Source organism: Nocardiopsis sp. M1B1, from assembly GCF_052466615.1.
On record NZ_CP196194.1, the window covers coordinates 567336 to 1028708 of the forward strand.

411 protein-coding genes, 7 tRNA genes, 3 rRNA genes and 1 pseudogene (1 of these 422 cut by a window edge) are annotated in these 461373 nt (G+C 71.6%); 282 read left to right on the plus strand and 140 right to left on the minus strand.

Annotated elements, in window-relative coordinates:
* Positions 1-175, plus strand: partial view of an XF1762 family protein gene (locus ACSTA4_RS02555; RefSeq protein WP_082768457.1) — the 3' portion only. Its footprint begins 263 nt before the window's first position; the window shows 175 of its 438 coding nt (coding positions 264-438); its start codon lies beyond the left edge, outside the window; the stop codon is at positions 173-175.
* Positions 176-671: 496 nt separating this feature from the next.
* Positions 672-2372 carry a recombinase family protein gene (locus tag ACSTA4_RS02560; RefSeq protein WP_082768456.1) on the plus strand — a complete coding sequence of 567 codons (1701 nt, stop codon included), beginning with the start codon at positions 672-674 and terminating at the stop codon, positions 2370-2372.
* On the opposite strand, the gene ACSTA4_RS02565 is transcribed toward ACSTA4_RS02560, so the two are convergent.
* A tRNA-Leu gene (locus tag ACSTA4_RS02565) sits at positions 2354-2438 on the minus strand. The two genes, ACSTA4_RS02560 and ACSTA4_RS02565, sit on opposite strands and share 19 nt — an antisense overlap.
* Positions 2439-2582: 144 nt before the next feature.
* On the opposite strand from ACSTA4_RS02565, the gene ACSTA4_RS02570 reads away from it, so the two are divergent.
* The 9 genes from ACSTA4_RS02570 (at position 2583) to ACSTA4_RS02610 (ending at position 16961) form a co-directional block, all read left to right on the plus strand.
* The gene (locus tag ACSTA4_RS02570) at positions 2583-3905 is read left to right on the plus strand and encodes a M20/M25/M40 family metallo-hydrolase (protein WP_444962298.1); all 1323 of its coding nucleotides are present in this window, start codon (positions 2583-2585) and stop codon (positions 3903-3905) included.
* A 223-nt stretch (positions 3906-4128) separates the two neighbouring features.
* Positions 4129-5166, plus strand: coding sequence for a hypothetical protein (locus ACSTA4_RS02575; protein ID WP_444964079.1), 1038 nt, complete (start codon positions 4129-4131; stop codon positions 5164-5166).
* Between the two features lie 164 nt (positions 5167-5330).
* Complete coding sequence (locus ACSTA4_RS02580; RefSeq protein ID WP_444962299.1) at positions 5331-6092, plus strand: chaplin family protein; 762 nt, start codon at positions 5331-5333, stop codon at positions 6090-6092.
* A 328-nt stretch (positions 6093-6420) separates the two neighbouring features.
* Positions 6421-7749: a hypothetical protein gene (locus ACSTA4_RS02585; RefSeq protein ID WP_444962300.1), complete on the plus strand. Its 1329-nt coding sequence runs from the start codon at positions 6421-6423 to the stop codon at positions 7747-7749.
* A gap of 641 nt (positions 7750-8390) precedes the next feature.
* Positions 8391-11222 (plus strand): type I DNA topoisomerase, encoded by a 2832-nt coding sequence (gene topA / locus ACSTA4_RS02590; protein WP_444962301.1) that lies wholly within the window; start codon positions 8391-8393, stop codon positions 11220-11222.
* A 308-nt stretch (positions 11223-11530) separates the two neighbouring features.
* Complete coding sequence (gene tmk, locus ACSTA4_RS02595; protein ID WP_444962302.1) at positions 11531-13654, plus strand: dTMP kinase; 2124 nt, start codon at positions 11531-11533, stop codon at positions 13652-13654.
* Positions 13655-13863: 209 nt separating this feature from the next.
* Positions 13864-15036 carry a DNA polymerase III subunit delta' gene (locus tag ACSTA4_RS02600; protein ID WP_444962303.1) on the plus strand — a complete coding sequence of 391 codons (1173 nt, stop codon included), beginning with the start codon at positions 13864-13866 and terminating at the stop codon, positions 15034-15036.
* A 233-nt stretch (positions 15037-15269) separates the two neighbouring features.
* Positions 15270-16793: an alpha/beta hydrolase gene (locus tag ACSTA4_RS02605; RefSeq protein WP_444962304.1), complete on the plus strand. Its 1524-nt coding sequence runs from the start codon at positions 15270-15272 to the stop codon at positions 16791-16793.
* Positions 16794-16888: 95 nt separating this feature from the next.
* Positions 16889-16961, plus strand: a tRNA-Thr gene (locus ACSTA4_RS02610).
* 177 nt (positions 16962-17138) lie between these two features.
* On the opposite strand, the gene ACSTA4_RS02615 is transcribed toward ACSTA4_RS02610, so the two are convergent.
* Together ACSTA4_RS02615 and ACSTA4_RS02620 are read right to left on the minus strand one after the other, a co-directional pair.
* Positions 17139-17294 (minus strand): hypothetical protein, encoded by a 156-nt coding sequence (locus ACSTA4_RS02615; RefSeq protein WP_026338560.1) that lies wholly within the window; start codon positions 17292-17294, stop codon positions 17139-17141.
* Positions 17295-17366: 72 nt separating this feature from the next.
* Positions 17367-18200, minus strand: a complete 834-nt coding sequence (locus ACSTA4_RS02620; protein WP_444962305.1) for an exonuclease domain-containing protein — start codon at positions 18198-18200, stop codon at positions 17367-17369.
* A 169-nt stretch (positions 18201-18369) separates the two neighbouring features.
* On the opposite strand from ACSTA4_RS02620, the gene ACSTA4_RS02625 reads away from it, so the two are divergent.
* Entirely contained in the window at positions 18370-18588 is a 219-nt protein-coding gene (locus tag ACSTA4_RS02625) for a hypothetical protein (RefSeq protein WP_019610471.1), read from the plus strand.
* A gap of 37 nt (positions 18589-18625) precedes the next feature.
* Entirely contained in the window at positions 18626-19015 is a 390-nt protein-coding gene (locus ACSTA4_RS02630) for a hypothetical protein (RefSeq protein WP_212641723.1), read from the plus strand.
* Between the two features lie 22 nt (positions 19016-19037).
* Here ACSTA4_RS02630 and ACSTA4_RS02635 read toward each other — a convergent pair whose 3' ends face one another.
* Positions 19038-19625 (minus strand): hypothetical protein, encoded by a 588-nt coding sequence (locus tag ACSTA4_RS02635; RefSeq protein WP_444962306.1) that lies wholly within the window; start codon positions 19623-19625, stop codon positions 19038-19040.
* A gap of 549 nt (positions 19626-20174) precedes the next feature.
* On the opposite strand from ACSTA4_RS02635, the gene ACSTA4_RS02640 reads away from it, so the two are divergent.
* Positions 20175-20411: a hypothetical protein gene (locus ACSTA4_RS02640; protein WP_248773310.1), complete on the plus strand. Its 237-nt coding sequence runs from the start codon at positions 20175-20177 to the stop codon at positions 20409-20411.
* 100 nt (positions 20412-20511) lie between these two features.
* Positions 20512-21105 carry an RNA polymerase sigma factor gene (locus ACSTA4_RS02645; RefSeq protein WP_444962307.1) on the plus strand — a complete coding sequence of 198 codons (594 nt, stop codon included), beginning with the start codon at positions 20512-20514 and terminating at the stop codon, positions 21103-21105.
* A gap of 355 nt (positions 21106-21460) precedes the next feature.
* On the opposite strand, the gene ACSTA4_RS02650 is transcribed toward ACSTA4_RS02645, so the two are convergent.
* Positions 21461-21988 carry an inorganic diphosphatase gene (locus tag ACSTA4_RS02650; protein WP_013155954.1) on the minus strand — a complete coding sequence of 176 codons (528 nt, stop codon included), beginning with the start codon at positions 21986-21988 and terminating at the stop codon, positions 21461-21463.
* Between the two features lie 86 nt (positions 21989-22074).
* On the opposite strand from ACSTA4_RS02650, the gene dacB reads away from it, so the two are divergent.
* From dacB to ACSTA4_RS02745, 19 genes and pseudogenes are all read left to right on the plus strand, one after another.
* A complete protein-coding gene (gene dacB, locus ACSTA4_RS02655) occupies positions 22075-23442 on the plus strand; it encodes a D-alanyl-D-alanine carboxypeptidase/D-alanyl-D-alanine endopeptidase (RefSeq protein ID WP_444962308.1) in 1368 nt (455 codons plus the stop codon).
* Positions 23443-23622: 180 nt separating this feature from the next.
* Positions 23623-24705 carry a zinc-dependent metalloprotease gene (locus ACSTA4_RS02660; RefSeq protein ID WP_212644627.1) on the plus strand — a complete coding sequence of 361 codons (1083 nt, stop codon included), beginning with the start codon at positions 23623-23625 and terminating at the stop codon, positions 24703-24705.
* Positions 24702-25706, plus strand: a complete 1005-nt coding sequence (tilS, locus tag ACSTA4_RS02665) for a tRNA lysidine(34) synthetase TilS (RefSeq protein WP_444962309.1) — start codon at positions 24702-24704, stop codon at positions 25704-25706. Before ACSTA4_RS02660 ends, tilS begins: the two co-directional genes overlap by 4 nt.
* 138 nt (positions 25707-25844) lie before the next feature.
* Positions 25845-26399 carry a hypoxanthine phosphoribosyltransferase gene (gene hpt / locus ACSTA4_RS02670; protein WP_444962310.1) on the plus strand — a complete coding sequence of 185 codons (555 nt, stop codon included), beginning with the start codon at positions 25845-25847 and terminating at the stop codon, positions 26397-26399.
* A gap of 306 nt (positions 26400-26705) precedes the next feature.
* Complete coding sequence (gene ftsH / locus ACSTA4_RS02675; protein ID WP_444962311.1) at positions 26706-28763, plus strand: ATP-dependent zinc metalloprotease FtsH; 2058 nt, start codon at positions 26706-26708, stop codon at positions 28761-28763.
* Positions 28760-29359: a GTP cyclohydrolase I FolE gene (folE, locus tag ACSTA4_RS02680; RefSeq protein ID WP_047870502.1), complete on the plus strand. Its 600-nt coding sequence runs from the start codon at positions 28760-28762 to the stop codon at positions 29357-29359. The genes ftsH and folE overlap by 4 nt, the downstream gene beginning before the upstream one ends.
* Before the next feature lie 460 nt (positions 29360-29819).
* Complete coding sequence (folP, locus tag ACSTA4_RS02685) at positions 29820-30722, plus strand: dihydropteroate synthase (protein ID WP_248773316.1); 903 nt, start codon at positions 29820-29822, stop codon at positions 30720-30722.
* Complete coding sequence (locus ACSTA4_RS02690) at positions 30719-31168, plus strand: nuclear transport factor 2 family protein (RefSeq protein WP_416027763.1); 450 nt, start codon at positions 30719-30721, stop codon at positions 31166-31168. The genes folP and ACSTA4_RS02690 overlap by 4 nt, the downstream gene beginning before the upstream one ends.
* A pseudogene (folB, locus tag ACSTA4_RS02695) lies at positions 31168-31524 on the plus strand (dihydroneopterin aldolase); the annotation flags it as partial. The gene ACSTA4_RS02690 and the pseudogene folB, both read left to right, overlap by 1 nt.
* A gap of 75 nt (positions 31525-31599) precedes the next feature.
* A complete protein-coding gene (gene folK / locus ACSTA4_RS02700; RefSeq protein ID WP_444964080.1) occupies positions 31600-32100 on the plus strand; it encodes a 2-amino-4-hydroxy-6-hydroxymethyldihydropteridine diphosphokinase in 501 nt (166 codons plus the stop codon).
* On the plus strand, positions 32100-32582 hold the full coding sequence (locus ACSTA4_RS02705; RefSeq protein ID WP_416027765.1) for a DUF3180 domain-containing protein: 483 nt from the start codon (positions 32100-32102) through the stop codon (positions 32580-32582). The genes folK and ACSTA4_RS02705 overlap by 1 nt, the downstream gene beginning before the upstream one ends.
* Positions 32583-32753: 171 nt before the next feature.
* Positions 32754-33200, plus strand: coding sequence for a PH domain-containing protein (locus ACSTA4_RS02710; protein ID WP_248774772.1), 447 nt, complete (start codon positions 32754-32756; stop codon positions 33198-33200).
* Between the two features lie 132 nt (positions 33201-33332).
* Positions 33333-34946: a PH domain-containing protein gene (locus ACSTA4_RS02715; RefSeq protein ID WP_444962312.1), complete on the plus strand. Its 1614-nt coding sequence runs from the start codon at positions 33333-33335 to the stop codon at positions 34944-34946.
* Positions 34947-35191: 245 nt separating this feature from the next.
* Positions 35192-35431: a chaplin family protein gene (locus ACSTA4_RS02720; RefSeq protein ID WP_358416356.1), complete on the plus strand. Its 240-nt coding sequence runs from the start codon at positions 35192-35194 to the stop codon at positions 35429-35431.
* Between the two features lie 435 nt (positions 35432-35866).
* Positions 35867-36109, plus strand: a complete 243-nt coding sequence (locus tag ACSTA4_RS02725; protein WP_212641711.1) for a hypothetical protein — start codon at positions 35867-35869, stop codon at positions 36107-36109.
* Between the two features lie 186 nt (positions 36110-36295).
* The gene (locus tag ACSTA4_RS02730) at positions 36296-37180 is read left to right on the plus strand and encodes a Rossmann-like and DUF2520 domain-containing protein (protein ID WP_248773320.1); all 885 of its coding nucleotides are present in this window, start codon (positions 36296-36298) and stop codon (positions 37178-37180) included.
* A 65-nt stretch (positions 37181-37245) separates the two neighbouring features.
* The gene (panC, locus tag ACSTA4_RS02735) at positions 37246-38115 is read left to right on the plus strand and encodes a pantoate--beta-alanine ligase (RefSeq protein ID WP_444962313.1); all 870 of its coding nucleotides are present in this window, start codon (positions 37246-37248) and stop codon (positions 38113-38115) included.
* Positions 38116-38463: 348 nt separating this feature from the next.
* Positions 38464-41055: an L-aspartate oxidase gene (locus ACSTA4_RS02740; protein ID WP_444962314.1), complete on the plus strand. Its 2592-nt coding sequence runs from the start codon at positions 38464-38466 to the stop codon at positions 41053-41055.
* 64 nt (positions 41056-41119) lie between these two features.
* Positions 41120-41902: a type III pantothenate kinase gene (locus ACSTA4_RS02745; RefSeq protein WP_013155972.1), complete on the plus strand. Its 783-nt coding sequence runs from the start codon at positions 41120-41122 to the stop codon at positions 41900-41902.
* 50 nt (positions 41903-41952) lie between these two features.
* Here ACSTA4_RS02745 and vapC read toward each other — a convergent pair whose 3' ends face one another.
* The 3 genes from vapC to ACSTA4_RS02760 form a co-directional block, all read right to left on the minus strand.
* Positions 41953-42372 (minus strand): type II toxin-antitoxin system VapC family toxin, encoded by a 420-nt coding sequence (gene vapC / locus ACSTA4_RS02750; protein ID WP_444962315.1) that lies wholly within the window; start codon positions 42370-42372, stop codon positions 41953-41955.
* Complete coding sequence (locus tag ACSTA4_RS02755) at positions 42369-42590, minus strand: type II toxin-antitoxin system VapB family antitoxin (RefSeq protein ID WP_444962316.1); 222 nt, start codon at positions 42588-42590, stop codon at positions 42369-42371. The genes vapC and ACSTA4_RS02755 overlap by 4 nt, the downstream gene beginning before the upstream one ends.
* A 105-nt stretch (positions 42591-42695) precedes the next feature.
* The gene (locus ACSTA4_RS02760; RefSeq protein WP_444962317.1) at positions 42696-43652 is read right to left on the minus strand and encodes a cation diffusion facilitator family transporter; all 957 of its coding nucleotides are present in this window, start codon (positions 43650-43652) and stop codon (positions 42696-42698) included.
* Between the two features lie 96 nt (positions 43653-43748).
* Between ACSTA4_RS02760 and lysX the strand changes: the two genes are divergently transcribed.
* From lysX to ACSTA4_RS02795, 7 genes are all read left to right on the plus strand, one after another.
* Positions 43749-45353 carry a bifunctional lysylphosphatidylglycerol synthetase/lysine--tRNA ligase LysX gene (gene lysX / locus ACSTA4_RS02765; RefSeq protein ID WP_444962318.1) on the plus strand — a complete coding sequence of 535 codons (1605 nt, stop codon included), beginning with the start codon at positions 43749-43751 and terminating at the stop codon, positions 45351-45353.
* 703 nt (positions 45354-46056) lie between these two features.
* Complete coding sequence (locus ACSTA4_RS02770; protein WP_212641704.1) at positions 46057-46380, plus strand: LuxR C-terminal-related transcriptional regulator; 324 nt, start codon at positions 46057-46059, stop codon at positions 46378-46380.
* 111 nt (positions 46381-46491) lie between these two features.
* Positions 46492-47130, plus strand: a complete 639-nt coding sequence (locus ACSTA4_RS02775) for an amino-acid N-acetyltransferase (RefSeq protein WP_444962319.1) — start codon at positions 46492-46494, stop codon at positions 47128-47130.
* A gap of 449 nt (positions 47131-47579) precedes the next feature.
* Positions 47580-47861: a hypothetical protein gene (locus ACSTA4_RS02780; protein ID WP_444962320.1), complete on the plus strand. Its 282-nt coding sequence runs from the start codon at positions 47580-47582 to the stop codon at positions 47859-47861.
* A gap of 217 nt (positions 47862-48078) precedes the next feature.
* Positions 48079-48420, plus strand: a complete 342-nt coding sequence (locus ACSTA4_RS02785; protein WP_013155980.1) for a histone-like nucleoid-structuring protein Lsr2 — start codon at positions 48079-48081, stop codon at positions 48418-48420.
* Positions 48421-49254: 834 nt separating this feature from the next.
* Complete coding sequence (locus ACSTA4_RS02790) at positions 49255-51765, plus strand: ATP-dependent Clp protease ATP-binding subunit (protein ID WP_082166905.1); 2511 nt, start codon at positions 49255-49257, stop codon at positions 51763-51765.
* A gap of 490 nt (positions 51766-52255) precedes the next feature.
* Positions 52256-52849, plus strand: coding sequence for a DUF3105 domain-containing protein (locus ACSTA4_RS02795; protein ID WP_444962321.1), 594 nt, complete (start codon positions 52256-52258; stop codon positions 52847-52849).
* Positions 52850-52932: 83 nt separating this feature from the next.
* Here the strand turns inward: ACSTA4_RS02795 and ACSTA4_RS02800 are convergent, their stop codons facing one another.
* Positions 52933-53808 carry an A/G-specific adenine glycosylase gene (locus ACSTA4_RS02800; RefSeq protein WP_212641701.1) on the minus strand — a complete coding sequence of 292 codons (876 nt, stop codon included), beginning with the start codon at positions 53806-53808 and terminating at the stop codon, positions 52933-52935.
* A 129-nt stretch (positions 53809-53937) separates the two neighbouring features.
* On the opposite strand from ACSTA4_RS02800, the gene ACSTA4_RS02805 reads away from it, so the two are divergent.
* The 3 genes from ACSTA4_RS02805 (at position 53938) to ACSTA4_RS02815 (ending at position 56103) form a co-directional block, all read left to right on the plus strand.
* On the plus strand, positions 53938-54645 hold the full coding sequence (locus tag ACSTA4_RS02805) for a hypothetical protein (RefSeq protein ID WP_444964081.1): 708 nt from the start codon (positions 53938-53940) through the stop codon (positions 54643-54645).
* Positions 54646-54839: 194 nt separating this feature from the next.
* Positions 54840-55556: a histidine phosphatase family protein gene (locus ACSTA4_RS02810; RefSeq protein ID WP_444962322.1), complete on the plus strand. Its 717-nt coding sequence runs from the start codon at positions 54840-54842 to the stop codon at positions 55554-55556.
* 169 nt (positions 55557-55725) lie between these two features.
* Positions 55726-56103: an SSI family serine proteinase inhibitor gene (locus ACSTA4_RS02815; RefSeq protein WP_444962323.1), complete on the plus strand. Its 378-nt coding sequence runs from the start codon at positions 55726-55728 to the stop codon at positions 56101-56103.
* A gap of 26 nt (positions 56104-56129) precedes the next feature.
* Here the strand turns inward: ACSTA4_RS02815 and radA are convergent, their stop codons facing one another.
* Complete coding sequence (radA, locus tag ACSTA4_RS02820) at positions 56130-57512, minus strand: DNA repair protein RadA (RefSeq protein WP_444962324.1); 1383 nt, start codon at positions 57510-57512, stop codon at positions 56130-56132.
* 171 nt (positions 57513-57683) lie between these two features.
* Here radA and ACSTA4_RS02825 point away from each other — a divergent pair, with 171 nt between their 5' ends.
* From ACSTA4_RS02825 to ccsB, 12 genes are all read left to right on the plus strand, one after another.
* Complete coding sequence (locus ACSTA4_RS02825) at positions 57684-58598, plus strand: SGNH/GDSL hydrolase family protein (protein ID WP_444962325.1); 915 nt, start codon at positions 57684-57686, stop codon at positions 58596-58598.
* 229 nt (positions 58599-58827) lie between these two features.
* A complete protein-coding gene (locus ACSTA4_RS02830; RefSeq protein WP_444962326.1) occupies positions 58828-59445 on the plus strand; it encodes a C40 family peptidase in 618 nt (205 codons plus the stop codon).
* A gap of 258 nt (positions 59446-59703) precedes the next feature.
* The gene (locus tag ACSTA4_RS02835) at positions 59704-60642 is read left to right on the plus strand and encodes a sugar phosphate isomerase/epimerase family protein (RefSeq protein ID WP_248773335.1); all 939 of its coding nucleotides are present in this window, start codon (positions 59704-59706) and stop codon (positions 60640-60642) included.
* A gap of 87 nt (positions 60643-60729) precedes the next feature.
* On the plus strand, positions 60730-61524 hold the full coding sequence (proC, locus tag ACSTA4_RS02840) for a pyrroline-5-carboxylate reductase (protein ID WP_212641694.1): 795 nt from the start codon (positions 60730-60732) through the stop codon (positions 61522-61524).
* A gap of 615 nt (positions 61525-62139) precedes the next feature.
* Positions 62140-63699 carry a DUF1109 domain-containing protein gene (locus ACSTA4_RS02845; protein ID WP_444962327.1) on the plus strand — a complete coding sequence of 520 codons (1560 nt, stop codon included), beginning with the start codon at positions 62140-62142 and terminating at the stop codon, positions 63697-63699.
* A 159-nt stretch (positions 63700-63858) separates the two neighbouring features.
* Positions 63859-65019 (plus strand): acetoin utilization protein AcuC, encoded by a 1161-nt coding sequence (locus ACSTA4_RS02850; RefSeq protein ID WP_212641692.1) that lies wholly within the window; start codon positions 63859-63861, stop codon positions 65017-65019.
* A 254-nt stretch (positions 65020-65273) separates the two neighbouring features.
* A complete protein-coding gene (locus ACSTA4_RS02855; protein WP_444962328.1) occupies positions 65274-66071 on the plus strand; it encodes a phosphatase in 798 nt (265 codons plus the stop codon).
* A gap of 245 nt (positions 66072-66316) precedes the next feature.
* On the plus strand, positions 66317-66520 hold the full coding sequence (locus ACSTA4_RS02860) for a helix-turn-helix domain-containing protein (protein ID WP_013155995.1): 204 nt from the start codon (positions 66317-66319) through the stop codon (positions 66518-66520).
* A gap of 303 nt (positions 66521-66823) precedes the next feature.
* Positions 66824-67540: a TlpA family protein disulfide reductase gene (locus ACSTA4_RS02865; protein ID WP_444964082.1), complete on the plus strand. Its 717-nt coding sequence runs from the start codon at positions 66824-66826 to the stop codon at positions 67538-67540.
* Entirely contained in the window at positions 67540-68346 is an 807-nt protein-coding gene (locus tag ACSTA4_RS02870; RefSeq protein WP_212641690.1) for a cytochrome c biogenesis CcdA family protein, read from the plus strand. The genes ACSTA4_RS02865 and ACSTA4_RS02870 overlap by 1 nt, the downstream gene beginning before the upstream one ends.
* Positions 68346-70049, plus strand: coding sequence for a cytochrome c biogenesis protein ResB (gene resB / locus ACSTA4_RS02875; RefSeq protein WP_444962329.1), 1704 nt, complete (start codon positions 68346-68348; stop codon positions 70047-70049). The genes ACSTA4_RS02870 and resB overlap by 1 nt, the downstream gene beginning before the upstream one ends.
* Positions 70046-71038 (plus strand): c-type cytochrome biogenesis protein CcsB, encoded by a 993-nt coding sequence (gene ccsB / locus ACSTA4_RS02880; RefSeq protein ID WP_248773339.1) that lies wholly within the window; start codon positions 70046-70048, stop codon positions 71036-71038. Before resB ends, ccsB begins: the two co-directional genes overlap by 4 nt.
* Positions 71039-71146: 108 nt before the next feature.
* On the opposite strand, the gene ACSTA4_RS02885 is transcribed toward ccsB, so the two are convergent.
* Positions 71147-72121, minus strand: coding sequence for a LacI family DNA-binding transcriptional regulator (locus ACSTA4_RS02885; protein ID WP_274976049.1), 975 nt, complete (start codon positions 72119-72121; stop codon positions 71147-71149).
* A 187-nt stretch (positions 72122-72308) separates the two neighbouring features.
* Between ACSTA4_RS02885 and ACSTA4_RS02890 the strand changes: the two genes are divergently transcribed.
* The gene (locus tag ACSTA4_RS02890; RefSeq protein WP_444962330.1) at positions 72309-73592 is read left to right on the plus strand and encodes a pectate lyase family protein; all 1284 of its coding nucleotides are present in this window, start codon (positions 72309-72311) and stop codon (positions 73590-73592) included.
* A gap of 73 nt (positions 73593-73665) precedes the next feature.
* Here ACSTA4_RS02890 and ACSTA4_RS02895 read toward each other — a convergent pair whose 3' ends face one another.
* The 3 genes from ACSTA4_RS02895 to ACSTA4_RS02905 form a co-directional block, all read right to left on the minus strand.
* The gene (locus ACSTA4_RS02895) at positions 73666-74304 is read right to left on the minus strand and encodes a DUF4333 domain-containing protein (protein WP_444962331.1); all 639 of its coding nucleotides are present in this window, start codon (positions 74302-74304) and stop codon (positions 73666-73668) included.
* Positions 74305-74570: 266 nt separating this feature from the next.
* Positions 74571-74927: a PLD nuclease N-terminal domain-containing protein gene (locus tag ACSTA4_RS02900; RefSeq protein WP_248773343.1), complete on the minus strand. Its 357-nt coding sequence runs from the start codon at positions 74925-74927 to the stop codon at positions 74571-74573.
* Between the two features lie 164 nt (positions 74928-75091).
* Entirely contained in the window at positions 75092-75292 is a 201-nt protein-coding gene (locus ACSTA4_RS02905) for a BldC family transcriptional regulator (protein WP_017535950.1), read from the minus strand.
* Positions 75293-75714: 422 nt separating this feature from the next.
* Here ACSTA4_RS02905 and ACSTA4_RS02910 point away from each other — a divergent pair, with 422 nt between their 5' ends.
* Positions 75715-76128: a DUF4229 domain-containing protein gene (locus ACSTA4_RS02910; RefSeq protein WP_444962332.1), complete on the plus strand. Its 414-nt coding sequence runs from the start codon at positions 75715-75717 to the stop codon at positions 76126-76128.
* Between the two features lie 142 nt (positions 76129-76270).
* On the opposite strand, the gene ACSTA4_RS02915 is transcribed toward ACSTA4_RS02910, so the two are convergent.
* Together ACSTA4_RS02915 and ACSTA4_RS02920 are read right to left on the minus strand one after the other, a co-directional pair.
* A complete protein-coding gene (locus tag ACSTA4_RS02915) occupies positions 76271-77518 on the minus strand; it encodes an MFS transporter (RefSeq protein WP_444962333.1) in 1248 nt (415 codons plus the stop codon).
* Positions 77515-78183: a helix-turn-helix domain-containing protein gene (locus tag ACSTA4_RS02920; RefSeq protein ID WP_444962334.1), complete on the minus strand. Its 669-nt coding sequence runs from the start codon at positions 78181-78183 to the stop codon at positions 77515-77517. Before ACSTA4_RS02920 ends, ACSTA4_RS02915 begins: the two co-directional genes overlap by 4 nt.
* 151 nt (positions 78184-78334) lie before the next feature.
* Between ACSTA4_RS02920 and ACSTA4_RS02925 the strand changes: the two genes are divergently transcribed.
* Positions 78335-78595 (plus strand): hypothetical protein, encoded by a 261-nt coding sequence (locus ACSTA4_RS02925; protein ID WP_444962335.1) that lies wholly within the window; start codon positions 78335-78337, stop codon positions 78593-78595.
* Entirely contained in the window at positions 78592-79038 is a 447-nt protein-coding gene (locus tag ACSTA4_RS02930) for a hypothetical protein (protein ID WP_150249334.1), read from the plus strand. The genes ACSTA4_RS02925 and ACSTA4_RS02930 overlap by 4 nt, the downstream gene beginning before the upstream one ends.
* A 10-nt stretch (positions 79039-79048) precedes the next feature.
* Here ACSTA4_RS02930 and ACSTA4_RS02935 read toward each other — a convergent pair whose 3' ends face one another.
* From ACSTA4_RS02935 to ACSTA4_RS02950, 4 genes are all read right to left on the minus strand, one after another.
* A complete protein-coding gene (locus tag ACSTA4_RS02935; RefSeq protein WP_444962336.1) occupies positions 79049-80317 on the minus strand; it encodes a hypothetical protein in 1269 nt (422 codons plus the stop codon).
* A gap of 231 nt (positions 80318-80548) precedes the next feature.
* Positions 80549-81790 (minus strand): flavin-dependent oxidoreductase, encoded by a 1242-nt coding sequence (locus ACSTA4_RS02940; protein ID WP_444962337.1) that lies wholly within the window; start codon positions 81788-81790, stop codon positions 80549-80551.
* 279 nt (positions 81791-82069) lie between these two features.
* Positions 82070-82396 carry an antibiotic biosynthesis monooxygenase family protein gene (locus ACSTA4_RS02945; RefSeq protein ID WP_013156012.1) on the minus strand — a complete coding sequence of 109 codons (327 nt, stop codon included), beginning with the start codon at positions 82394-82396 and terminating at the stop codon, positions 82070-82072.
* A gap of 839 nt (positions 82397-83235) precedes the next feature.
* Positions 83236-83631 (minus strand): VOC family protein, encoded by a 396-nt coding sequence (locus tag ACSTA4_RS02950; RefSeq protein ID WP_444962338.1) that lies wholly within the window; start codon positions 83629-83631, stop codon positions 83236-83238.
* A 1003-nt stretch (positions 83632-84634) separates the two neighbouring features.
* On the opposite strand from ACSTA4_RS02950, the gene ACSTA4_RS02955 reads away from it, so the two are divergent.
* The 8 genes from ACSTA4_RS02955 to ACSTA4_RS02990 all read left to right on the plus strand — a co-directional run bounded on the left by ACSTA4_RS02955 (position 84635) and on the right by ACSTA4_RS02990 (position 93276).
* On the plus strand, positions 84635-85495 hold the full coding sequence (locus tag ACSTA4_RS02955) for a winged helix-turn-helix transcriptional regulator (protein WP_444962339.1): 861 nt from the start codon (positions 84635-84637) through the stop codon (positions 85493-85495).
* Positions 85496-85570: 75 nt separating this feature from the next.
* Entirely contained in the window at positions 85571-86059 is a 489-nt protein-coding gene (locus ACSTA4_RS02960; protein ID WP_212641673.1) for a PhzA/PhzB family protein, read from the plus strand.
* A 73-nt stretch (positions 86060-86132) separates the two neighbouring features.
* Positions 86133-87308 carry a 3-deoxy-7-phosphoheptulonate synthase gene (locus ACSTA4_RS02965; RefSeq protein ID WP_444962340.1) on the plus strand — a complete coding sequence of 392 codons (1176 nt, stop codon included), beginning with the start codon at positions 86133-86135 and terminating at the stop codon, positions 87306-87308.
* Positions 87309-87337: 29 nt separating this feature from the next.
* Entirely contained in the window at positions 87338-87961 is a 624-nt protein-coding gene (locus tag ACSTA4_RS02970; protein ID WP_444962341.1) for an isochorismatase family protein, read from the plus strand.
* Positions 87958-89877, plus strand: a complete 1920-nt coding sequence (locus ACSTA4_RS02975; RefSeq protein ID WP_444962342.1) for an anthranilate synthase family protein — start codon at positions 87958-87960, stop codon at positions 89875-89877. The genes ACSTA4_RS02970 and ACSTA4_RS02975 overlap by 4 nt, the downstream gene beginning before the upstream one ends.
* Positions 89874-90740: a PhzF family phenazine biosynthesis protein gene (locus ACSTA4_RS02980; protein WP_444962343.1), complete on the plus strand. Its 867-nt coding sequence runs from the start codon at positions 89874-89876 to the stop codon at positions 90738-90740. The genes ACSTA4_RS02975 and ACSTA4_RS02980 overlap by 4 nt, the downstream gene beginning before the upstream one ends.
* A gap of 18 nt (positions 90741-90758) precedes the next feature.
* Positions 90759-91397 (plus strand): phenazine biosynthesis FMN-dependent oxidase PhzG, encoded by a 639-nt coding sequence (gene phzG / locus ACSTA4_RS02985; protein WP_444962344.1) that lies wholly within the window; start codon positions 90759-90761, stop codon positions 91395-91397.
* Positions 91398-91650: 253 nt separating this feature from the next.
* Positions 91651-93276: a flavin-containing monooxygenase gene (locus tag ACSTA4_RS02990; RefSeq protein ID WP_444962345.1), complete on the plus strand. Its 1626-nt coding sequence runs from the start codon at positions 91651-91653 to the stop codon at positions 93274-93276.
* A 50-nt stretch (positions 93277-93326) separates the two neighbouring features.
* Here ACSTA4_RS02990 and ACSTA4_RS02995 read toward each other — a convergent pair whose 3' ends face one another.
* The 3 genes from ACSTA4_RS02995 to ACSTA4_RS03005 form a co-directional block, all read right to left on the minus strand.
* Entirely contained in the window at positions 93327-94028 is a 702-nt protein-coding gene (locus tag ACSTA4_RS02995) for an FMN-dependent NADH-azoreductase (protein WP_444962346.1), read from the minus strand.
* 289 nt (positions 94029-94317) lie between these two features.
* The gene (locus ACSTA4_RS03000; protein WP_444962347.1) at positions 94318-95205 is read right to left on the minus strand and encodes a sigma-70 family RNA polymerase sigma factor; all 888 of its coding nucleotides are present in this window, start codon (positions 95203-95205) and stop codon (positions 94318-94320) included.
* Between the two features lie 548 nt (positions 95206-95753).
* Complete coding sequence (locus ACSTA4_RS03005; protein ID WP_444962348.1) at positions 95754-97169, minus strand: DUF6177 family protein; 1416 nt, start codon at positions 97167-97169, stop codon at positions 95754-95756.
* 198 nt (positions 97170-97367) lie between these two features.
* Here ACSTA4_RS03005 and ACSTA4_RS03010 point away from each other — a divergent pair, with 198 nt between their 5' ends.
* From ACSTA4_RS03010 to ACSTA4_RS03025, 4 genes are all read left to right on the plus strand, one after another.
* Complete coding sequence (locus ACSTA4_RS03010; RefSeq protein ID WP_444962349.1) at positions 97368-97835, plus strand: hypothetical protein; 468 nt, start codon at positions 97368-97370, stop codon at positions 97833-97835.
* Positions 97832-98185 carry a DUF6507 family protein gene (locus ACSTA4_RS03015; RefSeq protein ID WP_248773362.1) on the plus strand — a complete coding sequence of 118 codons (354 nt, stop codon included), beginning with the start codon at positions 97832-97834 and terminating at the stop codon, positions 98183-98185. Before ACSTA4_RS03010 ends, ACSTA4_RS03015 begins: the two co-directional genes overlap by 4 nt.
* Before the next feature lie 132 nt (positions 98186-98317).
* Entirely contained in the window at positions 98318-100861 is a 2544-nt protein-coding gene (locus tag ACSTA4_RS03020; RefSeq protein WP_444962350.1) for a hypothetical protein, read from the plus strand.
* Between the two features lie 28 nt (positions 100862-100889).
* Positions 100890-101378 carry a hypothetical protein gene (locus ACSTA4_RS03025; RefSeq protein WP_444962351.1) on the plus strand — a complete coding sequence of 163 codons (489 nt, stop codon included), beginning with the start codon at positions 100890-100892 and terminating at the stop codon, positions 101376-101378.
* A 104-nt stretch (positions 101379-101482) separates the two neighbouring features.
* On the opposite strand, the gene ACSTA4_RS03030 is transcribed toward ACSTA4_RS03025, so the two are convergent.
* Complete coding sequence (locus ACSTA4_RS03030) at positions 101483-101866, minus strand: nuclear transport factor 2 family protein (RefSeq protein WP_444962352.1); 384 nt, start codon at positions 101864-101866, stop codon at positions 101483-101485.
* A 308-nt stretch (positions 101867-102174) separates the two neighbouring features.
* Here ACSTA4_RS03030 and ACSTA4_RS03035 point away from each other — a divergent pair, with 308 nt between their 5' ends.
* From ACSTA4_RS03035 to ACSTA4_RS03045, 3 genes are all read left to right on the plus strand, one after another.
* On the plus strand, positions 102175-102630 hold the full coding sequence (locus ACSTA4_RS03035; protein ID WP_444962353.1) for a hypothetical protein: 456 nt from the start codon (positions 102175-102177) through the stop codon (positions 102628-102630).
* A 200-nt stretch (positions 102631-102830) separates the two neighbouring features.
* A complete protein-coding gene (locus ACSTA4_RS03040) occupies positions 102831-103304 on the plus strand; it encodes a hypothetical protein (protein WP_444962354.1) in 474 nt (157 codons plus the stop codon).
* A 100-nt stretch (positions 103305-103404) separates the two neighbouring features.
* The gene (locus ACSTA4_RS03045; RefSeq protein WP_444962355.1) at positions 103405-103863 is read left to right on the plus strand and encodes a hypothetical protein; all 459 of its coding nucleotides are present in this window, start codon (positions 103405-103407) and stop codon (positions 103861-103863) included.
* Between the two features lie 223 nt (positions 103864-104086).
* Here the strand turns inward: ACSTA4_RS03045 and ACSTA4_RS03050 are convergent, their stop codons facing one another.
* The 4 genes from ACSTA4_RS03050 to ACSTA4_RS03065 form a co-directional block, all read right to left on the minus strand.
* Entirely contained in the window at positions 104087-104593 is a 507-nt protein-coding gene (locus ACSTA4_RS03050) for an ATP-binding protein (RefSeq protein WP_444962356.1), read from the minus strand.
* Positions 104590-105147 (minus strand): hypothetical protein, encoded by a 558-nt coding sequence (locus tag ACSTA4_RS03055; protein ID WP_444962357.1) that lies wholly within the window; start codon positions 105145-105147, stop codon positions 104590-104592. The genes ACSTA4_RS03050 and ACSTA4_RS03055 overlap by 4 nt, the downstream gene beginning before the upstream one ends.
* A gap of 205 nt (positions 105148-105352) precedes the next feature.
* Positions 105353-105538, minus strand: a complete 186-nt coding sequence (locus ACSTA4_RS03060) for a DUF397 domain-containing protein (protein ID WP_358416423.1) — start codon at positions 105536-105538, stop codon at positions 105353-105355.
* The gene (locus tag ACSTA4_RS03065; RefSeq protein ID WP_444962358.1) at positions 105525-106349 is read right to left on the minus strand and encodes a helix-turn-helix domain-containing protein; all 825 of its coding nucleotides are present in this window, start codon (positions 106347-106349) and stop codon (positions 105525-105527) included. Before ACSTA4_RS03065 ends, ACSTA4_RS03060 begins: the two co-directional genes overlap by 14 nt.
* 336 nt (positions 106350-106685) lie before the next feature.
* Here ACSTA4_RS03065 and ACSTA4_RS03070 point away from each other — a divergent pair, with 336 nt between their 5' ends.
* On the plus strand, positions 106686-107132 hold the full coding sequence (locus tag ACSTA4_RS03070; protein ID WP_444962359.1) for an ATP-binding protein: 447 nt from the start codon (positions 106686-106688) through the stop codon (positions 107130-107132).
* Between the two features lie 11 nt (positions 107133-107143).
* A complete protein-coding gene (locus ACSTA4_RS03075; protein WP_444962360.1) occupies positions 107144-107527 on the plus strand; it encodes a hypothetical protein in 384 nt (127 codons plus the stop codon).
* Between the two features lie 19 nt (positions 107528-107546).
* Here ACSTA4_RS03075 and ACSTA4_RS03080 read toward each other — a convergent pair whose 3' ends face one another.
* From ACSTA4_RS03080 to ACSTA4_RS03115, 8 genes are all read right to left on the minus strand, one after another.
* Complete coding sequence (locus tag ACSTA4_RS03080; protein ID WP_013156031.1) at positions 107547-108014, minus strand: hypothetical protein; 468 nt, start codon at positions 108012-108014, stop codon at positions 107547-107549.
* Positions 108015-108284: 270 nt separating this feature from the next.
* On the minus strand, positions 108285-109178 hold the full coding sequence (locus tag ACSTA4_RS03085; protein WP_013156032.1) for an immunity 49 family protein: 894 nt from the start codon (positions 109176-109178) through the stop codon (positions 108285-108287).
* A 146-nt stretch (positions 109179-109324) separates the two neighbouring features.
* Positions 109325-109582, minus strand: coding sequence for an immunity protein YezG family protein (locus tag ACSTA4_RS03090; RefSeq protein ID WP_126625033.1), 258 nt, complete (start codon positions 109580-109582; stop codon positions 109325-109327).
* A 257-nt stretch (positions 109583-109839) separates the two neighbouring features.
* Positions 109840-110721: an immunity 49 family protein gene (locus ACSTA4_RS03095; RefSeq protein ID WP_013156034.1), complete on the minus strand. Its 882-nt coding sequence runs from the start codon at positions 110719-110721 to the stop codon at positions 109840-109842.
* 145 nt (positions 110722-110866) lie between these two features.
* A complete protein-coding gene (locus ACSTA4_RS03100) occupies positions 110867-111115 on the minus strand; it encodes an immunity protein YezG family protein (protein WP_232051626.1) in 249 nt (82 codons plus the stop codon).
* 236 nt (positions 111116-111351) lie between these two features.
* A complete protein-coding gene (locus ACSTA4_RS03105; protein WP_444964083.1) occupies positions 111352-114399 on the minus strand; it encodes a hypothetical protein in 3048 nt (1015 codons plus the stop codon).
* Positions 114400-114540: 141 nt separating this feature from the next.
* Entirely contained in the window at positions 114541-114912 is a 372-nt protein-coding gene (locus ACSTA4_RS03110; RefSeq protein ID WP_444962361.1) for a DUF6507 family protein, read from the minus strand.
* 43 nt (positions 114913-114955) lie between these two features.
* Positions 114956-115243, minus strand: coding sequence for a hypothetical protein (locus tag ACSTA4_RS03115; protein WP_444962362.1), 288 nt, complete (start codon positions 115241-115243; stop codon positions 114956-114958).
* A 200-nt stretch (positions 115244-115443) separates the two neighbouring features.
* Here ACSTA4_RS03115 and ACSTA4_RS03120 point away from each other — a divergent pair, with 200 nt between their 5' ends.
* The 17 genes from ACSTA4_RS03120 to ACSTA4_RS03200 all read left to right on the plus strand — a co-directional run bounded on the left by ACSTA4_RS03120 (position 115444) and on the right by ACSTA4_RS03200 (position 135751).
* A complete protein-coding gene (locus tag ACSTA4_RS03120; RefSeq protein WP_444962363.1) occupies positions 115444-116154 on the plus strand; it encodes a demethylmenaquinone methyltransferase in 711 nt (236 codons plus the stop codon).
* Positions 116155-116679: 525 nt separating this feature from the next.
* On the plus strand, positions 116680-117984 hold the full coding sequence (locus tag ACSTA4_RS03125) for a geranylgeranyl reductase family protein (RefSeq protein WP_248773376.1): 1305 nt from the start codon (positions 116680-116682) through the stop codon (positions 117982-117984).
* A gap of 271 nt (positions 117985-118255) precedes the next feature.
* Entirely contained in the window at positions 118256-118615 is a 360-nt protein-coding gene (locus ACSTA4_RS03130; RefSeq protein WP_026114451.1) for an NADH-quinone oxidoreductase subunit A, read from the plus strand.
* A gap of 157 nt (positions 118616-118772) precedes the next feature.
* Positions 118773-119318, plus strand: a complete 546-nt coding sequence (locus ACSTA4_RS03135; RefSeq protein WP_013156042.1) for a NuoB/complex I 20 kDa subunit family protein — start codon at positions 118773-118775, stop codon at positions 119316-119318.
* 1 nt (position 119319) lies between these two features.
* Complete coding sequence (locus tag ACSTA4_RS03140; RefSeq protein ID WP_444962364.1) at positions 119320-120060, plus strand: NADH-quinone oxidoreductase subunit C; 741 nt, start codon at positions 119320-119322, stop codon at positions 120058-120060.
* Between the two features lie 43 nt (positions 120061-120103).
* Entirely contained in the window at positions 120104-121399 is a 1296-nt protein-coding gene (locus tag ACSTA4_RS03145) for an NADH-quinone oxidoreductase subunit D (protein WP_416028466.1), read from the plus strand.
* A complete protein-coding gene (gene nuoE, locus ACSTA4_RS03150) occupies positions 121396-122142 on the plus strand; it encodes an NADH-quinone oxidoreductase subunit NuoE (protein WP_444962365.1) in 747 nt (248 codons plus the stop codon). The genes ACSTA4_RS03145 and nuoE overlap by 4 nt, the downstream gene beginning before the upstream one ends.
* Positions 122139-123458 (plus strand): NADH-quinone oxidoreductase subunit NuoF, encoded by a 1320-nt coding sequence (gene nuoF, locus ACSTA4_RS03155; RefSeq protein ID WP_248773380.1) that lies wholly within the window; start codon positions 122139-122141, stop codon positions 123456-123458. The genes nuoE and nuoF overlap by 4 nt, the downstream gene beginning before the upstream one ends.
* A complete protein-coding gene (locus ACSTA4_RS03160) occupies positions 123455-125947 on the plus strand; it encodes an NADH-quinone oxidoreductase subunit G (protein ID WP_444962366.1) in 2493 nt (830 codons plus the stop codon). Before nuoF ends, ACSTA4_RS03160 begins: the two co-directional genes overlap by 4 nt.
* On the plus strand, positions 125944-127317 hold the full coding sequence (nuoH, locus tag ACSTA4_RS03165; protein ID WP_416028470.1) for an NADH-quinone oxidoreductase subunit NuoH: 1374 nt from the start codon (positions 125944-125946) through the stop codon (positions 127315-127317). Before ACSTA4_RS03160 ends, nuoH begins: the two co-directional genes overlap by 4 nt.
* The gene (nuoI, locus tag ACSTA4_RS03170) at positions 127310-127867 is read left to right on the plus strand and encodes an NADH-quinone oxidoreductase subunit NuoI (RefSeq protein ID WP_013156049.1); all 558 of its coding nucleotides are present in this window, start codon (positions 127310-127312) and stop codon (positions 127865-127867) included. The genes nuoH and nuoI overlap by 8 nt, the downstream gene beginning before the upstream one ends.
* Positions 127864-128907 carry an NADH-quinone oxidoreductase subunit J gene (locus tag ACSTA4_RS03175; RefSeq protein ID WP_444962367.1) on the plus strand — a complete coding sequence of 348 codons (1044 nt, stop codon included), beginning with the start codon at positions 127864-127866 and terminating at the stop codon, positions 128905-128907. The genes nuoI and ACSTA4_RS03175 overlap by 4 nt, the downstream gene beginning before the upstream one ends.
* A complete protein-coding gene (gene nuoK, locus ACSTA4_RS03180) occupies positions 128895-129194 on the plus strand; it encodes an NADH-quinone oxidoreductase subunit NuoK (protein WP_013156051.1) in 300 nt (99 codons plus the stop codon). The genes ACSTA4_RS03175 and nuoK overlap by 13 nt, the downstream gene beginning before the upstream one ends.
* Positions 129195-129208: 14 nt before the next feature.
* Positions 129209-131152: an NADH-quinone oxidoreductase subunit L gene (gene nuoL, locus ACSTA4_RS03185; protein ID WP_444964084.1), complete on the plus strand. Its 1944-nt coding sequence runs from the start codon at positions 129209-129211 to the stop codon at positions 131150-131152.
* 1 nt (position 131153) lies between these two features.
* The gene (locus tag ACSTA4_RS03190; RefSeq protein ID WP_444962368.1) at positions 131154-132821 is read left to right on the plus strand and encodes an NADH-quinone oxidoreductase subunit M; all 1668 of its coding nucleotides are present in this window, start codon (positions 131154-131156) and stop codon (positions 132819-132821) included.
* Between the two features lie 8 nt (positions 132822-132829).
* Entirely contained in the window at positions 132830-134479 is a 1650-nt protein-coding gene (gene nuoN / locus ACSTA4_RS03195) for an NADH-quinone oxidoreductase subunit NuoN (protein WP_444964085.1), read from the plus strand.
* A gap of 267 nt (positions 134480-134746) precedes the next feature.
* A complete protein-coding gene (locus ACSTA4_RS03200) occupies positions 134747-135751 on the plus strand; it encodes a polyprenyl synthetase family protein (RefSeq protein ID WP_444962369.1) in 1005 nt (334 codons plus the stop codon).
* A gap of 177 nt (positions 135752-135928) precedes the next feature.
* Here the strand turns inward: ACSTA4_RS03200 and ACSTA4_RS03205 are convergent, their stop codons facing one another.
* From ACSTA4_RS03205 to rarD, 4 genes are all read right to left on the minus strand, one after another.
* A complete protein-coding gene (locus tag ACSTA4_RS03205) occupies positions 135929-136849 on the minus strand; it encodes a phosphotransferase (RefSeq protein WP_444962370.1) in 921 nt (306 codons plus the stop codon).
* Between the two features lie 293 nt (positions 136850-137142).
* A complete protein-coding gene (locus ACSTA4_RS03210) occupies positions 137143-138471 on the minus strand; it encodes a hypothetical protein (protein WP_444962371.1) in 1329 nt (442 codons plus the stop codon).
* 210 nt (positions 138472-138681) lie between these two features.
* Positions 138682-139671: a flagellar associated protein gene (locus tag ACSTA4_RS03215; RefSeq protein ID WP_444962372.1), complete on the minus strand. Its 990-nt coding sequence runs from the start codon at positions 139669-139671 to the stop codon at positions 138682-138684.
* Positions 139672-139791: 120 nt separating this feature from the next.
* Entirely contained in the window at positions 139792-140853 is a 1062-nt protein-coding gene (rarD, locus tag ACSTA4_RS03220) for an EamA family transporter RarD (protein ID WP_444962373.1), read from the minus strand.
* A 254-nt stretch (positions 140854-141107) separates the two neighbouring features.
* Between rarD and msrA the strand changes: the two genes are divergently transcribed.
* Complete coding sequence (msrA, locus tag ACSTA4_RS03225) at positions 141108-141770, plus strand: peptide-methionine (S)-S-oxide reductase MsrA (RefSeq protein ID WP_416028486.1); 663 nt, start codon at positions 141108-141110, stop codon at positions 141768-141770.
* A 63-nt stretch (positions 141771-141833) separates the two neighbouring features.
* On the opposite strand, the gene ACSTA4_RS03230 is transcribed toward msrA, so the two are convergent.
* Positions 141834-142673: an NAD-dependent epimerase/dehydratase family protein gene (locus tag ACSTA4_RS03230; RefSeq protein WP_444962374.1), complete on the minus strand. Its 840-nt coding sequence runs from the start codon at positions 142671-142673 to the stop codon at positions 141834-141836.
* Positions 142670-143110, minus strand: a complete 441-nt coding sequence (locus tag ACSTA4_RS03235; protein WP_444962375.1) for a nuclear transport factor 2 family protein — start codon at positions 143108-143110, stop codon at positions 142670-142672. The genes ACSTA4_RS03230 and ACSTA4_RS03235 overlap by 4 nt, the downstream gene beginning before the upstream one ends.
* Positions 143111-143191: 81 nt before the next feature.
* Between ACSTA4_RS03235 and ACSTA4_RS03240 the strand changes: the two genes are divergently transcribed.
* On the plus strand, positions 143192-143767 hold the full coding sequence (locus ACSTA4_RS03240) for a TetR/AcrR family transcriptional regulator (RefSeq protein WP_444962376.1): 576 nt from the start codon (positions 143192-143194) through the stop codon (positions 143765-143767).
* Positions 143768-143894: 127 nt separating this feature from the next.
* On the opposite strand, the gene ACSTA4_RS03245 is transcribed toward ACSTA4_RS03240, so the two are convergent.
* The 5 genes from ACSTA4_RS03245 to ACSTA4_RS03265 all read right to left on the minus strand — a co-directional run bounded on the left by ACSTA4_RS03245 (position 143895) and on the right by ACSTA4_RS03265 (position 149371).
* On the minus strand, positions 143895-144734 hold the full coding sequence (locus ACSTA4_RS03245; RefSeq protein WP_248773408.1) for a carbohydrate ABC transporter permease: 840 nt from the start codon (positions 144732-144734) through the stop codon (positions 143895-143897).
* Positions 144727-145719 carry a carbohydrate ABC transporter permease gene (locus ACSTA4_RS03250; protein ID WP_444962377.1) on the minus strand — a complete coding sequence of 331 codons (993 nt, stop codon included), beginning with the start codon at positions 145717-145719 and terminating at the stop codon, positions 144727-144729. Before ACSTA4_RS03250 ends, ACSTA4_RS03245 begins: the two co-directional genes overlap by 8 nt.
* 60 nt (positions 145720-145779) lie before the next feature.
* Positions 145780-147096, minus strand: coding sequence for a sugar ABC transporter substrate-binding protein (locus ACSTA4_RS03255; protein ID WP_444962378.1), 1317 nt, complete (start codon positions 147094-147096; stop codon positions 145780-145782).
* 215 nt (positions 147097-147311) lie between these two features.
* Positions 147312-148364 carry a LacI family DNA-binding transcriptional regulator gene (locus ACSTA4_RS03260; protein ID WP_444962379.1) on the minus strand — a complete coding sequence of 351 codons (1053 nt, stop codon included), beginning with the start codon at positions 148362-148364 and terminating at the stop codon, positions 147312-147314.
* 182 nt (positions 148365-148546) lie between these two features.
* Positions 148547-149371, minus strand: coding sequence for a hypothetical protein (locus ACSTA4_RS03265; protein WP_444962380.1), 825 nt, complete (start codon positions 149369-149371; stop codon positions 148547-148549).
* 182 nt (positions 149372-149553) lie between these two features.
* Here ACSTA4_RS03265 and ACSTA4_RS03270 point away from each other — a divergent pair, with 182 nt between their 5' ends.
* The 3 genes from ACSTA4_RS03270 (at position 149554) to ACSTA4_RS03280 (ending at position 152998) form a co-directional block, all read left to right on the plus strand.
* Entirely contained in the window at positions 149554-150426 is an 873-nt protein-coding gene (locus tag ACSTA4_RS03270) for a phosphorothioated DNA-binding restriction endonuclease (protein WP_444962381.1), read from the plus strand.
* Positions 150427-150638: 212 nt separating this feature from the next.
* Positions 150639-152315 carry an ATP-binding protein gene (locus ACSTA4_RS03275; protein ID WP_444962382.1) on the plus strand — a complete coding sequence of 559 codons (1677 nt, stop codon included), beginning with the start codon at positions 150639-150641 and terminating at the stop codon, positions 152313-152315.
* Positions 152312-152998 carry a response regulator gene (locus ACSTA4_RS03280; RefSeq protein ID WP_274976108.1) on the plus strand — a complete coding sequence of 229 codons (687 nt, stop codon included), beginning with the start codon at positions 152312-152314 and terminating at the stop codon, positions 152996-152998. Before ACSTA4_RS03275 ends, ACSTA4_RS03280 begins: the two co-directional genes overlap by 4 nt.
* Here the strand turns inward: ACSTA4_RS03280 and ACSTA4_RS03285 are convergent.
* Positions 152980-153606 (minus strand): Uma2 family endonuclease, encoded by a 627-nt coding sequence (locus tag ACSTA4_RS03285; RefSeq protein WP_444962383.1) that lies wholly within the window; start codon positions 153604-153606, stop codon positions 152980-152982. The genes ACSTA4_RS03280 and ACSTA4_RS03285 overlap by 19 nt on opposite strands.
* Before the next feature lie 135 nt (positions 153607-153741).
* Between ACSTA4_RS03285 and ACSTA4_RS03290 the strand changes: the two genes are divergently transcribed.
* Positions 153742-154110 (plus strand): VOC family protein, encoded by a 369-nt coding sequence (locus ACSTA4_RS03290; RefSeq protein ID WP_444962384.1) that lies wholly within the window; start codon positions 153742-153744, stop codon positions 154108-154110.
* 142 nt (positions 154111-154252) lie between these two features.
* On the opposite strand, the gene ACSTA4_RS03295 is transcribed toward ACSTA4_RS03290, so the two are convergent.
* Positions 154253-155398: an FAD-dependent oxidoreductase gene (locus ACSTA4_RS03295; RefSeq protein WP_444962385.1), complete on the minus strand. Its 1146-nt coding sequence runs from the start codon at positions 155396-155398 to the stop codon at positions 154253-154255.
* 4 nt (positions 155399-155402) lie between these two features.
* Positions 155403-156308 carry an RNA polymerase sigma factor SigJ gene (sigJ, locus tag ACSTA4_RS03300; RefSeq protein ID WP_444962386.1) on the minus strand — a complete coding sequence of 302 codons (906 nt, stop codon included), beginning with the start codon at positions 156306-156308 and terminating at the stop codon, positions 155403-155405.
* A 188-nt stretch (positions 156309-156496) separates the two neighbouring features.
* Between sigJ and ACSTA4_RS03305 the strand changes: the two genes are divergently transcribed.
* Complete coding sequence (locus tag ACSTA4_RS03305) at positions 156497-157033, plus strand: GNAT family N-acetyltransferase (protein WP_444962387.1); 537 nt, start codon at positions 156497-156499, stop codon at positions 157031-157033.
* Positions 157034-157140: 107 nt separating this feature from the next.
* Here the strand turns inward: ACSTA4_RS03305 and ACSTA4_RS03310 are convergent, their stop codons facing one another.
* From ACSTA4_RS03310 to ACSTA4_RS03335, 6 genes are all read right to left on the minus strand, one after another.
* Positions 157141-157356 (minus strand): hypothetical protein, encoded by a 216-nt coding sequence (locus tag ACSTA4_RS03310; protein ID WP_444962388.1) that lies wholly within the window; start codon positions 157354-157356, stop codon positions 157141-157143.
* A gap of 95 nt (positions 157357-157451) precedes the next feature.
* Positions 157452-157664: a hypothetical protein gene (locus ACSTA4_RS03315; protein ID WP_444962389.1), complete on the minus strand. Its 213-nt coding sequence runs from the start codon at positions 157662-157664 to the stop codon at positions 157452-157454.
* A 301-nt stretch (positions 157665-157965) separates the two neighbouring features.
* Positions 157966-158484 carry a hypothetical protein gene (locus tag ACSTA4_RS03320; RefSeq protein ID WP_444962390.1) on the minus strand — a complete coding sequence of 173 codons (519 nt, stop codon included), beginning with the start codon at positions 158482-158484 and terminating at the stop codon, positions 157966-157968.
* A 154-nt stretch (positions 158485-158638) separates the two neighbouring features.
* The gene (locus tag ACSTA4_RS03325; protein WP_444962391.1) at positions 158639-159307 is read right to left on the minus strand and encodes an SDR family oxidoreductase; all 669 of its coding nucleotides are present in this window, start codon (positions 159305-159307) and stop codon (positions 158639-158641) included.
* A gap of 116 nt (positions 159308-159423) precedes the next feature.
* Positions 159424-160515 (minus strand): 2-oxoacid:ferredoxin oxidoreductase subunit beta, encoded by a 1092-nt coding sequence (locus ACSTA4_RS03330; protein WP_444962392.1) that lies wholly within the window; start codon positions 160513-160515, stop codon positions 159424-159426.
* A complete protein-coding gene (locus tag ACSTA4_RS03335; protein ID WP_444962393.1) occupies positions 160508-162358 on the minus strand; it encodes a 2-oxoacid:acceptor oxidoreductase subunit alpha in 1851 nt (616 codons plus the stop codon). Before ACSTA4_RS03335 ends, ACSTA4_RS03330 begins: the two co-directional genes overlap by 8 nt.
* Before the next feature lie 526 nt (positions 162359-162884).
* On the opposite strand from ACSTA4_RS03335, the gene ACSTA4_RS03340 reads away from it, so the two are divergent.
* On the plus strand, positions 162885-163748 hold the full coding sequence (locus tag ACSTA4_RS03340) for a M48 family metalloprotease (protein WP_444962394.1): 864 nt from the start codon (positions 162885-162887) through the stop codon (positions 163746-163748).
* A gap of 130 nt (positions 163749-163878) precedes the next feature.
* On the opposite strand, the gene ACSTA4_RS03345 is transcribed toward ACSTA4_RS03340, so the two are convergent.
* Positions 163879-164376, minus strand: coding sequence for a YajQ family cyclic di-GMP-binding protein (locus ACSTA4_RS03345; RefSeq protein WP_061079572.1), 498 nt, complete (start codon positions 164374-164376; stop codon positions 163879-163881).
* Positions 164377-164607: 231 nt separating this feature from the next.
* Here ACSTA4_RS03345 and ACSTA4_RS03350 point away from each other — a divergent pair.
* The 17 genes from ACSTA4_RS03350 to ACSTA4_RS03430 all read left to right on the plus strand — a co-directional run bounded on the left by ACSTA4_RS03350 (position 164608) and on the right by ACSTA4_RS03430 (position 181593).
* A tRNA-Tyr gene (locus ACSTA4_RS03350) sits at positions 164608-164689 on the plus strand.
* A 776-nt stretch (positions 164690-165465) separates the two neighbouring features.
* Complete coding sequence (locus tag ACSTA4_RS03355) at positions 165466-165717, plus strand: hypothetical protein (RefSeq protein ID WP_013156080.1); 252 nt, start codon at positions 165466-165468, stop codon at positions 165715-165717.
* Positions 165718-165773: 56 nt separating this feature from the next.
* Positions 165774-166025 (plus strand): hypothetical protein, encoded by a 252-nt coding sequence (locus tag ACSTA4_RS03360; RefSeq protein ID WP_212641614.1) that lies wholly within the window; start codon positions 165774-165776, stop codon positions 166023-166025.
* 10 nt (positions 166026-166035) lie between these two features.
* Positions 166036-166299 carry a hypothetical protein gene (locus tag ACSTA4_RS03365; protein WP_013156082.1) on the plus strand — a complete coding sequence of 88 codons (264 nt, stop codon included), beginning with the start codon at positions 166036-166038 and terminating at the stop codon, positions 166297-166299.
* A 10-nt stretch (positions 166300-166309) separates the two neighbouring features.
* Positions 166310-166636, plus strand: coding sequence for a hypothetical protein (locus tag ACSTA4_RS03370; protein WP_444962395.1), 327 nt, complete (start codon positions 166310-166312; stop codon positions 166634-166636).
* 137 nt (positions 166637-166773) lie between these two features.
* A complete protein-coding gene (locus tag ACSTA4_RS03375; protein WP_444962396.1) occupies positions 166774-167328 on the plus strand; it encodes a hypothetical protein in 555 nt (184 codons plus the stop codon).
* Positions 167329-167519: 191 nt separating this feature from the next.
* A complete protein-coding gene (locus tag ACSTA4_RS03380) occupies positions 167520-169679 on the plus strand; it encodes a DUF2397 family protein (RefSeq protein WP_444962397.1) in 2160 nt (719 codons plus the stop codon).
* Positions 169679-171079, plus strand: a complete 1401-nt coding sequence (locus tag ACSTA4_RS03385) for a TIGR02678 family protein (RefSeq protein WP_444962398.1) — start codon at positions 169679-169681, stop codon at positions 171077-171079. The genes ACSTA4_RS03380 and ACSTA4_RS03385 overlap by 1 nt, the downstream gene beginning before the upstream one ends.
* Positions 171024-175772 carry a TIGR02680 family protein gene (locus tag ACSTA4_RS03390; RefSeq protein ID WP_444962399.1) on the plus strand — a complete coding sequence of 1583 codons (4749 nt, stop codon included), beginning with the start codon at positions 171024-171026 and terminating at the stop codon, positions 175770-175772. The genes ACSTA4_RS03385 and ACSTA4_RS03390 overlap by 56 nt, the downstream gene beginning before the upstream one ends.
* Before the next feature lie 127 nt (positions 175773-175899).
* Positions 175900-177930: an AAA family ATPase gene (locus ACSTA4_RS03395; protein ID WP_444962400.1), complete on the plus strand. Its 2031-nt coding sequence runs from the start codon at positions 175900-175902 to the stop codon at positions 177928-177930.
* Between the two features lie 162 nt (positions 177931-178092).
* Positions 178093-178168: transfer RNA gene (locus ACSTA4_RS03400), tRNA-Thr, on the plus strand.
* 102 nt (positions 178169-178270) lie between these two features.
* A tRNA-Met gene (locus ACSTA4_RS03405) sits at positions 178271-178346 on the plus strand.
* Positions 178347-178425: 79 nt separating this feature from the next.
* Entirely contained in the window at positions 178426-178590 is a 165-nt protein-coding gene (rpmG, locus tag ACSTA4_RS03410; RefSeq protein WP_013156089.1) for a 50S ribosomal protein L33, read from the plus strand.
* A 140-nt stretch (positions 178591-178730) separates the two neighbouring features.
* Positions 178731-179180: a MaoC family dehydratase N-terminal domain-containing protein gene (locus tag ACSTA4_RS03415; protein WP_248773447.1), complete on the plus strand. Its 450-nt coding sequence runs from the start codon at positions 178731-178733 to the stop codon at positions 179178-179180.
* Complete coding sequence (locus ACSTA4_RS03420) at positions 179177-179605, plus strand: MaoC family dehydratase (RefSeq protein WP_097636072.1); 429 nt, start codon at positions 179177-179179, stop codon at positions 179603-179605. The genes ACSTA4_RS03415 and ACSTA4_RS03420 overlap by 4 nt, the downstream gene beginning before the upstream one ends.
* Before the next feature lie 2 nt (positions 179606-179607).
* Positions 179608-180672 (plus strand): UDP-N-acetylmuramate dehydrogenase, encoded by a 1065-nt coding sequence (locus ACSTA4_RS03425; RefSeq protein WP_444962401.1) that lies wholly within the window; start codon positions 179608-179610, stop codon positions 180670-180672.
* Positions 180673-180999: 327 nt separating this feature from the next.
* Positions 181000-181593 carry a TMEM165/GDT1 family protein gene (locus tag ACSTA4_RS03430; RefSeq protein ID WP_444962402.1) on the plus strand — a complete coding sequence of 198 codons (594 nt, stop codon included), beginning with the start codon at positions 181000-181002 and terminating at the stop codon, positions 181591-181593.
* A 61-nt stretch (positions 181594-181654) separates the two neighbouring features.
* On the opposite strand, the gene ACSTA4_RS03435 is transcribed toward ACSTA4_RS03430, so the two are convergent.
* Entirely contained in the window at positions 181655-182704 is a 1050-nt protein-coding gene (locus tag ACSTA4_RS03435) for an adenosine deaminase (RefSeq protein ID WP_444962403.1), read from the minus strand.
* 296 nt (positions 182705-183000) lie between these two features.
* Positions 183001-184209: a pyridoxal phosphate-dependent aminotransferase gene (locus ACSTA4_RS03440; RefSeq protein ID WP_174547194.1), complete on the minus strand. Its 1209-nt coding sequence runs from the start codon at positions 184207-184209 to the stop codon at positions 183001-183003.
* A gap of 222 nt (positions 184210-184431) precedes the next feature.
* Here ACSTA4_RS03440 and ACSTA4_RS03445 point away from each other — a divergent pair.
* From ACSTA4_RS03445 to rplA, 5 genes are all read left to right on the plus strand, one after another.
* Positions 184432-184504 (plus strand) — tRNA-Trp (locus ACSTA4_RS03445).
* Between the two features lie 99 nt (positions 184505-184603).
* Positions 184604-184858, plus strand: a complete 255-nt coding sequence (gene secE / locus ACSTA4_RS03450) for a preprotein translocase subunit SecE (RefSeq protein WP_013156096.1) — start codon at positions 184604-184606, stop codon at positions 184856-184858.
* Positions 184859-185029: 171 nt separating this feature from the next.
* Complete coding sequence (gene nusG, locus ACSTA4_RS03455) at positions 185030-185875, plus strand: transcription termination/antitermination protein NusG (protein WP_444962404.1); 846 nt, start codon at positions 185030-185032, stop codon at positions 185873-185875.
* Positions 185876-186169: 294 nt separating this feature from the next.
* Complete coding sequence (rplK, locus tag ACSTA4_RS03460) at positions 186170-186598, plus strand: 50S ribosomal protein L11 (RefSeq protein ID WP_013156098.1); 429 nt, start codon at positions 186170-186172, stop codon at positions 186596-186598.
* Positions 186599-186719: 121 nt separating this feature from the next.
* The gene (gene rplA, locus ACSTA4_RS03465; RefSeq protein ID WP_274976132.1) at positions 186720-187397 is read left to right on the plus strand and encodes a 50S ribosomal protein L1; all 678 of its coding nucleotides are present in this window, start codon (positions 186720-186722) and stop codon (positions 187395-187397) included.
* Between the two features lie 134 nt (positions 187398-187531).
* On the opposite strand, the gene ACSTA4_RS03470 is transcribed toward rplA, so the two are convergent.
* On the minus strand, positions 187532-188371 hold the full coding sequence (locus tag ACSTA4_RS03470) for a hypothetical protein (protein ID WP_444962405.1): 840 nt from the start codon (positions 188369-188371) through the stop codon (positions 187532-187534).
* 462 nt (positions 188372-188833) lie between these two features.
* On the opposite strand from ACSTA4_RS03470, the gene rplJ reads away from it, so the two are divergent.
* The 41 genes from rplJ to truA all read left to right on the plus strand — a co-directional run bounded on the left by rplJ (position 188834) and on the right by truA (position 224100).
* Positions 188834-189361, plus strand: a complete 528-nt coding sequence (rplJ, locus tag ACSTA4_RS03475) for a 50S ribosomal protein L10 (protein ID WP_013156102.1) — start codon at positions 188834-188836, stop codon at positions 189359-189361.
* 97 nt (positions 189362-189458) lie between these two features.
* Positions 189459-189848 carry a 50S ribosomal protein L7/L12 gene (gene rplL, locus ACSTA4_RS03480; RefSeq protein WP_013156103.1) on the plus strand — a complete coding sequence of 130 codons (390 nt, stop codon included), beginning with the start codon at positions 189459-189461 and terminating at the stop codon, positions 189846-189848.
* Positions 189849-190721: 873 nt separating this feature from the next.
* On the plus strand, positions 190722-194189 hold the full coding sequence (rpoB, locus tag ACSTA4_RS03485; protein ID WP_444962406.1) for a DNA-directed RNA polymerase subunit beta: 3468 nt from the start codon (positions 190722-190724) through the stop codon (positions 194187-194189).
* 34 nt (positions 194190-194223) lie between these two features.
* A complete protein-coding gene (locus ACSTA4_RS03490) occupies positions 194224-198102 on the plus strand; it encodes a DNA-directed RNA polymerase subunit beta' (RefSeq protein ID WP_248773455.1) in 3879 nt (1292 codons plus the stop codon).
* Between the two features lie 129 nt (positions 198103-198231).
* Positions 198232-201225: a hypothetical protein gene (locus ACSTA4_RS03495; protein ID WP_444962407.1), complete on the plus strand. Its 2994-nt coding sequence runs from the start codon at positions 198232-198234 to the stop codon at positions 201223-201225.
* Positions 201226-201683: 458 nt separating this feature from the next.
* Positions 201684-202055, plus strand: a complete 372-nt coding sequence (gene rpsL / locus ACSTA4_RS03500) for a 30S ribosomal protein S12 (RefSeq protein ID WP_013156106.1) — start codon at positions 201684-201686, stop codon at positions 202053-202055.
* Positions 202056-202057: 2 nt separating this feature from the next.
* Positions 202058-202528 carry a 30S ribosomal protein S7 gene (rpsG, locus tag ACSTA4_RS03505; RefSeq protein WP_013156107.1) on the plus strand — a complete coding sequence of 157 codons (471 nt, stop codon included), beginning with the start codon at positions 202058-202060 and terminating at the stop codon, positions 202526-202528.
* Positions 202529-202568: 40 nt separating this feature from the next.
* Positions 202569-204683: an elongation factor G gene (gene fusA, locus ACSTA4_RS03510; protein WP_444962408.1), complete on the plus strand. Its 2115-nt coding sequence runs from the start codon at positions 202569-202571 to the stop codon at positions 204681-204683.
* An 80-nt stretch (positions 204684-204763) separates the two neighbouring features.
* Positions 204764-205957: an elongation factor Tu gene (gene tuf / locus ACSTA4_RS03515; RefSeq protein ID WP_212641596.1), complete on the plus strand. Its 1194-nt coding sequence runs from the start codon at positions 204764-204766 to the stop codon at positions 205955-205957.
* A gap of 252 nt (positions 205958-206209) precedes the next feature.
* Positions 206210-206518 carry a 30S ribosomal protein S10 gene (gene rpsJ / locus ACSTA4_RS03520; RefSeq protein WP_013156110.1) on the plus strand — a complete coding sequence of 103 codons (309 nt, stop codon included), beginning with the start codon at positions 206210-206212 and terminating at the stop codon, positions 206516-206518.
* 12 nt (positions 206519-206530) lie between these two features.
* Complete coding sequence (gene rplC, locus ACSTA4_RS03525) at positions 206531-207181, plus strand: 50S ribosomal protein L3 (protein ID WP_019610094.1); 651 nt, start codon at positions 206531-206533, stop codon at positions 207179-207181.
* A 3-nt stretch (positions 207182-207184) separates the two neighbouring features.
* Entirely contained in the window at positions 207185-207856 is a 672-nt protein-coding gene (gene rplD, locus ACSTA4_RS03530; protein WP_047869959.1) for a 50S ribosomal protein L4, read from the plus strand.
* Positions 207853-208143 carry a 50S ribosomal protein L23 gene (gene rplW, locus ACSTA4_RS03535; RefSeq protein ID WP_013156113.1) on the plus strand — a complete coding sequence of 97 codons (291 nt, stop codon included), beginning with the start codon at positions 207853-207855 and terminating at the stop codon, positions 208141-208143. Before rplD ends, rplW begins: the two co-directional genes overlap by 4 nt.
* A gap of 58 nt (positions 208144-208201) precedes the next feature.
* Positions 208202-209041, plus strand: a complete 840-nt coding sequence (gene rplB, locus ACSTA4_RS03540; protein ID WP_013156114.1) for a 50S ribosomal protein L2 — start codon at positions 208202-208204, stop codon at positions 209039-209041.
* A 12-nt stretch (positions 209042-209053) separates the two neighbouring features.
* Entirely contained in the window at positions 209054-209332 is a 279-nt protein-coding gene (gene rpsS / locus ACSTA4_RS03545; RefSeq protein ID WP_013156115.1) for a 30S ribosomal protein S19, read from the plus strand.
* A gap of 72 nt (positions 209333-209404) precedes the next feature.
* Positions 209405-209773 carry a 50S ribosomal protein L22 gene (rplV, locus tag ACSTA4_RS03550; RefSeq protein WP_017567302.1) on the plus strand — a complete coding sequence of 123 codons (369 nt, stop codon included), beginning with the start codon at positions 209405-209407 and terminating at the stop codon, positions 209771-209773.
* Positions 209773-210576 carry a 30S ribosomal protein S3 gene (rpsC, locus tag ACSTA4_RS03555; RefSeq protein ID WP_047869961.1) on the plus strand — a complete coding sequence of 268 codons (804 nt, stop codon included), beginning with the start codon at positions 209773-209775 and terminating at the stop codon, positions 210574-210576. The genes rplV and rpsC overlap by 1 nt, the downstream gene beginning before the upstream one ends.
* A gap of 3 nt (positions 210577-210579) precedes the next feature.
* Positions 210580-210993, plus strand: coding sequence for a 50S ribosomal protein L16 (gene rplP, locus ACSTA4_RS03560; protein ID WP_013156118.1), 414 nt, complete (start codon positions 210580-210582; stop codon positions 210991-210993).
* A complete protein-coding gene (rpmC, locus tag ACSTA4_RS03565; protein ID WP_013156119.1) occupies positions 210993-211244 on the plus strand; it encodes a 50S ribosomal protein L29 in 252 nt (83 codons plus the stop codon). The genes rplP and rpmC overlap by 1 nt, the downstream gene beginning before the upstream one ends.
* Complete coding sequence (gene rpsQ, locus ACSTA4_RS03570) at positions 211241-211513, plus strand: 30S ribosomal protein S17 (RefSeq protein WP_013156120.1); 273 nt, start codon at positions 211241-211243, stop codon at positions 211511-211513. The genes rpmC and rpsQ overlap by 4 nt, the downstream gene beginning before the upstream one ends.
* A 103-nt stretch (positions 211514-211616) precedes the next feature.
* The gene (rplN, locus tag ACSTA4_RS03575; protein WP_013156121.1) at positions 211617-211985 is read left to right on the plus strand and encodes a 50S ribosomal protein L14; all 369 of its coding nucleotides are present in this window, start codon (positions 211617-211619) and stop codon (positions 211983-211985) included.
* A gap of 3 nt (positions 211986-211988) precedes the next feature.
* On the plus strand, positions 211989-212294 hold the full coding sequence (gene rplX, locus ACSTA4_RS03580) for a 50S ribosomal protein L24 (protein WP_013156122.1): 306 nt from the start codon (positions 211989-211991) through the stop codon (positions 212292-212294).
* On the plus strand, positions 212294-212869 hold the full coding sequence (rplE, locus tag ACSTA4_RS03585; protein ID WP_444962409.1) for a 50S ribosomal protein L5: 576 nt from the start codon (positions 212294-212296) through the stop codon (positions 212867-212869). Before rplX ends, rplE begins: the two co-directional genes overlap by 1 nt.
* Positions 212870-212882: 13 nt before the next feature.
* Positions 212883-213068 (plus strand): type Z 30S ribosomal protein S14, encoded by a 186-nt coding sequence (locus tag ACSTA4_RS03590; protein ID WP_013156124.1) that lies wholly within the window; start codon positions 212883-212885, stop codon positions 213066-213068.
* A 270-nt stretch (positions 213069-213338) separates the two neighbouring features.
* Positions 213339-213737, plus strand: coding sequence for a 30S ribosomal protein S8 (gene rpsH, locus ACSTA4_RS03595; protein WP_013156125.1), 399 nt, complete (start codon positions 213339-213341; stop codon positions 213735-213737).
* A gap of 17 nt (positions 213738-213754) precedes the next feature.
* Positions 213755-214291: a 50S ribosomal protein L6 gene (rplF, locus tag ACSTA4_RS03600; protein ID WP_274976138.1), complete on the plus strand. Its 537-nt coding sequence runs from the start codon at positions 213755-213757 to the stop codon at positions 214289-214291.
* A 2-nt stretch (positions 214292-214293) separates the two neighbouring features.
* Positions 214294-214674 (plus strand): 50S ribosomal protein L18, encoded by a 381-nt coding sequence (gene rplR, locus ACSTA4_RS03605; RefSeq protein WP_150249562.1) that lies wholly within the window; start codon positions 214294-214296, stop codon positions 214672-214674.
* Between the two features lie 49 nt (positions 214675-214723).
* Complete coding sequence (rpsE, locus tag ACSTA4_RS03610; RefSeq protein ID WP_013156128.1) at positions 214724-215326, plus strand: 30S ribosomal protein S5; 603 nt, start codon at positions 214724-214726, stop codon at positions 215324-215326.
* Positions 215327-215328: 2 nt separating this feature from the next.
* A complete protein-coding gene (rpmD, locus tag ACSTA4_RS03615; protein WP_013156129.1) occupies positions 215329-215514 on the plus strand; it encodes a 50S ribosomal protein L30 in 186 nt (61 codons plus the stop codon).
* Positions 215511-215975 (plus strand): 50S ribosomal protein L15, encoded by a 465-nt coding sequence (rplO, locus tag ACSTA4_RS03620; RefSeq protein WP_047869966.1) that lies wholly within the window; start codon positions 215511-215513, stop codon positions 215973-215975. Before rpmD ends, rplO begins: the two co-directional genes overlap by 4 nt.
* A gap of 279 nt (positions 215976-216254) precedes the next feature.
* Positions 216255-217568 carry a preprotein translocase subunit SecY gene (gene secY / locus ACSTA4_RS03625; RefSeq protein WP_248773460.1) on the plus strand — a complete coding sequence of 438 codons (1314 nt, stop codon included), beginning with the start codon at positions 216255-216257 and terminating at the stop codon, positions 217566-217568.
* A complete protein-coding gene (locus ACSTA4_RS03630; protein WP_248773461.1) occupies positions 217569-218228 on the plus strand; it encodes an adenylate kinase in 660 nt (219 codons plus the stop codon).
* Positions 218228-219052, plus strand: a complete 825-nt coding sequence (gene map / locus ACSTA4_RS03635) for a type I methionyl aminopeptidase (RefSeq protein ID WP_444962410.1) — start codon at positions 218228-218230, stop codon at positions 219050-219052. Before ACSTA4_RS03630 ends, map begins: the two co-directional genes overlap by 1 nt.
* 60 nt (positions 219053-219112) lie before the next feature.
* Complete coding sequence (locus ACSTA4_RS03640; RefSeq protein WP_444964086.1) at positions 219113-219577, plus strand: DUF1707 domain-containing protein; 465 nt, start codon at positions 219113-219115, stop codon at positions 219575-219577.
* A gap of 300 nt (positions 219578-219877) precedes the next feature.
* The gene (gene infA, locus ACSTA4_RS03645; protein WP_013156135.1) at positions 219878-220099 is read left to right on the plus strand and encodes a translation initiation factor IF-1; all 222 of its coding nucleotides are present in this window, start codon (positions 219878-219880) and stop codon (positions 220097-220099) included.
* A gap of 47 nt (positions 220100-220146) precedes the next feature.
* Positions 220147-220260, plus strand: a complete 114-nt coding sequence (rpmJ, locus tag ACSTA4_RS03650; RefSeq protein WP_013156136.1) for a 50S ribosomal protein L36 — start codon at positions 220147-220149, stop codon at positions 220258-220260.
* 220 nt (positions 220261-220480) lie between these two features.
* Entirely contained in the window at positions 220481-220861 is a 381-nt protein-coding gene (rpsM, locus tag ACSTA4_RS03655) for a 30S ribosomal protein S13 (RefSeq protein WP_013156137.1), read from the plus strand.
* A 71-nt stretch (positions 220862-220932) separates the two neighbouring features.
* Complete coding sequence (gene rpsK / locus ACSTA4_RS03660) at positions 220933-221337, plus strand: 30S ribosomal protein S11 (protein ID WP_013156138.1); 405 nt, start codon at positions 220933-220935, stop codon at positions 221335-221337.
* A 173-nt stretch (positions 221338-221510) separates the two neighbouring features.
* Positions 221511-222533 (plus strand): DNA-directed RNA polymerase subunit alpha, encoded by a 1023-nt coding sequence (locus tag ACSTA4_RS03665; protein WP_013156139.1) that lies wholly within the window; start codon positions 221511-221513, stop codon positions 222531-222533.
* Positions 222534-222603: 70 nt separating this feature from the next.
* Complete coding sequence (gene rplQ, locus ACSTA4_RS03670; protein WP_444962411.1) at positions 222604-223146, plus strand: 50S ribosomal protein L17; 543 nt, start codon at positions 222604-222606, stop codon at positions 223144-223146.
* 114 nt (positions 223147-223260) lie between these two features.
* Positions 223261-224100 carry a tRNA pseudouridine(38-40) synthase TruA gene (gene truA / locus ACSTA4_RS03675; protein WP_274976144.1) on the plus strand — a complete coding sequence of 280 codons (840 nt, stop codon included), beginning with the start codon at positions 223261-223263 and terminating at the stop codon, positions 224098-224100.
* A 140-nt stretch (positions 224101-224240) separates the two neighbouring features.
* Here truA and ACSTA4_RS03680 read toward each other — a convergent pair whose 3' ends face one another.
* Together ACSTA4_RS03680 and ACSTA4_RS03685 are read right to left on the minus strand one after the other, a co-directional pair.
* A complete protein-coding gene (locus ACSTA4_RS03680) occupies positions 224241-224909 on the minus strand; it encodes an NUDIX hydrolase N-terminal domain-containing protein (protein ID WP_444962412.1) in 669 nt (222 codons plus the stop codon).
* A 136-nt stretch (positions 224910-225045) separates the two neighbouring features.
* Positions 225046-226002, minus strand: a complete 957-nt coding sequence (locus ACSTA4_RS03685; protein ID WP_444964087.1) for a hypothetical protein — start codon at positions 226000-226002, stop codon at positions 225046-225048.
* Positions 226003-227527: 1525 nt separating this feature from the next.
* Between ACSTA4_RS03685 and rplM the strand changes: the two genes are divergently transcribed.
* The 4 genes from rplM to ACSTA4_RS03705 all read left to right on the plus strand — a co-directional run bounded on the left by rplM (position 227528) and on the right by ACSTA4_RS03705 (position 231168).
* A complete protein-coding gene (gene rplM, locus ACSTA4_RS03690) occupies positions 227528-227977 on the plus strand; it encodes a 50S ribosomal protein L13 (RefSeq protein WP_019610106.1) in 450 nt (149 codons plus the stop codon).
* 37 nt (positions 227978-228014) lie between these two features.
* Positions 228015-228524 carry a 30S ribosomal protein S9 gene (gene rpsI, locus ACSTA4_RS03695; RefSeq protein ID WP_017567323.1) on the plus strand — a complete coding sequence of 170 codons (510 nt, stop codon included), beginning with the start codon at positions 228015-228017 and terminating at the stop codon, positions 228522-228524.
* A 164-nt stretch (positions 228525-228688) separates the two neighbouring features.
* Positions 228689-230026, plus strand: coding sequence for a phosphoglucosamine mutase (gene glmM / locus ACSTA4_RS03700; protein ID WP_444962413.1), 1338 nt, complete (start codon positions 228689-228691; stop codon positions 230024-230026).
* A gap of 107 nt (positions 230027-230133) precedes the next feature.
* Positions 230134-231168 carry an ROK family glucokinase gene (locus tag ACSTA4_RS03705; RefSeq protein WP_444962414.1) on the plus strand — a complete coding sequence of 345 codons (1035 nt, stop codon included), beginning with the start codon at positions 230134-230136 and terminating at the stop codon, positions 231166-231168.
* Between the two features lie 62 nt (positions 231169-231230).
* On the opposite strand, the gene ACSTA4_RS03710 is transcribed toward ACSTA4_RS03705, so the two are convergent.
* Positions 231231-231815, minus strand: coding sequence for a Uma2 family endonuclease (locus ACSTA4_RS03710; RefSeq protein WP_444962415.1), 585 nt, complete (start codon positions 231813-231815; stop codon positions 231231-231233).
* A gap of 202 nt (positions 231816-232017) precedes the next feature.
* Here ACSTA4_RS03710 and ACSTA4_RS03715 point away from each other — a divergent pair, with 202 nt between their 5' ends.
* The 7 genes from ACSTA4_RS03715 to ACSTA4_RS03745 all read left to right on the plus strand — a co-directional run bounded on the left by ACSTA4_RS03715 (position 232018) and on the right by ACSTA4_RS03745 (position 244994).
* Positions 232018-232791: an SDR family NAD(P)-dependent oxidoreductase gene (locus ACSTA4_RS03715; RefSeq protein ID WP_444962416.1), complete on the plus strand. Its 774-nt coding sequence runs from the start codon at positions 232018-232020 to the stop codon at positions 232789-232791.
* Between the two features lie 10 nt (positions 232792-232801).
* Positions 232802-233566, plus strand: a complete 765-nt coding sequence (locus ACSTA4_RS03720) for a crotonase/enoyl-CoA hydratase family protein (RefSeq protein ID WP_248773469.1) — start codon at positions 232802-232804, stop codon at positions 233564-233566.
* A 288-nt stretch (positions 233567-233854) separates the two neighbouring features.
* Complete coding sequence (locus tag ACSTA4_RS03725; protein ID WP_444962417.1) at positions 233855-237358, plus strand: bifunctional glycosyltransferase/CDP-glycerol:glycerophosphate glycerophosphotransferase; 3504 nt, start codon at positions 233855-233857, stop codon at positions 237356-237358.
* A gap of 632 nt (positions 237359-237990) precedes the next feature.
* On the plus strand, positions 237991-240054 hold the full coding sequence (locus tag ACSTA4_RS03730) for an acyltransferase family protein (RefSeq protein WP_444962418.1): 2064 nt from the start codon (positions 237991-237993) through the stop codon (positions 240052-240054).
* Between the two features lie 79 nt (positions 240055-240133).
* The gene (locus tag ACSTA4_RS03735) at positions 240134-243664 is read left to right on the plus strand and encodes a bifunctional glycosyltransferase/CDP-glycerol:glycerophosphate glycerophosphotransferase (RefSeq protein WP_444962419.1); all 3531 of its coding nucleotides are present in this window, start codon (positions 240134-240136) and stop codon (positions 243662-243664) included.
* A 54-nt stretch (positions 243665-243718) separates the two neighbouring features.
* Complete coding sequence (gene galE / locus ACSTA4_RS03740; protein ID WP_444962420.1) at positions 243719-244729, plus strand: UDP-glucose 4-epimerase GalE; 1011 nt, start codon at positions 243719-243721, stop codon at positions 244727-244729.
* Between the two features lie 127 nt (positions 244730-244856).
* Positions 244857-244994 (plus strand): hypothetical protein, encoded by a 138-nt coding sequence (locus ACSTA4_RS03745; RefSeq protein WP_248773472.1) that lies wholly within the window; start codon positions 244857-244859, stop codon positions 244992-244994.
* A 28-nt stretch (positions 244995-245022) separates the two neighbouring features.
* Here ACSTA4_RS03745 and ACSTA4_RS03750 read toward each other — a convergent pair whose 3' ends face one another.
* From ACSTA4_RS03750 to ACSTA4_RS03770, 5 genes are all read right to left on the minus strand, one after another.
* On the minus strand, positions 245023-246597 hold the full coding sequence (locus tag ACSTA4_RS03750) for an NCS1 family nucleobase:cation symporter-1 (protein ID WP_444962421.1): 1575 nt from the start codon (positions 246595-246597) through the stop codon (positions 245023-245025).
* A 386-nt stretch (positions 246598-246983) separates the two neighbouring features.
* A complete protein-coding gene (locus ACSTA4_RS03755; RefSeq protein WP_444962422.1) occupies positions 246984-247994 on the minus strand; it encodes a TIGR03842 family LLM class F420-dependent oxidoreductase in 1011 nt (336 codons plus the stop codon).
* A gap of 15 nt (positions 247995-248009) precedes the next feature.
* A complete protein-coding gene (gene hydA, locus ACSTA4_RS03760) occupies positions 248010-249419 on the minus strand; it encodes a dihydropyrimidinase (RefSeq protein ID WP_444962423.1) in 1410 nt (469 codons plus the stop codon).
* Between the two features lie 11 nt (positions 249420-249430).
* Positions 249431-250273: a nitrilase-related carbon-nitrogen hydrolase gene (locus tag ACSTA4_RS03765; protein WP_444962424.1), complete on the minus strand. Its 843-nt coding sequence runs from the start codon at positions 250271-250273 to the stop codon at positions 249431-249433.
* Between the two features lie 312 nt (positions 250274-250585).
* Positions 250586-250939: a hypothetical protein gene (locus ACSTA4_RS03770; RefSeq protein ID WP_444962425.1), complete on the minus strand. Its 354-nt coding sequence runs from the start codon at positions 250937-250939 to the stop codon at positions 250586-250588.
* 104 nt (positions 250940-251043) lie between these two features.
* On the opposite strand from ACSTA4_RS03770, the gene ACSTA4_RS03775 reads away from it, so the two are divergent.
* Positions 251044-251502 (plus strand): flavodoxin family protein, encoded by a 459-nt coding sequence (locus tag ACSTA4_RS03775; protein ID WP_274976159.1) that lies wholly within the window; start codon positions 251044-251046, stop codon positions 251500-251502.
* 425 nt (positions 251503-251927) lie between these two features.
* Here ACSTA4_RS03775 and ACSTA4_RS03780 read toward each other — a convergent pair whose 3' ends face one another.
* The 8 genes from ACSTA4_RS03780 to ACSTA4_RS03815 form a co-directional block, all read right to left on the minus strand.
* Positions 251928-253493, minus strand: coding sequence for a polyamine aminopropyltransferase (locus ACSTA4_RS03780; protein WP_444962426.1), 1566 nt, complete (start codon positions 253491-253493; stop codon positions 251928-251930).
* 71 nt (positions 253494-253564) lie between these two features.
* Positions 253565-253993, minus strand: coding sequence for a DUF350 domain-containing protein (locus ACSTA4_RS03785; protein WP_212641571.1), 429 nt, complete (start codon positions 253991-253993; stop codon positions 253565-253567).
* A 59-nt stretch (positions 253994-254052) separates the two neighbouring features.
* The gene (locus ACSTA4_RS03790; protein WP_444962427.1) at positions 254053-254394 is read right to left on the minus strand and encodes a hypothetical protein; all 342 of its coding nucleotides are present in this window, start codon (positions 254392-254394) and stop codon (positions 254053-254055) included.
* Positions 254391-254936, minus strand: coding sequence for a DUF2617 family protein (locus ACSTA4_RS03795; RefSeq protein WP_444962428.1), 546 nt, complete (start codon positions 254934-254936; stop codon positions 254391-254393). The genes ACSTA4_RS03790 and ACSTA4_RS03795 overlap by 4 nt, the downstream gene beginning before the upstream one ends.
* A 7-nt stretch (positions 254937-254943) precedes the next feature.
* The gene (locus ACSTA4_RS03800; RefSeq protein ID WP_444962429.1) at positions 254944-255549 is read right to left on the minus strand and encodes a DUF4178 domain-containing protein; all 606 of its coding nucleotides are present in this window, start codon (positions 255547-255549) and stop codon (positions 254944-254946) included.
* A 304-nt stretch (positions 255550-255853) separates the two neighbouring features.
* On the minus strand, positions 255854-256705 hold the full coding sequence (locus tag ACSTA4_RS03805) for a sulfurtransferase (RefSeq protein ID WP_444962430.1): 852 nt from the start codon (positions 256703-256705) through the stop codon (positions 255854-255856).
* A gap of 124 nt (positions 256706-256829) precedes the next feature.
* A complete protein-coding gene (locus ACSTA4_RS03810) occupies positions 256830-257270 on the minus strand; it encodes a hypothetical protein (protein WP_444962431.1) in 441 nt (146 codons plus the stop codon).
* On the minus strand, positions 257263-257625 hold the full coding sequence (locus ACSTA4_RS03815) for a hypothetical protein (protein WP_174546564.1): 363 nt from the start codon (positions 257623-257625) through the stop codon (positions 257263-257265). Before ACSTA4_RS03815 ends, ACSTA4_RS03810 begins: the two co-directional genes overlap by 8 nt.
* Positions 257626-257905: 280 nt before the next feature.
* Here ACSTA4_RS03815 and ACSTA4_RS03820 point away from each other — a divergent pair, with 280 nt between their 5' ends.
* Both ACSTA4_RS03820 and ACSTA4_RS03825 read left to right on the plus strand, forming a co-directional pair.
* A complete protein-coding gene (locus ACSTA4_RS03820) occupies positions 257906-258706 on the plus strand; it encodes a DUF4352 domain-containing protein (RefSeq protein ID WP_248773487.1) in 801 nt (266 codons plus the stop codon).
* A gap of 343 nt (positions 258707-259049) precedes the next feature.
* Positions 259050-259508, plus strand: a complete 459-nt coding sequence (locus tag ACSTA4_RS03825; RefSeq protein ID WP_444962432.1) for an excalibur calcium-binding domain-containing protein — start codon at positions 259050-259052, stop codon at positions 259506-259508.
* 82 nt (positions 259509-259590) lie between these two features.
* Here ACSTA4_RS03825 and ACSTA4_RS03830 read toward each other — a convergent pair whose 3' ends face one another.
* On the minus strand, positions 259591-260421 hold the full coding sequence (locus ACSTA4_RS03830; RefSeq protein WP_444962433.1) for a peptidoglycan recognition protein family protein: 831 nt from the start codon (positions 260419-260421) through the stop codon (positions 259591-259593).
* A gap of 155 nt (positions 260422-260576) precedes the next feature.
* On the opposite strand from ACSTA4_RS03830, the gene ACSTA4_RS03835 reads away from it, so the two are divergent.
* A complete protein-coding gene (locus ACSTA4_RS03835; RefSeq protein ID WP_444962434.1) occupies positions 260577-262070 on the plus strand; it encodes an NAD(P)H-hydrate dehydratase in 1494 nt (497 codons plus the stop codon).
* Between the two features lie 153 nt (positions 262071-262223).
* Here the strand turns inward: ACSTA4_RS03835 and ACSTA4_RS03840 are convergent, their stop codons facing one another.
* The 4 genes from ACSTA4_RS03840 to ACSTA4_RS03855 form a co-directional block, all read right to left on the minus strand.
* Positions 262224-262676: a hypothetical protein gene (locus tag ACSTA4_RS03840; RefSeq protein WP_444964088.1), complete on the minus strand. Its 453-nt coding sequence runs from the start codon at positions 262674-262676 to the stop codon at positions 262224-262226.
* 29 nt (positions 262677-262705) lie between these two features.
* Complete coding sequence (locus ACSTA4_RS03845; RefSeq protein ID WP_444962435.1) at positions 262706-263023, minus strand: hypothetical protein; 318 nt, start codon at positions 263021-263023, stop codon at positions 262706-262708.
* Positions 263024-263122: 99 nt separating this feature from the next.
* The gene (locus tag ACSTA4_RS03850) at positions 263123-263611 is read right to left on the minus strand and encodes an NUDIX domain-containing protein (RefSeq protein WP_444962436.1); all 489 of its coding nucleotides are present in this window, start codon (positions 263609-263611) and stop codon (positions 263123-263125) included.
* Positions 263608-264270, minus strand: a complete 663-nt coding sequence (locus ACSTA4_RS03855) for a TetR/AcrR family transcriptional regulator (protein WP_444964089.1) — start codon at positions 264268-264270, stop codon at positions 263608-263610. The genes ACSTA4_RS03850 and ACSTA4_RS03855 overlap by 4 nt, the downstream gene beginning before the upstream one ends.
* A gap of 94 nt (positions 264271-264364) precedes the next feature.
* Between ACSTA4_RS03855 and ACSTA4_RS03860 the strand changes: the two genes are divergently transcribed.
* Positions 264365-265312, plus strand: a complete 948-nt coding sequence (locus ACSTA4_RS03860) for a hypothetical protein (RefSeq protein WP_444962437.1) — start codon at positions 264365-264367, stop codon at positions 265310-265312.
* The gene (locus ACSTA4_RS03865) at positions 265309-266628 is read left to right on the plus strand and encodes a methyltransferase family protein (RefSeq protein WP_444962438.1); all 1320 of its coding nucleotides are present in this window, start codon (positions 265309-265311) and stop codon (positions 266626-266628) included. Before ACSTA4_RS03860 ends, ACSTA4_RS03865 begins: the two co-directional genes overlap by 4 nt.
* Before the next feature lie 300 nt (positions 266629-266928).
* On the opposite strand, the gene ACSTA4_RS03870 is transcribed toward ACSTA4_RS03865, so the two are convergent.
* Together ACSTA4_RS03870 and ACSTA4_RS03875 are read right to left on the minus strand one after the other, a co-directional pair.
* Positions 266929-267285, minus strand: coding sequence for a winged helix-turn-helix domain-containing protein (locus tag ACSTA4_RS03870; protein WP_444962439.1), 357 nt, complete (start codon positions 267283-267285; stop codon positions 266929-266931).
* On the minus strand, positions 267285-267746 hold the full coding sequence (locus ACSTA4_RS03875; RefSeq protein WP_444962440.1) for a hypothetical protein: 462 nt from the start codon (positions 267744-267746) through the stop codon (positions 267285-267287). Before ACSTA4_RS03875 ends, ACSTA4_RS03870 begins: the two co-directional genes overlap by 1 nt.
* Before the next feature lie 346 nt (positions 267747-268092).
* Here ACSTA4_RS03875 and ACSTA4_RS03880 point away from each other — a divergent pair, with 346 nt between their 5' ends.
* Entirely contained in the window at positions 268093-270279 is a 2187-nt protein-coding gene (locus ACSTA4_RS03880) for a PrsW family intramembrane metalloprotease (protein WP_444962441.1), read from the plus strand.
* Between the two features lie 379 nt (positions 270280-270658).
* Here ACSTA4_RS03880 and ACSTA4_RS03885 read toward each other — a convergent pair whose 3' ends face one another.
* Entirely contained in the window at positions 270659-273154 is a 2496-nt protein-coding gene (locus ACSTA4_RS03885) for a molybdopterin-dependent oxidoreductase (protein WP_444962442.1), read from the minus strand.
* Between the two features lie 206 nt (positions 273155-273360).
* Between ACSTA4_RS03885 and ACSTA4_RS03890 the strand changes: the two genes are divergently transcribed.
* From ACSTA4_RS03890 to ACSTA4_RS03900, 3 genes are all read left to right on the plus strand, one after another.
* Positions 273361-274308, plus strand: coding sequence for an HpcH/HpaI aldolase/citrate lyase family protein (locus ACSTA4_RS03890; protein ID WP_444962443.1), 948 nt, complete (start codon positions 273361-273363; stop codon positions 274306-274308).
* Positions 274309-274447: 139 nt separating this feature from the next.
* Positions 274448-275146, plus strand: coding sequence for a response regulator transcription factor (locus ACSTA4_RS03895; RefSeq protein WP_248773501.1), 699 nt, complete (start codon positions 274448-274450; stop codon positions 275144-275146).
* Positions 275147-275235: 89 nt separating this feature from the next.
* The gene (locus tag ACSTA4_RS03900; RefSeq protein ID WP_444964090.1) at positions 275236-276711 is read left to right on the plus strand and encodes a HAMP domain-containing sensor histidine kinase; all 1476 of its coding nucleotides are present in this window, start codon (positions 275236-275238) and stop codon (positions 276709-276711) included.
* On the opposite strand, the gene ACSTA4_RS03905 is transcribed toward ACSTA4_RS03900, so the two are convergent.
* Together ACSTA4_RS03905 and ACSTA4_RS03910 are read right to left on the minus strand one after the other, a co-directional pair.
* The gene (locus tag ACSTA4_RS03905; RefSeq protein ID WP_444962444.1) at positions 276671-277978 is read right to left on the minus strand and encodes a glycosyltransferase; all 1308 of its coding nucleotides are present in this window, start codon (positions 277976-277978) and stop codon (positions 276671-276673) included. The two genes, ACSTA4_RS03900 and ACSTA4_RS03905, sit on opposite strands and share 41 nt — an antisense overlap.
* Before the next feature lie 367 nt (positions 277979-278345).
* Positions 278346-280289 carry a trypsin-like peptidase domain-containing protein gene (locus ACSTA4_RS03910; protein WP_444962445.1) on the minus strand — a complete coding sequence of 648 codons (1944 nt, stop codon included), beginning with the start codon at positions 280287-280289 and terminating at the stop codon, positions 278346-278348.
* A 336-nt stretch (positions 280290-280625) separates the two neighbouring features.
* On the opposite strand from ACSTA4_RS03910, the gene ACSTA4_RS03915 reads away from it, so the two are divergent.
* On the plus strand, positions 280626-281231 hold the full coding sequence (locus ACSTA4_RS03915; protein ID WP_047869745.1) for a response regulator transcription factor: 606 nt from the start codon (positions 280626-280628) through the stop codon (positions 281229-281231).
* 25 nt (positions 281232-281256) lie between these two features.
* Here ACSTA4_RS03915 and ACSTA4_RS03920 read toward each other — a convergent pair whose 3' ends face one another.
* Entirely contained in the window at positions 281257-283443 is a 2187-nt protein-coding gene (locus ACSTA4_RS03920; protein ID WP_444962446.1) for a SpoIIE family protein phosphatase, read from the minus strand.
* 412 nt (positions 283444-283855) lie between these two features.
* Here ACSTA4_RS03920 and ACSTA4_RS03925 point away from each other — a divergent pair, with 412 nt between their 5' ends.
* Together ACSTA4_RS03925 and ACSTA4_RS03930 are read left to right on the plus strand one after the other, a co-directional pair.
* Positions 283856-288289 carry a HAMP domain-containing protein gene (locus ACSTA4_RS03925; RefSeq protein WP_444962447.1) on the plus strand — a complete coding sequence of 1478 codons (4434 nt, stop codon included), beginning with the start codon at positions 283856-283858 and terminating at the stop codon, positions 288287-288289.
* Positions 288290-288295: 6 nt separating this feature from the next.
* The gene (locus tag ACSTA4_RS03930) at positions 288296-288934 is read left to right on the plus strand and encodes a response regulator (RefSeq protein WP_248773508.1); all 639 of its coding nucleotides are present in this window, start codon (positions 288296-288298) and stop codon (positions 288932-288934) included.
* A 9-nt stretch (positions 288935-288943) separates the two neighbouring features.
* Here ACSTA4_RS03930 and ACSTA4_RS03935 read toward each other — a convergent pair whose 3' ends face one another.
* A complete protein-coding gene (locus ACSTA4_RS03935; protein WP_444962448.1) occupies positions 288944-290113 on the minus strand; it encodes a GAF domain-containing protein in 1170 nt (389 codons plus the stop codon).
* Between the two features lie 112 nt (positions 290114-290225).
* Here ACSTA4_RS03935 and ACSTA4_RS03940 point away from each other — a divergent pair, with 112 nt between their 5' ends.
* Entirely contained in the window at positions 290226-290987 is a 762-nt protein-coding gene (locus tag ACSTA4_RS03940; RefSeq protein ID WP_013156192.1) for a GAF and ANTAR domain-containing protein, read from the plus strand.
* Between the two features lie 96 nt (positions 290988-291083).
* Positions 291084-291431: an STAS domain-containing protein gene (locus ACSTA4_RS03945; RefSeq protein WP_212641544.1), complete on the plus strand. Its 348-nt coding sequence runs from the start codon at positions 291084-291086 to the stop codon at positions 291429-291431.
* Here ACSTA4_RS03945 and ACSTA4_RS03950 read toward each other — a convergent pair.
* Positions 291421-292392: an anti-sigma factor RsbA family regulatory protein gene (locus ACSTA4_RS03950; RefSeq protein WP_444962449.1), complete on the minus strand. Its 972-nt coding sequence runs from the start codon at positions 292390-292392 to the stop codon at positions 291421-291423. The genes ACSTA4_RS03945 and ACSTA4_RS03950 overlap by 11 nt on opposite strands.
* Before the next feature lie 131 nt (positions 292393-292523).
* Positions 292524-293801, minus strand: coding sequence for a glycosyltransferase (locus ACSTA4_RS03955; protein ID WP_444962450.1), 1278 nt, complete (start codon positions 293799-293801; stop codon positions 292524-292526).
* 825 nt (positions 293802-294626) lie between these two features.
* Here ACSTA4_RS03955 and ACSTA4_RS03960 point away from each other — a divergent pair.
* The gene (locus ACSTA4_RS03960) at positions 294627-295388 is read left to right on the plus strand and encodes a PP2C family protein-serine/threonine phosphatase (protein ID WP_017567879.1); all 762 of its coding nucleotides are present in this window, start codon (positions 294627-294629) and stop codon (positions 295386-295388) included.
* 274 nt (positions 295389-295662) lie between these two features.
* Here ACSTA4_RS03960 and ACSTA4_RS03965 read toward each other — a convergent pair whose 3' ends face one another.
* The 3 genes from ACSTA4_RS03965 to ACSTA4_RS03975 all read right to left on the minus strand — a co-directional run bounded on the left by ACSTA4_RS03965 (position 295663) and on the right by ACSTA4_RS03975 (position 297416).
* A complete protein-coding gene (locus tag ACSTA4_RS03965; RefSeq protein WP_444962451.1) occupies positions 295663-296334 on the minus strand; it encodes a copper resistance CopC family protein in 672 nt (223 codons plus the stop codon).
* A gap of 8 nt (positions 296335-296342) precedes the next feature.
* The gene (locus ACSTA4_RS03970; protein WP_444962452.1) at positions 296343-296957 is read right to left on the minus strand and encodes a copper resistance protein; all 615 of its coding nucleotides are present in this window, start codon (positions 296955-296957) and stop codon (positions 296343-296345) included.
* A gap of 189 nt (positions 296958-297146) precedes the next feature.
* Positions 297147-297416, minus strand: a complete 270-nt coding sequence (locus ACSTA4_RS03975) for a WhiB family transcriptional regulator (protein WP_013156198.1) — start codon at positions 297414-297416, stop codon at positions 297147-297149.
* Between the two features lie 803 nt (positions 297417-298219).
* Here ACSTA4_RS03975 and ectA point away from each other — a divergent pair.
* From ectA to ACSTA4_RS04030, 11 genes are all read left to right on the plus strand, one after another.
* Positions 298220-298717, plus strand: coding sequence for a diaminobutyrate acetyltransferase (gene ectA / locus ACSTA4_RS03980; protein WP_130396392.1), 498 nt, complete (start codon positions 298220-298222; stop codon positions 298715-298717).
* A gap of 89 nt (positions 298718-298806) precedes the next feature.
* The gene (gene ectB, locus ACSTA4_RS03985) at positions 298807-300072 is read left to right on the plus strand and encodes a diaminobutyrate--2-oxoglutarate transaminase (protein ID WP_248773514.1); all 1266 of its coding nucleotides are present in this window, start codon (positions 298807-298809) and stop codon (positions 300070-300072) included.
* Between the two features lie 129 nt (positions 300073-300201).
* Entirely contained in the window at positions 300202-300597 is a 396-nt protein-coding gene (locus ACSTA4_RS03990) for an ectoine synthase (RefSeq protein WP_274976200.1), read from the plus strand.
* A gap of 486 nt (positions 300598-301083) precedes the next feature.
* Entirely contained in the window at positions 301084-301938 is an 855-nt protein-coding gene (gene ehuB, locus ACSTA4_RS03995) for an ectoine/hydroxyectoine ABC transporter substrate-binding protein EhuB (protein ID WP_444964091.1), read from the plus strand.
* A 7-nt stretch (positions 301939-301945) separates the two neighbouring features.
* Positions 301946-302674 (plus strand): ectoine/hydroxyectoine ABC transporter permease subunit EhuC, encoded by a 729-nt coding sequence (ehuC, locus tag ACSTA4_RS04000; RefSeq protein ID WP_444962453.1) that lies wholly within the window; start codon positions 301946-301948, stop codon positions 302672-302674.
* Positions 302674-303312 (plus strand): ectoine/hydroxyectoine ABC transporter permease subunit EhuD, encoded by a 639-nt coding sequence (gene ehuD / locus ACSTA4_RS04005; RefSeq protein WP_444962454.1) that lies wholly within the window; start codon positions 302674-302676, stop codon positions 303310-303312. Before ehuC ends, ehuD begins: the two co-directional genes overlap by 1 nt.
* Positions 303299-304135, plus strand: a complete 837-nt coding sequence (gene ehuA, locus ACSTA4_RS04010) for an ectoine/hydroxyectoine ABC transporter ATP-binding protein EhuA (protein WP_444962455.1) — start codon at positions 303299-303301, stop codon at positions 304133-304135. Before ehuD ends, ehuA begins: the two co-directional genes overlap by 14 nt.
* A 166-nt stretch (positions 304136-304301) precedes the next feature.
* Complete coding sequence (locus ACSTA4_RS04015; RefSeq protein WP_444962456.1) at positions 304302-305234, plus strand: lysostaphin resistance A-like protein; 933 nt, start codon at positions 304302-304304, stop codon at positions 305232-305234.
* Positions 305235-305399: 165 nt separating this feature from the next.
* The gene (locus ACSTA4_RS04020) at positions 305400-307511 is read left to right on the plus strand and encodes an RNA degradosome polyphosphate kinase (protein WP_444962457.1); all 2112 of its coding nucleotides are present in this window, start codon (positions 305400-305402) and stop codon (positions 307509-307511) included.
* Positions 307508-308509, plus strand: a complete 1002-nt coding sequence (locus ACSTA4_RS04025) for an NUDIX hydrolase (RefSeq protein ID WP_444962458.1) — start codon at positions 307508-307510, stop codon at positions 308507-308509. The genes ACSTA4_RS04020 and ACSTA4_RS04025 overlap by 4 nt, the downstream gene beginning before the upstream one ends.
* 57 nt (positions 308510-308566) lie before the next feature.
* Positions 308567-309010: an SRPBCC family protein gene (locus ACSTA4_RS04030; protein WP_248773522.1), complete on the plus strand. Its 444-nt coding sequence runs from the start codon at positions 308567-308569 to the stop codon at positions 309008-309010.
* Positions 309011-309167: 157 nt separating this feature from the next.
* Here ACSTA4_RS04030 and ACSTA4_RS04035 read toward each other — a convergent pair whose 3' ends face one another.
* Positions 309168-309683, minus strand: a complete 516-nt coding sequence (locus ACSTA4_RS04035; RefSeq protein ID WP_444962459.1) for a hypothetical protein — start codon at positions 309681-309683, stop codon at positions 309168-309170.
* Positions 309684-309952: 269 nt separating this feature from the next.
* On the opposite strand from ACSTA4_RS04035, the gene ACSTA4_RS04040 reads away from it, so the two are divergent.
* The gene (locus ACSTA4_RS04040) at positions 309953-310648 is read left to right on the plus strand and encodes a M50 family metallopeptidase (protein ID WP_416028640.1); all 696 of its coding nucleotides are present in this window, start codon (positions 309953-309955) and stop codon (positions 310646-310648) included.
* A gap of 418 nt (positions 310649-311066) precedes the next feature.
* Here the strand turns inward: ACSTA4_RS04040 and ACSTA4_RS04045 are convergent, their stop codons facing one another.
* From ACSTA4_RS04045 to ACSTA4_RS04055, 3 genes are all read right to left on the minus strand, one after another.
* Entirely contained in the window at positions 311067-311417 is a 351-nt protein-coding gene (locus ACSTA4_RS04045) for an STAS domain-containing protein (RefSeq protein WP_248774793.1), read from the minus strand.
* A 586-nt stretch (positions 311418-312003) separates the two neighbouring features.
* Positions 312004-314364 (minus strand): hypothetical protein, encoded by a 2361-nt coding sequence (locus tag ACSTA4_RS04050; RefSeq protein ID WP_444962460.1) that lies wholly within the window; start codon positions 314362-314364, stop codon positions 312004-312006.
* Positions 314365-314529: 165 nt separating this feature from the next.
* On the minus strand, positions 314530-315624 hold the full coding sequence (locus tag ACSTA4_RS04055; protein ID WP_444962461.1) for a CaiB/BaiF CoA transferase family protein: 1095 nt from the start codon (positions 315622-315624) through the stop codon (positions 314530-314532).
* 378 nt (positions 315625-316002) lie between these two features.
* On the opposite strand from ACSTA4_RS04055, the gene ACSTA4_RS04060 reads away from it, so the two are divergent.
* On the plus strand, positions 316003-316149 hold the full coding sequence (locus ACSTA4_RS04060) for a hypothetical protein (RefSeq protein ID WP_444962462.1): 147 nt from the start codon (positions 316003-316005) through the stop codon (positions 316147-316149).
* 155 nt (positions 316150-316304) lie between these two features.
* On the plus strand, positions 316305-317186 hold the full coding sequence (rsmA, locus tag ACSTA4_RS04065) for a 16S rRNA (adenine(1518)-N(6)/adenine(1519)-N(6))-dimethyltransferase RsmA (protein WP_444962463.1): 882 nt from the start codon (positions 316305-316307) through the stop codon (positions 317184-317186).
* 240 nt (positions 317187-317426) lie between these two features.
* Here rsmA and ACSTA4_RS04070 read toward each other — a convergent pair whose 3' ends face one another.
* On the minus strand, positions 317427-317651 hold the full coding sequence (locus ACSTA4_RS04070) for a hypothetical protein (RefSeq protein WP_248774794.1): 225 nt from the start codon (positions 317649-317651) through the stop codon (positions 317427-317429).
* Positions 317638-319062 carry a PspC domain-containing protein gene (locus ACSTA4_RS04075; protein WP_444962464.1) on the minus strand — a complete coding sequence of 475 codons (1425 nt, stop codon included), beginning with the start codon at positions 319060-319062 and terminating at the stop codon, positions 317638-317640. The genes ACSTA4_RS04070 and ACSTA4_RS04075 overlap by 14 nt, the downstream gene beginning before the upstream one ends.
* A 219-nt stretch (positions 319063-319281) precedes the next feature.
* On the opposite strand from ACSTA4_RS04075, the gene ACSTA4_RS04080 reads away from it, so the two are divergent.
* A complete protein-coding gene (locus ACSTA4_RS04080) occupies positions 319282-320484 on the plus strand; it encodes an ATP-binding protein (protein WP_248773527.1) in 1203 nt (400 codons plus the stop codon).
* Positions 320485-320655: 171 nt separating this feature from the next.
* A complete protein-coding gene (locus ACSTA4_RS04085; RefSeq protein ID WP_248773528.1) occupies positions 320656-321327 on the plus strand; it encodes a response regulator in 672 nt (223 codons plus the stop codon).
* A gap of 199 nt (positions 321328-321526) precedes the next feature.
* Here ACSTA4_RS04085 and ACSTA4_RS04090 read toward each other — a convergent pair whose 3' ends face one another.
* A complete protein-coding gene (locus ACSTA4_RS04090; protein ID WP_248774795.1) occupies positions 321527-322456 on the minus strand; it encodes a nucleoside hydrolase in 930 nt (309 codons plus the stop codon).
* A gap of 167 nt (positions 322457-322623) precedes the next feature.
* Here ACSTA4_RS04090 and pcrA point away from each other — a divergent pair, with 167 nt between their 5' ends.
* The 4 genes from pcrA (at position 322624) to rrf (ending at position 330684) form a co-directional block, all read left to right on the plus strand.
* Complete coding sequence (gene pcrA, locus ACSTA4_RS04095; protein ID WP_444962465.1) at positions 322624-324975, plus strand: DNA helicase PcrA; 2352 nt, start codon at positions 322624-322626, stop codon at positions 324973-324975.
* Positions 324976-325513: 538 nt separating this feature from the next.
* Positions 325514-327046: ribosomal RNA gene (locus ACSTA4_RS04100) — 16S ribosomal RNA — on the plus strand.
* Positions 327047-327368: 322 nt separating this feature from the next.
* Positions 327369-330464: ribosomal RNA gene (locus ACSTA4_RS04105) — 23S ribosomal RNA — on the plus strand.
* 104 nt (positions 330465-330568) lie between these two features.
* A 5S ribosomal RNA gene (rrf, locus tag ACSTA4_RS04110) occupies positions 330569-330684 on the plus strand.
* The 16S, 23S and 5S rRNA genes sit together here, the layout of an rRNA operon.
* 89 nt (positions 330685-330773) lie before the next feature.
* Here rrf and ACSTA4_RS04115 read toward each other — a convergent pair.
* From ACSTA4_RS04115 to ACSTA4_RS04130, 4 genes are all read right to left on the minus strand, one after another.
* Positions 330774-331841: a M23 family metallopeptidase gene (locus tag ACSTA4_RS04115; protein ID WP_444962466.1), complete on the minus strand. Its 1068-nt coding sequence runs from the start codon at positions 331839-331841 to the stop codon at positions 330774-330776.
* Positions 331842-332038: 197 nt separating this feature from the next.
* Entirely contained in the window at positions 332039-332602 is a 564-nt protein-coding gene (locus ACSTA4_RS04120) for a methylated-DNA--[protein]-cysteine S-methyltransferase (RefSeq protein WP_444964092.1), read from the minus strand.
* A gap of 50 nt (positions 332603-332652) precedes the next feature.
* Positions 332653-334254, minus strand: a complete 1602-nt coding sequence (locus tag ACSTA4_RS04125; protein ID WP_444962467.1) for an AlkA N-terminal domain-containing protein — start codon at positions 334252-334254, stop codon at positions 332653-332655.
* A gap of 157 nt (positions 334255-334411) precedes the next feature.
* Positions 334412-334735, minus strand: a complete 324-nt coding sequence (locus ACSTA4_RS04130) for a hypothetical protein (protein ID WP_444962468.1) — start codon at positions 334733-334735, stop codon at positions 334412-334414.
* A 146-nt stretch (positions 334736-334881) separates the two neighbouring features.
* Between ACSTA4_RS04130 and ACSTA4_RS04135 the strand changes: the two genes are divergently transcribed.
* From ACSTA4_RS04135 to sucD, 3 genes are all read left to right on the plus strand, one after another.
* Positions 334882-335292, plus strand: a complete 411-nt coding sequence (locus tag ACSTA4_RS04135; RefSeq protein ID WP_017568668.1) for a cobalamin B12-binding domain-containing protein — start codon at positions 334882-334884, stop codon at positions 335290-335292.
* Between the two features lie 413 nt (positions 335293-335705).
* Positions 335706-336887: an ADP-forming succinate--CoA ligase subunit beta gene (gene sucC / locus ACSTA4_RS04140; protein ID WP_444962469.1), complete on the plus strand. Its 1182-nt coding sequence runs from the start codon at positions 335706-335708 to the stop codon at positions 336885-336887.
* Between the two features lie 14 nt (positions 336888-336901).
* Entirely contained in the window at positions 336902-337780 is an 879-nt protein-coding gene (gene sucD, locus ACSTA4_RS04145) for a succinate--CoA ligase subunit alpha (protein WP_416025467.1), read from the plus strand.
* 90 nt (positions 337781-337870) lie between these two features.
* Here sucD and ACSTA4_RS04150 read toward each other — a convergent pair whose 3' ends face one another.
* Positions 337871-338341, minus strand: a complete 471-nt coding sequence (locus tag ACSTA4_RS04150; protein ID WP_444962470.1) for a DUF1707 SHOCT-like domain-containing protein — start codon at positions 338339-338341, stop codon at positions 337871-337873.
* Positions 338342-338482: 141 nt separating this feature from the next.
* Between ACSTA4_RS04150 and ACSTA4_RS04155 the strand changes: the two genes are divergently transcribed.
* Positions 338483-340282 (plus strand): cell division protein PerM, encoded by a 1800-nt coding sequence (locus tag ACSTA4_RS04155; RefSeq protein WP_444962471.1) that lies wholly within the window; start codon positions 338483-338485, stop codon positions 340280-340282.
* A 114-nt stretch (positions 340283-340396) separates the two neighbouring features.
* Positions 340397-341356, plus strand: a complete 960-nt coding sequence (locus ACSTA4_RS04160; RefSeq protein WP_444962472.1) for a hypothetical protein — start codon at positions 340397-340399, stop codon at positions 341354-341356.
* Positions 341357-341635: 279 nt separating this feature from the next.
* Here the strand turns inward: ACSTA4_RS04160 and mfd are convergent, their stop codons facing one another.
* On the minus strand, positions 341636-345241 hold the full coding sequence (gene mfd / locus ACSTA4_RS04165) for a transcription-repair coupling factor (RefSeq protein WP_444962473.1): 3606 nt from the start codon (positions 345239-345241) through the stop codon (positions 341636-341638).
* A 322-nt stretch (positions 345242-345563) separates the two neighbouring features.
* Between mfd and cysC the strand changes: the two genes are divergently transcribed.
* Positions 345564-347147 carry an adenylyl-sulfate kinase gene (gene cysC, locus ACSTA4_RS04170; protein WP_444962474.1) on the plus strand — a complete coding sequence of 528 codons (1584 nt, stop codon included), beginning with the start codon at positions 345564-345566 and terminating at the stop codon, positions 347145-347147.
* Positions 347148-347284: 137 nt separating this feature from the next.
* Positions 347285-347983, plus strand: a complete 699-nt coding sequence (locus ACSTA4_RS04175) for a MazG family protein (RefSeq protein WP_444964093.1) — start codon at positions 347285-347287, stop codon at positions 347981-347983.
* Between the two features lie 149 nt (positions 347984-348132).
* Here ACSTA4_RS04175 and ACSTA4_RS04180 read toward each other — a convergent pair whose 3' ends face one another.
* Entirely contained in the window at positions 348133-349335 is a 1203-nt protein-coding gene (locus tag ACSTA4_RS04180) for an FAD-dependent monooxygenase (protein ID WP_444962475.1), read from the minus strand.
* 119 nt (positions 349336-349454) lie between these two features.
* Between ACSTA4_RS04180 and ACSTA4_RS04185 the strand changes: the two genes are divergently transcribed.
* The 4 genes from ACSTA4_RS04185 (at position 349455) to ACSTA4_RS04200 (ending at position 353339) form a co-directional block, all read left to right on the plus strand.
* The gene (locus ACSTA4_RS04185; RefSeq protein WP_444962476.1) at positions 349455-350687 is read left to right on the plus strand and encodes an RNA-guided endonuclease InsQ/TnpB family protein; all 1233 of its coding nucleotides are present in this window, start codon (positions 349455-349457) and stop codon (positions 350685-350687) included.
* Positions 350688-350880: 193 nt separating this feature from the next.
* Positions 350881-351438 carry a TetR/AcrR family transcriptional regulator gene (locus ACSTA4_RS04190; RefSeq protein WP_444962477.1) on the plus strand — a complete coding sequence of 186 codons (558 nt, stop codon included), beginning with the start codon at positions 350881-350883 and terminating at the stop codon, positions 351436-351438.
* 104 nt (positions 351439-351542) lie between these two features.
* Complete coding sequence (gene eno / locus ACSTA4_RS04195; RefSeq protein WP_444962478.1) at positions 351543-352826, plus strand: phosphopyruvate hydratase; 1284 nt, start codon at positions 351543-351545, stop codon at positions 352824-352826.
* A gap of 141 nt (positions 352827-352967) precedes the next feature.
* A complete protein-coding gene (locus ACSTA4_RS04200; protein WP_444962479.1) occupies positions 352968-353339 on the plus strand; it encodes an FtsB family cell division protein in 372 nt (123 codons plus the stop codon).
* Between the two features lie 12 nt (positions 353340-353351).
* Here ACSTA4_RS04200 and crcB (ACSTA4_RS04205) read toward each other — a convergent pair whose 3' ends face one another.
* Entirely contained in the window at positions 353352-353729 is a 378-nt protein-coding gene (gene crcB, locus ACSTA4_RS04205; RefSeq protein WP_248773545.1) for a fluoride efflux transporter CrcB, read from the minus strand.
* On the minus strand, positions 353726-354166 hold the full coding sequence (gene crcB / locus ACSTA4_RS04210; RefSeq protein ID WP_444962480.1) for a fluoride efflux transporter CrcB: 441 nt from the start codon (positions 354164-354166) through the stop codon (positions 353726-353728). Before crcB (ACSTA4_RS04210) ends, crcB (ACSTA4_RS04205) begins: the two co-directional genes overlap by 4 nt.
* A 266-nt stretch (positions 354167-354432) precedes the next feature.
* On the opposite strand from crcB (ACSTA4_RS04210), the gene ACSTA4_RS04215 reads away from it, so the two are divergent.
* From ACSTA4_RS04215 to ACSTA4_RS04230, 4 genes are all read left to right on the plus strand, one after another.
* Positions 354433-355020 (plus strand): DUF501 domain-containing protein, encoded by a 588-nt coding sequence (locus ACSTA4_RS04215; protein ID WP_274976229.1) that lies wholly within the window; start codon positions 354433-354435, stop codon positions 355018-355020.
* Positions 355017-355997 carry a Ppx/GppA phosphatase family protein gene (locus ACSTA4_RS04220; protein ID WP_444962481.1) on the plus strand — a complete coding sequence of 327 codons (981 nt, stop codon included), beginning with the start codon at positions 355017-355019 and terminating at the stop codon, positions 355995-355997. The genes ACSTA4_RS04215 and ACSTA4_RS04220 overlap by 4 nt, the downstream gene beginning before the upstream one ends.
* A 345-nt stretch (positions 355998-356342) precedes the next feature.
* The gene (locus ACSTA4_RS04225; protein ID WP_013151134.1) at positions 356343-357719 is read left to right on the plus strand and encodes an NAD(P)/FAD-dependent oxidoreductase; all 1377 of its coding nucleotides are present in this window, start codon (positions 356343-356345) and stop codon (positions 357717-357719) included.
* 140 nt (positions 357720-357859) lie between these two features.
* Positions 357860-357933 (plus strand) — tRNA-Leu (locus tag ACSTA4_RS04230).
* Between the two features lie 95 nt (positions 357934-358028).
* On the opposite strand, the gene ACSTA4_RS04235 is transcribed toward ACSTA4_RS04230, so the two are convergent.
* Positions 358029-359864 (minus strand): PucR family transcriptional regulator, encoded by a 1836-nt coding sequence (locus tag ACSTA4_RS04235; RefSeq protein ID WP_444962482.1) that lies wholly within the window; start codon positions 359862-359864, stop codon positions 358029-358031.
* 141 nt (positions 359865-360005) lie between these two features.
* On the opposite strand from ACSTA4_RS04235, the gene pruA reads away from it, so the two are divergent.
* From pruA to ACSTA4_RS04250, 3 genes are all read left to right on the plus strand, one after another.
* Positions 360006-361631, plus strand: a complete 1626-nt coding sequence (pruA, locus tag ACSTA4_RS04240) for an L-glutamate gamma-semialdehyde dehydrogenase (RefSeq protein ID WP_130396419.1) — start codon at positions 360006-360008, stop codon at positions 361629-361631.
* Positions 361632-361767: 136 nt separating this feature from the next.
* The gene (locus tag ACSTA4_RS04245) at positions 361768-362694 is read left to right on the plus strand and encodes a proline dehydrogenase family protein (protein ID WP_248773550.1); all 927 of its coding nucleotides are present in this window, start codon (positions 361768-361770) and stop codon (positions 362692-362694) included.
* Positions 362695-362941: 247 nt separating this feature from the next.
* Positions 362942-363874: a Bax inhibitor-1/YccA family membrane protein gene (locus ACSTA4_RS04250; protein WP_444962483.1), complete on the plus strand. Its 933-nt coding sequence runs from the start codon at positions 362942-362944 to the stop codon at positions 363872-363874.
* A gap of 129 nt (positions 363875-364003) precedes the next feature.
* On the opposite strand, the gene ACSTA4_RS04255 is transcribed toward ACSTA4_RS04250, so the two are convergent.
* The 3 genes from ACSTA4_RS04255 to ACSTA4_RS04265 form a co-directional block, all read right to left on the minus strand.
* Positions 364004-364255 carry a DUF4287 domain-containing protein gene (locus ACSTA4_RS04255; protein WP_248774797.1) on the minus strand — a complete coding sequence of 84 codons (252 nt, stop codon included), beginning with the start codon at positions 364253-364255 and terminating at the stop codon, positions 364004-364006.
* Between the two features lie 345 nt (positions 364256-364600).
* Positions 364601-365821 (minus strand): acetyl-CoA C-acetyltransferase, encoded by a 1221-nt coding sequence (locus ACSTA4_RS04260; RefSeq protein WP_248773552.1) that lies wholly within the window; start codon positions 365819-365821, stop codon positions 364601-364603.
* 132 nt (positions 365822-365953) lie between these two features.
* Complete coding sequence (locus ACSTA4_RS04265; protein WP_444962484.1) at positions 365954-367006, minus strand: SGNH/GDSL hydrolase family protein; 1053 nt, start codon at positions 367004-367006, stop codon at positions 365954-365956.
* 378 nt (positions 367007-367384) lie between these two features.
* Between ACSTA4_RS04265 and ACSTA4_RS04270 the strand changes: the two genes are divergently transcribed.
* Together ACSTA4_RS04270 and ACSTA4_RS04275 are read left to right on the plus strand one after the other, a co-directional pair.
* Positions 367385-368761, plus strand: coding sequence for a cystathionine beta-synthase (locus ACSTA4_RS04270; protein ID WP_248773554.1), 1377 nt, complete (start codon positions 367385-367387; stop codon positions 368759-368761).
* 149 nt (positions 368762-368910) lie between these two features.
* Complete coding sequence (locus ACSTA4_RS04275; RefSeq protein WP_130396426.1) at positions 368911-369651, plus strand: acyltransferase; 741 nt, start codon at positions 368911-368913, stop codon at positions 369649-369651.
* Between the two features lie 116 nt (positions 369652-369767).
* Here ACSTA4_RS04275 and ACSTA4_RS04280 read toward each other — a convergent pair whose 3' ends face one another.
* A complete protein-coding gene (locus ACSTA4_RS04280) occupies positions 369768-370370 on the minus strand; it encodes a hypothetical protein (protein WP_444962485.1) in 603 nt (200 codons plus the stop codon).
* A 272-nt stretch (positions 370371-370642) separates the two neighbouring features.
* On the opposite strand from ACSTA4_RS04280, the gene ACSTA4_RS04285 reads away from it, so the two are divergent.
* Positions 370643-371788: a cystathionine gamma-synthase gene (locus ACSTA4_RS04285; RefSeq protein ID WP_444962486.1), complete on the plus strand. Its 1146-nt coding sequence runs from the start codon at positions 370643-370645 to the stop codon at positions 371786-371788.
* Positions 371789-372067: 279 nt separating this feature from the next.
* On the opposite strand, the gene ACSTA4_RS04290 is transcribed toward ACSTA4_RS04285, so the two are convergent.
* The gene (locus ACSTA4_RS04290; RefSeq protein ID WP_444962487.1) at positions 372068-372307 is read right to left on the minus strand and encodes a hypothetical protein; all 240 of its coding nucleotides are present in this window, start codon (positions 372305-372307) and stop codon (positions 372068-372070) included.
* A 309-nt stretch (positions 372308-372616) separates the two neighbouring features.
* On the opposite strand from ACSTA4_RS04290, the gene ACSTA4_RS04295 reads away from it, so the two are divergent.
* A complete protein-coding gene (locus ACSTA4_RS04295; RefSeq protein ID WP_212641496.1) occupies positions 372617-373342 on the plus strand; it encodes a GntR family transcriptional regulator in 726 nt (241 codons plus the stop codon).
* Positions 373343-373350: 8 nt separating this feature from the next.
* Positions 373351-374163, plus strand: coding sequence for a GntR family transcriptional regulator (locus ACSTA4_RS04300; RefSeq protein ID WP_444962488.1), 813 nt, complete (start codon positions 373351-373353; stop codon positions 374161-374163).
* Positions 374164-374178: 15 nt separating this feature from the next.
* On the opposite strand, the gene ACSTA4_RS04305 is transcribed toward ACSTA4_RS04300, so the two are convergent.
* Positions 374179-375366, minus strand: coding sequence for a VWA domain-containing protein (locus tag ACSTA4_RS04305; RefSeq protein ID WP_444962489.1), 1188 nt, complete (start codon positions 375364-375366; stop codon positions 374179-374181).
* 205 nt (positions 375367-375571) lie between these two features.
* Positions 375572-377005, minus strand: coding sequence for a sigma 54-interacting transcriptional regulator (locus ACSTA4_RS04310; protein WP_444962490.1), 1434 nt, complete (start codon positions 377003-377005; stop codon positions 375572-375574).
* A 242-nt stretch (positions 377006-377247) separates the two neighbouring features.
* Between ACSTA4_RS04310 and ACSTA4_RS04315 the strand changes: the two genes are divergently transcribed.
* Both ACSTA4_RS04315 and ACSTA4_RS04320 read left to right on the plus strand, forming a co-directional pair.
* Entirely contained in the window at positions 377248-378399 is a 1152-nt protein-coding gene (locus tag ACSTA4_RS04315; RefSeq protein ID WP_444962491.1) for an FIST signal transduction protein, read from the plus strand.
* 233 nt (positions 378400-378632) lie between these two features.
* Positions 378633-379955 (plus strand): hypothetical protein, encoded by a 1323-nt coding sequence (locus ACSTA4_RS04320; protein ID WP_444962492.1) that lies wholly within the window; start codon positions 378633-378635, stop codon positions 379953-379955.
* Between the two features lie 177 nt (positions 379956-380132).
* Here ACSTA4_RS04320 and ACSTA4_RS04325 read toward each other — a convergent pair whose 3' ends face one another.
* The 3 genes from ACSTA4_RS04325 to ACSTA4_RS04335 all read right to left on the minus strand — a co-directional run bounded on the left by ACSTA4_RS04325 (position 380133) and on the right by ACSTA4_RS04335 (position 382050).
* A complete protein-coding gene (locus tag ACSTA4_RS04325) occupies positions 380133-380579 on the minus strand; it encodes an RDD family protein (RefSeq protein WP_248773562.1) in 447 nt (148 codons plus the stop codon).
* A gap of 380 nt (positions 380580-380959) precedes the next feature.
* Positions 380960-381460 (minus strand): transcription elongation factor GreA, encoded by a 501-nt coding sequence (gene greA, locus ACSTA4_RS04330; protein ID WP_013151152.1) that lies wholly within the window; start codon positions 381458-381460, stop codon positions 380960-380962.
* Positions 381461-381597: 137 nt separating this feature from the next.
* Complete coding sequence (locus ACSTA4_RS04335) at positions 381598-382050, minus strand: DUF4307 domain-containing protein (protein WP_047867853.1); 453 nt, start codon at positions 382048-382050, stop codon at positions 381598-381600.
* 156 nt (positions 382051-382206) lie between these two features.
* Here ACSTA4_RS04335 and mca point away from each other — a divergent pair, with 156 nt between their 5' ends.
* The 3 genes from mca to ACSTA4_RS04350 all read left to right on the plus strand — a co-directional run bounded on the left by mca (position 382207) and on the right by ACSTA4_RS04350 (position 385644).
* Positions 382207-383085, plus strand: coding sequence for a mycothiol conjugate amidase Mca (gene mca / locus ACSTA4_RS04340; protein ID WP_212641489.1), 879 nt, complete (start codon positions 382207-382209; stop codon positions 383083-383085).
* 5 nt (positions 383086-383090) lie between these two features.
* The gene (locus ACSTA4_RS04345) at positions 383091-383351 is read left to right on the plus strand and encodes a hypothetical protein (protein ID WP_444962493.1); all 261 of its coding nucleotides are present in this window, start codon (positions 383091-383093) and stop codon (positions 383349-383351) included.
* A 259-nt stretch (positions 383352-383610) separates the two neighbouring features.
* Positions 383611-385644: a thioredoxin domain-containing protein gene (locus ACSTA4_RS04350; RefSeq protein WP_444962494.1), complete on the plus strand. Its 2034-nt coding sequence runs from the start codon at positions 383611-383613 to the stop codon at positions 385642-385644.
* A 38-nt stretch (positions 385645-385682) separates the two neighbouring features.
* Here ACSTA4_RS04350 and ACSTA4_RS04355 read toward each other — a convergent pair whose 3' ends face one another.
* A complete protein-coding gene (locus tag ACSTA4_RS04355) occupies positions 385683-387053 on the minus strand; it encodes a serine/threonine-protein kinase (RefSeq protein WP_444962495.1) in 1371 nt (456 codons plus the stop codon).
* 309 nt (positions 387054-387362) lie between these two features.
* On the opposite strand from ACSTA4_RS04355, the gene ACSTA4_RS04360 reads away from it, so the two are divergent.
* From ACSTA4_RS04360 to ACSTA4_RS04370, 3 genes are all read left to right on the plus strand, one after another.
* Positions 387363-387974, plus strand: coding sequence for an RNA polymerase sigma factor (locus ACSTA4_RS04360; RefSeq protein WP_212641485.1), 612 nt, complete (start codon positions 387363-387365; stop codon positions 387972-387974).
* Positions 387975-388067: 93 nt separating this feature from the next.
* The gene (locus tag ACSTA4_RS04365; RefSeq protein WP_444962496.1) at positions 388068-388829 is read left to right on the plus strand and encodes an isoprenyl transferase; all 762 of its coding nucleotides are present in this window, start codon (positions 388068-388070) and stop codon (positions 388827-388829) included.
* A 258-nt stretch (positions 388830-389087) separates the two neighbouring features.
* Entirely contained in the window at positions 389088-390434 is a 1347-nt protein-coding gene (locus tag ACSTA4_RS04370) for a PhoH family protein (protein WP_444962497.1), read from the plus strand.
* Between the two features lie 161 nt (positions 390435-390595).
* On the opposite strand, the gene ACSTA4_RS04375 is transcribed toward ACSTA4_RS04370, so the two are convergent.
* Positions 390596-394045 carry an SCO7613 C-terminal domain-containing membrane protein gene (locus ACSTA4_RS04375; protein WP_444962498.1) on the minus strand — a complete coding sequence of 1150 codons (3450 nt, stop codon included), beginning with the start codon at positions 394043-394045 and terminating at the stop codon, positions 390596-390598.
* A 415-nt stretch (positions 394046-394460) separates the two neighbouring features.
* On the opposite strand from ACSTA4_RS04375, the gene ACSTA4_RS04380 reads away from it, so the two are divergent.
* Positions 394461-395180, plus strand: a complete 720-nt coding sequence (locus ACSTA4_RS04380; protein WP_444962499.1) for a lytic transglycosylase domain-containing protein — start codon at positions 394461-394463, stop codon at positions 395178-395180.
* A gap of 58 nt (positions 395181-395238) precedes the next feature.
* On the plus strand, positions 395239-395877 hold the full coding sequence (locus ACSTA4_RS04385) for a transglycosylase SLT domain-containing protein (RefSeq protein WP_444962500.1): 639 nt from the start codon (positions 395239-395241) through the stop codon (positions 395875-395877).
* Between the two features lie 120 nt (positions 395878-395997).
* On the opposite strand, the gene ACSTA4_RS04390 is transcribed toward ACSTA4_RS04385, so the two are convergent.
* From ACSTA4_RS04390 to ACSTA4_RS04410, 5 genes are all read right to left on the minus strand, one after another.
* Positions 395998-398040 (minus strand): protein kinase domain-containing protein, encoded by a 2043-nt coding sequence (locus ACSTA4_RS04390; protein WP_444962501.1) that lies wholly within the window; start codon positions 398038-398040, stop codon positions 395998-396000.
* Positions 398041-398256: 216 nt separating this feature from the next.
* Complete coding sequence (locus ACSTA4_RS04395) at positions 398257-399645, minus strand: class II fumarate hydratase (protein WP_444962502.1); 1389 nt, start codon at positions 399643-399645, stop codon at positions 398257-398259.
* Positions 399646-399803: 158 nt separating this feature from the next.
* Positions 399804-400394, minus strand: a complete 591-nt coding sequence (locus ACSTA4_RS04400; protein WP_444964094.1) for a DUF1707 SHOCT-like domain-containing protein — start codon at positions 400392-400394, stop codon at positions 399804-399806.
* Positions 400395-400611: 217 nt separating this feature from the next.
* The gene (locus ACSTA4_RS04405) at positions 400612-401040 is read right to left on the minus strand and encodes an RNHCP domain-containing protein (RefSeq protein ID WP_444962503.1); all 429 of its coding nucleotides are present in this window, start codon (positions 401038-401040) and stop codon (positions 400612-400614) included.
* Positions 401037-401420: an RNHCP domain-containing protein gene (locus ACSTA4_RS04410; protein ID WP_444962504.1), complete on the minus strand. Its 384-nt coding sequence runs from the start codon at positions 401418-401420 to the stop codon at positions 401037-401039. The genes ACSTA4_RS04405 and ACSTA4_RS04410 overlap by 4 nt, the downstream gene beginning before the upstream one ends.
* A 416-nt stretch (positions 401421-401836) precedes the next feature.
* Here ACSTA4_RS04410 and ACSTA4_RS04415 point away from each other — a divergent pair, with 416 nt between their 5' ends.
* Positions 401837-402763 carry an ABC transporter ATP-binding protein gene (locus tag ACSTA4_RS04415; protein ID WP_444964095.1) on the plus strand — a complete coding sequence of 309 codons (927 nt, stop codon included), beginning with the start codon at positions 401837-401839 and terminating at the stop codon, positions 402761-402763.
* The gene (locus ACSTA4_RS04420; protein WP_248773420.1) at positions 402760-403587 is read left to right on the plus strand and encodes an ABC transporter permease; all 828 of its coding nucleotides are present in this window, start codon (positions 402760-402762) and stop codon (positions 403585-403587) included. The genes ACSTA4_RS04415 and ACSTA4_RS04420 overlap by 4 nt, the downstream gene beginning before the upstream one ends.
* A gap of 137 nt (positions 403588-403724) precedes the next feature.
* On the opposite strand, the gene ACSTA4_RS04425 is transcribed toward ACSTA4_RS04420, so the two are convergent.
* Both ACSTA4_RS04425 and glpX read right to left on the minus strand, forming a co-directional pair.
* Positions 403725-405386, minus strand: a complete 1662-nt coding sequence (locus ACSTA4_RS04425; RefSeq protein ID WP_444962505.1) for a hypothetical protein — start codon at positions 405384-405386, stop codon at positions 403725-403727.
* A 382-nt stretch (positions 405387-405768) separates the two neighbouring features.
* Positions 405769-406809, minus strand: a complete 1041-nt coding sequence (glpX, locus tag ACSTA4_RS04430) for a class II fructose-bisphosphatase (RefSeq protein WP_248773422.1) — start codon at positions 406807-406809, stop codon at positions 405769-405771.
* Between the two features lie 154 nt (positions 406810-406963).
* On the opposite strand from glpX, the gene ACSTA4_RS04435 reads away from it, so the two are divergent.
* From ACSTA4_RS04435 to trxA, 4 genes are all read left to right on the plus strand, one after another.
* Positions 406964-407563 carry a TetR/AcrR family transcriptional regulator gene (locus ACSTA4_RS04435; RefSeq protein WP_047867871.1) on the plus strand — a complete coding sequence of 200 codons (600 nt, stop codon included), beginning with the start codon at positions 406964-406966 and terminating at the stop codon, positions 407561-407563.
* A 50-nt stretch (positions 407564-407613) separates the two neighbouring features.
* Positions 407614-408168 (plus strand): DUF4245 domain-containing protein, encoded by a 555-nt coding sequence (locus tag ACSTA4_RS04440; RefSeq protein ID WP_444962506.1) that lies wholly within the window; start codon positions 407614-407616, stop codon positions 408166-408168.
* Between the two features lie 81 nt (positions 408169-408249).
* The gene (locus tag ACSTA4_RS04445) at positions 408250-408666 is read left to right on the plus strand and encodes a MerR family transcriptional regulator (RefSeq protein WP_444962507.1); all 417 of its coding nucleotides are present in this window, start codon (positions 408250-408252) and stop codon (positions 408664-408666) included.
* Positions 408666-409013 carry a thioredoxin gene (trxA, locus tag ACSTA4_RS04450; RefSeq protein WP_444962508.1) on the plus strand — a complete coding sequence of 116 codons (348 nt, stop codon included), beginning with the start codon at positions 408666-408668 and terminating at the stop codon, positions 409011-409013. The genes ACSTA4_RS04445 and trxA overlap by 1 nt, the downstream gene beginning before the upstream one ends.
* Positions 409014-409142: 129 nt before the next feature.
* Here the strand turns inward: trxA and ACSTA4_RS04455 are convergent, their stop codons facing one another.
* Positions 409143-410114 carry a 4-hydroxy-3-methylbut-2-enyl diphosphate reductase gene (locus tag ACSTA4_RS04455; RefSeq protein ID WP_174546873.1) on the minus strand — a complete coding sequence of 324 codons (972 nt, stop codon included), beginning with the start codon at positions 410112-410114 and terminating at the stop codon, positions 409143-409145.
* Positions 410115-410410: 296 nt separating this feature from the next.
* Between ACSTA4_RS04455 and ACSTA4_RS04460 the strand changes: the two genes are divergently transcribed.
* The 4 genes from ACSTA4_RS04460 (at position 410411) to ACSTA4_RS04475 (ending at position 413525) form a co-directional block, all read left to right on the plus strand.
* The gene (locus ACSTA4_RS04460; protein WP_444962509.1) at positions 410411-411256 is read left to right on the plus strand and encodes a hypothetical protein; all 846 of its coding nucleotides are present in this window, start codon (positions 410411-410413) and stop codon (positions 411254-411256) included.
* 136 nt (positions 411257-411392) lie between these two features.
* Positions 411393-411905 (plus strand): DUF3060 domain-containing protein, encoded by a 513-nt coding sequence (locus ACSTA4_RS04465; RefSeq protein WP_358416140.1) that lies wholly within the window; start codon positions 411393-411395, stop codon positions 411903-411905.
* Between the two features lie 117 nt (positions 411906-412022).
* Entirely contained in the window at positions 412023-413255 is a 1233-nt protein-coding gene (gene xseA, locus ACSTA4_RS04470; RefSeq protein WP_416025532.1) for an exodeoxyribonuclease VII large subunit, read from the plus strand.
* Positions 413256-413258: 3 nt separating this feature from the next.
* Positions 413259-413525 (plus strand): exodeoxyribonuclease VII small subunit, encoded by a 267-nt coding sequence (locus tag ACSTA4_RS04475; RefSeq protein ID WP_013151185.1) that lies wholly within the window; start codon positions 413259-413261, stop codon positions 413523-413525.
* A 36-nt stretch (positions 413526-413561) separates the two neighbouring features.
* On the opposite strand, the gene ACSTA4_RS04480 is transcribed toward ACSTA4_RS04475, so the two are convergent.
* Both ACSTA4_RS04480 and rmuC read right to left on the minus strand, forming a co-directional pair.
* Entirely contained in the window at positions 413562-414101 is a 540-nt protein-coding gene (locus tag ACSTA4_RS04480) for a DUF6542 domain-containing protein (RefSeq protein ID WP_444962510.1), read from the minus strand.
* A 35-nt stretch (positions 414102-414136) separates the two neighbouring features.
* Entirely contained in the window at positions 414137-415561 is a 1425-nt protein-coding gene (rmuC, locus tag ACSTA4_RS04485) for a DNA recombination protein RmuC (RefSeq protein WP_444962511.1), read from the minus strand.
* A gap of 304 nt (positions 415562-415865) precedes the next feature.
* On the opposite strand from rmuC, the gene ACSTA4_RS04490 reads away from it, so the two are divergent.
* Positions 415866-416564 carry an alpha/beta fold hydrolase gene (locus ACSTA4_RS04490; protein WP_444962512.1) on the plus strand — a complete coding sequence of 233 codons (699 nt, stop codon included), beginning with the start codon at positions 415866-415868 and terminating at the stop codon, positions 416562-416564.
* Here the strand turns inward: ACSTA4_RS04490 and ACSTA4_RS04495 are convergent.
* Complete coding sequence (locus ACSTA4_RS04495) at positions 416561-417541, minus strand: FkbM family methyltransferase (protein ID WP_444962513.1); 981 nt, start codon at positions 417539-417541, stop codon at positions 416561-416563. The genes ACSTA4_RS04490 and ACSTA4_RS04495 overlap by 4 nt on opposite strands.
* Before the next feature lie 472 nt (positions 417542-418013).
* Between ACSTA4_RS04495 and ychF the strand changes: the two genes are divergently transcribed.
* The 3 genes from ychF to ACSTA4_RS04510 all read left to right on the plus strand — a co-directional run bounded on the left by ychF (position 418014) and on the right by ACSTA4_RS04510 (position 419776).
* The gene (gene ychF / locus ACSTA4_RS04500) at positions 418014-419099 is read left to right on the plus strand and encodes a redox-regulated ATPase YchF (RefSeq protein ID WP_212641468.1); all 1086 of its coding nucleotides are present in this window, start codon (positions 418014-418016) and stop codon (positions 419097-419099) included.
* A 153-nt stretch (positions 419100-419252) separates the two neighbouring features.
* Entirely contained in the window at positions 419253-419522 is a 270-nt protein-coding gene (locus tag ACSTA4_RS04505; RefSeq protein ID WP_276578052.1) for a type II toxin-antitoxin system Phd/YefM family antitoxin, read from the plus strand.
* Entirely contained in the window at positions 419519-419776 is a 258-nt protein-coding gene (locus ACSTA4_RS04510; protein ID WP_444962514.1) for a Txe/YoeB family addiction module toxin, read from the plus strand. The genes ACSTA4_RS04505 and ACSTA4_RS04510 overlap by 4 nt, the downstream gene beginning before the upstream one ends.
* Before the next feature lie 42 nt (positions 419777-419818).
* On the opposite strand, the gene ACSTA4_RS04515 is transcribed toward ACSTA4_RS04510, so the two are convergent.
* Positions 419819-420394: a 1-acyl-sn-glycerol-3-phosphate acyltransferase gene (locus ACSTA4_RS04515; protein ID WP_248773428.1), complete on the minus strand. Its 576-nt coding sequence runs from the start codon at positions 420392-420394 to the stop codon at positions 419819-419821.
* Positions 420395-420835: 441 nt separating this feature from the next.
* Here ACSTA4_RS04515 and ACSTA4_RS04520 point away from each other — a divergent pair, with 441 nt between their 5' ends.
* The 3 genes from ACSTA4_RS04520 (at position 420836) to ACSTA4_RS04530 (ending at position 426841) form a co-directional block, all read left to right on the plus strand.
* Positions 420836-421786 (plus strand): conjugal transfer protein, encoded by a 951-nt coding sequence (locus ACSTA4_RS04520; protein WP_444962515.1) that lies wholly within the window; start codon positions 420836-420838, stop codon positions 421784-421786.
* A 72-nt stretch (positions 421787-421858) separates the two neighbouring features.
* On the plus strand, positions 421859-422176 hold the full coding sequence (locus tag ACSTA4_RS04525; protein WP_013151193.1) for a hypothetical protein: 318 nt from the start codon (positions 421859-421861) through the stop codon (positions 422174-422176).
* Between the two features lie 18 nt (positions 422177-422194).
* Positions 422195-426841 (plus strand): TcpE family conjugal transfer membrane protein, encoded by a 4647-nt coding sequence (locus ACSTA4_RS04530; RefSeq protein WP_444962516.1) that lies wholly within the window; start codon positions 422195-422197, stop codon positions 426839-426841.
* Between the two features lie 219 nt (positions 426842-427060).
* Here ACSTA4_RS04530 and thpD read toward each other — a convergent pair whose 3' ends face one another.
* A complete protein-coding gene (gene thpD / locus ACSTA4_RS04535; RefSeq protein ID WP_248773569.1) occupies positions 427061-427969 on the minus strand; it encodes an ectoine hydroxylase in 909 nt (302 codons plus the stop codon).
* Positions 427970-428480: 511 nt separating this feature from the next.
* Between thpD and ACSTA4_RS04540 the strand changes: the two genes are divergently transcribed.
* The 4 genes from ACSTA4_RS04540 to ACSTA4_RS04555 all read left to right on the plus strand — a co-directional run bounded on the left by ACSTA4_RS04540 (position 428481) and on the right by ACSTA4_RS04555 (position 434605).
* A complete protein-coding gene (locus tag ACSTA4_RS04540; protein WP_444962517.1) occupies positions 428481-429143 on the plus strand; it encodes an HNH endonuclease family protein in 663 nt (220 codons plus the stop codon).
* Positions 429144-429375: 232 nt separating this feature from the next.
* A complete protein-coding gene (locus ACSTA4_RS04545; protein ID WP_444962518.1) occupies positions 429376-431850 on the plus strand; it encodes an ATP-binding protein in 2475 nt (824 codons plus the stop codon).
* Positions 431851-432123: 273 nt separating this feature from the next.
* Positions 432124-433158, plus strand: a complete 1035-nt coding sequence (locus ACSTA4_RS04550; RefSeq protein ID WP_444962519.1) for a hypothetical protein — start codon at positions 432124-432126, stop codon at positions 433156-433158.
* A gap of 154 nt (positions 433159-433312) precedes the next feature.
* On the plus strand, positions 433313-434605 hold the full coding sequence (locus tag ACSTA4_RS04555) for a DUF6891 domain-containing protein (protein WP_444962520.1): 1293 nt from the start codon (positions 433313-433315) through the stop codon (positions 434603-434605).
* Positions 434606-434699: 94 nt separating this feature from the next.
* On the opposite strand, the gene ACSTA4_RS04560 is transcribed toward ACSTA4_RS04555, so the two are convergent.
* Together ACSTA4_RS04560 and ACSTA4_RS04565 are read right to left on the minus strand one after the other, a co-directional pair.
* Positions 434700-435203 (minus strand): DUF3995 domain-containing protein, encoded by a 504-nt coding sequence (locus ACSTA4_RS04560; RefSeq protein WP_444962521.1) that lies wholly within the window; start codon positions 435201-435203, stop codon positions 434700-434702.
* Positions 435204-435304: 101 nt separating this feature from the next.
* A complete protein-coding gene (locus ACSTA4_RS04565; RefSeq protein WP_444962522.1) occupies positions 435305-437311 on the minus strand; it encodes a protein kinase domain-containing protein in 2007 nt (668 codons plus the stop codon).
* Between the two features lie 829 nt (positions 437312-438140).
* Between ACSTA4_RS04565 and ACSTA4_RS04570 the strand changes: the two genes are divergently transcribed.
* From ACSTA4_RS04570 to ACSTA4_RS04585, 4 genes are read left to right on the plus strand one after another with little or no spacing between them, the layout of a single operon-like run.
* On the plus strand, positions 438141-440492 hold the full coding sequence (locus ACSTA4_RS04570) for a type IV secretion system protein (protein WP_444962523.1): 2352 nt from the start codon (positions 438141-438143) through the stop codon (positions 440490-440492).
* A gap of 19 nt (positions 440493-440511) precedes the next feature.
* Complete coding sequence (locus ACSTA4_RS04575) at positions 440512-441186, plus strand: hypothetical protein (RefSeq protein ID WP_444962524.1); 675 nt, start codon at positions 440512-440514, stop codon at positions 441184-441186.
* 4 nt (positions 441187-441190) lie between these two features.
* Positions 441191-442369 (plus strand): C40 family peptidase, encoded by a 1179-nt coding sequence (locus ACSTA4_RS04580; protein ID WP_444962525.1) that lies wholly within the window; start codon positions 441191-441193, stop codon positions 442367-442369.
* Positions 442362-443120, plus strand: a complete 759-nt coding sequence (locus ACSTA4_RS04585; protein ID WP_444962526.1) for a hypothetical protein — start codon at positions 442362-442364, stop codon at positions 443118-443120. Before ACSTA4_RS04580 ends, ACSTA4_RS04585 begins: the two co-directional genes overlap by 8 nt.
* Before the next feature lie 77 nt (positions 443121-443197).
* On the opposite strand, the gene ACSTA4_RS04590 is transcribed toward ACSTA4_RS04585, so the two are convergent.
* Positions 443198-443749, minus strand: a complete 552-nt coding sequence (locus ACSTA4_RS04590) for a thymidine kinase (RefSeq protein WP_013151206.1) — start codon at positions 443747-443749, stop codon at positions 443198-443200.
* A gap of 627 nt (positions 443750-444376) precedes the next feature.
* Here ACSTA4_RS04590 and ACSTA4_RS04595 point away from each other — a divergent pair.
* The 5 genes from ACSTA4_RS04595 (at position 444377) to ACSTA4_RS04615 (ending at position 448940) form a co-directional block, all read left to right on the plus strand.
* On the plus strand, positions 444377-445228 hold the full coding sequence (locus ACSTA4_RS04595) for an ion transporter (RefSeq protein ID WP_444962527.1): 852 nt from the start codon (positions 444377-444379) through the stop codon (positions 445226-445228).
* A 246-nt stretch (positions 445229-445474) separates the two neighbouring features.
* Positions 445475-446485: an STM4015 family protein gene (locus ACSTA4_RS04600; protein WP_444962528.1), complete on the plus strand. Its 1011-nt coding sequence runs from the start codon at positions 445475-445477 to the stop codon at positions 446483-446485.
* 163 nt (positions 446486-446648) lie between these two features.
* Complete coding sequence (locus tag ACSTA4_RS04605) at positions 446649-447659, plus strand: STM4015 family protein (protein WP_444962529.1); 1011 nt, start codon at positions 446649-446651, stop codon at positions 447657-447659.
* Positions 447660-447816: 157 nt separating this feature from the next.
* On the plus strand, positions 447817-448044 hold the full coding sequence (locus ACSTA4_RS04610; RefSeq protein WP_274976295.1) for a hypothetical protein: 228 nt from the start codon (positions 447817-447819) through the stop codon (positions 448042-448044).
* A gap of 272 nt (positions 448045-448316) precedes the next feature.
* Positions 448317-448940, plus strand: coding sequence for a DUF5956 family protein (locus ACSTA4_RS04615; RefSeq protein WP_444962530.1), 624 nt, complete (start codon positions 448317-448319; stop codon positions 448938-448940).
* A 158-nt stretch (positions 448941-449098) separates the two neighbouring features.
* Here ACSTA4_RS04615 and ACSTA4_RS04620 read toward each other — a convergent pair whose 3' ends face one another.
* Positions 449099-450034, minus strand: coding sequence for a hypothetical protein (locus ACSTA4_RS04620; protein ID WP_444964096.1), 936 nt, complete (start codon positions 450032-450034; stop codon positions 449099-449101).
* A 189-nt stretch (positions 450035-450223) separates the two neighbouring features.
* Positions 450224-451390, minus strand: a complete 1167-nt coding sequence (locus ACSTA4_RS04625) for a DUF695 domain-containing protein (RefSeq protein WP_416025591.1) — start codon at positions 451388-451390, stop codon at positions 450224-450226.
* Positions 451391-451623: 233 nt separating this feature from the next.
* On the opposite strand from ACSTA4_RS04625, the gene mnmA reads away from it, so the two are divergent.
* The 7 genes from mnmA (at position 451624) to gatA (ending at position 461140) form a co-directional block, all read left to right on the plus strand.
* Complete coding sequence (mnmA, locus tag ACSTA4_RS04630; protein ID WP_444962531.1) at positions 451624-452712, plus strand: tRNA 2-thiouridine(34) synthase MnmA; 1089 nt, start codon at positions 451624-451626, stop codon at positions 452710-452712.
* 172 nt (positions 452713-452884) lie between these two features.
* The gene (locus ACSTA4_RS04635) at positions 452885-453415 is read left to right on the plus strand and encodes a DedA family protein (protein WP_444962532.1); all 531 of its coding nucleotides are present in this window, start codon (positions 452885-452887) and stop codon (positions 453413-453415) included.
* A 59-nt stretch (positions 453416-453474) separates the two neighbouring features.
* Positions 453475-454518: a methionine synthase gene (locus ACSTA4_RS04640; RefSeq protein WP_444962533.1), complete on the plus strand. Its 1044-nt coding sequence runs from the start codon at positions 453475-453477 to the stop codon at positions 454516-454518.
* A gap of 40 nt (positions 454519-454558) precedes the next feature.
* Entirely contained in the window at positions 454559-456838 is a 2280-nt protein-coding gene (ligA, locus tag ACSTA4_RS04645; RefSeq protein WP_444962534.1) for an NAD-dependent DNA ligase LigA, read from the plus strand.
* Positions 456839-457146: 308 nt separating this feature from the next.
* Positions 457147-459195 carry a putative bifunctional diguanylate cyclase/phosphodiesterase gene (locus tag ACSTA4_RS04650; protein WP_444962535.1) on the plus strand — a complete coding sequence of 683 codons (2049 nt, stop codon included), beginning with the start codon at positions 457147-457149 and terminating at the stop codon, positions 459193-459195.
* 143 nt (positions 459196-459338) lie between these two features.
* A complete protein-coding gene (gene gatC, locus ACSTA4_RS04655) occupies positions 459339-459638 on the plus strand; it encodes an Asp-tRNA(Asn)/Glu-tRNA(Gln) amidotransferase subunit GatC (protein ID WP_013151219.1) in 300 nt (99 codons plus the stop codon).
* 2 nt (positions 459639-459640) lie between these two features.
* A complete protein-coding gene (gatA, locus tag ACSTA4_RS04660) occupies positions 459641-461140 on the plus strand; it encodes an Asp-tRNA(Asn)/Glu-tRNA(Gln) amidotransferase subunit GatA (RefSeq protein ID WP_444962536.1) in 1500 nt (499 codons plus the stop codon).
* The last annotated feature ends 233 nt before the right edge of the window (positions 461141-461373 follow it).

Consider the following 461373-nt stretch of genomic DNA (forward strand, 5'->3'; position numbering starts at 1 on the left):
GCGGGCTCTGGCCTACCGGCGCCTGGTCACCTATACCCGTGGCGACGAGAGCGGGGTCTCGCTGAGTGCAGCCGGATGGCGCCTCGTTGCCGATTTGCCAGCCCGCGAGGACTGGCATTCTCCACGCCGTTCCCGCGTTCAGGGCATCGCTCGCCGTCGCTGGGAGGTGCCATGAGACCTATGGGTCCGTATCCGGCTTCCCGGTGCCGCTTGTTGCCGCCGGGCAGGCGTACAGAGAGCGGCACGGAGGAGCGCGCGTCCTTCCCACACGATCCAGTGCCGGTCCTAGCGCGTGCCAGATGGTTGCTCCGCACAGTCCGCCGCTCTGGCGGCGAGGGTGCCGCGGCGGCAACGGCGGCATTGCCGGACGGCGGTCGGTACTGCCGTTTTTCAGGACCTTACCTCGGGGGGAGGTTTGTGTGTCTGAAGAGGTAGATAACCACTCTGACCAGCTGAAACACTGTGAAAACGGCGGCTCCGAGGCCTACCCTGATGGACACGACAGCCCTACCCGAGCAAGCGGGAACCCTCCGCGAGTGGTTCCGCCGGAGGAGCCGCCGGACTTCACCCCCGAAGCGGTCCGGGCGCTGCTGCGGATCATTCGCACAGCGTACGCACGGCGATCTGCCGAGGAGCCCGACCCCTCGTCCCCGGAGAGAAGGACCTGAGCCATGGCAGCAGCCCAACAGGTGGACTTCGCCTTCCTCGGGCGCGTGTCCACCGAAGACCAGCAGGATCCCGAATCCTCGCGCCACTGGCAGAGGATGCGCGCTGAGACGCTGATCGCCCCGCACGGGCGGATCGTGGCGGAGTACTTCGACATCGACCGTTCGCGTTCGATACCCCCGCAGCGCCGTCCGGAGGCCAGTCGCCTGTTGGACTCGCTACCGGATCCCGACCGAGGCTTCCAGGCCGTAGTGATCGGCGAACCGCAACGCGCCTTCTACGGCAGCCAGTTCACGATGACGTCACCAGTGTTCGAGCACTACGGCGTGCAGCTGTGGGTGCCCGAGATCGGTGGTCCCATCGATCCGGCCAACGAGGCCCACGAGCTGATCATGTCGATGTACGGCGGCATCTCCAAGGGCGAACGGACCCGCATCAAGACCCGGGTCCGCGCCGCCATGGCAGCCCAGACCCTGCTGGAAGGCCGCTATCTGGGCGGGCGTCCGCCGTACGGGTACATGCTCGTGGACGCGGGCCCGCATCCCAATCCGGCCAAGGCAGCTGACGGCAGGAGGCTGCACCGGCTGGCCCCGGATCCCCGGACGGCCTGGGTGGTGCGGAGGATCTTCGCCGAGTACCTGGGCGGCATGGGCATCTTCGCGATTGCCGAAGGGCTGACACGTGACGGCATCCCCTCGCCCTCGGCCCACGACCGGAAACGCAACCGGCACCGCTCCGGCATCGCCTGGTCCAAGGGTGCGGTACGGGCGATCCTGAGGAATCCCCGCTACACCGGCCACCAGGTGTGGGCCAAACAGCGTAAGGACGAAGTCCTCATCGACGTCAACGACGTCCAGCTCGGCCATCAGACCCTGCTGAGGTGGAACGAGGACGACGAGTGGGTGTGGTCCCGGGACCAGGTCCACGATCCGCTGATCACTCACGCGGACTTCACGCAGGCGAAGGCGCTGATGGGTTCGCGAGGGCGGAGCCCAGGTGGAGAGCACAAGACGCGCCGCACCCGCAACCCCTACCTGTTCCGGGGTGCTTTCGAGTGCTGCCTGTGCGACCGCAGGATGCAGGGGCAGTGGTCTCACGGGAAGGCGTACTACCGCTGCCGGTTTCCGGAGGAGTACGCGCTGGCCAACAGGGTCCATCACCCGCGCAACGTCTACCTGCGCGAGGCTGACGTGGTCCCGACACTGGACGCGTGGATCGCCGCCGAGTTCGCTCCAGGGAAGATCACGGCCACGGTGGACGCCCTCATGGGCGCGGACGAGGAGCGGGGCACCGGGGTGGCCCGCGAGATGGCGCGGCTTCGGGAGAGGCTGTCCGAGTGCGATCGCAAGCTGGCCCAGCACCGCGCCGTTCTGGAGGCCGGAGCCGATCCCGTGGAGGTCACGAAGTGGATGAAGGAGACCCAGGCCGAGAAGTCGGCCGCTGAGGCAGGACTGGCCCGTGTAGGCCGGTCACCGCAGAAGACCAACAAGGAAGACGTGATGAGGATGGTTCACGCGCTGGGTGACATCACCGCTGTACTCGGTAGCGCCGACCGGGAGGACAAGGCCGAGCTGTACCGGGGGCTGGGCCTGCGGATGCGCTACCACCCGGTGCAAAACAAAGTGCGGGCCGAGATTCGACTCGACCCGCACCGCGAGTTCAACTCTTCCCGTGGGGGAAGGGTTCGTGTCCGAGGGGGGACTTGAACCCCCACAGCCTTAACGGCCACTAGCACCTCAAGCTAGCGCGTCTACCTATTCCGCCACCCGGACCGGGTGTGCTCGGCGCTCCCGCGCCGGACACGTCAACCATAGCAAAGGTCGAACACCGCGCGAACCATGTTTTCCGCCGGTGGAAGACATGGCAGGGTCGGTGGAACAGTAGGGCGACAAGGTGCGGCTGGACGGGAGCGTCAGATGGCGGAGCCAGGCAGGGAACTGAGCGCGGCCGAGGTCGAGGTGGTCGACCTGTGCCGGGAGCTCATCGAGTTCGACACCTCCAACTACGGCGACCACTCGGGACCCGGGGAGCGCAAGGCGGCCGAGTACGTGGCGGCCAAGCTCGACGAGGTCGGGGTCGAGTCGAGGATCTACGAGAAGCACCCGGGGCGCAGCAACGTCGTGGCCCGGATCACGGGGGAGGACTCCAGTCGTCCCCCGCTGCTCATCCACGGCCACCTCGACGTCGTTCCGGCGGCCCCGGAGGACTGGACCCACCACCCCTTCGCGGGCGAGGTCGCCGACGACTGCGTGTGGGGCCGCGGCGCGGTCGACATGAAGGACATGAACGCGATGGTCCTGGCGATGCTGCGCCAGCGCCTGCGCGAGGGCCGCCGTCCCCCGCGCGACATCGTGCTGGCCTTCCTCGCCGACGAGGAGGCCGGGGGCACCTGGGGCGCCCAGTACCTGGTCGACGAGCACCCCGACCTGTTCGCCGACTGCGACTCGGCGATCAGCGAGGTCGGCGGCTTCTCGTTCACGGCCAAGGAGAACCGGCGCCTCTACCTCATCGAGACCGCCGAGAAGGGCATCGCCTGGATGAAGCTGACCGCGCGCGGCACCGCCGGGCACGGTTCGATGGTCAACACCGACAACGCCGTCACCGAACTGGCGGCGGCCGTCGCCCGGCTGGGCGAGCACCGGTTTCCCGTCCAGCTCACACCGACCGTGCGGACCTTCCTGGAGGAGATCTGCGAGGAGTTCGGCATCCCCTTCGACGAGCGGGACGTGGACGCCACGGTCGCCCGCCTGGGCCCCATCGCGCGCATGATCGGCGCCACCCTGCGCAACACCCTCAACCCCACGGTCCTGGGCGGCGGTTACAAGGCCAACGTCATCCCGGGCGAGGCCACCGCCCAGGTGGACGGCCGATTCCTGCCGGGCACCGAGGACGCGTACTTCGCCGAGATCGACCGGCTGCTGGGTCCCAAGGTCAGCCGCGAGTTCATCCACCACCTGCCCGCGGTGGAGACCTCCTTCGACGGCGGCCTGGTCAGCGCCATGTCGGAGTCGCTGCTGGCCGAGGACCCCGGAGCCAAGGCCGTCCCCTACTGCCTCTCCGGCGGGACGGACGCCAAGAGCTTCTCGCGCCTGGGGGTGCGCAACTACGGTTTCGCCCCCCTCCAGCTGCCCCCGGAGCTGGACTTCGCGGGCATGTTCCACGGGGTGGACGAGCGCGTCCCGATCGAGGGCCTCCGGTTCGGGGTCCGCGTCCTGGACCGTTTCGTCGGGTTGAGCTGACCCCGGGCGCTTTGCGCCGTCCCCTCAGCCGGACCGCGCCGAGAACTTTTTCGGCGCGGTTCGCCATTCGGCTTCCCGTCACCGAACGTGATGTTAGTGTTGCTGTGAGTTCGACGGTGCTCGGCTCCCCGCCCGCCTTCGCGGGCGCGGAACAGCACCGGCGTGTGACCGTGGCGGGACCACCGCACGGGACCGTCCAGTGGCAGCGAAACGGGGGGCATCCATGGTGCTCGCGGGCAAGGAGTGGCTGGTCTCCAGTCGCGCTGCCCGCATGGCACTGAGCCCCGCCCGGCTGCTGCTCCTGTCCGGCATCGTCGCCGTCGCATGGCTGGCCGGGGGGATCGGTGTCGCCCACGGCGAGACCGCCCCCGAGTCCGGTGGCCTGGTCGACCGCGTGCTGGAGGTCGGCGACGGGACCGGACGCGCCGGACAGGCCGCCGCCGAGGAGATCCGCGGCGCCCACCTCTCCGACGCCACGGCCCGCGCCGCTTCGGCCACGGAGTCGCTCACCGACACCGTGGTTCCCCAGACGGCCGCTCTTCCCGCCGAGACCCTGCACGGGACCGGCGTGACCGCGGCCCTGGAGCGGACCAGGACCGGATCCGCCGCCAACAGGGCGGTCGAGGACACCACCCGGGCCGTCGACGAGACCGCGCGCGGCGCGGGCGACCTCGTCGGGGGCATCGCCCGCAGGGGCCACGACATGGTGGAGTCCACCGACCGTTCGCTGCGTGACAGCAGCCTGGTGGGCACGGTCTCCGAGGGTCTGGCCGAGTCCACCCTGGCCGTGCAGGACCGGATCGGCGGCTCCGCGGGCACCGCGACGCCGCTCGGCCTGCCCGTCCTCGGCGGCGCCGACGAACTCTCCCCGACCGCTCCCGCGCCCAAGCGCTCCGCGTCCGATGAGGACGAGGGCTCCGGCGCGGAACGCGACGGGGAGCGCACCGGCGGGGTGACGGCCGTCCACGCTCCCGTGGACCCGTCCGTCTGGCACCGGGTCGCCGATGAGGGCGCCGACCGGGCGCCGGGCGGCGACGACCCCGGTGAGCGCATCCGCCTCATCGCGGGCGGCGGGTACCACCAGGCCGGAGCGGACGCCACCGGCGCCGCGTCTCCGTCCTTCCCCGCGCCCGGTGCCGCCGGGTTCCTGACGGCCCGGGCCGACCACCTGGCTCCCCGGGCCCAGCGGGTCGCCCTTCCCGGTGACCCCACCCTGGTTGTCCGCGACGCCGCGGACGACCCCTCCTTCGCTCCCGACTAGCCGCGTCCTCCACGACCGCGGCCGGTCCGTGCGCTCCTCTGCGCGCAGCCGCCTCGCCGAATCCGGCGGGCGTGCCTTCTCCCCGGCTTCCCCGGAGCACGAAGCTCTCCGTCCGCGGTCCACGAGCAGCTGGCCGATCTTTCTCGTTGACCAAAGGACACGCGATGACCTACGACACGCACGCCCGTATCGCCGCACTGGTGGCCGCGGGATTCTTCACCGCCGCCGGTGCCGGAGTGGCCTACGCCGACACCACCACCAGCGGAAACGGCTCCATCCTCGGCGGTAACCAGATCGTGGCCGACCTGGACGTCCCCATCAACGCCTGCGGTAACGCGATCGCCGTCCTCGGCGTCGCGGGCGCCCAGTGCACCGGCGGCGGTGCCGCGGTGCAGGACGACAGCTCCACCTGGACGCCCGAGAAGCCCGAGGGGCCCGAGACCCCCGACGAATCCGAGAAGCCGGAGACCCCGGAGGAGCCCGAGAACCCCGAGAAGCCGGAGACCCCCGAGAAGCCGGAGAAGCCGGGGAAGCCCGGTTACGGGGAGGAGCCCGGTGACGGCGGCCACGACGGCGGGGGCCACGACGGCGGGGGCCACGACGGTGGCGGTCACGACGGTGGGGGCCACGACGGCGGTCACGACGACGGCTACGGCGGCGGCGACCACGGTGGTGGTGGCGGTGGCCACGACGGCGGCAACGGCGGCGGTGGCGGCGACCACGGCGGCGGTGACAACGGCGGTGGCGGCGGCACGCCCGAGGAGCCCGTCTCCCCGCCCGCCGTGGACCAGGAGCCCCCGGCCCCTGAGCTCGCCAAGACCGGCACCGACGGCAGCGCCCTGAGCGGTCTGCTCGCGAGCGCCGCCGCCGCGATCGCCGCGGGCGCCGGACTGCTCCTGTTCGGCAGGCGCCGCGCCCGCGCCTGACCCCGGCCTCCCGGGCCGTTCGCGGCCCGGGGGCTGACGCGAGTCCCGTAGCACCGGCCAAGGCCATGTGCGCGGGGTTCACGTCAGCCGCCGCCCTCCGGGGCGGGGCTGATGGACGGGGTGCGCGCGTTCCGCCGCAACCAGCGGAGCGGGACCGCGGCGCACTCTCCCAGCACCGGTAGCACGCACCTCCCAGGTGTGAGGCGGACCGGAAGGAAACCCCGGCCTTGGCCGAAGGCCCGCACCCCACCCAGGGGCGTGGAACGGCCTGTGGCCCGAGCACACACCTTCTCATCGACTCATCGACATGCTTGAAAGGACCTCCCACATGCGTAAGTGGGTCAGCACATCCGCGAAGTCGGTGCTCCTGACAGCGGGCTTCGTCGCGCTGGGCAGCGGAGTGGCCTTCGCGGACAGCCAGGCCGTCACGAGCGGCAACGGCTCCCTGCTGGGCGGCAACCAGGCGGTCGTGAACGGGGACGTCCCCGTGAACGTCTCCGGCAACGCGATCAGCGCCGTGCTGGGCACGGCCGGCGCCAGCAGCACCGACACCGGCGCGGCCGTGGTCGACCACCAGCACGGCCCCGACGCGGCCACGTCGGGCAACGGCTCCGCGGTCGGCGGCAACCAGCTGGTCGTGGACGGCGAGATCCCCGTGAACGTCTCGGGCAACGCCATCGCCGCCGTGGCCGGGATCGCGGGCGCCAGCACGACCGACACGGGCGCCGCGGTGGTCGAGCACCAGCACGGCCACCGTCACCACCACGGCCCCGACGCCGCGACCTCCGGCAACGGCTCGCTGCTGGGCGGCAACCAGGCCGTGGTCGACTTGGACGTGCCGGTCAACGTCGCGGGCAACGCCATCAGCGCGGTCGGCGGCGTGGCCGGTGCCGCGGCCACCGACACCGGCGCCCTGGTGCACGACGGACACGGCCACGGGCACCGCGAGCACCACTCCGCGCCCGCCGAGTACACCGCCATGGACCTGGTGAACGAGGCCGCGAGGAACGCCACCATCCTGCCGCTGCCGGACACCTCCGGCGTGGACACGGGCGTGCTGCGCCAGTCGGCGCCCCGTGAGCACCAGTCGGCCCCGCGCGAGCACCAGTCCATCGCGACCTCCGGCAACGGCTCGCTGGTGGGCGGCAACCAGGCCGTGGTCGACCTGGACGTGCCGGTCAACGTCGCGGGCAACGCCATCGGCGCGGTCGGCGGCGTGGCGGGCGCGGCCTCCACCGACACCGGGGCCCTGGTGCTGGAGGAGGAAGAGGAGGTCGTGACCTCGGGCAACGGCTCCGCGGTCGGCGGCAACCAGCTGGTCGCGGACGGCGAGGTCCCGGTCAACGTCTCCGGCAACGCCGTCGCGGCGGTCGCGAGCCTGGCCGGTGCCAGCAGCACCGACGACGGGGCCGCGGTCGTGCACCAGAGCGCCTCCGAGGCCCCCTCCAGCGCCCTGGGCTCCCTGCCCCTGGTGGAGGAGCTGCCCGAGGTCCCGGTCTCGGAGATGCTGCCCGTCGAGTACGAGGTGAGCGAGACCACCCGTCAGGCCGTGGAGCAGCACGCTCCCGAGCACGCCGACCAGCTGCCCGAGTCCGCCCCCGTGGGTGTGGCCGACCCGGTCAACGAGCTGCTCGGCGCCGCGGGCGTGGGCCTGTAACGACAGAACAGGGGATCGCGCCCGCGACCGCGCGGGCCCGAGGGAGCACGGCGTCCCGTTCCGTGAGGAACGCGGTGGACTGCGGGGTGCCGTATCCCACAGGGCGGCGTCGGACACGGAGCGCGATCCCGGACCGGCACAACGCGTGCCGTACGCGTCGACGGGCCACGACGACCCGCCTCCGCACTCCCGTTCCGTGAGGAACGCGGTGGACTGCGGGAGCGCGGAGGAGCTGGCCGTCAGCCCGTGACGCGAGCCGAGTCCTCCCGGGAATATCCGGGAGGACTCGCCGCATTCTGGGGAAAGCAGGCACTCGGCCACCACCAAGTGTGACAGAAGTCACTCGCGGGGGCCGTTATGGGTGCTCGTCAGAGGCGGTGCTGGCCAACCGGCCCACGTTGCCGGGGCGGCTCACGTACGCTACGGACCGGTACCGGTTCGGGAAGCGCTTATTCTGCGGGTGCCGGTGGGCGTGGACCGGGTGTCCACCCAGAGCGACGGGGCCCTCACCCGCGGAGGGCGCAGTCCCTTCCGCCCACCGACGGGGGGAGCGCCTGGAGTTTCGGTTACTGTCGGTTCCCAGGGGCTTCCGACAGACCGCGGCCGGAAAGATCACGTAGGGCTAGACGTAGGGGAAGAGCGTGCCACCCACGAAGGGCAGCGCCGGCAAGAACGGCTCGAAGGACAGCGGACGACAGGGGGCGGGCACCGCCCTCGTCATCGTCGAGTCACCGGCCAAGGCGAAGACCATCGCCGGTTATCTGGGGCGCGGCTACGTCGTGGAGTCCAGCATCGGCCACATCCGCGACATGCCCAACAAGGCCGCCGAGATCCCCGCCAAGTACAAGGGGCAGGCGTGGGCCCGGCTCGGGGTGGACGTCGACGGCGACTTCGAGCCGCTCTACGTGGTCAACACCGACAAGAAGGCGCACGTCAAGAAGCTCAAGGAGCTCATGGCCGACGCCGACGAACTCCTCCTCGCCACGGATGAGGACCGCGAGGGCGAGGCGATCGCCTGGCACCTGCTGGAGGAGCTCAAGCCCCGCATCCCCGTCCGCCGCATGGTGTTCAACGAGATCACCAAGGACGCCATCCAGCGGGCGGCCCTCAACACCCGCGACCTGAACACCCGCCTGGTCAACGCACAGGAGACCCGGCGCATCCTGGACCGCCTCTACGGCTACGAGGTCTCCCCCGTGCTGTGGAAGAAGGTCATGCCCAAGCTCTCGGCGGGCCGCGTGCAGTCCGTGGCCACCCGCCTGGTGGTCGAGCGCGAGCGCGAGCGCATGGCGTTCACCTCCGCCGAGTACTGGGACCTCAAGGCCCTCTTCGACGCCACCGAGGCCGGTGTCGCCGAAGGCCCCGCCACCTTCCCCGCCGCCCTCGTCTCCGTGGACGGCGCCCGCGTCGCCGCGGGCCGCGACTTCACCCCGCAGGGCACGCTGCGCTCGGACCGCCCCGTCCGCCAGCTGGACGAGGCGGCGGCGCGCGGCCTCGCCGAGCGGCTGAGCGGCGCCGGGTTCTCGGTCTCCTCGGTGGAGCGCAAGCCCTACCGCCGCTCGCCCTACGCGCCGTTCCGCACCACCACCCTCCAGCAGGAGGCCTCCCGCAAGCTCGGTCTGTCGGCCAAGCAGACCATGCAGGTCGCCCAGCGGCTGTACGAGAACGGCTACATCACCTACATGCGTACCGACAGCACCACGCTGTCGGACAGCGCGGTCAAGGCCGCCCGCTCCCAGGTGCGCAGCCTCTACGGCGGCGACTACCTGCCCGACAAGCCGCGCGTGTACGCCAAGAAGGTCAAGAACGCCCAGGAGGCGCACGAGGCGATCCGCCCGTCCGGCGACACCTTCCGCACGCCCGCCCAGACCGGCCTGTCCGGCCCCGAGTTCCGGCTCTACGAGCTGGTCTGGAAGCGCACCGTCGCCTCCCAGATGAAGGACGCGGTCGGCGAGTCCGTCACCGTGCGCATCGAGGGCACCTCCTCCGACGGCGAGGTCGCCGAGTTCAGCGCGACCGGCAAGGTCATCACCTTCCACGGGTTCCTCAAGGCCTACGTGGAGGGCTCGGACGACCCGGCCGCCGACCTGGACGACCGCGAGCGCCGCCTGCCCGCGATGTCGGAGGGCGACCCGCTCAAGGCCCAGAACCTGGAGGCCGAGGGGCACAGCACCCGGCCGCCCGCGCGCTACACCGAGGCCACGCTGGTCAAGGAGCTGGAGGAGCGCGAGATCGGCCGCCCCTCCACCTACGCCTCGATCATCGGCACCATCCTGGACCGCGGCTACGTGTTCAAGAAGGGCACGGCCCTGGTGCCGTCCTTCCTGGCCTTCGCCGTGGTGCAGCTGCTGGAGCGCCACTTCGGCAACCTGGTGGACTACGAGTTCACCGCGCGCCTGGAGGACGTGCTCGACGACATCGCCCGGGGAGAGGCCGAGAGCCTGCCGTGGCTGCGCCGCTTCTACTTCGGCGGCGAGGACACCGAGGGCCAGCGTGAGACCGGGCTCAAGGAGCTGGTCAACGACAACCTCTCCGACATCGACCCCAAGGAGATCAGCTCCCTGCCGCTGCCCGGCACCGACATCGTGCTGAGGGTGGGGCGCTACGGCCCCTACCTGGACCGGGACGGCGTGCGGGTGAACGTGCCCGAGGACCTGGCGCCGGACGAGCTGACCGTCGACAAGGCCGAGGAGCTGTTCGCCCAGCCCAGCGGCGACCGGGAGCTGGGTACCGACCCCGAGACCGGCCGCGTCGTCGTGGCCAAGACCGGGCGGTTCGGCCCCTACGTCACCGAGGTGATCGAGGAGCCGCAGGAGGCCGAGGAGGGCAAGGCCAAGACCAGGGCCAAGGCCAAGGTCAAGCCGCGCACCAGCTCGCTGCTCAAGTCGATGAGCCTGGACACCGTCACCCTGGAGGACGCGCTGCGCCTGCTGTCGCTGCCGCGCGTGGTCGGCCAGATCGACGGCGAGGACGTCACCGCGCAGAACGGCCGGTTCGGCCCCTACATCAAGAAGGGCACCGACAGCCGCTCCCTGGAGACCGAGGAGCAGATGTTCACGGTCACCCTGGAGCAGGCCGCGGCGCTGTTCGCCCAGCCCAAGCAGCGCGGCCGCCGCGCCGCCGCCCCGCCGCTGCGCGAGCTGGGCGAGGACCCGGCCTCGGGCGCCAAGATGGTGATCAAGGACGGCCGGTTCGGCCCCTACGTCACCGACGGGGAGGTCAACGCCTCCCTGCGCAAGGGCGACGAGGTGGAGTCGATCACCGACCAGCGGGCCGCCGAGCTGCTGGCCGAGCGCCGCGCCAAGGCGCCCGCCAAGAAGCCCGCCGCGAAGAAGGCGCCCGCGAAGAAGACCGGCACGGCGGCCAAGAAGACGGGCACGGCGACGAAGAAGGCGTCCACCTCCACGACGTCCGCCGGGAAGTCCCCGGCCAGGAGGAGCGGCTCCTCCGACTCCGCCGCCCCAGAGGAATAAGCACGTGGAATAAGCGCGGAGAACGAGGCGCGGGGCGCGGCGGAGCGGCCGGGATTCGTCTCCCGGGCCCCGGCACGCGTAGGCTCACCCGGACACCCCCCGACGGGGGTGGCCGGGTGGGCGGTCTCCCGCGTGTTCACCCCGGGTGGGCGCACCCTCACCCCTGTGCGGGAGCAGTCTTCCGTACTACGCTTGGCAGGACTCACGGGGGCACGGAAACGTGCGCGGTCCCCAGAGCTATCCAACGTTTCTGAGGCGGGTCCGTGACCCGCCGTTCCCTCTCCCCCTCACCGATAATCTTGAGCGCTATGAGCAGATCTGCACCCCTGGGAGCGCCGGCCGAGGCGCGCAACGTTCTTGCGATCACACCCTTCCGAAGGCTGTGGATCTCTCTCTCCCTCTCCAGCCTGGGCGACTGGCTCAGCCTGCTGGCACTGGTGTCCCTGGCGACCGTCTTCACCGCCGACGGATCCCAGCTCGTCCAGTACCTGACCGTCAGCGGCGTCGTGGCGATCAAGCTCGTCCCGTCGATCCTGTTCAGCCCGCTGGTCGGGGCGGTCGCCGACCGCCTCGACCGCAGGTGGACGATGGTGGTCGGCGACGTCCTGCGCGGCGTGCTGTACGTCTCCATCCCCGTCGTGGGCCTCCTCTTCCCGGGCTTCGCCCTGGAGTGGCTGCTCATCGCCACCCTCCTGGCCGAGGTCGTCGCCCTGTTCTGGACCCCGGCCAAGGACGCCACGGTCCCCAACCTGGTGCCCCGCAAGCTGCTGGGGCAGGCCAACCGGCTGAGCCTGCTCACCGCCTACGGCACCGCGCCCGTCGCGGCGCTGCTGTTCGCCGCGCTCGCCTCGGTCAGCAACGTGCTCGGCGCGCTGCTGCCCTCCATGGCCAGCCCCGAGGCCGACGTCGCCCTCTACCTCAACGGCCTCACCTTCGTCGTCGCGGCGGTCGTCGTCGCCGGGCTGCCGATCCCCAAGCACAAGCCCTCCAAGGACGCGGAGAGCGACACCCGCGACAGCGGCATCCTGCGCGCGCTGGGGACCGGCCGACGCCACGCGGGCGGCACTCCCCGCGTGCGCGGCCTGGTTCCGGGCATGCTCTGCGTCATCGCCGCCGGGGGCGTGGTCATCGGTGTCGGCCGCGTGCACGTCGAGGGCCTGGACGCGGGCAACGCCGGGTTCGGCGTGGTCTTCGCCGCGGTCTTCGCGGGCACGGCCCTGGGCATGGTCGCCGGGCCGCGCGTCCTCAAGCAGTTCAGCCGCAGTCGGCTGTTCGGCCTGAGCATCGCCCTCGCCGGGCTGGCCCTGCTGTTCGCCGGGGCCGTCGCCGACATGGTGCTCACCGCCGTGCTCACCGCGCTGCTCGGCGTGGGCGCGGGTATCGCCTGCGTGATCGGCCTGGCGGTGTTTGACCGCGAGGTGGAGGACGAGCACCGGGGCTCCGCCTTCGCCTTCCTGCACGGCGCCGCCCGCGTCACCCTGGTCGGCGCCGCCGTGCTCGCCCCGCTGGTCGCCGGGCTCATCGGCAGTTACCGGATCCCGGTCGGCCCGCTGAGCTACGACCTGCGCGGCAGCGGCCTCGTCCTCATGCTCTCCGGCCTGGCCGTCCTGGTCGTGGCGCTGGTCTGCTACCGGCGGATGAACCGCCGGGACGACCCCGAGGCCGGTCCCGGCCTGCTCCCGGAGCTGTTCGCGGCGCTGCGCGGCGTCGCGATCGCGCCGGAGGAGGACGAGGAGTCCAAGCCCGCGGGCGCGTTCATCGTCGTCGAGGGCGGCGAGGGCGCGGGCAAGTCCACCCAGGTGCGCGAGCTGACGGTGTGGCTGCGCGACCAGGGCTTCGAGGTGGTCGGCACCCGCCAGCCGGGCGCGACCAAGCTCGGCATGCGCCTGCGCGGCCTGCTCTTGGACCGGGAGAACTCGCACATCACCCCGCGCGCCGAGGTGCTGCTCTACGCGGCCGACAAGGCCGACCACGTCCAGCAGGAGATCCTGCCCGCCCTGCGGCGCGGCGCGGTCGTCATCAGCGACCGCTACGTGGACTCCCTGCTGGCCTACCAGGGCTCGGGGCGCGACCTGTCCTCGGACGAGATCCGCCGGATCAGCGACTGGGCCACGCAGGACCTGGTCCCGGACCTGACGGTGCTGCTCGACGTGCGGCCCGAGGACGGCCTGTCCCGCCTGGGCGGCCCGGCCGACCGCATCGAGGGCGAGCCGGCGGAGTTCCACGACCGGGTCCGCCGGGGCTTCCTGGAGCTGGCCCGGGCCGCGCCCGAGCGCTACCTGGTGCTCGACGCCCGCGAGCCGCAGGACAGGATCACCCGCGAGATCCAGCGCCGGGTGCGCTCCCTGCTGCCCGACCCGGTCCCGAGCAGCTCCGAGGCCGTCACCGGCATGATCCCGGTGATCAGGAACGACGAGGTCGGACAGGGCTGAGGCCGAGGCGGCCGGGCCGTCCGACGTACCGAGGGCTCCCTGCCCCCGTCCGGGGGAGGGGGCCCTCGTCCGTGTCCGGGCGGGCCCCGCCCGGGTGAGGTGGAGCGTTCCCGGCGCTCCGACGGGGGAGATCGGCCTGTGGACAACGGTCCGGACGTCGGCGCCGACTCCTATCCTGAAGACCGAAGCACCAGCGGTGGGAGGGAAGCATGACGGTCTTCGACGACCTCATCGGCCAGCGGTCCACGGTGGGCCAGCTCCAGCGGGCCGTCGCCGGGGCCGCCGACCTCGTCTCCGGCGGACGGGGCACGGGGATGACCCACGCCTGGCTGTTCACCGGGCCGCCCGGTTCGGGCCGGTCGGAGGCCGCCCGGGCCTTCGCCGCCGCCCTCCAGTGCCCGGACGGCGGCTGCGGGCACTGCGGCTCCTGCCACCAGACCCTCGCCGGGACCCACCCCGACGTGCTGTACGTGCGGCCCAGCGGGCTGAGCTTCGGTGTGGCCGCCACCCGCGACCTCGTGCTGCGCGCGGGCTCCAAGCCCTCCGGCGGGCGGTTCCGGATCGTGCTGTTCGAGGACGCCGACCGCGCCACCGAGGCCGCCTCCAACGCCCTGCTCAAGGCGGTGGAGGAGCCCTCGCCGCGTACCGTGTGGCTGCTGTGCACCCCCACCCCCGACGACCTGCTCGTCACCATCCGCTCGCGCTGCCGCATGGTCACCCTGGCCACGCCCGGCACCCCGGAGCTGGTGGACGCCCTCGTCCAGCGCGACGGGATCGACGCCGAGACCGCCCGGGCCGCGGCGGTCGCCGCCTCCGGGCGGATCGACCGGGCCCGGCAGCTGGCCACCGACCCCGAGGCGCGCAGACGCCGGGAGGAGGTGCTGTCCATCCCCGCCCGGCTCGACGGGCTCGGCGCGTGCGTCACCTCCGCCGCCCGGCTCTACGAGATCGCCGAGGAGGAGTCCAAGGCCCTCACCACGGCGCTCGACGAGAAGGAGAGGGAGGAGCTGCGGGCCGCGTTCGGCGAGGGCTCCACGGGCAAGGGCGTGGCCAAGGCGATGCGCGGCTCCGCGGGCGCGATGAAGGATCTGGAGGAGCGGCAGAAGCGCCGCGCCACCCGCATCAAGCGCGACTCCTACGACCGCGCCCTGCTCGACCTGGTCGCGTTCTACCGGGACGCGCTCACCCTCCAGCTGGGCGCGAGGGTGGAGCTGTCCACGGCCGAGCGCTCCGGCGACCTGGAGCGCGTCGCCCGCTCCAGCACACCGGAGTCCACGCTGCGCAGGATCGACGCCATCATGGAGTGCCGCGAGCGCATCGCCGCGAACGTGCACCCCCAGATCGCCATGGAGGCCATGACCTCCGCCCTCCTGGCCGGATAGGCGACCGCCCCGCGGGCGCGGGAGACGGTCGCGGCCGCACCCGGGCGGCGGCCCCGCACCGGGGCGGGGAGCGGACGGGACACCGCCCCGCGGGGGGAGAAACGCGAGTTCGACCGGTGCGGGCAGCGCCGGTCGTGGAGAATGTATCGGCGCCGACGACACGTCGGTCGCGGACGGACGTGACGAGAGGGCGGGCACCGTTGGCGACGAGGGTTCGGGGACCGTGGGCGGCCGTGCTCGCCGGGTCCGTGCTGCTGGCGACGGCGTGCACGGCGCAGGGCGACCAGCAGAGGGAGGGAAGCGCCGCGCCCGGGTCCTCCGGGGACCTGGCGGCCTTCGCCGACCAGGAGCTGGCCTGGGGCGAGTGCGAGAGCGGAGCGCCCGGCACCGAGTGCGCCACCTACGAGGTTCCCCTCGACTACGAGGACCCGGACGGCGAGCGCATCGAGATCGCGGTCAAGCGCCTCCCCTCCGAGGGCGGTGACGTCCTCGGCTCCCTGCTCGTCAACCCCGGCGGGCCCGGCGGCTCCGGGTACGACCTCGTGGACCACGCTCCCTCCACGGTCAGCGACGCGGTGCGCGAGAGGTTCGACGTGGTCGGGTTCGACCCGCGCGGCGTCGGCCGCAGCTCACCGCTGACCTGCCTGGACGCCGAGGGGCTCGACGAGTTCCTCGGCGGGGTGGACAGCGTCGAGGGCGACGGCGACATGTCCGAGGTCTCCGAGGCCGAACTGGCGGAGCTGGTGGAGGACAGCCGCGGGTTCGTGGAGGCCTGCCAGGCCAACCACCCCGAGCTGATGAGGCACGTGGGCACCGCCGACGTCGCCCGCGACATGGACCTGTTGCGCGCCCTGCTCGGCGACGAGCAGCTCACCTACCTGGGGTTCTCCTACGGCACCAGCATCGGCGCCCACTACGCCGAGCAGTTCCCCGACCGCGTCCGCGCCCTGGTGCTCGACGGCGCCGTGGACCCCAGCCAGGAGCAACTCGACATCGGTGTGCAGCAGGCGACCGGTTTCGAGACCGCCCTGCGGGCCTTCGTGGAGGACTGCCTGAGCCGGTCGGACTGCCCGCTCGGCGGCCCCGGCGACAGCGTGGACGACGGCATCGGGGAGCTGACCGCCTTCCTGGCCGACACCGCCGAGAACCCCCTGGCCAACAGCATGGACGACCGCGAGGTCAACCGCGCCCGCGCCGAGCTGGGCGTGCTCGCCGCCCTGTATACCGAGGCTTACTGGCCCAACGTGCGTGAGGGCCTCACCGCCGCGATGGAGGGCGACGGCACCCTCCTGCTCCAGCTCGGCGACGACCTCTACAGCCGCAGTGACACGGACGTCTACGTTAACTCCACGGCCGCGCTCATCGCGGTGAACTGCTCCGACTCGCCCAGCCCGCGCGACGTGGAGGCCTACGCCGAGGCCGCGGCCCAGGCCGGTGAGGAGTCACCGCTCTTCGGCCCCGGCCTGGCGTGGGGCGCCCTGCCCTGCGCGTACTGGCCCGAAGAGGCGGTGGCCCCACTCACCGAGCTGGATGGTGAGGGCGCCGACCCCGTCATGGTGCTGGGCACCACCCGGGACTCGGCCACCCCCTACGCATGGTCCGAGGCGCTCGCCGAGCAGCTCGACTCGGGTTTCCTGGTGACCCGCGACGGCGACGGCCACACCGGTTACCGCAAGGGCGACCAGTGCATCGACGGGATCGTGGACGCCTACCTGGTCGACCTCACCGTGCCCGAGGACGGCATGGCCTGCGCCTGAGACCGGCGGCCGGGCGAGCCGGCCGCCGTGTCCCCGGCACTCCTCCGAGGGGCTAGAATGGTGACCGCATCGCCGCGTGGGACACGCGGCGGCGCGCCGCCTTAGCTCAGTCGGCAGAGCGATTCACTCGTAATGAATAGGTCGTCGGTTCGATTCCGACAGGCGGCTCAGCCGAAACGCCACCCCGGTCCGGGGTGGCGTTTCGCGTTTGATGGCCAAAAAGGGGGCCAGTGGCCTGTTCAGCGAACGGGCTGCCCATGGCGTCGGCCCCTCCACGATCGCCCGGGCGGGCCCGGGGCCTCCCGCGGGCCGCGCGCCGTCGTCCGGCCCGGGCCCGCGCGGCCCTCAGACGCGCTGCCGGTTCTGGAACCAGCCCCACACCGCGGTGGCCACGAACAGGACGGCGCCGATGACGGCGAGCCAGAGCAGGCCCTTGATGACCATGCCCAGGATGGCGAGGATGAGCCATACCGCCAGCAGCACCAGGATGAAGTAGACCATGTCGTCCCCCAAGATCGCGTCGCTTGGGGACCTACCCGCTTCCGCGCCCGACCGCACACGCGGACCGGCCCGTCAGGGCCAGGTGCCGTCCACCACGGTTCCGTGGCCGGGTTTGCTGCGGTCCAGCCACTCCTGGCGGTTGCGGGCGAAGGCCAGGGACCAGTCGACCTGGCGCTGGTGCAGCTCGGCCAGGCTGACGGCGGCGAGTTCGGGGTGCCTGGCGCCGATCTCCTCGGCCAGGGTCAGCGCCGCCGAGGCGTCGGCGGTCGCGGTGTGGGCGTCGGTGAGCTCAACGCCGTAGTACTCGCACATGGCGCCCAGGTTGCGCTTGCCCCTGCGGTAGGGCTCCACGCCCCGGTCGATCACCAGCGGGTCCACCACGGGCGCCGGGGGGCCGCTCAGGCGTTCGGCGAGGGTCGTCAGCCCGTGCCGCCGCATCTCCCCGGAGAGCACCCGCAGGTCGTAGGGGGCGTTGAAGACCACCAGTCCCTGACCGGAGGAGAGCTGGTCGGCCAGGGCCTGGCCGATCTCCTCCAGGCACTCCCCGGCGGGACGGCCCTCGGCCCGGGCCCGCTCCGTGCTGATGCCGTGGATGGCGACGGCGTCCGCCGGGATCTCGCGGGGGCCCGGGTCCACCAGCCAGGTGCGGGCCTTGCCCTCGCGGTCCACCAGCGCGGCCGAGACGAGGAAGGCCGTGTCGGGGTCGCGGGAGGAGGTCTCGGTGTCGAACCCCAGCAGGGGAGTGGTGTGCCAGCCGGGGTGGCCGCCCCGGACGGGAGGGGTGGGGCGCGGCTCGTGCTCCGCGCAGTAGGTGCGCCACCGGCCGTCCTCCTTGACGACGACACCCTCACCGGCGCCGACGGAGGACTGGCAGTCGGTGCATGTCCCGGGATAGCGGTTGCGCATGGGATCCTCTCGGCCGGATGGTCGTCACCGCCGTGAACAGCGGCGATTCGGGAACATCGTAGAACGGCGCGGGGACAGTCCGCCCGGGAAGCGTGCCGCGCGCACTACGGCTGGAGACGCCTGGGGCCCTTGATGTGCAAGTGCCGACTTCTGGGGAAGGAAGAGGGACATGAGTCTGGAAGAGGCATCACGTCAACTCGAAGCAGCCATCCACGACGCCCGCGTCTCCTTCGACTGCATCCTCCTGGAGGAGCTGGACCGGGCGCACACGAACGCCATCACCGCGCGTGCCGCCGTGGACGCCGCGGAGCAGGCCATCCGCGTGGAGATGGAGAGACGCGAGTCCGCCGAGGGCGGGGCGCCCGGATCCTCCGGGACCGTGGACTGACCCCTGGCCGCATCGAACAGGTTTTCGAACAGCGGGTATGATCGGAGGCATGCCCGATCAGTCGCTGACGCCGGACTGGCCCGCGAGCGTCCACCCGCCCGGGGCGGACTCCTTCGAGCAGACGGCCCTGGTGTGGCTGTTCGACCACGTGCCCGCCGACTACCGGTTGCACGGCGTCCTGCGGCGCCATCCGGTCGCCCTTTCCCGGCTGGCCCACCAGTACGTCTCCTCGGCGCTGGAGGCCGCCCGGGAGGGCTACCGGACCGCCCGGGTCGACCTGCGCGACCACATGCCGCCGCACGCCCTCGACCAGGTCATGAACGCCTACCTCGCGGAGGGACAGCGCATGGCCGCCGTCCTCAGGTCGGTCGAGGCGGTCGACGCCGCCCTGCGCGCGGCGGCGGCCGAACGGGGCGGCGATGAGTGAGGTCGCGTGCCCGTGCGCCCGTTCAGGCGGTCACCCGGACCACCACGGCCACCTCGTCGCCGGTGTTCACGAGGTGGTGGCCGCCGCCCCCGGCCGAGCCCACGACCCGGGCCCGGCCGGCGGACAGCTCCGACGCCGAGCGCATCTGCCCGTCCGCGGCGGAGGCGATCAGGTGGGCGCGCCCGCTGACCAGGTACAGCACCTCCATGCCGTGCCGTCGGGACGGGTGCGGGGCGGGTCCGGACACGAAGCTGTTGGGTTCGAGGGCCACCGCGGTCACGCGGAGCCTGCCGCCCGCCCGGCGCCGGGCCGCGCGGGGGGCGGGCTGCCAGCGCCCCCGCCGGGACGGCCGCAGCGCGGGCCCGCTCAGGGAGGCGGCGGCGCCCCGGGCGGCGGACACCAGGCGACCCAGGGTCGGCATGCGGCGCTCGCCCAGGTGGGCGTAGCCGGAGCGGCGTCCGGCGTCCACCACGTCGCCGATCCCCTCCAGGGAGACGGGAGCGCTCCTGGGGGCGGGCGCGGACGACGGGGCCGGTGCGGCGGCGGCCGGTGCGGCGACGTTGTGGGGAGCGGGGAGTACGGCAGTGCCGGAGAGAGTGCGCTGGGGCATCGTGAGAGGATCCTTCACGTGTGCGCGCCCCGGGAACGGGAGCGCGCGGATGTCGTCTGGAAGCCCCGGTGCGCCGGGGCGGCGGCAGGGGGAACGGCCCCGCGGGTTCACGCGGAGACGGAGATCACCCTGCTGGGAGGTGCCCAGCGCCCGGCGTCCACGATGGACTGGGGTGCGCGGAGGGGCACGCGGTCGGTCGGCGGCGTACGAGGACGCCTCGGCGACGACTCAGCGACGACAACACGGACACGCCGCACGGGCCAGGTGGCAGGAGGCCCCGGGGGCCGTACGAGCCATGGCGTCGGTGCGCGTGCGCGGATACATGGGTGTAAGGAGACCAGCAAAGGCCGGGAGGAGTCAAGCGACGGTGCGGTGGCCGCGCGTGTCGTCCCCCTCACCCCGGCGTTCGCGGGGCGTGTTGCGGGCGGCGCTCCGTGGTGGTGACATGTGGAACCCGAGTACGGTGTGCGGCCACCGCCGGAAAAGGCTCCATCCCCCAGCCGTAGTGACAGGAGCGGCCGTTATGGCATCCGTCCCCGGAAGGCGCAGTTGAGCACCGAGGCGCCGGGACTGTGGGCGCGCGTCCTGGTGCGCGCGCTGGTCGTCGCGGCCGCCTGGGTGATGGCGCTCGGCTTCCTCGGACCGGGGGAGGCCCTGCTCGTCGCCGTCCTGACCGCGCTCACCTTCGTGCTGCTGTGGCTGCGCGCCCGCGCCGCAGGACCGGCCGCGCCGCCGCCGGGCTCCCCCCGGGGCCCGGACCCGCGCCGACCGCCGGAGGAGGGCTGAGCCGCCCGCGCGGCCCCGGAGCCCGCCCGCGCCACGCCGCCGGACGCTCTTTCGACAAAGCGGTGAGCACCGTGCCGCGCGCGGCGTAGATTCTTGGTCTATGACGGACCGGGATCTTCTCCACGCCCTGCGCTCCGGCCGTACTCCGCCGGAGGACGCCTACGCCAGGCTTCTCGACGCGTACGGAGCGGAGCTGTACCGGCGCTGCATCCTGGTCCTGCGCGACCGCGACGCCGCGCACGTGGTGCTCAGGGACACGCTGATCGTCGCCCGCGCGCACATCGGGCGCCTTGCCGACGCCGACCGGCTGGGGGAGTGGCTGCACGCGCTCGCCGAGGTCGAGTGCGCCCGCCACCGGGCCGACGGTTCGCGGGCCGGGGCCCCGGACGAGCTGGGACTGCCGGAGAACACCGCGCTGGTCCCGACGCGCGTGCTCAACGGCATGGTCGGCCCCGAACTCGACGGCTACCGCACGCACGTGGCCGTGCGCGCCGACCGCTTCGACCGCGAGGGCTTCCCCAAACCGCCGGGCGACCCGTTCCTGACCCGCGGCCTGGCCTCCCTGCTGCCCGTCGTCCTGGCGCTGCTGTGCGCCCTGCTGCTGATCGTGCTGGCGGGCTACGTGCTCACCACGGACTCCGCGCACGAGCCCTTCCCGGGCCCCGGGGCGGTCGCCTCGCGCAGCCAGCGCTGAGGGCACCGCCCGGACACGGCGCGGCCCGGCGGGGAGTCCTCCGCCGGGCCGTCGCGGCGACGCCGTGACACGTGTGCTCGCGAGCGACTGGGCCTGCCGCTGTGGACGGGGCTTCTGCTCTGGGGGGTTGTTCGGGTGCCCACGGGGTTCTGGAGGTGCCGGAGGTGAGGCTGCGAGGAACGAGCCGTCTCACCGGAGGCGCCGAAGGTTCCCGTTCTCCGGGCGCCCGAACAAGGGAAAAACCGCGCTTCGCGTCCGTTGAGGGTGGTAGCCCGCCTCGCCGCGAAGCGCCCCCGGCGGGCGGTGGCGGGCGACGGGCGGGCCGCAGCGAAGCGGAGGCCCCGAAGAGCACGGACTAGCTTTCCTTGACCTCGGAGATGTGCGAGGCGTCGCCGTGCACGCCCGCCTCCTCGGCGCGCTTGACCGAGGCCACGATCTCCTGCTCGGCCTCGTGGCGGCCGACCCAGGTGGCGCCCTCCACGGACTTGCCCGGCTCCAGGTCCTTGTAGACCGTGAAGAAGTGCTCGATCTCCAGGCGCTCGAACTCGTTCACGTGGTGAATGTCACGCAGGTGCTCCTGGCGCGGGTCCGTCGCGGGGACGCAGAGCAGCTTGTCGTCGCCCCCCGCCTCGTCGCGCATGCGGAACATGCCGATGGCGCGGGCCCGGATCAGGCAGCCCGGGAACGTCGGGGCCTTGAGCAGGACGAGGGCGTCCAGGGGGTCGCCGTCCTCGCCGAGGGTCCCCTCGACGAACCCGTAGTCGGCGGGGTAGGTCGTGGAGGTGAACAGCATGCGGTCGAGACGGATACGACCGGTCTCGTGGTCCACCTCGTACTTGTTGCGCTCCCCCTTGGGGATCTCGATCGTAACGTCGAATTCCATGCTGATCTCGGCTCCCAATGCGACTAATGTCGCCGTATAACTACAACGTCAGGCCGCTACACCGAAGGAAGGGCAGGTGCCCCCGAGTGCGACGGGTACGAGGCGAGGCGCTCCTCGCGCTGGCCCTGCTCAACATATTCGTGCTGATCGCCGGGTTTGTCGCCCTCGACGTGATCGGGGCGCGTCCCCTTCCCGCGGCGCCCAACCCGGTCACGGACGCCGAGGGCGTGGCGGCGGCGCAACCCGCGGCCTCGACTCCGGCGGACCCGGAACGGATCGCGGACACCCTCGATGATCCCATGTCGGATTCCGGGATCGAGGAGGGCCTCTCCGGTTTCGTCGTGGACGCCGCCACCGGTGAGACGCTCTTCGAGCTGGACCCGGACGCCCCCGTGACCCCGGCCTCGACCACGAAGATCGCCACGGCCGTGGCCGTACTGGACACCGTCGGACCCGACCACGTGCTGAGCACCGAGGCCTACCTGGTCCCCGGACAGGACCGCGTGGTGCTGCGCGGGGAGGGCGACGTCACCCTGACCACGACCGCCGACTCCGCAGCTTACCCGCAGGTAGCGACCCTGGAGGAGCTGGCCGAGCGCACGGCGCGGGCCCTGGGCGCGGAGGGTGTCGACACGGTCTCCCTCGGCTACGACGACTCGCTGTTCACCGGTCCGGACACCGGCCCCGGCTGGAAGCCCAACTACGTCACCGAGGGCAGCACCGCCACGGTGCACGCGCTGATGATCGACTCCGGGAGGTTCTCCACCGAGGCCAGCGGCTACGGGTCGCGCGTGCCGGACCCGCCCCTGTTCGCGGCCGAGGCCTTCGCCGAACAGCTGGAGGAGGCGGGGATCACGGTCGAGGGCTCCCCCACCGGGGAGCGGGCCTCCGGGGAGCCCGTCGCCAGCGTCGACTCGCCCCCGATGTCGGCCCTGGTCGAGCACATGATGCTGGCCAGCGACAACAACATGGCCGAGGCGCTGGGGAGGGTCACCGCGATCGGCCTGGGCGGGGATCCCTCCTTCGACGGCGCCGCCGCGGCCACCCACCAGGTGATGGAGAGCCTGGGTGTGGAGGGCGTCCGACTGTCGGACAACAGCGGCCTGAGCACCGAGAACAGGATCACGTCCCGGGCCCTGGTGGAGCTGCTGCGGCTGGCCGCGAGCGGTGACCGCCCCGACCTCAACGCCGCGATCACCGGGCTGCCCACGGCCAACTCCACGGGCACCCTGGCCAGCGGGGGCCGCTACTCGGTCCACTCCACGGCCCACGAGGGCGCGGGGCTGGTGCGCGGCAAGACCGGCACCCTGAACGGGGTGAGCACCCTGGCCGGGACCATCCACGACCAGGAGGGCAACGTGTTCCTGTTCGCCTTCATGGCCAACCACCCCGCCGCCGTCGGCCCCCGGCTGGACCCCCTGGCCGCCGCCCTCAGCCAGTGCGGCTGCTCCTGAACGGCTCACCACGCGAGCGCGCCCCCGGCCGCGCGGCCCGGCGGCGGCGCGGAACCGCCCGGTGACACCGGAGGAACCGGGGAAATCGGCCGTCCTCAGGGTCATCCCGGGCGGTACCCGGAATTCCCACCCTGATCCCCGTGCCGTCCCGCGCCTCGTGGGTAGGCTGGCGGTGTGACTGTGATCGACTGGGACGTAGCCGTGAACACCGGTGTCCGCCTCGTGCGCCCGGGCCCGCAGGTGGACCTCTCCGACGCGCGGCAGGCCGTCGCGCAGTTGCGGGAGCTCTCCACCGTGGCGGCCGGGCACGTGCGCGAATTCACCGGGATGAACCCCCTCGAACCAGCGGGTCCCGCGGTCATCGTGGACCGCCCCGGCTGGATCCGAGCCAACGTCGACGGGTTCCGAGTGGTCATCGAACCCGTACTCGAACAGATGGGCGCCGACCGGCTCAACAACAGCCCGGCCGGGAACCTGACCAGCGCGGTCGGCTCCCGGATCACCGGGGTACAGCTCGGAGCGGTGCTCTCCTACCTGGCGGGGAAGGTCCTCGGCCAGTACGAGCTCTTCCTGCCGCCCGACCCCGACGGCACCCTGCCGACCGGCCGTCTGACTCTGGTGGCGCCCAACATCGTCAACGCCGAACGCGAGATGGACGTCGACCCCCGGGACTTCCGCCTGTGGGTGTGCCTGCACGAGGAGACCCACCGCATGCAGTTCACGGCCACGCCGTGGCTGCGCGGCCACGTCCAGGAGCTCATGCAGGAGCTGCTCCTGTCGTCGGAGATGAACGCGGGCGACCTCATCGGCAGGCTGCGCGCCGCGGGCGAGGCCGTCGCCGACGCCGTCCGGGGCGGGGGCGAGAGCAACCTCATCACCGCCATCCAGAGCCCCGAGCAGAGCGAGATCATGGACCGGGTCACCGCGGTCATGAGCCTGGCCGAGGGGCACGGCGACTTCGTCATGGACGCCGTCGGCCCCGAGGTGGTGCCCAGCGTCGCCACCATCCGCGCCCGCTTCCAGAAGCGCCGCGAGTCCGCCAACCCGATCGACCGGATCATGCGCCAGCTGCTGGGCATGGACATGAAGATGCGCCAGTACGAGGAGGGCGCCGCCTTCGTCCGCGCCGTGGTGGGCGAGGTCGGCATGACCGAGTTCAACCGGGTGTGGACCTCGCCCGAGACCCTGCCCACCCTGGCGGAGATCCGCAACCCCACCGCCTGGGTCGACCGGGTCGTGCGCCCGGCCGCCGTCAACGAGTGAGCGGTCCGCACCCCGCCGTCGCCGCCGTGCGCTCGGCGGTCCGGCGGGTGCTGCGCGACCTGCCCGCCGACGCCACGGCGCTCGTGGCGTGCAGCGGCGGCGCCGACTCCCTGGCGCTGGCGGGCGCGGTGGCCTTCGAGGCCCCCCGCGTCGGCCGGGCCGCGGGGGCGGTCACCGTCGACCACGGGCTCCAGGAGGGCTCGGACCGGCGCGCCGAGGACGTGGCCAAGGTCCTGGCCGGGCTCGGACTCGACCCCGTCCTGGTCCGGACGGTGCGGGTGACCGGACCGGGCGGGCCCGAGGCGTCGGCCCGGCGCGCCCGCTACGAGGCGCTGGACGGCGCGGTCGCCGACCGCGCCCCCGCCGTGGTGCTGCTCGGCCACACCCTCGACGACCAGGCCGAGACGGTCCTGCTCGGCCTGGCCCGCGGCTCCGGGGCCCGCTCGCTGGCGGGCATGGCGCCGCGCGCCGGCCACCGCCTGCGCCCCCTGCTGGACCTGGACCGGGCCACCGTGCGCGAGGCCTGCGCCCGGATGGGCCTGGACGCGTGGGAGGACCCGCACAACCTCGACCCCCGCTTCGCCCGGTCGCGCGTGCGACACGAGGCGCTGCCCGCCCTGGAGCGCGCGCTGGGTCCGGGTATCGCCGCCGCGCTCGCCCGCACCGCGGGCATGCTGCGCGCGGACGCCGACACCCTGGACCTGCTCTCCGACGGCCTGTTCGAGGAGGCGTCCGACCCGGGCGACGGGAGCGGGCGGGACGCGCGCCCGGTCGGGCCCGTGCTGGCGGTGGCACCGCTGGAGCGGGCCCCCGAGTCCCTGCGCACCCGGGTGCTGCGCCGCGCCGCGCTCGCCGCGGGCTGTCCGGCCGGCGCGCTGACCGCCCGGCACGTGCGCGAACTGGACCGGCTGGTCACCGAGTGGCGTGGTCAGGCCCACATCGACCTGCCCGGGGGAGTCCGGGGCCGCCGTGTCGCGGGCCGTGTCCGTTTCGAGGGCTGAGGTCCTGCTGCGCCCGGCGTGTCCGCCCTCCGCGACGCGCCGCCGCGGGGGAGGGCGGGCCGGTCCGGCTCCGCCGCCGCGTTCGACACGTTTATCCTGGTTGCCGCAAACGGGGAACCCAGCAGCGAGGACATCAGCGTGGACGCCAAAGACATGGGTCGGGACCTGGAGAAGGTCCTGGTCACCGAGGAAGAGATCAAGGCCCGCCTGGAGGAGATCGGCGCGCGCATCGACGCCGACTACGCGGGCAAGGACCTGCTCATCGTCGGTGTGCTCAAGGGCGCGGTGATGGTGATGGCCGACCTCGCCCGGGTGCTGCACACCCCGGTCTCCATGGACTGGATGGCGGTCTCCTCCTACGGGGCCGGGACCACCTCCTCCGGCGTGGTCCGCATCCTCAAGGACCTGGAGACCGACATCAAGGACCGTGACGTCCTCATCGTCGAGGACGTCATCGACTCCGGTCTGACCCTGTCGTGGCTGATCGGCAACCTGAAGTCGCGCGGGCCCCGCTCGGTGGAGGTCTGCACGATGGTCCGCAAGCCGCTGGCCTTCGACGTGGACCTGCACGTGCAGTACGTCGGCTTCGACCTGCCCAACGAGTTCATCGTCGGCTACGGCCTCGACTACGCCGAGAAGTACCGCAACCTGCCCTTCATCGGCACCCTCGCCCCGCACGTCTACGGGGACTAGGGGGCGCCCGGCCCGCCGCGGACTCCGTACGGGCTCGCACCGGACCCGTACGGAGGCTGCGGGGGGACCCGTGCGGAGGCTGTGGGGAGTGCCACGGGAACAACGCGGTGGGGTGTCGTCGTTGCTTTCATGACGGTTCCCGTCCGGTCGTCCGTGCGGGCGTGCCCGCCCTCGGGGGCGAGGTGTACCGTCGAATATCCCGGCGATGTTCCGGGGAACCACGTGTCCGATAGGTCCTGCTTCGGAAACTCCTCTGGGGTGGGGCGGCCTGGTCAGGAGGGACGGACCCGACAGGGTTCCGCTCACATGAATCTGAAGCGTTTTTTCCGCGGTCCGTGGATCTGGATCCTGGCCGTCGGCCTCATGCTCATCATCGGCTTCCGCGTGTTCGACGTCGGCGGCGGTCCCCAGCCCACCGAGACCGACATCTCGACCGTCCACCAGCTCATCGAGCGGGACGAGGTGGACAACGCCGAGATCGTCGACCGCGACCAGCGCATCGTGCTGACCACCGTGGACGACGAGATCTACGAGGCGTACTGGGTCGAGGGCCAGGGCCTCCAGCTCGCGGAGATGCTCCAGACCTCCCTGGACAGCGAGGGCTCCAACCTGGAGTCCTACGAGGTCTCGGTCGCCACCACGCCGGTGTGGACCACCGCGCTGTTCAGCCTGCTGCCGCTGGTCATCATCATCGTCATCTTCTGGTTCATCTTCAGCCAGATGCAGGGCGGCGGCTCGCGTGTGATGAACTTCGGCAAGTCCAAGGCCAAGCTCATCACCAAGGACACGCCCAAGAACACCTTCGCCGACGTCGCCGGGGCCGACGAGGCCATCGAGGAGCTCCACGAGATCAAGGAGTTCCTCCAGAACCCGGCCAAGTTCCAGGCGATGGGCGCCAAGATCCCCAAGGGCGTGCTCCTGATGGGCCCGCCCGGAACCGGTAAGACCCTGCTGGCCCGCGCCGTCGCCGGCGAGGCCGGGGTCCCGTTCTACTCCATCTCCGGCTCGGACTTCGTCGAGATGTTCGTCGGTGTGGGCGCCTCCCGCGTGCGCGACCTGTTCGAGCAGGCCAAGGCCAACGCCCCCGCGATCATCTTCATCGACGAGATCGACGCCGTCGGCCGCCACCGCGGCGCCGGCATGGGCGGCGGGCACGACGAGCGCGAGCAGACCCTCAACCAGATGCTGGTCGAGATGGACGGCTTCGACGTCAAGGGCGGCGTCATCCTCATCGCCGCCACCAACCGGCCCGACATCCTCGACCCGGCGCTGCTGCGCCCCGGCCGCTTCGACCGGCAGGTCGTCGTGGACCGCCCGGACATGGACGGCCGCCGCGACATCCTCAAGGTCCACGCCAAGGGCAAGCCCATGGCGGACGACGTCGACTTCAACGTCATCGCCCGCCAGACCGCCGGGATGACCGGCGCCGACCTGGCCAACGTCATCAACGAGGGCGCCCTGCTGTCCGCGCGCGCCGACCGGAAGGTCATCACCCACGCCGTCCTGGAGGAGGCGATCGAGCGGGTCATGGCCGGTCCCGAGCGCAAGACCCGGGTGATGTCCGACCGGGAGAAGAAGGTCATCGCCTACCACGAGGGCGGCCACGCCCTGGTGGGCCACGCGCTGCCCAACTCCGACCCGGTGCACAAGATCACCATCCTGCCGCGCGGCCGGGCCCTGGGCTACACGATGTCGGTGCCCACGGAGGACAAGTTCCTCACCTCGCGCTCGCAGATGATGGACCAGCTTGCGATGATGCTCGGCGGCCGCGCCGCGGAGGAGCTCGTCTTCCACGAGCCCACCACCGGCGCGGGCAACGACATCGACAAGGCCACCAACCTGGCCCGCAACATGGTCACCGAGTACGGCATGAGCGAGCGCCTGGGCGCCCGCAAGTTCGGCTCCGGCAACACCGAGCCCTTCCTGGGCCGGGAGATGTCGCACGCCCGCGAGTACTCCGAGGAGATCGCCTCCATCATCGACGAGGAGGTGCGCCGCCTCATCGAGTCCGCGCACGACGAGGCATACGAGGTCCTCGTCGAGTACCGGGACGTCCTGGACGACCTGGTCGTGGCGCTGCTGGAGAAGGAGACCCTGTCCAAGGCCCAGGTGCTGGAGATCTTCGCGCCGGTGGTCAAGCGCCCCTCCCGCGGCTCCTACACGGGTTACGGCAAGCGCCAGCCCTCGGAGCGGCCCCCGGTGCGCTCCAAGAAGGAGCTGGCCGTGCTCAACGGCGCCGAGGTCCCGGGCGCCGACGCGGTGCGGGGCTCCACGGACGTCCAGGACCCCCAGACGGTCCGGGGCTCCTCGGCCAACGGACAGCTCCCGGGGCCGTCCGCCGCGGATGAGGGGGACGAGTCGTGAGCGCGTCCGAGGAACTGCCGCCCAGGTCCGTGGACCGTCTGCGCATCGAGCGCGCCGTCCGCGAGATCCTGCTCGCCATCGGCGAGGACCCCGACCGCGACGGCCTGGTCAAGACGCCCGAACGGGTGGCCAGGGCCTACGAGGAGCAGTTCGCCGGGCTGGGGCAGAAGCCCGGGGACGTGCTCACCACCGTGTTCGAGGCCGACCACGAGGAGATGGTCCTGGTCAAGGACATCGAGCTCTACTCCACCTGCGAGCACCACCTGGTGCCGTTCTACGGGGTGGCGCACGTGGGCTACATCCCCGGCGCGGACGGCCGCATCACCGGCCTGAGCAAGCTCGCCCGCCTGGTGGACGTGTACGCGCGCCGCCCGCAGGTGCAGGAGCGGCTCACCGGCCAGGTGTCGGACGCGATCATGGAGTTCCTCCAGCCGCGCGGGGTGATCGTCGTGGTCGAGGCCGAGCACCTGTGCATGACCATGCGCGGGGTGCGCAAGCCCGGGGCCAAGACCGTCACCTCGGCGGTGCGGGGGATCTTCCGCAGCAGCGACCGGACCCGCTCCGAGGCGATGAGCCTGATCCTGAGCCAGCGGTAGGCAGCGTTTTTTTGGACCTCCGCTCCGCTTCGGCCCACCCGTCGCCCGCCATCGCCCGTCGGGGACGCTGCGCGTCGGGACGGGCTACCGCCCTCAACGGACGCCTGCGGCGCGGTGTCTTCCTTGTTCGGGCGCCCGGAGAACGGGAATCGGGTTGAAGCAGGCACAGCGGCGCCTGCGACGGGTTCGCTCGTGCCCACCCGTCGCCCGCCACCACCCTCAAACGACGCCTACGGCGCAGTTCCCCCACGGGAACCCGTCTCCGGCCCCTCCAGAACCCCGTGGGCGCCCGAACCGACCCCCACAAGCTGAGACCGGTTCAAAAAACAGACCCTGGGAGCCTTACCATGAACCCTCCCCGGCGACCGACGTCGCCGGGGAGGGTTTCGCGCCTCCGCGGGCGGGCACAAGCCCCGGGCGCGCGCCTCCGGTTTTCCGGCGTACGCGTAGGGTGATCCTTATGGGGCCGAAACACACACTTCCGGGCCTGCCCGACCGCGGGCGGTGCCTGGTCATGGGGGTCGTGAACGTCACCCCCGACTCCTTCTCCGACGGCGGCGCGTGGTTCGATCCCGACAGGGCGATCGAACACGGACTGCGCCTGGTCGAGGAGGGCGCGGACCTGGTCGACGTGGGCGGTGAGTCCACCCGTCCCGGCGCGCAGCGCGTCTCCGCCGCCGAGGAGCTGCGCAGGGTCGAACCGGTCGTGCGGGAGCTCTCCGCGCGGGGCGTCGCCGTCAGCGTCGACACCATGCGCGCCGAGATCGCTGAGAAGGCCGTGGAGGCCGGAGCCGTCCTGGTCAACGACGTCAGCGGAGGGCTCGCCGACCCGGCCATGGCCCGCCTCGTGGCGTCTTCCGGCGTTGCCTACGTGTTGATGCACTGGCGTGGGCATAGTCATGACATGCAGAGCCGTGCCGTGTACACGGATGTCGTCCAGGAGGTCCTCGATGAGCTCCGCGACCGTATGGAGGCCATGATCAGTGCAGGTGTCGACCCCGGCCAGATCGTTCTGGACCCCGGGTTGGGATTCTCCAAGCGCCCCGAGCAGGCGCACAACTGGGCGCTGCTGCACGAGCTGGAGCGCTTCCACGAGCTGGGGCGCCCCGTGCTGGTGGCCGGATCGCGCAAGCGCTTCCTGAGCCGCCTGCTCGGCGACGCCAAGGGCGAGGACCGCCCCTTCACCGAGTGCGACGCCGCCACCGCGGCCGTCACCACCCTGTCCGCGGACCGGGGGGCGTGGGCCGTGCGGGTGCACGACGTCCGTCCCAGCGCCGACGCCGTCCGCGTGGCGGCCGCCTGGTCCGACGGCGGCGCCCGTCTGGACGAGGGACGCGCCGAGCCGGTGGAGGGCAGCCTGTGAAGTCCCGCCAGGAGGTCATGGAGCGCGTGGCCGAGGCCAACGCGCAGTTCTACAGCGCCATCGAGAACGGCGACATCGACCTGATGCGCAGTGTCTGGGCGGAGGAGCACGAGGCGCCCGACCTGGTGTGCGTGAACCCCGGCTGGCCGCTGCTGCGCGGGCGCACCGAGATCATGCGCGCCTGGTCGCTGATCATGGCCAACGTCACCTACATCCAGTACGTGCTCACCGAGACCCACATCGGGATCGGCGGCGACATCGCCATGGTCACGTGCGAGGAGAACGTGCTGACCGCCGAGGAGGACAGTCCCGGCTTCGTCGCGGGCGGCCAGGTGGTGACCACCAACCTGTTCGTGGACACCGACCAGGGGTGGCGGCTGTGGTCGCACCACGCCTCGCCCGTGCTCATGGAGGAGGACGAGGACGAGGGAGAGGTCGAGGCCTGATGCCCGATCGCGTCGCCCTCCGCGGACTGCGGGCCCGCGGCCACCACGGCGTGTTCGACTTCGAGCGCCGGGAGGGCCAGGACTTCGTGGTCGACGCGGTGCTGTACCTGGACACCGCCCCGGCGGCGGCCTCCGACGACGTGGGCGACACCGTCCACTACGGCCTGCTCGCCGACCGGCTGGTCGCGATCGTGACCGGGGAGCCGGTCAACCTGATCGAGACGCTCGCCGAGCGGCTGGCCCGGGAGTGCCTGGCCGAACCGCTGGTTGAGCGGGCGGAGGTGACGGTGCACAAGCCGTCCGCGCCCATCGAGCACGAGTTCGCCGACGTGGCCGTCACCGTGGTCCGGGAGCGGACGCGGCGCGAGCCCGGCGACCTCGGGGACGCCCGGGGCCCGGGAGGCGCGCAGGACCCCGCCAGGCGGCGCGCCGTGCTCTCCCTGGGCTCCAACCTCGGGGACCGGATGGCGACCCTCCAGGGGGCCGTGGACACGCTGCTGGGCGGCGCGGACGCGCCCGTTCCGGTGGCGGTGTCCCCCGTCTACGAGACCGAGCCGGTGGGCGGCCCCGAACAGGGCGCCTTCCTCAACGCGGTCCTGGTCGTGGACACCGACGGCCCGCCCCGCGCCCTGCTGGAGCGCGCCCGCGCGGCCGAGCGGGCCTTCGACCGCGTCCGCGAGGTCCGGTGGGGGCCACGCACGCTGGACGTGGACGTCATCGCGTTCGGGGACGTGCGCGACGACGACCCGGAGCTGACCCTGCCGCACCCGCGCGCCCACGAACGGGGGTTCGTGCTCCGGCCCTGGCTGGACGCCGACCCCGGGGCGCGCCTGCCCGGCAGGGGACCGGTCGCCGACCTGCTGGAGTCCTGCGGCGAGCAGGGTCTGCGCCGGCGCGACGACCTGAGGCTGCGCCTGCCGGGGCGGGCCTGATGCCCCGGGACGAGGAGGGGCGGATGCGCCCCACCGGGTGGCGGGTGCCGTCCCTCCTGGCGGTGGTCGGCGCCCTCGCGGGGGTGCTGATCACCAACTCCCTGCCGGGGCTGCCGCTGCTGCCGTGGTCGGCGATCCCGACCCTGCTGCTGCTCGCGGTCGCCGAGGGCTACACGGCGGGGCGGACTCGCAGGCGCATCCGCCGGGAGCCGGGCACCGAGCCGATGCAGCCGCTCAGCGCGGCCCGCCTGGTCGCCCTGGCCAAGGCCAGCGCGCTGTTCGCGTCCCTGGCGCTGGGCTTCTTCGCGGGGATGGCGCTGTCGGTGTCGGACACGCTGGTGCTGCCCGTGCACCGCGAGGTGTTCCTCACCGCGCTGGGCACGGCCCTGTCGTCGGGGCTGCTGCTGGCCGCCGCCCTGTACCTGGAGCACGCCTGCCGGGTCCCGGAGGACGACGATCCGCAGGACGGCGCCCGGTTCTGACTCCTCGGGGTCTTTCGTCCGAATTCGCCTGCGCGCCGCGTCGGTCTGCCGGTGCTTGCCCCCGGATGGTTGACTGGCTCCGTGGAGACCAGTGACACGACACCGCCGCCCGGGCCCTCCAGGCCGCTCGACGCGGCGTTCGCACCGCCCGGGGACGCCTCCTGGAGCCGTGTGTCGCCCGCCCTGGCCTGGTACCGCCGGATCGTGGTGGGCGCGCTGTGCCTGATCGCCGGGGGCGGGGGCGCCGTGCTGCTGTTCGTGCGGGCCTCCTGGCCCTGGGCCGCCGCCTGGGCGGTGCTGGCCGCGGCGGTCCTGGCCGCGGGCTGGGTCCTGGCCGGGCTCTTCCGCCGGTCGTGGGGCTACGCGGAGGCCGACGAGGAGCTCTACCTCACCTACGGGGTGTTCGTGAGGCAGCTGGTGGTCATCCCCTACGGCCGGATGCAGGTCGTGGATGTCACCGCCGACCTCCTCGAACAGGCCCTGGGCATCGCCACCGTGCAGGTGCGCACCGCCGCCAGCACCGCGGACACCCGGGTGGTCGGGCTGCCGCTGGCCGAGGCCGTCCGGATGCGCGACCGGCTCGCGGCGCGCAGTGAGAGCTTCTCGACGGGGTTGTAAGTGCACGGACCAGCTCAGCCGCCGCAGGGGTCCCCGGGCCCGCACGTCCGACCGGGGCCCGCCGGTCCGCAGTGGTACCAGGGCCCTCCGGGGCACCCGGGGCCGCCGTTCGGTCCGCCGCGGCCGCAGGCCATGGCGCCCCCGACCGGTTGGCGGCCCCAGCCGGTCCGGCCCCCGCGACCGGAGGACGACGTCACCACGGGCGTGTTCCGCGCGCACTGGATGAGCGTCCCGCTCCAGGTCGTCGCGGTGACCCTGGTGTTCGTGGCGCTGGTCGGCCCCATCCTCAACACCTTCGGCTTCGCCTGGGTCGTGATGATGGCGGTGGCCGTCGTCTTCGGCACGCTCGCCTACGCCCTGCCCGCGTGGTGGTACGCCACCTTCGGGCTGCGCGAGGACCACCTGGTCGTCCACAGCGGCCTGGTCAGGCGCAGCTCGCGCGAGGTGCCGCTCAGCCGCCTCCAGGCGGTGGACGTGGTCCGGCCCCTGTTCCTCCAGGTGTTCGGCATGGCCGAACTGCGCGTCGAGCTGGCGGGCGGCGACGGGAGCGACATCCGGCTGCGCTGCCTGCCCCGCGTCCTGGCCGAGCGCCTGCGCGTGGCCGTCCTCGCGCACGCCGCCGGACTCCCCGGGCGCTCGCCCGAGGCGCCGGAGTGGCCGTTCTACCGGCTGCCCTTCCTGCTGCTCCTCGGCGCGCTGACCTTCCGCGTGCCGGTCCTGCTGTCCTTCATCGCGCTGCTCATGCTCGCCACCGCGGGCGCGGTCTTCGCGGAACCGGGCGTGGTGGGCGCGCTCCTCCCGCTCACCCTGGGGCTGCTGCGCTACTTCTGGGGGCCCCTGGCCCGCTACACCGACTACTACGCCTCCCTGTCCTCCGACGGCCTGCGCCTGCGCTACGGCATGTTCCAGCGGCGCATGCAGACCGTCCCGCCGGGGCGCGTGCAGGCCGTGCGTGTGGTCGAGCCCCTGCTCTGGCGGGCCCTGGGCGTGGCCCGGGTCGAGGCCAACGTCGCCGGTTACGCGGGCGCGCGCCAGGCCGACTCGTCCACCCTGCTGCCCGTGGCGCCGCGCCGCACGGCCTTCGCCCTGGTCAACGAGCTGTTCCCGGAGAGCGAGGCGGCCCACGTGCCGCTCGTGCCCAACGACAGGCCGGTGCCGAACCTGATGGGCGTGGACGAGCACCTCTTCGTCAGCACGCGCGGCCTGTTCTGCCTGGTGACGGAGATCGTCCCGGTGGAGCGCGTCCAGACGGCGCGCCTGGTGGCCGGGCCGCTGGCCCGCCTGACGGGGCGTGTCGCGGTGGACGTGGACACGCCCCCCGGGCCGGTTCGAGCCAGGGCCCACGGGCGCGAGGCCCGGGAGGCGCGCCGCTTCCTGGACGCGCTGGCCGAGCACGGGCGCCGGGCCCGGGTGCCCGCGGCGGGCACGGAGCGCTGGGCGACCCGCGCCACCCTCACCCGCCGGACCGGGGCCGCCGGGCGGCCCTCCTTCGAGGAGGCCGGACCCGGGGAGCCCGCGCCCGCCGCCGGGGGGCCGGAAAACGCCGGGGACCCGGAGGGCCCGACGCCCGTCGAGGCCCCGGCCGCGCCGCCGCCGGGCGGCCGTCCGCGCTTCCTGGCTCCGAGTGCCGAAGGTCCCGAATCCGAGGATCCGGGGTCAGGGGCCGCGGAAACCGGGAAAGACGGCACCGCCGACACCTCCGCCGAGGACGGTACGGAGGGGACCCGGGACACCCCCGAACGCTGATGTGTCGTGCGTCACATTAAGGGACTCTCGGGCTTCCTTTTGTGGTTCACATGTCGGACATGGATGCGTACGGATGGTGATAATTCCAGCTCGCGGCCGTGAAATGCTTTCGCGTTATGGCCACGCGGGGCGAGGGAGTATGGCTAAATGGTGACCGAACACGGGGAGTGTTCAGTGTCATACACATAGTCAATGGTATTGACCGGTTGGCGCCCCCCGCCAACCGGTCCGACGGGAGAAACCACATGCTGAAGAAGGCTTTCGCCGCCAGTGCCATCGTCGCCGCCGCCGCGGGCGTCCTGTTCACCGGCGCTCCGGCCATGGCCAACAGCCACGTCTCGACCTCTGGCAACGGAAGCATCCTGGGGGGCAACCAGCTCGTGGCCGACCTGGACGTGCCGATCAACGTCTGCGGCAACGCCATCGCGGTCCTCGGTGTGGCCGGCGCCAACTGCGTCGACTCCGGCGCCACCGTGAAGAACTGATAGCAGCTCAGGACGGCCCGTCCCGGCCCCGCCGGGCGACGGGCTCCCGAACGAGGCGCCATCCCGTGACGACGGGGTGGCGCCTTCGCCGTGTCCGGGACCCGCACCCGGTCCTCCCGGATCCGCCCCGCGAACCCCGTCCGCGACCCGCCCCCTTCCGCTCGGCCGCAACCGCAATTGTCGTCCGACTGGAAACCGCCCGACCGGTGACGCTGCGCGCACACGCCTCCCGCCGATGTCTGGGCCTTTGTCCCGAACACACCCGAGAGGCGTGCGCACCCAGTGTGAGCATAAGGACGCTTCTGGTTATAAGTCCAGTTCAAAGCGGGGAAACGAAGGCTTCCCGGGGGTAATTTCTTGAGCGGTTCCCCAGGGAGCCGCCACACAACCAGCCGTCCGGCGGTCCCCCCGACCGGACACAGAAGGAGACGTGTAGTGCTCAAGAAGACGCTCGCCACCAGTGCCGTGATCCTCGCCTCCGCCGGGGTCCTCCTCACCGCGGCACCGGCGGCCGCGAACGTCGGCACCTGGACCTCCAACCACGGTTCCGACTTCAGCGGCAACCTCTCCTACATCAACGGCCTGACGAACGGCAACGTGGGCTGCGGCAACTCCAACGCCGCCTTCGGCCAGTCCCTGGGCTCGTGCTTCAACACCGGGGTGATCATCCAGGACTGATCCGGCCGGTCCCGCGGAGGGGGCCCACGTGCCGGGTGGTGGGGGCGGACGCGGTGTCCGTCCCCACACGCGTGCCCGGGGGCGGGTCGGCAGGTCACCGGCCGGGGAGGACTATCGTGTGCTCAGGCGCCCCGGAACGACAGGAACCGGACGCGCCCCACGCGTTCGGACCACGAGGGGGCACACATGGAGACGACGCAGGGACGCCCCGCCCGCCTGCGGATCGGCGTCATCGGATCCGGACGGGTCGGCTCCGTCCTCGGCCAGGCCCTGGGTCGGGCCGGGCACAAGGTCGTCGCCGCCTCCGCGGTCTCCGACGCCTCCCGGGCCCGGGTCGCCGACCGCCTGCCCACCGCGCGCGTGCTCGAACCGGCCCGGGTCGCCGAGGCCAGCGACCTCGTCCTGCTCACCGTCCCCGACGACGCCCTCCCCGAACTCGTCGAAGGGCTCGCCTCCACCGGCACCGACCTGCGCGGCAAGATCCTCGTCCACGCCAGCGGAGCCCACGGCTACGGCGTCCTGGCCCCCGCCACCCTCGTCGGCGCCCTGCCCCTCGCGCTCCACCCCGCCATGACCTTCACCGGGCGCGACGAGGACATCGACCGCCTCGCCAACTGCGCGTTCGGCGTCACCGCGCCCGAGCAGCTGCGCCCCATCGCCGAGGCCCTCGTCGTCGAGATGGGCGCCGAACCCGTGTGGATCACCGAGGACAAGCGCACCCTCTACCACGCGGCCCTCGCCGGAGGCGCCAACCACCTGGTCACCCTGGTCTCCGACAGCGCCGCCCTGCTCGCCTCCGCCGGGGTCCCCGAACCCGGCCGCATGCTCGCCCCCATGCTCAGCGCGGCCCTGGACAACGCCCTGCGCCTGGGCATCCACGGTCTGAGCGGCCCCGTCCTGCGCGGCGACGCCGGAACCGTCGCCGGGCACATCGAGCAGCTGCGGGAGAACGCGCCCGAGAGCGTGGCCAGCTACGTCGAACTCGCCCGGCTCACCGCCGACCGCGCCATCAACGCCGGAATGCTCAAGCCCGAGGACGCCGCGCGCCTGCTCGACGTCCTCCGCCGCTGAGACGCCGCCGGGTCCGGCGCGCGCACGGCCGCCGCGACGCAGAATACCACCACGGGAAACCACCGATGACCGCACCGCACTCCGCCGCCCCCGCCCCCCTCGTCGCGCACACGCCCGACGAGCTGCGCCGCGCCCTCACGGGTACCGGACGCGTCGCCCTCGTCCCCACCATGGGCGCCCTGCACGAGGGCCACCGCAGCCTCATGCGCCTGGCCCGCGAACGCGCCGACACCGTGGTCGTCAGCGTCTTCGTCAACCCGCTCCAGTTCGGGCCCAACGAGGACTTCGACCGCTACCCGCGCACCCTGGACACCGACACCGCCGTGTGCGCGGAGGAGGGCGTCGACGTGGTCTTCGCCCCCGGCGTCGACACCATGTACCCCGCCGAGCAGACGGTCACCGTCCACGCGGGCGCGATGGGCGACCGGCTGGAGGGCGCCTCCCGCCCCGGGTTCTTCACCGGCGTGCTCACCGTGGTCAGCAAGCTCCTGCACCTGGTCGGCCCGGACCTCGCGGTCTTCGGCAGCAAGGACGCCCAGCAGCTCGCCGTGGTCCGCCGCATGGCCGCCGACCTCAACATGCCCGTGGAGATCGTCGGCGCGCCCACCCTGCGCGACCCCGACGGCCTGGCCACCTCCAGCCGCAACGTCTACCTGTCCGCGGCCGAGCGCGCCAGCGCCCTGTCCCTGTCCCGCGCCCTGGAGGCGGGCCGCGCCGCCGCCCCCGGGGGCCCCGACGCCGTCCGCGCCGCGGCCCGGGCCGTCCTGGACGACGCGGCCGGGGCCGAGCCGCCCGTCGAACTCGACTACCTCGCGTTGGTCGATCCGGCCACCTTCGCCGACGTCCCCGCCGACCACGCGGGCGGGGCCGTCCTGGCCGTCGCCGCCCGCGTGGGCGCGACCCGGCTCATCGACAACGTGTCCCTGGCCCTCTAGGCAGTGTTTTCTTTGGACCTCCGCTCCGCTTCGGCCCACCCGTCGCCCGCCATCGCCCGTCGGGGACGCTGCGCGTCGGGACGGGCTACCGCCCTCAACGGACGCCTGCGGCGCGGTGTCTTCCTTGTCCGGGCGCCCGGAGAACGGGAATGGGGTTGTAGCAGGCACAGCGGTGTCTCCGGCGGGTTCGCTCGTGCCCACCCGTCGTCCACCACCACCCTCAACCGACGCCTACGGCGCAGTTCCCCCACGGGAACCCGTCTCCGGCCCCTCCAGAACCCCGTGGACGCCCGAACCCCCCGCACACCAGCGCCGCGTACCGGCGGCACCCCGGAAGAGAGAACACGGATGAGCACACCCCTCCAGACACGGCTCGACGCCCCCGAGCCGGGGTGGACGATCGAGGCCGACGTCGCGGTCGTCGGCTCGGGCATCGCCGGTCTGAGCACCGCGCTGCGCTACGTCCAGCGCACCGAACGCGGCCGGGTCGTGCTCGTCACCAAGGACCGCCTGTCCACCGGCTCCACCGCCTACGCCCAGGGCGGGATCGCCGCCGCAATGGCGCCCGAGGACGGGCCCGTCGCCCACATGGTCGACACCCACCTGGCGGGGGCGGGCCTGTCCGACCCCCACGCCGTCAACGTCCTGGCCGCCGAGGGCCCCGACTCCCTGCGCTGGCTCATCGGGCTGGGCGCCGAGTTCGACCTCGCCGAGGACGGCGCCCTGGCCCTCACCCGTGAGGGCGGCCACCGCGCCGACCGCGTCGCGCACGCGGGCGGCGACGCCACCGGCGCCGAGATCCAGCGCGCCCTCGTGGCCGCCGTCCTGGCCGAGGAGCGCATCGAGGCCGTCGAGCACGCCGTGGCCCTGGACGCCCTGCGCGACCCCGACACGGGAGCGGTGTGCGGCGCCACCCTGCACGTCATGGGCGAGGGCGCCCGCGACGGCGTCGGCGCGGTCCTGGCCCCCGCCGTGGTGCTGGCCACCGGCGGCATGGGACAGGTCTTCGCCGCCACCACCAACCCGCCCGTGTCCACCGGGGACGGCCTCGCCCTGGCCGCCCGCGCCGGGGCGCGCCTGCGCGACCTGGAGTTCATCCAGTTCCACCCCACGGTGCTCTGGCTCGGCCCCGAGGCGCGCGGGCGCCAGCCCCTGGTCTCCGAGGCCCTGCGCGGGGAGGGCGCCTACCTGGTGGACGCCGAAGGCGTGCGCATCATGGAGGGCGTCCACGAGCTGGCCGACCTCGCCCCCCGCGACGTGGTGGCGCGCACCATCGCCCGCACGATGGCCGAGCAGGGCGTCGACCACGTCTACCTGGAGACCCGCCACTTCGGCCCGGCCACCTGGGAGCGGCGCTTCCCGACCATCCTCGCCTCCTGCCGCGAGCACGGCATCGATCCGCTCACCCAGCCGGTCCCCGTCGCCCCCGCCGCCCACTACGCCTCCGGCGGCGCCGAGGTCGACATCGACGGCCGCACCTCGGTCCCCGGCCTGTGGGCCGTGGGAGAGGTCGCCCGCACGGGGGTGCACGGCGCCAACCGGCTCGCCTCCAACTCCCTGCTGGAGGGCCTGGTCTACGCCGACCGGATCGCCGCCCGCCTGGCGGGCGCCCCCGCCCCCCGGCCCGCGCGGGTCGAGGCCGTCGGCACCGTCACCGCGCTCCCCGACCCCGCCGCCGCGGCCCGCGTGCGCACCCTGATGTCACGCCACGCCGGGGTGCTGCGCACCGGCGAGGGGCTCGCCGAGCTGACCGCCGAACTCGACGCCCTCGCCCGTCCGGCTTCCCCGGCCACCCCCGACGTGGCCGCCTGGGAGACCGCCAACCTGCTCACCTCGGCCCGGCTCGTGGCCGCCGCCGCGCTGCACAGGACCGAGAGCAGGGGCGCGCACCAGCGCGCCGACCACCCCGAGCCCGTACCCGGGCTCCGGATCCGCCCCGTCGTCGTCCGACTGGAAGGGAACACCATCGTGACCACGGATGAGGACTGGACGCCCTCCCTGCCGCCCGCGCTCACCGCGGAACTGGACTCCATCGGCCTCCCCCTCACCGGTTCGGGCGTCCACCCGGACGCGCGCGCCGAGTTCGCCCTCCCGTACACCGCCCCCTCGCAATCCCACGTGGACCTGGTCCGCCGCGCCCTGTCCGAGGACCTCACCGCGGGACCGGGCATCGACGTCACCACCGTCGCGACCATCCCCGGCGACCAGGTGCGCACCGCGCACGTGGTGGCCCGCGCCGACGGCACCGTCAGCGGCCTCCCGCTCGCCGAACTCGTCTTCTGGCTGGTCGCCGACGGGGCCCTGGAGGCGCACCGGACCGTGGCCGACGGCGACGCGGTCAAGCGCGGCGACGTCCTGATGACGGTCACCGCGCGCACCCGCGACCTGCTCACCGCGGAGCGGACCGCGCTCAACTTCCTCACCCACATGTCCGGAATCGCCACCGCCACCCGCGCCTGGGTGGACGCCGTGGCCGGGACCGGCGCCCGGATCCGGGACAGCCGCAAGACCCGGCCGGGGCTGCGCGCGCTGGAGAAGTACGCCGTGCGCTGCGGCGGCGGGGTCAACCACCGCTACGGCCTCAGCGACGCCGGACTGGTCAAGGACAACCACGTCGTCGCCGCGGGCGGCGTCGGCGAGGCGGTCCGCGCCATCCGCGCGCGCTTCCCCGACCTCCCCCTGGAGGTGGAGGTGGACCGGACCGACCAGATCGAGGACGCCATCGCCGCGGGCGCCGAGGAGATCCTGCTCGACAACTTCACCGTCGAGCGGCTCCGCGAGGCGGTCGCGCTGGTCGCGGGCCGTGCGCGGCTGGAGTCCTCCGGGGGCCTGACCCTGGACGTGGCGGGTGACGTGGCCCGCACCGGGGTGGACTACCTGGCGGTCGGGGCGCTCACCCACTCCAGCCCGGCGCTGGATATCGCACTTGACCTGTTGTGAGCGGCCCGGTTGGTGGAAGATTCCTTGAGAACACACCACTTCGACCACGGATGAGGCCCCCAGCATGCTGCTCGCGATCGACGTCGGCAACTCCGAGACGGTCTTCGGTCTCTTCGCATCCGACGACCTTCTCGAACACTGGAGGGTGGGAACCGACACCAGGCGCACGGCCGACGAGTGGGCCGTGGTCCTGCGCGGGCTCGTCGACGGCAGCAGCCTGGGCCGCCCCGAGGACATCGACGGCATCGCCCTGTGCTGCTCGGTCCCGTCGGTGCAGCACGAGATGCGGGACATGTTCCGCCGCCACTTCGGGGACGTCCCGGCCGTGATCGTCGAACCCGGCGTCAAGACCGGGGTGCCGATCCGGATGGACAACCCCAAGGAGGTGGGCAGCGACCGGATCATCAACGCGCTGGCCGCCAACCACCTCTACGGCGGTCCCGCGGTGGTGGTGGACTTCGGGACCGCGACCACCTTCGACGCGGTCAGCGCGCGCGGGGAGTACGTGGGCGGGGCCATCGCCCCGGGCATCGACATCTCCGTGGACGCCCTCTCCCGGCGCGGCGCCCAGCTGCACATGGTGGAGATCGTCAAGCCGCGCGCGGCCATCGCCAAGAACACCACCGAGGCGCTGCGCTCGGGGATCGTGTTCGGGTTCGCGGGCCAGGTGGACGGGATCGTGGACCGCATGGTCGCCGAGCTCACCGACGCGCCCGACGACGTGACCGTGGTGGCCACCGGGGGGCTCGCCTCCATCGTGGTGGCCGAGTGCGAGACGGTCGACCTGCACGAGCCGTGGCTGACCCTCATCGGCCTGCGCCTGGTCTACGAGCGCAACGTCGGCTGATCCGGGTCCGGGGCGGGGGAGCGGGAGGCGGCCTTTCCGCCCCGGCGGGCTCAGTTTTGGTCGTGCCGCTGCACGCGCAGCCGGGGGAACACCTCGGCGAGGTGGTCGAAGTCGCGGTCGCAGTGCACGAGGACCGCGTCGGTGCGCAGGGCGACGGCCGCGATGAGGCAGTCGTAGAGCTTGCGGATCGTCTTGCCCCTGGAGCGGGCCTCACGGTAGATGCCCGCCGAATGGTGGAAGTCGAGCCTGTTGTCCAGGGACAGCTGGATCAGGCCGTCGGTGAGGCGTTCCAGCTGCTGGAGCTCGGTGGAGCTCTTCGCCCCGCTCAGGATCTCGGCGGCGACGGGTTCGGTCGTGGCCAGGTGGACGCCGCGCTCGATGAGTTCCCTGACGAAGACGTGGGTCTCGGAACCGGTCTTGCGCAGGTACTCCACCCAGGCGGAGCTGTCCACCAGATAGACGGTGTTCACGAGGTGGGTGCCCCGCCCTCGAAGCCGGAGCGGCGCATCTCGTCCAGGTCGCCCTCCCAGCCGATGCCCTCCAGGCTGAGGAGGAACTCCTTGGTGAGAGGTGTGCCCACGGCCCGGCGAAGGGCGATGTCCACGGCTTCGCGCTTGGTGCTCACCTGGAAGCGTTCCATGGCGGTAGTGACCAGTTCGTCGTCGATGTCAATGTTTGTGCGACTCATGCACCCAGATTACACCTGTTACCGTGTGTAAAGAAACGGTTTCCGGGAGTTCGCGGTCGCAGGTGCGGTGCGGCGACCGGTCCCGGCCGCCGCACCACCCCCGGTTCAGCCCGAGGAGACGGTGCCGGAGGACGCCTCCGGCGAGGCCCCGCTCCGGAACAGGTCCGGCTCGATGTAGACCAGCGTGGCGATGGGCACCGCGGCCCGGATGCGCTCCTCGGCCTCGTTGATCGCCCGCGTGATCCGGCCCGCGTCGTCGTGCGCGTCCACGGCCACCTTGGCGGCCACCAGCAGCTCCTCGGGGCCCACGTGCTGGGTGCGCATGTGGATCAGGCGGTCGATGTCCTCGACCGACTCGACGGCCCGGCGGATGGCCCGCACGTTCTCGCTCGTGGCGGCCTCGCCGATCAGCAGGCTCTTGACCTCGACGGCCAGCACGACCGCGATGACCACCAGGAGGACGCCGATGGCGGCGGTGCCCAAGCCGTCCCACAGGCCGTTGCCGGTGATCAGGGTCAGGCCGACGCCGACCAGGGCGAACACCAGGCCCAGCAGCGCGCCCGCGTCCTCCAGCAGGATCACCGGCAGTTCGGGGGACTTGGAACGGCGGACGAACTGCACCCAGCTCGCCTTGCCCCGGACCGCGTTGGACTCCTTGATCGCCGTGCGCATGGCGAACGACTCCAGCACGATCGCCACCAGCAGCACGGCCACGGGGACCCACTGCCAGGACGTGATCGGCTCGGGGTGGGAGATCTTGTGCCAGGCCTCGTAGAGCGCGAACAGGCCGCCCAGGCTGAACAGCACGATCGCCACCATGAACGCGTACACGTAGCGCTCGCGGCCGTAGCCGAAGGGGTGCTCCTCCGTGGCGCCCCGGCGCGCCCGCTTGCCGCCGATGAGCAGCAGCGCCTGGTTGCTGGAGTCGGCGACCGAGTGGATGGACTCGGCCATCATCGACGACGATCCGGTCAGGAGGTAGGCCACGAACTTCGTCGCGGCGATTCCCAGGTTCGCGCACAGCGCCGTGACGACGGCTCTCGTGCTTCCCTCAACACTCACCAGTGGGATCCATCTCTCGGTAGGTACTGCTCTCGGCTGTGAAGGCGCGGGTCAGGGCAGCGCAATACTAGTGATCCGCGTCACTGCCGACCCACCGTGCCCCTACCCCGGGACGGGACCGCGACCGCCGCAGCGCGCCCTACGCCCGCGGACGCCGACCGGTCGGGCCGGACCGCGGCCGCCGGTAGGATCGTGCGCGTGAATGACGCGCACGACGACACCTACGACGACCTGCCCGAACAGATGCGGGTCCGGCGCCAGAAGCTGGACCGGCTGCGTGAGGAGGGCACCGACCCCTTCCCCGTGACCTTCCCGCGGTCCACGTCGATCGGGGCCGTGCGCGACAAACACCAGGGACTGGAGCCGGACACCCGCACCGGCGTGGAGGTCTCCGTCGCCGGGCGCGTCATGCTCTACCGCACCGGCGGCAAGCTGTGCTTCGCCACCCTGCGCGACGAGACCGGCGACATCCAGATCATGCTGTCCCTGGACCAGGTGGGCCGGGAGCGCCTGGACGCCTGGAAGGCCGACGTCGACCTCGGCGACCACGTGGGCGTGGAGGGGGAGGTCATCACCTCCCGCCGCGGCGAGCTGTCGATCCTGGTGACCGGCTGGACGCTGACCGCCAAGTGCCTGCGCCCGCTCCCGGAGAAGCACAAGGGCCTGACCGACCCCGAGGCCCGGGTCCGCCAGCGCTACGTCGACCTCATCGTCAACCCCGAGTCCCAGCAGATGGTGCGCCGCCGCTCGGCCGCCATCCGCGCGATCCGCGAGGGGCTCGCCTCCCGCGACTTCGTCGAGGTCGAGACGCCCATGCTGATGCGGGTGCACGGCGGCGCCACGGCGCGCCCCTTCACCACCCACATCAACGCCTACGACATGGACCTGTACCTGCGCATCGCCCCCGAGCTGTCCCTCAAGCGGCTGGTCGTGGGCGGTCTGGAGAAGGTCTTCGAGGTCAACCGCAACTTCCGCAACGAGGGCGCGGACTCCACGCACAACCCCGAGTTCACGATGCTGGAGTTCTACCAGGCCTACGCCGACTACAACGTCATGGCCGACCTGACCCGCGAACTCATCCAGGAGGCGGCGCGCGCCGTGTTCGGCTCGACGGTGGTCGAGCGGGACGGGCGCACCTACGACCTGGGCGGGGAGTGGCCGCAGGTCACCCTGTACGGGGCGGTGTCCGAGGCGCTGGGGGCCGAGGTCGACCCGCGCACGCCGATCGACGAGGTCCGCCGCCTGGCCGACTCCCGGGGAGTGGAGTACGACCCCTCCTGGGGACAGGGCAAGCTCGTGGAGCACGTCTTCGAGGAGCTGGTGGAGCACACGCTCGTCCAGCCCACCTTCGTGCGCGACTTCCCGGTGGAGACCAGCCCGCTCACCCGGCAGCACCGCGAGGACCCGCTGCTCACCGAGAAGTGGGACCTCATCGGGTTCGGCATGGAGATGGGCACGGGCTACTCGGAGCTGGTCGACCCGGTCGAGCAGCGCGAGCGCCTCACCCGGCAGTCGCTGATGGCCGCCGAGGGCGACCCCGAGGCGATGCAGCTGGACGAGGACTTCCTGCGGGCCCTGGAGTACGGAATGCCGCCGACCGGCGGTGTGGGGGTCGGTATCGACCGCCTGCTCATGGCCTTCACCGGAAAGAACATCCGGGAAACTGTCCTTTTCCCGCTCGTGAAGCCTTCCGGGGATTGAGCCGGAGCACCATGGGCCCGGATTTACCGGGGATATAACGGCGCCGGTCGGATGACCGAAAGGCGGAGCGGGGCCGTCGCGCACGCGGTGCGGCGGCCCCGTCCCCTGCGCCGGGACAGGGCCCGTACCACGGGTTCCGCCATCCCGGTCGGACAGGCCGCGCGAACCGGGGGCCACGGCCGCGTGGCCGGTCGGACAGTTCCGAAGTTTTGCCGACCGGGGCGCGGCGAACTCGGCCACTCTCCGCTGAACGTTGTTTACGCAGGTCAATGTAGTCGGCGTATTTTCCCTTCCATTACTTTGTCACGGAAAGGGCCGCCATAACTACACATGGTGATTTATGGGGCCTTGACGGTATCATCTCTGCGGCCTAGCGTGCTGTGAGCGGGTCGAGACCCGTGGAGTTTGCCGAAGTGGATCGAGAACGACGGTGAGCGGGGAGAGGGACCGCCGGACGCGGCCCGCGTTCCCCGCGCGCATGCGCGCCCTCGGTGGAGTCTGTCCGTCCCAGCCTCCAGCGAACCGGCCCCTGCGACGTCCGTGCGCCCGCCCCCAGTCCCTGTGCCAGAGGGATACGTGGGGGACAGCGGTGCGCCCGGAAGTCATCCGTCGCGTCGGACCAGGGGGAGACCCGTGTCCGGCGCGCTCGCGTCCGCCAGGCGACGAGTCGATGTTCCGCACTCACATGATGAGGGAGGACGGAGTGGAACAGGCCACACTCGTACGACGTACCGCTGACGACCAGGGCGCCCTTCAGACCAGGGAGCACCGGGAGAACGTGGTCCCCCTGCAGGCCCGCCCGCACGAGACGGCTGTGAGCAGCCCCTACGCGCCGGTGGAACTGAACCACGAGGAGCTCGAACTGCTCGCCGAGATCGCCACCGGTGTCACCACGGAGGTGGCGGCCCGGCACCTCGAACTCAGCGCGCGCACCCTGCGCCGCCGCATCCGCAACATCTGCGACGTGCTCGGCGTGAACACGCCCATCGAGGCGGTCGTCTGGGCCGCGCGGCGCCAGCTCATCTGAGCCGCCCGCGGCACCCACCACGGCACCCACCGGCGCACCGGTGGGTGCCGACGCGTTTTCGGACCGCGCGCGTCCGCCGGGCGCGGGGCCCGGGCGTAGTCTGGTCCGGCTATGCCCGTTCGCCATGTTCACGTGCGCCGCGCCAGGACGCGCGACGTCGCCGCCGTCCGGCGCCTCGTCGACACCTACACCGTCGACCGGCGCGTGCTCTCCAAGAGCACCGTCAACCTCTACGAGGACGTCCAGGAGTTCTGGGTGGCCGAGGCCGAGGTGGTCCCCGACGGCTCCGGTCCGGCCTCCCCGCACGCCTCGCCCCCTCACGGCGCCCCCGCCCCCGGGGCGGAGCGCACCGACCCCCCCGAGGCCGGGACCGAGTACCGCGTGGTGGGCTGCGGCGCGCTGCACGTGCTCTGGGAGGACCTGGCGGAGGTGCGCACCGTCGCGGTGGACCCCTCCCTGCGCGGGTTCGGCGTCGGACACCGGATCGTGTCCGCGCTGCTGGACACCGCGCGGGAGTTGGGTGTGCGCCGTGTGTTCTGCCTGACATTCGAGACCGGTTTCTTCGCCAAACACGGCTTTGCCCGGATCCAGGGCACACCCGTCTCCCCCCGTGTGTACGAGGAACTCCTGCGTTCCTATGACGAGGGCGTCGCCGAATTTCTCGACTTGGAGCGGGTTAAGCCCAACACCCTCGGGAACACCCGCATGCTTGTGCACCTCGACGCGCCAACGCGAACCACCCGGACCTAAAGGTTTTCGCGCTCACTCGGGACCAAGTTCCCCATACGGGCCGCAGCCGGGCCAACACCGCGTCCGCCCCGCGTCCGCGCAGCTTATGCACAACCGGATGGCGGGGTCGGGGAAGGGGGCGGGTAATGTGTACCCCAGGGGTGGAGTCCCGCCCACACGTTGAAGGAAGTTCCGCGAAGCGGTGGCGAAGGGTCGGGATTTGACACCGGTGGACACGGTGTTCCCCCGCGGACACACCGGGGCGCCGAACGCACGGCCGGACATTGGCCCCCTTCGGGTTTGCCGGAGGTGTCTCGGGTACGTCCAGTGTCAAACCGGGGGCAAACGATGTCTATGATGTCCGGTATGCGTTTGCCCGGGTGCCCGGCGAGCCATCCCCCAGGAGCAGCCCGACACGGAGTCGGGTATTTGCTGCAATAAGTAACAACCAGGAAGGGTGGACGGCTTCGATGGGGAACTTTTTGTCGTCGGTGCTTCCCCCCGGACTGATCGACGTATTGTCGGCGCTCATCCCACCGGTGGTTGTCGGTGCCGTCTTCTGCACCTTCGTCATCCAGCTCCTGCGCAAGGAGATGGCGCCCCGCCGCATGGACGGGAGCCTGGTCAGCGAGGACAGGACCGCCGAGGGTACGGGTGAGGGCAGGGACGGCTCCGAGGCCGCCGAGCCGGGAGCCGCGAACGAGACGCCGATTGTCCGGGGTGGGGAACGCACCGAATCCGACGGTCGTTGATACGGTACTCGACCGATCACGCGCTCCCCGGGGAGCGGCGAACCGGCCACGCGCGTGCGCGGGCCATCTCGGCGATCCCGCGCGCCCGCCGGTGACCCCCGAAACCCGACACGGTGTCCGGGTGATTTCAGGCACGCCGGGAATTGTCTTCCGCGTTCTCGCGAGATAGCTTTACATTCAGGTGTGGAGACACCGCTCTTCTGAAAGGTTTGATTCCATGGCACAGAAGGTCCAGGTTTTCCTGGTCGACGACCTCGACGGCGGCGAGGCCGAGGAGACGGTGACGTTCGGTCTGGACGGCTCCGTGTACGAAATCGACCTCAGCGCGGGTAATGCGGCCAAGCTCCGCGAGGCCCTTACTCCGTTCGTCGACGCGGCCCGCAAGGCTCCGGCCAAGGCGTCCCGCAGCGCGGGCCGCCGCACCGGCAGCCGGAATGCTCCCAGCCGTGAGCGCAGCGCCGAGATTCGCGCCTGGGCGAAGGCCGCGGGCAAGCCCGTCAATGAGCGCGGCCGTATCCCCGCGGCGATCGTCGCCGAATATGAGGCCATCAAGGGCTAGGTTTGCCGCCGACCCCCGGTTCGCCGAAATGTTGTCAGGTCTTGATCGAATTACGGTCGGTACCTGCCGGGGGAAGACACCCGAACCCGACCATCCCGGGCCGCGGCGCGGCCCAGTGACACGGGATGCCAGGGGATACGCCGGGCCCGACGGGTCCTTCGGGCGGTACGGGGCGCCGGACAGGGCTCCGCGCCGATGACAGCGCTCCTGCGGCCCCGCGGCTCCAGACCTCCGCCGCCATACCCACGCGCTGGGCCGGACGGCGAGGCGGGGCGGGGCAGTCCGCCGGAGCGCCCCGACGCCGCCTCCGCGCGCGACCGCCCACGAACGGTCGGGGCCGCACGCGACCTCCCGGCCGCCGGGGAAGGGCACTCGCTTCCGGTCCCGCGGCCCCGGTCGCGGGACCCGAGTCCCACACCATCCCCCGCCCCGGTCGACGGCGCGTATTTCCCGCTTTCCCCGCCCGAACGGTCCGGTCGGAAGAACAACACGCGGCTTGTTCGCTCAGAGCCGATAACGCTTACACGTGCGCGGTCCGGGCACTCCTGTGACACAGGGAGAGCCCGGGCCGTTCGCCTTCGGCGTACAGGGAAATCTGGCGCCGCAATTGGTAGTTGGATGTTGGGTGAACGCCCTATCGTCGGGGAAAGTCTCTGGCACGGACGGCTGCGGCCGACCGTACGGAGGCCTACGTCTGGTCGGCAGCCGGTCGACCGTACGGACGGGTGCGACAGCGCTCCCCGGGGCGGTTCATCCCTGTGGGGCCGATATGCGGAAGAGTTGGGTCGGAGTGAACCGTCCCTGCCTGACCGCTCTGTAGAGGAGCGACGAGACATGTTCGAGAGGTTTACCGACCGCGCGCGGCGAGTGGTGGTTCTGGCCCAGGAAGAGGCCAGGATGCTCAACCACAACTACATCGGTACGGAGCACATCCTGCTCGGTCTCATCCACGAGGGTGAGGGCGTCGCCGCCAAGGCTCTGGAGAGCCTTGGTATCAGCCTCGAAGCGGTTCGGCAGCAGGTTGAGGAGATCATCGGCCAGGGGCAGCAGGCCCCGTCGGGGCACATCCCGTTCACCCCGAGGGCCAAGAAGGTCCTGGAGCTGTCGCTGCGCGAGGCGCTTCAGCTGGGCCACAACTACATCGGTACCGAGCACATACTGCTGGGCCTGATCCGCGAGGGCGAGGGCGTCGCCGCCCAGGTCCTGGTCAAGCTGGGCGCGGACCTCAACCGCGTGCGCCAGCAGGTCATCCAGCTGCTGCACGGCTACCAGGGCAAGGAGCCGCAGGCCACCGGTGCCTCGTCGGAGTCCACCCCCTCCACCTCGCTGGTGCTGGACCAGTTCGGCCGCAACCTGACCCAGGCCGCCCGGGAGAGCAAGCTCGACCCGGTCATCGGCAGGGACAAGGAGATCGAGCGGGTCATGCAGGTCCTGTCCCGCAGGACCAAGAACAACCCGGTCCTGATCGGTGAGCCCGGTGTCGGCAAGACGGCCGTGGTCGAGGGCCTGGCCCAGAAGATCGTCAAGGGCGAGATCCCGGAGACGCTCAAGGACAAGCAGCTGTACACGCTGGACCTGGGCGCGCTGGTCGCGGGCAGCCGCTACCGCGGTGACTTCGAGGAGCGCCTCAAGAAGGTGCTCAAGGAGATCCGCACCCGCGGCGACATCATCCTGTTCATCGACGAGCTGCACACGCTGGTCGGCGCGGGCGCGGCGGAGGGTGCCATAGACGCCGCCTCCATCCTCAAGCCCATGCTGGCCCGGGGTGAGCTGCAGACCATCGGCGCGACCACGCTGGACGAGTACCGCAAGTACCTGGAGAAGGACGCCGCGCTGGAGCGCCGCTTCCAGCCCATCCAGGTGGACGAGCCGACCATCACGCACGCCATCGAGATCCTCAAGGGCCTGCGCGACCGCTACGAGGCCCACCACCGGGTCTCCATCACCGACAGCGCGCTGGTGGCCGCCGCGCAGCTGGCCGACCGCTACATCAGCGACCGGTTCCTGCCGGACAAGGCGATCGACCTCATCGACGAGGCGGGCTCGCGGATGCGCATCCGCCGGATGACCGCTCCGCCGGACCTGCGCGAGTTCGACGAGAAGATCGCCGGGGTGCGCCGCGACAAGGAGTCCGCGATCGACGCGCAGGACTTCGAGAAGGCGGCGTCGCTGCGCGACGACGAGAAGCAGCTCCTGGGCAAGAAGGCGCAGCGGGAGAAGGAGTGGAAGGCCGGCGACATGGACGTCGTGGCCGAGGTGGACGAGGAGCTCATCGCCGAGGTCCTGGCCGCCTCCACCGGCATCCCGGTCTTCAAGCTCACCGAGGAGGAGTCCTCCCGGCTGCTGCGCATGGAGGACGAGCTGCACCGGCGCGTCATCGGCCAGGAGGACGCCATCAAGGCGCTCTCCCAAGCGATCCGCCGTACCCGCGCCGGGCTCAAGGACCCCAAGCGCCCGGGTGGTTCGTTCATCTTCGCCGGTCCGTCCGGTGTGGGTAAGACCGAGCTGTCCAAGACGCTGGCCGAGTTCCTGTTCGGGGACGAGGACGCGCTGATCCAGCTGGACATGTCCGAGTTCATGGAGAAGCACACCGTCTCGCGGCTGTTCGGCTCCCCGCCCGGGTACGTGGGCTACGAGGAGGGCGGCCAGCTCACCGAGAAGGTGCGCCGCAAGCCGTTCTCCGTGGTGCTCTTCGACGAGATCGAGAAGGCCCACAACGACATCTTCAACTCGCTGCTCCAGGTGCTGGAGGAGGGACGTCTCACCGACGCCCAGGGTCGCAACGTCGACTTCAAGAACACGGTCATCATCATGACGACCAACCTGGGCACCCGGGACATCTCCAAGGGCCAGGCCATGGGCTTCGCCAAGGAGGACGACGCCCAGACCAACTACGAGCGGATGAAGGCCAAGGTCAGCGAGGAGCTCAAGACCAACTTCCGGCCCGAGTTCCTCAACCGTGTGGACGACATCATCGTCTTCCACCAGCTGACGGAGAAGGAGATCTTCCAGATCGTGGATCTGATGATCACGAGCCTGGACAGCCGTCTCAAGGAGCGGGACATGGGGATCGAGCTGCGGCCCAAGGCCAAGCAGATCCTGTCCGAGCGCGGGTTCGACCCCGTGCTGGGCGCCCGTCCGCTGCGCCGGACGATCCAGCGGGAGATCGAGGACCAGCTGTCCGAGAAGATCCTGTTCGGCGACCTCAAGGCGGGTCAGATCGTGGTGATCGACGCCGAGGGCGAGGGCACGGACGCCAAGTTCACCTTCAAGGGCGTGCCCAAGCCGGCCGCGGTGCCGGACACGCCCGAGGTCGAGGAGTCGGCCGCGGGCAAGCGGGAGTAGCACCGCCCGGCCGCCCGTGACATCGGGGGCACCCCTTCGGGGGTGCCCCCTTCGTCGTGCGTGGGGCGGCGCGCGCGGGGCCGACGCCGCGCGTCGGCCGCGGGGTGTGCGTCCGCCCGCCATGTTCTAAGGTGCGAACGTGACTCATCCAGATCCCCGACAGCACGATCCGTGGCAGGCGCGGCAGCCGCAGCCCGGACCCGCTCCGCACGGTCCCCGGCCGGGTGAGGCGCCCCCGGGACACCACGGCGCGGTTCCGCCCGGCGGCCAGCCCCCGGTCAGCGGTCCGCCTCCTCCGGGGCAGGTCCCCCCGGGCGCGGCGCCGCCGCCCACGGGGCCGCAGGGTCCCCACGGCGGTCCGCCCGGACCCCAGGGCCCCCACGGACCCCAGGGACCCTACGGTCCCCAGGGGCCCTACGGTCCGCCCGGCCCGTACCCGCCCCGGCCCCAGCCGCGCGGGAAGGGCGGGACCGGCCTGATCATCGGGGCCGTGGCCCTGGTCGTCGTCCTCATGCTGGGCGGCGGGATCGCCGGGGTGTGGCTGTTCTCCGGCGGTGGCGGTGACGGCGGCGCCTCCGCCGAGGGCATCGGCGAGGTGCGGTACTACGAGGGCCTGTCCAGCGAACACGTGGACGAGGGCGAGACCGTCGACTACGGGATGTTCCCGCCCGCGGGCGGGCCGCACTACCCGATCTGGCAGAACTGCGGCGTCTACGACCAGCCCCTGCGCTCGGAGTACGTCGTGCACGCCCAGGAGCACGGCGCCGTGTGGATCGCCTACGACCCCGGGCTCTCCCAGGCGCAGGTCCAGACCCTGGCCGGGTACTACTCACCCGGCGACTACCTGGTGGTCAGCCCCGTGGAGGGCCTGCCCGCCCCGGTGGTGGCGTCGGCCTGGGGCTCCCAGATCCTGCTGGAGGACCCCGCGGACCCGCGCCTGGCGGAGTACCTCGTGGAGTTCGTCCAGGGTGAGAACACCCCCGAGCCGGGCGCGCCGTGCAGCGACGGCCACTCCGGCACCGAGTCCGACCCCGCGGGGGAGTCCGGGACCGCCGCGGCGCGGTACTCCGGCCCGCGGACCTGAGTACCGCGGCCTCCCGCCGCGCCGTCCGACCGCGCCCCGCGCGGTCGCCGTGCGGTGCCCGGCCTCCCCTGGCCGGGGCGCGCTCAGCCCGGCAGGGCGTACCGGCCGTCGTCCAGGGGGTCCACCAGGCCGTCGGACACCAGCGCGTCCAGGGCCCGTTCACGCTGGACGTGGTCGTCCCAGACCACGTCCAGCGCGCCCTTGGGCACCGGGTGGGCGGAGTCGCGCAGCACCGCCAGCAGACGTCCTCGCACCTGCCGGTCGGTGCCCGCGTAGGTCTGGCCGCGCCGGGGCGGACCGTCGTAGGCGGGCTTGCCCGCGAGCCGCCAGGCGCACTGGTGGGCGATCGGGCAGTCCGCGCACGCGGGCGTGCGCGCGGTGCACACCAGCGCCCCCAGCTCCATGACGGCCACGCCCCAGCGGGCGGCCACCGAGGGCGCTGACGGCAGCAGGGACTCGGCGAGGGCGGTCTCCGCCTTCGTCTGGGTTTTCGGCGGGTACTGGACCCCGGTTTCGGCTCTTGCCAGGACGCGTCGAACGTTCGTGTCCAGAATGGCGTGCCGCTGACCGAAGGCGAAGCTCGCCACCGCCGCCGCGGTGTAGGAGCCCACGCCCGGCAGGGACAGCAGGGTGGCGTGGTCCTCCGGGACCCGCCCGCCGTGTTCCCCGGTGATCGCCACCGCGCACGCGTGCAGGCGCAGCGCCCTGCGCGGGTAGCCGAGCCGGTTCCACATGCGCACAGCCTCCCCGGAGGGCTCCCGTGCCAGGTCGGCCGGGGTGGGCCAGCGCTCCATCCAGGCGCTCCAGGCGGGCAGGACGCGCACCACGGGCGTCTGCTGGAGCATGATCTCGCTGACCAGGATCGACCACGGTGAGGCGTCGGGCCGTCGCCAGGGGAGATCGCGGGCGTGGCTCTCGTACCACGCCAGAACCGGGGTGCTGTAAGGGTTATCGCTCATCTTTAACTGGGAATCGGCGGGTTGAGTAGGTGAGGTACACGCAAAACCGCAATACTACGGCGCATGGCGTCAAGTACCGGACAACCAGGAGCCGTCAGCCGCGAGACCTACTGGAAGCGGCGAGCCTTCGTGCTGGCCGGGGCCCTGTTGTTGCTCGCGCTCATCGCGTACGCCTGCCGTCCCTCCGGGGAGGAGAGCGGCGAGCCGACCCGCTCGGACGCGGGCATCGAGGCCTCCCCCAGTGTCTCACCCACGGAGCCCTCCGCGGACGCGAGCGGGGAACCCGAGGCCGATCCTTCCGAGGGGGCTCGGGAGAGCGCCGACCCCTCCGAGGGCGCTGAGGACTCCGAGGGCTCCGGCGGCTCCGCGGCCGGCGACGGCGACTCCGCCGGGGGCGGGGAGGGCGGCGAGGTGCCCGCTCCGGAGCGCCCCGAGGACGCCTGCCGCCCGCAGGACGTCGTGGTGACCTTCGAGTACGCGCAGGAGGACCAGGAGGTCTACGGAGCCGGCGCCGACCCGGGCTTCAAGATCACCGTGGTCAACACCGCCGAGCAGACCTGCACCGTGGACATGGGCGGCGAGGCCATGGAGATCCGCATCCACTCGGGCGACGACCGGATCTTCTCCACCGCCGACTGCGCGGAGGGCCGGAGCGCGGAGAAGCGCCAGATCAGCAGGGGCGTCCCGCACGAGTACACGTTCACCTGGGAGCGGATGCGCTCCTTCGAGGACTGCCGCGGCACCGACGCCTCGGCCCAGCCCGGCTGGTACCGGGCCAACCTGCACGGGGACTACGCCGGGGACCAGCCCGAGCTCCCCTTCCAGCTCAAGGCCTGAGCGGACGCACGACACGGGGCCGGGGGTGTGCGCCGCCCCCGGCCCCGCGGCGTGGGCGCCGCCCGGTGGAGGTGCCGCGGCGCGGAGGGCCCCCTTTACGCTGCCGGGGTTCGGCGGTAGCCTTCTGCGGTTGGGAGCGCTCCCAAGCGGGCGCTCCCCACGGGAGTGCCCGCTCTCGTCCCCGAAGGAGCCCCATGCGCTACCGCGGTCCCGCCGAACTGACGGTCGTCCGCCACGGACAGAGCGCGTTCAACGCCGCCCTGGCCGCCGCCGCGCGCGACGGCGGACGCCTGGACACGGCGGGCCTTCCCGCGCGCAACGCCGACGTGGACCTCACCGCGCTGGGCGAGCGCCAGGCCCGCGCCGTGGGCACGGGCTGGCTGGCGGACCTGCCCGGTGAGCGGCGGCCCGGCGTCGTGTTCTCCTCCACCTACCTGCGCGCCCGCCGCACCGCCGCGCTGGCGCTGGAGGCGGCCGGGATGGACCTGTCCGTGCACCCGGACGAGCGGCTGCGCGACATCGACGGCGGCCCCTTCACGTTCATGACCCCGGCCATGGTCGACGAGTACGATCCCGGCGAGGCGCCCCGGCGCCTGGCCGACCGGACGCACCACCGCCCCGAGCGCGGCGAGTCCCTGGCCGACGTCCTGCTGCGGCTGCGCTCGTTCCTGCGCGACCTGTGCGCGGAGTACCCGGGTGAGCGGGTGCTGCTGTTCGCGCACGAGCCCGTCGTGGTCCTGCTCCGGGCTGTCCTGGAGGGCCTGGAGGAGGCCGAGGTGTGGCGGGTGGGCGGGCGGGAGCCCGCGGCGGCGGCCTCGGTCAGCCGCTGGACGGCCGACGCCGGGGGAGACCTGCGGCCCGACGGCTACGGGCTCGTGGGGCACCTGGCGGGGTTGTCCTCGCGGGAGTGACGGGAAATCCGTCATAACACCGCATTCTCTGCTTATCGCCCGGAATTCGGGTCGGGCCGCAACCCCGTTGCAGGGAAATTCCGGCGACCTCGCGGGAAAGCGACAGCTTCGCGTAATGGTTCGATTACCATCCGTGCTGTCTGGAATCCGCACGTCCCTGGAGGCTGTCGTGAATCGCATCGTCCCGGCCCTGGTCGCCGCTCCCGCCCTCGCGCTGGCGCTCGCCGCGCCCGCGCACGCCGCCGAGGCCGCGCAGACCGGTGAGAACGGCTACATCCTGCGCGTCCACGGCCTCACCACCGGTGAGACGCGGGAGGTCACGCTGGTGTGCGCGCCCGTCGCCGCGGGCACGCACCCCAGAGCGGCCGAGGCCTGCGAGGCCATCGCCGAGGCCGGTTCGCTGGCGGCGGTCGAGGGCCGGGAGCGGCCCTGCACGTTCGTCTACGACCCGGTGGTCGCCGTGGCCTACGGCACCGAGGACTACCGCGAGGAGTTCTCCAACGAGTGCGTGCTCCTGAGCGAGAAGGGCGCGGTCTTCGACTTCTGACGCGCCGGTCCGCGGGGGGTCCGCGCTCAGTCGCCGTCTCGGGGGGCGCGGGTCCGCCGTGACCGCCGCGCCACCCGGCTCAGGGCCTCGCTCAGCTCCTCCACCTCGTGGACGCGGATGCCCGGAACCGGGTCGCCGAAGTGCTTGGGCACGACCGCCTCGGTGAAGCCGAGGCGCTGAGCCTCCGCCACCCGGCGCCGCACGCCGCTCACGGTGCGCACGTCGCCCGCCAGGCCCACCTCGCCGATCGCGATGAAGCCGACGGGCAGCGCGACGTCGTTGTTGGAGCTGGCCGCCGCCATGGCCAGCGCCAGGTCCACGGCGGGCTCGGTCAGCTTCACGCCGCCCACCGTGGACGCGTACACGTCCATGTTGGCCAGCTTCATGCCCGTGCGCTTCTCCAGCACCGCCAGGATCATGTTCACCCGTGAGGTGTCCAGGCCCGAGGTGGCCCGGCGCGGCGCGGGCAGCGGGGTCGGCGCGACCAGGGCCTGGACCTCGGTGATGAGCGGACGCCGCCCCTCCAGGGTGACGGTGACGCACGTGCCCGGTACCGGGTCGGTACGCTCGGTGAGGAACAGCCCGCTCGGGTCGGGCAGGCCGACGATGCCGGACTCGGTCAGCTCGAAGCAGCCGATCTCGTCGGTGGGCCCGTAGCGGTTCTTGACCGCGCGCAGCAGCCGCAGCTGGGAGTGGCGCTCGCCCTCGAAGTGCAGCACCACGTCCACCAGGTGCTCCAGCATCCGCGGACCGGCGATGGACCCGTCCTTGGTGACGTGTCCGACGAGCACGGTGGCGATCCCGCGCTCCTTGGCGATCTGGATCAGCGCGCCGGTCACCTGGCGGATCTGGGTGACGCCGCCCGGGACGCCGGTGGCGTCGGGGGAGACCATGGTCTGCACCGAGTCCACGATGAGCAGCCGGGGGCCGACCGCGTCCACGTGGCTGGCCAGGGCGGCGATGGAGGTCTCGGCGGCCAGGTAGAGCTTGTCGGAGAGCGCGCCGAGCCGCTCGGCGCGCAGCCGCACCTGCCCGGCCGACTCCTCCCCGGTCACGTACAGCACGGGGCCCTCGGCCGCGCGCATCGCGGCGACCTCCAGCAGGAGGGTGGACTTGCCCACGCCGGGCTCACCGGCGAGCAGCACCACGCCGCCCGGGACCGCGCCGCCGCCCAGGACCCGGTCGAGTTCGTCGACGCCGGTGGGGACGGCCTCGGCGCTCTCCACGCTGATCTCGGTGATGGGCCGGGCCCGGGAGGTGACGGGCGCGGGCGCGACGGCGGAGGGCGCGGGGGCGCCCGCCTCCTCGACCGTGCCCCAGGCCTGGCACTCGCCGCAGCGGCCCACCCACTTGAGGGTGCTCCATCCGCACTCCGCGCACCGGAACGTGGTCTTCGCTGCCTTCGCCATGGTGGCCACGCTAGCGGCTTCCTGGGACAACCCCGCCGCGAGGAGTAAAGGGACCTTTCGGAGACACATGAAAGTTACCTACGAGTTAGGCGCCTTATCCCGTAGGTCGTGTTAAAGAATTCCTAGGGTCCGACAGCTCCAACGCCCCCGCTCCATGGAGAGGAAACCCGCGTGCCCCGTACATCCGCCACCGCCGCGCCCCGATCCCCGCGCCGTGCCCTGGTTCCCGTGGCCGTCGCCGCGCTGAGCGCGTCCCTGGTCGCCGCGCCCGCCGCCGCCGAGACCGCGCAGGCGCCCGCCTTCGACAGCTACGTCTCCCTCGGCGACTCCTTCGTCGCCGGTCCGCTCATCCGGGAGGAGAGGGTCAGCAGCAGCATGCCGCTGCTGGGCTGCCTGCGCACGTCCAACAACTACCCCACGATGCTCGCCGAGCGGATGGGCATCACCGACTTCACGGACGCCAGCTGCTCGGGCGCGGTCGTCAACGACCTCTACGAGCCGCAGTTCGACGACACGCCGCCCCAGCTCGACGCCCTGACCCCGGAGACCGACCTGGTCACGGTCGGGATCTCGGGCAACGACTTCGGCTTCTCCGAGGTGCTCCTGGAGTGCGCCAAGCAGAGCCTGAGCAACCCGCTGGGCGACCCGTGCGCCGAGCACTACGGCGACGAGCTCGACCAGCGCGTCGAGGACCTGCGCCCGGTGGTCGCGGGCGTCTACGCCGACATCGCCGAGCGCAGCCCCGACGCCACGGTCCTGGCCGTGGGCTACCTCCAGATCCTGCCCGAGAGCTGGGGCTGCTGGCCGAGCACGCCCATCGCGGTGGGCGACGTGCCCTTCCTGGACGAGGCGCAGACCTCGCTGAACGCGATGATCGCGGAGGAGGCCGAGGCCCAGGGTGCGGTCTTCGTGGACGTCTTCGAGCGCGGCCACGACGTCTGCCAGTCCTCCGACACCCGCTGGGTGGAGGGCCTGATCCCCGAGAACGGGGCCCCGGTGCACCCGAACTACAAGGGCATGGTGGCCACCGCCGACTTCGTGGGAGCCGAGCTGGGGGTGCCGGTGCCCGTGGACGACGCCGCTTAGCCCGGGGTGACCGGCCGCTGAGGAGGGGAGTCCGTTCGATGGTGACCTGACCGCTTTCGTCCCCCGAAGGTCAAGGACTCTTTACCGTCTTTGGCGGCCGCTCGTGCTACGGAGAGTGACATATTGCGTGGTCTGTGTGACGAATGGTGAGGGCGTCGCGACAGGGAGATCCGCGTCACAGTGACGTGGGCGCCGCGACGCTCCGAGCGAGAGCGGGAGAGCCACCGTCATGCGAATACCGCGACACCACGAGCAAAGGCAGGCCTGTCGTCCCACGGACCCGGGGCGGCAGGCCTCGTCCGTTCCTCCGCGCAGGAGCGGCGGGCGCGCGCTCGCCGTCGCGGCGCTCACCGCCGCCGCCCTGACCGCCGGCACGGCGCCCGCGCTCGCCCAGCCGGTCCAGTCCCCGCAGTCGGTGCGACCGGCGCAGCAGGCCGCACCCACCGCGCAGGACTCCGCCGGACCCCGGCGCGTCCACATGTCGCTGTCCACGTCGACGGTGGAGGACGCCATCAGCGCCGCCGAGTCCAAGAAGGGCACCCCCTACCGCTGGGGAGGCACCGGCCCCAACGGCTTCGACTGCTCGGGACTCGTCCAGTGGGCCTACAAGCAGGCCGGGGTGGAACTGCCCCGCATCGCCCACGACCAGGTCGGCGCCGGGACCCGGGTCTCCTACTCCAACGCCCGCAGGGGCGACATCCTGTACTGGGCCGACAGCGGCGGCTACGCCTACCACGTCGCCATCTACCTCGGTGACGGGCGCATGATCGACGCGCCGAACTCCGGGGACCACGTCCGCGAGCGGGACGTCCACAAGTACGATCTCGCAGGCGCCGTACGGCTGTGAGACGGGCGGGCCTCGCGCAGCTCGCTGACGGCCGCCCCACACGCCCCGGGGAGTGACCCCGGCCGCGCCCGACCGCCCCGACGACGTGGCGGTCGGCAACCACGAACCAGGGCTCCGCGGGTGCACCCGCGGGCCCTCCCACCACCGCCTCGCGACCGGCGCCCGCACCCTCCGCGGGGGAGGGCGTGGGGAGAACGGCACGCCGCGTTCACGCGGCCGGTACGCACAAGAGGCGTGTTAGCGCATACTCTGGTGGGCGTGAGCCCTATCCAGGTCCCAGACGCGCCCGTCGTCCTGTCGTCGGCGTCGGTCTACCCGGAGAAGACCCCGGCCGCCTTCGAGATCGCCGCGAAGCTGGGGTACGACGGCGTGGAGGTGCTCGTCTCCTCCGATCCGGCAAGCCAGGACATCGACCTCCTGCGGCGCCTCTCGGACTACCACCAGATCCCCGTCACCGCGGTCCACTCGCCCTGCCTGGTCCTGACCCAGCGGGTGTGGGGCAGGGAGCCCTGGGGCAAACTCGTCCGCTCCAAGGAGATGGCCGAGGCCCTGGGCGCCAAGACGATCGTGGTGCACCCCGCCTTCCGATGGCAGCGCGACTACGCCCGCGAGTTCGAGGCCGGTATCTCCCGCATGCAGGACGAGACCGACGTCGTCTTCGCCGTGGAGAACATGTACCCGGTGCGCGTGCGCGACCGCGAGGTCGTCCCCTACGCGCCGAGCTGGAACCCGCTCGACCGGGACTACCCCGACGTCACGCTCGACCTGTCGCACACCGCCATGTCCGGCTCCGACGCCATGGACATGGCCAAGCGCCTGGGCGACCGCCTCTCCCACATCCACGTGGCCGACGGCATCGGCGGCCAGAACCTCGACGAGCACCTCATCCCCGGACGCGGACGCCAGCCGGTGGGCGAGCTGCTGGAGTACCTCGCCGGGAACGGCTTCGGGGGCCAGCTGGTCCTGGAGGTCAGCACCCGCAAGGCCCCCGACCGCCAGGCGCGCATGCGCGAGCTGGCCGAGGCCCTGGCCTTCACCCGGCTGCACTTCGCCCGGACCGGGGGCCCCGGCGACCGGCCGCGCGACCGCCGCGAGCGCATCGCGCTGCTGCGCCGCGCCCCCTCGGCGCCGCCCCGGCGCTTCGCGGTCGACGAGGGCGGCACCGTGGACGACAAGGGCACCGTCGACCCCGAGTGAGGGCCGGGTGTCCACACAGTGGGATCCGGTGTCCACGCGGGGTCACCGGTGCCGTTAGCGTGGGGGTATCCGCAGGAAGGACCCTTCATGATCGCCATCATCGGTGCCGGGAAGATGGGCGAGGCTCTGCTCGCCGGAATGCTGGCCACGGGCCACGCGCCGGAGGACGTCCTCGTCACCGAGCCGCGCGAGGAGCACGCCGGGGAGCTGCGCGCCCGCTACGGGATCGAGGTGGTCCCGGCCGCGGACGCGGCCAAGCGCGCCGACACCCTCCTGCTCGCGCTCAAGCCCCAGGACATGGTGGCGCTGCTGGACGACCTGGCGCCGCGCCTGTCCTCCTCCTGCCTCGTGATCTCCGTGGCGGCCGGGATCACCACCGCCGTGCTGGAGGAGCACCTGCCCTCCGGGACCCCCGTCGTCCGCGCGATGCCCAACACGCCCGCCCTGATGGGGCAGGGGATGACCGCGATCGCGGGCGGAGCCCACACCGGTGAGGACCACCTGGACCGCGCCGAGGCGCTGCTGGGCACGGTCGGCGAGGTCATCCGCGTGGGCGAGCAGCACATGGACACCGTCACCGCCATCTCCGGCAGCGGCCCCGCCTACTTCTACTTCATCGCCGAGACGATGATCGAGGCCGGTGTGGCGATGGGGATGCCGCGCGCCACCGCGCAGAAGCTGGTCGGACAGACCATCACGGGCGCCGCCGCCATGCTCAACGGTTCGGGCGAGCACCCGGTCGTGCTGCGCGAGGCCGTCACCTCGCCGGGCGGCACCACCGCCGCCGCGCTGCGCGAGCTGGAGCGGCACGGCGTGCGCACGGCCTTCACCGACGCCATCGAGGCGGCCCGGGACCGCAGCGGCGCGCTCTCCGGAAGCTGACGCGCCGCTCGGTGCCGGTGGTGTGACGCACGGGGGAGATGGCCGGAAGCGGCCCGCCTCGCGGGGTCCGATGTCGGGGGACCTGGGTAGTGTCTTCGGTGAAGGGTGTACACGGCCCCCTCGGTCCCGTACGCGCGGGATCTCCCCCATCTCCTGATTCCAGGGTCCTCCATGACTTCTTCCCCTCCCCCGCCCGACCCTTCCCAGCCGCCCGGCGGAGGCTTCCCGCCCCCGGGGCCCGTGCCTTCCGGCCCGACCGGCGCCAACCCCGCGGGGAGCGATCCCACAGGAGGCGGCCCCACCGGGGGTCACCTCGCCCAGGGCGGCCCGACCGGGGCCGACCCGGCCGGAGGGGCCTTCCACGGCGGTGCGCCGACCGGCGGTGCGGCCACCGGGGGCACACCCGCGGGCGGGATGTACTCGGGCGGTGTGCCCGGCCCGCCCCCGGGCGGTATGCCTCCCGGCGGCATGCCCCCCATGGGGCCTCCTCCCGGCGGCATGCCTCCCGGCATGACGCCGCCCCCGGGTGGGACGCCCCGGGGCGGACCGCCTCCCATGGGACCGCCGCCGATGGGACCTCCCCCCGGCGGCATGCCTCCCGGAGGCCCGCCGCAGATGGGACCCCCTCCCGGCGGAATGCCTCCCGGCGGAATGCCGCCGGGGCAGTTCGGCCCGCCGCCGCCCCCGAAGCCGCCCCGGCTCGGCCTGTTCTCCTCCCCGTCCGCGCTGCGCACCTCCCTGCTCAACGCGTCGGGCATGGGAGCCGGGTACGTCTACCTGCGCCAGTGGCCGTTCTTCGCCGCCGCGCTCGTCATCACCCTCGGCCTGCTGGTCACCGCCGCCGTCCTCGGCGCCGCCGACAACCTCCTGCTGTGGGTGCCGGTCCTCCTGGTCTGGTTCGCCGCCGCGGCCGTGCACGGCCTGTTCGCGGGGCGCTCCCGCGACGAGCGCCTGATCGGCAGGGGGGAACAGCCCTCCAAGCGGGCGCTGCCCCTCCTCACCGCCGCCGGATTGGCGCTCGCGCTGCTGGTGACCCTCACCGGCGTGTGGCAGGCGGGGGAGTGGCGGCTGCGCGTCGCCGACGCCGCCCACGCCCGCGGCGAGTGCGGCCCCTCCGAGGCCGTCGCCGCCTACGGGAGCGTGGAGGACCTCTTCCAGCTCTCCTTCTCCCCCTCGCTCATGTCGCGCGCCCGCGCGGGCGCCGAGGCCTGCGCACTCCTGGAGCGCGCCCAGTCCGACGTGGCCGCCGAGGAGTACGGGCAGGCCCTGGACTCCTACGCCGCCTACTTCGAGCACCCCTCCGCCCGCTGGGAGGACACCGACGGCGAGGTCGCCGACATCCACCTCTCCTACGCCGCCAACCTGGTGGCCTCGGCCGGGGGGAGCTTCGGCGGCGAGGTCGACGAGCTGTACCGCCGGAACATGCTGCGGGCGCACGAGATCTACACCGTGATCCTCACGGACTACGAGGGCACCGAGGCCGCGGGTCAGGTCCCCACCGCGCTCGCCGATCTCTACGAGACGGGTACCAGCGAGTACGCCGCCGAGTACTGGTGCGCGGGCTTCAGCCAGATCGACATGTTCTCCGGCCTGGCCTGGGACGCCGCCCCCGAGATCGCCGAGCGCATCGCCACCGAGCGCCCCGACGCCGCGTTCAACTGCGGCTGGGAGAGCGTGGACGGCGGCTCGCTCGACACCGCCGACGAGATGGTCGCCCTCCTGGAGGCGGAGTACCCCGACCACGAGACCGACGAGGTCGAGCGGATGGTCACCCACATCGGCGCCGGGCGCATCGAGGAGAGGATGGACGCCATGACCTCGCTCGGCGAGGTCGACTTCGCCCCCCAGCCCACCGGCGGCTCCGGCAGCGACAAGAGCGTCCTGGAGATCACCAACAACACCCCGTACGAGATGCAGTTCCTCTACGTCGGCCCGGACGCCGTCCACGAGGAGATCATCACCCCCGCGTGCGAGGACTGCGAGGTCTACAGCTCGCCGCCCGCGGGCAACTCCTGCTTCGACGACGGCGACGTCATGCGCGTCGAACTCGAACCGGGCGAGTACCGGGTGCTGCTCACCTCGAAGGACTCGCTCTTCGGGGCGGCGCCCCTGCACGGTACCGTCGACCTCTCCGGCGGCGACCTGTACGAGTCCTGCTACTTCGTCACCGAGTAGCGGGCCCCGCGGTCCGGCACGGGGGCGACCCCCGTGCCGGACCGGCAGCCAACCCCGGGGTTCGTCCACGCGTGCGGTTGTGCGTACTGTGTGCTTCGGAGCACGCACACCTGAAACGGGGGTCACCACATGGGAGGGCGCACGTCCTGCTCGCTTCGGGTGGCATGGGACGACGGACTCACGGCCTACGACTTCGGTCCGCAGCACCCGATGGCGCCGATACGCGTCGAGCTGACCATGGCGCTCAGCCGCGAACTCGGCGTGCTGGACGCGCCGGGGGTCGGGCTCCTGGACGTCGAACCCGCCTCGGACGAACTCCTGTCCCTCGTGCACGACCCCGCCTACATCGAGGCGGTCAAGCGCGCGGGCCGCACGCTGGAGCCCGACGACGTCCACATGCTGGGCACCTCCGACAACCCCGTCTTCAAGGACATGCACGACGCCGCCGCGCTCATCTCCGGCGCGTCCGTGGCCGCCGCGCGGGCGGTGTGGAGCGGGGAGACCGCGCACGCGGCCAACATCGCGGGCGGCCTGCACCACGCCATGCGCGGCAACGCCTGGGGCTTCTGCGTCTACAACGACCCCGCCCTGGCCATCGCCTGGCTGCTGGAACAGGGGGCCAAGCGCGTCGCCTACGTGGACGTGGACGTCCACCACGGCGACGGCGTCCAGAACGCCTTCTACAACGACCCGCGCGTGCTCACCATCAGCCTCCACGAGTCCCCGGCGACCCTGTTCCCCGGCACCGGCCAGGCCTCCGAGACCGGCGGCCCGGACGCAGAGGGGTACGCGGTCAACGTCGCCCTGCCCGCGGGCACCGGCGACAACGGCTGGCACCGCGCCTTCGACGCCGTCGTCCCGCCGCTGCTGCACGAGTTCCAGCCCGAGATCCTGGTGACCCAGCAGGGCTGCGACACCCACGCCCTGGACCCGCTCGCCAACCTCACCCTGAGCGTGGACGGCCAGCGCCGCGCCTACGCCGAGCTGCACGAACTGGCCCGTAAGACGGCGGGCGGCCGATGGCTGCTGTTCGGCGGCGGCGGGTACGGGCTGGTCCACGTCGTCCCCCGCGCCTGGACCCACCTGCTGGGCGAGGCCGCGGGCCGCCCCGTCGATCCCGACACCGAGACCCCGCAGGGCTGGCGCGACTTCGTGCGCCAGCGCACGGGTGAGCTGGCGCCGCTGTACATGACCGACGGGCGCGAGGTCGTCTTCGACCACTTCGTGGACGGCTACGACCCGGGCGACCCGGTGGACCGGGCCATCCACGCGACCCGGACCGCGGTCTTCCCCAGCCACGGGATCGACCCGAGCCTGTAGGGGGCAGCCCTTCCGCGTGGTCGCGGCCGGGCCGCCGATTCGGTGCCGACAGGGGCTTACGGGACTCCGGAAGGCTCACGGGACGGCTCCCATAACACCCCGGTGTCGACCGGCGTGAATTCCGGAGGAGCCGCGCGTGTCGCGTCCGAAGCGGGTAGGACAGAGGTTGAATACCGGGCGAACAGGAGCAGGCGCCGTGGTGGCCGCCCAGCGTGGCGCACGCTCGCTGCGCAGACGAGGAAGGGGAGCGCCAGGTGACGCCGCCGACACGCGCTGAACTGATCACCTATCTGGTGCGCACGGGAATCGCCGGGCACGTCGACACCCCGCGCCAGAACAACCTGCGGCACTACCGGCGGCTCGTCCAGAAGGACCCTTACCACCAGTTCGGCCTCACCTTCTCCCACGACTGGACCTACTCCGAGGTCCTGGCGCTGATGAGCAAGCGCTGCGGCGTGGTGGCCGACGAGGAGTACGTGTGGGGGATCGACACCATCGACCCCGACCTGACCATCGACGCCCTGGAGGCCTTCGCCGACCGGCTGGCCCTGGCCGCCGAGCGCCGGGAACGGGTCCTGTTCGCCACCGGCCACCCGCGCAACCTCCGCGAGACCTACCGCGCCTGGAAGGACGCCCTCGCCGAGCGCGGGTGCCAGGTCATCACCGCTGGCGGCGGCTACTCCTACGAAGTGACCACGGAGCGTCCCCCTAACCGGCGGATCGTGGTGTGGGAGGACGACATCGCCATCGTCACGGATGGTCGTCTCGCCCGTCACAGCCACCACCCCTTCGCCATGCGTGCCATCCTCGGGGACCTCGCGGACCGCGGTGAGGCATGGCCGCAGTTGGTCATCGCCGACCACGGGTTCGCGGGTGCGGCCGGTGAGGCGGGAGTGCCCGCGATGGGCTTCGCCGACTGCAACGACCCCGCCCTCTTCCTCGCCGAGGCCGAGGGGAAACTACTGGTCACGGTGCCTTTGGACGACGGTTACCTGACCGAGGACTACGCCCCGCTGCGCGAATACGTTCTCGCCCGGGCCGGTCTCCTGTGAGTGGGGGAGACCATTTATACCCACCGTTAAACCTCATCCGACCCGCCATCAACACATAGCGCCGAAGACAGTCCCAACGGCCTTTCGCTGAGGCGAACTCGGCTCTACTCTGAAAACGGACGTGTCAGTAGTGACAGCGTGACACGCTGGCGTGGTTTGGGGTCGGCACACCGGGGTCGCCGCCGCACACCACGCCGGTCCCAAGGGTAGACAATGCTCACGTCCGGGAATGAGGGCGTCGAAAGATGAACGGGAGCAAGCCGCCTCTCGAAGAGGTCAGGTTCCTGACCGTGGCGGAGGTAGCCACGATCATGCGTGTGTCCAAGATGACCGTTTACCGAATGGTGCACTCGGGAGTCCTCCCCGCGATTCGCGTGGGGCGTTCCTACCGGGTCCCCGAGCGGGCCGTGCACGACTACCTCCGCGAGGCTTTCGTCGAGGCTGGTTGATCCAGGGCCCGGCCGACCGGGGCCGCCCCCCGGCCCCCGGTCAGCCGACACACCCGGGGGGCGGTGACTGACGGACACCGCCCCCACCGGGGTCTTCCCGTCCCCGCCCCGGCGCGCCGCCCGGCGCGCGGCAGGGCCGTCCCCACCCCCACCGGCCGCGGTTCCCCCTTGTGCCGGGGCGGCCGAACGGGCTCCAGGGCATCTACTACACTTTGTCGTTGTTGTAGTCCGCCCTGTTCACACCCCGTTCGCGAGGTCCCCTCGATGCCCAGCACCAGCACCGGTACGCGCCGAAGCCGTACCGTGCCGCGCCTGGCGGCGGCCGGACTGGCCGCCGTACTCGCCCTGACCGGCTGCGCCGGGGGCAACGAGATCCAGGCCAGCGACGAGGAAAACCGCTTCATCTCCGGAGACGGCAGCGCCACCACCTTCGAGACCTCCGAGCGCACGGAGGCGCCCGAGGTCACCGGCACCACCCTCGACGGCGAGGAGGTCTCCCTCGGCGACTACGAGGGCGGCATCGTCGTCCTCAACGTCTGGGCGAGCTGGTGCGGCCCCTGCCGCGCCGAGCAGCCGGTCCTGGACGAGGTGCACACCGAGTACGCGGACCTGGGCGTGGACTTCCTCGGCGTGAACATCAAGGACGACGAGACGGCCGCGCGCTCCTACCAGGAGAGCATGGACGTCCCCTACCCGAGCCTGTACGACCAGCCCGGCGCGGTGCCCCAGGCCTTCCGCGACACCGTGCCCCCGCGCTCCATCCCCAGCACGCTCGTCATCGACCCCGAGGGCCGCATCGCCGCCCGCGTCATCGGCCCGACCACCTACGGCCAGCTCACCGAGCTGCTCAACCCGCTGGTGGTCGAGTTCGACTTCGGCGACCCGGAGGAGCGCCCCCGGGTCGCGGAGCAGGAGGCCGGGGAGACGGCGTCCCCGGAGGAGGCCGACCCCTCGGCCGGGCCCTCGGACGCGCCGTCCGAGGCGGACCAGGGCTCCGACGGATCGGGGGGCGAGGGCTGATGGACCCCATCGGCACCACCGTCCTCACCGGCTCCCTGCTGGCCGCGATCCCGCTGGCCCTGGCCGCCGGCCTGGTCTCCTTCCTCTCGCCCTGCGTGCTCCCGCTCGTGCCCGGCTACCTGTCCTACGTGACCGGGATGAGCGGCACCCAGGTGCGCGAGCGCACCGCCTCGCCCGCGGGGGGCGGCACCGCCACCGTCGCCGACGTCGACGCCGAACTGGCCTCCCGCCGCTGGACCATGGTCACGGGCAGCGTCCTGTTCATCGCCGGGTTCACCCTGGTGTTCGTCGCCGTCGGCGGCTTCATCGGCTGGCTCGGCGAGATCCTCATGGACTACACCGACCCCATCACACGGGTGCTCGGCGTCCTGACCGTCGTCCTGGGCCTGGCCTTCATGGGCGTCGTCCCGGGCTTCGGGCGCGAGTTCCGCTTCCACCGCCTGCCGCGCGCCGGACTGGCGGGCGCCCCGCTGCTCGGCGTCCTGTTCGGCCTGGGCTGGACCCCCTGCATCGGGCCGACCCTGGCCGCCGTGCAGACCCTCGCCTTCGTCGAGGGCGGCGCCGGACGCGGCATGCTGCTGTCCCTGGCCTACTGCGTCGGCCTCGGGCTGCCGTTCGTCCTGGCCTCCCTCCTCTACCGGCGCGCGCTGGGCACCTTCGACTGGCTCAAGCGCCGCACCCGCACGGTCACCGTGATCGGCGGGGCCATGCTCGTCCTGGTCGGCCTGGCGATGGTGACCGGCCTGTGGACACAGCTGACCATCGCCATGCAGGGCTGGGCCGCCGACTTCCAGACGGTGATCTGATGAGCACGACCGCGAACGACCGAGGGACCGGCACCGCCGCCCAGGACGGGGAGAGCGCACGACCGCGCCCCAAGGGCCTGGGCGCGGCCGGCTGGCTGCGCTGGATCTGGCGCACCCTGACCTCGATGCGCACCGCCCTGATCCTGCTGTTCCTGCTGGCGGTCGGGGCCATCCCGGGCTCGATCCTGCCGCAGAACGTGGTGAGCGTCGACGAGGTCAACGCCTACTTCCAGGAGAACCCCGAACTGGCGCCCTGGCTGGACCGGTTCTACCTCTTCGACGTGTTCTCCTCGCCCTGGTACGCGGCGATCTACCTGCTGCTGTTCGTCTCCCTGGCGGGCTGCGTGCTTCCGCGCGCGCTGACGCACGCCCGCGCGGTGCGGGCCCGCCCGGTGCGCACGCCCAAGAACCTGGGCCGGATGCCCTACGCCGCGGCGTTCACCACCGACGCCGACCCCGAGACGGTGCTGGAGCAGTCCCGCAAGGTCCTGCGGCGCTACCGGATCGAGCGCTACGGCGACTCCCTGTCCACCGAGACCGGCTACCTGCGCGAGGCCGGGAACGTCCTGTTCCACTTCGCCCTGCTCGGCCTGCTGCTGGCCCTGGCCGCCGGGTCCTTCTTCGGCTACCGCGGGAACATGCTCCTGGTGGAGGGCGACGGGTTCGCCAACACCCTGACCTCCTACGACGCCATCTACCCCGGGCACTGGACCGACACCGACTCCCTGGAACCCTTCTCCATCCACCTGGACGACTTCGAGGCCTCCTTCATCGAGGACGGCGGTCTGCGCGGACAGGCCGAGTCCTACGTCGCCGACCTCACCTACAGGGAGGCGCCCGACGCGCCGCAGGAGCGGCACCGGCTGGAGGTCAACCACCCGCTGAGCGTGTCCGGCGTGCAGGTCTACCTGCTCGGCCACGGGTACGCACCGGAGTTCGAGGTGCGCAACGCCGAGGGCGACGTGGTCTTCGACCAGGCGGTCCCCTTCCTGCACCGGGACACGGCCTCCTACACCTCCGACGGCGTGGTCAAGGTGCCCGACACCGGGGGCGAACAGCTCGGTTTCGTCGGGGTGTTCCTGCCCAGCGCGGTGGAGACGCCGGAGGGGGAGATGGTCTCCAACTTCCCGGGCGCCCAGAACCCGCGGATCACGCTGGAGGGCTACCAGGGCGACCTGGGGCTGGTCGACCCGCAGTCGGTCTACCAGCTGCGCACCGGCGGCATGGAGGAGCTGGGCAGCTCCCCCGTGATGGAGATCGGGGACACCTGGGAGCTGCCCGAGGGCGCCGGGTCGATCACCTTCTCCGGCTACAAGGAGTACGTCAGCCTCCAGATGAACCGCGACGGCGCCCGGCTGCCCGCGCTGGCCGCGGCCTCCCTGGCCGTCGCCGGGCTGATCATCACCTTGTTCGTCCGCCCGCGCCGCGTGTGGGTGCGCGCGACCCGGGGCGGGGACGGCCGCACCCGCGTGGAGCTGGCCGCCCTGGGCAAGACCGAGGCGGCCGGCAACAACGTGGAGTTCCACGAACTCACCACGGAACTCGCCGGACGGCTCCGGAGCCTGTCCGACGGGGACTCCGGCTCCGGACCGGACGGCCGTCCGGCTCCCGGTCCGGACTCCGACCCGGACCCCGCTCCGGGCTCCGACCCCCATCCGCCATCCGACCCGCCAGAGTCGACGACACAAGGGAGTGACCGGTGACGTACACACTCGCCGCACAGGTGGACGAGGTGATGACGTCAGTCAGTGACTCGTTGATCATCGCGATGATCGTCACGTACGCGGCTGCGCTGTTCCTCTTCGCCATCGAGGCCGCCTACGGACGCCGCACCAAGCTCAAGGCCGGTCGGCTCATGCCGGTCAACGCCGGTGCCGAGTCCGGCGCCGACGACGGCATCGAGGTCAACGTCCGCAGCACCGAGGTGGAGGCCAGGGCCTCCCAGAGCGTCCTGGGCAAGATCGCCCTGGGCGTGACGACGTTCGGCTTCGTGATGGGCGTCGCCCAGATCATCGCCCGCGGCCTGGCCGCCGGGCGCTGGCCCTGGGGCAACATGTTCGAGTTCGTCGTGGCCCTGTGCCTGGTCGCGGTGGGCGGCCTCCTCTTCGCCTCCTACCGGTACCAGGCGCGCTTCCTGGGCGCGTTCGTGCTGGTCCCGGTGCTCGTCCTGCTGGGCATCGGCGTCCGCTGGCTGTACGTGGACCCGGGCCCGCTCATCCCCGCCCTGCACTCGTACTGGGTGCCCATCCACGTGACCGCGACGATCATCGCGGGCGGCGCCTTCATGGTCTCCGGCGCGGCCGGCGTCACCTACCTCGTGGCGCACCGGGCCGAGGCCAAGCGCGCGCTGGGCGAGCAGGTGGCCGGTATCGCGGGCCGCCTGCCCAGCCCCGAGCTGCTGGACCGGATCTCCCACCGGTTCATCCTCTTCGCCTTCCCGCTGTGGACCTTCGGCATCATCGCCGGTTCCATCTGGGCCGACGAGGCCTGGGGCCGCTTCTGGGGCTGGGACCCCAAGGAGGTCTGGTCGTTCATCTCCTGGGTGATCTACGCGGCCTACCTGCACGCCCGGGCCACCGGCGGCTGGCGCGGGCCCAAGGCCACGTGGATCAACGTGGTGGGCTTCGCGACCATCCTGTTCAACTTCTTCGCGGTGAACTACATGTTCAGCGGTCTGCACTCCTACGCCTGATCCCGGTCCGCGAACGGGGCTCCGCCACGGCGGGGCCCCGTTTCTTTGGGGCTCCGCTCCGCTTCGCCCCGGGGTCCTGTGTGCTTGGGGGCTCCGCGTTCCCCGTGTTCAGGCGGGCGGGGCGGCGGTGGACCCGCGCACGACCAGGCGGGTGTCCAGGGTGACGGTGCCGGGGGAGTCCTCGCTGCTGATGCGGTGCAGCAGCAGGTCGATGGCGGCGCGCCCGGCCGCGGCGGTGGGCATGTCCACACTGGTCAGGTCGCAGTGCCGGGCGGTGTGGGTATTGTCGACGCCGACGACGCTGAGGTCGCCGGGCACGGACGCGCCCAGGTCCCGCAGCTTCTGGACCAGGCCGAGGGCGACCAGGTCGTTGTAGGCCAGGACGGCGGTGGCGCCGAGGTCCAGCACCTGCCGGGCGGCGGCCGCGCCGCCCTCCTCGGTGGGCTGGTTGGGGCCCACACCGTGTAGGACGAGGCCGCGGCGCAGGGCGGCCTCCTCCGCCGCGCGCTCCAGGCGCTGGTTGGTCCACGACGCGCGCGGACCGGTGAGCAGGGCGATCTCGCGGTGGCCGAGGGTGGCGAGGTGGTCCACGGCCTGCTCGGCGCCCGAGGCCACGTCCATGAGGACGGCGGGCAGCCCGGCGGGCTGGCGGTTGACCACGACGAAGGGCACGTCGGCGCTGAGTTCGGCGATCAGGCGGTTGCTCAGGCGCGGCGCGACCAGGAGCGCGCCGTCCACCTGAGTGGCCATGGAGCGGATCAGCTCCTCCTCCACGCGGGCCTGCTCGTCGGTGTCGGCGACGAACACGTGGTGGTCGCTGCGGCGGGCGTGGGCCTGCGCGGCCTTGATCAGGGGCGGGAAGAAGGGGTTGGCGATGTCGGCGACGATCAGCCCCAGGTTGCCGGTGCGGCGGGTGGACAGGGCGCGCGCGGCGCGGTTGGGCCGGTAGCCCAGGGCGCTGGCGGCGGCGAGCACCCGTGTCCGGGTGTCGGCGTTGACCAGGTGCGCGGCGGAGAAGGTCCGGGAGACGGTGGAGACGTGCACCCCGCTCGCCAGGGCGACGTCCTTGATGGTCACGGCCACCCGTGGCCTCCTTCGATGGGGAACGGTTCCGAGGTTACTGGCAACCGGTTGTGGTTGACCAGTGCGTGCTTTCAGGCCCGGTGCCTGGTTTTCCGGGGTTTTCCCGGGTGGGAGGGGTTGACGCCGGTCCGACTCCTGGGAGATGTTCATGCAACCGTTTGCAGTTTCCCCCCTGAGGAGCAGAACCATGCGCAGGCTCGTACTCCCTCTGAGCGCGGTGTTGGTGATGACCGCCGTCGCGCCCGTCCAGGCGGCACCCGACCTGGGCAGGCAGGTCCTGCCCGAGGGCGACGGCTGGGCCTCGGCCGGAGGCGGGACGACGGGGGGCGCGGACGCCTCCCCGGAGAACGTCTTCCGCGTCTCCACGGCGCAGGAGTTCCGCGAGGCGGTGAGCGGCGACGAGCCCAAGATCGTCTACGTCGAGGGCCTCGTCAACGCGAACACGGCGCCGGACGGCACGCCCCTGTCGTGCGGGGACTACGCCGTGGACGGCTACACGCTGGAGGACTACCTGGCCGCCTACGACCCCGAGGTGTGGGGCTGGCAGGACCCCAGCGGCCCGCTGGAGGAGGCCCGCGAGGCCTCGTCCGCCGCCCAGGCGGAGCGCGTCCGGGTGGAGGTCGGCTCCAACACGACCATTGTGGGCGCCGGGGACGGCGCCGAGATCACCGGGATGAGCATCCGGGTGATCGGCGCGCGCAACGTCATCCTGCGCAACCTCACCCTGTCCGACACGCACGACTGCTTCCCGGGCTGGGACCCCGGCGACGGCGGCGAGGGCAACTGGAACTCCGAGTACGACCACCTGGAGGTCTCCGGCTCCACGAACGTGTGGATCGACCACAACACGTTCGACGACGGCGACAACCCGGGCTCGGAGCTGCCGGAGTACTTCGGGCGCCGGTACGAGGTGCACGACGGCCTGCTCGACATCGTGCGCGCCAGCGACCTGGTGACGGTGTCCTACAACCACTTCGACAGCCGGGACAAGGCCATCCTCGTGGGCAACAGCGACGGCCGCACCACCGACCGCGGGTACCTGCGCACCACCTGGCACCACAACCACTTCGACAGCCTGGGCCAGCGCGCGCCCCGCGTGCGCTACGGGCAGGTGCACGTCTACAACAACCACTACACAGTGGCCACGGACCTGTACCAGTACAGCCTGGGCGTGGGCTTCGAGTCGCACCTGTACGCGGAGAACAACCTGTTCGACCTGCACGACGGCATCGCGGCCGGGGAGATCGTCGGCAACTGGGGCGGCACCGACATCGTGGAGCACGGGAACGCGGTGATGGAGGACGGCCGCGGGCGCGTCACGGAGGTGGACCTGGTGCGGGAGCACAACGACGCCTACCCCGACCAGGCGCTGGGCACCGATCTGACCTGGGTGCCGCAGTTCTCCACGCGGGTGGAGCCGGTGCACGCGGTCCGCGGCGTGCCGCGCGAGGCGGGCGCCGGGGTCCTCTGATTTCGGCGCTCCCGGCGTGGTCGCGTACCCCGGGAGCCGGGCCCGCCCGGCCCCGTCCGGGCGGGCCCTGCGGTTACAGGGGCTGGTCGTCGACCTCGATGTCCCACTGGACGTCGTCGCCGTCGACCGAGGTGGTCGTGATGGTCACGCCGTAGTTCATCCCCCCGTCCACGAGGTTGCAGCGGATCTCGGCGCCCACCTCCGCGGGGAGGCCCTGGGGGCAGGAGAAGTCCTCGGGGGCCCGGCCGACCACCGCCTCCAACTGCGTTGCCGACTGCTGGGCGACCTGCTCGGCGGGGACGACACCGTCGCTCGCGGCGGTGGTGCCGCCCCCGCCGGTGTCCTCGCCCGCGTCGTCCCCGGCGGCGTGCTCGGCGACCTGGGCGTCGTCGACCTCGACGTCCCACTGGACGTCGTCGCCGTCGACCGAGGTGGTCGTGACGGTCACTCCGAGGGTCTGGCCGTCGGCGGTGAGCTCACAGCGGATCTCGGCGCCCACCTCCGCGGGGAGGTCCTCGGGGCAGGTGAAGCCGTCGGGGGTCTGACCCACCTCCTCGGCCAGCATCTCGCTCGACCGCTCGGCGACCTGTTCGGCGCTGACCGCGTCGGGGCCGCCGATGCTGAACTCGAACGAACAGCCGGTGGACAGGAGCAGGGAAACCGCTCCCAACGCCGCTCCGGTGATGACTCGACGGTGTCCGGCCTGCCGCATCGCGATCTCCTCAGTGTTCGGCGGTGTGCACGGGTGTGGACGCCGAACGCGAAGAGCGGGTTCCGGAGCCGATGGCTCCGATGCGTGGATGTGACATCGTGTCCGGTCCGTCCGCGCGGTGCTGCGCCGGGGAACCGACCGGGCGACCCGGACGTGCTCGCCCCGGGGCGGGGGAACGGCAAGGGTGGAACACAGTGGTGGGGGCCGCGTCCTGTCGGGCGGCCCCCACCGTCGTCGTGTACCGGTCCGGGTCGGTCGTGTCCGGGTCAGTCCTCCGGATCGATCCGCCGGTTGAGTCGTCGCAGGAACTCGGGGTCGTCGTCCGGTCCGAGCGGGTGCGGGCTGCCCGAGGGCTTGGTGAAGTCGGACGGGTCGAGGTCGTCGGCCGAGGCCGTGGCCTGTGTCGGGGAGGGCGCGCTCCCGCGGGGTGCGGCCGCCTGGCGCGGGCGGCCGAGGAGGAGCCACAGGATGGCGCCGACGGGCACGAACAGCACGATGACGAACACCCACAGCACCTTCGGCAGAGTGCGCACCTCAGAGGAAGGGGTGGTGAGCGCGTCGAAGAACGCGTACACCCACAGAACGATCGATACGAGCGTGATCAGGCCACCAAGCCACACCATGGTTCCAGCCTAACTCTTGCAGTCGACTCCTCACGGTCGGGACACCGGGCCGGAGGGCAGGGGGGAGTCCGCGGGCGGCTGACCGGCCGACGGGGCGGCCGGAGGGCCCGGCGGCTCCTGGAGCTCTGGCTCCCGCCGGATGGGCTGTCTCGGGGCACTCGGCCTCAGGGCGTGCTCTCGCTCGGCTCCCCGAGCAGGAGGGCGCGCACCTCCGACTCGCGGAAGCGGCGGTGCCCTCCCGGAGTCCGGATGCTGCTGATCCGCCCGGAGGCGGCCCAGCGCGTGACGGTCTTGGGATCAACCCGGAAGAGTGAGGCCACTTCCCCGGGGGTCAACAGGCGTTCGCTTGCTCGTTCCACCTTCACATTCCCCCAATCGTGCCCGCCTCGGACTGTGGGGGCGGCGGGCGTTTGATCCCCTAGTGTGCACGAGTTGGACCGTTTCCTCCCTAGTTTTCGGAGAAATTGCGGTGTTGGGGGGAGGAGTACCGGATATGTGACCGGAACGTGATGTTCGGGCCCTGCTGTCGGGATTGGAAACATCCCATGACTATGCGAATCGTGTTCGCCTATGTCCCGTTCCCCTGTGCCGCAGGCGACACACCGACCCGATGCCCGTCGCAGCGGGCACGCCCTTAACCTGGAGATAAGGACCTGTGGAAGGCCGTCGGCCCGACCCGTGCCGGGTGTGGGAACGTCCGGACACGGGTGTTGACCGGGCGTTCCGCGCCGCCGATGGGCGTAGCGACCAATCTAGTCCAGGTAATCGTCTGTTGTGAGGCTTTTGGATGCGTAGCTTGCTGACCTATACCGCCGCCCGCCTGGGGCTGTTCGCGGCGGCCTTCGGAGTGGTCTACCTTTTCGGCGCCCGTGCGTGGATCGCCCTCATCCTGGCCTGGCTGGTCAGTGGACTCGCCTCCTATGTCCTGCTGTCCGGGATGCGCGACAGGATCTCCGCGAGCGCGGTGGAGCGGATGGAGCGCCGCAGGGCGGACAGCGTGTCCGCGCGCCTGTCGGCAGCCTCCGCCCGCGAGGACGAGTTCCAGGAGGCGCCGGTCCAGGAGACGCCGGGCCAGGAGGCGCCGGAGCAGCAGGCGGACCACGGGGAGGCCCCGGGCGGGACGGACGCCGGAGCCGAGGCGGACAAGGCCGGGGAGGGCGCGAGGAACGAGGACGCGCCGACCGCGGCCAGGGAGTCCTGACCGGGCGCCTCGCTCCCGCGCACTTCAGCCGGGCGCGGCCGGTGCCGCCCCGGCGCGCCACGGCCGGGGGCCGGATCCCGCGCTCCCGCCCACCTCAGCCCGTGCCCGCGTGCGTGTGCCTCAGCCGGGGTCGGCCGGTGCCTCAGCCCGTGCCCGCACCGTCCGCTGACCGGCCCGCCTCCGTCCCGCGCCTGTCCAGGCCCTCGGCCGCGCGGCCCACGAGCGGCGGCAGGACCGCGGCCAGGTAGAGGGCCGCGCACGCCAGCAGCACCGGCGCCGCTCCGAGCAGTCCGGCAGCCGCGCCCGCCACGGGCGCGCCCAGCGGCGCCGCCATCCGGGTCAGCGCGCCGATCGTCGCCGTCCCCCGCCCCACGGCGCGGCGGGGCAGGCGCTCGAACAGCACCGCGCCCAGGATCGGGTTGAGCACCCCGCCCGCGAGCCCGCACAGGCCCCACACCGCCAGGACCGCCCACAGCGGCACGTCCAGCGCCAGCACGACCAGCCGGGGCGGCCCTGCCAGCACCAGCCCCGCGAAGAACACCGCCCGCCGGGGCAGCAGGTGCCCGACAGCCGTGGCCGCGAGCGAGCCCACCACCGAGGCCGCGCCCATCACGCCGCCCAGGAGGCCGACCACCGCGGGGCCCATGCCGTTGCCGCCCACCCACACCGGCAGCAGGACCGAGGCCACGGACATGTCGATCATGTTGGTCACCGCGAGCACGACCACCAGGACGCGCAGGGTGGCGTCGCCCCAGACCGCCCGCCAGCCGGTACGCAGCCTGGCCAGGTAGCCCGCGTCCGCCTCCGGGTCCTCGCCCGGGCCGGGGCGCTCCCCGGGCTGGGTGGCGGCCAGCACCACCGCCGCCGCGGCGAGCAGCGCGGCGTTCGCGTACAGGGCCGGGAGCGTGCCGATGAGGGACACCAGCCCGCCCGCGGCCACCGGGCCGACGGTCATGGACAGCCGCTCCACGGTTCCGGTGAGCCCGGTGACCCGTTCGAGGCGCGTCCCCGTGCGTTCGGCGACGGCAGGGGCCATGGAGACCTTGGCGGCCTCGGCGGGGCCGGTGGCCAGGCCGATCACGGTCACCAGCGCCAGGAGCACGGGGAAGGACAGCAGCCCCGCCGTGTGCAGCAGCGGGACGCAGACCACCGCCGCCGCGGCGACGAGGTCGGCGCGCACGCTCACCGCGCGCTGGCCCATCCGGTCCAGCAACGGGCCGCCCAGCAGCCGGGCCAGGGTGTAGGAGCCGATCTCGAAGAAGGCCACCGCCCCCATGGACGCCGGGCTGCCGGTGGTCTCCAGGACGAACCAGGGGATGGCGATCATCGCCAGCCGCGTGGCGGTGTAGCACAGGGCCTCGGCGGCGACCAGTCCGCCGACGCTCCTCACGCCCCCGTCTCCGTCGCCCCGTCGTCCCCCTCGCCGTCCTCCGTGCCCGGTCCCCGGTCCTCGGGATCGGGGAAGGCGGCGAACTGGACGTGCACCGGTCGGCTGCCGGGGGCGCCGGTCTCGCGCGCGTAGCGGTCGAAGAGCGCACGGACCTCCTCCCGGAAGGCGGTGAGCTCCTCCAGCGTCAGCTCCGTGCGCCGCCCGGACATGACCTGGGCCTCGCGCCAGCCCTCGGGCTGGGCCGCCCACAGGTTGACGGCCGAGGCCAGTTCCTCGCTCCAACTGGCGGCCAGGGCCATGCGCACGGCGGTGCTCAGCTCGGGCTCTTCGGTGTCCAGGTGCTCGGGGAAGCGGAATCCCCTGTGCCGGGAGCGCCACCAGCGCTCCCGCGAGGTGCCCAGGGAGGGGTCCTCCTCGATGAACCCGTGCGCCTCCAGCTGCCGCAGGTGGTAGCTGGCCGAGGCGGAGGAGACGTCCAGCCACTCCGAGACGGTCTTGCCGGTGGCGGGTCCCCGCTGCTGGAGGAGGTTGAGGACGCGGATGCGCAGGGGGTGGGCCAGTCCGCGCAGGGAACGGGCGTCGAGGGTCGCCGCGTGGGCGAAGGGGTCAGAGGCGCGGTCCGGGCCCGGGGGGATCTCGCTGTCGCGGGGGGCGGAGTGGTTCATGCGGTCACTGTAGACGCCCAAGGGTTCTTGGCCAAGGAGTGTTGGCCAAGAACCCTTGGGAGTGATTCCGGCGATCCGGAACCTCTGGCCCCACGGGTCATATATCTAGTTTCCTAGGCGCTTGAGTAGCAACCGGCCTAGCTTTAGACTCATGGTCAACAAGCGGATGAAGGCGCGGGTCCTGCTCGCCCTGGTGCGCCGAATGGCGCGCAAGAACGGCCTGCGTGTCGAAGAACTGCACTGGCGAGGAAAGGGGTCCCACCAGCACTACGTCGTCGTCAGCGCTGAGGGGGAGGAAGTGGGTTACTTCGGCCTAACGGACCACCCCAAAGAGCTGAGCTGGACTGTGTTGAAAGGTGTCGAGGACAGCCTGAAGCACCTGTTCGGAGAGAAGTGGATGGAAAAGTCATGACTGATTACACCGTGACCGTCATCCGAGACGACGACCTCTGGGCCGTCACCATCGACGGTCTGCCGAAGAACGTCGCGGGAGTAGCCGACTACCTGCACTTTTCCGAGATCAAGGACGAGGTGCCGGAGTTCATCGCCGACCTGACGAGGTCGGCGCCGGAGGACTTCACGATCACCTGGCGTTACGAGTTCGGCGGCGAGGACGTGACCGAGGACGTCATCCAGTACCTCGTGGCGGAGGAGGAGTTCCGGCGGTCCCAAGCCGAGCGCGACCGGGCCCGCGCCCGGGTCCTGGAGACCATGCGGAGGGAGGGCGTCACCCAGCGGGCCATGGCCGACGTCGTGGACCTCTCCCACCAGCGCGTCCACCAACTGCTCAAGGGAGTGGACACGCCGGTGCCCGGCGGGCGTCGGGGGCGCCGCAGGGACGCCCCCGTTTCCTGAGGCCCCCGGTTCAGGAGAGCGGGAACATCCCCAGCCGGGCGTGGTACTCGTCGGCGAGGCGATCGGTGTCGCTGCCCACGTACAACCCGTCGGAGGTGGCCAGCATCGCCTCCACGCCGTGGCCGCGCGCCCGGCCGGGGTTCCACGGCAGGGCCTTGCCGGACTCGGGGTCCACGGCCGCGATGCCCTCGCGCGCCACCGAGCCGGGCCCCGGGTTGAGCGCGCCCTCGGGGTTGTCCATCCAGCGCTGGTGACCGCCCACGTACACCGCCGCCGACGTGATCTCCACCGAGTACAGCGAGTCGCCGCCGGTCTTGTTGCTCCAGGTGGGCTCCGAGCCCGGGGTGTCGGTGTTCTCGAAGCGCGCGACGGACTTGCACAGGCCCGGCCTGACGTAGGGGCCGCCCGCCGTCACCACCGCGAAGTAGGAGCCGTCCGGGGAGAAGGCCATCCGCCGCATGTAGGTGTGCAGCTCCTCGTAGTCGCAGGCCGCCTCGTACGCGGACGTGGACCACGGGGTGACCGAGCCGCTCGCGGTGTCCAACATGGCGATCTGGTGCCGCTCGTGGCCGTCGATCCTGGTGAAGGAGCCGTTGACGAGCAGCCGCCGCCCGTCCGGGCTCAGCGCCAGCTCCTGGACCTTCAGCACGCCCTGGCGCGCGTCGGACACGTCGGGCGTGAAGCCGGTGTCCACCTCGCCGGACCCGGAGTCGAGGCGGACCAGCGTGGGCTGGTCCACACCGTTCACCCCCGAGAAGCTGCCGCCCACGTACAGGTGCTCGCCGTCGCCGGCGATGCGCTGGACGCGGCCCCCGTCGACGGAGGCGTCGAACTCCGGCACCCGGTCGCCGTCATCCGCCGACAGCCGGGCCAGCCCGTCGGCGGGCTGGCCGTCCACCGAGCCGAAGTCCCCGCCCGCGATCACCGTCCCGTCCGGTCCGGGGGCCAGCGTGGTGACGGTGCCGTCCACCTCCGGTTCGAACCCGTGGAGGATCCGCCCGGTGCCGTGCTCGAACGCGAACAGGTGGGGCAGGTCGTGGGCGCGGCCCCCCTCGGTCTGGCTGACCTGTGTGAAGTTTCCGGCGACGAGGATGGCGTCGCCGACGCGCAGGATGTCCTTGACCGCGCCGTCCAGGACGTGCGGCGTCCACTGCACGGGCTGTTCGCTGACCACGCGCGCGTGGTCGGCCTCTGCGGCGGGCGAGGCGGTCGCGACCCCGGCGGGGAGTAGGAGCAGCGTGCCCATCGTCAGGGCGAGCAGCGGTCGGCTGGGTTTCACGGAAGGACTCTCCCTCGGTCGTGCGGGTCCATGCGTGCGGGCCGACCGGAGGAGCCGGTCGGTGGGTGTCCGCACCCTCTCAGAGGGTCGCATAAAAACTACGGAGAGTGACACACGACGAGCGCGGTTCCGGACCGGCGGGGCCGGTGGGACAGGCGGGGCCGCCGGACGGCGAGGGGCCCGGCCGTGGTGCTCGCACGGCCGGGCCCTACGGCCCTACGGAGCCCGGGCTCAGCGGGCGCGGGCGCCCGAGGTGTCCAGGCCTCCGTTGTCCGTCGGCCGCTCGACCGCGACACGGTAGTCGTCGGTGACCGTCTCCAGCAGGGTGCTCTTCTCCCGGTCCGTCCGCCCCGCCATCGAGCGCTCCGAACGGTCCATCCTGCGGTTGGCCCGGACGATCTCGTTGGTCGCGGGGAGCCGCACGTCCTCGTACCGCCGCAGCGCCGCCTCCACGTCGCCACCGGCCCCCAACTCGGCGGCGAGGGCCGCGGCGTCGAGGACGGCCTGGGACGCGCCGTTGGCCCCGATCGGGTACATCAGGTGGGCCGCGTCCCCGAGCAGGGTCGTGCGGCCCTCGCCCCAGTGCTCCAGCGGGTCCCGGTCCACCATGGGGTACTGGAGGATCCGCTCGCTGCGGGCGAGCACGCCGGGCACGTCGAGCCAGCCGAAGTCCCAGTGCGCGTAGTGCGGGACGAGTTCCTCGACGCGCCCGTGGTCGTCCCAGTCCGCCTCGACGGAGAGGCCGGGGGAGGGCACCAGGCACACCCAGTTGAGCAGGGCGCGGCCGCGCGCCGCGTGGCGGGCCGAGATCGGATAGGCGACGAGTCTGGCCGAGTGCTCGTCGTTGGCGACGATCATGGTGCGCCCGTCCAGGAAGCCGTCCAGCTCGGTCAGGCCCCGCCACATGTGGACGCCTCCGCCGGACAGGGCGGTGCGGTCGGGGTGGAGCTGCGCGCGGACGCGCGAGTGCAGCCCGTCCGCGCCGACCAGCGCCGCCCCCGTGACCTCCGCGGCTCCGCCGGACTGGTCTCGGGCCAGGGCGCGCACGCCCGTCGCGGTCTGCTCGAAGGACTCCAGGCGAAGGCCGGTGCGGACCGCGCCGGGGCCCAGGCGCTCGCGGACGGCCTCCAGCAGGAGCAGTTGGAGTTCGCCGCGGTGGATCGAGTACTGCGGGTGCTCGTTGCCCGCCGCCACGCCGCGGGGTTCGTTCCAGAGGGTGGTGCCCCTGTGGTCGAGGTAGAGGTGCTCCCTGGTGGGGATGCCCGTCGCGGCGAGCGCGTCGCCGAGGCCGAGGGCGGTCAGCTCGGCGATCGCCGCGGGCTGGACGTTGATGCCGACCCCGAGCGGCCGGATCTCCTCGGCGGTTTCCAGAACGGTGGCGCTGATTCCGTGGGAGTGCAGGGCGAGGGCTGTGGCCAGCCCTCCGATCCCAGCGCCGACGATCACGATGTCGGCGCCATCGGCTGAGGTCATGGCGGCCCTCCGTGCTTCCTGCGACCCGGTGGTCGCGTTGTCTGCGGGCACGCGCGCGCCCGTCGGGTGGTGCGGTCGATGGGCCCGGGGTCCCGGTGCACCAGAGGTGCTATCACGGCGGTGGCCGATCACCCAAGGAGTCAGCCGGGCGCCCGCACACGAGACGGGCGGAGGCCCGGGCGGACGGTGCGCCGACTTCCCGGTCGCGCACGTGTCCGGCTCCGGACCCCCGCCCGCTCGTGCAAGGGAGGATGAGGAGGAAGGACCTGTGATCCTTTGTCAGGCGTGGTGGGTCGAGACCACCGAGTACACGCCGGGCGCGGGGGTGGCCAGTGCCGCGGCCTTCTTGCCGTAGGCCTGGGCCTCGGGGTCGGCCATGGTGGCCTGGATGTCCGCCGGGCTGTTCCACTGGGCCAGGTTGATGACCTTGGTCCCGTCCAGGCTGGCCAGGATGTTCACCGACACGAACCCGGGACGGTTCTTCATGACCTTCTCGGTGCCCTCGTTGAGGACGTCGACGAGCTGCTGCTGCTTCTCCTTCTCCACCTCGAAGACGTTGACGAGGACGGCGAGGCCGTCGTTTGCGCGAATAACGGTTTCACTCATGAAACGGAGGCTAGCAGAACGGGTATGCGGAAACAAAGGTGGTTCCAGGGATTTTTGGGAGAATTTGAAAGCGCTTTTTTATACGCCAAATAAACAGGCGTCCCCGGTCGGAACGGCAGCGCTCTTCAATGTGTGCTGCCCGGGTGTGCGCCTGTTATTCTTGCGCGGTTCAACTTCCGGTTGTCGGCGTGGGGGCGACTGGCCCGTTCGCTTTGGCCGTCACCCGGAGGGAAGCACGTCCGAGCTTCTGTCGGACATTCACCCCGGGCGGGGCGCGGCCCCGTGTTTCGGTGAACCGGTTCCGTGGCTCCGATCCTTGGTCTGGTGCGGCGTCCGAATCTTTCCGACTGGCGTCCTCTCCGCTTCCGGTCCCCCTCCCGCGTGGTCTTCGGCGGCGCCCCTCCCCGGGGCCCCTACTTCTCTCGGACGGTGCTTCCGCCGGTGAACTTCCTGGTGGTAGCGGTTGCGACATCACCGGAGGGCGGGCGCGGCGCTCACCGGCCTCCGCGGGCCGACCCCCGTCCGCCCGGCCGGGAGCGGCGCCGCCCCCGGCCCCCGCCGTCGTTCCGGCAGGTGGGTTAAAAGGATTCGACGCGCCGACCAGGTCCTTTCGGTGGAATGGCGGGCAACGGCCGCGGGGAATCAACCGGATGCGCTTCGAGTTTCCTTCGAACGCCCCCCGGTGAGTCCCGGCCGTGCAACTGGGGATAATGCCCGGTTGTCCTTGTGCCCGCCGATTTACGCTTCGTTCCCCTCCTTTCTGGTGGGGTGCGGGGACAGGGGTTTGGTTTACCTGGACGGATGGTTCGCGAACCCCTGTCGGCGGGTGCTCCCCAAGGTCACCTTCCGCCTTCGATGAGGCCGTAGACGTTGCCGTCCCAACCGGATACCTGGGCCCACCGGTTCCCCTTTCTCCACGCGGTGTCCTGCGGCTCCGTCAGAATTTCGATTCCCCGACCGCGCAGGTTCTCGCACACGGCGTCGAGGTCGTCGCAGTTGAACCACCCCTGGGCCATGCGGCCGACCCGCGACCTCATCTCCTCCAGGAGCCCGTGGTCGACCTGGGCGAGCGCCACGCTGGTCTGCGACCCGGGAAGGTGCACCTCCACCCAGCGCTGTCCGCCCTGGTGGACGGTGTCGACCTCCAGCCGGAAACCGAGCGCCTCCGTCAGGAAGTCCAGGGTCCTCTGCTGGTCGCTGGTGTAGAGCACGGAGAGCCGGGGGTGGGTGAGCATGGGCTTCCTCTCGGGGCCGACGGGGCGGCTGCGTCCGCAGCCGGAGGAACCGTAGTGCAGGCGGACGGAGGACTCACGCGACGGCCGCACACCGCCGCGCGCCCCTCCACCGGCCCCGTGCCTCCCCGCTCCCGCCGGGGAGGCCGACCGGCGGTCCGGGGCGCGCCCGCGCCCCGCTCCGCGCGGATTCCGCCCCTCCGACCGCGCCCCCGCGACGGTCATGAACCCACTCCTCTCCCCACCCGGTCCGCTGACGCCCTTCACCTCCATGACGGACGGCGGGGGGAGAAGGTGACCGGGGGCGGGGGAGAGGGTGACCGGTCGCCCGCAGGCGACCGGCCGCGCGGGGCGCCGCCGTTCCGCGGCCCCGCCCGAAGGGAACGGGGTCCGCGGAAGTACGCCATTTCCGTGGAGTCGCGCCGTGTCACGAACGGTCACGCGGAGCGTTCATGCGGAGAAAAAGCAACAAGCCGAACGTGTTTCTCGGTTTGTCCGCGCGGCCCGTGCCCGTGCACGCGTTCCTGCCCGTGCTTGACGCCGTCGCCCCAGTTCACAAGGGCTCGGACACATTCCCTCCCGCCGTCGCCGGAAGATGGGAAGGTATCCGGTTTCCCCGTCCCAGCCGCGCTCAGGCCGCTTTCACCTGGGGCTTTCCGGGCCGCCCGCCCCGGCCCCGTGTTTTCGCCGCTGTCCGCTTGCGGACAGCTTCGCTCTGGCGCTGCTGCGGGTCTCAATCTAGTCTGAAACCGGTTGCGATCCCCTCTGGAGAGTCCACCCTGCTCGCATGCCCTTCACGAAGGGAAATTTCACTGTGCCTGCCCAAACCATGCCATCCGCCCCTGGACTGGGGGAGGGTCAGAGAAATGACGGGGACCTGCTCCCCGATGTGGCTGACATACTCAGGGATCTGCCCCAGGGAATTGTTCCGATCGCGGACCTCGCCCCTTCCATTTCCCCGCGCGAGAAGATGGAGGACCCGGCCCACGCCCGTGTGATCGCGGAAATGGGAAGCGGCGTCGAACCCATCCTCGTCCACCGCCGCACCATGCGCGTGATCGACGGAGTGCACCGTATCCGTGCCGCGCGGATGAGGGGGAGGACCGAGATCAGGGCCCGCTTCTTCGACGGCAGTGACGAGGACGCCTTCGTCCTCGCGGTGCAGCTCAACGTGGGGCACGGGCTTCCGCTGACCCTGAGCGAACGCAGGACCTCCGCCCAGCGCATCGTCCTGTCCCATCCGCACTGGTCCGACCGGGCCATCGCGAGGAGGGCCGGGCTGAACGCCAAGACGGTGGCCAGGCTCCGCCGGGAGGCGGGCGAGGGGGGCTCCGCCGCGGAGAGCAGGGTGGGCATGGACGGAAGGGCCAGGCCGCTCAGCAGCGTCGAGGGCCGGCGCAGCGCCGCGGCCATCCTCGCCGAGAACCCCGAGATCTCGCTGCGTGAGGTGTCCAGGAAGAGCGGCCTGTCGGTGGGCACGGTCCGGGACGTCCGCAAGCGCGTCGACCAGGGACAGGACCCCATCCCGGAGCGTTTCCGCCGCAGCGGCGGTGAGCACGCCCCCGTGTCGGTCGCGGTCCGCGAGCCGGACCGCAGGCCCCGGGTCACCGAGTCCACGGCGGTGGGCGAGACCGCAGCGGCCGTCCGCAAGCTCGCCCGGGACCCCTCCCTGCGTGCCACCGAAGCCGGTCGGACCCTGCTGCGCATGCTGACGATCACCGAGGTCGGACGCTCGCAGTGGGACGAGATCATCAGGACGATCCCCGAGCACTGGCTGCCCCTCGTCCGCGCCGTCGTCCTCCAGCGCTCCCAGGAGCTGCGGGAGCTCGCCTACCTGGTACCCGGCGAGGACGCGGACTCGGACTGAGGCCCGCCCGGAGTCCCCCGGAATTTCCCGTAGGAAAGTATTCAACACAGAAAATGAAAGGCCAGGTCGTTTGCCATGCCCGAAAACTTTGAGTTTCCTGCCGACGGTGACGAGGCCGCGATCCGGAAGCACAACCGTGACGTGGTGGAAACATACATGAACACGAGGGGACAGGACCGGCTGAAGCGTCACCTCCTCTTCACCGAAGAAGGTGTGGGAGGGCTCTGGACCAATGACACCGGAGAGCCTATCGTCATCCGTGGCCGGAATCGCCTCGCCGAACACGCGGTCTGGTCGCTGAAATGCTTCCCCGACTGGGTATGGACCAATATCCAGATCTTCGAGACGCAGGACCCCGACTTCTTCTGGGTGGAATGCGACGGAGAGGGAGCCATCCGTTTCGAGGGTTACCCCGAGGGTCACTACACGAACCACTTCCTGCACTCCTTCCGTTTCGAGGAGGGGAAGATCGCGCAGCAGAGGGAGTTCATGAACCCCTTCGACCAGCTGCGGGCCCTGGGTATCCCCGTTCCCACGATCAGGCGTGAGGGAATCCCGACCTGACCCCGAGGGCCGGTTCGGATTCCGCTCGGGCTGTCGATTCCGGCACGCACACAGAACCGATCAATGGAGACGCGTGGACAACGTGATGCCCGACATCAAGACCAGAACCGCCCTGCAACAGCCCGAATGGAGCGACACCTCCCAGGTCCGGAGGGTGGCCGACGTGCTGTCCTCCCGGCCCGCCCTCGTCAGGACGGAGGACGTGCTGGCCCTGCGCTCGCTCCTGGCCGACGTGGCCCTCGGCCGGTCCCTGGTCGTCCAGGCCGGGGACTGCGCCGAGGACCCGGAGGAGTCCAGCGCGAGGCACGTCAGCAGCAAGGCCGCGATGCTCGACATGCTGGCCGGAGCCCTCAGGATGATCACCCACAAGCCCGTCCTGCGGGCGGGCCGCATCGGCGGCCAGTTCGCCAAACCCCGCTCCAGCCCCACGGAGGAGGTCGGCGAACTGGTGCTGCCGGTGTTCCGCGGCCACCTGGTCAACGGTCCCGAGCCGACGCCCGAGAGCAGGAAGGCCGACCCGCTGCGCCTGCTCACCGGTTACATGGCCGCGGGCGACGTGATGGAGCACCTCGGCTGGCGCGGATCGTTCACCCGGCCCGCCGGGGACCCGCCGGTGTGGACGAGCCACGAGGCACTGGTCCTGGACTACGAGGTGCCGATGCTCCGGCAGACCGCCAAGGCGGACAGGCCGGTGCTCGGTTCCACCCACTGGCCCTGGATCGGTGAGCGCACCCGCCAGATCGAGGGAGCGCACGTCGCCCTGCTGGCCGAGGTCGCCAACCCGGTGGCCTGCAAGGTCGGACCGGCCATGGCCGAGGACGAGCTGCTCGCCCTCTGCGAGCGGCTGGACCCCCGGCGCGAGCCGGGCCGCCTGACGCTGATCGCCCGGATGGGGGCCGACCGGGTCGCCGACCGGCTGCCGCCGCTCGTCGAGGCCGTGGCCGAGGCGGGCCACCCCGTGATCTGGCTGTGCGACCCCATGCACGGCAACACGGTCCGGACCCCGGAGGGCCACAAGACCCGGGTCGTGGAGGACCTCAGGAGAGAGGTCCGCGGCTTCGTCGGCGCGGTCGAGTCCGCGGGGGGAGTCCCCGGCGGCCTGCACCTGGAGACCACCCCCGACGACGTGACCGAGTGCGTGACCGACACGAGCGGGTTCCCGCGGGTCGGCGAGCGCTACACGACCTTCTGCGACCCCCGCCTCACCCTCTGGCAGGCGGTCTCGGTGATCTCCGCCTGGAGCGACTGACCCGTAGGAACCGATCGGAAAGGACGAACATGCCCGGTATCCCCGCCATCGAGCCCTACGCGCTCCCGGCCACTGGCGACCTCCCCGAGAACACCGCCCGGTGGGTGCCCGACCCCTCCCGCGCTGTCCTCCTCGTCCACGACATGCAGCGCTTCTTCCTCAAACCCTTCCCCGAACAGGTGCGCGACGAGCTGGTCGGCAACATCGCCCTCCTGCGCGAGCGCGGCGCCCGGCTCGGCGTCCCCGTCGGTTACACGGCCCAGCCGGGCAGCATGAGCGACGAGCAGCGCGGCCTCCTCAAGGACTTCTGGGGTCCGGGCATGCGCAGGTCCCCCGAGGACAGGCTCGTGGTGGACGAACTGGCCCCCTCGCCCGACGACTGGGTGTTCACCAAGCTCAGGTACAGCGCGTTCCACAAGTCGGACCTGCTGGAGCGGATGCGGGCCGCCGGGCGCGACCAGCTCGTGGTCTGCGGCGTGTACGCGCACGTCGGGGTCCTGATGACGGCGGTCGAGGCCTACACCAACGACATCCAGACCTTCCTGGTCGCCGACGCCGTCGCGGACTTCAACGCCGACTACCACCGCATGGCCGTCCGGTACGCCGCCGAGCGCTGCGCGGTCGTGCTGCCGGCCAAGGAGGTGTTCGCGTGAACGCGCCGGACACGGCGCCACGGGCCGGGGCGGAGGGGGACGCACTCCTGCGCACCGTCCTGGGAACGGAGCGGCCGCCCCCCTTCGCCCTGCTCGTGCGCTCCGGCGGCGACGGGCCCGGCCGAGTGGACGTGCTGACCGGAGAGGTGTCCGCCGTCCCGGGGACCGCCGACATCCCCCTGCCCGACCTGACCGGGAGGGGCGCGGGCGCGGAGCGCCACGACGTGCTGGCCCTCATCCCCTACCGGCAGATCACCGAGCGCGGCTTCGGCTGCAACGACGACGAGGCGCCCCTGCTCGTCATGACGGTCACCGGCCAGGAGACGCTGCCGGTCTCCCGGGCCATGGACCTCATCCCCGACCTGCCCGTCGCCCTGTCCGGCGGCCGGTTCGACGTCGGCGACGAGGACTACGCCGAGACCGTCCGCAGGGTGGTCAAGGAGGTGATCGGGGAGGGCGAGGGCGCGAACTTCGTGATCAGGCGCTCCTTCGTCGCCGACATCGGGGAGTACACCCCGCACAAGGCCCTGGCCGTCTTCCGCCGACTGCTCCGGGTAGAGGTGGGCGCCTACTGGACCTTCGTCGTCCACACCGGCGAGCGGACCTTCGTCGGCGCCACCCCCGAGCGCCACGTCACCCTCCGGCGGGGGCTCGCCACCATGAACCCCATCAGCGGCACCTACCGCTATCCCCCCTCGGGCCCCTCGCTGCCCGAGGTCATGGACTTCCTCGCCAACCAGAAGGAGTCGGACGAGCTCTACATGGTCCTGGACGAGGAGCTCAAGATGATGACGCGCATCTGCGAGCCGGGCGTGCACGTGTCGGGGCCCCACCTCAAGCAGATGGCGCGGCTCGCGCACACCGAGTACTTCATCGAGGGAGAGACCCGCCGCGACGTCCGCGACATCCTCCGGGAGACGATGTTCGCCCCCACCGTCACCGGCAGTCCGCTGGAGAACGCCTGCCGCGTCATCCAGAACTACGAGGAGGGCGGGCGCGGCTACTACAGCGGCGTCCTGGCCCTCGTCGGAAGCGACGCGTCCGGCGAACGCACCCTGGACTCGTCGATCCTCATCCGCACCGCCGACATCGACGACCGCGGAAGGATGGCCATCGGCGTCGGCTCCACCCTCGTTCGCCACTCCGACCCCGTGTCGGAGGTGGCCGAGACCCACGCCAAGGCCGCCGGGCTCCTCGCGGCGGTGGAGAGCGGCGGGGCCGGGGGCCTGGACACCCACCCCGACATCCGCGACGCGCTGGTCAGGCGCAACGCGAACATCGCCGACTTCTGGCTGCTGGGCGAGGACCACCGGGGCGGCGCGGAGTTCCCCGGGCTGGCCGGGTGCCGGACGCTGATCGTCGACGCGGAGGACACCTTCACGTCGATGCTCGACCACCAGTGCCGCGACATGGGCATGTCCGTCACGGTCGTGCGCCACGACGACGCCCCCTCCTTCGACGGCTACGACTTCGTCGTGCTCGGCCCCGGCCCGGGCGACCCGCGCGACCCCGCCCACCCCAAGATGGCCAACATGCGGGCGGCGGCGCGGGCCCTGCTCGCCGAACGCAGGCCCTTCCTGGCGGTCTGCCTGAGCCACCAGGTCCTCAGCGCCGGACTCGGGTTCGAGATCCGGCGGCGCCCCTCGCCCAACCAGGGCGTGCAGAAGGAGGTCGACCTCTTCGGCGACCGCCAGCGCGTGGGCTTCTACAACACCTTCGCGGCCTGGTCGGAGGCGGACGCGGTCGAGGTGGACGGCGTCGGCGCGGTGGAGGTCTGCCGCGACCCCGCCTCGGGGGAGGTGCACGCCCTGCGGGGGCCGCGCTTCTCCTCCCTCCAGTTCCACGCCGAGTCCGTTCTCACCCAGAACGGCCCCCACATCCTCGGTTCGTTCATAGGAAGGACGTTGAACGCATGAGCGGCAGTCCGGCGCTCCTGGAAAGGGCGCACTCCTACGTCGTCGTCGACGCGTTCACCGATAAGCCCCTGGCGGGCAACCCCGTCGCGGTCTTCTTCGGGGCCGAGGACCTCTCGGCCCCGCGCATGCAGAGCATCGCCCGGGAGATGAACCTGTCGGAGGTGACGTTCGTGCTGCCCCCCAAGCAGGGCGGCGACGCGCACATCCGCATCTTCACCCCGGTCAACGAGCTGCCCTTCGCGGGGCACCCCCTCCTCGGCACCGCGGTCGCCCTCGGCGACTCCGCCGAGGAGGACCGGCTCCGGCTGGAGACGGCCATGGGGATCGTGGACTTCGACCTCGAACGCGCCGACGGCAGGGTGGTCGCCGCCGCGATGGAGCAGCCGATCCCGACCTGGGAGCCGTTCGACCGGGTCGACGAGCTGCTCGCCGCCCTCGGGGTGCCCGAACCGGAGACCCCCGTCGAGATCTACACCAACGGTCCCCGGCACGTCTTCGTCGGTCTGCGGAGCATCCCGGCGCTGTCCGAGGTCAACCCCGACCACCGGGCCCTGGCCGCCTTCCCCGACATGGCGACCAACTGCTTCGCCGGTTACGGGACGCACTGGCGCAGCCGCATGTTCTCCCCCGCCTACGGGGTGGTCGAGGACGCGGCGACCGGGTCCGCCGCGGGACCGCTCGCCATCCACGTCGCCCGCCACGGCCACGCCCAGTACGGCCAGTGGATCGACATCCACCAGGGCGTGGAGATCGGGCGGCACTCACTGATGCGGGCCCGTGCCAGGGGCAACGGCGACCGCGTCACCGAGGTCCGGGTCAAGGGCAGCGGCGTCACCGTCGCCAGCGGGACCATCTACGTCTAGACAGTCGCGGGAGCACGCGTGAGCAGCAGGTTCGAGACCCTGACCGGTGAGATGCAAGGGGGCTTCCCCGAGTACGAGACGCCTCCGGCCGCCCCCATGGGGCTGGTCGGGCAGTGGGTCGACGCGGCCAGGCAGAGGAAGGTGAGGGAACCGCTGTCCCTGGCGCTGGCCACGGCGGACGCCAAGGGCCGTGCCTCCAACCGGATGGTCGCCGTCATCGACGTGTCGGACCGGGGCCTGGTCTTCACCACCCACAGCTCCAGTCAGAAGGGGCGGGAGATCGCGGCCACCGGCTGGGCCTCCGGGCTGCTGTACTGGCGCGAGACCGCCCAGCAGGTGATCGTCTCCGGGCCGGTGGAGCCGCTGCCCGAGGCGGAGTCGGACCGGCTCTGGGCCGCCCGGCCGCCGCAGCTGTACCCGATGACGACGGCGTCCCGGCAGAGCGAGCCCCTCGACGACGTGCCGGGCCTCCTCGAACGGGCCCGGAGGCTGGCGGAGGAGGGCGGCCACTCCCTGCCCAGACCCGAGCGGTTCGTCGGCTACCGCCTCGAACCGGACACGGTCGAGTTCTGGGCCGCCGACCGCGAACGGCTGCACCGCAGGCTGCGCTACGACCGCGCCCCGGACGGCTGGGAGGTCGTGCGGCTCCAGCCCTGAGCCGTCCCCCGCCGTCCCCCGCCGTCCCACGCCGTCCCGCCACGTCCCCCGACGTCCCTCCGAACGGCGCGGGCCCCTCGCCCCGGACCGGCGTCCCCACCGACAACGCGGGCCCCTGCCCCAGCCCGGCGTCCCCGGGTCCCTGCCCCAGCCCGGCGTCCCCGGGCCCCGGCCCTACCCCGCCGGGGGCCCGGACCCCATCCCCGCTCGAACACCATCCCTCTCCCCCCACACGATCGTGAGGAACTGTCCCGTGACCAACCTGAAGAACACCGATCTCGACGCGATCGTCATCGGTGCCGGGTTCGCCGGCATCTACGCGCTGCACAAGCTCCGCAACGAACTGGGTCTGTCCGTCCGGGTCTTCGACAAGGCGGGCGGGGTCGGGGGCACCTGGTACTGGAACCGCTACCCCGGCGCCATGTCCGACAGCGAGGGCTTCATCTACCAGTACTCCTTCGACCGCGACCTGCTGCGGGAGTGGACCTGGAAGAAGCGCTACCTGTCCCAGGCCGAGATCCTGGGCTACCTGGAGGCGGTCGTGGAGCGGCACGACCTCGCCCGGGACATCCAGCTCAACACCGGCGTCGAGACGCTGGTCTACGACGAGGCCGACGCCCTGTGGACCGCGACCACCAGCGGGGGCGAGACCCTCACCGCCCGCTACGTGGTGACCGCCCTCGGGCCGCTGTCCACCTCCCACTTCCCCGAGTTCAAGGGCCGCGACAGCTTCCGGGGCCGCCTGGTCCACACCGGCTCCTGGCCCGACGACCTCGACATCGAGGGCAAGAGGGTCGGCGTCATCGGCACCGGCTCCACCGGAACCCAGTTCATCTGCGCGGCCTCCAAACTCGCCGGGCAGCTCACCGTGTTCCAGCGGACCCCCCAGTACAACGTGCCCTCGGGCAACACCGAGGTGGACGAGGCCTACTTCACCGACCTGCGCGGCCGCTACGACCAGGTCTGGGAGCAGGCCAAGAAGTCGCGCGTGGCGTGCGGCTTCGAGGAGAGCGAGACCGCCGCGGTGAGCGTCTCCGAGGAGGAGCGCCAGCGGGTCTTCCAGGAGAACTGGGACCGGGGCAACGGCTTCCGCTTCATGTTCGGCACCTTCTCCGACATCATCTTCGACCCCAAGGCCAACGAGGCGGCGGCCGACTTCATCCGGTCCAAGATCCGGGAGATCGTCAAGGACCCGGAGACCGCCCGCAAGCTCCAGCCGACCGACTACTACGCCAAGCGCCCGGTCTGCAACGAGGACTACTACGAGTCCTACAACCGGGACAACGTCAGCCTGGTGAGCCTCAAGGAGACCCCGATCCGGGAGTTCACCCCCACGGGGATCGTGACCGAGGACGGGGTGGAGCACGAGCTGGACGTCGTCGTCTTCGCGACCGGCTTCGAGGCCGTCGAGGGCAGCTACCGGCAGATGGACATCCGCGGCCGGGGCGGCGTGACCATCGAGGACCACTGGGGGGACGCGCCCTCCAGCTACCTCGGGGTCAACGTCTCGGGCTTCCCCAACATGTTCATGGTCTACGGCCCCAACAGCGTCTTCAGCAACCTGCCCACGGCCATCGAGACCCAGGTCGAGTGGATCACCGACCTGGTCCGGATGATGGAGGAGCGCGACCTGACCTCCATCGAGCCGACCCCGGAGGCGGAGGAGGGCTGGACCGAGCTGTGCGCGCAGATCGCCGACCGCTCCCTGTTCCCCAAGGTCGACTCCTGGATCTTCGGGGCGAACATCCCGGGCAGGAAGAATCGGGTCCTGTTCTACTTCGCGGGGCTCGGCAACTACCGCCAGAAGCTCGGTGAGGTGGCCGCGGCCGACTACGAGGGCTTCATGCTCAAGGGCAACCCCTCGGCGGTGACCGCCTGACGGCGGCGGCGCCCGGTCGGCGCGGTCGGCCGACCGGGCGCCGCTCCGTGTCAGCGCACCGCGGGCTCGCGCGGCGCCAGCAGCGCGGGCAGGCGGGTCACCCGCTCCTCCGCCTCCGCCAGGGAACGCGCGGCCATGTCCTGGAACTCCGCCAGTTCGGGGACGTCCGAGGCCCTGGTCATCTCGGCGTGGACGACGTGCACGTTCTCACCGGCGATGCCCAGGCCCTCCAGGTACATGCGCATGTAGGGCGTCTGGAAGTCGAACGCCTCCTTGGGCGAACCCGGCCCGTAGCCCCCTCCGCGCGCGGCGACCACCACGGCCCGGGCGTCGCGCAGCAGCGACTCCCCGGTGCGGGAGTCCTTGAAGGCGCCGGGGAAGGTGATCCTGTCGATCCACGCCTTGAGCGAGGCCGGGACCGTGTAGTTGTACATCGGGAGGCCGATCAGCAGGGTGTCCGCGTCCAGGACCTCCTCGATCAGGGGCAGGGTCCCCGCCCACTCCCGCTGCTCGGACGGCGACTCGGCCATGGCCGTCACCGTCGTCAGCGGCAGGGTCCCCCGCCTCTCCACCCGCTGGGCGAAGGAGCAGTAGGTGGCGGTGACCAGCGGCACCGGTTCGGCGGCCAGGTCCCGGTAGCGGTATCCCCCGTCCCCGTGCAGCCGTCGCCACTCCCTGGCGAACAGGCCGGTCAGGTACCTGCTCACCGAGTGGTCCGAGTGGCTGGAGTCCAGGTGCAGCAAAGACGTCATCGTTCTCCCCCGTTCGGCGCGTGGCCGTCGTGTTCCGCGCGGTTCCGGGCGCGGACGTGCGTGCGGATGCGGTGGGGCACGCGACTCGTCCCCCGTGGATGTCGTCGCTGAGTGCTCCTACCCCTATGACGGAGAGCGACGGGGAAAGGTGACCGGAGGGAGAGGGGACGGGGATCGTCGGACGGTTCGGGAGAGACGCCGCGAGCAGCGCCGACACCGCCGCGGCCGCCCGCCCGCCGGTCCCGGGACCGGTCGGCGGACGTCGCGGCCGGTGTGCGCTGGGTCACCGCTACGCCGGGTCGGCCACGGAGATCTCCAGCTCCCGCAGGCGTTCCGGGGCGCCGATGATCTCGATCCCGCTGACGCGGTCGCCGCGGACGGTGATCTCCAGTACGAACAGGAGCCGGCCGCCGGGGGCGACGACCGCCCCGGGCATGCCGTTGACGAGCGCGGGACGGGCGAAGCGGGTCCTGCGGACGTTGTTGGCGGTCTCCCCGGCGACCTGGCGCGCACCGCGCAGCACCGCGGGCTCGCGCAGCCGGAGGGCCTGCGGGTCCGCCCGCCGCACGACGTCGGGGGCCAGGACCTTCAGCAGGCCGTCCAGGTCGCCCGCGCGCGAGGCGTCGAGGAAGGCGTCCACGACCTCGCGCTGCCGTGTGAGGTCCGGTTCGGGGACGCTCGTGGTGCCCTGCACCCTCTGCCGCGCCCGGCTCGCCATCTTCTTGGCCGCGGTCGGGGTGCGCTCGACGATCTCGGCGATCTCGACGAAGGGGACGGCGAACAGGTCGTGCAGGACGAAGGCGACGCGCTCGGCGGGGCTGAGCCTGTCCAGCACGACGAGCAGGGCCAGGCCCACGGAGTCGGCCAGCACCGCCTCGCCCTCGGGGTCCGCGATCCGGTCCTGGGCGAGCAGCGGCTCGATGTCGCTGACGTCCATGAACTCCTCGCGGCGGCTCTTGCGCGAGCGCAGCATGTCGAGGCAGACGCGTCCGACGATCGTGGTCAGCCACCCCGTCATGTTGGAGACCTCGCCGAAGTCCCCCCGGCACGCCCGGATCCACGTCTCCTGGAGGGCGTCGTCCGCCTCGGCGGCCGACCCGAGCATGCGGAAGGCGACTCCGCGCAGATGTCTACGGGAGCGTTCGAAGTGATCCGCCAGCTCGATCTGGCCGTCCATCGTTCACCTTTCCTTCGCCCGTGGCCGCTGCGCGTGCGCGTTTCGAAAGCGCGATAAAAGAGGAATGCGGCTGTAGGCATTGAATTACCGGTATGGGTGGAATTAGTGCTTCGTGGCGGGGCGGGGGTGGTCGTCCTGGCTTCCCTCCTGGCGCCGCCAGGCCGGCCCCGCCCCGGCTCCGGGCGGTGTGAGCAGCGGATACGCGGTCGGTTCCGGCGGGACTGTCGTACTCGGGGGATCGTGATCCGGGTGCGTGGGGCGGTGGGGATTCCGGCCGCTTCGGGCTGATCCTCTTCATCCTAATCGGGTGGAGAGGGGTGCCACATGAGGGATCGCCGCTGGAGTATTCGCGCACTACAGCGTGTTTATGCCGCTGCGGTACGCGCCGGATTCCCGCCTCCGGCGACACGGCTCTCAGCGGTCACGGGGCCGGGGCGGGCCGTGTCGCCGGAGGCCGGGGGCCACGGGCCGCGGTGTCCGGGGGCCGAGCCCCGCGGGTCGGGCCGGGGGCCGGGGGCGGGAACCGGGCCGGGGGCGGTAGCCGTAGGTCAGGGGCCGCTTCGGGAGCCCTGGCCGGGCGCCCCGTCGGACGCCGCCGCCAGGTGCCGCAGCTGCGCGGCCACGGCACGGCTCCGGAGGCTGCGCGGCGCGTCCTCGGGCACGGGGTACCAGACCGCGGGGGCCTCCTCCCCGCCCAGCAGGGTGCCGGGGAGCGGTCCGCGCAGGGCGTGTTCCACGCCCGCACGGCGAACCCCGTCCGGCCCGAGGGCCGTGCCGACCGGGACTGCGAGCCCGTGCCAGCGGGGTTCGTACGTGACGTCGCGGCGTCCGCGCGCCCCGCGCACGTGGAGCACGTCCAGCAGGTCCTCCGCGGCGAGGGCAGCCACGAGGTCGGGGAGCCTGTCGAGGGGCGGCACCGAACCCTCCCCGTAACCGACGGCCATGGAGATCCGCTCGATGCCCCGGCCCCCGCCCCAGCCCACGCGGACGCCGCCGGTGAACGGGTGACCCGCCCCGTGCGGTCCGGAGAACTGGAGGATCGATCCCTTCGGCGCACGGTGGCGCGCCAGCCGCACCAGCCGCTCGCGGTCCCAGGGGGCGAGCGCGGGTTCGTGCTCGCCCCACCCGGCGGGCAGCGTTCCGGCCAGGTGCTCGGCGACCACCTCCACGGCCCGGCCCAGGGGAGGGGCGAAGGACGCGCGGTGGCGCACCGACAGGTCCACGACCAGGTGCTCGTCCGTCGGGGAGTCGTCCAGGAACCCCTCAGCCGGTTCGGGCGCGCCCTCCTCCGGCGGAACGGGAACGTAGGCGTGCACGGGGTCCCAGCGCAGCGGGACGCCGCTGACGCCGTCGAAATGTGCTCCGTCCTCGCCGCGCACGACCCAGCGGGCCAGCGGCTGGGTGATCAGGGTGCGCAGGGCGTAGGTGAGCCGGGAGGTCCTCGGGGTGAGCAGCTGGAACGCCGTGCCCCGCGCGCCGTGGACGGACACCGCGTCGAGGATCCAGGAGGAGAGGGGGACGACCTCGCGGTCCTGGGCGACGACCACCGCCTTCTCGACAGCGGCCTCGACGGCGGGGTGCCCGCTCTCCTCCCACAGGGAGAAGTCGGCGCGGCCCGAGGTCCATACGCTGCCGCCCAGCCGCAGGGCGAGGGCGTCGGCGAGCCGGTGGGCGGCCTCGCGCCCCGCCTCGTCGGGGCGGGCGCGGATCTCGGTCCACCAGCAGGTCTCGGGGAGGTTCACCGCGGCCTCCTCTCCGAGCAGCCGGGCGACCTCACCGCGCGACTCGACCAGCTGGGCGGGTTCGAGCGCGGCCAGGACGCGGCGGTCGGCGCCGCACAGCTGGAGGACGTTGCCGCTGTCCAGCGCCCGCACCAGCAGTTCGGTGCCGGTCTCGCGCAGGGCCCGGGAGATCGCGCTCATGCCGGGTTCCGCGGCGAGCAGGGCCACCACGTCGTAGCTCAACCGTTCTCCTTGGCGGTTCGGGGGATCGGGGGAGGAGCGGGGCCGGGAGGGACCGTTGCGCACCGTGTCAAGGAACGCGGTACCGAGACGGACATCCTGTGCGAAAAGCGCATCACTGTCTGTCGTTGGATACCGGCATAATACGCACAAAGGGGCAGCGTGGAGACGGGCGCCCGGGCGTGTGGGGGAGGGGGGCACGTGAAGTTCCAGCTGGTGGAGCCCGCGGAACCGCCGGAGGCTCCGGAGTCGGCGTCAGGCGCCGCGGCCGGTTCCACCTTCGTGCCCTCCGTACCCGGCTTCCCCGTCCTCGGAGCGCACGAAGAGTTGGCCGCGCGCATGCGTGACCGCAGTGAGGAGCTGGGCACCCGCCTGACCAGGATCATCGAGGCCGTCCGCCCCGCGATCCACCGGATGGAGGCGGGCATCGTCCGTGCGGAACGCGAACTGGCCGATTCCGGTCACGGTTGCGCCATCGAGCCGCCAGCCGGTTTCCGGGCCGACCGCTTCTCCGGTGGTGCGGGCCGCACGGCGACCGCGGAGTCGGCGGCCGTGACGGGTGCGGCCCCGGGGATCGCCACCGCCACTGCTCCGGAGGACGCTACGGCAGGCGGTCCGGCTCCGGAGGCGGCGGCCCCCGCCCCCGCGACGAACGAGGAGGACCGATGAGCGGCTGGGACATCGACGCGCCCTCGGTGGGCGTCGTGCTCAACGACGTGCTGGGCCAGGTGGGCGACGGCAGCGGCGACGCGCTGGACGGTTCGCTGACCACCACCGGCGACGAGATCCTCGGCGCCGCCACCGCCGCGTGCAGCGGGCCGGTGGAATCAGAGCTGTACTACTTCCTGGAGCACGTCGGCGGCATGGCCGAGGAGATGGTCGCTCGTGCGGGTTCGGCGATGGAGGGGTGTGCGCTCGCCGTGGACGCCTACCTCCTGGGCGACGAGGAGATGGCCGCCGAGGCGCAGGGCAACGCCGGTTCGATCGACACCTACGACCCCCTCAACCCTCCCGTGTGACCCGAGGGCCGCCCCCGGCCCCCGCCGTGCACGGGCGTCCCCGGCCCCACCGGTTTCCCCGGTCGCCACCCCGCCCCCCGAAGCCCCCGTTCCCCCACCACTCCCGGAGCTGACGTGCCTCCCGTCGACGTGATGAGTCCCGTCCCCGATCCCCGCAACCAGCAGCCACTGGACCTGGACTTCGAGATCCTCATCGTCCCCGACGCCATCCCGATCCCCGGAACCTCCGTGGAGATCCTCCAGGCTGCCGTCTCGGCCATGCGCACGGCCGCGGGTGAGGTCGCGGAGGGAGGCGAGGGCATCGAGTCCACCTGGCAGGGGTTGCAGCCCCACTACACCGCGCCCGAGTCCGAGACCCTGTTCGCCGCGATGGGCCCGGTGGCCGCCAAGGGTGGGACCATCCTGGACGACGTCACCACGGTCGCCAGCGCGCTGGACACCTTCGCCGACGCGGCACAGACCGCAAAGACCACCCTCAACACGCTCAAGGACGAGGCCACGACCTTCGCCGAGGAGATGAGGGGCGATGAGAACTGGAGCAGCAACCCTCTCGACTACGCGGAGAACCGCAGGCTGAAACTCCAGGTCAACGGGGTCTGGGCTACGTTCCAGGAGGCGGAGCGGACCTGCGCCAACGCCATCTCGGCCGTCTCGGGTTCGGGCAACTCCTACGTCGCGGCCAGCGGAGAAGCACCGGGCGCGGGTGAGATCGTCTACGGCCTGGACCCGGACGACGTGCCGGACGTGGCCTACGACCTCACCAGCCTCGCCGACTGGCAGCGGGCGATGGAGGACACCTGGCACCAGCTGGAGTACTCGGAGAAGCCCTGGCCCGCGGACTGGGCGACCGACGCCTTCATGGCCCAGTGGGACAACTTCGGTCCCGGCATGCTCTGGGACGTGGGCGTGGGGGCGGTCGCCTGGACCGGCCTGTGGCGCGAGGGCAGCGGGTGGGCCAACAGCGTCGGTGAGGCCACGGACAACTTCTTCACGAACAAGCGGGAGACGATCGAAGGGCTCGGCTCGCTCACCGGGCTCTACGGCGAGGACGGGTGGATGAACCCGTTCGACTCGGGCGAGCGCTCCGGCGAGACGTGGCGGGCCAACGCGGGTGCGGCCTGGACCGAGGTGGTGCACGACATCGTGCCGTGGCGGGAGTGGGAGGACCGGCCCGCGTACACGGTCTACACCGGGGCCGGGAACGCGGCACTGGCCGTGGTGTCCCTCCCGGCCAGGGGCGGGACGATCCTGGCCAACCTCAGCCGGGGCGGCTCGGGTCTGCCCGACCTCGACCCGGTGGACCGGCCCGAGGTGGTGTGGGAGCCGGGCGCGGCTGCGCGGCCGGGGTTCAGCCTGTCGCAGACGTTCAGCGACATCAGCGGGAACTTCTCCGACACCACGGAGGGCTTCGGGGCGGGGTTCGGGGACCTGTCGGCGATGATCGACCGCTTCTCGGCGGGCGGTCCGGTGGGCGGTGGCGTTCCGGGGGGAGGCGGTGGTTCGGACCTGCCGGTCTTCGTTCCGGAGCCGGGTGCACCGGGGGCCGAGCGTCCCGTCACCGTGCCGGTCGCCGGGGACCCCTCCGGCGACCCGGACCGGCCGCGCCGTGGGGACGAGGACCGGCCCTCACGGGTTCCGCACCGTCTCGACGCGCCGAGCGCCGAGCGCTGGCCGGAGATGGAGGAGTTCCTGGACTCCGAGCACCGGCGTGGGGACGACGAGCATTCCGTCGCGGACCGCGACCCGGAAACCTCCGAGGCCGACTCCTCCCGGCCGCTGGACGTCACGGCGGACGAGGGCTCAGGTGCCGTCCCGAACGACAGGCTGTTCTCTTCCCTCGGTCTGGACGCGGAGGAGATCGAGCGGGAGTACGAGAGGGACGTCGAACGGACGACGCAGCAGGTCGTCGACACGGTGGAGGAGTTCCGCGCGCTGCCCGCAGAGCGGCAACTTGAGTGGTTGCGCGTGAACCAGCTGGTCGGCGCCAACGTGGGAGGCCCGCAGAACTCCGACTTCGGCGGCTTCGGAAACGAGGACTTCGGGATCACCGCCTCCCACGACCCGAATTCGGGTAATGGCGGCGGCCCGCCCCGAACGCCCCAGGACGGCATCTCCAACACCGGTTTCACACCCGACGGCGGCAGCGACACCAGCCGGGGGGACACCACCGGAGGCCGTCCCGTTCCCGAGGTCAGCAGCAGTGATGGACTCGGTGGCGAGCGAGTTGAACATGGTGATGGCGAGGATAGTCCCAGTAACGATCTTGATAACGGCGGTGCTGGTACCGACGACTCCGAGCCAGTTGACCCCCGTGAACCCAGTAGGCCTGCGCTGCCCGAGAGGGTCATCAATGACTTGAGGGATTTTGATTCAAGAATAATGAAGTATGGCGATTCTGTGTTTATGCTCGACCGGTCCGGGCTCAAGCATATATTGGAGCGCCACCATCCTACATACTGGAACGGGTCCAAGAAGGCCGACCAGAGTTACTTTTTGCGAAGTATGAGCATCGACGATGTCGTGGACGCTATTGGGCAGGTGATGGATCAAGAAAAGGAGGAGCTGATCGAAAAGGGTTCGCTGGGGATGTACCAGATTTCCGGGGAGGTGGATGGGGAAAAGTTTCAGCTTGGGCTTAAAAACGGAAGGGTTGGGCAATTTTATCCTGTATACTAGGGAGTTCGGTCCATGGGAGGCGGGATGCATGTCTATCCGTATTGAATCGTTCCTGAGGAAAGCAGACGGGAATTTTGTTCCTGTTCGGTCATGGAAGGGTCCAGTTGGCGATACTGATTACCTGGAAGGGGCGCTGGAGCTAAATGTAAACGGAACCCCGTTGATCACCACAGCCATGTGGGACTACATCGATCAGCTGTGGGCCTACATCCTCAACTCTCTCGAAGAGCTTACTTCGAGCAAGTCGGCGCACACGTATTTTCCCGACCAGCCAATAAAATTGGAGATGAAGAGGATTGCTCCGGATCTGCTTCACGTATCCGTTAGTTCCCGGTCCGGGAAGTTTGATAACTCAACCCGGGTGCAGGAGGGGGATTTTGCTCGGGATTTGATCGATGCGGGAGAGGGTTTCTTCTCGCGGATGCGGGAGCTGGACCCTGCGGGTGGAAGTCAGTATGAGGTTGAAATCGAGAAGATCTTGGCGCTTCGCTCCGCTTACTCAAATCGGGGTTGCTAGTGTGCTGCTTATAGGCTCGTGAATCTGGGTTCTGCCAGCTCGGGACGGTCGACAAGTGCGCGCGAAAGAGCGCAGCGGGGTCGGGGCGGCCGGGCGACGGGGTGTCAGTCCCGGGCAGGGGTCGTGTGGGAGTGCACGCAGAGCCAGCCGTGCGGCGTGCGGTGGTAGACGTCGGTGGTCCACTCGTCGGCGTGGAACTCCCGGCCGCCGAAGTGCGCCGTGTTGGTCACCCGCGCCGTGACCACCGCCAGGTCGCCGTGGACGCGCACCCGCTCGGTGCCCTCGACCGGCCGCATCGCGCTGTGCGTCAGCGCGCCGGAGGCCACCAGCGACAGGAAGTCCTCCCGGGTTCCCACGCCGTCGCGGTCCACGAGCACCCAGTCCTCGGACACGAACCGGCCGATGGCCTCGGCGTCGTTCGCCACGACCGCCCGGCGCCACGCGGCCGCGAGGTCCAGCAGCTCCCGGACCTGGTTGCTCTCTGACACGCCGCCCCCCGAACCGCCGTCCCCGCTCCGACAACGGGATGGTCGCACGCGCGGCGGCGCGTCCGGGGTTCAGCCTGCCGCAGACGTTCAGTGACATCAGCGGGGACTTCTCCAACACCACGGAAACCTCCGAGGCGGACTCCTCCCGACCCCTGGACGTCACGGCTGATGAGGGCTCCTGTGCTGCCCCGAACGACTCTTTCCGACACCCCTATTGAGATCAAGGTCGAACACAAAGACCAAAATGGAGAAACAAGAAGAAGGACTTGCAGAAACATACCTCCTCATGGAATTCTTGGGAGAGCCGAGTGAATAAAGAAGCAGAGATCAATGCTACAAACAGGATTGGTCATATACTACTTCAAGCGGCACCGCATGGCTGGCAGGAAATTGAGTGCACTGTGGCCATGGTCAACAATATGGGTCAGATTTGGTCCCATGCCGTCATGCCCGATGGCGTGAAGCATGATTTTTATATCCCAGCCGAACTGTCTGTGCAGTTTCGTTCTCTTAGATCGGCGATGTACATTCCCGAGAAGGGGACATGGTTCTCGGCTAAGTATACCCTTGCACCCCCGTCGTCTTTCCGTGTCGGATACAACTTCGACCATGAGAAGGAGTTCAGTCAGCCCAGGCTCGACGCGGTTGACTACTACGAGGACCTTCAGGAGTTCCCTCGGAGCGCGGAGAACATACCACCCTGGCTTCAGGAGAAGATCAACGAGGCAGAAGTCCTCATCAACACACCCCGAAGCGAACCCTGAGTGCCAAAGAGGGGATGCTGTCCTGTCGACCCTCGAACATTCTACGAAGACGTTCGTTATTTTCCGCGCCTTGTCAACGAGATCCCTGAATGGTTGATGCAAAAGCTGAAGGAAGCCAAGCTGGTGAAGAGGGGGAAATAAGAGAAAGATGCTTTTTCTTGCCGAACGTGACGGAAAAAAATTTACTCGGAAGGGGATAAGTGGCGGAGTCTAGAAGAACTGCCTTGGGGCCTCTTGAGCAGGAGCAGCTCCTTCAGCAGATTGGAGGAGAGATTCTTACGGTCCTGGGGGATGGCTGGCATGAAGTCAAGTACACTGTCAACCTAATTGGGGGCTATTTGGAAGAAGATTTGGAAGTGGTGTACGGCGGTCGGGGGGTGGAGAAAGAGCGGGCTCCTCTGGCCACGATGCAATCGGTTAGAAAACTGCGTTCTGGTATGTATCGAGAGGGCAGGGGGACTTGGTATGGGATGCGTTACACAATCTCTCCGCCGGGGGATTACAGGGCAGAGTACATCTATGATGATGTGGACTTCGATTTTTCACCCCCTGCGGAAGCTTTCGTTCAAGACCTCGAATCTTTTCCGAGGACGAGTGGTTTCATTCCAGGCTGGCTTCAGATTGAGATTGAACGCGCGGAGGATGGGCAAGAACATCCGGAGACTAATAATTAGTTGCGCGTGAAGTTAATTGGAGCTCCTGGGGTTATTTTCGTCAGTACCAGGTCCGTCAGCAGCAGATCCCCTCTGATGACGGGGAGTAAGCTTGTCGCCTGTGCCCGTGCTGTACAACCCGTTGCTGGTCGGGAACGTTGACCCGGACCGGTTGAAGGAGGCCCTCGCCGGAGCGCTCGGTGTTTCCTTGGAGGGCGTTGACCTGGGGCATGAGGACGACCACGGGGCGCGCGACTGGGATGCGAAGGTGTTCACTGACTACTCGTCGCGGAACGGGGACGTCTCATATGGCTTGAGTGTCTTCGTGGCTGATGGCGTGCCGTCACCGCCGAGCGAGGAGCGGCTGTCCCTGGAACTGGCCCGTGCGCTCGCGATCGCTGTTCTTTTCCCGCCTGTGGAGAACATCCCCAGCCTGTGGAAGGTAGCCACGCCTCGCGGCGAGGTAGCGTACGCACGTCTCCACGAGCCCGAGCGCGATGGTGACGTGCTCAGGGTGACCGATGTCGAGATCCCGGTTCCTGAGCTTCCGGGAGCTACTGTTTCTCGGTTTCCGATGTGATCAGGAGGCTCCGGCTTCCGGTGCCGGTGGTGCAACCCGGCGAGCCGGGGCGGCCAGGCGGCGGAGTCAGGTCTTGGCGGGGTCGTGTGGGAGTGCACGCGGAGCCAGCCGTGCGGCGTGCGGTGGTGGACGTCGGTGGTCCACTCGTCGGTGTAGAACTTCCGGCCGCCCCAGTGCGGCGCGTCCGGGGGCGGAGTGCGCGGCGGCCCGCCCCCAGACGGGCTCAGTGGGTGAACACGAAGGGGCGCAGGCCGGGCGGCACGGCGGCGGGGTCCACGGGGAAGGCGGCCCACACGTGGGTGCCCAGGTCGGCCCAGGGCGCGAGGCGGTAGTGGCCCCAGGCGGCGGACAGGTTCTCGACCAGGAGCAGGCCGCGCTGGCCCTCGGCCCAGTCCCACTCGTCGGCCGTGCGCTGGTGCGGGACGGCCGGAACGCCGCCCCCGCCGCCGCAGTCGGACAGGCCCACGCGCAGGGTGGCTGGATCAGGCATCGACAGCGCGCGCAGGACCTCGCCGCCGGAGCGGCCCGAATCGGTGTACTTGCAGCAGTTGGCGAACAGCTCGCTGGTGACCAGCGTGAGCGTGTCCACCAGGTCGGGATCGAACCCGGCCAGGTCGCGGGCCAGGTCGGCGCGGACCTCGGAGAGCCGGGACAGCGCACCGGGGTAGACGCGGTGCTCCCAGTGGACGTGGGCGCGGCGGACAGCGGAGTCGAGGCCGGAGGCGGTCATGCCGGAACCCCCTGTCGCTGCTCGTCCCAGACCCGGATGAGGGAGGCCAGTTCGCCCCACTCGGCGTAGCGGGCGGGTTTGGCGGGTGTGGTGGGATCGGCGGGCCCGGCGGGGCGCACGACGCCGAAGCAGGGTGCGGGTTCGCCGAGCAGGTCGCCGCCGGGGTCGTCCCGCCACTGCTGGACAAGCGCGGCGGCGCGTTCCTGGACGAGGGCGAACGCGCGCCGGACCTCGTCCGTCTCCGGAGCGGGTTCGGCGCTGCGGGGCGCGGGAACGCGGGGCGCGGCGGAGGCGGTCAGGCGCTCGTGGGCGGCGAAGTAGGGGCGGACCAGGGCCACGTCCTCGGCCGGGATGACCTCGCGGGCGGGAGCCAGTTTCGGGATGGCGGGCTCGGAAGCGGAGACGGGCGGGGCCTCGGGAACGTAGCGGCGGACGCGGGCGGAGCGGCGTCGGCGGCGACCGGCCACCGTGGAGTGGCGTCCGCAGGGGACGGAGAGGAAGGCGATCAGCGGGCCGAGGGCACGGCTGAGAAGGGCAGCGCTAAACTGGCGCATGCTAGCAGTTCCTTTGGTTAAAGGTCTTGAAGTTGCTGGCCACGGCCCCGGACGGTTACATCCGTCGCGGGGTCATTTGAGTTGTGTGTTCGAGAGAGAGGATAAGGGGTGGTGGGAGCGGAATGCCAAAATACTGGGGAGTAATGTGGGGGGAGTGAGGAAACGGCCGACCAGAATTCTGGACGGCCGTTGTTATGTCCCGTTTTTAGGAGTTTGTGAGGGAGGTGCAGCTCAGGAACGCGGTCCAAGCCTCGGGGGTGTAGTCGAGGTGGCCGTGTTCGCGGTTCTGGGTGTCGCGGACGAGGACCGTCTGCCCCTCGGCTACCTCGACGCAGCTTCCCGAAGCGCCGCTGTAGCTGCTCTTGTGCCAGTGGGGTTCACGCTTCGTCATCGAGTTCTTCCTTGACCTTCCTGATCAGATCCCGGCTCGCACGGGGCGACAGGGCCTCCGACTGGAGAACGCCGAAGAGCGTCGCGCAGTGCTGCACCTGCATCATGTCATCCATGACTGCTTCGCCCTTCATGTGCTCCGCGGAGGCGATCGTGGGCTTGTCGGGGAAGGTGTAGAGCCGGAAGGGCCCGGAACCGCCCGGGTGGCACTCGGTCTCGGCGGGGATCACCTGGACACGGACCCTCTCCTCGTCGATCAGGGTCAGGACCCGCGTGATCTGCGCGCCCAGGACCTTCCGGCCGCCCCTGACGTGTCGGCGGAGCACCGCCTCCTCCAGCACGATTGACACCAGCGGCGGGTTCTCGCCCTCCAGCACCTCCTGGCGCTCCATTCGCAGGGTCACCATCTGCCCGATCTCCTTCGCGGAGAACCACGGGGCACTGTCGGTGAGGAGGTTCCTGGTGTACGACTCGCACTGCACGAGCCCCGGGAAGATCACCGGCTGGTACTCGCGCAGCTCGACCGCCTCGCGCTCCAGCTGGCCGACCTCGGTGTACCAGGGCGGTAGTGCGTCGGGCGTGTTCGCGGTGTTCCAGGCCTGCTTTATCGCACCGGAGGAGCCGAACAGTTCGTCCAACCTCTCGGCCTGTTCGACGGGCAGCTTGCGCTTGCCGCACTCCCAGGACGACATGGTGGACTGCGTCACCTTCAACGCCCGGGCGACCTGGGTTTGCTGCATCCCCACCGAGTCACGAACGCTCCTGAGTTTCTTTCCCAGGCGCACGCGCTTGGGGTCCAACTTGCGGCCCATTACGTCTCCCATGTCCGGGCTATCACCGTCATCACCCATGCAAGACCCAGGCGCGACCCGATAGGGCGGAGAACGACGAAGTGTGACCGTTCGGTGATATCCCTGGCGCGCCCGAACGGCCGTTGTTCATGGTGGTGCCGCGCGCCGCGGTGGTCGCGGCGGCGCGGAAAGGGAATTCAGGTGGGTGTGGTGATCCGTATCATTCCTGGTAAAAACGGTACTAATCGTCATTCCGACCCGTTGCCGCGGCGGGTCACCGACTCCGAAGCACGGGCGCCGATCGTGCTGGGTCGGATATCGCAGCATCACCCGAACCACGCGCTGAAACTGCCGGGGGTGCCCGACCAGGCGCGAGTGCTGCGCAGGCGTCTGGGCGCGGTGCTGCCGGACGCGCTCACGGACACGGCCCTGGCCCTGGCCAGCGAACTGTTCAACAACGCCCTCGCCCACTCGCGCAGCGGGGAGGCGGGCGGCGAGGTCACCGTGATCGTGAACCGGTTCCCCGGCCGGGTCCAGATCAAGGTCATCGACCAGGGCCCGCGCGACGCGCACGCCCCCTCGCCGCACCTGCGCCCGGTCGTGCCGGTCCGTGGGGGAGGGGCGGGCGGGTCGCGCGGTGCGGGTGGGACAGGCGGCGGTGCGGGGGAGGTCAGCGGCGGCGTGGGCGGGTGGGGCCTGCGCATGGTGGCCGCGGAATCCAGCCGGTGGGGAACCCTCCACGACGGGGGCCGCACCACGGTGTGGTTCGAGCTGGACCGGCCGCGCACGCGCCCGCTGAAGTGAGGGCGGCGGAGGTGGGCTGGAACCACGCCGACGACCTGGACCGGTACGAGACCGCGCGGGTGCTCGACCGGCGGTGCGGGCGGCTGTGGACGGTCATGTGGAGTCCGTCGATGCGGGTCTACACGGCCTTCTATCTGGGGCCGCAGGCCGTGCCGTGGCAGGCCGCGCCGTCCCCAGCCGGGCTGGTGGAGCGGTTGCGGGAAGTGGAGCGCGAGGTGGCGGGGGCCGTCGGCGGTTACTGGAGCTGCCCGGTCGCGGGGTGCGCGTGGTCCTCGATCCGCCCGATGCGCCACCCGTGCCCGCTGCCCGCCGACGGCAGCCGCACCGTCGGGGTCCCCCGGCCGCGCCCGCCGAGCGCGTTGGTACGCGGACACGGACACGGGACCGCGCACTGATGACCGGTCCCCGCGCCGGTTACTCCATCGCGCGGCCCTCGGCTTCTTCCCGGAGTTTCTCGCGGAGCCAGTCGGTCATGTACTCCTCGTCTCGCGGGAAGTAGACCAGGTCGTTGGTGAAGCCGAAGGCGGTGGGGAAGGTGATACCGGGGTCCTCGTCGTAGTTGTAGGTGACGTTGAACCTGCCGGGCGGGGTGATGACGTACTCGAAGGAGAACCAGGTGCCCTTGCCCTCCTGGTACATCCCCGCCCTGAGTTTGTCTCGTATGAGACTGATGTCAGCGGGAGGGAATTTTCGGCGACTGGTACCGTCCCCGAACTCGACGATGAGTTCGCTGCTTGCGTGCTCGATGACGGTCTGGACCCGGTAGGTCAGGCTCTTCCATCCTTCCGGTGCCTCGCTGAGGATACGGCTACCGATCTGGACGAGGATCTCCTGCTGCTCCTCCGGGCTGAGCCCGCCCTTCCTGGTATAGGGACCGAGCATCGGGTCTCGCTTTCGCGGTGGTCATGGCGTCTGTGCGTGAGGGTAACGGCGGGGTCGGACACCGGGTGCGCCATCACGCTCTCGCCACGCCGGGCGCCGGTGGCGAGGCCAGTACGTGATGGGACTGATACTGCCACTGGGCACTGCTTATGTGGAGTCCTCGCCAGTGCTGCACACCTTCTACGCGTGCCGTTCCGGTACGTTCTCCTCGGAGCGGGGGAGTGGTGCAGTTCCTGCCCTGACGGGGATCCCGGGTTCCGCCGTAGGTTCTTAGACGGGGAACTCGCCGTACCAGGATCGCTGTACGAGGTGCTTGGGCAGGTAACCGGACTCGACCTCCAGGCGGAAGTCCGGGTCGACCTGATCGGTGTCGTAGGCCAGGCAGGCCAGGGCGAGCAGGGGCAGGGACACGACCCCTTCAATGTCTCTGGTGCGTTCGGCGTCGGAGGTCTGGTAGGTGCGGAATAGCTCCAGGCCTTGGGCGAGGGCGTCGTTGAACTTCTCGGTGTCGCGCTCGACCAGGCGCAGGAAGGTGTTCATCGGGGGGAAGACGATCATCTCCATCAGCTCGGGTGAGCCGATGTCCACTCGGTCGGGGGCGGATAGTTCCATCGCGGCCAGGAGTTCCTCACCCAGGCCGGGGCGGTTGAGGACGAAGGCCTGGAGCGCGGAGATCCAGTGGTAGGTGAAGGGGTTGTACTGGGTTCCTTCGCTCTCCCCGGCCTCGCGCAGGCGGTCGACAGGGATCTCGCACAGTTGACGGTAGCGCTGCTGGTCGCGGCAGACGACGGCGAGGAAGAAAGCCGTGAGCCAGTTGCTGGCGTTGGTGCAGTAACGCGGCCCGGTGGCTTGGGGGTGTCGAACCTGGTGGTTGACCATGAGTTCGAGTTCGGTGCCCGGTGGGTTGGTGGTCATCGCGAACATGGCGTGGTGCATCTGCATCGCTGTGGTCCAGGCCTCCCAGGTGTCCACCTGAGCCGCATCAGGGTCCGAATGGACGCTGTACATCGCGTTCAGGTAGAGCGTGGTCAGGGAGAAGTAGATGGTGCTGGCGTCCTCGGTGTCCAACCGAGCCGACCAAGCTTCGCGATTGAGCTTGTTCAGCTCCCAAATCTCTTCCTCGGGCTCGCGGTTCAGGTCGTGCCGGGGCACATAAGTGTTCATGAAGCCTTCTCGGACAAGTCGAAAATCTGGTGACAGAGGCTCGCCGAACTGCTTACTCCGCCCGTAGCCGTTCATCGCCACGGGTATGAAACGGGGTTTCTTCGGCCGCGTCCCGCAGGACACGGCCGAAGCAAGAAACAGAATCTTTATTCCATTGCCCGGCCCTCGGCCTCTTCCTGGAGTTTCTCGCGGAGCCAGTCGGTCATGTAGTCCTCGTCGCGCGGGAAGTACTTGAGGTCGTTGGTGTAGCCGAAGGCGGTGGGGAAGGTGATGCCGGGGTCCTCGTCGTAGTTGTAGGTGACGTTGAACCTGCCGCGTGGAGTGATGACGTACTCGAAGGAGAACCAGGTGCCCTTGCCCTCCTGGTACATCCCCGCTCTGAGGTCGTCGATCATCATGCCCATGCCGGATGGAGGAGATTTCCGACAGGTCGTCCCGTCCCCGAACTCGACGATGATCAAGCCGGTCGAATGGTCGATAACCGCCTTTTCCGTGTAGACGATTCGTGTCCATCCTTCGGGGGCTTCATCGAGGATGCGTCCACCGATCTGCGTGAGGATCTTCTGCTGCTCTTCCGGTCCCAGATGTCCGTGCTGGAAATGGCTCATCGCTCGGTTGTCCTCCGTAGCCGGGGCGGTTCCTCGGATTCCGCCGTAGGTTCTTAGACGGGGAACTCGCCGTACCAGGATCGCTGTACGAGGTGTTTGGGCAGGTACTCCGACTCCACGTCGAGGGAGAAGTCGCCGCGTTGGGACTTGTCGTAAGCCAGGCAGGCCCACGCCAGCAGCCCGAGCGGAACGATGCCCTGGGCCCCGGGCGGGGCGTCCTCGCGGGTGTGGTAGCTCTTGAAGCCCTCCAGAGCGAAGACGAGCGTTTCGTTGAACTTGGTGGAGTCTCCCATCAGCAGACGGCGGAAGACCTCCATCTTCGGGAAGATCAGCAGATCAAGGGCTTCGCCGCCGAAGGCGCCACTGCGGGGAGAGGACAGTTCCATGGCCGACCGCAGTTCACGGACCAGGTCATCGGTGCCGTTGACGTAGGCCTGGAGGGCGGCGATCCAGTGGTAGCTGTACTCGTTGTACCGCACCTTTGCGCCCTCGGCCGCGCGGCGCAGGTGTTCCACGGGGACGCGGCACAGGGCGTCGGCGCGGGCGTTGTCGCGGCAGACGACCGCCAGGTAGAACGCCTTCTCCCACGTGGCAGGGTCGGCGCAGTGGAGCATCCCGGGCGCAGTGAGCGCACGGACCTCATGGTCGATCAGGTACGCGACCTGTGTCCCCTCCTCCGCCTCGGAGACGGCGAAGACAGCGCCGTGGAGCTGCATCGCCTTGGTCCACGCTTCCCAAGTCTCCACCGTCGCAGCTGTGGGCTCCAGCAGGAGAGAGAGCTCAGCGACTCGGTAGGCCGGTGTGAGAGACAGGTCAATGTTGGAGCAGTCCTGCTCCAAGTTCCGGATCTGCTGCGTGTTTCCCTCGATCTTGAGGTTGAGGAACTGCTGGTTGACACCGTGTTCGATGCAGTGTCGGGAGATATAGGTGGTCATGAGGCCTTCTCAGACAAGTCGAAGGTCCGGCGACAGTGCCTCCCCGAGCTCCTCCTTCCGCCCGTAGCAGTTCATCGCCACGGGTATAAAACGAGGTTCTTCGGCCGCGTCCCGCAGGACACGGCCGAAGCAAGAAACAGAATGTTTATTCCATTGCCCGACCCTCGGCCTCTTCCTGGAGTTTCTCGCGAAGCCAGTCGGTCATGTACTCCTCGTCGCGCGGGAAGTACTTGAGGTCGTTGGTGTAGCCGAAGGCGGTGGGGAAGGTGATGCCGGGGTCCTCGTCGTAGTTGTAGGTGACGTTGAACCTGCCGGGCGGGGTGATGACGTACTCGAAGGAGAACCAGGTGCCCTTGCCCTCCTGGTACATCCCCGCCCTGAGGTCGTCGATCATCAGACCCATGCCGCTCGGAACGGACTCCCTCTGACTGGTTCCGTCCTCGAATTCAACGACGAGGGTGCTCGTAGACTGTTCGATAACGGATTTCCTGGTGTAGACGATCTTTGCCCATCCGTCGGGGGCTTGGTCAAGGATCCGTGCCCCGATTTGCGTCAGGATATCCTGTTGCTCATCTGGGGTTAGATGGCCTCTTTGGAAGTGATGGTTGACCATGAGACTTAATTCCTTCCCTAGTCCACGAGGGGTGGTACGTTGTTGTACTCTCGGTTTTCCATTCTAACCCCGTTGAGGACCCATTCGACCTCAATCCTGCTCGGCGGTGGCAAGTGACGGTTTCCGGACTTGTCGTACACCGGTGGCAGGCTGGGGTCGTAGATGTTAGTGATCTTAACGTCGATCTTGGGGTTATTCGGATTCAGTGCGAGGGCGGCGTCCCAGCTCCCGTCATTGAATTTGGGGTTGGTGAATCCATGCCAGGAGCCCTTGTCGCGCATGATTCCACGCCAGGAGCGCTCGATGTTCCGGTAACTTCCCTCGATGCCGCCCCGTACTTCTTCGGGGATGTCATCCAGAGCGGTCTCGGTCCTGTTCTGGTTCACGTCGAACCGCATCGGGACCATGTTCAGGCGCTCGCCGATACCGAAGAACTCCGCGTATCCGACCAGGTGGCCGCCGTCCCACTGGATGTCCTGGTACTGGGGGACCTCACCCGCTTCCGGCGGACGGCCGTTCACCGTTTCGAAGTCATCGCGGATCTTCTTGTTCAGCTGTTCGTAGTAGTTCGAACCCTGGCTGTTGACCTTGGACTGTTCGCTTTCGTTGCGGACGTTCGGTTCCTTGTGCAGCGTTCCCTCGACGGAGACCGTCCGGCCATACTCGTCGGTCCTGTAGGTGTAGCCGTCCACGTTGAAGGTCATGTCCGACCGGGGGTTGAGGTACTCCGGATGTTCGGAGTTCCAACCCTTGGACTCGGTCCGGATCTCCCTGATGTTCCCGTCTGCGTCGGTGATGTAATCCGTGTGGAGGTCGCTGCCCGGTTCGTAGAGCCTGTACCTGCTGTTCGGCTCCAGAACGCGGTTGCTGACGTTGCCGTTGTCGTCCCTGATCTCGCCGAAGCGCAGGCCGTCCCTGGGGAGGAGTTCCCGGACCCTGGGGTCGGTGCTCTCCGGTCGCAGGTCGGGCTGGTTCCTGATCGGGGTGTTCTCCGGGCCGTCGTTCTGGCCGCCCCGGCCGCCGAGGATGTCGCCTCCGGCGCTGCCCGGCCGCGTGTCGCCGGGGCCCCGACCGTTGCCGCCCGTGCTGTGCGTGTTGCCACCGCCGTCGCCGGACCCGTCCAGGACGTCCGTGCCGCGATGCGAGTTCCCACCGGTGTCCAGCGTGTCACTGCCGTTGCCGCCGGTGCTGTTGCTGACCGTGGGCGTGCGGTCCCGCATCTGCGAGCCGTCGTCGCCGGTGTCCGCGTCGCGGTGGTCGTCCGGGAAGCGCTGGGGAGCGTCGCCGCCGGTGCCGGTGAGGTCCACCCGGTCGTACGACGGCGGGTTGGGGACGTCCTGGCTGCCCTCGAACGTGTCGTTGTTCCCGCCGCCGACGAGGGCGGGAACCCTCCCCGACTCCGGGCCGTCCGGGGACTGGTTGGCCTCCCACGCCGGGTAGTCCGAGGCGTGCGCGTTCATGTCGTTGAACACCGCCTCCAGGGACGGGTCCAGGCCCAGCTCCTCCAGGTCGGACTGCCCGGAACGGTTCGGCCGCGAGGAGCCGTTGTCGCCGCCCTCCTCGCCGAGGACCCTGCGCCCGAGGTCGCCCAGCTCGGCGGAGTCCGGGCGGGAGGTCAACAGCTCCAGGAGTTCCCGGCTGTCGTCGAGCTCACGCGTGGTCGGGTTCACGGCGGGCCGGGTGTCGGCCGGGCCGCCCTCCTCGTCGCCGTGCTGGTTGACGACGCGCTGGCTGTTGGAGCCCTCGGAGCCGTTCCCGTCGCCGCCGGAGCCGTTGCCGCCCGGGTTGTCCCCGCCGCCGAAGAAGCCCCCGCCGGTGAACCTGCTCAGCAGGTTCTGCATCTCCGACAGCCGTGAGGTGCTGAAGGCGCCCTCCCGGAACTGGCCCAGGTCGATCCTGAGATCCGCCAGGGAGACGTTGCCGAACCGGGGCAGGCTCAGGTTGATCCGGCTCATGTCCGGCACGTCCACGTCCGGGACGCTCGGCCCGTCCCCGCCCATCCGGTTGAGCATGGCCGATCCGCGCCAGGCCATCAGCGGCACGCCCACGACCGCGCCCACGCCGGTCGCGGTCAGGACGGCGCCGCCCACGGTCGCGCCGATGTTGAGCAGGGCGGTCCCGATGACGTAGCCGGGCCGCTCGCCCCACTCCTCCCAGGGCACCACCGCGTGCGCGGCGTCCTTCCAGGCGTTGCCGACGGTGTCCCAGCCCGACCAGCCCCAGCTGTCGTTCTCGGAGTCGTACATGCCCGCCAGCGAGGCCAGGGACTGGAGGTTGCCCTCGTGGTACTCCCACATGGCGTCGCCCCAGGACATCTCGAACCAGCCCTCGGAGCTGTACATCCCGGTGATGCCGCCGACGTCCTCCGCGATCCCCACGAAGAAGTCGCCCACCGCCGCACCCGCGTCCACCCACCAGCCGTGGTCGGTCTCCATGGGACCGCCCCATGCCATGGCGACGTCGCCGAGGTACCCGTCGTAGCCGTGCTCGAACTCGCCCGGCGCGGACTCCCCGTCGCCGTCGCCCGCGACGAAGTTGGTGCGGTCGGGGATGTCGGCGTTGATCGCGTTGGCGCAGGCCCGCTCGGCCTCCTCGTACTCCCGCCGCAGCGCGTCCGCGCGGTCGAGCAGCGCCTGGTGTTCCTCGACCTTGTCGCTCTCCCCGCCGAAGAACCCGGATATCCCGTCGGCCTTGCGCCAGTCGTCGTCGCCCTCGATGGAGTTGAGGAAGGTGTAGGAGTCGCTCTTGAGGGTGGTCCACTTGCCCTTGATGTCCCGGACGGCCTCGGCGAAGGTCTCCAGCGCGCTCGCGGCCTTGTCGAAGGAGGTCTCCACCTTGGCGCCGTCGGTCGCGACCGGGTCCACCACCGCGTACAGGGTCTCGGCCTCGGGCGCGGAGTAGCAGGAGGACAGTCCCGCCCAGGCGCTCTTGATGTCGCCGCCGATCCCGGCGACGTTGGCCCCCTCGCGGCGCAGGTCCCCCGCCTGTCGCTCCAGCGTGGCGGGACTGGCGGTGGGAACGGGGAAGGCCGCGGGGTTGATCAGGCCGCCCGTGGGCGTGCACATCTCGGTCACGGGGATGCCTCCGTCTGGGAGCTGAGGGAAGAACGCGTCGGGGGTCCTCGGGGCCGGGGGACCGGGGGAGGGGGGACGGGGAATCGGGGGAGGGGGTCGGGCGCGGCATCGCCCCGGCCGGGGCGGGGACCGCTACACGGGCCTGTAGGGGCCGTACTGCTGGGGCGGCTCGGGCTCGGGGACCACGCCCGCGTTCTCCTGCGCCTCGGCGGCCATGTCCAGGTTGCCGTTGAAGTAGTGCGTGGTGGCCTCGCTGGCCCCGGTCACGGCGCTCACGGTCAGCCCGGCCATGTCGCCCATGAGACCGAAGTTGTGCTCGGCGAACTCGCCCAGCGCGACGCTGACGGGCGTGCTGTCCGCCTCCTCGCTGACGGCCGTGATCAGGTTCTCGGCGGAGGTCATGGCGCCGACGAGGCCGTCGCCGCCGCCCTCCTCGCCGATGTATCCGGCGACGCTGGTCAGCACGGCGCCCACCTCGGCGGGCTGGATGTTCCATCCGGTCATGCGGACACTCTCCTCTCAGGGGCTCTCGGAGCTCGCGGGGGCTTCAGGAGTCGCCGGGGCGCGAGAAGGCACCCGCGCGGAAGTTGGCGGGCGGTGCCGCGTCCGCGGGCACGGACCCCTCCCGGCGCTGGACGGTCTGGATCTGCTCGTTGAGCATGCCCAGGGAGGCGTGCAGGGCGGCGAGGTCGTCCCGGAGCCGGGAGCGCATCCGCGCGGACGCCATGACGAGTCTGGGGTGGACGCCGCGGGCGGCGTCCCCACCGGCGTCCTCACCGGTGTTCTCGTCGAGGACGGCCTGCTCGTCGCTCGGCTCCACCAGGTCGAACTTCATGTACTCCCCCTCTCGGCCGGGCCGTGTCCGTTCCTTGTGACGTCCTCGGGCCCTCGGTGGTTCGGGAAACCTCGCGCACACCTTATTCTCGCGCGCGGACAGCCGGTCTGCCCAGGGGTTGTCCGCTTCGCGGCGGGGAGTCCGCTTCGTACGGGCCCGCGGGGTCGGGGCGCTCAGGCCGCCCCCTTAGTCTTGTGCCCATGACCCGCGCCAAACTCGACAAGAAGCCCCAGGACGTCGCGGCGATGTTCGACGGCATCGCCGACAGGTACGACCTCGTCAACGACGTCATCTCGCTGGGCCAGGACCGCATCTGGCGCAAGGCCGCGGTCAACGCGGTCGACGCCTACAGCGGCGAACTCGTCCTGGACCTGGCGGCGGGCACGGGCACCTCCTCGGAGTCCTTCGTCAGGAAGGGCGCCCGAGTGGTGGCCTGCGACTTCTCCCTCGGCATGCTCCGCGCAGGCGTGCGGCGGCGCGGGGGAGCCTCTCGGGGCGGCGTGACCTTCGTGGCGGGCGACGCCCTGCACCTGCCCTTCGCCGACGAGACCTTCGACGCGGTCACGATCTCCTTCGGCCTGCGCAACGTCAACGACGTGGACCAGGCGCTGCGCGAGCTGCGGCGGGTCACCAAGGTCGGCGGGCGGATGGTCATCTGCGAGTTCAGCCACATCCCGGTGGAGTTCGTGGACCGGCTCTACTCCACCTACCTCATGGGCGCCCTGCCCAAGATCGCGGGCGTGGTGTCCGGCAGCGGCGACTCCTACGACTACCTGTCCGAGTCGATCATGGCCTGGCCCAAGCAGCCCGAGCTGGCCCGCCGCCTCCAGGACGCGGGCTGGTCGCGGGTGGCCTGGCGCAACCTGTCGACGGGGATCGTCGCCCTGCACCGAGGCTTCCGCGACAAGTAGGACCTCCGGAACGGGGGCGCCGCGGCGGGCGTCCCCCGACCCCGCCGCCGACCCCCGCCGATCCGCCGCCCGGCCCGGCCACCGGCCCCGCCGCGGGCCGACACCGCGGGCCCCGCGCGGCCCCAGCACACCGGGCATAAAAATCTCGTAATCCCGAGGAGCACCCCGCTCCTCGGGATTTTCGTGTTGCCCGTGTGGCGCCTGAGACGGTGGTCACCATTCTGAACTGGGGCTCTCGCGGAGCGTGACGACGTTCGAGGCGTGTGAAGCCTTCTGGGGCCTATATCCCCTTTGATAGCAGGCCGTCTGAATACCCCCCTGGGACTCGCCTCCGACTCCGGGAGGGTCTAGACTGCCGAAAAGGGCTTGTGAAGTGCTTCACAAGTCTAGGAGGTATAGGACACATGCCTCTATGTCGGACATAACGGACTCCCCACAGCATCCATACAACTCCCCCCGTGAGCGGGTCCATCCCGCAGGCAGGCCCGCCACGGTGCATCCGCGCGAGCAGTCGAGGACCCACCCGTGAGCGAGACAGCCACCTCCTCTCCCCGAGGCCGGGAGCGGACCGAGTACGACGCCGACGTGATCGTGGTCGGCGCAGGTCCCTCCGGCTCCACCACCGCCTACTACCTTGCCCAGGCAGGACTGGACGTCCTGCTCCTGGAGAAGACCTCCTTCCCGAGGGAGAAGGTCTGCGGAGACGGACTCACCCCCCGCGCGGTGAAGCAGCTCACCGCCATGGGGGTCACCTTCGACGACCCGGGGTGGATCAAGAACCACGGCCTGCGCATCATCGGCGCGGGCGTCCGCCTGGAACTGCCCTGGCCCGACCTGGCCGCCTACCCGGGTTTCGGCCTCGTGCGCACGCGTTACGACTTCGACCAGATCGTGGTCAACCGCGCGGTGGCCGCCGGGGCCAAGCTCCTGGAGCGCACCACCGTCACCGGCCCCCTCATGGACGAGCGCAGCAACCGCATCGTCGGCGTCCGGGCCAAGAACGCCGACCGCGAGCCCGTCACCTTCCGGGCGCCGCTGGTCGTGGCCGCCGACGGCAACTCCTCCCGGCTGTCCGTGGCCATGGGCATCCGCAAGCGCGACGACCGCCCCATGGGCGTGGCCGTGCGCACCTACTTCGAGAGCCCCCGCCACGAGGACGACTACCTGGAGTCCTGGCTGGAGCTGTGGGACCGCAGCGGCGACAAGGACGTCCTCCTGCCCGGCTACGGCTGGGTCTTCGGCGTCGGCGACGGCACCAGCAACGTCGGCCTGGGCATCCTCAACTCCACCTCCTCCTTCCAGGACATGGACTACCGCAAGCTCCTGCGCCGCTGGACCGAGTCCATGCCCGAGGAGTGGGGCTTCACCGAGGACAACCAGAAGGGCGCCATCCGCGGCGCCGCGCTGCCCATGGGCTTCAACCGGGTGCCGCACTACTCCCGCGGCCTCATGCTCGTCGGCGACGCGGGCGGCATGGTCAACCCCTTCAACGGCGAGGGCATCGCCTACGCCATGGAGGCCGGGAACATCGCCGCCGACGTGATCGTGCAGGCGCACGGAAGACCCACCCAGCAGACCCGCGAGCGGGCCCTGCTGCGCTACCCGGACGTGCTCGCCGACACCTACGGCGGCTACTACACGCTCGGCCGCTACTTCGTGAAGGTCATCGGCCAGCCCGAGTTCATGAAGTACGCGACCAGGTACGGCCTGCGCCAGCGCACCCTCATGAAGTTCGTGCTGAAGATGCTGGCCAACCTCACCGAGCCCACGCAGGGAGACGCCATGGACAGGGTCATCAACGGCCTGTCCCGCATCGCCCCCGCGGCCTGACGGGCGGGTCCGGGCGTCCGCGCCCGGACCCGCCCGGACGGGGCGCCGCCCCGGGAGGACCGGAGCCGCGCCGGCGCCGCCAGCCGGGCGCCGGGGCCGCCGGAGCACGGGGCGCCGCCCCAGCCGCGACACACAACCCACCGGGCGGTCGAGCCCGGCTCCACAACAGGACACACGGGACGACCGGAGATGAGCCCGCACAAGTGAAAGCAATCACAAGCGCTCCCGGCACGCCGCGCGGGCGTGCCCAGCAGCCAGGAGGAGGGTGAGCGTGGAGCTGTACACACCGATCTTCGTGCTCGGCGGGATCGGCGCCGCGTTCGTCGTGGTGTCGATGGTCGCCGGTGCGGTCCTGGGGCCCAAGCGCTACAACCGCGCCAAGATGCAGGCCTACGAGTGCGGCATCGAGCCCACGCCGCAGCCCGCGGGCGGCGGCCGATTCACCGTCAAGTACTACATGACGGCCATGATGTTCATCGTCTTCGACATCGAGATCATCTTCCTCATCCCCTGGGCCGTGCACTTCGACGCCCTGGGCTGGTTCGGACTGGTCGCGATCGTCCTCTTCCTGGTGAACGTCTCCATCGCCTACGCCTACGAGTGGCGCCGGGGAGGCCTCGAATGGGACTGAACAGCGTTTCCCGGGCGCCCCAGTGGCGGGAACCCTCGGCACCTCCCGTGCCCGGCCCGTTCCTCGCCGGCGGCACGTCCGACCGCCTCCAGAACCCCGCCGGCGCCCGGACTTCTTCAGAGCACACCCAGCAGCCCAGCCCGGAGGAGGACGTCTGATGGGACTAGAGGAGAAACTGCCCAGCGGCATCATGCTCACGACCGTCGAGCAGGTCGTGGGCCTGGCCCGCAAGAGCTCCATGTGGCCCGCCACGTTCGGCCTGGCCTGCTGCGCCATCGAGATGATGTCCGTCGGCGGCCCGCACTACGACCTGGCGCGGTTCGGCATGGAGAAGTTCGGCGCCACCCCGCGCCAGGCCGACCTGATGATCGTCGCCGGTCGGGTGAGCCAGAAGATGGCCCCCGTCCTGCGCCAGATCTACGACCAGATGCCCGAGCCCAAGTGGGTCATCGCGATGGGCGTGTGCGCCTCCAGCGGCGGCATGTTCAACAACTACGCGATCGTCCAGGGCGTGGACCACGTCGTCCCCGTGGACATGTACCTGCCCGGCTGCCCGCCGCGGCCGGAGATGCTCCTGGACGCCGTGCTCAAGCTGCACGACAAGGTGCAGAACACCAAGCTCGGCGCCCACCGGGAGCAGGAGATCACCGAGAACGAGGAGCGGATGCTCCGCCGTTCGCTGCCGCTGGTGAGCAAGGACTGACATGAGCACCGAGAACGAACGCGAACGCGACGAGGAAGCGGCCAACCTCCCCGACAAGCTGGGCCGCGAGCGGTTGGCCGCTCCGGTCCGGCGCACCGGGATGTTCGGCGCCACGACCACCGGCGACACCTCCGGCTTCGGCCGCCTACAGGTGCGAGGGAGCGCTCCCGCGCGCAGCCAGCGCCCCTTCACCGACCCCGAGGACCCGCGCACCGCCGACTTCGACCGGGTGGCCGACGATCTGGAGGCCGCCCTGGGAGAGGACGCCGGAGCGGTCGAGCGGGTCGAGGCGGCCCGCGGCGAACTGACCTTCCACGTCCGCCGCGAGGCGCTGCCGAGGCTGGCCCGCCTGCTGCGCGACGAACCCGCCCTGCGCTACGAGCTGTGCACGGGCGTGACGGGCGTGCACTTCCCCGACGACGCCGGCCGGGAGCTGCACGCGGTCTACCACTTCCGGTCGATCACCCACAACAGCGAGATCCGCGTCGCCACCACCTGCCCCGACGCCGACCCGCACGTGCCCTCGATCGTGTCGGTCTACCCGACCAACGACTGGCACGAGCGCGAGGCCTGGGACTTCTTCGGGATCGTCTTCGACGGCCACCCGGCGCTGACCCGCATCCAGATGCCCGACGACTGGCACGGCCACCCCCAGCGCAAGGACTACCCGCTGGGCGGCATCCCGGTCGAGTACCGGGGAGCCACCGTGCCCCCGCCGGACGAGCGGAGGTCCTACAAGTGAGCCCCGCCAACCCCACGCACTCCGTCACAGAGGGAGGCCCGGCATGACCGTCACCGAGGACTACATCGACGCCTCCGGCGGGGACTGGGACGACGTCATCGAGAAGGCGCAGGCCACCAGCGCCGAACGCCTCGTCGTCAACATGGGGCCCCAGCACCCCTCCACGCACGGCGTCCTCCGGCTCATCCTCACTCTCGACGGCGAGACCTGCACCGAGGCGCGCGTCGGTATCGGCTACCTGCACACCGGTATCGAGAAGAACATGGAGTACCGGACGTGGACGCAGGGCACCACGTTCGTGACCCGCATGGACTACCTGACGCCGCTGTTCAACGAGGCGGCGTACTGCCTGGCGGTCGAGAAGCTGCTCGGCATCCAGGACCGCGTCCCCGAGCGGGCCAGCGTCATCCGCGTGATGATGATGGAGCTCAACCGGATGGCCTCGCACTTCGTGGCGATGGCGACCTTCGGCATGGAGCTGGGCGCGACCACGGTCATGACCAACGGCTTCCGTGAGCGCGAGATGATCCTGGACATCTTCGAGCTGGTCACCGGCCTGAGGATGAACCACGCCTACATCCGCCCCGGCGGCGTGGCCCAGGACCTGCCGCCCGGCGCGGCCGGCAAGGTCCGCGAGCTGCTCAAGGAGATGCCCAAGCGCATCGCCATCATGCGCAAGCTCCTGGACGAGAACCCCGTCTACCTCGCCCGCACCCAGGACGTGGCCCACCTCAACCTGCCCGGCTGCATGGCGCTCGGCGTCACCGGCCCGCTGCTGCGGGCCTCCGGCCTGGCCTGGGACCTGCGCAAGGCCAAGCCCTACTGCGGCTACGAGGACTACGAGTTCGACGTCCCCGTCTCCGACGGCGGCGACGTCTACGCCCGCTACCGGGTGCGCATGGCCGAGATGGAGGAGAGCCTGAAGATCATCGAGCAGTGCCTGGACAAGCTCCAGCCCGGCCCGGTGATGATCCAGGACGCCAAGATCGGCTGGCCCGCCAAGCTGGCGCTGGGGCCCGACGGCCTGGGCAACTCGCCCGACCACATCGCGCACATCATGAGCGGCTCCATGGAGGCGCTCATCCACCACTTCAAGCTGGTCACCGAGGGCTTCCGGGTCCCCGCGGGCCAGGCCTACGCGGCCGTTGAGAGCGCCAAGGGCGAACTCGGATGCTACGCGGTCAGCGACGGGAGCACCCGCCCCCACCGCGTGCACTTCCGCGACCCCTCGTTCACCCACCTGCAGGCCGTCGCGGCCATGTGCGAGGGGGGAACGGTGGCGGACGTCATCGCGGCCGTGGCCAGTATCGACCCCGTGATGGGAGGCGTGGACCGGTGAGCGAGCACGAGACCACCGAGACCGCGGCGACGGCCGAGCCCCGCGAGGCCTTCGCCGCCGAGGTCACCGCTCGGCTGGAGCCCGAGGCCAAGGAGATCATCGGCCGCTACCCGCGGCCGCGTTCGGCGCTGCTGCCGCTGCTGCACCTGGTGCAGGCCGAGGAGGGGCACGTCAGCAAGGCCGGGATGCGCTTCTGCGCCGACCAGCTCGGCATCACCCTCGCCGAGGTCAACGCGGTCGCCACGTTCTACACCATGTACCGCCGCCGCCCCGGCGGCGACTACCAGGTGGGCGTGTGCACCAACACCCTGTGCGCGGTGATGGGCGGCGACGAGATCTTCCAGACCCTCAAGGACCACCTGGGGGTCGGCAACAACGAGACCACCGAGGACGGCAAGGTCACGCTGGAGCACGTCGAGTGCAACGCGGCCTGCGACTTCGCGCCGGTCGTGATGGTCAACTGGGAGTTCTTCGACAACCAGACCCCCGACACGGCCAAGCGGCTCGTGGACGACCTGCGCCTGGGCCGGGACGTCGCGCCCACGCGCGGCCCCGCCAGCCTGTGCACCTGGAAGCAGGCCTCCCGGGTGCTGGCCGGGTTCGAGGACGGCCGCGCGGGCGAGGGCGTCCAGGCCGCCGCCCCCTCCCTGGCCGGGCTGAAGCTGGCCAGGGAGCGCGGCTGGACCGCTCCGGACCCCGACAACCTTCCGCCCCGCGAACAGGGTGAGGAGGACGCCAAGTGACCACCCTGACCCCGATCCTGTCGCGCGACTGGGACCGCCCCGACTCCTTCACCCTGGAGGGCTACCGGGCCACCGGCGGCTACGGCGCACTGCGCAAGGCGCTGGCCATGGAGCCCGACGCCATCGTGGACCTGGTCAAGAAGTCCGGCCTGCGCGGCCGCGGCGGCGCCGGGTTCCCCACCGGGATGAAGTGGGGCTTCCTGCCCGCGGACAACCCCAACCCGCGCTACCTCGTCGTCAACGCCGACGAGTCAGAGCCGGGCACCTGCAAGGACATCCCACTCATGCTCGCCAACCCGCACGTGCTGGTGGAGGGGGTGGCGATCGCCGCGTACGCGATCAAGTCCAGCCAGGCCTTCATCTACGTGCGCGGCGAGGTCCTGCACGTCATCCGGCGCCTGCGCCGGGCCGTCGCCGAGGCCTACGAGGCCGGACTGCTCGGCAGGGACGTCCTGGGCACCGGCTTCGACCTCGACGTCGTCGTCCACGCCGGGGCGGGCGCCTACATCTGCGGCGAGGAGACCGCGCTGCTGGACTCCCTGGAGGGCTACCGGGGCCAGCCCCGGCTCAAGCCGCCCTTCCCCGCGGTCGCCGGGCTCTACGCCTCGCCGACCGTGGTCAACAACGTCGAGTCCATCGCCAGCGTGCCGAGCATCGTGGCCAACGGCGCCGACTGGTTCACGTCCATGGGCACCGAGAAGTCCGCCGGGTTCGGCTTCTTCTCCCTGTCCGGGCACGTGGCCAACCCGGGCCAGTACGAGGCCCCGCTGGGCGTGACCCTGCGCGAGCTGCTCGACATGTCGGGCGGGATGCGGCCCGGGCGCCGGCTCAAGTTCTGGACGCCCGGCGGCTCCTCCACGCCGATCTTCACCGAGGAGCACCTGGACACCCCGCTCGACTTCGAGTCGGTGGGCGCCGCCGGGTCCATGCTCGGCACCCGCGCCCTCCAGATCTTCGACGAGACGACCTGCGTGGTGAAGGCCGTCGGCCGCTGGATCGCCTTCTACGCGCACGAGTCCTGCGGCAAGTGCACGCCCTGCCGCGAGGGCAACTTCTGGATGGTCCAGGTCCTGGACCGGCTGGAGAACGGGCAGGGCACCGAGGCCGACCTCGACAAGCTCCTGGATATCTGCGACAACCTGCTCGGCCGCTCCTTCTGCGCCCTCGGGGACGGCGCGACCAGCCCGGTGACCTCCTCGATCAAGCACTTCCGCCAGGAGTACATCGACCACGTGGAACAGGGCGGCTGCCCCTTCGACCACTCCCGGGCCACCCTCTGGGGCGACCGGCCGACCACGACGGGAGGACAGCAGTGACCGTCACCTCCAACTCCTCCGGCGGAGCCGCGCCCGCACCGCCGCCCGAGGACCTCGTCACCGTCACCATCGACGGGTTCCAGGTCCAGGTGCCCAAGGGGACCCTGCTGATCCGGGCCGCCGAACTCCTCGGCATCCAGATCCCGAGGTTCTGCGACCACCCGCTGCTGGACCCGGTCGGGGCCTGCCGCCAGTGCCTGGTCGAGATCCCCGACATGGGCAACGGGCGCGGCATGCCCAAGCCGCAGGCCTCCTGCACCATCACCGTCATGGAGGGGATGGTGGTCAACACCCACCTGACCTCCCCGGTGGCGGAGAAGGCCCAGCGCGGGATCATGGAGTTCCTGCTCATCAACCACCCGCTGGACTGCCCGGTCTGCGACAAGGGCGGCGAGTGCCCCCTCCAGAACCAGGCCATGTCCACCGGGCAGGGCGAGACCCGATTCGTCGACGTCAAGCGGACCTTCCCCAAGCCGATCGCGCTGTCCACCGAGGTGCTGCTGGACCGGGAGCGCTGCGTGCAGTGCGCCCGCTGCACCCGCTTCGCCGCGCAGATCGCGGGCGACCCGCTCATCGAGCTGATGGAGCGCGGCGCCGACGAGCAGGTCGGCATCGCCGAGGGCGAGCCCTTCCAGTCCTACTTCTCCGGCAACACCGTGCAGATCTGCCCGGTCGGCGCGCTCACCGGCTCCGCCTACCGGTTCCGGTCGCGCCCCTTCGACCTGGTGTCCACGCCCAGCGTGTGCGAGCATTGCGCCGACGGGTGCGCCCAGCGCACCGACCACCGGCGCGGCAAGGTCATGCGCCGCCTGGCCGGGGATGACCCGCAGGTCAACGAGGAGTGGAACTGCGACAAGGGCCGGTGGGCGTTCAGCTACACCACCCAGTCCGACCGCCTGTCGCGCCCGCTGGTGCGCGACGGGGAGTCCCGGGCCCTGGAGTTCGCCTCCTGGTCCGAGGCCATCGGCGTCGCCGCCCAGGGCCTGGCCGCCGCGCGCGGCCGGGTCGGCGTGCTCACCGGGGGCCGCCTCACCTACGAGGACGCCTACGCCTACGCCAAGTTCGCCCGCGTGGCCCTGCGCACCAACGACGTGGACGCCCGCGCCCGCGCGCACTCGCCCGAGGAGGCCGACTTCCTGGCCGCCCACGTGGCCGGGTCCCCGGTCGGGGTGGACTTCACCGCCCTGGAGAAGGCGCCCGCGGTCCTGCTGGCCGGATTCGAGCCCGAGGACGAGTCGCCCCTGGTCTTCCTGCGGCTGCGCAAGGGCGTGCGCAAGCGCGGCCTCAAGGTCTACTCGGTCGGCTCCCACGCCAGCCTGGGCCTGACCAAGACCCACGGGACCCTGGTCCGGGCCGTCCCCGGCGACGAGGCCCGCGTCCTCAACGCCCTGGACGCCGACGACCCCGAGGTCGTCGCCGCCCTGAACCAGGAGGGCGCGGTCATCATGGCGGGCGAGCGCCTGGCCGCCGTGCCCGGCGCCCTGACCGCCGCCGCGGCCCTGGCCGAGCGGACCGGCGCCCGCCTGGTGTGGGTGCCGCGCCGCGCCGGGGAGCGCGGGGCCGTGGACGCCGGGGCGCTGCCGGGCCTGCTGCCCGGAGGCCGACCGGTCGCCGACCCCTCCGCCCGCGCCGAGGTCGCCCAGGTCTGGAACGTGGGCTCCCTGCCCGAGACCCCCGGCCGCGACACCGCCGCCATCCTCGCGGCGGCCGCCGCCGGTGAGCTGGACGCCCTGGTCGTCGCCGGGGTGGAGCTGGACGACCTGCCCGACCCCGACGCCGCCCGCGCGGCCCTGGCCCGGGTGCCGTTCGTCGTCAGCCTCGAACTGCGCGCCAGCGACGTCACCGACCGCGCCGACGTGGTGCTGCCGGTGGCCGCCGTCGCGGAGAAGTCCGGCACCTTCGTCAACTGGGAGGGCCGCCACCGGCCCTTCGGGGACGCGCTCAGGGTGCCCGGCGCGCTGTCGGACCTACGGGTGCTCTCCGCGATCGCCGACCAGATGGACGTGCACCTGGGCCTGCCCGACGCCGCGTCCGCCTACGGCGAGCTGATGGAGCTGGGCCTGTGGACCGGCGAGCGCGCGGACGGACCCCGCGTGCGGCCCGTCGAGGTCGTGCGGCCCGAACCCGGCCAGGCCCTGCTGTCCACCTGGCGGCAGCTCCTCGGCACCGGCCGCATGGAGGACGGCGAGCCCTACCTCGCCGGGACCGCCCGGCAGGCGCGCGCCCACGTCTCCCCGGCCACGGCCCAGGAGATCGGCGTCCCCGACGGCGGAACCCTGCACGTCACCGGCGCCCGCGGAACGGTGACCGTGCCGGTCATCGTCACCGACATCGCCGACCGCGTCGTCTGGCTCCCGGCCAACGCCGACGGTTGCGACGTGCCCCGCGACCTGGGCGGAGGCGCCGGGCAGACCGTCCTGCTGTCCGCGTCCACCACCACCGGAGCCGGTAGCAACGGGTCCGCCAGCACCCACGGGAGGCAGCAGTGACCCCCGCCGCTCTCGGCCAGGGCGTGACCGCCCACCTGGCCTCCGAGGAGACGCTGAGCGCCTTCGGCGGCGACCCCTGGTGGATCACCACCATCAAGGCGCTGGCGATCTTCGTCTTCCTCATGCTCTGCGTGCTGATGATGATCATGGCCGACCGCAAGGTCATGGGCCGGATGCAGCAGCGCCACGGACCCAACCGGATGGGCCCCTTCGGCCTGCTCCAGTCGCTCTTCGACGGCATCAAGCTCTCCCTGAAGGAGGACCTGATCCCGCGCGGGGTGGACCGGTTCGTCTACATCGCCGCGCCGATGATCGCGGCCGTGCCCGCCTTCATCGCCTTCTCGGTCATCCCGATCGGGCCGGAGGTGAACCTGTTCGGGGTCATCACCCCGCTCCAGCTCACCGACCTGCCCGTCGCGGCCCTGGTGGTCCTGGCCACCGCCGCGCTGGGGGTCTACGGGTTCGTGCTCGGCGGCTGGGCCTCCCAGTCGCCCTACGCCCTGCTCGGCGGCCTGCGCGCCTCCGCGCAGGTGATCAGCTACGAGATCGCGATGGGCCTGTCCTTCGTCGCGGTCTTCATCATGTCCGGGACCCTGACCACCTCGGGGATCGTCGAGTCCCAGCGCGGACTGTGGTTCGCCGTGCTGCTCCTGCCCTCCTTCCTCATCTACCTGGTGACGATGGTCGGCGAGACCAACCGGCTGCCCTTCGACCTCGCCGAGGGCGAGGGCGAGATCGTCGGCGGCTTCATGACCGAGTACGGGTCCATGAAGTTCACGATGTTCTTCCTCGCGGAGTACGTGAACATGTGCACGGTCGCCGCCGTGTCCGTCACGCTCTTCCTCGGCGGCTGGCTCGCCCCGCCCGGGATCGCGGCGATCCTGCCGGGCGCCAACGAGGGCTGGTGGCCCGCCCTGTGGTGGCTGCTCAAGTTCGTCTGCGTGATGTTCCTGTTCATCTGGGCGCGCGGCAGCCTGCCCCGGGTGCGCTACGACCAGCTCATGAAGCTGGGCTGGAAGGTGCTCATCCCGATCCAGCTGGTCTGGATCACCGCCGTCGCCGTCGTGCGGATGCTCGTCCTGGACGGCGCCTCCCCGCTGGTCGTCGGCGTGGTGATCGCCGGCTTCACCGCCGCGACCGTGGCCGCCTTCGCCGCCTGGCTGCGCCACGTGCGCCGCGAGCGCGCCGAGGAGGCCCGCCAGCGCGCGGAGAACGCCCGACGGGCGCACCGGGAGCCCGCCTTCGGCGGCTTCCCGGTTCCGCCGAGCGCCGCACCGCACTACGGCAGCAGCGTGCTCGCCGAACCGCCGCGGACGGCCCCGGCCGCCGCCGACCGCAACAAGAAGGGTGAGGAGGTTACCGGTGCTTGAGTGGCTCAACCCCGTCAAGGGTTTCGGTGTCACCTTCCACACGATGTTCAAGAAGGTGCCGACCGTCGAGTACCCGGAGGTCAAGCGCCCCACGGCGCCGCGCTTCCACGGACGGCACCAGCTGAACAGGTGGGCCGACGGCCTGGAGAAGTGCATCGGGTGCGAACTGTGCGCCTGGGCCTGTCCGGCCGACGCCATCTACGTGGAGGCCGGTGACAACACCGACGACGACAGGTACTCGCCCGGCGAGCGCTACGGCCGGGTCTACCAGATCAACTACCTGCGGTGCATCCTGTGCGGGCTGTGCGTGGAGGCCTGCCCCACGCGCGCCCTGACGATGACCAACGAGTACGAGCTGGCCGACGACAGCAGGCAGAGCCTGATCTGGACCAAGGAGCAGCTGCTGGCCCCGCTGCGCGAGGGCATGGAGCAGCCGCCCCACCCCATGCGCCTGGGCGAGACGGAGCAGGACTACTACGCCACCGGGCGCGGCCAGCACGGCTCGCAGGACGGGCACGAGGCGCCCGAGACTCCGGAGGCGGTCCGTTGAACCCGCTCACCAATCCTCCTGTGCCGCTCGGCCAGCCGCTGTACCTGGCCGCGCCGATCGGCGGCGGCGAGGCGACCGCGTTCTGGATACTGGGCGCCGTGGTCCTCCTCGGCGCCCTGGGCGTGGTCTTCTCCCGCAAGGCCGTGCACTCGGCGATGTCCATGGCGCTGACCATGGTCGGCCTGGCGATCTTCTACGGCATCAACGCGGCGCCCTTCCTCATGGTCGTGCAGATCGTCGTCTACACCGGCGCCGTCCTCATGCTGTTCCTGTTCGTGCTGATGCTCATCGGCGTCAGCTCGGCCGACTCCCTGGTGGAGACGCTCAGCGGACAGCGCCTCATGACGGCCGTCGTCGCCCTGTGCTTCGTCGGCGCCCTGGCCACGGGCATCACCCGCATCGCCGTGGGCGACCCGGTCGGCCTCACCGAGGGCGCCGCGGCGGCAGGGGGCACCATCCCGTGGATCGCGGGCGAGCTGCTCCTGCGCTACGTGATCGCCTTCGAGGCCACCGGCGCGCTGCTCATCACCGCCGTCCTGGGTGCGATGGTCCTGGCGCACACCGCCCGCACCAAGAAGCGCCGCACCCAGCGGGAGATCGCCGAGGACCGCATCCGCGGCGACCACCCGACCCCGCTGCCGGGACCGGGCACCTACGCCCGGCACAACGCGATCGACATGCCCGCGCTGCTGCCGGACGGCACGGTCTCCCAGCTCTCGCTCAACCCCGTCCTGGCCGCCCGCGCCCCCGAGTACCAGTCCCGGGTGCCCGAGACCGTGCGCGCCGGCCAGGCCCCGCTGCCCGGCGGGGCCTCGGACTCGGCCGACTCCAAGACGGCCGAGCCGGTCGCCGACGACCGGGCCCGGCCCGCCGCGCAGGCGCCCGGGAACCGGGTGGGGAACGGAACGCGGGTCGCGGCCGAGGACGACGCCGACGAGGGCGGCGGCGGGGCGGCGGGCCCCGACGGCTCCGACGACGCGGACGGGCCGCGCAACGGCAACGGCAACGGGCAGGAGGTCGAGTCCTCGTGGACCCGATGAACTACATCGTCCTCGCGGCGCTGCTGTTCACCATCGGCGCCGTCGGCGTCCTGGTCCGGCGCAACGCGATCATCGTCTTCATGTGCGTGGAGCTGATGCTCAACGCCTGCAACCTGGCGTTCGTCGCGTTCGCCCGGATGCACGGGGACATCGAGGGGCAGGTCATCGCCTTCTTCGTGATGGTCGTCGCCGCCGCCGAGGTGGTCGTGGGCCTCGCGATCATCATGCAGATCTTCCGAACCCGCAGGTCGGCGTCGCTGGATGACGCCAACCTGCTCAAGCACTAGAAGGCGACGTGGCTGTGACATCTCACGCGTACCTCGCCGCCGAACCCGTGGTGGCGACCGCGGCCGACAGCGCGGTGCTGTCGGGCGCATGGCTGCTCATCGCCCTGCCCCTCGCGGGCGCGGCGATCCTGCTGCTCGGCGGCAGGCGCACCGACAAGTGGGGGCACTGGCTGGCCACGGCCCTGCCGGTCGCCTCCTTCGCCTGGGCGCTGCTCGTCCTGTTCGACCTGCTCGGCCGGGCGGCCGACGCCCGCAGCGTCTCCGTCCCCGTCTACGAGTGGTTCTCCGTCGGAGAGTTCTCCGCCGGGGTGGACCTGCTCGTCGACCCCCTCTCGATCAGCTTCGTCCTGCTGATCACCTTCGTGGGGTCGCTCATCCACATCTACTCCATCGGCTACATGGCCGAGGACCCGGGCAGGCGGCGCTTCTTCGCCTACCTCAACCTGTTCGTGGCCGCCATGCTCGTGCTGGTGCTCGCGGACAACTTCGTGCTGCTCTTCCTCGGTTGGGAGGGCGTGGGCCTGGCGTCCTACCTGCTCATCGGGTTCTGGCAGTACAAGCCCTCCGCCGCGGTGGCCGCCAAGAAGGCGTTCATCATCAACCGCGTCGGCGACATGGGCCTGCTCATCGCGATCATGATCATGTTCGCGGTGCTGGGCGCGGTCAGCTTCAGCGACGTGTTCGCCGCCGTTCCCGGCGCGAGCGACGGCGTGCTGCTCGCGGTCGGGCTGCTGCTGCTCCTGGGCGCCTGCGGCAAGTCCGCGCAGCTACCGCTCCAGGCGTGGCTGCTCGACGCCATGGAGGGCCCGACCCCGGTGTCCGCGCTCATCCACGCGGCCACCATGGTCACCGCGGGCGTGTACCTCATCGTGCGCGCCGGACCCATCTTCGAGGGCGCCCCGGTCGCCCAGACCGTGGTCACCGTCGTGGGCGCCGCCACCATGCTGGCGGGCGGGATCATCGCCTCGGCCAAGGACGACATCAAGAAGTCCCTGGCCGGGTCCACGATGAGCCAGATCGGCATGATGGTCCTGGCCGCCGGGCTCGGCCCGGTCGGCTACGTGGCCGCCATCGCCCACCTGGTCACGCACGGCTTCTTCAAGGCCGGGCTGTTCCTGGGCGCCGGATCGGTCATGCACGCCATGAACGACGGCGTGGACATGCGCCGCTACGGCGGCCTGGCCCGGGTCATGCCGGTCACCTTCGTCACCTTCGGCCTCGGCTACCTGGCCATCATCGGCTTCCCGCTGCTGTCGGGCTGGTGGACCAAGGAGAGCATCATCTCCGCGGCCTTCGGCGTGGGCGGCACCCAGGGCATGGTGCTCGGGACCGCCGTCATCGTCGGCGCGGGGCTCACCGCCTTCTACATGTCGCGGATGGTCTTCATGACCTTCCTCGGCAAGAAGCGGTGGGACGAGGGCGTGCACCCGCACGAGTCGCCGGTCAGCATGACCGCCCCCATGGTGGTGCTCGCCGTCGGGTCGGTCGCGCTGGGCGCCTTCCTCACGCTCGGCGACCGGTTCGCGGGCTTCCTGACCCCGGCCACCGGGGCCCACCCGCACCACTTCGACGTCGTGCACGCGTTCACCGCGCCCTACGGACTGGCCGCCCTGGGCGTCATGGTCCTGGGCGTGGCCGCCGCCTGGGCGGTCTACCTGCGCAAGCCCGTGGAGCGCACCGCGCCCCGGGGCAACCCCGTCACCGTCGCCGCCAGCCGCGAGCTGTACGGCAACGAGATCAACGAGGGCCTGCTCATGCGGCCCGGCCAGCAGCTCACCCGGGCCCTGCTCGTCATCGAGGACAAGGTCATCGACGGGGCGGTCAACGGGCTCGGCGCCGGGGTGCGCGACTCCTCCAGCGGGCTCGGCCGGGTCCAGACCGGGTTCGCCCGCACGTACGCGCTCACCATGCTCTTCGGCGCCGTCATCGTCGCCGCGACGCTGGCTGTGAGGTTCTGACATGATCCCCTGGCTCACCATCGCGATCGCGCTCCCCGCGGTCGGCGCGGTCCTGGTCTGGGCGCTGCCGCGCACCGCCAAGGCCGCCACGGAGCGGACGGTCGCGGCCTCGGCCGCCTCGTCCGCCACCGCCTCCTCCGGAGGCGCCACCGCCACGGCGACGGCCGTGCGGCCCGCCGCCGCGGCCAAGGGCGGGGCCCCGGCCGAGACCGCCAAGCGGATCACGCTGGGCTTCTCGCTCGCCACCCTGCTCGTGCTCGGGGCCATGGCCCTGCAGTTCGACACCTCCCGGGCGGGAGCCCTCCAGTTCGAGGAGGTCTACCCCTGGATCCCGCGCTTCGGCGTCAGCTACGCCGTGGGCGTGGACGGCATCGCCCTGGCGCTGGTCCTGATGTCGGCCGTGCTGGTGCCGCTGGTGGTCCTGGCCGCCTGGCGCGAGCACGACGACCGCGAGGACGGGGGGCGCGGGTACTTCGCGCTCATCCTGGTCCTGGAAGCGATGATGATCGGCGTCTTCGCCGCCACCGACGTCTTCCTGTTCTACGTGTTCTTCGAGGCCATGCTCATCCCGGTCTACTTCATGATCGGGCGCTACGGGCGCGGCGACGACCGGTCCAGGGCCGCGGTCAAGTTCCTGCTCTACAGCCTCGCCGGCGGCCTGGTCATGCTGGTCGCGGTGATCGGCGTGTACGTCGTCGGCGGCACCTTCCTGTGGAGCGACCTGGTCGGCGAGGGCAGCGCCCTGGCCGCCGTGGACCCGGCCACGGCCCGCTGGCTGTTCCTCGGCTTCTTCATCGCCTTCGCGATCAAGGCGCCGATGTGGCCCGTGCACACCTGGCTGCCCTCGGCGGCGGGCGCCTCGCGCCCGGGCACCGCCGTGCTGCTGGTGGGCGTGCTGGACAAGGTCGGCACCTACGGGATGCTGCGCTACTGCCTGGAGCTGTTCCCGGCGGCCGTGTCCTGGTTCGTGTGGCCGGTGGTGGCGCTGAGCCTGGTGAGCATCATCTACGGCGCGATCCTGGCCATCGGGCAGAACGACATGATGCGCCTGGTGGCCTACACGTCGGTCTCCCACTTCGGCTTCATCACCCTGGGCATCTTCGCCCTGACCGCGCAGGGGCAGGCCGGGGCCGCCCTGTACATGGTCAACCACGGGTTCGCGACCGGGGCGCTGTTCCTGGTCGTGGGCTTCCTGATCGCCCGCCGCGGCTCCGCGCTCATCAGCGACTACGGCGGCGTGCAGAGGATCGCGCCCAAGCTGGCCGGGGTGTTCCTGGTGACCGGCCTGGCCGGTCTGGCGCTGCCCGGTCTGGCGCCGTTCGTCAGCGAGTTCCTGGTGTTCGTCGGCGTGTACGCGTTCAGCCCGGCACCCGCGATCGTCGCGGCGGTCGGCGTGGTCCTGGCCGCGCTCTACATCCTGTGGATGTACCAGCGCACCATGAACGGACCCACCCGGGAGGACCTGACCGGCCTGCGCGACCTGTCGGCGCGGGAGACGTGGGCGGTGGCCCCGCTGCTCGCGCTCATCCTCCTGCTCGGCCTGTACCCGCAGCCGGTGCTGGACGTGATCAACCCCGCGGTGGAGCGCACCGTGGAGGTCGGCGCGGGCCCTGACAGCGGGACCGGGGGCGCCGCGGGCGCCCAGGAAGAGGAAGGAGACGCGGAGTGATCCCCCACATGGACCTTCCCGTCATCACCGAGGCGGCACCGCAGATGGACTGGTGGCTGCTCGCGCCGCTGCTCACGGTGTTCGCCGCCGGTGTGCTGGGCGTGCTGTTCGAGGCGTTCGTCCCCCAGGGGCGGCGCCGCGCCATCCAGATCGGGCTCGCGGCGCTCGCGCTGCTGGCCGCGTTCGTCCTGCTGGTGCTCCAGGTGGGCTCGCTGCCCGAGGACGCGCCGGGGGTGACGGTCGGCGCCGGGGCGCTGGCGGTGGACCGGACGGTGATCTTCTTCCAGGGCACCATCACGGTGCTCGCGCTGGTGAGCCTGCTGCTGATCTCCGAGCGCCGGGACGGGCGCGACGCGTTCGCCGCGCAGGCGGCCACGGTGCCCGGCAGCGAGGAGGAGCGCGCGCACATCCTGGCGGGCTCCCAGCACACCGAGGTGTATCCGCTGGTGATGTTCGCGGTGCTGGGGATGCTGATGTTCCCGGCCTCGAACGACTTCCTGACGATGTTCATCGCGCTGGAGGTCATGAGCCTGCCGCTGTACCTGCTGTGCGGGCTGGCCCGGCGCCGCCGACTGTTCTCGCAGGAGGCCGCGGTCAAGTACTTCCTGCTGGGCGCGTTCTCGTCGGCGTTCTTCCTGTTCGGCGCCGCCATGGTCTACGGCTACGCGGGCTCGGTGAACTTCGGCGAGATCCGCGTGGCCGTCGAGGCGGGCGGCGCGGACCTCTTCCAGAGCGGAGACGGCGAGCCCCTGCTGCTCATGGGCATCGGCCTGGTGGCGGTCGGCCTGCTGTTCAAGGTCGGCGCGGTGCCCTTCCACAACTGGAAGCCGGACGTGTACCAGGGCGCGCCGACCCCGATCACGGCGCTGATGGCCTCCTGCACGCTGGTCGCCGCGTTCGGCGCCCTGCTGCGGGTGTTCTTCGTGCCCTTCGGGGGCTCGGCCCAGAGCTGGGAGCCGATGCTGTGGGCGGTGGCCGTCCTGACGATGGTCGTGGCCGCGGTCATCGCGGTGACCCAGCGCGACGTCAAGCGGCTGCTGGCCTACTCCTCGGTGGTGCACGCCGGGTTCATCCTGACCGCGGTCGTGGCGGGCAGCACGGACGGGCTCGCGGGCGCCATGTTCTACCTGGCGGCCTACGGGTTCACCACGCTGGGCGCGTTCGCCGTGGTGACGCTGGTGCGGACCAAGGACGGCGGCCAGGAGCTGGGCGACCTGGACCGGTGGGCGGGGCTGGGCCGCCGCTCGCCCGCGCTGGCCGGGGCGCTGGCGCTGTTCCTGCTGGCGTTCGCCGGGATCCCGCTCACGAGCGGCTTCATCGGCAAGTTCGCGGTGTTCGAGGCCGCGGTGGCGGCCGGGGCCGTCCCGCTGGTCGTGGTGGGTGTGCTGAGCAGCGCGGTGACCGCGTTCTTCTACGTGCGGATCATCGTGGTGATGTTCTTCCGGGACCCGGAGGGCGAGGGCCCCACGGTGGTGCGCGCCGGAGCGGCCACGGGCGGGGTCATCGCGATCGGGGTGGCGGCGACGCTGCTGCTCGGCGTGTACCCGGGAGCGGTGCTCGACAACCTGCTGCCCCCGTCCGACGCCGACCAGGCCCCGACCTCGGTGATGGTCGAGCAGGCGTCGACGCAGGCCGGAAGCGCCGGAGGCACGGAGTGACCGGCGGCCGTGAACGCACGGTGACCGGCGGGTACGGGCTCCGGGTTCCGGTCGGACGCGAGCGCTGACCACGGGTGACCGGCAGAGTGACCAATTACCTGGTCTGACCTGGGATTCGTCACCTGCCGGTTCCGTACCCGGGTGTGGCTTTGGCTGTTCATTCCGGGTCGGATACCGTGGCAAGTCGGATCATGTTCATGTGCTGAGCACGCGGTGCCCCCCTCACCCGGGGTCACCTCCGTGCCGTTCGACAGGTGGAGCTGTACGGTGAGCGGTGCTGTCCCGAGCGGGTTTCTCGCTCTGCCGAGAGTCGACGATGCCCTTGCCCGGGAGGTCCAGGACAACCTGGAGAAGGTCGAGGACCTGCTGCGGGAGTCGGTCGCGTCGAGCGACCCCCTGCTGACCGAGGCGGCGTCCCACCTGCTGGCCGCCGGGGGCAAGCGCTTCCGCGCGACCCTGGTCCTGCTGGCCGCCCACTTCGGCGATCCGACCGTGCCCGACCTCATCCCGGCCGCGGCCGTGGTGGAGCTCACCCACGTGGCCACGCTCTACCACGACGACGTCATGGACGAGGCCGAGCTGCGGCGCGGCGAGCCCAGCGCCAACCAGCGCTGGGGCAACAGCGTCGCCATCCTGACCGGCGACTACGTGTTCGCCCGCGCCTCGGAGATGCTCGCCGATCTGGGCACCGAGGCGGTCCGGCTCCAGGCGACCACGTTCGGGCGCCTGGTGCAGGGGCAGATCCTGGAGACCTCCGGTCCGCAGGAGGGCACCGACCCGCTGGACCACTACCTGCGGGTGATCAGCGACAAGACGGCGTCCCTGATCGCGTCGTCGGCGGAGTTCGGCGGCATGTTCGGCAAGGTCGACCCCGAGACGATCGGGACGGTCACGCGGGCGTGCGACGCGCTGGGGATGGCCTTCCAGCTCGCCGACGACCTGCTGGACGTGGCGAGCGAGAGCACGGACTCGGGCAAGACCCCGGGGACCGACCTGCGCGAGGGCGTGCTGACCCTGCCGATGTTCTACGCGCTGCGCTCCCGGGACGCGGCGGACGAGCGGCTCAAGTCGCTGCTGGGCCGCCCGCTGGACGACGAGGAGGCCGAGGAGGCGCTGGCGCTGCTGCGGGTGCACCCGGCGATGGCCGAGGCCGAGGCCACGCTGCGCGGCTGGGCCGACAAGGCGCGCGCGGAGCTGGCGACCCTGCCCGAGAGCCCGGCCAGGGGCGCCTTCGAGGCGCTGTGCGACTACGTGGTCGAGCGCTCGGGCTGACCTTCGGCGGGTGTCCGCGAGGACGCCCGCGGCGGCCGAGGGGCCCGAGGACCGACGACGGCGCCGCCCGGTGGGGCGGCGCCGTTTCGCTGTCCTCGGGGACGGTCACCGACCACCCGGCGCGTCCGGCGCGTCCGGCGCACCCGGTGGAACGCGCGGTCCGAGCGCGCCGACGGCCTACCCGTGGAACCGGGCCGGACGCTCGGCCAGGACACGGTCGAGCGCCGCCCGCCCCGCCGGGCCCCACGCCGGCTTGCCGCCGGGCAGGCCGCGGTCCCCGTTCTGGCCCATCAGCATCAGGAAGAGGCTCTTCAGCGCGGCCAGCCCGCGGGCGCGCCGGACCGTCGCCTCGTCGGCCTCCGCGTACGCGGCGAAGAAGCGTGCCGCCGCGCCCGTCGGCAGCAGCACCCAGGCGGCCGCCAGGTCCGCCGCCGGGTCGCCGGCGAACAGGTCGCCGAAGTCGACGACGCCCGCCAGCGTCCCGTCCGCGACCACGACGTTCGCGGGATGCAGGTCGCCGTGCACCCACACCGGCGGGCCCTCCCACCCGGGGGCCGCGACGGCGTCGTCCCACACGGCCCGGACGTCGGCGGCGTCGGCGCCGATCGCGTCGGCGTCGAGGGCACCGAGGAACCGGTCGAAGCCTTCCGTGCAGTCCCGGGGGGTCAGCGCGCCCCAGCCCGTGTCGACCGGTGCGTCGGCGGGCGCCGGCACGTGCAGCGCCCGCAGGAACGCCGCCAGGGTGTCGGCCGCGTGCCCGCCGCGGGTGATCGACCCGCGGTCCAGCGGCAGGCCCGGCACCCACGTCATGACCGTCCACATCTTGGGGAACCGCTCGCAGGGGGTACCGCCGCGTACCGGCACGGGGACGGGCAACGGCAGGCGCGGTGCGAGCAGCGGCAGCCAGCGGCGCTCCTTGAGCTGGTCGTCGGGGTCGGTGTCCATGCGCTGGATCCGCACGGCCAGTTCGTCCCCCAGGCGCCACATCTGGTTGCCCCAGCCGCCGTCCACCTCGCGCAGGGGCAGCCCGGCCAGGTCCGGGTGCTGGTCGCGCAGCAGGTCGCGGACGAGACCCGCGGTGATCTCGATCTCGGTCATGCGGAGCACCCTACGGGGTTCGACCACGACGACGCCGTCAGGCCTCGGGCGCTGGCGGCGCCGCGACCCCTGCGCGAACCCGAAGGCGGGTGACCTCGGCCTTCGTGCCGGTGACGTGACGACGGCGCCGCCCGGTGGGGCGGCGCCGTCGCCGTGTCTCTCAGTCCCGCCGTGCGGGGAGGCCGTGCCGGTGTCGCGGTGGGATTCCGTTCAGGTGCCCGGCGGACCGCCCCGGGACCGGCGGACGCGGCGGGGGAGAGCCGCGGCGCCCGCCGGCTGTGCGGGGTCGCGCCCTAGCTGATGACGGGCAGGGCCTCGGAACCGGGCAGGTCCATGAAGGTCGGGTGCTGCGTCATGCCCGCGGGGGTCTCCTGCGGGACGGTGCCGCCCTCGACGGACAGCAGGTCGCTGGTGTCCACGTCGTTCAGCAGGTCGGTGCCGCGGCTCAGCTCCGCCACCAGGTCCTCGGCGGTCTGGGTGTCCACGCCCTCGGTGATCGTCGGCACCCCGGCGTCGGCGAGCTGCGGCACGACGGAGTCCACCGCGTCGTCGACCACGGGCACGCCGGTGCCGGACAGGCGGGGCACCTCGGACCCGGCCAGGGGGCCCTCCACGTTCAGGGGCCGGAGCTCGGCGGCCCTGAGGTCGCCGCTCTCAGCGCCGCTCGCGAGGGCGTCGGTCAGGTCTCCCAGACCGGGCGACGCGGGCGCCGACTGGTGGACGGTGGTGAGGGGCTGGTCGAGGTTGCGCTGGCCGATCATGCCGAGCACCCTCTCCTCACCGAGGCTGACGTCGCTGCCCTCGGTCAGGGGGGTGGCCCCCATGAGGTCCTGCACGCTGCCCGGCGTCTCCAGACCGAAGACGTAGGCGATGTCCCACATGTTCGGAACGGGGGGCGCGGCCGCGCTCTGGCGCACGGTGGGGGACCCGCCCAGACCCAGGGCCTCCTCCAGGACGGGCGCCTCGGCACCGTCCAGCGACAGGCTGTTGCCGCCGGTCACCGAGGACAGGTCGGAGGTGTCGGGAAGCTGGGCGGCGTCGCGGAGCCGGGAGGTGTCGGGCAGCTGGGCGACCTGGCCGACCCGGGGCAGGTCCACCTGCTCGCGCAGCCCGTAGACCGACTCCAGGGTGTGCGGCAGCACCGTGACCGCGGTCTCCTCCACCGCCTCGCCCGCACGGTGGCCGCCGTGCTCCAGGGCGCGCCCGGCGTCGTGGCCGATGGTGTCGTGGGGGTCGCCGTCCAGGCCGGTGGCGTCCTGGACCCCGGAGACGGTGTCGGCCAGCTCGGAGGTCGGGTTGGGCACCTCGCCCAGCGGGGTCCGGATGTCCTGGCCCTCGGGCAGCGGGGCGGCCAGGTCGGGAGCGGGCTTCTCGGGGTTGTGCGCGGTCTCCTGGAGCTCGCTCAGGGCGCTGCCGGCGATCGGCCCGACGCCCTCGGGGGCCACGCTGTTCATGGCGGGGGCGACGCCCTCCACCAGGGCGCGCTCGACGAGGGGCGCGATTTCGTGGACGGGAGAGGAGAGGGACTCGGCGCCGGAGACCCCGGCGCCGAGGGCGACGAAGCCCGCCGTTCCGGCGGCGAGGAGGACGGCCCTGGCTGATATGCGCTTGACCTGCGTCATGGGTTTCCCTTCGGAGGTTGTGCTCTGGATCAGTGGATACGGGGACCGAACGCGTGGGGCGCGTCCGGCCGGAGCCGGGGCGGACCACCGGCTGGCGTGAATTCCGTGAACGGGGCACGGGACTCAGGTCAGCTCCCAGAGAGCGCGCAGAGGGCCTGGCTGGGACGGGTCCGTGCGCGGGGTGTGCGTCCGCGCGGAAGGGGACGCGTCCTAGTCGGGGGAGACCGTGGGGTCGTCGCTGGGGCCGCCGGGCACCGTGAGCAGGGCCCGGGCGGCGAGCAGGACGGCGTCGGCGGAGGGCGCGGTGACGGGCGCCGCGGTGAGGTATCCCGCGACGGCGGGAACGGGGACGCCGCCCCCGGCGGGCGCGGTCGGACCGGCGGTGAGCTGGTGGGCTGAGGAACCGGGGGCCGGGGCCGCGGTGTCCGGGCGCTCGCCCGCGTCCGCGCCGACGGAGGCCCCGGCGGTGCCGACCGGGATGACGGAGCCGTGCCCGTAGACGGTGCCGTGCCCGGTCCCGGGAACGGTGTCCTCGCCCTTCGCCCGCTCGCGCGACCCGGCCGCGGAGTCGTCGCCTTCCCGCTCCGGGGCGGGGGCGTGGGCCGAGGGGGCCACGGGGGCCAGCAGCCCCGCGTCGGCGTGTCCGTCGCGGTCGAGTCCGCCGACCAGGCTCCGTGCTCCCTCGCCCATCCCGGCGACCGGCCACGCGGCCTCGGGCAGGACGGCGGCGGTCTCGGCGGCGGTGCGCTCGGCCCCGTGTTCGAGGCGCTGGTGCACCGTGCCCAGGGTGGAGGCGACCGGCTCGGCCACCTGGCCCACGCCCTCGGGGACGACCTCGCCGAGGCGTCCGGAGCCCTCCAGCCCGAGGGAGGAGGCGTCCAGGGCCGCCCGGCCGGAGGAGACGCGGTCCCGGAGGCCGTGGTGCGGTGCGGTGCGCTCCGAGGAGGCGTGTTCGGGGTTCCCGGAGGTGCCGGAGAAGCCGTCCGACAGCCGACCGCCGGTGAGCGGACCCCCGTCGAGCAGGGACCGGGAGCCGCCGGTGTCAGCGCCGGAGTCGGCGGCGGCTGGAGCCGCGCCGAGCAGCCACAGGCCGACCAGCAGAGCCCCGACCACCAGCGGCAGCAGGAACAGGGAGGGCGCCTCGGGGCACACGGCCGCGACGGCGCGCGTGGCGCGTGCCGTTCGGCTGGTGCGAGGCATGGAAGGGCCCTCCGGGACGTGCGGCCTGGTCCGGGCCGGAGGCTGCCCCCGACCCGCGACCTGACGTTAGCACAGAGTCACAGAGGGTAGTTTGGGTTTTCCGAAACAGGGAAGACCGGATCACTCCGCGGACTCGGGCCGGGCGGGATCCCCCGGGAGCGGCTTCCCGGGCTGTCCGAGTTCGCGTCGCCGCTGTTCGTCGGGGGTTCCGGCCTCTTCCTCGACCTCTTCCCCGGACTGTTCCCCGACCTCCGTCCCGACCCCTGCCCCGGCCTGCTCCCCGGCCCGGGCGGAGGCGCGTGACCGGGAACGGGCGTCGCGGACCTGGTCGACGACGAACGCGCACAGAGCCAGCCACACCAGCGCGAAGCCCAGCCACCGGGCGGGCGGCATCTCCTCGCCCTGCACCAGCCAGCCGACGAAGAACATGATGACCGGGGCGATGTACTGGAGGATGCCGATGACGCTCAGGGGGACCTGGCGCGCGGCCACGCCGAACAGCAGCAGCGGCAGAGCGGTCACGAAACCGCTGCCGACCAGCAGGGCGGTGTGGCCCGGGGACACCGAGAACACGGTTCCCGCGCCGGTGGCCTCCAGGTGGACCACGAAGCCCAGCGCGGGCAGGAACATCACCATGGTCTCGACGGTCAGGCTCCGCACGCCGTCCAGGTCCACGTACTTCTTCACCGCGCCGTAGGCGGCGAAGGTGGCGGCCATGAGCAGCGCCAGCCACGGGGTCACGCCGTAGGCGACGGTCATCACGGCCACGGCCAGGACGCCCAGGCCGACCGCCACCCACTGGAGGGCCCGCAGCCGCTCGGAGAACAGCAGCACCCCCAGGCACACCGACATCAGCGGATTGATGAAGTACGCGAGCGAGGCCTGGAGGGTCTGCTCGGTGGAGACCGCGTAGATGAACCCCCACCAGTTGACGGAGATCAGCACCGCCGCGGCGGCCACCGGCAGCAGGCGGCGGGGGCTGCGCAGCACCGAGGGGAACCAGGACCAGCCCCGGCGGGTGACGAGGAGGACGACGCACATCGCGAGCAGGGCCCACACCATGCGGTGGGCGAGGATCTCGCTGGGTTCGGAGGAGGAGAGGAGCGGCCAGTACAGGGCCGCCACGCCCCAGAGGAGGAAGGCGGTCGCCCCGAGGACGACGCCACGCTTGGATTCCGGCACGTCAGCAATCGTAGGACGAATTGTCCGGAGTGTCCTCATCGCGCGGGCGGGCGAGCGCCGCCACGGAGGAGGCGGGCGAGCGCCGCCTCCGGGCCGTGGGCCGGTCGGCGGGAGGAAACGCGGAAGGACCGGTAAGGGGGAGCGGGGGCGCGTCCCGTGTCGGCGGGCGCTCCGGCGACGGCCGCCGACCGCGTCCGTCCACAGGTTCGATCGCGTCCGTGCGCCGGACCGGACCCGTGGATACCCTGGGAAGCATGTTCGGGAGAAAGACGACCATGGTCGATCCAGCACGCGCCCTGCCCGGTCGGGACACCCCGATGGACGTGCCCTTCGGGCACACGGTGCTGGGCACCAGCCTCACCCCGCCCTACCCCGAGGGCAGCCGTATCGCCGACGTGGCGATGGGCTGCTTCTGGGGCGCCGAGCGCATGTTCTGGCGCCTGGGCGCGGAGCGGGGGATCATCACGACCGCGGTGGGCTACGCGGGCGGCTACACGCCCAACCCGACCTACGAGGAGGTCTGCTCGGGCCTGACCGGGCACACCGAGGCGGTGCGGGTGGTGTTCGACCCCGAGCGCATCTCGTACGAGGAGATCCTCAAGGTGTTCTGGGAGGGCCACGACCCGACCCAGGGCATGCGCCAGGGCAACGACGTCGGCACCCAGTACCGGTCGGCGATCCTGTACCACGACGACGCCCAGCGGATCGCGGCCGAGACCAGCCGCGACGCGTTCCAGCCGGTGCTCACCCGCGCGGGCTACGGGCCGATCACCACCGAGATCGCGCCGCTGCGGGAGTTCTACTTCGCCGAGGACTACCACCAGCAGTACCTGTCCGACGCCAAGAACCCCAACGGGTACTGCGGGATCGGCGGAACCGGCGCCAGCTGCCCGATCGGTGTGGCGCCCACGGAGTGAGCACGGCCGGTACCACCTCCCGGGCTCCCCGGGGGTGGCACCGGTAGCCGGAAACGCCGGCCGCTACCAGGTCCATCCGGCGGCGACGTCGGCGAAACTCCGGGGAGGGAGGCCGGTGATCCGCTCGACGACGGGGGTGACCCGGTCCTCCGCGCCCTGGGCGATCACCAGGTCCAGGTCCGCCAGCATCGCCGCGTACTCCCGTGGCATGGCGGCCGCCAGGTGGTCGCGCATCCGCTCCCGGCCCACCGCCAGGTGGCGCACCGGTCGACCCGAGGCCCGCGCGATCGTCGCGGCGATGTCGTCATAGCTCAGCGCCTCGGGGCCGGTGAGGACGAGGTCGGTGTTGGGCGGCTCCGCGTCGGTCAACGCCCGGGCGGCCACCGCGGCGATGTCGTCGGCGTCGATGAAGCCGACCCGTCCCCGGCTCGTGGCCGTCATGACCAACCCCTCCTCACGGATGCTCACGGCGTGGGGGTTGTCGCCGGTGAAGTTCTGCATGAACCACGAGGGGCGCAGGACCGCCCACTCGTCGAACAGCTTCGGCAGGAGGGTGTGCACCGCACCCGCGCCGGGTCCGCCCTCCGGGATCGCCGAGGAGCTCAGCAGTACGGCCCGGCGCACCCCGGCGGCGACCGCCTGTTCGAGGAAGGGCACCATCACGGCGGCGGGATCGGTGGTGTCGACGGGCGGGACGAGGTACATCCGGTCCACGCCCCGCAGCGCCTCCCCGAAGGTTGCGGGGTCGTACCAGTCGAAGCGCACCGACGGGCCGCCGCCCCGGGCCGGGGCGCGGCGGCTGGCCGCCCGCACCCGCGGGCCGAGCGCGTCGAGCCGGGAGGCGACCCGGCTCCCGGTCGTGCCGGTGGCGCCGGTGACCAGGACGGTGGCGGCGGAACTCATGCGTTCTCCCTCTTCGGTGCCGTGGTCTTGGCCTCGCGCATGGAGTCGGGCACCACGAGCGGGTTCCAGTAGTCGCGGTAGTGGGTGATGCGTCCCCGGACCGCCGTCATCACCACCACGTAGGAGATGTCGGTGTCCTGTCCGGTCGCCACGAGCCGGGCCCGGGCGCGCATCTCGGCGACCACGGTCTCGGGAGCGGCGGTCTGGTGGATCTCCAGGTACGGGAGGTCCTTCAGGTGGACGTGGTCGGTGTAGTCGCTCATGTACTCGGCGAGCCGTCCCCTTCCCTCCAGCCGCCGGGGCCAGCCGACGGGGGCGAAGGGGAACTCGACGAGGACGTCCTCGTCGCACAGGGCGACCCAGTCATCGATCCTCCCGTCGAGGAGCAGTTCCAGGCCGTGTCGGAACAGGTCCGCCGTTGCCAGGTCATCGTGCATGGGGTCTCCGCCCTCTAAAATGTGGACTGCTGGTCCGTTTGAATATATGGACTGGCAGTCCGTTTAGCAAGTGGGGTGGAGATGGGTGCACGTGGGGAGCGCGCGGACGCGCTGCGCAACAGGGAGGCGGTACTCGCCGCCGCGGACGGGCTCTTCGCTCGCAGTACGAGTCCCGGAACCGTGTCGATGGACGAGGTCGCGGCCGCCGCCGGAGTGGGGAAGGGCACCCTCTTCCGCAGGTTCGGCGACCGAGGCGGGCTGATCCGGGCCCTCATGGAGGTGCGGATCGGCCCGTTGCGCGGGGCCGTCCTGGAGGGCCCCGCCCCGCTGGGCCCCGCGACGCCCCCGCGCGAACGGGTCCCGGCGCTCCTGCTCGCTCTGCTGCGCTTCAAGCTCGACAACCGCTATCTGGCCCTGGCGCTGGAGAGCGACGGCGGGAACAGCCCCTACCAGGCCGATCACTACACCTGGTGGCATCGGACGCTGGCGGACGCCCTGGCCGCGGTTCCCACCGTCCCGGACGCGGACTTCGCCGCGCACGCGCTGCTGGCCGCGGTCCGCGCCGACCTGGTGGAGCACCTGGCCGGGCGGGAGGAGATGTCGGGAGAGGTGCTGGAGGAGCGGCTGACGGCCTTCACCGCCAAGATCCTCGCCTGAGGCCTCTCGCACGTTCGGGCCCCATCGCCCCGCGGTGCCATGCGAGACGGTCGCTTCGGCGGCCGGTTCGCCCCGGCCGTCCCGGCCCCGCCGACAGCGGGTGCGCGGGACGGCCGGGGACCCGTCCCTACTTCACCGCGCCCGCCGACAGTCCGGACACGAGGTAGCGCTGGACCAGCATGAAGGCCACGACCACCGGCAGGGAGACGGTCACCGACGCGGCCAGCAGCTCGTTCCACAGGGTGTCGGTCTGGCTGGTGTAGAGCTCCAGCCCGATGGAGAGGGTGCGGGTCTCGGTGTCGGTGAGCACCGAGGCGAACAGCACCTCTCCCCAGGCGGTGATGAACGCGAACACCCCCACGGCGAGGATGCCCGGGCGGGCCACGGGGAGGATGACCCGCACCAGGGCGCCGATCCTGCTGGTGCCGTCGATCATCGCCGCCTCCTCCAGGCCCTCGGGGATGGCGCTGAAGTACCCGGCCAGCATCCAGATCGAGAACGGCAGGGCGAAGGTCAGGTAGGTGATGATCAGCCCGGTGTAGGAGCCGGTGAACTCGATGCCGGTGAGGTCCTCCAGCCGCACGAAGATCAGGAAGAGCGGCAGCAGGAACAGGATGCCGGGAAACATCTGCGTCGAGAGCACCGTCATGCTGAACAGCCGCCTGCCGCGAAAGCGCAGCCGTGACAGCGGATAGGCGGCCAGCACCGCCACCACCAGCGCCAGGGCCGTCGCCGTGGTCGTGACGATCAGGCTGTTGGTGAGGTAGCGGGCCAACGGGATCGTCGTCCACATGTCCACGTACGGCTGGAGGGTGACGCGGTCCGGCAGCCAGGTGAACATCCCCCGGACGTTCTCCAGCGGCTTCACCGAGGTCACCACCAGCACGTACAGGGGCAGCACCGTGAACACGGTGAGGAAGGTCAGGACGATCCGCCGGAACCAGCGGAATCCCCGTGTCTCACGCATTGTCCCTCCCCTTGGGCAGCACCAGTCGGACGTAGACCGCCGACGCGATGACCAGCGCGACGAGCAGCAGAACGCTCATCGCGGCGCCCAGGCCGAAGTTCCAGTTGACGAAGGAGTGCTCGTAGATCAGCGGTGAGATCAGCCGCGCGCTCTCGGGTGAGGTGTCGCCGAAGAGCAGGAAGGGGATGTTGAACTCGTTGAACGTCCACAGGGTCATGACGAGCAGGACGACCGCGTTCGCCGGGCGCACCATGGGCAGCGTGATGCCGGTGAACCTCCTCCAGGTCGAGGCGCCGTCGATGGCCGCGGCCTCGTACATGTCCTCGGGGATGCTCTGCAGCGCCGCCAGGAGCATCAGGAACGCGAACGGCCACAGCCGCCACACCGACACGATCACCAGCACCCAGAAGGCGTTCTCGCCGATGAGCCAGAACGGGCGCTCGTCCAGCAGCCCCAGATCCTCCACGAGCAGCCGGTTGACCATGCCGTCGCGCTGGTTGAACATGAACGCCCAGATGATCGCGGCGACGTAGACCGGCAGGGCGTAGGGCACGAGGAACAGCGTGCGCAGCACGCCGCGCCCCCGGAACCTCGTGTTCAACGCGACCGCGGCGGCCATCCCCAGCACCCACGACACCCCCACCACCAGCACGGTGTAGACGGTGGTGCGGAACAGGCTCTCGAAGAGGGCGCTGCCCAGGGCGTTCCCGGGGTCGAGACCGCGGACGAAGTTCTCCAGGCCGACCAGCGGCGCCGTCGTCCAGCGCCGGATGGTCAGCTGCGTCAGCGAGGTGAACGCGATGTAGATCCCCAGGGCCATGGGGACGATATGGACCAGCAGCTCCAGCACCGCCGCGGGCAGCACCATGCCGTAGGGCAGGAACCACCCCGGGCGGCGCGGACGCCGCCCGCCCGGTTCCTCCACGGGGCCGGTCCGGGGCGGGGCCTCGACGGTGCCGGGCCCCTGTTCTTCCGTAGTCGACATCTAGCGCCTCCATCAGACGGCCGCCCCGCCGCGGGGGCGGGGCGACCGGGGACACACTCCCTAGTTCGCGGCGTCCATCTGGGTCTCGGCCGCCTCCATGGCCTGGCGGACGTCGGCCTCGGTGACCTCGCCTCCGGTCGCCACCTGGGCGAAGAGCCCGCCGATCGCCTCGCCGAGCACCGTCTCCATCTGGCCCTCCTCGGGGATCAGCGGCATCGGCGCGGAGTGCTCGGTCAGGATCGTGCGGAAGGTCTCCATGGACTCGCTCCGCAGCTCCTCGCTGTCGTAGGCCTCGGTGGCCACCGGCAGCGTCTGGAACTCCTGGGACAGGTACACCTGCTCCTCCGGGCTGGTCAGGTGCTCGACCAGTCGCAGAGCGCCCTCCTTGTCGTCGGTGTCGTTGAAGACGCTGATGTTGATCCCGGCCGCGTGGCTCTGGATGGGCTCGCCCGGCAGCGGGTCGAGCATCGGCACCTGGGCGACCTCGTAGTCCTCGAAACCGCGGGCGGCCATGCTGGTGCGGGCGCTGCCCTGCACGATGATCATGGCCGCGCGCCCGTCGACGAAGTCGCTGATGCCCTGGGTGCCGTCGCTGAACTCGGCGCTGCTGGGGTCGACGACCTCTTCCACGGCCATCAGGTCCACCCACTGCTTGACCGCGGCGACCTGCTCGTCGGAGGAGAAGGAGGGCCCGTCCTCGCCCCACAGCCGTCCGCCCTGCTGCTGGCCGAGGATGAAGGCCATGTGGGAGTTCTGCCGCTCGTTGCCGCCCTCCAGCACGAACCCGTACTGGTCGATGTCGCCGTCGTCGTCGGTGTCCCGGGTCAGCTCGTCCGCGGTGTCGACGAACTCGTCCCAGGTCGCGGGCGGTTCCTCGATGCCCGCCTCCTCGAACATGGTGGGGTTGTAGAACAGCGCGTAGGACAGCCCGTAGAGCGGCACCGACGTCGGCGTCTGGCCCTCGGCGCCGCCGGTGGCGAAGCTGGTGCCGACGAAGCGCTCCTCGCCGCCCACCGCCTCCAGGTCCGCGCCCTCGTAGGGCACGAAGGCGCCGGTCTCCTGGAGGCTGGCCGCCCAGGTGTTGCCGATGTTGAGCACGTCGGGGCCGTCGCCACTGCTCACCGCGGTGAGGATGCGGTTGTACAGCTCGCTCCAGGGGATGACCTCCAGCTCGACCTCCACCCCGGTCTCCTCGGTGAAGCGGTCCAGCACGGGCTGGAGGACCTCCCGGTCCTCCTCCACGCTCGCTCCCTGGTTGCTGGCCCAGTAGGTCAGCGTCTGGGCCCCGGAATCCTCGCCGGAACCGCAGCCGGTCAGCGCGGCGGCCAGCACCAGCGCCGTCGAGGCGGACAGGAGTGCTGTGGGGGGTGTCTTCACGGCCGTCTCCGTTTCTCTGTGGCCATGTGAGCCCGTCGTCAGCGTCGGCGGTGACGGAGCGGGCGGGTCGGACGCGCCCGTCGGTCCGTGGGCAGGAGCGTCGAGAACCGTGGGCCACGCCTGTCGCTCCGCGTGACCCGATGATCAGGTAAACCGGTTTACCTCGGCAGTGTAGGCGAGATCACAGAAAGGCAGGAGGGGCAGTTGTGGAACCGTTACAAGCCGTGCGCCGGCTGTCCGGACGACTTCCTCGGGCGGAGCTCGCCGACCAGCACGGTCGACAGCGGCGGCTCCTGCCCCTTGAGCATGTCCAGCAGGATGCGGGCCCCGACACTGCCCAGCGCGCGGTGCCTGTTGCGCACGGTCGTCAGCGGCGGCGTGACGAACGAGGCCAGGGGGATGTCGTCGAACCCGGCCACCGCTATGTCGTCGGGGACGGTCAGGCCCGCCTCCCCCAGCACTGAGTAGCCGCCTATGGCCATGAGGTCGCTGCCGTAGAAGACGGCGGTGGGGCGCTCGGCGGCGGGCCTGGCGAGGATGCGCTCCGTGGCCCGGGCCCCGCCCTCGATGGTGTAGCCGCCGTGCTCCTCCACGGGCCCCGGCTCCAGCCCGAACTCGCGCACGGCCTCCTCCCAGTGGCGCCGGCGCTGGTGCGCGTGCAGCATGTGGGGGTCGCCCTGGACGTGGGCGATGCGCTCGTGCCCCGCCTCGACGAAGCAGCGCACCAGACCGCGGATCGCCTCCCCGGAGTCGTTGGTGACGGTGGGGAAGTCGGAGGAGCCCTCGGGCGCGCCCACCACCACGGCGGGCGCTCCCAGACGGCGCAGCATCGCGGGACGGCCGTCGTCCGTCCGCAGGTCGGTGACCAGGAAGCCGTCGACGAAGTGGTCGTTGAACAGCCGCTCGTAGGTGGCGGCCTCGGTCCGCTCGTCGGGCACGAAGCGGATGACGGTGGCGTGCTCCTCGCCGGAGAGCACCGACTCGATACCGGACAGGAACGAGGGGAAGAACGCGTCGAAGTCGAGTATCTCGGGGGAGCGGCGCACGATCAGGCCGATGGTGCCCAGCGACTTGCCGTTGAGCGCGCGCGCTGCGTAACTCGGGCTCCACCCCAGTTCGACCGCCGCCTGGCGGATGCGTTCCCGGGTGCTGGCGCTGGTGCCGGTACCGGTGTTCAACGCCCGTGACACAGCGCCCTTGCTCACACCCGCCCGGCGGGCGACGTCGCTGATCGTGGGACGCTTGCGACCCGTGTTCCCGGTTGCCATGGTGAAGATGGTAGTCCGCCGGGCCTCGGGGCCCGCGCCGAAAGCGCCTGCCACCGCGGCCTCGGAGCGTTCCGGTGCCGGGGGCCGACGGGGCCGCCGCGCTGGACGGACTCACCGCCGGGCCGGTTCACCTGTCGGAGGTGGGAGACGGGCGTTGTCCGGGTGATGCGGGCCCTCGCCCGTCAGGACTCGGAGTAGACCTCACCCGCGTTCCGGGCCAGGCTCGACCTCAGCACGGGCACGAGCGCGGTCTGCTCCGCACTGCCCGTGCTCAGCGACAGCGCCGCCACGACGTACCAGCCGCCGTCCTGTTTCCATCTCGTCTCCCCGTTGTCCTGGGTCGTGAGCCACGTTCTCGCGTCGGCGTCACGCTTGAACCTGACCTCGACCGACAGTGAAGAGCCCTTCCGCGCGGCGATGGCGCGGACGCGCTCCAGGTCTTCCCAGAGGAGGGAGAAGGAGCCGTTCTTGAACCGCACCCACCGTCTGTCCACCACGGTGAGGCCATACGGGTCCACGATGAGCAGGTCCCTGCCGGCGCTCTCCCCGGCGAGGCAGCCCAGGACGGTGAACATCACCACCGAGCCGACCACGTACTGCTGAACCTCCAGCATTTCTGCCTGCAGCCGCTCCAGCGAATAGTCGCCGTAGACCAAGGAGATGAAGCAGACCAGCAGAAAGAACCCCACGGTCCCGAGGAACCCCAGGAGGGCCCCGAGGATTCGCTGGGCGATGCGACCCCGGGCCGTGGTCAGCTCGAAGACCTCCGGGGCCGCCGCCGCACCGTCCCGGTGCGTGTCCTCCCGCCCCCGGCCACGACCCGTGACGCGCGCGGTCGGAGCCGAACGTTGCTCCTGGGTGAGGGCCAGGACCAGGGAGGGCACGGCGGCGACGAACGAGCCCGCGCCGGCGATCCAGGAGAGCGTCTCCAGGTCCGACAGGTACAGCACCAACGCCACCACGGCGCACGCCGCCGCGGCCGATCCGCCCACCCATCCCCATCGCATGGGCGCATTCTGCCCGAGTCGTCCCCGCGGGGACAGGCCGTTGCCGCATCCGGCCGCTCCGCTCATCGGAGGCCGGACGACCCGGGCCGGCGAAGCGAGCCCGGTCCGCCAGGCACACGACCTCCCCGGGAGGAACACCTCCCGGAAGCCGCCGAAGGCCTCCCGTACTAGGGTGTGGCGGTATGGACTGGACCCAGCGGCTCGGATCCGTCAAACGGTGGTCCCGTGCCGGGGTCCGCGCCCCCCACAAGCCCCTCCTGCTGCTGTACGCGCTCGCGCACCACCAGCGGCACGGCAACGCGCCCATCGTCTACAGCGAGGCCGAGGCCCGGCTCGCGCGGCTCCTGCGGGAGTTCGGCCCGACGAGATCCACCCACCCCGGCTACCCCTTCCACCACCTGGAGACCGACGGGTTCTGGCGGGTCACCACGGTGGACGGCGAGGGGTCTCCGGGCTCGGGAGTGACCCTGCTCCGGGAGAAGGAGGCGCGGGGCAGGCTGGCCCCCGACCTGGACGCGGCCCTGCGTGACGACCCCGGCCTGGCCGCCCGCATCGCCCGCCGTCTGCTCGACGAGAACTTCGCCCCCTCGCTGCACGAGGGCATCATCGCCCTCACCGGACTCCGCGTGGGCCAGGGGCCGGTCCCCGCGCCGGGGGAGGGCGGCGTCCGCGACCCCCGGTTCCGGGAGACCGTGCTGACCGCCTACGAGCACCGGTGCGCGTTCTGCGGCTACGAAGGGCGGCTGGACGGCGTGTCGGTCGGGCTGGAGGCCGCCCACATCCGCTGGTGGTCGTACGACGGCCCCAACGACCTGGACAACGGCCTGTGCCTGTGCCCGACGCACCACCTGCTGTTCGACCGCGGCGTCCTCGGGCTCACCGGCGAACTCACCGTCGCGGTGTCCCCGTACTTCGAGGCACGCTCTCCCGCGGCCGAGACGGTCGTGCTCTCCCTCGCCGGACGCGACCTCGTCCGCCCGGTTCCGGACGGCCCCGCCGTCGAACCCGCCCATGTCGCCTGGCACTTCGAGCAGGTCTTCCGCGCCGCCGCCTGAGGGCCGCGCCCCGTCCCCACCGGTGCGTCCCGCCCCCCGCGGAACCCCTCTCCGAGCGCCGCCGAACGGGCTGGAAAGTGTCCCGGGTCACGCGCGTGTCAGGATCGTGTTAACACCCGCGTCACGTTCGGTCGTATTGTTCGTGCAACGCCCACCTGCGCGTTCGCCCGGCCGGGGCTTCCGCGTCCCCCGCCACGGCGCCTGGAGAACACATGATCACGTACCCCGCGCGCTTTCGACTATCGCTCACCGGCTCCCTGTTCATCGGCTACGTGCTCCTGCTGGCACTGGCCCTGGCCGCCGTGGGCGCGCTGTGGGCCGTCCACATGGACCGGACCACCGACCGCCACTACGCCGAGCGGGTCCTGATCCTGGCCCGGTCGGTAGCCGTGATGCCCGAGGTCGTCGCGGGCCTCCAGGCCGCCGACCCTGCGGCCGAACTCGCCCCCCTGGCCGACCGGATCGACTCCGCCACCAGCACCGAGTTCGTGGTCATCGCCTCTCCGGAGGGAATCCGCTACTCGCACCCCGACGACGAACTCATCGGCCGCACCGTGTCCACCCCGCCCGGACCCGCCGCGGAGGGACGTGAGTGGACCGGCGTGCAGGAGGGGACGCGGGGACGCACCGTGCGCGCCAAGGTCCCGGTGTTCTCCGGCGGCGGCTCGGTCAACGGCGGCGACGCGCGCGGCGAGGTGGTCGGCTACGTCTCCCTGGGCATCCTCGCCTCCAGCGCCGCCACCGAGGCCAGGGCCGCGGTCCCCGCCATACTGGGCACGGTGGCCGTGGTGCTGGTCCTGGGCGTGGCCGGTGCGTGGGCCCTCTCCCGCCAGGTCCGCACCAAGACCCACGGGCTCGAACCCGCCGACATCACCTCCCTGCTGGAGAGCCGGGAGGCCCTGCTGTACGCGGTCCGCGAGGGCGTGCTCGCAGTGGACGGCTCGGGCCGCCTCGTCCTGGCCAACCCGCCCGTCCGGGAGATGCTCGGCCTGCCCGAGGACGCCGAGGGCCGGGGCCTGGACGAACTCGGCCTGTCCGAACGCGTCCGCGACATCGTCTCCGGCGACGACCCCGGCGACGACCGCCTCCTCCTGGCGGGACACCGCATCCTGGTCGCCAACCGGATGCCGGTCCACGTGCGCGGCCAGGACGCGGGTGCGGTCGTCACCTTCCGCGACCGCACCGAGCTGGACCGGCTCACCGGCGAGCTCGACGGCGCGCGCACGGTCACCCGCGGCCTGCGCGCCCAGACCCACGAGTTCGCCAACAGGGTGCACACCATCGCCGGAATGCTCGAACTCGGCGCCCACGAGGAGGCACGCGCCTACCTCGCCGACCTGTCCGCGACGCACAGCCGCACCAGCGCGGACATCTCCCGGCACGTCGGCGACTCCGCGCTGGCCGCGCTGACCATCGCCAAGTCCGCGCAGGCCTCTGAGCTGGGCGTGGAACTGCGGCTGTCCCCCCTCACCAGCGTCCCCGCGCTGGACCGGGAGGTGCGCTCCGACGCGCTGCTCGTCCTCGGCAACCTGGTCGACAACGCGCTCGACGCGGTGGCCTCGACCCCGCACGGCTGGGTGGAGCTGATGGTGCGGCTGCACCGGGCCGAGGGCACCGACCTGCCCCACGACCTGCTGGAGATCCGGGTGACCGACTCCGGGCACGGGGTGGCCGACGACGTGGCGGAGGAGATCTTCCGGCTCGGGTTCACCACCAAGGCGTCCCGGGACGGCGGCACGCGCGGGCTGGGCCTGGCGCTGGTCAAGCAGGTCTGCGAGGGAAGAGGGGGAAGCGTGGAGATGGAGGCGCCCGACGCCGACGAGGGAGCGGTGTTCACCGCCTGCCTGCCCCTGGCGGGGGCCGAGGCGCCGAGGGGGGCGGCCCGATGATCCGCGTGCTGGTCGTGGACGACGACGTGCGGGTGGCGCGCAACCACCAGGAGCTGGTGGAGTCGCTGCCGGGGTTCACCGTGGCGGGGGTCGCCCACACGGCGGCCGCCGCCCTCACCCAGATCCGGGGGCACCAGCCCGACCTGGTGCTGCTCGACCTGCACCTGCCCGACGCCTCGGGAATCTCGGTGATGCGGGCCCTGCGCGCCGCCGCCACCAGCGCCGCGCCCCAGCGGACGGACTTCCTGATGATCACCGCCGTGCGCGACATCGGGCAGGTGCGCTCGGCCATGCACGGCGGGGCGGTCCACTACCTGCTCAAGCCGTTCCCGCTCAGCGTGCTGCGCGACCAGCTGGAGCGCTACGCCGTGGCGCGCCGGAGGATGGACGCCGACGGGGAGGCCACCCAGCAGGAGGTGGACCGGCTGTTCGGGCTGCTGCGCCCGGCCGGGGGCCGGTCGCTGCCCAAGGGGCTGACCGCGACCACGGTGGACCTGGTGGCGGGGGTGCTGCGGGAGGCGGAGGGGGACGTGTCGGCCTCGGAGGTGGCCGAGCGCGCCGGGGTGTCGCGGGTGACCGCGCGGCGCTACCTGGAGCACCTGTGCGCGGTCGGCCGGGCCGAGCTGCGCATGCGCTACGGCTCGACGGGCCGCCCCGAACACCTCTACCGCTGGACGCCCTGAGCCTCCTCGGGTCCGCCGCCGATGTGCCTCTTCCACGGGCCGCTTGCGACGAGCCAGTGCGGCACGAGCTTCACGGGGAAGGGGAGGTCGGTCTCGAAGACGTCAGTGCCGTCGACCTTGCGGACCGGTCGGTATCCGTCGTTCTCCAGGCGGAACTCGATGATGCTCGGCGCCCACCGGCAGGGAGTGACGATCCAGTACGAGGGGATGCCGAAGGCGGCGTACTCACGCAACTCGGCATGGTGGTCGCGCAGCACGCTCTCCGCCGTGGTGACCTCGACCGCGAGCAGCGGAGGGTCCGTCGGGTAGTCCTCCAGTTCCCTGTTCTCGGAACGCACCGACACGTCGGGCGCCCGGAAGCACGTACGCCGCGCGTCCATGACGAACGACACCCGGGGGAGGGTCTCGTAGCCCTCGGGCTCGTTCATGGTCAGGTGGAAGGCCAACCGTGTCGCGGCGAAGGAGTGCATGGCGGTACCGGCGTAGAAGACCTCCAGCCTGCCGTCGGCCAGTTCGTACCGCCGACCGTCGTCCGGCAGGGGTTCCAGGTCCTCCACGGTCAGGGGACGGTCGGGCAGTGCCGGGAGGTCGTGCCACGGGTCGTGCATGGCAGCCAGTATTCTGACGCACGCTCGGTTACCGGCGGGTTTCACAGAGAAAGCCTCGCAAGGGTGTCCGAAAACCGGCCCCGCACCTGGTCTCTTACTCTCTGAAGTGTCAGTGTCCCGTGTCACACTCGGCCCATGTTGGACCACCTCGGAATCCAGGTCAGCGACCCCGCGGCCAGCGCCGCCTTCTACGACGCCGTCCTCGCCCCGCTGGGCGCCCGCCGCATCCTCGACTACGGAGAGAACGTCGGCTACGGCACGTCCGAACCCGACTTCTGGATCGGGCCCGCGCCCGCGCCCGGTGGGGCGCGCGAGTCGCACTTCGCCTTCACCGCGCCCGACCGGGCGGCGGTGGACGCCTTCTTCGCCGCGGCCGTCGAGGCGGGCGCGGAGGTGCTCCACGAGCCGAAGGTCTGGCCGGAGTACCACGAGCACTACTACGGCGCGTTCGTCCGCGACCCGGACGGCAACAACGTCGAGGCCGTCGCGCACGCGCCCGCCTGACCGGTCCGGCCCGGAACACGCCAAGGCGCGGGCGGACGCGGAGCCGGTCGTGCCGCCTGACAGAACACGCCGTCGGGGCTCGGGCGACGGGAACGGCGGAGGCCTCCACGGGCCTCCGCCGTCCCAGCCGTCCCGAGGCTTCCTAGCGGGTGCCGACGGAGCGCCCGCCCGTGGCCGCCTCCGCCGCAGCGACCGCGCTGTTGAGCGACACCTCGCCCAGGAGGCCGGGCGCCGCCACCGCGTCACCCGCCAGGTAGACGCCGTCGCCCCGGTCCACGGCCGGGCGGTCCCGCCACGTGTACCCCGGCAGGTCCAGCGCGCCCGTGCGCCCGCGCGCCACCTGGTCGCGCCGCCACGTCACCCGCTCCCGCCACCCCGACAGGGACAGGTCCAGGAACCGCTCCAGCCGTTCGGTGGCCCGCGCCCGGGACTCGCCCGGCCGCACCGGCAGCTGCGCCTGGACCAGCTCCTCGCCCCCGGGGGCGAGCGTGCGGTCCACCAGCGAGTAGCGCTCCAGGAAGCCGCACTCGTCGGCGTCGAAGACGATGAAGGGGTCCCGGCCGCGCCGCAGCCCCAGGTCCACCATGAGGGCGTGCCCGCTCTCCCACTCCAGCGAGTCGTCGCCGAGCAGCGCGCGGGCCGAGGCCAGCGACGTCGCGACGATCACCGGGGTGCCCGGGAGCGCGTCCACCCGCTCGCCGGTCCCCACGCGCACCCCCATCTCCCGGGCCCGTCCGGCCAACCGCTCCACCAGCGAGGACCAGCCGCCGACCAGGTACTTCGGTGAGGGCCAGCCGGGATTGGTGACCCGCAGGAACCGCTCCCAGACGAACGCGGCCGACAACCGCGACGGGTCGGAGTCGAACAGCGCCACGCCCATCATGTTCGCTGCCACGCGCGCGGGCTCCGCGCCGAGCGCCTCCCGCGCCCACGAACCGAAGTCCCGGTCGTGCGGCGCGCGCAGCCGCCGCCGCGCGGCGGCCCGGAGCAGGGAGACCGGCGGCGCTCCCACACGCCCCCGGTCGCGCACGCGCACCCGGGGCACGGCGCGCGCGGGGAAGGGCAGGTACGGCGGGAGCAGGTCGCGCTCGGCCAGCCACGCGAACAGCGGGCCGTCGCCGTAGAGCACGTGCGGCCCCTCGTTGGCGGTGTACGGCGGTTCGGTGGAGCGCGCCCGCCCGCCCAGGGTCCGGTGCGCCTCCAACAGGGTGACGTTCGCGCCCCTCTCGGCGCTGGCGACGGCCGCGGTCAGTCCGGCGAGCCCACCGCCCACAACGGTGATATCCATGCCGCTAGGACGGTTCGGGCGACCGCAGACGTGACATCTTGTCGGGGTTGGCCACGAGGTACACGTGCCGCACACGGCCGTCGGCGATGTCCAGGGACAGCAGTGCGACCACCCTGCCCCCGACGGAGACGACCGCCGCCGGACCGCCGTTGACCTCGGTGACCGCCGAACTCAGCTCCTTCGCGCCGTCCAGGCCCACGGAGACGAGGAAGCGCTCCGCGTTGCGCGGCCGCGCCAGCACGGACAGGAACCGGCCGACCTTCGCCGCGCCCTCCATGATCCGTTGGGGCGCCCTGGTCCGGCCGCCGCTGTCGCTGACCAGCGTGACGTCGTCGGCCAGCAGGCCGGTCAGCCCCTCCAGATCTCCCTCCAGGCAGGCTCCCAGGAAGCGCTCGGTGATCCGCCGCCGCACGGCCCGGTCGGCCTCGAACCGGGGGCGCCTGTCGCGTACGTGGTCGCGCGCCCGTCGGGCGAGCTGGCGGGTGGCGGCCTCCTCCCGGCTGATCACCGCGCCGATCTCGGCATAGGGCATCTGGAAGGCCTCGCGCAGCACGAAGACGGCACGCTCCAGCGGGCTGAGCGTCTCCAGGACCACCAGCAGCGCGAACTCCACCGAGTCCGCGAGTTCGGCGTGCTCGGCGCCGCCGGGGATGTCGCTGACCGGCTCGGGCAGCCAGTCGCCCACGTAGGACTCCCGCCGGGACCGGGCGCTGCGCAGCCGGTCGATGGCCAGCCGGGAGGTGACGGTGACCAGGTAGGCGCGCGGGTCCTCCACCGCGGCCGGGTCGACGGAGGACCAGCGCAGCCAGGCCTCCTGGACGGCGTCCTCCGCGTCGGAGGCGCTGCCGAGGATGCGGTAGGCGACACCGGTCAGCAGGGAGCGGTGCTCTTCGAAGACGTCGGTGGTCATGAAAGGCAGACGTACCAGCTCCGGCCGTACGTGACATCCCCCGGGCGCGGAACGGGCCCTCCCTCCGGGCGGGCGGGGCGGCGGGGCCGGCGCGGGGAGGTCCGCGGGCGCACCCTCCCCGAGGGCGCGGAGGAGCGGTGGTTGTAGCGTGGCGCGGTCAGAACGCGGAAGAGGAGGAGGCAGCCGCCGTGTACCGACTGCGCGAGTGGGAGCCGGGGGACGCCGACCGGGTGCTGGAGGCCTTCGCCGAGCCGGAACTGGCCTGGCAGTCGCCCGAGGTCCCCCGCACCCCGGAACTGGCCGCCGCGTGGATCGACCGGCAGCGGGTCCGGGCGGAGGAGGGCGCGGCCTTCGGTTTCGCGGTCGTCGGGGACGGCGGCCCGGTGCTGGGACACGTCCAGGTCACCGTGACCAGCAGAGCCCACGACACCGGCTGGGTGTCCTACTGGACCCTGGCCGAGGCGCGGGGCCGGGGCGTGGCCACGGCCGGGACGCTGCTGGTGAGCGAGTACGCCTTCGCCGAGGCGGGCCTGTTCCGGCTGGAGCTGGGGCACCGGCTGAACAACCCGGGGTCGTGCCTGGTGGCGCGCCGGTCCGGGTTCCGTCCCGAGGGGATCGAACGGGGCAAGCTGCGCTACGGCGCGGAGCGCTTCGACACGGGCGCGCACGCCCGGCTGGCCACCGACCCGGTGGAGGGCGTCGATCCGCGGCCCTGCGCGCCCTGACCACCGCGTCCACCTACCGGACACAAGAACGCGGGGCGCGGCGCGTGCCGTGCCCCGCGTCCACCCCCACAGAAGGTCGTACGCAAGAGGTTCGTCGGGTCGACAGGCTAGTCCTCGACGGAGATGCCGTTCGTGTTGGTGCCGGAGATGACGTTGCAGTCGCCGCCCAGCTCGGCGCCGGTGAAGGCCAGCACCTTGGCGCAGATCGGCACGGTGACGTTCTGGATGTTGGCGTTGTTGTCGGCGGCGGCGGTGCCGGACATGGCGCCCAGGGCGAGGCCGGTGGCGAGGATGAGGCCGGAGACGGAGGCGAAGCGCTTCATGGTGTTGGTCCTTTTCGGTTCGTGGTGTGATCGTTGGTGCTGACGGGACCCGCAGGCCCCGCGGTGGCGGAGCCGGGCGCGAGGGCGGGCCGGTCCTAGTCCTCGACGGAGATGCCGTTCGTGGAGTCCCAGTTGACGACGTTGCAGTCGCTGCCGCTGACGCCGGAGGCCGCGAGGACGTCCAGGCAGATCGGGATGGTCACGTTCTGGACGTCGGCGTTGTTGTCCGCGGCGGCGGTCCCGGTGAAGGCACCGAACGCGAGGCCGGTGGCGAGGACGAATCCGGAAACCTTGGCAATACGGGACATGCTTCTTACCTTTCGGAAGTTCAAAACAGGGTGGCTGCATCCGCCGGAATTAACTTAGCGTAGTCACGGCTGTGCTCGGAGTACTTTCAGGGAAGAATCCAGAGTTTCCCTGGAGTTTCTTCGACTTCGGGGTAGACATGCCGGACATATCGCCGCTTCGCCAGGTGAAGGTTTTACCCAACCGAAAGCAGGGTCAGCGGCGATGTCCGTCGAATGCATCGGAACCCGTATTTGTCCGACATCAGGCGCAAGAAAAGGGCCCGCACGGCTGACCGTGCGGGCCCTTTTCCCGGCTGCGGAACTACCAGCCCTGCTGCTGCCCGTAACCCGGGTACTGCTGCCCGTACCCGGGCTGCTGGCCGTACCCCGGCTGCTGCCCGTAACCGGGGTACTGCTGCTGGTCGTAGCCCGGGTACTGCTGCTGCTGGCCGTAGCCGGGCTGCTGGCCGTACCCCGCGTACGGGTCCTGCGGCTGCGCGCCCGTCGGCGGGTGCGGGTAGGCGTGCTGCTGGCCCGAGGGCTCCTGCTGGTGCTGCTGCTCGGCCTTGACGGCGTCGTCCTTCTTGCCGTCGGGGTCCGGACGGAAGATGAACAGGCGGGCGGGCTTGTCACCCTCGTCGCCCGGGGTGATCAGGTCCAGCCGCCACCCGGCCTCCTCGATCCCCTCCAGGATGCGCGTCAGCCCGGGGCGCAGCTTGCTGGAGGCCTCGTCGTAGGCGTTCACCTCCAGCTGGATGATGAACATCCGGCGCTTCTGCTGCGCGGCGACCTTGGCGTGCTCGACGACCGTGCTGTCCCTCACGACCTGCGTGACGCTCATGAATAACCGTACCCATCTGCTCTGCGTGGAGCTTGCCGTACTCGTCGGGCTGACACCCGGTCATCCGCGTCCACCGTGGCGGGACTCCGCCGGGCTCCGCAACCATCATGCCCCCTGGAGGGGCATCTGGCCACAGAGAGCCGGAGGCACCCCCTCAGGAGGAGGCGGCAGCGGCGCGCACGGCCTCGGCGACGGGTGTCTCCCCGTTCACCAGGTTGAGAACCCTGCCGACCGTTCCCGGTTCGTCCAGAAGGGCGACGATCACCGAGGCCACGTCGTCACGGGTCACCGTGTCGCGCCCGACATCCCCGCCCAGCTCCACCCGGCCGGTGCCCGGGTCGTCGGTCAGCCCGCCCGGGCGCAGGATCGTCCAGTCCAGCTCCAGGTCGCGCTCGCGCAGGTCGGCGTCGGCGGCCCGCTTGGCCTCCACGTACGCCGCCCACGTCTCGTCGGTGCCCTCCGGCACGGGTTCGTCCACGCCGATGGCCGACACCTGGACCAGGCGGCGCGCGCCCGCCAGGGAGGCCGCGTCGGCGGTCAGCACGGCGGCCTTGTGGTCGACGGTCGCCTTGCGGGCGGCGCCGCTGCCCGGGCCCGCGCCCGCGGCGAACACGACGGCGTCCGCGTTCATGAGCTTCTCCGTCAACTCGGTGACGGTGGCCTTCTCCAGGTCGATCACGACCGGTTCGGCACCGGCGTCGAGAACGTCCTGGGCGTGGTCGGGGTTGCGGATGAGGGCGACGGGCTCATCACCTCGGTCGGCCAGCTGCCTGGCCAGCCGCAGCGCGATCTTCCCGTGTCCTCCGGCGATGACGATACGCATGGGGGAGAGCGTACGCCTCCGCGGCGCGGTCGGCGGGGCGGCGCCCCTGTCCGCCGTGTCACACCCGGCCGCCGGGTGTGCCCGGGCCCCGCACCCGGCGGGGCCCGGGCAGGGCCCTACTCCACCCTCCAGGTGTCCCCGCTGGCCAGCAGGGCGGCCAGCTCGCCGTCGCCGCGCTCGGCCCGCGCGTCGGCCACCTGCTCGTTCACCAGCTCGTCGTAGGCCGGGCGACGCACGTCCCGCAGCACCCCGATCGGCACGTGCTCGAACGCGGGCTGGTCCAGGCGCGACAGCGCGAACGCGTACCCCGGGTCCTCCCGGTGCGCGTCGTGCCGCAGCAGCCGGTCCTCTCCCACCGAGTCCACGTCCACGACCTCCAGGCCGCCGAACTCCCCGGCCACTACGCCCCGGTCCGGGCCCAGCCGCAGCGGCTCGCCGTGCTCCAGGCGCAGCAGCCGCACGTCCCGCGCCGCCGGGTCCTTCAGCGGTTCGAACGCGTCGTCGTTGAAGATCGGGCAGTTCTGGTAGATCTCCACGAACGACGCGCCGGGGTGGTCGGCCGCCGCCCGCAGCACCGACGTGAGGTGCTTGCGGTCGGAGTCGATCGTGCGGGCCACGAACGTGGCCTCCGCGCCCAGCGCCAGCGACAGCGGGTTGAACGGGTGGTCCAGCGACCCCACCGGCGAGGACTTGGTGATCTTGCCCGGCTCGGAGGTGGGGGAGTACTGGCCCTTGGTCAGCCCGTAGATCCGGTTGTTGAACAGCAGGATGTTGATGTTGACGTTGCGGCGCAGCGCGTGGACGAGGTGGTTGCCGCCGATGGACAGCCCGTCGCCGTCACCGGTCACCACCCACACCGACAGGTCCGGGCGGCTGGTGGCCAGCCCGGTCGCGATCGCCGGGGCACGCCCGTGGATCGAGTGCATGCCGTACGTGCTCAGGTAGTACGGGAACCGCGAGGAGCAGCCGATGCCCGACACCATCACCACGTTCTCGCGCGGCACGCCCAGTTCGGGCAGGAAGGACTGGAAGGCGGCCAGGATCGCGTAGTCGCCGCAGCCCGGGCACCAGCGCACCTCCTGGTCGGACTTGAAGTCCTTCATCTTGTACTCGGTGTCGGTCCTGGGCACCAGGCGCAGCCCGCCCAGGGCCTCCGGGGCCCCGTGGACGTGGCCGTTCGCGCCGGTACCCGTCACGTTCTCAGTCACGGTCGATGACCTCCTGAAGCACGCCCGCGAGCTCCTCGGCCTTGAAGGGCAGGCCGCGGACCTTGTTGTAGCCGATGACGTCGACCAGGTACCTGCCGCGCAGCAGCAGGGACAGCTGGCCCAGGTTGATCTCGGGGACCACCACCCGCTCGTACCGGTGGAGCACCGTGCCGAGGTTGGCCGGGAACGGGTTGAGGTGGCGCAGGTGCGCCTGGGCCACCCGGCCGCCCGCGCGGCGCACGCGGCGCACCGCCGCGGTGATCGACCCGTACGTGCCGCCCCAGCCCAGGACCAGCACGTCCGCCTCCCCGCCGGGGTCGTCCACCGCCAGCTCGGGGACGTCGCGGGCGATCGCGTCGATCTTGGCCTGGCGCGTGCGCACCATCAGGTCGTGGTTGGCGGGCGTGTACGAGATGTCGCCGCTCTGCGCGTGCTTCTCGATACCGCCGATCCGGTGCTCCAGCCCCGCCGTGCCCGGCACCGCCCACGGGCGGGCCAGCGTCTCCTCGTCGCGCAGGTAGGGCAGGAAGGTCTCGCCCGGCCCGTTGGGCCCGGTCGCGAACGCCGGGTCGATCCGCGGCAGCTCCGAGACCTCCGGCAGCCGCCACGGCTCCGAACCGTTGGCCAGGTACCCGTCGGAGAGCACCACCACCGGCGTGCGGTAGCGCACCGCGATCCGCACGGCCTCCAGCGCGGCGTCGAAGCAGTCCGCGGGGGAGGCGGGCGCCACCACGGGCACCGGCGACTCGCCGTTGCGCCCGTACAGCGCCATGAGCAGGTCGGTCTGCTCGGTCTTGGTGGGCATGCCGGTGCTCGGACCGGCCCGCTGCACGTCCACGATGACCAGCGGCAGCTCGGTCATCACCGCCAGCCCCACCGTCTCCTGCTTGAGCACCATGCCCGGACCCGAGGTGGTGGTCACGCCCAGGGAGCCGCCGAAGGCCGCGCCCAGGGCGGCGCCCACGCCGGAGATCTCGTCCTCGGCCTGGAACGTGCGCACCCCGAACCGCTTGTGCCGCGACAGCTCGTGCAGGATGTCCGACGCCGGGGTGATCGGGTACGAGCCCAGGAACAGGGGCAGCCCCGACCGCTCGGACCCGGCGATCAGCCCGTAGGCGGTGGCCAGGTTGCCGGTGATGTTGCGGTAGGTGCCCGCCGGGAGCCGGGCGGGCTTGATCTCGTAGGAGACCGCGAAGTCCTCGGTGGTCTCGCCGAAGTTCCACCCCGCCTGGAACGCGGTCAGGTTCGCGGCCAGGATGTCGGGCTTGGCGGCGAACTTCGACTTCAGGAACGAGGTCGTCCCCTCCGTCGGCCGGTTGTACATCCACGACAGCAGGCCCAGGGCGAACATGTTCTTGGCCCGCTGCGCGTCCTTCTTGGAGATGTCGGAGCCGGAGAGCGCCTCCACCGTCATGGAGGTCAGCGGCACCGCGCTCACCTTGAACCCGTCCAGCGTCCCGTCCGTCAGCGGGTCGGCCGTGTACCCGACCTTGGCCAGGCTGCGCTTGGTGAACTCGTCGGTGTTGACGATCACGGTGGCGCCCCGGGGCAGGTCGCCCAGATTGGCCTTGAGGGCCGCGGGGTTCATCGCCACCAGCACGTCCGGTGCGTCCCCCGGGGTCATGATGTCGTGGTCGGCGAAGTGCAGCTGGAAGCTGGACACCCCGGGCAGGGTTCCGGCGGGAGCGCGGATCTCCGCGGGGAAGTTCGGCAGCGTGGACAGGTCGTTGCCGAACGACGCCGTCTCCTGCGTGAAGCGGTCACCGGTCAGCTGCATGCCGTCGCCGGAGTCCCCGGCGAAGCGGATGATGACGCGGTCGAGCTGTTCGATCTGTTTGGCCACTGAGATCGACGACCTCCTTGGTGAGCCGCCGGTCGTGACGGGCGGCGGCGCTCGGGTGTCGCCCCCGACCGGACCGCACCGTCGCGGGCCGGGTGCCTGGTTCGGGGACGTGGGGACAGCGTTCGCGGCCCTCGCGATCGCCGGATGCGCCAACCCGGTCTCGCGCGGTGCGGCCGCGCCGCGACGGCCGGGTCGTGAAGGGGCCAGCCTTCAACGACACGGCCGCCCGCGCGCCGGACCGAGGGGGTGGAGTCCCGACGGCCTGGTACGCGCAGTGATGAGGGCCACGTTCGCACTATAAGTCGTCGGGGGTGCCGAGACCGCGGGCGGGTGGCCATTCTCACACGGAGGGGGTTCGGAGGGGTGCGGCGGTGGACGAAGGTGCGGGTGGTGCGGGGGAGACAGCAGGTGAGAGGGAGATCAGTGATGCCTCGGACGTTGGTCCCGTAACGGGAACGCGAAGCGGCGACCCGCACGTTTGCCACCATGTACGCATTCATCGTCGGCTGAGCGAGGAGGTGGTGGCGTGCACGCCAGCGTGGCCCGCGCGGCCGGTCTGTTCGTCGGCGCCGCGGTGCTCGTCGTCCTGGTCGGCTGGCTGTGCGGAGCGGAGAAGGGCGCCCAGTTCTCGGTGGCCCTGGTGCTGTGCGCCGGGGTCCTGGTCTACCTCTTCGGGGAGTCCCTGGCGCTGCGCGCGATGCGCGCGCGGCCGGTGAGCGAGATCGAGCGCCCCGAGCTGTACCGGATCGTCCGCGAGCTGGCCACGGCCGCCCGGCAGCCGATGCCCCGGCTCTACCTGTCGCCGGTGCGCTCGCCCAACGCCTTCGCCACCGGCAGCAGCCCGCGCCGCGCCTCCCTGTGCTGCACCACGGGGCTGCTGCGCACGCTGGACGAGCGCGAGCTGCGCGGCGTGATCGCCCACGAGCTGGCGCACATCCGGGCCAACGACACGCTGATCAGCTCGGTGGCCGCCACCCTGACCGCGGTGATCACGGCGACGACCGCCATCGCCCTCCTGGTCCCGCTGGGGGACTCCGAGGAGAGCGACATGCCCACCCTGCTGGGCGGCCTGATGACGGTGCTGCTGGCGCCGCTCGCGGCCATGGTCGTCTACTGCGGGGTGGGGCGCCGGCGCGAGTTCCGGGCCGACGAGCAGGCCGCGCGGCTGACCGGCGACCCGCTGGCGCTGGCCGACGCCCTGCGCAAGCTGGAGGTGGGCGCGCTCCGGCACCCGCTGCCCCGGGAGCGCAGCCTGCTGGCCTCGGCGCACCTGATGACCACCAACCCGTTCCCGAACGGTGTGGGCCGCCTGTTCGCCGCGCACCCGCCGACGGCGGAGCGCGTCCGGCGCCTGCGGGAGCTGCGCCGCAGCTGGGACCTGGGCCACTGAGGCGGTGCCGACGGATCCGCGGGACGGCCCGACCACGCCGGTGCGGTGGGACGGCGACGGCCGCCCTCCCCCTCGGGGACGGGCGGCCGTCGTGTCCTCGCCGTCGGCTACGCCTGCCGGTTCGCCACCGCTAGCGGTAGTTGACGAACTGGATCGCCAGGTCGAAGTCCTTCTCCTTGATGAGGTTCTGGACGTTCTGGAGGTCGTCCTTCTTCTTGGAGCTGACGCGCAGCTCGTCGCCCTGGATCTGGGCCTTGACGCCCTTGGGGCCCTCGTCGCGGATCAGCTTGGAGATCTTCTTGGCGTCCTCGGAGGTGATGCCCTCCTTGAGGCCGACGGGAAGGCGGTACTCCTTGCCCGAGAGCCGCGGCTCGTCGGCGGGGTCCAGGATCTTCAGGGAGAGCTTGCGCTTGACCAGCTTCTCCTTGAAGACGTCCAGGGCGGCGTTGACCCGCTCCTCGGAGTTGCCCCTGACCTCGATCCCGTCCTCGCCCTGCCAGGCGATGGTGGTCCCGGTGCCCTTGAAGTCGAACCGCTGGGCCAGCTCCTTGGCGGTCTGGTTCAGCGCGTTGTCGACCTCCTGACGGTCGAGTTTGGACACGACGTCGAAACTGGATTCGGCGGCCACGTTCGCTCACACCCCGCTAGGTCTTCATGGGTCGCGGGCGCCCATGGACGCCCGCGTGGGTTCTCGTCGCCGCGCGGGTACCCCGCGCGGACGGTCCTCAGAGCTTAGCCGCGCGTCGATCGGACGCCCGACGTGCCCGGTCGGGGCGCGCCCGAACAACCGATTTCAGGTTCGGGCGGATCATCCGCTATTCTCGGTGATGCGCCGCGACGAACACGTCGCCGCAGCCCAGGCAGGTTGCCCGAGCGGCCAATGGGAGCGGACTGTAAATCCGTCGGCTTTGCCTTCCAAGGTTCGAATCCTTGACCTGCCACACGGGGAGAAGGCCCCGGTGACCAGCGGAAACGCTGGACGCCGGGGCCTTCTCGCGTTCGCGGTCCCTCACGGCTGTTCACGGGTCTCCCCGGGACAGTCACGGAACGCTCTCAGGCCGCGATTCCGGGTGTGTCGCCGCTCACCCGGGTGCCCGCGCGGCCGTCGTCCCCGGGGCCGTCCGAGGCCGTCCGGGTTCCTCTCGCGGTGCCACTGGCGCGCCTCCGTCCCGATGCGGGCGCGTCGCCCCACAGTGGGGGAGACGCGGGTCACCTTCTCCTCGCTCCTCCGGCGGTCGGAGGGTGTTCCGGACCCCGTGCGGCGCTGTTTTCCGGATTCGGCCGGTCGCGGATCCGTCGCGTTCAGGACACGGGCGGATAACGAGAATGGCCGCTCTCCCGTCGGGGGCGTCGCGAGTGCGTCTTGTGCCCGGGTGGCCGCTGACCTGCGGTTTCGCTGTCGGCCTCGGAGGGCTGGCGCTCGGAACCCGTCCCGTCTGCGGGGATGGCGGGTGGTGTGTCCGCTTCGCCGGTCCGGAGCCGTCTTGGCACGGCGTCGGCCCTTTGGGTGTGTCGAGCGGAAAGAAAGTCAATGTGGCCATTCGCGGCCAGTGCGAAAAGAATGGTCGCGACAAACTGGACAAAATGCTTCGCGAGTTTCGGCGTTGACAAAAACCGGGGGCCGGATGATGATTGCCCCAGTCCACCGCGACACAGGTGCAACAAGCGCCTGAGTCTTTTTCTGTCAATACCTCGTAACCGATTCTCGGGGGAAGTCATGTTCAAGAAGATGGCCGTTGCTGGCCTGGTCGCCGGTGCCGCGATGGGCGCGCTCCTCATGGGAGCCCCGGCTCACGCCAGTGGTTCGCACGGTGGTGACCAGCAGTTCAACCAGAACCTCCAGCTGGTCCCGATCCAGTCCTGCAACCTGCAGGCCAGCGTCGGCCTGGTCGCCGTGACCGTGCCGGTCCTGTCGCCGCAGACCACGGGCGACTGCACCAACGGCCCCGTCGGCACCAACATCAGCTAGTTCCGGCAATCCGTCCGCAAGAAACGCTATCTCAAACTTTCTCGAAGGGTAATTCAATGCTGCGTAAGCTCGGAGTTGCCGGCCTCGTCGCTGGTGCCGCTTTCGGTGTCGTCCTCGCCGGTTCCCCGGCCTCCGCCAGCGGTTCGCACGGCGGCGACCAGCAGTACAACCAGAACCTGCAGGCCATTCCGGTCCAGCTGTGCAACACGGACGCCACCGTCGGCCTGGTCGCGGTCACCATCCCGATCCTGTCGCCCGACACCACCGGCGACTGCACCAACGGCCCGATCAGCACCAACATCGACTAGGAGACCCGGCATGCTGCGCAAGTTCACCACCGCCACCGCCATCGCCGGTGTCGCTCTGGGCGCCATCCTGGCCGCCACGCCCGCCTCCGCGGGTGAGTCGCACGGTTCGCACGGCGGCGACCAGCAGTACAACCAGAACCTGCAGCTCGTCCCGGTCCAGCTGTGCAACACGGACCTGACCGTGGGCCTCCTCGTCGGGGTCACCGCGCCGATCCTGTCGCCCGACACCACCGGCGACTGCACCAACGGCCCGGTCAGCACCAACATCGACTAGGAGACCCGGCATGCTGCGCAAGTTCACGGCGGCCACCGCCATCGCCGGTGTCGCCTTGGGCGCAATGCTCGCCGCCTCGCCCGTGTTCGCCAGCTCGCACGGCGGCGGCCAGCAGTTCAACCAGAACCTCCAGCTGGTTCCGGTCCAGATCTGCAACGCCCAGCTGTCCGTCGGCCTGGCCGGTGTGACCGTGCCCATCCTGTCGCCACAGACGACGGGTGACTGCATCAACGGTCCCGCCACCACCAACGTCCAGCACGACAGCTCCGAGAGCCGCGACAGCGGCGACCCGGAGGGTCACAAGGACGAGGGTGAAGACGGGGGCAACGGGTACTAGCCACCTTCGGGTGGCGGGATCCCCGATCCCGCAGTGACGGAAAACGCGAGTGGTTCGTCGAGGCCCTCCGGCAGCCTGCCGGAGGGCCTTGTCGCAGGCAGGACATCCAAGGGAACCGACGTGGGGGGAGATGCCAGATGAAGCGCACGGTCCTGACGGGAGCGGTACTGCTGTTGGCCGCCACCGGCTGCGGAGAGCAGTTGAGCGTGCCCGACCCGCCCGCGGCCACGAGTGCTCCGGAGACGGAGCAGAGCCCGCAGGGGGAGACCGCCGGTCCGCAGGAGCAGGCCAGTCCGCGGGAGACGCAGCCCACTCCGCAGGAGGACAGCAACCAGAGCAGCGGGACCTTCGTCCTCAACCGGTACGGGAACGAGAACGGGTTCGACGACCAGACCCCCACCGAGTACGTGGCCACGGAGTTCACCACCTTCACCGACATGGAGTGGGGCACGTGGGCGGACGAGGTCGCGCGCGGCGAGGGAGGGGTCAAGGGGACCTGGTGCATGCAGGAGGGGTGCCAGGACGACCCCTACGAGGTCGAGGTCGAGCTGGGCGACCCGGTGGACGTCGACGGCACCATGTACTTCTCCACGTACACGATCACCGACTACGGCGAGGAGATGTCGGAGGAGATGATCGGGACGCTGCAGGAGGTCGACAGCGGAACCCTGACGCTGCCCGCATCCGAGTGATCCGGACCGGGCGCAGGGGGCGGACCGCCGCGTCCGGTGGAGGTGAGCTTCGCCTCCCTCCGCAGAATCATGCCAAAGTTCCTCAAAAGTACATAACTCCTGCTCAAAACGGGTGACGCGGCCCTCTTCCCAGGACCGGAGGGGGCCGAAACGGGCGTGGCGCGCCCGCGAGGTCTCTAGTCTGCTGAGTTGTGGGACTCAACCAGTGGACGGACAACCACGCGGACGACGGACGCGGCGCCGACGGGCGGCCGACGCCACGGCACGGCCGCGCCTCTCTGCTGCGCCTGGCCGCCTGGTTCGAGGAGGCCGACCCGGACCGCGCCGACGCCCTCGCCGCCGCCTCGTACGCCCTCCACCCGGCGCTCCACCTGGAGGGGAGGGTGGACGAGGGTGTCGCCGCCACCACCAGCTGGTGGCAGGCCGACGCCGACCGCAGCACCGTCACCGAGCACCCGGGCGCCCGGCCGCCCGAGCCGGTGAGCGACCACCGCGCCCAACAGGCGCGCCTGCGCGACGCCGCCGAGTCCTCCGCCCACTGGCGCCGCGCCGGCGCCGCGCAGATCCGCTCCCTGCTCACCGAGCCCACGGGCCGCCGCGCCCGCCTGGACCTGTCCGGCGCCGGGATGGAGGTCCTGATGGAGCTCCTCACCGCGGCCCTGGGTTCCGGCGACGCCAGCAGGCGCCCCACCTCCGCCGGGGACCTGGAGTTCGCGCTGCGCCTGCACGTCGTCGCCGCGCCGGGCGCCGACGTCACCATCCGGGGCGAGGGCGGGGAGCTGACCCTGGAGGGCCTGCGGCTGCTGGTGACCCCCTACGAGCAGCACGGCCCCGGTGACCTCGACCCGCTCCCCGAGGAGCCGGAGGAGGACGGGGCGGGCCCCCTCGCGGCCGGTGCCCCCGAGGGGGAGGACGCCTCCGCCGGTTCCCTGGCCCACGCGGATTCGCCCGCCCCCGGGACCGACGAGGACCTCGCCGAGGCGTCCGAGAAGCCGTCCCGGGCCCCGCTGGCCCACGCTGACTCCGACGCCTCCGCAAGTCCGGGCGCCCCTGCTGCCCCTTCCGCCTCTCAGGCCCCGGGCGTCTCGGACCACTCGGAGCCCCCGGACGGCGCCGCTGACACCGAGGCATCGACGGTTCCCTCGGCCCCGACGGGCACGAAGGACCCCGAGTCCCCGGACGGCCCACCAGCCCCCGCCGACTCCGCCGCCACCGCGAGCCCGGACGCCCTCGCTGGCACCGAGACCCCGGCAGGCCCGTCCGTGCCCGGCGGCCCTGAGGCCCCCTTCGACCCTCGGGTTCCCGTCACGCCCGGGAGCGCGGAGTCCTCAGACGATCCGCTGGGCCCCGCCGCTTCCCCGTACCCTGACGCCTCGGACCGATCGACCAGCCCGGACGCCTCTAGTGGCACCGAGGCCCCGGCGGTTTCCTCCGTTCCGGCAGGTCCCAAGGGCCCCGAGGCCCCGTCCGTTTCCGACGGCCCTGAGGCCCCCTTCGACCCCCGGGTTCCCGCCACGTCCGGGAGCGCGGAGGCCCCGGACGGCCCACCAGCCCCCGCCGCCACCGCGAGCCCGGACGCCTCTAGTGGCACCGAGGCCCCGGCGGTTTCCTCCGTTCCGGCAGGTCCCAAGGGCCCCGAGGCCCCGTCCGTTTCCGACGGCCCTGAGGCCCCCTTCGACCCCCGGGTTCCCGCCACGTCCGGGAGCGCGGAGGCCCCGGACGGCCCACCAGCCCCCGCCGCCACCGCGAGCCCGGACGCCTCTAGTGGCACCGAGGCCCCGGCGGTTTCCTCCGTTCCGGCAGGTCCCAAGGGCCCCGAGGCCCCGTCCGTTTCCGACGGCCCTGAGGCCCCCTTCGACCCCCGGGTTCCCGTCATGCCCGGGAACGCGGGATCCTCAGACGATCCGCTGGGCCCCGCCGCCTCCGGATACCCTGCCGCCCCGGACCGCTCGGCGGGCCCGGGCACCCCGTCCGCGCCCCGCAACCCCTTCGCCCCGCCCGCCTCCGAGGACCCGAAGGCCCCACCGTCCCCGGCCGCACCCCGTACCCCCCGGACACCGGCCGCGTCGACGGAACCCCTTTCCCCCCAATCCCCGGCGGTCCCGCCGTACTCCGCGCACCCCGGCGCCCCGTCCGTCCCGGAGATCCCCGGGACGCCCACCGCCCCGTCCTACGCGGACATCCTGGGGATTCCGGCCCCCTCCGCGACTCCGCGACCCTCCCCGGACCCCGACGCGGCGCCCCGCCCCGAGGACACCGAACCCACCGGTAACCTCCCTGGACCGGACCCGCGTCCCCCCGGTCCGGACGACCTGTCCGCGAACCCGCCCGAGAAGCGATCGTGGGAGTGATGGAGACGGACACCTACAGCGAGGACGCCGCGCTCATCGGCGAACGCCAGGCCGCGGCCCGCGCCCTCCTGGCCCACCCCCTGCTCACCGAGCGCGCCCACCCCGCCGAGTTCGCCCTCGTGCGCTCCCACACCGAGTGGCTCGTCCAACGGTTCCAACGCGTGCTCGGCTACCGCCTGACCGTCGCCGAGGACCACGCCCGGCTGGTCAAACGCGGCCTCGTCACCGAGGTCGCACGCCCCCTCGCACGCGGGACCGGCGCCCCCTTCACCCCGCGCACGCACACCTACCTGGCGCTGTCCCTGGCCGTCTTGGTCGAGGGACACGGCCCCACCACCGTCCGCGGCCTGGCCGCGCGGGTCCGCTCCGCCGCGCACGAGGCCGGGGTCGACGCAGACCCCGCGCGCGGCCTCGCCGAGCGCCGCGCCTTCTGCGCCGCCCTGCTCCACCTGGTCTCGCTCGGCGCCCTCACCGAGGACTTCGGCACCATCGCCGACCACCGTGAGGACCCCTCCGCCGACGCGGAGCTGATCCCGCACACGCAGGTCCTGCGCTCGGTCGCCGTCCACCTGCCCCGCGCCTCCGACGACCCCGACTCCTTCCTCGCCGCCGCCCGCGACACCGACCCCGAGGGCGACCACCAGGGCGAGACCGCCCTGCGCAGGCTCCTCGCCGAGACCGCCGTCGTCTACCGCGAGGAGCTCCCCGACCGCCAGCGCGACCGCCTCGCCGCACACCAGTGGCGGGCCGCCGCGGCGCTCGGCAACCTCCTGGGCTGCGACACCGAGGTCCGCGCCGAGGGCGTCGCCCTCGTGATGCCCGACGAGGCGGGCGCCCGCCCGGTCTTCCCCTCCGACGACCCCGTCGGACAGGTCGCCCTGGCCCTGGTCCGCCACCTCTCCGGCCGCCTGCACCCCGGCCGCCCCGCCACCTCCGCCCCGGTTCCGGAGGAGGAGATGAACACCGCGCTGGAGGCCCTCTGCGGCGCGGACGCGCCCGCGCGGGCCGAGTGGGCCCGCACCGCGGGACCCGAGATCCCCGACCCCGGACGGCTCCGCGAGCGGGTCCTGGTCCTGCTGGCCGACCTCGGACTGCTGCGGGGCGCCCCCGGACGGTGGCGGCTCACCGCCGCGGCCGCCCGCTACGGGGCCGAAACGGACATCCGCGTCCCCCCGATCCAGGACAATGACGAAGACAGCCGGACACACCCCGATCCGGTGCGCGCCCCCGGCGACGACGAGGGTGGACCCGACGCCCCCGACGCTCCCGCCGACCCCCGCGGCGACCTGAGCCGGGTGGCGTCCGTGCTGCAAGCGGTGGCGAACGAGAAGGTGAGCGCGACCAGTGGTGACTCAGGAGACCAGCCAGGCCCCGGAAGCGGCGGCGACGGGTCCGGCTGATTCCGCCGGTACCGGCGCCTCCGACGGCGTCCCCCGCTACCGGCTCGAACGCGCGGGCATCCGCAACGTCTGGCAGTACGACGACCACGTCATGGACTTCGCGGAGGGGCGGCTGCTGCTGCGCGGCCGCAACGGCGCGGGCAAGTCCAAGGCGCTGGAGATGCTGCTCCCCTTCCTGCTCGACGGCGACGTGCGCCGCCTGGACACCACGGGCACCAACCGCACCAGCCTGCGCTGGCTCATGGCCGAGGACACGCGGCCCGGCCGCCTCCAGGGAGCCGAGGAGGACGGCCCCGACCTGCTCGGCGGCCCCGGTGCGGAGGACGAACCCGCCGACGGCCCGCACGGCGCCGACGCCCCCGGCGACCCCGCCGAGGAGGAGTCCGGTCCCGCCACCCGGCTCGGCTACCTGTGGGTGGAGTTCACCACCGAGCGCGGCGACCGCGGACTCGACGCCGCGGCCCGCTCCGGAACCGGCCGGGGAGCCTCAGCGCTGCTCGCCGGTACCGGCGCCAGCAGCGCCTCCGCCCTCCTCGCCGCCAGCGCGGCGGCCAGCGCCGCCGAGTCCGACGCGGCGGCGCGCGAACCCGAGCCCCGCGACCCCGACGCCCCGCCCAGCCACCTGACCCTGGGCGCCGCCGTCATGGCGGTCGGCGACTCCGACCCGCGGTGCGTGTTCTTCGTCACCGACCGCCGGGTCGGCCACGACCTCGAACTCGTCACCGACGGCCGCCCCAAGCCCGTCGACCGCCTCCGCTCGGAGATCGGCGCCGACAACTGCTTCACCAGCCCCGTCCCCTACCGGGCCCGCGTGATGCACGACCTGTTCGGCATCGACGACTCCGTCCGCTACCGCAACCTCATCCACCTGCTCTACCGGCTGCGCCGCCCCACCATCGGCGACCGCCTGGAGGCCGGGGAGCTCGTCGGCGTCCTGTCCGAGGCGCTGCCGCCCATGGACGAGACCATCCTGGACGAGGTCGCCCGCAACATCGCCGACCTGGAGCGGGCCCGCTCCGACAAGGACGCCCTCACCGAGGCAGGGGCGGGCGTCACCGCCTTCCTGGAGGACTACCGGGGCTACCTCGTCCACACCCTGCGCGCCCGGGCCGCCGAGGTGCGCGAGCAGATCGACGCCGCCGCGGACCGCACCGAGGAGACCGAGCGGCTGCGCGCCGAACTCGACGACCTCATCACGGCGGAGAGCCAGATCTCCGAGGAACGCGACCAGGCCCGCCGCACCCGCGACACCGCCCGGTCCGACGACACGACCCTCGCCGCCGCCCAGGGCGGCTCCGCCACCGCCACGGACGGCGAGCGCCGCGCCTACGACGCCGCCGTGGGCGCCTACATCCGCGCGGCCGAGGCCGCCTGGGTGGCCGCCGAGCACGCAGAACGGGTCGAACGCCACACCGTCGAGCGCATCGGCGAGGACACCGCCACGATCGAGCGCGCGCTCGACGTCCTGCGCCAGACCCACGCCGAAGCCGCGCGCGCCGCCTCCGCGGCGGGCATGGACCCCGGAGTCCTCGGCACCGTCCCCGACCCGGTCGCCACCGTCCACGCCCCCCGCGAGAGCACCACCCGGGTCGACCTGCGCGGACTGGAACAGGCCGTCGAACGCGAACCCGTCGAGGGCGTTGACCTGGACGGCCTGCGCGAACGCCTGGGCCGCCTCCACGACCGCCTCACCGGAGCCGCCGACCGCGCCGCCGACCGCGCCGACCTGGCCGCCCGCCTGACCGGGCTCACCGCCGCCGAGGCCGCCGCCGACCGCCGCCTCGTCGCGCTGACCAGCGAGGCCGAGTCCGCCGACGCCGTGCTCGAACGCGCCCACCAGCGCGAGCAGGACGCCGTCGGCCTCGTACGGCGCCAGAGCGCCGCCTACGCCGAGGGCGTGCGGGAGTGGTCCGCCCGGCTGCGCGACTCCAGCCACGCGCACGCCCTGGGCGGGGCCATCCACGAACTGGAGGGCAGCGTCGAACTGCCCATCGACGACGCGCTGCGCGTCCTGGACCCCGCGGTCCCCGGCAGGGTGGCCCGCCTGGCGCACGCCGCCGTGGACCCCCTCCTGGAGGAACTGCGCGCACGCCGCGACGTGGCCGTCGGGGAGGAGGGCCAGCTCTCCGGCGAACTCGCGGAACTGGCGGACCGGCGCACCAAGAACGCCGAGCACGCTCCCGAGCGCCCCGGATGGGCCACCTACCCGCGCCCCGAGGGGGACGGCCTCCCCCTCTACCTGGCCGTCGACTTCGCGGACGGGCTCAGCACACGCGAGCAGGCCGGCCTGGAGGCCGCCCTGGAGGCCAGCGGACTGCTGGCGGGCTGGGTCCGCGCCGACGGCGCCCTGCACGACCCGACCACGCGCGACCTCATGGTCTCCCCGGTGCCGGTCCCCGCGCTGTCGCGCCCCGTCCGCGGCCGGACGCTGCTCGACGTGCTCGTCCCGGCCGCCGGTCCCACCACCGGCCGCGGCGTCGCCCCCGACACCCTGCGCGCCCTGCTCTCCTCCATCGCCCTGGACTCCGAGGCGGAGCGGGTCCGCGACCCCGAGGACGCCGAGGCCGAACCGCGCCACCGCAAGGACAGCCCCGGAGCCGTCGCCCTCTCCAGCGCCATGTCCCTCTCCGGCGGCTGGCGCCTGGGCGTGGCCTCCGGCGCCCACTACAAGAGCGAACCCGAGTACATCGGCGAGGCCGCCCGCAAACGGGCCCGCGACCGCACCACCGCCAACACCGACCGGCGCATGGCGATCGCCGAGGCCCTGCTCGCCGAGGCGGGCGAGCGCCGCTGGGCCGTCGAGCACTCCTACGCCGAACTCCTGGAGGTCTCCCGCGACCTGCCCGACGCCGCCCCCCTGATCCGCGCCTGGGCCGTCCTGGAGACCGCCCGGGACGACGTGGCCGCCGCGCGCCGCGCCCACGACGTGGCCCGCGACGCGGCCGAGGACTGCCGGGCCGAACTGCTCGACGTCCGCGAGAGCCTGCGCCGCGCCTCCGCGGTGGAGGGCACCCAGGAGGGCGGACCCGCCGCGGGGGAGGGGGACCTGCCCACCGCGCGCGCCGACCTGGACAGCGCCCTGCGCGCCCTGGACCACCTGCGCGTCCTCATCGCCTCCGCGCTGCGCGACCTGGACGTCCTGGCCTGGGAGCTCGCCGACCACGAGCACCACGTCGCCGCCTGGCGGGCCGTCCGGGCCGACCGGGTACTGGCCGAGGACGCCCGCGCCGCGGCGATCGACGACATGATCACCGTCCGCCGCCAGATCGAACTCGGCGACCGGGCGCGGGGCGTGGCCGACGAACAGCTCGACGCCGCCCGCGAGCAGGTCGGGGCCAGAGCCGAGGAGGCCGCCCAGCGGCTGCCCGAACTCGAACGCGACGCCCAGCGCGCCCGGGACGAACGGGTCAGCGCCGAGGCGCGCCTGGCCGCGGCCACGCGCGAGCGCGCCGAGCAGGTCAGCCGCGCGCTCGCGGCCGGGGACGGCCTGGTCGCCTCGGTCACCGGGACCGACGCGTCCGGGACCGAGGCCCCCGACGCCGTGCTGCTGCGCGCCGCGGGCCTGGGAGCGTGCGCCGAGGACGACGCGCCCCTGGCCGCCTACCTGGCCGCCCGCGCCGAGACCGCGCCCCCCGGGCCCGACGCCCGCCTCGCCCTGCTGGAGGCCTTCGTCATCGCGATGGAGGAGGGCCTGGCCGCCCCGGAGGGCGGCGAGGCGGCGGACGCGCCCCGGGTCGACGACAGCACGGTCCTGGCCAGCCGCGAGGACCTGGACCGGGTGCTCGCCTCGGCGGGCTGGACGCAGGTCCGCACCGAGATGAGCGAACCCCGGGGCGTCAAGCGCCTCACGGTCCACGACGAGGACGGCGCGCACGACGTCACCGCCTACGCCGAACGGATCGCCGCCGCGGTCGCCGGGGCCGAGGAGAGCGTCGCGATCGCGGAGGAGGAGGCCTTCGAACGGCACCTGCTCGGGGAGCTGGCCGGCCACCTGGCACGCCAGGTCGAGGAGGCCAGGGGCCTCATCGCCACCATGAACGACGTCCTCAAGGACGTCACCACCTCGGCCGGTCTGGGCGTGCGCCTGGACTGGCGGCTGGCCCCCGACGCCGGAGCGGACATCGAGGCGGTCGTGCCGCTCCTGGCCACCCCGGCCCGGGAGCGGACCCGCGTGCAGACGACCCGGCTGCGCGACGCGCTCCGGCGCTGCATCGAGGCCATCCGCCGCCTGGACCCCACCGCCACGGGGGGCGCGCAGCTGCGCGCGGCCCTGGACTACCGGTCCTGGTTCACCTTCACCGTGTACGTGACCGACGGCGCGGGCGACGAGCGGCGCCTGGGGCACCGCACGGCGCTCAGCCAGGGCGAGCAGCGCGTGGTGGCCTACCTGGTGCTGTTCGCGGCCGCCGCCGCGCACTTCGACGCCCTGGCGGCCCGCGCGCCGTGGGCGCCGAGGCTGATCCTGCTCGACGACGCCTTCGCCAAGGTCGACGAGCCCACGCACGGGCGCCTGCTGGGCCTGCTGGTCGAACTGGACCTGGACTTCGTCCTGACCTCGGAACGGGTGTGGGGCTGCTTCGCCAGCGTCCCCAGCCTCAACATCTACGAGTGCCTGCGGGACCCGAACGTGCCCGGGATCGCCACCCTGCACTTCACGTGGGACGGGAGCAGGAGGCGCCTGGTGGGGGTGTAGGGGGGACCGAGGCGGGGGAGGAGGCCAGTCGGCCCCTCCCGCGACGGAGACCGGCGTTCGGCGAGTGCTTCCTCCCGTCCTGTCCTAGTCTGCTTGTGCGGAGACGACACGTGAACGGGGTGACGAAGTGACTCGGGTACCCGAGACGTTCGAGGGTGGGACGGCGCTCCTGGACGCTCTGGCGCGCTCCGGGCTGCCCCGGGAGGTCAGCTCCTGGGTCGGCGCGGCCCTGTGGGGCGAGGACGCCCTGGAGGCCCGCCTGAGGGGCGAGCGCGTCCCCGAGCCGGAACCCGTCGCCGAGCCGCCCGCGGGCAGGGTCCGGCGGACCTACCTCACCGGGATCAGGGTCCAGGGCTTCCGGGGCATCGGCCGCCCCGCCGAACTCGCCTTCGACGCGGGTCCCGGGCTCACCGTGATCGTCGGGCGCAACGGCTCGGGCAAGTCCAGCTTCGCCGAGGCCGCCGAGGCCGCCCTCACCGGACGCAACCCCCGGTGGGACGCCATGCCCACGGGCTGGCGCGACGGCTGGCGCAACCTCCACTACGACGAGCGCACCGAGGCGACCGTGGACGTGCGCGTCGCCGGGGACGAGGGCTCCACCCGCATCAGCCGCAGGTGGACGGGCGAGAGCGTCCGCTCCGCGCGCGGCGAGGTCGTCCGCCCCGACGGCGAGGTCTCCCCCCTCCGGACCATGGACTGGGGCGACAACCTCGTGCGCTACCGCCCCTTCCTGTCCTACGACGAACTCGGCCGCACGGTCACCGGGCGCTCGGCCGAGCTGTACGACACGCTCACCGGCCTGCTCGGGCTCAGCGGCCTGACGGAGGCCGAGCGCCGCCTGGCCAAGGTGTGCGACGGGCTCGCCAAGCGACGCGACCGCCCCTCGCGGGAGCTGCGGTACCTGCTCGACGCGCTCCGGGCCTCCGACGACCCCAGGGCCGCCCAGGCCGTCCAGCTCCTCACCGCCTCCTACTTCGACATGGACGCCCTGCGCAGGCTCGCCTCCGACACCGGGCCCAGCGACCCCGAGCTGCACACGGTCCTGCGCCGCCTGAGGCGGCTGGCCGTGCCCGAGCGGGCGCTGATGTCCGACGTGGTCAACGAGCTGCGGGGCGCGTCCATGGAGCTGGCCATGGCCGCGGGCAGCAAGGGCGACCGCGCGCACGGGGTGGTCAGGCTCCTGGAACAGGCGCTCGAACACCACCAGCGCCACCCCTCCGAGACCGAGTGCCCCACGTGCTCCTCGCCGCTGGGCGCCGACTGGACGCGCCGGGCCAACGCCCAGCTGCGCGCCCTCAAGCCCCAGGCGGCCGTGGTCTCGGCCGCCTACGAGCGCGCCGACGCGGCCAGGGACCAGGCCCGCTTCCTGATGTCCCCGGCGCCGGGCTGGCTGCCGCCGGAGAGCGAGCTGGGTCAGGTGTGGTCGCTGTGGGAGTCCGGCGCGGACATCGAGGACCTGGCCGAGCTGGCCGAGCACGTCGAAACGGTCGGCCGCAGGCTGCGGGCGGCCGCGGTGAGCGCCCGCCGGGACGCGAGCGAGCGGCTGGAGGACCCGACCGGCGGCTGGTCGGAGCTGGCCGAGCAGCTCTCGGGGTGGCTGGACGACGCCCAGGACGCCCTCACCGCGCGCGAGGTCCTCAACGGGGCCGAGGCCGCGCTGAACTGGCTGTCGGAGCAGGCGAGGATCCTGCGCGAGGAGCGGCTGGGGCCGGTCGCCGCGCAGGCCGAACAGGTCTGGTACCGGCTGCGCCAGGAGCGCCACATCGACCTCCAGGGCATGCGGCTGATCGGCCGGGGCGCCCGGCGCCGGGTCGAGGTGGACGTGTCGGTCGACGGCGTCGGGGACCAGACCAGCGCGCCCGGACTCCTGAGCCAGGGCGAGTTCCAGGCGCTGGCGCTGTCCATCTGCCTGCCGCGCACCCTGGTGGAGGGCAACCCCTTCGGCTTCCTGGTCCTGGACGACCCGGTCCAGGCGATGGACACCGAGACCGTGGAGGGCCTGTCCGCGGTGCTGGCGGAGGTGGGCAGGCACCGGCAGCTGATCGTGTTCACCCACGACACCCGCCTGTCCGACGCCCTGCGCAGGCTGGGTCTGCCCGCCGACATCCGCAGGATCAACCGGGACGCGATGTCCAACGTGTGGGTCGAGGCGGTCTGAGTCACAGTCGGGGCGTCGGAACCGCTGTGAGCAGGGATTTCGGCGCCCGGGCGCGGCCCGGGGGCGTTCGATTTGGCAGACCACCCCCGAATCCCTGTATAGTCATGACCAGCGCAAGGGGGCAACACCCCCGGGGCGGACGAGAGAAAGCCCCACCAGCGCGCCCCTTTAGCTCAGTCGGCAGAGCGTCTCCATGGTAAGGAGAAGGTCTACGGTTCGATTCCGTAAAGGGGCTCCACCACTTGACGGGGTACGGTCCACTCAGGTGGGTGGCCGGAGGGAGCATCCGCCGGCCTGCACCGGGTCACAGCCCTGGTAGGGTTGTGGTCCCGTTGATCGGGGCGGGGTAGCTCAGTCGGTAGAGCAAGCGGCTCATAATCGCTGTGTCGTCGGTTCAAGTCCGGCCCCCGCTACCAACCCGCTGACCCCTGAGCCCACATCTCAGGGGTCGTCGCGGGCGCTTACTACTGTTTCCAGCGAGAAAGGCACTCCGAAGTGGCTGCCACCGACGTGAGGCCGAAGATCACCCTGGCCTGCCAGGAGTGCAATCACCGGAACTACATCACCCGCAAGAACCGTCGGAACACCCCCGACCGTCTCGCGATCAAGAAGTTCTGCCCGAACTGCCGCAAGCACAACGAGCACCGCGAGACCCGTTAAGTCCCGCGCGAGCGTCCCTGTCGAGCGCGATCGTCTCCGCCGCGACGTCGCAGAGGCAGTTCTCGAAGGCTTCCAGCCCGGTGAGCGATCCGCTCACCGGGCTGTTCGCGTGTCCGGGCCCCTTCACGACAGGAGAGAGCGTGGCGATCAACCCTGACTACCTCGGCCGGGAGTACCCCGCGCCGGAGGCCTACGAGGTCACCCGGGGCAAGATCCGTGAGTTCGCCGAGGCGGTCAACGACCCCAACCCGGTCTACACCGACCAGGCCTCGGCCCGGGCGGCCGGACACCCCGACGTGGTCGCCCCGCCCACCTTCCCGGTCATCCTGGGGATGGCGGGCTCGGCCCAGGCCATCGCCGACCCCGACCTCGGCCTGGACTTCTCCCGGGTCGTGCACGGCGACCAGAGCTTCCGCTACAGCCGTCCGCTGTACGCCGGGGACGTCCTGAGCAGCGTCACCCGCATCACGGCCATCCGGGCCCTGGGCGGCAACGAGCTGCTCACCCTGGAGACCGCGGCACACGACGCCGACGGCGAGCACGTGGTCACCGCCACGATGATGCTGGTCGCGCGAGGAGGAGAGGCATGAGCAGGCTGCGCCACGCCGACGTCGAGGTCGGCACCGAGCTCCCCGAGCGCACCTTCCCGGTCCGCCGCCTGGACCTGGTCCGCTACGCGGGCGCCTCGGGTGACTTCAACCCGATCCACTGGAACGAGCGCTTCGCCAAGTCGGTGGGACTGCCCGACGTCATCGCGCACGGCATGTTCACCATGGCCGAGGCCGCGCGGGTGCTCACCGACTGGGCGGGCGACCCCGGCTGCGTCGTCGACTACTCGGTGCGCTTCTCCGCGCCCGTGGTGGTCCCCGACGACGACGAGGGCGCCGAGATCACCGTCGGCGGCAAGGTCAAGACCAAGAACGACGACGGCACCGTCACGGTGCTGCTGACCGCGCGGTCGGGCGGCGCCAAGGTCCTGGTGCAGTCCAAGGCCACCGTGCGTCTGGCGAGGTAGACGTGACCGCACTCTCCGAGTACACCACCCTGCGCCTGGGCGGCCCGGCGCGGACCTTCCTGGTCGCGGGCACCACCGACGAACTGGTCGCCGCCGTGACCCGCGCCGACGCCGCCGGCGAGCCCGTCCTCGTCCTTGGCGGGGGCAGCAACCTCGTGGTCTCCGACGACGGCTTCCCCGGGACCGCGGTCCTCGTGGACTCCAAGGGAGTCTCCTTCGAGGAGGCGGGCACCGACGAGGAGGGCGAACCGGTCGTGCTGCTGCGCGCCGAGGCGGGCGTGGAGTGGGACCCGCTGGTGGAGCGCGTCGTGGCCGAGGGCCTCAGCGGGCTGGAGTTCCTGTCGGGCATCCCCGGCCGGGTCGGCTCCACGCCCATCCAGAACGTGGGCGCCTACGGCCAGGACGTCAGCCAGACCATCCGCGAGGTGCTCGTCCACGACCGGCGCACCGGTGAGCGGCGCCGGATGACCAACGCCGAGTGCGGCTTCAGCTACCGCGACAGCGTCTTCAAGGGCGACGACCGCCACGTGGTGTGCGAGGTGGTCTTCGCGCTGCGCCGCTCCAAGCTCAGCCGTCCGATCGCCTACGCCGAGGTGGCCCGCACCCTGGGGACCGAGGCGGGCGCCCGGGTGCCGCTGGAGCGGGCGCGTGAGACCGTCCTCGGGCTGCGCAGGGGCAAGGGCATGGTCCTGGACCCCGCCGACCCCGACACCCGCAGCGCCGGGTCGTTCTTCACCAACCCGGTGGTCACCGCCGAGGGGTTCGCGGCCGTGCGCGAACGGGCGGCCGCCCGTCTGGGCGCCGACGCGCAGGTGCCCGGACACCCCGACGCGAGGGGGAACGTCAAGCTCTCCGCGGCCTGGCTGATCGACCGTGCCGGGTTCACCAAGGGGTACGGCGACGGTCCCGCGCGCATCTCCGGCAAGCACAGCCTCGCCCTGACCAACCCCGGCGGCGCCACCACGAAGGACCTGCTGGAGCTGGCCCGCGAGGTGCGGGCGGGCGTGGAGGAGGCCTTCGGGGTCCGCCTGGTCAACGAGCCGGTGATGGTCGGCGTCTCCCTCTGAGCCGGTGCCCCGCGCCTCGGTCCCAGCCGCGCCCAATTTCGGAGTTGGGCGCGGCCAACTTGTTTTTCAGGGCGGGCTGATAAAACAATTCAGTAAAGCCATGAATTGCATTCCCCTTCTGTTCTGCCATAAAGTCGGAGGCGTCGAAGGGGAGTAGTCCCCAATGCGTGCGATCGACACACTGGCCGCCCCGCGGCCCGGTCGTACGAGCCCGGCCAGGCCAGACAAGCCGAGCCAGGAGCGGACGAGACCTTTGACCCGGAAAAGACCGGGTTGAAGCGGTGTCCGCCTCCTTCTGCCCAGACAACGTCGGACGGAAGGGGAAACATGACGGGGTTCGCCGCCGGACTGGCATTCAGCGCCTTCGCCATCTTCATCGCCGAAATGGGCGACAAGACCCAACTCGTGGCCATGTCACTGGCCACCCGCTACCGGGCCCTCACGGTCATCCTCGGCATCACCGCGGCCACCGCCGTCGTGCACGCGGGCAGCGTCCTGTTGGCCGAGGTCCTGGGCGCCGCGCTGCCCACCGACTGGCTCACCCTCGCCGCCGGTGTCGCGTTCCTGTTCTTCGGCGCGTGGACCCTGCGCGGCGACGAGATGAGCGACAAGGACGAGGCCCGCGCCGCCTCCCGGCGCATCCGCTCCGCGTTCGCGACCGTCTTCGTCGTCTTCCTCGTCGCCGAACTCGGCGACAAGACCATGCTCGCCACGATCACCGTCGGCACCCAGCACCACTGGCTGCCCGTGTGGATCGGCTCCACCGTGGGCATGGTCGCGGCCGACGCCATCGCCATCGCGCTGGGCGCCGTGCTCGGCAAGAAGCTGCCCGAGCGCGCCATCCAGATCGGCGCGGCCACCCTGTTCTTCGTCGCGGGCGCCGCCATGCTGGGCCAGGGCGCCTGGATGCTCCTCGCCTGAGCCCTGAGCCCTGAGCCCTGAGCCCTGAGCCCTGAGCCCTGAGCCCTGAGCCGGTGGCGGCTCAGTCCCCGGCGGGCTCCGGGTCTGCGGCCAGCCACGCGTCCACCCCGGTCAGCAGCTCCTTGCGCAGCGACTCCGGCGCGCCCGAGCCGCGGACCGACATCCGCGCCAGCTCGGCCAGCTCCGGGTCGGAGAACCCGAGCACCTCGCGGGCGATCCGGTACTGCTCCACCAGGCGCGGCCCGAACAGCAGCGGGTCGTCGGTGCCCAACGCGACCGGCACCCCGGCGTCGAAGAGCGTGCGCAGCGGCAGCTGCCCCAGGTCGTCGTACACCCCCAGGCCCACGTTGGAGGTCGGGCAGACCTCCAGCGTCACCCCGCGTCCGGCGATCCGCTCCACCAGCCGCGGGTCCTCCACGGCCCGCACGCCGTGCCCGATCCGGTCGGCGTTCAACACGTCCAGGCACTCGCGCACGCTGCGGGGCCCCTGGAGCTCGCCGCCGTGCGGCGCGGAGAGCAGCCCGGCCCGCCGCGCGATCCGGAACGCCCCCTCGAACTCCAGGGCGCGGCCGCGCCGCTCGTCGTTGTTCAGGCCGAACGACACCACGCCCCTGCCCGCGTACTGGCGGGCCAGACGGGCCAGCACCTTGGCGTCCAGCGGGTGCCTGGTGCGGTTGGCCGCCACCATCAGGCCGACGTGCACGCCGGTCTCGCGCTCGGCGGCGCGGGCCGCGTCCAGGAACAGCTCCAGGGTGGCGGTGAGCCCGTCGAAGAGCGACGCGTAACCGCTCGGGTCCACCTGGATCTCCAGCCAGCCTGACCCGGCCGCGCGCTCGTCCTCGGCCGCCTCGCGCAGCAGCCGGTACACGTCCTCGGGTCTGCGCAGCACCGACCGGGCGATGTCGTACAGGCGCTGGAAGCGGAACCAGCCGCGCTCGTCCGTGGCGCGGAGCCTTGGCGGCCACTCCTCGACCAGGGCCTGGGGGAGGTGGATGCCGTGCTCGGCGGCCAGCTCCACCAGGGTGGGATGGCGCATCGACCCGGTGAAGTGCAGGTGCAGGTGTGCTTTGGGCAGCCGGTCCAACCGGCGGGCGCTGGTCGGTGTCTCCATGACGTAAGCCTGCCGTATGCGGGGCGCCTCCGGTGCCAGGACGCCCCATTCGGTAGCGCGGGGACCGGCCCCGTACACGCCGACGCGCCCCGGGGAACCGGTCCCCGGGACGCGTGAACGGAGCCGGTGACTGCGTGCCCGGCTTCAAGGGGTTCTGTCCGGGCGCCCGCGGGGTTCTGGAGGTGGCGGAGGCGGGTTCGCGAGGAACGAGCGAACCCGCCGGAGGCACCGAAGGTTCCCGCTCTCCGGGCGCCCGGACACGGGGCGAAGCGGAGCGGAGCCCCAGAGGGGCTCTGCTACTTGGCCTCGGCCAGCAGCTTCTGGATGCGGCTCACGCCCTCGGCGAGGTCCTCGTCGCTGAGCGCGTAGGACAGGCGCAGGTAGCCGGGGGTGCCGAAGGCCTCACCGGGCACCACGGCGACCTCGGCCTGCTCCAGGATGAGCTCGGCCAGCTCGGTGGAGGTCTGCGGCGTCCGGCCGCGGATCTCCTTGCCCAGCACGCCCTTGACCGAGGGGTAGGCGTAGAACGCGCCCTGCGGCTCGGGGCAGACCACGCCGTCGATCTCGTTGAGCATGCGCACGATCGTCTTGCGGCGGCGGTCGAAGGCCTCGCGCATCGTCGCCACGGCGTCCAGGTCGCCGGAGACCGCGGCCAGGGCGGCGGCCTGCGAGACGTTGGCGACGTTGGAGGTGGCGTGCGACTGGAGGTTGCCCGCGGCCTTGACCACGTCCTTGGGGCCGATGATCCACCCCACGCGCCAGCCGGTCATGGCGTAGGTCTTGGCCACGCCGTTGACGATGACGGTGCGGTCGGCGATCTCGGGCACCTCGACGGGCAGCGAGGAGAACTCGGCGTCCCCGTAGACCAGGTGCTCGTAGATCTCGTCGGACAGCACCCACAGGCCGTGCTCGTTCGCCCAGCGGCCGATCTCGCGGACCTGCTCGCGCGGGTACACGGCGCCGGTCGGGTTGGACGGGGAGACGAACACCAGGACCTTGGTGCGCTCGCTGCGCGCCGCCTCCAGCTGCTCCACGCTCGCCAGGTAGCCGGTGCTCTCGTCGGTGACGACGAAGACCGGGACGCCGCCCGCGAGCTTGATCGACTCGGGGTAGGTGGTCCAGTACGGGGCGATGACGATGACCTCGTCGCCCGGGTCCAGCATGGCGGCGAAGGCCTCGTAGATGGCCTGCTTGCCGCCGTTGGTCACCAGGACCTGGGCGGGGTCGACCTCGTAGCCGGAGTCGCGCAGGGTCTTCTCGGCGATGGCCTTCTTGAGCTCGGGCAGGCCGCCGGCGGGCGTGTAGCGGTGGAACCGGGGCTCACGGGCGGCCTCGACGGCGGCCTCGACGATGTAGTCGGGGGTCGGGAAGTCGGGCTCTCCCGCGCCGAAGCCGATGACGGCACGGCCCTCCGCCTTCATGGCCTTGGCCTTGGCGTCCACGGCCAGGGTGGCGGACTCGGAGATCGCGCTGATACGTGCAGAGAGACGGGGTCGATCAGTCATGTGACCCATGTTGTCATGCGCCCCTGGTCCGGGCGCGGGCGGGAAGGAGGGCGCAACCGGACGAAGGGGCCGTTCACGCCCCTCGGCGGGACGAACGGTTTGGTCACGGGGCCCCGAGCGCATACACTCTTTCGGGTCGGCCGTTCGTAGCCCAGGTGTTACCTGGCGCACGGTGTGCGTAGCGCACCGGAACCGGCTATGGTGGGATCGCAGTTTCCGCTAAGGGCAGTGGCTCAATTGGCAGAGCACCGGTCTCCAAAACCGGCGGTTGGGGGTTCGAGTCCCTCCTGCCCTGCACCTTCGCGCGTGCGGTGCGGCGCCCCTGCGGGCGTCGCGCCGCACGGGCACCGAAACTACGGGGACAAGTAGCAGCCCGCGACCCTAAGGACCCCAGGTGACTCAGACTGACGCCGACGCCAAGCCCGACAAGGAGCCCAAGCGTCGTACCGGTCCGGTGACGTTCACCAAGCAGGTCGCCGGAGAGCTGCGCAAGGTCCGCTGGCCCACGCGCCGCGAGCTGGTGACCTACACCATCGTGGTCCTCGTCTTCGTGCTGGTCGTCCTGGGATACGTCTCCCTCGTGGACTGGGGCTTCGGCGAGGCGGTCACCTGGCTGTACGGCACGTTCGGCACCCCGCAGGGCGTCTGACCACCCCTTCCGCGCCGCGTCCTCCGGCAGCAGCCGGGACGCGGCCTCCTCGTCCGCGCGTTGGTCCCGGTCCGCCCGGAGAGACCGTAAGCTGGCAGAACCGGGTTCGACGTACAGCGCTGCCTCGTGTGCGTCGCCCCGAGAGCGAATCCGACGAGAGAAAGAGCAGCCGTGTCCGAGTCCCCACTGACCTCTGACGACTTCCCCGAAGAGGAGCCGGTTCAGTCGTCGGCGGAAGAGACCGGCCTGGCGGGCGAGCTGCCGGAGGACGCGACCGACGCGGTCGACACCGACAGCCCGGAGCTGACCGGTGACGCCGACGCGTCCGAGGCCGCCGACGACCACGAGGGCGTCGTGGAGGAGGACGAGGAGCAGGACGAGGCCGCCGAGGAGGAGGCCCCCCGCCTGGACCCCGTCGAGGAGTTCAAGAACGAGCTCGTCCTGCTGCCCGGCGACTGGTACGTCGTGCACACCTACGCCGGTTACGAGAAGCGGGTCAAGGCCAACGTCGAGAGCCGCACCCAGTCCCTCAACATGGAGGAGTACATCTTCCAGGTCGAGGTGCCCGAGCACGAGGTCACCGAGGTCAAGAGCGGCAAGCGCCAGCAGGTCACCGAGAAGGTCCTGCCCGGCTACGTGCTCGTCCGCATGGACCTGACCGACGAGTCCTGGTCGGCCATCCGCAACACCCCGGGCGTCACCGGCTTCGTGGGCCTGTCCAACAAGCCCGCGCCGCTGAGCCTGACCGAGGTGGCCAAGCTCCTCGCCCCCGAGCCGGAGGTGGAGCCGGAGCAGGCGCAGCAGGCCCGGACCACGGGCGGCGGCGTCGGAGAGGCCCGCATGGACGTGGCCTACGAGGTCGGCGAGTCCGTCACCGTCATGGAGGGTCCGTTCGCGACCCTGCCCGCGACGGTCAGCGAGATCAACCCCGACACCCAGAAGCTCAAGGTGCTGGTGTCGATCTTCGGCCGCGAGACCCCGGTCGAGCTGTCCTTCAACCAGGTCGCCAAGATCTAGCCCGTACGCTCCCGCCGTTCGTGCTGGGGCCCTGTGGTCGCGAAGCGCCTGTCAGGGCACTCAGAAGAGCGGCATAGACTTGGTGGGTCCGCCCCGTGGCGGACCCACTCGCGTGTTCCGCCCCGGCGGGACCCGCGCCCGGTCCGCCCGGTCCCGGCGGACCGGCGCCCCGCGCCCGTCGAGCGCGGGGTCCCCCGCCTCCTTCGGCAGCGGTTCCCCGGCCCCGAGGCCGCGCGGCGCCGTCAGGGAGGCAACGGGACCAGAACACAACGCAGATCAGGCAAAGGACCCGATATGCCTCCGAAGAAGAAACTGGCCGCACTCGTCAAGGTGCAGCTCCCCGCCGGTCAGGCCACCCCGGCGCCGCCCGTCGGTACCGCGCTCGGTCCGCACGGCGTCAACATCATGGACTTCTGCAAGCAGTACAACGCTGCCACGGAGTCCCAGCGCGGCAACGTCATCCCCGTCGAGATCTCCATCTACGAGGACCGTTCCTTCAGCTTCGTCACCAAGACGCCTCCGGCGCCGAAGCTGATCCTGAAGGCCGCCGGCCTGGACAAGGCCGCCACCGACCCGGGTCGCAGCACCGCCGGTTCCATCACCGCCGAGCAGGTCCGCGAGATCGCGCAGACCAAGCTGCCCGACCTCAACACCGAGGACATCGAGGCCGCCGCCAAGATCGTCGCCGGTACCGCCCGCTCGATGGGCATCGAGGTCAAGTAGTCCCCCGCACGGTGGCGCCGGTCCGCGGAGACCGGAGCGACCGGGGACGCTCGACGTTCAAGAACCACCGTGGCAGGGCCAGGCGCTGGCCCGGTGACCACACGTTCCACAGGAGAACAGAGTGAAGCGCAGCAAGAACCACCGCAAAGCCAGCCAGCAGGTGGACCGTGACAAGCTTTACGGCCCCGCCGAGGCCGTGAAGCTCGCCAAGGAGACCTCCACCGTCAAGTTCGACGCGACCGTCGAGGTCGCCCTGCGCCTGGGCGTCGACCCGCGCAAGGCCGACCAGATGGTCCGCGGCACCGTGAACCTGCCGAACGGCACCGGCAAGACCGCTCGGGTCCTGGTCTTCGCGACCGGTGAGCGTGCCGAGCAGGCTCTCGCGGCTGGCGCCGACATCATCGGCGACGACGAGATGATCGAGAAGGTCTCGAAGGGCTTCACCGACTTCGACGCCGTCGTGGCCACCCCGGACCTCATGGGCAAGGTCGGCCGCCTCGGCCGCGTGCTCGGTCCGCGCGGCCTGATGCCGAACCCGAAGACCGGCACCGTCACGCCCGACGTCGCCAAGGCCGTCACCGACATCAAGGGCGGCAAGATCGAGTTCCGCGTGGACCGCCACGGGAACCTGCACTTCATCATCGGCAAGGCCTCCTTCGACGACCAGAAGCTCCTGGAGAACTACCAGGCCGCGATCGACGAGGTGAACCGCCTCAAGCCGTCCGCCGCCAAGGGCCGCTACATCAAGAAGGCCGTGGTCTCCACGTCCATGGGCCCGAGCATCCCGCTCGAGGCCTAGCCTTCGCGGCTGTCCAGCGCAGACGAGAGCGGCCCCCGCAGTCCGAGAGGACGGCGGGGGCCGCTCCGCTTCCGCCGGGGTCCGTCCGGCCGGGGGCCCGCGGACCGTTCGCGCTCGGTCCGGGGCGGCCTCTCTCAGATCTCGGTGATCTCGTCCTCACCCGGGATCTCGAAGGAGGTCTCGCCCACGGCGGAGAACTCCATCGACACCTCGGAACCAGCGCCGGAGAACTCCACACGCATCGGGAAACCGGCCTCGTCGATCCAGAGCACCGCGTCCATGCCCTCGGGTGCCGGGCGGCCGAGCAGACCGTCCAGTACCGCGGCCTGGTCTTCCCGCAGGGCCGCGATCTGTTCAGAGGACATCGCGCCCTCGATCATGGTGGTGCCGACCCCGTCGACCTGCTCCTCGCCCACCGCCTCGGCCTGTTCCATACCGCTGAAGGCGCTGACCAGGTCGGCGAGGCCGACCAGGTCGAAGTCCAGGGCCGCCTCCGTTCGGGTGGTCCTCGCGCTGTACACCCAAGGAGTCTCGGTGCCGTACAGACCGTGCGGGTCGCTCAGCAGGAGTTCCCCGCCGTTGTGGGAGATGTACTCACTGGTGCTGAGGTCCTCGGCGGTGACGCCCTCGGGGAGTGCTCCCGCCGCGGAGAACATGGTGGCCATCAGCTCGCCCGCATAGGGCATCACCGAGACGCAGCGGAAGGCTTCGGGGTCGTCCATGACCTCGTAGGTCTGGGACATGGACAGGTCCCCCTGTTCCATTCCGAGGGCCTCGGACTCCACCGAAAGGGTGTAGTTGGTCACGGTCTCGACGGCGTCGCCGAGTCCGCCCAACAGGGCCGGGACGTCGGCGGGTGCGGGGCTCTCCTGCGCCGGCTCGGAGGCGGCCTCCTCGGCGGGCTCGTCGCCGCAGGCGGTGAGGGACAGAGTGAGCGCGCCGGCGGCGAGCAGGGCCGGCATACGGGTCTTCACGGGGGTGTCGCCTTCTTCTTTTGTGCGGGGGATGGGCGCGTCTGGGAGCGGGGCGCCCGGTAGCGTCATGCTGCCATGGCGGAGGGACGTTCCGGTCCCTACCGCCCCCTCCGTATGGTCACTGATTCGTCCTTCGTCACGTCACGGCGGTTCCGTGCCCGCGGGGGAGTGAGAGCGATCACGGTTTCGGCCCCCCGGTGCGGAACGGGGGCTCCCGTGCGTGCGGTACGATGGGTTCTTGCCGAAGACCGCTGGTCGTCACCCGAACGGGTGACCTAAGGGCCCATCCGCGATGGGCGCCCGCGCAGGTGTCACAAGAGCTTCCCGTTCCACGCCGTGCTCCGCGCGGCCGCCGGAACGCGGTCATGCCCCGTGCGCCTCGCGCCCGGGGCTTTTTCTCGTGCTGACGCCGATCGCCCGGGCCCTTGGAGTCAACCAGCGTTCAATGTTGGAAGGAGTCCCATGGCGAGGCCGGACAAGGCAGCCGCGGTCGCCGAACTCACGGGCGAGTTCCGTGAGTCGAACGGCGCCGTGCTGACCGAATACCGGGGGCTCACTGTCGCGCAGATCACTGAACTGCGTCGCAGCCTCGGCCAGAGCGCGCGTTTTCGCATCGTCAAGAACACGCTGACCAAGATCGCGGTCACGGAGGCCGGTGTCGACGAGCAGGTCAAGGACCTGCTTGAGGGCCCGTCCGCCATCGCCTTCGTCCACGGTGACGTGGTCGAGGCCGCCAAGGGTCTGCGTGACTTCGCGAAGGCGAACTCGCCCCTGGTGATCAAGGGCGGTGTCATCGACGGCAAGTCGATGAGCGCCGACGACATCACCAAGCTGGCCGATCTGGAGTCCCGCGAGGTCATCCTCGCGAAGCTGGCGGGTGCGCTCAAGGCCAAGCAGGGCCAGGCCGCCGCCGTCTTCCAGGCGCTGCCCTCCAAGACTGTGCGTCTCGCGCAGGCCCTGGCGGACAAGCGCTCCCAGGAAGCCGCCTGACCTTTTTGAACCCCGCCGGGCGCCGAGGGCGCTCGGACACTGACTCGCACGCGGGCCCGACAGGACCGCGTGTCCGCAGAGAAAGAGAGATCGCACCATGGCGAAGCTCAGCAACGAGGACCTGCTTGCCGCGTTCGAGGAGATGACCCTTCTCGAGCTGGCCGACTTCGTGAAGCTCTTCGAGGACAAGTTCGACGTCACCGCCGCCGCTCCGGCCGCCGTGGCCGTCGCCGCTCCCGGCCAGGGTGGCGGCGCCGCCGCCGAGGCCGAGGAGAAGGACGAGTTCGACGTCATCCTCGAGGGCGCTGGCGACAAGAAGATCCAGGTCATCAAGGAGGTCCGCGGCCTCACGAGCCTGGGCCTCAAGGAGGCCAAGGACCTGGTCGACAACGCTCCCAAGCCGCTGCTGGAGGGCGTCAACAAGGAGACGGCCGAGAAGGCCAAGGCCGCTCTCGAGGGCGCTGGCGCCTCCGTCACCCTCAAGTAGTCCCACGCGGGCCGCTGAGCGCCCGCTGGCCTGCTTCCGGCGGCCGTCCCTCCTTCCGGGGAGGGGCGGCCGCCTTCGTGCGTCCTGGAACCCCTCACCGCCTCCGGGCGGTCCTCCCGGGCCCCTCCCCTCCGGCCCGCGCTCCTTCGCGCCCCGGCCCGCGACCGCCGCGCCCCCGCCCCCGCGGCCCTCGCTCCTCCCGGGCCGGTGTCCGCCGTGCCCCGCGTCCCGCCGGGCCCTCCGCCCCCGCCGCCCGGTCCCGGGCGGCGCGCTGACCTGCGGCGGGCCCGGAGTCCTTTGCCCGCGCCCCGCCGTGTCCGTCACCGCTCCTCCCGTCCCCTGTGCGAAGCTGAGGGGGATCCGGCAGGTTCCGGAACCGGGGGTGCGTGTGCGAACTGTCCCCCGGACGCGCTAATCTCCCGTCCCGGGAAACCCGCTGAGGCCCGGAGGACGTGTTTACCCGCCTGAGGCGGGGGAATCCTTCGGATGTCGTTGGCTCCCGACCCCCGGGCCAGGGCAGGCGCACCAGTCCACCGACGAGGTCGTCGGACCGTTCCGGGCAGCCGGAATCCGGGCCCCTCCGCCGGGAGCGGGCTTGACGGATCGCCCTCCAGGGGTGATCCTGCCGGTGTCGTGAGTGGCGCTGTGGACCGTGAGTGGACAGCGGTGTGGTGTTCGGCTACACTGCTCTTTTGCGCTGCCCTTTGGTGATCCCTGTGCCGGTGAAGGCTACCGCCACTCCATTTTTCCGGACATTCCGGTGGCCCGCTCCCGCTCGATGTGACCGTCTCAACCGCGTTGCGGCGGTCCTTCTCGTGACGGATCGTCTGGCGTGCGCGCTTCAACCGCCACAAGCCTTCGGAAGGACCCCTGTTGGCAGCCTCGCGCAACGCCTCCGCTAACGCCCTTGGTCCGCACCGCGTTTCCTTCGCCCGTATCCAGGAACCACTGGAGGTCCCGAACCTCCTCGCCCTTCAGACCGAGTCGTTCGACTGGCTGCTGGGCAACGACAGGTGGAAGACCCGGGTTGAGACGGCCCGAAACGCTGGCCGCAAGGACGTTCCGGAGCAGTCCGGTCTCGAAGAGATCTTCGAGGAGATCAGCCCGATCGAGGACTTCTCGGGCACGATGTCCCTGTCGTTCCGCGACCACCGGTTCGAGCCGCCCAAGTACTCAGAGGATGAGTGCAAGGACAGGGACATGACCTACTCCGCCCCGATGTTCGTCACGGCGGAGTTCATCAACAACGACACCGGTGAGATCAAGAGCCAGACGGTGTTCATGGGCGACTTCCCGCTCATGACCGAGACCGGCACCTTCATCATCAACGGCACCGAGCGCGTCGTCGTGTCCCAGCTGGTGCGCTCCCCGGGCGTGTACTTCGACAAGTCCGTCGACAAGACCTCGGACAAGGACCTCTACGGCTGCAAGGTCATCCCGTCCCGCGGCGCCTGGCTGGAGTTCGAGGTCGACAAGCGCGACTTCGTCGGCGTCCGCATCGACCGCAAGCGCAAGCAGGGCGTCACCGTCCTGCTCAAGGCGCTGGGCTGGACCACCGACCAGATCCTGGAGCGCTTCGGCCAGTACGAGTCCATCCGCAACACGCTGGAGAAGGACCCCACCGCGGGCACCGACGACGCGCTGCTGGACATCTACCGCAAGCTGCGCCCCGGCGAGCCGCCCACGAAGGAGTCGGCCCAGGCGCTGCTGGAGAACCTGTACTTCAACCCCAAGCGCTACGACCTGGCCAAGGTCGGCCGTTACAAGATCAACAAGAAGCTCGGTCTGGACACCGACTACCGACAGGGCACCCTCACTGAAGAGGACATCGTCGCCACGATCGACTACCTCGTCCGCCTGCACGCGGGTGAGGTCGAGAAGGAGACCGTCAACGGTCCCCGTCCGATCGAGACCGACGACATCGACCACTTCGGCAACCGCCGCCTGCGCACCGTCGGCGAGCTCATCCAGAACCAGGTCCGCCTGGGCCTGGCCCGCATGGAGCGCGTCGTCCGCGAGCGGATGACCACCCAGGACGTCGAGGCGATCACGCCGCAGACCCTGATCAACATCCGTCCGGTCGTGGCCTCCATCAAGGAGTTCTTCGGCACCTCGCAGCTGTCGCAGTTCATGGGCCAGACCAACCCGCTGGAGGGCCTGACGCACAAGCGCCGCCTCTCCGCGCTGGGCCCGGGCGGCCTGTCCCGCGAGCGCGCGGGCTTCGAGGTCCGCGACGTGCACCCCTCGCACTACGGCCGCATGTGCCCGATCGAGACGCCCGAGGGACCGAACATCGGTCTGATCGGCTCGCTCGCCGCCTACGGCCGGGTCAACTCCTTCGGCTTCGTGGAGACCCCGTACCGCCGCATCATCGACGGCAAGGTCTCCGACCAGGTCGACTACCTGACCGCTGACGAGGAGGACCTCCACGTCATCGCGCAGGCCAACACGCCGATGAACCCCGACGGCTCCTTCGCCGAGGCCGGTGTGCTCGTGCGCCGCAAGGGCGGTGAGTTCGAGCAGGTCAGCACGGACGAGGTCGACTACATGGACGTGTCGCCGCGCCAGATGGTGTCGGTCGCCACCGCCATGATCCCGTTCCTGGAGCACGACGACGCCAACCGCGCCCTCATGGGCTCGAACATGCAGCGCCAGGCAGTGCCGCTGCTGATGGCCGAGTCTCCGTTCGTCGGCACCGGCATGGAGTACCGCGCCGCAACCGACGCCGGCGAGGTCGTCCTGGCGCAGAAGGCCGGTGTCGTCGAGGACGTCACCGCCGACTACGTCACCGTCATGGCCGACGACGGCACGCGCAAGACGTACCGCATGGGCAAGTTCCAGCGCTCCAACCAGGGCACCTGCTTCAACCAGCGGCCGATCGTGGCCGAGGGCCAGCGGGTCGAGGAGCGCCAGGTCCTCGCGGACGGCCCCTCCACCGACCAGGGTGAGATGTCGCTGGGCAAGAACCTGCTCGTGGCGTACATGTCCTGGGAGGGCCACAACTACGAGGACGCGATCATCCTCTCCCAGCGCCTGGTGCAGGACGACGTCCTCTCCTCGATCCACATCGAGGAGCACGAGGTCGACGCCCGCGACACCAAGCTGGGCCCGGAGGAGATCACCCGCGAGATCCCCAACGTCAGCGAGGAGGTCCTGGCCGACCTCGACGACCGGGGCATCATCCGCATCGGCGCCGAGGTCGTGGACGGCGACATCCTCGTCGGCAAGGTCACGCCCAAGGGCGAGACCGAGCTGACCCCGGAGGAGCGCCTGCTGCGCGCGATCTTCGGCGAGAAGGCGCGCGAGGTCCGCGACACCTCGCTGAAGGTGCCGCACGGCGAGACCGGCAAGGTCATCGGCGTCCGCGTGTTCAGCCGCGAGGAGGGCGACGAGCTCGCCCCCGGCGTCAACGAGATGGTCCGCGTCTACGTGGCCCAGAAGCGCAAGATCACCGACGGTGACAAGCTCGCGGGCCGCCACGGCAACAAGGGCGTCATCTCCAAGATCCTGCCCCAGGAGGACATGCCCTTCCTGGAGGACGGGACGCCGGTCGACATCATCCTCAACCCGCTGGGCGTGCCCGGCCGCATGAACGTCGGCCAGGTCCTGGAGGTCCACCTGGGCTGGCTGGCCAAGAACGGCTGGCTGGTCGAGGGGGTCGAGGAGGAGTGGCAGAAGTCGCTGGAGGCCATCGGCGCCACCGACGTGCCGCCGGACTCCCGCGTGGCCACGCCGGTCTTCGACGGCCTGCACGGCGACGAGCTCAGCGGCCTGATCAGGTCGGTGCGCCCCAACGCGGACGGCAACCGCCTGATCAACGAGGACGGCAAGGCGCGCCTGTTCGACGGCCGCACCGGCGAGCCCTTCGCCGAGCCGATCTCCGTCGGCTACAAGTACATCCTCAAGCTCCACCACCTCGTGGACGACAAGATCCACGCGCGCTCCACCGGCCCGTACTCCATGATCACCCAGCAGCCGCTGGGCGGTAAGGCGCAGTTCGGCGGCCAGCGCTTCGGTGAGATGGAGGTGTGGGCGCTGGAGGCCTACGGCGCCGCCTACGCCCTCCAGGAGCTGCTCACCATCAAGTCCGACGACGTGGTGGGCCGGGTCAAGGTCTACGAGGCCATCGTCAAGGGCGAGAACATCCCCGAGCCGGGCATCCCTGAGTCCTTCAAGGTGCTCATCAAGGAGATGCAGTCGCTCTGTCTGAACGTGGAGGTGCTGTCCAGTGACGGTATGTCCATCGAGATGCGGGACAGCGACGAGGACGTCTTCCGCGCGGCGGAAGAACTGGGAATCGACCTGGGTCGGCGGGAGCCGAGCAGTGTCGAAGAGGTCTAACTTCCGCATTCTTCGAGAGCAGGGGACGAATTAAGTGCTCGACGTCAACTTCTTCGACGAGCTGCGCATCGGCCTGGCCACGGCCGACGACATCCGCCAGTGGTCGCACGGCGAGGTCAAGAAGCCCGAGACCATCAACTACCGCACCCTCAAGCCCGAGAAGGACGGACTCTTCTGCGAGAAGATCTTCGGTCCGACCCGCGACTGGGAGTGCTACTGCGGCAAGTACAAGCGCGTCCGCTTCAAGGGCATCATCTGTGAGCGCTGCGGCGTCGAGGTGACCCGCGCCAAGGTGCGCCGTGAGCGGATGGGCCACATCGAGCTGGCCGCTCCCGTCACGCACATCTGGTACTTCAAGGGCGTGCCCTCCCGCCTGGGCTACCTGCTGGACCTGGCGCCGAAGGATCTCGAGAAGATCATCTACTTCGCCGCCTACATGGTCACGTGGGTGGACACCGAGGCCCGTGAGCGCGACCTCCAGTCCCTGGAGGCGCGGATCTCGGTCGAGAAGCAGCACCTGGAGCAGCGCCGCGACTCCACCGTCGAGGACCGCCACCGCAAGCTGGAGGCCGACCTCGCCGAGCTGGAGGAGCAGGGGGCCAAGGGCGACGCCCGCCGCAAGGTGCGCGAGGGCGCCGAGCGCGAGATGCGCCAGCTGCGCGACCGCGCCCAGCGCGAGATCGACCGCCTCGACGAGGTCTGGAACCGGTTCAAGAACCTCAAGGTCCAGGACCTCGAGGGCGACGAGATGCTCTACCGCGAGATGCGGGACCGCTTCGGCAAGTACTTCCGCGGCGGCATGGGCGCTCAGGCCATCCAGGACCGGCTGGCCAACTTCGAGCTGGACGTGGAGGCCGAGAGGCTCCGGGAGATCATCCGCACCGGCAAGGGCCAGAAGAAGGCCCGCGCCCTGAAGCGGCTCAAGGTCGTCTCGGCGTTCCTCAACACCACCAACAGCCCCATGGGCATGGTGCTGGACTGCATCCCGGTCATCCCGCCGGACCTGCGTCCGATGGTGCAGCTGGACGGTGGCCGCTTCGCGACCTCCGACCTCAACGACCTGTACCGCCGTGTCATCAACCGCAACAACCGCCTCAAGCGGCTGCTCGACCTCGGCGCGCCCGAGATCATCGTCAACAACGAGAAGCGGATGCTCCAGGAGGCCGTCGACGCGCTGTTCGACAACGGCCGCCGGGGCCGCCCGGTCACCGGGCCGGGCAACCGTCCGCTCAAGTCGCTGTCCGACATGCTCAAGGGCAAGCAGGGCCGCTTCCGCCAGAACCTGCTGGGCAAGCGAGTCGACTACTCCGGCCGTTCGGTCATCGTCGTCGGCCCGCAGCTCAAGCTGCACCAGTGCGGCCTGCCCAAGCAGATGGCGCTGGAGCTGTTCAAGCCCTTCGTGATGAAGCGCCTGGTGGACCTGAACCACGCGCAGAACATCAAGAGCGCCAAGCGCATGGTCGAGCGGTCCCGCCCGGTCGTGTGGGACGTCCTCGAAGAGGTCATCACCGAGCACCCGGTTCTGCTCAACCGCGCCCCGACGCTGCACCGCCTGGGCATCCAGGCCTTCGAGCCGCAGCTGGTCGAGGGCAAGGCCATCCAGATCCACCCGCTCGTGTGCACGGCGTTCAACGCCGACTTCGACGGCGACCAGATGGCCGTGCACCTGCCGCTGTCCGCCGAGGCCCAGGCCGAGGCGCGGCTGCTGATGCTGGCCACCAACAACATCCTCAAGCCGTCCGACGGCAAGCCCGTGACCATGCCCACCCAGGACATGATCATCGGCCTGTTCTACCTGACGACGGAGAAGGCCGGAGCCAAGGGCGAGGGGCGTTCGTTCCTCTCCCCGGCCGAGGGCATCATGGCCTACGACCTGGGGGACCTCGACCTCCAGGCCAGGATCAAGCTCCGGATCGCCGACGGCGCCCCCGGTCCCAAGGACTGGACGCCGCCGGAGGGCTGGACGCCGGGGGAGCCGTACACCCTGGAGACGACCCTGGGGCGGTACCTGTTCAACGAGACCACCCCGGTCGACTACCCGTACGTCAACTTCCAGGTGGGTAAGAAGCAGGTCTCGACGCTGGTCAACGACCTCGCCGAGAACTACCCCAAGGTCCAGGTCGCCACGACGCTGGACGCCCTCAAGGACGCCGGTTACCACTGGGCCACCCGGTCCGGTCTGACCATCGGCATCGAGGACGTCGTCGCGCCGCCGCGCAAGACCGAGATCCTGGAGGGGTACGAGCGCAAGGCGGACAAGATCCAGCGCGAGTACGATCGCGGTCTCATCACCGACGACGAGCGCCGTCAGGAGCTCACCGAGGTGTGGACGCAGGCCACCACCGAGGTCGCCCAGGACATGGAGAGCAACTTCCCCGCCGACAACCCGGTGTGGATGATGGTCCAGTCCGGCGCCCGAGGCAACCCGATGCAGGTGCGCCAGATCGCGGGTATCCGCGGCCTGGTCTCCAACACCAAGGGTGAGACGATCCCGCGTCCGATCAAGTCCTCCTACCGCGAGGGCCTGTCCGTGCTGGAGTACTTCATCTCCACGCACGGCCAGCGCAAGGGTCTGGCCGACACCGCCCTGCGTACCGCCGACTCGGGTTACCTGACCCGTCGTCTGGTGGACGTCGCGCAGGACGTCATCGTCCGCGAGATCGACTGCGGCACGGAGCGCTCGCTCTGGCACGAGATCGGCGAGAAGAACGCCGCCGGCGTCGTCGTGCGCAAGCACAACGTCGAGAACACCGGTTTCGGCCGGACCATCGCCGAGGACGCGGTGGACGCGGAGGGCAACGTCGTCCTTCCCGCCCTGAGCGACACCTCCGAGCAGAACATCGACAAGCTCATCGAGGCCGGGATCACCCGCGTCCGCGTGCGCTCGTCGCTGGTCTGCGAGGCCAAGATCGGCGTCTGCACCACCTGCTACGGCCGCTCCATGGCGACCGGCAAGCCGGTGGACGTCGGTGAGGCGATCGGCATCATCGCGGCCCAGTCCATCGGTGAGCCCGGCACCCAGCTGACCATGCGTACCTTCCACATGGGCGGTTCGGCCGGTCAGGACATCACCCACGGTCTGCCCCGTGTCCAGGAGCTCTTCGAGGCCCGCATCCCCAAGGGTGTGGCCCCGATCTCCGAGATGGAGGGCCGGATCCGGATCGACGACACCGAGAAGAGCCGCAAGATCGTCGTCATCCCCGACGACGGCACGGACGAGATCGCCTACCCGGTCCCGATGCGCGCCCAGCTGCTCGTCACCGACGGCGACCACGTCAAGGTCGGCCAGCAGCTGATCCAGGGTGCGATCAACCCGCACGAGGTCCTGCGCATCCAGGGCCCGCGTGCGGTGCAGCAGCACCTGGTGTCCGAGGTCCAGGAGGTGTACAAGTCGCAGGGTGTGTCCATCCACGACAAGCACATCGAGATCATCGTCCGCCAGATGCTCAAGCGCGTGAACATCCTGGAGTCGGGCGACACCGAGCTGCTGCCCGGTGAGATGGTCGAGCGGCCGAAGTTCGAGCGGATCAACCGCCGCGTCGTGTCCGAGGGCGGCCAGCCCGCGGCCGGGCGCCCGGTGCTGCTGGGTATCACCAAGGCCTCGCTGGCCACGGAGTCCTGGCTGTCCGCGGCCTCCTTCCAGGAGACCACCCGGGTGCTCACCGAGAACGCGATCCACGGCAAGAGCGACCCGCTCCTCGGCCTCAAGGAGAACGTCATCATCGGTAAGCTCATCCCGGCCGGTACCGGCATTCCGCAGTACCGCAACATCCGGGTGGAGCCGACCGAGGAGGCCAAGGCCTCGATGTACTCGGTCTCCGGGTACGAGGAGCCGAGCGAGTACACCTTCGGACAGGGTTCGGGCGAGGCCGTTCCGCTGGAGGAGTACGACTTCGGACCGTACAACCGGTAGAAGCGGTTTGCTTGACTGACGGCGGCGGTATGCCACCCCTCGCGGGGGGTGGTACCGCCGCCGTTCCGCGCACAGGGTCCGCTGACGCGGACGGAAGACGGCGCTACTGCGCTGGCGGGAGAGGCACAGGTGACTGACAACGGGGGCGAACGGCGGGACTCCGACGCGGAGGACTCGTGGTTCAAGCCGAGCGAGAACCGCTATCGCACACAGTCGGACTACCAGGACCCGCTCGAATCGGAGGGGACCGCTGACACGGTCTTCCCGGACAGCGGGGGGTACGCGGGGCTGAGCTCGTCCCGCCCGGCGATGGTGGAGCCCTATCCGGAGGCGCTGGGCGGACCGCCGCCCCCCGTCTCCCACGGCATCTCCTACCCGGGCGCCGGGTCCGCGGCCTACCAGCCGCTGACCAGGGTCCCGGGAGAGGCCGAGGAGCCCTCCCTGCCGAGCGTCGCGGCCAGCGCCCAGGTGCCGCTCCCGTCGGAGCGGGACACCGACCGGTCCGAGGCATGGTCCGACGGCCCCCGGACCCAGGAGTTCCCCGCGCTGGACGACCGGGACGCCCCGGGCGCCGGGCAGCCCTGGGACGAATCCTCCTCCGCATCCGGCTCCGCCGCCGAACAGCCGTGGGCTTCCGGCGCACCGGTGGACGAGGACCGGGGCGCGCCCTCCTGGGACGCCCCGTCCCCCGGCGCGTCCGGTCAGCCGTGGGAGGACGCTCCTTCCTCCGGTGTGTCCGGTCAGCCGTGGGACGACGCCCCGGACCGTGGCCGGGACACCGCCGACGACGGCCTGGGCCCCGCGTCGTGGGAGGCTCCCTCCTCCGCCGCGTCCGGCCAGCCGTGGGAGGACGCTCCTTCCTCCGGTGTGTCCGGTGGCCAGCCGTGGGAGGACGCTCCGGTCGCCGACCGGCGCGATCCGCTCGACGACGGCCTCGGCACGGCCTCGTGGGACGCCTCGGCACCCGCCGCCCGGCCGTGGGAGGGCGACACGCGCTCTTCCTCCTCCCTGGAAGCCGACGCCCCCGCCCGCGGGGACGACCACGGTGCGTCGGCCCCGTGGTCGGACTCCCCCGGAACCGGTGGTTCCGTTGAGAGCGGTCCGGCCGACGGGTCCCGGCCCTGGGACACCCCGTCCCCGTCCGCCCCCGGTCAGCCGTGGGACGACGCCCCGGTCCGCGGCCGGGACACCGCCGACGACGGCCTGGGCCCCGCGTCGTGGGAGGCTCCCTCCTCCGCCGCGTCCGGCCAGCCGTGGGAGGACGCTCCTTCCTCCGGTGTGTCCGGTGGCCAGCCGTGGGAGGACGCTCCGGTCGCCGACCGGCGCGATCCGCTCGACGACGGCCTCGGCACGGCCTCGTGGGACGCCTCGGCACCCGCCGCCCGGCCGTGGGAGGACGAGACCCGTTCTCCCTCCTCCCCGGACGCCGACGCCCCCGGCAGTGGCGTCCCGGCGGAGGGCACCCGGCCCTGGGACAGCGGCTCCGCCGGCGACCGCGGCGCCTGGAACGCCGACCGGGGCTCCCAGCCCTGGGACGACGCCCCCGCGGGCGGTACGCGCGACCCACTCGACGACGGTCTGGGCCCCGCCTCCTGGGAATCCCCGGCTTCCGGCACGTCCGGCCAGCCGTGGGACGACAACGCTCCGGGTCGCGGCCGTGACGCGGCCGACGACGGCCTGGGCCCCGCGTCGTGGGAGACGCGGCCCTCCTCCGCCACCGACCAGCCCTGGGGCCCCGACCCCCTGGGCGACCGGGGTTCGTGGACCGCTGACCGGGGCGGCCAGCCCTGGGAGGACGACACCCGCGCCTCCTCCGGCTGGGACGACGACGCTCCCGACCGCGAGCGCGGCCCGGCCTCCTGGACCGACGTGCCCGGACCCGACGGCGGTTCCTGGGACGACGGAGCCCCGGCGGACCGGCCCGGGGACGACCGGGCCCCCCGGCACGGGACCGGTGAGCGCGCCGCCGAGACCTGGGACGACCGCCCCTACGGCGATGACCCCCTCGGGGGAGACCGCGCACGCGGCCGCTCCTGGGACGACGACGAACTCGGCGGCGACTTCCGGGGCGCCGACAGCGCTCCCGCGGGCGCCGACGCCCCGGACGCCTGGGCGCCCTCCGGCCGCACCGACGACCGACCCGGCGCGGGCTCCGGCGGCTCGTGGGGCGACGGGTACGGCGACGAGCTCTCGCCCTCCGGGCTGGGCAGCGGCAGCGGCAACACGTGGGCGTTCGACCGCAACGACCCCCGTCTGCCGGACGTGGTCCGCGAGGCGGAGCAGCGCCGCAGGGAGTCCTCCTCCGGACGGGCCGAGACCGTCGACTGGGGAGGGCCCGACACCGGTGAGCTCTCCGCGGCGGTCCCCGGAGCGGACGACCCCCTGGGCGCGATCGCCGACATGCAGTCGCGAGCCCGCTCCAGGGACCAGGACCCGCCGGAGGACCCCGGCGGGGCCACCCAGATGTTCGACGCCCGCGCCCTGGCCGAAGAGGGGGGCTGGGCGGACGACGACGAGTACCGGCGCGACGACCGCCGCGGGGACGACGGGGCGGACTACGACCGCTACGACGACGACCCCGACGGGCCGGAGTACGGCCAGGACGGGCCGGAGTACGGCCGCGACGGGGACGCGGACCGGCCGGAGCCGGAGTACGACTACGACGACGACCCCGAGCCCCGCGGTGACGAGCCCCGCGACCGCGACGACTCCGAGTACGAGGACGGGTTCACCCCGGCCGACTACGGCATGCCCGCCGCCCCGGCGGGACGCAGCAGGCGCCGCAAGGACCCGATCGCCGACGAGTTCCCCGGTTTCGGCGACCGCCCCCTGGGCGGCGAGGCCGGTGACGCCTACCCCGGCTACGACAGCATCGACTTCCTCGCCGACACCGAGCGGGGAGCGACGCTCACCCTGTGGCTGGGCGTGGCCTCGCTGCTGCCCGGCGTGGGACTGGTCACGGCCGTCCTGGCCCTGCTGGTCACCGGGCCCAAGGCCAAGAGGGCGATCCGCGAGTCCCGCGGGCAGCTCGACGGCCTCGGCCTGATCACGACCGGAACGGTCTTCGCCGTCGTGGGCATCCTGGTGACGGTGATCTCCGTCGCCCTCTGGCTGCTCCTGTAGCGCGACGGCCGCCTCTCGGGGACAATCGTCCCGGGGAGGCGGCCGTCAGCCTTCGGCCGCGCTCTCGCAGAAGCGGGGCCGAGCAGCCGCGGGACCGCGTAGAATGGTGGTGACCCACGGCTGTGCGAGGATCCGTCCCGACGGTTCCCGCCATGTCGCACACCGTTTTGACCGTCCTGACGGCAAGCGGTAGCCTGTGTGATTGTGCCCGTGAGTCGACGGGTCGCACATGCGAGTGCGGCGCCCGGTTCCGCAGACGAGGACCTACGGTGCGCGGCGCATGTGAACCCCCTCCCATGATTCGGCCTCTCGGCCGGGTGTGAACTCGTTTTCGCCATGCGCGGGAACGAACGCGACACGCCCGACATCGGGGGTCGGGGAGGTTCGGGAAATCCAGCAGGTCAATAGCGATATCGGCTACGAGAACCGGCGTAGGTCACGAGGAAGACGGAGACGCGGTGCCCACCATCCAGCAGCTGGTCCGCAAGGGCCGACAGGACAAGGTCGCAAAGAACAAGACCCCGGCGCTGAAGGGGAGTCCGCAGCGTCGTGGTGTGTGCACTCGTGTCTACACCACCACGCCCAAGAAGCCGAACTCCGCTCTGCGCAAGGTCGCCCGAGTCAAGCTGAGCAGCCAGATCGAGGTCACGGCCTACATCCCCGGCATCGGCCACAACCTCCAGGAGCACAGCATCGTGCTCGTGCGCGGTGGTCGTGTGAAGGACCTGCCGGGTGTCCGTTACCGCATCGTGCGCGGCTCGCTCGACACGCAGGGTGTCCGTAACCGCAAGCAGGCGCGTAGCCGTTACGGCGCCAAGAAGGAGAAGTAAGCATGCCGCGCAAGGGCCCGGCGCCGAAGCGCCAGCTCATCACCGACCCGGTCTACGGCTCGCCGCTCGTCACCGCACTGATCAACAAGGTGCTGCTCGACGGCAAGCGCTCCATCGCCCAGAGCGTCGTCTACGACGCCCTGGAGGGTGCTCGCGAGAAGACCGGCCAGGACCCGCTCGTCGTCCTGAAGCGGGGACTGGACAACGTCAAGCCCGCGCTCGAGGTCCGCAGCCGCCGCGTCGGCGGCGCGACCTACCAGGTGCCGGTCGAGGTTCGCGCCTCCCGGTCCACCACGCTGGCCCTGCGCTGGCTGGTCTCCTACGCGCGCCAGCGCCGTGAGAAGACCATGACCGAGCGTCTGATGAACGAGCTGGTCGACGCCAGCAACGGTCTCGGCGCGGCCGTCAAGAAGCGTGAGGACACGCACAAGATGGCCGAGTCGAACAAGGCCTTCGCGCACTACCGCTGGTAATTCCGGCGGGTTCGAAACAGACCGAGGGACGACGAGCCTCATGGCTGCCAAAACTGTTCTTGACCTGGCCAAGGTCCGCAACATCGGGATCATGGCTCACATCGACGCTGGTAAGACCACGACGACTGAGCGGATCCTCTACTACACCGGTGTGACCCACAAGGTGGGCGAAGTCCACGATGGCGCTGCCACGATGGACTGGATGAAGGAGGAGCAGGAGCGGGGTATCACCATTACCTCGGCTGCTACCACCACCCACTGGGACGACCACACCATCAACATCATCGACACGCCCGGCCACGTCGACTTCACGGTCGAGGTCGAGCGGTCGCTGCGTGTGCTCGACGGTGCCGTCGCGGTCTTCGACGCCAAGGAGGGCGTTGAGCCCCAGTCGGAGCAGGTCTGGCGCCAGGCGGACCGCTACGGCGTCCCGCGTATCTGCTTCGTCAACAAGATGGACAAGATCGGCGCCGAGTTCCAGCGCTGTGTCGACATGTTCCGTGAGCGCCTCGGCGCCAACGCCATGCCGATCCAGCTCAACATCGGCGCCGAGAGCGACTTCAAGGGCGTCATCGACCTCGTCCGGATGAAGGCCTACGTCTGGAACGAGGAGGCCGCGCTCGGCGAGATGTACGACACCGTCGACATCCCGGAGAGCCACGCCGACGCCGCCCGCGAGGCCCGCGACCAGTTCATCGAGACGCTGGCCGAGGCCGACGACGAGATCATGGAGATGTACCTGGAGGGCCAGGAGCCCACCGTGGAGCAGCTCGTCCCCGCGATCCGCCGCGCGACCATCGCCGGTACGGCCGTCCCGGTCGTGTGCGGCACCGCGTTCAAGAACAAGGGCGTGCAGCCCCTGCTCGACGCGGTCACCGCCTACCTCCCCTCGCCGCTGGACGTCGAGGGCGTCGAGGGTCACGACCCCAAGGACGAGACCGAGGAGACCAAGCTCGTCCGCAAGCCGAGCAACGACGAGCCGCTGTCGGCTCTGGTCTTCAAGATCATGAGCGACCCGCACCTGGGCAAGCTGACCTACGTGCGCGTCTACTCCGGCGTTCTCCAGGCGGGCACCCAGGTGCTCAACAGCCTCAAGGGCCGCAAGGAGCGCATCGGCAAGATCTACCGCATGCACTCCAACAAGCGCGAGGAGATCTCCGAGGTCGGCGCCGGCGACATCGTCGCCGTCATGGGCCTCAAGGACACCACGACCGGTGAGACCCTGTGCGACCAGGCGAACCCGATCGTTCTGGAGTCCATGACCTTCCCGGCTCCGGTCATCGAGGTGGCCATCGAGCCCAAGACCAAGAGCGACCAGGAGAAGCTGGGCATCGCGATCCAGCGCCTCGCGGACGAGGACCCCTCGTTCCAGGTCGCCACGGACGACCAGACCGGTCAGACCGTGATCTCGGGCATGGGCGAGCTGCACCTCGAGGTGCTCGTCAACCGCATGCGCGACGAGTTCAAGGTCGAGGCGAACATCGGCAAGCCGCAGGTGGCCTACCGCGAGACCATTCGCAAGAAGGTCGAGGGGCACACCTACACCCACAAGAAGCAGACCGGTGGGTCGGGCCAGTTCGCCAAGGTCAAGATCGACATCGAGCCCCTGGAGACCGAGAGCGGCGACGCCTCGGGCTACGAGTTCGTCAACGCCGTCACCGGTGGCCGCATCCCGAGGGAGTACATCCCCTCGGTCGACGCCGGCTGCCAGGAGGCCGCCGAGCTGGGCGTGCTCGCGCACTACCCGCTCGTCGGCGTCAAGGTGACGCTCCAGGACGGCCAGTACCACGAGGTCGACTCCTCCGAGATGGCCTTCAAGACCGCCGGTTCGATCGCCTTCAAGGAGGCGGTCAAGCTGGCCAAGCCGACTCTCCTGGAGCCGGTCATGGCTGTCGAGGTCACCACCCCCGAGGAGTACATGGGTGACGTGATCGGCGACCTGAACTCCCGCCGTGGACAGATCCAGTCCATGGACGAGCGTTCCGGCGTCCGTATCGTCAAGGCCCAGGTGCCCCTCTCCGAAATGTTCGGCTACGTGGGTGACCTGCGCAGCCGCACGCAGGGTCGAGCCAACTACTCGATGGTGTTCGACTCCTACGCGGAGGTTCCGTCCGCTGTCGCCCAAGAAATTGTGGCGAAGGTCCGCGGCGAATAGTCGCGAACACGTAACCAGCCCGCTCCCCGTCCACGCGGGGAGCGAGCACCAGACAGCTCTGTACGTCTAGGAGACATCCAGTGGCGAAAGCAAAGTTCGAGCGGACTAAGCCGCACGTCAACATCGGCACCATCGGTCACATCGACCACGGCAAGACCACGCTGACCGCGGCCATCACCAAGGTGCTGCACGACGCGTACCCGGAGCTGAACCCGTTCACTCCGTTCGAGGACATCGACAACGCTCCTGAGGAGCGCGAGCGCGGTATCACCATCTCCGTCGCCCACGTCGAGTACCAGACCGAGGCGCGTCACTACGCCCACGTCGACTGCCCCGGTCACGCGGACTACGTGAAGAACATGATCACCGGTGCGGCGCAGATGGACGGCGCCATCCTGGTCGTGGCCGCCACCGACGGCCCGATGCCGCAGACCAAGGAGCACGTGCTCCTGGCCCGCCAGGTCGGCGTGCCCTACATCGTGGTGGCCCTGAACAAGGCCGACATGGTGGACGACGAGGAGATCTTCGAGCTCGTCGAGCTCGAGGTGCGCGAGCTCCTCAGCGAGTACGAGTTCCCCGGCGACGACGTCCCCGTCACCAAGGTCTCCGCGCTCAAGGCGCTGGAGGGCGACGAGGAGTGGGGCAAGTCCGTCCTGGAGCTCATGGGCACCGTGGACCAGTTCATCCCCGAGCCCGAGCGTGACACCGACAAGCCCTTCCTCATGCCGATCGAGGACGTCTTCTCGATCACCGGTCGCGGCACCGTCGTCACCGGCCGCATCGAGCGCGGCATCGTCAACGTCAACGAGACCGTCGACATCGTCGGTATCAAGGACGAGAAGCAGACCACCACGGTCACCGGTGTCGAGATGTTCCGCAAGCTGCTCGACCAGGGCCAGGCCGGCGACAACGTCGGTCTGCTCCTGCGCGGCATCAAGCGCGAGGACGTCGAGCGCGGCCAGGTCGTCATCAAGCCCGGCACGACCACCCCGCACACCGAGTTCGAGGCCCAGGTCGTCATCCTGTCCAAGGACGAGGGTGGCCGCCACACGCCGTTCTTCAACAACTACCGCCCGCAGTTCTACTTCCGCACCACGGACGTCACCGGCGTCGTGACGCTGCCGGAGGGCACCGAGATGGTCATGCCCGGTGACAACACCGAGATGACCGTCCAGCTCATCCAGCCCGTCGCGATGGAGGACGGCCTGAAGTTCGCCATCCGCGAGGGTGGCCGGACCGTGGGCGCGGGTCGCGTCACGAAGATCCTCAAGTAGTACCCGTGCGGGGGCGGCCCCTTCGGAGCCGTCCCCGCCGTGGTGGGCGGGCCGTGGGTCCACGGCCCGCCCACCAGCACACAAGACGTCATCGGGCTCTGTGACGGTGACGCACCGCAGGGGCAAGCCCTGTTGCGGTTTCTCAAGGGAATAGGGGCTCACGGCTACAACGGCGGATCCGCCGGGCCTGGGCGTCTGTGACCGGGAACAGCTCACCGTTACGGACACTGAAGCGAAGGACGAACAGGCCACATGGCGGGACAGAAGATCCGCATTCGGCTAAAGGCCTATGACCACGAGGTCATCGACAGCTCGGCTCGCAAGATCGTCGAGACTGTGACGCGAACTGGCGCACAGGTCGCGGGCCCGGTGCCGCTGCCGACGGAGAAGAACGTTTACTGCGTCATCCGATCGCCGCACAAGTACAAGGACTCGCGCGAGCACTTCGAGATGCGCACGCACAAGCGGCTGATCGACATCATCGACCCCACGCCGAAGACGGTCGACTCGCTCATGCGACTCGACCTCCCGGCGGGCGTTGACATCGAGATCAAGCTTTAAGGACGCACAGACATGGCCACCAAGCAGATCAAGGGAGTTCTGGGCGAAAAGCTCGGCATGACCCAGGTCTTCGACGACGCGGGCAAGATGGTGCCCGTGACGGTTCTGAAGGCCGGTCCGTGCGTCGTGAGCCGCATCCGGACTCCGGACACCGATGGCTACTCCGCCATCCAGCTCGGCTACGGGCAGATCAACCCGCGCAAGGTCAACAAGCCGCTCGGCGACTACCTGCGCAGCCACGACCTGACCCCGCGCCGCCACTACGTCGAGGTCCGCACGACCGACGCCACCGAGTACACGCTCGGCCAGGAGGTCACCGCGGACAGCTTCGAGACCGGCCAGAAGGTCGACGTCACGGGCAAGAGCAAGGGCAAGGGCTTCGCGGGTGTGATGAAGCGCCACGGTTTCCGCGGCCTCTCCGCCTCGCACGGTACCCAGCGCAAGCACCGCTCGCCCGGCTCCATCGGCGGCTGCGCCACGCCCGGCCGCGTGTTCAAGGGCATGCGGATGGCCGGTCGCATGGGCAACGTGCGCAAGACCGTCCAGAACCTGACCGTTCACTCCGTCGACGCGGAGAAGGGGCTCATCCTGGTCAAGGGTGCCGTCCCCGGTCCCAACGGCGGTCTGGTGCTCGTCCGCACCGCTGTGAAGGGGGACAAGTAAGCCATGGCCCAGATCGAGGTCAAGAACCTTGAGGGCGGCGCCAAGGGCAGCGTCGAGCTGCCGGACAGCGTCTTCGCCCAGCAGGTCAGCATCCCGCTGATCCACCAGGTCGTGAACGCCCAGCTCGCCGCTGGCCGTCAGGGCACGCACGCCACCAAGACCCGCGGCGACGTCCGCGGCGGTGGCAAGAAGCCCTACCGCCAGAAGGGCACGGGCCGGGCCCGCCAGGGTTCCATCCGCGCCCCGCAGTACACCGGCGGTGGCACGGTCCACGGACCCCAGCCGCGCGACTACAGCCAGCGCACCCCCAAGAAGATGAAGGCCGCCGCCCTGCGCGGAGCCCTCTCGGACCGGGCGCGCCACGGCCGCATCCACGTCGTCAGCCAGTTCGTGGCCGAGGACCTGGAGAGCAAGTTCACCAAGACCGCTCTGAAGGCGCTGCGCCAGGTCACCGAGTCCGACAAGGTCCTGGTGGTGCTGGCCCGCGACGACGAGCACAACCGGCGCGCCCTGCGCAACGTCGAAGAGGTGCACATCCTCGACGCGGACCAGGTGAACACCTACGACGTCCTCTACTCGGACGACGTGGTCTTCACCGAGGCGGGCTACGCCGAGTTCCTGGCCCACGCGGCCGGTGCCTCCAAGGCCGCGCAGTCCGAGGAGGACGACCAGTGAGGATCGCCGACCACCGGGACATCATCGTCGAGCCGGTGATCTCCGAGAAGAGCTACGGGCTCATGGACGAGAACAAGTACACGTTCATCGTCCGCCCGGACGCCAACAAGACCCAGATCAAGATCGCGATCGAGAAGATCTTCGAGGTGAAGGTCACGAGCGTGAACACGATCAACCGCAAGGGCAAGCGCAAGCGCACCCGCTTCGGTTACGGGAAGCGTCCCGACACCAAGCGCGCGATCGTCAGTGTCGCCGAGGGCGACCGGATCGACATCTTCGGTGTCTGACCTCTCCCGGGTCTGACCGCTACACACCAAGCAACACGTAAAGGAATGCGCGAAGAAGATGGGCATTCGTAAGTACAAGCCGACGACACCGGGTCGTCGCGGCTCCAGCGTGAGCGACTTCGTCGAGATCACGCGCTCGGAGCCCGAGAAGTCCCTGGTGCGTCCGCTCCACTCCAAGGGCGGTCGCAACGGCCACGGCCGCATCACCGCCCGCCACCAGGGCGGTGGCCACAAGCGCGCCTACCGCGTGATCGACTTCCGTCGTCACGACAAGGACGGCGTGCCGGCCAAGGTCGCCCACATCGAGTACGACCCGAACCGCACCGCGCGCATCGCGCTGCTCCACTACGTGGACGGCGAGAAGCGCTACATCCTGGCTCCGGCCGGCCTCAAGCAGGGCGACCGGGTCGAGAACGGTCCGCAGTCCGACATCAAGCCCGGCAACTGCCTCCCGCTGCGCAACATCCCCACGGGTACGTTCGTGCACGCGGTCGAGCTGAAGCCGGGTGGCGGCGCCAAGCTGGGCCGCTCCGCGGGCTCGCAGATCCAGCTCCTGGCCAAGGAGGGCAAGTACGCCACGCTGCGTATGCCCTCCGGTGAGATGCGCATGGTGGAGATCACCTGCCGCGCCACCGTCGGCCAGGTGGGCAACGCCGAGCAGTCCAACATCAACTGGGGCAAGGCCGGCCGCTCCCGCTGGAAGGGCAAGCGCCCGACCGTCCGCGGTGTCGTGATGAACCCGGTCGACCACCCCCACGGTGGTGGTGAGGGCAAGACCTCCGGTGGCCGCCACCCGGTCAGCCCCTGGGGTAAGAAGGAAGGCCGGACCCGGGCCAAGAACAAGGCCAGCGACAAGCTCATCGTGCGGCGTCGGCGTAGCGGTAAGAAGAAGCGGTAAGGAGCACGTCTGATGCCACGTAGCCTTAAGAAGGGTCCCTTCGTCGACGACCACCTCATCAAGAAGGTGGAGTCGCAGAACGAGAAGGGGACCAAGAACGTCATCAAGACGTGGTCCCGGCGGTCCATGATCGTTCCGGAGATGATCGGTCACACGATCGCCGTCCACGACGGCCGCAAGCACGTCCCCGTGTTCGTGTCCGAGTCGATGGTCGGCCACAAGCTCGGTGAGTTCGCTCCCACGCGTACTTTCCGCAGCCACGTCAAGGAAGACCGCCGTAGCCGCCGTTAGCGGTTGCAGCAGCAGAAAGAACCATTTCTCCACGGTGAGTGGAGATGAATTTCCGTGAGCGAGGGAAAAGCGATGGGAACGAGGGCACAGGCACGGTTCGTCCGTGTTACGCCCCGAAAGGCCCGCCGGGTGGTGGACCTTATTCGCGGGTTGCCCGCTGACGAGGCACAGGCGGTGCTCCGGTTCGCGCCCCAGTCGGCGAGCGAGCCCGTTGGCAAGGTGCTGGCTAGCGCCATCGCCAACGCCGAGCACAACGACAAGCTGGACCGCGGGACGCTGGTGGTCGAAGGCGCGTGGGTGGACGAGGGTCCGACCCTGAAGCGCATTCGTCCGCGAGGCTTCGGCCGCGCCTTCCGGGTGACCAAGCGCACGAGCCACATCACCGTGGTCGTCGCTGAGCGCTCGGGCGCCTCGTCCAAGACGAAGGAAAGGACCCGATAGTGGGGCAGAAGGTAAACCCGCACGGGTTCCGCCTCGGAGTCACCACCGACTTCAAGAGCCGTTGGTACGCCGACAAGTCCTACAAGGACTACGTCAAGGAAGACGTCGCGATCCGTCGGATGCTGACCCGCGGCATGGAGCGCGCGGGCATCTCCAAGGTGGAGATCGAGCGCACCCGTGACCGCGTCCGCGTCGACGTCTACACCGCCCGGCCGGGCATCGTCATCGGCCGCCGCGGCGTCGAGGCCGACCGCATCCGGACCGACCTGGAGAAGCTGACCGGCAAGCAGGTCCAGCTGAACGTCTTCGAGGTCAAGAACCCCGAGATCGACGCGCAGCTCGTCGCCCAGGGCGTCGCCGAGCAGCTGAGCAGCCGTGTGGCCTTCCGCCGCGCGATGCGCAAGGCCATGCAGACCGCGATGAAGAGCGGTGCCAAGGGCATCCGCATCCAGTGCGGTGGCCGTCTGGGCGGGGCCGAGATGTCGCGCTCGGAGTTCTACCGCGAGGGCCGTGTGCCCCTGCACACCCTGCGCGCCGACATCGACTACGGCTTCTTCGAGGCCCGTACGACCTTCGGCCGCATCGGTGTGAAGGTCTGGATCTACAAGGGTGACGCGCCCGCCACCCGCGCCGAGCGCGAGGCGGCCCAGGCCGCGCAGCGCTCCGCCGGCGGCGGTGGCGGTGGCGGCGGTCAGCGCCGCGAGCGCCCCCAGCGTCGTCGTCGCGGCGGTGCCGGTGGCGGCCAGCCGCAGAACGCCGAGGCCAAGGCCCCGGCCGAGTCCGCGAAGTCCGAGGGGAGCTGACCAGTGCTTATTCCTCGTAAGGTCAAGTACCGCAAGCAGCACCACCCGGATCTGCGCGGCAAGGCCAAGGGCGGCACGACGGTCACTTTCGGTGAGTTCGGCATCCAGGCCCTGGAGTCGGCCTACGTGACGAACCGTCAGATCGAGTCCGCTCGTATCGCCATGACGCGTCACATCAAGCGTGGCGGCAAGGTGTGGATCAACATCTTCCCGGACCGCCCGCTGACCAAGAAGCCCGCCGAGGTCCGCATGGGTTCCGGTAAGGGTTCCCCGGAGTGGTGGGTCGCGCCGGTCAAGCCCGGTCGCGTGATGTTCGAGCTGTCGGGCGTGCCCGAGGCCATCGCCAAGGAGGCGATGCGCCGTGCGATGCACAAGCTCCCGATGAAGTGCAAGTTCGTTACGCGGGAGGGGGAGTGATGGCCAAGTCCGTGACTGCCCATGAGCTCCGTGACCAGTCCGTCGAGGACCTGGTCGCCAAGCTCAAGGAAGCCAAGGAAGAGCTGTTCAACCTCCGCTTCCAGGCCGCCACCGGCCAGCTCGACAACCACAGCCGACTGCGTACCGTCAAGCGCGAGATCGCCCGGATCTACACGATCCTGCGTGAGCACGAGCTGGGTATCGCCCCGCTGTCTGGTGAGTCGGCGCAGGAGAAGGAAGCAGCCGAATGAGTGAGAACCAGACCGCGACCCGCAACTACCGCAAGGTGCGCGAGGGCTACGTCGTCAGCGACAAGATGGACAAGACCGTCGTCGTCGAGGTCGAGGACCGCATCACGCACGCCAGGTACGGCAAGGTCATCCGTCGCACGTCCAAGTACAAGGCGCACGACGAGGCGAACTCCTGTGGCGTGGGCGACCTGGTCCGACTGATGGAGACCAGGCCGCTCTCCGCGACCAAGCGCTGGCGCGTCGTGGAGATCCTGGAGAAGGCTAAGTAACCCCAGCCTGTCGGCGGCCGGCACCCGTGCCGGCCGCCGATCCCGGGGGTGAGACCACCTAGCCGTGCGGCAGTGGACCGCACGCATCACATCAGGAGCAGACGTGATTCAGCAGGAGTCGCGACTCAAGGTCGCCGACAACACGGGTGCCAAGGAGATCCTTACCATCCGTGTTCTCGGTGGCTCGGGTCGGCGCTACGCCGGGATCGGCGACACCATCGTCGCCACGGTGAAGGACGCCCTGCCTGGCGCTGGAGTCAAGAAGGGCGACGTCGTCAAGGCCGTTGTCGTGCGCACCGTCAAGGAGCGCCGCCGGCCCGACGGCTCCTACATCCGCTTCGATGAGAACGCTGCCGTGCTCATCAAGGACGGTGGGGACCCGCGAGGCACCCGCATCTTCGGCCCGGTCGGCCGCGAGCTGCGTGACAAGAAGTACATGCGCATCATTTCGCTGGCGCCGGAGGTGCTCTAAGCGATGAAGATCAAATCTGGCGACGAGGTCATCGTTCTCGCCGGCAAGAACCGGGGTGCCACCGGCAAGGTCGTCAAGGCCCTGCCGAAGGAAGACCGTGTCGTTGTCGAGGGCGTCAACCTGGTCAAGAAGCACAGGAAGGCCAACCCGGCGGGCGGCCAGCAGGGCGAGGTCGTCACCAAGGAGGCCCCGATCCACGTGAGCAATGTCGCGCTCGTGGAGGACGGCAAGGCCACCCGGGTCGGCTACCGCTTCGAGGAAGACGGAACCAAGGTTCGCGTCTCCCGCCGCACCGGTAAGGACATCTGATGACGGTTACCAACGACATCACCGCCCCTCCGATGCCGCGGCTCAAGGAGAAGTACCGGAGCGAGATCGTCGCTGCCCTCAAGGAGGAGCACGACATCGCCAACATCATGCAGGTCCCCGGTCTGACGAAGATCGTGGTCAACATGGGTGTCGGCGAGGCGGCTCGTGACGCGAAGCTGATCCAGGGCGCGGTCGCCGACCTGTCGGCGATCACCGGCCAGAAGCCGCGGATCAACCGGGCCAAGAACTCCATCGCGCAGTTCAAGCTGCGCGAGGGTCAGCCGATCGGCGCCAGCGTCACGCTGCGCGGCGACCGGATGTGGGAGTTCCTCGACCGGCTGCTCTCCCTGGCCCTGCCCCGTATCCGGGACTTCCGCGGCCTGTCCCCGAAGCAGTTCGACGGGAACGGCAACTACACCTTCGGGCTGACCGAGCAGGTCATGTTCCACGAGGTGGACCCGGACAAGGTCGACCGGCAGCGTGGGATGGACATCACGGTCGTCACCACCGCCACGACCGACGAACAGGGCCGCAGCCTGCTCAAGCGGCTCGGTTTCCCGTTCAAGGAAGCCTGAGGGGTAAGCACACATGGCCAAGAAGTCCCTGATCGCGAAGTCGCAGCGGAAGCCGAAGTTCGGCGTTCGCGCGTATACTCGATGCTCGCGGTGCGGCCGCCCGCGCGCCGTCTTCCGGAAGTTCGGCCTGTGCCGTATCTGCTTCCGTGAGATGGCCCACCGGGGCGAGCTGCCCGGTATCACCAAGTCGAGCTGGTAGTTTCCGGCGGGGCCGACCGTTCGCCCACCTCTGGGTGCGCGGAGTCGGCCCCCCGAAGCGCCACCCTCGGCGCGAACAGCGTCCGTGACCGCACGATGCGGCACGGTCCGGCAACATCCAACCACCAGGGCACGGCAGTCCCGAAGGGGACCGCGGTGCCCACGACCACGCCGTAGGTCCGTTTGTGCACCTTCGCGGGAGTACCCGCGCAAGGGCAGGCTCTGGGAAAGCCCGCACTCGGAAACCGCGGTGAGGAAGGGCCAGTCGGCCATGACGATGACCGACCCGATCGCAGACATGCTCACGCGTCTGCGCAACGCGAATTCGGCTTACCACGACACCGTGGCGATGCCGTATTCCAAGATCAAGGCGCACATCGCCGAGATCCTCCAGCAGGAGGGCTTCATTCAGGGCTGGCGGACCGAGGAGGCCCCCGTGGGCCAGAACCTCGTCCTGGACCTGAAGTACGGCCCCACCCGGGAGCGTTCCATCGCGGGCATCCGCCGGGTCTCCAAGCCCGGTCTGCGGGTGTACGCCAAGAAGGAGAACCTGCCGCGGGTGCTGGGTGGCCTCGGCGTGGCGATCATTTCGACGTCCGGCGGCCTGATGACCGAAAAGCAGGCCAAGAAGCGTGGCGTGGGCGGCGAAGTCCTCGCCTACGTCTGGTAACAGGGAGAGATTGAAGCATGTCGCGAATCGGTCGACTGCCGCTCTCGGTCCCCAAGGGCGTCGAAGTCACGATTAACGGGCAGGACGTCACCGTCAAGGGTCCGAAGGGCGAGCTGAAGCACACCGTCGCCGAGCCGATCACCGTGTCCCTGGAGGACGGGGTCTTCACGGTGGCGCGTCCGGACGACAAGCCGGAGAACCGCTCGCTGCACGGTCTGACCCGTGCGCTCATCGCCAACCTCGTCGAGGGCGTGGCCAAGGGCTACACCAAGACGCTGGAGATCCACGGCGTGGGTTACCGCGTCCAGGCCCGCGGCTCCAACCTGGAGTTCTCGCTGGGCTACAGCCACCCCGTCGTGGTCGAGCCCCCCGCGGGCATCAGCTTCCGCGTGGAGAAGCCGACCATCCTCCACGTCGAGGGCATCGACAAGCAGCTGGTGGGCCAGGTCGCCGCGAACATCCGCGGTCTGCGCAAGCCTGACCCGTACAAGGCCAAGGGCGTGCGGTACCAGGGTGAGCACATCCGCCGCAAGGCCGGAAAGGCTGGTAAGTAGGCATGGGTAGCACCGTGAGCCGCAAGCGGACCACCAAGCGCGCCACCTCCCGTGCGCGCCGCCAGTTCCGCGTCCGCAAGAAGGTCGTGGGTACCGCCGAGCGTCCGCGCCTGGCCGTGTTCCGCTCCTCCAAGCACATCGTCGCGCAGGTCATCGACGACACCAGGGGTCACACCCTGGCCGCCGCCTCCAGCGTCGAGGCCGACCTGCGTGCCGACGAGGGCACCAAGTCCGACAAGTCCGTCAAGGTCGGTCAGCTCATCGCCGAGCGCGCCAAGGCCGCCGGTGTCTCCTCGGTCGTCTTCGACCGCGGCGGCAACCAGTACGCCGGTCGTATCGCCAAGCTCGCCGACGCGGCGCGCGAGGGCGGGCTGGAGTTCTAGCGATGACCTCTGCAACGGCCAAGATCAACCACGAGAAGAGGAACCACTGATGGCTGCAGCACCGCGGCGCGGCGCCGGTGGCGAGCGGCGTGATCGCCGTGACGATCGCCGCGGCGGCGCCGCAGACAAGGGTGTCTCCTACATCGAGAAGGTCGTGACCATCAACAGGGTCGCGAAGGTCGTCAAGGGCGGCCGTCGCTTCTCCTTCACCGCCCTGGTCGTCGTCGGCGACGGCAACGGCATGGTCGGTGTCGGTTACGGCAAGGCCAAGGAGGTCCCGGCCGCGATCGCCAAGGGTGTCGAGGAGGCGAAGAAGAACTTCTTCCGCGTCCCCCGCATCCAGGGCACGATCGTGCACCGGGTCCAGGGCGAGGACGCGGCCGGCGTCGTCCTGCTCCGTCCGGCCGCCCCGGGTACCGGCGTCATCGCCGGTGGTCCCGTGCGCGCCGTGCTGGAGTGCGCCGGCATCCACGACGTGCTGAGCAAGTCGCTCGGCTCGTCCAACCCGCTCAACATCGTGCACGCCACCGTGGCGGCTCTGAAGGGCATCAACCAGCCCGAGGAGATCGCCGCACGCCGTGGCCTGCCGATCGAGGACGTCGCCCCGGCTGCCATGCTGCGTGCTCGCGCTGAGGCGAAGGCAGGAGCCTGACCATGGCCAAGCTCAAGATCACGCAGACCCGCTCCAAGATCGGCGGCAAGGTGAAGCAGCACGCTGCTCTCCAGTCGCTGGGTCTGGGCCGGATCGGCAAGTCCACCGTCCGTGAGGACCGCCCTGAGGTTCGCGGGCAGATCACGATCGTCGCGCACCTCGTCTCTGTCGAGGAGGTTGCCGAATGAGCGACTACAACCCCGACGAGCTGCTCAAGCTGCACCACCTGCGTCCCGCCCCGGGCTCCAACAAGGCCAAGATCCGCAAGGGTCGCGGCGAGGCGTCCAAGGGCAAGACCGCCGGTCGCGGCACCAAGGGCACGAAGGCTCGTAACACCGTCCGCCCCGGTTTCGAGGGCGGCCAGATGCCCCTCATCCGCCGGGTGCCCAAGCTCAAGGGCTTCAGCAACGCCCGGTTCAAGACGACCTACCAGGTCGTCAACCTGGACCGGCTGAGCGAGCTCTACCCCGAGGGTGGCGAGGTCACCGTCGAGAGCCTGGTCGCCAAGGGCGCGGTTCGCAAGAACCAGCTCGTCAAGGTGCTGGGCACGGGTGAGATCTCCGTCGCCGTGCAGGTGAGCGCGCACGCGTTCTCCTCCTCGGCGAAGGAGAAGATCTCCGCCGCCGGTGGCTCCACCACCGAGCTGTAGGGGTCTTCCCCGCGATGAAGCGACTGGGGGCGTCCGCCCGGCAGGTCTAGGACCGGCTGGCGGACGCCCCCGCGCGTTGTGAGCGGTGATCGTTATGACTCACGAACTCAACTGCCGAGTGATCACTGTTACAGTGCCATCTGTTTGAGTTCACCGCTTGACGTACTGTGAATACTTCCGAGCAACGGGCGACCGCCCGGAGCTGACGTTCTACGACGATTCAGGATCGGCCGCGATGTCTGGAACCCGTTCCGCCGCCGAAGCTGCGCAGGAGGAGACGTGCTAGGTGCGTTCGTTCGTGCATTCCGCACGCCCGACCTGCGCAACAAGCTGCTGTTCACACTGTTCATCCTGACGATCTTCCGTCTGGGCTCGGTGATCCCGGCGCCGGGTATCAACTCCGCGGCGATCAGGGACCAGATGGAGGCGATCACCTCCTCGGACCAGTCCGGTGTGTACGCGCTCGTCAACCTGTTCAGCGGCGGTGCCCTGCTGCAACTGGCGGTGTTCGCGCTCGGGGTCATGCCGTACATCACCGCGAGCATCATCATCAACCTGCTCACGGTGGTGATCCCCCGTCTGGAGGCCCTCAAGAAGGAGGGCCAGTCCGGGCAGAGCAAGATCACTCAGTACACCCGCTACCTGACGCTCATGCTCGGTGTCCTCCAGGCCACCAGCATCGTCGCCATGGCCCGGACGGGCGCCCTGTTCCAGGGGGCCATCCCGGTCAGCTCCTACATGCCCAACCAGGACATCCTGACCCTGGTGACCATCGTGTTCACGATGACCGCCGGTACCGCCATCATCATGTGGTTCGGCGAGCTCATCACCGAGCGCGGCGTGGGCAACGGCATGTCGCTGCTGATCTTCACCCAGGTCATCGCGATGTTCCCCTCCTCCATGATCGCGCTGTTCCAGGAGCGCTCGATCTGGGTCTTCTCCCTCATCTGCGTCGCCGGCCTGGTGCTCATCACCGCGGTGGTCTTCATGGAGCAGGCCCAGCGCCGCATCCCGGTGCAGTACGCCAAGCGCATGGTCGGCCGCCGCATGTACGGCGGCAGCTCGACCTACATCCCGCTGAAGGTGAACCAGGCGGGCATCATCCCCGTGATCTTCGCCTCCTCGCTGCTGTACCTGCCGCAGCTGCTCGTGGGCCTCATGGGCCAGGACTCCACGCATCCCGTGGTGACCTTCGTGCAGGACTACTTCCTCACCGGCACCCACCCCGTGTACATGGCGACGTTCTTCGTCATGATCATCGGCTTCGCGTTCTTCTACGTGGCGATTACCTTCAACCCCGCTGAGGTCGCCGACAACATGAAGAAGTACGGTGGGTTCATCCCGGGTATCCGACCAGGGCGTCCGACCGCCGAGTACCTCGACTACGTGCTGACGAGGCTGACGACCCCCGGATCCCTGTACCTGGGTGTGATCGCTCTCCTGCCGATGGTCGCCCTCGGCGCCACCGGCGCCAGCGCGAACTTCCCCTTCGGAGGGACGAGCATCCTGATCATGGTCGGCGTCGGGCTGGACACGGTGAAGCAGATCGAGAGTCACCTCCAGCAGAGGAACTACGAAGGTTTTCTGCGATAAATGCGAGCAGTATTGGTGGGGCCGCCTGGGGCCGGCAAGGGCACCCAGGCCCAGATCCTCGCGTCCGAGCTGTCGATCCCCAAGGTGTCCACGGGCGACATCTTCCGGGCCAACGTCAGCGGCAAGACGGACCTCGGCAAGAAGGCCAAGGAGTACATGGACCGCGGTGACCTCGTCCCCGACGAGGTCACGAACGCCATGGTCAAGGACCGACTGGCGCAGGAGGACGCCGCCGAGGGGTTCCTGCTCGACGGCTTCCCGCGCAACGTCCCGCAGGCCGAGACGCTCAAGGGCATCCTCGCCGACCTCCACACCACCCTGGACGTCGTCCTGGAGCTGAGGGTCGACGAGGAGGAGGTCGTCAAACGCCTCTCGGGCCGCCGCTCGTGCCCAGAGTGCGGCCAGGTGTACCACGTGGAGTACGACGCCCCGAAGATCGCGGGCAGGTGCGACAACGAGGGCGCCGAGCTGTACCAGCGCGAGGACGACCGCGAGGAGACCATCCGGCACCGCCTGGAGGTCTACCGCGAGCAGACCGCTCCGCTGGTGCAGTTCTACGAGGCCGAGGGCCTGCTGGCCACCATCGCGGCCACGGGGACCGTGGACGAGGTGACGGCCCGCGCCAAGGCCGCCATCGACAAGGTCGGGGCCGGCTCCTGATGTTCCGCAAGACCGATCCGGACGTGCAGATCAAGACTCCGGAGCAGATCGCCATGATGAGGGCGGCGGGCCAGATCGTGGCCCGCGCCCTGGACACACTCCGGGCCGCGGTGCGGCCCGGAGTGTCGACCCTGGAGCTGGACTCCCTCGCGGAGAAGGTCATCCGCGACGCGGGCGCCGTCCCCTCCTTCAAGGGCTACCACGGCTTCACGGGCTCCATCTGCGCCTCGGTGAACGAGGAGGTCGTCCACGGCATCCCCAGCGCGCAGCGGGTGCTGGCCGAGGGCGACATCATCTCCATCGACTGCGGAGCCGTCCTGGAGGGCTGGCACGGCGACTCGGCGATCACCGTCGCGGTCGGCGAGGGCCGCCCCGAGGACCTGCGCATGATGGAGGTCTGCGAGGAGTCCATGTGGCAGGGGATCGCCGAACTGCGTCCGGGCAGGCGCTTGGGTGACATCGGTTACGCGATCGGCGGCCACATCTCCCGCAACGGCGGCTACGGCAACGTCCGCGAGTACGGCGGCCACGGCATCGGCACCGAGATGCACATGGACCCGCACGTGCTCAACTACGGCAAGCGCGGCAAGGGCATGAGGCTGGTCGAGGGCATGTGCCTGGCGATCGAGCCGATGACCACCCTGGGCCGCCACGACGTGGTGCAGCTCGACGACGGCTGGACCGTGGTGACCCGCGACGGCGGGCGCGCCGCGCACTTCGAGCACACGGTCGCGGTGACCGCGGACGGGCCCGTGGTGCTGACCGCGCGCGAGTCCGATCGGGATAAAATCGCCGACATGGGGTTCGTCCAGCCGACCTGGTAGGGGTCTCCTCCCGTGCGGAGCGCGGGGGCCGCTTCCGGGTGGAGATGCGAGGTGCGCGCAGTGTCCGACCCGGTGCCGTCGATACGTACGTCCGACGCGGAACGCGACCGCGTGGCCCAGCTCCTCCAGGAGCACTTCGCCCAGGGGCGGCTGGACCACGAGGAGTTCACCGACCGCCTCGGCCGCGTCTACAAGGCCAGGACCACGGGTGAGCTGGCCACGGTCACCAACGACCTCCCCGAGCGCGACCTCGCCGACATCCGCGGGGCCGCCTCCCGGGACGAGGAGTTCGCGGCGGCCCCTGCGATCAGCATGCGCGACCCGGTGCTGATGGTGCCGTGGGCCCTCTACGCGGGGGTCAACATCCTGTGCTTCGTCATCTGGCTGATCCTGTTCCTCACCACCGACTACGACTACCCGTGGTTCCTGTGGGTCATGGGGCCGTGGGGCATCGTGATGGGCATGGTGACCGTGGGGGTCCTGGCCGGGCAGAAGCACCACTCCGAAGGCGACGGGACGCCCTAGGTCCGGGGTCCGTGCCCGCCCGCGTTCCGGTGCGGTAGTGTGCTCCGTTCGGCGGGCAGGAGCACTTGCCGGAAGGGGATAGACTGTCCATGCCCATACGCGGGCTGTTGGGTCAGTCTGCCTTCTTCGCGCCACGTCCTCCAACCGACGTTCGCCTTTTGCAGTTGGCCTGAACTTCCAGTGTCCCTCGGCGTCGGTGACGGCCATCCGCCGTTGCCGGGGCCGTAGCGTCATGCGGGGCCACTGGGGTCGCGTCGGGTTGTCCTGATCAACCAAACGATGAGCGAGGCGTGGAAGGACATGGCCAAGAAAGACGGCGCCATCGAGATCGAGGGTTCCGTTGTCGAGTCCCTACCCAACGCTATGTTCAAGGTAGAGCTCGACAACGGGCACCAGGTCCTTGCCCACATCAGCGGCAAGATGCGGATGAACTACATCCGTATTCTCCCCGACGACCGCGTCGTCGTGGAGCTGAGCCCGTACGACCTCACGCGCGGGCGCATCGTTTACCGCTACAAGTAGCCCCTCACGGGCCTCGCGGCCCGGGAGAGTATGAGTTCGGAGTCACCATGAAGGTCAAGCCGAGCGTGAAGAAGATCTGCGCGAAGTGCCGCGTGATCCGCCGTAACGGCCGGATCATGGTCATTTGCTCGGACCCGCGGCACAAGCAGCGTCAGGGTTAGTCACCCCCGCTCCGCTCGCCGCGGCTTCACACACCGCGATCGGCCCGGCCGGTGCGCCAGCACCGCACCGGGCGCACGACACAACGAAAACCTGTTCCGACTCCCGCCGCCAGTGCGGCGCGGGAGCCACCCCCGGTCGGAGGCCGGGGCCTCGTCGATTGGGCGACGAGAGGGTGGAACGGGCCAGACCTCCGCATAGGGCATTAGGAGTCTCGCCCACATGGCACGTATCGAAGGCGTTGACCTTCCCCGCGACAAGCGGGTGGAGATCGCTCTCACGTACATCTTCGGGATCGGGCGCACCCGCGCCCTGGAGACCCTGAAGAGCACCGGCGTCGACGGCAACACGCGCGTCTACGAGCTGACCGAGGAAGACCTCGTCAAGCTGCGCGAGTGGATCGGCTCCAACTACCAGGTCGAGGGTGACCTGCGCCGTGAGGTGCAGGGCGACATCCGCCGCAAGATGGAGATCGGTAGCTACCAGGGCATCCGCCACCGCCGTGGGCTCCCGGTCCGCGGTCAGCGCACGCAGACCAACGCGCGCACCCGCAAGGGCAAGAAGAAGACCGTGGCCGGTAAGAAGAAGGCCGGTAAGAAGTAGTCCGCTCGGACTGGACTGTAAACACGCGTCCGGGAACGACAACGGACCGATGATCTCTGGGAGTTTCGCTCATGCCGCCTAAGGGCCGTCAGGGTGCCGCGCGCAAGGTGCGCCGCAAGGAAAAGAAGAACATTGTCCACGGGCACGCTCACATCAAGAGCACGTTCAACAACACGATCGTGAGCATCACCGACCCGACCGGTGCCGTGATCTCGTGGGCCAGCTCCGGCCAGGTGGGCTTCAAGGGTTCGCGTAAGTCGACCCCCTACGCCGCGCAGATGGCCGCCGAGGCCGCTGCCCGCCGCGCCCAGGAGCACGGCGTCCGCAAGGTGGACGTCTTCGTGAAGGGCCCGGGCTCGGGCCGGGAGACCGCCATCCGCTCGCTCCAGGCGACCGGGCTGGAGGTCGGCTCCATCCAGGACGTGACGCCGGTTCCGCACAACGGCTGCCGTCCGCCCAAGCGCCGCCGGGTCTGATCCCGCACCGGCGCCCGCGCACCTACCCGCGCGGGCGCCGCGCCTGGTTCCGCGCGCTCCCCTGCGAGGGGTCCGCGCGGACGGGGTAGGAATCCGAGTAGCGGACACCGAGGTGGTGTCCGCCGGGTGGCCGTCAAATAGCGGGCGGCCATGTGGAAGGGAAGACACGGACCATGTTGATCGCACAGCGTCCCACGCTCACCGAGGAAGCCTCCTCGGACCTGCGCTCGAAGTTCGTCATCGAGCCGCTGGAGCCGGGCTTCGGCTACACCATCGGCAACTCGCTTCGGCGCACCCTGCTGTCCTCCATCCCCGGCGCGGCTGTCACGAGCATCCGCATCGAGGGCGTCGAGCACGAGTTCACCACCGTGCCCGGTGTCAAGGAGGACGTCACCGAGATGATCCTCAACCTCAAGGGCCTGGTCGTCAGCTCCGAGCACGACGAGCCGGTGCTGATGTACCTGCGCAAGCAGGGCCCCGGTGTGGTGACCGCCGCGGACATCGCTCCGCCGGCCGGTGTCGAGGTGCACAACCCCGACCTGCACATCGCCACGCTCAACGGCAAGGGCAAGCTGGAGATGGAGCTGACGGTCGAGCGCGGCCGCGGTTACGTCTCGGCGACGCAGAACAAGCAGGCGGGACAGGAGATCGGCCGCATCCCGATCGACTCCATCTACTCCCCGGTCCTGCGTGTGACCTACAAGGTCGAGGCCACCCGTGTCGAGCAGCGCACCGACTTCGACCGCCTGATCGTCGACATCGAGACCAAGCCGGCCATCCGTCCCCGGGACGCGGTCGCCAGCGCGGGCAAGACCCTGGTCGAGCTGTTCGGTCTGGCGCGTGAGCTCAACGTCGACGCCGAGGGCATCGACATGGGCCCGTCGCCCACGGACGCCGCCCTGGCGGCGGACCTGGCGCTGCCGATCGAGGACCTCAACCTCACGGTCCGGTCCTACAACTGCCTCAAGCGTGAGGGCATCCACAGCGTCGGTGAGCTGGTTGCCCGCTCCGAGCAGGACCTGTTGGACATCCGCAACTTCGGTGCCAAGTCCATCGACGAGGTCAAGCAGAAGCTCGTCGACATGGGCCTGTCGCTGAAGGACTCCCCGCCCGGATTCGACCCCAGCTCGGCGGCCGACTCCTACAGCTCCGAGGACGACGAGGGCGAGTCCTTCGTCGAGACGGAGCAGTACTAACCGACCTTCGTCGCCCACATGGTCCCCGGCCGAGTGCGGCCGCGGACCGCATCACTAGGAGAACGACACCATGCCCACGCCTACCAAGGGCGCCCGTCTGGGTTCCGGGCCCGCTCACGAGCGGCACATCCTGGCGAACCTCGCCACCTCGCTGTTCCAGCACGGCCGCATCCGCACCACCGAGGCCAAGGCCAAGCGCCTTCGCCCGTACGCGGAGAAGCTGATCACCCTCGGCAAGCGCGGTGACCTGCACGCCCGCCGCCAGGTCCTGACCAAGATCACGGACAAGGCCGTCGTGCACGAGCTCTTCACCGAGATCGGCCCGCGCTACGAGAACCGTCCCGGTGGCTACACCCGGATCACCAAGATCGGTCCGCGCAAGGGCGACAACGCCCCGATGGCCGTGATCGAGCTGGTCGAGGCCCTGAGCGCCCAGGCCGCCGCCCCGGCCGCCCAGCCCGCCGCGCAGGAGCCCGAGGCCGAGGAGCCCAAGGCCGACGCGACCGCCGTGGCGGACGAGGCCGGCGACCAGCCGGCGGAGGACACCACCTCCGACCAGACCGCCAAGGCCGACGAGACGGCCCAGGCGGAGGGCCCGGCTGACGACAAGTAGCGTGCGGGGCGCGGGGGCGCCAACGCGTCCCGCGCACGCACCGCTCGGCGAGTGCCCGATCCCCGCGGGGGTCGGGCACTCGTCTTTTTCGTGGACGCGGAGGAGTGGCGGGTAATGGACGAGACGACGGTCCGGGTGCGGTTGGACGTGGCCTACGACGGCACGGACTTCTCCGGGTGGGCCGCGCAGCCGGGCCGGCGCACGGTGCAGGGCGAGCTGGAGGCGGCGCTGGCGCGGGTGCTGCGCCTGCCGGAGGTGTCGCTGACGTGCGCGGGGCGCACGGACGCCGGTGTGCACGCGCGGGGGCAGGTGGCGCAGGCCGACATCCCCGCGCGGACGTGGGAGAGCGAGGGTGAGCGCGTGCTCCGGCGCCTGGCCGGGGTGCTGCCCAAGGACGTGCGTGTGCGCGCGGCGCGGCTGGCGCCGCCCGGGTTCGACGCCCGGTTCTCGCCGCTGTTCCGGCGGTACCTGTACCGGGTGAGCGACGCGCCCTACGGGGTGGACCCGCTGCTGCGGCGGGACGTGCTGTGGCACCGTGGCCCGCTGGACGTGGACCGGATGAACGCGGCGGCGGAGCGCCTGGTGGGCGAGCACGACTTCGCGGCGTTCTGCAAGAAGCGCGAGGGCGCGACGACCATCCGGGAGCTGCTGCGCCTGGAGTGGGCCCGGGTGGACGAGCACCTGCTGCACGGGACGATCCAGGCGGACGCGTTCTGCCACAACATGGTGCGCGCGCTCGTGGGCGCGCTCCTGGCGGTGGGCGACGGGCGCAGGGACGTGGACTGGCCGGGGAAGGTGCTCGGCGCCGGTACGCGGGACTCGTCGGTACACGTGGTGGGGCCGCAGGGGCTCAGCCTGGAGGAGGTGCGCTACCCGGCCGACGAGGAGCTGGCCGTGCGCGCCTCGGCGACCCGCCGCGTGCGGGAGCTGCCGTGCCGGGGCCACTCGGCCTGAGGAGGTCGCGGTCCCGGGGCAGCACGAGGCGGCGGGGGTGGGAACCCCCCCTTTACCAGGCTAGAGCCGCGCCGGGCCCAGCGGAGGCGCGGAATCCGGCCTGTGGACGAGGGAGGGGCGCCGGACGCCCCTCGCGCCCCTCAGTCGACGTGTGCCGGTCCCGGGTCGGCCCAGTGCCGGTGCAGCAGCGCGATCTGCTCGGGCAGCACCCGCGACACCGACAGCTCGGGCAGGTCGTCCACGTCGAACCAGGCCCTGGCGCTGGTCTCGAGGCTGCTGAAGGCGGGGCTGCCGGTCTCGGTACCGCCGGAGGCGGGGGCGTGGTCGGCCAGCGGCGCGCACACGAAGAGGAGCTTGTAGATGTGGCGGTCGTAGACCGGCAGGTGGGGCCACAGGTGGCGGTCGAGGACCCCGGCGAGGTGGACCGCCCGCACGGCCAGCCCCGCCTCCTCGCGGACCTCGCGTTCGATCGCCTGCCTGGGGCTCTCCAGGACGTCGCACCACCCGCCGGGCAGGGTCCAGCGGTGGCCGTCGGAGATCTCGCGGACGAGCAGGACCCGGCCGGAGGGGTCGAAGACGCCGCCGCGCACGTCGAGCTTGGGGGTGGTGTAACCGGCGGCCGAGGCCACTTCGCGCTCGTACCCGGGGAGCTCCCCGGCGGCCACCATCTGCATCAGGTCGCGGGCCAGGGCGCCGACGCGGTGGAACCGCCCGATGTCGAACTCGTTGGTGCTGTACGCCAGCCCCGACTCCGACTGCGCCGTCAGCTCCATCGCGATGCGCCGGATCCGTTCGGCGGGTTCCGTCATCGTCACACCCTCCTCCGGGGCTCGCGGACCGGCCCGCCGGGACTCCTGCCCGCCGCGGACGCCGACGGAACCCGCCCGCGGACACGAAGAAGGGGCACCCGGTCGCCGGGTGCCCCCCAATGGTGCTGACGACCGCTCAGCCGCGGTTCTCACTGAGGCCGGTGTGGGCCTCCTGGAGGAAGCCCTCGCTGATGGCGCGCAGCTCGGTGGCGGAATCGCTCTCGCCGCCCTCCTCGGTGCCGTCGCTGTTGGCCGCCAGGGAGAAGAGCAGGTAACGGCCCCACTGGCCGCTGCTGCCGTGGCCGCCGGAGTGGCCCAGGCGCTCGGCGGGGCTGCCCTCCTCGCCGGGCAGACCGGCGAACCACTGCGCGGCCACCAGGTCCTGGGCCTCCATCGCGGTGGTCGCCTCCTCGCCGGTGGGCATGGCGGCCACGCCCACGGTCACCGCGTGGCCCTCGTCCTCGCTGAGGTAGGAGGCGCGCACCATCTGGCGGCACTCGTTGTCGGCGAGCACCTGGCCGTAGTCGCCGTGGGCCCCGGCGGCGCAGTCCTCGGTGTCCTCGACGGCCACGCGGGTGAACGTGCCCTGGCCCTCGACCTCCATGCTCTCGGGGAAGAGGGCCTCCGCGTCGAGCGCGCCCGGGTCGTCGGCCTCGTCGGCGACGGTCGCGGCGTTCGCGCCCCCCGAGCCCATGCTGGTGGCGAGGAAGAACGTCCCGCCGCCCGCGAGGACGAGCAGCGCGGCGAAACCGGCGATCATCATGATCCGGCGCTTGCGGGCGCGCGCGTCCGCGCCGCCGTCACCGTACCGGTCGTCGTCGTAGCCGTCGTAGTCGTCGTAGTCGTTGATCCCCTGGGCGTCGAACTGCGCGGTGTCCACACCGGCGTCGTCGGGGACCTCGTCCCGGAACAGGGGACGGCCGCCGGGCGAGGCGGGGACGGAGCCGGGGACGGGGCTGATGTGCTGCGTGGCGCCCATCGCGTCCGGGGGGAACACGGGCTCCTCCCGGCCGGGTGCCGGGAGCGCGGCGGGGGGCTGCGGAGGGCCCTGGAAGGCCTGCTGGGCGGTCGGGGGCGCCGAACCGGGGTGCATGCCAGGGGGAGGGCCGACGGGCGCTCCGGGGTGGCCGGGGGCGCCGGGACGGCCCTGTGGCACGCCCTGCGCGCCGGGGGGGAACCCCGGGACGGGGCCCTGGGGTCCGGGACGCTGGCCGGGGGCGTGCGGCGGCACGGGGGCGCCGGGCGGGAGGGCTCCGGGCGGAAGGGGCTGCCCGGGTCGGCCCGGGGCGGCGTTCTGTCCGGGGGGCACGTGCGGGCCCGACTGCTGGCCCATGCCCGGGTGGCCGCCGGTAGGGGCCTGGTGCGAGGGGTATCCGCCGGTGGGCGCCTGCATCGGCGCCTGGCCGCCGGTGGGGGCCCCGTGCGGCGGGAACTGGCCGCCGGTGCCCTGAGGCGGCTGTCCGGGGTGCACGGGCGCCTGCTGGCCGCCGGTGCCCTGCGGGGGCTGCCCCGGACGATGGGGGGCCTGGCCGCCGGTGTGCGCGCCCGCCTGGCCGCCGGGGTAGCCGGGCACGCCCTGGGGCAGCCCGTCCCGGCCGTACTGCGGGTTCTGGGGGACCTGCGGGCCGCTCGGGGGCTGGGGCGGGGCCTGTGGGCCGCTCGGGCCGCCGTGGAGGTCCTGACGGGCGCCGCCGGGGTAGCCGTGCTGCTGGCCGCCCTGGCCGTACGGCGGGATCTGGGGGCCGCTCGGGGGCTGGGGCGGGGCCTGTGGGCCGCTCGGGCCGCCGTGGAGGTCCTGACGGGCGCCGCCGGGGTAGCCGTGCTGCTGGCCGCCCTGGCCGTACGGCGGGATCTGGGGGCCGCTCGGCTGCGTGGGGGAGTGGTGGTGCTGGTACGGGGGATGCTGGTCGGGCGGGGGCGCGCCATGTGTCTGCTGTGGCCCCGATGTGGGATGCTGGCCCTCGGCATGGGAGGGCGCTGACCCGAGCAGGTCCTGGCCGTCACCGGCCTCCGGCCCGACGGGTCTGCCGTCGGGACCGTACTGTGGCTGGTTCGGATGGGTACTGATGGGAGTCTCCGAGGGCTCTGGGGGTGGGACTGGGCCGCGGTCCACCGGCACGTGGCCTGGGCCGCGCGGTGCCGTCCGTTCCGGGTTCCCGTGGTTTCGGCGACCGTGACGGGCGTCTCCAAGGCCGTGTCGGTGCCCGTCATCACGGGAGCAGACCGGCCTTTCGGTGCAAGCGTAGCCAACGCGGGTGCGGGAACAGGACGAAGCACTCCCGGCAACGGGCATAATAAAAGACGGAGAGGTCACGGATGTGACCCCGTGCCGGTGTTTTTCCCCGCCGAGCGCGGTCCGGCCGGTCCGCCCCGCCGCTGGCTTTGACCTGCGCGGCGGTGGCCAGGTAGGATATTCCGTCGTTGTGCGTTGAGTTGCCGTGGGCCCCGATCGCCGGGCGCCGATCCACGCACCATCGTCTGCGCACTCACCATTCGGAGAGTCCTGTGACATGGCACGGGATATCCGGCCAGACGCCCCCGCAACCGCGGGTGTGTATACGAGTCCCCCATCCCCGCACGGGATGGGGCAGCCGACTGAAGAGCGAAGGCAAACGATCGTGCGCACATACAGCCCCAAACCAAACGATGTCCAGCGTCAGTGGCACGTTGTCGACGCTACCGATCTCGTGCTCGGGCGTATGGCGAGCCAGGTTGCCACGCTGCTTCGGGGCAAGCACAAGCCGTACTACGCGCCCCACATCGACACCGGCGACTTCGTGATCGTCGTGAACGCCGACAAGGTCGCCCTGACCGGCAAGAAGCTGGAGCAGAAGCGCGCCTACCGCCACTCCGGCTACCCGGGCGGCCTGCGCTCCGTCTCCTACGCCGACCTGCTGGAGAAGAACCCCGAGCGGGCCATCGAGAAGGCCGTCAAGGGCATGCTCCCCAAGGGCTCCCTGGGCCGCCAGATGGCCAAGAAGCTCAAGGTGTACGCCGGTCCGGAGCACCCGCACCAGGCCCAGCAGCCGGTTGCGTTCGAAATCACCAAGATCGAGCAGCCCGCCTAGGCGTTCGCAGACTTTTACAGAGAGCACGAGGAGAACCGTGGTCGAGCCCACCGGCATCGAAGACGTCGAGCAGGAGTACGTGGAGAACCCGGAGGAGTTCCCCTCCGAGTACACCAGCGAGTCCGACGAGAACGCCGCCGCCTACGTCCCCACCGCGTCCGGCCCCAGCGCCGGCACCGGTCGACGCAAGCAGGCCGTCGCCCGTGTCCGCATCGCCCCCGGCGCGGGCGAGTGGAAGGTCAACGGCAAGTCGCTTGAGGCGTACTTCCCGGACAAGGTCCACCAGCAGACCATCAAGGAGCCGTTCGTCTCCCTCGGGTTCGACGGCGCCTACGACGTCTTCGCCCGTCTCGACGGCGGCGGCACCAGCGGCCAGGCCGGCGCCCTGCGCCACGGCATCGCCCGTGCGCTGGCGTCCCTGGACCCGGAGAACAACCGCCCGACCCTCAAGAAGGCCGGTTTCCTGACCCGCGACGCCCGCGAGGTGGAGCGCAAGAAGGCCGGTCTCAAGAAGGCGCGCAAGGCTCCCCAGTTCTCCAAGCGCTAGTGCTCATGCGCCGGCACCCGCTCGGCTGAGCTTCGGCCCGTACGCCGTTCCCACCACCGGGACGGCGTACGGGCCTTCGGTTTTTCCGGTGGCTTGTCTGGGCCACCCTCGCTACTCCACCGGCGCCGCGACCCGGCGCCGTCTTCGAAAGGGGCTGTCCGCCTGTGGCTCGGCTGTTCGGAACAGATGGTGTACGCGGTGTCGCCGGTCGGGACCTGACCGCCGCCCTCGCGCTGGAGCTGTCCGTCGCGGCGGCGCGGGTGTTGACCCGCGGCGGCGACGAGGCGCGGCCCAAGGCCGTGGTGGGCCGCGACCCGCGCGCCTCCGGCGAGTTCCTCGAGGCCGCCGTCGTCGCGGGCCTGGCCAGCACCGGCGTGGACGTGGTGCGCGTGGGCGTGCTGCCCACCCCTGCCGTGGCCTACCTGACCGGCGCGCTCGGCGCCGACTTCGGCGTGATGCTCTCCGCCAGCCACAACCCGGCCCCCGACAACGGCATCAAGTTCTTCGCGCGGGGCGGCCAGAAGCTGGAGGACGCCCTGGAGGAGGAGATCGAGGGCATGCTCGGCGTGCCCTCCACCCCCGCCGTGGGCGACCTCGTCGGCCGGGTCACCGACGCCGACGACGGCGCCGAGCGCTACGTCGAGCACGTGCTGGCCTCGGTGCCCCACAGCCTCAAGGGCCTCAAGGTCGTCGTGGACTGCGCCAACGGCGCCTCCGCCCTGGTCGCGCCCGAGGCCCTGCGCCGCGCGGGCGCGGAGGTCGTGGCGATCGGCGACCAGCCGGACGGCCACAACATCAACGACGGGTGCGGCTCCACCCACCTGGAGGTGCTCCAGGAGGCGGTCCGCCTGCACGGCGCGGACGCCGGTATCGCCAACGACGGTGACGCCGACCGCTGCCTGGCCGTGGACGCCGAGGGCCGCGTGGTGGACGGCGACCAGATCCTGGCGATCCTGGCCACCGAGGCCAAGGAGGAGGGCAGGCTCGCCCAGGACACGCTCGTGGTCACGGTCATGTCCAACCTGGGTCTGAAGCTGGCGATGGAGCGCGAGGGCATCACCGTGGTGGAGACCGCGGTGGGCGACCGCTACGTGCTGGAGGAGATGAAGCGCGGCGGGTTCGGCTTGGGCGGCGAGCAGTCCGGGCACGTGATCCTGCTGGAGCACGCCACCACCGGCGACGGCGTCCTGACCGGCCTGCACCTGCTGGCCGCGATGGCCCACCGCGAGCAGGGCCTGGCGGAGCTGGCCAAGGTGATGACCCGCCTGCCGCAGGTGCTCGTCAACGTGCCCGACGTGGACAAGGCCCGCGCCAAGGACTCCGCGGAGCTCGCGGCGGCCGTGCGCGAGGCCGAGGAGGAGCTGGGCGAGACCGGCCGGGTGCTGATCCGGCCCAGCGGGACCGAGCCCAAGGTCAGGGTCATGGTCGAGGCGCCGGAGCAGGAGCAGGCCACCGCGGTGGCCGAGCGGCTGGCCGCCGTGGTGCGCTCCGCGCTCGGTTGAGGGCGGGGTTCCTTCCACGCGCACCCGGGCACGCGGACGGCCGGGTGCGCGTTCTCATGTGTGGCTGACCCGCGGAGCGCGGGTCCGAGGCGGTGGAGTTGGTCACGGTGGCGGACACGCGGTACGGGCACGCCCTGACGATCGGGGTGGACATCGGAGGGACGAAGGTGGCCGCCGGTGTGGTGACGCCCGGCGGGCGCATCCTGGCCCGGCTGCGCACGGAGACCCCCGAGCGCAGCAAGAGCCCCGCGGTCGTGGAGGACACGATCGTCTCGGTGGTGCGGGAGCTGCGCCGGGAGTTCCGGGTGCGCGCCGTGGGCGTGGGCGCCGCCGGTTTCGTCGACGAGCGGCGGGCCAACGTGCTGTTCGCCCCTCACCTGTCCTGGCGCCGGGAGCCGCTGCGCGACGCCCTGGCCCTGCGGCTGGGGCTGCCCGTGGTGGTGGAGAACGACGCGAACGCCTCCGCCTGGGCCGAGGTGCGCGCCGGGGCGGGCCGGGGTGTGGACAACGTCGTGGTGGTGAACCTGGGTACGGGCATCGGCGGCGCGGTCGTGCTCGACGGGAGCCTGCACCGGGGCCGGTACGGACTGGCCGGGGAGTTCGGGCACATGACGGTGGTGCCGGGCGGCCACCGCTGCGAGTGCGGTAACCGGGGCTGCTGGGAGCAGTACGCGAGCGGCAACGCGCTGACGCGGGAGGCGCGGGAGCTGGTGGCCTCGCAGTCGCCGGTGGCGGAGGCCCTGCACCAGGCGGTGGGCGGCGACGCCGCCCAGATCACCGGGCCGCTGGTCAGCGAGCTGGCGCGCAAGGGCGACCGCGCGTGCGTGGAGCTGATGCGCGAGGCCGGGCAGTGGCTGGGCTCGGGCCTGGCCAACCTGGCCGCGGCGTTCGACCCGGAGCTGTTCATCGTGGGCGGCGGCGTGTCCGAGGCGGGGGATCTGCTGCTGGAGCCCGCCAGGGAGGCGTTCGGGCGCAACCTCACGGGGCGCGGCTACCGTCCCGAGGCCCGGGTGGCGGCGGCAGAGCTGGGCAACGAGGCGGGCCTCATCGGCGCCGCGGACCTGGCCCGGGAGGCGCTGCCCCGGTGGCACCAGCGGCGCCGACAGCGCCGCCTGGGGCGTTTCGGCAGGAGTCAGGGCTGACCGGTCCGGTCGGGAGCGGCGGCGCGGGGCCGGAGCGTACCGCGCGCCGCGTTGCGTGGGACCTAGCGGGACAGCGCCCTCACGTCGATGTCGATCGGGAACGGCAGGTCCAGCTTGAGGCGTTCCCGAGCGACGGTGACAGGGATGTAGCGGGGTTCCTTCGTGCCGTCCAACTCGTAGACGTAGACGGCCGGGCCACCGTCCTCCCTCTCGATCCGCCAGAAGTGGGGGATGCCCGCCTGCGCGTACTTGAGGGGTTTGGTGGAGCGGTCACGGTCCTGGGACTCCTCGGACACGATCTCGACCGCGAGCAGGACTTCGTCCGGGGTGTAGTAGCTCCGGATGTCCCCTACCTCTGGGTCGTCGGTGTCGCGGTAGACGAGGATGTCGGGCTCCGGGCGCTGGCGCTTACCCAGCTTGATCGTCATCTCCTCGTCCACGGCGAGCTCCGGGGGCAGCACGCCCTCCAGCACGGTGGACAGACGTCGCTTGACCCGTGAATGAAAGCGGATCTGGGGGGAGAACACGATGAGCGCTCCGTCGATGAGTTCCATCCGGGGCGCTCCCGGGGGAAGGTCGTCCATGGCGTCGGCGGTCCAGCCGCCGGGCGGGGGCATGAACCAGTCGGGGAGCGGCTCAGCGGTCATCGAAACCTCCCGGGTCGATTCCTGAGCCCATGCTAATGCGGTCGTCATCGCCATGACAGGACGGTAGTGCTCCGTGACGACGGTGTGCGGGGGTTCCGCGAAGAACCCCGTTTTTCGGGCGAAAGTCCTGTTCGGAGGGGCTACCCATAATTAACCGAACCTGGTTCTAGTGCGGAGGTCGCATCCTCTGTAGAGTGCCGCCATGGATCTCAACGCAATCTCCGCCCTCGTCTCGGGCGGCGCGAGTGGCCTGGGCGAGGCCACCGCCAGGGAGCTCGCCTCCGCGGGCGCGACCGTCGTCGTCGCCGACCTCAACGCCGAGCGCGGGGAGGCGGTCGCCAAGGAGATCGGCGGTGTCTTCGTGCGCACCGACGTCTCCCAGGAGGACCAGGTCAAGGCCGCGGTCCAGGCCGCCGTCGACACCGGTAAACCCTTCCGGGCGGCCGTGTCCTGCGCGGGCATCGGCTGGGCCACCCGCACCGTGGACCGCAGCGGCAACCCCCACGACCTGGACAGCTACCAGAAGGTCATCCAGGTCAACCTCATCGGCACCTTCAACGTGCTGCGCCTGTCCGCGGCCGAGATCGCCAGAACGGAGCCGGTCAACGAGGACGGCGAGCGCGGCTCCATCGTCAACACCGCCTCCCTGGCGGGCATCGAGGGCCAGATCGGCCAGATCGCCTACTCCTCCTCCAAGGGCGGCGTCATCGGCATGACCCTCCCGGCCGCCCGCGACCTCGCGGCCGTCGGCATCACGGTCAACACCATCGCCCCCGGCATCCTGGAGACGCCCATCTACGGCGAGGGCGAGGCCGCCGAGGAGTTCAAGCAGCGCCTGGCCGCGCCGGTGCCCTTCCCCAAGCGCCTGGGCACCGCCGAGGAGTTCGGCCGGCTCGCCCGGGCCCTGCTGGAGATCAGCTACGTCAACGGCGAGGTCGTCCGCATCGACGGCGCGCTGCGCATGCCGCCGAAGTAGGGAGGGCACCGTGTCCGACGAGGTTCTCTACACCGCCGAGGACGGCGTCGCCGTCATCACCATCAACCGGCCCCAGGCCAGGAACGCGGTCAACGCCGCGGTCGCCGCACGCGTCGCCGAGGCGCTCGACGACCTCGACGCGCGCAAGGACCTGAGTGTCGGCATCATCACCGGCGCGGGCGGCACCTTCTGCGCCGGGATGGACCTCAAGGCCTTCATGCGCGGCGAGGTCCCGCTGGTGGAGGGCCGCGGGTTCGGCGGCTTCGCCGAGCGCCCGCCGCGCAAGCCGCTGATCGCCGCCGTGGAGGGGTACGCCCTCGCGGGCGGGTTCGAGGCCGTGCTCGCCTGCGACCTGGTCGTGGCCGCCGAGGACGCCAGGTTCGGCATCCCCGAGGTCAAACGCGGCCTGGTCGCCGGTGCGGGCGGCCTGCTGCGCCTCCAGCACCGCATCCCGCGCAACATCGCGATGGAGTTCGCCCTGACCGGCGACTTCGTCGAGGCCCCGCGCCTGGCCGAGCTCGGGCTGGTCAACCGCGTCACCGCCAGCGGCGGGGCCCTGGAGGGCGCACGCGAGCTGGCGGCCCGCATCACGGCCAACGGCCCGCTGGCGGTGCGGGTGTCCAAGGAGGTCATCACCTCCTCCGACGACTGGTCCACCGAGCGCATGTGGGAGAAGCAGAACGAGCTGACGGGCCCGGTGTTCGTCAGCCACGACGCCATGGAGGGCGCGGCGGCCTTCGCCGAGAAGCGCGCCCCCGTGTGGAGGGGCGAGTAGGCCCCGGACGCCGCGCGGCGGTCGTCCCCCCGCCCGGGGGCGGCCGCCGTCCGCTGTTTCCGCCAGGGGAGCGGCGGTCGGTTCCACGGTGCTCAGGAAATTGAGGCCATGGGTTAGCCTAGGTTTTACTTTGCCCACCTTGTCATGACTTGTCAGTTGTTGCGCCTCTGCACACTGACGAACACGGCAGCCTGATCCCCCATCACTCACTCGGCGGCAACGGGTCCGCGTCACCGCAGCCCGTGCCGTGAGACGGGCGTGTCGGATACGTGGAACCTTGGAGTTGTCGTGGTCGCACTCAGTGTGGTCGTTCCCGTCTACAACGTCGAGAGGTATCTCGACGAATGCCTGCGTTCGCTGCGCGTGCAGACGTGGACCGACCTCGAGGTCGTTATGGTGGATGACGGGTCCAAGGACGGCAGCGCGGACATCGCGGCACGCTTCGCCGAGGAGGACCCGAGGTTCAAGCTCGTCCGGCAGGAGAACGGCGGTCTGGGCGCTGCGCGCAACACCGGTGCACGCCACGCGACCGGTGAGTTCCTGACCTTCGTCGACAGCGACGACGTCATCCCCTCCTACGCCTTCGGCTACCACATCAGCAGCCTGCGCCGAACGGGGTCGGACTTCTCCAGCGGGAACGTTCACCTGCTCAACGAGTTGAGGGTCTGGCAGTCTCCCATGCACAGGGAGATCTTTCGGACCACGCGGCCCGGGACGCACATCACCCGGGACGACAGGCTGCTCGTGGACAGGCTCGCCACCAACAAGGTGTGGCGGAAGTCCTTCTGGGACAGGCAGGGAATGTCCTTCCCCGTCGGCGTCCTCTACGAGGACGAGGCCGTGGTGATCCCGCTCCACTTCCTGGCGGGGGCCGTGGACGTCCTGTCCGAGCCCGTCTACCTGTGGCGGCAGAGGCCCAGCGACGACCGCTCCATCACTCAGGACCGGTTCCGCCCCCGCGCCCTGGAGGATCGCTTCCAGGCGGTGACCTCGGTCAGCGACTTCATCGTGAGGACCCAGGGGCCGGAGGACAAGCGGAAGTGGGACCAGGTCGCACTCGGCCAGGACCTGCGTGCCTTCGTCCAGGTACTCGACCAGGCCGACGACGACTTCCTGGATCGGTTCCTGGATCTGGCCACGACCTACCTCAAGACGGTCGATCCACGCGCCCACCGCAGGATGCCGGCGATCGAACGCCTCAAGTGGCATCTGATCGGCGAGCGCCGGGGAGCACAGGTCCAGCAGGTCGTCGCCTTCAGTAAGAGTGTCCAGGCGCGGCAGGCGAAGGTCGTGCGGCATGGGCTCCGGTTCTACGGTGACTACCCCTTCAAGGATGATCCCGAGATGGGGATCCCCCGCAGGGTCTACCGGCTCGACACCGAACTGGAACTGCGCCAGAAGGTCGAGGAGACCTTCTGGCGTGACGGCAGGCTCGTGCTCCGGGGGAGGGTCTGCCTCAAGTTCCTCCGGCCCAACAAGCGCATCCAGCAGCACCTGAGCGCCTGGGCTGTCAACGGGCGTACCGGGAGGAGGGTGCGGCTCCCGGTCTCCGTGCACCAGGCGAACGAGTTCCGCTTCGCCTCCGACGTGGTCACCTCCCGCAAGGACTGGGGCGGCTACGAGATCACCGTGGACCCGCGGTCGCTGCGGATCGACGACACGTGGCAGGACTCCGAGTGGTACGTCGAGCTCGGAGTGCTCAACCGGGGCTTCCGCAGGACCGCACGGCTCGCGGGGCCCGGTGAGAGCAGGGTGCGACGTGTCGGCCCCGCGGAGGTGGCCCCCGGCGTATGGGTCCGCCCCAACTGGCCCGACGCTTACGAACTGCGCCTCTCCGTGGACTGCGGACCGGTGCTCCTCACCGGCCACGAACTCCAGGGGAACGAGCTCGTGCTGGTCGGCGAGCTTCCCGAGAGCGCGGTCGCGCAGCCCTTGGGGCTGCGGTTCAGGAGAGACCCCGGGGACACGGAGATCACGGTTCCCGTCGCCGCGGAGGGCCGCACGTTCCGTGCGCGGGTCCGTCTCGGCGAACTCGTCGCGGGTTACACGGAACGGGTGGGCGTGACGGGGAGCCGCGAGCACGAGGACTGGCGTGTGGAGCTGGAGACACCGGCCGGGACCAAGGACGTCGCCAGCGCACAACGCGTGGAACCGGCGCGTCACGACTTCGAGGGACTGGCCGTCCTGGTGAGCACGGACTTCTCCCAGCGCCTCAACCTTCGTGTGGAGCGGCAGTCCGCCGTCATCACCTCGGTTGCCTGGAAGGGCGGGGACCTGCTTCTGTCCGGTGAGTACCACGGGGAAGACCCTGCGGGCCTCTCCTTCCTGTTGTCCGCCAAGGAGCGGATGGACGAGCGGACCTTCCCGATGAGGTTCGAGGGATCGGCCTTCCACATCCGCTTCGCTCCCACGGCCATGCCGTTCTTCGGCCAGACCCTCCCCCTCGCCTCCGGCGCCTACAGGTTCCTCCTGAGGCGCGATGACGGGAGCGAGCACCGGGACGCTCTGGTGGGGATGGACGCCGCCCTGCTGCCGTCGCTCCCCTCGACCTTCGACGAGGACGGGCCGGCAGCCAGTCTGGAAGCGGACAGCGAGGGACGGCCCTGGCTGAGGGTCAACGGTGCCATCCGCGCGGAGGAGCAGGGTTCCTACGCGCAGCAGCTCCTGAGGGAGAGGACCTACCCCGCCTTCCGGAGGAAGTCCGTGGCCCCGGGTGTGCTCTTCGACTCCTACTCGGGCAAGCAGTACTCCGACAGCCCCCGGGGCATATGCGAGGAACTGGGACGTCGGGGCGTCGAGGCGCCGATGTCCTGGCTCGTCAAGGACCGCCAGGTCAGGCTGCCTGAGGGGTTGGGCGAGATCCACGTGTCGAGCCGGGAGTACTACGAGGCGCTCGCCCGCTCGGAGTACATCGTCTCCAACGCCCACCTGCCGAAATGGTTCGACAAGAGACCGGGGCAGAAGGTGGTGCAGACCTGGCACGGTTCCATGCTCAAACGCATCGGCTTCGACATCGAGGACGTCCTGTTCGGTAACCGCGACTACCACGAACGTCTGCTCCGGGAGACCGGCCAGTGGGACTACCTGGTCTCCCCCAGCCCGTGGGCCACGCCGATCCTGCGCAGCGCGTTCCGTTACGAGGGGGAGGTCCTGGAGACCGGTTACCCGCGCAACGATCTCTTCCACGCACCCGAGCGGGAGACCGTCGCGCGGGAGGTGCGTCGCCGGCTGGACCTTCCCGAAGGCAAGCGTGTCGTGCTCTACGCACCGACCTGGCGCGACGACAAGTTCTACTCCGCGGGCAAGTACAAGCTGGACCTGCAGCTCGATCTGGCCCGTATGCACGCCGCGCTGGGCGACGACCACGTGCTGCTGGTGCGCTGCCATCCCAACATCGTCGACCGTGTGCCAGTGGTGGGTGAGGACTTCGTCTACGACGTGTCGACGTATCCGGAGGTCCAGGAGCTGTTCCTGGTGACGGACGTCCTGGTGACGGACTACTCGTCGTTGATGTTCGACTTCGCCAACACCGGCCGTCCGATGCTGTTCTTCACCTATGACCTGGAGGAGTACCGGGACCACCTGCGCGGTTTCTACTTCGACTTCGAGGAGACCGCTCCCGGGCCTCTGCTGCGCACCTCGGACGAGGTGATCGAAGCGATCCGCGGGGCCGACGGGGTGAGGGAGCGGTACAAGGAGCGCTACGAGGCCTTCATCGAGCAGTTCTGTCCGCTGGACGACGGAAAGGCCGCCACACGAGTCGTCAACCGGGTCTTCCCCCACCTCCTGTGAACGATCCCGTGCCGACAGGCGCGGGCGGACGGAGCCTCCTGGCAGGTCAGGTGACGTGCCTCACTGCCCTCTGTCACGCGTCGAGCTCGGGTCAATAACGGAAACCCCCTTCCCTTCCTGGGGCTTTTCGCGTCCTGGCCCGACCCGAGTGTGATCCCCCTTGCATCCGGGGGAGGGGCGCGGGGCCGCTTCCCCACCGGCGGACGGGACCGTGCGCAGGCGCCCTTCGGCCTCGGGGAGCGCCTGCGGCGACCTGAGGTGTCACGGGAATCCCCGGCGTGGGGCCGGGCCGATCCCACGTCACCTCGGCATGGGCCGAGGCCGGGGCGCGTGCCTGGTCTCCCGGGAGCGCTCGTGTGCTGAGTGGACGGCGACCGTCGCGCGGAGCCCCTTCCCGGAGCGGCACCGTCACGGTCCTGTCCAGTGCGGGTGAGGACGAGGGCCGGTACGTGCGTTGGCCGGTGTTCATCCTGCGGCAAAGTGGGATGAAATATCACGTAGCCTAGCTGTGGCCAGGACGACGCCTTCGATGGCTCGGCCAGGACCCCTCGCCCCGCTCCGAGAAGCCTCGCGCTGCGGTCTGGCCCTGATTCCCCTCCGATTTTCCTTGACCCGAGGTGGTGGACTTCTCTATGTCTGCACCTTCTGTGAGCGCTGTCGGCGCAAGCCGGGGGACGCCCGTCCCCGGCTCCGCCCTGTCGACGGCGAAGCGGGAGTACCGGCCTGAGATCGAAGGACTGCGCGCCGTCGCGGTGTCTCTGGTGGCTATCTACCACATTTGGTTCGGGACGGTCTCCGGCGGCGTCGACGTTTTCCTGCTGCTCACCGGCTTCCTCATCACCGGATCGCTGGTGCGCGCGATGGAACGCGGAAAGGGAGTGGCCTTCCGCGCCTTCTGGGTACGGCTCGTCAAGCGGCTCTTCCCCGCCGCGGCCGTCGTCATGGCCGGTGTGCTGGTCGCGACCCTCCTGTGGCTGCCGCGTTCCCGTTGGTCGGACATCATCTCCGACGTCTTCGCGTCCGCGCTGTACTACCAGAACTGGCACCTGGCCTTCGGCGCGGTCGACTACCTGGCGGAGCACGACGGGGCCAGCCCGCTCCAGCACTTCTGGTCCTTGGCCATCCAGGGGCAGTTCTACCTGGTGTGGCCCGTCCTGCTGGCGATCGCCGGTCTGATCGCCTCGCGGATCGGGTGGACCGTGCGCAAGGCCGCCATCACCGCCGTGGCGACGGTCTTCGTCCTCTCCTTCTCCTACTCGCTGTCCATCACCCACACCAACCCCTCCTGGGCCTACTTCGACGCCGGTGCCCGTGTGTGGGAGCTGGCTCTGGGCGGACTCCTCGCGCTGACGGTCTCCCGGATCCGCCTGCCGCGCGCGCTGCGTGTGGTCTTCGGCTGGGTCGGCCTGATCGCACTGGTCCTGTGCGGCCTGCTGGTTCCGCCATCCCTCTCCTACCCCGGGTTCATCGCCCTGTGGCCCACCGGCGCGGCCATCCTGGTCATCCTGGCGGGGACCACGGGAAGCCCGGTGGCGGCTGACCGCTTCCTGACCTGGCAGCCCCTGGTCTACTTCGGCGGCTTCTCCTACGCGCTCTTCCTGTGGCACTGGCCGGTGCTCCTCTTCTACCTGGAGGTCACGGAGAGGAACGCGCCCAGCCTGGTCGGCGGCTTCTACGTCCTGGCCACCTCCCTCGTGCTGGCCTTCCTGACCAAGAAGCTGGTCGAGGGCGGCGCTGACCGCCTGGCGGCCCTGCGTCCCAGCCGCAGGACCTCCCTCGCGGTGGGCGCGCTCTTCCTCGTTCCGGTCCTGATCGCCGCGGGGGCCTGGGAGATGCGCATCCAGCACGACCGCGAGGTCCGCGAGGCCCTCGCCTCCGACCCCGGCAACTACCCGGGCGCACGGGTCCTCATGGACGACGGATCCGCCGTGCGACTTCCCGAGGTACCGGTCTCGCCGGACCCCGCCGACGCACGCGCCCTTTCGCTCCAGCGGATCTACGAGTGCCACGCGGGCATCCAGGAGACCGAGACGGTCAGCTGTGACTTCGGCCCCGAGGACGCGGAGCGGACCATCGCCCTGGTGGGCAGTTCGCACGCCATCCACTGGATGGAGGGGCTGCGCGAGGTGACCGAGGCCCGGGGGTGGCGCCTGGTCACGCTCACCAAGGACGTCTGCCAGTTCAGTGCCGCCGTTGAGATGCGCGAGGGCGCGGTCTACTCCGAGTGTGAGGAGTGGAAGGTCGACCAGATGGAGCGGCTCCGCGAACTGCGCCCGGACGCCGTGTTCACCACCAGTACCCGCTCGCAGGCGGCCCCGGACGAGGAGTACGTGCCGGACGGCTACCTGGAGCGCTGGCAGGAGATGGACGAGCTGGGCATCGACGTGATCGCCGTCCGCGACACCCCACGACTGGACTTCATCGCCCCGGACTGTGTGAGTGAGCACGAGGACCAGGGGTGCACGACGGACGTCGGCTACGGGCTCGCCGAGGAGTCACCCGTCGACGGCCTTGACGGCGTGCCCGACAACGTGCGCTTCGTCGACCTGACGGAGCAGCTGTGCCCGCAGGGAACCTGCGCGGCCGTTATCGGCAACCAGTTGGCCTACTACGACAACAGCCATTTCACCTACTCGTTCTCAGAGTCCCTGTCCTGGCTTCTGGAACCGGCGATCCTGGAGGCCACCGGATGGTAGCCGCGCACGCTCGGGGAGCGGACGTCCCGCTGTGCCGCTTTCCCCTTCGCCGTTCCTGCCGTACTCATGGAGTGGATGGATGAGTCCCAAACTCAGTGTCGTCGTCCCTTTCTACAACGTGGAGGAGTACTTCGACGCGTGCCTCGCGTCGGTGGCGCGACAGACGTTGGGGGACCTCGAGGTCGTGATGGTCGACGACGGATCACCGGACGAGAGCCTGGCCATCGCCGAGAGGTGGGCGGCCAGGGACGAGCGCTTCCGTGTGATTCGGCAGGAGAACCAGGGCTTGGGCCCCGCCCGTAACACTGGTGCGCGCCACGCCCGGGGCGAGTACCTGGCCTTCCTGGACAGCGACGACGTCCTGCCGGTCAACGCCTACGAACTGCTCGTCTCCTCCCTGGAGAAGACCGGGTCGGACTTCGCCAGCGGTAACGTCGTCCGCTTCAACAGCAAGGGGACCTACCCCTCGGACATGCACCAGGACCTGTTCCGGAAGACACGGCTCAAGACACACGTGTCCAAGGAGGATGCCCTGCTGCGGGACCGGATCGCCTGCAACAAGGTGTTCCGGACCTCCTTCTGGCGGACGGAGGGCTTCGAGTTCCCTCCGGGCCGATACGAGGACGCGCCGGTGATCGTTCCGGCGCACGCCCAGGCGCGCAGTGTGGACATCCTGCGCCACACCGTCTACCACTACCGGGCCAGGGAGGGCGGCAACGCCTCCATCACCCAGCAGCGGACAGACCCGGCCAACATGCGTGCCCGTGTCCTCTCGGTCTCCAGCGTCAGCCAGTCCCTCGGTAGCGCCGGCCACCACGAGCTCCGCCGTGCCTACGACAGCCGCGTGCTGGTGGACGACTTCTGGATCTTCATGCGGATCCTGCCCCTCGTCACCGAGGAGTTCCGCCAGGAGTTCGCCGAGTTGGTCACCGCCTACGTGGACAAGATCGATCCTCGGATCCTGGAAGAGCTTCCCGCTTCGAGCAGGCTCCAGTACTGGCTGCTGCGCAACGGCCGGACGGAAGAGCTCCTGGCCGTGATCGGTCACGGCCGTGGGGTGCAGGAGGCGGTGCGACACGGCGGCCACTGGTACGGGAGCTATCCCTATTTCCAGGATCCTGAGGTCGGCGTTCCCGACGACGTCTACCGGCTGGACCAGGAACTCACCCTCCGCACCATGGTCACCGAGCTGTACTGGCGTGCGAACCGCCTCCACCTGAGCGGTTACGCCGCAATCAACCACATCGGCGCTCCCTCACGGGAAGCGAACCGGATCACCCTCCGCCTCAAGCACACACGCCTCGGACTGACCAAGACCCTGCCGGTCCGTCAGTTCGCGGATCCGACCGCCAACAACCGCATCGGCCAGTCCAAGAGCGTTGAGTGGTCGGCTTTCGAGACCACGATCGACCTGAACCGACTCCGGGTCGCCGGGATGCTGGTCCGCGGCACGTGGGAGATCCAGGTGCAGGTCCAAGGCCAGGGTGTCACCCGTGAGGGAGTGCTCAGCGGGACCAAGAAGGACAGGGTCCTCAGGCCCGCCGGAGCCTACTTCGTCGGAGACAGCACCCGGGTCCTGCCGACCTTCGAGGCGGGCGGCCGCTTCATGGTCCGGGTGGAGAAGAAGTACGCCCTGCACCGCAGGGACTGGATCGAGGACGGCCACTGGCACCTCGAGTGCGAACTTCCCCGCGGCGGCACGATCGACGAGCCGACCCTGGAGGTCATCCGCCGCGTGGGCTCGTTGCGCCGCTCCTACCCGATGACGATTCACAAGGACGCGGACGGGCGCAAGTACCTCGGCGCCTCCGTTCCGGTGGAGGCCCTGGTCTCCTTCCCTGACGCGGCCGAGGGCGCGTCGGAGAGTGACTCCGAGGCTGTGTGGTCCGAGGAACTGGACTGGGAACTGCGTGTGGTTCCCAAGGCCAAGCGCTCGGAACAGTTCAACCTGGTCGTCTCCACCGACTTCGAGGAGCACCGCACCCGGGTGGGGCGTAGCGAACTGGTGGTCACCAAGAGCAAGCACGGCGCCCTGCTCCTGGTGGACCGCCTACCCCGCATGGTGATCCAGCGGTACAGGTGGACGGACAGTGGCACCCTGCACATGATCGGGGACTACAACGGGGATCCCGAGGAGAGGCCGACCAGCCTCCATCTGCGTAAACGTCTGTCCCACGTCGTGCACTCCTTCCCCGTCACCTGGGTCGACAACACCTTCACCCTCGAGATCGATCCGGGGAGGGCAAGCGCCTGGAACGAGGAGAGGGGGCTGCCCGGGGGGAAGTGGGACCTGGTCGTCCACCGCCAGGACGGCACCGAGACCCCCGTCATGCTCAACCGTCAACTGGGTGGGGCGGACCACGACGCGCACCGTCATCACAGGCAGCGCTTCACGATTCTGCCGCGCCGCCTCTACGAGATGTCGCTCAGAGTCCAGGCGGACTACACCGGCGAGGACGGCAGCGGCTTCGGTCGGCTCCGTCTGCGGGAGGAGCTCTACCCGCGACTGCGTGAAGAACCCCTGCGCGACATGGTGCTGTTCGAGAGCTACTTCGGTAAGCAGTTCTCGTGCAATCCGCGGGCCGTCTACGAGGAGCTGCGGGCCCGGAACACGGACATGGAGCTGGTCTGGGCGACCGATGACGGCAGCCTCCGCATCCCCGACGGCGGCCGCACCGTCCTGATCGGCAGCACAGAGCACCTGGAGGCGCTGGCCCGGGCCCGGTTCATCGTCAGCAACTGCGGCATCCAGTACTGGTACGTCAAGCGCGAAGGACAGACCTACTTCCAGACCTGGCACGGAAGCCCTCTGAAGAAGGTGGGGCTGGACGTCTCCACCGCATCCTTCGACCGTGCGGAGGAGCGGCTGCGCAGACTGGCCGAGGACGCGCAGAAGTGGGACGTCCTGTTCTCGCAGAGCGCATTCACCACGCCGGTCATGCGACGGGCCATGGCCTACGAAGGAGAGGTCGCCGAGATCGGCTACCCGCGCAATGACGCTCTGCACGCTCCCGACGCCGAAGAGCGCGGACGGCGGGTCCGTGAGGCCCTGGGCATCGCCCCGGGCAAGCGGGTCGTCCTGTACGCGCCCACCTGGCGGGACGACGGCAACACGGCGAGCGGCACCTACCAGTTCGACCTGCAGCTGGATGTCGAGCGTATGCGCGAGAAGCTCGGCGAGGACCACGTCGTCCTGCTGCGTCTGCACCACCTGATCAACCGGCACCACGTGACCCAGGACGACGACTTCGTCAAGGACGTCTCCAACTACCCGGACGTCAACGACCTCTGCCTGGCCTCCGACGTTCTGATCAGCGACTACTCCTCACTGTTGTTCGACTACGCGGGAACCGGGCGTCCCGTGCTCGTCTACGGCTACGACTACGAGCAGTACCGCGACCACACCCGAGGCCTCTCCTTCGACCTGGAGGAGTACGGCCCCGGGCCGGTCCTGCGGGACACCGACGAGATCGTCGGGACACTGGTCGACCTGGAGGGCTACCAGGAGAGGACCAAGCAGCAGTACGAGGCGTTCCGAGAGCTCTTCTGCCCGTACGAGGACGGGAAGGCGGCGGCCAGGGCCGTCGATCTGCTCCTCGGCAAGCGCTGAGCGGAGCTGCGGGTACGGGTGGACGTGGTTCCCACAACGGAAGGGATGGGTAGAGTGCGGATTCTGCTGACCGGAGGAGCCGGGTACATCGGCTCCCACACCGCGGTCGAGCTGGTCGCGCGCGGGCACCAGGTGGTCGTCCTGGACAACCTGGTCAACAGCAGCGAGGAGGCGGTGCGCCGGGTCGAGAGGATCACCGGCGCGCGGATCCCGTTCGTGCTCGGCGACTGCACCGAGCACGGCGTCGTCGAGCGCGTCCTGGTGGAGCACGGCATCGAGGCCGTGGTGCACTTCGCCGGGCTCAAGGCGGTGGGGGAGTCCGTCAGCCAGCCGCTGCGGTACTACCGCAACAACCTGGACGCCCTGTTCACGCTCGCCGAGGCGATGGACCGCGTCGGGGTGCGCGACCTGGTGTTCAGCTCCTCGGCCACCGTCTACGGCGACCCCGAGACGGTGCCGATCGCCGAGGGCAGCGCGCTGCGGGTGACCAACCCCTACGGCGCGACCAAGCTGTTCGGCGAGAGGATCCTGGAGGACCTCGCGGTGAGCTCGCCCGACTGGCGGATCACCGTGCTGCGGTACTTCAACCCGGTCGGGGCCCATCCCAGCGGCCTCATCGGGGAGGACCCCAACGACATCCCCAACAACCTCTTCCCCTACATCTCCAAGGTCGCCGCGGGCAGGCTGCCCGAGCTGACGGTCTTCGGCGACGACTACGACACCGAGGACGGCACGGGGGTCCGGGACTACCTGCACGTGGTGGACCTGGCCCGGGGGCACGTCGCGGCGCTCGACCACCTGGCCTCGCAGAAGGGGCTCAGGGCCTTCAACCTGGGGACGGGGACGGGTACCTCCGTCATGGAGGCGATCCGCGCCTTCGAGGCGGCCTGCGGCCACACCATCCCCTTCCGGGTGGGGCCGCGCCGCGACGGCGACATCGCCACCTGCTTCGCCGACCCGGGACTGGCCAACCGCGAACTGGGCTGGAAGGCCGAGCACACGGTGGCCGAGGCCTGCGCCGACGCCTGGCGCTGGCAGTCGGCCAACCCCGACGGCTACAGGTGACGCCGCGGAGCGCGGAGTGAGGCCGTCCTCCGCGCTCCCCGGCCTCCGGTGCTCCCCGCCGCCGGGACAACCTTCTCCGAGCGCCGAGCGTCGATGAGACGGTGCCAAAAGAAGGGCAAAGCCGGGCATGGAACATGACTGGGACGAAGAGCTCGAAGAGTACGAAGAAGGCGAAGAGCACTTCTACGACGACGAGGGCGCCTTCGGCGTCGGCCTCCCGCCGACGGCCGGGTCCGCCCACGAGGAGTGGACCCGGCGGGACTGACCCCGAAGGGCCCGCCGCGAGGCCCCGGTCAGCCGGCGGAGGCCCCCTCCGACCTCCTCGCGGCCCGCTCCCCGGCGTCGCGGTGGGGCAGGAGCACGCCCAGACCCCAGTGCAGCAGCAGGCCGCTGGCCAGCCCCACGAGCCACCCGTAGTCCGCCAGCGGGGCCAGGAACGGGATCAGGCCCTCGGCCGGGAAGGGGCCCGAGCCCTCGGGGGAGTGCGAACCGCCCACGGCCAGCACCGAGCCGACGCCGAAGGCCACCAGGGCGCGCCAGTTCCACCCGTGCCGGTACCAGTACTCCGAGCCGCGCTCGTACAGCGCGGGCAGGTTCATCCGCGTGCGGCGCAGCAGCCAGTAGTCGGCGAGCAGGATGCCCGCCACGGTGCCCAGGAGACCGCCCACCGTGCCCAGCCAGGTGAAGATGTAGACGCTCTCGTTCTCCAGCAGCCGCCACGGCATGATCAGCACGCTGAGCACGCAGGTGGTGATCGCCCCGGCGCGGAAGCTGATCAACTGCGGTCTGAGGTTGGACAGGTCGTAGGCCGGACCGACCAGATTGGCCGCGATGTTGGTGGAGACCGTGGCCAGCAGCACGACGAAGACTGCGAAGAGCAGGCCGATCCCGCTGTCCATCCGCGCCACGACGTCGATCGGGTTCCACAGGGGTTCGCCGTAGACGGCCGCGGTGCCCGCCGTGACCATGACGGCCAGCAGGGAGAACAGCGTCATCGTGGTGGGCAGCCCCAGCGACTGGCCCACCACCTGGGCGCGCTGGGAGGACGAGAAGCGCGTGAAGTCGCTGATGTTGAGGGTCAGGGTCGCCCAGTAGCCGATCACGCCCATCAGCGACGGGAAGAACAGCGCCCAGAAGGAGGGCCCCCAGTCCAGGGGCTCGCCCGAGTCCAGGGACAGCATCGGGGCCAGGCCCCCGGCCTCCACGGCCATCCAGGCCAGCAGGGCGACGCCGCCGAGGATCATCAGCGGCGCGGCCCAAACCTGGGTCCGGCGCACGCCCTCCATGCCCCACAGGATGATCGCGAGCTGGGCGGCCCAGAACAGGCCGAAGGACAGCCACAGCGTCCACGGCTGGCCGCCCAGCGCCGCCGCCCCCGTCCACCCGTCGCCGAGCAGCCGCCCGAGCAGGACGTAGACCCCCTGGCCGCCGACCCAGGTCTGGATGCCGTACCAGCCGCAGGCGACCGCGCCGCGCAGCAGCGCGGGCAGGTTGGCGCCGCGCAGGCCGAAGGAGGCGCGCGCGAACACGGGGAAGGGGATGCCGTACCTGGCGCCCGCGTGGCCGGTCAGCACCATGGGCAGCAGGACGACGAGGTTGCCCAGGACCACGGCGAGCATGGCCTGGCGCCAGTCCATGCCCGCCGCGATCAGGCCGCTGGCCAGGGTCCAGGCCGGGATGCTGACCGACATGCTCACCCACAGGGCTCCGAAGCTGCCGGTGCCCCAGGTGCGCCGGGACATCGGGACGGGCTGGAGGTCGGCGTTGACGTAGGGGCCCTCGGGCAGGGCGGTCCCCTCGGCGAGGGACACCCGGCCGTCGGGGTGGGTGACGGCGGCGGGTTCCGGCGGGGTCGGGCTGTGGGTCACGGGTCACCTGGTCTCGGTGGGCGGACGGGGAGGGCGGGGGATGCGAAGCACTGCCGGGCCCACCGGGGGGACCCCTGGAAGCGCGGCGAAAAGTCCGGATTCGTTCCGGGCCGCCGAATATCCTCGCACGTCACAAGGCGCACAGGTGTCGTGGGCGGGTCGGGAGGGTTACCACCGGACCGTTCGCCCCGAAGGGCGGCCTCCGTGAGGTGGGGAAGCGGGCCCGGACGCCGTCCCGTCCGGGCCGTCCCCGACCGGGGCGCCGGTCCCGGGCCGCGACCTTCCTGGTCCCGGCCTTCCGGCTCCCGGCCTTCTCCCGCCCTCCACCATGAGGACGGGGCCGCCACGGCGCGGTCGCCCGCGCCCCGGCGGCTCCGCGGCGCGGGTCAGGACACGGCCGGGACGACGTGGCGCCCGTAGGCGTCGATGACCCCGTCCACGTCGTCGTGCATCGCGTACACCGCGAACTGGTCCACACCCGCCTCCCGGAGCCGCTCCAGCTTCCGCACATGCTCCTCCACCGGCCCGACCAGGCAGAACCGGTCGACGATGCCGTCCGGGACGAACGCGGTGTCGGGGTTGTCCGCCCGGCCGTGGTGGCTGTAGTCGTAGCCCCGCCGTGCCCTGACGTAGTCGGTCAGCTCCCGCGGGACCGCGTCGGAGGAGTCGCCGTAGCGGGCGACCAGGTCGGCCACGTGGTTGCCCACCATCCCGCCGAACCAGCGGCACTGCTCCCGCGCGTGGGCCAGTCCCCGCTCGGAGCCGTCGGTGACGTAGGCGGGCGCCGCCGCGCACACCGTCACCGCGTCGGGGTCGCGCCCGGCGTCGGCCGCGGCCGTGCGCACCGCCCGGACCATCCACTCGGTCAGGTAGGGGTCGGCCAGCTGGAGGATGAAACCGTCCGCCTGGCGGCCCGCCAGCTCCAGGGCCCGGGGCCCGTAGGCGCCCATCCACACGGGCAGGGCGCCGTCGCGCACCCACGGCAGGCGCAGGGCCGCGCCGTCCACGTCGGCCTCCCGGCCCTCGGCCAGGTCCTTGATCGCGCGCATCGCCCGGGACAGGCGTTCCAGGGTGGCGGGACGGCGGCCCGCCACCCGCATGGCCGAGTCGCCCCGGCCGATCCCGCACACCGTGCGGTTGCCGAACATGTCGTTCAGGGTGGCGAACAGCGAGGCGGTCACCTCCCAGGCGCGCGTGCCCGGGTTGGTCACCATGGGCCCCACGACCAGGCCGCTGGTGCGCTCCAGGATCCGGCTGTAGACGACGAAGGGCTCCTGCCAGAGCACGACCGAGTCGAAGGTCCACCCGTGGGTGAAGCCGTACCCCTCCGCGCGGACCATCCGCTCGACCAGCAGGTCGGCGGGCGGGTCGGTCTGGAGGACGAGTCCGATGTCCATGTGCTGCCCTCTCGTTCAGACCAGGTACTGGCAGGTGGACCGGGGCACGTACCGTCCGTGCCCGGCCTCGCCCAGGTAGGCGCCGCGGTCCACCACGACCCGGCCGCGCGAGAGCACGGTGCGGGCCCGGCCGGTGACCCGTCTGCCCTCGTAGGCCGAGTAGTCCACGTTCATGTGGTGCGTCTCGGCCGACAGGACGTGCTCGGCGCCGGGGTCGTAGACCACGATGTCGGCGTCCGAGCCCGGGCAGATCGTGCCCTTGGCCGGGTACAGGCCGAACATGCGTGCCGGGGTGGCGCAGGCGATCTCGATCCACCGGCGCCTGCCGATGCGGCCCTCCACCACGGCCTGGTGCAGCAGGTCCATGCGGTGCTCGACCCCCGGCATGCCGTTGGGGATCCTGGAGAAGTCGCCCCGGCCCAGGTCCTTCTGCCCGGCGAAGCAGAACGGGCAGTGGTCGGTGGAGACCACGGACAGGTCGTTGGTGCGCAGCGCCCGCCACAGGTGTTCCTGGTGCTCCCGGGGCCGCAGAGGCGTGGAGCACACGTACTTGGCACCCTCGAAACCGGGCTCGGCGAGGTTGTCGGCGGACAGGAACAGGTACTGGGGGCAGGTCTCGCCGAACACGTTGAGCCCCATCCCGCGCGCCCGGGCCAGCTCCTCCACCGCCTCCCGCGCCGAGACGTGCACCACGTACAGAGGCGCGCCCGCCACCCGGGCGAGCTGGACTGCGCGGTGGGTGGCCTCCGACTCCAGCAGGGCCCTGCGCACCTCGCCGTGGTACCTCGGGTCGGTCCGGCCCTCGGCCAGGGCCTGCTCGACCAGCACGTCGATGGCGATGCCGTTCTCGGCGTGCACCATGGTCAGCGCGCCGTTGGCGGCGCCGCGCTGCATGGCCCGCAGGATCTGGCCGTCGTCGCTGTAGAACACACCCGGGTAGGCCATGAACAGCTTGAACGAGGTCACGCCCTCGTCGACGAGGGCGTCCATCTCCCCGAGCGAGGACGCGTTGACGTCGGAGAGGATGGCGTGGAAGGCGTAGTCCACCGCGCAGTCGCCCTCGGCCTTGGCCATCCACGCGTCCACGCCCGCGCGCACCGACTCCCCGGGCCGCTGGATGGCGAAGTCGACGATCGTGGTGGTGCCGCCCCAGGCGGCGGCCCGGGTGCCCGTCTCGAAGGTGTCGGAGGAGGAGGTGCCGCCGAAGGGCATCTCCATGTGGGTGTGGCCGTCCACCCCGCCGGGGACGACGTAGTGCCCGGAGGCGTCGATGACCTCGGCGCCGCTGTCGGCCCAGGAGCGGGCGGCGTCGCTGCCGCGCAGCGCGAGCGCGGCCACCCTCTCGCCCTCCACGAGGACGTCGGCCTCGGTCTCCTCGGCGGCGGTGACGACCAGGCCGCCGCGGATGACGGTGCGTCGTGCCATGGCGCGCCCCCTCAGCCCTGGACCAGCGGGCCGTAGGCGTCGGGCCTGCGGTCGCGGTAGAAGGCCCACTGCCGGCGGACCTGGTCGACCATGTCCAGGTCCAGGTCGCGCACGACCAGTTCGGCGGAGGTGTCGGAGGCGACGTCGCCGACGAACTGCCCGCGCGGGTCGGCGAAGTAGCTGGTGCCGTAGAAGTCGTTGTCGCCGTACTCCTCCACGCCCACGCGGTTGATCGCGGCGACGAAGTAGGCGTTGGCCACGGCCGCCGCGGTCTGCTCCAGCTTCCACAGGTGGGCGGACAGGCCGCGGCTGGTCGCGGACGGGTTGTACACCAGCTGGGCTCCGGCCAGCCCCAGGGCCCGCCAGCCCTCGGGGAAGTGGCGGTCGTAGCAGATGTAGACGCCGATGCGCCCGGCGGCGGTGTCGAAGACCGGCCAGCCGAGGTTGCCGGGGCGGAAGTAGTACTTCTCCCAGAAGCCGTGGACCTGCGGGATGTGGTGCTTGCGGTACTTGCCCAGGTAGCTGCCGTCGGCGTCGACGACCGCGGCGGTGTTGTAGTAGAAGCCGGGGGACTCCACCTCGAAGACCGGCAGGACCATGACGATGCCCAGCTCCCGGGCCAGCGCCCTGAACCGGGTGACGGTGGGGCCGTCGGGGACGGCCTCGGCCCAGCGGTGGTGCTCGGGGTCCTGCACCTGGCAGAAGTAGGGGGCGTTGAACACCTCCTGGAAACCGATCACCCGCGCGCCCTGTGCGGCGGCGTCGCGCGCGTGCTTCTCGTGGACGGCGAGCATGGATTCGGTGTCGCCCGTCCATTCGGTCTGGACGAGTGCGGCACGGACGTTGTGCGGCATGTGTTCCTCGTTCCTGCGTGTGCGCCGCCGGGGCGGGCGAGAACGGTTGTTACGTCCGCGTATGTCCTGCTGGCACGGTGGTGCGAGCGGGTGGTGCGCGTGCCGTCGCACCTTAGGTAACGTCGAATGGCCGGTCAATGTCCGACATCCGCGTTCTCCGTGCGCGACCGGGTGAAGGAATTGCGCGATCGTGCCCTTACGGGGTGCGATGTCCTTTCTGTGACACGTGGAATTTCAGAGGAAAGGACATGTTTTCCGGCTTTTTCCCGCTGAATTTCGGATGAGGACACACACTCCCCCGCCGCCGCGCGGTCAGGCGGCGGCGCGGTCCCCGGTGGCGGACGCGCCGCCGTGACCGAGGGGTCCGAACGCGCCCTCGCTCCGCTCGGCGCGGTCGTCGAAGACGAAGACGATGAGCAGGACCAGGCCGATCCCGATGAGGAACAGGGCGCCGCAGCCCAGGCTCAGGAACAGCCAGGGGGAGTGCTCCCTGGCGCCTCCGGGCTCCCCCGGCGCGGGAGGGACCGAACGGGCGAAGCCGGGAGCGGGGGGCGGTCCCGGGGGCGGCTGCCAGCCGGTGGGCGGCATGCCTGCGGGGGGCGGACCCGTGGGCGGCTGGTCGCGGTCCGCGGATCCGTCACCGGGACCGTGCGGGGGCTGGCTCATGGCGGGGCCTGGCTTTCTGCTGCGGGCGTCGGCTGAGCGCCGGTGCCGGGTGGCGCCGTGCGGGAGGCGGCGGTGGCGCGCCGCCGCCTCCTAGTGTGGGGGACATGGCACGACTGCTCATCGTTCACCACACGGTCTCGCCCGCGACCCGGCAGTTGCTGGAGGCGGTCCTGGAGGGCGCCCGCGACGACGACATCGAGGGGGTCGAGGTGCGTGCGGAGGCGGCGCTGTCGGCCACGGCCAGCGACCTGCTCGGCGCCGACGCCGTCGTCCTGGGGACCCCGGCCAACATCGGGTACATGTCGGGCGCCCTCAAACACTTCTTCGACACGGTCTTCTACCCCGCCCAGGGAGCGACCGAGGGGCTGCCCTACGCGCTGTACGTGCACGGGGACGACGACGCCTCCGGCGCGGTCCGGGCCGTCGAGTCGATCGCCAAGGGCATGGGGTGGCGGCGGCACCGCCCGCCGGTCACCGTGACGGGCCGACCGGAGGCACGGGACCGCGAGGCCTGCTGGGAGCTGGGCGCTGTCACCGCCCTCGCCGCCCTGGAGCGCGCCTGAGCGGGCCCGCCACGGGAACCCTGCCACGGGCCGCTAGGGCTCCGACGCGCGCGGCACACGGCTCGCGGGCCGCTCCGGCGAACCGGGCGCCACGGCGGCGGGCGGGCGGGAAGCCGGAAAAGGGCGGGAAAGTCTGGGTAAGGGGTTGGCTGGGCCGGTGTCGGGTACGGCGTGGCGGTTTCGCCGAGTTCGACCAGCGGGTCAGGATGGGCCCAGGTCGTCGGGGAACACGGGGAGGCGCACACCCCCGTCCCGTCCGGCGCCGCAGACCTTCCGTCCGCCTCTCCGCCCGCGACCGCCGTCCCCGGACGGGACCGGGCCCCCGACCAGCCCCTCCCCAGACACACCGCGTGGCCGCCCACTGGCCCAAGTCCTCAGGCCGCGCGGTGTTTGCCTCAGAGGCGGCGCCGGTCCGCGGACCGGCGTCAGTAGCCCCGCCAGGCCCCCTGGTGGTAGCCGATGATCCTCGGGTGCATGAGGGTCGACTCCTCCACGTCCTCCTCGCGGCGGTCCTTGGGGAAGACCTGCGCGGCCTCCAGCAGGGCCGGGTCGAGGAAGCTCAGCGGCGGCGCGTCCTCGGGGACGCGCAGCTCGGGCGCGGACCCGGGCGAGGTGAGGTAGAAGCCCCAGTTGCCGAAGCTCGGCACGTCCACGTTGTAGGGCGTGACCGCCAGGTCCGCCGCCTCCAGGGAGTCGCCCACGCCCCAGTAGGCCTCCGGAGCGAAGAAGGGCGAACCCGCCTGCACGACCATGCGGCCCTCCTCGGACAGGGCGTGGCGCAGGAGGGCGTAGAACTCCACCGAGTAGAGCTTGGCGGTGCCCACGGAGTCCCCGTCCGGGAGGTCGGCGATGATGACGTCGAACTCCTCGCGGTTCTCGCGCAGCCACTGGAAGGCGTCGGCGTTGACCACGTCCACGCGCGGGTCCTCGAAGGAGTCCCCGTTGAGGCCGCTGATCACCGGGTCGGTCGAGGCCAGCTCGATCACGGCCGGGTCCAGGTCCACCAGGGTGGCCGAGGCCACGTCGTCGTAGGCCAGGATCTCGCGCAGGGCCAGGCCGTCACCGCCGCCCAGCACCAGCACGTCCTCGTGCGGTCCCGCCATCGCCGGGTGCACCAGCGACTCGTGGTAGCGGTACTCGTCCAGGCTGGAGAACTGGAGGCTCCCGTTGAGGAACAGGCGCACGTCCTGGCCGTCCAGGGACCGGGTGAGCACGATCTCCTGGTACTCGGAGCGCTCGGCGTGCACGATCGGGTCGCGGTACAGCGCCTGCCGCGCGTCCACCTCGAACTGGTCGGCGTAGGCGTAGGCCAGGCCGAGCACCGCGATGATGAGCGCCAGGCCCAGGCTCAGGCCCGCGTAGGCGCGCCGGGTCAGCTCCGCGCGGAACAGCCACAGCACCACCGCCACGCCGACGACGGCGTTGAGCGCGCCCACCATCAGCGCGCCCTTGGGCAGGCCCAGCAGCGGGAGCAACAGGAACGGGAAGGCCAGGCCGCCGATCAGGCCGCCCACGTAGTCGGCGGCGAACAGGTCGGCGACCGCGTCGGAGGCGTCCTGCCTGCGGATGCGCTGGATCAGCGTCATCAGCAGCGGGATCTCCATGCCGATGAGGAGCCCGATGGCGAACGACAGCACCACCAGGGCGGGCTGGTAGGCGGAGAACCAGGCGAACGCCCCGTACAGCAGCAGCACGGACAGTCCGCCGACCAGCGAGAGCAGGCCCTCGATCACCGCGAAGGCCGCGGCGGGGTGCGCCTGGAAGCGCTTGGACAACAGGGAGCCCACGCCCATCGCGAACACCATCACCGACAGGACCACGGAGGCCTGGGTGATGCTGTCGCCCAGCAGGTAGCTGCCGATGGCGACCAGCGCGAGCTCGTACACCAGACCGCAGGCGGCGCAGACGAACACCGCCAGCAACACGAGGAACCGGGCCGCCCTGGCGGATACCGGCAGTCGGGGCCGTGTGCGGGCGGTGGTCTCAGTCAACGGAACTGCCTTCGTGTGGTGGTGCGGTGGTGCGGTTGCCCGGGGCAGGGGGCCGGTGGGGGGAAGGGGCGTCAGGTCAGGGCCGCGGCGATGACGACCGCGATCGCCACGTGCGCGGAGGCGCTCACCCAGGTGGCCGGGTGCGGCTCGTCGCTGCTGATCATCTGGGCGATCTTGGCGGGGACGAGGAGGTCGATCAGCACGAACGACAGCGCCATCACGCCCAGGCCGATCAGGCCGTAGACGGCGGTCGAGAGCAGGCCCGCGCCCAGTCCGATCTCGGACTCGCTGGAGAGGATCGCCGAGGTGACGACGATGGCCGACCCCAGCGTGTTCGCGGACACCAGCAGGACCGCGTTGCGGTTGCGGTTCTCCCAGATCAGCACGTGCAGCTTGCCGGGGGTGAGGAGGTCGGTGAGGAGGTAGCCCAGCACGAGGATGACGATGCCCACTCCGCCGTAGGCGAGGGCTCCGAGCGCGTTGAGGAGGATCTCGTTCATGGTCCTGTTCGCAGGTAGGGGATTTCGGTTGACGTGTTCGTGACGTGTGGGGAAGGAGACTACTTGCCGAAGCCGCTGCCGCCGCCGCGGTAGTTGCTGCCGCTGCCGTTGCTGCTGCTGCCGCCGCTGTAGCTGCTGTTGTTGTCCCTGTAGCTGCTGCTGCCGGTTCCCCCGCCGAAGAAGAAGAATCCTCCGCCGCCGGAGGACCCCGAGGATCCGTCGCAGTCGTCGTCGTCATAGCCCTCGACCTGGACCACGTCGTCGTCGGGGCAGTAGTTGTTGCTGTTGTTGGAGCAGGCGCTGAGCAGGATCAGGACCAGCAGGATGACGCCGATCACGACGAACACCGTGATGATGACGTTCCTGTTGCCGTTGTTCGCGGGCTCCTCGTATGCCTTCATGGTGCGGTTCTCCCGGAAGTGGGGGGAAGGGTCACGGTCGAGGTGGTCGTCACCAGCTCGCCGCTCTGGGGGTAGGCGTGCCAGGTGCGCCAGCCGAGTGGTCCGCCGGGGACCAGGTGCAGCGCGGTGACAGCCAGCGGATCGCCGGGGAAGGCGACGAGCAGGCCGCCGGGGGAGTCCTCCACCTCCCGGTGGATCCCCTCCACCCGGCGGGCCAGCTCGGTGCGGGACAGGGACTCCACGCGCGAGCCGAAGCGGTAGCCGCCCAGGTCGGGGCGGTCGGCGCTGCCGGGCAGGCCGCCGGGGAGGCCGGGCAGGCAGGCCACCGTCTCCACCAGCGGCTCCCCGGCCACCAGGGCCCCGGGCGACGGCTCCGGCGTGACGACCACCTGGTGGGAGGCGCCGAGCACACGCAGTTCGACCCGGGCCCCCGGCACCCGGACGGTGCGGGCGGCCAGGGGATCGACCAGCGGGTGGCCCAGGGCCCAGACCAGGTCGTCGGCGCTGGTGTCGACGAAGGGGGCGCTGATGCTCGCGCGCACGTTCCGGTCAGCTCCCCGGGTAGATGGTGAAGGTGCCCGGGGCGACCTTGTTCCCCGTGCTGGCCTCCCAGCGCCCGTGGTCGAAGCGCTCGAAGGACAGCAGCCGTCCGTCGTCGGACTCGTAGTCGGCGTAGTCCAGGCCCCCGGAGGCCTTGAGCCCGGTGGTGCCCTCGGAGCGGTAGGAGCCGGTGCCCTTCTCCTGGAGCCGGTAGACGGTGCCCTCCAGCTCGATGCTCTTGCCCTGGGGGATGATGTCCAGGTCGGGGCGGCCGGTCCACAGGGCCAGCTCCACGTCGGGGTCCTCCTCCACCGAGAGCCAGCGCTTGCCGCCCTCGACCTCCAGGAAGTGCTCCGACCAGGTGAATCCGCCCTCGGACAGGCGCAGGGTGCCGCGGATCCAGGTCCGCTCGGTGCCCCAGTCGATCATGTCGCCCGCCTTGATGGCGCGCGGGTCGCCCGCGGTGCTGTCGCCCGTGTCGGCGAAGGGGTCCCGCGGCGGGGCGGGGGGTTCGGGGGCCGTCTTCGGTTTCTTGGCGCGCTGTGCGTAGACCAGGACGCCGATCACGACGGCGACGCCGACCAGGATGAGCAACAGCAGGAGTTCGATGGCCAATGTTCCTCGTTTCGCGGTGGGGCATGGGGGAGCGAGGCCGTGTACGTCCCCTGCCTGCGTGTTCCCCGGGGCCGGGCAATCCTACTGACGCTCTGACGCCGCGTGCGAGGGGTCGGTTCCACATGTGACCAGATCAGGACAGGAAAGACGCCCCGTCCGGGAACCTCTCACGGACGGTGATCGTTGACAACGGTCCCGTGTCCGGGAGTGTGCCCCGGCGCGCTCCCGAACACGGGACCGGGACGCCGGCGCCCCGCGCCCGGCGGCTCGGGCCGACGCGTCCGGGTCCCGGTGCGCAGGGATTTCAGCCCCGGGGGTCGCCGGTCTCCACCGGGAGGGTGTCGTCGCCTCCCCAGCGGCTCCACGACCCCGGGTACAGGCGGGCGCCGGAGTACCCGGCGTGCTCCAGGGCGAGCAGGTCGTGGCAGGCGGTGACCCCGGACCCGCAGTAGGCGGTGACGGTGTCGGCGGAGTCGGCGCCGAGGGCGGCGAAGCGTTCACGCAGGATTCCCGGGGCGGCCAGGAGACCGTCATCGCCCAGGTTCCCCGTCCACTCGGCGCTGCGGGCGCCCGGCACGTGCCCCGGTCGGGCGTCGACGGGTGCGGGCCGCTCACCGGTGTAGCGTTCGCGGGCGCGGGCGTCCACCAGCAGGTGCGCCGGATCGCCCGCCTCGGCGCGGACGGTGTCGGTGTGCACGATCCGGTCCGCGGGCCAGGGCAGCGGGGTGCGGTGCACCGGCCGGGGGGTGACGTCGCCCTCCTCCAGTTCGCCGGTCCACGCCTGGACGCCCCCGTCGAGGAAGGCCGCCGGGGTGCCCAGCACGCGCAGCATCCACACCAGGCGGGCGGCCACGGAACCGCCCGCGTCGTCGTAGACCACCACGGAGGAGTCGTCGCCGATGCCGAGGCGGCCGAGGGCGTCGGCGAAGTCGGCCGCGGAGGGCAGCGGGTGGCGTCCGCCCTCGGGACCGGCCGGGGCGGCCAGGTCGGTGTCCAGGTCGGTGAAGACGGCGCCGGGCAGGTGTCCGGCGCGGTGGGCGTCGCGGCCGGAGCGCCCGTCGAGATACCAGCGGGAGTCGACGAGGACCACCCGGTCGCGGTGTTCGCGGAGCCAGTCGGCCGACACGGCCACCGGCAGGGTCAGGAGTTCGGACATGGGCACCACACTAGGCGTTCCGTCCCGGCAGGTGGGGAGGGGTGTGCCCGGTGTCCGCCGCCGTAGCGGCCCGCGGGAGGGCTGCCCGGACGCGGAAAAGGAAGGCGGGCCCGGGGGACGCCGTTCAGGCGCCGCGGCCCCCGTCGTCCCGGACCATGCGGTGGACGCGCAGGATCCACCACAATCCCAGCACCGGCAGCACCAGCGGTATGAACAGGTACCCGGCGCCGAAGTTCGACCACACCGTGTCGTCGGGGAAGACCCCCGGCAGGAGCAGGCTGACCGCGCCCACCGCCAGCACACCGACCAGTTCGACACTGCACGAGACCAGCGCGACCCTGCGCGAGGTCCGCCCGGCCCGGGCCAGGCCCACCGCCGCCACCAGGTAGATCACCCCGGCGAGCAGCGAGAGCCCGTAGGCCAGCGGCGCCTCGTCGAACCTCGTGGCCAGCTGGTAGCCTCCGCGCGCGGTCGCGGCGAGCGCGAACACCCCGTACACGGCGACGAGCAGCCGCCCGGGGCCGGTGCGCAGGGTTCTGTCCCGGGTCGCGGCGGACTCAGACAACGGGGCTCCAGAGCTGTTCGAGGCGGACGAACAGGACGGGCAGGATCAGGCACGCGAAGGCGATCACCGCCGGGCCCCATCTGCTCCGCTCCATGAAGCCCCACACGGCGCACGCGGGCGGCAGCAGAGCGACCGTGGCCAGGTAGGACACGAACATGGCCGTCTCGGCGGGCCGCTCGCCGCCGACCATGGTGACGACGGTGGCGGCCACCTGTCCGAGCACGAGCAGCCACAGGACAGCCATGCCGACCAGGTGCGGGACCACCATGGGCTGGTCGCGGAAGGTCGAGACGAGGCACCACCCGGCCAACGCCAGTGACACCATCTGAATCGTCATGGTCAGCCAGTCGACCACGCCGCCTCCGCTCGTCGTCCTCACACCATGCCAGCGGGCTTCTACGACACAGCGTAGTACGTCAGGGCCACCGGATCGCACCGTCCCCCGACGGCTGCCCCGCCCGGGCCCGCCCGCCAGCGGAAACGTCCCATTCCGGACAGCGCAGACACGGGGCTAGCGAGGCGGCGGCACACCCGCGTCGGATATGGTCCTCGAAGCCGCATGTGTTCCAGCCGCTACACGGCTCAGGCCCGCGGCACATTCCCTCAGGCATCGTGTACGAGACCGGAGCACCCCGTTGTCCTATCCCCAGTACCCTTCCGGCCCCCAGCAGCCTCCCCACGGTGACGGCACCGGCGGCTACCAGCCCTACGGCGGCCAGCCCGGCTACGGCCCTCCCGGCGGAGGCCAGCCCGGCTACGGAGACCCGTCCGGCGGTCAGCCGCCCTACGGGGGCCCGGGCGGACCGCCTCCCGGCCAGCCCCCCTACGGCGGCATGCCCCCCGGCGGTCCCGGAGACCCCTACGGCCCGCCGCCCGGCGGCCAGCCCCCGAAGAAGGGCATGTCCACCGGCGCCAAGGTCGGCCTCGGCATCGGCGGCGGCTGCCTCGGCCTGGTGGTCATCGTGGTCATCGTCATCGTGATCATCGCCTCGATGGCGGGCGGCGACGACAGTGCCTCGACCTCCACGCCCTCGGCGCCCACCCAGCAGGAGGGCACGCAGGAGTCCGAGGGCGGCGCGGCCGAGGAGCCCGCCAACGAGCAGGGCGTCACCCTGACCGCCACCGCGGCGGGCACGGCCGGTGACACCATCGACGACACCGTCTACACGGTGCTCGACGTCGAGCTCACCAACAACGGCGACGAGCCGCTCGACATCAACCCGCTCTACTTCACGACGGTGCTCTCCGACGGGACCGAGCGCACCGACTGGGCCGACGCGATCTTCGCCGACATCCAGCACATCGAGGTCGGCACCCTCGCGCCCGGCTCCTCGGTCTCGGGGCAGATCGCCGTGGTCGGCGAGGTCGTGGTGACCGAGGTCCGCTACGACCCCAGTTTCGGCATGGAGGACCCGATCGTCACGACGGTCCAGTAGCCCACGCACGCACCGCGAAGCCCCGGCCGCATGCCCCGCGGCCGGGGCTTCGTGCTGTGTTCCCGGCGGCGCTCGCCGGTGTCCGGCGGTGCCCGGCCGGGTCTCCCGAGGTGTCCGTCCGGGCGTGCGGCGGTCTCAGGTTGGGCGTCGGGGTACGGCAACGGAGCGGCCGGGTGCGGCGGCAGAACGGCCGGGCGTCGCGAAAGCCGCTTTCTACCGCGAAAGGGACCTTTTTCGCGGCTGGCTCGTATATCGTCGGCGCACGCGCGCGTCCCCGCCCGCACGCACCCGTCCAGCGCGGTACCCGCTCCACCGCTCCCTGCGCATCCCCCGGAGCCCCGCCATGTCCCTGCCCCCGCGTTCCCCCGCCACCGTGTCCACCGGCGGCAAGATCGGCCTCGGATGCCTGGGGTGCTTCGGCGCCCTGGTCCTGACCGTGATGATCGGCTCCTGCGCCAGTGCGCTGGCCGGAGGCGGCTCCGACCAGGCGGGTCCGCCGCCCCCGGCCGCCACGGTGACCGCGACCGTGTCCGAGACGGTGGAGCCGACCGCCACCGCGACCGAGGAGGTCGAGGTGGAGGTGACGGTCACCGCCACGGAGACCGTCACGGAGACGGTGACCGAACGCCCGGACAACGGCGGCAGCGGCGGGGGCGGGGGCGGTGACACCGGCGGCGCCGCCCCGGCCTACTACGAGAACTGCGACGCGGCGCGCGCCGCGGGTGCGGCGCCCGTACGCCGCGGCGACCCGGGTTACGGCTCCCACCTGGACCGCGACGGCGACGGCGTCGCCTGCGAATGACGGGAGCCCGGCCCGGGACCGGTTCCGGGGGTGACGTCGGAGCGGGTCGGAGCGCGGAGCGCCCCGACCCGTCGGTGCTCCCCTACGCCGGGGTGGCCTCCCCCGCGGGGGCCTCCGCCTTCGCGGTGCTCCCCGCCAGCGCGCGCTTGATGACGGCGGCCTCCACCTGGTCGACGGCGTGGGCGGTCATCTTGTCGCCGTACCCGGGCAGGGCGCGGCTGCCGACGTACTCGCGGGTCAGTCGTACGGCCTCGGCGGTGGCCTCCCCGTAGTCGCCGTCGACCCCGCCCGCGCCCAGGGCGTCGCCGAAGCCCGCCCGGGTGACCTTGAGCTGGAGGAGCTTGACCGCGTCCCCCGTACTGCCGATCGCGAGTCCGAGCATGTCGTTTACCTCCGTGATCTCCCCGGGGGGCTTTTCGAACGTGCCGTCGCGGACGAGGGCGTAGGCCTTGTCGCCCGGGCACGAGGTGGAGACGAAGTCGCGGTGCCCGAGCACCGTTCCGGCGATCGACGTGTCCGGTTCCATCAGCCACTGGCGGAGCGCGCGCACGGCGTTGATCTGCTCCGGGGTGATGGTGTCCGTGGGACCGGTGGCCAGGGTCACCGAGTAGTGGGAGGTGTTGCCCCCCGGCTGCGCGGCCTGGGTCTTGTACAGTCCCCGGCCTTCAAGGACATATCCGTGCGAACAGGACATAAAGGAATATCCGACGTCGTCCCAGCCGCGGGAGGGGCCGGTGTGGAAGGAGCGGGTGTCGCGCCAGTACTTGAGGCAGGCCGAGTGGTCCTTCGCAGCCAGCCCCTGGTCGGTGCTGTCGTAGTGGATGACCAGTCCGGATCGGGGATTGGCCCGGGTCGCGGGCGAGGAACCCCATCCCAGATCGGACCGAGAGACGTATTTGCTCGGTCGAGGCATGCCCCCCATTGTGTCAAGTCGACACTCCGAAGGGTAGAGGGTTGGTCACTTTGCGTAGAAAATTCCTTGTTGTCGGCCACCCGGTGTGGCGGAGCCCCCGTACCCGGAGCCCTCTGCGGCACGATGGTGGCCGACCCGAACCTGGGAGGTAACCCGTGCGCTCCGCACACACCGCCGACACCGTCCGCGAGGCCGAGCGCGCGCTCATGGCGCGCCTCCCCGAGGGGGCCCTCATGCGCCGGGCGGCCACCGGGCTCGCCGCCGAGTGCGCGCGGCTGCTGCCCCGCGTGTACGGGTCGCGGGTCGTCCTCATGGTCGGCGGCGGCGACAACGGGGGCGACGCGCTGTACGCGGGCGCCGCGCTGGCAGCCCGGGGCGCGGCCGTGCGCGCCCTGATCGCCGGGCGGCGCGTCCACGAGGGCGGGATCGCCGCCCTGCGGTCCGCGGGCGGGCGGGTCCGCTGGTTCACCGACGCCCTCGCCGACGAGAGCGACCTGTTCGACGCCGACCTCGTCGTGGACGGGCTCGTGGGCATCGGCGGCAGCGGCGGCCTGCGCAGGCCGCACTCCACCCTGGCCCTGCTCGCCGCCAACGCGCCCGTCCCCGTGGTCGCCGTGGACCTGCCAAGCGGGGTGGACGCCGACACCGGTGAGGTGGCCGGGCATTCCGTCCGCGCCGATGTCACGGTCACCTTCGGCACCCACAAGCCCGGCCTGTTCGTCGATCCGGGCGCCGAACGCGCGGGCAGGATCCGTCTCGTGGACATCGGGCTGACCCCGGAGCTGCCCGGGCCCGACCTGGTCAGTCCGCGGGCTGCGGATGTCGCCTCGCTCCTGCCGGTCGCCGGGGTGGAGTCGGACAAGTACCGGCGGGGCGTCCTCGCCGTCCGGGCGGGCTCCGACCGCTACCGGGGCGCCGCGGTCCTGTGCGTGGGCGGAGCGCTGCGCACCGGGGTCGGCATGGTGCGCTACGGGGGCGGCCCGGCCGTGGTGGACCAGGTGCTCGCCCGCTGGCCGGAGGCCGTCGCCAGCCTCCTCGACCCGCAGAACAGCACCGACCTGTCGCCCGGGCGGGTGTCCGCCGTCGTCGTCGGCTCCGGCCGGGGCACGCACCCGGCCAACGCCGACGAGCTCCGCGCGGTCCTGGACAGCGACGTCCCGGTGCTGGTGGACGCGGACGGGCTCACCCTGCTCACCGGGCAGTGGGGCGAACCGCTGTGCGAGCTGCTGCGGGAGCGGAAGGCGCACACGCTGCTGACGCCGCACGCCGGGGAGCTGGCCCGGATGCTGGGCGCGGACCGGAAGGACGTCGAGGCGCGCCGCCTGGAGCACGCGGCCCGCGCCCGGGACCGGTTCGGGTGCACGGTCCTGCTCAAGGGGTCGACCACGGTGATCGCGCACCCGGGAGCACCGGTGGTCGTGAACCCGACCGGAACGCCGCTGCTGGCCACCGCCGGGACCGGAGACGTGCTGTCGGGGGCGGTCGGCGCGCTCCTGGCCGCCGGACTGCCCGCGAGGGAGGCGGCGATGTGCGGCGCCTACCTGCACGGACGCGCCGCCTCGTTGGCCCGGGACGGAGCCCCGATCAGCGCGTCCGACCTGCTGGAGGCGCTGCCGCTCGCGGTGGCCGAGGTCCGCCGGGCGGCCTGAGACGGAGCCGGGCCGGGACCGGGCGGCGGGCCCGTTCGCGGTGTGGCTCGGGCTCGTGCTCGCCTGGGTGCCCACCGACGTCTGACCTGACCGCCGTCCTGCACACGGACGGCACCGACGCCGTGCCGCACGGGTCCGGTGCACGGACAGGTGCTAGACGGGGACCACGTGGACGCTCTCGGTGCCGATCGCCCGGAGGTAGGCCCCGATGTCGTCGGGGTCGCTGGTGAACACCACGGCCTCCCCGTGCCGTGCCGCGGTCCAGGCGACCATGGCGTCCACCGCGTCCGGTCGTTTCTTCGGGGGCAGGTCCGCGCTGTCCAGGAGCACGCCGATACGCCGCCAGTCGGTGGTGTCGGGCGCCGTGGAGCACATGATGCAGGTGACCTGACCGGCGCGGGACGGGCGCAGCGCGGGTGCGGAGGACCTGGCCTGGGGAACGGTGCACTCCTTGAGTACGCGCCCCAGGGCGTGCACGGTGGCCGGGTCCGACCTCCAGGCCTGTGCCAGGACCGGGCCGGGGACGATGGGGCGGTGCGGGGTCCTACCGAGCCCCTGGTGCAGGTGCCACGCCTTGGCCTTGCCCGAGGCCAGGGCGATGAGCATGCCGGTGTCGTACACCGGCACCATGACGGTCACGCGACCTGCCACCGGCCCGCGTCCGCCTCGTCCCCGTAGACCAGGCGCAGGGCGTCGGCGACCTCCCCGCGCTCCCCCTCGGAGAGTTCCGCCGGCTCGTCGACCGGGGTGTAGCTGGCGGCCCCGGCCTCGGCTTCGGCGATGACGGCGTCGATACCGGAGAAGACCTCCTCGGCGGCTTCGACCTCGGCCATCTGCCGGGTGGCGGCGTTCACCATGTACGAGGAGAGGTCCATTCCCGCCCGTTCCGCGTGACTTCTGATGCGGTCCGCGTGCTCGGGGTCGAGGCTGATGCTGATGCGTACCTTGCCCATGCACCCGATGGTATTACGCGTATTACGCCGCGTCCACCGTGGTCGGCGCCGTCGAGGGGCCGGGGTGCGGTGCTCCGGCGCCGGGTGTGCGGCCGCCCGTCAGCGTGCGCGGGCGGCGTCGAGGCCGAGCCGCACGATGTCGGCGATGAAGTAGTCGCCCGGATCGCGGTCGTCGCGCAGCCGGTGCACCAGGGAGTCGTCCACCCACAGGAACTCGGTGTGCTTGCCCGGCTCCAGGCGGGGCGCGTTCAGGTCGCCCTCCACCCGCACCAGGTAGTCCACCTCGTGCCGGGTCAGGCCGTCCCCGGGGTCCCAGTCCAGCCGGAACAGCTCCGCCAGCACCCCGGTCAGCCGCCAGCCGGTCTCCTCCTCGACCTCGCGCGCCAGCCCCTCCAGCATGGTCTCGCCCTGCTCGACGTGTCCGCCCACGATGTCCCAGCAGTGCGGGAACACCTTGCGCGTGGGGGACCGGCGCTGGGCGAAGACCCTTCCCCGGTCGTCGGCGATCACCGCGGCCGCCACGTGGGTCCGGCCGTCGGCGGTGTCGGGGAACTCGATCCCGGGGGCCACCGTGATGCCTGTGCTCATGCGTCCTCCTCGTCCGCGGGCGAGCCTACCTCCCGGCCCCGGCGGGGCAGGCGCAGCGTCAGGAGCCTGGCCCGGGGGGCCAGTCCGCGGGCCAGGTCGAACACCGCCTCGGTGCGCGAGTGGTCCTCGTCGAGCACCGAGAACAGGTTCACCCCCAGGTAGAACGTGATCGCCCCGTAGGCCACCTCGCGGGCGGGCAGCAGCTTCCCGAGGGCGGACCCGCCCAGGACCCGGTTCCACTCCTGCTCGATGAAGGCGATCCACGGCTCCGAGCGGTCCCGGATCTGCGTGCGCAGCTCCGGTTTGGTGACGGCGGCGGCCACCAGCTCGGAGAACTCGGTGATGTAGCCGCGCTCCAGGTCGGTCCGGTAGATGCGCATCGCCGCCTCCACCAGCTCCTCCAGGGTGTCGGCCCGTGCCGCGATCTCCCGGTACATCGCCATGCGCTCGGCGCTGGAGCGGTCCAGCGCCGCCAGCAGAAGCTGGTCGACGCCGCCGAAGTGGTAGAAGACCAGCGCCGAGTTGGCCTCCGCGCGCGCGGCGATGCCGCGCGCCGACGCCCCCGCGTAGCCCTCCTCGCGCAGGACCTCGCTGGCGGCCGTCAGGAGCCGCTCCCTCGTCTCCTCGCTCGTGCGCCGTCCTCCGCCGCCCTTGGCCATCATGGCCCTCCTTGCTCTCGGGGAGGTTTTCAGCATACGGTTTAATCGAGTGATTAAACCAAGCGATTTAATCGCATGCTGAAGGAGATCCCCCGTGCCCCGAAGCGACTCCCCCGCGCCCTCCAGGGCGCGCCTGCTGCTCGCGGCCCTGGTCCTGGCAGCCTTCGCCGCCCTGCTGGCGCTCCGGATCCACCACTGGGGCGGCCTGGACCAGACCGCGCTGTTCTACGTCGGCCTGCCCGCGACCATCGCCCTGCTCGTGGTGTTCACCGTGCGGGCCCGCAGCGCCATGGGCGTCACCATGGCCGTCACCACCCTCTGCCTGGCCCTGGCCGGACCCCTGCTCGGCGAGGGCATGGTCTGCCTGCTCATCGCCGCGCCGCTGATCTACGGGGTCGTCGCCGTGGTCACCTGGACGGCCGGGGCGCTCGTCGCCTGGCGGGACCGCTCCCGGCACGCCCTGTTCGCGGTGCCGCTGCTGTTCGCGCTCGCCCTGGAGGGCGTCGCCGGAACCTCCCTGCTGCCCCGGGAGGACCGCGGTGAGGGCTACGTCCTGGTCTCCACGCCCGCGGGGAACGTCGCCGCCGCCCTGGCCGCCCCGCCCGCCTACGCCGCCCCCGACGCGCTCTTCCTCCGGGCCGTGCCCTTCCCCGAGCCCGTCTCGGCCTCCGGCGAGGGACTGGAGGTCGGCGACACCCGGCTCGTCCGCTTCACCCCGCGCCGCACGCTGGAGCCTGGCGCCGAGCCCACGCCGCGCCACATGGCGCTCCGGATCACGGAGAGCGAGATCCGCGAGGACGGCGGGCGCGTGGTGTTCGAGGTGGTCGAGGACACCGCCTTCGCGAACTGGATGGACATGCGCACCGCCGAGGCCGTGTGGAACGCCGAGGGAGCCGGAACCCGCCTGGCCTGGTCCATCGACTACGAGCGCACCTACGAGCCCTCCTGGTACTTCGGGCCGATCCAGTCCTACGCGACCGACCTGGCCGCCGAGTACCTCGCCGTCACCTTCGGCACCGCCGCGCTGGGGGACTCCCGATGACCCCGGAACTGCCCGCGGCGCTGGTCCGCGGCGTCGGCCTGTTCGCCCCGCTGTTCCTGCTGGCCGGACTGTGCCTGTGGCGCGCGCCCCGCCCGCGCGAGGTCGCGGCGATGCTGGTGGCCGGGGCGTGGGCCCTGTTCACGCTGGTCCCGCTCAACCTGTACGCGCTGCGCGCCGGCTGGTGGTCCTTCCACGCCGAGGGCGCGGTGTGGCTCGGCATGCCCGTGGACCTGCTGCTGGCCTGGGCGGTGCTGTGGGGCGCGCTGCCCGCGCTGCTGCTGCGCCTGCTGCCGGTGCCGCTGCTCAGCGGCCTGCTCGTGTGGGTGGACGTCATCATCATGCCGCTCGCCGAACCCGTCGTGGTGCTGGGCCCGCTCTGGCTGCTCGGCGAGTTCGTCGGCTCCGCGCTGTGCCTGATTCCCGCGCTGATGCTGGCCTACTGGACGCGCACCGGCCAGCTGGTGCACGCCCGGATGTGGGCGCAGGCGCTCCTGGCGTTCGGGGCCATGGTGGTCCTGCCGCTGGCCGCGCTGGACGCCCTGCCCGGTCCGGGCACGGCCTTCGTGGCCGCCCAGGTCCTGGCCCCGGTGTGCCTGCCGGGGCTGGCGGCGGCCCGCGAGTTCGCGCGGGTGGGCGGCGGCACCCCGCTGCCCTTCGACCCGCCGTCGCGGCTGGTCACCAGCGGCCCCTACGCCTACCTGCGCAACCCGATGCAGGCCACCGTCGCCGGGGTGTACCTGGTCCTGGCCCCGGTGACCGGCGACCCGCGGCTGCTGCTCGGCGCGCTCGCGGCCTTCGCCTACGGCGCGGGGTTCGCCGCCTGGCACGAGGGCGGCCAGCTGCGGGCGGCGTTCGGAGGGGACTGGGAGGCCTACCGGGCGGGCGTGCGCGCCTGGCTGCCCCGGTGGCGGCCGTGGCCCGGCCGCGCACCGGGCACGCTGTACGTGGCCGCGGACTGCGCGATGTGCCGGGGCCTGGGCGGCTGGCTGGCCGCCCGCGCGCCGGTGGCGCTGGAGCCGCGACCGGCGGCGGAGCACCCCGAGGTGCTGTACCGCCTCACCTACGAGAACCCCGAGGGTCTGCGCTGGAGCGGGGTGTCGGCGCTGGCCCGGGCATTGGAGCACCTGCACCTGGGGTGGGCGCTCGCGGGCTGGGTGCTCGACCTGCCGGGGGTGCGGCACTTCGCGCAGCTGTGCGCGGACGCCTTCGGGGCCGGGCCGCGGCCCTCGCGCGAACCCCTCGGTGAAGGAGGGGGAGGGGAGGAGCCGGGCGCTCCCCGCGGCGGTGGGGCGTCGTTGCCCGGCGCGCGGGCGTGAGTCGGCGGTTCCGGAACGCGGCGCCCGGGGGAACGGGGGAGGGCCCGGGAGGCCGGACCGGTGCGCGCGGGAGACCGCGGCGGGGCTCCACCGAGGACCCGGCGCGCCTTCGGTCCGCGCCCCCGTCGGCAGGAGCCGTTCACGTTCCGCGCAGACCCGTTTCCGGCCGACACGGAGAGCGCCGCCCGCGTCGAGCGCGGGCGGCGCCCGGTGTTCCCCGTGGTCGGGGGCCCTTCTCCCCGGCGTCGGAGTCGGAGCGGGCCGCCGCGGTTCCGGCCGGTTCGGACTCCCCGCCCCGGTTCAGGTGTCGGGGTCGGTGTCGGGCTCGACCGCTGATCCCAGGCCGGTCAGCCAGGCCAGATGGCTCTGCAGGGCCGTTCGTCCGACCGGGGTCAGGCGGAACCAGGTCTTCGGTCGGCGCCCGACCGCTCCCTTGCGGACTTCGAGCAGTCCGGCGTCCTCCAGGGTGCGGCTGTGCTTGGAGACCATCGGATCGCTGACGCCGAGCAGGTCGCGCACGGTGGCGAAGTCGACCCACTTGGCGCTCTGCAACAGCGCGCACATCGCCAGGCGCGGGCCGGTCTCCAGGATCGGTTGGCGTGCGGCGGCGGCGCCTCCGGGGGAGGCGCCGCCGCCGGGGCGGTGCAGCGCGGTCACTACTTGACCCTGCCGTTCTCGATGCTGCGGCGCATGGCCGAGCGGACCAGCATCTGCCCGGCGAGCACGAGGACGGCCACGGGCACCAGCGCGGCGAGCGCGAAGCCGATCATGCCCTGGTCGACCAGGAGGTTGATGCCGATGTAGCCCACGCCCGCGACAGCCAGGGCGGCGATCCACATCAGCCGGGCGCCGGGGTAGGAGGTGATGTAGCGCGGCATGTACACGCCGCTGCGTCGGCGCTGGATGACCGAGTAGGCGGTGGCGACCAGGACCACGCCGAGGACGGCCCACTGGAAGTAGGGGCCGCTGCCGGGCAGGACGGCGGACCAGATCGGCAGTCCGGCGATGAGCACGCTCGCCGCGGCGAGGAAGACCCAGTAGGCGGCGGGCAGGTCGGTGTGGCTGGCGAGCTTGCGGCGGGCGTCGGCGACCTGGTCGAGCTCGGGATTGCTGGCCATGTCCATCTCCTCTTTCGTATCTACTTTCTATATGGAAAGTAGATACCAAGGATCGGGTCCTGTCAAACACACCGGGGCCCGAAAGAAGACCGCCGGGACGCAGCCACCGCGTCGACCAGCGACGACGCGAGGAACGCGGATGGCCGACACGCCCCGCGGTCGGCGGGACCGCCGCCGGCCTCCGCCGCCGGGGAAGGGGCCCACGGCGCCCTCCCCCGACCGGGCGGCCCACCGTTATGCTCGGTCGGGCCGATCCGTCCGGAAGGCGGCGGAAACGGGCCCGCGGTCCCCGCCCCGAGAGAGCGCCCGTCCGCCCCCGAGTGAGCCCCCAGGCACGAGGTGACCCATGGAAGAACAGGCCATGCTCGCGCGTGACCTCGTGCTGCGCGTCTGCGCCGGAGCGACCGAGTTCGACCCCCACTGGATCCGGGCCGACGGCAAGGTCACCACCCCCTTCCTGGTTCCCCGCGACCGCAACCTCATCCGCGCGGTCGTCGCCGCGGGCCGCGCCATGGGCGTGGACCGGCTCCTGGTGTGCCGGACCAGGCCCGAGTTCTCCTACGACCCCGTCACCGAGGTCCCCCTCGACACCGACACCCTCATCGACCTCATCCGCGGCTGGGGGCCCGCGCCCACCGACTTCCTGGTCTGCGTCGAGGACTTCTCCGCCGCCGTCCTGGTCACCGCGGACGAGCTCACCGTCGCGGCCGGTCCCGCCGACTTCGTCCGCGAACTCGTCGGCGCCGACATCCCCCAGGCCCGCAGCCACTTCGCCTCGCGCGCCCGACGGGAGGGCGGCCCGGTCCTCACCCGCGCCGCCCAGCTCTACCACTGCGCCGAGACCGGCGCGCGCCACGCCCGCGGCCCGCGCGGACCCGGCCCCGACCCGGCCGAACTCCTGGCCCGCAGCGCCGAACGCGCGCGGCAGCGCTCACCGCGTGCGGTCCGCTCCCTGCGGGCCCTGCGCGGGGCCTGGGGGTGGCTCATGGTGGCCGCGCTGCTCGTGGCGCCCCTGGCCGTCCCCGGTCTGGGCGCCGCGTTCCCGGCGCTGGCCGCCTCCTTCGTCCTGCTGTTCCAGCTGGCCCTGCTGGCCCGCTCGCGCACGGTCTCCTTCGCCTCGCTGCTGCGGGTGGCCGCGTTCGGCGCGCTGCTGCTGTGGCCGCTGGCGCTGGCCGAGTCCGCCGTCACCGGACTGCTGGGCGGCGACCCCTACGGCGTCCTCGGCTACACCTACGTCGCCGTGACCGTGGAGGAGGTCGGCAAGCTCCTCCCGCTGCTGCTCCTGGCCCTGGTGGCCCGCCGAAGGCTGCGCCGCCTGGCCGCGGTGGACTTCCTGCTGCTGGCCGCGGCCTCCGGAGCCGGGTTCCAGCTGGCCGAGCGCCTGCTCACGCAGGTGGCCCTCGGAGGGGCGGGCATGTCCGCCGGGACCGGCCTGTTCCTGCCCGGCGGCAGTACCGTCACCGACCCCGCGGGCACCGTGCTCGCGGTCTTCTCCGGCCACGCCGTCACCACCGGCCTGGTCGGCGCCGCGCTCGGCCTGGCGGTCGTCGGCCGCCGCTACGGGGCCTGGCTGTGGCTGCTGCCGCCGGTCGCGCTGACCCTGGCGTTCCTGGAGCACCTGAACCTGAACGCGCGGCTGGCCAACGCCCAGCTGCACCCGGCCTCCGACCTCGTGCACGGCCTCCTCGGCGGCGGGGTGCTCACCCCGTGGCTGCTGGTGCTGCTGTTGCTGTGCGCGGTGGCCATGGACTACCGGCTGATCGCGACCGCGGCCGAGTCCACGCCGCCGCTGCCCGGGCAGCCGCCGCTGGCCCGCCTGCGCCGCCGGGCGCGGGGGCGCTCGGTGGCCATGCGGGTCCGCGTGCCCGCCGACATCGCGCCGCTGTTCCGCAGGACGGCGCTGTCCTGGGTGGACCTGCCGATCACCCTGGCCACCACGGTGTCCACGATCGCCCACGAGCTGGCCGTCGCGGCCATCGCGGCGCGGCGCGGACCCTCGGTGCTCTGCGACACCTGGCGGTTCCTGCGCTGGCGGCGGGCGAACGCCATGGGCGAGGCCCGGTCGGCGGGGCGGCCCTGGCGCCATTACCCCTCACAGGAGGAACTGACCCGGCAGGCGCGCGAACTGGCGATGCGGCTGGGGCTGGCGGCCACCGGAGGGGTCACAGGGGCGATGGCGGCGATGGGCGCGGCGGCGATGGTGTTCGCCGCCGCGCCCGCGCCCGACCCGGCCGCGACCGGTGCGCCCGCCTACGCGTTCATGGCCCTGGACCGGATCCAGGGCTGGCTGGGCGACCTGAACGGTGTCGACGCGGTCTGGGCGGCCGTGGTGCTGGTCGCGGTGCTCACGCTGCTGCTGTCCGGGAACGGGGTGCCGCACGCACACCCGAGGATGCGCGAGTTCCTGCGCGCGCCGACCGCGAACACCGGGGCGATCCTCGGCATGCTCGCGCCCGGCCAGGTGGGATACGCGCTCCTGGGCTGGGCGGGGCTGCTGCTGCCCAGGCGCGTGAACCGGCTCCTCGTACGGTGACGGGCCCGGTTCCGGCCCTGGGTCCCTTCTCCCGGCTGTGTTGACCGCGAGCACCCGCCCCGCCGGTGCCTGCGAGGTCGGAGGCACCGGCGGGACGTGACGCCGGAGGGCCGTGTCAGCCTTGTGCGGGTACGCGGGCAGATCGACCGGCGGCGGCGCCGGGCTGGACCGCGGCCGCGCGCCCGCGCGGCTACGCGGACAGGGCGACCCCTGCTTCATGGGAGACGCGCGGAGTGCCAAAAAGCCGCGTCGGTGCCGCGCGGGTACTCGGGCGGGTCGGCCGCGGGGCCACGCGGCCCCGCGGAGCGGGGAACAGGGCCTCCGATGCCGTGGAGCCGGGCACGCGTCGCGAAGCGCTCGGGGGAGGTCCCCGCCGCGGTCAGACCGCGGTGACGCCCCTCGGCGGCTCGAAGGCGCGCACGGGCGGTACCTGCCCGGTGAACGGTTCGACGCGCACGCGCACCAGCTGACCCGTGCACCCCTGGCTCAACGCGGACGTCCCCACGTCCTCCGTCAGCGCGTTCGGGTTCCCGTGCGCGCACGTCACGTCCTCCGACGAGGGGTCGTACCAGGCCCCCGTGGACAGCTGCACGACCCCCGGCCGCAGCGCGTCGCTCACCACCACGCCCGCCAGGCACGAGCCCGTGGCGCTGGACACCCGCACCACGTCCCCGTCAGCCACACCGCAGGCCCGCGCCTCCTCAGGACGCATCCGCAACGGCGCCCTCCCGCGCACCTTCTGCGACATGCTGTGCGCGCCCATGTCCTGCTGGCTGTGCAACCTGCCGCTCGGCTGGTTCGCGATCAGCACCAGGGGGAACTCCCCGGACCGACCACCGGAGCCGTTCACCACGGGCGCCCCGGCTCCGGAACCCGCTGTCACCGACGCTCCGGCCCCAGGCACCGAGTCCGTCGCCACGGACTCCCCGGCACCGGCCCCAACCCCGGCCTGGGCACCGGAACCGGTCACCACCGGTTCCCCGGCTCCACGTCCTGAACCGGTCACCACCGGCCCCGCCAGCCACACCGGGTGCCCCGGGCAGTCCTCGTACCCGAACGACGCGATCGTCTCCGAGAACAGTTCGATCCGCCCGCTCGGCGTACGCAGGGCGTGGCCCTCCGGGTCGGCGCGGAACTCGCCCAGCAGCGCCTCGTCCTCCACCCGGCCGGGCATCTCCACCCGCCCGCGCTCCCAGAACTCCTCGAACTCCGGCACCTCCAGGCCCCGCCGCGCCACCAGCGACCGCCAGCGCCCGTACACCACGCGCATCCACTCGCCGCTCGTGCGCCCCTCGGTGAACTCCTCGCGCGCCCCCAGCCTCTCGGCCAGGTCGGCGTAGGTGTCGTACTCGTCGCGCGCCTGCCCGTGCGGCGCCACCGCGCGCGGCATCGCCCGCACGCTCAGGTCGCCCTGGCTCGCGGCCATGTCGTCGCGCTCCAGCACCGTCGTGGCCGGAAGCACGATGTCGGCGTGCCGCGCCGTCGCGGTCCAGTGCGTCTCGTTCACCACCACCGTCTCCGGCCGCCCGAACGCCTCGGTCAACCGCCTCAGGTCCTGGTGGTGGTGGAAGGGGTTGCCCCCGGCCCAGTACACCAGCCGGATGTCCGGGTACCGCCGCTCCTCGCCGTCGTGGTCGTAGCGCCCGCCCGGCTCCAGCAGCATGTCGGCCACCCGCGCCACCGGGATGAACGAGTCCACCGCGTTGTTGCCCTGCGGCATCCTCGGCAGCCCCAGCGGCGTCGCGCCGCCCCCGTAGTTGCCCATGGACCCGTAGCCGGACGCGAAGCCGCCGCCCGGCAGCCCCACCTGACCCAGGCAGCACGCCAGCGCCAGCCCGGCCCACAGCGGCTGCTCGCCGTACCGCGCCCGCTGCACCGACCACCCCACGTTGACCAGCGTGCGCCGCGCCGCCATCCGCCGCGCCAGCGACCGCAGCTCGTCGGCGGGGACCCCGCTGATCCGCTCGGCCCACTCCGGTGTCCGCGCGGTCCCGTCCGGGCCGCCCCGCTCGTCGCGCTCGCCCAGCACGTACGCGCGCAGCACGTCCGCGCCCACGGTGTAGCGGTCCAGGAAGGCGGTGTCGGCCAGGCCCTCCGTGAACAGCACGTGCATCAGCGCCAGCATCACCGCCGTGTCGGTCCCCGGGTTGAGGGAGACCCACTCGGCCTTGACGTCCTCGGGGGTGTCGTCCAGCAGCGGCGACACCGACACGAACTCCACCCCGGCCCCGGACGCCTCGCGCATCGCCGGACCGGCGGTCTGGGCGGCGCGCCCGCCCGAGGAGGTCCACGTGTTGGACACCCGCAGCCCGCCGAAGCTCACCAGCAGCTCGGTGTGCTCGCGGATCCGGGTCCACGACGGGGCCCGGTGCAGCAGCCGGTTCGCCGCCGGGACGCCGATGATCCGGGGGAAGAGCACCTCCACCGCGCCGTGGCTGTAGGTGGTGCGCGAGCGCGTGTACCCGCCGATCGAGTTGAGGAACCGGTGCAGCTGGCTCTGCGCGTGGTGGATCCGCCCCGCGCTGCCCCAGCCGTACGAACCGCCGTAGATCGCCGCGTTCCCGTACGCGCCGCGCACCCGGTCCAGCTCACCGGCGAGCAGGTCCAGCGCCGTGGACCACTCCACCTCGACGTAGGCGTCGTCGGGGTCCCCCCGGAGCGGGTCCGGGCCGGGGCCGTTTTCCAGCCAGCGCCGCCGCACCGCCGGACGCGCCACCCGCGAGGCGTGGTGCTGGGCGGCGGGGGTGTTGGCGATCACCGGGGACGGCGCCGGGTCGTCCGGGTCCGGGAGGGCCCCGACCACCCGGCCGTCCTCCACGACCACCCGGTAACTGCCCCAGTGGGCGCTGGTCGGATACGACGACGTGCCGGACATGCTCGTTTCCCCCCTGGATTCACCTGGGCCCCACCAGGGGCCCGAACTCACTCTATGCACCGCACGGTGCGATGATGGGCGGCGCGGTCCCGCCCGGAGGAGGCGGCCGATCCGGCCGGACGGCCGGTGCCGCGACCGCGCTCCCGCGCGGCCGACCGGCGCGGACCGCGCGCAGGCGGACGAGTGGAGCAGGGGGACGGACGGCGATGGGCGAACTCAGGTCGCGGCGGTCGGTACTCGCGGTGCCGGGGTCCAACCCCCGGTTCGTGGACAAGGCGCGGGGGCTGGACGCGGACGCCTTCTTCCTCGACCTGGAGGACGCGGTCGCGCCCCTGGAGAAGGACGCGGCCCGCCACGCCGTCGTCCGGGCGCTCAACGACGGCGGCTGGGACGGCAAGGTGCGGTCCGTCCGCGTGAACGACGTCACCACGGGGTGGGCCTACCGCGACGTCGTCACCGTCGTCGAGGGCGCCGGTGCCGAACTCGACGCCCTGGTCCTGCCCAAGGTCACCTCGGCCCGCGACGTCCAGTGGCTCGACACCCTCCTCACCCAGATCGAACGCGCCGTCGGGCTGGAGGTCGGCCGGATCGGCATCGAGGCGCAGATCGAGGACGCCCGCGGCCTGGTCGCCGTGGACGGGATCGCCGCCGCCTCGCCCCGCCTGGAGAGCCTCGTCTACGGGCCCGCCGACTTCATGGCCTCCATCAACATGAAGAGCCTGGTCGTCGGCGAGCAGCCGCCCGGCTACGACACCGGCGACGCCTACCACTACGTGCTCATGCGCATCCTCACCGCCGCCCGCGCCCACGGGCTCCAGGCCATCGACGGCCCCTACCTCCAGATCCGGGACGTGGACGCGTTCCGCCGCTCCGCCGGGCGCACGGCCGCCCTCGGCTTCGACGGCAAGTGGGTTCTGCACCCGCTCCAGGTGGAGGCCGCCAACGAGGTGTTCGCGCCCTCCCAGGAGGACTACGACCACGCCGAGCTGATCCTGGACGCCTACGCCCACGCCACCACCGTGGACCGGCGCGGCGCCGTCATGCTCGGCGAGGAGATGCTCGACGAGGCCTCCCGCAAGATGGCGCTCGTGGTCGCGGGCAAGGGGCGCGCGGCCGGGATGGACCGGACCCGCGCGTTCGACCCCGGGGCCTGAACCCGGACCCCGGCGGAGGGCGGGCTGAACCCCGTGCGGACCCGCCCGGGGCCGCACGGGCTCTGACCGGTGCGGAGTCTGACACGCGCCCCACCCCGCTCTTACCGCGCTCTCACCCTCATACGGAACCATGGGCGCCATGGAAGCCACCGCCACGGTCCTGGTCGCCGACGACGACCGCGCGATCAGGGACTCACTGGAACGCGCGCTCCAACTGGAGGGCTACAGGGTCAGGACGGTACCGGACGGGGTCCAGGCCCTCGCCGCCGTGCACGCCGACCCGGTCGACCTGCTCGTCCTCGACGTGATGATGCCGGGAGTGGACGGGCTCGGGGTGGCCCGCGTGCTGCGCGCCGAGCGCGACCGCACACCCATCCTCATGCTCACCGCGCGCGTGGAGACGCCGGACCGGGTGGCGGGGCTCGACGCGGGGGCCGACGACTACCTCGCCAAGCCCTTCGAGCTGGAGGAGCTCCTCGCCCGGCTGCGCGCCCTGCTGCGCCGGGCCGCGCCCTTCCCCGAGGAGGCCGCCGAGCAGGGCCCGCTGCGCGTCGGCGAGCTGTCCCTGGACCCGGCCTCCCGCCGGGTCTGGCGCGGCGACCGCGAGGTCGAGCTGTCCAAGACCGAGTTCGACCTGCTCGAACTCCTGGTGCGCAACGCCGGGATCGTCCTGGACCACTCCACCATCTACGACCGCATCTGGGGCTACGACTTCGGCCCCGAGTCCAAGAACCTCGCCGTCTACATCAGCTACCTGCGCCGCAAGCTGGAGGACGGCGGGCCGCCGCTGATCCAGACCGTGCGCGGGGTCGGCTACACGCTCCGGCCGCAGGGTTGAGACCCGTGCGACCCGAAGACGACACCCCGCGGGGACCCGGACACGGAACCCCGCACGGTTCTGGAGCCGCGACCGGCCTCAGGGCCCTGGTGTCCGCCGCGCGCACCGCCGTCCCGAGGTGGCGCCGGACGCTCCTCCAGCCGGGCGACTGGCGGCTGGGCACCCGCTTCGCGGTGATCTTCGCGCTGGTCGCCGCCGTCGTCATCGCCCTGGTCGGCACCCTCGCCTACACCACCGCCGCCGCGCTCATCCGCTCCGACGCCCGCACCGAGTTCGAGAGCACCGTCACCGCCCTGTCCGACCAGCTCGTCGACTACCACCAGCAGGGACAGGGGGGCTCCGCCGGTCCCGGCCCGTTCCTGCCCAGCGACAAGTTCCAGCTCCAGCTCCTCGAACCCGACGGCAGCAGGACGGTCAACATCGCCGACCCGTCCGAGATCATCCTGTTCGCACCGTCGCAGAGGGACCTGGAGGTCGCCGAGGAGGCGCGGCCCGGCATCGTCGACATGCGCGAGCAGGCCATCGGCGGCCAGGAGTACCGGCTGGCCACGGTCTCCCTCGGCGACGGCGCCGGGGCCCTCCAGCTCCTCCAGCGCCTGTCCCCGACCGAGCTGATGATCGACCGGCTGGCCACGCAGATCCTGTGGGTGGGCCTGTTCGTCGCCCTGTGCGCGGCCGCCGCGGGCTGGCTGGTGGGCCACCGCACCACCGGCCGTCTGGTGCGCCTCACCGAGGCGGCCGAGTACGTCAGCTCCACCGGACGGCTCGACCCCGTGGACCCCGGCCGGAGCGGCGAGAGCCGCGAGGAGGACGTCGGCCGCGACGAGGTCGGCCGCCTCACCAGCGCGTTCAACGCCATGCTCGCCCGGCTGGCCCGTTCCAAGGACGAGCAGCGCCGCCTCGTCCAGGACGCCGCGCACGAACTCCGCACCCCGCTGACCAGCCTGTACACCAACGTGCAGGTGCTCGACAGGGTGGACCGGCTCAGCCCGGAGGCGCGCGCCGGCCTCATCGAGGACCTGCGCGGCGAGACCCGCGAACTCACCGCGCTGGTCAACGAACTGGTCGGCCTGGCCACCGGCGACCACGAGGACGAGCAGATGAGCGCCGTCCCCCTCGCCGGGATCGCCGAGAAGGTCGCCAAGCGCACCCGCCGCCGCACCGGCCGCGACATCGTCGTGGACGCCGACGACAGCGTCGTGTGGGGCCGCCCCGGCTCCCTGGAGCGCGCTGTCTCCAACCCGGTCGAGAACTCCGCCAAGTTCGACCCCGAGGGCACCGCGCCCATCGAGATCCGCGTGCGCGCGGGGGCGGTGGAGGTCCTGGACCGGGGGCCCGGCATCGACCCGGCCGAACTCGACCACGTCTTCGAACGCTTCTACCGGGCCGCCGTCGCCCGCGGCCTGCCCGGTTCGGGGCTCGGCCTGTCCATGGTCAGGGAGATCGCGCAGGCGCACGGGGGCGGGGTGTTCGCCCGCAACAGGGAGGGCGGCGGCGCCGTCATCGGCTTCCACCTGCCGCTGTTCACACCGCCGCGGGACGAGGAGCCGAAGGCGCGGGGGTGAGCGCCGCACCGGCCCCGGCGCCGACCCCCGCACCGGCGGACGCCTCGCGGTAGATCCGCTCGAACCGCTCCAGCGAGTCCTCCAGCCGGTGCAGCTCGGCCATGCCGCGGCTGCGCGCGCCCATCCCCAGCCGTCGGCCCTCGTCGGCGACCACCGACTCCAGCCGGGCGGCCAGCGCCCCCGAACTGCCGGGCGGGTACAGGTACCCGTTGCCGCCCTCCTCCACCAGGTGCGGCAGCGCCATGGCGTCCGCCGCCACCACCGGCAGGCCGCTCGCCATCGCCTCCAGGGTGGCGATGCTCTGGAGTTCGGCGGTCCCGGCGATGGCCCACACGTCCGCGCACCGGTACACGTCGGGCAGGTCGGCGTGCGGCACGAAGCCCAGGAACACCACCCGGTCGGCCGCGCCGACCTCCGCCGCCAGCTCCTCCAGCCGCGCCCGGTGCGCGCCGTGCCCGGCCAGCACGAGCTGCACACCGTCGGTCAGGGCCACCGCGCGCACGAGTTCGTCCACGCGCTTCTCCTCGTCCAGCCGCCCCACGAACAGCACCGTCCTGCGGTCCGGCACGCCCAGCCGGGCGCGCAGCCGCCGCCGGGTGGCCGCGCCGCCGTCCAGCGGGCTGAACCGGTCCAGGTCGATCCCGCACGAGACCGGTTCGACCGGCCGGGTGAACCCCTGGTCGACCAGCAGCCGCGCCGCCGCCGGGGTGGGCGTGGTCACGTGCTCGGCCCTGGACAGCACCGCGCCCAGGTCCCACCAGGCCAGCCGGGCCGCGTGCGGGCGCAGCGGCGCGGGCACGTGCACGTAGTCGAAGAGGTTCTCCGGCATGAAGTGGTTGGTGGCCACCACGGGCACGCCGCGGGCGTGCGCGGCGGCGGCCAGCATCCGGCCGACGAGGAAGTGGTTCTGGATGTGGACGGCGTCCGGGCGCAGCCGGTCCAGGAGCCGGTCCAGGTGGCCGCGCACGCCCAGCGGGACCGCGAGCCGCACGCTGTCGTGGACCAGGGAGGACACCGAGCGCAGCCGGTGCTCGACCACCCCGCCGCGTTCCGCCGTGTACGGGGCGCCCTCGGGGGAGGGGCACACCACGTGCACGCGCGCGCCGCGCGCGGCCAGACCGCGGGCGAGGCGGGCGGTGAAGTACGCGGCGCCGTTCACGTCGGGGGGATAGGTGTCGGTACCGATCAGGACCCGGGTGCGGCGCGTCGCGCCGACGGCGGGCCGGGGCGGTGCCGCCACCGCGGGGGAGGCGAAGGACGTGGACATGACCTGATCTCCTTTGTCGGGTCGCCGCGTACGCCCGAGTGTGGGTCACCCGCGTTGACCCCCGCCGACCTCTCGGTGACCGCGGGGCGACCGCTCGGTGGCACGCGGCGCGGGAGAGGGAACCCCCGTGCTCCCTCCGCCTACCCACAAGTCCGGCCGCGCCGACAGGCGGCGGCCCGCGGTCCGCACGCCCGGGGCCCGCCGTGCCTTCGGGGCGTGACCGCCTCGTCCGCCGCCGCGCATGCGTCGGACGGTTCCGGGCCCGCGGTGCCCGCGGGCCGTGACCGCGGCTTCCGCCGCACACACGACGGGCGGCCCCGGACCCGAGGGTCCGAGGCCGCCCGTGCGGGAAACGGGGCCGCTCCCGTCAGTTCCCGCCCTCCTCGTTCTGGGCCGCCTCCACGCTCTGCTCCCCGAGCGTCACCGTGACCTCCTCCTCGGAACCGCTGCCGCCGTCGGGGACGATCCCCAGGGTGACCTCCTCGCCGGGCTGGCGGGTCCGGATCTGCGCGATCAGCTCGTCCGGCGTGGACACCTGCTCGCCGTCCACGGACACCACCACGTCACCGGCCTGGAGTCCGGCCTCGGCGGCCGCGCCGCCCTCGGTGACCTCCACGATCTCCGCGCCGCCGACGCGGGAGTTGGTGATGGTCGCCTCGATCGCCGGGTAGCTCGCGCTGCCGTCCTCGACCAGCTGCTCCGCGATGGGGCGGACCTGGTTGATCGGGATGGCGAAGCCCAGCCCGACCGAGCCGCTGTCCTGCGAGACGCCCGCGATCGCGGTGTTGATCCCGATGACCTCGCCGTTCATGTTCACCAGCGGGCCGCCCGAGTTGCCGGGGTTGATCGCCGCGTCCGTCTGGATCGCGTTGATGACCGTGGAGGTCTGCCCGGACTGCCCGGTGTTCACCGGACGGTTCAGCGCGCTGACCACACCCGTGGTCACCGTGCCCGACAGCCCCAGCGGGGAACCGATCGCGACCACCTCGGCGCCCACACCGACCTGCTCGGAGTCGCCGAGGGTGGCCGGGGTGAGGCCGTTGCGCCCCTCCGCCTGGATCACCGCGATGTCGGAGACCGGGTCCGAGCCCATGACCTCGGCGCGCGCGGAGCTGCCGTCGTTGAACAGCACCTCGATCGGACCGCCCTCGGCGGCGGCCACGACGTGCGCGTTGGTGAGGATCTGGCCGTCGGAGGAGATGACCACACCGCTGCCGCCGCCGTTGGCGGTGCGGATGGACACCACGCTCGGCAGGACCGTGTCGGCGACCTCGCCCACCTCGCCCTCGGTCTGGGTGCTCTCCTGCTCCTGGTTGAGGGAGCTGATCGGCCCGCTCAAGCCGTTGGGGAACAGGTAGGCGGTGCCCAGGGCCGTCATCGGGCCCACGATGAGGCTCGTGACCAGGGCGGTGATCGCGGCGACGGTCACGATCCTGCCGGAGCCGCGCTTCCTGCCGTTGCCCTGCGGGGGCACCGACCCGGGGAAGGCGCCGCCGAAGGGGGGCTGCCCGCCGTGGCCGCCGTGATCCCCGGGGCCGCCGGGGCCGCCGGGGCCGCCCGCCCCGAACGCGCCGCCGTCACCGTACGGCGGCTGCCCGTGCCCGACCGGCCCGTGGGGGCCGTTCTGCCCGCCGTGCGGGGGAGCGGGGTGGTGGGCGGAGAACTGCTCGTGCTGGCCGCCGGCGGCGCCGTAGCCGCCCCCGGGCGGCGGGAAGGTGTAGGAGGCGTGCTCCGGGTCGTTGGGACCGGTGGCCCACCTCGGCGGCTGCCCGGGCGGGGAGAAGGTCGGCCCCGCCCCCGCGGGGCCGGTCTCCGGCCGCCCGTACCGCTCTGCCCCCGGGTACCCGGCCTGCTGGGACGGGAAGCCCTCACCCGTCTGCCCGGCCGCCGCGTACCCGCCGCTCCGCTCGGCACCGGGGTACCCGCCGGACGGCATCTGACCGGGCTGTTCGCCGCTCTGCCACACGCCGGTGTACCCGCCGGGCTCGTGCGGCGCGGGCCGCTCCACGTGCCCGCCCGTCTCCCCGGCCCCGGGTTCCCCACCGGTTCCCTGCGCCTCGGAGTCCCCGAAGGACCGCTGGGGCCCGGCGTGCTCGGCTCCGTGGGTCCGGTCGTCCTGTCCGGCGGGGACACCCCCGTGCTCCCCGCCGGACGCGCCACGGACGTCGGTGCCGTCAGCCGTGGAGGAGCCCCCCTCGTGCGGGCCGGAGGGCCCCGCCTGGTCGGCGGGCTCGGCGGGACGGTGCTCGGGAAGCCCGTTCCCGGCCGCCGCACCGGGCTCGGTACCTGCACTCGGTTCGTTGGGGTTCAACTCATCCTCCGGCTGACGGGACGATGTTCAGTGACGTGTTCCATCATGCGACGCATGGGTTAGAACAGGGTGAGAGCGCGATATGCCGGGGTTTCGAGTCCTTCCGCCCCCGCCGTGCCCCGGCCCGGTCCGCGTCGGCGGTCCCGTGGTCCAGCGCGGTCGGGCCGGGCCGCCCGTGACTGGCCCCGACGTCCGTGAGAGCATCCCAACCCCCGACGTCGCGACCCGACACGTCGCCCGTTACCCCGGCGCGCTCCCCGTAGGCGCCGTATGCACCACAATGTCCGAAACGATATCGTGCCGAAGCCAAAGCGAGACACCGGAGAAGAGCCGACCTTGATCAAGATCGTGCTGGCCGATGACGAACACCTCGTGCGGGGGGCCATCGCCGCCCTCCTCGGCCTGGAGGACGACCTGGAGGTCGTCGCCGAGGTCGGCCGGGGCGACGAGGTGGTCGACGCCGTCCTGCGGCACGGCGCCGCGATCGCCGTCCTGGACATCGAGATGCCCGGCGCCACCGGGCTGGAGGTGGCCGCGCGGCTGCGGACGGACGCCCCCGACTGCGGCGTCGTCATCCTCACCAGCTTCGGCCGTCCCGGCTACCTGCGCCGCGCCCTGTCCTCCGGCGCGCGCGGCTTCCTGGCCAAGGACGCCCCCGTCGACCAGCTCGCGGGTGCCATCCGCCGCGTGCACGGGGGCGGGCGCTACATCGACACCGACCTGGCCGCCGCCGCGATGGTCGGCGGCGAGAGCCCGCTCACCGACCGCGAGACCGAGGTGCTGCGCGCCGCCTCCGACGGCGCCACCGTCGCCAGGATCGCCGCCTCCCTCCACCTGACCGAGGGCACCGTGCGCAACTACCTCTCCAACGCCATCGGCAAGACCGGCGCCGACAACCGCATGTCCGCCATCCGCACCGCCCAGGACATGGGCTGGCTGTAGGCACCGAAGGTCCAAGAAACGCTGCCTAGAGGAAGCGCAGCACCAGCATCGCGGTGTCGTCGCTGCGCCCTCCCGGGGCGTACTCCTCCAGCTCCCGGTCGATGCGGCTGATCACCGCCTGGGCGGTCAGCCCCGCGCAGCCGGAGAAGATCTCCATCAGCCCCTCGTCGCCGAGCATGTCCGTGTTGCTGCGCCGCTCGGTCACGCCGTCGGTCACCGCCAGCACCACCTCGCCGGGGCGGATGTCCACGTTCTCGGTCGTGAACCCCACGTCCTCGAACGCGCCCAGCAGCGGCTGCGAGGCCCCGAACGGCAGCACCTCGCCCTTCTGGTTCAGCCGCAGCGGCAGCGGGTGCCCGGCCGAGACCATCCGCAGCCGCATCCCGCCCCCGCCGTCCGTGGCCGGGGTCATCTCCCCGTACAGCATCGTCAGGAACCGGGTCGAGGTGTTCTCGTCCAGGATCGCCATGTTCAGCCGCTGCATGATGTGCGAGGGCGTGAACCCCTCCTTGGCCAGCGCCCGCAGCGTGTGCCGCGCCAGGCCGGTCACGGCCGCCGCCTCCGGGCCCGTGCCGCACACGTCGCCGATGGCGAAGCACCACCGGCCGCTCGCCGCGAACACGTCGTAGAAGTCCCCGCCCACCACGTTGCGCTCGTCGGCCGGACGGTAGAACACCGCGTGGTCCACGTTCGGGATCACCGGCTCCTTCTCCTTGGCCGGCAGCAGGCTGCGCTGGAGGGCGTCGCTCATCGCGGCCTGCTTCTCGTGCAGCCGCGCGTTCTCCATCGCCGACGCCACCCGGCTGCTCAGGTCGTCGGCGACATCCACCTCCTCGCGGGTGAAGTCGTCGGACTCGTTCTTGCCGATCGTCATCCGCCCCAGCGCGCGCCCGTGCGCCACCAGCGGGACGCAGATCGCCGGACCGCTCGCCAGCTCCCGGACGAGCTGCTCGTCCAGCCCCTCCTTGGCCAGCTCGGCCGGGGACCACAGCGGCTGCGGCTCCCTCTGCTCGTGCGGCGGCAGCCCCGTCAGCAGCGCGCGCAGGATGTCGTTGTAGTTCTCGTCGCTGTGCACCACGTGCGTCAGCTGCGAGACGCCCATCTCGTTGATCGTCTCGATGGCGCACCACCGGCCCAGCCGCGAGGTGATCAGCTGCGCCGCCAGCGCGCCCGTCATCCGCTCGTCCAGCGTGCCCGCGAGCAGGTCGCTGGCCTCGGCCAGGAAGCTCAGCGAGGCCCGCCTGCTCAGCTCCACCTCGGCCAGCCTGGCCCGCTCCACCGGCAGCGCGATCAGGTTCGCGCCCTCCTGGAGCCGTTTGGCCGCCGACGCCCCGAAGTGCCGGGCCCGCCGGGAGGCCACCCCCAGCAGGCCGACCACCCGGCCGTCCACGATGAGCGGCGCCGTGACCAGCGAACGCATCCCCGCGCGCGACAGGCGCCCCCGGCTGGCGCGGGCGATCATCAGGTCGTCGTTGATCACCGCGCCCGGCTCCGGCGCCGACGACGGGAAGATCTCCTCCGTGCGCACGCGCAGCGGCCGCCACGGGGCGCCGCCCGGGGTCAGCCCGACCGCGGCGCGCACCTCCCACATGGTCTCGTCGGACGTGGCCAGCGTGATGTAGGCCGCGTCCGCGCCCAGCGCCGTGGCCGAGTGCTCCACGGTGCGCTCCAGCAGCTGCGGCAGGGACAGCCGCGAGCCCAGGGCGGAGTCCAGCGCCGACCACGGGGCGGGGCGCCCGGGACGGGAGGGGCTCTTGCGCACCGGCGGGGACTCCAGGGAGGCGCGCTCCCCCGACTCGTCCTCGATCCGGAACCACACGGCCTTGTCGTTGCGCCCGTAGCTCACGCCCCAGCTCGACGCGATCGCCGAGGCCAGGGCCAGCCCCAGACCGCCGGTGCGCCCGTTCTCCCGGGACGGGGAGGTGTCCACGGACAGGGGCCCGGCCTGCGGGACGGCGCGTTCGGGCACGGAGTCGGTGACCATCACCTCTGTCGCCCCCTCCGACCGGCGCACGGTCACGTCCAGGGACGAGCGCGCGTGGATGACGGCGTTGGTGACCAGCTCGCTCACCAGCAGGATCACGTCGTCGGAGGGGTCGGTCACACCCCAGGAAAGGAGGGTGTCGTGAACGAACTCGCGGGCCGCCGCCGCGGTCTCCGGGGCGGGCGGGAACTCTCGTCGAGCGACCTTCGACGCGTCGTGTGCTGGCAAGCCGTCGGTGTCCTTCGTCACTGGGTGCGTGCGCGGGGGGCGGTGGTCACTGCCACGATACGCGTGCCGGGGTGACCGGTGCCGCGCGAACCGTCACTTCCGCCCACCGGTCCGCGCGCCCGGGGCCGAGGCGGACCGGCCCGCCTCCGCACGCGTCGGCCGGGGGGCAACATCACCAAGCCTCCTGTGCGGGGCGCCCCGGCCGGTTAGTGTAAGTCGACACATGCGCTTCTTTCGGGTGGTACCTCTCGCCGGTAGCGTGACGGGGTGTCACCAGGGGGCCGACGCGGCGGACACCGCGTGGCCCCCCTGTCCCGTGCGCGCTCCGCGGGCCGACCCGCCCGCGGGCGCCCGGCCCAGGGGGTCCGGGACGGGAGGCCGAGGTGGCGGAGCAGGCTGAGGAGGGGGTTCGATGCCCGAGGCGGTCAAGGAACTGGCGGCCGACGACCAGCTCGACGAGATTCTGCGTGCCCTGTACCGCATGCGCGACGGCGACTTCAGCGTCCGTCTGCGCAAGCGCGGCAGCGGCACCATGCGGGAGATCGCGTCCGTCTTCAACGAGGTGGTCGACCACAGCGAACAGCTCAGCGACGAACTCCAGCGCGTCGGCGACGTCGTGCGCAACGAGGGCAGGCTCAACGAGCGCGTCAACGTCAACCCCGCCCGGGGCGCCTGGGGCGAGAGCGCCTTGGCGCTCAACGTCCTGCTCGACGAGGTCGCCGAACCCGTGACCGACGTCGCCGGGGTCCTGGACTCGGTCGCGGAGGGCCAGCTCAGCCGCCGCGCCTCCACCGAGGGCCGCCGCGGCGAGCTCAAGGGCGACCTGCTGCGCCTGGCCACCACGGTCAACCGCATGGCCGACCAGATGAGCGGCTTCGCCGGGGAGGTCACCCGGGTGGCCCGCGAGGTGGGCACCGAGGGCAAGCTCGGCGGCGCCGCGCAGGTCGAGGGGGTCTCCGGGGCCTGGCGCGAGGTGACCGAGTCGGTCAACCAGATGTCCTCGCGCCTGACCGACCAGATGCGCGACATCTCCGAGGTGACCACCGCCGTCGCCCGCGGCGACCTCAGCCGCAAGATCACGGTGGACGTACAGGGCGAGATGCTCGACCTCAAGGACACCGTCAACACGATGGTGGACCAGCTGTCCACCTTCGCCGACGAGGTGACCCGGGTGGCCCGCGAGGTGGGCACCGAGGGCAAGCTCGGCGGACGCGCCAACGTGCGCGGCGTGCGCGGCATCTGGAAGGACCTCACCGAGAACGTCAACTCGATGGCGGACAACCTCACCAACCAGGTGCGCGACATCTCCCAGGTGACGACCTCCGTGGCCCGGGGCGACCTCACCCAGAAGGTCCAGGTCGACGTGCAGGGCGAGATGCTCGCCCTGAAGAACACCGTGAACACCATGGTCGACCAGCTCGACTCCTTCGCCGACGAGGTCACGCGAGTGGCGCGCGAGGTCGGCACGGAGGGCAAGCTGGGCGGGCGGGCCAACGTCAAGGGCGTGTCGGGCATCTGGAAGGACCTGACCGACAACGTCAACTCCATGGCCAACAGCCTCACCTACCAGGTCCGCAACATCTCCCAGGTGACGACGGCGGTCGCCACCGGTGACCTCACCAAGAAGATCACCGTGGACGCCCAGGGGGAGATGCTCGACCTCAAGGACACCATCAACAAGATGGTCGACCAGCTGGACTCCTTCGCCGGGGAGGTGACCAGGGTCGCCCGCGAGGTGGGCACCGAGGGCAAGCTGGCCGGGCAGGCCCACGTCCGCGACGTGTCCGGGGTATGGAAGGACCTGACCGACAACGTCAACTCCATGGCCAACAACCTGACCTACCAGGTGCGCCAGATCTCCATGGTCACGCGCGCGGTGGCCGCGGGCGACCTGACCAAGAAGGTCACGGTCAACGCCAAGGGCGAGATCCTGGAACTGAAGGACACCATCAACGTCATGGTGGACCAGCTCTCCGCGTTCGCCGACGAGGTGACGCGGGTGGCCCGCGAGGTCGGTACCGAGGGCAAGCTGGGCGGCCGCGCCGACGTCAAGGGCGTCTCCGGCATCTGGAACGACCTCACCGAGAACGTCAACTCGATGTCGCACAACCTCACCACGCAGGTGCGCAACATCTCCGAGGTGACCACGGCCGTCGCCGCGGGCGACCTCACCAAGAAGATCGACGTCAACGCCCAGGGGGAGATCCTGGAGGTCAAGACGACGGTCAACACCATGGTCGACCAGCTGTCGGCGTTCGCCACCGAGGTCACCCGAGTGGCCCACGAGGTGGGCAGCCAGGGCCAGCTGGGCGGCCAGGCCAAGGTCGAGGGCGTGACCGGCACCTGGAAGCAGCTCACCGACAGCGTGAACGGCCTGGCGGGCAACCTGACCACGCAGGTGCGGGCGATCGCCGAGGTCGCCAACGCCGTCGCCAAGGGCGACCTGACCCGCAACATCCAGGTCGACGCCCGCGGTGAGATGGAGCAGCTCAAGCACAACATCAACCTGATGGTGTCCAACCTGCGCGAGACCACCGCCACCCAGCGCGACGCCGACTGGCTCAAGTCCAACGTGGCCCGCATCTCCGGCCACATCCAGGGCCACCGCGACCTCAAGGAGCTGGCCCGCCTCATCATGACCGAGGTGACGCCGCTCATCGGCGCCCAGCACGGCGCCTGCTACCTGCCCGAGGACCAGGACGACCAGGAGAACTTCCTGTTCTACGCGGGCTTCGGCTTCGACCCCGACGAGGACCGGCGCCGCGTCCGCGCGGGCATCGGCCTGGTGGGCGAGGCCCTCGCCCAGCAGGTGGAGCAGCAGGTCGGCAACATCCCGCCGGGCTACGTCAAGATCGAGTCGGGGCTGGGAGAGGCCTCCCCGCGCAACCTGTACATCCTGCCGATCGTCTCCGAGGGGCGCTCGCTGGGCGCCATCGAGTTCGCCTCCTACGACGACTTCCGCGAGAGCCACAAGAACTTCCTGCGCCAGCTGGTGAGCCTGCTCGGCACCACCATCAACACCATCCTGGCCAACAACCGCACCGAGGACCTGCTCGAACAGTCCCAGCAGCTCACCAGCCAGCTCAGGGAGCGCTCCAACGAGCTCCAGCGCCAGCAGGAGGAGCTGCGCGGCAAGAACGCCGAGCTCCGCCAGAAGGCCACCCAGCTCGCCAACCAGAACCGGGCGATCGAGCTCCAGAACCAGCAGATCCAGCGCTCCCGCAACGCCCTGGAGGAGCGCGCCCACCAGCTCCAGGTCTCCTCCAAGTACAAGTCCGAGTTCCTGGCGAACATGTCGCACGAGCTGCGCACGCCGCTCAACAGCCTGCTGATCCTGGCTCGCCTGCTCGCCGACAACGCCGAGCAGAACCTGTCCGCCAAGCAGGTCGAGTTCGCCCAGACCATCCACAAGGCGGGCAGCGACCTCCTGCTGCTCATCGACGAGATCCTCGACCTGTCCAAGGTGGAGGCCGGGCGCGCCGAGGTGCAGCCCAGCGAGGTCTCCATCGCCCAGCTGGTCGACTACGTCGAGGCCACCTTCCGCCCGGTCACCGGGGACCAGGGGCTCGCCTTCGCGGTGGACGTGTCGCCGGACATCCCCGGCACGCTGTGGACCGACGAGCAGCGGCTCCAGCAGATACTGCGCAACCTGCTCTCCAACGCCGTCAAGTTCACCCCGCAGGGGGAGGTGCGGCTGCTCATCGAGCCCGCGTGGGCGCTGGAGGACGCCGACCTGGAGATGTTCGTCGAGAACGAGGAGGTCATCGCGTTCACCGTCGCCGACACCGGCATCGGGATCGCCGAGGACAAGCTCCAGGTCATCTTCGAGGCCTTCCACCAGGGCGACGGCGGCACCTCGCGGCGCTTCGGCGGGACCGGCCTCGGCCTGTCCATCAGCCGCAACTTCGCCCGGCTGCTGGGCGGCGAGATCCGCGTGCAGAGCGTGCCCAACCAGGGCTCCACCTTCACGCTGCTGCTCCCGGTGCGCCTGCCCGACGACGCGGGGGAGCGGGCCGACGAGGCCGGGTCCCCGGTACGCGCCCTGAGCGGCATGGACTCGGCGCCGATGCTCGACTCGGGCCGGGGCGCGGACACCGGCGGCTTCGAGTCCTCCCCGCTGGACGACGGCTTCTCCATGCCGGACGAGGACTTCGACGCGGCCCTGGCCGCCCTCACCGACATCAGCGACGAGCCGCTGCCCACGGTCCCGGTGCTCAAGGCGCCCGAGACCCAGGCGGCGGTCGAGGGCGAGGCGCCCGAGCAGCCGGCCGAGTCCGAGCCTCGCACCGACCCCGAGCGGCGGGCCGTCCTGAACGGCCAGCGGGTCCTCATCGTCGACGACGACGTCCGCAACGTCTTCGCGCTCACCAGCGCTCTGGAGGCGCAGGGCCTGGAGGTCCTCTACGCTGACAACGGGCACGCCGGAATCGCCAGGCTGGAGGCCAACGAGGACATCGCGCTCGTCCTGATGGACGTGATGATGCCCGAGTTGGACGGCAACCAGACCACCCAGCGGATCCGGGAGATGCCGCAGTTCGCCGGTCTGCCGATCATCTCGCTCACCGCCAAGGCGATGCAGGGTGACCGCGAGCGCAGCCTCGCGGCGGGCGCCACGGACTACGTGACCAAGCCGGTCGACCTGGACCACCTGCTGGACGTCATGCGGCGCTGGCTCACCGCGGGGCGTGAGGAGACCATCGCCGGAGCGGCGGCCGACGGCGGGGGCGGCACGGCCCCGGACGGGCCCAGCCGCTCGACGTCCGGGCCGGAGGAGGCCGGTGCCGGGCATGACAACGATCCGAACGGGGAGACTGGCACCAGCACCCCGAGCGAAGACCTGGAGTAACCCGACGTGACCCAGAAGGCCAACATCCTTCTCGTCGACGACCGCGACGAGAACCTGATCGCGCTGGAGGCCGCACTCACCTCACTCGACCAGAACCTGGTCAGGGCCAACTCCGGTGAGGAGGCGCTCAAGCACCTTCTGGGCACCGACTTCGCGGTCATCCTGCTCGACGTGGTCATGCCGGGGATGGACGGCTTCGAGACCGCCGCGCACATCAAGCAGCGCGAGAAGACCAAGGACGTGCCGATCATCTTCCTGACCGCCCAGGAGGTCGACCGGCACCAGGTCTTCCGCGGCTACGCCTCGCGCGCGGTGGACTTCCTGCTCAAGCCGTTCGACCCCTGGGTGCTGCGCTCCAAGGTCGAGGTGTTCGTGGAGCTGCACCAGCTCAAGGCGCAGATGCGCGAGCAGGCCCGCGCCCTCCAGCGCGACCTGGGTCAGGAGACGGGCGAGCCCGGCAAGGTCCTGGCCGAGCAGCTGGCGCAGCGCTCCCGCCAGGTCCAGGCCGACCTCGCCCAGCTGCGCGAGCACATCGTGACCAACTACCAGGACGTGGACCAGAGCCTCGTGGACGGCGTGCGCCGGGTGGACAGCGCGGTCTCGCGCCTGTCCACCCTGGTGGACACCCTCCACGGCCCCGCATGACCAGGCCCCTCAGGCGGAGGGCCGGGGCGGCAGCGCCAGGCCGATGTGCTCGCCGATCTCCTCGATCAGGCCCAGGTCGGCCAGGCGGAAGCTGCCCCGGTTGCTGCGGCGGATCAGGGTGAGCGCGCCGCGCACGCCCCGGCTGCCGCGCAGGGGGACCGACAGCAGCGAGCCCGCGCCCAGCATCGACAGCAGCGGTGCCCCCGACGGGGCGTGGCCCAGCACGGCCTCGTCCTCGATCAGCGGGAACAGCAGGGACTGGCCCCGCTCCAGCACCTCGCCCGGGATGTCGGAGTCGCCGGGCGCCGCCGAGGCCACCGCCTCCCTCTGCGCCGGGAGCGCGTCGGCCGGACCCGCGACCACGGCGCGGCGGGGCGCCACGGAGGAGGTCGGCAGGTCGCACACGTCCACGACCACCCAGTCGGCGTAGGAGTCGGCCAGCAGGTCGGCGGCGTCCGCGAGCGCGAGCGGTTTGCCCGCACCGCCCGGCCCGGCCGAGCGCAGCAGCAGCCGCGTCATCCGGGTCAGCACGTCCAGCCTGCGCGCGGCCAGCACCACCACCTGGTCCTCCACCTCCGTCTCCAGCGGGGCGGGGCCCTCCTCCTCGGCGCCGTTCATCGGCGGCGACATCGCCACCAGCACCAGCGGGTTGGGCTCGGTGGGCAGCTCCAGCCGCGTCAGGGTCAGGTGCACGTCCTCGGCCCAGCCGCGCTGGGCCAGCCGGGACTCCAGCGCGGCGTCGCCGTCGCCGCGCAGCACCGCGGCCAGCCAGGACTGCATGGCCGCGCGCTTACGCAGGTCGACGAAGTGGGCGAAGGGCTTGCCGGTGAGGTAGCCCGGCGCGCTGCCCAGCCGCGAGGCGCCGGAGTTGTTGATGCGCCGGATGTAGCCCTCGTGGTCCAGCAGCACTGCGGGGACGCTCAGCTCCTGGAACATCGCGCGCAGCAGCGCCCGGTCGCCGTCGTCGCCCTGGCGGCGCGGCTCGGGCTGGGCGTGGGCCCTGGCCAGTTCGGCCCCCGCGTCGCCCAGCAGGCGTTCGGCGTACTCCAGTTCGGCCAGGGCCGCCTCGGCGGTGCCCTGGGCGTCGTCGGGATACATGGTGTGCGTGTTGCGCAGGGCCGCGATGCGTTCACCCAGTGCGGTGATCTCACGCTGCAACCCGGCGAGGTTCTCCGACACGCTCAGGTCTCCCGTCGTGGATGGCGTCTTCCCGAAGAGGGCGGATGTCCGCTCCCGCGGTCTTCCAAGGTTACGGTTAGTCCGAGCCCGGAAACGGCAAGGAGGCCCGACTGTGTGGATCGAACGCCTGGCCCGGGACATCGGCGCGCTGGGGCAGGCGGACGGCACGACCCTGGAACGGGCCCTGGACCAGATGAGCAGGGCCGCGGCCCTGGGCGTCCCCGGCTGCTCGGCCGCCCTCGTCGTGGTCTGGCGCGAGGTCGAGGGGGCCGACGGCTCCGTTCGGCACGTGGTCACCGACTACGGGGCCTCCCACGCGGACCTGTCCGCGGCCTTCGAGCACCAGTACACCACCGACCAGGGGCCCACCGTCGAGGCCGTCCGCGAGATGGGGCGGGTACGGGTGGGCGACATCCTGCGCGAACCCCACCGCTGGCCCCGCTACACCAGCATGGCGGTCCAGTGCGGGGACCGCTCCTCCATCACCCTGCCCAGCCTGCTGCCCGGCGAGGGCGACGACCGGGTGATCACCTTCGGCGTGCACTCCGGCCGGGCCGACGCCTTCGACGAGGAGGTCGTCGCCCCGCTGACCGCCCTGCTCGCCGAGCACGCCGCCGTGTCGCTGTACAGTGCCGGACGCCAGGCCGACGTGGCCAGGGAGACCGCCCACATGCGCCGGGCCATGTCCGCACGTACGGTGATCGACCAGGCCAAGGGCATCATCATGCACGCCCGCGGCTGCGACGCCGACACCGCCTTCGCCGCGCTGCGCGAGGTCGCCCAGCGCAACCGCAAACGGGTGGTGGACGTGGCCCGCGACCTCGTGGCCGAGAACACCGGTCCCCAGCCCCGGATGCGCCCCGACCGAAGGTGAACGGGTGGGCAACACCGGGCGATGAGTCCCGAGCGTGATCGAAAAGCGCCATGATGAGGGCTCGGGGCCGTCCCGGAACAAGAAGGAGAAGTGACCGTGACGTCAGACATCTCGATCCGTCGCGAGGATGACGTCGTCGTCGTCACCCCCGCGGGGGAGATGGACGCGGTGACCTCTCCCGCGTTGGCCGACGTCCTCGACGGCCTCCTGGCCGCCGAGCCGCCACGGGGGGTGGTGGTCGACCTCGCCAAGGTGTCCTTCTGCGACTCGCGCTGCATCGGCGTGCTCGTCTCCGCCTACCGGCAGGCCCGCGACCTGGGCGTGGGCCTGATGGTCGCCGAGCCCCAGCCGCAGGTCAACCGCCTGTTCGTGATAGCCGGGATCGACCAGGTCATCCCGATCGCGGCCAGCACCGGCGCCGCGGCGGAGTCCCTCAGGGGCTGAGCGGGGCCCGCGTCCCGGACTCCCGGACGGTCCCGGACTCCCCGGCCCCGTCCACGAAGTGCAGCCGTACCAGGGAGCCCTCGCCGCTGCCGCTGATCTCCAGGAAGTCGCAGGTCTGCCGGGTGATCCACAGCCCGTACCCGCGCGGGCGCATGCTGTCGGCCGGGCGGTAGCCGGTGAGCGGGTCGAAGAGCCCGCCGCGCTCGTCGAACACGTCGCACACCCACCGCCCCGGGGCGCGCCAGACCTGCACGGTGCCCTTGCCCGCGCCGTGCTCCAGAACGTTGGCGGCCAGCTCGTTGACCGCCACCACCAGGCTGTCGATGCGCTCGGGCGGGAACCCCGTGGACTCGCCGAGCGCGGCCAGGTCGGCGCGCAGCCGCGGCAGGGACATCCCGATCTCCAGCCGGTGCACGGGCCCGCTGACCGGCAGCGGCTCCGGGGCGACCGGCCGGGTGCCGAAGGCGGCCGTGCCCAGGTAGGCGGGGTTGGGTCGGGGCCCGTCGGACTCCACCAGCACCGGGTGGGTGGCCACGACCGCGGACCGCGTCCGCGGGGTCAGGTCGCGGTCGTCGTGGACGCACAGCAGGCTCAGCCGCTGCGGGGCCAGCGCCGTGGACAGCACCGACTCCAGCCGGTGCCACTCGCGCAGCTCCATCCCCGAGACCGGCAGCGGCGGCTCGGCCACCACGACCACCGGCACGGGGTCGTGGACCAGCGCCAGGCGGTGCAGGGCGGCCAGGGTGCGGCCCGGGGCGTCGTAGAACCGGTTCCGCTCCAGGACGTGCACGCGCTCGCGCTCGGAGTCCGACAGCGCCCCGACGAGCGCCGCGGCGCGCTCGTCGGAGACCGCGAGCACCGTGTGGGCGTTTTCGCGTACGGCTGAGCGCAACCGCTGCCGGGCCACCTCGTGGAACCGCTGCCCGCGGCGGAAGAGCAGTCCCTGGTGTTCGAAGGTCATCGGTACGTGGTGTCCGCGCCCGGGGCCGGCCGTCCGGCCGCCGGGCGCCACTGTCTGTGTACCCGCTGCGGCCCCTCGGGGGAAACCCCCGGGGGCCGGTGAACCGGGCGCGCTGTCAGGACGGGCACGGCTCAGCGCGCGGTCCCGGACAGTAGCAGACCGTCCGTCTCGTCCTCGTCGGCGCGGTCCTGTTCCGTCTGCTGCGGGCGGGAGCGCTCGTAGGCCAGCTCCGTCTCGACGGCGATCCGCTGCCAGGTGAACCGGGAGCGGGCCCGGTCCACGGCGGCGATGCCGTACGCGGTGCTCATGGTCGGGGTGCTGAGGACCGCACGCACGGAGCGCACGATCTCGTCGGGGCGGCCGAAGCGCATCAGCACGCCGCTGGTGCGGTGCAGGACCGCCCCCGGGGTGGCGCCGGTGGCGGTGGCCACCACGGGCAGGCCGCACGCCATGGCCTCCAGCACGGCCCCGCCGTAGGGCTCGTAGGAGGCGGCGGACACGTACACGTCAGCGGAGCGCAGCAGGCGGGGCAGTTCCTTGCGCTCCACGGGCCCGGCCAGGTGGACGCGGTCGTTCACCCCGGCCTCCTTGGCCAGGAGCTCGATCCGGCGGGCGTTCTCGTCCAGGGCCACGTCCAGGTCATCGGCGGTGGAGACGAGCAGCAGCTCGGCCTCGGGGAGGCGGGTCATGGCCTCCACGAGCCGGTCGGCGCCGCCGGCCTCGGTCAGGGAGGTGACCGAGACCAGGCGGGCGCGCTCCTCGCGCCGGGAGTGCCAGTGCTCGGCGGAGGCGCTGCCCTCCACGCTGAAGTGGTCGGGGTCCACACCGAAGGGCACGACGTTGACGTGGTGGCGGGGGACGCCCAGGCGGGCCAGCTCGACCTGTTGGTCGGTGGAGTTGACCAGCACGCGGTCGGCGCGCGAGGCGAGGATGGTCTCCATGCGGGCGCGCTCGGGGTGGTGGCCGAGGCCGGAGCGCTGCTCGCTGGCGTTGAGGGAGTGGAAGGTCTGCACCAGGGGCGTGCCGCTCTGGTCGCTCTCGCTGTGCGCCTGCGCGTGCAGGGCGGCCAGGCCGCTGGTCCAGCCGATCGCGTGCAGGACGTCGGGGCGGTCCTCGTCCAGGACGGAGGCCAGGGCGCTGCCGAAGGCGCCGGTGTGCTCGGCGTGCTCCTCGGGGGACAGCGGCCGGGCCGGACCGGCGTCCAGGTAGGCGACGGAGACGCCGCGCGCCATGCGGGTGCGGCCGTCGGGCTGGTCGGGGTCGCTGCGGCGGGCGTAGACCGTCACCCGGTGGCCCCGCTTGGCGAGCTGGCGGGACAGGGCGCACACGTGCAGGCTCGCGGGGCAGGCGGGCTCGCCCCTGTGCGCGGGGAGGGGGTTGGCGTGTTCGGCGACCATGGCGATCTTCACTGGGCTGAACTCCTTGGACACGGTCTCATCCGGATGTCCGTCGTAGGTGCGCCCGAGGCGACTCCGGAGCGGGGATCGGAGTCCTCACGGGCGGGGCTGGGGCCGTGGCGCCGGTTCCCGGTCCGTGGGGCCGGGTCCGGCGGGAAGGTGGCGGGGGGAGGCGGGGCGCGGTCAGGGGAGGGCGGCACACGGTGCCGGACAGCGCGCCGGTGGAGGCCTCCCGGCAGCACGGGAAGCCGTAGGCGCATGGCGCGTACGGCTGCCGTTGAACGGAGGGGGGAGAGGAAGAAAGAAGGGAAGACGCACGGAGATCACACCAAACGACCGGTCGAGGAAGACTGGGGCCACCGTGCGTGACAGGATGATGCCGCACGGGGCTGGTCGTGTGTGTCTGCGTCTTAGACACCCAACGGGGTTCATTCTGCCAGACGGTTCGCGTCTCGACAACGTGACGCGAATCCGACACCCAGAGACGCGGGGGTTCGGTGCTGTCCGTAACCCCGGAGTCCTCCCGGTTGGTCTGCGGTTTCGCGGTACCCGTGGGTGGCCCCTGTCGGGTCGGCCGCACCGCCGCTACTGTCGGACCGGAACACCGGGACCGCCCGGCGCGCACCGCGGATCGTCCGGCACGACGCCTCCGGCGGCGGGAACCGGGGCGGGAACTGCGTATCCGGGTGTTTTCCGCCATGATGTACGCGGATTTTGACCCACTCCGGCGGTGGCTCGGTACGGTGACAGAATCCAGACGTTGAACGGGACTCGACCAAGGCCCGGCGCGGGGCGCCGGGCAACCGGCCACGGCCGATGAAACGGGAGGAAGGGCGTATGGGTGTCGCTGGTGGGGAAGTCATTGTCACGGCCCTCACGCACCGGGGCGCTATCCGCCCCGCCAACGAGGACGCCGTCGTCATGGGTGCCCTGACCGTCGCCAGTGCGAACATGACCTCGCCGGTGCGCTGCGTCCTCCCGGTCGGGGAGCCCGTCATCCTGGCGGTCGCCGACGGGATCGGCGGTCAGGCCGCGGGGGAGATCGCCTCCGAGCACGCCGTGCACCGCATGGCCGAGATGGGGCCGCGGCTCAACGGTCCCGAGGAGATCGCCCAGCTGCTGAGCAACATCGACGAGGAGATCAAGGACCACGCCACCCAGCACACCGAGTTCTCCGGCATGGGGACCACGGTCGCGGGCGTCCTGCTCAACAACGACGGCAACTTCTGGTTCAACGTCGGCGACTCCCGCACCTACCGCCTGGAGGGGCGCCGCCTGCGCCAGCTCTCGGAGGACGACTCGCCCGCGCTGCCCCCGTCCGAGGACGGCCGTCCGGTCACCACGAACTTCATCACCCAGTCCCTGGGCGGCAGTTCGGGCGGCACGATGGTCCCGCACGTGGGCCGGGACGACGCGGCCGACCCCAGCGCCTGGCTCATGTGCAGCGACGGCCTGTCCGACCTGGTCCTGCCCGAGGAGATGGAGCGGATGATCGCCGAGGCGGGCAGCGACGAGGCCGCCGTGTACGCCCTGTGGCAGGCCGCCATGGAGGCGGGCGGCAAGGACAACATCAGCATCCTGCTGGCACGCCGCGTCTGACCCCTCCCGACCGGGCCGACCGAGTCGGCCCCGGCGGTCGGCCGGCCTCCCCCGACCGTGCCGGTCCCGCCGACCCCAGACCTCCGACCCCTTCCGCCCGTCAGCCTCCCCCGACCCGCGGCCCCGGTCCCCGCGCGAGCGGACGCCGCCGACGCCTCCCGTGTCCGCCCCCCGTCGCCGGACGGGCGGACCGGGCACCGAACACGACGAGGGCCCGCACGCCCTCCCCCGCGGGGGAGGCGCGTACGGGCCCCTCGGTCCCTTCGCCGCGGTCCTACTTCTGTCCGGCGTCCCCGCCCGGGCGCTTGCGCATGCGCACGGCCACGAGCACGACCGCGGCGATGCCCGCGACCGCGACGACGGCCACGACCGCCAGCGCCACCGGCGACACGCCGCCCGACTCCTCCTCGGCCGCGGCCTCGTCCGCGTTCACCTCGTCGGCGGGCTCCTGCTCCGGCTCAGCGGCGGGCTCCTGCGCGGTCTCGCTCTCCTCGGGCTCCGGCGCCGCCGCGGCGACGGCCTCCTCGGTCACCGAGAACGTCAGGGTGTCCTGGATCGGGTGCCCGTCGGAGGAGACCACGCGGAACCCGATGGTGTACTCACCGGCCTGGTCCAGCGGGGCCAGCCCCACCGACACGTCCGTGCCGTCGAAGGTCAGGTCCCCCTCCTCGTAGGTGGTCTCCTCGTCCGGCCCCGTGACGACGACGGCGCTGCCGCTGCCGCCCTCCATCGGCGAGTTGTTGAAGCTCAGCACGACCTCCTCGGGCACGGTGTCCAGGGTGGCCCCGTCCTCGGGGTTGGACCCGGTCAGGACGTCGTGCGCCAGCGCGGGCGAGGGGGCCAGGGCCAGGGCGGCCGCGGCGAGGGGGGCCAGTACGGCGGCGGCCGCGCGCGCGAGCGTGCGCGAGGTGGCCGCGGTGTCGGGGGTGCGGGTGGTGGTGGTCATGTCTTCCCTCAGTTCTCGGTACGTTCCGGCGTGCGCGCTGGGGCGCCGTGCAAGGGCGCCCCGGGAGGGGGAGGGCCGCGCGGGCCGTGCGCCGAGAGCGCGACGGGCGGGGGAGCGGTACCGGAGGCGGCGCACGTGACCGGTACGCGGGCGCCGAACGCGATGCCGGGCACGCGCAGCGGCGGCAGCGCCCGGGCGAGCAGGGCGGTCAGGAACCACAGGGCCGCCTCGCCGTGGGCGAGCAGCGCCGACGCCAGCAGGGCCGCCCACAGATGGGCGAACAGCATGCCGGGCGCGAGGCCGAGGGCGTGGGTGATCAGGCCGTGCCCGGCGTGGTCGGCGCCGGTGTCGAGGATGCCGGGGAGGGGTTCGCCCGAACCCTGGAACACCAGGTGCAGGAGGATCTGCACGCAGGCCATGACGGCGAAGATGTCGCCGAACCCGCGCATCGTGCGGGTGAAGTACCACAGCAGGGGGAACAGGACCGCGGTCGCCGCGGCCAGGCCCCCGGGGGAGGCGGGCGCCGCGGCCCACAGGTTGTGCCCGCCCCAGGCAAGCCCCGTGCACGCAGCGGCCAGGAGGGCCGTGCGCAGGAGGCGGAGTGTGCCGTGAGCGGGTCGCACGAGAAAGAACCTAGGCCGTGCCCCGGAGGGTCGCAAGATCCCCTGGGGTCGGCGGACGCGCGGCCCGGGCGGACCGGCGCGGGGCGCCGTCGTTCGGGCCGCGGACGAGGCGGGACCGGACCGGGGGCGGTTCGAGGGGGCTGGACCGCCGGGCGGGCCGAGGCCCTCCGGCGGTCCGCGTCGCCCTCGTCAGTGACGACCGGCCGGGACGAGTTCGCGGCGCATGTAGCGGCGCTCCTCGGGGGTGGTCCCACCCCAGACTCCGTGAGCCTCTCCCGCCCGCAGGGCCCACCGCAGGCACTCTTGGCGAACAGTACAGCTGCGGCAGACGGCGATGGCCTGCTCGGTGTCGGCGCGCCCGATCCCGGTGCTGCTCACCGGAAAGAAGATCTCCGGGTCCTGCGAGCGGCAGTTGCCCTGCAGGACCCAGTCCTCGCTCTCGTGGTACAGGCGGTTCACGGGCGCCTCCGATCCGTGGCTGGTGGTCCCTGTCCCCGTGCCGTGTCACCACGGCCGGGTCAGGGGGCTTCTCCGCCCCACCGCCCACGGGTGATCGACCCGGGAACTGCGGCGCGGCGATGCGACCAATTGTAGTACGACTCAACGTAGTACTACACGGAGTCTGCTCGAAAAGACCGGAAAACTCAAGGGCGTCCCCGGGGTGCGGGCCGCCCCTCCCGCGGGCGCGCCCCCGGGCGGGGGCGGGGCCCGACCCTCCCCCTGCCCCCACGCGGCCGCGCCAAAGGCCGCGTCCCCCCGGGTGTCGGCGTTTCGGGTGTGCCGCCAGCCCCTTTCGGCGTAGCGTGTGGTGCGCCTGCGGAGCCCCCGAGAGGCGTTATGTCGCGAGCTTTCCACCGAATTCATGTGACTTAACGCACGCTTAATATTGCTTCGCGAGGATCTATGTTTGACCCTGACGGCTGTCGGCCCCCCGAGCGCCGACGGCCGCCCTCCCCGGCGGCGCCCCGAGTCCGCTCCCCGCGGCCGCGGCGCCGAACCCCCTGTTGGGCGGGGCATGGGACCGTGTCCCGTCCGCTCCCGGACGACCCCCGAAAGTCCAGGTCAGAGCTTTGGGGCGCTGCTAAATAAACGGGCCATACCCGTGAGCGCTCTGCCCAAACATTCGCGAGCGGCCTCCGCGAAATGTCATTGACGTTCGTTCGCTAAGTTCGATCGACGTGCCACATCTACGAACGAACCTCCAAGCACGCGACCGGACTGACACCGGGGCCACGGCCCCAGGCGCCGCGGGCCGTGGAGGCGTGCGCCTGTCGCACCCGTCCCCGGAGGACGGACCGCACATGTGGCGGCTGGCGCGGGAGAACGGCATGGACGCCAACTCCCCGTACGCCTACGCGCTCTGGTGCCGGGACTTCGCCACGACCAGCGTCGTCGCCCGCGACGACGAGGGCCGTGTCGCGGCCTACGTCACCGGCTACGTGCGGCCCGACGACCCCGACACGTACTTCCTCTGGCAGGTCGCCGTCGACTCCGCGTACCGCGGACAGGGACTGGCCCGCCGGATGCTCGACTTCGTCGGTGACCGGATCACCGACCGCGGCCTGCGCTACCTCGAAGCGACCGTCACCGCCGACAACACCGCCTCCCGCGCCCTGTTCGCCTCGTTCGCCAGGGACCGGGACGCCGAGGCCGTGTGGAGTCCGCTCTTCACCGGGGAACACTTCCCCCAAGAGGACACCCCCCACGACCCCGAGGACCTCGTACGCATCGGACCTCTCGGAGCCGGGCCCGGAGCATGACCGACCGTCCGCACCGGACCCGTTCGACCCACCCCGTCGCCCAAGCCATGAGCCCACGAACCTGGGATAAAGGAACCGAGGAACACACGATGGAGACCTTCCAGCGCCTGGAGTCCGAAGTCCGCGGATACTGCCGGAACTGGCCGGTCGTGTTCGACCGGGCCGTCGGTAGCCACGTCTACTCCGAGGACGGCAAGCCCTACCTCGACTTCTTCGCGGGAGCGGGGTCGCTCAACTACGGGCACAACAACCCCGAGCTGAAGACCTCGCTCATCGAGTACCTGACCGACGACAAGATCGTGCACAGCCTCGACGCCTACAGCGTGGCCAAACGCGAGTTCCTGGAGACCTTCGAGGAGATCATCCTCAAACCCCGGGGCCTTGACTACAAGGTCCAGTTCCCCGGGCCCGCGGGCAACAACGCTGTCGAGGCCGCGCTCAAGCTGGCCCGCAAGTACACCGGTCGCGAGACCATCGTCAACTTCACCAACGGCTTCCACGGCATGACCCTGGGAGCCCTGGCCGTCACCGGCAACTCGATGAAGCGCGGCGGCGCGGGCGTGCCGCTGGGCCACGTCGCCACGATGCCGTTCGACAACTACCTGGACGGCAAGACGCCGGACTTCCTGTGGCTGCGCAGCCTGCTGGACGACAGCGGCAGCGGCCTGGACAAGCCCGCCGCCGTCATCGTCGAGACGGTCCAGGGCGAGGGCGGCATCAACGCCGCCAGCGCCCAGTGGCTGCGCGAGCTCTCGGACCTGTGCCGCGAGTACGAGATCCTCATGATCGTCGACGACATCCAGATGGGCTGCGGCCGCACCGGCGACTTCTTCAGCTTCGAGGAGGCCGGGATCACCCCGGACATCGTCACGCTGTCCAAGTCCATCAGCGGCTACGGCCTGCCCATGGCCCTCACCCTGTTCAAGCGCGAGCTGGACGTGTGGGAGCCGGGCGAGCACAACGGCACCTTCCGCGGCTTCAACCCGGCCATGGTGACCGCCGTCGAGGCCCTGCGCCGCTACTGGAGCGACTCGGCCTTCTCCGACTCCGTCAAGGCCAAGGGCGACATGGTCGCCGCCCGCCTGGCCGAGATGGCCGCCGAGCACGCCGAGTTCGGCGCGCACGTGCGCGGCCGCGGCCTGGCCCGGGGCCTGGCCTTCGAGCAGACCGACATCGCCAAGAAGGTCGCCGCCGAGGCCTTCGACCGGGGTCTGCTCCTGGAGACCTCCGGCCCCGAGGACGAGGTGGCCAAACTCCTGCCGCCGCTCACGGCGAGCGAGGAGGAACTCACGGCCGGCCTTGACATCATGGCTGACGCGGCCCGCGCCGCGGTCAAGGCGGCCCAGCCCGCCTAGGGACTCCCACAGGGGGATTTCCACACCACACGGTGCGGGGCCGGGCGGCGACCCTCGGGACGTCGTCCGGCCCCTCCCCGTGTGCCGTACCACCACAGGAGCGCTCAGAGCGCGTAGAGGGGGAGCACAGTGATCGTTCGCAGCATGGACGAGGTCAACGACACCGACGCCGACATCAAGACGGAGAACTGGCGCAGCCGTCGGATCGTCCTGGCCAAGGACAAGGTCGGCTTCTCCTTCCACGAGACCGTCCTGTACGCGGGCACCGAGTCGACCTTCTGGTACGCCAACCACGTCGAGCTCGTGCACTGCATCGAGGGCGAGGCCGAGCTGACCAACGAGGAGACCGGGGAGAAGCACGTCATCACCCCGGGCACCCTCTACCTGCTCAACGGCCACGAGAAGCACACCGTCCGCCCCAAGACGGACTTCCGCGTGCTGTGCGTGTTCAACCCGCCCGTCACCGGGCGCGAGGTGCACGACGAGAACGGCGTCTACCCCCTCGTCGTCGAGGAAGACGCCTGATCCCAGGACTGCCAGACCACGCGGGCGGGGCCGGTCGGCCCCGCCCGTTCGCGTTCGCGGAAGGCGACACCGGAGTGTCCTCGGGGTGGCGCGCGGGCGGCGCCCCAGGGTGACGGAGAACCGGACCCAAAGTCACGAGCACCAGGTGACCCGCCCTGAACAGGCCAAAGGGCGGATCACCCCGAGACTGCACGTGAATAACCAGTGCATAACGGACTAATCGGGTCCTGTTACTGCCGGTCCTGCCCGGGGAGGGAGACCCCCGTACTTGTGCCGCCCCGCCCTGCCCCCGGGTGGCGGCCACAGCCGCGGCCCGGTGCCGCACACCGCCCACACCAGGCATCCCGATCCGAATGCGCGGCGCTGTCGTCCAGCCAGGCGAGAGCGCCGCTCCCGCGAGTCTTTCGAGGAGCAGTCGTGAAGAAGCAGGTACCCGCAGTACGCAGAGGAGCCTGGGGCCGCCGTGACGCACTCCGCCTGGGAGGCGTGGGGCTGGCCACCCTCGGCCTGGCCGCCTGCACCCGCGTCGACGGCGGAGGCGGCGGGGAGGGGGAGGAGGGCGCCTCGACCCTGGACCGGCTGCGCGAACAGGGCTTCGTGGCCGTCGGCCTCGCCAACGAGATCCCCTTCGGCTTCGTCGACGACTCCGGCAACCCGGCCGGTCAGTCCCCCGCCGTGGCCAAGGCGGTCTTCGAGGAGCTGGGCGTCCCCGAGATCCAGGCCTCCTCGGTGAACTGGGACGGGCTCATCCCCGGCCTGAACGCGAACCGCTTCGACGTCATCGCCGCCGGTGTGTTCATCACCCCCGAGCGCTGCGGCCAGGTCGCCTTCAGCGAGCCCACCGCCACCTCCCCCGAGGCCTTCATGGTCGCGGAGGGCAACCCGCACGGCATCCAGCACTTCACGGACTTCGTCGACAACCCCGACCTCGTGCTCGCGGTCCTCAACGGTTCGGTCGAGCAGACCTACGCCGAGTACTTCGAGGTGCCCGAGGACCAGATGGAGCTCATCCCCAACCAGACCGCCGGCTACGAGCTGCTGGAGGCCGGGCGAGTGGACGCGATGTCCATGCTGAGCGTGTCCCACACCTACCTGCTCCAGGACCGGGGCGGCCCCTTCGAGGTCACCGAGGCGTTCTTCCCCGAGATCGACGGCCAGGAGGAGAAGGGCTGGGGCGGGCTGTGCCTCCGCCAGCAGGACACCCAGCTCCTGGAGGAGGTCAACCGGGTGATCGCCGAGTTCAAGGAGAGCGGACGCCTCCTGGAGCTGGGCGAGGAGTGGGGCTTCACCGAGGCCGACCTGCCCGACGACACGACCACCGCCGAACTCTGCGAGGGATGAGCCCGCAGTGGACTTCCTGATCCAGCGGCTGCCGCTCTACGCCGAGGGCGCATGGGTCACCATCCAGCTCACCCTCGGGGGCATCGTGCTGGCCTTCGTCCTCGCCATGGTCTTCGGGATCATGGGGACGATCCGCCACTGGCTCCCCCGGGCCGTCGCCACGGTCTACGTGGAGGTGTTCCGGGGGATCGCCGCCCTGGTGCTGATGTTCTGGATGGCGTTCGCCCTGCCCCAGCTGACCGGTTTCCAGCTGGCCGACAACTTCGCCGCGATCCTCGCCGTGGGCCTCAACCTGGGCGCCTACGGGGCCGAGGTCGTGCGCTCGTCCATCAACGCCGTGCCCAAGCCGCAGGTCGAGGCCACCGTCGCGCTGAACCTCTCCTGGTTCCAGCGCACGCGCCTGGTCGTGCTGCCCCAGGCCTGGGCCCAGATGCTGCCCACGTTCGGCAACCTCAACATCGAGTTGATGAAGGCCACCGCGGTGTCCTACCTCATCGGTGTGGCCGACCTGACGGCCGTGGCGCAGAACATGCGCCAGGCCACGGGTGAGACCGTGGTCGCCTTCATCGGCGCCTTCGTCCTCTACTACCTGATCGCGCAGGTGCTCATCCTCGGCATGCGACTGCTCGAACGCCGCGCCAACCGCAAGCTGGGCCGCGCAGCGCCGGGCGGCGGAGGCCTGGCGTCCCTCCTGCGGCCTCCGGCCGCCGACACGAGGGCGGGGGTGACCAAGTGATGTTCTGGGACTTCGAGTGGACCTTCGAGGTCATGCCCGACCTGCTGGGCGGGCTGTGGGTGACCGTCCAGATCACCGTGCTCGGTTACCTGATCGCGCTGGTCCTGGGCCTGGCGATCGCCATCGCCCGCCGGACGCCGTTCTTCGGCCCCGTCCTGCACGCGGTCATGGAGTTCATCCGGACGACCCCGCTGATCATCCAGCTGGTGTTCGTCTTCCTCCTGACCCCGGCCGACATCTCCGCGATGACCGTGGGCGTCGTCGTGATCGGCGTGCACTACGCGGCCTACACCGCCGAGGTCTACCGCTCGGGCATCGAGGGCGTGGCCAAGGGGCAGTGGGAGGCGGCCCGTGCGCTGAGCCTGCCCGCCAGCCGCACGTGGGGCGCCATCGTGCTGCCGCAGGCGATCCGCAAGACCATCCCGGCGCTGGGCAACTACCTCATCGCGATGTTCAAGGACACGCCGCTGCTGCTGGCGATCAGTGTGCCCGAGCTGCTCACCGAGGCCCAGCAGGTCGGCAGCGCGGACTTCCGCATCGTCGAGGCCTACACCCTGGTCGGGATCCTGTTCCTGCTCGTGAGCGTCCCGTCCGCCATCCTCATCCGACGACTGGAGCGACGCTATGCCGCCGTCTGACACCCCCGTGAACGAAGAGCCCCAGGGTGTCGGCAGCGGCCCCCGGGACGAGTCCCTGATCGTCTTCGACGACGTGGTGAAGCGTTTCGGCGACCTCACAGTGCTCGACCACCTGAACTTCTCCGTCGCCCCCGGCGAGCGGGTCACGCTCATCGGCCCCAGCGGTTCGGGCAAGACCACCATCCTGCGCCTGCTGATGACCCTGGAGAAGGTCACCGAGGGCGTCATCTGGGTGGGCGGCGAGCCCTTCAGCCACATGCGCAAGGGTCAGGGCCTGACCCGGGCGAACGAGTCCTACCTGCGCGCGCGCCGCAAGCGCGTCGGCATGGTGTTCCAGCAGTTCAACCTGTTCCCGAACATGACCGTCCGGCAGAACATCACCGAGGCGCCCGTGCACGTGCTGGGCACCCCCAAGGCCGAGGCCAACGCCAAGGCCGAGGAACTGCTGGAGCTGGTCGGGCTCGGCGACAAGATCGACGCCCACCCGACCCAGCTCTCGGGCGGTCAGCAGCAGCGCGTGGCGATCGCCCGCGCGCTGGCCATGCAGCCGGAGATCCTGCTCCTGGACGAGGTCACCTCGGCCCTGGACCCGGAGCTGGTGGCCGGTGTCCTGGACGTGCTGCGCGAGGTTGCCGAGACCACGGACATCACCATGCTGTGCGTGACGCACGAGATGCACTTCGCGCGCGACGTGTCGCACCGGGTGCTCATGTTCGACCAGGGCCAGATCGCCGAGGAGGGCACGCCGGAGCAGATCTTCGGCGACCCCAAGGAGGAGCGCACCAAGTCCTTCCTCCGCTCGGTGCTCGACAACGGTTTCTGAGAGGGCCTTCCGCACCCGCTCACCGCCGGGGCCGCTCCTCCGGGAGCGGCCCCTCGGCGTGACGGGACATGTCGAGGCGAGTGGCGACATACCGTAGTCATTAAGTAGCTTTTAGTTTCCCCTTGGGCAGAATGAGAGTTCTGAGACAGGGGGGACTCTTGTGACCATGGTGCGAAGATGGGGGCTCGTCTGGGGGGTGCTGGTCGCCCTGCTGCTCGTCGCGGTGCCGATGCTCTCCCACCCCGTACTGCGCTCCGACGTCCTCGGCGACTCCCTGATCCTCTTCCTGGTCTCCTGGTCCCCGATGCTGGTCGGCGGCATCCTGGCCTGGGCCATGGTCAGGGGCTTCGGCGCCCGCGAGCAGCTGGACCGCCGCGTCGTCCAGGCGATGGACGGCCACCCCATCGGCCGCGAACTGGGCTGGCTGGGGCTCTTCCTCACCGGCTTCGTGGCGTCCATGGCGCTGCTGTCGCTGCTCTTCGCCACCTACGAGGCGGTGTTCGGCGCCGACCTGGCCATGTCCGAGGCGCTGGTCTCGCGCCTGCTGTTCCTGTTCACCCTGCCGCTGCTGGTCATGGACCGCTCCGGCATCACCCTGGACGGCAAGGGCACCGCCATGCCCGCGGTCGCCCTGAAGGTGTCCGAGCCCTGGCGCTGGCTCGGGATGGTCCCGATCGCCGTCGCGCTGCTCCTGATCGGCTACCTGCTCATCCCGCGCCTGGGGCTGCCGGAGCCCTCCCTCCAACTGCTGGGCTACGTGCTCGCGTTCACCGTCATGGCGGTGTGCGAGGAGATCTTCTTCCGGGGGATGGTGCAGACCCGCCTGGAGATCCTCATGGGCCGCTGGGGCGGCATCGTCACCACCTCGGTGGTCTTCGCCCTCACCTACGCCCTCATCCAGCCCTACGACGCGGTGTCCCAGCTGCCGGGGACCGACCTGGTCTACAACACCGGCCTGGCCCTGCTCACCTATGCCACGGCCAGCCTCCTCTACGGCTACCTGTGGACGTGCTTCCGCAACACGTGGATCCAGGTGGTGATGCGCGTCGGCATGTTCCTGATGCTCATGCCCCCCGATCTCCAGACCGGTGTCATGTGACCGGACCCGCGCACCGGGCGAACGGTAAAACCCACGGTCGGAAGGGGAAAACGACGGCAGGAACGGGCATAGGGCTACAGAGGGTCCACACCAGTCGTGTCGCGGTCATTTTCCCCTCACGGGGTTGTCACCTCGCGGTCATGGAAAAGGGGGAGTCTGCCCACTGTGAGCACGGAAACAGCGCCAACACCCGAGGGGCCCGCCGCCGGTACGCCCGAGCTTCCCGCCGACAGGTTCATGGACAGGGAGGAGGGGTGGCTGCGCTTCAACCAGCGCGTGCTCGAACTCGCCGAGGACGAGGACATCCCCCTCCTGGAACGCGCGCGGTTCCTGGCGATCTTCTCCAGCAACCTGGACGAGTTCTTCATGGTGCGCGTGGCCGGGCTCAAACGCCGCCTGGCCACCGGCCTGTCCGTCGCCTCCTCCAGCGGACACCACCCCCGCGCGCTGCTCGGGCGCATCTCCCGGTTCACCCGCGAACTCATGCTCCGCCAGGCCGCCTGCTTCCACGACAGCGTCGCGCCCGCCCTGCGCGAGGTCGGCATCCGCGTCGTGCGCTGGAACGAGCTGGAGACCGTCGAGCGCGAGAACCTGCGCGGCTACTTCCAGCGCTCGGTCTACCCGCTGGTGACGCCCTTCGCGGTCGACTCCGCGCACCCCTTCCCCTACATCTCCGGCCGCTCGCTCAACCTCGCGGTCGCCGTCCGCGACCCCCACGACGGACGCCGCATGTTCGCCCGGGTCAAGATCCCCAGCTCCCTGCCCCGCTTCATCGAGCTGGGCGACCGCGAGGGCGGCCGGTTCGTCCCCGTCGAGGACATCGTCGCCGCCCACCTGCCCCAGCTCTTCGAGGGCATGCAGATCCTGGAGCACAACGCCTTCCGGGTCACCCGCAACGCCGACCTGGAAGTGGACGAGGACGAGACCGACGACCTCGTCACCTCCCTGGAGAACGAGCTGCTGCGCCGCCGCTTCGGCCCGCTCGTGCGCCTGGAGGTCGAACACGACATCAGCGACGAGGCCCTGGCCATACTCACCGAGGAGCTGGGCGCCGAGGAGGAGGAGATCTACCGGGTCCCCGGCCCGCTCAACCTCGCCGGGCTGTCCCAGATCGCCGACACCGACCGGCCCGAGCTGCGCTACCCGCCCATGGTCCCCGTCGAGCCGCGCGCCCTGACCTCCGGCGACCTCTTCGCCGCCGTCCGCGAGCGCGAGGTCCTCGTCCACCACCCCTACGAGTCCTTCGCCACCACCACCGAGCGCTTCCTGGCCCTGGCCGCCACCGACCCCGAGGTCGTGGCGATCAAGCAGACCCTGTACCGCACCAGCGGCGACTCGCCCATCGTGGAGTCCCTCATCGAGGCCGCCCGCGAGGGCAAGGAGGTCGTGGTCCTGGTCGAGATCAAGGCCCGCTTCGACGAGCAGAACAACATCCAGTGGGCCCGCAAGCTCGAACAGGCGGGCTGCCACGTCGTCTACGGCGTCGTCGGCCTCAAGACCCACTGCAAGCTGTCCATGGTCGTGCGCCGCGACGACGACGGGCTGCTGCGCCGCTACTGCCACGTGGGCACCGGCAACTACAACCCGAGCACCGCCCGCATGTACGAGGACCTCGGCCTGTTCAGCGCCGATCCCGAGGTGGGCGAGGACGTCAGCGACCTGTTCAACAGCCTCACCGGCTTCTCCCGCAAGAAGCACTACCAGCGCCTGCTCGTGGCGCCCGGAGCCCTGCGCGAGAGCCTGCTCGAACAGATCGCCGTCGAGATCGACAACAGCCTCAGGGGCGAGCCCGCCCACATCCGGATCAAGGTCAACTCCCTGGTCGACCTGGAGATCATCGACGCCCTGTACCGGGCCTCCCAGGCCGGGGTGAACGTCGACCTGTGGGTGCGCGGCAGCTGCGTCCTGCGCGCCGGGGTGCCCGGGCTGTCCGACAACATCCGGGTGCGCAGCATCCTGGGCCGCTTTCTGGAGCACTCCCGCATCTTCGTCTTCGCCAACGGCTGGCGGCCCCAGGTGTGGATCGGCAGCGCCGACCTGATGCCCCGCAACCTCGACCGCCGGGTCGAGGCCCTGGTGCGCGTGGCCGACACCGAGCAGTGCCGCAGGCTGGTGCGCCTCATGGACCTGGCGATGGACGACGCCACCTCGTCCTGGCGGCTCGAACCCGACGGGACGTGGACCCGGTTCACCCGCGACGGCGACGGGCGACCGCTCACCGACCTCCAGGACAGCCTGCGCGGCGACCGCCACCTGCGCGTGGTGGAGGGCGGGTGAGCACCGTACCGAACGGGGGAGACGTGGAGGGATCGGTCGAGGGCGCCCACGGGGCGGGACCCCTGCGCGAGACGGCGATCGGCGGCTACCTCGAACCCATCCGCGCGGCGGGAGCCCTGCTGTGGCGCGAGGGCGCGGGCGGCACCGAGATCGTCCTGGTCCGCAGGCCCGACCGGGGCGACTGGTCCCTGCCCAAGGGCAAGCTCAAGAGCCGCGAGCACCCCGTGACCGGCGCGGTCCGCGAGGTGGTCGAGGAGACCGGCCTGACCCCCGTGCTGGGCCGCAGGCTCCCCCCGCAGCGCTACCTCAAGGACGGCTGGCCCAAGCAGGTGGAGTGGTGGGCGGCCACCACCGCCGACCCGGCCGCGGGGATCGACTACCCGCCCAACGACGAGGTGGACCTGGTCGAGTGGGTGCCGGTGGAGGAGGCCCGCGACCGCCTCACCTACGACCACGACGTGCGGGTGGTCGACAACTTCCTGGCCGGGCCCGCGACCACCTTCCCCGTCATCCTGCTGCGGCACCTGTCGGCGGGGGACAAGGGCGCCTGGACCGATGACGACCTCCTGCGGCCCCTGGACGGGACCGGGCGCGCCGACGCCCTGGCCCTGCCCCGGGTGCTGAGCGCCTACGGGCGGCCCCGCGTGGTGACGTCGGCGGCGGCGCGGTGCACCGAGTCGCTGCTGCCCTACACGGTGGAGTACGACGTGCCCACGCGCACCGAGCGGGCGTTCACGATCCGCACGCCCTCGGACGGCTCCGCGTACGGCGTGGCGGAGGCCCGCGAGGCGTTCGCGCGCGTCCTGGCCGAGGGGAGGCCGACCGTCGTGTGCACGCACGGCGAACTCGTCCCGCAGCTCATGGCCGAGGCGCTCACGCGGCTGGACGCGCCGTTCTCCCAGCAGTTGGGGCTGCGCAAGGGCTCCTTCTGGGTGGTGCACGTCACCGCTCGGGGCGGAGGGCTGGCGGCGGTGGAGCGGCACGCCGTCCGGGCCTGAACCCGGATCCGGCGGGGTGGCCGGGACCGGGCCGCGCGGCGCTGCCATGATGCGGTCATGGCCAAACACAGGGTTGCGCGGAGCGTCGTGGTCGACGCTCCCGCCAAGCGGATCTTCGACATCATCGCGGCGCCGGAGCGGCACGCCGAGTTCGACGGCTCCGACACCGTCCTCTCCACCCTCTTCGGCCCGGAGCGGCTGGAGCGGGGCAGCGAGTTCGGCATGGACATGAGGATGTTCGGCGTCGGCTACCGGATCACCAACCGGGTGGTGGAGTACGAGGAGGACCGCCTCATCGCCTGGCGGCACTTCGGCCCGCACCGCTGGCGCTACGAGTTGGAGGAACTGGCGGAGGGGGGCACCCGCGTCACGGAGACCTTCGACTACTCCAGGGGCCTGCCGGCCTTCTACGTCCTCATGGGGATGCCCGCCAGGAACGCGCGGAGCATCGAGCAGACCCTGGTGCGCCTCAAGGCCGCGGCGGAGTCGCGGGAGGGCTGACCGGCCGTCCGGCCGGACGGCCGACACGACGGGCGCCGCCCGCGGATCGGGGACCGCGGGCGGCGCTGTGGTGAGGAGAGCGGGTCCGTCGCGTCGGCGCCGCGCGCCCCCTCCTGCGCGGGCGCGCCGTGCTCAGCCGGACACGCGGACCCGGCGGCTAGCGCCGGTCGTCGTCCTCGTCCTCGTCGTCCTCGTGGTAGCCGTCCTTGTGGTCCTTGCCCTTGCGGTCCTCGTCGCCGTGGTCGTCGCCCTTCTTGCGGTCGTGGCCCTCGCGGTCCTCGTGGTCGCCCTTGCGCCGGTCGTCGCCCTTGCGGTCCTCGTGGTCGCCGTTGCGCCGGTCGTGGCCGTCGCGGTCGCCCTTCTCGCGCTTGTCCTTCTTGCCCTTGTCCTCGTGGCCGTCGCGGCCGTCGCGGCCGTCGTGGTCGCCGTTGCGCCGGTCGTCGCCGTCGCGGCCCTCGCGGTCGCCCTTCTCGCCCTTGTCGTCGTCCTCGCCCTTGTGGTCCCTGCCCTTGTCGCCGCGGTCGTGCCCGTTGTCACCGTGGTCGTGGTGCCAGCCGTTGTCGTGGTGACCGTGGTAGCCGTTGTGCTCCTCGTCCGCGACGGCGGGGGAGGAGGCGCCGATGACGGCACCGGCGGTCAGGGCCATAAGGGCGAGTCCAGCGATACGCTTCACAATAATCCTTGCTTTGGGTAGCCAGAAAATCACTGACAGTGATGAATGTAGGCTGGCGATCCTCGTTTGGCCAGTTCATCGGCGCAAGGAAATCAACATTGCTCTCGGAGAGCGCTCGGATTCCACGACAGAACACGGAACGTCCGCACATGCCCTAAAGTTCGGCAAGGGTCCCTGTTCCACGCGTCTCCCGGCAACCGCGGCGCGCACCGGTGGGGCCCGTGCACGATCGGGTCGAACCAGAGTCGGGGGCACACGTGGGAACAACCTTGGGCGACGTCTGGCGGGAAGTGCTGTCGGTCCAGCCCGAACCGGAGCGGTGGATCATCGTCACCGCGGCGGTGCTGGCCCTGGCGGCCGTGCTGCTCGGGCCGCCCTGGCGGATCGGGCGCAACGTCGTCACCATCGCCCACGAGGGCGGACACGCCCTGGTCGCCCTGCTCAGCGGCCGCCAGCTCACCGGGATCCGCCTGCACTCGGACACCTCGGGGGTCACCGTCTCCCGGGGCAAGCCGACCGGCATAGGCATGGTCCTGACCGTCTTCGCGGGCTACGTCGCCTCGTCGGTCATCGGCCTGCTCGGCATCCTCATGCTCATGTCGGACCGCATCACCGCCCTGCTGTGGCTGAGCATCGTGGTGCTCGCCGCCATGCTCCTGATGATCCGCAACGTCTACGGCGTGGTGTCGATCGTGGTGACCGGCGCGGTGGTGTTCGGGATCAGCTGGTTCACCCCGCCGGAGGTGCAGGCGGCCTTCGCCTACCTGTTCATCTGGTTCCTGCTCTTCGCGGGCGTGCGGCCGGTGATCGAACTCCAGGCCCAGCGCAGGCGCAACCCCTCACCGCACTCCGACGCCGACCAGCTGGCCCGTCTCACCGGCGTGCCGGGAACCCTGTGGGTCGTGGTGTTCTTCCTGGTCAACGCGGCCGTGACCGGCCTCGGCGTCTGGCTGCTGCTCTTCTAGGCAGTGCTTTTTTGGGACCTCCGCTCCGCTTCGTCCCACCCGTCGCCCGCCACCACCCTCAACGGACGCTGCGCGCAGTCCTTCTTGTGTTCGGGCGCCCAAGGTGCGGGAACCTTCGGTGTCTTCGGCGGGTTGGCTCGTGCCCACCCGTCGCCCACCACCCTCAAACGACGCCTACGGCGCAGCCCTCCCGCGGGAACCCGCCTCCGTCACCTCCAGAACCCCGCGGGCGCCCGAACCAACCCCCACGGGCTGAGGCCGGTTCACAAAGGTTGTGGGACCGCCGCCTCGAAAACGACGGACCCGGACACGACGAAGGGGCGCGACCGCTGTGGTCGCGCCCCTCGCGCGTGTGCTGTGGTCGTGTCCGCTGTCGTCGTGTGTCCGGGAGGCTGCCCGGGGGCGGGCGGCACGGGCGCTAGGCGCGCGGCGCCGTGAGCGCCTCCGAGACCGTCGTGAAGACGGGGATGCGCGTGTCGAGCGAGGTCACCCGCAGGGTCTGGTGCACCCGGTGGATGGGTGAGGCGATGGCCAGGACCGCCTTCTGCTCCTTGGCCGCCTTGTGCGCGCGGATCAGGACGCGCAGACCGCTGGAGTCGATGAACCGCAGGTCGGCGCAGTCCAGGACCACACGGCCGAAGGGCTGCGTGGTCAGAGCCTCGGTCACCGCCTCCTGGAAGCGGTGCTCGGTGGCCATGTCGATCTCCCCGTCCAACGCCAGAACGCGTCCGGCGTCGTGCAGGGTGGAGGAGATGTTCAGGTCGGGCATGGCGACTCCGGCGTATTCGGGCCTCGCCCGACGGGTCGGCGCGGTGGGCCGCACGCGGCTCCACGAGCGCGTGCCGACCGGGACGTTGGTCGTGTTACCGCGGTGGCCAAGCTGATGGTTCATCAAGTTCCTTGCGTGATGCCCCCGGACCGGGGGTGAAACGCCCTTCTCGCCTGGGTCTGCCGGACGGGTCCGCGTGAAACGGAGTCATCGGGCAAACGCACGGACCCGGGCCGGAAGTTCCTGCGTGTCCGTGCCCTTGCGATGGAGGCGGCGAGGACGGACGGTGCGCCGGCGGGCGCCGAGCCGCTGCCTCGGGCCACTCCCGCCCTCGGCAACTGTGCAAACCAGCCCGCGGGGGCGGGCATTCCCCGCCGGTGCGGCGGGGGTGGCCGTCGGAGGGCGGTGCCTGGCCTCTTCCGAACGGTCGGTCGGACCGGCTCTGCGCCCGGCGGAGCGCCGGGTGTCTCCCATGAGGAGCCGTCCAGCCACGGACTTTACCACAGCGCCGTGGCCGATTCGTGACGTGAGCGACGCAAGGTCGTGCTCGCGTCCTTTGCTCCCCGTGTGCTTTATGAGGTGTGCATCACATGCACTGGGCGTTCTCGGCCGGTTCGGGGTCCGGTGTCCGGTCCTCGTCCCTCTGCTGGAGGGCCCACACGCACGCCGACAATGTGAGCGGTACCACCACCGTCAGCGCGATCGCCGGGATCGCCACCCCGGAGTCGTTGACCGCGAAGCCCACCAGAGCGGTCACCAGGGAACCGGTCAGCCCGGCCCGCAGCGTCGGCGCGTACTCGTAGGCCACCTGGAGCGCGCCGATCCGCCAGTGGGTCGGCCGGTGCAGCATCACGAACAGGAACACCAGCGCGCACGCCGCCAGCAGGGTCAGCTGCCAGTTGCCCAGCGTCCCCAGCATCGCGCTCAGCTTGCGGGCCACCACCGCCCCCGCCTCGCCGCTGACCACCTGGCCCGCGAACGCCCCGAGGTGGCTGCGGTCCCCCGGCGGGCGCAGGTAGTCCAGCCACGAGATCAGCGAGATCGCCGCCACCGTCACCAGGGCCACCACGGCCAGGCGCGCCGCCGTCACGCGCACCCCGGCGATCATCATCGTCGTCACCGCCAGACCGGGGATCAGCGCGATCACCCCGCCGAAGTCGGTGCCCAGGCCCGGCCAGCCCACGATCAGCACCGTCGCCGCACCGACGACCAGGGTCACCGCCACGGCGGAGCGGCGCCAGCCCCGCGAGACCAGTTCGTGGGAGATCCCCGCCACCGTCATCAGCATGCCGGTCGCGAACGTCGCGAACGCGATGTTGCCGACCCCGTAGAACCGGCCCGCCACGATCGGCGAGTACCCCGTGGGCGAGTTCATCTGGAGGTAGGCGCCGAAGCACAGGTCCAGGAAGAGCACCGCCGTGGTCGCGCCCGCGACCACCGTCATCGGGCCCAGGGCGGTGCGCCGCCACGGCCCCGCCATGGCCAGCGCCACCACCAGGGCGTCCGCGGCCAGGACGCACACCAGCAGCGACAACAGGGGAGAGGACGAGGCCCACCACGGGATGAGGTTGGCCAGGTAACTGGCCACCGGGAAGGCCGCCCCGGCCAGCGCCACCGCCCGCGTCAGCGTCAGCACGCGCGCGCGTTTGCCGCGCTGCCGGTTGGAGTAGCGGTGCAGCGCGTAGGCCGCCGCCGCGTAGACGAGCAGTTGGAAGGCGACCAGGCCGCTGAAGAAGCCCGGGATGGCGGCGCCCACCACCACCGCGGCGGTGTTGAACTCCACCAGCCGCCCGACGGCCTCGTCCGTCGTCGGCGGCCGGTCGGCCAGGTGCCAGGCCCGGCCGCTGGTCGGCTCGGTGGCCCGCATCCCCAGGGCGGTCAGGATGGTCGGCGTGGTGTCGGTGAGCACCACCAGCCCGGCCCGGCGGGTCGAGTCCGAGGCCAGGAAGGCACCCTCACCGGTGAACCCGGTCTCCGCGACCTCACCGGACACGGCCACCGTGAGCTGGGAGGGCCCGGTGTCCATGGAGACGCCGACCACCATCAGCGACGAGCCGGTCGGCAGCACGCGCTCCAGCGTCCGCAGCCGCTCGTCCATGTCGGCCAGCGCCTTGTCGCGCTCCCACTCGGGGACGTCCTCGGGGTCGGGCTCGGGCGGTCCCTCGGCCTCCCCGCCCGCCTCCTCGTCCTCGTCGGCGTCCTCGCCGACCGGCTCCTGGGCGGCCTCCCGGGCCTCCTCGTCGGTGATCGGCGGGTCCGGGTAGTCGGGGTAGAGGCGGGTGAGCCCGGCCAGTTCGACCGCCGCGAGGGAGACCCCCTCCAGACGGTCGGTGGTCAGTTCGCGCACGTCGTCGACGTAGTGGTCCACCCGCCCGGAGGCGTCGGCCACGCCCAGGGCGGCGCCGTGGCCCACGGCGAGCGTGGTCCCGCCCTCCTCGCGCACGGTTTGCCCGAGCAGTCCCACAGGGGCTTGGAAGGCGGTCCGCGCGTTCTGGCTGACGTAGGCGTCGAAACCCGGGACGACCGCGCCCGAGCCGGTGCGCTCGGGCTCCGGGGCGGCCTCGCACACCGTGAAGCGCTCCCGGATGGACAGGGCGCGCTGCCCGGCCGACACCGACAGCCAGCCGTCGGTCGGGCAGGTGCGCGAGGTGGCCGTGCGGATCGACACGTTGCCGATCGAACCCTCCTCGGCCATCCCCCACAGGGTCGGCGTGGTCTCGGGGTTCACGTCCTGCCACAGCAGCCCCGGCACCCCCACGAGCACCACAGGTCCCTCGCGCTGCCCGGCTGGTCCCTCGGGCCCGGACAGGGCGTCGGTCTCGGCGGGAACCGCGGTGGACGCGGTGGACGCGGCGGGCGCTGCGCACAGCACCACCGCAGCGGACAGCAGCAGGGCACCCAGGCGCTTTCCCCAGTGCGCCCCCGGTGTGACGAGCCGTCGTGGCATGGCGGACCCCCCGTCGCGCGCTCAGCCGGACTGGTCGCTCACCCTAGCCATTCTCCGCGCCGCGTAGGGGGATTCGCGGGGCCCGGCGCGTGGGGCGGCACGGGCGGCGGCGGGCGTGAGAGGGGTTCGGGTCGGGAACCGGACGGCGCGCGGACGGGGTTTCGGTCAGGGGGCGATACCCCACTCCCGGAGGGTCCGCGCGGTGTCGGGCTGCCGGGCGCCCCGGGTGACCCCGCCCGGGGTGCGGTCGAAGCGCGGCGCCGGGCCCGACACGATCCGGTCGCCGTCGCGCACGAGCGAGCCCCGGGCGCGCACGTGCGGGTGGTCGGGGGCCTCCTCCAGGGACAGGACGGGCATCACGCAGGCGTCGGCGCCCTCGAACACCTCCCCCCACGCGTCGCGGGTGCGGGTGCGCAGGACCTCGGCGAACCGCTCCCGCAGCAGGGGCCAGCCCGACCGGTCCCACTGGTCGGGCAGGTCCTCCCCGGCCAGGCCGGTGCCCTCCAGGAACGCGGCGTAGAACTGGGGCTCGATGCAGCCCACCGACACGTACCGGCCGTCGGCGCACTCGTAGACGTCGTACCAGGGTGCGCCGGTGTCCAGGTAGTTGGTGCCGCGCTCGTCGCTCCAGGAACCGCGCGCGCGGTCCTCGTGCAGCATCGACATCAGCAGCGCGCTGCCGTCCACCATCGCGGCGTCCACGACCTGGCCGCGGCCGGAGGAGTGGCGCTCGACCAGCGCGCCGAGGACGCCGGTGACCGCGAACATGGTGCCCCCGGCGAAGTCGCCCAGGAGGTTGACCGGGGGGATCGGCGGGCCGCCCGCGCGCCCGATGGAGTGCAGGGCGCCGTTCACGGAGATGTAGTTCATGTCGTGCCCGGCGGTGCGGGCCAGCGGCCCGTCCTGGCCCCAGCCGGTGACCCGCGCGTAGACCAGGCGCGGGTTGGCCTCCAGACAGGCCTCGGGACCCAGGCCCAGGCGCTCCATGACCCCGGGGCGGAAGCCCTCCAGGAGCACGTCGGCGCGGGAGACCAGGTCGCGGGCGAGCGCGAGGCCCTCCTCGGACTTGAGGTCGGCGGGCAGGACGGTGCGTCCCTCGCTCATGTGGGGCCCGCCCGCGCCGGAGTTCACCGCGTCGGCGGCCGCGGGGCGGTCGAGGCGGATGACGCTGGCGCCCAGGTCGGCGAGGAGCATCCCGGCCATCGGCGCCGGGCCGATCCCGGTGAACTCGACGACGCGGATTCCGTTCAGGGGTCCCATGGGGAGGTCTCCAAGGCGGTAGAGGGGAGCGCGCGCGACCAGAACGGCGCTCGGTTCATTGTGCAGGGTCCGGTTCCGCCGCGCCACGTCGGCGCCCTCCGCAGTGCGCCGGGGGAGAGGGGAGCGAAAAGGGCGATAAAGAGGGGGAAGGGGAATTCGGTTTCGAAGGCCCGCGAGTCGCTTCGCCTTTTTCGGTCAGATACAAAAGTGCTCCGGCAAGGGGTGTTAATGTGTCGGTGCTCGCTGGCGGGGGAGCCCTTCTCCAGCCCCGGAAAAAAATTCCGCCGCCCCGCCGCCAGTGACGGCGCACCGGAGCGCACCCGTGCGGACAGAACACGGGAAAACCGTACCGACCTTTACGAAAACGACGAATCCGCCATGTCCAGCACCCCGGAGACCCCCGCCTCGGGGAAGGGCGCCCGCCGCACCCGAGGACGGCGACGCGCCCGGCGGCGCCTCCCGCTCCCGGTCGCGGCCGCCGCCCCCGCCCCCGCCGAGCAGACCCGGCGCGCCCAGCAGCTCTAGGACAGCGTCGGCGGCGACTGGCGGAGCCAGTGGCCCCACTGCGGCACGCACCTGTTCGACTGACCCGGACCCGGAGCGCAACGGCGACCGGAGGACCGGGTGGGCCACCGCCCGGATTCGCCGCAAACGGGACGACGCGCGGGAGCTGGCAAGATGTGGGGGTGACACAGACACCCGCACCCGACGACCGCTCCCGCCTGCTCACCCCCGCCGACGTGCGGACACTGGCGGAGCGGTTCGGTATCCGGCCCACCAAGACCCTGGGCCAGAACTTCGTCATCGACCACGGCACCGTCCGCCGCATCGTGCGGGTCGCGGGGGTCACCGAGGAGGACGCCGTCGTCGAGGTCGGCCCGGGCCTGGGCTCGCTCACCCTGGCACTCCTCCCGCACGTGCGCCACGTGACCGCCGTGGAGATCGACCCGGCGCTGGCCGAGGCACTGCCGGGCACCGTCGCCGACCACGCGCCCGACCTCGCCGACCGGCTCACCGTCGTCCACGGCGACGCCATGCGCGTGACCGGGCTGCCCGGACCCGAACCCACGGCGCTGGTGGCCAACCTGCCCTACAACGTGTCCGTCCCGGTCCTGCTGCACCTGCTGGAGCTGCTGCCCAGCCTGCGGAGGGTCCTGGTCATGGTGCAGGCCGAGGTAGCCGACCGCGTCACCGCCTCCCCGGGCGGCCGCGTCTACGGGGTGCCCTCGGCCAAGGTCGCCTGGTACGCCGGGGCCCGCCGCGCGGGAGCCGTCGGCCGCAACGTGTTCTGGCCCGCCCCCAACGTCGACTCCGGGCTGGTCGAACTCATCCGCCGCCCGCCGCCCGACACCACGGCGAGCCGCGAGGAGGTGTTCAGGGTGATCGACGCCGCCTTCGCGCAGCGCCGCAAGACCCTGCGCGCCGCCCTGGCCGGGTGGGCCGGTTCGCCGCCCGCCGCCGAGACCGCCCTGCGCGCGGCGGGCGTGGACCCCTCGGCCCGGGGCGAGTCGCTGGACGTGACCGCGTTCGCGGCCATCGCCGAGCAGCGCCCGCGGCCCTGAGCCACGGTGGACCGGGCCCGACCTTGGCCGCCGGGGCGCGCCGAGGGCATCCGCCCCGCCCGTCCCCGGGCGCTTCCCGGGCACCCGAACAGAAGCCGCGCCCGCAGTATCCAGCCTCCGCGGGACAAGCCGCGGGGCGCCTCCCCGTCCCGGTCGGCGCCCCGCGTTTCCCGCGTCCCCAGCGGGTCCTTGTGTTTTCCGTTGTGGTTCTCGCAGCCCCCGCCTCCGGGGGCGTGTCCGTCACTCCAAGGTGTCGGAGCGGCTCTTCGCGGCGGGCCGCTCGCGCCGGTGCCGGGCGAGCGCTCGGGCCGCCCCGGCCGCGCCCAGACCCGCCAACAGCACCGGCAGCACCCACAGGACGTTGAACTCCCAGTCGCCCGTGCCGCGCATGACGAACCCGACCGCCAGGCCGAGGAACAGCAGGCCCGCGACCAGCGAGCCCCAGTCAGTCCTACGCTCCGCCACGCTTCACCTCCACGACCCCGACCAGTGAGTCGGTGCGCACGTTGATCCGCGGGGGCCCGGCCCCGTCGCCGCCCCGCGCTTCCTCGTCCCGGGCCCCGGCCTCAGCCGCGGCCCCGTGGACCTCCTCGTAGTCCAGGGTGACCCCGAACACGTCGTCCCGCCCGCCCTCGCCGAGGTCCACGCCCCCCAGACCGATCGTCGAGTGCACCGCGACCTCCGCGTCCTCGGGCAGGACCAGCTCCACGCGCCCCGCCCCCATCCACAGCGACACGTCGACGGCCTCGCCGGGCTCCAGGTCCTCCAGCCCGGTCAGGTCCAGGGTCGCCGAACCCACGGTGAGCCGGTGGTCGCCGGACTCGGCCGCGGCCACCGTGGTCGGCCGCCACGTCTCGTCGCCGATCCGCACCCGGGTCAGGTCGGTCACCGACGCCAGCACCACCAGCAGCACGGCCGCCGCGCCCATCGGGAGCAGCCCCCGCGGATCACCCGCCCAGGCGCCGACCAGCGCGTACACGCCTACCACCGCAAGCGACCCGGCCAGGAAGAACACCCCGGTCTCCGGTCCGAACAGCAGGTCGGCCGTCCGCCCGCTCCACAGCGAGGACGACCAGCCGAACTCCAGCACCGACACCACGACCGCCCCGGCCACGACCGTCCACAGGGCCAGGGAGGCCAGCGGCAGACGCCTGCCACCGGGACCGCGTCCCCCGTCCTCCGCCCCCCGCGCGCCGGACCCGCCCGGCTCGCCGGAACGCCCCTCCTCCTCGTCCTCGTCCCCCTCGGCGTCCCGCGCGGCGCCGCGCTCCGCCACCACCGCCAGGTCAACCGGCCCCTGCGGCGCGGACGCCCACGGCTGGGCCGGGTTGTAGTAGGTCGCGGTCGGCTCCGGGGACGGAGTCGCGGGCGGCGGGTCCGTGGCCCGCAGGTCCTCGCGCAGCTCGGTGAACGCCGTCCGAAGGTCCACGCCCCGGTTGCGCGCGGCCAGCAGCCCCAGCACCAGGGGCACCGCCAGCACCAGCGTCGACCACCCCAGTCCGCCGACCAGGCTGAACGTCGTCGCGACCGCCAACCCCACCGCGAGCAGCTTGGGCACCGTACGAGGCGGGATGCCGCGGTCGAGCATCTGCTCGAACGTCGCCGGAACACCCTGGGCGTCGCGCATGAGCATCCACGCGGCGATGTAGAGCAGCAGACCCGTCGCCCCGGCGAACGAGGTCAGCACGAAGGCCGCACGCCACACCACCGGATCGACCCCGGTGTACCGGCCCAGGCCCGCGCACACACCGGCCAGGACCTTGTCCTCGTCCCCCTTGCGCAGCTCGCGCACGGAATCCCCGGCGTCCGCCTCCGCCGTACCGGAAGCCGACGCCGCCGGGGCGCCCTCCGGCACCGGATCGTCAGTCATGGTCACTCACCGCGCTCTCCTCACCCACCCATGGTCACCCGCCGCCGCCCACCAGCACATCCGGGACGACCCTGAACCCACCCTGACGGGGGCCCGGCCAGGACCAGGGGCGCGCCCCCGATGCCCGGCCCGCTCCGGAGGGGGCATCCTGGACAGCACAGGACCCACGAACGCGGCGGGCGCGTACATCCTCCCCGCCGCACGGACGAAAGCGGTGATCGGGCGGTGGCAGCAACGGCCGCGGACACCCCGCGGCTCACCCGCGCGGTCAGGGGCAGGCTCCTCGGCGGCGTCGCCGCCGGGCTCGCCCGCCACCTGGGCCTGGACCCGGTGGTGGTCCGCCTCGCCTTCATGGCGCTGTCCGTGGGCGGCATCGGCATCGCCGTCTACGCCGCCCTCTACTTCTTCGTGCCCAACGACTCCCCGGAGGAGGGGGCAGCCGAGTCCGAGAGCCGACGCAAGGGCCGCGACCTCTCCCAGCTCGTCGCCTACGTCGGCCTCGCCGCCGGACTCGGCCTCCTGTTCCTGCTCTTCGGCGGCGTCTTCGACCCGCTGCTGTGGTTCGTGGTCTTCGGCGCCCTCGGCGGCATCATCCTCTGGCAGCAGGCCAACCCGTCCCAGCGCGACCAGTGGATGACCAGCACCGTCAGCCGCTCCTCACCCAAGGGCATCATGCGCGCGGGCGCGGGCGTGCTGCTCGTCGTCGTCGGCGCCATCGGCTTCCTCGTCTTCCAGGAACAGCTCCAGAACGCCCGCGCCGGCCTGACCTTCGCCTTCACCGTGCTCGCGGGCATCGCGCTCATCGTGGCCCCCTGGATCATCGGGCTGGTCCGCGAACGCGACCAGGAGCGCCGCGAGCGCATCCGCAACGCCGAGCGCGCCGAACTCGCCGCCCACATCCACGACTCCGTCCTGCACACCCTGACCCTCATCCAGCGCCGGGCCGAGGACCCCCGAGAAGTGCAGCGCCTCGCCCGCGTCCAGGAGCGCGCCCTGCGCAGCTGGCTCTACCAGCGGCCCGCCGACGCCGACACCACCGTCTCGCCCGCGCTCGAACGCGTCGCCGCCGAGGTCGAGGAGGAGCACGGGGTCCCCCTCGAAGTGGTGTGCGTGGGCGACTGCCCCATGGACGACGCGCTGGCGGCCATGCTCCGCGCCGCCCGCGAGGCCATGGTCAACGCCTCCAAGTACGCCGGGACGGACAGCATCTCGGTGTTCGGCGAGGTCGACCAGGAGGAGGTGCTGGTGTTCGTCCGCGACCGCGGCGCCGGGTTCGACATGGACGCCGTCCCCGAGGACCGCATGGGCGTGCGCGGCTCCATCCTGGGCCGGATGGAGCGCCACGGCGGCTCCGCGCGCATCCGCACCGGCCCCGGCGAGGGCACCGAGGTGCAGCTGCGCATGCCGCGCATCCCCGACCTGCCCTAGCCCCACGGACCGGGCACGGGGCGCGGGCGGCCCCGGTCGCCGGTCCCGCCTCCGGAGCGACCGCCGGAACGGTCGGCGGAACGGCCGGCGACGGTGTCGGAGGACGGCCGGAAGCGGACAGCCCCCGACGCCGGTGTCCCCGTCCGCCCCGACGTGGGTAGAGTCCACGGTGTGGCAGACGAGAACACGACCTTCAGTAGCGGTGACGCGGTCCCCCGCGTCGTGATCGTGGACGACCACCGGCTGTTCCGCAGCGGTGTGCGCGGTGAGCTCGGTGACGCCGTGAACGTGGTCGGCGAGGCCGGCGACGTCGACGCCGCCGTGCACGTCATCGGGGAGAAGCAGCCCGACCTCGTCCTGCTGGACGTCCACCTGCCCGGGGGCGGCGGCGTGGAGGTGCTGCGCCGTGTCCTGGCCCAGCACCCCCAGATCCGCTTCCTGGCACTGTCGGTCTCCGACGCCGCCGAGGACGTCATCGGCGTGGTGCGCGGCGGCGCCCGCGGCTACGTCACCAAGACCATCTCCGGCAGGGAGCTGGCCGACGCCATCGTGCGCGTGGCCGACGGCGACGCGGTCTTCTCCCCGCGCCTGGCCGGGTTCGTGCTGGACGCCTTCTCCGCGACCGACGCCCCTCCGGTGGACCCCGAGCTGGACCGGCTCACCCAGCGCGAGCGCGAGGTCCTGCGCCACATCGCGCGCGGCTACGCCTACAAGGAGGTGGCCAAGGAGCTGTTCATCTCCGTCAAGACCGTGGAGACGCACGTGTCCTCGGTGCTGCGCAAGCTCCAGCTGTCCAACCGCCACGAGCTGAGCCGCTGGGCCACCGCCCGCAGGCTGGTCTGAGCCCGGCGCCGGACGCCGCGCCCCTGTCTCCCGCGTGCGCTTCGCCCGGCGCGGGCCACGGAGTCCGGGCCACCGGGCGCGGACCGCGGGGCACGGCGAAGCAGGAGCCCCCGGGGACCCCCCACAATCCATGGGACCACCGTTCGGGGGCGCGCCGCCACCCCCTCCCGCGACCTGTGGACAACCCCGGCGGGACCGCTCAGCGCAGCGAGTCGAGCATCCGACCCAGGAACTCGTCCTCGGCCACGCCCGTGACCACCCGCGCGGGGCGGCGCTCGCCGTCCCTCGGGCGCGGACGCAGGTCCGCCACGGTCATCCCCCGCGTCAGCGTCCCGGTCAGCTCCACCTGCACCGGGGCCTCGAAGGACTCCGTCACCAGGTGCGGGTCCACCAGCACCGCCGCGGCCAGCGGGTCGTGCATCGCGCACTGGCGGACCCCGAAGATCCCCGAGTAGAAGTCGGCGTAGAAGTCCAGGAACGCCGACGTGCGCACGGCGCGCTCGCCCGCGACCGCGGCCAGCTCCGCCAGCCACTCTGTGGTGGCCACCGTCTTCATCGTGATGTCCAGCGCCACCAGGTCCAGGTCGAACCCCGCCGCGAACACCGCCTCAGCCGCCTCCGGGTCGTTGCTGATGTTGGCCTCGGCGTGCGAGGACACGTTGCCCGCCACGCGCACCGCGCCGCCCATCACCACCAGGCGCCGCACCAGCCTCGGCAGCTCCGGCTCCAGGGCCAGCGCGATCGCCAGGTTCGTCAGCGGCCCCACGGCCAGCACGTCGATCTCGCCCGGGTTCTCACGGGCCAGGCGCACCAGCAGCCCGGCCGCCGTCTCCGACACCGGCCGACCCGCGGGCTCGGGCAGCTCCACGTCCCCCAGACCGTTGCCTCCGTGCACGTGCGCGGCCAGCTTCGGCGGCTGCACCAGCGGACGCGCGGCGCCCACCGCCACCGGGACGTCCGGGCGGCCGTACAGCTCCAGCAGCCGCAGCGCGTTGTCGGCCGTGACGTCCACGCTGTTGTTGCCGAAGACCGCCCCGACGCCGACGATCTCCACCTCGGGCCGAGCGGCCAGGTAGGCGAGCGCGACGGCGTCGTCGATCCCCGGGTCGCAGTCGACGAACACACGCATGCTCAAGGAAACTCCCTCTCAGAACACGAGGGCCCCCGACCGGAGGCCCCTACCGAAACAGGGTAAGACGCCGGTCAGGGAGCTTTTGCCCGACAAAACGGGCTTGCGGGGGGCCGTCCCCGTGGACGGGGGCGGCAGCGTCACCGGGCGGCCGTAACCTGGATGCCGTGTCCTCCCAAGAACAGCTTCTCGAAGGTCTGAACGGTCCCCAGCGCGACGCCGTCACCCACAGCGGCTCCCCGCTCCTGATCGTGGCGGGTGCCGGGTCCGGCAAGACCCGGGTCCTCACCCACCGCATCGCCCACCTCATGGCCGCGCGCGGCGTCCGCCCGGGTGAGATCCTCGCCATCACCTTCACCAACAAGGCCGCCGCCGAGATGCGCGAGCGCATCCAGGCGCTGCTGGGCGTGCGCGCCGCCAACAGCATGTGGACCATGACCTTCCACTCCGCGTGCGTGCGCATCCTGCGCAGGGAGGCCGCCCGGCTCGGCTACCCGAGCAGCTTCACCATCTACGACTCCGCCGACTCCGCGCGCCTGATGCAGCTGGTGTGCAAGGAGATGGACCTGGACCCCAAGCGGTTCCCGCCCAAGTCCTTCTCCGCCCAGGTGTCCAACCTCAAGAACGAGCTGGTCGACTACGACACGTTCGCCGGACAGGCCCAGACCGAGCAGGAGAAGAAGCTCGCCGAGGCCTACCAGCTCTACCAGCGCCGCCTGCACGAGGCGGGCGCGATGGACTTCGACGACCTGATCATGGTCACCGTCAACCTGTTCCAGATGTTCCCGGACGTCGCCGAGTACTACCGGCGCCGCTTCCGGCACGTCATGGTCGACGAGTACCAGGACACCAACCACGCCCAGTACGTGTTCATCCGCGAACTGGTCGGCGTGGCCGAGGGCTCCGACACCAGCGTGGTGCCGCCCGCGGAGCTGTGCGTGGTCGGCGACGCCGACCAGTCCATCTACGCGTTCCGCGGCGCCACCATCCGCAACATCCTGGAGTTCGAGCGCGACTTCCCGGACGCGCGCACCATCCTCCTGGAGCAGAACTACCGCTCCACCCAGACCATCCTGTCCGCGGCCAACGCGGTCATCGACCGCAACGAGGGCCGCCCGGCCAAGAACCTGTGGTCGGAACAGGGCGACGGACCGGCCATCGTCGGCTACGTCGCCGACAACGAGCACGACGAGGCCGCCTTCGTGGTCGGCGAGATCGACAAGCTCACCGACGACGGAACTCTCACCCCGAGCCAGGTCGCGGTGTTCTACCGGACCAACGCCCAGTCCCGCGTGTTCGAGGACGTGTTCATCCGCACCGGGCTGCCCTACAAGATCGTCGGCGGCGTGCGCTTCTACGAGCGCAAGGAGATCCGCGACGTCCTCGCCTACCTGCGGGTCCTGGCCAACCCCGAGGACACCGTCAGCCTGCGGCGCATCCTCAACGTGCCCAAGCGCGGGATCGGCGCCCGCGCGGAGGAGTCGATCGAGCTGTTCGCCGCCCGCGAGCGCATCTCCTTCTCCCGGGCCCTGCGCCGGGTGGACGAGATCCCCGGTATGGCCGCCCGCTCGGTCAAGGCGGTGCTCAACTTCACCGCCCTGCTGGAGGAGCTGGAGAAGACCGTGCCCGAGGGCACGCCCGCGGAGATCGTCGAGGCGGTGCTGAGCAAGACGGGGTACCTGTCCGAGCTGGCCGAGTCCAAGGACCTCCAGGACGAGAGCCGGGTGGAGAACCTGGAGGAGTTCGTCGACGTCGCCCGCGAGTTCGAGCACACCTTCGCCGCCCTCCTGGAGGAGGAGCCCACGGAGGACGGGGAGGAGGCCGCCGGGGCCGTCGACCCGGGAGCGCCGACCCTGGTCGACTTCCTGGAGCGGATCTCCCTGGTCGCGGACACCGACCAGATCCCCGACGAGGACGACGAGGGCGGCGTGGTCACGCTGATGACCCTGCACGCGGCCAAGGGGCTTGAGTTCCCCGCGGTCTTCCTCACCGGGATGGAGGACGGGGTGTTCCCGCACACCCGCACGCTCGGAGACAAGACGCAGTTGGAGGAGGAGCGCCGCCTGGCCTACGTGGGCCTGACCCGTGCGCAGCGCCTGCTGTACGTCAGCCGCGCCGCCGTGCGCAGCGCCTGGGGGACCCCCTCCTACAACCCCGCCTCCCGTTTCCTGGACGAGATCCCCTCGTCCCTGGTCGACTGGCGCCGCGCCGAGTCCACCCTGGCCGCTCCGCCCAGCCGCAGCATCGGCGGCCGGGGCTCCGGGGGCTTCGGCAGCGGAGGCGGGGGCGGTTTCGGCGGCACCTTCGGCGGTGGCTCCCGGTCGCGAGGGGGAGCGAAGGCGGCCAAGGAGGCGCCCACGCTCAGCGTGGGGGACCTGGTCAACCACGACTCCTTCGGCATGGGCCGGGTGCAGCTGGTGGAGGGGGCCGGGGACAGGACCAAGGCCCGCATCGACTTCGGCGCGGACATCGGTGAGAAGGACTTCCTGGTCAAGTACGCGCCGATCGAGAAGCTCTGAGGCCGGGTTCCGGCGAACGTGTCCCGAGCACTCCGAGCCGGGGGTAGAGTTGGGGAAGACCGAGCGAGACGGACGCGGTTCCCGCGGACGGGCCGGTCAACCCCTTCCTCCGGATCACCGTTCCGAGCACTGCTTCGGTGCGGGTAAGCTCGGAGGGCGCTTCCAAGGAAACATGGAAGCGAAACAGGAAACGGGCTTTACCCCGATCAGAAACACCACAAACCGCCGATTTGGCGGGGCGCGGAACACCTGATAAAGTAAAGACACAACAAAGCGGAAACGCACAACGCCTTCGGCGGAAAAGCGACACTCTCATCGAGTGGCCTTGTAAGCGAAGAGCGGTTGTTTCTTGAGAACTCAACAGCGCGTGTTTGATTTTCTTTAAGCCATGTTTGTTTTGGCCCCGTCACACAGAACCATCCCGGTTCGTGTGCGGAGGTTCCTTTGATTAGCCGGGGTAACCCGGTTGGTCAGGATTACTTCTAGGTTTACCCGCCCGAACGGACCCTCCGGGGGACGCGGGTTGGGTTGAGTGACCTTTATGGAGAGTTTGATCCTGGCTCAGGACGAACGCTGGCGGCGTGCTTAACACATGCAAGTCGAGCGGTAAGGCCCTTCGGGGTACACGAGCGGCGAACGGGTGAGTAACACGTGAGCAACCTGCCCCTGACTCTGGGATAAGCGGTGGAAACGCCGTCTAATACCGGATACGACCCGCCACCTCATGGTGGAGGGTGGAAAGTTTTTCGGTCAGGGATGGGCTCGCGGCCTATCAGCTTGTTGGTGGGGTAACGGCCTACCAAGGCGATTACGGGTAGCCGGCCTGAGAGGGCGACCGGCCACACTGGGACTGAGACACGGCCCAGACTCCTGCGGGAGGCAGCAGTGGGGAATATTGCGCAATGGGCGAAAGCCTGACGCAGCGACGCCGCGTGGGGGATGACGGCCTTCGGGTTGTAAACCTCTTTTACCACCAACGCAGGCTCGAAGTTCTCTTCGGGTTGACGGTAGGTGGGGAATAAGGACCGGCTAACTACGTGCCAGCAGCCGCGGTAATACGTAGGGTCCGAGCGTTGTCCGGAATTATTGGGCGTAAAGAGCTCGTAGGCGGCGTGTCACGTCTGCTGTGAAAGACCGGGGCTTAACTCCGGTTCTGCAGTGGATACGGGCATGCTAGAGGTAGGTAGGGGAGACTGGAATTCCTGGTGTAGCGGTGAAATGCGCAGATATCAGGAGGAACACCGGTGGCGAAGGCGGGTCTCTGGGCCTTACCTGACGCTGAGGAGCGAAAGCATGGGGAGCGAACAGGATTAGATACCCTGGTAGTCCATGCCGTAAACGTTGGGCGCTAGGTGTGGGGACTTTCCACGGTTTCCGCGCCGTAGCTAACGCATTAAGCGCCCCGCCTGGGGAGTACGGCCGCAAGGCTAAAACTCAAAGGAATTGACGGGGGCCCGCACAAGCGGCGGAGCATGTTGCTTAATTCGACGCAACGCGAAGAACCTTACCAAGGTTTGACATCACCCGTGGACTCGCAGAGATGTGAGGTCATTTAGTTGGCGGGTGACAGGTGGTGCATGGCTGTCGTCAGCTCGTGTCGTGAGATGTTGGGTTAAGTCCCGCAACGAGCGCAACCCTTGTTCCATGTTGCCAGCACGTAATGGTGGGGACTCATGGGAGACTGCCGGGGTCAACTCGGAGGAAGGTGGGGATGACGTCAAGTCATCATGCCCCTTATGTCTTGGGCTGCAAACATGCTACAATGGCCGGTACAATGGGCGTGCGATACCGTAAGGTGGAGCGAATCCCTAAAAGCCGGTCTCAGTTCGGATTGGGGTCTGCAACTCGACCCCATGAAGGTGGAGTCGCTAGTAATCGCGGATCAGCAACGCCGCGGTGAATACGTTCCCGGGCCTTGTACACACCGCCCGTCACGTCATGAAAGTCGGCAACACCCGAAACTTGCGGCCTAACCCCTTGTGGGAGGGAGTGAGTGAAGGTGGGGCTGGCGATTGGGACGAAGTCGTAACAAGGTAGCCGTACCGGAAGGTGCGGCTGGATCACCTCCTTTCTAAGGAGTCTTTACAGGTCGGCATTACTTCTACAGCCGGCCGGACTCGAAAGTGGACCTGGTGCTGCGTGCAGTATCCAGGATGGCTCAAAGACAAATTGAACTTGACCTCGGGCGACTAGAAGCGTCCGGGGGCGCGCTGTTGGGTGTCTGAGGAAACAACCTCTGCTCCGGTTTGGAGTGGGTGTTGGTTCCCGCGGACCGCCTCTGAGAACTCTCAGTTGTCGTCAGGACGAGGATCCTGGTGGTGTGAGTGGTGTTGGGGTATGCGGTTGGTGTTTTGATTTGTGAATAGTGTGCGCGAGCATCTTATTATCTGTAGTGGCCAAGTGATAGTGGCACACGGTGGATGCCTTGGCACCAGGCGCCGATGAAGGACGTGGGAGGCCGCGATAGGCCACGGGGAGCTGTCAACCGAGCTGTGATCCGTGGGTGTCCGAATGGGGAAACCTAGCCCGAGTTGTGTCGGGTTGCCGCCATCTGAATGTATAGGGTGGTTGGTGGTGACGCGGGGAAGTGAAACATCTCAGTACCCGTAGGAAGAGTAAACAACAGTGATTCTCCTAGTAGTGGTGAGCGAACGGGGAAGAGGCTAAACCGTAGGCGTGTGATAGACGGCAGTCGTTGCGTTTGCGGGGTTGTGGGACATGTCTGTTCAGGTCTGCCGGCCTGGAGCGTTGATGTCGGTGGTAGTTGAAACCGTTGGGAAGCGGTACCGGAGTGGGTGAGAGTCCCGTAGATGAAGGTACCGGCTAGACGTTGATGTGTTCCCGAGTAGCGCGGAGCCCGTGAAAGTCCGTGTGAATCTGGCAGGACCACCTGCTAAGCCAAAATACGTCCTGGTGACCGATAGTGCACTAGTACCGTGAGGGAAAGGTGAAAAGTGCCCCGGTGAGGGGTCGTGAAATAGTACCTGAAACCGTGTGCTGTCAAGCCGTCAGAGCTGAACTTCGTGTTTGGTGATGGCGTGCCTTTTGAAGAATGAGCCTGCGAGTCATGGTGTGTGGCGAGGTTAACCCGGGTGGGGTAGCCGTAGGGAAACCGAGTCTGAATAGGGCGTTTGAGTCGCATGCTGTGGACCCGAAGCGGAGTGATCTACCCATGTCCAGGGTGAAGCGGGGGTAAGACCTCGTGGAGGCCCGAACCCACCAGGGTTGAAAACCTGGGGGATGAGGTGTGGGTAGGGGTGAAAGGCCAATCAAACTCCGTGATAGCTGGTTCTCCCCGAAATGCATTTAGGTGCAGCGTCGCGTGTTTCTTGCTGGAGGTAGAGCTACTGTTTGGCTGATGGGCCCGACAAGGTTACTGACGTCAGACAAACTCCGAATGCCGGTGAAGTGAAGCGCGGCAGTGAGACTGCGGGGGATAAGCTTCGTAGTCGAGAGGGAAACAGCCCAGATCATCAGCTAAGGCCCCTAAGCGTGTGCTAAGTGGGAAAGGTTGTGGAGTTGCTGAGACAACCAGGAGGTTGGCTTAGAAGCAGCCATCCTTTAAAGAGTGCGTAATAGCTCACTGGTCAAGTGGTTCTGCGCCGATAATGTAGCGGGGCTAAAGCACACCGCCGAAGCTGTGAAGCTCAAGACTAGATTCTTGGGTTGGTAGGGGAGCGTCGTGCGTCCGGTGAAGCTGCCGAGTGATCGTGTGGTGGAGGGCGTGCGAGTGAGAATGCAGGCATGAGTAGCGAAAGCAACGTGAGAAACGTTGCCGCCGATTGACTAAGGGTTCCTGGGGCAGGTTAATCCGCCCAGGGTGAGTCTGGACCTAAGGCGAGGCCGACAGGCGTAGTCGATGGATAACGGGTTGATATTCCCGTACCCGTGCACGAGCGTCCAGTACTGAATCAGGTGATGCTAACCACGCTGGTGGTCTTGGGTCCCTTCGGGGAGCTTTGACTTACTGGTCTGGGAACCGAGCTTGTAGTAGGTAAGTGATGGGGTGACGCAGGAGGGTAGCTCTACCCGGCGGTGGTTGTCCGGGGGTAAGCGTGTAGGCCGGTGTGTTGGCAAATCCGCACACCATGAAGGTTGAGACGTGATGCCGAGCCGTTTTTGGTGAAGTGAGTGATCCCATGCTGTCGAGAAAAGCCTCTAGCGAGTTCGTGTGTGGCCAGTACCCTAAACCGACGCAGGTGGTCAGGTAGAGAATACCGAGGCGTTCGGGTGAACCATGGTTAAGGAACTCGGCAAATTGTCCCCGTAACTTTGGGAGAAGGGGAGCCCTGTCTGGTGACGGATCTTGCATCCTGAGCTGGGTGGGGTCGCAGATAGCGGGGGGAAGCGACTGTTTATTAAAAACACAGGTCCGTGCGAAGTCGTAAGACGCTGTATACGGACTGACGCCTGCCCGGTGCTGGAACGTTAAGAGGACTGGTTAGTGGGGGTTCGCCCCTGCGAAGCTGGGAATCTAAGCGCCAGTAAACGGCGGTGGTAACTATAACCATCCTAAGGTAGCGAAATTCCTTGTCGGGTAAGTTCCGACCTGCACGAATGGCGTAACGACTTCCCCACTGTCTCAACCATGGGCCCGGTGAAATTGCACTACGAGTAAAGATGCTCGTTTCGCGCAGCAGGACGGAAAGACCCCGGGACCTTCACTATAGCTTGACATTGGTGTTTGGGATGGTTTGTGTAGGATAGGTGGGAGCCGGTGAAGCTGTCACGCTAGTGGCGGTGGAGGCGTTGGTGAAATACCACTCTGACTGTTTCGGGCATCTAACTTTGGACCGTGATCCGGTTCGGGGACAGTGTCTGGTGGGTAGTTTAACTGGGGCGGTTGCCTCCCAAAGAGTAACGGAGGCGCCCAAAGGTTCCCTCAGCCTGGTTGGTAATCAGGTGTTGAGTGTAAGTGCACAAGGGAGCTTGACTGTGAGACGGACGTGTCGAGCAGGAGCGAAAGCTGGGACTAGTGATCCGGCACCGGCGTGTGGAAGCGGTGTCGCTCAACGGCTAAAAGGTACCCCGGGGATAACAGGCTGATCTTCCCCAAGAGTCCATATCGACGGGATGGTTTGGCACCTCGATGTCGGCTCGTCGCATCCTGGGGCTGGAGTTGGTCCCAAGGGTTGGGCTGTTCGCCCATTAAAGCGGCACGCGAGCTGGGTTTAGAACGTCGTGAGACAGTTCGGTCCCTATCCGCTGTGCGCGTTGGAGACTTGAGAAGGGCTGTCCCTAGTACGAGAGGACCGGGACGGACGAACCTCTGGTGTGCCAGTTGTCCTGCCAAGGGCATGGCTGGTTGGCTACGTTCGGGAGGGATAACCGCTGAAAGCATCTAAGCGGGAAGCTTGCTTCGAGATGAGGTCTCCTGCCTCCTTTGAGAGGGTAAGGCTCCCTATAGACGATGGGGTTGATAGGCCGGGTGTGGAAGCCCTGTGAGGGGTGGAGCTGACCGGTACTAATAGGCCGAGGGCTTGTCCGCTGCAGATAATTGGATGTTCGCGCACACTTTTCACGGAGCTTGCTGCTCGCTGTGATTCCCTGTCCTTGTGGGGTGGGTGGAGTCGGGTGGGTGGTGTGTGGTTTCCGTGGTGGTTATTGCTGGAGGGTCACACCCGGTCTCTTTCCGAACCCGGTCGTTAAGTCTCTTTGCGCTGATGGTACTGCCCTGTGGTGGGGTGGGAGAGTAGGTCGCTGCCACGGTTTTTCTTGAAGGGGGAGGGGTTGCCTGTTGGGGCGACCCCTCCCCCTTTTCACGGGCTTACATGTGCACTTGTGAAATCAGTGGGCGCCTAGAACCCGTAGTTGTACATCGAGCCGCCCGGGTAGACGGTTCCGACACCGTTGCGGTAGGCGTAGCCGCCGTAGGCGGCGCCCTCTACGAAGGTCCAGCCGCCCAGGGTCCTGCCGTGCAGGGCGACGTACCACCCGGCGGCGTTGGGGTCGCTGTACCCCCGCAGCGAGAAGTGGATGTGCGCACCGGTCGTCGAACCGCCGGCGCAGAGGCTGTTGCCCTGGGTGCCCAGATAGTGGCCGACCCCGACGTTGTTGCCGGGCAGCCACTGATAGTTCTCCAGGTGGTAGTAGTCCGTGGAGTACCCGTTGTCGTGGATCACCCGCGTCCAGCCGGTGCACAGGCTGTAGGCGTAGCCGCCGCGGGCCGCGCGGGCCTGGCCGCTGCCGCCCGCGAAGTCCACCGAGCTGTAGGGACGGCCTCCGCTGTTGCCGTGCGGTCCTCCCGTCATGATCATCGAAGAGCCGATGGCGAACGGCAGGCCGACGCCGGTGTAGCTGCTGGTGGAGACCCCGGAGGGGTCCGTCGAGGCCGCGACGGTCTCCCGTTCCTCCTCCTCCAGCAGCGCGGAGTCGGCCAGGATGGACGAGAACTCCTCGGTTCCCTCCAACCCCACCGTCCACGCGGAGCCCTCGTAGTCGGCGGCGAACAGCCAGGCGTAGGGGCTCTCGTCGGCGTTCATGGGCGCGGTCACGATGGCGACGCCGAACGCCGAGCCTTCGGCGGCCTCGCGGACGTCGACCCGCACGTCGCGCTCCTGGCGGGAGAGCGCGCCGAGGGTCGAATTCCGTTCCCGCAGGACGTTCGCGACCACCGATTCGGCCAGGACGTCCTCTGCGGACGCGGCGGCAGACCCGCCCGGGAGGGCTTCGGCGGTGCCGCCGTCGACGGTGATCTCGACGTTGTCGGCGGAGGCGAGCGGGGTTCCCGCCGGGATCGGTTGGGCGTGGGCGGTGGGGGCGGTGACGGCCAGAACGGCCGAGGCCGTGACGGCCACGGCGGCGACGCCCAGGGGGCGGGTTCTGGACACCGGGGAACGGAGACCGGGGGTGGTAGGGGGTGGCAACTCTTCTCCTTGTGGGGGCGGAGTCATCGGGACCGTGCGCGCAGGGGTGTGAGCGCACAGTTACCGAAGAGTAATGACGAGTCCGTGCCCCGACAAGGGGTGTAAGGGCGGCGTTTCACGCGGTGCCACCCGCAGGTGCCGCTCACAGCTGAAGGCCCCGCTCCCGCACTCGGGAACGGGGCCGGTGGCCTCCCAGGTCAGCGGATGCCCGCGACCCTGCCCTCCAGGCCCAGGAGGAACTCCTTGCGCTCCAGGCCGCCCGCGTACCCGGTGAGCGAACCGTTCGCACCGATCACCCGGTGGCACGGCACGATGATGCTGATCGGGTTGCGACCGTTGGCCATGCCCACGGCCCGGGAGGCGGTCGGCCTCCCCAGCTCCTCCGCCAGCTGGCCGTAGCTCGCGGTCTCGCCGAACGGGATGGTCGTCAACGCCGCCCACACCTTCAACTGCCAGTCGGTCCCCACTGGGGCCAGCGGCAGGGAGAACTCGCGCAGTTCGCCCGCGAAGTACGCCTCCAACTGCTTCTCGGCGTCGGCGAACGGCTCGTGATCGGCCACCCAGTCCTGCGGGACCACCCGCGTCCGCCCGTCCTTGGCCGGGGTGAGCACGCCGGCCAGGGCCGCGCCGTCACCGAACAGGGTCAGGTCGCCCACCGGTGACGGCATCGTCGTGTACCGCGTCGGTCCGGGCAGGGGAGCGCGGAACTCCACCGTCGCCACCCTCGGGGGCGCCTTCGGCTCCACATCGAACGCCAGCATGCCCTGTTCCTCCTGCCCCGGTCCCCCGACCGCCTGTGCCTGCCGCGTGCTCATGCCGACTCCTTCCGTTCCCGACGTTGCCTCGAAACACCCCGCACGCCCTCCCGTGCGACCACCGCTGCCCGAACGGCCGTGCTCTTCCGCTCCCGGTCGGCCAACGACGCCCACAGCGCGTGGTTGGCGTAGGACCGCCACGGGCTCCACTCCCGGGCCTCGCGCGCGGCGGCCGCGGGGGTCGCCCGCCTGCCCCCCGCCTCCAGCGCCATCCGCACGCCCAGGTCGCCGTGCAGGAACACGTCCGGATCGCCCAGACCCCGCATGCGCACGTAACCGGCGGTCCACGGACCGATGCCGCGCAGCTCCACCAGGCGCCGTTCGACCTCGTCCCGGTCGCATCCGGGCCCCAGGTCGATCCACCCCGAGGCGATCGCCTCGCACAGCCCCGCCAGGGCGCGTCCCCGCGCGACCGGGATGGAGAAACCGGCCGGGTCGGCGGCGGCGAGCGCGTCAGGGGAGGGGAACACGTGGGTGAGTCCTCCGCCCGGCGCCTCCAGTCCCGGGGTGAGCGGTTCGCCGAACCGCTCCACCAGCCGTCCCGCCAGCGTGCGGGCCGCACGCACCGACACCTGTTGGCCGAGGACCGCCCGGACCGCCAGCTCGGCCGGGTCCACGTGCCCCGGCGACCGCAGTCCCGGGTGGGCGGCCACGATCGGTCCCAGGAGGGGGTCGCCGCCCAGGGCCTCGGCCACCGCACCCGGATCGGCGTCCAGGTCGAGCAGCCTGCGGCACCTGCGCACGGCGCTGGTCAGGTCGCGCGCCTCCGACAGCCGCAGACGGCACAGCACGTGCCCCCCGCCGGTCCCGGCCCCCTCGGACAGCTCCACCACGGCGGGACCGTGCGCCAGCATCAGCGTCCTGCGGTAGACCCCGTCCCGGTACTCCTCCACGCCCGGCACCGCGCGGTCTCCGAGGAACCTCAGCATCCGGGCCAGGTCGATCGGCTCCCGGTAGGGCAGCCGCAGCGTGACCGTCCCCGGCTCGGTGGCCGGAGGGCCGGCGCTCCCCGCACGCGACCCCGCGGCGGTCGACGCACGCCGACCGCCCATGGTCCGCATCTCGGTGGGGGAGCGGTCGAACACCGCGCGCATCGTCTCGTTGAACTGGCGCACGCTCGCGAACCCCGCGGCGAAGGCGACGTCCGCCATCGGCATGTCCGTGGTCTCCACCAGCACCCGCGCGGTCTGCGCGCGCTCGGTCCGGGCCAGGGCCAGCGGCCCCGCGCCCACCTCGGCCGACAGCAGCCGGTTGAGCTGGCGTTCGCTGTAGCCGACCGCCGAGGCCAGGGCGCTGACGCCGCCCCGGTCCACGGCGCCGTCCTGGATGAGGCGCATCGCGCGGCCGACCACGTCGGCCCTCAGGTTCCACTCCGGCGAGCCGGGGGTCAGATCGGGGCGGCACCGCTTGCAGGCGCGGAACCCCGACTCCTGGGCGGCCGCGGCGGTCGTGAAGAAGCGGACGTTGGCGCGTTTGGGGGTGACGGCCGGGCAGCTCGGACGGCAGTAGATACCCGTGGTGCGCACGGCTGTGTAGAAGACGCCGTCGAAGCGGGCGTCCCTGCTGTGTACGGCGCGGTAGCGCTGGTCGTCGTCCATCACGCCATCCATGTTCGCCGACGCGGCACACCGAAGCTGGCGGTTTTCGGACATCGACGCGCGTGCTCCCCGGCTCCGGTGCGGTGGGGCCCGCCGCCTCCGGGCCGGGCGGCTCCGCGGGCCCCACCGGCCCGGAGGGCCGTCGCCTACGAGGGGCTCAGGTGGCCCCGGCGTCCCTGTCCTCGGCCACGTCCTCGGCGGTCTCACCGTGGTCGAGGAGGTACTGCACGTACACCGGGCGCAACGCCTCCTGGACGTCCGGGTCGGTCTCGGCGGACAGCGCCTCGTACACGAAACCGGACAGCTGGGCGACGCTCGCCTCACTGGCCTCCTCGTTGCCCGCCGCCGCCTCGGCGGCCGGAATCAGCCTGAGGAGCCGCCAGAAGAAGCGCAGGTCCCACCGCTGCCGTGCCAGTTCGACGGCGCGGTCCCGCAGGTCCTCTGTGCTGGTCTGGTCGAATTCGGTGACATCGTCTCCCATGTTCGGACGATACCCGTCCCCGCGCCCGCCACCCGACAGTGACCTGCGTTACCCTTCATGCGAGTTCATCGTCTCGTCCCCGCGCACCCGGGGGCCTCCCACAAGGAGGGCCGGGCGGTCGGGGGAACACTCGTGAGGGGTTTGCCATGGCCGAGGGCGCAGCACGGATCGTCGTAGCCAAGCCGGGGCTGGACGGGCACGACCGCGGTGTCAAGATCGTGGCCCGCGTGCTGCGTGACGCCGGGGTCGAGGTCATCTACACGGGCCTGCGCCAGACGCCCGAGATGATCGTGGCGGCCGCGCTCCAGGAGGACGCCGACGCCATCGGCCTGTCCGTGCTCTCCGGCGCCCACATGACCATGTTCTCCCGGGTCCTGGAACTGCTCAAGGAGAACGGCGCGGAGGACATCCGGGTGTTCGGCGGCGGGATCATCCCCGACGCCGACATCGCCGAGCTCGAACGCCTGGGCGTCGCCAAGATCTTCACTCCGGGCGCTCCGACCTCGGAGATCGCCGACTGGGTGCGGGAGAACGTCCGCCCGGCGCACGCGGCCTGAACCCCTCACGCGCCAGCGGAGTTCCCTTCGACCCCGCCTTCGCCGGGTGATGTTGGTCGCACCCGTTCGGGGGGCCGTATCCGGGCGAAAGGCACCCCCGTGGTGTTATGTCGTGTCCCTGGTCACATATTTTCCCACGCGGGCGCTTCCGCGACGCCGCCTGAGCGGCTTTTGGGACGGGCCGGGGCCGGTCAACCCGGCCCCCGGTGTCTGGCGGCCGGATTTCAGGCGACTAAGCTTTGCGCATGTCGCGGGTGGCAACGCCGCGGCGATCTCGATCTTCTGTAAGCGGCGCAGCCCGCGGGGTTGTGCCTCGTGCGCCCCGTGTGACACGTGTCAGTGGGTCACAGCCGATCCGGACGAGGCCACCCCGGTAGACATCCTGAGCCAGCGAGTTACAAGGACGGACCCTCGTGGACCTGTTCGAATACCAGGCGAAGCAACTCTTCGCAGAGTACGGGGTTCCCGTACCCCAGGGGAAGGTGGCGAGCACGGCCGCTGAGGCGCGTGCCATCGCTGATGAGTTCGCCGCCGCCGGCAAGCCCCGCGTCGTCGTCAAGGCGCAGGTCAAGACCGGTGGTCGCGGCAAGGCCGGCGGCGTCAAGGTCGCCGACGGCCCCGAGGACGCCCAGGCCAAGGCCGAGCAGATCCTCGGGATGGACATCAAGGGCCACACGGTCCACCGTGTCCTGGTCGAGGAGGCCTCCGACATCGCGGAGGAGTACTACTTCTCCTTCCTGCTGGACCGCGCGAACCGCACCTTCCTGTCCATCTGCTCCGCCGAGGGCGGCATGGACATCGAGGAGGTCGCCGAGACCAACCCCGACGCCGTCGCCAAGTTCCCGGTCGACGCCCTGACCGGCGCTCCCGCCAGCATCGCGGCGGAGATCGTCAAGGCGGGCAAGCTGCCCGAGGCCGCCGTCGAGGGCGCGACCGAGGTCATCACCAAGCTGTGGGACGCCTTCGTCGGCAAGGACGCCACCCTCGTCGAGGTGAACCCGCTCATCCTGACCAAGGACGGCCGGGTCGTCGCCCTGGACGGCAAGGTCACCCTGGACGAGAACGCCGAGTTCCGCCAGGACCTGGAGAGCCTCACCTTCGCCGAGGAGGGCGACCCCCTGGAGGTCGCCGCCAAGGCCAAGGGCCTCAACTACGTCAAGCTCGACGGCGAGGTCGGCATCATCGGCAACGGCGCGGGCCTGGTCATGTCCACCCTGGACGTGGTCGCCTACGCCGGCGAGGCCCACGGCGGCGTCAAGCCCGCCAACTTCCTGGACATCGGCGGCGGCGCCTCGGCCGAGGTCATGGCCAACGGCCTGGACATCATCCTGGGCGACCCCTCGGTCAAGAGCGTCTTCGTCAACGTCTTCGGTGGCATCACCGCCTGCGACGCGGTGGCCAACGGCATCGTCCAGGCCCTGGAGCTGCTCGAGAGCCGCGGCGACGACGTCAGCAAGCCGCTGGTCGTGCGCCTGGACGGCAACAACGCCGAGCTGGGCCGCGAGATCCTCACCAAGCGGGCCCACCCGGCCGTGCGACAGGTCGACACGATGGACGGCGCCGCCGCTCAGGCCGCCGAGCTCGCGGCGAAGTAGGGGAAACAAACACCATGGCTATCTTCCTCAACAAGGACAGCAAGGTACTCGTCCAGGGCATGACGGGCTCTGAGGGCACCAAGCACACCCGGCGTATGCTCGCCTCGGGCACCACCATCGTGGGCGGGGTCAACCCCCGCAAGGCCGGTCAGAAGGTCGACTTCGACGGCACCGAGGTGCCCGTCTTCGGGTCGGTGGCCGAGGGCATGGCCGCCACCGGCGCCGACGTCACCGTCATCTTCGTGCCGCCCAAGTTCTCGCGTGAGGCGGTCTTCGAGGCCATCGACGCCGGGATCGGGCTGGCCGTGGTCATCACCGAGGGCATCCCGGTGCACGACACGGCCGCGTTCTGGGCCCACGCCCAGGCCAAGGGCAACAAGACCCGCATCATCGGCCCCAACTGCCCCGGGCTGATCACGCCGGGCCAGTCCAACGCGGGCATCATTCCGGCCGACATCACCAAGCCGGGCCGGATCGGGCTGGTGTCCAAGTCCGGGACGCTGACGTACCAGATGATGTACGAGCTGCGTGACATCGGTTTCTCCTCGGCGGTGGGCATCGGCGGGGACCCGATCATCGGGACCACGCACATCGACGCGCTGGCGGCGTTCGAGGCCGACGCGGACACCGACGTGATCGTGATGATCGGTGAGATCGGCGGGGACGCCGAGGAGCGTGCGGCGGAGTTCATCCGCGACAACGTGACCAAGCCGGTGGTGGGTTACGTGGCGGGCTTCACCGCTCCGGAGGGCAAGACGATGGGCCACGCGGGCGCGATCGTCTCGGGTTCCTCGGGCACGGCCGCTGCGAAGAAGGAAGCGCTGGAGGCCGTCGGCGTCAAGGTCGGCAAGACTCCGAGCGAGACCGCTCAGCTGGTGCGCGCGCTGTTCTGACGCGTTCCGGTACCTACAACGGCTCCGCCCCGCCGCTCAGCGGTGAGGCGGAGCCGTTGTCGTGTGCGCCCCGAGCCCGCCGCCCGGACGTCAGGTGGGGCGGCGGAAGTGCCCGGCCACGCCCACGACGACGTGGGGGACGATCATCACGGCGAGGAAGATCCCCCAGCCGACGAGGGCCTCGCGGCTTCCGTCCAGGACGGCGGGCAGCCCCCAGAACAGGAAGACGAAGCCCACCCAGGGCAGCACGCCCCACCAGGGCGCGGAGCGGCCCCCGCTGTCAGCGCAGGCCGGTGCGGTCCCCCCGTCCCCCCGGCGCGGCTCCGGAACCGGCGCGCCCCCGCGCCCCGCACCGGGGGCGCGCGTGTCCGTCGCGGGCAGGTCGTCGAAGAGGGGGACCAGGTCGGAGGAGGTGACGGCGCGCACCGCCAGGGAGGCGCGCTCCTGGTGCTCGTCGATGTCCAGGCGCCCCTCCTCGAAGGCGGTGCGCAGCCTGGTCAGGGCGTGGTCGCGTTCGGCGTCGGAGAGGCGGTAGGGACGCGGGTGTTCGGAGCCTGCCATGCGGGACCGATCCGTTCGGGCTGGGGGAGCCTTGTTCCCAGGGTAGGACGGCCGGACCGCGGATCCGGTTCCGTCCTCGCGGGCACGACACGCGCGGCCGGGATACCACGGAGCATTCCGGTCCCTGGCAGCATAAGTCGGGTGAGTACGTCAGGATCTCCCCCCGACCGCGGCCGCCCCTCCCAGCGCACGCGGTCCAGCGGCGCGGCGGAGCCCGACGCGGCCGGCGCGCCCCGGCCCGTCTACGCGACCGGCGGGGTCGCCGCGGCCACCGCCGCGGCGCTGGGGCTGGCCGTGATCGTCACCCTCACCATCATCGGTTGGGTGGCCGCGCCGCACGACACCTTCGGCGAGGACATCATCGACATCCTCCAGGGTGCGGTGCTGGCCTGGCTTGTGGGCCACCACGTGTCGTTCTCGGTGCCCGACGGCCAGATCGCCCTGCTGCCGTTGGGTCTGGTGTTGTTGCCGGGGCTGCTGCTGTACCGGTCGGGACGGTGGCTGGCGCGTTCCTGCGACATCCCACGTCTGCGGTACGTGTACCGGGCGGCGCTGGCGATCGCCGGGCCGTACGCGGCGATCGCGGGCACCCTGGCCCTGCTGGCGCGGACCGAGGCGGTCGAGCCGAGTATGCCGCGCGCGCTGGTGATGGGGTTCGTGACCGCGTTCCTGGCCGGAGGGCTGGGTGTGCTGCGCCAGTTGATGCGCGACAAGGAGGTGCCCGCCCGGGACCTGCTGCGGCTGATGCCGGCCCGGTCGCGCTCCCTGCTGGTGGGGATGCTCGCCTCCACGGGGACGCTGCTGCTGGGCGGGCTGCTGCTTTTCCTGGTGGCGCTGGCGATGAGCCTGCCCGAGGTCGTCGAGACGACCCGGGTGCTCGGCCCCGGCCTGGTGGGGGGCGCGCTGCTGATCGTGGTCCAGTTGGCGTACCTGCCCAACGCGGTGGTGTTCGCGGTCTGCTACGCGCTGGGCCCGGGGTTCGCGGTGGGCGCGGGGACCGTCGTCGCGCCGACGGGGGTGTCGGTGGGCGCCCTGCCGATGCTGCCGATGCTGGCCGCGCTGCCGTCGAACGGGGCTGCGCCGGTGGCCTCGCTGTTGGCGTTGGCGGTGCCGTTCGTGGCGGGGGCGGTGGGCGGTGCGCTGACCCAGCGCAGCGCCCCGGACGTGGTCAGCGAGGCCGCTCCGCTGTGGGGGTTCGTGTGCGGTGTGACCACGGGGCTGCTGTGCGCGGCGTTGGCCGCGACGGCCGGTGGGCCGCTCGGCGGCGAGAGGCTGAGCGAGGTCGGGCCGTCGGCGTGGCAGGTGGGCCTGGTGGCCGCCCTGGAGGTGGGCGTGGCCGCCGCCGTCGTGGCGTGGGTGGCGAACTGGTGGTACACGCGGGGGGAGCGTCCGGTGCGCAGGGCCTCGCGGTGGGCGGCCTGGCGGGGGCGGCGCCCCGCGGAGCAGGACACGGCGTCCTCCGCGGGGGAGGAGGCGCATGCCGCGAAGGGCACGGCTCGCCCCGCCAAGGACGATGTGCGGCCCGCCAAGGATGTGGAGCGCCCGGCCAAGGAGGCGGCACGCTCCGCCGAGGAGGGGCCACGGGCGCGTCCGGAGGTGGAGCTGCCCCCGGACGTGCCGGTCGGTGAGGGCCTGGCCACGGTCACGCCGCTGCGCCGCCGCGAGGAGGAGGCGCGGCCGGACCCCGAGGAAGACGCCTCGCTGGGGGCCACCGAGGACGAGGAACCGGACGAGGACCGTCCGGACCGGGCCGCCGAGCGCGCGGAGCGCAAACGCGCGCGCCGTGAGCTGCGCGGTCAGCGGCGCGAGGAGCGCAGGGCCAGGAGGGCCGAGGGCGGGCGCTGGTGGCGTCGCCGATCCGCCGAGGACGAGGAGTCCGAGGAGATGTACGGGATCACCTACGAGGCCGAGCCGGACGAGGTCGACACCCCGCAGCGTTGAGGCGGTGGGCGCGGGGCCGGGCGTCCGCCTCCGCTCGAAAAGGGAGTGCCCCTGTCGTGACCGGTCCCTAGGCTCGGTGCCAGCGGACGCCGAGCCGCGGAAAGGAGCGTTCCGATGGTCAGTGTCGGACCGGATTTCACCGACTGGGACTCCCTGCGCTACGCGAACGGGAAGGCGGACATCCCCGCCATCCTCGCCGACCTGGGGTCGGGGGAACCCGGACGGGCCTTCGAGGCCCTGGAGCTGCTGTGCGGCATCCTGTCCGAGTTCGGCCCTCTGTACCCCGAGACACCGGACATGGTCACCGCACTGGTGGCGGAGGCCGTCGATCCGGACTCCCCTCTGCGGCGGCGCGACCTGCTCCACGCGTTGCTGTTGGCGGTCTCCGCCGAGGACGAACCCGCGCTGATGGAGCGGGTGCACCTGGCACTGGGCTCCGCCGTGCCGGGGCTGCTGGTCCTTCTCGCCGACCCCGACGCGGGCGTGCGCGAGTTCACCACGCTCGCTCTGGCCTGGGCACGTCCTGAGGATTCCGCGCCCGCGGTGGCGGCGCTGCGCGAGCGGTTCGGCTCCGACGGTTCCGCCGTCGAGCGCGAGTACGCGGCGGTGTCACTGGCCGCGTTGGCCTGTGCGGACCGGGAGTGGATCTCCGAGGCCCTCGCGCCGGGGAACCCGGACACGGTCCGGGTGGCGGCCGCGTGGGCGCTGGCCCGCTCTCCGTGGCCGTGGACGCCGCGGGCCACCCGCGCGATCGCCGAGGGCGCGCAGAACGGGGAACCGTTCTTCTTCCCCGGCAGCCGCCGCCTCGGAGGCCTCCTCGACCAGGTCGCCCGCGACCTGGTTCCCACCGACGCCGGTACCGGACCCGACCCCGGGCTGGGGCTGCTGCGAGATCTGCTCGCCACCGCGCGCCCGCGCGCGGCGGTGTCCTTCGCGTACGCCGTGAGCTATGCGCGCCCCGCCGTTCGCTCCGAAGCCGTGCGCATGGTGGCCGGGGCTCTGCCCGACTCCTCCGAGGCGCACGGGTTCGTCAAGCTGTGGGGGGACGCCGACGCGTCGCCCCCGGCCTCCTGAGGGACCGCACCACGGCCCGTCCCGCTCCGGTCTGGCCGCGCGGCGGCTGTCCGCGCCGGGGGAGGGGCTGGCCACGGCAGCCGCCGAAGCCCCGGCCCGGCTCCGGCCGCCGGTCGCGTGGCCGCCGGGCCTCCTCCCCGACCTCCCCGAACACGGCCGTGGGCCGCCCCGGTCTTTCGGGGCGGCCCACGGCCGTGTTCGGGGGCCCGCTCCGTGCCCGGGGCCTGCCCGGACGCGCGGGCGCAGCCCCCGGCGCCGTGAACCCGTCAGCGGCGGGTCCTAGGCGTTCTCCTTGGGCGCGGGCTTGCGCCTGGCGGGTTCGAAGATGGAGTTGACCAGATCGGTGCACCACTTGAGCAGCTCCAGGTCCCGCAGGGGCCTGCCGCCCAGGCCGCCGGACTTGGGCACCGGCACCAGCAGGGTCCGGGTCGTCTCCTTGTGGATCGTCTTGGGGTACAGGCGCCGCAGCCGCAGCTCCTGCGACTCGCGCAGTTCCACCGGGGCGAAGCGGATCTGGTTGCCCTGCATCACCACGTCCGACAGGCCCGCGGACTTGGCCAGCACCCGGAACCGGGCCACCGCCATGAGGTTGTCCACCTGCTCGGGCGGGGTGCCGTAGCGGTCGGTGAGCTCCTCGTAGGCGGCGAGGATGTCCTCCTCGCTGGTGACGCTGGCGATGCGCTTGTAGGACTGCAACCGCAGCCGCTCGCCCGGCACGTAGTCGTGCGGGATGTAGGCGTTGATGGGCAGTTCGACCTTGGTCTCGACCTCCTCGGCCGCGTCCGGGTCGCCCTTGAGCTCGGCCACGGCCTCGCCGACCATGCGCACGTACAGGTCGAAGCCCACGCCCGCGATGGTCCCGGACTGCTCCGCGCCCAGGATGTTGCCCGCGCCCCGGATCTCCAGGTCCTTCATGGCCACGTACATGCCCGCGCCGGTCTCGGTGTGCTGTGCCACGGTGGCCAGCCGCTCGTAGGCGGTCTCGGTCAGCGGCCTCTCCGGCGGGTAGAGGAAGTAGGCGTAGGCGCGCTCGCGCCCGCGGCCCACCCGGCCGCGCAGCTGGTGCAGCTGAGACAGGCCGTAGGTGTCGGCGCGGTCGATGATCAGGGTGTTGGCGTTGGGCACGTCCAGGCCGGACTCGACGATGGTGGTGGAGACCAGCACGTCGAAGTTCTTCTCCCAGAAGTCGACCATCACCTTCTCGAGCTGCTGCTCGTTCATCTGGCCGTGCGCGTACGCCACCCGGGCCTCGGGCACCAGGCGCTGGATGCTCGCCGCCACCTTGTCGATGGACGCCACCCGGTTGTGCACGAAGAACACCTGTCCCTCGCGCATCAGCTCGCGGCGGATCGCCGCGGTGATCTGCTTGTCCTCGTAGGGTCCCACGAAGGTGAGCACCGGGTGGCGCTCCTCGGGCGGGGTGAGGATCGTGGTCATCTCGCGGATGCCGGTCAGGCCCATCTCCAGGGTGCGCGGGATGGGGGTGGCCGACATCGCCAGCACGTCCACCTGGGTGCGCAGCCGCTTGAGCGCCTCCTTGTGCTCCACGCCGAAGCGCTGCTCCTCGTCGATGATGACCAGGCCCAGGTCCTTGAAGCGGGTCTCCGAGGACAGCAGCCGGTGCGTGCCGATGACCACGTCCACCTCGCCGGAGCGCAGCCCCTCGCGGGTGGCCTCCACCTCGCCGTCGGTCTGGAACCGCGACATCGGCTTGACGGTGACCGGGAAGGAGGCGTAGCGCTCGGTGAACGTGGACAGGTGCTGTTGCACGAGCAGTGTGGTGGGCACCAGCAGGGCGACCTGCTTGCCGTCCTGCACGGCCTTGAAGGCGGCGCGCACCGCCACCTCGGTCTTGCCGTAGCCGACGTCGCCGCAGATCAGCCGGTCCATCGGGACCGACCTGGACATGTCCTTCTTGACCTCGTCGATGGCGGCGAGCTGGTCGGGCGTCTCCACGTAGGGGAAGGCGTCCTCCAGCTCGCGCTGCCACGGGGTGTCGGGGCCGAAGGCGTGTCCGGGGGAGGCCTGCCGCGCCGAGTACAGCCGGATGAGGTCGCCCGCGATCTCGCGGACCACCTTGCGGGCGCGGCTCTTGGCCTTGCTCCACTCGGCGCCGCCCATCTTGGACAGGGTGGGCGCCTCGCCGCCCACGTACCGGGTGACCTCGCCCAGCTGCTCGGTGGGCACGAACAGGCGGTCGCCCGGTTGTCCGCGCTTGGAGGGCGCGTACTCGATGAGCAGGTACTCGCGGGTGGCGCCCTGCACCTGGCGGCTGACCATCTCCAGGTAGCGGCCCACACCGTGCTGCTCGTGCACGACGTAGTCGCCGGGCTTGAGCTGGAGGGGGTCGACGGTGCCGCGCCGCCTGCTGGGCATGCGCCGCATGTCCCGGGTGGAGGACTTCTGTCCGGCCAGGTCGGTCTCGGTGAGCACCACCGTGTGCACCGACCGCAGCAGGAACCCGTGGTCGACCAGGCCGGTGGTGACGGTGGCGACCGCCGGTTTGGGCGGCTCGGTCAGGTCCGCGGCCAGGGAGGCGCCCAGCCCGGCGTCGCGCAGCATCGCCACCAGGCGCTCGGCGGGGCCGTGCCCCTGGGTGACCAGCACGACGCTCCAGTTGTCGTGCAGCCATCCCTTGATGTCGGCCAGCGCGCGCTCGGTGTCGCCGCGGTAGGACTCGGAGGGCACCGCGCCGACGACGACGGCGTCGTCCTCCTCGGCCGCGCCGCCCTTCTCGTCCGCGGCGAACGGGGTCAGCCCCCACCAGGGCAGGCCCAGCTCGGCGGCGGTGGAGCGCAGCTCGGAGATGGACATGTAGGCGGACTCGCCCAGGTCGATGGGCGCCTCGCCGCCGGAGGCGGCGTTGATCCACGACGCGTCCAGGAACTCGGCGCTGGTGGCCTCCAGCTCCACCGCGCGGGTGCGGATGCGCTCGGGGTCGCAGCCCACCACCATCGCGCCCTCGGGCAGGTGGGCCAGGAACGGCTCCATGCGCTCGGCGAGCACGGGCGCGAAGGCCTCCATGCCCTCCACGGCGACGCCGTCGGCGATCTTGTGCAGGATCTCGGCCAGGGAGGGGTGCTCCTCGGCCAGCGCCCGCGCGCGCTCGCGCACGGCGTCGGTGAGCAGCAGCTCGCGGCACGGCGGCGCGAACAGCCCGGAGGAGGCGCTGGTGCGCGGGCCCTCGCCGCCGGAGGGCTCGATGGAGCGCTGGTCGGCGACCTGGAAGTAGCGGACGTCCTCGACGGTGTCGCCCCAGAACTCCAGCCGCAGCGGGTGCTCCTCGGTGGGCGGGAACACGTCCAGGATGCCGCCGCGCACCGCCATGTCGCCGCGCTTCTCGACCAGGTCCACCCGGGCGTAGCCGGTGTTGGCCAGGGCCTGGACGACCTCCTCCAGGGGTGCCTCGTCGCCGGGGCGGATGCGCACCGGCTCCAGGTCGCCCAGCCCGGACACCAGCGGCTGCAGGACGCTGCGCACCGGGGCCACGACCACGCGCAGCGGGGTGGTCAGCGGGTCGGAGGGGTCGGGGTGGGCGAGGCGGCGCAGGACGGCCAGCCGCTGGCCGACGGTGTCCGAACGCGGGGAGAGCCGCTCGTGCGGCAACGTCTCCCACGCGGGGAAGAGGGCCACCGAGTCCTCGGGCAGCAGGCAGCCCAGGGCGTCGGCCAGGTCGGAGGCCTCGCGCTCGGTGGCGGTCACGGCGAGCACGGGCCGCTGGGCGCCCACGGGGGCGTCGGCGGCCAGCGCCCCCACCATGAAGGGGCGCAGCGCCGCCGGGGCGACGAGGTCGAGGTGGGGATCGCGGCCGCCTCGGGCGGCCTCGATCGCGCTGTGCAGTGCCGGGTCCCTGGAGACGTCGGCGAGAAGTCCAATGAGGCTCATAGCACCAGAAAGTGGAAGTGGTCCGGATCAGGCGGTGGTGGTCGCGGCCTGCACGGGAAGAAGGCGGCTGCGTGAGTGGACGCCCGGCACCTCTCAGACTATCGAGTCCGGCGGTCCGGCGCGGGCGGGGTGTGGACAACCGGCGACACGGGGCTGCCCCGTGCCGCCCGCGTCCCCGGCCTGGTGGCGCGGGCGGCGGCGCACCGGGTAGAACCGTCTCCGAGCTGCTTCTATTCCGTCCGACGCGGTGCGAGGGCGGGTCGCCCCGCGCCCGCGGCATACGCTGGACGCGTTTGCCGGACCGCCCGAGGAGAGGAAGCGCGTGGTGAGTGCCAACAGGCGTGGGAGTGCGCCGCAGGGGGGTGTCGGGAGTCCGGACGCCCCGGTCTTCGCGCCAGGTCCGGACGGGCTCGCCCACCTGGAGCTGATCCTCAACGGCGCCTACCCGCTGCCCGGTTTCATGACGAGGGACGAGGCGGCGTCGGTGGAGCGGGACGGCCGTCTGCCCGACGGGCGCCCCTGGCCGGTTCCGGTCACGCTGGAGGTGCCCGAGGAGCTGTCCGGAGCCGACCACCTGACCCTCTCCGACCCGGAGGGCGCCCCGCTGGCCGGGCTCGACGTCACCGAGCACCGGCGCGACGCCGGGGGCCGCCACCTCCTGGCCGGTTCGGTGACCCTGCTGCGCCCGCCCACCTACGGCGTGCTGCGCGAGCTGCGGCCCTCTCCCGCGGAGGTGCGGGCACAGCGGGAGCTGGAGCCCTCCGAGCGGCCCCTGCTGGCCGTGGTCACCGACCGGCCGCTGCACCACCGCGCCCTGCACCAGATCCGGGCCGAGGCCGACGCGCTGGGCCTGGTCCACGGCGAGGGCGGGCGCGCCGACGTGTTGGTGATCGTCGACACCGGCCTGGAGGACGAGGGCATGGCCACGGCGGTGCTGGCCGCCGGGCCGCTACTGCCCGCGCGCACCTCCTTCGTGGTGTGCACGCTGCCCAGGAGCGCCGACCGCGCACGGGGCCCGTTCGGCGGGCCGTGGGGGCCGCGCCAGGTGGGTCTGGCCGCGCACGTGGCCGCGTCCTACGGCGCCACCCACATGCTGGCGGTGACCGGTGGGGACGGCCCCGACGTCGAGCGGGTGATGGCCCTGCGCCCGCCCCTGACCGTGCTGGACCCCGAACCGTGGCGCTACCACTCCTCCGACGGGCTGTGGCTGCCCATGACCCGGACCGACCCGGCGTCCGCGCGGGTCGAGCTGACCGACGAGCAGGTGGAGGCCGAGCTGGCGCACGGGCGCGAGCTGCCCTCGTGGTTCACCCCGGCCCGGGTGGGCGCGGAGCTGGCGCGGCTGCGCCCGGCCCGCACCGCCAGGGGCCTGACCGTGCTGTTCACGGGCCTGTCCGGCTCGGGAAAGTCCACGATCGCCCGGGGGGTGTGCGACGGCATCCGCAGGTCGGGGCGCCCGGTGACCCTGCTGGACGGCGACGTGGTGCGGCGGATGCTCTCCAGCGGGCTGACCTTCTCCCGCGAGCACCGGGAGCTCAACATCCGCCGGATCGGCTACGTGGCCTCGGAGATCACCCGACACGGCGGGGTCACGGTGTGCGCGCCGATCGCCCCCTATGCCAAGGGGCGGGCTGAGGTGCGCGCGATGGTGGAGGAGTTCGGCGACTTCTTCCTGGTGCACGTGGCGACCCCGCTGGAGGTGTGCGAGGCCCGCGACCGCAAGGGCCTGTACGCCAAGGCGCGGGCGGGGGAGATCCCCGAGTTCACCGGGATCTCCGACCCCTACGAGGAACCGGACGACGCCGACCTGGTGGTGGACACCGAGGGCGTGGACCCGGCCGAGTCCGTGGCCGGGGTGCTGTCGGCCCTGCGCGCGGGCGGCTGGCTGCCCGAGCACGACGGCTGAACCGCGGCGCGAACAGTGGAGGACGAGAGTTGAACGACCCCCGAGACCCCCGAGACCCCCGGGACGTGCGGGACGCACAGGGCGGGAGGAACGGCGGCCCGCCGGTCGGGCACCGGGTGCTGCGCCTGGTCGAGGTGATGGACACCCTACGCCGGGAGTGCCCGTGGGACCGCGACCAGACCCACGGGTCGCTGGCCAAGTACCTGATCCAGGAGGCCTACGAGACCCTGGAGACCATCGAGGAGGGCGACTTCGCGCTGCTGCGCGAGGAGCTGGGCGACGTGCTGCTCCAGGTGGTCTTCCACGCGGCGGTCGCCGCCGAGCGGCCCGAGGGGGACCCGGCGCGGTTCACGGTGGACGACGTCGCCGACGCCATCATCGACAAGATGACCCGACGCCACCCGCACGTGTTCGGCGGGGTCGAGGTGTCGGGCGCAGACGAGGTGGGGTCCAACTGGGAGGCCATCAAGGCGGCCGAGCGGGCGGAGAAGGCCCGGGCGGCGGGCGGCGACGGGCGCAACTCGGTCCTGGACGGGGTGCCGTTCGCCCAGCCCGCGGTGCTGCTGGCCGACGAGTTGCAGAGGCGTGCGGTGCGCAACGGCTTCCCCGCCGACCTGGTCGGCGACGACGGGGCCGAGGGCGGGGAACTGTTCGCGGCTGTGGCGGCCGAGCGCGGTCGGGGCCGCGACGCCGAGAGCGACCTGAGGGCGGCGGCCCGCCGGTTCGACGCCCGTGTGCGCGCGGCCGAGGACGCCGCCCGCGCCGACGGCAGGGAGCCCCGCGAGCTGTCCGCGGGGGAGTGGCGGGCCTACTGGGACAAGGCGGGCGAGGTCTGACGGGTCGGCCGCGGGTGCGGCCGGTGTGCCGCCGGCGTCCCGGTCCGCGTTGGCCGCGTCCCCGTCGCCGGTGCCGGCGCCCGAACCACGCCGGAGGATACGAGGTCGCGCCGGAGGGGGCGGGCTGATCCGCTGGACGCCGGTCCGGTTCAGGCCCCGGCGGGTGCGGGGGCGTCCAGTTCCAGGGCCTCCGACGCCCGTGACAGCCGGCTGTCGAAGCCGCCGAGGGAGGACAGCAGCGGGGCCAGCCGGAGCAGGAGGCCGCGTGCCAGCAGCGCCGGCCGGGTGCGCGGGAGCAGGAACGCCTGGCCCCGGTCGGCGATGTCCTGGTTGGCCGCCGCGAACGGCCTCATCCGGGCCTCGTAGGCGGCCAGCGCCGCGCGGTGGCCGTCGTGGCGGGCGAGTTCCTGCGCCAGGACGTAGGCGCCGACCATGGCCAGGCTGCTGCCCTGCCCCGACATGGGGGAGGGGCAGTAGCCGGCGTCGCCGAGCAGGGTCACGCGCCCGGCAGACCAGCGGTCCATGCGGATCTGGGCGACGGAGTCGAAGTAGAAGTCCGGGGCCCGCTCCATCTCCTCCAGGATGCGGTCGGCCTCCCAGCCGTGCCCGGCGAAGGCGCGGCGCAGGAACTCCCTCTGCTCCCCGGGCGGCCTGCGGTCGACGCCGCTCTCCTCTCGCGCGGACAGCGCCAGCATGGCCTTGGCCCCCTGCGCGCGGGGCGTGTGGTACATGGCCACGAGCCGCCCCGGGGTGTTGAACAGCACGGCCTCGCGGTCCAGCCCCGGGTGGTTGGGCACCGTGAAGATGCTGATGTAGCTGCCCAGGAACCGGCGGTGGGGGGCCTCCGGGCCGAACGCGAGCCGCCGGGTCGTGGAGTGCAGGCCGTCCGCCCCCACGACGAGGTCGAACACGCGCGGTCCGGACCGCTCGAAGGCCACGCGGACCCCGTCCCGCCGCTGTTCGATCGCGGTGAGGGAGTCCCCGTACAGGTACTCGGTGTAGGCGGTGGTCGGCGCGTGGACCAGGCGGACCAGGTCGCCGCGCAGCAGTTCGGCGGAGCGGCCGTCGGCGGTGACCGCGCTCGCCTGGAAGCCGCCCGTGCGCCTTGCGCGGGCGTCCACGGTCGTGGCCCTGGACATCTCGGTGGCCGAGGCCCGGATGCCGTCGAGCACCCCCATGCGCTCGGCGACGTCCAGGGCGGTGCCGCGCACGTCGACGGCGTAGCCGCCCGTGCGGGGCGCGGGGGCGCGTTCGACGACGGTGGCCTCGATGCCGTGGTGGTGGAGCCAGTGGGCGAGGGTCGGCCCGGCGATGCCCGCGCCGGAGATCAGGACGTTGCGTACGGCGGTCATCTGTTTGTTGGGCGTGGATATCCCGTCCTTCAGGGCGGGAAGGACACGCCCTCTCCTTCCTGTCGCTTTCTGTTGGATTCTGCTCACGCGATCGCAGGGCGGTCGCTACGGTGTGTGCCATGACCAGGAAGAGCGTGAAGCGGGCGTTTCGGTACCGCTTCTACCCGAGTGATGCGCAGGCGGCTGAGCTGTCGCGCACGTTCGGGTGCGTGCGCCTGGTCTACAACCGCGCTCTGGCCGAACGCAGCACCGCTTGGCACCAGCGCCGGGAGCGGGTGGGTTACTCCCACACCTCGGCGATGCTCACCGCCTGGAAGAAGACGCAGGAGCTGTCCTTCCTCACCGAGGTCTCTTCCGTCCCGCTCCAGCAGACGCTGCGCCACCTGCACACCGCGTTCGGCAACTTCTTCGACCGGCGTGCGCGGTATCCGCGGTTCAAGTCGAAGAAGACGTCGCGGGCCTCGGCGGAGTACACCCGGCCGGGGTTTCGCTACCGCGACGGGCGGTTGACCCTGGCCAAGATGGCCGAACCCCTGGCCATCGTGTGGTCGCGCCCCCTGCCCGAAGGGGCCCGGCCGTCCACGGTGACGGTCTCGCGTGACGCGGCCGGGTGCTGGTTCGTCTCGCTGCTGTGCGAGGACACCATCGAGTCGGTCCCGGCCACTCGCGACGCGGTCGGTGTCGATGTCGGAATCACCTCGGTGGTGACCTTGTCGACCGGGGAGAAGGTGGCCAACCCCCGCCACGAGCAACGCGACCGGAAGAAGTTGGCCCGGGCGCAGCGGGCGCTGGCCCGTAAGGCCAGGGGCAGCGCCAACCGGGACAAGGCGCGTCGCAGGGTGGCGCGGGTGTGCGCCCGTATCACCGACCGGCGCCGGGATTTTCTGCACAAGCTCACCTCTCGACTCGTCCGCGAGAACCAAGTGGTCGTGATCGAGGACCTGGCCGTGGCCAACCTGGTCAAGAACCGCAGACTCGCCCGGGTGATCTCGGACGTGTCCTGGCGTGAGCTGCGCACGATGCTGGAGTACAAGTGCGCCTGGTACGGACGCGATCTGGTCGTGGTGGACCGGTTCTTCCCCTCCTCCAAGGCGTGCTCGATACCCAGGTGTGGGTACCTCAATGTGTCGTTGCCGCTGCACGTACGGACGTGGACATGCCCCCGGTGCGGAGCGACCCACGACCGCGATGTGAACGCGGCGAACAATCTCGAAGCCGCCGGGCTGGCGGTGTTGGCCTGCGGAGCTGGTGTGAGACCTCAACGGGACTCCTCCCGGACGGGGCGACCGGCGACGAAACAGGAAGGCCACGGGGCGACCCGTGACGAGGCGTTGGCCTCGAACCACCGGTAGGTGGTTCCGGATTCTCCTGCCTTCAGACAGGAGAGGAAGTCAAGGCGTTCTCGCTCCTTCGTGTGCCGTTGCGCCCACGCTAGAACGCTACTTACCGTGCGTCAAGTAACTTACCGATCGACAGGTAAACTACCGGCCGGAAGGTCGCCGCTAGACTCGACTGACCGGTGGCGAGGGAACGGAAGTGACACGGGTGCCCAGAGCGCAGAACGACACCAAGGCGCAGATCCGGGCGGTGGCCCTGGAGCTGTTCGCCCGCAAGGGCTTCGAGAAGACCAGCCTTCGCGAGATCGCCGAGCGCCTGGACATCACCAAGGCCGCGCTGTACTACCACTTCCCCTCCAAGAACGACCTGCTCACGTCACTGGTCACTCCCCTGGGCGAGGACATGGAGGCGCTCTTCGTCAGGTACGGCGGCCACGGCGGGGCCGACGACCCGCGCGGGCTGCTGGGCGACTACTTCGACGTCTGCGTGCGCCACAGCGCCCTGCTGCTCGCCGTCCTCAACGACCTGGGCGCGCTGGCCGACGTCGGATTGGTCGACTCCGTCATCTCCTGGCGCCGACGCCTGGACACCCTGCTCGTGGGACCCGAGGGCGGCGTGCCCGCCCGGATGGGCGCCGTGATCGCACTCGGCGGCATCCAGGACCTCTCCGTCATGTTCTCCCCCGAGGAGGCCGCCGACCACCGCGAACGCGCCATCGACATCGCCGTGGCCGCCCTGGAGGCGGGCATGTCCGATATGGACTAGACCAATTCCGCCGGGTGCGCGCGTCCTCCCCGGTGCGGGGTCGCTAGTCTCGTGTCGGGTCCTGAACCAGTGGTCCGAGAAACCCCAAGAGACGGAGAGAGACCGTGGCGTCCATCGAGGCAGTACAGGCGCGGGAGATCCTTGACTCCCGGGGCAACCCGACAGTCGAGGTCGAGGTCCTGCTCGACGACGGAACCATCGCGCGCGCGGGCGTCCCCAGCGGCGCCTCCACCGGCCAGTTCGAGGCGGTCGAGCTGCGCGACGGCGGTGACCGCTACGGCGGCAAGGGCGTGACCAAGGCCGTCACGGCCGTCAACGACGAGATCGCCGACGAGCTGCTCGGCCACGCCCCCGACGAGCAGCGCATCATCGACCGCGCGCTCATCGACCTGGACGGCACCCCGGACAAGTCCCGGATCGGCGCCAACGCCATCCTGGGCGCCTCCCTGGCCGTGGCCAGGGCGGCCGCGGCCGAGGCCGGGCTGCCCCTGTTCCGCTACATCGGCGGCCCCAACGCGCACGTGCTGCCGGTGCCGATGATGAACATTCTCAACGGCGGCGCGCACGCCGACAGCAACGTCGACATCCAGGAGTTCATGGTCGCGCCGATCGGCGCTCCCACCTTCTCCGAGGCCGTCCGCTGGGGCACCGAGGTCTACCACGCGCTCAAGGCGGTCCTCAAGGCCCACGGCCTGGCCACCGGCGTGGGCGACGAGGGCGGCTTCGCCCCCAACCTGGACAGCAACCGCGCCGCCCTCGACCTGATCGTGGAGGCCATCGAGAAGGCGGGCTACACCCCGGGCACCGACATCGCGCTCGCCCTGGACGTGGCCGCCAGCGAGTTCTTCAGCGACGGCGTGTACACCTTCGAGGGCAAGGCCCGCTCCTCGGAGGAGATGGCCGCCTACTACGCCGAGCTGGTGGAGGCCTACCCGCTCGTCTCGATCGAGGACCCCCTCGACGAGGAGGACTGGGAGGGCTGGAAGAAGCTCACCGCCCAGCTGGGCGACAAGGTGCAGCTCGTGGGTGACGACCTGTTCGTCACCAACCCCGAGCGGCTCCAGCGCGGCATCCTGGCCGACACCGCCAACTCGCTGCTGGTGAAGGTCAACCAGATCGGCACCCTGACCGAGACGCTGGACGCGGTCTCCCTCGCCCAGCGCAGCGGTTACACGGCCATGATCAGCCACCGCTCCGGCGAGACCGAGGACACCACCATCGCCGACATCGCGGTGGCCACCAACGCCGGGCAGATCAAGACCGGCGCCCCGGCGCGCAGCGAGCGGGTCGCCAAGTACAACCAGCTGCTGCGCATCGAGGAGGAACTCGACGACGCCGCCGTGTACGCGGGCGTGTCGGCCTTCCCGCGCTTCGCCGCGCGCGGCTAGTCTGCCCCAGTGCCCCGCGAATCCGAGCAGCAGCGTCCAAAGGCCAAGAAGGCGGCCAAAGCCGACAGGCCCGGGCGCGGTCCTGCCCGGAAGACGGGGACCTCAGGCACGGGCACGGGCCGCACCCCCAGGGTGCGGCCCATGCTCACCAGCCGTGCGGCCATCCTCGCGCTCGTGGTGTGCGTGATCGCGCTCAGCCTGGCCTACCCGCTGCGCGAGTACATCGCCCAGCGCGCCCAGCTCGCCGACCTGCGCGAGGAGCGCGCGCGCATGGAGCAGAGCGTGCAGGACCTGCGCCAGCGCGAGGAGGAGATGACCCAGGACTCCTACGTGGAGCGCGAGGCCCGCGTCCGGCTGCACTACCAATACCCCGGCGAGACCGCCTACATCGTCATCCCGCCCGACTCCGAGGGCGAGGACGAGGACGACACCGGCCCCAGCGAGCCCTGGTTCACCACCCTGTGGCGCTCGGTGGAGGAGGCCGACAGCCCGCCGCCCGACGACGGGCTCTGAGCCCCGCGCCCCTCAGAGCAGGGCGCCCGCGGCCCACGCCCCCGCCGCCAGCGCGACCAGCGCGCAGCCCCCGGTCAGGGCCGCGTAGCCGGCGGCGGCCGGGACGCGCCCCTCCCGGGCCAGGGAGAGGACCTCGTGGGAGAAGGTCGAGTACGTGGTCAGCGCGCCGCACAACCCGACGGAGAGCAGGGCCCACAACCGCGGGGAGAGCGCCGCCGCCCCCGCGGCGCCGACCAGCAGCCCCAGCAGCAGGGTGCCCGCGACGTTCACGGTGAACGTGCCCCAGGGCAGCCCCGCGCCGACCGCGCGCGAGACGGCCCGGTCCACCAGGTAGCGCAGGGCCGCGCCCGCGCCGCCGCCCAGGCCGACCAGCCACACCTCCCAGTTCACGGCCGCCTCCGGCGGGCCGGCGCGCGGAGCGCGCGCCCCGTGGCCCACGCGCCCAGGGCTGTCCCGGCCACCGCCCCGACCAGGGTGAGCGCCATGTAGGCCGCGGCCTCGGCGACCCGTCCGGAGGCCGCCAGAGCGCCAGTGTCCAGGACGTGGGCCGAGTAGGTGGTGAACCCGCCGAGGAAGCCGGTGCCGAGCAGCTGCCTGACCCAGGGCGGCGCGGGCCGGGGCCCGGTGACGGCCGCGACCAGGACGCCGATGAGCACCGAGCCCGCGAGGTTGACGGCCAGGGTGGCCAGCGGCAGCCCGCCGTCGGGGGTCGGCCAGGCCTGCGCCACCAGGTGGCGGGCCACCGCCCCCGCGGCCCCGCCGCAGGCGGCGATCCCGGCCATGGCGGCCACGCCCCGGAAGCGGGGCGCTCGGTCGTCGGCGGACATGGCCCTCCCCACACGTCGTGGCCCCGGCCGCGGGAGCCGCAACGCCGGTGCGCGGGGACCGCCGGCGGACGTCGCGGTCGGCTGACGGCGGGCCCCACCGCCGCGCGCCGACCCGTGGGACGGCGCCACGGACGCCTGGGGCCCGTGCGCCGCCATCCTACGCGCGGGACGCGGGGGCGCTCCGGACCGGCGACGGCTCCGCGCGGGAGGGGCGACAGGGACGCCCGCGCCTTCGGGTGCGCGTGCGGCCCTATGCTGGGTGCGCCATGACTTCCGCAGATCAGCCCGCGCCCGGGCACGCCGCCGGGCGCCCCGCTCCGGTCGCCGAGCGCGACACCGCCGCCGTCGAACTCCAACTGGGCCGCCCGCCGCGCGGTGTACGCGCGATCGCGCACCGCTGCCCCTGCGGCCTGCCCGACGTGGTGCGCACCGCGCCCCGGCTGGAGAACGGCGAGCCCTTCCCGACCCTGTACTACCTGACGTGCCCGCGCGCCGCCTCGGCCATCGGCCGGATGGAGAACGAGGGCCGCATGCGCCGGATGCAGGAGCGCCTGGGGGAGGAGCCCGAACTCCGGGCCGCCTACACCAGGGCGCACGAGTCCTACCTGGCCGAGCGCGCCGAGCAGGCGCGCCTGGACGGCGTCGAGCCGCTGCCCGAGGGCATGCAGAGCACCGGTGGCATGCCCACCCGGGTCAAGTGCCTGCACGCGCTGGTCGCCCACGAGCTGGCCGAGCCGGGGACCAACCCCTTCGGCGCCGAGGCGCTGGAGGAACTGCCGCACTGGTGGGACAGGGGCCCGTGCGTGTGTGTCGACGAGAACGCCCCCGGGGGCGACGAAGGGAACGCATCATGAGCGGTGTCGCGGCCATCGACTGCGGAACCAACTCCGTCCGGCTGCTGATCGCCGACGTCGTCCACGTGGGCGAGGACGAGGTGCAGGTGGTCGACGTCGACCGGCGCATGGAGATCGTGCGCCTGGGCGAGGGCGTGGACGAGACCGGGGCGTTCGCGCCCCAGGCGCTGGAGCGCACCTTCGAGGCGCTGCGCGGGTACGCCGAGGCCATCGAGGCGCACGGCATCACCCTGGGTCCGGACGCGGTTCGCATGGTCGCCACCAGCGCAACCCGGGACGCGAGCAACCGCCAGGTCTTCGTGGACGGCGTGCGCGACATCCTCGGGGTGGAGCCCGAGGTGGTCACCGGCCTGGACGAGGCGGAGCTGTCCTTCGTGGGCGCCACCGCCGAGCTGGAGGCCGAGGGCCCGGACGAGGACCTGGCCCCGCCGTTCCTGGTCGTGGACATCGGCGGCGGCTCCACCGAGTTCGTCCTGGGCGGCGCCTTGTCCGGGGACGACGGCGAGCTGGTCCGCGCTTCGCTGTCGGTGGACATCGGCTGCGTGCGCATGACCGAGCGCCACCTGCGCGGCGACCCTCCCACGGAGCAGGAGGTCGCGGCGGCGACCGCCGACATCGAGGCCGCGCTGGACGAGGTCGAGCGGGTGGTCCCGCTGCGCGAGGCCGCCTCGGTCGTGTGCGTCGCGGGCACCGCGACCACGGTCGCCGGTATCGCCCTGGACCTGCCCGAGTACGACCCCGAGCGCATCCACCACACCCGCGTGGGCGTCGCCGACCTGGACCGCATCACCGGGGAGCTGCTCAAGGCCACCTCGCGGGAGCGGTCGATGATCGGCGTCATGCACCCGGGCCGGGTGGACGTCATCGGCGCGGGCGCGCTCGTGCTCTCGCGGGTGCTCGCTCGCACGGGGGCCGACTCCTTCACGGCCAGCGAGCACGACATCCTCGACGGCGTGGCCTGGAGCCTGGTCGTGTGACGCCTCCCGCGGGAGACGCCCGACCAGGCGTCTCCCGCGGAGCTCGCAAGGGCGCCACGGGTGAGACGTGTCACCCCCCAGGGGCCTTGTGAATGCTTTCACAACCGTCCTGACCTGCGGAAACGTCGGTAGGGTGGAGCGGGAAGTGGTGGGAAGGTGAGTCGGTGTGAACCTTCTCTGTCGGCGGGGGCTTGTGAAAGAATGCACAAGCGAAGGGACGAAGCACCCCGCTCCGACCCGGGCGGTACCCCGCCGCCACCGCGGCGCGGGGGACCGAAGACCGTGACGACCTCGCGGCCCCTGGGAAGGGGCACCACACAGAAGAACCGTTAGGGCGGAAATGCGATGACCGAGAGCAGGAACTACCGGCTGGTACACGGCGGAGGGGACGACGCGGAGATCCCGCACATCCTCATCGTCGGCGGCGGTTACCTCGGGATGTACACCGCGAGGCGGCTGGAGAAGAAGCTCGGAGCGGGCGAGGCGCGGATCACCGTCATCGACCCCAACTCCTACATGACCTACCAGCCCTTCCTGCCCGAGACCGCTTCCGGCAGCATCTCGCCCCGACACGTGGTCGTCCCGCTGCGCAAGGTCTTCAAGCGGGTCCGCGTCCTGGGCGGCAGGGTCGTGCGCATCGACCACGCCGACCGCACGGTCCGCTACGAGCCCAACGTCGGCGAGGCCCAGACCCTCGCCTACGACTACCTCGTCATGGCCGCCGGAGCGGTCTCGCGCACCCTGCCCATCCCCGGCCTGGCCGAGTGGGGCATCGGGATCAAGACGGTCGAGGAGGCCGCCTTCCTGCGCAACCACGTCCTGGACCAGCTCTCCATCGCCGACTCCACCGACGACGAGGCCATCCGGCGCAAGGCGCTGAACTTCGTCTTCGTCGGCGGCGGCTTCGCCGGGGCCGAGGCCATCGCCGAGCTGGAGGACATGGTCCGCGACGCCGTGCGCCACCACCCCTCGATCGGCCTGGAGGACGTGCAGTTCTACCTCATCGAGGCGGCTGACAAGATCCTCCCCGAGGTCGGCCCCGAGGTCGGCAGCAAGGCGCTCAACCAGCTGCGCCGCCGCGGCATCGACGTCCGGCTCAAGACCTTCCTGGAGTCGGCGGTCGACCAGCACATCAAGCTCAGCGACGGCACCGAGTTCGACTCGGGCACGCTGGTGTGGACCGCGGGCGTCAAGCCCAGCCCGGTCGTGGCCGCCAGCGACCTGCCGCTCGGCCCCAAGGGCCACCTGGACACCAGCGAGTACCTGGCCGTCAACGGCGTGGAGAACGCCTTCGCGGGCGGCGACAACGCGCAGGTGCCCGACGGCAACGGCGGCTACTACCCGCCCAACGCCCAGAACGCGGTCCGCCAGGCCCCGGTCCTGGCCGACAACGTGATCGCCGCCCTGCGCGGCACCGAGCCCAAGGCCTACCGCCACAAGAACCTGGGCGCGGTCGCCGGACTCGGTGTCCACAAGGGCGCCGCCCAGCTGTTCGGCAAGATCAAGCTCAACGGCCGCCTGGCCTGGTACGCGCACCGGTCCTACCACCTGTTCGCGGTTCCGACCTTCAACCGCAAGATGCGCGTGCTCTCGGACTGGACGCTCGCCCTCTTCCTGCGCCGCGACTACGCCGCGCTCCCGGAGATGGCCGAGCCCCGCCAGGCATTCGAGGAGGCCAGCCACCCGCAGATCGAGGACGGCCGCCTCCGCCGGGTCAGCTGACCGGGCGCGGGCGCGGCGCGACCTCCGCGACGGGCGCGCGAAGCGGCCGGCTCCCCCGAGGGGGAGCCGGCCGCTTCCTGTCCCAATGCGGCCAAGCCAAGTCAAAGTGGGCAATCAACCCGCCCGGTATGATGGGCCACGCCCTCGTAGCCCAATGGAAGAGGCAGGCCCCCTAAAAGGGTCACAAGTGTCGGTTCGAGTCCGACCGGGGGTACCCACGGCAACCAGCTCCGACGACGCCTGCTCACCGAGCAGGCGTCGCTTTTTTCCGCGGGTGGACGCCTGCCCTCGGACACGGTCGGCAGTCCCTCAGCGCGTCGGTCCCTGCTGCTCCATCAACAGCTGCAACTGCGTGAACAGGCGCTCCCCGGGGTCCCCCAGGTCGATCCCGCTCACCGAGGCCGCCCGGCGAACCCGGTAGCGCAGCGTGTTCGGGTGGATGTGCAGCCGCTCCGCCGCCGCCCGCGCGTCCCCGAACGCCTCCAGGTAGGCCAGCAGGGAGTGCACCAGGTCGGCGCCGCCCGCGCGGTCGTGCTCGACCAGTCGGCTCACCCGCGGATCCCGCAGCGACGGGTCCCCGCGCAGCAGCGCCAGCGTCTCGCTGACCAGCACCCGCGAGCGCACGTCGGAGATGGTCGCCACGTCCCAGCCCGGACCCCGGTCGGGAGAGCGTTCCACCGCGTCCAGGACCCGGTCCGCCTCCGCGCGCGAGTCCGGCACGTCCCCCAACCGCTCCACCAGCGATCCCACCGCCGCGCGCACCTCCAGCCCCAGCGCCGCGCGCGCCGCCGCCACCGTCCTGCGGGCCAGCGCCAGCACCGACCGCTCCACCCCGCGCCGCCCCTCCCGGGCGCGCGCCAGGTCCGGCAGCAGCACGTACACCCGGCCGCCCAGCGCGGTCACCAGGGCGCCGCGCCGGTAGGCCGCGGTGTGCACCGACACCAGGTCGATCAGCTGGCGGCGGCGCAACTCGCGCTCGGGCCGGTCGGGGCGCTCCTCCGCCGCGCCCTCGGCCCCCTCGACCGGGGCGAACGCCACCACCAGCGCGCCCCGGTCGGCGTGCACCTCCACGGTGTCGGCCAGCGCACCGGCGTCGATCCTGCCCTCCAACAGGCTCGACAGCAGGTCCTCGCGCAGCCGCAGCCCCGCGCTGGCCTGCGTGCGCTGGCGGATCATCTGCAGCGCGGTGGTGCGCGCCGCGCCCAGCAGGGCCTCCTCCGCGTGCTCGGCCAGCGGCCGGTCGCCCTCCTGCACCCAGATCGCGCCCAGCGGCTGGCGCCCCGCGTGGATGCCCACGGCCAACCGGCGCCTGATGCCCAGTTCGGGGTGCTCGTCCACCCGCACCACCTCCTCGCCCGCGCGCAGCTTGGCGAACACCCCCCACTCGCGCAGCAGGGCCAGGTACGACTCCGGGCCGCGCCTTCCCAGCACCGACAGCCGCCGCAGCTCGTCCACCTCGGCGCCGCTGGAGTAGGCCAGCACCCGGCTCGCCGCGTCCTCGATGCTCACCAGCCCGCCGGTGAGCCGGGCGATGGTCTGCGCCATGGAGAACAGGTCGCCGCCGGACTCGCCCAGATCCTCCGAGGCGGTCAGGCGGGCGTCGTCCAGGATGGACCGGCACACCGACTGCAGCTGGTCCCAGCGCACCTCGGGGCGGACCGTGAGCAGGGCGATCCCCGCCTCCTGAGCCTCGGCGCGCAGCGCCCTCGCCTCGTCGCCGCCCCCACCCCGGGGGCGTCCGGGGCGCGTGCCCGCGCTCGGCGGCGCCTCCTCCGGCGCCGCGTGCGCGCTGGTCTTGACCGCGACGGCCGTGGCGCCGCGCTCGGCCAGCGCCCCGACCATGCGCCGCGCGGCGGCGCCCCGGGCCCCGATCAGCAGCACCAGGTCCCCCTCGCGCACCTCCGTGCGGTCCTCCGGGTCGAGGATGACGACGTTGTCCACCTGGACATCGAGCCCGTCCGGGGCGGCGGCCACGTCCACGACGGGGTCGCCGAGGGCCAGCAGCAGTCCACGCAGGGGCAGACCCGTGGTCCTGTCATCGGACGAACCATCCTGAACAGGCGGAACCCCCGGCCGCCGGTGCGGTCGGGTCGCCCCGCCGCCGGAGGCGCGGAACGGGTCGGATGCTGGGCGGTCGTCGCTCATGTGTGTCCCATTTTGTCCTGGAGAACAAATAAGGCGGGCAAAGAGTGGCCTGGTCCACAAGGTTCGCACGCCCCGGTTCTGGGAGCGTTGAATCAGCCAACCCTGCTTGTTTCAGGGACATTCTTCACCGGGAAGGTGCCCATGGACGCCGTGACCAACGTCCCTCTGCCCCAGAACGAGCCCGTTCTGTCCTACGCGCCCGGCAGCGCCGAGCGCGAGGAACTCGTGGCCAAGCTGGAGGAGCTCGGCAGCCGGAGCATCGACCTGCCGATGCGCATCGGCGGCGAGAGCCGTATGGGCGGCGGCGAGCCCATCGACGTCGTGCAGCCGCACCGCCACGCCGCGGTCCTGGGCACCATGCGCAACGCCACCCACGAGGACGCCCGCGACGCCGTCGCCGCCGCCAAGGCCGCCGCCCCCGCCTGGCGCGCGATGTCCTTCGACGACCGCGCCGCCATCCTCCTGCGCGCCGCCGAACTGCTCTCCGGCCCCTGGCGCGCCACCATCAACGCCGCCACCATGCTCGGCCAGTCCAAGACCGTGCAGCAGGCGGAGATCGACTCGGCCTGCGAGCTGATCGACTTCTGGCGCTTCAACGTCTCCTACGCCCGCGACCTGATCGCCCAGCAGCCGCTGAGCGTCAAGGGTGTGTGGAACCGCATGGAGCAGCGCCCCCTGGAGGGGTTCGTCTACGCGATCACCCCCTTCAACTTCACCGCGATCGCGGGCAACCTGCCCACCGCCCCGGCCCTGATGGGCAACGTGGTCGTGTGGAAGCCGTCCCCGACCCAGCAGTTCGCCGCCGAGCTGACCATGCGCCTGCTGGAGGAGGCGGGCATGCCCCCCGGCGTCATCAACATGGTCACCGGTGACGGCCTCGCCGTCTCCGACGTCGCCCTCAACGACCCGGAGCTGGCCGGTGTGCACTTCACCGGTTCGACCAGGACCTTCCAGCACCTGTGGAAGAGCGTGGGCGAGAACATCGCCAACTACCGCTCCTACCCGCGCATCGTCGGCGAGACCGGCGGCAAGGACTTCATCGTCGCCCACTCCTCGGCCGACCCCGAGGTCCTGCGCACCGCCATCGTGCGCGGCGCCTTCGAGTACCAGGGCCAGAAGTGCTCGGCCGCCTCGCGCGCCTTCGTCGCCCGCTCGGTGTGGGAGCGGGTCCGCGACGACCTCGTCGCCGAGACCGAGGCCCTGACCATGGGCGACGTCACCGACCTGTCCAACTTCGTCGGCGCCGTCATCGACCGCCGCGCCTTCGACAAGCTGGCCAAGGTCCTGGAGGACGCCAAGTCCGACCCGACCCTGACCGTCCTGGCGGGCGGCACCGCCGACGACTCCGTCGGCTACTTCGTGCGCCCCACCATCATCGAGGGCACCGACCCGTCCCACGACGTGTTCCGCACCGAGTACTTCGGCCCGGTCGTCGCCGTCCACGTCTACGAGGACGAGAAGTTCGACGAGGTCCTCAAGGTCGTCGACGAGGGCTCGGCCTACGCCCTGACCGGCGCCGTCCTGGCCAGGGACCGCGCCGCCGTGGCCAAGGCCAGCGAGGCCCTGCGCTTCGCCGCGGGCAACTTCTACGTCAACGACCGCCCGACCGGCTCCATCGTGGGCCAGCAGCCCTTCGGCGGCGGGCGCGCCTCCGGCACCAACGACAAGGCGGGTTCGGCGCAGAACCTGTCCCGCTGGTCCAGCCCGCGCGCCATCAAGGAGACCTTCGTCGCGCCGACGGTCTCCTCCTACCCCCACCAGGGCTGATGAGGAGCCCGGGCCCCCTCCCGTCCTGAGGGGGCCCGGGAACCCGCCCGCATCCACCGGCGCGGCCGGGGACGAACCCCGCCGCGCCCCGCCCGCGCCAGCCCACCGGCTCGCGCACGTCTTTCCCGAGGTCACCATGCTTCGCAAACCCCTGCTGCTCGCCGCCAGGTCCCAGACCTGCCGCACCATCGTCGAGCGCACTCCCGTCACCCGGGCCATGGTCAAGCGGTTCGTCGCGGGCTCCACCCAGGACGAAGCGCTCCCCGTGGTCGGGGAGCTGACCCGGGACCGCCACGTCACCCTGGACTTCCTGGGCGAGGACACCACCGACACGGCCCAGGCCGAGGCGACGGTGACCGCCTACCGGGACCTGCTGGCCGCGCTGGGCGAGGCGGGTCTGGCCGAGCGCGCAGAGGTCTCGGTCAAGCTCTCGGCGGTGGGCCAGTTCCTCAACAGCGACGGCGAGAAGATCGCCCTGGACAACGCCCGCCGGATCGCTGAGGCGGCCAAGGCGGTCGGCACCACGATGACCCTGGACATGGAGGACCACACCACCACCGACTCCACGCTGGGCATCCTTCGCGAGCTGCGCCAGGACTTCCCCTTCGTGGGCGCGGTGCTCCAGGCCTACCTGCGCCGCACCGAGGCCGACTGCCGCGACCTGAGCGGGGCCGGTTCGCGCGTGCGCCTGTGCAAGGGCGCCTACGACGAGCCCGAGTCGGTGGCCTTCCGCGACAAGGCCGAGGTGGACAAGGCCTACGTGCGCGCGCTGCGCGTGCTGATGGAGGGCGAGGGCTACCCGATGGTGGCCACGCACGACCCGCGCATGATCGCCATCGCGGGCTCGCTGGCCGCCGCCAACGGCCGGGGCGAGGACGGCTTCGAGTACCAGATGCTCTTCGGCATCCGCGACGCCGAGCAGGTCAGGCTGGCCGCCGAGGGCAACCGGATGCGGGTCTACGTGCCCTACGGCGACGAGTGGTACGGCTACTACATGCGCCGTCTGGCGGAGCGTCCGGCGAACATGCTCTTCCTCGCCCGCTCCCTGGTCACGCGCGGCTAGCGCGGCCGTCACGGCCCCGCCGCGCGGGCGGCTCGGGCCGGGGGAGCAGGGGGTCGGCGTCCTCGGGCGCCGGCCCCTCGGCGTGTCCGCGAGGGCGGGCGCCCACGCACCGCGTGAGGGCTCCGGACCGGCTCCGGTCGGGCCGGGGCACCGTGTCTGAACAGTGACCTCGCCCGTGGAACTCCGGATGAGGAGCGTACGTTACCTTGTGGGCAGCAATCCACGCGTGAAAGGGTCTTGACTAGACATGCGGATGCGGAGTTCCAACCCCGTCCTCAAGCGGGCGCTCCAGCAGGCCGGTCCTGCCGGGCACCCCCAGCAGGGGTTCAACGGCCAGCCGGGCTACGGCTACGGCCAGCAGCAGGGCCCCTACGGCCAGCCGGGGTACGGACAACCGTACCCGCAGCAGGGCTACGGCCAGACCTACCCCCAGCAGGGCTACCCCGGCGGTCCGGTGCAGAGCACCGACAACCAGCCGATGACCATCGACGACGTGGTCGTGCGCACCGGCATGACGCTCGGTGTGGTCGCGGCCTTCGCCGTCGTCAACTACTTCCTCTTCGGCTCGGCCCCGGGCATCGCCGTGGCGCTCACCCTCGTGGGCGCGCTCGGCGGTCTGGTGCTGGGCCTGGTGATCTCCTTCAAGCAGATCACCAACCCCGTCGCCATCCTGAGTTACGCCGCCCTGGAGGGCCTGCTCGTCGGCGGCATCTCCGCGATCCTGGCCAACAGCCTGTCGGTCACCACCGGTGACGCCGGTGCGGGCGGCACGCTCGTGACCCAGGCGGTGCTGGGCACCGTCGTGGTGTTCGCCGTGATGCTCGCCCTGTACAAGTTCCGCGTCATCAAGGTGACCGACGGCTTCGTCAAGGTCGTCACGTACGCGGTCATCGGCGCCGCGGCCCTGATGCTGGTCAACTTCGTGGCCAGCTTCTTCATCGCGGGCGGCATCGGCCTGCGCGAGCCCAGCCCGCTCGGCCTGCTCGTCGGCCTGGTGTTCGTGGTCCTGGCCGCGCTGACCCTGGCCATCGAGTTCCGCGGCATCGAGGAGGGCCTCAACGCCGGCATCCCCAACAAGTTCGCCTGGCAGTTCGCCTTCGGCCTGACCGTCTCCCTGGTCTGGCTCTACATCGAGATCCTGCGCCTGCTCTGGATCATCAAGTCGATCTTCGCGGAGTAGTCCGCGCCCGACGCGCGGAGAACTCCCGCGGCCGCCCACGGCGTCCGCACACCCACGCGAGGGGCCGCCGCCCGGACACATCGTCCGGGCGGCGGCCCCTTCGCCGTGGTCGGCGAGCCCGCGGCGCGCTCAGGCGTTCCCGCGCCGGGGCGCGGGGATGGAGCGGTTCCTGCGGCGGCGGTCGTACTCCGTCACGAGGGCGTGCGCGTACCACTGGGGCAACTCGTACTCGTCGGCGAGCCAATTCGACCGGTCCTGGCAGCGCACCAGGCCCGGCCCCCCGTCGAGGGCGTCGAACCACTCGTGGAGTCCCCGGCCGGTGACGACCGGGATGCGTTCGATGAGCTTGGCGTGGATCTCCGGCGAGTGGGTCACCGACATGGGCACCTCCGGCAGCGCGTTGGCGTGTGGCACTTACCTGCGACCCTGCATCAGGATCACGTTCTGGACAAGCCCCGGTCACCAGCTTTTACCTTGCCGGTGTGAGAACGTTCGTCTTCAAGGGGTTCCCAGACGAACCCTGTTGTGGCAGGCGGGGTTTCGTGCGTGTTCCGGAGACGGAGGGCCGCCCGCCAGTCGCGCCCTCCGCGTCCGGAACGCTGACGCGGGAGGCGGGAGCGGTCGGTCTCGGCGCGGGCCCACGGGAGGGGCCGCGCACGGAGAAGGGCCCGGAACGCGCCGCCGGGGTTCCGGCGGTGCCTTCCGGGCCCGGGGCCCCGCGGGTCGTCAGCTCAGGCGCTCGAAGACGGCGGCCATGCCCTGGCCGCCGCCGACGCACATGGTCTCCAGGCCGAAGGTCCGGTCGTGGAAGCGCAGGCCGTTGATCAGCGTGCCGGTGATGCGGGCGCCGGTGCTGCCGAACGGGTGGCCGATCGCGATGGCGCCGCCGTTGACGTTGAGCTGGGAGTCGATGTCGATGCCCAGCTGGTCGGCGGAGGGCAGCACCTGCGCGGCGAAGGCCTCGTTGATCTCGACCAGGTCGATGTCGCCCATGGCCATGTTGGCGCGGGCCAGCGCCTGCCGGGAGGCCTCCACCGGGCCCAGGCCCATGATCTCCGGGCTCAGACCGGTCACGCCGGTGGACACGATGCGGGCCAGCGGGGTGATGCCCAGCTGGGCGGCCTTGGTGTCGCTCATGACGACCACGGCCGAGGCGCCGTCGTTGAGCGGGCAGGCGTTGCCCGCGGTGACGGTGCCGTCGGGGCGGAACACCGGCTTGAGCTCGGAGACCTTCTCGTAGGTGGTGCCGCGGCGGATGCCGTCGTCGGTGCTGACCACGGTGCCGTCGGGCAGGGTCACCGGGGTGATCTCCCGCTCCCAGAAGCCGTTGTCCAGGGACTTCTCGGCGAGGTTCTGCGAGCGGACCGCGAACTCGTCCTGGCGCTGGCGCGAGACGCCGGTGGCCTGGGCGACGTTCTCGGCGGTCTGGCCCATCGCGATGTAGGCGTCGGGCAGCTGGCCGTCCTCGCGCGGGTCGGTCCAGGTTCCGGCACCGCCCTCGGCGCGCTTGGCGGTGCGGGCCTTGGCGTCGTCGAAGAGCGGGTTCTCGTTGGCGCCGTCGTCGCTGCTGCCGTTGACGAACCGGCTGACGGTCTCCACGCCCGCGGAGACGAAGACGTCGCCCTCGCCCGCCTTGATGGCGTGGTAGGCCATCCGGGTGGTCTGGAGCGAGGAGGAGCAGTAGCGGGTGACCGTGGTGCCCGGGACGGTGTCCAGTCCCAGCTGGACGGCCACGATGCGGGCCATGTTGAAGCCCTGCTCGCCGCCGGGCAGGCCGCAGCCGAGCATCAGGTCGTCGATGCTGCCCGGGTCCAGCTCGGGGACCTTGGCCAGCGCCGCGCGGACGATCTGGGTGGTCAGGTCGTCCGGCCGGATGTCCTTGAGCGAGCCCTTGAAGGCGCGGCCGATGGGGGAGCGGGCGGTTGCGACGATGACTGCTTCGGGCATGGCTGCGTCCCTAACGGTTGAGGTGCTGCGTGTGGAGCTGTGGATCCGGAGGGCCGGGCGACCTGCTCCGGCCTCGGTTGTTACTGACCAGTAAACCCGTCCGGGGCCCCGCACGCCACCCGGGGCCCGTGTTCAGCCGCCCTCCCCGGAGCGGTCGGCGTTCTCGGCCGTGCGCACCCCGGCCGAACCGTTCGGGCGCCCGCGGCCGCCCCGGAGGTGGAACGGGCCCCGGACGAGCGCCGCCCAGCGTCCGTGCCTGCCGGGTGTGTCCCCGCTGACCTGGGCGTCCACCCTGGAGACCTCCGTTCCGGGGGTCCGGGCGGCCACCACGGCCGCGCGGTCCACCGGCAGGACGCCGCTGCTGCGCTCGGCGTCGTCCAGCTCGGGCAGCAGCCCCAGGGCGGCGCAGGCCGAGGGCAGGACGGCGAAGGCGGCCTGCGAGTACCCGAGAGCTGACGGATGAAAACGGTCAGGCCCGAACATGGACCCAGGGTCTGTCCGGAAATCGTCGGCCAGCACGTCGCTCATGGAGACCGCGCGGCCCCCGGCCTCGGTGACCGCGATGACCTGGGCGGCGGCGAGCTGTCGGGAGGCCAGGCGGGCCACCGAGCGCAGCGGCCAGCCGATGGGCCGGACGGTGCCCAGGTCGGGGCAGGTGCCCACCACCACCCGCGTGCCGTGGCCGACCAGTTGGCGGACTGTCTCGCGGAGCTGTGCGACGGCGTCGTTGGGGCGCACGCGGCGGATGACGTCGTTGGCGCCGACGAAGATGACCGCGAGGTCGTAGCGGGTGGCCTCCTCCAGGGCTCGGGAGCGCTCGATCTGGACGCTCAGGTTGGCCGAGGTGGTTCCGGGGGAGGCGGTGCAGCGCAGGCGCACGGGACGCTCGGCGGCCGCCGCCAGCCCCGAGGCCAGGAGGACGCCGGGGGTCTGGTCCGCCCGCTCGACCGCGAACCCGGCGGCGGTGGAGTCGCCCATCATCAGCATGCGGATCGGCGGTCCGGAGCCCTCGCCGTAGACGCCGTTGACCACGGGCCTGTCCCAGCGGGGGGAGCCGACCGCGCGCCGGGCCAGCCTGGCCTGGAGGTAGAGGAGCGCGACGGTGCCGCCGCCCACGAGCGTGAGCCCGCCGCCGCCGAACGCGGTCGCAGCGGCGATCCGTCTTGCGCGTGCGGCTCGCAGCACCGGACACCCCCGAGGCTCGGACCCGCCTGCCCTGGGCGGGACGGATACGAGCGAGGTTACCGGTGGGCAACCCCGGAATCACGTACCTGAGCGGTACACGATCCGTGCCCCGGGGTGAGACGACCGGCATGGGCGGGACAGGGGCGGACGGCCGTCTCCCCGGGCGGCGGCTCGGGGCCCGCCGGGCGTTCGGGCACCGGCCGGTCCGGCCGTCCTCCGCGGGAGGGGAGCCGGTTTCCCGTGGCAGCGGAACCCGCTGGTGGAGACCATTAGAGTCTGAACTGAGACGGGTCGGACCGGCCCACGGCCCCGGTCTCGCCACCGGGGCGAGGACATGGCGGGCCGAAACCCGGCCGCCACGACGCAGAGGGAGCGCAAGTGCGGGTATACGACTCACTGATCGACCTGGTCGGGGACACTCCGCTCGTCCGTTTGAACAAGGTCACCCAGGTCCTCGGCCCGAACGCCCCGACGGTCCTCGCCAAGGTCGAGTACTTCAACCCGGGCGGCTCGGTCAAGGACCGCATCGCGCTGCGCATGGTCGAGGCGGCCGAGAAGAGCGGCGAGCTCAGGCCGGGCGGCACCATCGTCGAGCCGACCTCGGGCAACACCGGCATCGGCCTGGCCATCGTGGCCCAGGAGAAGGGCTACCGCTGCGTCTTCGTCTGCCCGGACAAGGTCGGTCCGGACAAGCTCTCGGTCCTGCGCGCCTACGGTGCCGAGGTCGTGGTCTGCCCGACCACCGTCGCCCCCGACCACCCGGAGTCCTACTACTCCGTCTCCGACCGGCTGGCCACCGAGATCCCCGGCGCCTGGAAGCCCAACCAGTACGAGAACACGAACAACCCGGAGTCGCACTACCACAGCACCGGTCCCGAGATCTGGGAGCAGACCGAGGGCCGCATCACCCACTTCGTGGCGGGCATCGGCACCGGCGGCACCATCAGCGGTACCGGCCGCTACCTCAAGGAGGTCTCCGGCGGCGCGGTGCGCATCGTCGGCGCGGACCCCGAGGGCTCGGTCTACTCCGGCGGCTCGGGCCGCCCCTACCTGGTCGAGGGCGTGGGCGAGGACATCTGGCCCGGCACCTACGACACCTCGGTGTGCGACGACATCGTGGCGGTCAGCGACAAGGACTCCTTCCTCATGACCCGCCGCCTGGCCCGCGAGGAGGCCCTGCTGGTGGGCGGCTCCTGCGGCCTGGCCGTGGAGGCGGCCCTGCGTGTGGCCCGGGACGCCGGTCCCGACGACGTCATCGTCGTGCTGCTGCCCGACGGCGGTCGCGGCTACCTCGGCAAGATCTTCAACGACGAGTGGATGGCCGACTACGGCTTCCTGTCCGCCGAGACCGAGGAGGCCACGGCGGGCCAGGTGCTGGCCGCCAAGGGCGGCGAGATGCCCGACTTCGTGCACGCCCACCCGGACGAGACCGTCGGCACGGCCGTGGCCATCATGCGCGAGTACGGCGTCTCCCAGCTGCCGGTGATGAAGGAGGAGCCCCCGGTCATGGCCGCCGAGGTGGTCGGCTCCATCGCCGAGCGCGACCTCCTCGACGCCCTCTTCGACGGCCGCGCGCAGCTGGACGACCTGGTGGAGACCCACATGGGCAGGCCGCTGGCCACCGTGGGCACCGGCACCCCCGTGAGCGACTGCGTCCGCCTGCTGCGCGGTTCCGGCGCCCTGGTGGTGCTGCGCGACGGCAAGCCGGTGGGAATCCTCACCCGCCAGGACCTGCTGGCCCACCTGTCGGGCTGATCCCGTCCGCGGGAACCCCCGCGAGGCCGCCACGGGGCCCGGCCCGCGCTCGAACCGAGCGCGGGCCGGGCCCCGCCGTGAACCGACCGGACATGTCATCGCATACTCGGACACTGCTAATGTTCGCGACAGTTACTGATAGGTAATAAATGGGGGCACGCGTGTCGCGGCTGTTGTCCTGGGTTCTCCGCTCCGTCTGGTCGTACGCCCGTACCAAGGCCGAAATCCGCGCCGACTCCAGGGCGGCCCGCAGATTCGCGCGCTTCGGCACGGGCTCGGCGATCGCCTTCCCCACGGCCACCCTCTACGGCGAGCCCTGGATCGAGATCGGCGTGCACACCGTCCTGGGCGGGGACATGACCCTCGCCGCCGGGATGGGCCCCGACTACGACCTGGGTCCCGGGACTGTCGTGCGGATCGGCTCGGGCTGCGCCATCGGGCGCGGCTCGCACATCGTCGCCCACAGGTCCGTGGACATCGGCGACCACGTGTACACCGGCCCCTACGTCTACATCACCGACCAGAACCACGCCTACGGCAATACCGAGATTCCGGTGGGCCTCCAGTGGCCGGTGGACGACCCCGTCAGCATCGGCGACGGCACCTGGATCGGCGCGAACGCGGTGATCCTGCCCGGCGTGCACCTGGGCCGCAACTCGGTCGTGGCCGCGGGCACCGTGGTCCGGCCGGGGACCTACCCCGACCACGCCGTCATCGCCGGCGTGCCCGGGAAGGTCGTGCGCACCCACGACCCCGAACTGGGCTGGGACCCGCCGCTGCGCGAGACCGGTACCCCCACCCGGGTGCCCACCCCCGTCACCGGGCTGCCGCCGGAGGTGCCCGCCGAGCCGCCCCGGCCCGGGTCCTCCACCCGCTTCCCGCCCGCCTAGGGCAGGCCCGGCGACCCCCGGGGAAGCCGACCAGGGCGTCCTCCGGCAGCGGGGCGGCGTGCTGGCCGGAGCGAGGGCACCGAGACCCGCCCGCCGGACCGGTCCGGAAGCGGCGCTCAGAGCCTGCCGTGCGCCCGGAGCCCGCGTGTGCGGTCCACGAACTCCTCAGAAACCCCGCACACCGCCATGCTCCGGCGCAGGAGTCCGAGGTCGGCGCCGTGTTGACTGAGATGGTCCAGTATCGGGCGGTGCCGATCAGGGCGGTCGCGGAGGAACTCGGTGACCAGGCGCAGCTCCAGCCGCACGCAGTCGACGCGGTGACCGCCCGAGTCCACGGCGACGTGGTGCCGCCAGGGGCCGGGACCTTTGCACTCCCACCCGCAGCCGTCGCAGTGCTGCTCGACCGTGCTGAAGCTGAACCCGACGCCGTCCAGGCTGTAGCAGGAGAAGTACTGCCGGGACGGTTCGATCCACCTCGGCGCCACCACGCACGCCAGGCCCGCCAGCGCTTCGGCGACGGCGTCGACGTCCTCGCGCCGGGCGAGGAGGAGGTCGACGTCCCCCACAGGCAGGTCGACCCCCTGGAGGCACGCCGCGGCGGTGCCGACGAGCCGGTGGCGCAGTCCGGGGACAACGGGTCTGATCAGGTCGAATCCCGTGCGCAGCACCGCTTCCAAGTCTCGGCGGTCGCGCAGTGGCCGGGTGCGGTTCGCGTCCATGACAGACAGGATGGCCGAGGGGTCCGACACCGTAGGCCTGCGCCGCCGTGCCCGTTCGCCGGATGCGAAGAGAAGGCCCGGGCGGGCCGGTACGCGGACAGCACGGCGCCGGAGCCCCCTGGGGACCCCCCGTCATCCAGGAAACCGCGGGGAGGACCCCGGGCGCCACTCCCGGTCCGCGCCTGTGGACGGCTCCCAGACGCGCCCGCGCCCACCGGAACCGGCCTGTGGAAAACGCGATCGGTGAGGTCAGCGGGCACTAAGGTGGCCCCATGAAGTTCGACGGGTTTGAAACGCTGGCCATCCACGCGGGGCAGGAGCCGGACGCCGGGACCGGGTCCGTGGTGGTGCCGATCTACCAGACGAGCACCTACGCCCAGGACGGCGTGGGCGGTCTGCGCCAGGGCTACGAGTACTCGCGCACCGGCAACCCCACGCGCGCCGCCCTGGAGGAGTGCCTGGCCGCCCTGGAGTCCGGGGTGCGCGGCCTGGCCTTCGCCTCCGGCATGGCCGCCGAGGACACCCTGCTGCGCACGGTCCTCTCGCCCGGCGACCACCTGATCATCCCCGGCGACGCCTACGGCGGCACCTTCCGCCTGGTCTCCAAGGTGGTCGAGCGCTGGGGCGTGCAGTGGGACGCGGTCGACCAGTCCGACCCCGAGGCCGTGCGCGCGGCCGTGCGGCCCAACACCAGGGTGGTGTGGACCGAGACGCCCACCAACCCCCTGCTCAACATCACCGACATCGAGGCCGTCGCGCAGATCGCGCACGACGCCGGCGCCCTGCACGTGGTCGACAACACCTTCGCCTCGTCCTACCTCCAGCAGCCGCTGACGCTGGGCGCGGACGTGGTCGTGCACTCCACGACCAAGTACCTGGGCGGGCACTCCGACGTGGTCGGGGGAGCGCTGGTGGTCTCCGACGCCGAACTGGGCGAGCGGCTGGCCTTCCACCAGAACACCATGGGCGCCGTCCCGGGGCCCTTCGACTCCTGGCTGACCCTGCGCGGGATCAAGACCCTGGGCGTGCGCATGGACCGGCACAGCGCCAACGCCGAGAAGGTCGTGGCGGCCCTGGAGGGACACCCCGCGGTGCGCCGGGTGTTCTACCCCGGGCTGAACGCCCACCCGGGGCACAAGACCGCCGAACGGCAGATGAGGGCCTTCGGCGGCATGGTCTCCTTCGCCCTGCGCGACGGTGAGAAGGCGGCGCTCGCCCTGTGCGAGCGCACCGAGGTCTTCACCCTGGGCGAGTCCCTGGGTGGGGTGGAGTCCCTGATCGAGCACCCGGGGCGGATGACGCACGCGTCCACCGCGGGCTCCCCGCTGGAGGTCCCGGCCGACCTGGTGCGGATCTCCGTGGGCATCGAGTCCGCCGACGACCTGGTGGCGGACCTGCTCCAGGCCCTGGAGGGCTAGGGTCTGTTTTTTGAACCGGTCTCAGCTTGTGGGGGGTTGGTTCGGGCGCCCACGGGGTTCTGGAGGGGCCGGAGACGGGTTCGTGAGGAACGAGCGAACCCGTCGTAGGCGCCGAAGGTTCCCGTTCTCCGGGCGCCCGGACAAGGAAGACACCGCGCCGCAGGCGGCCGTTCCCCGGACGGGGGAGGGAGTGTTCAGGGCTCTCGGGGGCGGGGGTCGCCGCCGGGCCCGTCCACGCCGCGGCTCCGTCGCCGCGGCGTTCGTCCCGGCGTTTCCGGCTCAGACCGCAGTGGGCGTGCGGTCGGCGGAGGGGGCGGTAGGGTGCTCCCCGTCGCGGAAGCGCAGCCCCACCACGAGGCTCCCGGTGCGGGAGAGGGGAGTGCCTTCGCCGTCCTCGCGCAGGGAGCGGTAGGTGCCCCGGCGGTCCTGTCGGCGGATGCCGATGGAGACGGCGAGGAAGAACCCCGCGGCCAGGCCCAGGAGTACGACTCCGACGAGGGCGATAACGATGGGGATCATGGTGTTCTCCTCGGGGGGAAGTGCCTATCTGTGTCCTGCGTGCCCTCCTCCGGAGAGGGGGGACGCCGAGCGGTGTCTCACCGTGGTGTTTCCTTTGCGGTGCCGCGGGGGTCAGGCGCCTGGAGAGAAGGGGCGGGGGACCGTCGGTTCTCGTTCTCGGGGGCGTCCTTCCGGCGCCGTCGTGTACTTAGGGTGGCCTTCACTTAAGATGGGCCCATGTTGACCGGGTGGACCTGATCTCCTGGCGACCCGATCATCTTGTTGGTACAAGCTAGGTTGTTGGTCTCATACCCAGGCGAGGATTGATATATGCGGGCCGAAAGCAGATATCGACAGATCGCCCGAACCCTGCGGCGCGAGATCCAGGAGGGTTCCCTGCCCCGGGGCGCACAGCTGCCGTCGGAGAAGCAGTTGGAGGAGCGCTTCGAGGCGTCCCGCAACACGATCCGGCTGGCCTTGGGCATGCTGCGCAACCAGGGGCTGATCGTCAGCCGTCCCGGACGCGGGCACTACGTCCAGGACGTGGTCCCCGAGACCTTCCACGCCAACCGCGGCGGCCCCGAGGGTCTCAACGAGTCCGGTATGACCGGGCAGGTCCTGGAGGAGCTCCAGCTCCTCAGCGCCACCCCCGACATCGCCAGCCGCCTGCGCGTCCCCGAGGGCGACATGACGGTCGTCCGCCGGATGTACCGGTTCTCCGGAGAGGTCTCGGCCTCCGTCAGCACCGCCTACTACCCCATGGACCTCGTCGAGGGCACCCCGCTCATGCTGCCCGAGGACGTGGAGAGCGCCCTGTCGGTGCTGGCCGAGTACGGACAGCGCCAGGCCGGGTTCGTCGACGAGCTGGAGACCCGCATGCCCAGCCCGCAGGAGGCGGGCCAGCTCGAACTCCCGCCCGGGGTCCCGGTGCTGACCGTCCACCGGACCGACCTGTCCGAGGAACGCCCCATCCGGCTCGTGCACACCGTCTACGCGGGCCACAGCATCCGTTACCAGTACGAACACGGCAACATGAACGCCTACCACCGGGACTGAGCACACGCATGAGCACGTCGAGGAAGACGGTCGTCGCCGACCACCTGCGCGAGGCGCTGGCCAGGGGCGACTACAAGCCGGGTGAGCGGCTGCCGGGGGAGGAGGAGCTCGCCGAGCAGCTCGACGTCTCCCGCGCCACCGCCCGCCTGGGCATGCGCATCCTCCAGGACGAGGGGCGCGTCGCCATCCGGCCCGGACGCGGGGCCTTCGTCGCCGACCACCGGCCCATCGTCCACCTGGCCACGCCAGTCACGGGGGGCGGCGACTCCGAGCGCTTCGAGGCGGGTTACCAGCCCCACCTGCGCGAGGCCGGATACGACCAGGTCCAGGAGAAGATCAAGGTCAGCCTGGACACCATGCGCCCCAAGGTGGCCAAGCGGCTGCGCGGCGAGGGGCCCGAGGGCGGTACACGCGGGGACCTGGTGGTCATCCGCGCCTCCGATCGGTTCGTCGACGGCGGCCTGTGGCAGTCCCAGGTCACCTACTTCCCGTACGGCATCGCCAGCAACACCCCGCTCATGTCCCCCGAACGCCTGGAGGAGGGCGTCACCGCCGTCCTGCGGACGCTGGGGTACCGGGAGGAGTGGAACTGGGACATCGTCGGCGCCCGGATGCCCTCCCAGGACGAGGCGGACTCCTTCGGACTGGGGCCGGGCATCCCGCTGCTGGTGCAGGAGCGGGTGGTCTACGAGGGCATGCGCCCGCTGCGGTTCACCGAGACGGTCATGCCCGCCAACCGGCACCAGCTGCTCTACTCCGGCGGAGGCGCCCCCGAGGAACTGCTCGTGCTGGCCTCCGACGTCAGCATCTTCGAGCGCTGATCCGCGGCGCCCGGCTCAGCGCAGGTAGCGGTCCACCACCAGCGGTCCCAGCTCCTCGGCGCCGGCGTGCACCACCCGCGCCCCGCGCCGCCGCTCCACCAGCTCCTGGAAGGCGCGCAACCGTGGGTCGTCCGCCAGCAGGAAGAAGGTCACCTCGGCGCCCTCGCGCAAGACGGCGTCCAGCTCGGCGAAGGTCAGCTCCACCGTGCGGGGGGCCGGGGGCCAGGAGAACCGCGCGTCGCCGTCCTCGCCCAGGTGCGCGGTGGGCTCGCCGTCGGTGACCACCAGCACCTGCGGGCGCAGGCCGCCGTGGCGCCGCAGGTGGGCGCGGGCCAGCCGCAGCGCGTGGTGCAGGTTCGTTCCGGGGACGCGGCGCCAGTCGTGCGCGACCAGGGAGGCCGGGGTCAGCTCCCGCGCCCGCTCACCGAAGCCGACCAGGTGCAGCCGGTCCTGCGGGCGGCGCGTGGACACCAGGGTGTGCAGGGCCAGCGCGGTCCGGGTGGCGGCCTCGTGCAGGGACCGGGTCACCATCGAGTGGGACAGGTCCACCAGCAGGGACACGGCCGCGGCCTCCGACGGCTCCGCCCCGGCCACCCGCACGTCCTCGGCCCGCAGCGCCACGCCGCGCTCTCCGGGGCGGGCCCGGCGCAGGGCCGCCTCGCGCACGGTCGCGACCGCGTCCAGCGGCCGGTCGCCGTCCACGTCGCGGGGCAGGGAAAGGCCCGTGGGCTCCCCGCCGGGCGCGGTGCCGCCCCGGTGAGCTCCGCCGAGGACGCCGCGCCCGCGCCGGGAGGTCTCGGCCTCGCGCAGCGCCACCTCGCCCAGGCGGCGCAGCTCGCGCGGGCTCAGGCCGTGGTCGGCCCCGTCCAGGCGGGCCAGGATTCGACCGGCCTCCCCGCCCAGCAGGCCCGGCAGACGGCCCAGGGTGACGGCGTCCGCCGCGCCGAGGGCCGCGCGGTCGCCGTCGGCGTACCGGGACAGGACGTCCTCCAAAGCGGACAGCCGCCGCCGGTCCTCCTCGGCCAGCACCCCCGGGCCGCCCTCGGAACCCGCCCCCGGGTCGGTCGTGGAACCCGCCGCCTCCAGGGCCGAGGAGACCAGTGCCAGCAGCTCGCGCGCCGCCGCCACGGCCTCCTCGGGCGGCGGGTCGGGTTCGGCCAGCGGATCGGGGCCGCCCATGTACTCCCGGTACCGAAACCTCACAGGCGTCCGCCTCCCTCTCGTCCCGCGTACGCGCACCGCTCGTCCCGCGCACGCGCACCGGCTACCTTCCCGATCCGGGAACCGGCAGTCCTGGCCGGGCGAGCCGACCACCGAACGGCCGCGCCCGAGCGGGCCCCGGAGCACGGCCGTGTCCGAGAGGCCCCCGGCGCGCGGTCCCCTCCGGAGAGCACCGCCTGGAAACCGCCTAGAAGCGGTAGACCCCTCCGTCGGGAAGCACGTCCTTGGACAGGCGGCGTTCCAGGTACAGGCCCTCCAGCGCGAACTCCACCACCGCGGCGGCCAGTCCCGGGGTCGGCGGGCCGTCCTCGTCCTCGGGGGCCGCGTGCCCGATCATCGCCGCGAGCCCCGGCACCGCGCCCACCCGCCGCAGCAGCTCGGCGGCGCCCACCAGGTCGCCGGTCTCCACCGTGCCGCCGCCCGAGAAGCGGTCGGCGAGCCCGGACAGGTCCGCCGTCCCCAGGCGTTCGCGGAACACCTCCGCCACCGCCCGGCGCAGCAGCGCGTGCAGGATCTCCGCCTCGCGGCCCTCACAGCCCATCTCGAACTCGACCTTGCCGAGCAGCGGCTCCACCGCGGCGGGCAGGTCGCACACCCGGGCCACCGGGACCTCCTCGCCGCTCAGGGCCGCCCGGCGCAGCGCCGACGCCGCCACCGTCTCGGCCGCGGACACCGAGAAGCGCACCGACACCCCGGAACGGGCGTCCACCTTCTTGGAGGCGCGCACCAGCCGGGTGAAGCGCGCCACGGCCTCCAACAGGTGCGAGGGCACCGTCGTGCCCTCGGGCAGGGCCGCCTCCTGGCGGACGAGCGCCAGTTCGTCGGCCAGGGTCAGCGGGTAGTGGGTGCGCACCTGCGCGCCGAAGCGGTCCTTGAGCGGGGTGACGATGCGTCCCCGGCTCGTGTAGTCCTCCGGGTTCGCGCTCGCCACCAGCAGCAGGTCCAGCGGCAGCCGCAGGTTGTAGCCGCGCACCTGGAGGTCGCGCTCCTCCAGCACGTTGAACAGCGCCACCTGGGCCCGCGCGGGCAGGTCGGGCAGCTCGTTGACGCAGAACACGCCCCGGTTGGCCCGCGGCACCAGGCCGTAGTGGATGGTCTCGGGATCGCCCAGGGAGCGCCCCTGCGCCAGCCGCGCCGGGTCCACGTCGCCGACCAGCTCGCCCACGCCGGTGTCGGGCGTGCCCAGCTTCTCCCCGTAACGCTCCGAGCGGTGCCGCCACACGACCGGCAGGCCGTCGCCCTCCTGCGTCGAACGGCGCACGCAGGCCGGGCAGACCGGCGCGTAGGGGTGGTCGTTGACCGGGCACCCGGCCACCGCCGGGGACCACTCGTCCAGCAGGGTCGCCAGGGTCCGGATCAGCCGGGTCTTGCCCTGGCCGCGCTCGCCCAGCAGGACGATGTCGTGTCCGGCCAGCAGGGCCCGCTCCACCTGCGGCAGCACGGTGGTGTCGAACCCGTGCACCCCGGGGAACCGGGGCCGTCCCGAGCCCATCCGCCGCAGCAGGTTCTCCCGCACCTCGGCGGCGACCGGCCGGTGGACGTGCCCGGACTCGCGCAGGTCCGCGCGGGTGCGCGGAAGCGGGGGCGGGGCGGACGATGGGGGTTCGGGGAGGGCGCTCACCCCACGAACCTATCCACAGCCGTCAAGGAGCGTCTGGTTTCCGGGGTTGGCGTGCTGTTTCCTGGATACAAGGGGGCCCAGGGGCTCCGGCCGCACCGTGCTGCCCGCACGCCGCACCGCCGCCGGAGTCCGTGTCCGTTCACCGGAAAACCTCCTGTTCGACGCCGAGGTGGAAGAATGGGACGTGACGGTGGAGTCCTGCGTCCGGCCGCGACGGCCGGCGAAACCGGGGGTGGCAGCTGGTGGCACGGTTCGGCGATGCACTGACGACGGGGGCGGACCTCGTGAACGCGGCCGAGCGCGCCGTACTGAGCGCCCTGGAACAGGTGGACGGCCCTACCGACCTGGTGTGTTTCTTCGTCTGCGGCGCCGACCCCGAGGAGGTCACCCTCGCGGGCAAGCGCGTCATGGAGCTGGCGGGCGACGCGGCCACCCTCGGATGCAGTTCCACCGGGGTCATCGGCGGCGGCCGCAGCGTCGAGGGGCAGGGCTCGGTCAGCGTGTGGTGCGCCGGTCTGCCCGGTGTGGAGATCACCCCGTTCCGGCTGGACACCGTGGTCGAGGACGACCACCTGGCCGTCATCGGCATGCAGGAGCCCGGCCCCCGCGACAGCGTGGCCATCCTGCTCACCAACCCCTACGAGTTCCCCACCCAGGCCTTCGTCCGCGAGTCCACCGAGGCCCTCGGCGGGCTGCCCCTCGTCGGCGGCATGGCCGACGGCATGCGCGGCGAGGAGTCGGTGCGGCTCTTCTGCGACGGCGAGGTGGCCGAGCACGGCGCCATCGGCGTCCTCGTCGGCGGGGAGAACGTCCTCGGCACCGTCGTGAGTCAGGGCTGCCGCCCCATTGGCTCGCCCATGACCGTCACCAAGGCCGAGGGCAACCTCCTGCTCGAACTCGCGGGCACCAACGCCTACGAGAAGCTGGAGGAGCTGGTCGAGTCCCTCTCCGAGGAGGACCGCGAACTCGCCGAGCACGGCCTGCACATCGGCATCGCCATGGACGAGTACGTGGACCGCCACGAGCAGGGCGACTTCCTCATCCGCACCCTGGCCGGAGCCGACCCCGAACTCGGGGCCCTCACAGTCGACGACATGGTCGAGGTCGGCCAGACCGTCCGCTTCCAGGTCCGCGACGCCGGTACCGCGGACGAGGACCTGGCCCGCCGCCTCAGCGACTTCGGCGCCGAGCACCCCGTCGGCGCCGGTCTGCTCTTCTCCTGCAACGGCCGCGGATCCTCCCTCTTCCCGCAGTCCGACCACGACGTCCTGGCCGTCCACCGCGTCCTCGGCGTCGAGGCCGTCGCCGGGTTCTTCGCCGCGGGCGAGATCGGCCCGGTCGGCGGGGTCAACCACGTGCACGGGTTCACCGCCTGCCTGCTGGCCTTCGCCTAGAACGCCTGCTCCCCCGCACCGGCCGCGCGGCCGATGCGGGGGAGCAGGGGCCGTGTCCGCCGCCACCGGGAGCCGGGCCGCGCCCTTTCCCGGCACAGGCTCCACCGTGTTCCCGAGTCGGACTTTTACCGCTGTGAGACCGACACCCGACACGTGCTGCTTGAGTGCGTTCGCGACGGATTGCTTACTGGGAGTGTCCATCTCGGTAACTCCACGTGTTTGGCAGGGCGGGAATGTCCCACACGAGGCGCGAGCGCGCCAGAAGCACCGCGAAGACCCTGGCGTCCCTGGGCGCCCTCGTGCTCCTCGCGCCCCCGCCCCCGGTCCCGGCGCTCGCGGAGGAGGGCTGGCTGCGCCAGGAACCGGGCTCCGCCGACCGGATCGGCCTGGTCCTGGAGTCCGGAGCGCTGCGCCTGGACGACGACGCGGGCCACGCGCCCGGGATCGTGGCCCGGTGGGAACCGGAGTCCCGGCGCGGCGGCCTGGCGGTCTTCCCGCCGCAGCCGCTGGAGGCCCCGGCCGACACCGTGGACGTGCGGGTGCGAACGGAGGGCGACCCCGCGGAGGTGGACACCGAGCTGCGCGGCGGCCGGGCCGACGGGGCGTGGACCGAGTGGCACCCCGTCGGGGGCGGGCGGGTGACGCTGCCGCACGAGGTCGCGCGCGTGCAGCTGCGGGTGCGGGTCAGCGGGGAGGGGACCGGCCTCACGGGCCTGCGGATCCGCCCGCTGGAGGAGGACGGGGAGCCGCCCCAGGACGGTGGCACCGGGGGGCCGTCGCAGGACGGCGGTATCGAGGGTCCCGACGACCGCGCCGGACCGTTCTCGGCCACCCTCTTCGCCACCCGTATCGGCCTGGTCGGCAACACCACCGCCAACGGCCACAGGATCCGCGAGAACGACCACTTCGCCGCCCTGCCCTCGCGCCGGGGCCTGGCGGTCCGGGGCGGCGGCGAGTACACGGTACGGGTGTGCACCACCGGTGCCCTGGGTCCCGAGGGGCGGGGCGACACCGAGAACCACCGGCCGCGCTGCGCCTACCTGCCGGTCTGGGACGTGGGGCCCTGGAACACCAGGGACGACCACTGGAACGCCGAACGCGAGACCTGGCCCGACCTGGCACGGGGGCGCCCGCAGGCGCAGGCGGCCTACACGCTGGGGCACAACGGCGGTCTCGACGGGTTCGGGCGGCGGGTGCGCAACCCGGCGGGCATCGACCTGGCCGACGGAGCGTTCCGGCAGGGGCTGGAGCTGCCCACCAACGGATGGGTGCGGGTCGACTACCTGTGGACCGGCGAGTACCGCAGGCGCGCGCGGATCACCGCGTCCGACCAGCGGCACCCCGTGGTCGTGCGCGGGGGGCCGGGGCTGGAGTACGAGCCGATGGGCCTGGCCGCGCACAGCGCCAACGTCGACGTGGCCTGTCAGGCCGTCGGCGACGCGATGGCGGGGACGTTCGGGACGAGTCGCGCCTGGTACCGGATCGGGGAGGGCGACTACGTCCCGGCCGTGTTCGCCGACGGCGGGGCGGACGCCCCGGCCTGCGCGGAGCCGTGAGGCGGGGGCGCTCCGGGGCGGCGCGCAGCCGTGGGACGGCGCGTCGGCGGTATGCGGGCGGCACGGGGTGGCCGGGGCGGGACCCGTCCTTCGCCACGTTAGGCCCCGGCTGGTCCGCGCCGACAGGGGGAGTTCCCGCCTGTGGACAACCCTGCTGTGCACCCGGCGACGGGCGTCTCAGGTGCGGATGACCACGGTCCCGGCGACCCGGTCGTGCAGGGCGCGCCTCTCTTCGCCGAGCGCGGCCATGGATTCGGCCAGCGTGAAGATGTGGCCCACGACGGGCAGGGACTGCGGGAAGCCGAAGAACGCGGAGCGGCCCATCGCCTGTCCCTGGCCGAGCCCGCCGCCGTCGGCGGCGTCGACCACCTTGATCCCCACCATCATCTTGCCGAGCGTGCGCCCCCAGGTGACCAGGTACAGCCAGTCGTAGAAGAACAGCAGCAGACCCCACCCGAACACGAACAGCAGCGCCCACAGGGTGCCCTCGGCGTCGGTGGTCTGGTCGCTGCCGGTCAGGATCACCGTCACGAAGGCCATCAGGATGAAGAACGCGACCGCGGCGATCACCACGAGGACGTAGTCGATGGCGCGGGCGGCCAGGCGGCGGCCGAACGTGGCCATCTCCGGCGCCGGCGCCGGGAACGGGCCCGGCACCGGACCCGGGAACGCGCCCTGCCCCGGCAGGCCCCATCCGGTGCCCGGAGGGGGCACGCCATGGCCGGGCACGGGGCCGCCGGGGCTCCACCCCCCGTTCGGGGGCGGGTACGCGCCGGGACGGGGTTCCTGGGGGTTCCAGTGGGGCGAGGACATGTCGGCAGGGAATCCCTCGGTTGGTCGGACCGGCGGCCGGGGAAGCCGCCGCGGGAGTGTGCTTCGAGACTACGACGCGGGGAACCCTCCGGGGGATCCCCCGCCGCACACGCGAAGGGGCGCCCCCGGCCGGGGGCGCCCCAAAGCGGCGGGGGCGGTAGGACACCGCCCCCGTGATCGCCGAACCGTCGCTACATGCCGGTGTAGGGCACGGCGTCGATGATCTCGACGCCCAGGCTCTTGCCGTTGGGCAGCGTGTAGCTGACGTTCTCCCCCACGCGCTTGCCGTTGATGGCGGAGCCCAGCGGTGACCTGGGCGAGTACACGTCGATGGGAGAGCCGCTCTCCTCGCGGGAAGCGAGCAGGAAGGTGACCTCGTCGTCGTCCCCGTCGAACTTGACGGTGACGGTCATGCCGGGGCCGACCACGCCCTCGGTGTGGGGCGCCTCGCCGACCCGCGCGGTGCGCAGGATCTCGGTGAGCTGGAGGATGCGGGCCTCCATCTTGCCCTGCTCCTCCTTGGCGGCGTGGTAGCCGCCGTTCTCCTTGAGGTCGCCCTCTTCCCGGGCCGCCTCGATCTTCTCCGCGATCTCGATGCGCCCACTCCCCGACAGGTGGTCCAGCTCGGACTTGAGCCGGTCGTACGCCTCCTGGGTGAGCCAGGTGACGTTGTCATCGCGGGTCTGGGTCACGGGAACTCCTTGTGTACTAGTAGCAAAGGCCACCAGGCGGCCAGAGCTGAACTTACGAGAATATCACCGTGCGTCGTGACACACGGGTTCCCGCGGTTCGGCGGTGCCTCCGGAGCCGGGCTAAGGGGCTCGGTGGATCAGTCCTGCGAACCTTGTTCCCTGCACGAGGCCACTTCTACCGTGGCGGCCTGACGAACCGTCTCAACGGTCGTGGTGACCATCCGGTTCCCGGCCTCGGCCTCGGAACGCGTCTGGCCCACCTCGACGAGCTGTTCGTCCAGCGCCACGATCAGGCACTCGGCGCCGCTCCTGCTGTTCACCTCGTAACTGATGGTGGCCTCCTCGGGCGTGGGCGCCGAGAAGGTGATGACCTGGTGGTACACGCCGCCGCCCAGACCGCTGAAGTTCATCACGGAGTAGCCCCAGCCGACCGCGCACGTCACCGCGAAGAGGGTGGCGATGACGAAGAAGACCGGTCCGTTCCCGTGGCGCTTGCGCAGCGCGGGAGCGGTACTGGCCGAGGAGTCGGCCGCTGTGTCGGCCGTGGCTTCGGCGCTCTTCACGGCGTCTTCCTCCGGGGTCGGCTGCATCGGGAATCTCCGAACAAGGGGACGGTGTTGTCTAAGATATCCCCGACCTGACAGCCTCCCCACGCGCCCCGCGCGGAAGTCGTCCGAGCCTGTGTACCGGGGGGAGCCGGACGGCCGCGCCCCCGCGTCCGTCCACCTAGTCAAGGAGACCCTTCGTTGTCCGAGCGCCTGCGGCTCATGGCCGTTCATGCCCACCCCGATGACGAGTCCAGCAAGGGCGCGGCCACCATGGCCCGCTACGTGGAGGAGGGCGTCGACGTGCTCGTTGTCACCATGACCGGTGGCGAGCGCGGTGACATCCTCAACCCCGCGATGGAGCGTCCCGATATCCGCGAGAACATCGCGCAGGTGCGCCGAGAGGAGATGGAGCGGGCCAGGGAGATCCTCGGCGTCCAGCAGGAGTTCGCCGGTTTCGTCGACTCCGGCCTGCCCGAGGGCGACCCGCTGCCGCCCCTGCCCGAGGGATGTTTCGCCACCCTCCCGGTGGAGGAGGGCGCCGCGCCCCTCGTGGAGTCCATCCGCAGGTTCCGGCCGCACGTCATCCTCACCTACGACGAGAACGGCGGTTACCCGCACCCCGACCACATCATGACCCACAAGGTGTCGATGCACGCCTTCGACACCGCGGGCGACCCCGACGCCTACCCGGACGCGGGCGACCCCTGGCAGCCGCTCAAGCTGTACTACTTCGTCTCCTTCCCGCCCGAGCGGTTCGAGGCCCTGGCCGACGTGCTGGCCGCGCGCGGCCTGGAGAACCCCTTCGAGGAGTGGATGAAGCGGATCGCGGACCGCGACCGCCCCCGCTGGGAGATCACCACGCGCGTGCACTGCAGCGAGTACTTCGACGTCGCCGACGAGGCGCTCAAGGCGCACGCCACCCAGGTGGACCCCAACGGGTTCTGGTTCGCCGTGCCCAACGAGGTCGTCGCGGAGGCCTGGCCGAGTGAGGACTACCACCTGGTGCGCTCGCTGGTGGACACCGAGGTCCCGGAGAAGGACCTCTTCGCGGGTGTCCGAGAAGCAGTGAGAGTATGAGTGGTATGAACACCCTTCTCACGTCCGCGACGGTGCTGGCGGGCGACTTCCAGCTCGACAGGGACACCGTGACCCCCGGTGTGCTCGGCTTCCTCGTCATCTTCGTGATCGGCGTCGGACTGTACTTCCTCATGCGCAGTCTCATGGGCAAGCTCCGCGCCCTGCCCAAGGACGACGACTTCGGCGCGAGGAACGCGGCCTCCGACGACGGCGGGTCGGCCGACGCCGCGCAGGTCTCCGCCGAGGACACCGCTCCGCGGACCTGAGGAGACGCCCCCCGCCCTGCCCCGGCGGGACGGCGTGTCCGGGCCCACCGCCCGGACCGGACGCCTCGGGGCGCTCCCGCGCCCGCCGGGCGGGCGTGCGACCCCCTCCCGGGCGGTGGCCCGCGTCCTGCTCCGGCGGGTGCGCGACATCCCACCGCCCCGGGTGGCGGAGTTCACGGACGCCCGGCCGGCTCCGTGCCGCGGACCCCGCTCCGGCGGGTGCGCGACGCCCCGCGGCCCCGGATGGCAGAGTTGGGGTATGCCCAACCGCCTGAGCGACGCGACCAGCCCCTACCTGTTGCAGCACGCCGACAACCCCGTGGAGTGGTGGCCCTGGGGTGAGGAGGCCCTGGCCGAGGCGCGTCGGCGCGACGTGCCCCTCCTCGTCTCCGTCGGCTACGCTGCCTGCCACTGGTGCCACGTGATGGCCCACGAGTCCTTCGAGGACGAGGCGACCGCGGCCCTGATGAACAGCCTCTTCGTCAACGTCAAGGTGGACCGCGAGGAGCGCCCCGACGTCGACGCCGTCTACATGGAGGCGACCCAGGCCATGACCGGCCAGGGAGGCTGGCCCATGACCGTGTTCGCCACCCCTGATGGCGCCCCGTTCTACTGCGGCACCTACTTCCCGCGCGAGCACTTCCAGCGCCTGCTGCGGGGCGTGGCCGACGCCTGGCGGGACCAGCGCTCCGAACTGGTCGGCCAGGGCGCGCGCGTGGTGGAGGCGCTCAGCGGCCCGCGCACCCTGGCCGCCGCGCCGCCGCCCTCCGCGGACCGGCTCGACCTGGCCGTCCGCGCGCTGGTGCGCGACTACGACAGCGCCCACGGCGGTTTCGGCACCGCGCCCAAGTTCCCGCCGTCGATGCTGCTCTCCTTCCTCACCGCGCAGGACGAGCGCACCCGGCCCCTGCGGAGCTCGGACGAGTCCACGCCCGCCTGGCTCATGGCCAGCGGCACCGCCCTGGCCATGGCGCAGGGCGGCATGTACGACCAGCTCGGCGGCGGTTTCGCCCGTTACTCGGTGGACCGCGAGTGGACCGTGCCGCACTTCGAGAAGATGCTGTACGACAACGCCCTGCTGCTGCGCGCCTACGCCCGGATGGGCCGCCGCCCCTCGGGGCCGGGGGTCTCCGACGCCGACACCCACGCCCTGCTGCGCCGGATCGCCGGGGAGACCGCCGACTGGATGCTGCGCGACCTGCGCACGCCCGAGGGCGGGTTCGCCTCCGCGCTGGACGCCGACAGCGAGGGCGAGGAGGGCACCTACTACGTGTGGACGCCCGCCCAGCTGAGGGAGGTCCTGGGCGAGGAGGACGCCGCCTTCGCCGCCGAGGTGTTCGGCGTGACCGAGGAGGGCACCTTCGAGCGCGGCGCCTCCGTGCTCCAGCTGCCCGTCCCGCCCGCCGACGCCTGGCGCTACCAGCGGGTCCGCGAGGCCCTGCTGGCGGCCCGCGCCGAGCGGGTCGCCCCCGCCCGCGACGACAAGGTGGTGGCGGCCTGGAACGGTCTGGCGGTCGCCGCGCTGGCCGAGGCCGGGGTGCTGCTGGAGCGGCCCGACCTGGTGGAGGCCGCCCGTGAGACCGCGGACCTGCTGCTGCGCGTGCACCTGCGGGACGGGCGCCTGGCCCGCACCTCCAGGGACGGGCGCGCGGGCACCAGCGCCGGGGTGCTGGAGGACTACGCCGACGTCGCCGAGGGGCTGCTCGCCCTGCACGGCGTGACCGGGGAGGCGCGCTACGCGCACGAGGCCGGGCGCCTGCTGGACACCGTCCTGGAGCGCTTCGGCGACGGCTCCGGCGGGTTCTACGACACCGCCGACGACGCCGAGCGCCTCTTCAACCGCCCCCAGGACCCCACCGACAACGTCACGCCGTCCGGCCGGTCGGCGGCGGCGTCCGCGCTGCTCACCTACGCCGCGCTGACCGGCTCCGAGCGCCACCGCACGGCCGCCGAGGAGGCGCTGTCCCCGGTGGCGGTGCTGGCGGAGAAGGCCGCCCGGTTCGCCGGATGGGGCCTGGCCACCGGCGAGGCCCTCCTGACCGGGCCGCGCGCCGTCGCGGTGGTGGGCGACCCCGGTGACCCCGGGACCGCGGAGCTGGTGCGCGCCGCACTGGTCTGGGCGCCGCTGGGCACCGTGCTCTCGCGCGGCGACGGCCGTGACGACGGCGGGGTGCCCCTGCTGCGCGACCGCGCGCCGGTGGGTGGGCGACCGACCGCCTACGTGTGCGAGGGCTTCGTGTGCAAGCTCCCGGTCACCTCGCCCGAGGACCTGCGGGAGCAGCTGCTGGCCTGACGGGTGCCGGGGGAGGGCAAGTGTCCGCCGAACACGCCCTAACCCAGGTGCGTACCGGCGATGATCCGGTCCACCAGGTCGGGCCGGTAGCCCGGCTGGCGGATCTCCATGTACACGGTCGTGGGCTCGCCCGGCTCGTGCACGGCGGCGCTGCTCAGCGACCCGTTGCCGTGGCACTCGGGCCAGTCCCACACCGTGCCCTCCCAGGCCCCGGTGTCCAGCGGGCGCTCCTCGGGAGGGTCTCCGCACGGTTCGGCGCCGGCGATCCCGCTCAGGTCGGCGGGGCCGCTCACCACGGTCGCGTACACACCGTAGGCCGTCTCCCGGGTGGAGTCCCAGTCCTCGGCGTCGGTCGCCACCAGCAGCCCCGGGCCCGCCCCGGCCGCGGCCGCCGCTGGGAGGGCCTCCTGTGCGGTGTGGATCTCGTGGGCCCACACCGACGGCACCTCCAGGTAGACCCCCTGCGCGGCGTCGTGCACGGTGGTCAGGGACACCCCCGGCCTGCCCAGGGACCCCGAGAGGCCGGCTCCCATCAGCACCAGCGCCCCCGCCAGGGCCGCCGCCCGGCGCCAGGGCATGCGGAACCGCTGCCACCACGGCACGGCCGCCTTGGGCAGGTCGGGCGCCATACGGATGGTTCTGACCCGGTCGGTGAAGGTTTTGGCGTCCGCCGGACGGCTTTCCCGGTCCACCGAAAGCGCCGACAGGATGAGCTCGTCGAGCGCGGGGGGCAGACCTGGCCGGATCTGGCCAGGGGCCACCTTCACCGGCGGACGCGAGGGCGGGCGTCCGGTGATGAGCTCGTAGGCCACCGCGCCCAGCGAGTACACGTCGGACCGGACGTCCAGGTCACCGCCGGGAATGCTCTGCTCGGGGGACATGTAGCCGGGGGTCCCGGCCGCCGCGGTGAACCCCGACGCCTCGTCGATCGACTTGGCGAACCCCAGGTCCGCCACCAGCACCCGCTGCCCCACGGGCGACGACTGGAGCAGCACGTTCGACGGCTTGATGTCGCGGTGGATCGTGCCGTGGTTGTGCAGCACCGTGATGCCCTGGCCGATCTCGGTCAACAGCCGCAGGGCCTCGTCCAGGGGCAGCGTGCCCCGGTGGATGAGGTCGGCGACGCTGCCCTGGTCGGCGTAGGTCATCACCATGTAGGGCCGGCCGTCCGGGAGCACGTCCACGTCGTGCACCGCCACCAGCCACGTGGAGTCGGTCTGGCGCAGGATGCGCGCCTCCTCCAGGAAGCGGTGCTGGATGTCCATCTGGTGCGCCCAGTTCTCGGCGAGTACCTTGATGGCCACCGAGTAGTTCAGCAGGTCGTCCTGCGCCAACCAGACCGTGGCGAAGGAACCCGACCCAAGGCGCCGGATGACGCGGTAGCGCCCGAAGGCCTCAGGTTGGCTCATCTCCGCCTCGGTCTGTCAGGGGTGAACACGCGGTCGTTGCCCACTAATACACCATCTGTACCTTCACATTGCCTCCCGCCGATATGATCCCCTCTCCGGGTGGCGCCGATCCCCTCCGGCCGTGGACACTGGAGGGGGCCCGAAGGGCTCCGCGCAGTGCGCGGCGGCGAGGGCCACGATTTTTCGCGAGTGCGGATCCGGACCGGGGCCGTAGACGTCCCAGTGACGTGTGACCCTCGAACGCAAGGGGCGCACCCGCGTCCGCAGCGGACGGCCGGATGTCTGCCGTCAGTCAGGGAGAGACCAGACATGCGCAGTAGTGACCACGCAGACCACGAGGAGAGCCCCGCGCCGCGGCGTCGGGTGGCGAGCAACGTCGACGAGGAGCTGGAGGACCTCGCGCGCCGGGCCAAGGCCGGGGACGCCATGGCCCTGGACGACCTGCTCCGGCGGATCCAGCCCGAGGTGCTGCGCCGCTGCGCCCGCTTCCTGCCCTACCGGCAGGACGCCGAGGAGGCGTGCCAGGACGCGCTGCTGCGCGTGGCGCGCAAGATCGACAGCTTCAAGGGCGACTCCCTGTTCACCACGTGGCTGTACACCGTGGTGTCCAACTCCGCCCGGCAGACCTACCGCTCCATGAAGCGGCGCTCGGCGGAGTTCCCCACCGAGGCCGAGCGCATGCCCCACCAGAGCGACCCCCGCACCACCAGCGTCATCGCCGGTTCCCGCATCGACCTGCTGGAGGCCCTCGACCAGCTGGAGAAGGACCGCCCCAACCTGGTGGCACCCCTGGTCCTGCGCGACCTGTGCCAGATGGACTACAACGAGATCGCCTCCGAGCTCAACCTGGCCCTGGGCACCGTCAAGTCCCGCATCCACCAGGGACGCAAGCACGTGCGCAAATCCCTGGCCGTGACGTAGCCCCCTTCGGGCGAACTACGCTGGAGGCATCCCCGTCGGCACATCCTTTCCAGCGGTGTGCTGTTCCAGATCCAGCTCTGAGAGGTTTCGCCAATGGGGCTTCGTGACCCCCTGTACTGGCTCTACGAGCGGCGCCTGGAGCGTCGGCTGACCAGTCAGGAGATCCCCCGCCACGTCGGTGTCGCCATGGACGGCAACCGCCGCTGGGCCAAGGTGAGCGGGCTCGGCGCGGCCGAGCAGGGCCACCAGGCGGGCGCGAACAAGATCTTCGAACTGCTGCGCTGGTGCGACGAGGTCGGCGTGCAGGTGGTCACACTCTGGATGCTGTCCACCGACAACCTCAGCCGGGACGAGTCCGAGCTGGGCCCGCTGGTGCGCATCATCGAGCAGACCATCGCCCGGCTTCGCGGGGAGGGGTGGAACACGCGCCCCGTGGGGGCCCTCGACATCCTGCCCGCGTCCACCGCCCAGGCGCTCAAGGAGGCGGAGACGGCCACATCCGGTAACCCCGGGCTGGTTGTCAACGTCGCCGTCGGGTATGGAGGTAGACGTGAGATCGCTGATGCGGTTCGGTCCCTCCTCCAAGCGGAGGCGGCCAAGGGCACCGGTATCCAGGAGCTTGCCGAGCGCCTGGACATCGAGGACATCGCACGGCATCTCTACACGCGCGGTCAGCCCGACCCCGACCTGCTCATCCGTACGTCGGGGGAGCAGCGCCTGTCCGGCTTCATGCTGTGGCAGAGCGTGCACTCGGAGTTCTACTTCTGCGAGGTCTACTGGCCTGCCTTCCGCAGGGTGGACTTCCTGCGTGCACTGCGCTCGTACGGCGCGCGCAACCGCCGCTACGGATCCTGATCCCCCCGAGCCCGACCCCTTAACGCGGAGTTCACCGCGCGGAGGGAGAGGTCCCTTGGAAACGGGAGCACGGACGCGTAGCGTCGGAAGTAGCGGGTGGCGTTCGTCCACCCGTTCGGGAGGCCCCGTCTCATTGATCTCCTCCGCCATCGCGGAACGTCAACGAGGAGGGCCGGACCCGGCCCTCGCGGGCCAAGTCCCGGTCCTCCATGATCCCGTGACAGTAGGGCGCCCCAGCGGTGCCCAAGGGGAGAACGAGTGGCTAGTTCCTCGACCGATCGCCGTGACACCCAGTCCCCCGACCCCCGTACGGAGGTAGGCCAGGACGCACGCGTCTACGTGCTCGACACCAGTGTCCTGCTCGCCGACCCGGCCGCCCTGAGCCGGTTCGCCGAGCACGAGGTCGTCATCCCCGTGGTGGTGATCACCGAACTGGAGAGCAAGCGTCACCACCCCGAACTCGGGTACTTCGCTCGTCACGCGCTGCGCCGCCTGGACGACCTGCGGGTCGCCCACGGCCGTCTGGACGCCCCGGTACCGGTGAACGAAGTCGGCGGCACGCTGCGGGTGGAACTCAACCACAGCGATCCGCAGATCCTGCCGGCGGGCTTCCGGCTCGGCGACAACGACACCCGGATCCTCACCGTGGCCCGCAACCTCCAGGAGGAGGGCGGGGACGTCGTGCTGGTGAGCAAGGACCTCCCGATGCGGATCAAGGCGTCCTCCATCGGGCTGGCCGCCGACGAGTACCGGGCCGAACTGGCCATCGAGCACGGCTGGACGGGCATGGCCGAGCTGGACGTGCCCGCGCACCAGATCGGCGAGCTGTTCACCAGCGGCGAGAGCGACATCGACGCGGCCCGCGACCTCCCCTGCCACACCGGACTGGTGCTGGTCTCCGAGCGGGGCAAGGCGCTCGGCCGGGTCCAGCCCGACAAGTCGGTGAGGCTGGTGCGCGGCGACCGCGACGTGTTCGGCCTGCACGGCCGCAGCGCCGAACAGCGCGTCGCCCTGGACCTGCTCACCGACCCCGACGTGGGCATCGTCTCCCTGGGCGGGCGCGCGGGCACCGGCAAGTCGGCGCTGGCGCTGTGCGCCGGTCTGGAGGCCGTCCTGGAGCGCCGCCAGCACCGCAAGGTGATGGTGTTCCGGCCGCTGTACGCGGTCGGCGGCCAGGAGTTGGGCTACCTGCCCGGGACCGAGAACGACAAGATGACCCCGTGGGGCCAGGCGGTGCACGACACCCTGTCCGCGGTGACCAGCGAGGAGGTCATCGAGGAGATCGTGGACCGGGGGATGCTGGAGGTCCTCCCGCTCACCCACATCCGCGGCCGGTCGCTGCACGACGCGTTCGTGATCGTGGACGAGGCCCAGTCCCTGGAGCGCAACGTCCTGCTCACCGTGCTCTCCCGCCTCGGCCAGAACTCGCGGGTGGTGCTCACCCACGACATCGCCCAGCGCGACAACCTGCGCGTGGGCCGCCACGACGGTGTGGTCGCGGTGATCGAGAAGCTCAAGGGCCACCCCCTGTTCGCGCACGTCACCCTGACCCGGTCCGAGCGGTCGCCGATCGCCGCCCTGGTCACGGAGATGCTGGAGAACTGACGCGGTACCGCGGCGGGCCCGTCGGTGTGACGGGCCCGCCGCCCCCGTGGAGCCCCGGCGGGTTTCCGGTCCGCGCTCCACGGGTGCGCGGTCGGGTCGCCGGTGTCCATGACGACGTGGTCATAGTCGGCCCGCGCTCCACGGGTGCGCGGTCGGGTCCCTCAGCGCATCCCCGCCACCAGGCGGCCCAGGCGCCTCAGCCGTTCCAGGCTCGCCTCGTAGCGGGCGCCGATCACCAGCAGCAGCACACCCGCCACGGCGAACGGCACCCAGTTCGGCACCAGGCGGGTCAGGTCCCACAGGGGCGGCCCGAACGCCCGCAGCGAGGTCGCCACCAGCACCAGCCCGCCCGTCACCAGGGCCGCCTGGAGCCGTCCGCGCAGCCCCCACACGGTCACCGCGAGGCCCAGTACCAGCACGGCGGGCACCCGCCACACCATGCCGTCCTCCGCCAGCACCAGCACGACGGTGGGCAGGAACAGCAGCGCCAGGCCGCCGCCGTGGGCGGCCCAGCTCGACGGCGGTACGGCTGCCCTGCGGCTCCACTCCCAGCCCACGGCCAGCGCCGCGAGGGCGGGCGGCACCGTGTACGCCTCGGGCACGGCCACGTCCCACGCCGAGAGCACCGTCCACAGCGCCGCCAGCATCAGCAGCGCGCCCACCGGCGCGAACCAGCGCCGCCCGGGCCGCGCGGCGGTCGCCAGCGCGACGACCCCGACCACCGCCAGCGCCAACGCGACCAGTTCCGGCCGCGCCCCCGCCGCCGCGGTGACTCCCAGCGAGACCGCAGCCCACACCCAGGCGGGGGCCTCCGTCGCCGGTAGCAGCGGTCCGCGCAGGCGCGGCGCGGCCACGGCCACCGCGGCGACCATCGCGATCGGCGCCAGCGCCGCGTACTCCACCGGAGCCCCCAGCAGCAGGGGCAGCGCCAGCGCGAACCCGCCCGTCGCCGCCGTCGCCACCGCCGTGGCGCCGACCGCCGCGACGGCGGTCCGGGCCAGGGCCGCGACCACCGCGGCGACCACCGCGACCCCCATCAGGGCGCCCGTGGTCGTGTGCGCCTGGACCAGCGCCCAGCCCGCGCCGAGCAGCAGGGTGAGGAGGGCGGTCAGGCCCGCCAGCCAGCCGAGCCGCCCGTTGCGGGTCAGCGCCGACCACAGCGCCAGGGCCGAACCCACCGCGAACACCCACAGCAGGGCGCCGAGGAACGGCGCGTCCAGGACCAGGGGCAGCGCGACGAGTGAGGGCGGCGCGGCGAGAACCGCCGCGGCCGCCGTCCGCCCGCGGTCGAGCAGGGTGACCAGGGCCACCGCCGCCGCACCGGCCAGCAGCATCCCGGCCGCCGTGCCGAAGGCCTCCGCCGGGCCCGCCACGCCGTGCAGCCCCAGGACGGAGTGGGTCGGGTCGCCCAGTGCCCGCACGGGCGCCGTCCACGGCCCGTACGCGCCGGACAGCAGCGGCAGACCGGGGCCGTGCCCGCGTCCGACCAGCAGCGGGGCGGACGCGAGCAGGAGCAGGCCGACCATGGTGAAGACCGGCCGGGGGTCGCCCCCGGCACCGCCCGCGGACGGGAGGGGGGTCCGCCCGAGCACCACCGCGTTCGCCCCGGCCAGCAGCGCGCAGGCGGCCAGCAGCCACCACGCCGCAGGCGGCACGGTGTCCGAGATCACGAGGCCGAGCCCGAAGAACGCGCCGGTCAGCAGGGCCAGCGCCCACAGGAGCAGGCCCGTCGCGTAGAGCGCCGCGGGGCGGCCGGAGCGGGCGTACAGGAGCAGCGCGACCAGGGCGGTCGCTTCCACGAACACGAGGGCGGCCAGGGAGGTGTACTGGTCCGGAAGCGACCACAGGCCACCGGTGAGCAGGGTCAGGGTTCCGGTGAGCGCGGGCACCCAGGAGCCGGGCCGACGCGGCGCCAGGGCCGTGGCCAGGACCAGCGCGGCGCCGACCAGGAGGGCGCACACCACCGCCGCCGCGTGCGGCGGGTCCAGCAGGTGCACGGCCGTCAGCAGCGCCGGAGGAGCGGTCAGGGCGGCGGCGGGCACCAGCGCCCGGCGGCGCAGCAGGAACACCGCGCCCAGGGAGAGCACGGCGCAGACGAGCACGGCGAGCAGCGGGAACCCGGCGTCCGCGGGGGCCGTCGTCGGCAGACCCAGCACGCTGGACACCGGTGCGGTCGCGGGGCCGCCGTTCCACGGGGGCAGGGGCGCCCTGGGCAGTGCGGGCAGGTGCGCGGGTCCGGCGGCCAGCGGGGCCGCCCCCAGGACCAGCAGGGCGATGACCGCGGGGACCCGGGGGGTTCCCGCGCTGTCCGTGCCGCCCGGCGCCGCGGGGCCGGGCGGGCCGCCCGGGCCGCCCACCGGACCGGGACCCGCCGGGACCCGGTGCAGCGGGTCCCTGGCCAGCAGCAGACCGGTCACGCCCGACAGCAGCAGGACGGCGGCCACGAACCACCAGGCTCCGACGCGGTCGGCGCCCGCGGCGGAGGCGGCGAGGGCGAACGCCGTGTACAGCAGCGCCAGGACCGTGGTCAGCACCCACAGTACGGTCGCGCTGACCCGGAGGGCGCGCACGGGGACGCCCGCGCGGGGCCGTCCGAACCAGAGGGCCAGGAGCAGGTCGGCGAGCCCGGTCGCGGCCAGGACGGGCAGCGCCCAGGACCAGAGGCCGGGGGAGCCGGACGCCGCCACCAGCAGGACGGGCACCGGTTGCAGGAGCAGGACGGCCAGGACGCGCGGCGTCCGCAGCGGTACGAGCAGCGGATAGGACGCCAGCAGCGCGCCGATGACGACCAGCGCGATCGCGGTGTAGCCGGGCCCGCTCCCGATCTGCTCCGACGCCAGCAGCCACAGCGCGAGTGCGTCGACGCACAGCAGCGCGGCGGCCAGGCAGCCGAAGGTCTCCGCGGTCGCCCTGAGACCGCGCCGGTGCAGCGGCAGGGCCAGGACGGCGAAGGCCGCCGTGGTGAGGCCGAGGACCCCGGCACGGGCGCCGGTGCCCATGTCGCTCCACGTCCAGACGGCGAAGACCAGGGCCGCGATGCCGACGAGAACGCCGCCCAGCCCGAGGATGACGTTCTGCGCCGAGCGGCGGGTGACCTCCCCGGGCGGCCCGGACGGAAGCCGTGAGGACTGCGGCTGCCCAGCCGGTACCCGTTCGGCCGGGGCCTGTGCGTAGGGGTTCTGCCCGACCGGTGCCTGCGAGCCGGACATCGCCCCGGCCGGGGGTTGCCCGTGCGCGTGGGCTCCCTGGCCGCCGGGGGGCGCGTCACCGGGCGGGACGGCCGGTCCCGGCGCGTGACCGGAAGCCCGACCCGGAACCCGCGGCGGCTCCCCGTCCGCGGAGCCGGGAACGGCTCGGGCCGGGGGCGCGCCTCGGCCAGACTCCTCGCGCAGCAGTGCCATGACGGCGGCGCGTTCCTCGCGCAGGTGCCGCTCGCGGCTGTTGAGCAGCGCGATCTCGGTGTCGATGTGCCACAGGCGCTGGGCGGTGGCGCCGACGAGCAGGAGCCCGCACCGCTGGCAGGTCCGGGGCGGCGTGGGTAGCGGGGCGCGGCAGTCCGGGCACCTGAGCCGTGGGCCCGCGGGGGACGGCGGGGATCCGTGGACGTTCATGGCGCCATCCTGGCCCCCGCGGCCGCCCGCGCACATCCGTACGGGTACTCAGGAACACCGTTCCCGGTGACCTCCGTCTCGCTCCGGGAGGTGCGGAGACCCCCGCCACAGCACCGGGAGGGCTTGACCTCTTCTTGACGCTGCGTATCGATGGGCAGGTCAAAGCACCGCATTGCGGATGCATTCCGTGATGTGACCCAAGACATAGTAAATCTGGCGTTACTTCATCGTGACGATGATGCAGGCTGAACCCGCTGCACGAACATCCCCTCCCACGTGGGAACCCGCGCCGCGGTCGGTCGAACGGCTACCCCTTCCCTCGCGCGCAACACCCCGGGCCACGTGGTCAGCGGCGGCGAACTCTCACACACGCGGACCCCGTGGGGCGCGTGTGCGTCTACGCGAAAGGGCGATTTTGCTACTCAACCTCATCTCACTGCGACATGCGGGCGCCGTCGGCGCCGCGACCCTCGTCGCCGGCGGCACCTTCTCGGTCGCCGCGTTCGCCCAGAGCGACGCGGCCGACCCGAGCCAGCTCGCCTCCGCCGCGGTGGTCCCCGGCCAGCAGTCGGCGGCGGGCGGCGACGGCGGGTCCGACCGGCCCGAGGACTTCTTCGCCGCGCAGTCCGAGCAGAGCGACCAGGAGCGCCAGACCCAGCGCGAGGAGAGCATGGAGCAGGCCAGGGCGGCCGTCGACGAGGCCGTCCGCGCCGACAGCGGGACGGCCAGCGACATCGCCGAGCCCGAACCCGAACCCGAGGAGGAGCCCGAGGCCGACACCTCCGGCGGTTCCGACTCCTCCGGCGGCGGATCCGCCGCGTCGGCCCCCTCCGGCGACCCCAAGGACATCGCGCTCCAGATGGTCCTCGACGAGGGCTGGGCCGCCAGCGAGTTCCACGACTGTCTGGAGCCGCTGTGGGAGAAGGAGAGCAACTGGAACCACACGGCCGAGAACCCCAGTTCGGGCGCCTACGGCATCCCGCAGTCCCTGCCGGGCGACAAGATGGCCTCCCACGGCTCCGACTGGCGGACCAACCCGGCCACGCAGATCGCCTGGGGCATCGACTACATCAAGGACCGCTACGGAAACCCCTGCGGCGCCTGGTCCCACTCCCAGGCCAACAACTGGTATTAATAGGGCTTTCCCTGCCAATAACCCCCTCTTGGGAAAGGCAATCGTGCTAATCAACCGAATGTCGCTGCGTAGTACGGCGGCGGTCGGTGCGGCGACCCTCGTCGCGGGTGCGACCTTCGCCGTCACCGCGTTCGCGGATGACGAGATCGATCCGGACACTGTGGCCAGCGCCGCCATTCCGGATGCCGAGGAATCCACCGCCGACACCGAAGCCGGGGAGGAGCAGTTCTTCTCCGAGCAGTTGTCCCAGGAAGAACTCCAGACCCTGCGCAGCCAGGCTCAGGAGCAGCGTGACGCGGCCCTCACCGAAGGGGTCCTGACGGCCCAGGTCGAGGGAAGCGACATCGAGGAGGAGGAAGAAGAGGAAGAGGAGGAGGAGACTCCCGTCTTCACCGGTGACCCCAAGGGCATCGCCCTCCAGATGGTCACCGACCAGGGCTGGGCCGCCAGCGAGTTCCACGACTGCCTCGAACCCCTGTGGCAGAAGGAGAGCAACTGGAACCCCAGCGCGCAGAACCCCAGCTCGGGCGCCTACGGCATTCCGCAGTCCCTGCCGGGCGACAAGATGGCCACCCACGGCGACGACTGGCAGACCAACCCGGCCACGCAGATCGCCTGGGGCATCGACTACATCAAGGGCCGCTACGGCACTCCCTGTGAGGCCTGGGCCCACTCCCAGTCCGTCGGCTGGTACTGATCCGCCGGGGCGCCCCTGTCGGCGGGCGCCGCCTCCGGCGCACACGCGAGGCGCGGGGGCCGTTCCCTTCCGGAACGGCCCCCGTCGTGTCGGACCCGCCGCGGTCGGCGGGCGGCGCGCTCACAGCAGCGGGTCGAACGACTCCATGACGTCCTCGGGCAGGTCGTCGTAGTAGTCGGCGTCCTCGCGCGGAACGTTCACGCTGACCAGGTAGAACACCCGGTCTCCCTCGTGCTCGGTGCTGACCGCGTAGGCCCAGAAGCGCCGTTCCTGACTCGCCCAGGTCTCGTTGACGAAGTCCGACTCCACCAGGGCGACGTCCCAGCCCTCCTCGAAGTCGCCGTCGTCGAACTCCTCCAGCTCCAGCTGCGTGTAGCCGGTGGTGACGTCACCCTCGACCCGCGTCCCGCCGTTGGTGTCCTCCAGGTACTCGGCGCTCGTCCCGGTGAACTCCTGCTCGGTCCAGCCGGTCACCCACACCTGGTGGTCGCCGCCCGGCGCGACGAACACCGCCAGCGTGTTCTCGATCTCGCTGTCGTCCACCTGCCACCCGGCCGGGTGGTCCACGTGGAACCACTGCGAGCGGAAGGTCTCCAGATCGTCGTAGGACGGCGGCTCCCCGTCCTCGTCCCCGCTCCCGGTCGTGCCGCCCTCGCCCCGGCCCTCACCGCCGCTGCCGCTGCCGGCAGCGCCCTCGTCCCCGCCGACGGAGGCGGAGGGCTCCGCCGGGGGCCTCGCGCCCTCGGACGCCGACAGCGTCTCGGAGGCGCCGCCCTCGACCTCGGCTCCGGTGAACAGGGTGGCGCCGACCACGGCCACACCGCCGATCAGCGCCAGGACCACCACCGCGGCTCCCACGCCGACGAGGAGCCTGGTGTTCCCCGAGCCCGAGCCCGAGCCCGGACGCGCGCCGCCGTGTCCGCCCGAGTGGAGCGCGGCACCGGGACCCCCGGGTCCGCCCGGGCCGCGGCCCGTACCGCCGTGGCCGCCTCCCGCGGAGTGCGGCGGCCGGTGCTGGTGGACCGTGCGGTGCCCGTGCGCGAAGGGCGTCGCGGGCGTCACCGGGGCGGCCGGTCCGCCCCGCGGCGGGCGCGGCCCCGTCACCGGGCCCTGCGGCAGCGGGGCCCGTGTGTGGGGGTAACCGCCCAGCGGCCCCGTGCCGGGTCGGCCGCCGCTCGGCGCCTGGTGGGGACTCCGCGGGCCGCTGACCCCGGGGGCCGCGTGCGGGCCGCTGCCGAAGGCCGGGGCGCCGCCTCCGGACGCCCCCGCGGCTCCCGCCGCGCCGAACGCCCCCGCGCCCGCCACTCCGAAGCCGCCGCTGTCGTCACCGCCCGCGTTCGGCCCGCCGCGCCCGCGCAGCAGCGCCAGCGCCCCGTCCGCGTCCAGCCTGCGGTTCGGATCGCGCTCCAGCAGGCCGGAGATGAGCGGCTCCAACCACCCGGCGCGCGTCATCGGCGGCAGCGGCGCGGACATCACCGCCGCGATCGCCGCGGTGATGCTGTCGCGGCGGAACGGGGAGGCGCCCTCGACCGCCGCGAACAGGGTCACGCCGATGCTCCACAGGTCGCCCCGGTGCTCGGCCGGGCCGCCCGCCAGCCGCTCGGGCGGCATGTACTCGGGCGAGCCGATCAGCGCGCCGGTGCGGGTGATGCTCGGCCCGCCCTCCATCGTCGCGATGCCGAAGTCGGTGAGGATCACCCGGCCGTCCAGGGACGTCATGATGTTGCCCGGCTTGATGTCGCGGTGCAGGACCCCGGCCGCGTTCGCGGCCCGCACGGCGCGCAGCAGCGACTCGGCGATCTCCGCGACCTCGTCCGGGGGCAGGGCGCCCCGCTCGTCGAGCCGGTCCTGGAGGGAGCCGCCCTCGACCAGCTCCATGACCACCCACGGGTTGCCGTCGTACTCGAAGACGTCGTGGATGGTGATCACCGTGGGGTGGCTGATCCGCGCGGCGGAGCGCGCCTCGCGCCGGACCCGGCCGTGGGCGTCCGCGCGCTCGGCGTCGGTGAAGTGGTCGGGAAGCAGCACCTGCTTGATCGCCACGTCGCGGTCCAGCGTCGGGTCGAAGGCCTGCCAGACCACCCCCATACCGCCGCGGCCGAGTTCACGGCGCAGGACGTAGCGGTCCGCGACGACGCGTTCACTGTCGCTGTTGCTCGACATGTACTGCCCTCTCGAAGGCGGGCTTCCAAGGTGCTCGTTCAAGAATGTCGGACGCCTCCCGCGCCCGGAAGGTTCCTGGTCCGGCCCTTCACGGCCGGGTGAGACACGACCGGGACCCGTGCGCACCGTGCGCCCCGCCCGGCACACGACCGCCCGGCCCGGCACGCGGAAGGGGCACCCCGCACGCGGGGTGCCCCGTGGCGGAACGGGTCCGGACTACCGGGAGTTGGTCATCCGCAGTACGTCGAGGGCCTCGTCCAGCTGCGCCTCGGTGAGCTTGCCGTCCTGGACGTAGCCGCGCTCGATGACCACCTCGCGGATGGTCTTCTTCTCCTTCAGCGACTGCTTGGCGACCTTGGAGGCCTCCTCGTAGCCGATGTAGCGGTTGAGCGGGGTCACGATCGACGGCGAGGACTCGGCGTAGACGCGGCACTGCTCGGCGTTGGCCTCGATGCCGGCCACGCAGCGGTCCGCGAACACGCGCGAGACGTTGGAGAGCAGGCGGATGGACTCCAGCACGTTGCGGGCGATCATCGGCAGCTGCACGTTCAGCTCGAAGTTGCCGCTCGCGCCGCCGAAGGCCACCGCGGCGTCGTTGCCGACGACCTGCGAGGTCACCTGGAGCACGGCCTCGCACAGGACCGGGTTGACCTTGCCCGGCATGATCGAGGAGCCGGGCTGGAGGTCGGGCAGGAGGATCTCGCCCAGGCCCGTGGTCGGGCCCGAGCCCATCCAGCGGATGTCGTTGGCGATCTTGGCGAAGCCGACCGCGATGGTCCGCAGCTGGCCGGACAGCTCCACCAGGCCGTCGCGGGCGCCCTGCGCCTCGAAGTGGTCGCGGGCCTCGGTCAGCGGCAGGCCGGTGTGCTCGGCGATCTCGGCGATGACCCGGGCGGAGAAGCCCTCGGGGGTGTTGATGCCGGTGCCCACGGCGGTGCCGCCCAGCGGCAGCTCGGCCACGCGCGGCAGGACGGCCTCCAGGCGCTCCACGCCGTAGCGCACCTGGGCGGCGTACCCGGCGAACTCCTGGCCCAGGGTGACCGGGGTGGCGTCCATGAGGTGGGTGCGGCCGCTCTTGACCACGGAGGCGAACTCGGCGGCCTTGGCGCCGAGCGCCTCCTCCAGGTGCCGCAGCGCCGGGACCAGGTCGTTCTGGACGGCGGAGGTGGCGGCGATGTGGATGGAGGAGGGGAACACGTCGTTGGAGGACTGCGACGCGTTGACGTGGTCGTTGGGGTGCACGGGGGCCCCGAGGCGCTCGGTGGCCAGCGTCGCCACGACCTCGTTGGTGTTCATGTTGCTGGAGGTGCCCGAGCCGGTCTGGAAGACGTCGATCGGGAACTCGTCGTTCCACTTGCCCTCGGCGACCTCCAGGGCGGCCTCCCGGATCGCCTTGCCCAGGTCGTCGCTGATGACGCCGAGCTCGGCGTTGACCTTGGCCGCGGCGGCCTTGATCTGGCCGAGGGCGGCGATGTGCGCGCCCTCCAGGCCCTGGCCGGAGATCGGGAAGTTCTCGACGGCACGCTGCGTCTGGGCCCTCCACTTGGCCTCGGCCGGAACCCTGACCTCACCCATCGAGTCGTGCTCGATACGGAACTCGCTCATTGCAACCCAACTCTCCCTGGGAAAACCTGTGAGCCCCAGATTGCCAGACGCACCGGAGCACACCGCCACCTCACCCGGGGTTGGCGGTGTTGCGCGCGTCATGTTGACACCGCCGCCGCCCTCCGCGATCGGTCGGCGGTCCTCGCAGGTCGGCGCGGTCAGGCCCCGATACCGCGTCGGCGATCGCGGCGGCGCCAGCCCAGGAGGCGGCGCCTCCTCGGGGCGCGCACGCGCACCACGCCGAACAGGGAGAACCCGTCGATCTCCAGCACCGGGGGATGGGACAGCTCGGAGCGGCGCGCGGTGGTGGTGCGCCTGCCCAGGAACGACCAGCCGGTCAGCCGCACCTCGACGCCCTCGGGGACGTCGATCTCCACGCGGCCCAGGACGGCGGTCACGGTCATGCGGTGGTGGTTGTGCATCAGGAGCGCCTCGCGCATGTCCACCTCGACCCTGCCGATCAGCGCCACGGCCAGCTCGTCGGGATAGGCCACCCAGCGGCCCCTGCGCTCCGCCCTGCCGAACAGGCCGAGGACGGGTTGGCGGTCCAGGCGGATGGGCTGCTGCTCCGCGGGGAGGAGGTCGGCGGTGATCCCGGGCAGCTCGCCCAGGGTCCGGGCCTCGTGCGCGAGGGAGGAGCGCTCCTCGAACTCCTCCAGGTCCAGACGCCCGTCGGCGGCGGCCTCGCGCAGGACCCGCAGGACCCGTTCGCGGTCGGTGTTGGAGGCGCGGAGCCGATCGGGGGACACTTCCTCACTCACACCGCCCAGACTAGGCGAAACCCCGGGTCGGCCGCCCGTCCGGGGAGTACCGCGCGTCGGAGCGTCCGGGGAGCGCTCCGCGTCCACCCGCGCGGGGCCGCGGGAGGACTCCGGCCGGGAGCGCCGCGTTCCGGCCCGACCGGAAGGCACGGCGGACCGGACCCGGGCGGGGCGGAGAGCCCTCAGGCCTTCGCCCCGCCAGCCGTCACAGGTCCATCAGCGCCCGCCTGGCGACCGCGTCGGAGGCGGCGGCCAGCGGCCGGACCGCCACCCTGACCAGTGCGCGGGCGTTGTCGTCGCCCGCCACGCGGTTGGAGCCGAGCTCACCGCACCGCACGCAGCGGTGGACGATCATCCACTCCCCGTCCGGTCGCGCCGCCATGCTCAGCGCGTCCATCGCGCCCCGACAGCCGGACGCGCGGTCGCCGGGGATCCGCCGGTCCACGTGCAGACTGGTCAGGCAGTGCGGACAGTGGTTGCGGTGGGCCGTCCCCGGCGCGCGGGCCGGGATCTCCAGACGGCACCGCACACAGCGGAACGAACCCGCGCCGCCCGCCTCGCCGTGGGCGTGCAGCACGGTCTTGGGGCGCTGGGGACGCCTGGTGACACGGGTGTTGCGTCGGCCCACGCTCACACCTCCCCGAACAGGTCGAGCGGGAAGGGCGGTTCGGCCAGCGGCCGGACCGCGATCCGCATGAGGACGAGGTGGTTGTCGTCCGGTGAGACGGCGCTCTCGGACATCTCGTCGCACACGCCGCAGCGGTGGATGAGCGTCCAGGAGCCGCCGCGCGGGACCGCGACCGAGATCGGGGCCATGCGCCCGCCGCAGTCGGAGGCGCCGCCCCCGACCCGGTCCAGGACGTGGCGTGAGCTCAGGCAGCTCGGGCAGTGGTCGCGCGGTTCCCCGTCGGGGCCGAGACGGGACGCGGACAGGCCGCAGCGCACGCAGGCGAAGGCGCCGGTGCGCGTGGCGGAGCGGTGGCCGGAACGGCCGGAGGAATCGGTGGTGGACACCCGGAGGTACTCCTTGCTGGAAAAGGGTGGTGAACAGCAGGGAGCAGGCCGAGCGCTTCTCGACGGAAAGGGGCGTGGCCGCCTCAGGTACCCGGGGCCCGGGTACGGCGGTGGCACGCGTGACTGTGAGGCGCGCTCGGCGCGTTCCGGGGCATACTCACCCTTCTCCGTCCGGAGTCGTCCTCCGGATTCTCGTTGCCTACGGGTCCGGAGGACGATCGTAGGCGGGAGCCCCGGCCGGGACAACGGGTTTTCCGCCGTTCGGACCGCCTCGCGGGGCCCGCACGGCCCGCAGCGCCGCGGCGGGAGGGTTTCCACAGCCGGAGAAACCCGCTGGAAATCCCTCGCCCCCGCTGTCTACGGTTGTGTTCATGACCACACCTGTCCCCGGTCGCCGTCCGTCCGGGAGCGCGACCATGGACGCCGGTGACACACCGTCCGTCCCCGCCCTGCGACTCCGGGGAGTCGTCAAGCGCTTCGGTTCGCTCACCGCCGTCGACGGGCTCGACCTGGAGGTCCCGCAAGGCGTCGTCCTGGGCCTGCTCGGGCCCAACGGCGCGGGCAAGTCGACCACCATGAAGATGCTCACCGCCCAGTCCCTCGCCGACGAGGGCGAGATCCGCGTCCTCGGCCACGCCATCCCCGACGAGTCCAAGTGGGCCCGGGCCCGCATGGGCGTCGTGCCCCAACACGACAACCTCGACGAGGAGCTCACCGTCGAGCAGAACCTGCGGATGTTCTCCTACCTGTACCGGGTGCCGCGCCGCCGACGCCGCGAGGCCGTCGCCCGGACCATGCGGCTGGCCCAGCTCGCCGACCGGGGCGCGACCCTCGTCGACGACCTGTCCGGGGGCATGCGCCGCCGCCTGCTCATCGTCCGCGCCCTGCTGCACCGGCCCGAACTCGTCCTCATGGACGAGCCCACCGTGGGCCTGGACCCGCAGGTGCGCCAGGACCTGTGGAGCGTCATCTCCGCGCTGCGCGCCGAGGGCGTCACCGTGCTGATGTCCACCCACTACATCGAGGAGGCCGAACGCCTCTCCGACGAGGTGGCGCTCATGGCTGCGGGCAGGATCGTCGAGCGCGGAGCCCCCGCCGACCTCGTCGCCCGGTACGCGGGGACCACCGTGGAGGAGTACACCCCGGGTGAGGAGGGCGTCGACGGACTCGAAAGCCTCGTCCACGGCCACGGCTTCACCACCCGGCGCACCGGCACCACCGTGTCGGTCCTGCGCGCCGAGGAGCTGCCCGACTCCCTGCGCGACCGGCTGGGCGCGCCGCTGCGCCGGGTGAGCACCCTGGAGGACGTCTTCGTGGCCCTGACCGGGGAGAGTGTGGAGTGACGGACCAGACGCGGCAGGCCCGGGAGGACGCCCGGCCCGAGATCCACGCCCGCCCCGGCCGGTTGGAGGCCGACGCGGTGATGGGCGTCGTCGCCCGCGAGTGGATCCTGTACGGCCAGTCCTGGCGGGCGACCACCTTCGCGGCGGTGGTCGAGCCCACCCTCTACCTGCTCTGCTTCGGCTTCGGCATGGGCGCCCTCATCGGCACCCTCGCCGGGTACAGCTACATCGACTTCCTCGGCACGGGCATCGTGGCGGTGTCGGTGCTGTTCCAGTCGATGATGCCCGGGGTCATCAACACCTTCATCAAGAGACGCTTCCTGCACACCTACGAGGGCATCCTCGCCGCCCCCGTGGACGTGCGCGAACTCGTCACCGGCGAGGCGCTGTGGCTGGCGATGCGCTCGGGCGTGTACGGGTGCGTCCCGCTGCTCGTCGCGGTCGGGTTCGGGCTGCGCCCCGGCCCCGGTTTGCTGCTCGTGCCGCTCATCGCCTTCCTGTCCGGGTTCGCCTTCGCCCTCTTCGGGATCTGGATCTCCGCCCTGATCAACTCGGTGCGGTCCATGGACTACGTGTTCAGCGGCCTGTTCACCCCGCTGTTCCTGGTGGCGGGCACGTTCTTCCCGCTCACCGAGCTGCCCGACTGGGTGCGGAACGCGGCCATGGTCAACCCGCTCTACCACTCGGTCGAGCTGATCCGCGGGGTGGTCTTCGGCAACCTCGGGGCCGGACCGGCGCTGTTCCACCTCGGAGTGCTGCTGGTGTTCGTGGTTCTCATGTGGTTCCTGGCGTGCGCCCGGATGAGACGCCGCGTGGTCGGCTGAAGCCCCCCGCACGCGCGGACGGCGCGAGTCCGTTCCCTCGTGGAACACCAGCCACGCGGTGGAAGCCCCCGCACACGCGGACGGCGCAGGGGGAGCACCCTCCCCCCGCGCCGTCCGCGCATCGGCACCCCGTGCGGCTACTCGCCGCCGCTGGGCGACCAGCGCAGCTCCACGCTGCTGCGCTGCCCCTCCTCGGTGACGCTCAGCGCCAGGCCCACGGCGCCCCACTGACCGGGGGCCTCGACCTCGCTCTCGGTCAGCACCTGGCGCAGGTCCATGTACCCGGCCATCACCGCCGAGTCCATCTCCTGCATGGTCTGCTGGAAGACCGGGTCGTCGCCCAGGCGCCCGGTGGCGCTGCTGCCCTGGGACACCACCACGGCGTCGCCGTCGGTGCTCACACCCGGCGGGGTGCTGTAGGAGTCGACGACCGCGCCCTCGACGAAGTCGCTCAGGATCTGCTCGTCACCTCCCACCGCGCGGTACTGGAAGGACGCCTCACCGCCGCCGCCGTAGGCGGACCCGAAGAAGCCCTCCAGGTTCATGTCGGTGACACCGAACGCGGTCGAGGAGCCCAGCAGCTGGGTGAACCCCTCCGGCAGCGGGGCGCCCATCGAGTTGAACTGGCGCTCCATCTCCTGCATCTGGCCGCTGCTCGTCATGAACGGGATCGAGTCGCTCTCGTAGGCGTCGGTCAGCGCCGTGTCCAGGCCGCTGGCGCCCAGGGCCATGACCGTGCTCTCGGGCAGCGACTCCATCGCCGCCACGCTCGCCCCCGGCGTCTCGGCCAGCCACGCCAGGTCGGTGCCGTCCACCGTGAGGGCGAAGACGTCCGTGCGCGCCTCCAGGTACTCGCCGTCCACCCGCAGGGACGCGGTCATCCGGCCGCTCAGCTCACCGGTCTCGGCGGCCAGGTCGGCCTCGAACTCCCGGGCGAACTCCTCGACCTCCATCAGGCTCGCGAGGTCCGCCCACCCCGCGGCCAGACTGCCGCTGGGCACGTCGTCCATGTCACCGGAGAAGGTGTCGGCGTCGGCCAGGGGGCCGTGCTCGTCCACCTGCGCGTGCAGGTCGGCCAGCGCCGCGTCGGAGGTGGTGAGGAGCGCGAAGTCGTCGATCACCTCGAAGTAGAGGTCGTCGTACTCGCCGCTGAGCCGCTCCAGGTCCTCCTGGGCGAGCCGCTCGTCCTCCACCGCGAGCGCGAACGCCCCGGCCACACCGGCGCCCTCGCCCAGCTCGGCCTCACCGCTGGCGGGCCACATCGCGAAGCCCACGCGCTGGCCGATCCACTCCTCGACGTCGGACTGCTGCGCCTCGGGGAAGGCGGCCACGAAACCCTCGGCGACCAGCCCCGTCATGTCGCCGTCGGGCTCGTCCATCTCGGCGGTGACCTCATCGGGGAGCCGCTCCACGAACCGCAGCAGCTCCATGGCCTGGGAGCCGTCGATCGACAGGTCGATCTTGCCGAACGCGAGCGCGCTGCCCGGGAGCACGTCCTCGGGCTGGGGGCCGCCGAAGCTGACCAGCGAGACGGTGGCCCACACCGTGCCGCCCATGAGGAGGAGCGCGGTGCCCGCGGCGGCCGGGATCAGCCAGCGCCTGTTGCGGCCTCCGCCGGAGGGCGGCACCTGTCCGCCGGAGTACTGGCCACCGGGGAAGGGGCCCGCGGGCGGCGGACCGCCGGGCGCGCCGCCGCCGAAGCCCGCGGGGGGCTGGCCGGGAGCCTGGGGCGGAGGGTAGCCCTGCCCGGGCTGCTGGTGCTGCCACTGGGGCTGCTGTGGGGGATCGGGGTAGGACATCAAACCTCCGGCGGGGAATTCTCGGCGCGTGCACCGCGCAACCAACGCCGGGTCTGATGCCGCGTCGACCCGGTGTGGTTCGCGCCCCGCGCCTTTTTCGGTCGGCCGGTGGGGAAGGGGCCCGGTGTCCCGTACCGGCCGGGACGGGACACCGGGGTGGAGCTCTCCGCGGAGGTCTTCCGGTGGGGGTGTGACGGCCCTAGGCAGTGTTTTTTTGGGCCTCCGCTTCGCTTCAGCCCGTGTTCGGGCGCCCGGAGAACGGGAACCTTCGGCGCCTACGGTGGGACGGCTCGTTCCTCGCAGTCCCACCTCCGGCACCTCCAGAACCCCGTGGGCGCCCGAACCAACCCCCCACAGCTGAGAACGGTTCAGAAAACAGACCCTAGGCCGACTCGGGCTCCTCACCCCGGTAGGGGGCCGAGGTCAGGTCGACACCGCTGTAGGAGGCCAGCTTGCCCAGGCGGTGCTCGCTGAGCACCTGGCGGACGGTGCCGCTGCGGCCGCGCATGACCAGGGAGTCGGTGACGACCCGCGCGGACTCGTAGCGGACGCCGCCGACCAGCTCCCCGTCGGTGATGCCGGTCGCGGCGAAGAACACGTCGTCGGACGAGACCAGGTCGTCGGTGCGCAGCACGCGGTCCAGGTCGTGCCCGGCGTCGAGCGCCTTGCGGCGCTCCTCCTCGTCCTTGGGCCACAGGCGGCCCTGGATGACACCGTCCAGGCACTTCATCGCGCACGCGGTGATGATGCCCTCGGGGGTGCCGCCGATGCCCAGCAGCAGGTCCACGCCGGTCCCCGCGCGGGCCGCCATGATCGCTCCGGCCACGTCGCCGTCGCTGATGAACTTGATCCGGGCGCCCGCGTCGCGCACGTCCTGCACGATCTGCTTGTGGCGGGGGCGGTCCAGGATGACGACGGTCACGTCCTGCGGCGACTTGCCCTTGGCGCGGGCCACGGCCCGGACGTTGTCGGCCACGGGAGCGGCGATGTCCACCACGTCGGCGGCCTCGGGGCCCGTGGCGAGCTTCTCCATGTAGAACACCGCGGAGGGGTCGAACATGGTGTTGCGCGGACTCATCGCGATCACCGACACGGCGTTGGGCATGCCCATGGCGGTCAGGGTGGTGCCGTCGATCGGGTCGACCGCCACGTCCCAGTCCTGGCCGCCGCCGTCGCCGACCCGCTCGCCGTTGTAGAGCATCGGGGCGTTGTCCTTCTCGCCCTCGCCGATCACCACGGTCCCGTTCATGGACACGGTGCTGATCATGTGCCGCATGCCGCGCACCGCGGCGCCGTCCGCCCCGATCTTGTCGCCCTTGCCCACCCAGCGGGCCGCGGCGAGCGCCGCGGTCTCGGTGACGCGCACCAGCTCCAGCGCGAGGTTGCGATCCGGGGCCTTGTGCGGGCTGCTGGACTGCGACATGGACACACCTTCCGTCGGGAGAACAGGTCGGGGGCAGGTCTTAGGGTAGTCACCCGAAGTGACACCCGCGGGGTCACGGGTACCCCTCGGGGCGGTCCCGGGCGGACGGGGACGGACTACTCTGGCGTGACCCGGACTGGAGTGAGGCGTGACAGTGGACAAGACGGACAAGCCCGCGAGGGTCTCCCCGCGCGGCGCGGCCACCCGCGGCGCCCTGCTCAAGGCGGCCTCCCAGGTCTTTCGCACGGTGGGCTTCGCCAAGGCCGGGGTGAGCGAGGTCGTCGCCGTGGCCGGGGCCAGCGTCGGCAGCCTGTACCACCACTTCAGCGGCAAGGCCGACCTCTACCTCGCCCTGTACGAGGAGTTCCAGCAGCGCCAGCAGGACCGCACCCACCAGGCGGTCGTGCGGGCCCGCTCCGAGGGGGAGAAGGACCCCACGCGGCTGATGAACATCGCCGCCCGCGCCTACCTGCTCGGGTGCATCGAGGAGAGGGAGACCACACGGCTGTTCTTCAGCGGTGACGGCCCTCCCGGCTTCGACTACCAGCTGCGGGCCCGGCTCACCCAGTGGACCGACCGCAACGTGGCGCTGTTCCGCAAGGCCGACGAGCCCGTGGACGAGGCCCTGCTCATCGTCGTGAGCGGCGCGATGCTGCTGGCGGTGGCCGAGGTGGTCCAGCGCGAGGACGCCGAGGCCCGCCGACTCGCCGACGACATCACCGGCCTGCTCACCCAGCTCGAACCCCGGCGCTAAGCACACCCCGGGTCGGCGGGGCCCCGGACCTGCGGCAAGCTGGAGGCGTCATGAGTGAGTACAGCCGGTCCAGCGCGACCTTCAAGAACTACGCCATCTCCCTCGGGATCATCGTCGGCATCGTCCTGATCATGGCGTTCGTGGTCTCCACGCGCTCGGGCGAGAGCATTCCGTCGGTGGAGTACCGGCCGGACGCCGACGTCCTGCGCGACGCGGCGGACTACCCGGTGACGGTGCCCTCCGCCGACCTGGAGCAGGAGGGGTGGACGCCCACCAGCTCCACGGTGGACGTGTCCGGACCGGTCCAGTGGAGCGTGGGCTTCGCCACTGCCGAGGACAGCCACGCCATGTTGACCCAGAGTGACGCCGACCCCGCCGCCGTCCTCGCGGAGAGGGTCCCGGGCGCCGAGCAGGTCGGTACGGTCCAGGTCGACGGCCGCGAGTGGGAGCACCACGAGTCCCAGGACGAGAACGCCCTGGTCCTGCGCGAGGAGGGCGTGACCCTGGTCGTGTCCGGCCCCGCCGGTATGGACGAGCTCGCCCTCCTGGCCGAGGGCTTGGAGACCGACGCCGACGGTGGCGGGGAGCCCGCGGACGGCGCCTGAGCGGGGAAGGCGGGTTCCGGCCGTTCCCGGACGTGCCCGCCTCCTTGCCTTGACGTCGACGTCAGGGTTTACCGTCGTCCCATGCGCATCGGTGAACTCGCCCGACGTACCGGGACCACGGCCCGCGCCCTGCGGTTCTACGAGTCCCAGGGACTGCTCAGCGCACGGCGCTCGGCCAACGGCTACCGGGACTACGGCGAGGACGACTACCGGCTGGTCAGCGAGATCCTGACCCTCCAGGCCGTCGGCCTCAGCCTCGACGACACCCGTCCGTTCGTCGAGTGCCTGCGCTCGGGCCACGAGACCGGGGACTCCTGCCCCGACTCGATCGAGGTCTACCGGCGCAGGCTCGCTGAGGTGGACGCCTGCCTGGAGCGGCTCGGCGCGATGCGCGGCAGTCTCACGGCCAAGCTGTCCGAGGCCCTGGTCCGCGGGACCGGGGGCTGCGGGACGGCGGGGCTGTGCACCGGTGAAGCGAACGATCCCGAGGAGCCGTGATGCCGTCCACGAACGCGACCGCCGAGGTGTCCGCCGTCACAGACGAAACCTTCGAGCGCGCGGTCCTCGGCGGTGAGGGCCCCGTCCTGGTGGAGTTCTGGGCGAACTGGTGCCCGCCCTGCCGCATGCTGGCTCCGGTGCTCGACCGGATCGCGGAGGAGCGCGCCGGAACGCTCGCCGTCCGCAAGGTCAACGCCGACGAGAACCCCCTCACCACACGCGGGCACGGGGTGATGTCGCTGCCGACGCTGATGCTCTTCCGCGACGGCCAGCCGCTGCTGAAGCTGGTCGGCGCACGGTCCAGGGCACGGCTGCTGTCGGAGGTGGACGCCGCCCTGCGGGGTTGACGGAGCCGGGGGAGCGCTCGCGGGCGCGCTGAGTGGCCCCCGCCCCCGCACGACGAGGCGCCCGGTCGGTTCTCCGACCGGGCGCCTCTTGTGTCAGCTGTGCGCCCCCGGTGTGCGGGAGCCCGCGCGCTACTCGGCGCGCAGGTCGCGGCGCAGTTCCTTGGGCAGCGAGAAGGTCAGCGTCTCGTCGGCGGTGGTCACCGGGGTGACCGTGCCGTAGCCGTGCCCGGCCAGCTTGTCGAGCAGCTCGCGCACCAGGATGTCCGGCACGGAGGCCCCACTGGTCACGCCGACCGTGGTCACGCCCTCCAGCCAGGAGTCGTCCATCAGCGAGGCGTTGTCGATCAGGTGGGCGGCGTCGGCGCCCGCGTCCAGGGCCACCTCCACCAGGCGGACCGAGTTCGACGAGTTGTCGGAGCCGACCACGATGACCAGCTCGCACTCGGGCGCCATCGCCTTGACCGCGTCCTGGCGGTTGGAGGTGGCGTAGCAGATGTCGTCGCTGGGCGGGTCGAGCAGGTTCGGGAACCGCTCGCGCAGGGCGTCCACCGTCTGGGTGGTCTCGTCCACCGACAGGGTCGTCTGGGAGAGCCACGACACGTTGTCCGGGTTGCGCACCTGGACCTTGTGCACCTCGTCCGGGCTCTCGACGATCTGGATGTGCTCGGGAGCCTCACCGCTGGTGCCCTCGACCTCCTCATGGCCGATGTGGCCGATGAGGATGATGTCCCGGTCCTCGGCCGCGAAGCGCTTGGCCTCCTTGTGGACCTTGGTGACGAGCGGGCAGGTGGCGTCGATCGTCTTGAGGCTGCGCCTGTGCGCCTCCTCGTGCACGGCCGGGGAGACGCCGTGCGCGGAGAAGACCACGATGGCCCCCTCGGGCACCTCCTCGGTCTCCTCGACGAAGATCGCGCCGCGCTCCTCCAGGGTGCGCACCACGTGGGTGTTGTGCACGATCTGCTTGCGCACGTAGATCGGCGCGCCGTACTGCTCCAGGGCCTTCTCGACGGTGATGACAGCGCGGTCGACACCGGCGCAGTAGCCCCGGGGATTGGCGAGGAGCACACGGCGTTGGTTCGTGGCAGTCGTCATCGCAGTCATGTGTTACATCCTAGGTGGCTTGGGCGGCGTGCGACCCGGGTGTGGGAGAGGGCACTGAACAGGCCGCTTCGACGCGCGACCGGTGCCAAGGTGACGGTATCGCAACGGGGCGCATCCGGTTGCGCTTCGAAGTGGCGAAATCGTTCACTTCTCCCCTGCTCATGGTGTTCATCCCTCCTCTATCCTGGTTCACCATCACACGCATTACAGGCGGTTCGCCCTCACCTCGGCCCTGCCGGTCGGCTGTTCGCGCGCCGCTCACCCCACTCGCCGAGACCACCAGGAGCCCCCGTCCTATGTCGAACCCGACGCTCGCCACGAAGCTGGTCGCCCTGGTCAAGGGCATCTTCGGGCGCAAGGAAACGGCGGCCGCGCCCGAGCCCGCGGCCCAGGAGTCGACCGGGACCCCCCAGTCCCCCGCCCCCGCGGCCGCGGAGTCCGAGGACGTGACCGCGCGCGGCACGGACCAGGCCGCGCCGTCCGCGGAGAAGAGCACCGAGGCCGGGGCGCCCGAGGCGGAGAGCGCCGACGAGCCGCAGGCCGCGCCGAAGACCGAGGAGCCCGCCGAGGCCGTCGAGGCGGAGAAGGCCGAGGCCGCTGAGCCCGCCGCGGAGCGGGAGCCCGCGAAGGCGGAGTCCGAGGAGCCCGCGACCGCTGCCCCGGAGAAGGCCGCCGCGCAGGAGAAGCCCGCCGAGCCCGCGGTTAAGAAGAAGTCCGCCGCGAAGAAGAAGCCCGCGAAGGCCCCCGCCGCCCCGGCGGCCGCTGAGCCCGCCGAGCCGGTCGCGGCCGAGGAGGCCGGAAGCGGCCGGGAGGAGCGGACCGGGCCCGCCACCCCCGCCACCGCGGACGTCCCCGAGGAGGGCGCCGCCATCGCGGAGGAGATCGCCGCCGCCGAGGCGCACACCAAGGTCAGCAGCGACGAGATCCTCGAACGGGTGCGCAAGGGGGCCGCCCCCTCCCTGGAGGACCTCGCCGTGCCCACCTACGACGAGCTCACCCTGCCCTCGGTCCGCGCCCGCCTGCGCAAGCTCACCATCGAGCAGGTCCGCGACCTGCGCGCCTACGAGGTCGCCCACCAGAGCCGCCCCGAGTTCATCAAGATGTACGACAACCGCATCGCCAAGCTGGAGGCCGAGGCCTGACGCGCGCGGACCGCCGGGGCGGGAGCGCCGCCGACCCCGCCGACGGCCGCGTCCGCGGGGCACGGGAACCGCGGGGCGGTACGGGACGTCATAGGAAGTGACCACACCGGCGCCTCCCGTCCGAAGGGACACCAACATGCGTTCCGCTGCCCCCGCCGCCGCGCTCCTCGCGGCCACCGCGTTCTGGCTGACCGGATGTTCGGTCGGCATCCCCGGGACCGACCAGGAGGTCTCCGTGGACCCCGACGGCGTGTCCGTCGGCAGTGAGGACGGAGAGGTCTCCGTGGACTCCAACGGCGACGTCTCGGTCGGCAACCAGGACGGCGACGTCACCCTCGACGAGGGCGGCGGCATCTCCGTGGACAGCGAGACCGGCGACCTCACCATCGCCACGGTCGAGGGCAGCGTCACCGAGGAGTGCGACGGCCAGAACGTCAACGTGACCGCCAGCGGGGCCGAGGTCGTCCTCAACGGCCAGTGCGGCGAGGTCTCCATCCTGGGCAACGAGCTGACGGTGCACATCGGCAGCGCCGACTCCATCCGCGTGACCGGCGCCGACAACACCGTCCACCACGCCGAGGGCGAGCCCTCCGTCACCGACATCGGCCTCAACAACACCGTCTCCGCCGGCGGCGACGCGACCGCCTGACCGCCGCCCCGCACATCCGGCGCCCACCCGGTCCCGCCGTGCCGGGCCCGGCCGCCCGGCCCCGCGCCTGGCGGGCCTGCCCCGAACTGTCCGCGCCCTGGCCTAGGCTCGGTTGGCATGGGCATGGACAGTTCCGCCGAGGCGCCGCAACCGGTACGCGTCGTCCTCAACGCCGTCGGCCAGTGGATCGGCCGCCTGGGCCGCATCTGGGTCGAGGGCCAGATCGCCGAGCTGAACCGGCGCGGCCGCATGGCCTACATCACGCTGCGCGACCCCGTCGCCAACGTGTCGGTGCGCGTGGTCTGCCAGACCTCGGTCCTGGACGCGCAGAGCCCGCCCCCCGAACCCGGTGCGCGCGTGGTCGTGCACGCCAAGCCCGACTTCTACGAGGTCCGCGGCACCTTCTCGCTGCGCGCCCTGGAGATCCGCCACGTCGGCCTGGGCGAGCTGCTGGCCCGGCTCGAACAGCTGCGCCGCACCCTGACCGCCGAGGGGCTCTTCGACGCCGCGCGCAAGCGCCCCCTGCCCTTCCTGCCCAACACGGTCGGGCTCATCTGCGGACGCGACTCCGCCGCCGAGCGCGACGTGCTGGAGAACGGGCGCCGCCGCTGGCCCGCCGTGCGCTTCGAGGTGCGCCCGGTCGCCGTCCAGGGGGACCGGGCCGTGCGCGAGGTGATGGAGGCGCTCAAGGACCTGGACTCGCACCCCGACGTGGACGTCATCGTCATCGCCCGGGGCGGCGGTTCCCTGGAGGACCTGCTGCCCTTCTCCGACGAGGCCCTCGTGCGCGCCGTCGCCTCCGCGGGCACCCCCGTGGTGAGCGCGATCGGCCACGAACAGGACGCCCCGCTGCTCGACCACGTCGCCGACGTGCGCGCCTCCACCCCCACCGACGCGGCCAAGAGGACGGTGCCCGACGTCGGTGAGCAGCTGGAGATCATCCGCCAGCTCCGCGACCGGGGCCGCCGGGTGCTCCGGGGCGGCGTGGAGCGCGAGCTCGCCTGGCTGGAGGGCATGCGCTCGCGTCCGGTGCTCGCCAGCCCGGTGCGCGAGGTCGACCGGCTCGCCGAGCAGGTCGCGGACCTGCGCGACCGGGCCCGCCGGAGCCTGACCGTGTCGCTGGACCGGTCCGCCGACGGCCTCGGCCACACCCGGGCGCGCCTGCACGCCCTGTCCCCGGCGACCACGCTCGCGCGCGGTTACGCGATCGTGCAGCGCGAGGACGGGTCGGTGGTGCGCTCGGCCCGGGAACCGGACGCGGGGGAGGCCCTGCGCGTACGGTTCGCCGAGGACAGCCTGACCGCGACCGTGGAGTCAGTCCACACCGAAGACACCTCCGAGGAGGGGTAGGAGATGGCAGCCAAGGGCGCCAAGACCCGCGAAGAGGGCACCGCCGAGCCCGAGCTCAGCTACGAGGAGAGCCGGGAGGAGCTCAACAACGTCGTCCGGCAGCTGGAGTCGGGCGGACTCAGCCTGAAGGACTCGCTGGCGCTGTGGGAGCGCGGCGAGGAACTGGCCCGGGTGTGCGAGCAGTGGCTGGAGGGGGCCCGCGCCAAGCTGGCCGCCGCCATGGACGAGCGCCGGGGGGACGAGCCGGGGGACGGCGACACGCCCTTCTGAGGCCCGGGGCCGCGCCCGTCGGCCCGCGTCCCGCGGCTACCTGCGGCCGTTGAGCTGGTCGCCCAGATCGCGGATGTTGCCGGGCAGGCCCCGGAACACCCCGATCACCAGGACCAGCGCCGTGCCCAGGAACAGCCAGGGGGCGACCTCGGCCAGCCGTGACGCCAGCCCCAGGAGCATCACCCGGGCGAACCCCTCGCTGCCCAGGGCCAGCACGCTCTCCGCGGCGACCACGGCGACGAAGAACGCGATGGGCGGGCTTACCGACAGCGACAGCAGGTCGCTGGGCCGGACCAGGAGGGCGCCGAGCACGCAGGCGAGGGTGAAGGCCGCGCCCGGGGCCGCGGGGATGCCCGCCCAGTGCGCGGTCATGGCCCCGGCGAAGCTGAACGCGACGATGGCCAGCACGCCGCCGCGTCCGGTCAGGCGGGGCGGGGTTCCGGGGGAGTTCTCCTTCGGCCTCGGCACCGGACGCTCCCTCTTCCTGGCATGCGGCACGTCCCTGACGCGGCCGTCGGGCCGCACGAAGTACGGTGCGCGCCCGCGTTCGGGGCCGTCCGCCTTCCGCGGGGGCATAGCCGTCCGCCTCCCCAGTGTGTTGCTCACGGTGTTCAGTGTGTCACTTCTCGTGAATGTTCGGTGTCTTTTCCATGGATCGTGTCGTCCTTCCGGCTACTTGTCCCATCCGCGACGAACACGCCTTCCTCCCCGTTGGACACCGACTTGGCCCACTGCGGTTCCGGGATTCGGCGACCGGTGTCCGTTCCGTTCCCCTGCCCGTCCGGTCCCGGACCACTCCGCTCCTCCGGGGCCGGTCCGGCGCCGTCCGGGTCCGACAGCTCGGGCGCCACCACCGCGCGCGGACGCTCCTCCACGCCCACGGGGCGGTCCAGCTCACCGTCCACCAGCCCCAGCTCCCCGAACCGGCGGGCCGTCACCAGCACCCGGCTCTCCAGAGACCCCACGGTCTGGTTGTAGGCGCTCACCGTCCGGGTCAGGGCCCGGCCCAGCCCCTCCACGTGCCCGCCGAGGGTACCCAGCCGCTCGTGCAGCTGCTTGCCCAGGTCGAACACCGCCCGCGCGTTCTCGCTCAGCGCCTCCTGCTGCCAGGCGTACTGCGCCGTCCGCAGCAGCGAGATCAGCGTCGTCGGCGTCGCGATGTGCACCCGCCGCCCCATCGCGTACTCCAGCAGCTCCGGGTCGTACTCCAGGGCCGGGGCCAGGAACGCCTCCCCGGGGATGAACAGCACCACGAACTCCGGCGCCGGGGTGAACGCCGACCAGTACGCCTTGGCCGCCAACTGGTCCACGTGCGTACGCAGGTGCCTGGCGTGCACGCGCAGGTGCCGCGCGGCCTCCTCCGCGCCCGCCTCCACGGCGTCCAGGTAGGCCGCCAACGGGACCTTGGAGTCCACCACGATGTTCTTGCCGCCCGCCAGGCGCACCACCATGTCCGGGCGCCGCGACCCGTCGCGCGTGGCGGCCTGCTCCTCGAAGTCGCAGTGCGAGCCCATCCCGGCCAGTTCCGCCACCCTGCGCAGTTGGAGCTCGCCCCACCGGCCGCGCGCCTCGGGCCGTCGCAGCGCCGTCACCAGCGACTGCGTCTGGTCGCGCAGCCGCTCCGAGCCCTCGCGCACGTACTCGACCTGCTTGGCCAGCTCCGCGTGGGCCGCGGCGCGCCCCGCGTCGGCCTCCCTCAGCTGGCGCTCCACTCGGTCCAGGGTCCGTGTGAGCGGCTCGACCATGCGCTCCACCGCGCGGCGCCGCTCGTCCAGGTCGCCCCCCGCCTCGGCGCTGACCGCGCGCAGCCGCCCCTCCGCCAGTTCCATGAAGCGCTGGTTGGTCTGGTCCAGGGCCTGCGCTGACAGGGCACGGAACCGGTCGGCCAGCTGTTCCTCCACGTAGGCCGCCCGCTCCTGGGCCGCACGGGCGTCGGCCCGCGTCTCGGCCTCCCGGCCGCGGGCCAGGACCCAGCCCACGGCGGTGCCGACCGCCAGACCGATCAGGAGCATGAGTACGAGTGCGAGGCCGTTCATGGCCGTCTATGGTGTCAGGCCGCGCCGTCGCGCGGCTCCCCGCCACGCAGGACATCGGTGAGCAGAACCGCCAAGTCCGGCATGTCCGCCGACCCTGGAGCCTGCCTAGGGCCCGGTATTGGAACGCGGACCCGATCGGTGCGCTATTCCACGGGGGAGCGGGGCCGCGCACGAGGCCGCTTCCGGACATCCACTTCCCTTGTGCAAAAGTTTTCGAGAACCTGAGGTCTCCGTCCGGGGCCGGACCACCTCTCACCGGTCCCCGTACCTGGCAGTCCCTCACTTCCCCAGGAGGCCCGCTCCCATGAGACTGGAGACCTACACCCGCGGCACCGGAGACCTCACCGTGCTCCTCGTCCACGGATCCATGGCCACCCACGAGACCTGGCACGCCGTCGAGGACGCGCTGGTCGAGCGGGGCCGCCGCGTGGTCAGCGTCGACATGCGCGGCCACGGCGACAGCCCGCGCGGCTCCTACTCCGTGGCGGCGCTCGGCGACGACCTCGCGGACTCCCTGCCCACCGGGGCGGACCTGGCCGTCGGCCACTCCATGGGCGCGGTGGCGCTCTCCCTGGCGGTGGAGAGGCTGCGCCCGGCCCGCGCGGTGTACGTGGACCCGGCCTTCCGCCTGCCCCCCATGCACGCCGACGCGGGCGAGCGCGTGCGCCGCGTCTTCGTCACCGCCGACGCCACACGCGTGCGCCAGAGCAACCCCAGGTGGACCGACGACGACGTCGAGAGGGAGGTCAGGGGCTTCGCCGCCTTCGACCCGGAGTTCTTCGACTTCGTGGCGGAGGAGATCGCCGGGCGCGACTTCCTCCCCGGCGAACCGGTCGTGCCCTCCCTCGTCCTGCGCGCGGGCGACAGCGTCACCGTCACGCCCCAGACCGCGGAGGAGCTGACCGGGCGCGGCTTCACCGTCCGGGTCGTGGAGGGTGCCGGGCACTGCGTCCACCGCGACGACCTGCCCGGGTTCCTCGCCGCGCTGGAGGGCTGGCTCTAGGGGTCCGGGTTCCCGCGGGAGCCGGGACGGCAGGACTCCAGCGCCCTGCGCCAGCCGCGCACCGAGGGCCAGAACTCCTCCGGCACCGGCTCCGGCGTGAACAGCCACATCCGCTCCCACGCGGGGGAGGCCCGTCCCGAGATCTCCGGGCGCGGCTCGTAGGGCGGCGGCCCGCTCACCGGATACCAGGTGTACTCCAGCGGGTCGAGCAGCGCCATGAGCCGCTCCTCCACGCCCCGGTCGGGCCGTACCTTCACCAGCATCCACGGCCGGTACCGGCGCAGCACCTCCAGCCCCCCGGCGACCACGTCCGGCTCCGTGCCGACCGTGTCGATCTTGATCACGGTCGGGAAGGCCGACGCGTCCTCGTTCCACCGCGACAGGGTGGTCACCTCCACGGTGATGTGCGACAGGTCGGCGCGAGCCGAGCGCACGAGCGTGTTGCACATGTCGTTGTGCCGGGCCCGCCGCAGGTGCGCGGTGCCGGTGTGGTTGCTCAGCGCCAGTTCCACCACGGTGAAGCCCAGGTCCGCCGACGAGGAGACCACCCGGGCCGCCGCGGCGATCTCCGGGGTGGGCTCGAACGCGAACACCGGGCGGCGCGTGCGCGCGGCGGCCAGCAGCGAGTACACCCCCACCCCGGAGCCCACGTCGACCACCGCTCCGGGGCGGGTGTGGTCGAGCATCGCCATGAAGCAGGCCAGGCTGTCGGGCTCGTGCCGGGCCAGCCCGAAGGCGGCCAGCCGCCGCGGAACGGTGAGGTCGCCGGGCAGCCGCAGGGTGAGGCCGTCCGGGCCGATGCGGCGCGTGTCCGAGTCCAGGCGGGGCAGGGAGAAGGCCACCTCGCGGGTCCACGGCGGCACCCGGTCCGGGTCCAGTCCGCCCAGCCGTCTGGGCAGCCGGACGCGGATCTTGCGGGTCGCGAAGCGCACGAGCGGGTAGCGGCGCACGAGCGCCCTCAGTTGGTCGGTGACCACGGTTGTCTCCCCCCAGGAAAGGTGCTGCGACGGGGGCGCCGGTGCACGGCGTCGGCCGTGTGCCCGGGCGCCTCCGTCCGACGCGGTCCGGGGCCGGTCCCTCCCACCGGCCGCCGCACCGCGAGCCTGCCGCGTGAGCGGCGGTGTGTCGGTCCAGGTCCGGGGGCTGAGCCGTGTGCGCGACGGGATGGCCCGCGCACCTGACGGCCGCCGCCCCGGTTCCCGGCAGCGTCCGTCGAACCTACTGTGAGTAGCGTCTCCCGTGCACTGCGTTTCGGCGATTGGCCCTGTTTTCCCGGTCCGGTACCGCGCGCGGCCCCGCGTCCCGCCTTCCGCCCCGCCGTCCGGAGCGGGGCCCGCCCCGTCGACCTGCGCGGTCCGGCGGCGGGGAGGTCCGGGGCCGCGGGCTGAGGAGCCGGGGCCCGGACGCGGCGGGACCGCCCACCCGCGGGTCCGCATAGACTCTGACCTTGTGAGTCTGTCTATCGGGATCGTCGGCCTGCCCAACGTCGGCAAGTCCACCCTCTTCAACGCGCTGACCAAGAACGACGCCCTGGCCGCGAACTACCCGTTCGCGACCATCGAGCCCAACGTCGGGGTCGTGGGCGTTCCCGACGCCCGGCTCGGCAAGCTGGCCGAGATCTTCGACTCGGCGAAGGTCATCCCGGCGACGGTGGACTTCGTCGACATCGCGGGCATCGTGCGCGGCGCCTCCACCGGTGAGGGCCTGGGCAACAAGTTCCTGGCCAACATCCGCGAGAGCGACGCCATCTGCCAGGTGATCCGGGCCTTCGACGACCCCGACGTCACGCACGTCGACGGCGACGTCGAGCCCTCCCGCGACATCGAGACCATCAACACCGAGCTGATCCTGGCCGACCTCCAGACCCTGGAGAAGGCGCTTCCCCGCCTGGAGAAGGACGCCAAGCGCAACGCCAAGGACAAGGACGCCCAGGAGCTGCTCCAGGCCGCCCGGGACGCGCAGGAGGTCCTCGACGGCGGCACCTCGCTGTCCGCGGCCCAGGGCGTGGACCTGGACCGGCTGCGCGAGCTGAGCCTGCTCACGGTCAAGCCGTTCATCTACGTGTTCAACCTCGACACCGACGAGCTGGCCGACGGGGCCCTGCGCACCAAGCTCCAGGAGCTCGTCGCCCCGGCCGAGGCGATCTTCCTGGACGCCAAGATCGAGGCGGAGCTGGCCGAGCTGGAGGAGGACGAGGCGCAGGAGCTGCTGGAGTCCATGGGCCAGACCGAGTCGGGCCTGGCCCAGCTCGCCCGGGTCGGCTTCGCCACCCTGGGCCTGCAGACCTACCTGACCGCCGGGCCCAAGGAGGCCCGCGCCTGGACGATCCGCAAGGGCGCCACCGCCCCCGAGGCCGCCGGGGTCATCCACACCGACTTCCAGCGCGGCTTCATCAAGGCCGAGGTGGTCTCCTTCGACGACCTGGTCGCCGCGGGGGACATGCAGACCGCCCGCGCGGCGGGCAAGGTCCGCATGGAGGGCAAGGAGTACGTGATGGCCGACGGCGACGTGGTGGAGTTCCGCTTCAACGTCTGACCGAGCCGCGCGCCCGTGAACAGGGGCCGCGGACCCGCGCCGAACCTCCGGCGCCCGGGTCCGCGGCCCCTGTCGTGTGCCGGGGGGCGCCCACCCGGTTCGAACACGGCAGAGTGGTACTACATCCGGTACCAGACATCGGGAGGGCCGATCATGTCCATCACCGCCAGCGAAGCGCGCAGATCCCTCTTCCCGTTGATCAAGAAGGTCAACGACGACCACGACGCCATCGAGATCGTGTCCAGGCACGGCAACGCGGTGCTCGTCTCCGCCGAGGACTACGCCGCGCTGCGTGAGGGCGCCTACCTCCTGCGTTCGCCCGCGAACGCCCGGCGCTTGCTCAAGGCCTACGAGAACGCTCTGGACGGCACCGGTGTCTCCGAGCGCGGGTTGATCGATCCCGACGTCGAGGACGCGGAGTGAGGCGACTGGTCTTCGGGGGCCACGGCTGGGAGGACTGCACATCCTGGCTCAAGACCGACCGCAAGGTACTCGCCCGGATCAACAAGCTGATCGAGGACATCCGCCGGGATCCCTTCACCGGCATAGGCAAACCGGAGCCCCTGAACTACCACCTGCCCGGCGCCTGGTCGCGGCGCATCGACGATGAGCACCGCCTGGTCTACGTCGTCACGGAGCACGAGATCGTCGTCATCGCCGCTCGCTACCACTACTGAGGGTCGACGGTTTCCGTCTCGTGGCGAGAGGCCGGACGGGGGTCAGTCGGCGCCGCCCTCCTCGCGCAGGCGCGGTTCGACGCGCCGCTCCGGGCTGTGCCCCGCCTTGTCGGCGTAGAAGGCGCGGATGCGGCCCATGTCCTCCGCGACGTCGCCGGTCAGCTCGAAGGTCGGGCCGAGCCCGGTGGTCATCGTGGTGCGGTCGACGAAACCGAGCGTCACCGGCATCCCCGTCTCGCGGGCGATGCGGTAGAAGCCGGACTTCCAGTGCGTGTGCGCCCCGCGGGTGCCGTCGGGGGTGATGACCAGGCCGAAGGTCTCGCCGGACCGCACGCGCCGGACGGCGTCGTCGACGACCCGACCGGGATTCGCGCGATCGACGGGGATGCCACCGAGCGCGCGCATGATCGGGCCGCGCCAACCCGTGAACAGGCTCTGCTTCCCCAGCCAGTGCAGCTCCAGGCCCAGGCGCCAGGAGATGGCGAGCATGAGCACGAAATCCCAGTTGGAGGTGTGTGGGGCACCGATCAGCACGGTGGGGCGGTCGGGCTTGGGCTCGGTGGCCAGCTTCCACCGGCTGAGGGACCAGAACGCCCGGGCTGCGAGATGTCGGAGCATGCCGCCAATCTAGGGCACGCCCCCGGGCTCACACGGTGGTTCCGTGCTCGGGGCCGGATCGGCCCGGAGCCGGGGGCTCTCCGCCGGGAGGCGACGACCGCCCCGCCGGGCGCGGGAGGAGATCCCGGTTACATCCCGTCAACGGTTTCCCGGTCCGCGGGGACACATCTTGCTGCCTTCGAGGGAACTAATCCCTTTCCGGTCCGACCATAATTGCGCCGAAGTGTGTGGCCGCAGCAGGAGTTAGTGCAACTCTTGCCGTATTGTGCCCCTTTTGAGAAGTTAAGCCCATGTGCGCAATGTGCGGTTGGCGGGGAAACGCGGAGTCACCAAGGACGCTCCCAACCCGCACAATGCCTCACTATAGGGATGGGGTAGACAAGGGCATGGCGGAGACGCCGTCCGAAGCGGGCGGCACGGACCTGTGTGCAGGAGGCGGGGATGGCGAAGGCGTCGCGGCGCGGTGCCGCCGCGGGTGAGCCGGACGACGGCGGTGTGGGGCTCGACGCCCCCCGCGCCCGACGGCCCCGGGCCGGAGCCGGAGGGCGCTGGTGGGTCGGTGTGGGCCGCGCCGTCCTGTGGGCCTTCATCATCGTCGTCGTCTTCAACGGCATCTGGTTCCCGCTGCGCGGCGGGTTCGCCCTTCCCGACACCTCAGAGGAGCCCGAGCAGAGCGACACCGTGACCTATCCGGAGACCGCCGCCGCGGCCTTCGGCATGCGGTTCGCCGAGGCCTACCTCGACACCGCCGACCCCGAGGCGCGCCTGTCCGACCTGGCGGCGTTCGTCCCCGACGGGGAGGCCGCCGCCCTGGACGTCCCCGCCGACAGCCTCGCCGGCGACAACCTCACGGTGGTCGCCGTGCACGTGGAGGACGACCACAACGGCATCGTCGTCGTGCGGGCCGACGTCAACGGTCAGCCCATGCGCCTGGACGTGCCGGTCTACGCCGACGGGGAGGCCCTGGTGGTCTCGGGCAACCCGGCGCTGCTGGCGGCGCCGACCCAGGCCAGCCTGCCCGAGGGGTCGGCCTTCGAGACCGACCCGGAGGCCGAGGAGCAGCTCGGGGAGGTGCTGTCCGGCTTCTTCGAGGCCTACGCGGGGGAACCGGCGCACCTGGAGCGCTATGTGGAACCGGGTGTCACCATCGCCCCGCTTCCGGAGAACAGCCTGGAATTTGGTGAACTGTCCGATATCACGGTGCCAACGCAGGCCTCGACCGGGAATGATGACGTACGACAGGTAGCGGCCACCGTCCGGTGGAACGTCCCGGCCTCCGAGGGGACCGACACCGGGCAGATCACGCAGAACTACCTGGTCACCGTCGTGGACTCGGGCAGCGAGTGGCACGTGCGTGACATCCAGGGCGCCCCGCGCTCGTTCGGCGGATGACGGGGCCTGTAGGCAAGGAGAAGAGAAGGACCATGCGCACACCAGAAACGACACCGGGGGGCGGCGCCTGACATGCTCCCCCTGCTGTCCTCCACACCGGACGTGTTCCACGCCGCCGGAGGTGCCGACCTGCTCTTCCTCGCGGCGCAGACCACCGAGAACGCCCCTGACACCGGTGGCCTCGCCGACTTCCTGAGGGGCTTCTTCGGGCCCCTCTTCCTCGTCATCGTCTCCATCGTGGCGGTGTTCTTCCTGTTCACGAGGGAGATCACGAGGTTCGCACAGTTCATCATCCTGGCGATCTTCATCGGGATCGTGTTCTACGTCCCCGGCATCATCGAGGTCATCGCCGTGGCGCTCGCCCGAGCGATGGGCGTATCGACCGAATAGGCGAGGGAGGCCGGGAACGTGGACCTGCCCACGTACACCAACATCTGGCGTATCGAGAAGCGGCTCTACAAGCTCTACGATTTCCGGCTGCCCATGCCGCTCCCGGTGGGCACCTTCGGGGTCGCCCTGGGCGTGTTCGCGCTCTGGGTGGTCCTGCTCAGCCTCGTCAACGCGCCCTTCGTGTTCGGCAACGGCTGGCACCTGGTGCTGTGGGTGGTCCCGCCCGGTGTGATCACCGTGCTGGCCACCCGGCCGGTGATCGAGGGCAAGCGCCTCACCGAGCTGCTCATCTCCCAGGCGCGCTTCCTGGCCGAAGCGCGGGTGTACAACCGCCTGGCCCCCGAGTACGAGCCCGCCGAGGTCCGCGTGACCGTGCGGGTGTGGCACCGCGACCCCGCGGCCGGTCCGCTCCCGTCGGCGTCGCGGCGCCGCGCCGAACCCGAGCCGGAGACGGCCGGGGACGGGATCGCCGAGGCCGCTGACACCGTGGTCCGCCCCTCCCGCTCCGACGCGCCGCCGCTGCTCGGCGTGCGCGGTCCCGCCGACGGTGTTCCGGCCGCCGAGGCCGAGGAGGAGGCCCCCGCCCGGGACGGCTCCGGCAAGCCGGACAGGGGACGGGAGAGGGTCCCCGCCGAGGCTCCGCGCATCCGGTCCCGAGACGACGAGGAGACCGGGAGGCGGGTTCCGACCAGGGCGAAGGCCGCCCCCGCCCGAACGGATACCGTGTCCGCCGGGGCCGAGAGCGCCCCGGCGGCCGAGCCGAAGGCCGTTCCCGTCCGGTCGCAGGCCGCTTCCGTCAGGGCCGAGAACGCTCCGGCCCCGGAGCGGGAGGCCGCGGCGGAAAAGGCCCCGGCCGCCTCCGAACGCGCCCCCGTGGCCGTCGCCGCGCGCCCCGACCCCGAGGAGCGGCACGCCCCGTCGCGACCGCGCGAGGAGCGGACCGACGCGTCCGCCGCCTCCGGAGGCGGCGGCGCGGAGTCCGACGGGCCCCGGCGCGGAGTCGGCCGCCGCGTGCTCAACTACTTCGGCTTCGCCCTGGGGTCCGGACCACGGGAGCCCCGGGAGGAGGAGCCCCGCGGGCCCGAGGCGGACGCCGGGGAGGACCCCGACGACGGCTTCGCGCGGGAGAGGATCTACGAGACCGAGGGCGAGGAGCAGCGCGACAGCGACGCGTGGTTCGCCCGCCTGCGCGCCTCCTCCGGCGAGACCCCCGTCGGCCTGACCTCCAAGAGCGCCTACAGCGTCGGCGACACCGCGGCCATGAGCCGGGGAGAGCTGGCCGACGCGGTGGAGGAGCGGCGCGCCTCCGGCTCCGACGAGGAGGAGACCGCCGCCGCCCGGCGCCTGCGCGGCCGTACGCAGGGCCTCAGGGTCGCCAAGGACCTGGAGGAGCAGCGCCGCACCGAGCGCGTGCGCGAGCGCGGCCCGAGGGAGCTACCGACCTCCCGCGCCCGGGGACAGGGGCTTCCCGGAACCGGTGAGGAGACGGAGCGGCCCCGCCGCACGGGGCGCCCCCACGCCGCCCCGTGGGAACTGGAGAAGAAGGCCGAGCCCGCGCCCGGCTACGGCGACCTGTCGGACTACGCCGCCCGTTACGCGGCGGCCACCGGCCGCCCCCCGGCCGAGGCCGGTTCCCTGCCCTGGCTGCCGCCCTCCTCCGCGGCGCCGGGGGAGGAGGCCAGCGCGACCGCGGACGTGGACGAGCCCGCCCGCACCGACCGGCGGGAGGACGCGGTCGGCGCCGAGGACGCCGCGAGCGGGGCCGGTGCGCCCGAGACCACGGACACGGACGCGACGGCGGACACCGCTCGTCCGGTGACGCGTGCGGCACGGGACACGGCGGAGCACGGGCCCGGAACCCCCGTGGAGGCCGCTCCCGGCACGGGTACGCGGGACACCGGGGCCGCCGGGCGCACGGCCGCCTCCGAACCGGCCGAGGAAGGCCCCTCGGTCGCCCCCCGCCGGGGCGCCACCCGGTCAGAGGACGCCGGGCGCCGGTCCGTCACGGGAGACGAGGAGACCGTCGCGCTGCGCGGCCTCGCCGGACACGGGGACACCGCTGAGCCCGAGGTCCTCGTCGGGCACCGGTCCACCACGGGGCCCGAGGGCACCACGGAGCGCGGGGACACGGCCGGGCGTGCGAACACCGCCGGGCCCGGGGACGCCACCGGGAACGGGAGCCCCGCCGGGGCCGAGGAGACCGTCGGGCACCGGTCCGCCACAGGGCGCGGCGACACCGCTCCTCCCGAGGACGCCACCGAGGACGGCGACACCACCGGCACCGAGCCCGCCGCCGCGCGGACCGCTCCCGGTGGCGCGGACGCCCGTCCCGCCGTGGACACGGCCGCTCCGGACACGGAGGCCTCGGACGCGCCGGTCCCGGGCACGGAGGCCCGGAGCTCGGAGGCCCCGGACACGCAGGCCCGGGGCACGGTCGCCCCGGACGACACGACCGCTCCGGGCACTCCCGACGCCCGGGTCGCTCCGGGCACCGGTGTGTCCGCGGCCCCCGCGCCCGAGCGCTCCCCCCACAAGCCCGCCCTGGAACTCGACCACGGCACCGGCGAGCAGGACGCCATGCCCGGGAAGCCGCGCGAGGAGTCCCAGGACCGCGGCCCCGAGTGGAACGAGCACATGTCCGTGCTCGACAACCACCTCATCACCGCCGACACCCCGGCGCCGCCGCGCCCGAAGTTCGCCGACGCCGTTCCCACCCAGGAGCGCGACGCCAAGGACCCCTCACGGTGGTTCGAGGACGGCAGGAAGCGCCACCCCGACCAGCCCAGGGTCGGCGACCGGGGCAACCCCCTCATCCCAGCCAACGAGCTGCGCGAGGAGAACGCCGCCCCGGACGATGCCGGGGACACCGCCGGGGCCGCCACCGGTGAGACGGTACGGGACGCCGAACCGGCCGGGCGGGCCCCCGCCGACGAGCCCAAGCCGCCCACCCAGCTCGACCACGGAACCGGCGAACTCGTCAGCTTCGTCGAGGTCCGGGACGACCACGGGCGCGGGGACGGCAACGTCCGCGTTGACCCGGGCGCCGACCAGGTCCGCCGACGCACCGCCTCCGACCTGGAGCGGGCCGAGGCCGATGCCCTGGCCCGCCGCCGACGGAACGTGCGCGGTGAGGCCCGCGTCCCCGGTGAGGCCCGGGAGCCCGACGGCGCACCGACCCGTGCGGCCTCCGGTTCCGCCGGAGCCGACCGGGGCGACACGTCCTTCCGCGCCCGCTGGAGCATGCGCGCCACCGGCGCCGCCGGCGGGGACGCGGACACCGTCGCGAAGCCCGACTCGGCCGCCGACCCCCGGAGCGGGCACCGGAGCGACGGGACCGCCCGCACCGGCTCCGGGGCGCGGGAGCAGCGCACCGGCGCAGCCCGCGACCCGAGGGCCAACCCCAGCATGGCCGACGCCCTCGCGCAGGAGCGGACCTCCTCCGAGGAGGAGCGGACCTCCCCGCCGACCGGCCGGGGAGCCGAGGACACCGGGCGGACCGAGGACGAGGCCGTCGCGGGCCGCCCCGCCCCGACCGCCGGTCAGGAGGACCCCGCCGAGGAGTCGCGGGAGTCGGAGGACCCGCACGACGGCGTCTTCCACCGGGTGGCGCAGAACGCGCGCAGGCTCGGCCAGCTCTTCGGCCAGCCCGCGCCCGGCGAGGAGCCCGAGCCGTCCGCGCGCGAGCCCAGGACCGCCCTGGAACTCGACCACGGCACCGGCGAGCAGGAGCGCCTGGGCGACACCCCCAACGGCGTCCCCGCCCATCGGACCGAGGAGCCCGAGCCCCGGCGGCGGTCCGAGGAGCCCGCCGCCAGCGACTCCGGCGGCACCCGGGGCTGGCGGCGCCTGGCCAAGGTCGTCACCGGCGGGACGGCCCCCGTGCGCTCCGACCTGCCGCCCAGCGACATCGAGCGCCTGCGCACCCCGCTGGACGGCCCGCGCAGTCTCGTCGTGCTGGGCTGCACCGGCGGCGCCGGGCAGACCGTCACCGCGCTGATGATCGGCCACACCCTGGCCGCGCACCGCGACGACCTCGTCGTCGCCGTCGACGTCAACCCCGGCCCCAACGGCCTCTCCCGCCGCGTCGGCGCGCAGACCCCCGAGACCCTCACCGGGCTGCTCGCCAACGCCGAGGCGATCCAGGACTACTCCCGGATGAGCGGCTACACCAGCCGGACCGCGACCGGCCTGGAGGTCGTGCAGACCCTGGACGACCCCTACGTGCAGACCCTGGACGACCGCGACTACGGCCAGCTGGCCTCGCTGCTCGGCGGGTTCTACGGCGTCACCCTGCTGGACCCGGCGGCCACGGGCGTGGCGCGGGCCCTGCCGGTCGCCGACGGGCTGGTGCTGGTCGCCCCGGCCAACGCCGACGCCGAGCGCGCGGTCTCCATGACCTTCGACTGGCTGGACGGCAACGGCTACGGCGCCCTGCGCGCCAGGTCCGTGCTCGTGGTCAACGGGGTCAGCAAGCGCAGCCTCCAGGACGTGGACGCCGCCGAGCGGGTGGCCCGCGGCCGGTGCCGCGCCATCGTCCGCATCCCCTGGGACGACCACCTCGGCTCGTCCTACACCAGGATCGACGTGGGCGCCCTGCGCCCCGCCACCAAGCGCGCCCACGGCGCCCTGGGCGGGGTCCTGGTCAACTCCCTCACCCAGCAGTAGCGCCGAAGGCGAGCCGCCCGGCCCCGGACGCGGGCCCGGGCGGCTCCGGTCCTGGAACCGGCGCCGGGCGGCCCCGGCTCCGGGGCTTCCCGGCGCGGGAAAACCCCCGTGCGGGGCGGGCTCGGGGCCCGCCCCGCACGGGGGCGCTGGATCATGCCTTCCGGGCGGGCACGCGTTCCGCTCGCGGCGGTCGGCGGCCGCGCGGCGCGCTCGGGCGCGTCAGCGGCCCACGGGGGCGAACTCGCGAGCGGAGAGGAACTCCGGGCGCGGGGCGGGGGCGCTGAACGGTCTGTCGCAGGCGTTCTCGACGCTGTTGAAGACGATGAAGACGTTGGACCGCGGGTAGGGCGTGATGTTGCCGCCCGAGCCGTGCATGCAGTTGGAGTCGAACACGGTCACCCCGCCGGCCGGGCCGGTGAGCACGTCGATGCCGTGCTGGTCGGCGAGGTAGGACAGGGAGCTCTGGTCCGGGGTGCCCACGTGCTGGCTCTTGAGCGAGTCGCGGTAGTGGTCGTCCGGGGTCTCGCCCACACAGGAGACGAACGTCCTGTGCGACCCCGGCATGATCATCAGCGCGCCGTTGTGCGCGTAGTTGTCGGTCAGGGCGACCGAGAAGCTGACCGCCCGCATCCGCGGCATGCCGTCCTCGGCGTGCCAGGTCTCGAAGTCGGAGTGCCAGTAGAACGAGCCGCCGCCGAAGCCCGGTTTGTAGTTGACGCGGCTCTGGTGCACGTACACGTCCGAGCCCAGGATCTGGCGGGCGCGGTCGACCAGGCGCGGGTCGTTCACCAGGTCGGCGAAGACCTTGCTGACCTTGTGCACCTCGAACACCGAGCGCACCTCGTCGGAGGAGGGCTCGACGACCACGCGTTCGTCGCCGCGCAGCCCGGGGTCGGAGCTCAGCCGCTCCAGTTCGGCGCTGTAGGCCCCGACCTCGTCCGGGGTGATGAGGGAGTCGATCTGGGTGTAGCCGCGCTCACCGTAGGCGCACAGCTCGTCGTGGGAGAAGGGGCCCTCGTCGGTCCCCCAGACGGCGGGGTCCCTGCGGTACAGCAGGGCGGGTTCGGTGCTCTTGCGTGTGGGGTATTCGTCCGCGGTGCTGGTCGGAAGGTCCATCTGCAGAGTCATGGTCGATCCCCTGGCGGGGCTCATCCTCTCCGATGTCGACGGTTTCTCCTACGACATGCGAACTTAACAAAGGGCAGGCAAGCCTACTTACGGCTTCTTTATGTGCGGTGTTTAGTGTCCTTTTTGTCGGGTATGACAGTTATACTATATGGGGGGAAACCGTGAGGGCTTCCGGTTTTCCTTTCCGCTCTTATCCTTATTCCGGGGACGGGTCCGGTCGTTCACCTGCATGGCGTCACTCGGAGTGAATGTACATGAGCTGAGAGTGTGTATTCCCAGGTCGTCCGGCTGCGCCCTTCGCCTCCGGGGTCGCTTGTGAAAGAACACACTTTTGCTGTGTGCTAGATCACACGAATAAGGTTCAGGGCCTGGTGCAGAACTCCGGGAGAAGGGCCGGGGCGTCATCCCCGATTCCGGCGGAATTTCCCGCGGGGTACTGGTGGGAGAGGAGCGGTTGCCGCACAGTGGTGGGGTCCGTGCTTTCCTCCCACCCGCTCACAGAGGAGAAAACGTGCCCTCCCCCCGCCCCCGTGCGCTTCCCCGCGCGCTCGCGGCCCTCAGCGCCGCCGTACTCGCCGTCGTCCTGGGCTGGTCGGCCCCGGCCGCCGCCGACCACGTCCTGCCCCCGGGCATCCCCAGCACCTCCACCGCCCAGAGCCAGCTCGACTCCCTCACCGTCCGGGCCAAGGGCCCCCAGACCGGCTACGACCGCGGCCTCTTCCCGCACTGGAGCGTCGTCGACAGCCCCTGCACCGCCCGCCAGTACGTGCTCGTCCGCGACGGCCACGACGTGGTGACCGACTCCGACTGCCAGCCGACCTCCGGCCGCTGGTACAGCACCTTCGACGACGTGTGGTGGGACGGCGACGTCTCCCAGATCAGCGTCGACCACATGGTCCCGCTCAGCGAGGCCTGGAAGACCGGCGCGGCCGACTGGACCACCGAGCGGCGCCGCGACTTCGCCAACGACGTCGACTCCCCCCAGCTCTGGGCGGTCACCGTCAGCAGCAACAGCGCCAAGGGCGACAAGGACCCCTCCCAGTGGATGCCGGACAACACCGCGATCCACTGCGACTACGTCAAGGCCTGGATCAACGTGAAGCACCGCTACGACCTCACCGTCACCTCCGCGGAGAGGTCCGCCATCCAGGACACCATCGACACCGCCTGCTAGGCCGCCACCGGGCGGGACGCGTGCCGACGGACACGCCCCCGCCACCGCCGCAGGTCGGGCCCGTCTCCCCCTGGGGGCGGGCCCGACACCGCCCTCCGGGGTTCTGGCGCGCCGTAACCCCGTCCGCTTCTCCCGTTCCGGGGCGATACTCCACTATGAAGGGGGCGAGGGCGGCGGGTCCGGGTAGGAACGACGGAACCCCGCCACGCGACGCGACCAGAAGGGCGAAGAGATGACCGGCACCAGGGGGACCCGTGGCGCGACCCGCCTCGCGGTCCGCTACTTCGACGACCGCGTGCTGTTCAGCGACAGCGAGGCCTGGGCCTACTTCCGCCTGCCCACGGTCTCCTACGAGTTCACCACGCCCGAGGAGCGCCAGGCGCTGGCCACCAACGTCACCATCGCCCTCGCCGCCATCCGCATGAACGACGCCGAAGTCCACCTGCGCGTCGCCCACCGCACCTACCCGGCCGCGGAGTGGGCCACCCGGCTCGACGCCACCTCCGACTCCGGCCCCGGCTGGTACGACTACCTCGACGAGACGTACCGGCACGTGTGGGCCAAGGACTTCTGGACCAAGGAGGTCTACCTCGGCGTCCGCCTCGGCCAGCGCAACGTCGGCGCCGGACTCGGCCTGTTCTCCCAGCTCTTCGGCGCCTACCAGCGCACCGAACAGGTCCTGGGCATCAACGACGACGCCGTGGACGACCGCGAGATCGCCCGCTGGACCGACCAGGCCGAGCGGCTCGGCCGCGCCCTGGCCGCCAGCTCGCTGCACGCCCGCCACGCCACCTCCGACGAGATCGCCTGGCTCATCCGGCACGCCGTCAGCGGCACCGCCGAGGAGATCCGCCCCTCGGCGGCCGGACGGCGCACCTGGGGCCGCGGCGAGATCGAGGCGCTGGTCGACGGCGTCGTGCACAACGGCCGCTCCGCGCTGCGCCTCGAACAGCCCGCGGGGTCCACCCACGTCGCGTTCCTGTCCTTCTCCCGCTTCCCGGACCTGATGCCCTTCCCCGACGGCGAGCCCTGGATGCACCACGCCGACGCGCTCCCCTTCCCGGTGGAGATGTCCCTGCGGATGAAGCTCATCCCGCCCGCCAAGGCCTCCAAGGACGTCGGCCGCAAGCTCGCCCACGCCCGCGACATGGACGCCCACATCCGCGAGGCCGGGGTGGAGGCGCCCATCGCGCTCGCCGAGCAGATCGACGCCGCCCGCATGCTGGAGCACGGCATCACCAAGGAGCGCCTGCCCTTCGTCTACGGCTGGCACCGCCTCATGGTGTCCGCGCCCACCGAGCGCCTCCTCGGCCAGCACGTCGAGGCGGTCATCGAGCACTACCGCGACATCGGCATCGACGTCATCAACTCCACCGGCGACCAGTTCTCGCTGTTCAACGAGTCCCTGCCCGGCGACCGCATCCGCCTCAACGCCTACGCCCAGCGCCAGCCGCTGCGCACCATCGCGGGCGGTATGCCCACCGCCACCGTCGACGTCGGCGACCGCGTCGACCACTCCGGCGGCGGCTGGGTGGGCCCCTACGTCGGTGAGACCATCGGCCGCGCCCGCTCCATCGTCCACTTCGACCCCATGGTCGCCGCGGCCCGCAACCGCCCCACCGCCATCGCCATCACCGGCGAGCCCGGCGGCGGCAAGACCACCCTCGCCCTCCTGCTCATCTACCAGCTCGCCCTGCGCGGGGTCACCGTCGCCGCCATCGACCCCAAGGGCGACGCCGAGTCCCTCGTCGAACTCCTGCAAAGACGCGGCCGCAAGGCACGCATGATGTCCCTGGGCTCGGCCCAGCCGGGCCTGCTCGACCCCTTCGCCTTCGGCGACGACCTGTCCGCCAAGAAGACCATGGCCACCGAGACCCTGCGCCTGCTCCTGCCCCGCATGAGCGAGGAGCGCGAGTCCGCCATGATCCAGGCCGTGGCCGCCGTCGCCAACCAGCCCCAGCCCTCCCTGGCCAAGGTCGTGGACCACCTGGTCTCCTCGCCCGGCGCGGCCTCGCGCAACCTGGGGGCCGTCCTGCAGTCCATGTCGGAGATGCGGCTGGCCAGCCTGTGCTTCGACCCCCAGGGCGAGGCGCGGATCGACACCGAGGGCTGGACCACCGTGTTCACCCTGGGCGGGCTCACCCTGCCCGACTCCGGCGTGGGCCGCGACGACTACTCCTACGAGCAGCGCCTGTCCGTCGCCCTGCTCTACCTGGTCTCCCAGTTCGCACGCCGCCTGATGAACGGCCTGGACCGGCACCTGCCCAAGGCGATCTTCCTGGACGAGGCATGGGCGGTCACCTCCACGCCCGAGGGCGCCAAGCTCGTCCCCGAGGTCTCGCGCATGGGCCGCTCCCGCAACACCGCGCTCATCCTCGTCTCGCAGAACGCGGGCGACCTCCTCAACGAGCAGGTCACCAACTGCCTGTCCTCGGTGTTCGCCTTCCGCTCCAGCGAGCGCTTCGAGGTGGAGAGCGTCATGTCCCTGCTGGGAGTGGAGACCAACGAGGACCACCTCGCCGTGCTGCGCAACCTCGGCAACGGCGAGTGCCTGTTCCGGGACCTGGACGGCAGGGTCGGACGGATCGGCGTGGACCTGGTCTCGGAGAACCTGCTGCGCTGGCTGGACACCAACCCCACCCGCCAACGCCCCGGTGAGGGGGAGGGGGACCTGGTGCCCGCGGGCGGACGCGACGAGCAGCTCTAGGTGGTCATCCCAAACTGTTGCGGGTGTGACGCAGGAGCCTTCTCCGCCCGGTGATCCTGCTGCTGGAGGCGCTGTGGGACGCGGACAGCGCCTCTGGACGCGAGATCACCGGGGCGGGGGCGGGCCGGCTGGCCTTTCCGGTCACGGGGGTGCGCGGCGCCTGGTTCGGGGTGCTCCCGGGTGGGAATCTCCTACCCTGTCGGGTTCCGCCCCGGGTGCCCGACCTCCCCAGCCCCGGCATTCCGACCCCCCACCGCTCACGAGGGACCGCCCATGCGTGAGGACGCCATCCGGCCGCGACCCGTCATCGACCCCGCCCTGCCCGCTCGCCAGCGCCGGGAGGCCTTCCTGGGGGCGCAGCCCCCGGGACCCCCGCCCAGAGGCGGCGGCGGGGCCGCCGAGTCCCGCCCGCCGAGGCTGTCCGACAGCGGCGTCCACCTGCTCGGCGTCGGGTTCACCACGACCCTGGCCCTGATCACCGCGGGCTGGTACCTGGGCATGGTGATCGCCAGCGTCAGCCTCGTCGCCTACGTCGCCGCCCTGGCCTTCCGGCGCGACGCCCACCCCGCCGTGCGGGCCGCGGGCGCCGCGGCGGGAGCGGGCACACTGGTCGCCGCACCGGCCTGGCTGATGGACGTCGTGCCCCAGGACCCCTCCCCGGGCATCCCCTGGGTGGTCTTCGGGGTGCTCGTCGCCGTGGTCACCGCCGACACCCTCACCTCGCGGGTGCGCCGGACCGACCGGGAGCGGCACCGGGAGCGGGTGGTGCTGCCCGACGACGTCAGCGAGGGCGACCACGCCCTGCTGGTGGAGGTGCAGCGCACGATCGACCTGGTGCGCGGGGCCCGGGCCGAACTCGGCGGGGAGTCCCTGGACACCGACCGGGCGCTGACCGTCCTGCACGAACAGGAGTGGCGCATCGCCTCGCTCCTGGCCCGGCAGCGCGAACTGCGCCGCTCCCACCAGCGCCGCTGGCAGCGGGCGGTCTCACCCCGCGTCAGGGAGGCGCTCAAGCCCCAGCGCGAACACCTGCACGCCGTCGAGGAGGCCGTGCGCGCCCGCGTCGCCCAGATCACCGAGTACGGACGCCTGGTCGAGCAGGCCGTCGCTGCCCACCGGGAGTGGGAGCAGTGCCAGGAGGCGGTGGACTCGACCGCGGAGTACACCGAGCACCTGGCCGCGGCGGGCTTCCTGGGTGCCCGGGCCGCGGACGTCGCCGAGCTCGCCGCCACCGCCGCCCTCGCCCGGCAGGTCCGCGACGAGCGCGTCAGCCGCTTGGCCGGGCACGACCTGGTCGCCCACGGGTGAGCCCCCGCGGGCACCGCGTCCGGGGACGCGCGGCCGTGGGCCGCGGCCGCCGCGGCACCGGTTGTGACCAGCGTCGCGGTAGTTGTCCGGATGCGGACAGTGGTGACTTCGGCAATCGTCCCCAAACACCTCGCGCTTCTGACACATTGGGCGAATGAGTGAAGTCAGGGAGAGCGTCCACCCCCTCACCTCCGCCAAGGAGACGGTGGCGGTCGGGGTCGCCTCGGGCCGGGGTGGGTTCGTCGAACTCCTCCGGGACGCCCGCCGGAGCCTGCTCGACACGCTGGAGGACGGCGACCCCGGCGGGCGGGAGGTCCGCGAGGCCTCCGCCCAGCTCCACGACCACGTGGACCGGGCCCTGGCCGAGCACGTCCAGCGCCAGCGCCGCTGGCCCGCCCGCACCGACGGCGAGCGCCTCACACGCGCCTTCCGCGCCCTGGACGAGTCCGGCGTCATCGCCCGCGAGGAGTTCACCTGCTGCGAGCGCTGCGCCAGGACCGCCCTGGAGGGTGAACTCGCCGCCCGCAACTCCCGGCCCGCCGACACCCCCGCGCGCGGGTACGCGTTCTACCACGACCAGGACGCCGCGCACGCGGTCGCGGGGTCCTCGCTCACCATCGGCTTCGGCGCCAGCCACCCGATCCGCCGCGCGGCCGTCGGCGAGGAGGTCGCCGAGGCCCTGCGCGCCCACGGGCTCACGGTCGAGTGGGACGGCGACCCCGACCGCAAGCTCCACGTCGGCATGGACTGGAACCGCCGCCGCTTCGGCCGCGGGGCCGCCTTCCCCGGGCCCGCCGTGGACGGCGAGCCCATGATCCACGTGTCCTTCAACAACCCGGGGCCCTACGAGGTCCCCGATTGGGTCTCCCACTACCAGGGCCGCGTGAGCGTCCGCGAACTGTCGCGGATGGTCCTGCCCTGGCTGCCGCGCTTCTTCGTCGCCACGCTGAGCAGCGACCGGGGCCACAGCATCGCCCTCGAACGCGACTTCGACCTCCTGCGCGTCCGGCACGGACCGGCGCTGTCCCGCGAACGCGTGGAGGAACCCCTCAGCCGCTGGGTGGTGGGTGCCGTCTGGCCGCGCGAGGAGGCCCGCTCCGCCCACACCGGGCTGCTGGAGGTCCACTACGCGGACGCCGCCGAGGAGGGCCTCGGCTTCATGGACTACGCCGAACCCCTGGAGACGGCCGCCGCGCGACTGGTCGTCCACCGCCTCACACCGATCAAGGGCACGTTCGCGGTCTTCAGCGCTCCCGGCGGCGCCGTCGTGCAGATGGTGTGGGAGAGCGGCCCCCGGCTGTGGATGGAGACCCCCTCGCCCTCCGAGGCGGTGTCGCGGGGCCGCCACGTCACCCTCTCCGAGGCGGAGGAGACGGTGCGCGTCCTGGCGGAGGAGGGGCGCGTCATCCTAGGGGAGCTGGGAGAGCTGAAGGTCACCCACTGGTGAGCGGTCCGGGGCGGCGCAGGGACCGGTCGGCCCCACGCCCGCGACCGGTTCCCGCGGTGGTCCTCGGCGCTGACCGGTGTTCCGCGGCGCGCCCTCAGGAGCCGCCGTTGCCCGCTGCGCGCGTTCGCGCGAACCCCAGCGCGGCCAGACCGAAGACGAGTCCGCCGACCAGGAACCAGGGGTTCCACAGCAGCAGCGTCCACATCCGCTGTTCCGGGCTGACGGCGATCTCCCGGCCCGCGGGGTCGGCCAGCAGCATCACCTCGACGGTGACGGCGCGCAGCAGCAGCACGGCGCAGACGCACCAACCCAGGGACCTGACCAATCGCCCCGTCGGGCCGGTGGGACGCGGTCTGGAGAGGAGCCAGCCCAGCGCGCCGCCGACGAGGCACAGCAGCCCCACGCCCCACAGGCCCACCGCCACGAACCAACCGGGGCGTTCCGCGGCCACAGGGCCCGCCGAGACGCCCAGGCCCCAGTTGCCGCCCAGTGCCCAGTAGAGGTGGAGCACGGCGAAGGCGACCGCCCAGGCGCACGCGACGCGCCCCCACAGCCCCGACGCCGCCCTGTCCCCCCGGTCCCGTGGATTCTCGTGCATAGCGAGCAGCATGCCACCGCCTCCGCGCTCCGGCGCCCACGGTGCCGTGAGAACCGGCCCGCCCGGCCCCCGGGTCCTGCGCGAAGGCGCCGGGGACGACGTCAGCGGAAGCCCGCCCCGAACCCGAAGTAGGCCCGCGCCCCCGCCGGAATCAGCAGCAGGCCCGCGACCGCCAGGTTCACCAGCAGCACCAGCACGTAGACCGGCAGCTGTTCGGGGGCGTAGACCACCACCGTGAACATGTTGAGCACCAGGACCACCGCCGCCACCATCTGCAGGAGCACGACGCCCCCGTAGACCAGCCGCGACCGGGTCATCAGGGCGGGCGCCGCGACCGTCGACAGCAGACCCCAGACGTAGAGCTGGGCCATGGAGGCCCCGTTCACCTGGGTCCCGCTGGTGGACTCCACGGTGAACAGCACCGCGAGGACCAGCAGGTAGAGCCCGTTGAGGACCAGCATCACGGCCGCGGTGACCACGGTCGCGGGCATGCCCCTCCGGGGGCGCTCCCACGGCATCCGGGCACCGGTGGCCGGGCCGCCGTGCCCGGGGAACATCCCCGGGTGCCCCGGGCCGCCGACCGGCTGGCCGGGCATCGGGCCCCGCCCCGTCGGCGTGCCCGCGGAGGGGAAGGGGAGGGAGAACTGGCCGGTCACCCCGGGGGCCGGGGCCAACTGCGGCCCGGGCTGGTGCCCGGTCGCGTGCGGCGCCTGCGGGTAGACCCCCGGACCCGCGCCGGGGCCGTGCGCGGCCGTGCCGCCGGTGAGGTCCGGACCGGTCTGCCCGCCCGGGAAACCGGGGCCGTGGGGACCGGAGGGGAACGCGGGGTTGTGGGGCCCGCCCGCGAACCCGGGGCCGTTGGGACCGCCCGGACTGTGGGGGCTGTGGGGCCCGCTCGGGAACGCCGGTCCACCCGGTCCATTCGGTCCGCCCTGAGGCCCGCCGGGGCCGTTCGGGCCGCTCGCGAACGCGGGGCTGTCGGGGCCGCTCGGGGCCGCGTGCCACGGCGGGTGGGGGCCGGAGCCGGGAGCGCCCTGGCCCGGGCCTCCCTGACCGGCCGCTCCCGGACCCGCGGCGGGGAACGGCGGTCGATAACCCCCCGAAGGGCCGGTGGGCACGGCGCCGCCGGACCCGCTCCGGACCTCGCTCCCCGGAGCCTTCCACGACCCGCTGTCCGCGCCCCGGGGGCCGGTGAGGGGCACGGGTCGGCCTCCGGTGCCGGGGGAGTCCTGCGCCCGGGCGCCGACGCCGCCGTCGTCCTCCTGCGCCTGCTTCTCCCGCTCCAGGAGGGCCAGCGCCTCGTCGGGACTGGGCCGCGCCGACGCGTCCCTGGCCAACAGTGCCGCGATCAGCGCCCGCAGCGGCGCGCTCGCGGGACTGTGCTCCACGTCGTCCAACGACAGCCGCGGGGGCATCGGCGCGGTCAGCACCGCGCTGATGATCCCCGTGATGCTCTCCCGTTTGAAGGGCGAGCGCCCCTCCAGGAGCGCGTACAGGGTGACGCCCAGGCTCCACAGGTCCGACGCGGGCAGCGCGCGCTTGCCCTCGAACCGCTCCGGCGCCATGTACTCGGGCGAACCGATGTACACGCCGGTCTGGGTGAGGGCGGCGCCGCCGTCGACGTTCGCGATCCCGAAGTCGGTCAGCACGGTCCGGTCGTCGTCGGTGAGCATGATGTTGGCGGGCTTGACGTCGCGGTGGGTGACCCCGCCCGCGTGCACCGCCTTCAGACCGCCGAGCAGCGACCTGGCGGCCTCCTCGACCCGCTCCACCGGCAGCGGACCGTGGTGGTCCAGTTGGTACTGGAGGGACTTGCCGCTGAGCAGCTCCATCACGATCCACGGGCTGTCCTCGTGTTCGAGGACGTCGTGGACCGTCACCACCGCCGTGTCGCTGATCCGCGCGGTGGCCTGGGCCTCGCGCAGCGTGCGGGCGTGCGCCTCGGCGCGGGCCTCGGGGTCCATGCCCTGGGGGAGGAGGACCTCCTTGATGGCCACATCGCGTTGGAGGGAGGGGTCCCAGGCGCGCCACACGGTGCCCATCCCGCCAGCGCCGAGCCTCTCCCGCAGCTCGTAGCGGCCGACGGAGGAGTGACCGGAGGCGGACATAGGCGCGCATCCCTTCGGGGGGTCGGGAGAGGGGTGACGATGCGCAGGACAATCTATCCGAGAAAAGCCCTACAGCAGCACTTTGTGACACTCGTCCATGTTTCCTGAACCATTCTCCCTCGATTGCGGACAGTTCCCCACACCTTGGTGTGAGGGTGGCCGGTAGCGGTCACCCGCGCGGCGGGTGCGGCGCGGAGAGGGGTCGGCGGGTATCCGCCCGACGTCCGCTGCCGGGGGTCCTCGCGGAACCGCGTCCACGACGGCTCCCAGCCGGGCCGGTCCAACGCGGTGGTCGGCAGGGGGACGAGGGGCTGTGCAGGCGGGGAGGGACTGTTGAGCCGGAAGGGAACAGGGCGATGCCGTTGTGGACCTAGGTCAGGTTTCGGTCCTGCGGCAATGCGGACTCGGGGTTCCACCGAAGGCAGTTCTGGCATCGGGCGTCAGTCCGTTTGATGGCTCTATGTCCGCTTTTTGTGGCGAAGCTGGATGTGACGACCCTCATAGTGCGGAGGTGGCTAGGAAATTGTGGCCTTGTGGTTTCCGGGTGTTTCGGAAGACCGTTCACGCCCACTACCTGCGTAAACGTTGACAGAGGCGGTCTTTGTCCTCCAAGGTCTGGCCGCATCGGGGAGAGAAGGGGAAAACCCGACGCGTTGCGACCGTTCCCCGACCCGGTGATGACGCACCATAGAGGATGGGGTAGAGACATGCGGGGACCTTGCGGTCGCGCACGACCGCGTGCGGTGTGCACGTGTGTACGGGCGCGTCGACGGGGCCCCGGTGTCTGCGAACATCGCCTTCGGCCGAACCACGACGCAGGAGCCAGCAGATGACGCATCAGCACGTCCGACGGCGGGGATGGCGACGCCTCCTGATGACGTTCCTCATGCTGACCGGTCTCGTCGTGCTGCCCCTCAGCGGGGCGCAGGCGAACCCGCTGTGCCCGGGCGAGCCCGCGCCGCTGCCGGAGTCGGCGGGAAGCGGTTCCGACGGCCTGCTCGTGCCCCCGCAGTCGCAGTCCTCCATCGAGGGCTCCACGGACGGCCTGCCGCCCGACGCCAGCATGTACGGCCAGTACGGCACCGCCGGACAGCAGTGGCACATGATCACGGAGTCCTGCGTCGACGGGATCAGCAACGGCGCGCAGGCGACCCTGGCCAACACGGCCTGGGACCTGTCCAAGACCATCAACCAGTCGACGATCACGGTGTACCAGGCCGCGACCTCCGACGGTCTCCTCGCCAGCTTCAACGAACTCGTCGAGAACGTGGTCGTCACGCTGAGGGAGGGCATCTGGCGCCCGCTGATCCCCACCGTCGTCATCCTCGGTGCCCTGTGGTTGGGCTGGTACGGGCTCATCCGGAAGAGGATGACGCTCACGATCGAGTCCAGTATCTGGATGATCGCGGCGACGGCTCTGGGGCTGTGGATCCTCGTCAACCCGGCCCAGATCATGGGTATGGCGAGTGGCTTGGTGAACTCCGGCAGTCAGCTGGTGACGAGCACGATCGGGCAGGTGCCCTATGGGGGAGGGTCGGGGACCTGCCCCTCAGGGGCGGAGCCACCGGAGCGCGCTGACTGGGAGTCCGAGGCCGACTTCCAGGTCAGGCGCAACGCGGACATGCTGTGGTCCAGTCTCGTCTGCCAGCCTTGGGTCTCCGGGCAGTTCGGAAACGGGGATATCGCCGAATCAGCTGCACACGTCCACGGAACCGACCTCATCGCTACTCAGGGGATCAGCAGAATTGAGCAGCAGCAGATCGCTGATGAGGAGATCGACGCCAACGAACTCGTTGCAGAGAAGCAAGAGGCGTATGAGGCCATAGCTGCTGACGTGCAGGAGTTCTACCCCAGCGTCTACCCCCTCTTCTCGGGTGATGATCAAGGAAGCCGCCTGGGAGTGGCCACACTCGCGCTTTTCGCCTCGGTCTTCGCCGGGGGACTGATCCTCGCCGGGTCCGTGGCGCTCATCGTGCTGAAGATCGCCTTCCTGCTGCTCTTCCTCCTCGCTCCCATATTCCTGCTCATCGGAATTCACCCCGGCTACGGGCGCATGGTCCTGCTGCGCTGGGTCGAGCTGATGATCGGCTTCCTCCTCAAACAGATCTTCGTCGTACTCCTGATCTCGCTCCTGGTCATGTGTTACGGCATGGTCATGTCCACCAGCCTCGGCTGGGGCCTGCAGATGATCCTGCTGGCACTCTTCACCGTGGCCCTCTTCGTCTACCGCAAGCCCTTCGCCTACCTGTTCTCCTCGGTCAACGCGAACACCTTCACCTCGCGCATCGTCAGTGACGCCGCGCAGAGCCAGGCGCTCAGCCGGAGCGCGGTGGTCCTGCCGCCGGTCGCCAACCTCAAGGCCCAGGCCTGGGGGCTGCGCCGGGGACCGCAGATCGCCGGAGCGGCAGCCGGAGTCCCCGCGGGCGGGGGAGCAGCCCCGAACGGCGGTGTGGACACCGGGGTCGGCGACGAGGTCCCGGCCGACGGCGGTCCGGTCCGCGCGGACGGAGCGCGGGCACGCGGCACCGCCGGGTACGGCAGGGTGCGCGACAACGCGGCCCCGCCCCTCAACGTCACCAGGAGCGCTCCGGCTGGCGGAGGTGGCGGTGGCGGCAGCCGGCCCGCCGGGCCCGCGCGCAGCGGTGACCAGGCGCCGAGCCTCTCCGGTAGCAGCGCGGCCTCCGGTGCCATCCCGCCCCGGCCCAGCGGCGGCTACACCGGTACCGGCGACAGCGGCTGGGCCTCTGTGTTCGGCACCGGTTCGGGGGGCCGCGGCGGCTCCGAGCGCCGGGACGGCGGTGGAGGCGGCGGCTCGGTGTTCGGCGGGAGCGCCCCCGCCGCCGGGAGCGGACGCGCCGCGAGTTCCGAGCGGCCCGAGCCCAGCACCGGACAGGGCATCTTCGGCGGTCGCGCGGACACCCCGGCCCGGGGCAACCCCAACGCCCGCGCCTCTCGCTGGGGCTCGCCGAGGGAGCGGCGCGAACGCCCCGCTCCCCAGCGTCCCGCCCGTCCCGCGCCCTCCGGCGAGAGCCGGGGCCGGGGCGACGGTGACGGCGGCTGGCTGACCGGTTCCGGCAAGCGCAGGGACGACGCGCCCATCACCCCCTTCTGGGGGGAGAGCAGTTCTTCCACGACGAGGGACCGCAAGCGGGACGTTCCCTTCTGGTTGAACGACGACTGACGAACAAAGGCCCGAAGCGATGCCCAACCCTCTCCCCGAACGCGCCCAGCGGGCTGTCTTCATCGGACTGATCGTCGTGCTGGTCGTGTTCGGGCTCTACCTCAGCCTCGGAGGCTTCGGGGGCGCCGAGGAGGACGATCCCTCCGCGGCTTCCCCGGAACCCGAAGCCGTCCAGGAGGAGCCTCCGGGCGGACCCGGCGGCCCGGACGGGCTGTCCACCGTCGAGCCGAGCCCGCTCCCGACCACCGCCGCCGAGGACGTGGACGTCCTCGACTGGTTCCCCTTCACGGAGGCGGAGCTCCAGGCGGCCGGGGCGGCGGCCCGGGCCTTCGCCGAGGCCTACGGGACCATCGACTACACCCAGTCCCCCGAGTCCTACTACGCCTCGATGGAGGAGCTGGCCACCCCCGAGTTCGCCGGGGTTCTGGCCGAGACCAGCAGGGTCGGCGCCTTCTGGAGCGAGATGTCCGAGGCCGAGGCCGTCGCCGAGGGACGGGCCCAGGTCGACTCGGTACGGACCTTCGGCGCCGACTCGGTCACCTTCGTCGTGACGGCGCAGTCCATCACCGAGACGGGGAGCGCCGAGTTCGACGAGAACCTCGGTGAGTTCGCCGTCACCGTGGTGCGCAGCGGCGGCTCCTGGAGGGTCTTCGACTTCCAGCCCGCCGACGCCGGGCAGTTCGGAGAGGAGTGACCCCGTGATCTCCCTTTTCACCCGCAGGCCCTCTGACAGGGGTGCGGCGGGCCTGTGGTTCGGCGCCGCCGTCGCTGTCGCGGTCGCCCTGACGACCATGTTCGCGATGCTGGTGATCCCCGTGATCACCAACACCACCCAGCAGATCGGCTCCATGATGGCGAACGGTCTGGTCTGCGGGCCGGACACGGACGCCGAGCAGCCGGACGCGAGCGGCTACGCCATGAACTCCATCCCGGAGAACTACCTGCGGATCTACACGGAGGTCGGGGAGGACCGCGGGATTCCGTGGAACATCCTGGCGGGTGTGGGCCAGGTGGAGTCCCACCACGGGCGCTGGGAGGGCCCGGGGATCACCGAGGGGCACAACGACTGGGGTGCGGCCGGACCGATGCAGTTCGGTTCTCTGGACGGCTCCGCGGCGGGCAACAGCTGGGGCGGCGAGCCCGTGCAGCCGGTGGACGAGCGCCCGGAACAGGGTTACGGCGTCGACGGAAACGACGACGGCATCGTCAGCGTCTACGACCCCGCCGACGCGATCCCGGCCGCCGCCGACTACCTCATCGCCCACGGCCTGAAGAATGACGTCCGTCAGGCCATCTACGGCTACAACCACGCCTGGTGGTACGTGGACGACGTGCTGGAGTGGGCAGAGCAGTACGCGGAGGGGGAGTACGACACGTCGGGCTCCATCGAAGCCGCGGTCGCCTGCCAGCTCGACGCGCAGGGTGCCCCGATCGGAAGCGCTCCGGACGAGCTGACCCAGGCCGTGGTCGACTGGGCCCTGGCCCAGCGCGGCAAGCCCTACATCTGGGGTGGCGTCGGCCCGACCGGGTTCGACTGCTCCGGTCTGATGCAGAAGGCCTACGAGAGCATCGGCGTCACCATTCCGAGGATCTCCCAGGACCAGTGGGGTTTCGGCCCCGAGGTTTCACCGGGAGAGGAGCAGCCCGGCGACCTGGTGTTCTTCCATGTGAGTCGGGCGGGGGAGCCCCCCGGACCGGGACACGTGGGAATGGTGATCGGCGACGGGCTGATGGTCGAAGCCTGGTGCACCAACTGTGGGCCGATCGCGGTGCGCGAGTACGATGACCCCAATCGTGCGGATGTCATGGGTTTTACCCGTCCGCTGGAGCACCCGGACGTGCAGGCCCAGTTGGAGGCGCAGGACAGTCGTGGTTGACCAGAAGGCACCGCCCAGCAAGCAGGGGCTGCACGGGTGGAAGGCCGCCGCGGCGGTTTTCGGGTGCGGAACCCTGGCGGCCTTCGGGGTCTTCGGTGTTGTCGTCGCTCTACTCGGGACATTCATCTCTACCCTGACATCGGGATTCAGTTCGGAGGAAGAAAATCCTGCCGATCCCGGTTCTGTCGCTGCCCAGCCGACTGCCCCTCGAGACGAGTTTCTGGAAGACAGGTTCGATCTCTGTGAGATCGTTGATTCGATATCCGCGATCCAACTCAGTCTGACCTCGGGGTCTGAGGAACCGAAAGACGAGTCCATAGACGGTGGGCCTCCTGCAGAGGGCAACCTGGTCCGTTCAGGTTCGTGTGGTGGCATCGTCCGGCCTGATGCGACGTATGCGGTTCCATGGGAATTCGAATTCACCTACCGTGCCGTCATCTACTCTCCCGAAGACAATCGAGACGAATTAGCTCAGGCTGATCTGGAAACCTGGGTCGATGAGATCGAATCCTCCGGTCGCGTCATCGAGGAGAGCGGTCCCTATTCCATGGTTGATGAAGCCCACTACTTCTATGGCGTCCCGGAGAGCGGAGAAGGAAACTTCTACACTGTGGTCGCCAGAAAAAGGAGTGGGGTCTTCATGGTGAACATGACTGCGGAGGATGATGCTTCGGCAGCAGAGTTCTCGCATGAGGTGATGAAATTGGAGACCCGGTTGGACAACGACCTCGGTACTATGATCCCGGAGTGAGGTGACAGGGCGTAACCCGCCGCTCTTCCGTGGCCACGGCGACTGGACGGCCGTGGGCATCCACGGCTCTGGTCCGGTCAGGCGACTCCGGCCATGAAGTGGTGGCGGCACAGGGTCGCGTACGACTCGTTGCCGCCGATGTGTACCTGCTCGCCCTCGTAGATCATGACCCCGTCCACCACGCGCGCGTTGTGGGTGGCGCGCCCGCCGCACCAGCAGCGCGCGGACACCGGCAGGACCTCGATCTTGTCGGCGAGTTCCACCAGGCGTTTCGAGCCGGGGAACAGTTGCCCCTGGAAGTCGGTGAGGATCCCGTAGCAGTACACGTCGATCCGCATCCCGTCCACCACCCCCGCGAGCTGTCCCACCTGCTTGTAGGACAGGAACTGGGCCTCGTCGCAGATGACGTAGGGGGCCTTGCGGTCGGCGATGTCGTCGTACAGGTCCAGGTCGTCGCCCACCTCCACGGCGGGGGATTCCAGGCCCAGGCGGGACGAGATGATGCCCGCTCCGGCGCGGTCCTGCTTCGTGTACAGCACCCCTTCGCCGCCGCGTGAGTGGTGCTCCTGGAGGGCCATCGTGCTCTTGCCCGAGTTCATCGAACCTGTGAAGTACTTCAGCTCCGCCATGTCTCTTCCTGTGTCGCGGGCGCTGGCGCTGTCGACGGCTCGGGCTCGTCACCGTGTCGGGCTTCCTGCCGTGGCCAGCAGTGAACATACCAGTGACGTGCAGGACCTCCCGAACCAACGCCCACCCGCCCGCGCACCCTCGCACGCCTCTTCCCCCCCTCCTCACAGAGCCCCTCGTCCTCGCGCCCTCCTCGTCGGGGAGGGCCCTTCCACCGAGGAGGAGTGCCTCCGGCTGGCGCGGTGTTTTCGGCCCCACCGCCTTCGATCATTGATCGGACCGGAAGCCGGGGTGTGGGATGCGGCACCCGCCATTTGCGCTTCCGGTGCCTTCCGGGCGGCCGCCGGAACCGTGAGGGCGCGCCTTCTGTGAAGTGTGGGCACGGGGTGAGGCGGTGTCGGCCGGTGTGGGCGTGAAGCTGTACACGCCTGACCAAAGGCAGCCGCGCCGCACAGGAGTTGAGTCCACTTCGATATATTTGGTGCTCCATGTCCGAATCGCTCGGAAGTGGAATTGGTGAGGGGGAAGTGGCATTGCGGCGTGCTCAGGTCACCAGGCTTGTGGAGAGTCAGTGGTTCTCCAACATCATGCTCGCGGTGATTCTGGTCAATGCCGTGATTTTGGGTTGGATGACTTATGGGGGTTCCACCCTTCCGTATCTGGTGATCATCGAGTACGTCGTCGTCAGTGTGTTCGTGGTCGAGATGGCCCTCAAGATCCACGCCTGGCGGGGACGGTTCTTCCGGAGCGCCTGGAACTGGTTCGACTTCCTGGTGGTGCTGATTTCGGTGATTCCGGCCACCGGCCCGTTCGCCGTGCTCCGCATCCTGCGGGTGCTGCGGATCCTGCGGGTGATCACCGCCGTCCCGCAGATGCGGCAGATCATCACCGCGCTGTTCAAGGCCATGCCGGGGGTGGGGACGGTGATCGGCCTGCTCCTGGTGGTCATCTACACCTCCGCGATCATCGCCCACCAGCTGTTCGGTGAGGCCGTGCCCGAGTTCTTCGACAACCTGGGCACGTCGCTGTACACGATGTTCCTGCTGATGACGACGGAGGGCTGGCCGGACGTCTCGGACGCGGTGCTGGCGGAGCATCCGACGGCCTGGATCTTCTTCGTCTGCTACATCGTGCTGACCGCGTTCATCATGCTGAACCTGGTCATCGCGGTGATCGTCACGTCCTTGGAACAGGAGATCAGCGAGGTCCGCTGGGCCGAGGACCAGGAGCTGGAGGAGGTCCAGCACGAGGCGGTCATGAACCGGCTGTTGGAACTCGGGCAGCAGGTCGAACGCCTGGACCGCATGCTGCGCGAGCGGGATGCGGACCCCGGCACCGACGGCCTTCCGGGGAACGTTCAGACGGACCAGGCGACGCAGACAGCCCAGGCCGTCCGGACAGTCCAGCCCGGGGGACCGGCCGAGTCCGTCAGGCGGGGGAACGGGGACGCGGCGCAGCCACCGCCTTCCGCCTCCCTGTAGCGGAACACCCGGAGGCCTGGGGAAGGCTTTCGGGTGCGGGCGCTGCTCCTTCGGCCGCCCTCGCGCTTCCACACTCGTCTGACCGACCACGGCGCCCCGCCTTCCGTTCCGCTGTCGACGGACGTGAGCAGACGTGTCATCCCGGGGGTGGGGGCCACTGGTCGACACCCCCGGGGCCTTCCGAATCCACGCCTGTCTCCCGGAACTGCTAGGTATGGGGACATTCCACCCCTGAAGGGATTTCCTATGCCTGAGCTCACCGAGTTCGCGGGTCTGCCCGTGGTCGAGTTCCCCGCCAGCGGCACGACGGAGGAGCGGCTCGAACAGATCCGTAGGCAGGGAGGGGATCCGCAGGCTCCCGCCTCCGTGGCCTGGCGGCTGCGGACCAGCGACGGCGCCAGGAGGGTCCGTGAGGAAGGGTGCGAGGAACACGTCGCCCGTTTCCTGTCCATGGTGGACACCGCGCAGGTGAGGGCGCTGGTCATCGGTGCCTGGGGCTATCCCGCCCAGGGAGGTCCGGAGGCTTTCCTGGAGGCGCTGATCGAGCACGCCGACAAGCTGCCGAATCTGCGGTCCGTCTTCGTCGGCGACATCGAGATGACGGAGAGCGAGCTGTCCTGGATCAGCCAGAGCGACCTGGCTCCGCTCGTGGCCGCCTTCCCCCGGTTGGAGGAGCTGACCGTGAAGGGCGCCGACGGCATGCGGGGCCGGCTCGGGCTGCATGTGCCCTCGCACGCCTCGCTGCGCTCCCTGACCCTTCAGAGCGGGGGCCTGCCCGGTCGGGTCGTGCGCGAGGTGGCGTCCTCGGGCCTGCCCGCGCTGGAGCACCTGGAGCTGTGGCTGGGGGTGTGGGACTACGGCGGCGACACCTACCCGCAGGACCTGGCGCCGGCGCTCTCCGGTGAGGTGTTTCCCCGGCTGAGGTACCTGGGTGTGCGCAACGCCGAGGGGGCGGACGGGTGGATCCCGGCGCTGGCCGAGGCTCCTGCCGTCAAGCACCTGGAGGTGCTCGACCTGTCGTTGGGGATCTTCACGGACCGGGGTGCCCGGGAACTCGTCGACCGGGCCGAGGCCTTCTCCGGGTTGCGCAGACTCGACCTGCACCACCATTTCCTGAGTGAGGAGATGGAGGAGCGCGTGCGGGCCGCATTCGCCGGAACCGGGGTCGAGATCGATCTGTCCGACCGGCTGGAGCCCGAGCAGGACGAGGACGACGACGAGGACGAGCCCTACTACTACACCGCGGCGGCCGAGTAGCCCGACCGTGCCCGGGCGCGGCCGGGTTGAGGCGTGTCGTCCTGGAGCGCGGTCGCAGGCCGACACTTGCCGGGGGCGGAAGATCACCGAATCCCCGTCTGTCGCCCGGAACTGCTAGGCATGGGGGGCATTTCGCCCCCTGAAGCTTGAGAAGAGAGTCCTCATGTCCGACCTCACCGAGTTCGCGGGTCTGCCCGTGGTCGAGTTCCCCGCCAGAGGCACGTGGGAGGAGCGGCTCGAACAGATCCGGAAGTGGGGCGCAGACCCGCGCGACCCCGCCTCCACCGCCTGGCGGCTGCGAACCAGCGAGCACCTCCACACGATCCCCGAGGACAAAGGAACCGACTACTTCGCCCGGTTCCTGTCCGAGGTGGACCCCGGGCAGCTCACGGCACTCGTCATCGGCGAATGGGGCTACGCCTCCGACGGAGGTCTGTACCAGGCCGTGGACCTGCTGGTCGAGCACGCCGACGCGCTGCCGAACCTGCGCTCGGTCTTCTTCGGCGACATCACCTTCGACGAGTGCGAGCTCTCCTGGATCTCCCAGCCCGACCTGGCACCGCTCGTGGCCGCCTTCCCCCGGTTGGAGGAGCTCACCGTGAAGGGCGCCGACGGCATGGAGGGTCGACTCGGGCTGCACGTGCCCTCGCACGCCTCGCTGCGCTCCCTCACCCTCCAGAGCGGGGGCCTGCCCGGCCGGGTCGTGCGGGAGGTGGCGTCCTCGGGCCTGCCCGCGCTGGAGCACCTGGAACTGTGGCTGGGGATGGAGGAGTACGGCGGCAGCACCTCTCCGCAGGACCTGGCGCCGGTGCTCTCGGGCGAGGCGTTCCCCCGGTTGAGGTACCTGGGGGTGCGCAACGCCGAGAAGTGGGCCGAGTGGGTCCCGGTGCTGGCCGAGGCGCCGGTCGTCAAGCATCTGGAGGTACTCGACCTGTCTCTGGGCATCCTGACGGACCGGGGTGCCCGGGGACTCGTCGACCGGGCCGAGGCCTTCTCCGGTCTGCGCAAGCTCGACCTGCACCACCACTTCATGAGCGAGGAGATGGTGGAGCGGGTGCGGGCCGCGTTCGCCGGGACGGGGGTCGAACTCGACCTCGACGAAGGCAGGGACGACGAGGACGAGGACTACGACGAGGACGAGGAGCCCTACTACTACACCGCGGCTTCCGAGTAACCGGGCCGCGCCCGGAGGGAAGGTCCGACCAGTGGGGGCTCGGTCCGGTCGGGGCGGAGCGGGGCCGCGCGTCATCGCCCGTCGCCGTGTGTACCCGCAGGGCGGGTTGGGCAGTGGAATCCCGGCAGCGGAAAGACACGGTACCGAGGAGGTTGTCATGGCTGAGCCCGAGAGCCCGCTCAAGGACAAGAACTACAACCTGGTCTGGGCCGTCCACCAGTCGCTGGAGAACGTCTGGCGCCTGGAGGGCTACATCAAGGACGCCGAGAAACAGGGCGACGACGAGCTCGCCCAGTGGTTCCGCCGGATCCAGGAGAACAACCAGAAGGCCGGCGACCAGGGCAAGAAGATGCTCGTCGAGCGCATCAAGAAGGAGAACGGCTGAGGCACCGCGAAAGCGGCTCCACCAGCCGAGGCGGTTGACTCCGCCCCTCTCCTGATCCCGGCACCGAAAGGCGCCCCCGGTTCCGACCGGGGGCGCCTTCGCGCGTGCCGGGGCTCCGCGCTCCGTGCGCGGCGAGGCCTCCGCGTGCCGGTGGTGGGCGCGTGGCCGCTCCCGGCCGCACGGCCGGTCCCCTCGCCCCTGGTTCCGGCCCCCGCCGCGCGATAGGAACGGGCGGTAAGCACTCCTCCAGATCCCCGGAAAGGCCGCTGTCCATGAGCGACGCGCCGCGAGACGACCACTGGACCTCCGCGAAGCGGAAGGAGACCACGGCGGAGATGGTCCACTTCCACGTGGGCGGGCGCCGCAAGGACCTGAGCGGGCGTTCGTGGTCGGAGTACCCCGTCCTCCCCCTGCCCCCGCACGAGGCGGACACCGGCGAACACCCCGAACTCCGCGGCAGGAGGTTCGTCGAGGTCCCCGAATCCGGCTGGCACGCCCTGGTCGCCTGGGCGATCGGCCCCGAGCACGCCGTCCGGTGCCCGGAGCGGCGCACGCCCTCCCCGGTCCACGTCACCTGCGAGAGCCGCGGAAGGCGCGTCCAGCGGTGGGAGGAGAGGACGCGCACCGACCGGGCGGGCGTCGACCGCGACATCGACGACTTCCTGACGGAGGCCGGGGCCCCGCACCAGCCGTGCGGTTACCGGTGGTTCGCCGAGCTGCCCGAGGGGTTCCGCGACGGCGACCACCTCTTCGGCTCCTTCTCGTCCCACCTGGCCTCGGTCGGCTCGGACGAGCGGGACCCGCCGGGGATGCGCCGGGCCATGAGGAACCTGGCCCGCCGCCTGTACGGCGACGCCGGCCGGTCCGCGTTCCCGGACCCGCCCGGCAGTCCCTGACCGGGGGCAGCGGAGGCGGTCACGCGGGGAAGCCGACCACGGGGCGGCCCGGTGGGCGGCGGGACGCACCCGTACGGGGCGGTAGCGCCAGGACCGGAACGTCAGCGGCAGCACAGTGGTCCGTCCCGGGCACGGCGGGGACGGGCCCGCGCGACACCTCACGCGGTGACGGCCTCCACGAGGTCGCGGCGCTCACCGGGCTCCTCGGGGCGCAGTGCCCGGGACACCCCGAGCAGGTCGGTGGGCGTGCCCGGCTCTGGGAGCAGGATCGCCACCGTGCCGTCGCCGAGGTGCGTGCGCAGCTCGCTCGGGTGGCCGTCGGCGTGGTGCACGACCACCGCCGTCCCCAGGTCGCGGCACCACGTGCCGGGGAAACCGCAGCCCTCGTCCAGCTCGGCTTCGGCCGAACGCGCGCCGTCCCACGTCAGCACGTGCAGCGGCGCCCCGTTCTCGTCGCGGTAGGTCAGGCGCAGGCCGTCCTCCACCTCGTGCACCTGGGCCAGCGACCAGCCCGGGTGGTCCAGCACCGCGATGGTCCGCTCGAAGGACATGATCTGCGCGCGCGAACGCTCGTCGGCCGCCCGCGCGAGCACCGCGTCCCCCACGGCGGGCAGCGCCGCGAGCAGCGCGGCGACCACCGCCACGGCGGGCAGCACCCCCGGCCGCCAGCGGTCGGACGGCCGGTCCAACAGCATCGACGCGCCCATGCCCAGCGTCGCGACGGTCCCGGACAGGAAGGCGGTGTTGGCGGCCGTTCCCCAGGGCAGCGGCATGACCTCCGGGGCCAGGAACGCGACGACCACGGGCGTGACCACGGCGGTGGCCGTCACGAGCGCGGCCGACGCGAAGGGGTGGTTCACGCCGGACATCTCCAGCCACTGGGCCGACAGCCAGAACATGAGCAGGACGCCCCCGGCGACCACCGGCGCGAGCAGCAGCACCCCCTGGCCCGCGCCGCTCATCGTCAGGGCGCGGGCGGTGTCCCAGACCCCCACGGGGAACAGGGACATCAGCGGAGCCCCCACCAGGCACAGGGCGAGGATCGCGCCGACCGCGGCGACCCGAGGCCGACCCGATGGTGCTCGTGGCAGCACACCGTCCAAGGCCGCATCATCCTCCTGGCGGAAATGACACGTTACGCCTGTTGTGACTTGGGGGCCAGATGTGCAAGGCGGGATTTCGGGTTGACCCCGGCGCCCCCGGAGCCGGCGGCGGACCAAGAACCGGTGATCCGTTGCCCTCGCGGCGGTGAACAGCCGTCCCGGCCGCGTCCCGGCCGCGCCCTACTCGCCCAGCTGGCGGCGGAACGGCCTGCGCGCGGCGTTGAACTGCGCCCAGGACGGGTCGAGCTGGCTGCGCAGCTTGACCTCCCCCTCGGACCAGTCCGTCAGCACGGCCTCGAACTCGGGCAGCACGCCCGAGTCCGGGTCCAGGTAGTAGCGGTAGTCGCGCCTGCCGCCCACGGTCTGGCGCATGAACAGCGCGCCGTTGTCCCCCAGCACACCCGAGATCCGGGCCTCCAGGTCGTCCAGCGCCGAGGCGGAGGCGCCGGTGGGCAGCCTGTCCTCGTCCGTGTGCGTGTACGGCACGATCACCTGCACGAACAAGGTGAACGCCGGGAAGTCGCGACGGGTCAGCGGGTGGCGGAGCAGGATCTCCACCGCGCCCTGGAGGGGGATGCGCCCGTGCAGCGTCGCCCAGCCGCCCGACCCGCCGAGCATGTCCGCCATCTGCCGCACCACGGCGGGCATCGACGTGGGCGGCAGCGGGTCCAGCGGCGGCTCGTCCAGCGGCGCCGTCTCACCGATCCACCGCACCCGGTCGTCCTCGCCCAGCGCCAGCAGGGTGACGTGCTCGGCCACGGCGGCGCGCGTGCTCTCGGGCAGGAACATGTTGTCGGGGTGGTACACGCCCACCTCGACCTTGCCGGTCGCGTGGTCGACCCGCATGGACACCGACACGTGCGACAGGTCGAGCTCGTGGTCGTCCAGGTTGACGGTGGAGGAGAGCTGGTCGTGGTCGGCGGGCCGCACCGGCCGGAACAGCCACCGGGGGTCCTCGGGGGCCGAGCGCGCCCAGCGTTCGGACAGGATGCGCGCCTCCTCCGAGCCGCCGGGGCGCAGCGTGAGGGCGTAGGCGGGGCCGTCGGTCAGCCGGGAGGGGTCGTCCAGGGCGGCCAGCTGTTCCAGGAGCTTGCCCGGGTCCACGTCGGTCGACAGGTCGAGGTCCTCCAGGCCGCCGCTCGGCTTCGGTGCGCGGCCCACCTCCCACTCCATGTCCGGGTGGATGGAGCGGACCAGCGCGGTGACGCGCTCGGACACCTCGGCGGGCACGGGCTGGTCCGACTCGACCGCGCTGGCCAGGGCCTCGCGTTCGGCGGGCCAGGCGTCCCAGAAGGCGGTGACTGAGGAGGTGGAGTCGGCGGAGCGGCGACGACGGAACAGAGCCATGCCCCGATTTTCGCAGAAGCGGACGACCACACTCGCCGCCGCGTCCGGGGGTCGTCCGGCGGACGGTCGGCCGTCCCGGGAGCGCGGCCCGGTCCCGCCCGGGCGCCGCCGTACCCCTCCTGCCGGGTCTGCCCGTTGACCCCCCGGCTCGGGTTCTCTGTCCCCCGGTCAGAAGTTCCTGTCCCCCCAGGCGGGGTTTCTGTCCCCCCACCAACGCATACCCTGGAACCACTATGACTTTGCGTGTACTCGCCGCCATGTCGGGCGGGGTCGACTCCGCGGTCGCCGCGGCCCGTGTGGCCGAGGCGGGCCACGACGTCACCGGTGTCCACCTGGCGCTCTCCAAGAACCCGCAGTCCTACCGCACGGGCGCGCGCGGCTGCTGCACCGTGGAGGACTCCCACGACGCGCGGCGGGCCGCCGACGTCATCGGCATCCCCTTCTACGTGTGGGACATGTCGGAGGAGTTCGACCGCGAGGTCGTGCAGGACTTCGTGGCCGAGTACGAGGCGGGCAACACCCCCAACCCGTGCCTGCGCTGCAACGAGAAGATCAAGTTCGAGGCGGTGCTGGACCGGGCCGTCGCCCTGGGCTTCGACGCCGTGGCCACCGGACACCACGTTCGCAAGGTCGACGGGCGCCTGGTGCGCAGCGTGGACGCGGTCAAGGACCAGTCCTACGTGCTGGGCGTGCTCAACGCCGAGCAGCTGGAGCACGCGGTGTTCCCGCTGGGGGACTGCACCAAGGACGAGGTGCGCGCGGAGGCCGAGCGGCGCGGCCTGTCGGTGGCGGACAAGCCCGACAGCCACGACATCTGCTTCATCGCCGACGGTGACACGGCGGGCTTCCTCAACCGGCGCATCGGCGAGCGGCCGGGGCCGATCCGGGACGAGGACGGCACGGTGGTGGGCACGCACAACGGCTCGCACACCTTCACCGTGGGCCAGCGCAGGGGCCTGGGCCTGGGCGGCGCCGCCCACCCGCGGTACGTGCTGTCCATCGAGCCGGTCGACAACTCCGTCACGGTGGGGCCGCGGGCCTCCCTACGGGTGGACGCCATCACCGGCGTGCGCCCGGTGTGGAGCGGCAGCGAGCCCCTGACCGAGCCGACCGACTGCCACGTGCAGCTGCGCGCCCACGGCGAGGTCTACCCGGCGAGCGTGTGGCAGCGCGAGGGCGACGGCGGCCCCGAACTGGTCGTCCGGCTCGCCAAGCCCGCCACCGGCGTGGCCACCGGACAGGCCGTGGTGGTCTACCAGGGCGACACGGTGCTGGGGTCGGCCACGATCTCCGCCACCTCCAGAACCGGGGTCGCGGTCTGAGGGAAGCCGGTTCGGCGGTCCGTGCGAGCGTGCGCACGGGCCGCCCGGAGCGGCCGCCCGGGGGCGCGACGGCGGCGGAGTGGGCTGTCCCACCTGGTTCGTCGCCCGCGATCCCTTGCCGAACTTAGGTAAGGCATAGCATAGTTGCGGGGCGAGGTGAGGGGGCCTGCCCATGCCGGAGTTCGATTTCCTCGACGGCCAGCCGTTCTGGATCGTCTACTTCACGCTGCTCGGCGTGGTCCTGTGCCGTGCCCAGGCCACGTACTGGATCGGCCGCGGCCTGGGCGCCGGGGTGACCCGCAGCCGTATGGGCGCCAGACTCGGCCCCCGGCTTGACGCCGCCCGGCGGCGCATCGACCGCTACGGCGCGCCCGTGGTCACCCTGAGCTTCTGCACCGTCGGCGTGCAGACCGCCGTCAACCTCGCCGCGGGCGCGATGCGCATGCGCTTCCCGCGCTACCTCGCCGCGATGTTCGTCGGCTCGCTGATCTGGGCGGGCCTGTGGGGTGTGGTCATCGGCGGCCTGGTGGGCACCTGGTTCTCCCTGTTCCTGGACTCGCCGTGGGCGGCCCTCGGCGTGGCCGCGCTGGCCGCGGCGGTCGTGGCCGTGATGGTGCTGCGCGCCCGCCGCTCCCGCACCGCCGAGCAGGCCCCCGAGGAGCCCGAGGGCGCCGCCTACCCCCACCGCGCCTCCGCGGGTTAGCCCCGACGCGTTCCGACGGTAGCGCCCGCCCGGGCCGCGTTGCCCTAACCTTGGGCGATGTGAGCGAACAGCACCCCTACCCCTGGCCCGCCGCGTCCTCCACCGGGGTCGGGTCCTGGCCGGGAGAGGACCCCGACGAGGCGATGCGCACCGTCCTCGGCGAACTCCCCGACCTGCCGCACCTGCCCGAGCTGCCCGCGCGCGGTGTCGGCGCCGACATGGTCGGCCGCACCTGCGGCCTCCTGGTGGAGTTCCCCGTGGAGGTCCAGCCCAGCGGCTGGCGGGTCGCCGACAGCCCCGGGCGCGACCTGGGCCGCGCGGCCAGCCTCATGTCCTACGACCTCGACGCCCTCACCGAGCACGCCCACGGCTTCACCGGCACCCTCAAGGTGCAGGTCGCCGGGCCGTGGACCCTGGCCGCGTCGGTCGAGCTGCGCAACGGCCAGCGCCTGGCCTCCGACCCGGGGGCCTGCCGCGACCTGACCGAGTCCCACCTGGAGGGCGTCCTCGCGCACCTGGCCGAGGTCCGCAGGCGGGTCCCCGGCGCCCGGCTCCTCGTCCAGGTCGACGAACCCTCCCTGCCCGCGGTCCTACTGGGCGCCCTGCCCACCGCCAGCGGCTACGGCCGCCTGCCCGCCGTCGACCGGGTGCGCGTCGAGGCCGCCCTGCGCCTCCTCTTCGCCGCGATCGAGGGCACCGGGGCCGTCCCCGCCGCGCACTGCTGCGCCCCGGGCGTCCCCGTCGACCTGCTGCGCCGCAGCGGCGCCCGCGCGCTGAGCCTCAACGCCCTCCTCCTCACCCGCGACCACGACGAGACGGTCGGCACGGCCGTGGAGGCGGGCACCGGACTCCTGCTCGGGGTGGTCCCCTCCACCGACGACGCCGCGCCCGCGCGGACCGCGCGAATGTCCGACCCCGCCGCTACTGTCGATCCTGTTCGCGAGTTGTGGAACCGGCTGGGATTCTCCCCCGACCTGCTCTCCCGCGCGGTGGTCACCACGCCCACGTGCGGGCTGGCGGGCGCCTCGCCCGGCCACGCGAGGGCGGCCCTGAACGCCTCCCGAGCCGGTGCCCGGGTCCTGCGGGACGAGCCCCGAAGGTAGCGCCCGCAGCAGGCGAGCACGAGAGCGAGAAAGGTACCGAGTGAGCGCGCCCGACACCACCACCGACATCCCCGACGAGGTTCGCGCCCGGCACACCGAGCTGTGCCAGGAACTGGACGACCACAGTTACCGGTACTACCTGGGCACACCGGTGGTCTCCGACGCCGAGTACGACACCCTCATGCGTGAGCTGGTCGGCATCGAGGACTCCTACCCCGCCCTGGCCACCCAGGACTCGCCCACGCAGAAGGTCGGCGCGCCCATCAGCGTCGACTTCGCCGCGGTCGAGCACCTGGTGCGGATGGAGAGCCTGGGCAACGCCTTCGACGTCGACGAGCTCAACGCCTGGGCCGACCGGGCCAGCGCCGAGGTGCCCGTCAACGGCTACCTGTGCGAGCTCAAGATCGACGGCCTGGCCGTGGACCTGGTGTACGAGAAGGGCCGCCTCGTGCGCGCCGCCACCCGCGGCGACGGCCGCGTCGGCGAGGACATCACCCTCAACGTGCGCACCATCGGGGTCGTCCCCGAACGCCTGGACGAGAGCGTGCGCCCCGCGCCCGAGCTGCTGGAGGTGCGCGGAGAGGTCTTCCTGCCGGTGGAGGACTTCGGAAAACTCAACGAGCGCATCACCGCCTCGGGCGAGCACACCCCCTTCGCCAACCCCCGCAACGCCGCCGCCGGGTCGCTGCGCCAGAAGGACCCCCGAGTCACCGCCACCCGGCCGCTGTCGATGATCGTGCACGGCGTGGGCGCCTACTCTCCGGCGAAGGACGGCGGCGAAGACGTGGCCTTCACCAGCCAGTCGCAGGCCTACCGGCTGCTGGGTGAGTGGGGGCTGCCGCTCAGTGACCGCTACCGGGTCGTCACCACCATGGACGAGGTCCGCGAGTACGTGGGGTACTACGCGGCCCACCGCCACGAGCCCGCCTACGAGATCGACGGCATCGTCATCAAGGTCGACGACTTCGCCCTCCAGCGGCGCCTGGGCTCCACCAGCCGCGTCCCGCGCTGGGCGATCGCCTACAAGTACCCGCCCGAGGAGGTCACCACCCGCCTGCTCGACATCAAGGTGGGCGTGGGCCGCACCGGGCGCGTCACCCCCTACGGGGTCATGGAGCCGGTGGTCGTGGCCGGGTCCGAGGTCGAGTTCGCCACCCTGCACAACGCGCGCGAGGTCGAGCGCAAGGGCGTGCTCATCGGCGACACCGTCGTGCTGCGCAAGGCGGGCGACGTCATCCCCGAGATCGTCGCCCCGGTGCTCGACCGCCGCGACGGCACCGAGCGGGCCTTCGCCATGCCCGAGTCCTGCCCCGAGTGCGGCACCGCGCTCGGCCAGCAGAAGGAGGGCGACGTCGACCTGCGCTGCCCCAACGCCCGCTCCTGCCCGGGCCAGCTGCGCGAGCGCCTGTTCTTCGTGGCCAGCCGCAAGGCCCTGGACATCGAGGCGCTGGGCTACGTGGCCGCCACCGCCCTCACCCAGCCGCTGGAGCCCGCCCGGCCGCCGGTGCGTGACGAGGGCGACCTGTTCGACCTCACCGTCGACATGCTGCTGCCGATCCGCACCCACGTGCTCGACCCCGACACCACCGAGCCCAAGACCGACCCCAAGACCGGCGAGCCCAAGGTGGTGTCCTTCTTCGCCAACAAGAAGGGCGAGCCCAAGAAGACGGTCGAGAAGCTCTTCGATCAGCTGGAGGAGGCCAAGTCCAAGCCGCTGTGGCGGGTGCTGGTGGCGCTGTCCATCCGGCACGTGGGCCCGCGCGCGGCGGAGGACCTGGCCCGCCACTTCCGCTCCATGGACGCCATCCGCGCGGCCAGCGAGGAGGAGCTGGCGTCGGTCGACGGCGTCGGCCCGACCATCGCCGCCTCCATCCGCGAATGGTTCGCGGTGGACTGGCACGCCGAGATCGTCCGCAAGTGGGCCGAGGCCGGGGTGCGCATGGAGGACGAGGACGACGGCTCCAGGCCGCGCCACCTGGAGGGGGTCACCGTGGTGGTGACCGGTTCCCTGGAGGGCTTCAGCCGGGACGGGGCCAAGGAGGCGATCGCCGAGCGCGGCGGCCGGGCCACGGCGTCGGTGTCCAAGAAGACCGGTTTCGTGGTGGTCGGCGACAGTCCCGGCTCCAAGTACGACAAGGCCGTCAAGCTGGGGGTGCCGGTCCTGGACGAGGAGGGCTTCCGCGTCCTGCTGGAGGCCGGTCCCGAGGCGGCCGAGGCCAGGCGCGTCAACCCCGCGCCCGAGGAGCCCGGCGCCGCGGCCGCCGCGGCCGGGGACGAGACCGCCGCCGACGCCGAGGAGGCCGTCAGGGACGGGGCCTGAGGGGACGGGCCGCACCCGCTGAGCACGGCCGCGGAACCCGGGGCGCACCGGACCCGCGGCCGTGTCGGGCCCGCGTACCTTTTCGGGGATCTCTCACCACGCACAGCCCCGCCTTGGTTAACTGATAGTTCCTGGCAAGCGACAGTTGGTGACGAAACCGCGTAAGGTGGACAGTAACGCACAGGATGCGGGTGTATCCGAAACCGGAATTCGGCCATGAGGGGTGGCCGGGTGCCGGGAACCCCGAGCAGGAGCGGCGGCACCGTCCGGCGCCGCCGTACTCCGCGGCCCCCTCACAAGGACCAGGCATGAAGGATCCCAACAGCACAAGGGACATCGGTCCCCGGGCCGGGACACCGCTCTGGCTGTACATGCTGGGCGCCACGGCCGCAGGGGCGGTCCTGCTCCTCGTCTCCGGCCTCGGCCTGGGGACGGACGAACTGCGCGCTCTCGCCGTCGAACCGCTCACCTGGGTTCTGCTGTGCATGATCGTCCTCGGCGAGCTGCGCCCCCTCACCCTCCCGGGCCAGGCGCCCGGCGACGGCGTGCCCACCTCGCTGCCCTTCTCCCTCGCGCTCGTCATCCTGCACGGCCTGCCCGTGGCCGCCCTGGCCCAGGTCACCGCCACCGCGGTCTCCGGGTTCGCGCGCGGCCACGCCCCCCACCGCATCGCCTTCAACGCCGCCCAGTACACGCTCTCGCTCGGCGTCGCCGACGCCGTCCTGCGCCTGCTGCTGCCCGGAACCGTCCAGGGCACGTGGCTGCCCGCCGCGGGCGAACTCCTGACCGTCGCCCTCGCCGGGGCGGGCTACTTCGCGGTCAACCGCGTCCTGGTCCTGTGCGCGGTGGCCATGCACGAACGCGTGCCCCTGCGACAGGTCATGTCCAAGGGCCTGGCCCAGCAGTTGCACGTCAACGGCGTCCTGCTCAGCCTCGCCCCGCTCGTGGTCGTGGCCGCGACCCACTCGGTGCTCTACGTCCCCCTGTTCGCGCTCCCGCTCGGCGCGCTCTACACGAGCGCCATGCTGTCGGTCCAACGCGACCACCAGGCCAACCACGACGAACTCACCGGCCTGGCCAACCGCAAACTCCTCACCCTGCGCGCCCGAGAGGAGATCGCCCACGCCCAGCAGCGCGGCGGCAGCGTCGGCCTGCTCCTGCTCGACCTCGACCGGTTCAAGGAGGTCAACGACACCCTGGGCCACCCCACCGGCGACCGCCTCCTCCAGACCGTCGCGCGCAGGCTCACCCACAGCGTCCGCCCCGGAGACCTCGTCTCCCGCCTGGGCGGGGACGAGTTCGCCGTCCTGCTGCCCCAGGTCCGCGACAACGCCTCCGCGTGCGAGGTGGCCTTCCGGCTGCGCGGCGCCCTCGCCGAACCGGTCCGCCTGGACGGCATGGACTTCGACCTCCAGGCCAGCATCGGCATCGCCCTGCACCCCCACGACGCGCCCGACTTCGCGCTCCTCATGCAGCGCGCCGACGTGGCCATGTACGTCGCCAAGGCCGACCGCACCGGCGTGGAGTCCTACGACCCCGGCAAGGACCGCAACTCCACCGCCCGGCTCAGCCTGTACACCGAACTGCGCCGCGGCCTGTCCGAGGGCGCACTGGAGATGCACTACCAGCCCAAGGTCGACCTGGGCGACGAACGCCCCGTCGGCCTGGAGGCCCTGGCCCGCTGGCGCCACCCCACCCGCGGACTGCTCACCCCCGAGGAGTTCATGCCGGTCGTGGAGCAGTCCAACCTGCTGCGCGCCTTCACCGGCCAGGTCCTGGACATCACCCTGGCCCGCGCCGCCGGCTGGCACGCCGAGGGCCTCGACCTGCCCGTCGCCGTCAACCTCGGCGTGCGCGAACTGCTCGACCCCGCGCTGCCCGCCACCGTCGCCTCCGCGCTGCGCGAGCACGGCGTACCGGCCGACCGGCTGGTCCTGGAGATCGGCGAGCACGCGCTGATCACCGACACCGACGCCGCCACCGCGGCCGTCCGCCGCCTGCGCGACCTCGGCGTGGGCCTGTCCCTGGACGACTTCGGCACCGGCCACTTCACCCTCGCCCAGCTCGCCGGCCTGCCCCTGGACGAGGTCAAGATCCACGAGTCCTTCACCGCCCGCCTGGTGGACCGGACCGACAACGGCCACACCGTCGTCCGGGCGGCCATCGCCCTGGTCAAGGCGCTGGGCATGCGCGCCACCGCCGAGGGCGTCCAGAGCGGCGAACTCGCCCGCGCCGCCCGCGACACCGGCTGCCACGCCGCCCAGGGCCACCACTTCTCCGCGCCGCTGACCGCCCGGGAGGTCGCCGACTGGGTCGCCGCCCGCGACGGCGGGACCGCGGCCGGCACCCGCGTCTGACCGGGAAGCCGCTGAGCGGCGCCGACCCGGGGCCCGCACCGGTCGGCCGACCGGTGTTCGCCGACCGACCGGCGCCGGGACCGACCCCGGAGCCATAGGATTGATCCCGATAGTCCTTCCGCCGAAGAAACGGTTCGCATTCCATGACCGCCATCACCCGCGATGAGGTCGCGCACCTCGCCCGGTTGTCGCGGCTGGCGCTCGACGAGAGCGAGCTCGACACGCTCGCCGCCCAGCTCGGTGACATCCTGACCGCCGTGGCCAAGGTGCAGGAGGTCGCCCAGGGCGACATCCCGCCCAGCTCGCACGCCCTGCCGCTGACCAACGTCTACCGCCCCGACGAGGCCAGGCCCGGCCTCGCCCACGACCAGGCACTGGCCGGTGCCCCGGCGGTGGAGGACCAGCGCTTCCGGGTTCCGCGGATCCTCGGGGAGGGTGAGTAGCGGTGAGCGACGTCATCAGCCTGACCGCCGCCGAACTCGGCGAGGCCATCAGGGAGGGGCGGGTGACCTCCGAGGAGGCCACCACCGCCTACCTGGACCGGATCGAGTCCGTGGACGGCGAGATCAACGCCTTCCTGCACGTGCGCCGCGAGACCGCGCTGGAGCAGGCCCGCGCGGTGGACGCCCGCCGCGCCGCCGGTGGGGAACTGGGCCCGCTCGCCGGCGTCCCGGTCGCCCACAAGGACGTGTTCACCACCAAGGACATGCCCACCACCGCCGCCTCGAAGATCCTGGAGGGCTGGCAGCCGCCCTACGACGCCACCGTCACCGCGCGCCTGCGCGAGGCCGGTCTGGTCATCCTGGGCAAGACCAACATGGACGAGTTCGCCATGGGCTCCTCCACGGAGAACTCCGCCTACCAGGTCACCCGCAACCCGTGGGACACCGGCCGTATCCCGGGCGGCTCCTCCGGCGGCTCCTCCGCGGCCGTGGCCGCGTTCGAGGCGCCCCTGGCCACCGGCACCGACACCGGCGGCTCCATCCGCCAGCCCGCCGCCGTGTGCGGACTGGTCGGCGCCAAGCCCACCTACGGCGGCTCCTCCCGCTACGGGATGATCGCCTTCGCCTCCTCCCTGGACACCCCGGGCCCCTTCGCGCGCAACGTGCTCGACGCCGCCCTGCTCCACGAGGCCTTCTCCGGGCACGACCCGCGCGACTCCACCTCCATCGACGCCCCGGTTCCGCCGGTCGTGGACGCCGCCCGCCTGGGCGACGTCGAGGGCCTGCGCGTGGGCGTGGTCAGCGAACTGGACAGCGACGGCTTCCAGCCGGGCGTGCGCCAGCGCTTCCACGAGACGCTGGAGCTGCTGGAGTCCCTGGGCGCGAAGATCGTGGAGCTGTCCTGCCCGAGCTTCGACGCCGCCCTGTCGGCGTACTACCTCATCGCGCCCAGCGAGTGCTCGTCCAACCTCGCCCGCTTCGACGCCATGCGCTACGGCCTGCGGGTGGGCGACGACGGCACGCGCAGCGCCGAGGAGGTCATGTCGCTGACCCGGGCCCAAGGCTTCGGCCCCGAGGTCAAGCGCCGCATCATGCTGGGCACCTACGCCCTGTCCAGCGGCTACTACGACGCCTACTACGGCAGCGCCCAGCAGGTGCGCACGCTGATCAAGCGCGACTTCGACGCCGCCTTCGAGAACGTGGACGTGCTGGTCTCGCCGACGACGCCGACCACGGCGTTCCCGATCGGCGAGCGCGCCGAGGACCCGATGGCCATGTACCTGGCCGACCTGTGCACGATCCCGTCCAACCTGGCCGGGAACGCGTCGCTGTCGGTGCCGTGCGGCCTGGCCCCGGAGGACGGCCTGCCCGTCGGCTTCCAGATCATGGCCCCGCCCCTGGCCGACGACCGCACCTACCGGGTCGCGGCCGCGGTCGAGCGCGCGCTGACCGAGCGCGACGGCGACCTGCTGGCCCGCAGCCCCTACGCGGTCGCCCGCTAGGAGCCAGCCGCCGCGGCGGAGCCGTCGAGCGCCCGCCGTCCCCGCGAGGGACGGCGGGCGCGGTGCTGTCGGCCTCCGGGAGTCCGTGGGCTCCCGCAGCGGTTGCGTTCGCTCCGGGAGCTTGGGGACTCGGGGGCGGGGGAAGCCGGGGGAGGGGTCGCCGCGCTCCGGCGACCGGCGGGGCGTTGTCCACAGGCGGAATCCGGGCTGGTGCGGCGTGTGCGCGCAGCTCT

Excerpts from the sequence above, each read along its gene's own strand:
- ACSTA4_RS02560 (WP_082768456.1), top strand. The coding sequence starts at position 672 with ATGGCAGCAGCCCAACAGGTGGACTTCGCCTTCCTCGGGCGCGTGTCC.
- ACSTA4_RS02570 (WP_444962298.1), top strand. The coding sequence starts at position 2,583 with ATGGCGGAGCCAGGCAGGGAACTGAGCGCGGCCGAGGTCGAGGTGGTC.
- ACSTA4_RS02575 (WP_444964079.1), top strand. The coding sequence starts at position 4,129 with ATGGTGCTCGCGGGCAAGGAGTGGCTGGTCTCCAGTCGCGCTGCCCGC.
- ACSTA4_RS02580 (WP_444962299.1), top strand. The coding sequence starts at position 5,331 with ATGACCTACGACACGCACGCCCGTATCGCCGCACTGGTGGCCGCGGGA.
- ACSTA4_RS02585 (WP_444962300.1), top strand. The coding sequence starts at position 6,421 with ATGCGTAAGTGGGTCAGCACATCCGCGAAGTCGGTGCTCCTGACAGCG.
- tmk (WP_444962302.1), top strand. The coding sequence starts at position 11,531 with ATGAGCAGATCTGCACCCCTGGGAGCGCCGGCCGAGGCGCGCAACGTT.
- ACSTA4_RS02600 (WP_444962303.1), top strand. The coding sequence starts at position 13,864 with ATGACGGTCTTCGACGACCTCATCGGCCAGCGGTCCACGGTGGGCCAG.
- ACSTA4_RS02615 (WP_026338560.1), bottom strand. The coding sequence starts at position 17,294 with ATGGTCTACTTCATCCTGGTGCTGCTGGCGGTATGGCTCATCCTCGCC.
- ACSTA4_RS02620 (WP_444962305.1), bottom strand. The coding sequence starts at position 18,200 with ATGCGCAACCGCTATCCCGGGACATGCACCGACTGCCAGTCCTCCGTC.
- ACSTA4_RS02625 (WP_019610471.1), top strand. The coding sequence starts at position 18,370 with ATGAGTCTGGAAGAGGCATCACGTCAACTCGAAGCAGCCATCCACGAC.
- ACSTA4_RS02630 (WP_212641723.1), top strand. The coding sequence starts at position 18,626 with ATGATCGGAGGCATGCCCGATCAGTCGCTGACGCCGGACTGGCCCGCG.
- ACSTA4_RS02635 (WP_444962306.1), bottom strand. The coding sequence starts at position 19,625 with ATGCCCCAGCGCACTCTCTCCGGCACTGCCGTACTCCCCGCTCCCCAC.
- ACSTA4_RS02645 (WP_444962307.1), top strand. The coding sequence starts at position 20,512 with ATGACGGACCGGGATCTTCTCCACGCCCTGCGCTCCGGCCGTACTCCG.
- ACSTA4_RS02650 (WP_013155954.1), bottom strand. The coding sequence starts at position 21,988 with ATGGAATTCGACGTTACGATCGAGATCCCCAAGGGGGAGCGCAACAAG.
- ftsH (WP_444962311.1), top strand. The coding sequence starts at position 26,706 with ATGAATCTGAAGCGTTTTTTCCGCGGTCCGTGGATCTGGATCCTGGCC.
- folP (WP_248773316.1), top strand. The coding sequence starts at position 29,820 with ATGGGGCCGAAACACACACTTCCGGGCCTGCCCGACCGCGGGCGGTGC.
- ACSTA4_RS02705 (WP_416027765.1), top strand. The coding sequence starts at position 32,100 with ATGCCCCGGGACGAGGAGGGGCGGATGCGCCCCACCGGGTGGCGGGTG.
- ACSTA4_RS02715 (WP_444962312.1), top strand. The coding sequence starts at position 33,333 with ATGGCGCCCCCGACCGGTTGGCGGCCCCAGCCGGTCCGGCCCCCGCGA.
- ACSTA4_RS02720 (WP_358416356.1), top strand. The coding sequence starts at position 35,192 with ATGCTGAAGAAGGCTTTCGCCGCCAGTGCCATCGTCGCCGCCGCCGCG.
- ACSTA4_RS02730 (WP_248773320.1), top strand. The coding sequence starts at position 36,296 with ATGGAGACGACGCAGGGACGCCCCGCCCGCCTGCGGATCGGCGTCATC.
- panC (WP_444962313.1), top strand. The coding sequence starts at position 37,246 with ATGACCGCACCGCACTCCGCCGCCCCCGCCCCCCTCGTCGCGCACACG.
- ACSTA4_RS02740 (WP_444962314.1), top strand. The coding sequence starts at position 38,464 with ATGAGCACACCCCTCCAGACACGGCTCGACGCCCCCGAGCCGGGGTGG.
- ACSTA4_RS02745 (WP_013155972.1), top strand. The coding sequence starts at position 41,120 with ATGCTGCTCGCGATCGACGTCGGCAACTCCGAGACGGTCTTCGGTCTC.
- ACSTA4_RS02755 (WP_444962316.1), bottom strand. The coding sequence starts at position 42,590 with ATGAGTCGCACAAACATTGACATCGACGACGAACTGGTCACTACCGCC.
- ACSTA4_RS02775 (WP_444962319.1), top strand. The coding sequence starts at position 46,492 with ATGCCCGTTCGCCATGTTCACGTGCGCCGCGCCAGGACGCGCGACGTC.
- ACSTA4_RS02780 (WP_444962320.1), top strand. The coding sequence starts at position 47,580 with ATGGGGAACTTTTTGTCGTCGGTGCTTCCCCCCGGACTGATCGACGTA.
- ACSTA4_RS02785 (WP_013155980.1), top strand. The coding sequence starts at position 48,079 with ATGGCACAGAAGGTCCAGGTTTTCCTGGTCGACGACCTCGACGGCGGC.
- ACSTA4_RS02790 (WP_082166905.1), top strand. The coding sequence starts at position 49,255 with ATGTTCGAGAGGTTTACCGACCGCGCGCGGCGAGTGGTGGTTCTGGCC.
- ACSTA4_RS02800 (WP_212641701.1), bottom strand. The coding sequence starts at position 53,808 with ATGAGCGATAACCCTTACAGCACCCCGGTTCTGGCGTGGTACGAGAGC.
- ACSTA4_RS02810 (WP_444962322.1), top strand. The coding sequence starts at position 54,840 with ATGCGCTACCGCGGTCCCGCCGAACTGACGGTCGTCCGCCACGGACAG.
- radA (WP_444962324.1), bottom strand. The coding sequence starts at position 57,512 with ATGGCGAAGGCAGCGAAGACCACGTTCCGGTGCGCGGAGTGCGGATGG.
- ACSTA4_RS02830 (WP_444962326.1), top strand. The coding sequence starts at position 58,828 with ATGCGAATACCGCGACACCACGAGCAAAGGCAGGCCTGTCGTCCCACG.
- proC (WP_212641694.1), top strand. The coding sequence starts at position 60,730 with ATGATCGCCATCATCGGTGCCGGGAAGATGGGCGAGGCTCTGCTCGCC.
- ACSTA4_RS02845 (WP_444962327.1), top strand. The coding sequence starts at position 62,140 with ATGGGACCCCCTCCCGGCGGAATGCCTCCCGGCGGAATGCCGCCGGGG.
- ACSTA4_RS02860 (WP_013155995.1), top strand. The coding sequence starts at position 66,317 with ATGAACGGGAGCAAGCCGCCTCTCGAAGAGGTCAGGTTCCTGACCGTG.
- ACSTA4_RS02870 (WP_212641690.1), top strand. The coding sequence starts at position 67,540 with ATGGACCCCATCGGCACCACCGTCCTCACCGGCTCCCTGCTGGCCGCG.
- resB (WP_444962329.1), top strand. The coding sequence starts at position 68,346 with ATGAGCACGACCGCGAACGACCGAGGGACCGGCACCGCCGCCCAGGAC.
- ACSTA4_RS02890 (WP_444962330.1), top strand. The coding sequence starts at position 72,309 with ATGCGCAGGCTCGTACTCCCTCTGAGCGCGGTGTTGGTGATGACCGCC.
- ACSTA4_RS02895 (WP_444962331.1), bottom strand. The coding sequence starts at position 74,304 with ATGCGGCAGGCCGGACACCGTCGAGTCATCACCGGAGCGGCGTTGGGA.
- ACSTA4_RS02900 (WP_248773343.1), bottom strand. The coding sequence starts at position 74,927 with ATGGTGTGGCTTGGTGGCCTGATCACGCTCGTATCGATCGTTCTGTGG.
- ACSTA4_RS02910 (WP_444962332.1), top strand. The coding sequence starts at position 75,715 with ATGCGTAGCTTGCTGACCTATACCGCCGCCCGCCTGGGGCTGTTCGCG.
- ACSTA4_RS02920 (WP_444962334.1), bottom strand. The coding sequence starts at position 78,183 with ATGAACCACTCCGCCCCCCGCGACAGCGAGATCCCCCCGGGCCCGGAC.
- ACSTA4_RS02925 (WP_444962335.1), top strand. The coding sequence starts at position 78,335 with ATGGTCAACAAGCGGATGAAGGCGCGGGTCCTGCTCGCCCTGGTGCGC.
- ACSTA4_RS02930 (WP_150249334.1), top strand. The coding sequence starts at position 78,592 with ATGACTGATTACACCGTGACCGTCATCCGAGACGACGACCTCTGGGCC.
- ACSTA4_RS02940 (WP_444962337.1), bottom strand. The coding sequence starts at position 81,790 with ATGACCTCAGCCGATGGCGCCGACATCGTGATCGTCGGCGCTGGGATC.
- ACSTA4_RS02945 (WP_013156012.1), bottom strand. The coding sequence starts at position 82,396 with ATGAGTGAAACCGTTATTCGCGCAAACGACGGCCTCGCCGTCCTCGTC.
- ACSTA4_RS02950 (WP_444962338.1), bottom strand. The coding sequence starts at position 83,631 with ATGCTCACCCACCCCCGGCTCTCCGTGCTCTACACCAGCGACCAGCAG.
- ACSTA4_RS02955 (WP_444962339.1), top strand. The coding sequence starts at position 84,635 with ATGGGAAGCGGCGTCGAACCCATCCTCGTCCACCGCCGCACCATGCGC.
- ACSTA4_RS02960 (WP_212641673.1), top strand. The coding sequence starts at position 85,571 with ATGCCCGAAAACTTTGAGTTTCCTGCCGACGGTGACGAGGCCGCGATC.
- ACSTA4_RS02970 (WP_444962341.1), top strand. The coding sequence starts at position 87,338 with ATGCCCGGTATCCCCGCCATCGAGCCCTACGCGCTCCCGGCCACTGGC.
- ACSTA4_RS02980 (WP_444962343.1), top strand. The coding sequence starts at position 89,874 with ATGAGCGGCAGTCCGGCGCTCCTGGAAAGGGCGCACTCCTACGTCGTC.
- ACSTA4_RS02995 (WP_444962346.1), bottom strand. The coding sequence starts at position 94,028 with ATGACGTCTTTGCTGCACCTGGACTCCAGCCACTCGGACCACTCGGTG.
- ACSTA4_RS03000 (WP_444962347.1), bottom strand. The coding sequence starts at position 95,205 with ATGGACGGCCAGATCGAGCTGGCGGATCACTTCGAACGCTCCCGTAGA.
- ACSTA4_RS03015 (WP_248773362.1), top strand. The coding sequence starts at position 97,832 with ATGAGCGGCTGGGACATCGACGCGCCCTCGGTGGGCGTCGTGCTCAAC.
- ACSTA4_RS03020 (WP_444962350.1), top strand. The coding sequence starts at position 98,318 with ATGAGTCCCGTCCCCGATCCCCGCAACCAGCAGCCACTGGACCTGGAC.
- ACSTA4_RS03025 (WP_444962351.1), top strand. The coding sequence starts at position 100,890 with ATGTCTATCCGTATTGAATCGTTCCTGAGGAAAGCAGACGGGAATTTT.
- ACSTA4_RS03050 (WP_444962356.1), bottom strand. The coding sequence starts at position 104,593 with ATGACCGCCTCCGGCCTCGACTCCGCTGTCCGCCGCGCCCACGTCCAC.
- ACSTA4_RS03055 (WP_444962357.1), bottom strand. The coding sequence starts at position 105,147 with ATGCGCCAGTTTAGCGCTGCCCTTCTCAGCCGTGCCCTCGGCCCGCTG.
- ACSTA4_RS03060 (WP_358416423.1), bottom strand. The coding sequence starts at position 105,538 with ATGACGAAGCGTGAACCCCACTGGCACAAGAGCAGCTACAGCGGCGCT.
- ACSTA4_RS03065 (WP_444962358.1), bottom strand. The coding sequence starts at position 106,349 with ATGGGCCGCAAGTTGGACCCCAAGCGCGTGCGCCTGGGAAAGAAACTC.
- ACSTA4_RS03080 (WP_013156031.1), bottom strand. The coding sequence starts at position 108,014 with ATGCTCGGTCCCTATACCAGGAAGGGCGGGCTCAGCCCGGAGGAGCAG.
- ACSTA4_RS03085 (WP_013156032.1), bottom strand. The coding sequence starts at position 109,178 with ATGAACACTTATGTGCCCCGGCACGACCTGAACCGCGAGCCCGAGGAA.
- ACSTA4_RS03090 (WP_126625033.1), bottom strand. The coding sequence starts at position 109,582 with ATGGGCATGATGATCGACGACCTCAGAGCGGGGATGTACCAGGAGGGC.
- ACSTA4_RS03095 (WP_013156034.1), bottom strand. The coding sequence starts at position 110,721 with ATGACCACCTATATCTCCCGACACTGCATCGAACACGGTGTCAACCAG.
- ACSTA4_RS03100 (WP_232051626.1), bottom strand. The coding sequence starts at position 111,115 with ATGATCGACGACCTCAGGGCGGGGATGTACCAGGAGGGCAAGGGCACC.
- ACSTA4_RS03105 (WP_444964083.1), bottom strand. The coding sequence starts at position 114,399 with ATGTGCACGCCCACGGGCGGCCTGATCAACCCCGCGGCCTTCCCCGTT.
- ACSTA4_RS03110 (WP_444962361.1), bottom strand. The coding sequence starts at position 114,912 with ATGACCGGATGGAACATCCAGCCCGCCGAGGTGGGCGCCGTGCTGACC.
- ACSTA4_RS03115 (WP_444962362.1), bottom strand. The coding sequence starts at position 115,243 with ATGAAGTTCGACCTGGTGGAGCCGAGCGACGAGCAGGCCGTCCTCGAC.
- ACSTA4_RS03120 (WP_444962363.1), top strand. The coding sequence starts at position 115,444 with ATGACCCGCGCCAAACTCGACAAGAAGCCCCAGGACGTCGCGGCGATG.
- ACSTA4_RS03135 (WP_013156042.1), top strand. The coding sequence starts at position 118,773 with ATGGGACTAGAGGAGAAACTGCCCAGCGGCATCATGCTCACGACCGTC.
- ACSTA4_RS03140 (WP_444962364.1), top strand. The coding sequence starts at position 119,320 with ATGAGCACCGAGAACGAACGCGAACGCGACGAGGAAGCGGCCAACCTC.
- ACSTA4_RS03145 (WP_416028466.1), top strand. The coding sequence starts at position 120,104 with ATGACCGTCACCGAGGACTACATCGACGCCTCCGGCGGGGACTGGGAC.
- ACSTA4_RS03190 (WP_444962368.1), top strand. The coding sequence starts at position 131,154 with ATGATCCCCTGGCTCACCATCGCGATCGCGCTCCCCGCGGTCGGCGCG.
- nuoN (WP_444964085.1), top strand. The coding sequence starts at position 132,830 with ATGGACCTTCCCGTCATCACCGAGGCGGCACCGCAGATGGACTGGTGG.
- ACSTA4_RS03205 (WP_444962370.1), bottom strand. The coding sequence starts at position 136,849 with ATGACCGAGATCGAGATCACCGCGGGTCTCGTCCGCGACCTGCTGCGC.
- ACSTA4_RS03210 (WP_444962371.1), bottom strand. The coding sequence starts at position 138,471 with ATGACGCAGGTCAAGCGCATATCAGCCAGGGCCGTCCTCCTCGCCGCC.
- ACSTA4_RS03215 (WP_444962372.1), bottom strand. The coding sequence starts at position 139,671 with ATGCCTCGCACCAGCCGAACGGCACGCGCCACGCGCGCCGTCGCGGCC.
- msrA (WP_416028486.1), top strand. The coding sequence starts at position 141,108 with ATGTTCGGGAGAAAGACGACCATGGTCGATCCAGCACGCGCCCTGCCC.
- ACSTA4_RS03230 (WP_444962374.1), bottom strand. The coding sequence starts at position 142,673 with ATGAGTTCCGCCGCCACCGTCCTGGTCACCGGCGCCACCGGCACGACC.
- ACSTA4_RS03235 (WP_444962375.1), bottom strand. The coding sequence starts at position 143,110 with ATGCACGATGACCTGGCAACGGCGGACCTGTTCCGACACGGCCTGGAA.
- ACSTA4_RS03240 (WP_444962376.1), top strand. The coding sequence starts at position 143,192 with ATGGGTGCACGTGGGGAGCGCGCGGACGCGCTGCGCAACAGGGAGGCG.
- ACSTA4_RS03245 (WP_248773408.1), bottom strand. The coding sequence starts at position 144,734 with ATGCGTGAGACACGGGGATTCCGCTGGTTCCGGCGGATCGTCCTGACC.
- ACSTA4_RS03250 (WP_444962377.1), bottom strand. The coding sequence starts at position 145,719 with ATGTCGACTACGGAAGAACAGGGGCCCGGCACCGTCGAGGCCCCGCCC.
- ACSTA4_RS03260 (WP_444962379.1), bottom strand. The coding sequence starts at position 148,364 with ATGGCAACCGGGAACACGGGTCGCAAGCGTCCCACGATCAGCGACGTC.
- ACSTA4_RS03265 (WP_444962380.1), bottom strand. The coding sequence starts at position 149,371 with ATGCGATGGGGATGGGTGGGCGGATCGGCCGCGGCGGCGTGCGCCGTG.
- ACSTA4_RS03270 (WP_444962381.1), top strand. The coding sequence starts at position 149,554 with ATGGACTGGACCCAGCGGCTCGGATCCGTCAAACGGTGGTCCCGTGCC.
- ACSTA4_RS03275 (WP_444962382.1), top strand. The coding sequence starts at position 150,639 with ATGATCACGTACCCCGCGCGCTTTCGACTATCGCTCACCGGCTCCCTG.
- ACSTA4_RS03280 (WP_274976108.1), top strand. The coding sequence starts at position 152,312 with ATGATCCGCGTGCTGGTCGTGGACGACGACGTGCGGGTGGCGCGCAAC.
- ACSTA4_RS03285 (WP_444962383.1), bottom strand. The coding sequence starts at position 153,606 with ATGCACGACCCGTGGCACGACCTCCCGGCACTGCCCGACCGTCCCCTG.
- ACSTA4_RS03290 (WP_444962384.1), top strand. The coding sequence starts at position 153,742 with ATGTTGGACCACCTCGGAATCCAGGTCAGCGACCCCGCGGCCAGCGCC.
- ACSTA4_RS03295 (WP_444962385.1), bottom strand. The coding sequence starts at position 155,398 with ATGGATATCACCGTTGTGGGCGGTGGGCTCGCCGGACTGACCGCGGCC.
- sigJ (WP_444962386.1), bottom strand. The coding sequence starts at position 156,308 with ATGACCACCGACGTCTTCGAAGAGCACCGCTCCCTGCTGACCGGTGTC.
- ACSTA4_RS03310 (WP_444962388.1), bottom strand. The coding sequence starts at position 157,356 with ATGAAGCGCTTCGCCTCCGTCTCCGGCCTCATCCTCGCCACCGGCCTC.
- ACSTA4_RS03315 (WP_444962389.1), bottom strand. The coding sequence starts at position 157,664 with ATGTCCCGTATTGCCAAGGTTTCCGGATTCGTCCTCGCCACCGGCCTC.
- ACSTA4_RS03320 (WP_444962390.1), bottom strand. The coding sequence starts at position 158,484 with ATGAGCGTCACGCAGGTCGTGAGGGACAGCACGGTCGTCGAGCACGCC.
- ACSTA4_RS03325 (WP_444962391.1), bottom strand. The coding sequence starts at position 159,307 with ATGCGTATCGTCATCGCCGGAGGACACGGGAAGATCGCGCTGCGGCTG.
- ACSTA4_RS03355 (WP_013156080.1), top strand. The coding sequence starts at position 165,466 with ATGTTCAAGAAGATGGCCGTTGCTGGCCTGGTCGCCGGTGCCGCGATG.
- ACSTA4_RS03360 (WP_212641614.1), top strand. The coding sequence starts at position 165,774 with ATGCTGCGTAAGCTCGGAGTTGCCGGCCTCGTCGCTGGTGCCGCTTTC.
- ACSTA4_RS03365 (WP_013156082.1), top strand. The coding sequence starts at position 166,036 with ATGCTGCGCAAGTTCACCACCGCCACCGCCATCGCCGGTGTCGCTCTG.
- ACSTA4_RS03370 (WP_444962395.1), top strand. The coding sequence starts at position 166,310 with ATGCTGCGCAAGTTCACGGCGGCCACCGCCATCGCCGGTGTCGCCTTG.
- ACSTA4_RS03375 (WP_444962396.1), top strand. The coding sequence starts at position 166,774 with ATGAAGCGCACGGTCCTGACGGGAGCGGTACTGCTGTTGGCCGCCACC.
- ACSTA4_RS03385 (WP_444962398.1), top strand. The coding sequence starts at position 169,679 with ATGGAGACGGACACCTACAGCGAGGACGCCGCGCTCATCGGCGAACGC.
- ACSTA4_RS03420 (WP_097636072.1), top strand. The coding sequence starts at position 179,177 with ATGAGCAGGCTGCGCCACGCCGACGTCGAGGTCGGCACCGAGCTCCCC.
- ACSTA4_RS03430 (WP_444962402.1), top strand. The coding sequence starts at position 181,000 with ATGACGGGGTTCGCCGCCGGACTGGCATTCAGCGCCTTCGCCATCTTC.
- ACSTA4_RS03435 (WP_444962403.1), bottom strand. The coding sequence starts at position 182,704 with ATGGAGACACCGACCAGCGCCCGCCGGTTGGACCGGCTGCCCAAAGCA.
- ACSTA4_RS03440 (WP_174547194.1), bottom strand. The coding sequence starts at position 184,209 with ATGACTGATCGACCCCGTCTCTCTGCACGTATCAGCGCGATCTCCGAG.
- rplK (WP_013156098.1), top strand. The coding sequence starts at position 186,170 with ATGCCTCCGAAGAAGAAACTGGCCGCACTCGTCAAGGTGCAGCTCCCC.
- rplJ (WP_013156102.1), top strand. The coding sequence starts at position 188,834 with ATGGCGAGGCCGGACAAGGCAGCCGCGGTCGCCGAACTCACGGGCGAG.
- rplL (WP_013156103.1), top strand. The coding sequence starts at position 189,459 with ATGGCGAAGCTCAGCAACGAGGACCTGCTTGCCGCGTTCGAGGAGATG.
- rpsG (WP_013156107.1), top strand. The coding sequence starts at position 202,058 with ATGCCGCGCAAGGGCCCGGCGCCGAAGCGCCAGCTCATCACCGACCCG.
- fusA (WP_444962408.1), top strand. The coding sequence starts at position 202,569 with ATGGCTGCCAAAACTGTTCTTGACCTGGCCAAGGTCCGCAACATCGGG.
- rpsJ (WP_013156110.1), top strand. The coding sequence starts at position 206,210 with ATGGCGGGACAGAAGATCCGCATTCGGCTAAAGGCCTATGACCACGAG.
- rplC (WP_019610094.1), top strand. The coding sequence starts at position 206,531 with ATGGCCACCAAGCAGATCAAGGGAGTTCTGGGCGAAAAGCTCGGCATG.
- rplD (WP_047869959.1), top strand. The coding sequence starts at position 207,185 with ATGGCCCAGATCGAGGTCAAGAACCTTGAGGGCGGCGCCAAGGGCAGC.
- rplB (WP_013156114.1), top strand. The coding sequence starts at position 208,202 with ATGGGCATTCGTAAGTACAAGCCGACGACACCGGGTCGTCGCGGCTCC.
- rpsS (WP_013156115.1), top strand. The coding sequence starts at position 209,054 with ATGCCACGTAGCCTTAAGAAGGGTCCCTTCGTCGACGACCACCTCATC.
- rplV (WP_017567302.1), top strand. The coding sequence starts at position 209,405 with ATGGGAACGAGGGCACAGGCACGGTTCGTCCGTGTTACGCCCCGAAAG.
- rpmC (WP_013156119.1), top strand. The coding sequence starts at position 210,993 with ATGGCCAAGTCCGTGACTGCCCATGAGCTCCGTGACCAGTCCGTCGAG.
- rpsQ (WP_013156120.1), top strand. The coding sequence starts at position 211,241 with ATGAGTGAGAACCAGACCGCGACCCGCAACTACCGCAAGGTGCGCGAG.
- rplX (WP_013156122.1), top strand. The coding sequence starts at position 211,989 with ATGAAGATCAAATCTGGCGACGAGGTCATCGTTCTCGCCGGCAAGAAC.
- rplE (WP_444962409.1), top strand. The coding sequence starts at position 212,294 with ATGACGGTTACCAACGACATCACCGCCCCTCCGATGCCGCGGCTCAAG.
- ACSTA4_RS03590 (WP_013156124.1), top strand. The coding sequence starts at position 212,883 with ATGGCCAAGAAGTCCCTGATCGCGAAGTCGCAGCGGAAGCCGAAGTTC.
- rpsH (WP_013156125.1), top strand. The coding sequence starts at position 213,339 with ATGACGATGACCGACCCGATCGCAGACATGCTCACGCGTCTGCGCAAC.
- rplF (WP_274976138.1), top strand. The coding sequence starts at position 213,755 with ATGTCGCGAATCGGTCGACTGCCGCTCTCGGTCCCCAAGGGCGTCGAA.
- rplR (WP_150249562.1), top strand. The coding sequence starts at position 214,294 with ATGGGTAGCACCGTGAGCCGCAAGCGGACCACCAAGCGCGCCACCTCC.
- rpsE (WP_013156128.1), top strand. The coding sequence starts at position 214,724 with ATGGCTGCAGCACCGCGGCGCGGCGCCGGTGGCGAGCGGCGTGATCGC.
- rpmD (WP_013156129.1), top strand. The coding sequence starts at position 215,329 with ATGGCCAAGCTCAAGATCACGCAGACCCGCTCCAAGATCGGCGGCAAG.
- rplO (WP_047869966.1), top strand. The coding sequence starts at position 215,511 with ATGAGCGACTACAACCCCGACGAGCTGCTCAAGCTGCACCACCTGCGT.
- ACSTA4_RS03630 (WP_248773461.1), top strand. The coding sequence starts at position 217,569 with ATGCGAGCAGTATTGGTGGGGCCGCCTGGGGCCGGCAAGGGCACCCAG.
- map (WP_444962410.1), top strand. The coding sequence starts at position 218,228 with ATGTTCCGCAAGACCGATCCGGACGTGCAGATCAAGACTCCGGAGCAG.
- infA (WP_013156135.1), top strand. The coding sequence starts at position 219,878 with ATGGCCAAGAAAGACGGCGCCATCGAGATCGAGGGTTCCGTTGTCGAG.
- rpmJ (WP_013156136.1), top strand. The coding sequence starts at position 220,147 with ATGAAGGTCAAGCCGAGCGTGAAGAAGATCTGCGCGAAGTGCCGCGTG.
- rpsM (WP_013156137.1), top strand. The coding sequence starts at position 220,481 with ATGGCACGTATCGAAGGCGTTGACCTTCCCCGCGACAAGCGGGTGGAG.
- rpsK (WP_013156138.1), top strand. The coding sequence starts at position 220,933 with ATGCCGCCTAAGGGCCGTCAGGGTGCCGCGCGCAAGGTGCGCCGCAAG.
- ACSTA4_RS03665 (WP_013156139.1), top strand. The coding sequence starts at position 221,511 with ATGTTGATCGCACAGCGTCCCACGCTCACCGAGGAAGCCTCCTCGGAC.
- rplQ (WP_444962411.1), top strand. The coding sequence starts at position 222,604 with ATGCCCACGCCTACCAAGGGCGCCCGTCTGGGTTCCGGGCCCGCTCAC.
- truA (WP_274976144.1), top strand. The coding sequence starts at position 223,261 with ATGGACGAGACGACGGTCCGGGTGCGGTTGGACGTGGCCTACGACGGC.
- ACSTA4_RS03680 (WP_444962412.1), bottom strand. The coding sequence starts at position 224,909 with ATGACGGAACCCGCCGAACGGATCCGGCGCATCGCGATGGAGCTGACG.
- ACSTA4_RS03685 (WP_444964087.1), bottom strand. The coding sequence starts at position 226,002 with ATGCACCCCGGTTCGGCGCCCCCGACCGCCCAGCAGGCCTTCCAGGGC.
- ACSTA4_RS03710 (WP_444962415.1), bottom strand. The coding sequence starts at position 231,815 with ATGACCGCTGAGCCGCTCCCCGACTGGTTCATGCCCCCGCCCGGCGGC.
- ACSTA4_RS03715 (WP_444962416.1), top strand. The coding sequence starts at position 232,018 with ATGGATCTCAACGCAATCTCCGCCCTCGTCTCGGGCGGCGCGAGTGGC.
- ACSTA4_RS03730 (WP_444962418.1), top strand. The coding sequence starts at position 237,991 with ATGTCTGCACCTTCTGTGAGCGCTGTCGGCGCAAGCCGGGGGACGCCC.
- ACSTA4_RS03735 (WP_444962419.1), top strand. The coding sequence starts at position 240,134 with ATGAGTCCCAAACTCAGTGTCGTCGTCCCTTTCTACAACGTGGAGGAG.
- ACSTA4_RS03745 (WP_248773472.1), top strand. The coding sequence starts at position 244,857 with ATGGAACATGACTGGGACGAAGAGCTCGAAGAGTACGAAGAAGGCGAA.
- ACSTA4_RS03755 (WP_444962422.1), bottom strand. The coding sequence starts at position 247,994 with ATGGACATCGGACTCGTCCTCCAGACCGACCCGCCCGCCGACCTGCTG.
- hydA (WP_444962423.1), bottom strand. The coding sequence starts at position 249,419 with ATGGCACGACGCACCGTCATCCGCGGCGGCCTGGTCGTCACCGCCGCC.
- ACSTA4_RS03765 (WP_444962424.1), bottom strand. The coding sequence starts at position 250,273 with ATGCCGCACAACGTCCGTGCCGCACTCGTCCAGACCGAATGGACGGGC.
- ACSTA4_RS03770 (WP_444962425.1), bottom strand. The coding sequence starts at position 250,939 with ATGAGCCAGCCCCCGCACGGTCCCGGTGACGGATCCGCGGACCGCGAC.
- ACSTA4_RS03775 (WP_274976159.1), top strand. The coding sequence starts at position 251,044 with ATGGCACGACTGCTCATCGTTCACCACACGGTCTCGCCCGCGACCCGG.
- ACSTA4_RS03785 (WP_212641571.1), bottom strand. The coding sequence starts at position 253,993 with ATGAACGAGATCCTCCTCAACGCGCTCGGAGCCCTCGCCTACGGCGGA.
- ACSTA4_RS03790 (WP_444962427.1), bottom strand. The coding sequence starts at position 254,394 with ATGAAGGCATACGAGGAGCCCGCGAACAACGGCAACAGGAACGTCATC.
- ACSTA4_RS03805 (WP_444962430.1), bottom strand. The coding sequence starts at position 256,705 with ATGTCCGAACTCCTGACCCTGCCGGTGGCCGTGTCGGCCGACTGGCTC.
- ACSTA4_RS03825 (WP_444962432.1), top strand. The coding sequence starts at position 259,050 with ATGTCCCTGCCCCCGCGTTCCCCCGCCACCGTGTCCACCGGCGGCAAG.
- ACSTA4_RS03830 (WP_444962433.1), bottom strand. The coding sequence starts at position 260,421 with ATGCCTCGACCGAGCAAATACGTCTCTCGGTCCGATCTGGGATGGGGT.
- ACSTA4_RS03840 (WP_444964088.1), bottom strand. The coding sequence starts at position 262,676 with ATGCTCATCGCCCTGGCCTCGGGCAAGGCCAAGGCGTGGCACCTGCAC.
- ACSTA4_RS03845 (WP_444962435.1), bottom strand. The coding sequence starts at position 263,023 with ATGGGCAAGGTACGCATCAGCATCAGCCTCGACCCCGAGCACGCGGAC.
- ACSTA4_RS03850 (WP_444962436.1), bottom strand. The coding sequence starts at position 263,611 with ATGAGCACAGGCATCACGGTGGCCCCCGGGATCGAGTTCCCCGACACC.
- ACSTA4_RS03855 (WP_444964089.1), bottom strand. The coding sequence starts at position 264,270 with ATGGCCAAGGGCGGCGGAGGACGGCGCACGAGCGAGGAGACGAGGGAG.
- ACSTA4_RS03865 (WP_444962438.1), top strand. The coding sequence starts at position 265,309 with ATGACCCCGGAACTGCCCGCGGCGCTGGTCCGCGGCGTCGGCCTGTTC.
- ACSTA4_RS03875 (WP_444962440.1), bottom strand. The coding sequence starts at position 267,746 with ATGGCCAGCAATCCCGAGCTCGACCAGGTCGCCGACGCCCGCCGCAAG.
- ACSTA4_RS03880 (WP_444962441.1), top strand. The coding sequence starts at position 268,093 with ATGGAAGAACAGGCCATGCTCGCGCGTGACCTCGTGCTGCGCGTCTGC.
- ACSTA4_RS03885 (WP_444962442.1), bottom strand. The coding sequence starts at position 273,154 with ATGTCCGGCACGTCGTCGTATCCGACCAGCGCCCACTGGGGCAGTTAC.
- ACSTA4_RS03890 (WP_444962443.1), top strand. The coding sequence starts at position 273,361 with ATGGGCGAACTCAGGTCGCGGCGGTCGGTACTCGCGGTGCCGGGGTCC.
- ACSTA4_RS03895 (WP_248773501.1), top strand. The coding sequence starts at position 274,448 with ATGGAAGCCACCGCCACGGTCCTGGTCGCCGACGACGACCGCGCGATC.
- ACSTA4_RS03905 (WP_444962444.1), bottom strand. The coding sequence starts at position 277,978 with ATGTCCACGTCCTTCGCCTCCCCCGCGGTGGCGGCACCGCCCCGGCCC.
- ACSTA4_RS03925 (WP_444962447.1), top strand. The coding sequence starts at position 283,856 with ATGCCCGAGGCGGTCAAGGAACTGGCGGCCGACGACCAGCTCGACGAG.
- ACSTA4_RS03950 (WP_444962449.1), bottom strand. The coding sequence starts at position 292,392 with ATGACCTTCGAACACCAGGGACTGCTCTTCCGCCGCGGGCAGCGGTTC.
- ACSTA4_RS03960 (WP_017567879.1), top strand. The coding sequence starts at position 294,627 with ATGGGTGTCGCTGGTGGGGAAGTCATTGTCACGGCCCTCACGCACCGG.
- ACSTA4_RS03965 (WP_444962451.1), bottom strand. The coding sequence starts at position 296,334 with ATGACCACCACCACCCGCACCCCCGACACCGCGGCCACCTCGCGCACG.
- ectB (WP_248773514.1), top strand. The coding sequence starts at position 298,807 with ATGGAGACCTTCCAGCGCCTGGAGTCCGAAGTCCGCGGATACTGCCGG.
- ehuD (WP_444962454.1), top strand. The coding sequence starts at position 302,674 with ATGTTCTGGGACTTCGAGTGGACCTTCGAGGTCATGCCCGACCTGCTG.
- ehuA (WP_444962455.1), top strand. The coding sequence starts at position 303,299 with ATGCCGCCGTCTGACACCCCCGTGAACGAAGAGCCCCAGGGTGTCGGC.
- ACSTA4_RS04015 (WP_444962456.1), top strand. The coding sequence starts at position 304,302 with ATGGTGCGAAGATGGGGGCTCGTCTGGGGGGTGCTGGTCGCCCTGCTG.
- ACSTA4_RS04030 (WP_248773522.1), top strand. The coding sequence starts at position 308,567 with ATGGCCAAACACAGGGTTGCGCGGAGCGTCGTGGTCGACGCTCCCGCC.
- ACSTA4_RS04045 (WP_248774793.1), bottom strand. The coding sequence starts at position 311,417 with ATGCCCGACCTGAACATCTCCTCCACCCTGCACGACGCCGGACGCGTT.
- ACSTA4_RS04050 (WP_444962460.1), bottom strand. The coding sequence starts at position 314,364 with ATGCCACGACGGCTCGTCACACCGGGGGCGCACTGGGGAAAGCGCCTG.
- ACSTA4_RS04055 (WP_444962461.1), bottom strand. The coding sequence starts at position 315,624 with ATGGGACCCCTGAACGGAATCCGCGTCGTCGAGTTCACCGGGATCGGC.
- ACSTA4_RS04060 (WP_444962462.1), top strand. The coding sequence starts at position 316,003 with ATGTCCAGCACCCCGGAGACCCCCGCCTCGGGGAAGGGCGCCCGCCGC.
- ACSTA4_RS04090 (WP_248774795.1), bottom strand. The coding sequence starts at position 322,456 with ATGCGTGTGTTCGTCGACTGCGACCCGGGGATCGACGACGCCGTCGCG.
- ACSTA4_RS04120 (WP_444964092.1), bottom strand. The coding sequence starts at position 332,602 with ATGCTGGCGTTCGATGTGGAGCCGAAGGCGCCCCCGAGGGTGGCGACG.
- ACSTA4_RS04125 (WP_444962467.1), bottom strand. The coding sequence starts at position 334,254 with ATGGACGACGACCAGCGCTACCGCGCCGTACACAGCAGGGACGCCCGC.
- ACSTA4_RS04130 (WP_444962468.1), bottom strand. The coding sequence starts at position 334,735 with ATGGGAGACGATGTCACCGAATTCGACCAGACCAGCACAGAGGACCTG.
- ACSTA4_RS04135 (WP_017568668.1), top strand. The coding sequence starts at position 334,882 with ATGGCCGAGGGCGCAGCACGGATCGTCGTAGCCAAGCCGGGGCTGGAC.
- sucD (WP_416025467.1), top strand. The coding sequence starts at position 336,902 with ATGGCTATCTTCCTCAACAAGGACAGCAAGGTACTCGTCCAGGGCATG.
- ACSTA4_RS04150 (WP_444962470.1), bottom strand. The coding sequence starts at position 338,341 with ATGGCAGGCTCCGAACACCCGCGTCCCTACCGCCTCTCCGACGCCGAA.
- ACSTA4_RS04160 (WP_444962472.1), top strand. The coding sequence starts at position 340,397 with ATGGTCAGTGTCGGACCGGATTTCACCGACTGGGACTCCCTGCGCTAC.
- mfd (WP_444962473.1), bottom strand. The coding sequence starts at position 345,241 with ATGAGCCTCATTGGACTTCTCGCCGACGTCTCCAGGGACCCGGCACTG.
- ACSTA4_RS04175 (WP_444964093.1), top strand. The coding sequence starts at position 347,285 with ATGGACACCCTACGCCGGGAGTGCCCGTGGGACCGCGACCAGACCCAC.
- ACSTA4_RS04180 (WP_444962475.1), bottom strand. The coding sequence starts at position 349,335 with ATGACCGCCGTACGCAACGTCCTGATCTCCGGCGCGGGCATCGCCGGG.
- ACSTA4_RS04185 (WP_444962476.1), top strand. The coding sequence starts at position 349,455 with ATGACCAGGAAGAGCGTGAAGCGGGCGTTTCGGTACCGCTTCTACCCG.
- ACSTA4_RS04200 (WP_444962479.1), top strand. The coding sequence starts at position 352,968 with ATGCTCACCAGCCGTGCGGCCATCCTCGCGCTCGTGGTGTGCGTGATC.
- crcB (WP_444962480.1), bottom strand. The coding sequence starts at position 354,166 with ATGTCCGCCGACGACCGAGCGCCCCGCTTCCGGGGCGTGGCCGCCATG.
- ACSTA4_RS04215 (WP_274976229.1), top strand. The coding sequence starts at position 354,433 with ATGACTTCCGCAGATCAGCCCGCGCCCGGGCACGCCGCCGGGCGCCCC.
- ACSTA4_RS04220 (WP_444962481.1), top strand. The coding sequence starts at position 355,017 with ATGAGCGGTGTCGCGGCCATCGACTGCGGAACCAACTCCGTCCGGCTG.
- ACSTA4_RS04225 (WP_013151134.1), top strand. The coding sequence starts at position 356,343 with ATGACCGAGAGCAGGAACTACCGGCTGGTACACGGCGGAGGGGACGAC.
- ACSTA4_RS04235 (WP_444962482.1), bottom strand. The coding sequence starts at position 359,864 with ATGAGCGACGACCGCCCAGCATCCGACCCGTTCCGCGCCTCCGGCGGC.
- pruA (WP_130396419.1), top strand. The coding sequence starts at position 360,006 with ATGGACGCCGTGACCAACGTCCCTCTGCCCCAGAACGAGCCCGTTCTG.
- ACSTA4_RS04245 (WP_248773550.1), top strand. The coding sequence starts at position 361,768 with ATGCTTCGCAAACCCCTGCTGCTCGCCGCCAGGTCCCAGACCTGCCGC.
- ACSTA4_RS04250 (WP_444962483.1), top strand. The coding sequence starts at position 362,942 with ATGCGGATGCGGAGTTCCAACCCCGTCCTCAAGCGGGCGCTCCAGCAG.
- ACSTA4_RS04255 (WP_248774797.1), bottom strand. The coding sequence starts at position 364,255 with ATGTCGGTGACCCACTCGCCGGAGATCCACGCCAAGCTCATCGAACGC.
- ACSTA4_RS04260 (WP_248773552.1), bottom strand. The coding sequence starts at position 365,821 with ATGCCCGAAGCAGTCATCGTCGCAACCGCCCGCTCCCCCATCGGCCGC.
- ACSTA4_RS04275 (WP_130396426.1), top strand. The coding sequence starts at position 368,911 with ATGGGGGCACGCGTGTCGCGGCTGTTGTCCTGGGTTCTCCGCTCCGTC.
- ACSTA4_RS04280 (WP_444962485.1), bottom strand. The coding sequence starts at position 370,370 with ATGGACGCGAACCGCACCCGGCCACTGCGCGACCGCCGAGACTTGGAA.
- ACSTA4_RS04285 (WP_444962486.1), top strand. The coding sequence starts at position 370,643 with ATGAAGTTCGACGGGTTTGAAACGCTGGCCATCCACGCGGGGCAGGAG.
- ACSTA4_RS04290 (WP_444962487.1), bottom strand. The coding sequence starts at position 372,307 with ATGATCCCCATCGTTATCGCCCTCGTCGGAGTCGTACTCCTGGGCCTG.
- ACSTA4_RS04295 (WP_212641496.1), top strand. The coding sequence starts at position 372,617 with ATGCGGGCCGAAAGCAGATATCGACAGATCGCCCGAACCCTGCGGCGC.
- ACSTA4_RS04300 (WP_444962488.1), top strand. The coding sequence starts at position 373,351 with ATGAGCACGTCGAGGAAGACGGTCGTCGCCGACCACCTGCGCGAGGCG.
- ACSTA4_RS04320 (WP_444962492.1), top strand. The coding sequence starts at position 378,633 with ATGTCCCACACGAGGCGCGAGCGCGCCAGAAGCACCGCGAAGACCCTG.
- ACSTA4_RS04325 (WP_248773562.1), bottom strand. The coding sequence starts at position 380,579 with ATGGCCACGTTCGGCCGCCGCCTGGCCGCCCGCGCCATCGACTACGTC.
- ACSTA4_RS04335 (WP_047867853.1), bottom strand. The coding sequence starts at position 382,050 with ATGCAGCCGACCCCGGAGGAAGACGCCGTGAAGAGCGCCGAAGCCACG.
- ACSTA4_RS04345 (WP_444962493.1), top strand. The coding sequence starts at position 383,091 with ATGAACACCCTTCTCACGTCCGCGACGGTGCTGGCGGGCGACTTCCAG.
- ACSTA4_RS04350 (WP_444962494.1), top strand. The coding sequence starts at position 383,611 with ATGCCCAACCGCCTGAGCGACGCGACCAGCCCCTACCTGTTGCAGCAC.
- ACSTA4_RS04355 (WP_444962495.1), bottom strand. The coding sequence starts at position 387,053 with ATGAGCCAACCTGAGGCCTTCGGGCGCTACCGCGTCATCCGGCGCCTT.
- ACSTA4_RS04360 (WP_212641485.1), top strand. The coding sequence starts at position 387,363 with ATGCGCAGTAGTGACCACGCAGACCACGAGGAGAGCCCCGCGCCGCGG.
- ACSTA4_RS04365 (WP_444962496.1), top strand. The coding sequence starts at position 388,068 with ATGGGGCTTCGTGACCCCCTGTACTGGCTCTACGAGCGGCGCCTGGAG.
- ACSTA4_RS04375 (WP_444962498.1), bottom strand. The coding sequence starts at position 394,045 with ATGAACGTCCACGGATCCCCGCCGTCCCCCGCGGGCCCACGGCTCAGG.
- ACSTA4_RS04385 (WP_444962500.1), top strand. The coding sequence starts at position 395,239 with ATGTCGCTGCGTAGTACGGCGGCGGTCGGTGCGGCGACCCTCGTCGCG.
- ACSTA4_RS04390 (WP_444962501.1), bottom strand. The coding sequence starts at position 398,040 with ATGTCGAGCAACAGCGACAGTGAACGCGTCGTCGCGGACCGCTACGTC.
- ACSTA4_RS04395 (WP_444962502.1), bottom strand. The coding sequence starts at position 399,645 with ATGAGCGAGTTCCGTATCGAGCACGACTCGATGGGTGAGGTCAGGGTT.
- ACSTA4_RS04415 (WP_444964095.1), top strand. The coding sequence starts at position 401,837 with ATGGACGCCGGTGACACACCGTCCGTCCCCGCCCTGCGACTCCGGGGA.
- ACSTA4_RS04425 (WP_444962505.1), bottom strand. The coding sequence starts at position 405,386 with ATGTCCTACCCCGATCCCCCACAGCAGCCCCAGTGGCAGCACCAGCAG.
- glpX (WP_248773422.1), bottom strand. The coding sequence starts at position 406,809 with ATGTCGCAGTCCAGCAGCCCGCACAAGGCCCCGGATCGCAACCTCGCG.
- ACSTA4_RS04440 (WP_444962506.1), top strand. The coding sequence starts at position 407,614 with ATGAGTGAGTACAGCCGGTCCAGCGCGACCTTCAAGAACTACGCCATC.
- ACSTA4_RS04445 (WP_444962507.1), top strand. The coding sequence starts at position 408,250 with ATGCGCATCGGTGAACTCGCCCGACGTACCGGGACCACGGCCCGCGCC.
- trxA (WP_444962508.1), top strand. The coding sequence starts at position 408,666 with ATGCCGTCCACGAACGCGACCGCCGAGGTGTCCGCCGTCACAGACGAA.
- ACSTA4_RS04455 (WP_174546873.1), bottom strand. The coding sequence starts at position 410,114 with ATGACTGCGATGACGACTGCCACGAACCAACGCCGTGTGCTCCTCGCC.
- ACSTA4_RS04460 (WP_444962509.1), top strand. The coding sequence starts at position 410,411 with ATGTCGAACCCGACGCTCGCCACGAAGCTGGTCGCCCTGGTCAAGGGC.
- ACSTA4_RS04465 (WP_358416140.1), top strand. The coding sequence starts at position 411,393 with ATGCGTTCCGCTGCCCCCGCCGCCGCGCTCCTCGCGGCCACCGCGTTC.
- xseA (WP_416025532.1), top strand. The coding sequence starts at position 412,023 with ATGGGCATGGACAGTTCCGCCGAGGCGCCGCAACCGGTACGCGTCGTC.
- ACSTA4_RS04475 (WP_013151185.1), top strand. The coding sequence starts at position 413,259 with ATGGCAGCCAAGGGCGCCAAGACCCGCGAAGAGGGCACCGCCGAGCCC.
- ACSTA4_RS04480 (WP_444962510.1), bottom strand. The coding sequence starts at position 414,101 with ATGCCCCCGCGGAAGGCGGACGGCCCCGAACGCGGGCGCGCACCGTAC.
- rmuC (WP_444962511.1), bottom strand. The coding sequence starts at position 415,561 with ATGAACGGCCTCGCACTCGTACTCATGCTCCTGATCGGTCTGGCGGTC.
- ACSTA4_RS04490 (WP_444962512.1), top strand. The coding sequence starts at position 415,866 with ATGAGACTGGAGACCTACACCCGCGGCACCGGAGACCTCACCGTGCTC.
- ACSTA4_RS04505 (WP_276578052.1), top strand. The coding sequence starts at position 419,253 with ATGTCCATCACCGCCAGCGAAGCGCGCAGATCCCTCTTCCCGTTGATC.
- ACSTA4_RS04515 (WP_248773428.1), bottom strand. The coding sequence starts at position 420,394 with ATGCTCCGACATCTCGCAGCCCGGGCGTTCTGGTCCCTCAGCCGGTGG.
- ACSTA4_RS04520 (WP_444962515.1), top strand. The coding sequence starts at position 420,836 with ATGGCGAAGGCGTCGCGGCGCGGTGCCGCCGCGGGTGAGCCGGACGAC.
- ACSTA4_RS04525 (WP_013151193.1), top strand. The coding sequence starts at position 421,859 with ATGCTCCCCCTGCTGTCCTCCACACCGGACGTGTTCCACGCCGCCGGA.
- thpD (WP_248773569.1), bottom strand. The coding sequence starts at position 427,969 with ATGACTCTGCAGATGGACCTTCCGACCAGCACCGCGGACGAATACCCC.
- ACSTA4_RS04545 (WP_444962518.1), top strand. The coding sequence starts at position 429,376 with ATGACCGGCACCAGGGGGACCCGTGGCGCGACCCGCCTCGCGGTCCGC.
- ACSTA4_RS04550 (WP_444962519.1), top strand. The coding sequence starts at position 432,124 with ATGCGTGAGGACGCCATCCGGCCGCGACCCGTCATCGACCCCGCCCTG.
- ACSTA4_RS04555 (WP_444962520.1), top strand. The coding sequence starts at position 433,313 with ATGAGTGAAGTCAGGGAGAGCGTCCACCCCCTCACCTCCGCCAAGGAG.
- ACSTA4_RS04560 (WP_444962521.1), bottom strand. The coding sequence starts at position 435,203 with ATGCACGAGAATCCACGGGACCGGGGGGACAGGGCGGCGTCGGGGCTG.
- ACSTA4_RS04565 (WP_444962522.1), bottom strand. The coding sequence starts at position 437,311 with ATGTCCGCCTCCGGTCACTCCTCCGTCGGCCGCTACGAGCTGCGGGAG.
- ACSTA4_RS04570 (WP_444962523.1), top strand. The coding sequence starts at position 438,141 with ATGACGCATCAGCACGTCCGACGGCGGGGATGGCGACGCCTCCTGATG.
- ACSTA4_RS04575 (WP_444962524.1), top strand. The coding sequence starts at position 440,512 with ATGCCCAACCCTCTCCCCGAACGCGCCCAGCGGGCTGTCTTCATCGGA.
- ACSTA4_RS04590 (WP_013151206.1), bottom strand. The coding sequence starts at position 443,749 with ATGGCGGAGCTGAAGTACTTCACAGGTTCGATGAACTCGGGCAAGAGC.
- ACSTA4_RS04595 (WP_444962527.1), top strand. The coding sequence starts at position 444,377 with ATGACTTATGGGGGTTCCACCCTTCCGTATCTGGTGATCATCGAGTAC.
- ACSTA4_RS04600 (WP_444962528.1), top strand. The coding sequence starts at position 445,475 with ATGCCTGAGCTCACCGAGTTCGCGGGTCTGCCCGTGGTCGAGTTCCCC.
- ACSTA4_RS04605 (WP_444962529.1), top strand. The coding sequence starts at position 446,649 with ATGTCCGACCTCACCGAGTTCGCGGGTCTGCCCGTGGTCGAGTTCCCC.
- ACSTA4_RS04610 (WP_274976295.1), top strand. The coding sequence starts at position 447,817 with ATGGCTGAGCCCGAGAGCCCGCTCAAGGACAAGAACTACAACCTGGTC.
- ACSTA4_RS04615 (WP_444962530.1), top strand. The coding sequence starts at position 448,317 with ATGAGCGACGCGCCGCGAGACGACCACTGGACCTCCGCGAAGCGGAAG.
- ACSTA4_RS04625 (WP_416025591.1), bottom strand. The coding sequence starts at position 451,390 with ATGGCTCTGTTCCGTCGTCGCCGCTCCGCCGACTCCACCTCCTCAGTC.
- mnmA (WP_444962531.1), top strand. The coding sequence starts at position 451,624 with ATGACTTTGCGTGTACTCGCCGCCATGTCGGGCGGGGTCGACTCCGCG.
- ACSTA4_RS04635 (WP_444962532.1), top strand. The coding sequence starts at position 452,885 with ATGCCGGAGTTCGATTTCCTCGACGGCCAGCCGTTCTGGATCGTCTAC.
- ACSTA4_RS04650 (WP_444962535.1), top strand. The coding sequence starts at position 457,147 with ATGAAGGATCCCAACAGCACAAGGGACATCGGTCCCCGGGCCGGGACA.
- gatC (WP_013151219.1), top strand. The coding sequence starts at position 459,339 with ATGACCGCCATCACCCGCGATGAGGTCGCGCACCTCGCCCGGTTGTCG.